The organism is Actinospineispora spinosispora DSM 44797, from assembly GCF_000429025.1.
GTDB classification, from domain to species: domain Bacteria; phylum Actinomycetota; class Actinomycetes; order Mycobacteriales; family Pseudonocardiaceae; genus Pseudonocardia; species Pseudonocardia spinosispora.
Genome location: NZ_KE386834.1, coordinates 557,817 through 896,109 on the forward strand (window position 1 = coordinate 557,817; position 338,293 = coordinate 896,109).

309 protein-coding genes, 2 tRNA genes, 1 other RNA gene and 2 pseudogenes (1 of these 314 running past the window's edge) are annotated in these 338,293 nt (G+C 69.8%); 184 read left to right on the plus strand and 130 right to left on the minus strand.

Annotation, left to right across the window (positions count from 1 at the left end; genetic code table 11):
• Both G406_RS0132035 and G406_RS51220 read right to left on the minus strand, forming a co-directional pair.
• A protein-coding gene (locus G406_RS0132035; RefSeq protein WP_028936968.1) for a DEAD/DEAH box helicase crosses the window boundary here: on the minus strand, positions 1-2,785 show its 5' portion. Its footprint begins 602 nt before the window's first position; only the first 2,785 of its 3,387 coding nucleotides appear in the window; it begins with the start codon at positions 2,783-2,785; its stop codon lies off the left edge, out of view.
• A gap of 110 nt (positions 2,786-2,895) precedes the next feature.
• Positions 2,896-3,984, minus strand: a complete 1,089-nt coding sequence (locus G406_RS51220) for a hypothetical protein (RefSeq protein WP_051342960.1) — start codon at positions 3,982-3,984, stop codon at positions 2,896-2,898.
• A gap of 175 nt (positions 3,985-4,159) precedes the next feature.
• Here G406_RS51220 and G406_RS51225 point away from each other — a divergent pair, with 175 nt between their 5' ends.
• Positions 4,160-5,245, plus strand: coding sequence for a P-loop NTPase family protein (locus G406_RS51225; RefSeq protein ID WP_156935258.1), 1,086 nt, complete (start codon positions 4,160-4,162; stop codon positions 5,243-5,245).
• A 77-nt stretch (positions 5,246-5,322) separates the two neighbouring features.
• Here G406_RS51225 and G406_RS51230 read toward each other — a convergent pair whose 3' ends face one another.
• The gene (locus G406_RS51230) at positions 5,323-6,840 is read right to left on the minus strand and encodes a DHA2 family efflux MFS transporter permease subunit (RefSeq protein WP_169736825.1); all 1,518 of its coding nucleotides are present in this window, start codon (positions 6,838-6,840) and stop codon (positions 5,323-5,325) included.
• Between the two features lie 160 nt (positions 6,841-7,000).
• On the opposite strand from G406_RS51230, the gene G406_RS0132055 reads away from it, so the two are divergent.
• From G406_RS0132055 to G406_RS0132065, 3 genes are all read left to right on the plus strand, one after another.
• Positions 7,001-8,284 carry an aromatic ring-hydroxylating oxygenase subunit alpha gene (locus tag G406_RS0132055; RefSeq protein ID WP_028936969.1) on the plus strand — a complete coding sequence of 428 codons (1,284 nt, stop codon included), beginning with the start codon at positions 7,001-7,003 and terminating at the stop codon, positions 8,282-8,284.
• Positions 8,285-8,345: 61 nt separating this feature from the next.
• On the plus strand, positions 8,346-9,587 hold the full coding sequence (locus G406_RS0132060) for a helix-turn-helix domain-containing protein (RefSeq protein WP_028936970.1): 1,242 nt from the start codon (positions 8,346-8,348) through the stop codon (positions 9,585-9,587).
• Positions 9,584-10,162: a flavoprotein gene (locus G406_RS0132065; RefSeq protein WP_028936971.1), complete on the plus strand. Its 579-nt coding sequence runs from the start codon at positions 9,584-9,586 to the stop codon at positions 10,160-10,162. Before G406_RS0132060 ends, G406_RS0132065 begins: the two co-directional genes overlap by 4 nt.
• A 297-nt stretch (positions 10,163-10,459) precedes the next feature.
• On the opposite strand, the gene G406_RS0132070 is transcribed toward G406_RS0132065, so the two are convergent.
• Positions 10,460-10,744, minus strand: coding sequence for a hypothetical protein (locus tag G406_RS0132070; protein ID WP_156935259.1), 285 nt, complete (start codon positions 10,742-10,744; stop codon positions 10,460-10,462).
• A 146-nt stretch (positions 10,745-10,890) separates the two neighbouring features.
• On the opposite strand from G406_RS0132070, the gene G406_RS0132075 reads away from it, so the two are divergent.
• The gene (locus G406_RS0132075; RefSeq protein WP_156935260.1) at positions 10,891-12,057 is read left to right on the plus strand and encodes a glycosyltransferase; all 1,167 of its coding nucleotides are present in this window, start codon (positions 10,891-10,893) and stop codon (positions 12,055-12,057) included.
• Here the strand turns inward: G406_RS0132075 and G406_RS0132080 are convergent.
• The gene (locus G406_RS0132080) at positions 12,032-12,991 is read right to left on the minus strand and encodes an ABC transporter substrate-binding protein (protein WP_156935261.1); all 960 of its coding nucleotides are present in this window, start codon (positions 12,989-12,991) and stop codon (positions 12,032-12,034) included. The genes G406_RS0132075 and G406_RS0132080 overlap by 26 nt on opposite strands.
• 152 nt (positions 12,992-13,143) lie before the next feature.
• Here G406_RS0132080 and G406_RS0132085 point away from each other — a divergent pair, with 152 nt between their 5' ends.
• The 9 genes from G406_RS0132085 to G406_RS0132125 all read left to right on the plus strand — a co-directional run bounded on the left by G406_RS0132085 (position 13,144) and on the right by G406_RS0132125 (position 29,844).
• Positions 13,144-14,454 (plus strand): condensation domain-containing protein, encoded by a 1,311-nt coding sequence (locus tag G406_RS0132085; RefSeq protein WP_028936975.1) that lies wholly within the window; start codon positions 13,144-13,146, stop codon positions 14,452-14,454.
• The gene (locus tag G406_RS0132090) at positions 14,451-15,413 is read left to right on the plus strand and encodes a daunorubicin resistance protein DrrA family ABC transporter ATP-binding protein (protein WP_028936976.1); all 963 of its coding nucleotides are present in this window, start codon (positions 14,451-14,453) and stop codon (positions 15,411-15,413) included. Before G406_RS0132085 ends, G406_RS0132090 begins: the two co-directional genes overlap by 4 nt.
• Positions 15,410-16,183: an ABC transporter permease gene (locus G406_RS51235; protein ID WP_051342963.1), complete on the plus strand. Its 774-nt coding sequence runs from the start codon at positions 15,410-15,412 to the stop codon at positions 16,181-16,183. The genes G406_RS0132090 and G406_RS51235 overlap by 4 nt, the downstream gene beginning before the upstream one ends.
• Positions 16,183-16,968 (plus strand): ABC transporter permease, encoded by a 786-nt coding sequence (locus G406_RS0132100; RefSeq protein WP_028936977.1) that lies wholly within the window; start codon positions 16,183-16,185, stop codon positions 16,966-16,968. Before G406_RS51235 ends, G406_RS0132100 begins: the two co-directional genes overlap by 1 nt.
• On the plus strand, positions 16,965-17,696 hold the full coding sequence (locus G406_RS0132105; protein ID WP_028936978.1) for a thioesterase II family protein: 732 nt from the start codon (positions 16,965-16,967) through the stop codon (positions 17,694-17,696). Before G406_RS0132100 ends, G406_RS0132105 begins: the two co-directional genes overlap by 4 nt.
• A 27-nt stretch (positions 17,697-17,723) precedes the next feature.
• Positions 17,724-24,167, plus strand: a complete 6,444-nt coding sequence (locus tag G406_RS51240) for a non-ribosomal peptide synthetase (protein ID WP_051342964.1) — start codon at positions 17,724-17,726, stop codon at positions 24,165-24,167.
• Entirely contained in the window at positions 24,164-27,163 is a 3,000-nt protein-coding gene (locus tag G406_RS51245) for a type I polyketide synthase (protein ID WP_051342965.1), read from the plus strand. The genes G406_RS51240 and G406_RS51245 overlap by 4 nt, the downstream gene beginning before the upstream one ends.
• Positions 27,160-27,978 carry an alpha/beta hydrolase gene (locus G406_RS0132120; RefSeq protein ID WP_028936979.1) on the plus strand — a complete coding sequence of 273 codons (819 nt, stop codon included), beginning with the start codon at positions 27,160-27,162 and terminating at the stop codon, positions 27,976-27,978. The genes G406_RS51245 and G406_RS0132120 overlap by 4 nt, the downstream gene beginning before the upstream one ends.
• A 186-nt stretch (positions 27,979-28,164) precedes the next feature.
• The gene (locus G406_RS0132125) at positions 28,165-29,844 is read left to right on the plus strand and encodes an HNH endonuclease signature motif containing protein (RefSeq protein WP_169736826.1); all 1,680 of its coding nucleotides are present in this window, start codon (positions 28,165-28,167) and stop codon (positions 29,842-29,844) included.
• Here G406_RS0132125 and G406_RS58570 read toward each other — a convergent pair.
• Both G406_RS58570 and G406_RS0132130 read right to left on the minus strand, forming a co-directional pair.
• On the minus strand, positions 29,841-30,140 hold the full coding sequence (locus G406_RS58570) for a hypothetical protein (protein WP_211241331.1): 300 nt from the start codon (positions 30,138-30,140) through the stop codon (positions 29,841-29,843). The genes G406_RS0132125 and G406_RS58570 overlap by 4 nt on opposite strands.
• Positions 30,141-30,179: 39 nt before the next feature.
• Positions 30,180-30,410, minus strand: coding sequence for a phosphopantetheine-binding protein (locus tag G406_RS0132130; RefSeq protein WP_028936981.1), 231 nt, complete (start codon positions 30,408-30,410; stop codon positions 30,180-30,182).
• A 93-nt stretch (positions 30,411-30,503) separates the two neighbouring features.
• On the opposite strand from G406_RS0132130, the gene G406_RS0132135 reads away from it, so the two are divergent.
• From G406_RS0132135 to G406_RS51260, 9 genes are all read left to right on the plus strand, one after another.
• Positions 30,504-31,343, plus strand: coding sequence for a siderophore-interacting protein (locus tag G406_RS0132135; protein WP_037079479.1), 840 nt, complete (start codon positions 30,504-30,506; stop codon positions 31,341-31,343).
• Positions 31,344-32,318, plus strand: coding sequence for an ABC transporter substrate-binding protein (locus tag G406_RS0132140; protein WP_028936983.1), 975 nt, complete (start codon positions 31,344-31,346; stop codon positions 32,316-32,318).
• 72 nt (positions 32,319-32,390) lie between these two features.
• Entirely contained in the window at positions 32,391-33,599 is a 1,209-nt protein-coding gene (locus tag G406_RS0132145; RefSeq protein WP_028936984.1) for an ABC transporter permease, read from the plus strand.
• A 54-nt stretch (positions 33,600-33,653) separates the two neighbouring features.
• Positions 33,654-34,865, plus strand: a complete 1,212-nt coding sequence (locus G406_RS51250) for an ABC transporter permease (protein WP_051342966.1) — start codon at positions 33,654-33,656, stop codon at positions 34,863-34,865.
• Positions 34,866-34,959: 94 nt separating this feature from the next.
• Positions 34,960-35,178, plus strand: a complete 219-nt coding sequence (locus tag G406_RS0132155) for an MbtH family protein (protein WP_028936985.1) — start codon at positions 34,960-34,962, stop codon at positions 35,176-35,178.
• A 20-nt stretch (positions 35,179-35,198) separates the two neighbouring features.
• The gene (locus G406_RS51255; RefSeq protein ID WP_037079865.1) at positions 35,199-48,290 is read left to right on the plus strand and encodes an amino acid adenylation domain-containing protein; all 13,092 of its coding nucleotides are present in this window, start codon (positions 35,199-35,201) and stop codon (positions 48,288-48,290) included.
• The gene (locus G406_RS0132165) at positions 48,287-49,210 is read left to right on the plus strand and encodes an ABC transporter substrate-binding protein (RefSeq protein ID WP_028936986.1); all 924 of its coding nucleotides are present in this window, start codon (positions 48,287-48,289) and stop codon (positions 49,208-49,210) included. Before G406_RS51255 ends, G406_RS0132165 begins: the two co-directional genes overlap by 4 nt.
• On the plus strand, positions 49,210-50,445 hold the full coding sequence (gene entS / locus G406_RS0132170) for an enterobactin transporter EntS (protein WP_211241333.1): 1,236 nt from the start codon (positions 49,210-49,212) through the stop codon (positions 50,443-50,445). The genes G406_RS0132165 and entS overlap by 1 nt, the downstream gene beginning before the upstream one ends.
• Positions 50,438-51,751, plus strand: coding sequence for a lysine N(6)-hydroxylase/L-ornithine N(5)-oxygenase family protein (locus G406_RS51260; RefSeq protein ID WP_037079488.1), 1,314 nt, complete (start codon positions 50,438-50,440; stop codon positions 51,749-51,751). Before entS ends, G406_RS51260 begins: the two co-directional genes overlap by 8 nt.
• Before the next feature lie 54 nt (positions 51,752-51,805).
• Here the strand turns inward: G406_RS51260 and G406_RS0132180 are convergent, their stop codons facing one another.
• Genes G406_RS0132180 through G406_RS0132190 form a run of 3 tightly spaced genes read right to left on the minus strand, consistent with a single transcriptional unit; the run spans position 51,806 to position 54,955 of the window.
• Positions 51,806-52,474, minus strand: coding sequence for an isochorismatase family protein (locus G406_RS0132180; protein WP_028936988.1), 669 nt, complete (start codon positions 52,472-52,474; stop codon positions 51,806-51,808).
• Positions 52,475-52,486: 12 nt separating this feature from the next.
• Positions 52,487-54,154, minus strand: coding sequence for a (2,3-dihydroxybenzoyl)adenylate synthase (locus G406_RS0132185; protein ID WP_037079490.1), 1,668 nt, complete (start codon positions 54,152-54,154; stop codon positions 52,487-52,489).
• Positions 54,155-54,166: 12 nt separating this feature from the next.
• A complete protein-coding gene (locus tag G406_RS0132190; protein WP_028936990.1) occupies positions 54,167-54,955 on the minus strand; it encodes a 2,3-dihydro-2,3-dihydroxybenzoate dehydrogenase in 789 nt (262 codons plus the stop codon).
• Between the two features lie 226 nt (positions 54,956-55,181).
• On the opposite strand from G406_RS0132190, the gene G406_RS0132195 reads away from it, so the two are divergent.
• The gene (locus G406_RS0132195; RefSeq protein WP_028936991.1) at positions 55,182-56,393 is read left to right on the plus strand and encodes an isochorismate synthase; all 1,212 of its coding nucleotides are present in this window, start codon (positions 55,182-55,184) and stop codon (positions 56,391-56,393) included.
• Here G406_RS0132195 and G406_RS0132200 read toward each other — a convergent pair.
• Both G406_RS0132200 and G406_RS51265 read right to left on the minus strand, forming a co-directional pair.
• Positions 56,358-57,233, minus strand: a complete 876-nt coding sequence (locus G406_RS0132200) for an SDR family NAD(P)-dependent oxidoreductase (protein ID WP_028936992.1) — start codon at positions 57,231-57,233, stop codon at positions 56,358-56,360. The two genes, G406_RS0132195 and G406_RS0132200, sit on opposite strands and share 36 nt — an antisense overlap.
• Positions 57,234-57,315: 82 nt before the next feature.
• A complete protein-coding gene (locus G406_RS51265; protein WP_064743106.1) occupies positions 57,316-58,191 on the minus strand; it encodes an alpha/beta fold hydrolase in 876 nt (291 codons plus the stop codon).
• Between the two features lie 199 nt (positions 58,192-58,390).
• Here G406_RS51265 and G406_RS0132210 point away from each other — a divergent pair, with 199 nt between their 5' ends.
• From G406_RS0132210 to G406_RS0132225, 4 genes are all read left to right on the plus strand, one after another.
• Complete coding sequence (locus tag G406_RS0132210) at positions 58,391-59,845, plus strand: hypothetical protein (RefSeq protein ID WP_156935262.1); 1,455 nt, start codon at positions 58,391-58,393, stop codon at positions 59,843-59,845.
• A gap of 167 nt (positions 59,846-60,012) precedes the next feature.
• A complete protein-coding gene (locus G406_RS0132215) occupies positions 60,013-60,867 on the plus strand; it encodes a hypothetical protein (protein ID WP_028936994.1) in 855 nt (284 codons plus the stop codon).
• A 132-nt stretch (positions 60,868-60,999) separates the two neighbouring features.
• Positions 61,000-62,184 (plus strand): sensor histidine kinase, encoded by a 1,185-nt coding sequence (locus G406_RS56260; protein WP_156935263.1) that lies wholly within the window; start codon positions 61,000-61,002, stop codon positions 62,182-62,184.
• Positions 62,181-62,864: a response regulator transcription factor gene (locus G406_RS0132225; protein WP_245607286.1), complete on the plus strand. Its 684-nt coding sequence runs from the start codon at positions 62,181-62,183 to the stop codon at positions 62,862-62,864. The genes G406_RS56260 and G406_RS0132225 overlap by 4 nt, the downstream gene beginning before the upstream one ends.
• A gap of 96 nt (positions 62,865-62,960) precedes the next feature.
• On the opposite strand, the gene G406_RS0132230 is transcribed toward G406_RS0132225, so the two are convergent.
• From G406_RS0132230 to G406_RS0132240, 3 genes are all read right to left on the minus strand, one after another.
• Positions 62,961-64,997 carry a hypothetical protein gene (locus tag G406_RS0132230; protein ID WP_051342968.1) on the minus strand — a complete coding sequence of 679 codons (2,037 nt, stop codon included), beginning with the start codon at positions 64,995-64,997 and terminating at the stop codon, positions 62,961-62,963.
• A 15-nt stretch (positions 64,998-65,012) separates the two neighbouring features.
• A complete protein-coding gene (locus tag G406_RS0132235) occupies positions 65,013-66,257 on the minus strand; it encodes an ATP-grasp domain-containing protein (protein ID WP_028936996.1) in 1,245 nt (414 codons plus the stop codon).
• Between the two features lie 96 nt (positions 66,258-66,353).
• Positions 66,354-67,097, minus strand: a complete 744-nt coding sequence (locus G406_RS0132240; RefSeq protein WP_028936997.1) for an SDR family NAD(P)-dependent oxidoreductase — start codon at positions 67,095-67,097, stop codon at positions 66,354-66,356.
• 94 nt (positions 67,098-67,191) lie between these two features.
• Between G406_RS0132240 and G406_RS0132245 the strand changes: the two genes are divergently transcribed.
• The gene (locus G406_RS0132245) at positions 67,192-67,806 is read left to right on the plus strand and encodes a TetR/AcrR family transcriptional regulator (protein WP_028936998.1); all 615 of its coding nucleotides are present in this window, start codon (positions 67,192-67,194) and stop codon (positions 67,804-67,806) included.
• Here G406_RS0132245 and G406_RS0132250 read toward each other — a convergent pair.
• A complete protein-coding gene (locus tag G406_RS0132250) occupies positions 67,781-68,332 on the minus strand; it encodes a DinB family protein (protein WP_028936999.1) in 552 nt (183 codons plus the stop codon). The genes G406_RS0132245 and G406_RS0132250 overlap by 26 nt on opposite strands.
• Before the next feature lie 81 nt (positions 68,333-68,413).
• Here G406_RS0132250 and G406_RS51275 point away from each other — a divergent pair, with 81 nt between their 5' ends.
• A complete protein-coding gene (locus G406_RS51275; RefSeq protein ID WP_211241334.1) occupies positions 68,414-69,283 on the plus strand; it encodes an LLM class F420-dependent oxidoreductase in 870 nt (289 codons plus the stop codon).
• Positions 69,284-69,292: 9 nt separating this feature from the next.
• On the opposite strand, the gene G406_RS0132260 is transcribed toward G406_RS51275, so the two are convergent.
• Entirely contained in the window at positions 69,293-69,967 is a 675-nt protein-coding gene (locus tag G406_RS0132260) for a haloacid dehalogenase type II (RefSeq protein ID WP_028937000.1), read from the minus strand.
• Positions 69,968-70,038: 71 nt separating this feature from the next.
• On the opposite strand from G406_RS0132260, the gene G406_RS0132265 reads away from it, so the two are divergent.
• Positions 70,039-70,638 (plus strand): CGNR zinc finger domain-containing protein, encoded by a 600-nt coding sequence (locus G406_RS0132265; protein WP_037079493.1) that lies wholly within the window; start codon positions 70,039-70,041, stop codon positions 70,636-70,638.
• Here the strand turns inward: G406_RS0132265 and G406_RS0132270 are convergent.
• Positions 70,625-71,320 carry a GntR family transcriptional regulator gene (locus G406_RS0132270; RefSeq protein ID WP_028937002.1) on the minus strand — a complete coding sequence of 232 codons (696 nt, stop codon included), beginning with the start codon at positions 71,318-71,320 and terminating at the stop codon, positions 70,625-70,627. The two genes, G406_RS0132265 and G406_RS0132270, sit on opposite strands and share 14 nt — an antisense overlap.
• A gap of 266 nt (positions 71,321-71,586) precedes the next feature.
• Between G406_RS0132270 and G406_RS0132275 the strand changes: the two genes are divergently transcribed.
• The 5 genes and pseudogenes from G406_RS0132275 to G406_RS0132295 all read left to right on the plus strand — a co-directional run bounded on the left by G406_RS0132275 (position 71,587) and on the right by G406_RS0132295 (position 76,529).
• Entirely contained in the window at positions 71,587-72,951 is a 1,365-nt protein-coding gene (locus tag G406_RS0132275) for a glutamine synthetase family protein (protein WP_028937003.1), read from the plus strand.
• A complete protein-coding gene (locus G406_RS0132280; protein WP_211241335.1) occupies positions 72,932-73,672 on the plus strand; it encodes a gamma-glutamyl-gamma-aminobutyrate hydrolase family protein in 741 nt (246 codons plus the stop codon). Before G406_RS0132275 ends, G406_RS0132280 begins: the two co-directional genes overlap by 20 nt.
• Positions 73,659-75,022 (plus strand): annotated as a pseudogene (locus G406_RS51280) (aldehyde dehydrogenase family protein). Before G406_RS0132280 ends, G406_RS51280 begins: the two are co-directional and overlap by 14 nt.
• A 3-nt stretch (positions 75,023-75,025) precedes the next feature.
• A complete protein-coding gene (locus G406_RS0132290; RefSeq protein ID WP_028937005.1) occupies positions 75,026-75,790 on the plus strand; it encodes a 3-oxoacyl-ACP reductase in 765 nt (254 codons plus the stop codon).
• 4 nt (positions 75,791-75,794) lie between these two features.
• Entirely contained in the window at positions 75,795-76,529 is a 735-nt protein-coding gene (locus tag G406_RS0132295) for a FadR/GntR family transcriptional regulator (protein WP_028937006.1), read from the plus strand.
• On the opposite strand, the gene G406_RS57440 is transcribed toward G406_RS0132295, so the two are convergent.
• The gene (locus G406_RS57440) at positions 76,530-76,718 is read right to left on the minus strand and encodes a hypothetical protein (RefSeq protein ID WP_156935264.1); all 189 of its coding nucleotides are present in this window, start codon (positions 76,716-76,718) and stop codon (positions 76,530-76,532) included.
• 176 nt (positions 76,719-76,894) lie between these two features.
• On the opposite strand from G406_RS57440, the gene G406_RS0132305 reads away from it, so the two are divergent.
• A complete protein-coding gene (locus G406_RS0132305) occupies positions 76,895-77,317 on the plus strand; it encodes a VOC family protein (protein WP_028937007.1) in 423 nt (140 codons plus the stop codon).
• Here G406_RS0132305 and G406_RS51285 read toward each other — a convergent pair.
• The 7 genes from G406_RS51285 to G406_RS0132340 all read right to left on the minus strand — a co-directional run bounded on the left by G406_RS51285 (position 77,314) and on the right by G406_RS0132340 (position 83,698).
• Positions 77,314-77,910: a TetR/AcrR family transcriptional regulator gene (locus G406_RS51285; RefSeq protein ID WP_084216514.1), complete on the minus strand. Its 597-nt coding sequence runs from the start codon at positions 77,908-77,910 to the stop codon at positions 77,314-77,316. The two genes, G406_RS0132305 and G406_RS51285, sit on opposite strands and share 4 nt — an antisense overlap.
• 7 nt (positions 77,911-77,917) lie before the next feature.
• Entirely contained in the window at positions 77,918-79,312 is a 1,395-nt protein-coding gene (locus G406_RS54760) for an ABC transporter permease (protein ID WP_156935265.1), read from the minus strand.
• Entirely contained in the window at positions 79,312-80,058 is a 747-nt protein-coding gene (locus G406_RS51295; protein WP_051342971.1) for an ABC transporter ATP-binding protein, read from the minus strand. Before G406_RS51295 ends, G406_RS54760 begins: the two co-directional genes overlap by 1 nt.
• A gap of 109 nt (positions 80,059-80,167) precedes the next feature.
• Positions 80,168-80,809, minus strand: coding sequence for a TMEM175 family protein (locus tag G406_RS0132325; protein WP_084216515.1), 642 nt, complete (start codon positions 80,807-80,809; stop codon positions 80,168-80,170).
• Between the two features lie 89 nt (positions 80,810-80,898).
• Complete coding sequence (locus G406_RS0132330; RefSeq protein ID WP_028937009.1) at positions 80,899-82,308, minus strand: amidase; 1,410 nt, start codon at positions 82,306-82,308, stop codon at positions 80,899-80,901.
• Between the two features lie 86 nt (positions 82,309-82,394).
• Positions 82,395-82,919: a hypothetical protein gene (locus G406_RS0132335; protein WP_028937010.1), complete on the minus strand. Its 525-nt coding sequence runs from the start codon at positions 82,917-82,919 to the stop codon at positions 82,395-82,397.
• A 38-nt stretch (positions 82,920-82,957) separates the two neighbouring features.
• Entirely contained in the window at positions 82,958-83,698 is a 741-nt protein-coding gene (locus tag G406_RS0132340) for a DUF899 family protein (RefSeq protein ID WP_028937011.1), read from the minus strand.
• Between the two features lie 126 nt (positions 83,699-83,824).
• Here G406_RS0132340 and G406_RS0132345 point away from each other — a divergent pair, with 126 nt between their 5' ends.
• Positions 83,825-84,343: a winged helix-turn-helix transcriptional regulator gene (locus G406_RS0132345; RefSeq protein WP_028937012.1), complete on the plus strand. Its 519-nt coding sequence runs from the start codon at positions 83,825-83,827 to the stop codon at positions 84,341-84,343.
• Between the two features lie 123 nt (positions 84,344-84,466).
• Here the strand turns inward: G406_RS0132345 and G406_RS51300 are convergent, their stop codons facing one another.
• The 3 genes from G406_RS51300 to G406_RS0132360 all read right to left on the minus strand — a co-directional run bounded on the left by G406_RS51300 (position 84,467) and on the right by G406_RS0132360 (position 86,949).
• Complete coding sequence (locus tag G406_RS51300; protein WP_051342972.1) at positions 84,467-85,687, minus strand: FAD-dependent oxidoreductase; 1,221 nt, start codon at positions 85,685-85,687, stop codon at positions 84,467-84,469.
• 23 nt (positions 85,688-85,710) lie between these two features.
• A complete protein-coding gene (locus tag G406_RS51305; RefSeq protein WP_084216516.1) occupies positions 85,711-86,370 on the minus strand; it encodes a DUF3159 domain-containing protein in 660 nt (219 codons plus the stop codon).
• A 90-nt stretch (positions 86,371-86,460) separates the two neighbouring features.
• Positions 86,461-86,949: a MarR family winged helix-turn-helix transcriptional regulator gene (locus G406_RS0132360; RefSeq protein WP_028937013.1), complete on the minus strand. Its 489-nt coding sequence runs from the start codon at positions 86,947-86,949 to the stop codon at positions 86,461-86,463.
• Between the two features lie 137 nt (positions 86,950-87,086).
• Here G406_RS0132360 and G406_RS0132365 point away from each other — a divergent pair, with 137 nt between their 5' ends.
• Positions 87,087-87,368, plus strand: coding sequence for a hypothetical protein (locus G406_RS0132365; RefSeq protein ID WP_028937014.1), 282 nt, complete (start codon positions 87,087-87,089; stop codon positions 87,366-87,368).
• 43 nt (positions 87,369-87,411) lie between these two features.
• Here the strand turns inward: G406_RS0132365 and G406_RS51310 are convergent, their stop codons facing one another.
• Positions 87,412-87,987 (minus strand): TetR/AcrR family transcriptional regulator, encoded by a 576-nt coding sequence (locus G406_RS51310; protein WP_051342974.1) that lies wholly within the window; start codon positions 87,985-87,987, stop codon positions 87,412-87,414.
• Positions 87,988-88,153: 166 nt separating this feature from the next.
• Between G406_RS51310 and G406_RS0132375 the strand changes: the two genes are divergently transcribed.
• Entirely contained in the window at positions 88,154-88,570 is a 417-nt protein-coding gene (locus G406_RS0132375) for a tautomerase family protein (protein WP_028937015.1), read from the plus strand.
• 55 nt (positions 88,571-88,625) lie between these two features.
• Positions 88,626-89,789 (plus strand): serine hydrolase domain-containing protein, encoded by a 1,164-nt coding sequence (locus G406_RS51315; protein WP_037079500.1) that lies wholly within the window; start codon positions 88,626-88,628, stop codon positions 89,787-89,789.
• Here the strand turns inward: G406_RS51315 and G406_RS51320 are convergent.
• Positions 89,771-90,454, minus strand: a complete 684-nt coding sequence (locus tag G406_RS51320; protein ID WP_245607288.1) for an SDR family oxidoreductase — start codon at positions 90,452-90,454, stop codon at positions 89,771-89,773. The two genes, G406_RS51315 and G406_RS51320, sit on opposite strands and share 19 nt — an antisense overlap.
• Positions 90,455-90,646: 192 nt before the next feature.
• On the opposite strand from G406_RS51320, the gene G406_RS0132390 reads away from it, so the two are divergent.
• From G406_RS0132390 to G406_RS0132400, 3 genes are all read left to right on the plus strand, one after another.
• Complete coding sequence (locus tag G406_RS0132390) at positions 90,647-91,486, plus strand: helix-turn-helix transcriptional regulator (RefSeq protein WP_028937016.1); 840 nt, start codon at positions 90,647-90,649, stop codon at positions 91,484-91,486.
• Between the two features lie 126 nt (positions 91,487-91,612).
• Entirely contained in the window at positions 91,613-93,130 is a 1,518-nt protein-coding gene (gene mptB, locus G406_RS51325) for a polyprenol phosphomannose-dependent alpha 1,6 mannosyltransferase MptB (RefSeq protein WP_156935266.1), read from the plus strand.
• Between the two features lie 112 nt (positions 93,131-93,242).
• Positions 93,243-94,142, plus strand: coding sequence for an oxygenase MpaB family protein (locus tag G406_RS0132400; RefSeq protein ID WP_245607289.1), 900 nt, complete (start codon positions 93,243-93,245; stop codon positions 94,140-94,142).
• A gap of 27 nt (positions 94,143-94,169) precedes the next feature.
• Here G406_RS0132400 and G406_RS0132405 read toward each other — a convergent pair whose 3' ends face one another.
• Positions 94,170-95,291 carry an epoxide hydrolase family protein gene (locus tag G406_RS0132405; protein ID WP_028937018.1) on the minus strand — a complete coding sequence of 374 codons (1,122 nt, stop codon included), beginning with the start codon at positions 95,289-95,291 and terminating at the stop codon, positions 94,170-94,172.
• A 46-nt stretch (positions 95,292-95,337) separates the two neighbouring features.
• Positions 95,338-96,732, minus strand: coding sequence for an MFS transporter (locus G406_RS0132410; protein ID WP_156935267.1), 1,395 nt, complete (start codon positions 96,730-96,732; stop codon positions 95,338-95,340).
• Positions 96,733-96,813: 81 nt separating this feature from the next.
• Between G406_RS0132410 and G406_RS0132415 the strand changes: the two genes are divergently transcribed.
• On the plus strand, positions 96,814-97,392 hold the full coding sequence (locus G406_RS0132415) for a CGNR zinc finger domain-containing protein (protein WP_028937020.1): 579 nt from the start codon (positions 96,814-96,816) through the stop codon (positions 97,390-97,392).
• A gap of 56 nt (positions 97,393-97,448) precedes the next feature.
• The gene (locus tag G406_RS51330) at positions 97,449-98,342 is read left to right on the plus strand and encodes a helix-turn-helix transcriptional regulator (RefSeq protein ID WP_084216575.1); all 894 of its coding nucleotides are present in this window, start codon (positions 97,449-97,451) and stop codon (positions 98,340-98,342) included.
• Here the strand turns inward: G406_RS51330 and G406_RS0132425 are convergent.
• The 4 genes from G406_RS0132425 to G406_RS0132440 all read right to left on the minus strand — a co-directional run bounded on the left by G406_RS0132425 (position 98,291) and on the right by G406_RS0132440 (position 102,909).
• The gene (locus G406_RS0132425; RefSeq protein WP_028937021.1) at positions 98,291-99,046 is read right to left on the minus strand and encodes an SDR family NAD(P)-dependent oxidoreductase; all 756 of its coding nucleotides are present in this window, start codon (positions 99,044-99,046) and stop codon (positions 98,291-98,293) included. The genes G406_RS51330 and G406_RS0132425 overlap by 52 nt on opposite strands.
• Positions 99,047-99,094: 48 nt before the next feature.
• A complete protein-coding gene (locus G406_RS0132430; protein WP_037079504.1) occupies positions 99,095-99,865 on the minus strand; it encodes an SDR family NAD(P)-dependent oxidoreductase in 771 nt (256 codons plus the stop codon).
• A gap of 187 nt (positions 99,866-100,052) precedes the next feature.
• A complete protein-coding gene (locus tag G406_RS51335; protein ID WP_051342976.1) occupies positions 100,053-101,609 on the minus strand; it encodes a UbiD family decarboxylase in 1,557 nt (518 codons plus the stop codon).
• Entirely contained in the window at positions 101,596-102,909 is a 1,314-nt protein-coding gene (locus G406_RS0132440; RefSeq protein WP_028937023.1) for an MFS transporter, read from the minus strand. Before G406_RS0132440 ends, G406_RS51335 begins: the two co-directional genes overlap by 14 nt.
• Positions 102,910-103,091: 182 nt before the next feature.
• Here G406_RS0132440 and G406_RS51340 point away from each other — a divergent pair, with 182 nt between their 5' ends.
• Positions 103,092-103,730: a UbiX family flavin prenyltransferase gene (locus G406_RS51340; RefSeq protein WP_281172575.1), complete on the plus strand. Its 639-nt coding sequence runs from the start codon at positions 103,092-103,094 to the stop codon at positions 103,728-103,730.
• Here G406_RS51340 and G406_RS0132450 read toward each other — a convergent pair.
• The 3 genes from G406_RS0132450 to G406_RS0132460 form a co-directional block, all read right to left on the minus strand.
• Entirely contained in the window at positions 103,727-104,641 is a 915-nt protein-coding gene (locus G406_RS0132450) for a LysR family transcriptional regulator (RefSeq protein WP_028937024.1), read from the minus strand. The genes G406_RS51340 and G406_RS0132450 overlap by 4 nt on opposite strands.
• Before the next feature lie 309 nt (positions 104,642-104,950).
• Positions 104,951-105,733 carry an IclR family transcriptional regulator gene (locus G406_RS0132455; protein WP_028937025.1) on the minus strand — a complete coding sequence of 261 codons (783 nt, stop codon included), beginning with the start codon at positions 105,731-105,733 and terminating at the stop codon, positions 104,951-104,953.
• Positions 105,734-105,787: 54 nt separating this feature from the next.
• A complete protein-coding gene (locus tag G406_RS0132460; RefSeq protein WP_051343056.1) occupies positions 105,788-106,579 on the minus strand; it encodes an IclR family transcriptional regulator in 792 nt (263 codons plus the stop codon).
• A gap of 377 nt (positions 106,580-106,956) precedes the next feature.
• On the opposite strand from G406_RS0132460, the gene G406_RS51345 reads away from it, so the two are divergent.
• Genes G406_RS51345 through G406_RS0132480 form a run of 4 tightly spaced genes read left to right on the plus strand, consistent with a single transcriptional unit; the run spans position 106,957 to position 112,087 of the window.
• Positions 106,957-107,946, plus strand: coding sequence for an ornithine cyclodeaminase family protein (locus G406_RS51345; RefSeq protein WP_051342977.1), 990 nt, complete (start codon positions 106,957-106,959; stop codon positions 107,944-107,946).
• A 45-nt stretch (positions 107,947-107,991) separates the two neighbouring features.
• The gene (locus tag G406_RS0132470; RefSeq protein WP_037079508.1) at positions 107,992-109,398 is read left to right on the plus strand and encodes a dihydroorotase; all 1,407 of its coding nucleotides are present in this window, start codon (positions 107,992-107,994) and stop codon (positions 109,396-109,398) included.
• A complete protein-coding gene (locus G406_RS54765; RefSeq protein WP_051342978.1) occupies positions 109,398-110,756 on the plus strand; it encodes an MmgE/PrpD family protein in 1,359 nt (452 codons plus the stop codon). Before G406_RS0132470 ends, G406_RS54765 begins: the two co-directional genes overlap by 1 nt.
• 23 nt (positions 110,757-110,779) lie before the next feature.
• On the plus strand, positions 110,780-112,087 hold the full coding sequence (locus tag G406_RS0132480; protein ID WP_028937028.1) for an MFS transporter: 1,308 nt from the start codon (positions 110,780-110,782) through the stop codon (positions 112,085-112,087).
• 314 nt (positions 112,088-112,401) lie between these two features.
• Here the strand turns inward: G406_RS0132480 and G406_RS0132485 are convergent, their stop codons facing one another.
• The 3 genes from G406_RS0132485 to G406_RS51355 form a co-directional block, all read right to left on the minus strand.
• Positions 112,402-113,688: a Zn-dependent hydrolase gene (locus G406_RS0132485; RefSeq protein WP_084216519.1), complete on the minus strand. Its 1,287-nt coding sequence runs from the start codon at positions 113,686-113,688 to the stop codon at positions 112,402-112,404.
• Between the two features lie 76 nt (positions 113,689-113,764).
• On the minus strand, positions 113,765-115,285 hold the full coding sequence (gene tcuA, locus G406_RS0132490) for an FAD-dependent tricarballylate dehydrogenase TcuA (protein ID WP_051343057.1): 1,521 nt from the start codon (positions 115,283-115,285) through the stop codon (positions 113,765-113,767).
• A 68-nt stretch (positions 115,286-115,353) separates the two neighbouring features.
• On the minus strand, positions 115,354-116,064 hold the full coding sequence (locus tag G406_RS51355) for a GntR family transcriptional regulator (protein WP_051342979.1): 711 nt from the start codon (positions 116,062-116,064) through the stop codon (positions 115,354-115,356).
• A 164-nt stretch (positions 116,065-116,228) separates the two neighbouring features.
• On the opposite strand from G406_RS51355, the gene G406_RS0132500 reads away from it, so the two are divergent.
• From G406_RS0132500 to G406_RS0132510, 3 genes are read left to right on the plus strand one after another with little or no spacing between them, the layout of a single operon-like run.
• A complete protein-coding gene (locus tag G406_RS0132500; protein ID WP_028937031.1) occupies positions 116,229-117,548 on the plus strand; it encodes an MFS transporter in 1,320 nt (439 codons plus the stop codon).
• A complete protein-coding gene (locus G406_RS51360) occupies positions 117,545-118,549 on the plus strand; it encodes an asparaginase (RefSeq protein ID WP_051342980.1) in 1,005 nt (334 codons plus the stop codon). Before G406_RS0132500 ends, G406_RS51360 begins: the two co-directional genes overlap by 4 nt.
• 10 nt (positions 118,550-118,559) lie before the next feature.
• Positions 118,560-119,489: a polysaccharide deacetylase family protein gene (locus G406_RS0132510; protein WP_028937032.1), complete on the plus strand. Its 930-nt coding sequence runs from the start codon at positions 118,560-118,562 to the stop codon at positions 119,487-119,489.
• Positions 119,490-120,064: 575 nt separating this feature from the next.
• Here the strand turns inward: G406_RS0132510 and G406_RS0132520 are convergent.
• From G406_RS0132520 to G406_RS0132540, 5 genes are read right to left on the minus strand one after another with little or no spacing between them, the layout of a single operon-like run.
• Positions 120,065-120,946, minus strand: coding sequence for an NAD(P)-dependent oxidoreductase (locus G406_RS0132520; RefSeq protein WP_028937034.1), 882 nt, complete (start codon positions 120,944-120,946; stop codon positions 120,065-120,067).
• Between the two features lie 43 nt (positions 120,947-120,989).
• Positions 120,990-121,997 (minus strand): 4-hydroxy-2-oxovalerate aldolase, encoded by a 1,008-nt coding sequence (gene dmpG / locus G406_RS0132525; RefSeq protein ID WP_028937035.1) that lies wholly within the window; start codon positions 121,995-121,997, stop codon positions 120,990-120,992.
• Position 121,998: 1 nt separating this feature from the next.
• On the minus strand, positions 121,999-122,943 hold the full coding sequence (locus G406_RS0132530; protein ID WP_028937036.1) for an acetaldehyde dehydrogenase (acetylating): 945 nt from the start codon (positions 122,941-122,943) through the stop codon (positions 121,999-122,001).
• 28 nt (positions 122,944-122,971) lie between these two features.
• Positions 122,972-124,693 (minus strand): IlvD/Edd family dehydratase, encoded by a 1,722-nt coding sequence (locus tag G406_RS0132535; protein WP_028937037.1) that lies wholly within the window; start codon positions 124,691-124,693, stop codon positions 122,972-122,974.
• On the minus strand, positions 124,690-125,484 hold the full coding sequence (locus tag G406_RS0132540; RefSeq protein WP_028937038.1) for an IclR family transcriptional regulator: 795 nt from the start codon (positions 125,482-125,484) through the stop codon (positions 124,690-124,692). Before G406_RS0132540 ends, G406_RS0132535 begins: the two co-directional genes overlap by 4 nt.
• A gap of 216 nt (positions 125,485-125,700) precedes the next feature.
• Here G406_RS0132540 and G406_RS0132545 point away from each other — a divergent pair, with 216 nt between their 5' ends.
• Genes G406_RS0132545 through G406_RS0132555 form a run of 3 tightly spaced genes read left to right on the plus strand, consistent with a single transcriptional unit; the run spans position 125,701 to position 129,082 of the window.
• Entirely contained in the window at positions 125,701-126,807 is a 1,107-nt protein-coding gene (locus G406_RS0132545) for an isocitrate/isopropylmalate dehydrogenase family protein (RefSeq protein WP_037079515.1), read from the plus strand.
• The gene (locus tag G406_RS0132550) at positions 126,804-128,291 is read left to right on the plus strand and encodes a GntT/GntP/DsdX family permease (protein WP_156935268.1); all 1,488 of its coding nucleotides are present in this window, start codon (positions 126,804-126,806) and stop codon (positions 128,289-128,291) included. The genes G406_RS0132545 and G406_RS0132550 overlap by 4 nt, the downstream gene beginning before the upstream one ends.
• 41 nt (positions 128,292-128,332) lie before the next feature.
• Positions 128,333-129,082, plus strand: coding sequence for an SDR family NAD(P)-dependent oxidoreductase (locus G406_RS0132555; RefSeq protein WP_028937041.1), 750 nt, complete (start codon positions 128,333-128,335; stop codon positions 129,080-129,082).
• 9 nt (positions 129,083-129,091) lie between these two features.
• Here G406_RS0132555 and G406_RS0132560 read toward each other — a convergent pair whose 3' ends face one another.
• Positions 129,092-129,868, minus strand: coding sequence for a hydroxypyruvate isomerase family protein (locus tag G406_RS0132560; protein WP_028937042.1), 777 nt, complete (start codon positions 129,866-129,868; stop codon positions 129,092-129,094).
• A 182-nt stretch (positions 129,869-130,050) separates the two neighbouring features.
• Here G406_RS0132560 and G406_RS0132565 point away from each other — a divergent pair, with 182 nt between their 5' ends.
• The 3 genes from G406_RS0132565 (at position 130,051) to G406_RS0132575 (ending at position 134,209) form a co-directional block, all read left to right on the plus strand.
• A complete protein-coding gene (locus G406_RS0132565; protein ID WP_028937043.1) occupies positions 130,051-131,382 on the plus strand; it encodes a bile acid:sodium symporter family protein in 1,332 nt (443 codons plus the stop codon).
• A 43-nt stretch (positions 131,383-131,425) separates the two neighbouring features.
• The gene (locus G406_RS51365; RefSeq protein WP_064743108.1) at positions 131,426-132,208 is read left to right on the plus strand and encodes an N-acyl homoserine lactonase family protein; all 783 of its coding nucleotides are present in this window, start codon (positions 131,426-131,428) and stop codon (positions 132,206-132,208) included.
• Between the two features lie 453 nt (positions 132,209-132,661).
• Positions 132,662-134,209 (plus strand): class I adenylate-forming enzyme family protein, encoded by a 1,548-nt coding sequence (locus tag G406_RS0132575; protein ID WP_156935269.1) that lies wholly within the window; start codon positions 132,662-132,664, stop codon positions 134,207-134,209.
• Between the two features lie 73 nt (positions 134,210-134,282).
• On the opposite strand, the gene G406_RS51370 is transcribed toward G406_RS0132575, so the two are convergent.
• Positions 134,283-134,837, minus strand: coding sequence for a sigma-70 family RNA polymerase sigma factor (locus G406_RS51370; protein ID WP_064743109.1), 555 nt, complete (start codon positions 134,835-134,837; stop codon positions 134,283-134,285).
• A 164-nt stretch (positions 134,838-135,001) separates the two neighbouring features.
• On the opposite strand from G406_RS51370, the gene G406_RS0132585 reads away from it, so the two are divergent.
• The 3 genes from G406_RS0132585 to G406_RS0132595 all read left to right on the plus strand — a co-directional run bounded on the left by G406_RS0132585 (position 135,002) and on the right by G406_RS0132595 (position 139,903).
• Positions 135,002-137,563 carry a helix-turn-helix transcriptional regulator gene (locus G406_RS0132585; protein WP_156935270.1) on the plus strand — a complete coding sequence of 854 codons (2,562 nt, stop codon included), beginning with the start codon at positions 135,002-135,004 and terminating at the stop codon, positions 137,561-137,563.
• A gap of 98 nt (positions 137,564-137,661) precedes the next feature.
• Positions 137,662-138,597, plus strand: coding sequence for an aldo/keto reductase (locus tag G406_RS0132590; RefSeq protein ID WP_281172583.1), 936 nt, complete (start codon positions 137,662-137,664; stop codon positions 138,595-138,597).
• A 265-nt stretch (positions 138,598-138,862) separates the two neighbouring features.
• A complete protein-coding gene (locus G406_RS0132595; RefSeq protein WP_169736827.1) occupies positions 138,863-139,903 on the plus strand; it encodes a methyltransferase in 1,041 nt (346 codons plus the stop codon).
• A gap of 170 nt (positions 139,904-140,073) precedes the next feature.
• On the opposite strand, the gene G406_RS51375 is transcribed toward G406_RS0132595, so the two are convergent.
• Both G406_RS51375 and G406_RS0132605 read right to left on the minus strand, forming a co-directional pair.
• A complete protein-coding gene (locus G406_RS51375) occupies positions 140,074-140,895 on the minus strand; it encodes a methyltransferase domain-containing protein (protein WP_084216525.1) in 822 nt (273 codons plus the stop codon).
• A gap of 120 nt (positions 140,896-141,015) precedes the next feature.
• Positions 141,016-141,681: an alpha/beta fold hydrolase gene (locus tag G406_RS0132605; protein WP_169736828.1), complete on the minus strand. Its 666-nt coding sequence runs from the start codon at positions 141,679-141,681 to the stop codon at positions 141,016-141,018.
• A gap of 58 nt (positions 141,682-141,739) precedes the next feature.
• Between G406_RS0132605 and G406_RS51380 the strand changes: the two genes are divergently transcribed.
• A complete protein-coding gene (locus tag G406_RS51380) occupies positions 141,740-142,246 on the plus strand; it encodes a GNAT family N-acetyltransferase (protein WP_084216526.1) in 507 nt (168 codons plus the stop codon).
• On the opposite strand, the gene G406_RS58575 is transcribed toward G406_RS51380, so the two are convergent.
• Together G406_RS58575 and G406_RS59155 are read right to left on the minus strand one after the other, a co-directional pair.
• Positions 142,230-142,643, minus strand: coding sequence for an alpha/beta fold hydrolase (locus G406_RS58575; RefSeq protein WP_245607291.1), 414 nt, complete (start codon positions 142,641-142,643; stop codon positions 142,230-142,232). The two genes, G406_RS51380 and G406_RS58575, sit on opposite strands and share 17 nt — an antisense overlap.
• Complete coding sequence (locus G406_RS59155) at positions 142,610-144,052, minus strand: FAD-binding oxidoreductase (RefSeq protein WP_051342984.1); 1,443 nt, start codon at positions 144,050-144,052, stop codon at positions 142,610-142,612. Before G406_RS59155 ends, G406_RS58575 begins: the two co-directional genes overlap by 34 nt.
• Before the next feature lie 203 nt (positions 144,053-144,255).
• Between G406_RS59155 and G406_RS54770 the strand changes: the two genes are divergently transcribed.
• Both G406_RS54770 and G406_RS54775 read left to right on the plus strand, forming a co-directional pair.
• Entirely contained in the window at positions 144,256-144,837 is a 582-nt protein-coding gene (locus tag G406_RS54770; protein ID WP_156935271.1) for a cupin domain-containing protein, read from the plus strand.
• A 55-nt stretch (positions 144,838-144,892) separates the two neighbouring features.
• Positions 144,893-145,690 (plus strand): class I SAM-dependent methyltransferase, encoded by a 798-nt coding sequence (locus G406_RS54775; RefSeq protein ID WP_169736829.1) that lies wholly within the window; start codon positions 144,893-144,895, stop codon positions 145,688-145,690.
• A gap of 104 nt (positions 145,691-145,794) precedes the next feature.
• On the opposite strand, the gene G406_RS54780 is transcribed toward G406_RS54775, so the two are convergent.
• A complete protein-coding gene (locus G406_RS54780; RefSeq protein ID WP_051342987.1) occupies positions 145,795-146,385 on the minus strand; it encodes a TetR/AcrR family transcriptional regulator in 591 nt (196 codons plus the stop codon).
• A gap of 79 nt (positions 146,386-146,464) precedes the next feature.
• Here G406_RS54780 and G406_RS0132635 point away from each other — a divergent pair, with 79 nt between their 5' ends.
• Positions 146,465-146,824 (plus strand): nuclear transport factor 2 family protein, encoded by a 360-nt coding sequence (locus G406_RS0132635; RefSeq protein WP_028937049.1) that lies wholly within the window; start codon positions 146,465-146,467, stop codon positions 146,822-146,824.
• Between the two features lie 280 nt (positions 146,825-147,104).
• On the opposite strand, the gene G406_RS0132640 is transcribed toward G406_RS0132635, so the two are convergent.
• A tRNA-Ile gene (locus G406_RS0132640) sits at positions 147,105-147,179 on the minus strand.
• A gap of 66 nt (positions 147,180-147,245) precedes the next feature.
• On the opposite strand from G406_RS0132640, the gene G406_RS57445 reads away from it, so the two are divergent.
• The gene (locus G406_RS57445; RefSeq protein ID WP_156935272.1) at positions 147,246-147,446 is read left to right on the plus strand and encodes a hypothetical protein; all 201 of its coding nucleotides are present in this window, start codon (positions 147,246-147,248) and stop codon (positions 147,444-147,446) included.
• A 100-nt stretch (positions 147,447-147,546) separates the two neighbouring features.
• On the plus strand, positions 147,547-148,152 hold the full coding sequence (locus G406_RS0132650; protein WP_028937050.1) for a response regulator transcription factor: 606 nt from the start codon (positions 147,547-147,549) through the stop codon (positions 148,150-148,152).
• A 10-nt stretch (positions 148,153-148,162) separates the two neighbouring features.
• Here the strand turns inward: G406_RS0132650 and G406_RS0132655 are convergent, their stop codons facing one another.
• Both G406_RS0132655 and G406_RS0132660 read right to left on the minus strand, forming a co-directional pair.
• Entirely contained in the window at positions 148,163-148,411 is a 249-nt protein-coding gene (locus G406_RS0132655; RefSeq protein ID WP_156935273.1) for a hypothetical protein, read from the minus strand.
• 177 nt (positions 148,412-148,588) lie between these two features.
• Positions 148,589-149,071, minus strand: coding sequence for an SRPBCC family protein (locus tag G406_RS0132660; protein ID WP_169736830.1), 483 nt, complete (start codon positions 149,069-149,071; stop codon positions 148,589-148,591).
• Between the two features lie 89 nt (positions 149,072-149,160).
• Here G406_RS0132660 and G406_RS0132665 point away from each other — a divergent pair, with 89 nt between their 5' ends.
• Positions 149,161-150,096 carry an NAD(P)H-binding protein gene (locus G406_RS0132665; protein WP_028937053.1) on the plus strand — a complete coding sequence of 312 codons (936 nt, stop codon included), beginning with the start codon at positions 149,161-149,163 and terminating at the stop codon, positions 150,094-150,096.
• Positions 150,093-150,731, plus strand: a complete 639-nt coding sequence (locus tag G406_RS0132670; RefSeq protein WP_245607292.1) for a CPBP family intramembrane glutamic endopeptidase — start codon at positions 150,093-150,095, stop codon at positions 150,729-150,731. The genes G406_RS0132665 and G406_RS0132670 overlap by 4 nt, the downstream gene beginning before the upstream one ends.
• Positions 150,732-150,747: 16 nt before the next feature.
• Here G406_RS0132670 and G406_RS0132675 read toward each other — a convergent pair whose 3' ends face one another.
• Positions 150,748-151,077: an ArsR/SmtB family transcription factor gene (locus G406_RS0132675; RefSeq protein ID WP_028937055.1), complete on the minus strand. Its 330-nt coding sequence runs from the start codon at positions 151,075-151,077 to the stop codon at positions 150,748-150,750.
• A 122-nt stretch (positions 151,078-151,199) separates the two neighbouring features.
• Between G406_RS0132675 and G406_RS51405 the strand changes: the two genes are divergently transcribed.
• Entirely contained in the window at positions 151,200-152,405 is a 1,206-nt protein-coding gene (locus G406_RS51405; RefSeq protein WP_051342988.1) for an MFS transporter, read from the plus strand.
• Here G406_RS51405 and G406_RS0132685 read toward each other — a convergent pair.
• The 7 genes from G406_RS0132685 to G406_RS0132715 form a co-directional block, all read right to left on the minus strand.
• On the minus strand, positions 152,402-153,625 hold the full coding sequence (locus tag G406_RS0132685) for a cytochrome P450 (RefSeq protein WP_037079521.1): 1,224 nt from the start codon (positions 153,623-153,625) through the stop codon (positions 152,402-152,404). The two genes, G406_RS51405 and G406_RS0132685, sit on opposite strands and share 4 nt — an antisense overlap.
• Before the next feature lie 46 nt (positions 153,626-153,671).
• Positions 153,672-154,304, minus strand: a complete 633-nt coding sequence (locus G406_RS54785) for a TetR/AcrR family transcriptional regulator (RefSeq protein WP_051342989.1) — start codon at positions 154,302-154,304, stop codon at positions 153,672-153,674.
• A gap of 96 nt (positions 154,305-154,400) precedes the next feature.
• On the minus strand, positions 154,401-154,799 hold the full coding sequence (locus tag G406_RS0132695; protein WP_028937057.1) for a hypothetical protein: 399 nt from the start codon (positions 154,797-154,799) through the stop codon (positions 154,401-154,403).
• On the minus strand, positions 154,796-155,227 hold the full coding sequence (locus tag G406_RS0132700; RefSeq protein WP_028937058.1) for a MarR family winged helix-turn-helix transcriptional regulator: 432 nt from the start codon (positions 155,225-155,227) through the stop codon (positions 154,796-154,798). Before G406_RS0132700 ends, G406_RS0132695 begins: the two co-directional genes overlap by 4 nt.
• A gap of 388 nt (positions 155,228-155,615) precedes the next feature.
• Positions 155,616-156,680 carry an ABC transporter permease gene (locus tag G406_RS0132705; protein WP_084216528.1) on the minus strand — a complete coding sequence of 355 codons (1,065 nt, stop codon included), beginning with the start codon at positions 156,678-156,680 and terminating at the stop codon, positions 155,616-155,618.
• Positions 156,677-158,242 carry a sugar ABC transporter ATP-binding protein gene (locus G406_RS51415; RefSeq protein WP_051342990.1) on the minus strand — a complete coding sequence of 522 codons (1,566 nt, stop codon included), beginning with the start codon at positions 158,240-158,242 and terminating at the stop codon, positions 156,677-156,679. Before G406_RS51415 ends, G406_RS0132705 begins: the two co-directional genes overlap by 4 nt.
• Positions 158,243-158,249: 7 nt before the next feature.
• The gene (locus G406_RS0132715; protein WP_028937060.1) at positions 158,250-159,281 is read right to left on the minus strand and encodes a substrate-binding domain-containing protein; all 1,032 of its coding nucleotides are present in this window, start codon (positions 159,279-159,281) and stop codon (positions 158,250-158,252) included.
• 203 nt (positions 159,282-159,484) lie between these two features.
• Between G406_RS0132715 and G406_RS0132720 the strand changes: the two genes are divergently transcribed.
• From G406_RS0132720 to G406_RS54790, 4 genes are all read left to right on the plus strand, one after another.
• Positions 159,485-160,258, plus strand: coding sequence for a DeoR/GlpR family DNA-binding transcription regulator (locus G406_RS0132720; RefSeq protein WP_028937061.1), 774 nt, complete (start codon positions 159,485-159,487; stop codon positions 160,256-160,258).
• Positions 160,255-161,325 (plus strand): galactose-1-phosphate uridylyltransferase, encoded by a 1,071-nt coding sequence (gene galT, locus G406_RS0132725; RefSeq protein WP_028937062.1) that lies wholly within the window; start codon positions 160,255-160,257, stop codon positions 161,323-161,325. The genes G406_RS0132720 and galT overlap by 4 nt, the downstream gene beginning before the upstream one ends.
• Positions 161,326-161,337: 12 nt before the next feature.
• Positions 161,338-162,549 (plus strand): galactokinase, encoded by a 1,212-nt coding sequence (gene galK, locus G406_RS0132730; RefSeq protein WP_028937063.1) that lies wholly within the window; start codon positions 161,338-161,340, stop codon positions 162,547-162,549.
• 782 nt (positions 162,550-163,331) lie between these two features.
• Entirely contained in the window at positions 163,332-164,144 is an 813-nt protein-coding gene (locus tag G406_RS54790) for an alpha/beta fold hydrolase (RefSeq protein ID WP_051342991.1), read from the plus strand.
• On the opposite strand, the gene G406_RS51425 is transcribed toward G406_RS54790, so the two are convergent.
• Positions 164,138-164,908 carry a maleylpyruvate isomerase N-terminal domain-containing protein gene (locus G406_RS51425; protein WP_051342992.1) on the minus strand — a complete coding sequence of 257 codons (771 nt, stop codon included), beginning with the start codon at positions 164,906-164,908 and terminating at the stop codon, positions 164,138-164,140. The genes G406_RS54790 and G406_RS51425 overlap by 7 nt on opposite strands.
• Before the next feature lie 96 nt (positions 164,909-165,004).
• Between G406_RS51425 and G406_RS0132745 the strand changes: the two genes are divergently transcribed.
• Positions 165,005-166,780, plus strand: a complete 1,776-nt coding sequence (locus tag G406_RS0132745) for an ATP-binding protein (protein ID WP_037079523.1) — start codon at positions 165,005-165,007, stop codon at positions 166,778-166,780.
• Positions 166,781-166,848: 68 nt separating this feature from the next.
• On the opposite strand, the gene G406_RS0132750 is transcribed toward G406_RS0132745, so the two are convergent.
• Positions 166,849-167,934, minus strand: a complete 1,086-nt coding sequence (locus tag G406_RS0132750) for a YeiH family protein (RefSeq protein ID WP_245607293.1) — start codon at positions 167,932-167,934, stop codon at positions 166,849-166,851.
• A gap of 123 nt (positions 167,935-168,057) precedes the next feature.
• Between G406_RS0132750 and G406_RS0132755 the strand changes: the two genes are divergently transcribed.
• Together G406_RS0132755 and G406_RS59160 are read left to right on the plus strand one after the other, a co-directional pair.
• On the plus strand, positions 168,058-168,828 hold the full coding sequence (locus tag G406_RS0132755; protein ID WP_028937066.1) for a GntR family transcriptional regulator: 771 nt from the start codon (positions 168,058-168,060) through the stop codon (positions 168,826-168,828).
• Between the two features lie 10 nt (positions 168,829-168,838).
• Positions 168,839-169,504 (plus strand): TetR/AcrR family transcriptional regulator, encoded by a 666-nt coding sequence (locus tag G406_RS59160; protein WP_028937067.1) that lies wholly within the window; start codon positions 168,839-168,841, stop codon positions 169,502-169,504.
• 32 nt (positions 169,505-169,536) lie between these two features.
• Here the strand turns inward: G406_RS59160 and G406_RS51430 are convergent, their stop codons facing one another.
• From G406_RS51430 to G406_RS0132785, 5 genes are all read right to left on the minus strand, one after another.
• A complete protein-coding gene (locus G406_RS51430; protein ID WP_037079976.1) occupies positions 169,537-170,724 on the minus strand; it encodes a DUF6986 family protein in 1,188 nt (395 codons plus the stop codon).
• The gene (allB, locus tag G406_RS0132770; protein ID WP_028937068.1) at positions 170,721-172,034 is read right to left on the minus strand and encodes an allantoinase AllB; all 1,314 of its coding nucleotides are present in this window, start codon (positions 172,032-172,034) and stop codon (positions 170,721-170,723) included. The genes G406_RS51430 and allB overlap by 4 nt, the downstream gene beginning before the upstream one ends.
• Positions 172,031-172,771: an aspartate/glutamate racemase family protein gene (locus G406_RS0132775; protein ID WP_028937069.1), complete on the minus strand. Its 741-nt coding sequence runs from the start codon at positions 172,769-172,771 to the stop codon at positions 172,031-172,033. The genes allB and G406_RS0132775 overlap by 4 nt, the downstream gene beginning before the upstream one ends.
• Positions 172,772-172,777: 6 nt before the next feature.
• Positions 172,778-174,289: an NCS1 family nucleobase:cation symporter-1 gene (locus G406_RS0132780; RefSeq protein WP_028937070.1), complete on the minus strand. Its 1,512-nt coding sequence runs from the start codon at positions 174,287-174,289 to the stop codon at positions 172,778-172,780.
• Between the two features lie 496 nt (positions 174,290-174,785).
• Positions 174,786-175,499, minus strand: a complete 714-nt coding sequence (locus G406_RS0132785; RefSeq protein WP_028937071.1) for a GntR family transcriptional regulator — start codon at positions 175,497-175,499, stop codon at positions 174,786-174,788.
• A gap of 34 nt (positions 175,500-175,533) precedes the next feature.
• On the opposite strand from G406_RS0132785, the gene G406_RS0132790 reads away from it, so the two are divergent.
• The 9 genes from G406_RS0132790 (at position 175,534) to G406_RS51435 (ending at position 188,207) form a co-directional block, all read left to right on the plus strand.
• The gene (locus G406_RS0132790) at positions 175,534-176,157 is read left to right on the plus strand and encodes a maleylpyruvate isomerase family mycothiol-dependent enzyme (RefSeq protein ID WP_028937072.1); all 624 of its coding nucleotides are present in this window, start codon (positions 175,534-175,536) and stop codon (positions 176,155-176,157) included.
• 48 nt (positions 176,158-176,205) lie between these two features.
• Positions 176,206-177,363 (plus strand): exonuclease SbcCD subunit D, encoded by a 1,158-nt coding sequence (locus tag G406_RS0132795; protein WP_028937073.1) that lies wholly within the window; start codon positions 176,206-176,208, stop codon positions 177,361-177,363.
• Positions 177,363-180,698 (plus strand): AAA family ATPase, encoded by a 3,336-nt coding sequence (locus tag G406_RS0132800; RefSeq protein WP_028937074.1) that lies wholly within the window; start codon positions 177,363-177,365, stop codon positions 180,696-180,698. The genes G406_RS0132795 and G406_RS0132800 overlap by 1 nt, the downstream gene beginning before the upstream one ends.
• Position 180,699: 1 nt before the next feature.
• Positions 180,700-181,674 carry a hypothetical protein gene (locus G406_RS0132805; RefSeq protein WP_028937075.1) on the plus strand — a complete coding sequence of 325 codons (975 nt, stop codon included), beginning with the start codon at positions 180,700-180,702 and terminating at the stop codon, positions 181,672-181,674.
• 20 nt (positions 181,675-181,694) lie between these two features.
• Positions 181,695-182,606: an SDR family oxidoreductase gene (locus G406_RS0132810; RefSeq protein WP_028937076.1), complete on the plus strand. Its 912-nt coding sequence runs from the start codon at positions 181,695-181,697 to the stop codon at positions 182,604-182,606.
• Between the two features lie 190 nt (positions 182,607-182,796).
• Positions 182,797-183,714 carry a type IV toxin-antitoxin system AbiEi family antitoxin domain-containing protein gene (locus G406_RS57450; RefSeq protein ID WP_028937077.1) on the plus strand — a complete coding sequence of 306 codons (918 nt, stop codon included), beginning with the start codon at positions 182,797-182,799 and terminating at the stop codon, positions 183,712-183,714.
• Positions 183,715-183,852: 138 nt separating this feature from the next.
• Complete coding sequence (locus G406_RS0132820) at positions 183,853-184,860, plus strand: acetamidase/formamidase family protein (protein ID WP_028937078.1); 1,008 nt, start codon at positions 183,853-183,855, stop codon at positions 184,858-184,860.
• A 17-nt stretch (positions 184,861-184,877) separates the two neighbouring features.
• Positions 184,878-185,639, plus strand: coding sequence for an SDR family NAD(P)-dependent oxidoreductase (locus G406_RS0132825; RefSeq protein ID WP_028937079.1), 762 nt, complete (start codon positions 184,878-184,880; stop codon positions 185,637-185,639).
• Positions 185,640-185,684: 45 nt separating this feature from the next.
• Entirely contained in the window at positions 185,685-188,207 is a 2,523-nt protein-coding gene (locus G406_RS51435) for a transglycosylase domain-containing protein (protein WP_245607294.1), read from the plus strand.
• Here the strand turns inward: G406_RS51435 and G406_RS57455 are convergent, their stop codons facing one another.
• A complete protein-coding gene (locus tag G406_RS57455) occupies positions 188,208-188,402 on the minus strand; it encodes a hypothetical protein (RefSeq protein WP_156935274.1) in 195 nt (64 codons plus the stop codon).
• A 53-nt stretch (positions 188,403-188,455) separates the two neighbouring features.
• On the minus strand, positions 188,456-188,749 hold the full coding sequence (locus tag G406_RS0132840; protein ID WP_028937080.1) for a hypothetical protein: 294 nt from the start codon (positions 188,747-188,749) through the stop codon (positions 188,456-188,458).
• Between the two features lie 323 nt (positions 188,750-189,072).
• Between G406_RS0132840 and G406_RS0132845 the strand changes: the two genes are divergently transcribed.
• The 10 genes from G406_RS0132845 to G406_RS0132890 are packed head-to-tail and all read left to right on the plus strand — an operon-like array spanning position 189,073 to position 198,372.
• Positions 189,073-189,807, plus strand: coding sequence for an MlaE family ABC transporter permease (locus G406_RS0132845; RefSeq protein WP_084216579.1), 735 nt, complete (start codon positions 189,073-189,075; stop codon positions 189,805-189,807).
• Positions 189,808-189,823: 16 nt separating this feature from the next.
• On the plus strand, positions 189,824-190,660 hold the full coding sequence (locus G406_RS0132850; RefSeq protein WP_211241354.1) for an MlaE family ABC transporter permease: 837 nt from the start codon (positions 189,824-189,826) through the stop codon (positions 190,658-190,660).
• Between the two features lie 4 nt (positions 190,661-190,664).
• Entirely contained in the window at positions 190,665-191,816 is a 1,152-nt protein-coding gene (locus tag G406_RS0132855) for an MCE family protein (RefSeq protein WP_028937083.1), read from the plus strand.
• A 7-nt stretch (positions 191,817-191,823) separates the two neighbouring features.
• The gene (locus tag G406_RS0132860; protein ID WP_028937084.1) at positions 191,824-192,834 is read left to right on the plus strand and encodes an MCE family protein; all 1,011 of its coding nucleotides are present in this window, start codon (positions 191,824-191,826) and stop codon (positions 192,832-192,834) included.
• Positions 192,831-193,814 (plus strand): MCE family protein, encoded by a 984-nt coding sequence (locus tag G406_RS0132865; RefSeq protein WP_028937085.1) that lies wholly within the window; start codon positions 192,831-192,833, stop codon positions 193,812-193,814. The genes G406_RS0132860 and G406_RS0132865 overlap by 4 nt, the downstream gene beginning before the upstream one ends.
• Complete coding sequence (locus G406_RS0132870) at positions 193,814-194,878, plus strand: MCE family protein (protein ID WP_028937086.1); 1,065 nt, start codon at positions 193,814-193,816, stop codon at positions 194,876-194,878. The genes G406_RS0132865 and G406_RS0132870 overlap by 1 nt, the downstream gene beginning before the upstream one ends.
• Positions 194,879-194,889: 11 nt before the next feature.
• On the plus strand, positions 194,890-195,960 hold the full coding sequence (locus tag G406_RS51440; RefSeq protein WP_051342996.1) for an MCE family protein: 1,071 nt from the start codon (positions 194,890-194,892) through the stop codon (positions 195,958-195,960).
• Positions 195,957-197,111, plus strand: a complete 1,155-nt coding sequence (locus G406_RS51445; RefSeq protein ID WP_051342997.1) for an MlaD family protein — start codon at positions 195,957-195,959, stop codon at positions 197,109-197,111. The genes G406_RS51440 and G406_RS51445 overlap by 4 nt, the downstream gene beginning before the upstream one ends.
• A 20-nt stretch (positions 197,112-197,131) precedes the next feature.
• Positions 197,132-197,620 (plus strand): hypothetical protein, encoded by a 489-nt coding sequence (locus G406_RS0132885; RefSeq protein WP_037079527.1) that lies wholly within the window; start codon positions 197,132-197,134, stop codon positions 197,618-197,620.
• Positions 197,617-198,372: a class I SAM-dependent methyltransferase gene (locus G406_RS0132890; protein WP_028937088.1), complete on the plus strand. Its 756-nt coding sequence runs from the start codon at positions 197,617-197,619 to the stop codon at positions 198,370-198,372. The genes G406_RS0132885 and G406_RS0132890 overlap by 4 nt, the downstream gene beginning before the upstream one ends.
• Here the strand turns inward: G406_RS0132890 and G406_RS0132895 are convergent.
• Positions 198,350-198,934 (minus strand): TetR/AcrR family transcriptional regulator, encoded by a 585-nt coding sequence (locus G406_RS0132895; RefSeq protein WP_037079529.1) that lies wholly within the window; start codon positions 198,932-198,934, stop codon positions 198,350-198,352. The genes G406_RS0132890 and G406_RS0132895 overlap by 23 nt on opposite strands.
• 44 nt (positions 198,935-198,978) lie before the next feature.
• Here G406_RS0132895 and G406_RS0132900 point away from each other — a divergent pair, with 44 nt between their 5' ends.
• Entirely contained in the window at positions 198,979-199,617 is a 639-nt protein-coding gene (locus G406_RS0132900) for a cysteine hydrolase family protein (RefSeq protein ID WP_028937090.1), read from the plus strand.
• A 357-nt stretch (positions 199,618-199,974) separates the two neighbouring features.
• Positions 199,975-201,498: an HNH endonuclease signature motif containing protein gene (locus tag G406_RS0132905; RefSeq protein ID WP_156935275.1), complete on the plus strand. Its 1,524-nt coding sequence runs from the start codon at positions 199,975-199,977 to the stop codon at positions 201,496-201,498.
• Between the two features lie 6 nt (positions 201,499-201,504).
• On the opposite strand, the gene G406_RS0132910 is transcribed toward G406_RS0132905, so the two are convergent.
• Entirely contained in the window at positions 201,505-202,395 is an 891-nt protein-coding gene (locus G406_RS0132910; RefSeq protein ID WP_028937092.1) for an NAD(P)-dependent oxidoreductase, read from the minus strand.
• 162 nt (positions 202,396-202,557) lie between these two features.
• On the opposite strand from G406_RS0132910, the gene G406_RS0132915 reads away from it, so the two are divergent.
• The gene (locus G406_RS0132915) at positions 202,558-203,496 is read left to right on the plus strand and encodes a GlxA family transcriptional regulator (protein ID WP_051343061.1); all 939 of its coding nucleotides are present in this window, start codon (positions 202,558-202,560) and stop codon (positions 203,494-203,496) included.
• Here G406_RS0132915 and G406_RS0132920 read toward each other — a convergent pair.
• Positions 203,480-204,913 (minus strand): ABC1 kinase family protein, encoded by a 1,434-nt coding sequence (locus G406_RS0132920; RefSeq protein WP_037079532.1) that lies wholly within the window; start codon positions 204,911-204,913, stop codon positions 203,480-203,482. The two genes, G406_RS0132915 and G406_RS0132920, sit on opposite strands and share 17 nt — an antisense overlap.
• A gap of 4 nt (positions 204,914-204,917) precedes the next feature.
• Positions 204,918-205,565, minus strand: a complete 648-nt coding sequence (locus G406_RS0132925) for a TetR/AcrR family transcriptional regulator (protein ID WP_169736831.1) — start codon at positions 205,563-205,565, stop codon at positions 204,918-204,920.
• A gap of 144 nt (positions 205,566-205,709) precedes the next feature.
• Between G406_RS0132925 and G406_RS0132930 the strand changes: the two genes are divergently transcribed.
• From G406_RS0132930 to G406_RS0132955, 6 genes are all read left to right on the plus strand, one after another.
• Positions 205,710-206,648 (plus strand): AurF N-oxygenase family protein, encoded by a 939-nt coding sequence (locus tag G406_RS0132930; protein WP_028937096.1) that lies wholly within the window; start codon positions 205,710-205,712, stop codon positions 206,646-206,648.
• Positions 206,645-207,487 (plus strand): SDR family NAD(P)-dependent oxidoreductase, encoded by an 843-nt coding sequence (locus tag G406_RS0132935; protein WP_028937097.1) that lies wholly within the window; start codon positions 206,645-206,647, stop codon positions 207,485-207,487. Before G406_RS0132930 ends, G406_RS0132935 begins: the two co-directional genes overlap by 4 nt.
• Before the next feature lie 11 nt (positions 207,488-207,498).
• Positions 207,499-207,810, plus strand: coding sequence for a DUF4873 domain-containing protein (locus tag G406_RS0132940; RefSeq protein ID WP_245607296.1), 312 nt, complete (start codon positions 207,499-207,501; stop codon positions 207,808-207,810).
• A 64-nt stretch (positions 207,811-207,874) separates the two neighbouring features.
• Complete coding sequence (gene dprE2 / locus G406_RS0132945; RefSeq protein ID WP_245607297.1) at positions 207,875-208,636, plus strand: decaprenylphospho-beta-D-erythro-pentofuranosid-2-ulose 2-reductase; 762 nt, start codon at positions 207,875-207,877, stop codon at positions 208,634-208,636.
• Between the two features lie 62 nt (positions 208,637-208,698).
• On the plus strand, positions 208,699-209,637 hold the full coding sequence (locus G406_RS51450) for a CE1 family esterase (RefSeq protein ID WP_156935276.1): 939 nt from the start codon (positions 208,699-208,701) through the stop codon (positions 209,635-209,637).
• 40 nt (positions 209,638-209,677) lie between these two features.
• The gene (locus G406_RS0132955) at positions 209,678-210,913 is read left to right on the plus strand and encodes a CoA transferase (RefSeq protein WP_037079537.1); all 1,236 of its coding nucleotides are present in this window, start codon (positions 209,678-209,680) and stop codon (positions 210,911-210,913) included.
• On the opposite strand, the gene G406_RS0132960 is transcribed toward G406_RS0132955, so the two are convergent.
• Positions 210,893-211,279 carry a VOC family protein gene (locus tag G406_RS0132960; protein ID WP_028937101.1) on the minus strand — a complete coding sequence of 129 codons (387 nt, stop codon included), beginning with the start codon at positions 211,277-211,279 and terminating at the stop codon, positions 210,893-210,895. The two genes, G406_RS0132955 and G406_RS0132960, sit on opposite strands and share 21 nt — an antisense overlap.
• A gap of 77 nt (positions 211,280-211,356) precedes the next feature.
• On the opposite strand from G406_RS0132960, the gene argS reads away from it, so the two are divergent.
• From argS to G406_RS0132980, 4 genes are all read left to right on the plus strand, one after another.
• Positions 211,357-213,132 carry an arginine--tRNA ligase gene (gene argS / locus G406_RS0132965; RefSeq protein ID WP_281172577.1) on the plus strand — a complete coding sequence of 592 codons (1,776 nt, stop codon included), beginning with the start codon at positions 211,357-211,359 and terminating at the stop codon, positions 213,130-213,132.
• A complete protein-coding gene (locus G406_RS0132970; protein ID WP_028937103.1) occupies positions 213,129-213,911 on the plus strand; it encodes an RluA family pseudouridine synthase in 783 nt (260 codons plus the stop codon). The genes argS and G406_RS0132970 overlap by 4 nt, the downstream gene beginning before the upstream one ends.
• 217 nt (positions 213,912-214,128) lie before the next feature.
• Positions 214,129-215,280, plus strand: coding sequence for a PucR family transcriptional regulator (locus G406_RS58585; RefSeq protein WP_028937104.1), 1,152 nt, complete (start codon positions 214,129-214,131; stop codon positions 215,278-215,280).
• A gap of 85 nt (positions 215,281-215,365) precedes the next feature.
• On the plus strand, positions 215,366-217,372 hold the full coding sequence (locus G406_RS0132980; RefSeq protein WP_028937105.1) for a fatty acid desaturase: 2,007 nt from the start codon (positions 215,366-215,368) through the stop codon (positions 217,370-217,372).
• Between the two features lie 60 nt (positions 217,373-217,432).
• On the opposite strand, the gene G406_RS0132985 is transcribed toward G406_RS0132980, so the two are convergent.
• Positions 217,433-219,556, minus strand: coding sequence for an acyl-CoA dehydrogenase family protein (locus tag G406_RS0132985; RefSeq protein WP_028937106.1), 2,124 nt, complete (start codon positions 219,554-219,556; stop codon positions 217,433-217,435).
• Positions 219,557-219,695: 139 nt separating this feature from the next.
• On the opposite strand from G406_RS0132985, the gene G406_RS0132990 reads away from it, so the two are divergent.
• The 3 genes from G406_RS0132990 (at position 219,696) to G406_RS54795 (ending at position 221,638) form a co-directional block, all read left to right on the plus strand.
• Positions 219,696-220,442, plus strand: coding sequence for a tyrosine-protein phosphatase (locus tag G406_RS0132990; protein ID WP_028937107.1), 747 nt, complete (start codon positions 219,696-219,698; stop codon positions 220,440-220,442).
• Positions 220,443-220,571: 129 nt separating this feature from the next.
• On the plus strand, positions 220,572-221,054 hold the full coding sequence (locus G406_RS0132995; RefSeq protein WP_028937108.1) for a DUF3145 domain-containing protein: 483 nt from the start codon (positions 220,572-220,574) through the stop codon (positions 221,052-221,054).
• A 62-nt stretch (positions 221,055-221,116) separates the two neighbouring features.
• The gene (locus G406_RS54795; protein ID WP_051342999.1) at positions 221,117-221,638 is read left to right on the plus strand and encodes a hypothetical protein; all 522 of its coding nucleotides are present in this window, start codon (positions 221,117-221,119) and stop codon (positions 221,636-221,638) included.
• Between the two features lie 52 nt (positions 221,639-221,690).
• On the opposite strand, the gene G406_RS0133005 is transcribed toward G406_RS54795, so the two are convergent.
• From G406_RS0133005 to G406_RS0133025, 5 genes are all read right to left on the minus strand, one after another.
• The gene (locus G406_RS0133005) at positions 221,691-222,920 is read right to left on the minus strand and encodes a beta-ketoacyl-[acyl-carrier-protein] synthase family protein (RefSeq protein WP_028937109.1); all 1,230 of its coding nucleotides are present in this window, start codon (positions 222,918-222,920) and stop codon (positions 221,691-221,693) included.
• On the minus strand, positions 222,917-223,156 hold the full coding sequence (locus tag G406_RS0133010; RefSeq protein WP_028937110.1) for an acyl carrier protein: 240 nt from the start codon (positions 223,154-223,156) through the stop codon (positions 222,917-222,919). Before G406_RS0133010 ends, G406_RS0133005 begins: the two co-directional genes overlap by 4 nt.
• 75 nt (positions 223,157-223,231) lie before the next feature.
• The gene (locus tag G406_RS0133015) at positions 223,232-224,230 is read right to left on the minus strand and encodes a beta-ketoacyl-ACP synthase III (RefSeq protein ID WP_028937111.1); all 999 of its coding nucleotides are present in this window, start codon (positions 224,228-224,230) and stop codon (positions 223,232-223,234) included.
• Complete coding sequence (locus G406_RS0133020) at positions 224,227-225,195, minus strand: ACP S-malonyltransferase (RefSeq protein WP_028937112.1); 969 nt, start codon at positions 225,193-225,195, stop codon at positions 224,227-224,229. Before G406_RS0133020 ends, G406_RS0133015 begins: the two co-directional genes overlap by 4 nt.
• Positions 225,196-225,345: 150 nt before the next feature.
• Positions 225,346-226,551 (minus strand): PucR family transcriptional regulator, encoded by a 1,206-nt coding sequence (locus G406_RS0133025; protein ID WP_084216581.1) that lies wholly within the window; start codon positions 226,549-226,551, stop codon positions 225,346-225,348.
• Positions 226,552-226,650: 99 nt separating this feature from the next.
• Between G406_RS0133025 and G406_RS0133030 the strand changes: the two genes are divergently transcribed.
• Positions 226,651-227,427: a pirin family protein gene (locus G406_RS0133030; protein ID WP_028937114.1), complete on the plus strand. Its 777-nt coding sequence runs from the start codon at positions 226,651-226,653 to the stop codon at positions 227,425-227,427.
• Between the two features lie 71 nt (positions 227,428-227,498).
• On the opposite strand, the gene G406_RS0133035 is transcribed toward G406_RS0133030, so the two are convergent.
• Both G406_RS0133035 and aceE read right to left on the minus strand, forming a co-directional pair.
• On the minus strand, positions 227,499-227,705 hold the full coding sequence (locus G406_RS0133035) for a cold-shock protein (protein WP_028937115.1): 207 nt from the start codon (positions 227,703-227,705) through the stop codon (positions 227,499-227,501).
• Between the two features lie 238 nt (positions 227,706-227,943).
• On the minus strand, positions 227,944-230,709 hold the full coding sequence (gene aceE / locus G406_RS0133040) for a pyruvate dehydrogenase (acetyl-transferring), homodimeric type (protein ID WP_028937116.1): 2,766 nt from the start codon (positions 230,707-230,709) through the stop codon (positions 227,944-227,946).
• A gap of 267 nt (positions 230,710-230,976) precedes the next feature.
• Between aceE and G406_RS0133045 the strand changes: the two genes are divergently transcribed.
• From G406_RS0133045 to G406_RS51460, 5 genes are all read left to right on the plus strand, one after another.
• The gene (locus G406_RS0133045; RefSeq protein ID WP_037079545.1) at positions 230,977-231,438 is read left to right on the plus strand and encodes a DUF3052 domain-containing protein; all 462 of its coding nucleotides are present in this window, start codon (positions 230,977-230,979) and stop codon (positions 231,436-231,438) included.
• Positions 231,439-231,517: 79 nt separating this feature from the next.
• The gene (locus G406_RS0133050; RefSeq protein WP_028937118.1) at positions 231,518-231,976 is read left to right on the plus strand and encodes a peroxiredoxin; all 459 of its coding nucleotides are present in this window, start codon (positions 231,518-231,520) and stop codon (positions 231,974-231,976) included.
• Between the two features lie 31 nt (positions 231,977-232,007).
• Positions 232,008-232,079: transfer RNA gene (locus tag G406_RS0133055), tRNA-Val, on the plus strand.
• 490 nt (positions 232,080-232,569) lie between these two features.
• Positions 232,570-232,851 (plus strand): hypothetical protein, encoded by a 282-nt coding sequence (locus tag G406_RS0133060; RefSeq protein ID WP_051343063.1) that lies wholly within the window; start codon positions 232,570-232,572, stop codon positions 232,849-232,851.
• A complete protein-coding gene (locus tag G406_RS51460) occupies positions 232,844-233,485 on the plus strand; it encodes a TetR/AcrR family transcriptional regulator (protein ID WP_064743110.1) in 642 nt (213 codons plus the stop codon). The genes G406_RS0133060 and G406_RS51460 overlap by 8 nt, the downstream gene beginning before the upstream one ends.
• On the opposite strand, the gene G406_RS59465 is transcribed toward G406_RS51460, so the two are convergent.
• Together G406_RS59465 and G406_RS0133075 are read right to left on the minus strand one after the other, a co-directional pair.
• Positions 233,462-234,640, minus strand: a complete 1,179-nt coding sequence (locus tag G406_RS59465; protein WP_051343002.1) for a LuxR C-terminal-related transcriptional regulator — start codon at positions 234,638-234,640, stop codon at positions 233,462-233,464. The genes G406_RS51460 and G406_RS59465 overlap by 24 nt on opposite strands.
• 90 nt (positions 234,641-234,730) lie before the next feature.
• Positions 234,731-236,032 carry a cytochrome P450 gene (locus tag G406_RS0133075; RefSeq protein WP_037079548.1) on the minus strand — a complete coding sequence of 434 codons (1,302 nt, stop codon included), beginning with the start codon at positions 236,030-236,032 and terminating at the stop codon, positions 234,731-234,733.
• Positions 236,033-236,133: 101 nt separating this feature from the next.
• Here G406_RS0133075 and G406_RS51470 point away from each other — a divergent pair, with 101 nt between their 5' ends.
• Together G406_RS51470 and G406_RS0133085 are read left to right on the plus strand one after the other, a co-directional pair.
• A complete protein-coding gene (locus tag G406_RS51470) occupies positions 236,134-237,075 on the plus strand; it encodes a serine hydrolase (protein ID WP_156935277.1) in 942 nt (313 codons plus the stop codon).
• 28 nt (positions 237,076-237,103) lie between these two features.
• Entirely contained in the window at positions 237,104-237,490 is a 387-nt protein-coding gene (locus G406_RS0133085; protein WP_084216582.1) for a nuclear transport factor 2 family protein, read from the plus strand.
• Here G406_RS0133085 and G406_RS0133090 read toward each other — a convergent pair.
• Positions 237,478-238,851 carry an FAD-binding oxidoreductase gene (locus tag G406_RS0133090; RefSeq protein WP_028937122.1) on the minus strand — a complete coding sequence of 458 codons (1,374 nt, stop codon included), beginning with the start codon at positions 238,849-238,851 and terminating at the stop codon, positions 237,478-237,480. The two genes, G406_RS0133085 and G406_RS0133090, sit on opposite strands and share 13 nt — an antisense overlap.
• 61 nt (positions 238,852-238,912) lie before the next feature.
• Here G406_RS0133090 and G406_RS0133095 point away from each other — a divergent pair, with 61 nt between their 5' ends.
• Positions 238,913-239,905: a helix-turn-helix transcriptional regulator gene (locus G406_RS0133095; protein WP_028937123.1), complete on the plus strand. Its 993-nt coding sequence runs from the start codon at positions 238,913-238,915 to the stop codon at positions 239,903-239,905.
• On the opposite strand, the gene G406_RS0133100 is transcribed toward G406_RS0133095, so the two are convergent.
• Both G406_RS0133100 and G406_RS0133105 read right to left on the minus strand, forming a co-directional pair.
• Positions 239,865-240,467 (minus strand): hypothetical protein, encoded by a 603-nt coding sequence (locus G406_RS0133100; RefSeq protein WP_028937124.1) that lies wholly within the window; start codon positions 240,465-240,467, stop codon positions 239,865-239,867. The genes G406_RS0133095 and G406_RS0133100 overlap by 41 nt on opposite strands.
• 224 nt (positions 240,468-240,691) lie before the next feature.
• Entirely contained in the window at positions 240,692-241,522 is an 831-nt protein-coding gene (locus tag G406_RS0133105; RefSeq protein WP_028937125.1) for an LLM class F420-dependent oxidoreductase, read from the minus strand.
• 65 nt (positions 241,523-241,587) lie between these two features.
• Here G406_RS0133105 and G406_RS0133110 point away from each other — a divergent pair, with 65 nt between their 5' ends.
• The 6 genes from G406_RS0133110 (at position 241,588) to G406_RS0133135 (ending at position 247,997) form a co-directional block, all read left to right on the plus strand.
• Positions 241,588-242,373, plus strand: coding sequence for an ABC transporter permease (locus tag G406_RS0133110; RefSeq protein WP_028937126.1), 786 nt, complete (start codon positions 241,588-241,590; stop codon positions 242,371-242,373).
• Positions 242,366-243,163 (plus strand): ABC transporter permease, encoded by a 798-nt coding sequence (locus G406_RS0133115; RefSeq protein ID WP_028937127.1) that lies wholly within the window; start codon positions 242,366-242,368, stop codon positions 243,161-243,163. Before G406_RS0133110 ends, G406_RS0133115 begins: the two co-directional genes overlap by 8 nt.
• Positions 243,160-244,122, plus strand: coding sequence for an ABC transporter ATP-binding protein (locus G406_RS0133120; RefSeq protein ID WP_037079552.1), 963 nt, complete (start codon positions 243,160-243,162; stop codon positions 244,120-244,122). Before G406_RS0133115 ends, G406_RS0133120 begins: the two co-directional genes overlap by 4 nt.
• Before the next feature lie 147 nt (positions 244,123-244,269).
• The gene (locus G406_RS51475; RefSeq protein ID WP_037079555.1) at positions 244,270-246,084 is read left to right on the plus strand and encodes a DUF3556 domain-containing protein; all 1,815 of its coding nucleotides are present in this window, start codon (positions 244,270-244,272) and stop codon (positions 246,082-246,084) included.
• Entirely contained in the window at positions 246,077-247,489 is a 1,413-nt protein-coding gene (locus G406_RS0133130; protein WP_028937129.1) for a phytoene desaturase family protein, read from the plus strand. Before G406_RS51475 ends, G406_RS0133130 begins: the two co-directional genes overlap by 8 nt.
• Before the next feature lie 76 nt (positions 247,490-247,565).
• On the plus strand, positions 247,566-247,997 hold the full coding sequence (locus G406_RS0133135; protein WP_156935278.1) for an Lrp/AsnC family transcriptional regulator: 432 nt from the start codon (positions 247,566-247,568) through the stop codon (positions 247,995-247,997).
• A gap of 5 nt (positions 247,998-248,002) precedes the next feature.
• On the opposite strand, the gene G406_RS0133140 is transcribed toward G406_RS0133135, so the two are convergent.
• On the minus strand, positions 248,003-249,238 hold the full coding sequence (locus tag G406_RS0133140) for an RsbRD N-terminal domain-containing protein (RefSeq protein WP_028937131.1): 1,236 nt from the start codon (positions 249,236-249,238) through the stop codon (positions 248,003-248,005).
• Between the two features lie 29 nt (positions 249,239-249,267).
• Positions 249,268-249,687 (minus strand): DoxX family protein, encoded by a 420-nt coding sequence (locus tag G406_RS0133145; protein ID WP_028937132.1) that lies wholly within the window; start codon positions 249,685-249,687, stop codon positions 249,268-249,270.
• Positions 249,688-249,805: 118 nt separating this feature from the next.
• Here G406_RS0133145 and G406_RS0133150 point away from each other — a divergent pair, with 118 nt between their 5' ends.
• Together G406_RS0133150 and mftD are read left to right on the plus strand one after the other, a co-directional pair.
• On the plus strand, positions 249,806-250,426 hold the full coding sequence (locus tag G406_RS0133150) for an L-threonylcarbamoyladenylate synthase (RefSeq protein WP_028937133.1): 621 nt from the start codon (positions 249,806-249,808) through the stop codon (positions 250,424-250,426).
• A gap of 51 nt (positions 250,427-250,477) precedes the next feature.
• Positions 250,478-251,656 (plus strand): pre-mycofactocin synthase MftD, encoded by a 1,179-nt coding sequence (gene mftD / locus G406_RS0133155; RefSeq protein WP_028937134.1) that lies wholly within the window; start codon positions 250,478-250,480, stop codon positions 251,654-251,656.
• Positions 251,657-251,725: 69 nt separating this feature from the next.
• Here mftD and G406_RS58590 read toward each other — a convergent pair whose 3' ends face one another.
• The 4 genes from G406_RS58590 to G406_RS0133175 form a co-directional block, all read right to left on the minus strand.
• Positions 251,726-252,553: a GumC domain-containing protein gene (locus G406_RS58590; protein WP_156935279.1), complete on the minus strand. Its 828-nt coding sequence runs from the start codon at positions 252,551-252,553 to the stop codon at positions 251,726-251,728.
• Between the two features lie 155 nt (positions 252,554-252,708).
• On the minus strand, positions 252,709-253,977 hold the full coding sequence (gene ilvA, locus G406_RS0133165) for a threonine ammonia-lyase IlvA (RefSeq protein WP_028937136.1): 1,269 nt from the start codon (positions 253,975-253,977) through the stop codon (positions 252,709-252,711).
• A 157-nt stretch (positions 253,978-254,134) separates the two neighbouring features.
• Positions 254,135-255,238 (minus strand): glycoside hydrolase family 3 N-terminal domain-containing protein, encoded by a 1,104-nt coding sequence (locus G406_RS0133170; protein WP_245607298.1) that lies wholly within the window; start codon positions 255,236-255,238, stop codon positions 254,135-254,137.
• A gap of 162 nt (positions 255,239-255,400) precedes the next feature.
• Positions 255,401-256,426, minus strand: a complete 1,026-nt coding sequence (locus G406_RS0133175) for an MBL fold metallo-hydrolase (RefSeq protein WP_028937138.1) — start codon at positions 256,424-256,426, stop codon at positions 255,401-255,403.
• Positions 256,427-256,604: 178 nt separating this feature from the next.
• Here G406_RS0133175 and G406_RS54800 point away from each other — a divergent pair, with 178 nt between their 5' ends.
• The 4 genes from G406_RS54800 to G406_RS51485 are packed head-to-tail and all read left to right on the plus strand — an operon-like array spanning position 256,605 to position 259,472.
• Positions 256,605-257,327 carry a phosphatase PAP2 family protein gene (locus G406_RS54800; RefSeq protein ID WP_156935280.1) on the plus strand — a complete coding sequence of 241 codons (723 nt, stop codon included), beginning with the start codon at positions 256,605-256,607 and terminating at the stop codon, positions 257,325-257,327.
• A 30-nt stretch (positions 257,328-257,357) separates the two neighbouring features.
• Positions 257,358-258,110, plus strand: coding sequence for a protocatechuate 3,4-dioxygenase subunit beta (pcaH, locus tag G406_RS0133185; RefSeq protein ID WP_037079560.1), 753 nt, complete (start codon positions 257,358-257,360; stop codon positions 258,108-258,110).
• Complete coding sequence (gene pcaG / locus G406_RS0133190; protein ID WP_028937140.1) at positions 258,107-258,658, plus strand: protocatechuate 3,4-dioxygenase subunit alpha; 552 nt, start codon at positions 258,107-258,109, stop codon at positions 258,656-258,658. The genes pcaH and pcaG overlap by 4 nt, the downstream gene beginning before the upstream one ends.
• Complete coding sequence (locus G406_RS51485; RefSeq protein ID WP_051343006.1) at positions 258,651-259,472, plus strand: IclR family transcriptional regulator; 822 nt, start codon at positions 258,651-258,653, stop codon at positions 259,470-259,472. The genes pcaG and G406_RS51485 overlap by 8 nt, the downstream gene beginning before the upstream one ends.
• Here the strand turns inward: G406_RS51485 and G406_RS51490 are convergent.
• The 4 genes from G406_RS51490 to G406_RS51495 form a co-directional block, all read right to left on the minus strand.
• Entirely contained in the window at positions 259,416-260,906 is a 1,491-nt protein-coding gene (locus G406_RS51490; RefSeq protein ID WP_051343007.1) for a sodium:solute symporter, read from the minus strand. The genes G406_RS51485 and G406_RS51490 overlap by 57 nt on opposite strands.
• A gap of 119 nt (positions 260,907-261,025) precedes the next feature.
• Positions 261,026-262,198, minus strand: a complete 1,173-nt coding sequence (locus tag G406_RS0133205; protein ID WP_028937141.1) for an anhydro-N-acetylmuramic acid kinase — start codon at positions 262,196-262,198, stop codon at positions 261,026-261,028.
• A complete protein-coding gene (locus G406_RS58595; RefSeq protein WP_084216535.1) occupies positions 262,195-263,976 on the minus strand; it encodes an N-acetylmuramic acid 6-phosphate etherase in 1,782 nt (593 codons plus the stop codon). The genes G406_RS0133205 and G406_RS58595 overlap by 4 nt, the downstream gene beginning before the upstream one ends.
• On the minus strand, positions 263,973-264,704 hold the full coding sequence (locus G406_RS51495; protein ID WP_051343008.1) for a GntR family transcriptional regulator: 732 nt from the start codon (positions 264,702-264,704) through the stop codon (positions 263,973-263,975). Before G406_RS51495 ends, G406_RS58595 begins: the two co-directional genes overlap by 4 nt.
• A gap of 183 nt (positions 264,705-264,887) precedes the next feature.
• Here G406_RS51495 and G406_RS0133220 point away from each other — a divergent pair, with 183 nt between their 5' ends.
• The 4 genes from G406_RS0133220 to G406_RS0133235 all read left to right on the plus strand — a co-directional run bounded on the left by G406_RS0133220 (position 264,888) and on the right by G406_RS0133235 (position 268,374).
• Positions 264,888-266,330 (plus strand): aldehyde dehydrogenase, encoded by a 1,443-nt coding sequence (locus G406_RS0133220; protein ID WP_028937143.1) that lies wholly within the window; start codon positions 264,888-264,890, stop codon positions 266,328-266,330.
• A 142-nt stretch (positions 266,331-266,472) separates the two neighbouring features.
• Positions 266,473-266,940, plus strand: coding sequence for a very short patch repair endonuclease (locus G406_RS0133225; RefSeq protein WP_169736832.1), 468 nt, complete (start codon positions 266,473-266,475; stop codon positions 266,938-266,940).
• A gap of 214 nt (positions 266,941-267,154) precedes the next feature.
• The gene (locus G406_RS59175) at positions 267,155-267,418 is read left to right on the plus strand and encodes a hypothetical protein (RefSeq protein WP_037079562.1); all 264 of its coding nucleotides are present in this window, start codon (positions 267,155-267,157) and stop codon (positions 267,416-267,418) included.
• Complete coding sequence (locus G406_RS0133235; protein WP_051343009.1) at positions 267,397-268,374, plus strand: cobalamin biosynthesis protein; 978 nt, start codon at positions 267,397-267,399, stop codon at positions 268,372-268,374. Before G406_RS59175 ends, G406_RS0133235 begins: the two co-directional genes overlap by 22 nt.
• Here G406_RS0133235 and G406_RS0133240 read toward each other — a convergent pair.
• Genes G406_RS0133240 through G406_RS0133250 form a run of 3 tightly spaced genes read right to left on the minus strand, consistent with a single transcriptional unit; the run spans position 268,353 to position 270,539 of the window.
• Positions 268,353-269,177 carry an SURF1 family cytochrome oxidase biogenesis protein gene (locus G406_RS0133240; protein WP_028937146.1) on the minus strand — a complete coding sequence of 275 codons (825 nt, stop codon included), beginning with the start codon at positions 269,175-269,177 and terminating at the stop codon, positions 268,353-268,355. The two genes, G406_RS0133235 and G406_RS0133240, sit on opposite strands and share 22 nt — an antisense overlap.
• Before the next feature lie 4 nt (positions 269,178-269,181).
• On the minus strand, positions 269,182-270,051 hold the full coding sequence (locus tag G406_RS0133245; RefSeq protein WP_425414649.1) for a fructosamine kinase family protein: 870 nt from the start codon (positions 270,049-270,051) through the stop codon (positions 269,182-269,184).
• Positions 270,048-270,539: a low molecular weight protein-tyrosine-phosphatase gene (locus G406_RS0133250; RefSeq protein WP_281172580.1), complete on the minus strand. Its 492-nt coding sequence runs from the start codon at positions 270,537-270,539 to the stop codon at positions 270,048-270,050. Before G406_RS0133250 ends, G406_RS0133245 begins: the two co-directional genes overlap by 4 nt.
• A 100-nt stretch (positions 270,540-270,639) precedes the next feature.
• Here G406_RS0133250 and G406_RS51505 point away from each other — a divergent pair, with 100 nt between their 5' ends.
• From G406_RS51505 to G406_RS51510, 4 genes are all read left to right on the plus strand, one after another.
• Positions 270,640-271,128 (plus strand): PaaI family thioesterase, encoded by a 489-nt coding sequence (locus tag G406_RS51505; RefSeq protein WP_051343010.1) that lies wholly within the window; start codon positions 270,640-270,642, stop codon positions 271,126-271,128.
• A 272-nt stretch (positions 271,129-271,400) separates the two neighbouring features.
• Complete coding sequence (locus G406_RS0133260) at positions 271,401-272,345, plus strand: glycine betaine ABC transporter substrate-binding protein (protein ID WP_245607299.1); 945 nt, start codon at positions 271,401-271,403, stop codon at positions 272,343-272,345.
• Positions 272,330-273,559 (plus strand): quaternary amine ABC transporter ATP-binding protein, encoded by a 1,230-nt coding sequence (locus G406_RS0133265; RefSeq protein WP_028937150.1) that lies wholly within the window; start codon positions 272,330-272,332, stop codon positions 273,557-273,559. Before G406_RS0133260 ends, G406_RS0133265 begins: the two co-directional genes overlap by 16 nt.
• Before the next feature lie 7 nt (positions 273,560-273,566).
• Complete coding sequence (locus G406_RS51510) at positions 273,567-274,475, plus strand: ABC transporter permease (protein WP_037079564.1); 909 nt, start codon at positions 273,567-273,569, stop codon at positions 274,473-274,475.
• Between the two features lie 411 nt (positions 274,476-274,886).
• Here G406_RS51510 and G406_RS0133275 read toward each other — a convergent pair whose 3' ends face one another.
• The 4 genes from G406_RS0133275 to G406_RS0133290 form a co-directional block, all read right to left on the minus strand.
• The gene (locus tag G406_RS0133275) at positions 274,887-275,732 is read right to left on the minus strand and encodes a helix-turn-helix domain-containing protein (RefSeq protein WP_028937151.1); all 846 of its coding nucleotides are present in this window, start codon (positions 275,730-275,732) and stop codon (positions 274,887-274,889) included.
• Entirely contained in the window at positions 275,713-276,234 is a 522-nt protein-coding gene (locus G406_RS0133280) for a DUF6879 family protein (RefSeq protein ID WP_028937152.1), read from the minus strand. The genes G406_RS0133275 and G406_RS0133280 overlap by 20 nt, the downstream gene beginning before the upstream one ends.
• Positions 276,212-276,436: a hypothetical protein gene (locus G406_RS51515; protein ID WP_156935281.1), complete on the minus strand. Its 225-nt coding sequence runs from the start codon at positions 276,434-276,436 to the stop codon at positions 276,212-276,214. Before G406_RS51515 ends, G406_RS0133280 begins: the two co-directional genes overlap by 23 nt.
• A 112-nt stretch (positions 276,437-276,548) precedes the next feature.
• Positions 276,549-278,012: an APC family permease gene (locus G406_RS0133290; RefSeq protein WP_028937153.1), complete on the minus strand. Its 1,464-nt coding sequence runs from the start codon at positions 278,010-278,012 to the stop codon at positions 276,549-276,551.
• Between the two features lie 112 nt (positions 278,013-278,124).
• Here G406_RS0133290 and G406_RS0133295 point away from each other — a divergent pair, with 112 nt between their 5' ends.
• The 17 genes from G406_RS0133295 to G406_RS0133375 all read left to right on the plus strand — a co-directional run bounded on the left by G406_RS0133295 (position 278,125) and on the right by G406_RS0133375 (position 299,937).
• Entirely contained in the window at positions 278,125-279,498 is a 1,374-nt protein-coding gene (locus tag G406_RS0133295) for a glutamine synthetase family protein (protein ID WP_028937154.1), read from the plus strand.
• 213 nt (positions 279,499-279,711) lie between these two features.
• Complete coding sequence (locus G406_RS51520; protein ID WP_245607300.1) at positions 279,712-280,935, plus strand: M20 metallopeptidase family protein; 1,224 nt, start codon at positions 279,712-279,714, stop codon at positions 280,933-280,935.
• Positions 280,932-281,438, plus strand: coding sequence for a MauE/DoxX family redox-associated membrane protein (locus G406_RS0133305; RefSeq protein ID WP_028937155.1), 507 nt, complete (start codon positions 280,932-280,934; stop codon positions 281,436-281,438). Before G406_RS51520 ends, G406_RS0133305 begins: the two co-directional genes overlap by 4 nt.
• Positions 281,439-281,440: 2 nt before the next feature.
• Positions 281,441-282,160 carry a thioredoxin domain-containing protein gene (locus G406_RS0133310; RefSeq protein WP_028937156.1) on the plus strand — a complete coding sequence of 240 codons (720 nt, stop codon included), beginning with the start codon at positions 281,441-281,443 and terminating at the stop codon, positions 282,158-282,160.
• A gap of 122 nt (positions 282,161-282,282) precedes the next feature.
• Positions 282,283-283,413: an acyl-CoA dehydrogenase family protein gene (locus G406_RS0133315; protein ID WP_156935282.1), complete on the plus strand. Its 1,131-nt coding sequence runs from the start codon at positions 282,283-282,285 to the stop codon at positions 283,411-283,413.
• Positions 283,410-284,378: an LLM class F420-dependent oxidoreductase gene (locus tag G406_RS51525; protein WP_037079570.1), complete on the plus strand. Its 969-nt coding sequence runs from the start codon at positions 283,410-283,412 to the stop codon at positions 284,376-284,378. The genes G406_RS0133315 and G406_RS51525 overlap by 4 nt, the downstream gene beginning before the upstream one ends.
• Positions 284,375-284,842 (plus strand): winged helix-turn-helix transcriptional regulator, encoded by a 468-nt coding sequence (locus G406_RS0133325; protein ID WP_028937158.1) that lies wholly within the window; start codon positions 284,375-284,377, stop codon positions 284,840-284,842. The genes G406_RS51525 and G406_RS0133325 overlap by 4 nt, the downstream gene beginning before the upstream one ends.
• 100 nt (positions 284,843-284,942) lie before the next feature.
• The gene (locus G406_RS0133330) at positions 284,943-286,358 is read left to right on the plus strand and encodes an MFS transporter (RefSeq protein WP_028937159.1); all 1,416 of its coding nucleotides are present in this window, start codon (positions 284,943-284,945) and stop codon (positions 286,356-286,358) included.
• A gap of 410 nt (positions 286,359-286,768) precedes the next feature.
• Positions 286,769-287,776 carry a cytochrome P450 gene (locus G406_RS51530; protein ID WP_051343011.1) on the plus strand — a complete coding sequence of 336 codons (1,008 nt, stop codon included), beginning with the start codon at positions 286,769-286,771 and terminating at the stop codon, positions 287,774-287,776.
• Positions 287,777-287,819: 43 nt separating this feature from the next.
• Positions 287,820-289,115, plus strand: a complete 1,296-nt coding sequence (locus G406_RS0133340) for an LLM class flavin-dependent oxidoreductase (RefSeq protein WP_028937160.1) — start codon at positions 287,820-287,822, stop codon at positions 289,113-289,115.
• 279 nt (positions 289,116-289,394) lie between these two features.
• Complete coding sequence (locus G406_RS51535; RefSeq protein ID WP_064743112.1) at positions 289,395-290,603, plus strand: FAD-dependent oxidoreductase; 1,209 nt, start codon at positions 289,395-289,397, stop codon at positions 290,601-290,603.
• On the plus strand, positions 290,600-293,395 hold the full coding sequence (locus G406_RS0133350) for an FAD-dependent oxidoreductase (RefSeq protein WP_028937161.1): 2,796 nt from the start codon (positions 290,600-290,602) through the stop codon (positions 293,393-293,395). The genes G406_RS51535 and G406_RS0133350 overlap by 4 nt, the downstream gene beginning before the upstream one ends.
• Complete coding sequence (locus tag G406_RS51540) at positions 293,385-294,248, plus strand: sarcosine oxidase subunit gamma (protein ID WP_051343012.1); 864 nt, start codon at positions 293,385-293,387, stop codon at positions 294,246-294,248. The genes G406_RS0133350 and G406_RS51540 overlap by 11 nt, the downstream gene beginning before the upstream one ends.
• Before the next feature lie 209 nt (positions 294,249-294,457).
• A complete protein-coding gene (locus tag G406_RS0133360; protein WP_028937162.1) occupies positions 294,458-295,261 on the plus strand; it encodes an IclR family transcriptional regulator in 804 nt (267 codons plus the stop codon).
• A 66-nt stretch (positions 295,262-295,327) separates the two neighbouring features.
• The gene (locus tag G406_RS0133365) at positions 295,328-296,797 is read left to right on the plus strand and encodes an aldehyde dehydrogenase family protein (protein WP_028937163.1); all 1,470 of its coding nucleotides are present in this window, start codon (positions 295,328-295,330) and stop codon (positions 296,795-296,797) included.
• An 18-nt stretch (positions 296,798-296,815) separates the two neighbouring features.
• Entirely contained in the window at positions 296,816-298,393 is a 1,578-nt protein-coding gene (locus G406_RS0133370; RefSeq protein WP_051343013.1) for an APC family permease, read from the plus strand.
• Complete coding sequence (locus G406_RS0133375; RefSeq protein ID WP_028937165.1) at positions 298,390-299,937, plus strand: GMC family oxidoreductase; 1,548 nt, start codon at positions 298,390-298,392, stop codon at positions 299,935-299,937. The genes G406_RS0133370 and G406_RS0133375 overlap by 4 nt, the downstream gene beginning before the upstream one ends.
• A gap of 76 nt (positions 299,938-300,013) precedes the next feature.
• Here G406_RS0133375 and G406_RS0133380 read toward each other — a convergent pair whose 3' ends face one another.
• Positions 300,014-300,391 carry a MerR family transcriptional regulator gene (locus G406_RS0133380; protein WP_037079573.1) on the minus strand — a complete coding sequence of 126 codons (378 nt, stop codon included), beginning with the start codon at positions 300,389-300,391 and terminating at the stop codon, positions 300,014-300,016.
• A gap of 51 nt (positions 300,392-300,442) precedes the next feature.
• Here G406_RS0133380 and G406_RS0133385 point away from each other — a divergent pair, with 51 nt between their 5' ends.
• Complete coding sequence (locus G406_RS0133385) at positions 300,443-301,210, plus strand: SDR family NAD(P)-dependent oxidoreductase (protein ID WP_028937167.1); 768 nt, start codon at positions 300,443-300,445, stop codon at positions 301,208-301,210.
• Here the strand turns inward: G406_RS0133385 and add are convergent.
• Positions 301,195-302,232, minus strand: a complete 1,038-nt coding sequence (add, locus tag G406_RS0133390) for an adenosine deaminase (protein ID WP_037079575.1) — start codon at positions 302,230-302,232, stop codon at positions 301,195-301,197. The two genes, G406_RS0133385 and add, sit on opposite strands and share 16 nt — an antisense overlap.
• 77 nt (positions 302,233-302,309) lie before the next feature.
• Between add and cobC the strand changes: the two genes are divergently transcribed.
• The 6 genes and pseudogenes from cobC to G406_RS0133420 all read left to right on the plus strand — a co-directional run bounded on the left by cobC (position 302,310) and on the right by G406_RS0133420 (position 307,838).
• The gene (gene cobC / locus G406_RS0133395) at positions 302,310-303,356 is read left to right on the plus strand and encodes an Rv2231c family histidinol phosphate aminotransferase CobC (RefSeq protein WP_037079577.1); all 1,047 of its coding nucleotides are present in this window, start codon (positions 302,310-302,312) and stop codon (positions 303,354-303,356) included.
• A 66-nt stretch (positions 303,357-303,422) separates the two neighbouring features.
• Positions 303,423-304,592 carry a Nif3-like dinuclear metal center hexameric protein gene (locus G406_RS51545; protein ID WP_037080051.1) on the plus strand — a complete coding sequence of 390 codons (1,170 nt, stop codon included), beginning with the start codon at positions 303,423-303,425 and terminating at the stop codon, positions 304,590-304,592.
• Positions 304,589-305,326, plus strand: a complete 738-nt coding sequence (locus tag G406_RS0133405; RefSeq protein WP_028937170.1) for a zinc ribbon domain-containing protein — start codon at positions 304,589-304,591, stop codon at positions 305,324-305,326. The genes G406_RS51545 and G406_RS0133405 overlap by 4 nt, the downstream gene beginning before the upstream one ends.
• Positions 305,284-306,389 (plus strand): annotated as a pseudogene (locus G406_RS51550) (histidine phosphatase family protein). Before G406_RS0133405 ends, G406_RS51550 begins: the two are co-directional and overlap by 43 nt.
• 94 nt (positions 306,390-306,483) lie before the next feature.
• A complete protein-coding gene (locus G406_RS0133415) occupies positions 306,484-307,005 on the plus strand; it encodes a MarR family transcriptional regulator (protein WP_028937171.1) in 522 nt (173 codons plus the stop codon).
• Between the two features lie 2 nt (positions 307,006-307,007).
• Positions 307,008-307,838 (plus strand): EamA family transporter, encoded by an 831-nt coding sequence (locus G406_RS0133420; protein WP_028937172.1) that lies wholly within the window; start codon positions 307,008-307,010, stop codon positions 307,836-307,838.
• Here the strand turns inward: G406_RS0133420 and G406_RS0133425 are convergent.
• The 7 genes from G406_RS0133425 to G406_RS0133450 form a co-directional block, all read right to left on the minus strand.
• Positions 307,835-308,602, minus strand: coding sequence for a sulfite exporter TauE/SafE family protein (locus tag G406_RS0133425; protein ID WP_028937173.1), 768 nt, complete (start codon positions 308,600-308,602; stop codon positions 307,835-307,837). The genes G406_RS0133420 and G406_RS0133425 overlap by 4 nt on opposite strands.
• A 76-nt stretch (positions 308,603-308,678) precedes the next feature.
• Positions 308,679-309,083: a VOC family protein gene (locus G406_RS0133430; protein ID WP_028937174.1), complete on the minus strand. Its 405-nt coding sequence runs from the start codon at positions 309,081-309,083 to the stop codon at positions 308,679-308,681.
• A gap of 54 nt (positions 309,084-309,137) precedes the next feature.
• Complete coding sequence (locus G406_RS57990; RefSeq protein ID WP_051343014.1) at positions 309,138-309,365, minus strand: helix-turn-helix domain-containing protein; 228 nt, start codon at positions 309,363-309,365, stop codon at positions 309,138-309,140.
• The gene (locus tag G406_RS54810) at positions 309,356-309,961 is read right to left on the minus strand and encodes a DUF6597 domain-containing transcriptional factor (protein ID WP_169736835.1); all 606 of its coding nucleotides are present in this window, start codon (positions 309,959-309,961) and stop codon (positions 309,356-309,358) included. The genes G406_RS57990 and G406_RS54810 overlap by 10 nt, the downstream gene beginning before the upstream one ends.
• 14 nt (positions 309,962-309,975) lie before the next feature.
• The gene (locus G406_RS0133440; RefSeq protein WP_037079579.1) at positions 309,976-310,476 is read right to left on the minus strand and encodes a universal stress protein; all 501 of its coding nucleotides are present in this window, start codon (positions 310,474-310,476) and stop codon (positions 309,976-309,978) included.
• A complete protein-coding gene (locus tag G406_RS0133445; protein ID WP_211241336.1) occupies positions 310,473-311,750 on the minus strand; it encodes an ArsB/NhaD family transporter in 1,278 nt (425 codons plus the stop codon). The genes G406_RS0133440 and G406_RS0133445 overlap by 4 nt, the downstream gene beginning before the upstream one ends.
• A 53-nt stretch (positions 311,751-311,803) precedes the next feature.
• The gene (locus G406_RS0133450; RefSeq protein ID WP_028937177.1) at positions 311,804-312,352 is read right to left on the minus strand and encodes an SHOCT domain-containing protein; all 549 of its coding nucleotides are present in this window, start codon (positions 312,350-312,352) and stop codon (positions 311,804-311,806) included.
• A 115-nt stretch (positions 312,353-312,467) separates the two neighbouring features.
• Between G406_RS0133450 and rnpB the strand changes: the two genes are divergently transcribed.
• Positions 312,468-312,866: RNase P RNA component class A (gene rnpB / locus G406_RS54835), an RNA gene on the plus strand.
• 730 nt (positions 312,867-313,596) lie between these two features.
• Here rnpB and G406_RS0133455 read toward each other — a convergent pair.
• Both G406_RS0133455 and G406_RS51560 read right to left on the minus strand, forming a co-directional pair.
• Complete coding sequence (locus G406_RS0133455; protein ID WP_028937178.1) at positions 313,597-314,634, minus strand: esterase-like activity of phytase family protein; 1,038 nt, start codon at positions 314,632-314,634, stop codon at positions 313,597-313,599.
• Positions 314,635-314,666: 32 nt separating this feature from the next.
• Positions 314,667-315,281 (minus strand): DedA family protein, encoded by a 615-nt coding sequence (locus G406_RS51560; RefSeq protein WP_051343016.1) that lies wholly within the window; start codon positions 315,279-315,281, stop codon positions 314,667-314,669.
• Between G406_RS51560 and G406_RS59180 the strand changes: the two genes are divergently transcribed.
• Genes G406_RS59180 through G406_RS0133475 form a run of 4 tightly spaced genes read left to right on the plus strand, consistent with a single transcriptional unit; the run spans position 315,280 to position 317,181 of the window.
• Positions 315,280-315,969, plus strand: coding sequence for a hypothetical protein (locus G406_RS59180; protein WP_245607301.1), 690 nt, complete (start codon positions 315,280-315,282; stop codon positions 315,967-315,969). The two genes, G406_RS51560 and G406_RS59180, sit on opposite strands and share 2 nt — an antisense overlap.
• Entirely contained in the window at positions 315,966-316,244 is a 279-nt protein-coding gene (locus G406_RS59185) for a helix-turn-helix domain-containing protein (protein ID WP_051343018.1), read from the plus strand. Before G406_RS59180 ends, G406_RS59185 begins: the two co-directional genes overlap by 4 nt.
• Positions 316,222-316,677, plus strand: coding sequence for an acyl-CoA thioesterase (locus tag G406_RS0133470; RefSeq protein ID WP_051343019.1), 456 nt, complete (start codon positions 316,222-316,224; stop codon positions 316,675-316,677). Before G406_RS59185 ends, G406_RS0133470 begins: the two co-directional genes overlap by 23 nt.
• A 48-nt stretch (positions 316,678-316,725) precedes the next feature.
• Positions 316,726-317,181: a hypothetical protein gene (locus G406_RS0133475; RefSeq protein ID WP_156935283.1), complete on the plus strand. Its 456-nt coding sequence runs from the start codon at positions 316,726-316,728 to the stop codon at positions 317,179-317,181.
• A 48-nt stretch (positions 317,182-317,229) separates the two neighbouring features.
• Here the strand turns inward: G406_RS0133475 and G406_RS0133480 are convergent, their stop codons facing one another.
• A complete protein-coding gene (locus G406_RS0133480) occupies positions 317,230-317,547 on the minus strand; it encodes a putative quinol monooxygenase (RefSeq protein ID WP_028937181.1) in 318 nt (105 codons plus the stop codon).
• Between the two features lie 57 nt (positions 317,548-317,604).
• A complete protein-coding gene (locus G406_RS0133485; protein WP_245607302.1) occupies positions 317,605-320,253 on the minus strand; it encodes a PEP/pyruvate-binding domain-containing protein in 2,649 nt (882 codons plus the stop codon).
• A gap of 58 nt (positions 320,254-320,311) precedes the next feature.
• On the opposite strand from G406_RS0133485, the gene G406_RS51570 reads away from it, so the two are divergent.
• Both G406_RS51570 and G406_RS0133495 read left to right on the plus strand, forming a co-directional pair.
• Positions 320,312-320,785, plus strand: coding sequence for a GbsR/MarR family transcriptional regulator (locus G406_RS51570; protein ID WP_245607303.1), 474 nt, complete (start codon positions 320,312-320,314; stop codon positions 320,783-320,785).
• On the plus strand, positions 320,782-321,726 hold the full coding sequence (locus G406_RS0133495) for an NAD(P)-dependent oxidoreductase (RefSeq protein ID WP_028937183.1): 945 nt from the start codon (positions 320,782-320,784) through the stop codon (positions 321,724-321,726). Before G406_RS51570 ends, G406_RS0133495 begins: the two co-directional genes overlap by 4 nt.
• A gap of 118 nt (positions 321,727-321,844) precedes the next feature.
• Here the strand turns inward: G406_RS0133495 and dapA are convergent, their stop codons facing one another.
• A complete protein-coding gene (gene dapA / locus G406_RS0133500) occupies positions 321,845-322,699 on the minus strand; it encodes a 4-hydroxy-tetrahydrodipicolinate synthase (RefSeq protein ID WP_028937184.1) in 855 nt (284 codons plus the stop codon).
• A gap of 154 nt (positions 322,700-322,853) precedes the next feature.
• Here dapA and G406_RS0133505 point away from each other — a divergent pair, with 154 nt between their 5' ends.
• The gene (locus tag G406_RS0133505; RefSeq protein WP_028937185.1) at positions 322,854-324,014 is read left to right on the plus strand and encodes a serine hydrolase domain-containing protein; all 1,161 of its coding nucleotides are present in this window, start codon (positions 322,854-322,856) and stop codon (positions 324,012-324,014) included.
• 94 nt (positions 324,015-324,108) lie between these two features.
• Complete coding sequence (locus G406_RS0133510; protein WP_028937186.1) at positions 324,109-324,957, plus strand: fumarylacetoacetate hydrolase family protein; 849 nt, start codon at positions 324,109-324,111, stop codon at positions 324,955-324,957.
• On the opposite strand, the gene G406_RS54820 is transcribed toward G406_RS0133510, so the two are convergent.
• The 3 genes from G406_RS54820 to G406_RS57460 all read right to left on the minus strand — a co-directional run bounded on the left by G406_RS54820 (position 324,954) and on the right by G406_RS57460 (position 326,421).
• Positions 324,954-325,379: a hypothetical protein gene (locus G406_RS54820; RefSeq protein ID WP_051343020.1), complete on the minus strand. Its 426-nt coding sequence runs from the start codon at positions 325,377-325,379 to the stop codon at positions 324,954-324,956. The two genes, G406_RS0133510 and G406_RS54820, sit on opposite strands and share 4 nt — an antisense overlap.
• 166 nt (positions 325,380-325,545) lie before the next feature.
• Entirely contained in the window at positions 325,546-326,250 is a 705-nt protein-coding gene (locus G406_RS0133520) for a hypothetical protein (RefSeq protein ID WP_028937187.1), read from the minus strand.
• 3 nt (positions 326,251-326,253) lie between these two features.
• Positions 326,254-326,421 (minus strand): hypothetical protein, encoded by a 168-nt coding sequence (locus tag G406_RS57460; protein ID WP_156935284.1) that lies wholly within the window; start codon positions 326,419-326,421, stop codon positions 326,254-326,256.
• A 240-nt stretch (positions 326,422-326,661) separates the two neighbouring features.
• On the opposite strand from G406_RS57460, the gene G406_RS51580 reads away from it, so the two are divergent.
• Entirely contained in the window at positions 326,662-327,963 is a 1,302-nt protein-coding gene (locus G406_RS51580) for a sensor histidine kinase (protein ID WP_245607304.1), read from the plus strand.
• Positions 327,960-328,610 (plus strand): response regulator, encoded by a 651-nt coding sequence (locus G406_RS0133535; protein WP_028937188.1) that lies wholly within the window; start codon positions 327,960-327,962, stop codon positions 328,608-328,610. The genes G406_RS51580 and G406_RS0133535 overlap by 4 nt, the downstream gene beginning before the upstream one ends.
• 12 nt (positions 328,611-328,622) lie before the next feature.
• On the opposite strand, the gene G406_RS0133540 is transcribed toward G406_RS0133535, so the two are convergent.
• A complete protein-coding gene (locus tag G406_RS0133540) occupies positions 328,623-329,399 on the minus strand; it encodes a DUF4097 family beta strand repeat-containing protein (protein ID WP_169736836.1) in 777 nt (258 codons plus the stop codon).
• A 121-nt stretch (positions 329,400-329,520) separates the two neighbouring features.
• On the opposite strand from G406_RS0133540, the gene npdG reads away from it, so the two are divergent.
• Positions 329,521-330,213, plus strand: coding sequence for an NADPH-dependent F420 reductase (npdG, locus tag G406_RS0133545; protein WP_051343022.1), 693 nt, complete (start codon positions 329,521-329,523; stop codon positions 330,211-330,213).
• Between the two features lie 22 nt (positions 330,214-330,235).
• Positions 330,236-331,012, plus strand: a complete 777-nt coding sequence (locus G406_RS0133550) for a helical backbone metal receptor (RefSeq protein WP_028937191.1) — start codon at positions 330,236-330,238, stop codon at positions 331,010-331,012.
• Here the strand turns inward: G406_RS0133550 and pip are convergent.
• Together pip and panB are read right to left on the minus strand one after the other, a co-directional pair.
• The gene (gene pip, locus G406_RS0133555; protein WP_028937192.1) at positions 331,001-331,993 is read right to left on the minus strand and encodes a prolyl aminopeptidase; all 993 of its coding nucleotides are present in this window, start codon (positions 331,991-331,993) and stop codon (positions 331,001-331,003) included. The two genes, G406_RS0133550 and pip, sit on opposite strands and share 12 nt — an antisense overlap.
• A 165-nt stretch (positions 331,994-332,158) precedes the next feature.
• On the minus strand, positions 332,159-333,046 hold the full coding sequence (gene panB, locus G406_RS0133560; RefSeq protein WP_028937193.1) for a 3-methyl-2-oxobutanoate hydroxymethyltransferase: 888 nt from the start codon (positions 333,044-333,046) through the stop codon (positions 332,159-332,161).
• A 168-nt stretch (positions 333,047-333,214) separates the two neighbouring features.
• Here panB and G406_RS0133565 point away from each other — a divergent pair, with 168 nt between their 5' ends.
• From G406_RS0133565 to G406_RS54830, 4 genes are all read left to right on the plus strand, one after another.
• Positions 333,215-333,898, plus strand: coding sequence for an alpha/beta hydrolase (locus G406_RS0133565; RefSeq protein ID WP_028937194.1), 684 nt, complete (start codon positions 333,215-333,217; stop codon positions 333,896-333,898).
• Between the two features lie 80 nt (positions 333,899-333,978).
• Positions 333,979-335,580 (plus strand): alpha/beta hydrolase, encoded by a 1,602-nt coding sequence (locus tag G406_RS0133570; protein WP_084216544.1) that lies wholly within the window; start codon positions 333,979-333,981, stop codon positions 335,578-335,580.
• Positions 335,581-335,755: 175 nt separating this feature from the next.
• A complete protein-coding gene (locus G406_RS54825) occupies positions 335,756-337,093 on the plus strand; it encodes a right-handed parallel beta-helix repeat-containing protein (protein WP_051343023.1) in 1,338 nt (445 codons plus the stop codon).
• Entirely contained in the window at positions 337,093-338,202 is a 1,110-nt protein-coding gene (locus G406_RS54830; RefSeq protein WP_156935285.1) for a right-handed parallel beta-helix repeat-containing protein, read from the plus strand. The genes G406_RS54825 and G406_RS54830 overlap by 1 nt, the downstream gene beginning before the upstream one ends.
• The last annotated feature ends 91 nt before the right edge of the window (positions 338,203-338,293 follow it).

Below are 338,293 nucleotides of genomic sequence, written 5' to 3' on the forward strand. Positions count from 1 at the left end.
TGTCGTCGATCAGCCCGAGGATCTTCTGCCGCTCGCGCTGCAGGTGGGTCTGGTAGAGCTTGCGGTGCGCGGGATCGAGCACCACCTCGAGGATCTGTTCCTGCTTCGGCGGCAGGTCGGCGGCCACCTGTTCCTTGGTGCGGCGGGTGATGAGCGGACGGATCCGGCGCCGGAGCCGAGGCAGCAGCTCCTCGTCCAGCTGCTTCTCGATGGGCCGCGCGTAGCGGTCGCGGAAGCGGTTGGGGCTGGGGAACAGACCCGGCGCGGTGATCGACAGCAGCGACCACAGCTCCATCAGGTTGTTCTCCATCGGTGTGCCGGTGATCGCCAGCTTGAACGGGGCGGGCAGCCGCCGCGCGCACTGGTAGGCCTTCGACTGGTGGTTCTTGGCGAACTGGGCCTCGTCCAGGATGAGCCCGGACCAGGCGACGTCGGCGTAAGTCTCGAAATCCAGCCGGAACAGCGTGTAGGAGCTGATCACCACGTCGGCGCCCGCGACGACGCCGGCCAGGTGCTGGCCGCGCCTGGCGAGGGTGTCGGAGATCGTCACGACCTTCAGTCCCGGCGCGAAGCGGGCACATTCGGTCGCCCAGTTCGGCACGACGCTGGTCGGGGCGATGATCAGGAACGGCGCGATGTGCTCGTCGGCCTGCTTAGCGTGACAGATCATCGCCAGGGACTGCAGCGTCTTACCCAGGCCCATGTCGTCGGCGAGGATGCCGCCGAGCCGCGACTCCCACAGGAACGCCAGCCACTGGAAGCCCTCCAGCTGGTACGGGCGCAGCTGGGCGTGCAGGGTGGCGGGCGGCTCGAGCGGCTCGGCCGAGCCGAGGTCCAGCAGCCCCTGCACCTGGCGCTGCCAGGCGGCCGCCTGACGGTCCACGACCCCCAGCTCGGTCAGCTCCGCCCACAGACCGGCCTGGAACCGGCTGATCCGCAGGCGCTCGCCCGCGTAGTCCTGCAGGCCCCGCGCTTCCTCGATCAGCGCGCGCAGCGACTGCAGCTCCGGCTTGCGCAGCGAGAAGTAGGCGCCGTCGGCCAGCAGCATGTGCGACTGGTCGCGCCCGAGTGCCAGGAAGACGTCGGTGAACGGCACCTCGCGGCCCTCGACGGTGAGGGTGATCCCGAGGTCGAACCAGTCGGTCTGGCCGGGGGCGTCGCCCAGCGCCGAGGCGGTGAAGCCGTCGTCGTCCCAGTCCTCGTCCCACGCCTCGCCCGAGCCGCCCAGCGCCGCGCCGACGTCCGGGGGAGCTGCGTCGGTCGTGAGCCCGATCCGGAGCGAGTCGCTCGCCTCGCGGTAGTTGACCGGCTCACCGAGGATGTCGACCGCGACGCCCGGCTGGTCGCGCAGCAGCGGCAGCAGCTCGGTGCTGACCCGCATCGTCTCGATGCCGGTGAAGCTTGCGTGCGGGGTCAATGTGATGCCGAACCGGTCGAGTGGCCCCGCCAGGTTGTCCAGGATGGTCCGCTCGGCGTCCGCGTTCTGGAAGCCGGCCGGCTGCCCACCGGCGGTCAGCGGGGCACGCAGCTGTGCGTCGCCGACCTGGTAGGACCATTCCCAGTCCAGGTCGAGCTGGTGTTCGGCGCCGTAGGTGGCACGCAGTACCAGCGTCGGCGCGGACACGGTGGGCGCGGTGAACGCGCCGTCGGTCGAGATGACCTCGGCCATCTGCCGCAGCCGGGGGTAGAACTCACCCGCGAACCGGCCGCGCTCGCCGGCCGGGATGCGCAACCGGTCGTTCTGCAGCGCCATCCGCTGCAGCTGGGGCGGCACGGCCTTGGCCAGCCGCGCGAGCCGGGGACGCTGGCTCAGCAGCGGCCGGGACCGCTCGGAACGCTCGACGAAGACCACCCCGTGGCCCTCTTCGCCGATGAACTGGACCGGGACCGCGTCGATGTCCGCGCCCTCGACCCGCACCACCGGCGAGATCACCAGCGCGCCCGCCCGGTCGTCGGCGGTCACGTCCAGACACAGCCGGGCCGAGCCGAACCGCTCCACCGGCCCGTGCGGCTTCGCGCTGTGCACCATCTCGACACCGAGGGACTCGGCCTCGTCCAGCATCGGCCACAACTGACGGCTGCCGAACGTGGCCAGGTCGATCGTCTTGTCCTCGCCCGGCACGAAGAAGCCCGAGCGCCTGGTGCGTGACCGGTGCAGCGCGTAGATCTCCTGCAGCAGCCGGACGTGCGACTCCAGATAGTCGCTCTGGTGGTATAGCGAGTCGAGGTTCGCCCAGCTGAGGCCGCCGGCCGCCCACCCACCCCGCCCGGGGCGCACCAGCCTGGCGATCACCTTCGGGCCCGACGGCCCGGCGGGACGGCCGGGCACCGTCATCACGGGCTCGGACACGAGTGAGATGGCGATCGCCAGCGGCGTGCCCTGAGGACGGCTCACCGGCCCCGCCCGGTCGATGTCGAAGAGGGAGCCAAGTGATCGCTCCCACGTCGTCTCGGCCGGTTCACGGCCTCGGCCCTGGTCCGGGCCAACTGTTGATAACACAAGCGCTGCAACATGTTCGCAGTTCAGTCTACTAGCGCAGCCGCACTCGCCGTACTCCAACGTGACACCCGTCCCGTTGTGGGCGGTCAGACGGGCTGTGACCGGGTAAAGCCGGGACCGGTCGATCACCGAGCCGCGCACGACCTCGCCTGCCTGCTCGCCCAGCGGGAGCAGCACCTCGCCGCGCAGCGCGTGCTGAACGCCCCTGGCGAAGGCGGGCGCGCCGACGACCCGTTCGACCTGTGCCCGGTCGAGCGGCCTGCCGTGGCGGGAGCTGGGTGGCATGGCGGCGACGGTAGCGCCGGGCACCGACAGAACCGTCCCGGCGCGCGGTCAGACGCGCCTCAGCGGCACGACCGGGATGATCCGGCTCATCCGGTTCTCTGGTTCGTCGATCAACAGACCTGCAGGTGGCGGGGATCGGCACCTTCGTCGGCGATCACCCTGCCGGCGAGGCGGCGGAACTCGCCGTACCGTGCCGCGACCGTCGCGGAGTCGGTGCTGCCCAGCAGCGTGTGTGTGAAGGTGTCGATCGGCCAGGTGAGCAGCTTCCCGTGCCGGGCGAGGTACAGCCCGACGCGGCGGATCCGGTACCGGTCCTGCACGTCCAGCCAGGTGTAGGCGAGCAGCTGCCGCAACCAGTCAGCGGTGCGTTCGTGGTTACGGGCGTGCATGACGGTCTTGACGTCGAGCAGGGTGTCGCCGATCAGCAGGTCGCCGTCCGCCCAGTGCGGCACGAACACCGGTCCGGCGATGCCGAGCGCCTCGCCGGGAGCGGGATTGCCGGCGAGGGACCGCAGGACGTCGAGCGCGCCGCTGGCGTGCGCGCGGGTGGTGAGCGCGAGCAGCTCGGTGAGTGCGTGGCCGGGCGCGAGGTTGAGCAGCGCGGACACGTCGGTGCTGGTGAAGTCGAGGTCGATCCGCCCGGAGCGGTAGGCGCCCTCCCAGCCGTTGAGCACCCAGCAGGCACGCGCCAGGGTCGTCTCCGCGCCGAGGCTGCCGGCGAACTGTCCCTGCGGTGTGCGGCGGCTCAGGTAGTCGCGCAGGCGGGTCATGAACTCGGTGACCAGCTGCGAGTCGATCACCGGCACGGCGGGCGGATTCAGCCCGAGGTCGAGCCAGCCGCCGGGGATCGGCCGCCAGTCGCACGCGCGGGACTGCTGCTCCTCGGTGAGTCCCCGGTGGGTCGGGAAGCAGGCGGCGCCCCGGTGCACGGCTCGCCAGTCGGCCAGCTCGGCGGACAGCGTGCCGTACAGCGCGTAGTACGGCGGGGCGTGCTGGGTGAGGAACGCGAGGCGTTGGCCGAAGGCTCCGCCGATGTCCGCCCAGTGTCGCGGAGCGAGGTCTCGACTGACCGGGCTCACCGGTCGACCCGCGGTGGCAAGAGTCTCGTCGATGTGACCAGCTAGGGTGCGTGCGCCGGTGAGAAAGGTGCGCATCCAGTCGCCGAGTTCACCGGAGCGCTGCTGCGAGGTCAGCGACATTCCTCAGCCGTACAACCACGGCGATGGAGTGCGTCTGGCCACACCGGCAGTGTCTCACAGGAATGTTCATGAACCGGTGAGCGTCTTGACCATGGTGAGTGCGTGTCGGGTGGCGTGACAACCTAGAGTAGGCACACTTGGTATCTAAGGTTGGTACGAGGCGTACTCTATTCGAGTGAGTGATCGACGGCGGACGAGGGAGGGCGCGGTGCGCGGGCTGTCAGAGGCCAAGTGGGGTTTTGTCACGCGTCGATTGAACGAGCACGTCGAGACGCGTGAAGGAGCGACGGCGGGCTCTTCGGCGAACGCGCCGAAGCTGGGAGAGTTCGTGGTCGCCACTGTGGCCGCGCTGGGTGAGCACGAGTACCTGGAGAACCCGAACGGGCGTCGGGAGCGGATGTACCCCGGCGACGTGATCGTGGGCGCCTGGGGCAACCGGTACGCGACCGACTTCTACGAGGGCTACCTGCCCGGGGCCGGCGACGAGGTGCACCTACTGACCTCCGGTGGGCTGATCGGCTCGGTCGCCTCGGCACACACGTCCAAGGGTGCTCCGACGGTGCTGGAGGTCATCGGCCCGCTGGTCGACGCCGACGGCCGCGCGCTGAGCGCCGACGACGTCGCGGTGAGCGTCTCCGAGTCCGCCCGTCCCGAGCTGGGCACCGTCGTGGTGCTCGGTTCGGCGATGAACGCGGGCAAGACGACGACCACGTCGGCGATCGTGCGCGGGCTGACGCGTGCCGGTCTGAAGGTCGGGGCCGGCAAGGTCACCGGGTCCGGCAGCGGCAACGACATGTGGTCCTACCTCGACGCGGGCGCCGCGGAGATCGCCGACTTCGTCGACTTCGGGATGGCGTCCACCTTCGGCTACCCGACCGACCGGCTGGTCTCGACCATGTACGGGATCCGCGACCACCTGGTGTCCAAGGGCGCCGAGGCGGTCGTGCTGGAGATCGCCGACGGCATCCTCATGGAGGAGACGCGCGTGCTGGCGGCTCAGCTGCCGGTGTTCGCCGACGCCGTGGTGCTCGCGGTCGGTGACGCACTGGGCGCGATGGCGGGCATCAAGGCGCTCGCCGCCCAGGAGGTGACGGTCCGCGCGGTCAGCGGTCTGGTCACCGCGAGCCCGCTGGCGACCAGGGAACTGGCCGCCGCGACCGGCCTGACCGTGCTCACCCCGTCCGACCTGGTGGGTGGCGCCGCGCTGGAGCTCCTCGCGGAGCGCGCGGCCGACCGGATCGCCAACCTCAGCCCGGCCTGATCCGGCACGAATGTGGCTTTGGGGACGTTCAACGTCCCCAAAGCCACATTCGTGTCCTCGGGGTGGGGTGCGGCTGTTCAGACCTCGACGTGTACCGGGCCGCCGGTGGTCTTCGCGGGGCCGGAGCGCATGGTCAGGGCCAGCGCGATTCCGGCCACGCACAGCAGCCCGACGATGTAGAAGCCGTTGTTGTAGGTCTCGGTCAGGACGTTGAGGTTCAGCGTCTGGTAGAGGCCCAGCAGGCCCGGCGCGCCCTGCTCGCGCGCGTCGGCGACGGCCGGCAGTGACTGGGCTCCGGAGGCGAACAGCGAGCCGCGGTCGTTCATCAGCTGCGCGGCGGCCGACGAGCTGAGGCTGCTGAACACCGCCACCGCGACACTCGAGGCGACGCGCTGCATGACGTTGTTCATGCCGCTGCCCGCCCCGGTCAGCGCCGCCGGCAGCGAGGACACCCCGGAGGCGAAGATCGGCATCATCGCCAGCCCGACGCCGACGTTGCGGATGAACGTCCAGATCTCCAGGTCGGCCCGGGGCGTGTCCGGCGTCATGCCGGCCATCAGGAACGAGCCGTACGCCATGATCGACAGGCCGATCACCACGGGCCAGCGTGGGCCGAACCGGTCGTAGATGCGGCCGGCGATCGGCATCAGCACCACCAGCACCGCGGCCGACGGGACCAGCACCAGCCCGGCGTCCAGCGCCTGCATGCCCTGGACCACCTGCAGGAACTGCGGCAGGAAGTACAGCACCGCGAACAGACCGGTCACCGCGATGCCGAGCAGCAGGATCGAGTTCGTGTACGCCCAGACCTTGAATATCCGCAGGTCGATGAGCGGGTTGTCGACCTCGAGCTCGATCACGACGTACAGCGCAAGGCTCAGGACACCGGACACGATCAGGCCGCGGATGCGGAAGCCGTCCCAGCCCCAGTCCTGCCCCTCGGACAGCGCCAGCAGCAGCGCGGCGAGGCCGTAGGCGATCGTGACGAAACCCCACAGGTCGAACCGGGGCCAGCTGGTCGGCCTGTCCCGGGGGAACACGGCGAGCGCGGCGAGGGTGCCGAGCAGGCCGATCGGCACGTTGATGAAGAAGATCAGCCGCCAGTCGACGTACTCCACCAGGTACCCGCCGAGCACCGGCCCGACGGCCGGGGCGACGACGACGCCGAGGCCGTAGATGCCCATCGCGGCGCCGATCTTCTCCAGCGGCACGACCTGGTACATCATCGTCATGCTCACGACCGGCAGGATGCCGCCGGGGATGGCCTGCAGCACCCGGAAGATGATCATGCTTTCGAGGTTCCACGCCATGCCGCACAGCGCCGAGGCGAGCGCGAAGCCGAGCATCGACAGGATGTAGAGCCTGCTCATGCCCAGCCGGGCGCCGAGCCAGCCGCTGACCGGCACGACGATGCCCAGCGCCAGGGTGAACCCGGTGACGATCCACTCGACGTCGTCCGGCGCGGCGCTCAGCTCGATCTGGATTTTCGGTACGGCGACGTTCACGATGCTCGTGTCCAGCACGGACATGAACGCGCCGACGATCAACACCGAGAGGGGGAGCAACCACCCCTGCTCGGCCTTACGTTCACTCATGGCGATCGACATCGGTTCTCACTTCAGCAACGGACGCGTGACACGCGATCTGAGAGAGGAACACCGAGGTCCCCGGGATAAGTCCCGAAACATGGCGCGAACTGGTTCCGGTGACAGAATTGTGGCTGGTGATACTGGCGGCGACCGTTCGGAGACGACGATGACTCTGATCGACAACACCCCGGCCCTGTCGACCGGCTTCCCGCTGGTGGACGACGACCCCTCGCGGCACCGGTTCCGGGTGCACCGCTCGACGATGACCTCGCCGGAGGTGCTGCGCGAGGAGCGGGAACGCATCTTCGCGCGCTGCTGGCTGTACGTGGGACACGAGTCGGAGGTCGCCAACCCCGGCGACTACGTGCGCCGCCCGCTCGCCGGTAGGCCCGTGTTCATGGTGCGCGGCGTGAAGTCCGGGAGGGTCCACGTCTTCCACAACACCTGCACGCACCGCGGCGCCGTGGTCTGCCGGCACAAGTCCGGCAACTCGAAGGTGTTCCAGTGCTTCTACCACGCCTGGACGTTCGACTCCGAGGGTGAGCTGAAGGGCGTGCCGGACCGGGAGGCCTACGGCGAACGCCTCGACTTCGACGCGCTCGCGCTACGGCCCGTCGCCCGTGTGGCGAGCTACCGGGGCTTCGTGTTCGCCAGCTTCGACGAGGACATCGTGGAGCTGGAGGAGTACCTGGCCGGTGCGCGCGAGTACCTGGACCTGATCGTCGACTCCGCCGGCGGCGAGATGGAGATCATCCGGGGCACCAACGAGTACTGCGTCGACGCGAACTGGAAACTGCTGTGCGAGAACAGCGTCGACGGCTATCACGCGCTGCCCACCCACGACACGTACTTCAAGTACCTGGTGGCACTGGGCACCGATCTCAAGCAGGGCGTCCAGGGTGTGGTGAGGGATCTCGGCAACGGGCACGCGGTCGTCGAGTACTCGGCGCCGTGGGGCCGTCCGATCGCGAAGTGGGAGCCGCTGTTCGGCGAGCATTCCCGCGAGGAGATCACGAACCTGCGGGCCGACCTGGTGGCGAAGTTCGGTGAGCAGCGCGCCGGTCGAATGGCCGACACCAACCGCAACATGCTGATCTACCCGAACCTGGTGGTCAACGACATCATGGCCGTCACGGTCCGGACGTTCACGCCGACCGCGCCGGACCGCATGGACGTCACCGCCTGGGAGATGGCGCCGCGCGACGAGCTGCCCGCGCTGCGGCAGCGCCGGCTGGACAGCTTCCTGACGTTCCTCGGTCCCGCCGGGTTCGCCACTCCCGACGACGCCGAAGCCCTGGAGTCCTGCCAGCAGGGCTTCAGCTCCGGTGGTGTCGAGTGGAACGACATCTCCCGGGGCATGGCCCGCGAACCGCACGCCGACGACGAGGCCCAGATGCGCACCTTCTGGCGCCGCTGGCAGTCCCAGATGGGGCCGTCGGCCTACCGATAGCCTGGGAAGGTCAGCGCTCCACCGAATACGGTCGGGCTTGGCGGGGAGGAGCCGAACGACGATGCGTGGAGCGGGCGACGAACTGACGGTGGGCGAGCGCATCGCCTTCTACCGGGCGCGGAGGGGCTACACCCAGGTCCAGCTGGCGAATCTGGTGGGGCGCGGAGCCGACTGGCTGAGCAAGATCGAGCGCGGCGAGCGTCAGATTCGAAACGTCGAGACCCTCACTGAGCTGGCGAAAGTGCTTCGGGTGACGTTGGCGGAGCTGTTGGGCCAACCTGTGCTCTTGGAAGACGAGGACCAGCAAGACGACATACCCGCCGTCCGGGATGCGCTGATGGCGCCGCGCCGCCTGTCGCGAATGCTCTACCCGACAGCTCCCTCCGGCGGAGCGATCGACCCGTCGCGCGCTGCTCGGCTGGTCGAGTACCTCTGGGCGGACTATCAGCGGGGCAAGTTGGGCAGGGTTGTCGCCTCACTACCGTCGTTGATCACAACGGCGCAGCGCCTCGAAGACCTCGCTGCTGACCGGTCCGATGGTGAACGGCGGCTCTGTTGGGCGACGTCCGCCCGAACCCATCATCTCGCCGCAACGACCTTGAGCAAGGTGGGTGAGGCAGACCTCGCCTGGATCGCCGCCGAACGGGCAATGCGCGCGGCGGACGAATCCGATGACCCGCTGGTGCTCGCTTCGGCGGCACGCGCGGCCACACACGCGTTGCTCGCCGTGGGCAGGTTCGAAGATGCGATGAACCTGGGAGAGACGGCCGCGAGCTGGTTGGCGCCGAGTGTGAAGGCTGGTGAGCCGCAAGCACTGAGTCTGTACGGCATGTTTCACCTCCGTACCGCTGTCGCGGCGGCCCGCCACCAGGATCGGTCGGCCACCGTCGAGCTGCTGGATCGCGCTGCGAACGCAGCCTCTTTGCTGGGCATGGATGCCAACTACTGGCAGACAGGATTCGGGCCGACCAAGGTTGAGCTGCACCGGCTCTCGGCCAGTCTTGACCTCGGTGACATCGCCCACGTTGCCGAGCATGGTCGAAACGTTGAGACCGAGAATCTGCCGGCTGAGCGCCGGGTCACGCACCTGATCGATGTGGCCCGTGCACTGGGCCATCTCGCCAAGGACTCCGAAGCGTTCGACCTGTTGCTCACCGCGGAGCGGACGGCACCCCAGTTGGTCAGGCACAATCCCGCTGTCCGAGAGACCGTCAAGACGATGTACCGACGAGCGCCGGTCACCGGGGGCGGTCGGTCGTCCGAGCTGCGCGCATTCGCCCTTCGTTGTTCCGCGATCCGGTGACTCGAGCGCGCGGAGTTCTAGGACTGGTCAGTTGCGGCGCGGGTGGTGTCGAGCACATCCGTACCGAGTTCGTGGAGCCGGCGATGAGCCGTAGCTGGCAGGTGGCTGTCACACTCACTCCCTGCGCCGCGAGTTGGCTGGAGCGCAGTGGGGAACGAGCCAAGCTCGAACAGACAACTGGGCTACCCGTCCGTGACCAGCCCCGGATGCCTGGCGAGCAGAGTCCGCATCCTCGAATCAGTTGCTACATCGTTGCGCCTGCCACCGCGAACACGGTCGCCAAGCTGGCCTTGGGGATCGCCGACAACCAAGCATTGACGACGGTGTGCGAAGTGATCGGCGACGGTACGACGCCGGTGATCGTGTTCCCCCGGATCAATGCGGCGCATGCCCGTCACCCCGCCTGGGACGGGCATCTGGCTGCTCTGCGGTCGGCCGGGGTCCACTTGGTTTACGGCGAGGACGTCTGGCCCTTGTACGAGCCGAGAAAAGCCGCGCCCAGCCGGAAGTTGCCGTGGGCCGCCATCCTCGAACTGGTGGACGAGGTCGGAGCGCCCGAGGGCGACGATCACTGACCCGGACAGTTTGTCCGGGAGGTCAGGGAAACCTGGCGCTTGGTTTGCCGGATGGATTTCTTCGGCAGCGCACGAGCCCGAGATCGGCGACGGATACGGCGACTCGGGCGCCGATGTGAGCGGATAACCACCCGCGAGTGGCTTGAGTACCTGTCGCTCCACAGCTGCCTCGGTCGCGGCTGTCGCCGGTTAACCGACCGGCTTCGGACACGGTCTCGCAGAGCTTCACGTCGCGTCGCAGAGACTGCGGCGTCTGCGACACAACACGACGCTCTGCGAGGTGAACGCCTGTCCGGGTCAGCCTCGCCATTCCGACGAGGCCAGGAGGCGGCGGAGGGCCTCCTCGGAGCCGGGGACCGGCTCGCCGCGCCAGGTTCGGCTGATCTCGACGTAGACCCACTCGTGTTCGTCGTCGGGGCGGTGTTCGCGCTGGTACTGGCATTGCATACCGCGCTTGGTGCCTTCTGGACCGGCGATCTCGACCATCTCCGGGGGCCTGCCCTCGTCGTCGACCTCCATGGCCAGCGTGATCCAGTGTTCGCCGTCACGGTCGTAGAAAGGCACCTCGCGGGTATCGGCCAAGGGGGTCTCCTGGAGTCGGTCGGCCCCACCACCGTGGCATTCGAAGGCCATCACCGCGAGTGCTGGCTCCACTCCTCAGGCGTATCACCCGCTTAAGTTAGGTAAAGCTAAGGTAAGTACTAGACGTGGCGAGAGGGGACAGAGAAGTGCGAGTGCTGTGCACGGTGTGGACCGTCCCGTCGCACCTTCGGCCGCTGTTGCCGGTGGTCCGCGCGCTGCTGGACGCGGGCGACGAGGTGCTGGTCGTCACGACGGAAGCCCTGGCCGATGCGGTCGGAGCGACCGGCGCACAGGTCGCGGCTGTGCTTCGGGACCCCGATCGGAGGACGCCGGGAGTCGAGCCGCCGGATCTCGGCGATCCGATGGCGAACGCGCTGGCGCAGGTGATGGCCTCGGCCAGGCTCGACGAGCAGGCGCGGGCCGTGATCGAGCTGGCCCGTGGCTTCGGCGCCGAGCTGGTGATCCGGGACGACTCCGAGTTCAGCGGCTACCTGGCCGCCGAGATGCTCGGTCTCCCGGTGGTGTGCCTGGCCGGCGCGATGACGAACGACCTGGATGCGCGGCCGCTGGCGGCGGCGGTGAACCTGCACCGCTCCGCGCTCGGGCTCGACCCGTTGACCGACCCGGGCCTGCTGTATCCGGGGCCGGTGCTCGACTACCTGCCGGAGTCGCTCTCGCCGGCCAGAACTGCGCCCTCGGAGTCGCTGCGGTTCCGGCAACCGCTCGAGGACGAACCGGGCGCGGCGCTGCCGGGCGAGCTGACCTCGATCGACAGCGACCTCCCGGTGGTGTTCGCGGCCATCGGCACCGGGTGGCGCACCTGGGAGGCGCACGGTACCGCCGACGACCCGTACGAGGCGATGCGCACACTCCTCGGCGCCCTGTCGGACGTGAAGTGCGCGGCGCTCGTGTCCTCTGGCGGCATGGACTGCGACGACATGCCCCGCGCCGACCACGTCCTGGTCAGTGACTTCGTCCCGCAGGGCCTCGTCCTGCAGGCAGCGCGGCTGTTCTGCACGCACGGCGGTTACAACAGCATCCGGGAGGCGATCCGGGCGGGCGTCCCGATGCTGGTCCGGCCGTCCACGCTGGACCAGCCGACCAACGCGGCCGCCGTGGCCAGGCTCGGCCTCGGGTCGGTGACGACCGGGCTGGACCGCGCGCGGCTCGCCGAGCGGATCACCCGGTCGCTGGCCGACCGTGCGCTCGAGGGTCGGGTCAAAGCCGCGCAGCGTGCCGTGTTGGCGCTGCCCGGCGTCGAGACCGCGCCGGAAGCGCTGCGGGCCGTCAGCCGGCGGCGGCGGCGCGGGTGAGCGTCGGCGTGATCTGGTCGATCACCCAGGTCACGTTGAGTGCCGACGGCACACGCAGCGCGGACACCACGTTCAGGTCGATGTCCTGGTAGGTGCCCCGCTTGACCGCGGGAAGCTTGCTGATCAGCGGGCTCGTCCGCACGGACTCGGCGAGGCCGGGGTTGTTGGCCGCCACCAGGGCGATGTCGGCGTCCAACCGCGACCACTGCTCGGGGGACAGCGAGTTCGCCGCGTTCGGCAGCGTCGTCGACTGGATGTCGCGCAGGCCCGGCGCCACCTTGAGGTCCAGGGCGCGCAGTAGATTCGTGGTGTTGTTGTCGCCGCCGACCACGGCGAGCGAACCGGGCTGGTTCGCCCAGGCGATGCTGATCGACCTGCCGCGCAGTCCGGGGATTCGGTCGGGCACGCCGGCGATGCGCCGCTCGGTGTCGGTGATGATCTGCTCGGCCCTCGGGAGCGCTCCGACGGCGTGCGCGGTGAGCCGCAGCCGCTCCTGCCAGGTGTCGGACAGCACGCCGTGCACGTAGCTGACGGTGGGCGCGATCCTGCTGAGCTTGTCGTAGTCGGCGGCGATACTCGGCACCGATCCGGCCAGGATGAGGTCCGGCTGGAACGCGGCGATGCGTTCGAGGTCGATGCCGGCTCCCGGACGCATCACCGTGGTCTTCGCCGGGTCGATGCGGCCCGCGAGCCACGGGGTGATCCCGCTGGGGGACTGGTTGCCGAGAACGGCAACCGGCGTGAGGCCCAGTGCGAACAGCGCATCGCCGTCGTTGCCTCCGATGGCCACGATGCGTCGCGGTGGAGAGGGCACGACCGTGGTTCCCAGACCGTGCTCGACGGTCACCGGGAACCCTGCCTCGGCGGGGTCCGGGGGCTGTGGCGCGGGTTCGGAGGAGCCGGCACATCCGCTGGTCAGAAGTGCTATCAGCACGATCGAGGAACCCAGTCGGATGCGTCTTGTCAAGCGTTCCCGACCGGGAGTGGCCGCGCTCACTGAGTGCAACAAAAGATCCTCCACGGGTGATAAACCTAGGCTAACCTAAGTCCGCTCTCAGTGATGACTCAGCTCAAAGGGAACCATCTGTGTCTGCGAACCTCCCACTCACCCGCCTGCAGCGGGCGTACGTCGTGGGACGCCATCCGGATTATCCGTGGGGCGGACTGGCGGCCCACGACCACCGGGTGTACCGGGGTCCCCTGGACGTCGAGCGGTTCCGGGCCGCGTGGCGTGCCGCGCTGACCCGTCACGACATGCTGCGCGCGGTGGTCGACCCGGACCGCGCCGCCCTGGTCATCCTGCCGGTGGCGCCGCACGACGGCGTGGTCGTGCACGACCTGCGTGCCGCCGGCCCGGAGGCGGCCGCTCGGGTGGCGGAGAGACTGAGCCACGAGCTGCGCCCCCTGGACCGCTGGCCGCTCGTCGGCATCGAGATCTGTCTGATGCCGGACGAGGACCGCCATGAACTGCACGTGTCGTTCGACGCCACGGTCATCGACCTCGCCAGCTGGTGGACGCTGCTGGACGAGGTGACGGCCGACTACCTGGACCCGGGCTCGGCACCGGAGCCCCCGGCGGTGACCTGGCGGGAACACGAGACCCTGCGCGCCACCAGGGAGAAACCCGTCACGCCGCCCTCGCTTCCGCCGCCGCCACCGGTCCCGGCCAACCACACCGCGCCCCCACGCGTCGAGATCAGCCACAGCGTCCTGGATGCCGAGGACTGGGACGCCCTGCGTGCCGCGTTCCGGGCGCGCAGGGTCGGCGAGACACCTGCCGTGCTCGCCGTGCTGGCGCAGATCGTGGCCGCGTGGCGGGAGTGCACGAGCTTCACCGCGAGCGTGCCGCGCTCGCACCGGGTGCCCTACCACCCGGACGTCGCGCGGCTGGTCGGACCGCTCTCGACGATCTCGCTGGTGCCGTTCGACGTGCGGGCCGCTGGTTCGATCACCGATCTCGCGGCCGTCACGCAACGCACGCTGTGGACTGAACTGTCCGCGCCGGAAGCCGACGGCATGGTCGCGGTGGAGGCGTTCTCGGCGCGGCACGGGATGGCCGCGCCTGTCGTGTTCACCAGCCTGCTCGGCACCGGTGACCCGGCGAGGCCGGTGCTCGGCGGCATGGTCGCGGACGCCGTCCACACCCAGAACGCGCAGGTCGCACTCGACATCCGGTTCGACCTGCCGGCCGGCGCGCTGCACCTGGCCTGGCACGAGCGGGCCGAGGTGTTCGAGCCCGACGAGGTGGCGGGTGTCGCGGCGGTCACCGAGCGGGTGCTGCTCGGTCTGGCGAGCGGCGAGCTCGACCTCGACGGTCCGGCCGCCGAGGTGCGGGCGGTCGTCGCGCGGCTCCTTGCCGAGATCCACGAGCTGACCATGACGATTGGGGAGACGTGAGCGAGAACGCGGCACTGGTGGACGTGTCCGGGTTGACCAAGTCGTTCGGTGACAACCAGGTGTTGCGCGGCATCGACCTGACGGTGCGCCCCGGCGAGATCCTGGGTGTGCTCGGGCCGAACGGGGCGGGCAAGACCACTCTGATCAACATCGTCGCGACGCTCATGCGCCCGGACGGCGGCACGGTGCGGGTGGCCGGCGCGGACGTCGTGACCGACCCGGGGACGGTGCGTCGGAGCATCGGTCTGACCGGGCAGTACGCGGCGCTCGACGAGAAGCTCACCGGCCGGGAGAACCTCGTGCTGTTCGGTTCGCTGCTCGGGCTGCCGAAGAAGGCGGCCCGGGAGCGCGCGGCGGAGCTGCTGGAGACGTTCGGGCTGACCGACGCGGCGGACCGCCAGGTCGAGTCGTACTCCGGGGGCATGCGGCGGCGCATCGACCTCGCGGTGAGCGTCGTGGTCGAACCGAAGCTGCTGATCCTCGACGAGCCGACCACCGGGCTCGATCCGCGCAGCAGGCGGATGCTGTGGCAGTCGGTGTCGCAGCTGCGTTCGCGCGGTATCGGCGTGCTACTGACTACGCAGTACCTGGAGGAGGCCGACCAGCTGGCCGACCGGATCGTGGTGATCGACCACGGCCTGGTCGTGCAGACCGGCACCGCGGCGGAGCTGAAGGCGCGCATCGGCGAGACGGTGTGCTCGATCGTTCCGGTGGACCCGGAACGTCTCGACGACGTGGCCCGGCTGCTGAGCGACCTGAACGCCACGGTCGAGCCGGAACACGACCGGGTCGTGCTGCCCGCACCCGACGGCCCGCGAACCCTGGCCGAGGCGATGGCGAGGACCGAGCGGGCCGGCGTCGAGCTGTCCGACATCGCACTGCGCAGGCCCAGTCTGGACGAGGTCTTCCTCGCGCTCACCGAGGCCGGTGCGAGGAACACCCGCGAGCCGGTGTCATGACCGCGACGATCCAGCCACTGAGCCTGCTGCGACAGGTCGGGCTGCACACGGGACGCCAGCGCACCAGGCTGCTCGCCGACCGGGCCGCGCTCGTCGGTGTCGTGCTGGCCCCGATCCTGTACTTCGTCGGCTTCTACGTCCCGCTGCAGGGTGCGATGCGGGCCCAGGGTCTCGACTACGCGCAGTACATCGGGCCCGCGCTGGTCGCGCAGTCCTGCATCTTCACCGCGATGGCCTCGGCGTCCGCGATGGCAGAGGACTCGAAGGCCGGACTGCTGCGCCGGGTGGCGAGCATGCCGGTGAGCCGCTGGGGCCCACTGCTGGGACGGCTGGTCGTCGACGTCGGGTGCGGTCTGGTGGGAGCGGTCGCGGCGGTGGCGATCGCCGCGCTGGTCGGCTTCCGGTTCGCCACGCTCACCGGCGTGCTCGGGTTCGCGCTGGTGGTGGCTTTGTTCACGGCGGCGCTGTGCCTGCTCTTCGTCGCCGTCGCCCTGCGTGCCAAGGACCCGGCCGGAGCAGCCGAAGCGCTGCTGGTCCCACAGCTTGTGATGATCATGGTGTCGACCGCGTTCATCCCGGCCGACGGGTTCCCCGGCTGGCTGAGACCGGTGGTCACCTGGCAGCCGGTCTCGGTCGTGCTGGACGCGTTGCGCGGCTTCTGCACGGGTGCACCGAGCGCGACCGCCCTGATGGCCACGGCCGGCTGGTGCGTGCTGCTGGGTGGTCTCGGTGTGCTGTCGTGCGCCCGGGCGCCGAGGGGAGTGGCGTGATGACCGAACCGGGTTTGCTCAGGTCCAGCCTGCTGCACGCCGGACGGGTGCTGCGCGGTGCCCGCCGCACCCCGCTGCTGGTCGTGCAGTCGCTGATGTTCCCCGCCGTGCTGCTGGTGATGTTCGAGCTGGTGCTGTCGCGCTCGCTCATGGCGTTCGCGCCGGGACGGGACGCGGGAGAGCTGGTGGCGTTGATCGTCATCATCGCCACCGTGTTCGGTGCGCTGGTCAGCGGCAGCGGCCTGTTCGACGAACGCGAGGCCGGGCTGCTCGCCCGGTTCACCACGGTCGGCTCGCACGCCGGCTCGATGCTGCTCGGGCGGGTCATGGCCGAGGTGGCACGCGTGGTGTGCGCCTCGGTGGTCCTGCTGCTGATCGGGTGGGCGTTCGGGATGTCCGTGCACACCGGGTCGCTGGGTGTGCTGGCCTTCTTCGGGGTGCTCGCGGTGATCGCCGCGACCGTCGGCATGGCGATCTCCACTCTCGCGGTGACCGGCGCGACCCGGTCCGGACTGAATCTGCTGGCGCCGGTCTTCCTGGTGCTGATGTTCTTCAACTCGGGGTTCGCGCCGATCGAGTCGTTCCCGTCGGTCGTCGCGCCGGTGGTGCGGTTCCTGCCGTTCACCGTCGGCGTCGACACCCTGCTGTGGTGCCTGCGCGGCGGGCCGGTCCCGATCTGGACACCGTTGCTGCTGGCCGGGTGGTGCGTACTCGTCGTGGCGCTGTCCGGGTGGCTGTGGGCGACGCGGGCTCAGGCACGGATCTCCGGTGAGCGGACCGGATGAGCGCGCTGCGGACCCCGAGGCCGGTGACCCGCCCGGTGCGCAGGCTGGTGTGCTTCCCGTGGGCCGGCTCGTCCGCGAGCGTCTACCGGAGCTGGGCGACCGCGCTGCCGGCGGGTGTCGAGCTGGTGTCGGTGCAGTACCCGGGGCGGGAGGACCGGGCACGCGAGCCGTTCGCCACCGACCTCGAGGCGCTCGCCGGTGACGTCGTCGACGAGCTGGTCCCGGTGCTCGACGAGGCACCGCTGACGCTGTTCGGGCACAGCGCGGGGGCCGGCGTCGCGCTCGCCACCGCCCGGCTCATCGAGCAGGACTTCCCCGCCGCGGTGAGCACGCTCGTCGTGTCCGGCAGGCGCGCACCCTCGGAGCCCTCGGCCGAGCGACCGGTATCGGACCTGGACGGGGCCGGCGATCAGCTCGACGCGCTGCGCTCGGCGCTGGGGCCCGCCGACCTGACCGACGAGATGCTGCGCGAGATCGTCATCCCGACACTGCGCGCCGACCTGGAGATGCTGGCCGGCTACGACGCCCGGCCCGGTGAGCCGATCGCCGCCGACCTCACCGCGTTCACCGGCGACGCGGACCCGTCCGTCCCGATCACCTCGACCGACCGGTGGGCCGAGCTGACCACCGGGCGGTTCACCCGCCTCGTCTTTCCCGGCGATCACTTCTACCTGCTGCCCGAGCGTGAACGGGTGCTGTCCGCGCTGGTTGCGCACATGTCCCGGTGACTCTGGTCCCGATCGAGGAGCGTCCCCATGGCCTCACCACCTGACCTCGCCCAGCGGCGCCGAGAGCTGCTGCGCGCGAAGCTCGCGGCGCGTCCGCTCCGTGCCGGAGCCGACGACCGCCGGATCCGGGCGCAGCCTCGGCCGGTGACCGGGCCGGTGAGCTGGCCGTTGACCTCGACCCAGCGCCGCATGTGGTTCCTGCAGCAGCTCGACGCCACGGACACCTCGGCGACGTTGTGCCGCGCGCTGCGGCTCCGTGGACCCATCGACGTGACAGCGCTGCGGGCCGCCGCTCGGGATCTGGTCGCCAGGCACGAGGTGCTGCGCAGCACGTTCCACCCGGGCGAGGGCGAACCGACACAGCTGGTCGGAGTGGTCCCGGAGGAAGCGCTCACGGTGCTCGACCTACCGCGCACCGAGTCGGCCGAACATCTCCTGCACCGACTCACGCGTACCCCGTTCGACCTGGCCGCCGAGGCGCCCCTGCGACTGGTGCTCGCGCGAGTGGCGGAGAACGAACATCTGCTCGTGCTCGTCGTCCACCACGTGGCGTGTGACGACGCGAGCTGGCGGATCCTGACGGACCAGCTCGCCGCCCTGTACCGGGGCGAGTCCGGCGAGAGCGAGCGGCTGCAGGTCGGCGACGTCGCGGTGTGGCAGCGCGAGCGCGCGGGCGGCCCGGCCGAACGCGAGGAGCTGCTGTACTGGCGGGAACGTCTGGAAGGTCTCGCGGCGCCGGTCGCGCCGCAGCCGGATCACCGCGCCGGTGGCGGGCCCCAGGTGGGCTGGTGTTCCGCCGAGCTGGACGACCGGGTCGACGCGGCGGTCCGGGAGCACGGCACCCGGTCGGGTGCGACGCCGTTCGCGGTGTTGTACGCGGCGCTGCTCGTGGTGCTGCACCGGCGGACCGGTGCGACCGACCTCGCGGTGGGGTCACCGGTCAGTGGACGCACGCGGGCCGAGCTGGACGGCGTGGTCGGCGACTTCGGCAACACGGTCGTGCTGCGGACCTCGGTCGCCGACGACCCCGGTTTCGCCACCCTGCTCGACCGCGCCCGCGAGGTCGTGACCGGCGCGCTCGCGCACCAGGACCTGCCGTTCGACACCGTCGTGGAACGCGTGGCGGCCGGACGATCCGGTTCGGCCAGGACTGACGCGCTGTTCCGGGTCATGTTCCTGACCTACGACGACCGGTTCGCCGACGGTCATCCGTTCGGTCCGTCGGTCGAGGTCAGCGAGGTCCGCACACCGGCGCACGCGAGCCGGTTCGACCTGACCGTGGCGATGAGCCGGGGGACCCACGGCCTGCACGCGGAGTCGACCTACCGCGCCGAGCTGTACGCGGAGAACACCGTCGCCTCACTGTTCCAGCAGATGGCCGTGGTTCTCACCGAGGCACTGACCCGACCGGACCTCCCGATCAGCCGGCTGCCGCTGGCGGGCGCCGAGAGTGTGGCTTCTCGCGCTGCCCCCACCCGGCAGCCGGCACCCCATTTGACCGGTACCGAGGGTGAGTACGCCGCGCGGGCCGACCGCATCGCGCGCGCACTGCTGGCGCACGGTGCGGGACCGAACAGTGCGGTGGTCGTCGCGCTGCCACCGTCAGCGGACATGCTCGCCGCGCAGCTGGCGGTCTACCGGGTCGGCGCCGTCCACGTGCCGGTCGACCCCCGGCACCCGCCGGCACGCACCGCACTGGTCGTCGAGGGCGTGGACCCGCTGGTCGTGGTGACCGAGCACGAGGTGGCGGACCGCCTGGGCGCCGCTCTCGGCGAAGCGGAACGTCTGTTCGTCGAGGACCTTCCCGATACCGCGCCGGCGACGGCGTCACCGGCCCGGCCCGAGGACGCCGCGTACGTCATCCACACCTCCGGGTCCACCGGCAGGCCCAAGGGCGTGGTGGTCACCCGGGCGAACCTGGCGTCGATGCTGGAGGCCACCGCCGCCGCGCTGCCCGTGCCGCTGGGGCCCTCCGACGTGTGGAGCGTGACGCACTCGGCGGCGTTCGACTTCTCGGTGTGGGAGATCTGGGGCGCCATGGCGCACGGCTCCCGCCTCGTCCTCGTCGACCACGACACGGTGCGCGAACCCCGAGCGCTGGCCCGGCTGCTGGTCGAGGAGGGCGTGACGGTTCTGAGCCAGACGCCGTCGGCGTTCGCCGGTCTGGTCGCGGCCGACGAGGAGGACCCCGCGCTGCTCGCCGGTTCGGCGCTGCGGCTCATCGTGTTCGGCGGTGAACCGTTGGAACCGGAGCTCGTGCGCCGCTGGTACGCGCGGCATCCGCACGACGGTCCGGTGCTGGTCAACATGTACGGCATCACCGAGACCACGGTGCACGCGAGCGCGCTGGTGCTGAACCCGTCGATCGTCGAGCGTCTTCCCGGTGGGGCGTCCGGCACGCCGATCGGCCAGGCGCTGCCCGGCCAGTGGCTCGACGTCGTCGACCCGACCGGCCGCCCCGTGCCGACCGGGGTGCTCGGCGAGCTGTGGGTCGGCGGCCCCGGCGTCTCGCGCGGCTACCTCGGGGATCCGGCGCGCACCGCGGAGCGGTTCGTCGCCGGCCCGGACGGCATGCGGTACTACCGCAGCGGTGACCTTGCCCGGCGTGGCCCGGACGGTGGTCTGCTGCATCTGGGGCGCATCGACGACCAGATCAGCCTGCGCGGCTACCGCATCGAGCCGGGGGAGGTCGCCTCGGTCGTCGCGGAGGTGACCGGCGCCTCGGACGTTGTGGTGCTCGTCGTCGACCGTGCCGGTGATCCGAGACTGGTCGCGTTCGTCGTCACCGACGCGATCGACCCGGCGCGGCTGCGCGCGGGGCTCGCCGGGCGGCTGACCGAACCGATGATCCCGTCCGAATTCTTCGCCGTCGACCGCCTGCCGCTGACCACGAGCGGCAAGGTCGACCGCCGGGCGCTCGCGGAGATCGCGGCGACCAGAGCACCCGAGGAGCCCGGTTCGCGGCGTAGCCCGGAAGGGCCGGTCGAACAGACCGTCGCGGCGCTGTTCGCGGACGTGCTCGGGGTGCCGGAGGCCTCGGTCGGCGCGGACGACGACTTCTTCACCCTCGGCGGACACTCGCTGCTGGCGGTGCGCCTGGCGAGCGCGCTGCGCGGCGCGTTCGACGCCGACGTGGACGTCCGCACGGTGTTCGACGCGGCGACGGTCGCGGGCATCGCGTCCGTGGTGACCGGCGACCAGGTGACGGCCCGGCCGCTGCTCACCGCGCGGGACCGCCCTGAGCACCTGCCGGTCGCCGAGCTCGCGCACGGACTGTGGTTCCTGAACCGACTGGACCCGAAGAGCCCCACCTATCACGTACCGATCGAGATCCGGCTGCGTGGACGGGTCGACACCGACGCGCTGCGCCGAGCGCTGCAAGACGTCGTTGCACGGCACGAGAGCCTGCGCACCAGCTATCCGAGAGGCGGCGCGGCCGAGCAGGTGATCCTGCCGGACACACCGATCGAGATCACCGAGCACACGGAGATCACCGACGAGCTGCTCGAGGTTCCGTTCGACCTCGCGACGGCGCCACCGGTCCGCCTGCTGCTGGCACCCACCGAAGGCGGCATGACCGGGGTGCTGCTCCTGCACCACATCGCGGCCGACGAAGGTTCGCTGGGCCCACTGCTCGACGACCTCGGCACGGCGTACACCGCCCGGTCCCAGGGGCGGGCGCCCGAGTGGCCACCGCTGCCGGTGCAGTACGCGGACTGGTCGCTGTGGCACCGGGAGCTGCTCGGTGACGGTCCGTCGAGCGAACGAGAGCGCCAGCGCGAACACTGGGCCCGCGCGCTGGCCGGAGCACCGGAGCGGCTCGAGCTCCCGCTGGACCGGCCGCGCCCCGCGACCAGGGACACCTCGGGGGGCCGGGTGCCGCTGCGGATCGATCCGCGGCTGCGCCGCGCGGTCGGACGGCTCGCCTCGGCGCACGGTGTCAGCACGTTCATGGTGCTGCACGCGGCGCTGGCCACGCTGCTGACCCGGTTCGGAGCCGGCGAGGACATCACCGTCGGCTCTCCCGTCGGGCGGCGTACCGAACCCGCGCTGAACGGGGTGGTCGGCTACCTGGTCAACACCGTCGTCCTGCGCACCGACACCGGCGGTGACCCGTCCTTCGCCGAGCTGCTCGGCCGGGTGCGGAAGGTCGCGCTCGACGCCTACGCGAACGCGGACCTGCCGTTCGAGCAGGTGGTGAACACCGTGGCGCCGGGACGGAGCACCGCCACGACACCGCTGTTCCAGGTGTTGCTGTCCTACGCGGCGGGTGCGCTGCCGACGCCCGCGTTCGGTGACCTCGACGTCACCGTCGCGCCCAGGGCCACCGCGACCGCGAAGTTCGACCTCACGCTCAACCTCGCCGAACAGCCCGATGCGGATGGCGCGGCCGCGATCGAGGGCGTGCTCGCGTTCCGGACCGACGTGTTCGACCGGGCCACGGCCGACCGGCTGGCGACCGCACTGCCGCGAATCCTGACCCAGGTCGCGGCTGAGCCGCGGCGGCCGATCGGGGATCTCGACATCCTCGGCGACGAGGCCGACCGCATCCTGCGCGACTGGAACGACACCCTGGCCCCAAAACCCACCGACGACGTGCTCACCCAGATAACGAAAGCGGCTGCCGAGGCCCCGACGGCCCCGGCGGTGGTCAGCGCGGACGGAGAGGAGCTGAGCTATCGGGAGCTGGTCGAGCGAATGAACAAGCTCGGTCATCTGCTGCGGAAACGACTCGAAGAGACCGGGGAGGAACGCTACATCGGGCTGCTCCTGCCTCGGGGTCCCGCGCTGGTCACCGCACTGCTCGGCGTGCTGGCCTCGGACGCGGCGTTCGTCCCGGTCGACGCCGGGCTCCCGGCGGCGCGGGTCGCCGAGCTCTGCGCGAGCCTCGACGCGGTGGTCACCGACACGGCGACCCGGCACCTGCTCGACGGGGTACCGGACGTACCGGTGATCGTGCTCGACGCCGTGGCCGACGAGCTGGCCCGCCAACCGGCCGGACCACCCCCTCGGCGCACCGGTACCGAGGCACCGAACGGCCTGCGAGCGGCGTACGTGATCCACACGAGCGGGTCGACCGGGGTGCCGAAGAGCGCGGTCATCGTGCACGACGCGATCGCCAGCCGGATGACCTGGCAGCGCGCGAAGCTGGGCCTCACCCCGGACGACGGGGTGCTGCACAAGGCGCCGCTGACGTTCGACATCTCGGTCAACGAGCTGCTCCTGCCGTTGACCGCTGGCGCCCGGTTGGTGCTGGCCGAACCGGGCAGGCACGGCGACCTCGCGCACCTGCTGGACGTCATCGACGGGCACCGGGTCAGCTTCGTCTACCTGGTCGCCTCGATGCTCGAGGTGATGCTGGAGACGCCCTCGGTGGCCGAGCGGGCGCGCAGCCTGCGCCACCTGTGGTGCGGCGGCGAGAAGCTGACCGCAGAGCTGCTGATGCGCACCCGAGAGGCACTCGACGTCACGCTGTACCACGGGTACGGGCCGGCGGAGACCACGATCGGCGTCTGCTCGGAGACGCACCCGGCGGGCGAGCGTGGCGAGATCGCCGAGGTCACGCTGGGCCGGCCGAACCCGAACACCGTGCTGTACGTGCTGGACCGGCGGCTGCGCCCGGTTCCGCCCGGCGTCGGCGGGGAGCTGTACGTGGGCGGCATCCTGCTCGGCCGGGGCTACCGGGGCGACCCGGCGCGCACGGCGGAACGTTTCGTACCCGACCCGTTCGGCACCGGCGGCAGGTTGTACGCCACCGGTGACCTGGCCCGCTACCGGGCAGACGGCAGGCTCGAGTTCCTGGGCAGGGCCGACAACCAGGTCAAGGTGCGGGGCGCCCGGGTCGAGCTGGAAGAGGTCGAGTCGGTGCTGCGTGGGCATCCCCGGGTGCGCCAGGCTGCGGCCGTGCTGCTCGACCCCGGTGCGTCGGCCCGGCTGGCCGTCGCCTGGGTGCCCGAACCGGGCCCGTCGGCGCCGGACCGCGACGACGTGCTGGGCTGGTTGCGCGACCGTCTCCCGGCCGCCGCGGTGCCGAGCGTGCTCTCCGCTGTGCCCGAGCTGCCGCTGCGCACGTCCGGGAAGGTCGACCGGGCGCTGCTGTCGAGCTGGCTGGTCGAGACCGAACGAGCGCACGCGCTGAACGAACCGGTCGACCCGCCGCGCGGTGACCGTGAGGAGCTGGTGGCCAAGGTCTGGTCCGAGGTCCTCGGGCTGCCGCTGGACCAGGTCGGCGCGCGATCCGGGTTCTTCGACCTCGGCGGCAACTCGCTGTCGATGGTCATCGTGCAGCAGCGTCTCGCCGAGGAGATCGGCCGGGAACCCGCGCTGCTCGACCTGCTAGCGCACCCGACCGTCGCGGACCTGGCCCGACTGCTCGGTGAACCCGAGGAACCGACCGTGGATCCCGCCCTGTCGCGGGCACGCGAACGTGCCGCACGGGCGCGGCGGGCGGCCCGGCGGAGGCGGCCATGAGCGAGTTCGACGACCTGGACGTCGCCGTGGTCGGCATGGCGGCGCGCTTCGCCGGGGCCGACGACCTCGAGCGGTTCTGGCGCATGCTGGTCGAGGGCCGCGACGGAACCCGGCTCATCGACCGGGACTCGTTCCTGGCCGCCGGCGGCACCTCGACGCAGCTCGACGACCCGGACCTGGTGCTGCGCTGCACCGCGATCGACGGCATCGGTGACTTCGACGCCGAGTACTTCGGGGTGAACCCGGCGGACGCGCAGCTGATGGACCCGCAGCACCGGCTGTTCCTGGAGACGGCGTACCGCGCGCTGGAACACGCCGGTCACGACCCCGACGACCCGCAGCGGGCGGTCGGCGTCTACGCCGGGTCCGGGCTGCCCAGCTACCTGCTGCGCAACGTCATGCCGTGGTACCTGGGCACCGAGGCACAGACCGACCCGATGGCCGAGCTGATGACGGTGGCCGCCGGGACCGCGCCCAGCACGCTGGCCACCCGGGTCGCCTACCTGCTCGGTCTGACCGGACCGGCGATGACCGTCGCCACCGCGTGCTCGACCTCGCTCGTCGCGCTGCACCTGGCCTGCCAGGACCTCATCGGGCTGCGCACCGACGTCGCACTGGCCGGTGGCGCGACGCTCAACCCGGCCGCGTGGCGCGGGTACCGCTGGCTCGACGGCGGGCTCATGTCGAGGGACGGCCGGTGCCGCGCGTTCGACGCCGCCGCCGACGGCATGGCGGGCGGTGACGGCGTGGGTGTCGTCGTGCTGAAACGGCTCGCCGACGCGGTCGCCGACGGCGACACCGTCTACGGCGTGATCGCCGGGTCGGCGGTCAACAACGACGGTCGCCGCAAGGTCGGCTTCGCCGCCCCGAGCACACAGGGCCAGGCCGAGGTGATCGTCGCGGCGCACGCTGCCGCCGGGGTGTCCGCCGAGGACATCGACTACGTCGAGGCGCACGGCACCGGCACCCAGGTCGGTGACCCGGTGGAGGTCGCGGCACTCACCGCCGCCTTCCGGTCCGGCCCCGACACCCTCCCGGCGGGCCGGTGCGGGCTGGGCGCGGTCAAGACGAACGTGGGCCACACCGACACCGCGGCGGGCGTGGCCGGGCTGATCAAGACCCTGCTGGCGCTGGACCGCGAGCAGATTCCGGCGACCCTGCACTACACGGCACCGAACCCGCTCATCGACTTCACCGACAGCCCGTTCAGCGTCGTCGACTCGCTCCGACCGTGGCCCCGATCGGACCGGCCGAGGTACGCCGGTGTCAGCTCGTTCGGCATCGGCGGCACGAACGCGCACGTGGTGGTCCGTGAGGCCCCCGAACCGACCCCGAGGACGCCGATCGCCGAACAGGACGGGCCGCAGCTGCTCATGCTGTCCGCCCGATCCGCCGACGCGCTCGCTTGTTCCTGCCGCGAGCTCGCCGCGCACCTGCGCGAGCACCCGGGTACCGACCTCGGCGACGTGGCACGGACCTTGGACGAGGGCAGACGGACGATGCAGTTCCGTGCGGCGATCGTGGCGCCGTCGAGGGCGGCGACCTCGGCGGCCGCGGACCTGTTGGACACCCGGGCGGACGCCATGGCCGACAACCCACCGCGCCCGAGCCGTTCCGCGCGGCCGCTGGTGCTGCTCTACAGCGGTGCCGCCAGCACGGTGGCGCCGGAGGTGGTGCGCGAGCTGGCGGCGTTCAGCCCGCCGTTCGCGGACACGGTGGCCGAGGCGGCGCGGGTCCTGCGCCCGCTGCTGGGGACCGACCTGGCCGAAGCCCTCTACTCCGGCGGGGTACCTGATGCCCGTGACGACCCAGCCGCGCTGTCCTCCGCCGCGGTCGTCGCACTGGAGTTCGCGCTGACCGCGCTGCTCGGGACGTTCGGCATCACTCCCGCGACCGTGCTCGGCCACAGCCTCGGCGAGTACGCGGCGGCATCCGTCGCCGGTGTCCTCGGCCGGGGCGACACGCTGGAGACCGTGGTCCACCGCCAACGTCTGCTGGACGCGGTCGAGCCGGACGGGGCCGCCGAGGCTCTGCTGGCCGACCCGGACGACCTCGGCCCGCTGCCGGACGGCGTGTACCTGTCGGTCACGACCGGGCCCGGCTCGTGCGTCGTGTCCGGTCGTCGCGCCGTGCTGGACACCTGGCTGGCCGAGGGCATCGGCGAGCGGATTCCGCATCGGCCGCTGCCCGCCGGGTACGCGGTGCACTGTCCGCACCTGGAACCCGCCGCCGACGCCCTGCGCGCGCTGTTCGAGTCGACCGCCCGCGCGACGCCTCGGACACGCTGGGTCTCGACCGTTCCCGGTTCACGGGGCGACGCCGAGTCATGGGTCCGGCACAGCATCGGGCCGGTCGACTTCGAGGCCGCGCTGCGTACCGCGGCGGGACGGGCACGGCCCGCGTTCCTGGAGGTCGGCCCCGGGCGGGCGCTGGCGAGGGCCGCGAAGTCCGTCTTCGGCGACGAGACCCCGTCGGCGGCGACCCTGCCGGGACCCCGGCACGGGGCGCTAGCGGCCCTGTTCGACGCTCTCGGGGCGCTGTGGTGCGCCGGGGTCGACGTGACCATGGCCGGGACCCGGCCGTCCGGAGCGCGGCTGATCCCGCTGCCCGGGCACCCGTGGAACCGCAAGCGGTACTGGATGGACCCACCCGGTGCACCGGCCGTCGAGCAGGGCGACTCATCGGAGCCCTCGCCGGTGCCGCGACCGAGCGCCGGTGCACCCCGCCCGTCGCTCGCCGGCCCGTACACGGCGCCCGGGACCGAACCCGAACGACGTCTGGCGCGGTTGTGCGCGGCCGCACTCGGATTCGCCGAGGTCGGCATGGACGACGATGTGTTCGCGCTCGGCGCCGACTCGCTGAGCGCGCTGCGGCTCGTCCAACGGGTCCGCACCGAGTTCGGCGCCGCGCCCGGAGTGCGGGACTTCCTCCTGGACCCGAAGGTGCGCAACCTGCTCGTCCCCAGTCCCACGACCCAGAATGAGGCGATGTCGTGACGCGGCCCGTCCAGCTTCGAACGAGCGACGGATACGAACTACACGGTGTCTCGCTGCCCGGCCCTGGCGACGGTGCGCCGACCGCGCTGCTGCTGCACTCGGCGAACCAGACCCACCGGGCCATGCTGCCGCTGGCCGAGTCCCTGCGGGACGTGGCCGAGGTGATCGTGCCGGACCTGCGCGGTTTCGGCGCCTCGCGGTGCCCCGATCCTGCCAGTCACAGCTGGGAGCGGCTGGCGCTCGACACACTGGACTGGACCCGGACGCGACCGGGCCCGGTGGTGCTCGTCGGGTTCGCGCTCGGGGCCGCCGTGGCGGTTCGGGCGGCCGAGCTGTCCGACTCGTCCCTCTCGGGGCTCGCGGTTCTCGCCCCGCACCACCAGCCGGGCGAACCCGTACCTGACCGGGCCGTCGAGGCGAACCGCGCGCTCGCCGACCGGATCGAGAGCTCCGGCGTCTCGACGGTCCTCGATCCGTGGCTGTCGTCGTTGCCGGCGGAACTCGCGTCGTCGCTGCGTCGGGACATCGGGCTGACCGATCCGGCCAGCCTCGTGGCGTCGTTCCGAGGGCTGAACTCGGTGAACCCGGTCGAGGACGCCGACCTGGTGGTCCGTGCGGGCCGTCGGGTCCCCCGAGTCCTGGTCGTGCCGGGGGACGACTCGTCCCATCCCGCCTCTGTCGGTGCCCGGTACGTCGAGTTGCTGGCGGGTAGTGCTGATCTTCGGGTGTCCTCGGCGTTGGCTGGTTCTGCTCAGCCTTCGGCCCAGTTGTGGGCTTCTCTTGTCGCTGAGTCGGTTCGACGGTTGTTCCGGTGAGTGTGTGGGGCATTTTTTACTACTTGGGTTGCCGATGAAGTCTCTTCTGGTCGTGTTGTGTGGGTGGTCGGCGGGGGTCTGAGCGCTTCGTTCCGGTCGTGACCGTTTGCCGCTGGTTGGGGTTTGTTGGCTGGTTGACCTGCTGATTTCCTGTTTTTGTCGGTGTTCGAACGTATGATCGATGACATGCAGGGTGGGGTGTCGGTCGGTTCCTGGCTCGCGGGTATGCCCGCTGGGCCAGTCCTCGGTGCTGTCCTGTCTGCCCTGGACATGAACGCGGTGTCCGATGACTTCGTGGTCGATGTGTTGCAGGCGTGTGGCCGTCAGCGCGCGCATGTGGAAGGGCTGTACGCGGCTGCGGTCACCACGGTGGTGCAACGTGGTTCGGTTGTGGGGTCGGAGCAGTACGCCTCTGATGAGGTGCGGGCCGCGTTGACGTTGTCGCGGAACCGGGCGCGGACCGAATGCGACTTCGCCCAGCTCCTGTGCCTGGAGTTGCCGGCGGTGCATGCGGCGATGGTGGCGGGGCTGATCGACCGGGATCGGGCGATGGTGTTCACCCACTATCTGGCGGGTTTGCCCGACGACCTGATCGCCGCGGTGATCGCGCGGGTGTTGCCGGTGGCGCCGGGGTTGACCACTGGGCAGTTGCGGGCCCGAATCCTGAAGCTGATCATCACGGTGGAGCCGGAGCGGGCCGAGGACCAGTACGAACAAGCGCTGGCTGATCGGATGGTGGTGGGCTACCTGGATTCAGCGGGTACCGCGACCATCACCGCCACCGGCCTACCACCGGATGAAGCCGCGGCGGCGACCGAGCGGATCGCCAAGCTGGCGCTGGCCGCGAAACGCGCGGGGCATCGAGGCCGGATCGACCAGCTGCGCGCCGACATCTTCTTGCGGCTGTTGGACGGGCGGTTCCATCACCTGACCCATGCTCAGATGATCGCCGCGCTGCTGGCCGAAACCTCACCGCATAGTCCGGCCGCCGAGTTGGTCGACGCGGAGTTGGTCGATACCGAGCCGGCCGACGCCGAGCCGGTCGATACCGAGCCGGTCGACGCGGAGTTGGTCGACGCCGAGTCGGTCGATGTTGAGTCGGGCGACGCTGAATCCGGCGGTGAGGAGTCGGCCGAGGCTGTTGCTGAGGTGGTGGGGCGGGTGTCGGGGATCGAGGTACGGGCCCGGCTCGACACCCTTGCCGGGCTCAACAACCTCCCCGGTGAACTCCCCGGCTGGGGCCCGATCCTCGGGTCGGTCGCCCGACGCGCCGCCGCCCGCCAACACAGCGGTCAGTGGCGGTGGGTGGTCACCGACGCCGACGGCTACCTCATGGCCGAGGGCATCACCCGGCGCCGACCCACCACCAGCCCACCCGGCTACCGCGCCGAGGGCGGGATCGTCGAGTTGGCGATCCCCGTCACCGCGCTGGCCAAACTGGCCAAGGACCCGCCCCGAGCCTGGGTGAAGGTCATCACCGACATCGCTGCCCAGTATCAGCTGACCCGCGAGCGGAACCCCGCCGAGAGACTCGACACCCAGCCGGGGCGGCGACATCCGACCAGCGCACTGCGGCGGTACACCCAAATCCGGGACCGCACCTGCACCGCACCAGGCTGTCGCCGATCAGCGGTCCAGTCCGAACTCGACCACACCTACGACATCCAGCACGGCGGGCCCACCACCAGCACCAACCTCGCACCGGCCTGCGCACACGACCACGCACTCAAACACCGAGGAGGCTGGACAGTCACCCAACCCCGCCCCGGCTACTTCCGCTGGAAGAGCCCACTCGGCCGCACCTACCCCACCCGAGGAGAACCCATCACCGACTCCGAAACCGACGAAGACCCGGCGCCCTTCTAGCCGTGTCGTCCGCGGCCCGCCCACGGGCGTGCCGCGCCGCCGTGCCGGGCGGTGCCGTGCCGGGCGGTGCTGTGCCGGGCGGTGCTGTGCCGGGCGGTGCTGTGCCGGGCGGTGCTGTGCCGGGCGGTGCTGTGCCGGGCGGTGCTGTGCCGTGCCGGGCGGTGCCGTGCCGGGCTGTGCCGGGCTGTGCCGTGCCAGGCTGTGCCGTGCCAGGCGGTGCTCTGCCGGATCGGGCCGGGCCGGGCCCTGCCTTGCCTTGCCTTGCCGAGCGGTTCGCGGCATGGTCCAGCCGGCACACCGCCAGTGGTGCTGGCTGCACCGTCAGGACGTCACGTCTAGCTCAGGCGCTCGGCCCAGGCGGCGAGGGTGGGGCCTTCGGCGAGTTCGATGAACGAGACCTCAGCTCCCTGGCCGCGGAACTGCTCGACCAGGCTCATCAGGCGGATCGAGTCCAGGCCGCGCTCCAGCAGGTCGTCGTGGTCGCCGATGGTCGCGGCCGGTTCGCCCAGCAGCTCGGCTACCTGGGTGCGGATCGACTCGGTGGTGATCGGACTGCTGGGGGGCATCGATGTCCTCGTTCGGGTGATGGCAGGTACGATTCAGCTTAGGCTTTCCTAAGTAATCACGTCCGGTGGTGGAGTGCAAGCGTGAGGAGTCCAGTGACCGGTGACGATGCTCATCTGGCCGAAATCGCCCAGGTCAAGGCAGGCTCGAGCTACGCGAAGGTGCCTTATCCGGTAGGGCTGTGCGAGCTCGAGGTGCTGGAAACGCGCATGATCGGCTCCGGGTTGATGCGTCTCACCCTGGGGGGTGAGGGTGCGGAGGGCTTCCAGAGTCACGTGCCGGAGGAGCACATCCGGTTGATCTTCCCGGACGAGAACGGTGAGCTGCGTCTTCCGGAGAAGGTGGACCTGACGCTGCGCTGGCCGCGCCCGCTGCCGGTGTCGCGCGAGTACACCGTCCGCGACCACGACCCGGTCGGCAACCGGCTCGACCTGGACATCGCGCTGCACCCGGGCGGAGTGGCCTCGGACTGGGTTCAGGAAGTGAAGCCGGGCGACCGGATCCATGTCGCGGGCCCGCCGGGCGGTGTGGTGGTGTCCGACAGCTATCGGCGTTACCTGTTCGGTGGTGACATCAGTGCGCTGCCGCAGATCGCGCGGTGGCTGGAGATGCTGCCGGGCAACGCGGTCGGGTGGGCGTTCATCGAGGTCGCCGACGAGTCCGAGGAGATCGACGTGACCGGGCCGCCGGGGGTCGAGGTGCGCTGGGTGCACCGGGACGGTGTGCCGATCGGCCAGGGAGATGCGCTGGAACGCGCGATCCGGGGCGTCGAGATACCCGAGGGAGAGCGGATCTTCGTGTGGATCGCGGCGGAGGCCGGTGTGCTCAAGCCGCTGCGGCGCTGGGCCCGTGACGAGCTGGGCCTCGACCAGAAGGACGTCCGCATCACCGGCTACTGGAAGCGTGGTGTGGCCGACTTCGACGACGAGGACTGAATGAGCCGGCTTCGATGGGCGGCGGGCGCGGTGGTGCTCCTGGCGCTGTCGGGATGCGCCGCGTCACCCGACGCGGGACCCGGGGCGAGCGCGACCAGGGAGATCGTCACGGCGCACGGGACCGTTCGTGTTCCGGCGCAGCCGAAGCGGATCGTGGTGCTCAGCGGGGGCCTCGCGGGCAACCTGTACGAGCTCGGGGCGCCGATCGCCGCGACCGACACCCGGGTGCTCGGCGTGACCACGGACGGCTTCGGGTTCCCTCCCGCCTGGTCGGACCAGGCCAGGGCGCAGGGCAGTGTCGCGCTGCCGAACGGTGACGATCTGAACATCGAGGCGGTCGCCGCGGCGCGTCCCGACCTGATCATCGGTGGCGGCCAGGGGCTGACCGGGTTCCAGGCCGAGAGCAGCTACGACAACCTCGCCAAGATCGCCCCGACGGTCCTGGTGCCGCGCACGGTGGACACCTGGCAGGAGGAGCTGCGGCAGGTCGCCGACGCGGTCGGGCGCTCCGATCGGGTCCCGGGGATGCTGCGGGCCTACGAGGACAAGGTCGCCCAGGTCCGCGCGGCGATCGCCGTCCCGCCGGGGTCGGTCGTCGTGCTGCTGTCGATCGCGGGCGGCGAGCCCTACCTCGTCCCCTCGGAGGCGGCGCTACCGGAGCTGCTGCGCCAGCTGGGCTTCACTCCGGACGACGTGGCCACCAAGGCGGGCAACCCCCGCAGGGTCGGGACCGGCGACTCGTTCCGGGTCAGCCGTGAGCTGCTGTCGCAGAGCGCCGACGCGCCGACGGCGTTCTTCATCCAGCTCACCGGCCCGCCGTTTGCGCAGGTCGCCGCCGACCCTCGGTTCGCGCGGCTGCCCGCGTTCCGGTCCGGTCAGGTCCACGAGCTGCCGCAGGTGAGCTTCCGTCCCGATCACGCGGCGGTCATGCGAACCCTCGACCTCATCGAGGAGCAGTTCCGCCGACCGAGCTGATCCGCCCGAGATGCTCTATCTTGGATATTCTCATCTGATTACCTGATCAGATGAGAATTAAAGGGGGCTTCGGTGGGCATCGGGCAGGCCCTCGTCCTCGCGGCGGGGAGCATGCGCACCGGTCGGTTGCGCTGCATCCTCACCACAGCCGGCATCGTGATCGGCGTCGCTTCGGTCATCGTCCTGGTCGGCCTCGGCAACGGTGTGCAGACCCGGTTCCACGACTCGTTCGGCGGGCTGAGCAACTCGATCACCGTCTACAAGTCGGGCACGACGGACCCCGTTCACCAGGTCGAGAGCCTGCGTGAGTCCGACGTCCACGCGTTGCGCAGGGACGGAGGCCCGGCCATCGCCGCGGTGACGCCGCTGCGCAGTGGTTCGGCGATGGTGCGCTACGACTCGAAGGTCGTGCGGGTCAGCGCGGCGGGCACCACGCCCGACTACATGACGTTCCGGGACAAGACACTGCAGGTCGGCCGCGTGTTCACCGAGGCGGAGAACGCGAGCAAGGCCAGGGTCGTCGTGCTCGGCGCGATGGCGGTCAAGTACCTGTTCGCCGACGACGCCCAGGCGGCCATCGGGGCGCGGGTGCAGATCGGCAGGCTCAGGTACGAGGTGGTCGGGACCCTTGTGTCGACCGGCGACAGCGCCGACAACATCGCGCTCGTCCCGCTCAGCTCCGCGCGGTCGCTGTTCGCCGGGGCGGACACGCTCAGCAGTATCGGCATCGAGGCGGCCGGCGTCGAGCAGGTGCCCGGCGCGATGCAACGAGTCACCGCGATCCTGGACGGCGAGCACGGCATCACGATGCCCGGCGCGCGCGACTACCAGGCGTCCGCACTGGCGAACCAGGTCGAGAGCGTCCGAGGGTTCATCCGGGTGTTCACGCTGTTCACGCTGGTGATCGCGGGTATCGCGCTGTTCGTCGGCGCGCTCGGCCTGGCCAACATCATGCTGGTGACGGTCACCGAACGCACCGCCGAGATCGGCATCCGCAAAGCGGTCGGAGCCCGGCGCAGCGCGATCTTGACACAGTTCCTGATCGAGGCGGTCGTGCTCGCCGGCCTGGGCGGTCTGCTCGGAGTGGGGGTTGGCATCGGGCTGACCCTGCTCGGCGCGGACCTGGTGCCGCGCCACATCCCTGAGCTGGGTGTGCCGGAGGTGTCGCTGCCCGCCGTGCTGCTCGCCTTCGGGGTCAGCCTCGTGATCGGCCTCGCCTCCGGCGGATACCCGGCACTGCGCGCGGCGCGGATGCATCCGATGGACGCGCTGAGGCATTGACGGATGAACAGCAGGGACGGATGAACAGCAGGGACGGATGAACAGCAGGGACGGATGAACAGCAGGGACGCGTGCCTACTGGCGCTGCGCAGCATGCGGGTGGCGCGGCTGCGCACCACGTTGACGACCATCGGGATCGCGGTCGGTGTCGCGGCGGTCATCGTGCTCGCCGGCCTCGGCGACGGGTTGAAGACCCGGTTCACCGAGTCGCTCGGCTCGTACAGCACGTCGATCTTCCTCAGCCAGTCCTTCGGCAGCCAGGTGCCCGGTGGTGCGTTGCGGGTGCTGCGCGACGGTGACGCGGCAGCGCTGGCCGACCCGTCCCTCGCGCCGCACATCCGGGGTGTCACGCCGATCTTCAGTGGCTCGGGGGTGGTGCGCTACAACCGTGGCGTCTACAACGCGCAGCTCGCGGCGTCCACCACCGACTATCTCGACGTCTACAACCGGCGACTGGCGGCGGGCTCGATGTTCACCGAGGCTCAGAACGTCGGTGGCGCCCGTGTCGTGCTGCTCGGTCCAGGGATCGTCGACGCGTTGTTCCACGGCGACCCGAAGGCCGCGCTCGGATCGAGTGTCCAGATCGGTCGGCTCGCGTTCACCGTCATCGGCGTGGTGGCGCCGTCCGGGGAATCCGAGGACCTGGCGGTCGTGCCGCTGGCGGCCGCGCGAATCCTGTTCGGCCGGGGCGACGTGCTGTCCCAGGTCGCGCTGAGGGCGACCAGTGTCGAGGACGTGCCCCGGACCATCGACGAGATCAACGCGGTCATGGACGAGCGGCACAACATTCGCAATCCCGGCCTGCGTGACTTCGCGGTCAGCGCGACCCTCACCCAGGTGCGCCGGACGAACGACTTCCTCGACTCGCTCACCCTGTTCGCGCTGTCCGTCGCCGGTATCGCGCTGCTGGTCGGTGGGCTCGGCGTCGCCAACATCATGCTCGTCACGGTCACCGAACGGACCCGCGAGATCGGCATCCGCAAGGCCATCGGCGCTCGCCGCACGGCGATCGGACAGCAGTTCCTGATCGAGGCGACCACCCTGTCCGGCGTCGGTGGCCTGCTGGGTGTGGCCCTGGGCATCGCGCTGACCCTGGCCGGCGCGCGTCTGCTCCCTGAGATCGCCCCGACCTATGGAACCCCCACGCCGTCTCCGTTCGCCATCGCGACGGCGTTCGGCGTAAGCCTGCTGGTGGGCGTCCTCGCGGGCGGTTACCCCGCACTGCGAGCGGCCCGCCTACGTCCGGTCGAGGCGTTGCGCCACTGAGGTGCCGGGTGTTCACACCCACAGCTGAGAACGTCTAAGTTAGGTTAGGCTTCCTTTGGCGTGAAGCTATAACAGATCCCACTGGGGGTGGCTGGTGAGCACCAATCCGTTCGACGACGTCGACGGCACGTTCCGAGTGCTGGTCAACGGCGAGGAGCAGTACTCGCTGTGGCCCGACTTCGCCGAGGTACCCGGCGGATGGGACACGGTGTTCGGACCGGGCGACCGGGCGGCCTGCCTGGAGTACGTCGAACGTAACTGGACCGATCTGCGCCCGCGCGGCCTGCGTGAGCACCTGGGGTCCACCCGTTGAGCACGACGACCGACCGCACGATGATGACCCTGTCCGCCGCCCAGCTCGGGGTGTGGAACGCCCAGCGTCTCGACCCCGACTCGCTCGGCTACCTCGTCGGCGAGGTGCTGGAGATCTCCGGACCGGGACCGATCGAGGTGGAGCTGCTCGCCGACGCGGTGCGCCGCACGATCGACGAGGCGCAGACCCTGCGGCTGCGCGTGCACGACACCCCCGGCGGCCCCCGGCAGACGATCACCGACGAGCCGGCCACCTCGCCGAGGGTCATCGACCTGCGTGCCGAGCGTGACCCGGTCGCGGTCGCGCACGCCCTGGTCGACGCGGAGCGGGCCAGCGCGTCGGAGTACTGCCGTCCGATGGTGGACCGGCCGCTCTACACCTACACGCTGCTGCGCCTGTCCGACCGTGAGGTCTGGTGCGTGCAGCTCTACCACCACCTGGTCATCGACGGCTACACCGCCGCGATGCTGTCCCGACGGGTCGCGGCGCACTACACGGCGCTGGTGCGCGGCGCCGAGCCGCCGAAGCCGGTGTTCGGCTCGCTCGAGGCGATGATCGAACAGGACCGGGCCTACCAGGACAGCGAGCAGTACCAGCAGGACCGCCGGTTCTGGCTGGACCAGCTGACCCCGCTGCCCGAGCTCGCCGGACGGTCGGCCACCGCGAACGGCCCCTCGGAACAGACCGTTCACGCGCGCGCCATGCTCAGCGCGGAGGAGTTCACCGCACTGCGTGCCGTCGCCGACACGGCCGGGACGACCTGGGCGGACGTGCTGATCGGGTGCTACGCGGGCTTTCTGCACCGGCTGCGCGGCGAGTCCGATCTGGTCATCGCGATGCCGATGATGGCCAGGTCCGGGTCGGTCGCGCTGCGCACCCCGTCGATGGCGGTCAACGTGCTGCCGCTGCGGATCGCGGTGCGCGGCGGTGACCACATCGCCGAGCTGAGCCGTCGGGTGGCGAAGGTGATGGTCGGCATGCGGGCCCACCAGCGCTATCGCGGCGAGAACCTGCCGAGGGATCTCGCGGTGCCCGGCGCGGGAGCGCTGCTGCACGGTGTCGGGATCAACGTCAAGGCGTTCGACCTCGAACTCGACTTCGCGGGCGCGACCGGTGTACTGCGCAACGTCGCCGGTGGTCCCCCGGAGGATCTCGGGCTCACCGTCACCCCGATCCCCGGCGGTCGGCTGCAGCTCGGTTTCGAGGTCGATGCACGGACGAACGACCGCGCGGGCACCGAATGGCGCATGGCCGCGCTGCGGCGGATGGTCCTCGCGTTGATCTCCCCGGACGACCCGCCGGTCGGGCAGGTCGAGCTGGCCTCGCCGGGTGAACGGGAGCGGTTGCTCGCCGACTCGACGGCCGAGGGCGTCGGTGGCGCTCGCCCAGATGTGTCCGACCGCCTCACCGAGTCAGCCGTGCTGGTGTGCGGGAACGAGCGGCTGGACGCCTCCGAGCTGGAGGGACGGGTCCATCGCCTGGCCAGGGTGCTGCGCGCCCGGGGCGTCGGCCCTGACGACATCGTCGGTCTTGCGCTGCCCAGGTCCGTGGACCTGGTGGTCGCGTTGCTGGCCGTGCTCGACGCGGGTGCCGCCTACCTCGCGCTGGACCTGGACCACCCGCTCGACCGGCTCCGCGACCTGGTCGTCGACGCCGACCCGGTGCTCGTCCTCGTCCACGAGGAGCTGGCGGGAGAGTTGCCGGGGGCCTTCGCGGTGGACAGCGAGGCGACCCGCGCCGAGCTCGCCGGACAGTCGCACGGACCGCTCGCACCGGACGAGCTGGTCGAGCCGCGCCACCCCGACCACCTGGCGTACGTCATCTACACCTCCGGCTCGACCGGCCGCCCGAAGGGTGTGCTGGTGCGCAGGGGCGGTCTCACCGAGCTGCTGCACCGCCACCTGGCGACCACGTTCGCGGCAGCGTCGGAGCGGGTCGGTGGTCGTGCGCTGCGCGTCGCGCACACCTACTCGTTCGCGTTCGACTCCTCGGTCGACCAGCTGCTGTGGCTGCTGGGCGGCAACGAGCTGCACCTCTACGACGCCGACCTGGCCAGGGACGCCGACGCGCTGCTCGACGCGTGCGCCCGCGACCGCATCGACGTCGTCGACCTGACCCCGTCGATCGCCACCCAGCTCGTGGACGGCGGCCTCCTGACCGCCGCGCATCCGCTCGCGTTGCTGGTGATCGGTGGCGAGGCGGCGTCGCCCGCCTTGTGGCGGCGGATCGTCGAGTCCGGTGTCCCGGCGTACAACTTCTACGGCCCGACCGAGGCGACGGTCGACGCCACCGGTGCGCCGGTGCGCGCGGTGAGCCCGACGATCGGGCACCCGGTCGCCGGAACCAGGGCGTACCTGCTCGACGCCGCGTTGCACCCGGTGCCGGACGGCGAGCGCGGTGAGCTGTACCTGGCCGGTCCGCACCTCGCTCGCGGCTACCTGGCCGACCCCGGCGCGACCGCCGACCGGTTCGTCGCCGACCCGTTCGGTGCGCCGGGGGACCGGATGTACCGCACCGGCGACCTGGCACGCCGGAGGCCGGGCACGGGTCTGGAGTACCTGGGCCGCGCCGATCAGCAGGTCAAGATCCGCGGCCGCCGGGTGGAGATCGGCGAGGTGGAGGCCGCGCTGGCCTCGGTGCCCGGGGTGTCCGCCTCGGCTGCCGTGATCAGGACCGACGGCGCGCAGCCGCGACTCGTCGGCTACGTGACACCCTCGGACGCCGCGCTCGACGCGGCGCGGGTGCGCAGGGTGCTCGCCGACCGGGTCCCTGACCACCTGGTGCCCTCCGCCGTCGTGGTCATGCAGGCGCTGCCCCGAACGATCAACGGCAAGCTCGACCGTGCCGCTCTGCCTGCTCCGCGCATCGAGAGCACCGGACGGGCCGCAAGCACCGACCGCGAGCGGGCGCTGTGCGAGGTCGTCGCCGAGGTACTGGAGCTGGACCGGGCCGGCGTGGGAGACGACTTCTTCGGGCTCGGTGGCGACAGCATCGCCGCGATCCGGGTGAGCAGCCAGCTGCGGGCACGGGGCCTGGACCTGCGCCCGAAAGAGCTGTTCGCCCGGCGGGACCTCGGATCGCTGGCCCTGGAGGCCAGGGAGATCGACGACACCGCCCGCACGGTGTCGGACGTGGCCACCGGGCCGGTGCCGGCTCCGCCGATCGTGGCGGCGCTGCCCGACGCGGCCGTCGCGGGCTACGCCCAGTGGACCGTCGTGCGGGTCGGGGAGCGGGTGGAGCTGCCCGACCTGGTGGCCGGCGTCCAGACGGTCCTGGACCGGCACGACGCGCTGCGGCTGCTGGTCACCGGCGAGTCGTTGATCGTCCGTGAACGTGACTCGGTGCCTGCCGCGCGTCTGGTCACCGAGACGAGCGAGGACACCGACGTCGCGCTGCTCGCCGAGCGGGTGGCCGAGTCGCTCGATCCCCGGGTGGGGGACACCCTGCGCGTGGTGCTCGTACGCACCGCGCCGGACTCGCCCGACCTGCTGCTCGTGGTCGCTCATCACCTGGTCATCGACGGGGTGTCGTGGCGCGTGCTGCTGCCCGACCTGCGGCGGGCGTGTGCCGGCCCGGCGGCTCCGGAGCCGAAGGGGACGTCATGGCGACGGCACGCCACGCTGCTCGCCGCACAGGGCGAGAGCGGGGCGCGGCGCGGGGAGCTGGTGCACTGGCGCTCCGCGCTCGGCGCACGGCGTGACCGACTGGGAAGCCGTACGTTGGACCCGACCCGCGACACCCAGGCCACCGCGTCGAGGTCTCGGTCCGTCGCCTCCGCCGAGGTCACCGCCGCGCTGCTGAGCGTGCTGCCCTCGGCGTACCGGGCCGGTGTGGACGAGGTGCTGCTCGCCGCGCTGGTGCTCGCGGTGCGGTCCTGGCGCCCCGACGGTCGGGACCAGAGCGTCACCATCGAGCGGCACGGGCGCGAGCAGCTGGCGCCGGACGTCGACCTGTCCCGCACGGTCGGCTGGTTCACCAGTGAGTTCCCGGTACGGGTGCCGGCCGACGCGGTGCGGACCGACGCCGACCTCGCCGATGCACTGGCCGGCGGAGCGTCGGCGGGACGCCTGCTGCGCGCGGCCAAGGAGACTCTGCGCTCGGTGCCGGACGCCGGGATCGGCTACGGCATCCTGCGCCACCTCGACCCGGTCGCCGGTCCCGAGCTGGCGCGGTTCGAGCAGCCCGAGCTGCTGCTCAACTACCTCGGCCGGTTCACCTCGCAGACCGACACCGACTGGCGGCTGCCCGACGACGACCCGTTCCGGGTGATCGAGCCGGAGTCCATGGCGTTGACCCACACCCTCGCGGTCAACGTGTTCGTCCACGAGGACGGCGCCCCTCGGCTGGCTGTCGAGTGGACGGCCGCGGGCGAAATACTCGGGGCCCGGGCCGTCGAGCAGCTGCAGGTGCACTGGGACCACGCGCTGGAGGCCCTCGCCGCGCACGCCGCACGCACCGAGGGCGGCCTCACCCCGTCGGACTGCGCCTCGGCGGGCACCGACCAGGACGGCATCGACCAGCTCGAAGCGCTGCACGGTCCGCTGGAGGATCTGCTCCCGCTGTCGCCGCTGCAGGAGGGACTGCTGTTCCACGCGGTGCGCGACGGGGCCGACGACGTCTACACCCTGCTGGCCCGGTTCGACCTGGTCGGGCCGCTGGAGGACAGTCGCCTCGAAGCCGCCGTCAACGGCCTGCACCGCCGGCACCCGAACCTGCGTGCCGCCTTCCACTACGACGGCCTCGACCGACCGGTCCAGGCGATCCCGAGGACGGCCCGGGTGCCGTGGCGATGCGTCGATCTGAGCGCGCTGCCGTCGCGCGTCGCGCTGCTGGCCGCCGACAGCCTGGAACGTGACGCCGCCGCGTACGTCTTCGACATGGCCACGCCGCCCCTGCTGCGCGCGCTGCTCGTCCGTCTGCCGGACGACCGGCACCGGCTGATCCTCAACGCGCACCACATACTCACCGACGGCTGGTCCACCCCGATCGTCCTGCGTGAGCTGCTGGAGCTCTACCACCGAGGCGGCGACGGGCTTCCGGTGCCGACGCCGTACCACCGGTACCTGGCCTGGCTCGACGAACGGGACCAGGCCGAGCAGCGCGCCGCGTGGGCGGCCCGCCTGACCGGGCTCGCCGCGCCGACCCTGGTCGGCCCGTCGGGTGACGTCGTGCGCGCCGCGTCGGTCGCGCTCGCCGTCCCGCTGGCGCGGGAGAGCGCCGCGGCGCTCGCCGCGCTGGGCCGCCGCCGGGGCGTCACGGTCAACACGCTCGTGCAGGGCGCGTGGGCCGCGGTCCTCGCGGAGAACACCGGCCGCACCGACGTCGTCTTCGGCGCCACGGTGTCCGGTCGCCCCGCCGATCTCGCCGGTGTCGAGACGATGGTCGGGCTGTTCAGCAACACGATCCCGGTCCGGTTGACGATCGAGGCGGACGAGCCGCTGTGGGAGCAGCTCGCCCGGCTGCAGGACGACCAGCTGACCGTGCGGGACCACGAGCACACCGGCCTCGCCGAGATCGAGCGGATCGCCGGCCTGGGCAGGCTGTTCGACACCCTGGTGGTGTTCGAGAACTTCCCGAACCGCCAACAGCCCCGGCCGGACTCCGACGAGCTGCGGATCACCGGGTTCCACAACCACAGCGTCACGCACTACCCGCTGACCCTCCTGGCGCCACCCGGCGACGGTCTCGAACTGGAGCTGTACCACAACCCCGCCGTCGTCCCGACCGATCGCGCCGAGGCCGTCGCCGCGCGGCTCGCCGAGATTCTGGACAGCCTGGTCCGGGAGCCGGAGCTGCCCGCGTCCCGGTTGTTGACGATCACCGAGGTGGCCGAGCCTGTCGCCGTCCCGGTTGCGCGAGTTCCGGAACTCTCCGGGCCCACCGAGGTCGTGACCGCGCTGTGTGCCGAGGCGGCCGCGCTGCTCGAAGTCCCTGTGGTCGGTCCCGATGACGACTTCTTCGCGTTGGGCGGGCATTCGCTCACCGCGATGCGGCTGGTCGGCAGGCTGCGCCGGAGCGGAATCCGGGTGGCGGTCCGGGAGGTGTTCGACGCCCGCACGATGCGTGCGCTCGCCGGGATCGCGCGGGTCGAGCAGACACGGGTGACGCCGCAACCCGAGCAGCTCACCGGGGCCGTGCTGTCTCCCGCTCAGCAGCGCCTGTGGTTCCTGCACCGGTTGGAAGGGCCGTCCACCACCTACGACGTCCCCATGGTGCTGCGGCTGCGTGGAGAGGTGGACGTCGCCGCTCTGGACTCGGCATGGCGTGACGTCCTGACCCGCCATGCGGTGCTGCGCACCGTGTATCCGGCTGATGGGGCGGGTGCTGCTCTCACCCGGGTCCTGGACGTGGTCGACGGTCTACAGATCCGCCGCGGCGAGCACGAGATCGCGGTGTTCCGGGGCCAAGCCGTCGACATCACCTCGGTGGCCCCGGCCCGGGCGAGTCTGGTCGAGGTGGCGCGCGACGAGTACGTCCTGGTCGTGCTGGTGCATCACATCGCGATCGACGAGACGTCCATCCGGCCGTTGCTCGCCGACCTGGGGACGGCCTACAGCGCTCGGTGCGCGGGCGCGGAACCGGGCTGGGAGTCTGCCGGACCCGACTATCAGCTGTATGCGCAGCGGGAGCACCGTCGTCTCGCCGAGGAAACCGAGGGGGACAGCCAGAGCCGGTATTGGGTCCAGACGCTCGCCGGGCTGCCCGCCGAGCTGGACCTGCCGTTCGACCGGCCCCGCCCGGCACGGTCCGCGCATCGGGGCACGACGCTGGTGCGCGCGCTGCCGGATGGGCTGCGCGCGGGGATCTCCCGGTTGTGCACCGACGCCGGGACCAGCCCGTTGATGGTGTTGCAGGCGGCGGTCGCGGTGACGTGGAGCAAGCTGGGCGCCGGCCGGGACATCCCGCTCGGCACCACCGTCGCGCACCGGGACGTGGACGAGACCATCGACTTCGCCGACTCGATCGGCTACTTCGTGAACACCCTCGTCGTGCGCTGTGACGTGTCGGGAAGGCCCTCGTTCGCCGAGGTGCTGCGCCGGGTCAAGGAGGCCTCGCTCGACGCGCTCGCCAACCAGGACCTGCCGTTCGAGCGGCTGGTGGAGCTGCTGGCGCCGCCGCGCTCGCTGGCCAGGCATCCGCTGTTCCAGACGATGGTCGCGCACGACCGGGTCGTGGTGCCGCCACCGCTCGGTGACCTGGCCGTCGAGCGCGAGGCGGACCCGGGCGGTGCCGCTCGGTTCGACCTCGGTGTGTGGCTCGTCGACGACCAGGCAGGGCCGGGTCTGCGGGTCACCGCGGACGCCGAGCTGTTCGACTCCGCGACCGTCGCCGAGCTCCTCGATCACCTTCTCCTGACGCTGGCCGTGATGGTCGCCGACCCCGAGCGGTCGACCGGTGAGCTGGTGCTCGCCGGACCGGAGGCCGAGCGGGCACCGGCCCGCAGGGACCGGACGCCGGTCGGGGTCGCGGTGGCCTTCGCCGCGAAGGCCCGTGACATCCCGGACGCGCCCGCGCTGATCACCGGCGGGCGGACGATGACCTACCGCGAGCTGGCCGAGCGGGTGGACGAGCTGGCCCGGCGCCTCGTCGCCGAGGGTGCGGGACCGGAACAGGTCGTCGCCGTCGCGCTCCCCAGGTCCGCGGACCTGGTCGCCGCGCTGCTCGCGGTGCTGCGCACCGGCGCCGCCTACCTGCCGCTCGACGTCGACTACCCCCAGCAGCGGCTGAGTTTCATGCTCGACGACGCACAACCGGTCTGCACGCTGACCTGCCGGGACGCGGTGGATCGGCTGCCGGGCAACGCACCGGCGCCGATGCTGGTCGACGCCCCGGCGGACGTCCCGGACACCCCGCTGCCGGAACCGCCCGCCGCGGCGGACCATCTCGCCTACGTCATCCACACGTCCGGCTCGACCGGACGGCCCAAGGGCGTCATGGTGACCACGGCCAACCTGGCCGCCTTCACCGAGACGGTCGTCGGGGAGGGCTGGATCCGGCACGGTGACCGGCTGGTCGCGGTCACCACGGTGTCCTTCGACATCGCCGCCCTGGAGCTGCTGTGTCCGCTGGTGGCGGGCGCGACCGTCGTGCTCGCCGACCGCTGGACCGTGCTGGATCCGGACGAGCTGCACGAGCTGATCGCCGAGAGCGGTGCGACCGTCGTGCAGGCGACGCCGTCGCTGTGGCGTCCGCTGCTGGAGCACGAGCACGCTCGCCGGCTGGGCGGAGTGCGGGCCCTCGTCGGCGGTGAGGCGCTGCCGGCGGACCTCGCGGCCGGTCTCACCACGCACTGCGCACAGGTGCGCAACGTGTACGGCCCGACCGAGGCCACGGTGTGGGCGACCGCCGCGGACCTGTCCGAGGGCGACCCGGTGACCATCGGCTCGCCGTGGACCGACGTGCACGTGCGGGTGCTCGACGACGACCTGTGCGACGTCCCCGACGGTGTCGCGGGTGAGCTGTACCTGGGTGGCGCTCAGGTGGTGCGCGGCTACCTCGGCCGCTCCGCGCTCACCGCGAGCCGCTTCGTCGCCGACCCCGCCGGGCAGGGCGCACGTCTGTACCGGACCGGTGACCTGGTTCGCCGTCGGCGCGGCGGCTCGGCGCTGCAGTTCCTCCGCCGGGTCGACGACCAGGTGAAGGTCCGTGGCTTCCGGATCGAGCTGGGTGAGGTCGAGGGCGCCCTGGGTCAGGTGCCCGGGGTGGCCCGCGCGGCCGCGACGGTGCGGTCCGACCAGTTCGGGGTCGGGCGCCTGTTCGGGTACGTGGTGGCCGAACCCGGTGTCCCGCTCGACGCCCTCGCGGTGCGTGACGCGGTGTCGCGGCTGCTGCCGGAGTACATGGTCCCGCAGGCGGTGGCGGTGCTGGACACCGTGCCGCTGACCCTCAACGGCAAGGTCGACCGCGCCGCGCTGCCGGAACCCACCGTGACGCCCTCGACGGGAGCGGCGCCCGCCACGACGACCGAGACCGTGCTGTGCGCGCTGGTCGACGACGTGCTCGGCACCCGGGGCGCGGGCCCGGACGACGCGTTCTTCTCGGTCGGGGGCGACAGCATCACCTCCGTCCGGCTGGTCACCCTCGCCAGGGCACGTGGCCTGGAGCTGTCGGTCGCCGACGTGTTCGAGCGCGAGTCGCTCGGCGCGCTCGCGCAGCTGGCCGACGAGCGGTCCGCCGGTCCCGGGGAGGTGATCGGTGCCTCCGAGGCCGAGCTGACCCTGGATCGGGACCAGCGTGGCCGCCTGGACGCGCTGTGCCCGGGATGGAGCGAGGTGCTGCCGCTCGGGCCGCTGCAGGAGGGCATGTACTACCAGTCGGTCCTCGACGCCGGCGGGACCGATGTCTACCTGGTGCAGCATCGGTTCGAGTTCGCCTCGGCCCTCGACGTGGTGCCGTCGGCGCTGCGCGCGGCGGGTGACGCCCTGCTGCGGCGCTACCCGAACCTGCGTGCCGGTTTCACCCACGCCGGTTTCGACGAGCCCGTGCAGTTCGTCGCCGACACCGTCGCGATGCCCTACCGCGAGGTCGACCTCCGGGACGGCACCACGGACGTGGCCCGGCTCGACGAGGAGGAGTTCGCCTCGGGGTTCGACCTGGACCGGCCGCCGCTGATCCGGATGGTGCTGGCCTGGTTGCCCGGTGGGCGCGCGCGCCTGTTGCTGACCCAGCACCACCTGCTGACCGACGGATGGTCGCAGACGCTGCTGCTCGCCGAGCTGTTCGCGCTCTACGAACACGCCAGGGACACCGCGGACCTCGATACTGCCGACATCGACACCGCGTTGCCGGTCCCCGCGGACTTCCGGGACTATCTGAGCTGGGCGGCAGGCACCGACAGTGCGGCCGCCGAAGCCGCATGGCGTGGGTATCTCGCGGACCTCGACCAGCCGACGCTGCTGGCCCGGGACCAGGGAGTCGCTGGATTCCGCGGCGCTCCGCTTCCCGTGTTACGGAAGGTCGAGCTCGACCAGAGCGTCACCACCGCGCTGCGCGAGCTGGCCGGTGGGCTGGCGGTCACCTTGTCGACCGTCGTGTCCGCGGCGTGGGGGCTCGCGCTGCGTGCGACCACCGGCACCGACGACGTCGTGTTCGGCACCACCGTGTCCGGGCGCCCACCCGAGGTGCCCGGCGCGGACCGCATGGTGGGGCTGCTGCTCAACACGATCCCGGTCCGGCTGCGGACGACCCCCGGCGAACCGCTCACCGCGCTGCTGCGGCGGACGTTCTCCGAACAGGGCCGGCTCACCGCGCACCACCACCTGGGCCTCGGCAGGCTGCAGCGCGCCGCCGGTCATCCGACGCTGTTCGACACCCTGTACGTGTTCCGCAACCTGCCCTACGACGACAGGGCCCGTGAGGCCGTGTTCGCCCGGCACGGCATCAGCTCGTCCGAAGCGGTCGACGGCACGCACTACGCACTGACACTCGACGTCAACCCCACCAGCTCCCTGACACTCACCCTGGAGAGCCGGCCCGACCTGGTCACCGACGAGCTGGCCGAGCAGGTTCTGGCCCGGCTCGTCGAGGTACTGGAGCTGCTCGCCGAGCCGGGGGCGGGCGAGCGCGTTGTCGCGGACACCTCGGTGCCCGCCGCCGAGGTGCCGTCGGCGTTCGCGCCCGCCAGGGTCCCGGTCCCGGTACCAGGGGAGCCCGGCGGCAGCGTGGACGCGCTGCTGCACGAACGTGCGGCCGCGACGCCGGACGCGCCCGCACTGGTCTTCGGCGACGTGGCACTGACGGCCGGTCAGATGAACCGGCGCGTCGACCGGCTCGCCCGGTTGCTCGCCGCGCGGGGCGCCGGGCCGAACGCCGTGGTGGCGCTCGCGTTGCCCCGCACCGCGGACCACGTGGTGGCGATCTTCGCCGTCATGCGGACCGGGGCGGCCTACCTGCCGCTGGAACCGGCCAACCCGCCCGCGCGGCAACGCGAGCTGATCGCGGACAGCGACGCCGCGCTGCTGGTCACCACCCGGGCCCAGCGGGTGGACGGCAACACCGTCGACGAGCTGCTGCTCGACGACCCCTCGGTGGTGGCCGTGCTCGACGGCCGCGTGACGGCGCCGGAGGTCCCGGCCGGCTCCGTCGGTGGGCCCACCCATCCCGACCAGCCCGCGTACGTCATCTACACGTCGGGTTCGACGGGCAGGCCGAAGGGCGTGGTGGTCGGGCATCGCGGCCTGACCGCGATGTACCACAACCACCGCACCGAGATCTTCGAGCCGACCGAGCGCCAGGCGGGCCGGGGCGGGCTGCGGATCGCGCACACCGTGTCCTTCTCGTTCGACATGTCGTGGGAGGAGCTGTTCTGGCTGCTCGCCGGGCACGAGGTGCACGTCATCGACGAGAAGGCCCGGCTGGCGCCGGTGTCGCTCGTCCAGCACTACCGTGACGTCGGCATCGACGTCGTCAACGTGACCCCGTCCTACGCGCGTGAGCTGCTGGCCGGTGGTCTGCTCGACGGCGAGCACACACCGGCGCTGGTCATGCTGGGTGGCGAGGCGGTGCCGCCCGAGCTGTGGACGCGGCTGCGTGAGCAGCCCGGTGTCGACGGCTACGACCTGTACGGGCCCACCGAGTTCACCATCAACGCGATGGGCTCGCCGGTGCGCGGCAGCGAGACGCCGTGCCTGGGCAGGCCGGTCCGCAACGCGTGCGCCCGGGTGCTCGACTCCGGTCTGCGCCCGGTCCCGGTCGGCGCGGTGGGCGAGCTGTACATGTCCGGGGACGGGACCGCGCTCGGCTACCTGGGCCGGGGGGACCTCACCGCGTCCCGGTTCGTCGCCGACCCGTTCTCGGCCGACGGTGCCCGGATGTACCGGACCGGTGACCTGGTGCGCCGCCGGGCCGACGGCGAGCTGGAGTACCTGGGCCGGACCGACGGCCAGGTCAAGGTGCGCGGGTTCCGCATCGAGCTGGGTGAGGTGGAGGCCGCGCTGACCGACTGCGCGTGGGTGAGCCATGCCGCGGCGGCCGTGCGCACCGACGGTGGAACGGCCGCTCGCCTGGTCGGCTACGTCGTCCTGGTGCCGGGGCAGGAGTCCGCCGATCCCCGGGGTCAGCTCAGGGCCGCGCTGCGGGAGACGCTGCCCGCTCAGCTGGTGCCCTCGGAGATCGTGGTCGTCGAGTCGATGCCGCTGACCGTCAACGGGAAGCTGGATCGCGCGGCCCTGCCGGCACCGGCCACGCACACCGGGGGACGCGCGCCGAAGGACGACACCGAACGTGCGCTGTGCGAGGTGTTCGCGCGCGTGCTGGGCTTGGACCGGGTGGATCCCGAGGACGGGTTCTTCGATCTCGGCGGCGACTCGCTGTCCGCGATGCGGCTGGTCGGGACGCTGGACCGGGAGCTCGGGCGGACCGTCGCGGTGGGCACCGTGCTGGCTCACCCGAGCGTCGCGGAACTGGCCGCACAGCTGACCGGGGCCACCGGCCGTGAGCACGTGCTCACGCTGCGGCGCGACGGAACCAGAGAACCGTTGTTCTGTGTCCATCCCGCGGGAGGGCTCGCCTGGGCGTTCGCCGGGCTGGTCCCTCAGCTGGCCGAGGACCGGCCGGTCGTCGGTCTTCAGCTGCCGTCGCTGAGCGGTGCTCCGCTCGACGTCCACACCGTCGACGAGCTGGCCGCGAGCTACCTGCGCACGGTCCGGAGCATGCAGCCGGACGGGCCGTACCACCTGCTGGGCTACTCGTTCGGCGGCAACGTGGTGCACGCGATGGCGGCACAGCTGCGGCGCGACGGCGAACACGTCGCGTTCACCGGCCTCATCGACAGCACCCCGCTGCTCGGCTCGGTCCCCGAGCCGGACGTGGACCGGGAGCTGGCGGCCGCGCTGCCCGAGGGGCTCGCCGAGGACTCGCCGGAACTGGTCGAGGCGATGCGGTCGGCGTACGCACAGTGCGTTCAGTTGATGGGCCGTTCGGAGAGCCCGGACTTCGACGGGCCGCTCACGCTGTTCGCGGCGGGCACGGGTGAGCGGCTCGCCGAGGCGTGGCGTCGGGTCGTCGGGGACCAGCAGCTCGTGATCCACCGGGTCCCCGGTGATCACGTCGGCATCGTCTCGGCCTCCGGCTGGGCGCTCATCGGCCCGGTTGTCACCGAGGCGTTGGCATGAGGCCGGCGTGGTTCATCTCCGTGGTGGCGCTCGCGGCGGTATTGGCTGCCTGCTCATCCGCCACGGAACGACCCGGGACCGGTGTGCCCCCATCGCCGAAGCGGATCGTGGTGCTCAGCGGTGGCATGACCGGGGACCTGTTCGCGCTCGGGGCCACCGTGGTCGCCACCGACACCCGGGTCCTCGGTGTCACCAACGACGAGCACGGCTTCCCGCCCCAGTGGTCGGCGGCGGCGACCGCGCAGGGCACCGTGGGACTGCCGGGCGTCGACGAGCTGAGCACCGAGGCGGTCGCCGCCGCGAGACCCGACCTGATCCTCGGCGGCGGGCAGGGCATCACCGGGGTACAGGCCGAGGCCAACTACGACAAGCTGGCGCGGATCGCGCCGACCGTGCTCATCCCGAGGACGGTGACCTCCTGGCAGGAGCAGCTGCGGCTGCTCGCCGAGGCGATCGGCCGGGCCGACCGGGTCCCGGCGCTGCTGCGCGCCTACGACGACAAGCTGGCCTCGGTCCGGGCCGCGGTCAACCCCCCGCCCGGCCCGTTCGCGGTCATCCTGTCGATCAGCGGCAGCCAACCGTGTCTCGTCCCAGCGGACGCGCAGCTGCCCGAGTTGTTGCGCCGGCTGGGCTTCACCCCCGACGACGTGTGGCGCAAGGCGGGCAACCCGCCCAAGTACGGCACCGGGGACTCGTTCACGATGAGCCCCGAGCTGCTGTCCCAGGCAGCGGACGCGCCCACGGCGTTCGTCATCCGGCTCACCGGTCGCACCGTCGCCGAGCTGGCCGCCGACCCGCTGTACGCGCGGCTCCCGGCCTTCCGGGACCACCAGGTCACCGAACTTCCCGCGTCGAGCTATCGGCTGGACTACGACGGTGCCCTGCGCACCCTGGATCTGATCGGCGGCACCTTCCGATGATGCGCCTCGGTGGCCTGGTCCTCGACGTCTCCCCGCTGCGGGCCAGCAGGGACTTCCGGTTCATCTTCCTGGCCAGGCTGATCTCGCTGCTCGGTATCGGCCTGCTGGTCGTCGCGGTGCCCGCGCAGACCTACCAGCTGACCCGCTCGACGTTGCACGTCGGCGGGGTCGCCACGACCATGGGCGTGGCCCTGTTCGCGGGCAGCCTGTGGGGCGGCATCCTCGCCGACCGGGTGGAGCGCAAACGGACCATCCAGCTGGCGAGGACCGTCGCCGGGATCGGGTTCCTGGTGCTCGGGCTCAACTCGCTGCTGCCCGCGCCGCAGCTCTGGGTGATCTACCTGGTCGCGGTCGCCGACGGGGTGGCCGGCGGGGTCAGCGGCACGGCGCTGATGGCGCTCGCGTCCACGCTGGTACCCCGCGAGAAGCTGGCCGCGGCGGGCGCACTCGTGGCGCTCACCACCGACCTCGGGGCGATCGTCTCACCCGCGATCGCCGGGGTGATCATCGCGGCCGGCGGCGTGGCGGTGACGTACTTCGTGGCCGCCGCCGCCACCGCTGCCACCGTCACCCTGATCAACGCACTGCGCCCCGCGCCGGCGCCGGGCACGTCCCACGAGCCGCCGTGGGTGGCGCTGCGCACCGGGATGCGGTTCGCGGCGCGGCACCGGGTGGTGCGCGGCGTCCTGCTCGTCGGGGTGCTCAGCATGCTCGCCAGCGGTCCGATGGTGCTGCTCCCGGCGTACGTCGACCTGGTGCTGCACGCCGGGCCGGAGACCCTCGGCGTGCTCTACGGCGCACCCGCGATCGGCGCGGTCGTCGGCGCGCTGACCAGCGGCTGGACCGGCCGGGTACGGCGTACCGGGATGGCGCTGCTCGCGTCGGTCGCGCTGATGCCGCTCGGCCTGGTCCTCCTCGGTGTGGGTGGCGGTGTGATCCTCGCGGTGCTGGGGCTGGCCGGGCACGGGCTCGGCCGGTCGCTGGCCGACATCCTGCGGTTCGCGGTGCTGCAGCAGAACACCCCGGACGAGCTGCGCGGCCGTGTCTCCAGCCTCTGGCAGGTCCAGGTCGTGACCGGTACCGCGGTCGGCTCCATCGTCGCGGGCCTGCTCGGCCGGGCACTCGCGCCGGACACCGCACTGCTCGTCTACGGGGGCGGCTGCCTCGCCCTCACCCTCGTGTTGGTTGCCCTACTGAGTTCGCTGTGGCGGGTCACGGAGGAAGAGAATGTCTGACGTCGTCGTTCAGAACCAGGTTCACGACCTTCTCGGCGTGGGCTTCGGCCCGTCGAACCTGGCGCTGGCGATCGCGGTCGCCGAACACAACGACAGCCAACGGGGTGAGGCGCGCCGGCTCGGCGCGCACTTCGTCGAACGACAGGTGAGGTTCGGCTGGCACCGGGGGATGCTGATCGAGGACGCCAGGATGCAGGTGTCCTTCCTGAAGGACCTCGCGACCCTGCGCAACCCGACCAGCCGCTACAGCTTCCTGAACTACCTGCACGAGCGGGGCAGGCTGGTGGACTTCCTGAACTGCCAGAGCTTCTTCCCGACCCGGCTGGAGTTCCACGACTACCTGGAATGGGCCGGCCGGGGGTTCGCCGACCAGGTGGACTACGGCAGCGAGGTGGTCGGGATGCGCGCCGCCGGCCCACGGGGAGCGACGATCGAGGTCCTGGTCCGCACCGACGGCGAGCCGAGGCGTCACCTGGCCCGCAACGTCGTCGTCGCGACCGGCCTCGGCCCCGTTCTGCCCGACGGGGTCGAGCTCTCCCCGAGGGTGTGGCACAGCCGCGACCTGGTGCCGAACGTCGCCGAGCTGCAGGGCACCTCGCCCGCGCGGTTCACCGTGGTCGGAGCCGGGCAGAGCGCGGCGGAGAGCGTCGAGTTCCTGCACCGAACGTTCCCCGGCGCCGAGGTCAACGCCGTGTTCGCCCGCTACGGGTACAGCCCGGCCGACGACAGCTCGTTCGCCAACCGGGTGTTCGACCCGGCGGCCGCCGAGGACTTCTTCGCGGCGCCCACCGAGGTCAAGACGAGGCTGATGGACTACCACCGCAACACCAACTACGGCGTCGTCGACCCCGACCTGATCGACTCGCTCTACGCGCGGCACTACGCGGAGCGGGTCAGCGGCAGGGAACGGCTGCGGCTGCTCAAGGCCAGCCGGGTCGTCGAACTGGCCGACACCGGATCGCACGCCGAGGTCGTCGTCGAGTCGATGATCGACGGCACCAGGACCCGCCTGGTCAACGACGCGGTCGTGTACGCGACCGGCTACCGCTCCGGTGACCCCACGCGGTTCCTCGACGACAGCGGTGTCCGGGTGGGCCGCGACGCCGACGGGCGAGCGCGGATCGGCAGGGACTACCGGATGGCGACCCCGGACATCGAGGCCGCCGTCTACGTGCAGGGCGCGACCGAGCACACCCACGGCATCAGCTCGACCCTGCTGTCCAACGCCGCCGTCCGCTCGGGCGACATCGTCGCCTCCATCCTGGCCAGGACCGCCGCTCCCGTCCCACTGGCCCGGTCCCGCTAGGTGGGGGTTCGTGAGTGTTGAGTGTGGCCATAGCCACACTCAACACTCACGAGGTCAGGAGGCGGGGACCGCGGCCGGCGCCAGTGCGGCCAGGGCGTCCGAGGTGAGCAGGGAGACGCCGCAGCGCTGCGCGACGTACTCGACGGCCTGGTCGTGGTGGCGGCGGGAGAAGTCGGCGACCGCGTCGGCGACCAGGAAGGGCCGCACGTCACGCATGAAGGCCTCCACCGCGGTGGCCTGGCAGCCGATGTGCGCGTACACGCCGGTGATCAGCAGCTGGTCGCGGCCCAGCTCGGCGAGCTGCTCGGCGAAGCTGCTGCGCTGGAACGCGCTGTAGCGCCACTTCGTGAGCTGCACGTCCCCCGGCCGAGGGGCCAGCTCGTCGACGATGTCCTCGGCGCCGGGCTGCGCGTCGATCACCGCGCCGATGCCGTCGCCCCAGAACTCGGTGAGCAGCCCTCGGTCGCGGGCGCTCTGCCGGCCGGGCTGAGCGGTGTAGAACACCGGGATCCCGAGCTCCCGGCTACGTCCGAGCAGCGCGGCGATGTTGGCGACGACCGTGTTCACCGGGCCGGCGTCCGACACGTACGGCGCGAGGAAGTAGCGCTGCATGTCGTGCACCAACAGCGCCGCGCGGGTCGGGTCCGGCCGCCAGTCGACGCGACCGGTCGGCAGCTCCTCGGCGCGGGGCAGCGCGTACGGCTCGATGCTGGGCAGAGACATGGTGCCTACCTCTCACTGATTCGGCTGGTGAGCGGCGACCAACGCCGCCCTCAGTTCACGTTTGCTGGTCTTGCCGACGCCGGTGACCGGGAACCGGTCGACCACGACCACCCGGTCCGGGACCTTGAACGCCGCGACGCCCTGCTGCTTCACGAAGCGGCGCAGCTCCTCGGCGGTGGGGGTCTCGACGCCGTCGACCGGGATGACGTACGCGCAGCTGCGCTCACCGAGATACGCGTCCGGCAGCGCCACCAGCGCGGCGTCCAGCACCCCGGGGTGGGCCATCAGGAAGTTCTCGACCTCTTCCGCCGCGATCTTCTCGCCGCCCCGGTTGATCTGTTCCTTCGCGCGGCCGACCACCTCCAGATGGCCACCCGGCAGCCGTCTGACGAGGTCGCCGGTGCGGTAGAAGCCGTCCGGGGTGAACGCCGTCGCGTTGTGCTCGGCAGCCCGGTAGTACCCCCGGATCGTGTAAGGCCCCCTGGTCAGCAGCGCGCCGACCGAACCGGCGGGCACCTCGGCCGTGGACGCCGCACTCGGGTCGGTCGGATCGACGATCCGCAGCTCGTCGTCGGCCGAGATCGGACGGCCCTGGCTGCCGAGAACGATCTCCTCCGGGTCGTCGAGCCGGGTGTAGTTGACCAGCCCCTCCGCCATGCCGAAGACCTGTTGCACGGTGACGTCCAGCGCGGCGCCGATGCGCGCGGCCAGCTCACGGCCGCACTTGGCGCCGCCGACCTGCAGGACCTCGAGGCTCGACAGGTCACGGTTCGTGCGGGCCGCCGCCTGCGCCCATGCGGCGGCGAGCGGCGGCACGACACCGGTGATGGTCACGCGCTCGCGTTCGATCAGCTCGAACACGGTGTCCGCGTCCGGGCTCGGCGCCAGCACGGTCGTCGCCCCGGCGTGCAGCGCGCCGAGCACCCCGGGCGAGCTCAACGGGTAGTTGTGCGCGACCGGCAGCGCCGCGAGGTACACGCTGTCCGGTCGCAGCGCGCAGATCCGGGCGCTCTCCCGGACGCTGTAGAGATAGTCGTCGTGGGTGCGGGGGATCAGCTTCGGCAGACCGGTGCTGCCGCCGGACAGCTGCAGGAACGCAACGCCCTCCGGGTCCGGGTCGGGCAGCTCGACCGGGGCCGCGTCGACGTCGTGCAGCGCGACGGCGCCTTCGGGTGCATCACCGAGCACCAGTACGTGGCGCAACGAGGGCAGCGCCCGCGCCAGCGAGGTCGCCATCGCGGCGTGGTCGTGCCGGTCGTGGCGGTCGACGGTGATGATCGCCGCGGCCTCGCTCTGCGTGGAGAAGTGCCGCAGCTCGGTGTCCCGGTGCGCGGGCAGGGCGAACACCGGCCAGGCACCGACCCGGAACAGCGCGAACACCACGGACAGGAACTCGGGCACGTTCGGCAGCTGCACCACGACCCGCTCACCGGGGCGGACACCCAGCTCGACCAGCCCGGCGGCCATTCGGTGCGCCCGCTCGTCCAGCTCAAGGTAGGTCCAGCGGTTCCCCGCGCCGACGACCGCGATGTTGTCCGGGTAGGCGGTGGCGAGCAGGGTGAGCAGCGAGCCGAAGGTCTGGCCGCGCCAGTGGCCCGCTGCCCGGTAACGTGCGGCGAGCTCGGTGGGCCATGGCGTGTGATCGGGGCCGTCGGGGTGCACGAGCAGTCCTTTCTTCATGGGGCCGGAGCGTCAGACGCCGAGGGTCGCGCCGCCGTCGACGGTGATGGACTGCATGGTGATGTGCCGTGACCCGTCGCCCGCGAGCCACACGACGGCCCCGGCGATGTCCTCCGGCGCGGCGATGCGCCCGAGCGGGATGCCGAGCTTGAACTGCTCGGGCGAACCGGCGACCGTCCGGTCGGCGCCCCGGTCGTCCTCGGGGTCGGACCACATCGACCGGAGCATCGCGGTGTCGGTCGAGCCGGGGCACACGATGTTGCACCGCACGTGCGGTGCCAGTTCGAGCGCGAGGCAGCGGGTGACCATCACCGCGGCCGCTTTCGATGCGGCGTAGGGGGCCATGCCGACCCGGGGGACGGCGGCGGCGTTGGACGCGACGGTGATGATGCTGCCGGTGCCTCGGTCACGCATGCGTCGCCCGACCGCGCGGCCGGTGTTCCACACGCCGGTCGCGTTCACCGCGAGGCAGCTCGCCCAGTCGTCGTCGGACAGCTCGAGAATCGGCCCGGTGCGCAGAATCCCGGCGACGTTCACCAGTACCCCGATCGGGCCCAGGTGTCGCTCGGTCGTGTCCACCGCGGCGAGCACCGCGTCGGCGTCCGTGACGTCGGCCACGATCGCATGGCTCGCCGCGCCCTCGGCCCGCAACCGCTCCCCCGTACCGAGCACGCGCTCGTCGCGATCCAGCACCGCGACCGGGTGCCCGATCGTCGCCAGCGCGGTGGCCACGGCCGCGCCGATCCCGCCGACGGCACCTGTGACCAGGCATGTTGTCGTATTCCGCGACTGCGGCACCACCGGTTGTTCCCCCTCGCACCGAGCTCTATCCTGATACTATTCTGAGAGTAGGCAAGGCTAACCTTATGTCACCGAACGGAAGATGCAAGCACTCAAAATCGACGGCCCGGCGCGCCGGTGTGCTGCTGGGCACAGTCTTCGGACCTTTTGTTATCAAGCCTTGCATCACTCGATCGAGAGTGTTGAAGTAGGTATGCCTTACCTAACTAATCCGTGAGGAGAACTCGTGTCCGCATCGGCCTTGCTCAGGCCACGGCCCCAACACAGTCCCTCGGATCTGCTCAGGGCCTACCTGCCAGGCTCGTTCCTCTACTCGTCACCGCGCGGGAGCCTCCTCGCCGACGGGGTGCACGCGGTGGTCGCCTCCGACCGGGGCTCCCGTGCCTCCGCCGCGGCCGAAGCGCTCGGGGACGCGGCCGAGGCGGGCCACCCGGACCCGATCCTGGTCGGCGCGATCGGCTTCGGTCCGGACGCGGCGAGCAGCCTGGTCGTGCCGTCGGTGGTGCGCAGAGCCGTATCGATCGCCGGGCAGGGCCCCTCCGACACACTCGGGCCCGACGCGAAGCTGCCGGCCCCGGACAGCTGGAGCGTGCGCCACCACCCGGAGATGCGGGACTACACCGCCGCGGTGGAACGGGCGTTGGAGCTGATCGAGGAAGGGCCGCTGCGCAAGGTCGTGCTCGCCCGGTGCGTCGAGCTGACCGGCAGCAGGCCGGTCGACCTGCCCCGGGTGCTGGAGCGGCTGGCGTGCGCCGACCCCGCCGCGCACGCGTTCGCGGTGGACGTCTCGGCGCCCGGCGACAGCGCGACCCGGACCCTGTTCGGGGCGAGCCCCGAGCTGCTGGTCTCCCGGCGGGGCGACCTCGTGGTCAGCAACCCGCTGGCCGGATCGTCGCCCCGGGCGAAGAACTCAGCCCAGGACACCCAGCGCGCACAGGCGCTGATCCGCTCCGAGAAGGACCTGCGGGAACACGCGTTCGTCGCCGAGCAGGTCGCGGACGTGCTGCGGCGGTACTGCGTGGACGTCGACGTCCCGGCGGCGCCGTCGGTCATCGGCACCGCCACGATGTGGCACCTGTCCAGCCGGATCACCGGCAGGCTGGTCGACCCCTCGGTGTCCGCGCTGACCCTGGCCGAGGCGCTGCACCCGACGCCGGCGGTGTGTGGCGTCCCGCTGGACGAGGCCCGCAGCGCGATCGCCGACCTGGAACGGGTCGACCGCGGTTACTACAGCGGGCTGGTCGGCTGGTCCGCCGCGAGCGGCGACGGTGAGTGGGTCGTGACGATCCGCAGCGCCGAGGCCTACGACCGCACCCTGCGGCTGTTCGCCGGAGCCGGCGTCGTCCGGGGCTCGGATCCGGAGGCCGAGCTGGCCGAGACCGACGCGAAGCTCCGTACTCTGCTACGCGCGCTCGGAACCCACGACGTGCTCGGCTAGCTGGTCGGTCAGTGTGGTCAGTGCGGCGTAGTCCGCCACCGACACCGAAGCCGGTCGGCCGGCACGGATACCGCCGTCGACGGCGATGTCCTGGCCGGTGACGAAGCTCGAGTCAGGGCCGCCGAGCCAGGCGATCGTCGCCGCGACATCGGCTGGGTCCCCGACCCGGGGGATGGCCTGCCAGGGCCGCAACCCCGCCGCGAACAGCGGCACCAGCGACGCGGCGGCGCGCTCGGCGAGCGCGGGATCCGTGCCCGGCAGTTTGAGCTGGATGCCGGTCGGGATCGGGCCGGGTGAGACGCTGTTCACCCGGATCCCGCGTTCGCCGAGTTCGACGGCCGCGCACCGGGTCAGCTGCAGCACACCGGCTTTGGCGACCGAGTAGTCCATCGGCGTCCACCCGGCGACGCTGCCACCCACGCTGGCCACGTTGACGATGCTGCCGCTGCCCTGGGCGAGCATCGGTGCCGCCGCGTACTTGATGCCCGCCGCCATGCCGAGCACGTGCACCGCGAGGGTCTCGGCGAACGCATCGAGGTCGAGCTCGCCGACCGGGCCGGGTGTTCCACCGCCACCGGCGTTGTTGACCAGGCAGTCGAGCCTGCCGAACCGGTCGTGGGTGGACTCGACGAGCTCACGCACCTGGGTCTCGCGCGCCACGTCGGTGCGGTGGAAGTGCACCGAAGGGCCGAGCCGTGCCGCGGTCCGCTCGCCCTCCTCCTGGCGACGACCGGCGATCACCACGGTCACGCCCCGGCGCGCGAACAGCGCGGCGGTCTCCGCGCCGAGACCGCTCGTCCCGCCGGTCACGATCGTCACTGTGCCGGCCAGGTCACTCATGTATCGCCTCTTCCGTCGAGATCCGAGGATCCCGACGGTAGGGGCGCCGGCCGCCGGGTGCGATTACCCGGGAGGTAAGCGGCTACGCGGAACGGCGGCGCGAGGTCGGTCGCTCCGGTACCTGGTAGGCCGCGTCCACCGAGGTGGTGGTCTCCAGGATGGTGCGCGCGACCAGCCTCGGGTCGTCGTACATGGGCACGTGACCGACGCCGGGCAGCATGGTGAACTCGGCGCCGCGCACCGTCTCCCGCATCGGCCTGCCGTAGCGGTTGTACGGGATCAGGCGGTCCTTCTGGCCCCAGGCGATCTTCACCGGGCACAGCGCGACGTCGAACTCGGCCAGGTGGTGCAGCGCGGCGGTGCCGTCGAGCAGCGCGGCGAACAGTGCACAGTTCTCGAAGTCGGCGAGCAGCTCGGCGACCTCGTCCTCGGGGACGCGCCCCGGGTGCGCGATCATCTGGCTCAGCGCCATCCCGCGCAGCAGCGGGTTGCGCGCCATCCAGCTCAGGTGCGGGCTGCCGATCGCCATGTGGCCGGCCCGGAACATCCAGATCAGCCGCACCAGGTCGCGTCGCGCACGCCACGTGCCGGCGGGGGACAGCCCGATGACCGACCGGGCGCGGCCGCGCCGCGCGAGCTCCAGCGCGACCCAGCCGCCGAGTGAGTTCCCGACCAGGTGCGCCGACTCGATTCCGGCCTCGTCGAGCTGGTCGCACAGCGTGTCGACCACCGAGGTCACCCCGGGCGGCGCGTCGGACGGCAGGTCAGGGCCGCCCCGGTGACCCGCGAGAGTGGGTGCGAAGACGTCGTGGCGGCCGGTCAGGAACGGCAGCACGGGCTTCCAGGCGCGCCAGGACATCGTGATCCCGTGCAGCAACACGACAGGTGACCCGGAACCGGCCCTGAACGAGGGCGTGATGGTGGAGGACTTCTCGTCGACCAAGGACAGGGGAGTCATCCGCCGCCACCCTTCACATCCCGAAAGGCCGCCCGATCGTCGGTGACCGGGCGACAAGCATGTCTTACCCGGTGCTGATGTCGATCAAACCGCGATCACCGATATAGGGGACACCCATATGACGCGATGAGTGGCCTGGTAATACCCCTGCCCTATAGTTCGCGCTCTCGGCCGACGGCCGGTACTAGGGAGGGTGCTCGTGCGGCAGCTGCGCTGGTCCACCGTGTTGGTCGCACTCCTCGCCGCATCGGTCCTGACCGCCTGTTCCGGCGACGGCGACCGGCCGAGCATCCCGCCGGTCGCGTTCGGGCCCGGGGTGCCGCTCGCGCCGGCGCCGGCCGTCCCCAAGGGCGCCACCGCGTACCAACGGCAGCTGCCCGCGGTGCTGGAACAGAACACCGCATTCATCGGCACGCCCGACAGCGTGCAGATCGTGGCGGCGGGCAGTGGCCAGACCCTCGACACCGTCCGCCCGAGCAATCCGCCGTACCTGGCGGGCGGACCGGTCGGTGGGGCACCGGTGGCGGCCACGATCAACGGTTCGCGTGTGGTGGTGTGGCCGTTCCTGGTCACCGTCGCGGCACCCGACCTGATCGCCTCGGCTCCGACGAGCACCCCGCCGACGAGCACCCCGGAGGCGAGCGCCCCGCCGACCAGTACTCCGCCGACCAGCGTGCCGCCGACTCCCGGGGCCAATCCACCGCTGTTCGGCGGGACGGCCTCGGCCCTGCCGCCGAGCGCGGGCGAGGTCGCGGTCTCGCCGAGCACCGACGCGACCGCGTCACAGCCGGACGACGAGCGCGACGACGGCCCGCCGACCGGCAACGTGGTGGAGCTGGCCAGCATCCGGGCTGACACCCACACCTCGACCACGGTTCTCGTGCGGCTGCCCGGCTGGGCGTCCGCGGCGACCTCGACCCTGTCGGTCACCGCGATCGGGGCCGAGGGTGGCACGGTCCTGCTCGGGGTCACCGACGGCCTCGCGCATGCCGCGCTCGCGGTCGACAGCACCTCCGGGCAGACGCTGTGGACCAGGGACAACTTCGCGGTCGGGGCGCTCGTCGGGCAGACCGCGGTCGGTGTCGCGCCGGACTCGGCCCTGGGTGCCTCGGTGCACGTCGCCGGACTCGATCTCGCCGACGGCCACGAGCGGTGGCGGCAGCTGCGGGGTTACGGTCTGCACGTCGCCTCGGCCGGCCCGACGCTGGTCGCGGCGATCGGGCAGCTGGCGACCGGACCGGATCGCAACACGTTCCAGCTGCTCAACGGGGAGACCGGGGCGCTCTCGACGAAGCTGACCGTCCCGCCGGCCCCCACGAGCAGCTGCCGGTACGACGGGACCTCGGTGTCGGTCTGCTACACACCCGCCGAGCACCCGGAGGACAGGGCGGCCGCCGGGTTCGACGCCACCACCGGCCAGCAGCTGTGGGCGATGCCCGACTACAACACCAGCAACAAACCTGCCCCGCTCGTCACCGCCGTCTGGCACGGTCTGGTCTACGCCACGACCGACGGCACCCAGACCGTCGTCTTCCGGGCGAACAACCGCACACCGATCCGCACCACCCCCGGCCCCGCGCCCGGAGTGGTGGCCGACCAGGCGGGGGTGGCGATCGACGGCGCCTCGATAGTCGGTCGCCGACCGATCGCCTGACCCATTCGGTCAGCCGCGAACCAAAGGTTGATTCCGCAAAAAGTTTCCGTGAACGGTGTGGCTGCGGCTAACGTCTGCGGCTACCGGGACGAATACCTTGATGGGGTCGGTGACGGGAGGGGTTCGTAATGGGGTCCGGGACAGCAGATCGGCGACACTGCACGCGAGTGCCCTCGCGCTCCTGGGCAGGTGGCCTGTCTCTGGTCCTGCTCACCGCCGCGCTGTCCTCGCCGCTGGTCGTCCCGTCCGACCCGGTTGTGCGTACCGTCGCCGACGTCCGGGTGCTGGCCCAGCCGGGTGGGGGCGACGCCGTGTCGCCCGACGGTTGTCTCGCGTCGGACCCGTCCTGCGGCGGGCCGTCCGCCCCGGGTCAGCCCGGTACCAGCTCCTCCGGCGGTAGCTCGGCGAGCGGTGGCGTGATCTCCGACGCTCCGGCCTCGAGCGACTCGGACTCCTCGTCGGAGTTCCCCGACTGGCTGACCGAGCTCATCGGCGGCTCGAAGCCCCATGGCGGGAACAGCGGTGGCTCCGGTTCCGGGCCCACCGCCTCGGCTCCGCCGACCAGCACGGACCTCAGCTGGCTGGACGGGTTGCTCGGGAACATCTTCTCGGCCGTTGGCAAGATCGTGAGCGCCGCGGTCGCGGCGAGCCAGCAGGCAGCGCAGCAGGCGCCTCCGCCCATGCCGCTACCGAGGCCGCAGAGCGTGACCCCGGCCGCCCAGCAGTCCGCGGTCCAACCCCAGACCCCGACGCAGCCGCAGGTCCCGGCCGCGGTGGCCCAGCCGGCACCGGTCGCCCCGCCGGCGGACACGTCGAGCTCGGTGCTCCCACCGGTCTCCGTGCAGATCCCGTCCCCCGCCGACCCGCAGCCGCCTCCTCCCGCGTCCGGCGGCGGTAACGGCGCGGCGAACGTCGCCCCGCCGAGCGGTGACGCGGCCGGCGGCAACGCCGCCGCCGGCAATGCGGCCGGGGGCAACACGGCGGGCAACGGAACGATCGTCGGTATCCCCACCGGCAAGTAGCGTTCCCGTCGACTCGGCGGAACAGCTCATCCGGGCCGCCGGAGAACGGTCGTAGCGTGCAGCGGGGCCATGGCACTTTCGTCGAGGCCTAAGGCTGTCGCCGGCGAGGGGGCCACGCGATAGCGTCCCGCTGTGCCGCCCTCACCATGGACCAGCGCCTCGCCGCGCGTGCTGGACGTCGCGGCGGGCGTGGTGGCCATGGTGTTCGTGGTGGCGATGTTCTTGGCGCACCCGGTGTGGGTTCCGGAGACCGGCTGGTGGCGAGCCGTCGACGCGGGCGGGGGAGTTCTGGCGGCCGCGATGGTGTTCGTCCATCGACGGAGCCCGGTACCGCTGTCCTGCGCCATCGCGCTGCTCACCGCGGTGGCCAACCCGGCAGGGGGGACCGCGCTGCTGGCCACGTTCCTGGTCGGCGTCCGGTTGCCCGGGACCGTGGCGGCGCGGATCGCCGTTGCCTGCGCCGCCGCGGTTCCGGTGCAGTACGTCCTGCGCGCCGAGGACTTCTCCGGGCTGGAGCTGGTACGCACGGTGCTGGTCGCCGCCGGTGTCACCGGCGCGATGCTCGCCGGTGGCGCCATGCTGCGGATCCGCGCCGAACTGGCGGAATCCATGGCGCAGCGGGCCGAACGGGCCGAGGCGGCGGCGGTCTCCGGCGTCCTCGCGGCGCGGCACGCCGAGCGCGCGAAGATCGCCAGGGAGATGCACGACGTGCTGGCCCAGCGCATCTCTCAGCTGTCGATGCAGGCGGGTTCGCTCACCCATCGGCGTGCGCTGGAGGCTGACGAGCTGCGCGACGGGCTGGATGCGATCCGTTCGGCGGCGCACGACGCGCTGGGCGACCTGCGGGACATCCTGGGTGTGCTGCGCGACCCGGCCATGCCGGACGCGGCGGGGGACCGGTTTCGCCCGCAACCCTCGGTGGCCGACCTCGAGCCGTTGCTGGACTCGATGCGTGACGCCGGGGTGGTCATCAACGCCCGCTACGAGGTGGACCAGCCGGAACGCATGAGTGCGCTGTGCGGCCGCACGCTGTACCGGGTGTCGCAGGAGGCACTCACCAACGCCGTCAAACACGCGCCCGGGTTGCCGGTCGAGTGGAGCCTCGTAGCGAGGCCCGGATCACCGGCGACGCTGACGGTCGGCAACCCGCTTCCCGAGGGCGGCCCGGCGACACCGGGGCCCGGCACCCGCAGCGGTCTGATCGGGGTTCGCGAGCGGGTCGCGCTGGCCGGCGGCAGCGTCCTGCGCTGCGGGCCGACCCCCGATGGATCGCCCTCGCGGTTCGAGATCGAGGTGGAGATACCCTGGCCCAGGTGAGCGGCGCGGTGGAAGGTCCGATCCGGGTACTGATCGTCGACGACGACCCGCTGGTCCGCTCGGCACTGCGGCGGATGCTCGCCGAGACCGAGGACATCGACATGGTCGGCGAGGCGGACGACGGCGACGCCGTGCCCGCCGCGGTGAGCCGGGACGCGCCGGACGTGGTGCTGATGGACCTGCGGATGCGCCGCATCGACGGTGTCGCGGCGACCCGTGCGCTGCGGGCCGCTCCGGACGCGCCCGAGGTGCTGGTGCTGACGACCTTCGAGGCGCCGGAGGACATCCGGGCGGCGTTGGGCGCGGGCGCGGCGGGCTACCTGGTCAAGGACTCCCCACCGGAAGCCATCGAGGCGGCCCTCCGCGAGGTCCACGCGGGGCATCCGGCGCTCGCGCCGAGCGTCGCCCGCCGGCTCATCGAGCTGGTCAGCGCACAGCCGGAGCAGGCCACCGACGAGCGCTCCGACCGGGCAACGCAGCGGCTCGGCTGCCTCACCGCGCAGGAGAAGGCGGTCGCCTCGGCCGTCGCCCAGGGCCACAGCAACGCGCGCATCGCCAACGAACTCCACCTCGGAGTGAGCACCGTCAAGACCCACATCTCCCGGGCGATGGCCAAGCTCAACCTGGAGAACCGCACCCAGCTCGCACTCCTCATGTACGAGCTGGCCCACCCCCGCTAGCGTCGGGCAGCTCGCACAGAGGTTCTCTACGCCGCACAGAGGCCCCGGCCTCGGTGCGGCGTGTACTGGGTCTGTGCGAGCTGGTTTCGCGCGGGGCTAGCCGGTGGGTTCGGCGGCCTGCAGGTCCCCGGCCGGGAGGCGGTCCGCGCCCCAGCTGCGCTGGATGTAGCCGATGACCCGGTCGATGTCCTCGGTGGGCACCCGCTCCGGGTTGCCCCGCTCGAACGGGTCGAAGTGGTAGATGTACAGCCGCGACGCGAACTGTTCGAACGGCAGTGAGCCCTCGCCGAACCGCTCACCGTGGCCGGCGGTGCTGACCACGACCCCGTCGCCCCAGTCCTGCCCGCTGTCGTTGTTGGGGTTGTAGAAGTACACCCGGATCACGTCCTGCGGATCGAGGTTGACCCGCAGGATGGTGATCGCGTGCCACCCCACGTAGCGCGCGGCGCTGTCGGTCACCGCGATGCCGGCCGGCTGCGGGTGGATCAGCGGCTGGTCGCCGTTGTAGGACGGGTGGTAGCTGGCGTAGAAGTGGCGCAGGAACTCGTCGAGGTCGACCAGGTTGCCGGTCGGGACGTCGACGTTGATCTGAAACCCGCGACCGGACCACCAGCCGTGGAACTCCGGGTTGACCCAGCGGTGCGGGTCGCCTGCACGGTCGGCGCAGCGCCGGCCCATCTCGGCGTAGATGCGATCCAGGTGCGGCACCACCAGCAGGGACACCGGGTCGAGGTCGGTGGGCAGGCTCGTCGCGACGCCGCTGAGGCTGTCGCGTGAGGAGATCGGCTGCCCTTCGAAGTGCATCGTGATCTCGTCGTCGCGGGCGGCCGAGACCACCATCCCCAGCAGGTAGTCCGGGTCGTTGTAGGCCCACATCGACAGCGCGCGCGCCGACTGGCACGTGGGGTTGTCGCCCTGCCCGACACCGAGCGGCAGCCCCAGCATCGACAGCACCCCGGCGAGCAGGCGCGCGCCCGGCGCGGGCGTGGTTCCGTAGGCCAGGGTCAGCCGCTCCGTGGCGTGCTCGGACAGCGGCAGCGCGATCTGCCGCCACAGCGCAGGCTCGACCGGCGGCTGGTAGAGAATGCCCCGGTCCAGCAGCAACGCCAGACCGTAGATGCACTGCGCGGTATGCGGGTGCACGGCTTCGTCGATCAGCCGGCGCACCAGCTTGTGGTAGCGCAGCATGCAGTCGCGGCCCGTGCTGGACAGGCCCAGCGCCTCGGCGACCAGGTAGTCGCTCTCCTCCAGCAGGAACCGGAGCAGCTGGGCGTGGTAGGGCGACACCAGGCCGGTGTCGTGCATCGCCCTGGCGAACCCGGCCGCCTCGTACTGCAGCGCGCTGGCGTCCATCGCCTCCAGCCGCGACCGGTATACCTCTACGCCCGGGTCCTCGCGACAGGCGTCGGTCGTACCGAACAGGCTGCTGGTCAGGCGGTCGACGCCCTGACCGGCCGAGCCCATGTCGACGTCCGGATCGCCCCGGTAGATGGCGATCTGGGTGATCATGTGCTGCACCTGGTCGACCTGGATCGGCCGCTGCCGCAGGATCCGCCAGATCTCCTCGACCAGCCGGTCGAGGATGCTCTCGTAGCCGACCTTCTCGCTGAGATGGTGGAACAGGTCACGGGTCAGCTGCGCCATCCTGCCCTGCTGCGTGCGCTCCGCCTCGCTCGGCGGGGTGAACAGCAGCGGCAGGTTCATCGCCAGGACCTGCGACAGGAACTGGTGCGCGTCGTCGGCGGACACCTTCGGATGCTCGTACTCGCCGATCGCGATGGCGAGCATGCGCAGCTCGCTCACCGCTTCGAGCACGACGGTGTCGGACTCCGCGCTGCGCAGACCGGCGCCGCTCAGCGCGGGGACCAGGATCTCCGGGGAGGCCCAGTCGGTCCCCAGGAACAGACCGGCCTCCTCCAGCGCGGCGGCGCGGGACCGGATGGCCCCGCAGCCGCCCGGCTGCAGCAGAACTCGGCGCAGTGAGTTGAGCACCAGACTCAGCTTGAGGTGCTTGCCGAACTCGCGGGTCTCCGACATCGCGCGCGTGGCGTCGTCGAGCGCCGCCAGACGCTTGGTCAGCGCCGCATCGTCGGTGCCGGTGTCACTGCTGGTCGTGTTCAACGGGTTCACCATGAAGTGGAGGTCTCATCAGACGTAGAAGTCAAGTTCCTCCTGACGTTTCAGGAGGTCACGCATCTGGTACGGGTCGTCACCGAAGAAGTACAGCAACCCCCAGTGCGTGCCGAACGCGGTTCGTTTGGTGACCGTCTCCTCCAGCGGAGCGGAGAGCTCGTGGGACTCGAAATAATCGTGGTCCTCCGTCTCCTCCGGCATCGACAGCTCGCGTACGACCCGGCGTCGTGGGTACACGCCGAAGCAGCCAGCGTAGCCCCTGGCATCGACGACCTCGCGAGGGAAGAAGGCCTTGATCTCCTCCTCGGTGGTCTTCGGGTCGAAGGCCAGCACCAATGCCTGGTAGGCATTGAACCCGTAGGCGCGTTCGAGCAGCTCGAACACCTTGAAGCCCGGCGGTCGGTAAGCGACCTCACCGAAGTACATCTCACCGTCGCTGGTGACGAAGTACTCGGGATGGATGAACCCGAAGTCGATCTCGAACGCCTTGATCAGCTTCTCGATCTGCTGCGTGATCTGTGCCCGGTACTTCTCCAGCTCCGGCGTGGCCGGTACGAATACCGAGTAGCCGAGCGTGACGTATTCGGAGATGTTGAGAAAAGCGATCTTGCCGTTGAATACCCACGCCTCGACCGCGAACTCCCAGCCGTCGAGATGGGATTCCATCAATACCGGGAACTCTTCGTCCGGGATCGTGTCGATCTCGTCCGGAGTACGAATGACCCGATGGCCGAGACAGCCGGCCTTGTCGAAGGCCTTGAGGTGGATCGGGTCGTTGGGGTCACCGTCGAGCTTCAACAGCGTCTGGTTGACGCGCTTCAGGAAACGGATGACGTCGGCCCGGTCGTGGGCTTCCTCGAAGATGCCGACTCGAATACCGCCGAGCTGGGCGCGGCGTTTCATCAGCGCCTTGTCGCGCAGCAGCATCGCCTGGCCGAACAGGCGCGGGTTGTCCATCAGCACCGAGTTGATCGCGCCGGCCCACTCGACCGTCTCCTCGTAGAGCGGGATGGCGACGTCGACGCCCAGCTCCTGCAGGCTCGAGGCGATCTCCATGGATCGGTCGTTGAGCCGCTCGAAGTTCCACGGAATGTACGGTATGTCGTGCTTCTGGCAGTATTCCTCGGCCCAGTCCGGGGCTACCACCACATATCGTCGATCGAATCGGTCGAGCGCTTCAACCGCGTTCAAACTCCAACCCAGGAGCGCTACGTAACCTTTGTCCGGATTTCTGTCGATCGGTTCAGATGGCATAGGCAATCTTTTTCCTATCTTTCGCATTCCGAAGGATGTCCATCGGGCACCATACCTGGCTGAGGTCCGTTCCACCGGCTCTGGCGAGAGCGAACCGGTGCGTCAGAGTTGCTTCTCGCCGCCGTCGAGATAGAGGTTGGCACCGACGATGAAGCTACTCTGGTCCGAGGCGAGGAAGGCCACGGCCGCCGCAACCTCCGCCGAGGTGCCCATCCGGCCGATCGGAACCCTCGCCGCGAAGCCCGCCTTGATCGCCTCGGCCTTCTCCGCACCGACCACGCCGGCGATCGCCGGGGTGTCGATCGTGCCTGGAGAGACCACGTTGACCCGGATGCCTCGGCCCTTGAGCTCGTTGGCCCAGGTCCGGGCGTAGGAGCGCAGCGCGGCCTTGGACGCCGAGTACGCGCCGAACGCCTCGACGCCGTCGTCGGCGCGGACCGAGGAGTTCAGGATCACCGAGGCGCCCTCGTTGAGCAGCGGAAGCGCCTTCTGCACGGTGAACAGTGTGCCGCGTACGTTGACGCCGAAGGTCTGGTCGAAGTGCTCCTCGGTGGTCTCCTCCAGCGTCGCGAACGATGCAGAGGCGGCGTTGGCGAACAGCACGTCCAGTCCCTTGCCCCTGGCACGGACCGCGTCGTAGAGCCGGTCCAGGTCCGCCGGGTTCGAGATGTCGCCCGCCACCGCGGTGGCCGAACCGATGATCTCGACCGCCTCGTCCAGCTCTCCCTTGCGCCTGCCGGTGATGAACACGTGCGCGCCGTCGGCGGCGAGGCGGACGGCGGTGGCCAGTCCGATCCCGCTGCTGCCGCCGGTCACGACCGCCGTCCTGCCTTCGAGCTGACCCATGACGTTGTCCTCCCAATCCTTAAGTACCGAGCGGTACTGAAAGCGACAGTAGCACTTCAGAACCAATCGGTACGGAAGGGTTTATGCTGGGGGAGTGACAGGTCCGGAGAAGGTCGCGATCGGCAGGCCGCGAGGGTTCGACGCCGACGAGGCGCTGCGGCGCGCCCTGCTGGTCTTCTGGGAGCAGGGTTACGAGGGCGCGAGCCTGACCGCGCTGACCGGCGCCATGGGCATTACCAAGACCAGCATGTACGCGGCCTTCGGCAACAAGGAGCAGCTGTTCCGCAGGGCGCTGGAGCTGTACACCGAGGGGCCCGCGTCGTACGGGGTGCGCGCCCTCGACGAGCCGACCGCGCTGGCGGTGGCAAGAGCGGTCCTCGACGGCTCGGTCCGGACCACCACCAGTCCTGACTGTCCGCCCGGATGTCTGGGCGTCCAGGGCTCACTGGCGGCGGGCGAGCCCGGCCGTCCGGCACGCGACGTGCTGACCGAGTGGCGCAACGACGCGGGCCGGCGCCTCGCGCAACGGTTCCGGCGGGCCGTCGACGAGGGTGATCTACCGGCCGACGCCGACGCCGACCGGCTGGCCCGCTACATCATGACGGTCGCGTTCGGCATCGCCGTTCAGGCGGCCAGCGGCGTAGGCCGCGACGACCTCCAGGAGATCGCCGACACGGCGCTGCTCAGCTGGCCACCGGTCGGCTCGTGACGTCGTGCAGGTGGTGGACGGGGTCGTGCAGCAGGTAGCGGGAGAAGGTGTCGACGGTGAAGCTCGCCCCGTCGCTGCGCCGGCCAGGGCGTGACCACTCCTCGCCGCGCACGGCGTCGAAGCGCTGGGCGAGCCGCTGTCCCGCCGCGGTGAGCTCGGTGGCGACGACCGAGGGCTCCTGTTCGTGGTAGCGGTCCTGGATCGCTGTCCGGTCCTGGTCCCAGTTCGGGTACAGCGGGTCGTGCTCGGTCAGCATCAGCTGCAGCCGCCGGTCGTAGATACGGAACACGTCACGGACATGGCAGGCGTACTCCAGCGGCGACCAGGTCGCCGGGTCGGGCCGCAGAGCCACGTCGCGTCGGCGCAGCACGGGCAGCCACTGGGCGGAGTTGGCACGCAGCCGCTGCGCGACCTCCTCGCACCCGACGGACCGCACGTCCAGGCCGCACTCGGGGCAGGGACGGTCCAGGACCCACGTCCAGTCCCTGTCGTCGGGCGTGATCTGCTCGGGGCTCTCAGTCGGCACCCGCCCAAAATAGCCCGTTCCGTTGTGGGCCCACTATGTTCGCTCGGGGCTGGACTGGCGGCGATCGAAGGTGGGGATGGCATGGTGCGGGTCGGGGTCGTGTTTCCGCAGACCGAGCTCGGTGGTGACCCGGGTGCCGTGCGCGCGTTCGGGCAGGGTGTCCAGGAGCTGGGCTTCCGGCACGTGCTCGCCTACGACCATGTGGTCGGCGCCGACCCTGCCGTGTACACCGGCTGGTCGGGTCCCTACGACGTCTCGACGACGTTCCACGAACCGCTGGTCATGTTCGGGTTCCTCGCCGCTGTCACCGACCTGGAGCTGGTCACCGGGATTCTGATCCTGCCGCAGAGGCAGACCGCGCTGGTCGCCAAGCAGGCCGCCGAGATCGACCTGCTGAGTGAGGGCCGTCTGCGGCTGGGTGTCGGTCTGGGCTGGAACCAGGTGGAGTACGAGGCGCTCGGCCAGGACTTCAGCACGCGAGGGCGGCGGATGGACGAGCAGGTCGAGCTACTGCGACGGCTGTGGTCCGAGCGGTCGGTGACCTTCGGTGGGAGGTTCGACCGGATCACCGGGGCGGGGCTGGCGCCGATGCCCCCGCGCACCCGGATTCCGATCTGGTTCGGCGGCAACTCGGAGCGGGCCTATCGCCGGATCGGTCGCCTCGCCGACGGCTGGTTCCCGATGGTGCGACCGGGCGAGGCGCTCGACCAGGCACGCGCCGTCGTCGCCGCCTCGGCGGCCGAGGCCGGCCGGGACGCCACCACGCTCGGGATGGAAGGTCAGGTGCCCTGGAAGGGGAACCTGGACCGGGCGGCCGAGCTCGCGGGTGAATGGGAACGCGCGGGTGCGACACACCTCGCGGTCAACACGATGGACGCCGGGCACGCCGATGTGGATGCGCACCTCGCGGCGCTGGCGGACGCGGCGCAGGTGCTGAAACCGGGTTCCTGAGCCGGGGCGTCAGCCGAGCTGGTCGGCGAGGTCGGCGAGACCGTCGGCGTGGAGGTCGAACTGATCGGAGCTCGTGGGCGGGTCCCCGACCGGGCGGGCGACGTAGGCGGTGCGCAAACCCGCCTGCTGTGCCGCGCGCAGGTCCCAGGCGTGCGTGGCGACCATCAGCAGTCGGTCCGGACGCGTCCCGGACACCTCGACGGCGAGCTCGTACACCGACGGGTCCGGTTTGTAGGTCCGGACGTCCTGTGCCGACAGCACCTGGTGCCAGCGCAGGCCCGCGTGGGCATCGAGCCTCAGCAGGGCGGCGCGGCTGGCGTTGGACAGGCTCATCAGGGGAAAGTGCTCGGCGAGACGGGCCAGTCCGGACACGGTGTCCGGCCAGGGCGGCAGTCGTCGGCCCACCCCGGCCAGCGCGCCCGGGTCGCCGACTCCGGCGGTGTCGGCGACGACCCTGGCGGCTTCGCGGTCGAGACCGTCGCTGTCGAGATAAGGGCGCGCGCCGTCGACGATGCGCTGTTGCTCGTTGCCGATGTGACGTTGCCACAGCCGGAGCAGCTCGTCGACGGCGTCGTCGTCGAGCGACGGCACGAGGTCACGGATGCCGGCGCGGACGCCGGCGGGTTCGTCGACGAGCGTTCCGAGCACGTCGAACACGAGTGCGTCGATCTCCAGGGTTGGCATGTGCACCTTTGCTGTAAGGGCTAAAGTTGCTTTTAACCGAGAGCGTAGTGAGAGGTCGGTAAGGGATGCAAGTGCCATTGGACGATTACGTCTGGTCGGCGGGTGTCGCGACCGAACTGGTCAACACCACCGCCGAGGTCTGGCACGGTGACGACCATCTGCCCGATCTCGTCGCGCTCGTCGCGTTCGCCGAGCTCCACGCGCCCGACGCCGAGCTGCCCGAGCTGGCCCGCCGTGCCCGAGCCGCGGACCTGCGGGCGGTGTGGGCGCTTCGTGTCACGCTGCGCGACCTTCTCGACCGTCCCGAGCGCGACAACCTGATCGCGGGCGCGGGAGAGCTGACCTCGGTGGCGTGCGGCGCCACACTCGTAGCGGACCCCGCACACGCGGGCCGTACCCGCTGGGCCCTGGGGCTGAACTCCGGCGCGACCATCCGGGACGCACTTGCGCTGGTCTGCGGTGTCGGCGTCCTCGGTGTGGTGCACACGCTCGGCGAGCAGCGCTTCCGGCAGTGCGGCGCGTCCACGTGCCGGGGTGCGTTCATCGACACCACTCGACCCGGCCGGCGCCGGTACTGCATGCCGGGGCTGTGCGGCAATCGCACCAACGTCGCCAACCATCGGGCCAGGCGGGCGGCGGCGCGTCAGGCCGGACAGCTCACAGTGAGATGACGTGGGCCGATGGGATGGTCATCATGGAGATGTCCTGGGACAGCTCCAGGTAGCCTAGCTCGGCATCACGAACGGCGTCCGCACTGCGCATGCGGCACGCGTCGAGCAATTCCAGATACTGTGTCGACAATGTCTGCATATCGGTGGGGTAGCGCAGTTTGAGTTCATCGAAACCGATGCGCAGGGATCGCTCCGACTTCAGTTCCAGCTCGCTGATGAGGGTGAACTCGGCCGGCGAGTTATATGGTTTCACCAGAGCGTAGAAGAAGTCCATGATCGTGCTGTACGTTCCGTCGGCCTGCCAGTCGACGACGGTGAAGCCCTCCGTGACGGCACCGACGGCGTCCAGCCCGACCAGCGGAGCCTCGGGGATCGCCGCCACCAGCAAGCCTGGTTGGATCAGTCGTCGAAGCTCGTACACACGGTCGAGCTCACGTGGGTCCGGCGGGGCTACGACGACTCGGTGCGGCTCGCTGAACGACAGCAGGCCTTCGTTCGTCAATGGCTCGAGTGCGCGCCGTACATTGTGCGGCGCAATGTGCAGCTCGTCCGCGATCTGGTTGAGGTCGATACTTTCCCCGGTGCGGAGCCGGCCGGCATTGATTGCCTCGGCGGTCTGGTCGACAAAGCCTCTCAGTGCGTGCAGCGACTCCAGGGAGTAGAGGCGCGCGGATGCGGACACGTCGGTGACTTTACCGGTGATATTCAGTAGAGCGAAAGCCGTCGACCGGGATACGATATAGCAATTGTGACAATTGTTGATACTGAGGTTTGTTCTCGGCGTACGCAAATCAAAGGACCAGGTGAGGTCCTCTGGGTGGGCGTCTGCTTCGGTCCGAGGCTCGCTCCATGGCATTGACATCGCGGTAGAGGTCTGTCTCAATACGCTTGAGGTTCAAAATCAGACCTTTAGCGGTGGCGCAGTGTCGCGCCCAGAGGGAGACAGCCATGGCGAAGGCCGAAGGTCCGCTGAGTCCGACCGACCTCCACGAGCTGGTGGCGGACGGCACCGTCGACACCGTGCTGGTCGCGATCACCGACATGCAGGGCCGCCTGCAGGGCAAGCGCTGTACCGCGCGGTTCTTCCTCGACGAGGTCGTGCCGAACGCCACCGAGGGCTGCAGCTACCTGCTGGGCGTGGACGTCGAGATGGTCAACCCGCCGGGCTACGAAATCAGCTCGTGGGAGCGCGGCCACGGTGACTTCGTGCTGCGGCCCGATCTCGGCACGCTGCGGCTCGTGCCTTGGCACCCGGGCACCGCGATGGTCCTCGCCGACGTCGAATGGCACGACGGCACGCCGGTCGACCAGTCGCCCCGCCAGATCCTGCGCAACCAGCTCGACCGGCTCGCGGCGCACGGCCTGACCGCGTTCGCCGCCACCGAGCTGGAGTTCATCCTGCTCGACAACAGCTACGAGGACGCGTGGCGCCGCGGCTACCGAGACCTGACCCCGGCCAACCAGTACAACATCGACTACTCGGTGCTCGGCACGTCACGGGTCGAGCCGCTGCTTCGCCGGATCCGCAACGAGATGACCGGCGCGGGCATGTACATCGAGTCGGCGAAGGGCGAGTGCAACCTCGGCCAGCACGAGATCACCGTCCGCTACGCCGACGCGCTTGCCGCGTGCGACAACCACGTGATCTACAAGAACGGCACCAAGGAGATCGCCGCCCAGGAGGGCCGCAGCATCACCTACATGGCGAAGTACGACGAGCGCGAGGGCAACTCCTGCCACGTGCACGTGAGCCTTCGCTCCGAGGACGGCGACGCGGTGCTCACCGGCGACGGCGACCACGGGTTCTCACCGTTGATGGAGCACTTCCTCGCCGGTCAGCTGGCCTGCCTGCGCGAGCTCACCTACTTCCACGCGCAGAACATCAACTCCTACAAGCGGTTCGTCCCCGGTAGCTTCGCCCCCACCGCGATCGGCTGGGGCATGGACAACCGCACGTGCGCGCTGCGCGTCGTGGGCCACGGCGACGGACTGCGGGTGGAGAACCGCGCGCCGGGTGGTGACGCCAACCCGTACCTGGCGGTGGCCGCGCTGCTCGCCGCCGGCCTGCACGGGATCGAGCAGGAGCTTCCGCTGGAGCCCGCGATCACCGGCAACGCCTACGCGTCGGACAAGCCGACCCTCCCGACCACGCTCGCGGAGGCGGCGACACTGCTCGACCGGAGCACGATCGCCCGCCACGCGTTCGGTGACGCCGTGATCGACCACTACCTGAACGCCGCGACCGTCGAGCTGACGTCGTTCAACGCGGCGGTCACCGACTGGGAGCGGGTACGTGGGTTCGAACGGCTGTAGTGCGCGCATCGGCATCACCACGTACTGCGAGCGGGCGAGCTGGGGGGTGTGGAGCACCGAGGCGGCGCTGCTGCCCACGACCTACCTGAACGCCGTGGTCGCGGCCGGTGGGGCGCCGATCCTGCTCCCGCCCGTGCTCGACCCGGAGGTCGCGGCGTCGACGGTGGACGCGGTGGTGCTGGCGGGCGGAGCGGACATCGACCCCGTGCACTACCGGCAGCGGCCGCATCCCCGGACCGGTCGCCCGCAGGCGCGGCGGGACGGCTTCGAGATCGAGCTGCTGCGTGCCGCCGGTGAGCGCGGCCTCCCGGTGCTCGGCGTCTGCCGGGGCCTGGAGGTACTGACCGTCGCCCGTGGCGGGACGCTGCGCCAGCACCTCCCGGACCTGCTCGGACACGCGCGCCACCAGCCCGCGCCGGCGACGTTCGGCACGACCCGCGTACGGACGGCCCCGGCCACCCGCACCGCGGCGATCCTGGGTGAGACGACCGAGGTGCGCTGTTACCACCACCAGGGCGTCGACACCCTGGGCGAGGGAATGGTCGCCACCGCGTGGGCACCCGACGGCGCCGTCGAGGCGGCCGAGCTGACCGGTGACCGGTTCGTGCTCGGCGTGCAATGGCACCCCGAAGAAGACCACGGCGACATCCGGTTGTTCGAGGCGCTGGTCGAGGCGGCTCGTGAACGACGCACGAGGGGAGAACGACATGACCAGCATTGAGGTCGTCAACCCGGCCACCGAGCAGCCGATCCGCTCGGTCGAGCTGGCCACGGTCGAGCAGACCGACGAGGCGGTCGAGCGTGCGCGACAGGCGCTCGCCGGGTGGCGGGCGGTGGCGCCGGGGACCGGGCCCGGCTGCTGCGCCGTTTCGCCGACGCCGTCGACGCGGACCTGGAGAACCTGGCGCGGCTGGAGGTGGCCAACGCCGGCCACACGATCGGCAACGCCCGCTGGGAGGCGGGCAACGTCCGGGACGTGCTGAACTACTACGCGGCGACCCCGGAGCGGCTCGCCGGGGCACAGATCCCGGTGGCCGGTGGCGTGGACATCACCTTCCACGAGCCGATCGGTGTCGTGGGCGTGATCGCCCCGTGGAACTTCCCGATGCCGATCGCGTCGTGGGGCGTCGCCCCGGCGCTGGCGACCGGCAACACCGTGGTGCTCAAACCGGCTGAGCTGACCCCGTTGACCGCGCTACGACTGGCCGAGCTGGCCCTCGACGCCGGCATCCCGGAGGGCGTGTTCACCGTGTTGCCCGGTGCCGGCCCGGTGGTCGGGCAGCGGCTCGTGGACCACCCGGGCGTCGGCAAGATCGTGTTCACCGGATCGACCCGGGTCGGGAAGAAGATCATGGCCGACTGCGCGGCCGGGGTGAAGCGGCTGACGCTGGAGCTCGGCGGCAAGAACGCCAACATCGTGTTCGCCGACGCGGACCTGGAGAAGGCGGCGGCCGCCGCGCCGGGTGGAGCGTTCGACAACGCGGGCCAGGACTGCTGCTCCCGGTCGAGGGTCCTGGTGCAGCGCGAGGTCTACGACCGGTTCCTGGAGCTGCTGGAGCCCGCGGTGACGTCCTTCCGGGTCGGCGACCCGGCAGAGGAGGGCGTCCAGATGGGCCCGCTGATCTCGGCCGCGCACCGGGACGCCGTGGCCGGCTACGTGCCCGACGGTGCACCGGTGGCGTTCCGGGGTGAGACCCCCGACGGCCCCGGCTTCTGGTACCCGCCGACCGTGCTCGCACCGGTCGACCCGGGTGAGCGCGCGGCCACCGAGGAGATCTTCGGGCCGGTCATCACGGTGGTGCCCTTCACCGACGAGGCCGACGCGATCCGGCTGGCCAACGACACCAGCTACGGGCTGTCCGCATCGATCTGGACGCGGGACCTGGGATGCGCACTGCGGGTCAGCAGAGCGGTCGAGGCGGGCAACCTCTCGGTGAACTCGCACTCGTCGGTCCGCTACTGGACCCCGTTCGGCGGCGTCAAACAGTCCGGGCTCGGCCGCGAGCTCGGACCGGACGCGGTCACCGCCTTCACCGAGACCAAGAACCTGTTCATCGCAACGGAGGACTGAGAAATGAGCACCAGACTGGACGGCCGCGTCGCGGTCATCACCGGCGGCGGCAGCGGCATCGGGCTCGCCTCGGCGCGGCGGCTGGCGAGCGAAGGCGCCAAGGTCGTGATCGCCGACCTCGACGAGGCGGCAGGCAAGGCCGCCGCGAACGAGGTGTCCGGGGAGTTCGTCGGTCTCGACGTGACCGACGCCGACGCGGTGCGCGACCTGTTCGACTCGGTCAAGGCCGACCTCGGTTCGGTCGACATCGCGTTCAACAACGCCGGCATCTCCCCGCCGGAGGACGACTCGATCCTCGACACCGACCTCGACGCCTGGCAGCGGGTACAGCAGGTCAACCTCACCTCGGTCTACCTGTGCTGCAAGTACGCCATCCCGCACATGCGCGAGCAGGGCCGGGGTTCGATCATCAACACCGCGTCGTTCGTCGCGGTCATGGGCGCCGCCACCTCCCAGATCTCCTACACCGCGTCCAAGGGCGGCGTGCTGGCCCTGAGCCGTGAGCTGGGCGTGCAGTTCGCCCGCGACGGCGTGCGGGTGAACGCGCTGTGCCCCGGCCCGGTGAACACCCCGCTGCTGAAGGAACTGTTCGCCAAGGACCAGGAGAAGGCGCAGCGGCGGCTGGTGCACGTACCGGTCGGCAGGTTCGCCGAGCCGGAGGAGATCGCGGCGTCGGTCGCGTTCCTGGCCAGCGACGACGCGTCGTTCATCACCGCGTCGACGTTCCTGGTGGACGGCGGTATCTCGGCGGCCTATGTGACACCCTGAGCGGGTGGTCGGGGAAGAACAGTCGGGCGCGGCGGAACATGCCCTGCTGCGCCCGGTGCGCGAGGGCAACGCGTTCGAGGAGACCGTCGAGCGGCTCCTGCAGTTCGTCCGTCTCGGCGTCGTCGGGACCGGTGATCGGCTCCCCGCTGAGCGGGAGCTCGCCGTGCGGCTGCGGGTCAGCCGGGTCACCCTGCGTGAGGCCATCCGGGCGCTGACCGACTCCGGTTACGTCGAGTCCAGACGCGGCCGGTACGGCGGCACGTTCGTCGCGCAGTCGTTACCCGCGGCGCCGGGAGCGGACCTCGAGGCGCTCGTCCAGCGCATGGGCAAGGGGCTGGAGGACACCTTGACCATGCGGCAGGTACTGGAAGCCGGAGCGGCGGAGGCCGCCGCGGCCCGGACGCTCACCCGGGAGCAGCGACGACATCTCAGCGACCAGCTCGCCGAGACCTCCACCGCGAGCCTGGCCGAGTACCGGCGCCGGGACTCCCGGCTGCACCTGGCGATCAGCGAGATCACCGAGTCGCCCTCGCTGATCGCCGGGGTCGCCGACGCGCGCAGCCGCGTCAACGAGCTCCTCGACGCCATCCCGCTACTGCCCGCGAACATCGAGCATTCGAACGAACAGCACCGGATGATCGTCGACCGGATTCTCGCCGGCGACCCGCACGGCGCCCGGGAGGCGATGGCGGAGCACCTCGCCGGCACCGCGGCGCTCCTGCGTGGATTCCTGGCCTAGCTACTCGCCCATCGCCTCCGCGACCTCCCGCGACAGCAGCTGGTCGCCGCCGCCGATGCGCTTCCACTGGCCACCGCAGTCACACAGCCAGTAACCGTCCGATTCAGGTCGTGGAGCTGGGCCGGACACCCACACCGTGGGCTGGTGGCAGGACGGACAGGACGGAACGGAAGCGGTGTATCGAGGCACGGGGTGTGACGCTAGAGGCGAGGACCGACAGTTCGCCGGGCCGCACCGTGACGACTCGCTCGGCCGGGTGGATGTCGTACCGGGCCGGGTGTCGCTCGTTCGCGCGCCCCGGATGAGTCCGGGGAGTCTCATACTGACATCGCGCGCCGGCACCGGTATCGGCCAGACTGATCCACATGCCGATTCCCATCACCGGGTTCTCCCACGTCCGGATCACGGTCACCGACATCGCGCGCTCGCGGCGCTTCTACGACGACGTGCTCGGTCTTCCGGTCGCGTCCGACCTGCCCCCCGACGCCGACCAGAAGACCCGCGACGAGCTGTGGTGGCTGTTCGGCGGGGTGGTCTACCAGGTACCGGGCGGGTTCTTCGGGCTGCGGCCGGTCGCGCCGGCCGGCGACACGTTCAGCGAGGACCGCGCCGGGCTGGACCACGTCAGCTTCGCCGTGCCGAGCCGGGCCGACCTCGACGCCGCGGTCGCGCGGCTCGAGGAGCTCGGCGTCGCCCATGACGGGGTGAAGGACATCGGCATCGGATGCCTGCTGGAGTTCCGCGACCCCGACGGCATCGCACTGGAGCTCTGGGCCGACGCCGCCTAGGACCGGAGTACGGAGTTGATCGCGGCGGCGTAGGACGCGGTGTCCTCGGGCCCGAGCAGCAGGCGCTGCACGAGGAACCCGGGGATCAGGGCGAACAGCGGACGCGCCGCCGCGTCGGCGTCGATGTCGGCCGAGACGGTCCCTGCCGACTGGTGCCGGCGGACCAGCTCGGCCAGGCTCGTCCGGATCCGGGCGTACAGATCGGCGACGAGCTCCCGCACATCGGTGTTCTGCAGCGCCTCTGTCCAGACGTGCGCGGCGAGCGCGGACAGGTCCTGGTCGTCGTGGCTGACCCGGGCGAGCGTCGCGTCGATGATCCGGCCGATCGCGTCGCCCAGCGGGGGCAGCGGTTCGAGCGCGGCGGTCTCGTCGACGGCGTCGGCGATGCCCTGCACGGTGTCGCGCACGACCGCGAGCACGAGCTCGTCCTTGCTCCGGAACCACCGGTAGACGACGCTGGGCGACAGGCCCGCGGTGTCGATGACGTCGTCCATCGTGGTGGCGTGGAACCCGCCGAGTGCAAAACATCGGCGCGCCGCGTCCAGAATCTCCCGGCGTCGTCGCTGGATGTACTGCTCGGTCACTCGCGGCACGGCTCACCTAGTCTCGGTGGATCTTGACGGTGGCGTTCGTCCCCACCACCGGTGCGACACCCTGCCAGTCGATGACCGCGATCCGCACCGGGATTCGCTGGGTGCCACGTTCGTAGTTCACGCTGGTGTTGCGCGGCGGGGTCGAGGCCAGCTCGGAGCTGCTGCCCGCGTCGATCTCCCGGACGTAGCCGGTGAGGGTCCGCCGCTCCGCCGAGTCGAGGGTGAGGTCGACCTCCTGGCCGACCCGGACACCGCGCATGTCGGTCTCGTCGATCCGGGCGGTCACGTAGCTCTCGGACAGGTCGAACGCCACCGCGAGCTGGGTGCCGGTGCGCACGGTGGTCCCCTCGACCCCGACGTTCTGCACGACGGTGCCGTCGCGCGGGGCGCGGATGACCATCTGGGGCTTGGCGAACCGGCCGGTCATCTCGACCCGGCCGAGCACCTGGTTCTTGCGCACGGTGTCGCCTTCGGCGACCCGCCAGTCGATGAGGGTGCCCGACGCCGGAGCGAGCACGGGCGCTCTGTCGCCGTCGACCTGCGCGTTCTCCGTGGACACGTACCTGCTCGCGTCCACCAGGTACACGGCGGTCACCACGGCGGCGGTGACCGCCACGGCCAACGGAACGGCGCGGCGGCGGCGCCGCGCCTCAGCACTGAGATCACCGGTCCGGCGCCGCATCGTGAGCGCCGCCAGGAACAGGGTGAGCACCGCCGCCCCGGCGATGACCGACAGGTACCCGAGCAGATCGTCACTGATCAGCGACGTGCTGCCGGCTTCGTCCAACGCCTCGATGCTGTAGCTCAACGGCAGGGCGTCACTGACCCGCTCGAGCCACAGCGCCATCGCGTCGCGCGGGACGAACAGCCCGCCCAGCAGGATCTGCGGCAGCACGATCGCGGGCAGCAGCGGCACGACGTGGAGCTCGGCGAGGCTGCTGCACAGCAGTCCGACGGCCACCCCCACGAGCGCGCCCGCGACCCCGATCACTCCGATGACCACCGGCTGCGCCGGCGTGTACAGGTCCAGCAGCCAGTAGGCGGTCGTGCAGGTGATCACGGACTGGGCGACGGCGGCGGCGCCGAACCCGATCGCGTAGCCGAGCACCAGGTCGACGCGGGACAGCGGAGAGGCGAGCAGCCTGCGCAGCGTGCCGCCCCGGCGTTCCTTCAGCATGGCGACGCTGCTGAAGATGAACATCAGTGTGAAGGGAAGTACCCCGAGCAGCCGGCGGGCCACCCCGTTGAACGTCGGCTGGTTGTCGAACATCTGGTTCAGCACGAACAGCAGCAGGCTCGGGAGGATCAGCATCATCACCATGGCGCGTCGGTCGCGCCTGAGCTGGCTGACGACGCGGCCCGCGGTCGAGCCCACGATCTGGAGGGAGATCGGGCTGGTCATCACGCCACCTCGACAGGCGTGCGGTCGGCCGGGCGCGGCGACGGCGTGCCGCACAGCCGGACGAACGCCTCCTCCGGATGCGTCGTCCCGGTCCGGTGCAGAAGCTCGTCAGGAGTGCCGTCACCGATGACGCGACCGCCGTGCAGCAGCAGAACCCGGTCGCATCGCGTCGCGTCGTCGAGATCGTCGCCGGCGACGATCACGGTCGTTCCACGCACGGCCAGCGCCCCGAGCCTGGCCAGGAGATCGCAGCGGGACACCGGGTCGAGACCCTCGCCCGGCTCGTCGAGGACCAGCACCTGCGGAGCGGAGACCAGCGCGCAGGCGAGTGACAGGCGCGCCCGCAGCGGTATCGGGAGCGCTCCGGCGAGCCGGTCCGCGTGCTCGGACAGCTCGACCGCGGCGAGTGCCTGGTCGGCCGCCCGCCGGGACAGGCTCCACAACGAGGCGAAGTACCGGGCATTCCCGAGGACGGTCAGGTCGGGGTAGGTCGAGGTCGCGGCCGGCGCGTACCCGACCCGGTGCCGCAACGCGGGCGTCCCGGCGGGCGCGTCCAGCACCCGGACCTGCCCCGCGTGGATCTCCTGCGCTCCGACCACCGCCCGCAGCAGAGTCGACTTCCCACTGCCCCTCGGACCCAGGACTCCGATCAGGCAGCCGGCCGGTGCGGCACAGCTGATGCCGTGTAGAACTGTCCGGCCGCCGGTGGTCACGACGAGATCGCGGATCTCCAGCACGTGACCCATGTCAGCTCCCAGCCTCGGACTCAGCTCTTACAAACAGGAGTAAGCGTTACTGTTTGTGAGGCAAGGATGGCACTTCGGTGAGCCTTCTGTCAAGGAACGATCGTTACCGTTAACGCGGAGAGGTCCAGCTCCCGGGCCTGAGGTAGAAGAAGAGACACAGCACGACCAGTGCCATGCCGGTCACCGCGCTGGCCATCGCGACGGCGGCACCGGCGAGAAAGACTCCGAGGGTGGTCCACGAGCGCAGGCGCATGAACCGGCGCATGTCCTCGTCGCCCACCTGCGGGCGGTCCATCGCCTCCCAGCACAGCACGAGGTAGGACGCGTTCGTGGCGGCGAAGACGACGGCGTACAGGCTGACCGGCGCGTTCGCCAGATGAGAGTCCGCGACCCAGGAGGTGGTGAACGGCAGGAGTGACACCGAGAACAGGTGCGCGAAGTTCGCCCAGGTCAACCGAGGTGTCACGGCGGGCACCCGGCTCAGCAGGTGATGGTGGTTCAACCAGACGATCGCGATGAACAGGAAGCTCACGGCATAGCTCAGCGCGGTCGGCCAGAGCGGCACGAGGGCCGCGAAGGTGACCCCTCGCGGTGGGTGGAGCTCGAGGACCAGGATGGTGATGATCACCGCGAACACGGCGTCGGAGAAGAGCGCGACCCGGTGTGGCGGCGGCGCCGCGTCCCCGGTCGAGCCTCCTGTCGCGGTGGGGTCCGGTGTGGCGTGCGGCGTTGCGGTGATGAGCTCACTCATGGCTCATAACCTCTCAAACGAACTCGACCGGTTAGTGCTGCCGCTATGAAACCGCAGTCCTATCTAACCTGTCAAGAGAGTTTTAATGGTTAGAGATTGGGATGCCGGTCACGGACCGGGCTCAGCGACTCCAGGAGCGAGGCGAGGTGCAGGATCGTCGACTCGGCGTGCCAGCAGGCCGCGAGCTGCACCCCGATCGGCAGGCCGTCGCCGGTCGTGCCGAACCGCATGGACAGGGCGGGGAGACCGGTCAGGTTGAACGGGACGGTCGCCGACATCACGTGGAAGGCGCTCAGCGTCCGGCCGTCGAGGGTGAAGCGGGTGAGCCCGTGTGCGTGCGCCGGAATCGTCGTCACCGGGAGCAGCAGCGCGTCGTACCGCTGGAAGTAGGCCGCGAAACCGTCCCGGAGCCGCTCGACGCCCTGCTCGGCCCGGACGTAGTCCTCCACCGAGGTCTCCGGCGCGTCGCGCATGGCCTTGGTGGCCGTGAACATCTGCTCCTCGTGGCCCTCGGTGGCCTCGGCGTAGGGCGGTTTCACCTCCATGACGTGCTGTCGCGCGAAGAGGTCGAGAGGGTTGTCCCGCTCGAGCGCCGGAATCGTCACGGCCTCGACGTGCACCCCCGCTCCGCGCAGGGCGTCGGCCGCGGCCTGAACGGTCGCCGCGACCTCGGGGTGGACCGGGCCGAGCCCGGAGTCGACCAGCCAGCCGAGGCGGACGGTCCGCCCCGGCGAGGCGCCCAGTCCGGCGTCGAACCCGGCGGGGACGACGGAGGAGAAGCCGTCGAAGCCGTCCGGACCGGACAGGAACGAGTACGCCAACGCGAGGTCGCGGATGGTGCGGGCCATCGGACCGGCGTGCCAGTCACGGCGCGGCTCCCTCGGCCAGACCCCGGTCATCGGGATGCGCCCGTGCGTCGCCTTGAGCGCCGCGATACCGGTGTGGGCCGCCGGCCCGCGCACCGAGATGGCCAGGTCGCTGCCCAGCCCGATCGGTGACATCCCGGCGGCGATCGCCGCGGACTCCCCACCGCTCGAACCGCCTGCCGTGCGGCTGAGGTCCCACGGGTTGTTCGTCGCACCCGACAGGAGGTTGTCGGACTCGATCGCGTAGGAGAACTCCGGGAGGTTGGTCTTCGCCAGGAGGATCCCGCCGGCGCGCCTCATGCGGGCCACCGAGGTGGCGTCCGTGTCCGGGACGCGTCCGGCGAAGATCGGCGAACCGCGCTGGGTGAGCACGCCCGCGGTGTCGAACGAGTCCTTGACCGTGAAGGGGACGCCGTGCAGCGGCCCCACCTCTGCGCCCGACGCGAGCTGCTCGTCGGCCGCTCGCGCGGCCTCCAGGGCGTCGTCGGCGACCGTGACGATGGCGTTGACCTTCGGATCGGTGGCCTCGATGCGGTCGAGGTGCGCCCGCACCACCTCGACCGAGGACACCTTCCCGGTGCGGATCAGCTCCGCGAGCTCGGTCGCGTCGGACCGGATGAGATCGGTTGACATGGCTTCCTCTCGTGGACCGGTCTGCCGGTCACCACAGCACTGTTCGGGATGGATGCGTCGAGCTGGTTCGTCGGATGTGTCAGGTACTAGTGGGACGACAGCTCCGGCGGCGGTTGCGCACCCAGTGCCGACACGACCCCCGCCAGCTTGACGTCCAGCTCGCGCCCCACCTCCGCGATCCGGTCGTCGTCGAAACTGGCGAACAGCGTCCCGGGCTGATCGAGCACCAGGACCCCGTCACCGTTCTCGTCCGCCTGGATCAGCAGCCGCAGCGGGGCGTGGAGCATCACCGTGGGGTCGTGGCGGTACATCCGCTCGGCGATGACGTGGTTGCCCATGAGGTACTCGGCACAGGCGAAACGTGACCCGGACACGGCCATGAACGGCGTGACGTCGAGCTTGTGGAACCGGAAGAAACCCAGCGGAGCAAGCTTCTCGGCGAGAGCCACCACGTCATGCCATTCGGAGAGTGCGTGAAAGGGTGCCGGGTCGAGCTGTGGGACCGTGCGCTCGAACGCCGCGACCGATTCCTCATACGGCATGCCGAGGGGAATGGCGAGTCTGCGGACGGTGTGGGTGACCGAGCGGACGGGATGGCCGAATGGCGCCATGATCTCTCTCCTGTGTCAGATCTGTCGGATACGTCGCACTAGTACTGCAAGGAGGGATAAGCGGCGGCCTCACCGCGTCCGTCCGGTGTGAGATCGAGCGCACCCCAGATGAGCCAGATCGGGTCCATGGCGGTGGAGTCACCTCGGGCGAATACCTGCTCGCTCGTCCACCGGTGATGAATGGTGCCGCCGTCACGAGTGAACACGTGCAGGAGCGGAATCTGCACGCCGGCCGGTGTCTCGGAATGGTAGTCCCGGTTGAACGTGTTGTTCCGTGACGACACCAGGCGAACGTCGCGCCAGTCACGTTCCCTGGCGTAGGTGCCCAGCCGGGCGGCGTCGGCCTTCGCCACCACCACGAGGTTGATCCGCTCCGTGAGGTGGAAAGCGGCTCCCTCGAGCCCGTCCACGACCGAGGTGCAGGACGGGCACGGCTGCTCGACCAGCGGCAACGTCGCCGTCAGCCCATCCGGCGCGCCGGCACGCGGGTCCTCCGACCATCGCGGGAACATCATGCTGTAGATGACCAGGGTGTCCTTGCCCGGCGCGAACAGCTCCGAGAACCTGACCTCGCCGCCGTCACTCGCGGACTCGAAGACGTAGTCCGTCACCAGTGGTCCACCCGGGGGCAACGCGCGACGCTGGGTGGCGACCTGCTCGGTCAGCCGGCGAAGTCGTTCCTCGGCGTCGAGCAGCTCCTGGCGTGCACGGCGGTATTCCTCCGACTCGCCGGGAAATCGAACATTCGGGTCGACGAGCGTGTCCGACCACTTCTTCATGTCACGTGGTCCACCCACAAGCGCCACGATGTCCGCCCTTTCCTTTATTGGTTCATTGACCGAACTATCCCAGTACAGCACGGAGGAGAGAGTTCGGTCAATGAACTCTTTTGGTACGATGGGGTCATGGCGCTACCCAAGGTGTACGCGGGGCAACGGTGCTCGCTGTCTCGCACCCTCGAGATCGTCGGCGAACGCTGGACGCTGCTGATCCTGCGCGACGCGTTCTTCGGCGTGCGCCGGTTCGGCGACTTCGTGGCCCACCTCGGGGTCCCCCGTGCGGTGCTGACCGAGCGGCTGGAGGCCCTGCGTGACGCCGACGTGCTCGCGGAGGTGCGCGGGACCCACGGCTACCGCGAGTACGTCCTGACCGACAAGGGCCTCGGCCTGTGGCCGGTCGTGCGTGACCTGCTCTCCTGGGGCGACGAGCACTATTCGCCCCAGGGTGCGCGCCGGGTGTTCCAGCACGTGGAGGACTCCGGTCTGCTCATGCCGGACGGCCTGTGCGGCGTGTGCCGCGCCCTCGTCGACCCGTCCGAACTCGCGGTGCTTCCCGGTCCGGGCTACGACGAGGCCGGGGACGACGTCGTCAGCCAGGCGCTCCTCGGTGCCCACCGTCTGCTGGAACCTGTTCGCGGTAGATAACCCGGCCTCGCGATCGACCGCCCATGAGGCACTCCGACCGGGGGAGCCCCACCGGCGAGTCGGGAGTTTCAGCACGCTGAGTCGGAGCCGGCAGCACAGTAGAGGCGTGCCGAAACCGCAGACTCACCGTGCTCGGACGCCCGATTCGCCGAGCGGCGTGGCGCCGCGGACTCGCAGCAGGATGCGGAACAACAGCCGGGGCACCCTGGCCGTGGATGCGGCGTTACGGGCGTTGCGGGTGGACAGTGCCAGCGCCTGGTTGGCATAGGCGCGCATGGCCCGCTCGTAGAGGTCGACGGCCCCGACGACGGTGAGTTCGCCGTCGCGGGCGCGGATGAGTGCCCCGCACAGGGTGTCGGCATCGCGGAGGGCGGTGTTGGCGCCGATACCGGCCATCGGCGTCATGTTGTGGATTGCATCCCCGAGGAGCGTGACGGTGCCGGCGGGCCAGGCCCGGAGAACGGGCATGCTGCGCAGCGGCACGGTGGACAGGGTGTCGGCGGGTGTCGCGGCCACGGTGTGCCGTAGCCGATCGTCCCAGCCGGAGAGCCTGTCCAGTACCAGCCGGCGTAACCCGGTCCCGTCGAGCTTCTCGATGTCGAGCGGGTAGGTCTCCCGCGTCGCGGCGTAGGCCCAGACGACGTAGTCCTCTGCTTCGCCCGGGACCCGCCACGTCGAGGCGAACATCCAGCCGGGCCCCGCCGGAACGATGTTGTCGATCGACCCGTCGAGCATGTCGTCCGGGAGTCCGCACGCGGAGGCGACGGATGCCGGCAGGCGCCCCGCGATGTTCAGGATGCCCAGGTCCTTCCGCTGAATATGCGGAAGGTACTGGCGGCGAACCCGGGAGTTGCTGCCGTCGGCTCCGACGACGAGGTCGCCGACGGTCGACGACCCGTTGTCGAAGAAGACCTCGACCCGACCGTCGTCACGGCGGCGGTATCGGGTGAAGGTGTGGCCGAATCGCACGAGGCCGTCACGTTCGTCGTCGATGCCGTTCAGCAGTGCCTCGTGCAGGACCTGTCGACGCACGGCGCGACGGTGCGCGACCTGCCTGGCGGCCGCTTCCCGGTTGCGGGTGGCGAGCACCTTCAGTGACGGGTCGCGGAACCGGAGGACGTCCGGGGCCGGGGCGGACCCGGTATCGAATGCCGCCCACGCCTGTGGGCTCAGGCATGCGTGCAGAGCGCGCGCGCCGTTGCCGTCGACATGGATGCCGTAGGTGGCCGGTTGCCCGCCATCGCGCGGCCCGCGTTCGTACACCTCTGCTTCGATTCCTGCTCGGTGCAGCCCCTGGGCCAGGGTCAGCCCGCCCAGACCTGCTCCGATGATGATGACTCGCATGGCGGGGTTCCAGTCTGCTTCGGTCAGTCGCGGGAGAGACGGCGGCGTGCGGCGACGACGGTGAGGGCGACCAGGCCGGCGAAGACGGGGCCCGTCGCCACGTGCGCGACCGCGAGCACCGAGGGCTGGTCGGCCAGATAGAAGGTGGCCTGCAGGGCGAAGTTGACGATGTTGATGCCGACCGCGACAAGGGTCGACACGGTGTAGACGTGCATGAGTCCGCGATCCGTCCGCCAGTCGGCCGGACCCCCGACGATCCGGTTCAGCAGGATGCCGGTCGCCGGTCGTCGCACCAGTACCGAGCCCAGGCAGACCAGCATGATCACGCCGGGCAGCAGGGTCGGCAGGAGGAAGAACGCGCGGGCCTCTCCGGTCAGCGCGGCGACCGCGGCGCACGTCGCCGCCACTGCGAGGCCGACGACGGCGCCCTTCGTCGACCTGCCGCGAGCGACCCTGGCGGTGAACACCCCCACCGTGATGACGGCCAGGGCGACCAGGGCGGTCCACAGGTCGGAGAGCGCGTTGACCGCCACGAACGCGACGGTCGGCGCTGCCGTCATCAGCAATCCGGTCGCCCCGCCGGAGCCGGCCAGTGCTCGCCGGACGGCGGGGCCGAATGCTTGCGGTGGGTCGTCCCGGGCGCTTGGCGGTGCGGCGGCGGGGGGCAGTGGTCTGTTGGTCATATATGAGAGCGTTTCACATGAAACAATCTCACTCGATACAAATATCCTGTGGTGTGAGTCACTCCGGTAGCTCGTCCAGGACGGGTGACGTCAGCGAGTCACGTCGGGGTGGGCGAACTTGGTCAGCAGACCGACGAGGTCGGCCACCTCGCGCGGTTCGAGGTGAGCGACGAGATCATCCGCGATCGGCTGAGCGGGGCCGTGCGCGGCGTCGAACACGGCCAAACCCTTCTCGGTTATCTCGACCGCCCGGATCCGGCGATCGCCCGGAACGGGCCGTCGTACGGCGAGTCCGGCCTTCTCCAGATCGTCCACCCCACGCACGACGGTCGCTTTGTCCATCCCCGCGGCTTCGCCGAGGGCGCGTTGGTTCAGTCGCTCGTGCTGCGCAAGCTCGATCAGCAGTGCGAAGTGCCGAAGCTCCAGTCCGAACGAACGTGGGGCCGCCGCCAGCGCCGACGCGGCACGGTCGTGCGCTCGGCGCAGGAGCAGGCCGAGGGCGAAAGGCGAGCGGTCCCCGGGGCGGTCGGTCGCCCGGTCGATGGTCCGGTGGTCGTCGCCGGACTCCTGAGCGCTCATGTCGGAAACCCTAGTCCGAGACTCACTCGGCCACCGTCTGCTTCGGCCCAGAACGGCGCCACGTGCACGTCGGCCTCCCGGCGGTCCACGACGTCCATGCCGGGTTTTCCACCGGGCCCGCTGGGTAGTGCGCGGACATGGCCACCTCACGTCACAGCGAACCGGACGACCGTCGCGATGAGGGCCTCGAGCTCTCGCTGGGGGATGGCTTCGCGCGCACCCGGATCAGCGTCGAGCAGCTGTGGACCAGGCAGATCGGGCTGGGCGGCAACCTCACCCAGGACCAGCTCGAAGCCGGCCTCCACGACCAACGCTCACTCGGCACCTACGACCACGACGTGCTCGCCCAGGCGCTCAACGAGCAGCTGATGGACCAGGGCTACGTCAACCACCCCGTGTCCTACAGCGACCGCGGCTGACCACCTGCCGCGGAGTGGAACGGCGGGCCGGCCTCGCCGACGGTCATCTCAGTGCGCACGCGAGCTCGCGCAGCACGTCGGCGACCTGGTCGAACGGCTGTGTGCTGCGCAGGGACCGCGCAACGGTCAGCGCGCCGGTGAGAGCGGTGACGGTTGCGTTGGCGAGTACGCGTGACCGTTCGGGTGCCACCTGGAAGTCCTGCAGCCGCTGGGCCACGGCGTCGGTCCACTGCCGGTAGCAGTCGGCGGTTGCCTGGCGCAGCGTCTCGGAGCTCGCGGACATCTCCACGGCCACCGCCTGCACGGCGCAGCCCAGCTCGAAGTCGGATTTCCCCATGTCCACCGCGATCGCGTCGGCGAGCCCGCCCAGGAAGGAGCCTGCCGAGTCCGACCTGTCGGCCGCGCGGTGGATCAGGGAGAGCCAGGCCTGGTTGTGTCTGTCGATCACTTCCAGGCCGAGTTCCTCCTTGCCGCCGGGGAAGTGGAAGTACACCGAGCCGCGTGGCGTGTCGGTGAGGGTCCAGACGTCCCGGAAGGACGTGGCGCTGTAGCCGTTGCGCCGGACCAACTCCAGCCCGCCGGCGACCATCCGGTCACGGGTGTCTGCGCGAAGCCCCATTCCATGATGATATGCCAGTAGGCATAGCTGGATTGGGTGACCCGTCTGGTCTCGTCCCTGGTTTGATGATTATGTCTGTAGGCATACCTAGTTCTCGCGGCGGCAGGGTCGGTCCGGCCGTCGAGCGAGAGGTGGACCCGTCTCAGAGTGAACGAAAGGGCGCGATATGCCGGTCTACGAAGTACTCACGACCCAGGGCACGCTCGATGCCGAGAAGCGGAGCGCGCTGGCCGCCGAGATCACCAAGGTGCACACCGAGGAGACCGGCTCCCCGGCCGCGTTCGTGCAGGTCGTCTTCCCGGAACTACCGGCCGGCCACTCCTACACCGCCGGCGCCGAGGCCACGCCGCACATCATCCGAGGTCAGATCCGCGCCGGGCGGGCACCGTCGGTCCGTCACGCGATCATCACGCGGCTGTTCGACTTCTACGCCGAGCTCACCGGGGCGTCCCGGATGAGCATCCTGGTCGCCGTGCTCGATGTGCCCGCGCAATGGGCGATGGAGGCCGGTTACATCCTGCCTGAACCCACCGAGGCCGAGGAGGCAGCATGGTTCGCGCGCCTCGACGCCGCCCAGGCCTAGGCGCTGGTGAGCGCGCACCGGTTCCAGCGGATGACAACGTGACCGGGAGGCCACTGTGAGCACGTCGGACATCGACCGCGTCCTGCGGGATGCGGTGGCCGAGGAGGCGGTGCCGCACATCGTCGCCACGGTCACGGATCGTTCCGGCACCGTGTACGCGGGCGCGGCGGGCTCCGTGACGCCGGGCGGGTGCGAGTCGGTGGCACCTGATTCGCTGTTCCGGATCGCGTCCATGACCAAGATCGTCACCACTGTCGCGGCGCTGCAGCAGGTCGAGCGCGGCAACCTGGACCTCGACGATCCGGTGGACGCCTACCTGCCCGGATTCGCCGACCTCACCGTGCTCGACGGATTCGACGGCGATCGCCCGCGGATGCGGCCGCCCGCGCGTCGCGCCACGGTGGGCCAGCTCCTCACCCACACCAGTGGCCTCGGCTACTGGTTCTGGAACGCCGATATCCAGCGCTGGGAGACGCTCACCGGGACCGCCAACGCCCTCGGTGGTGACCGTGACGGCTTCTTCTCCGCTCCGCTGGTCGCCGACCCCGGCGAGCGCTTCGAGTACGGGATCAGTACGGATTGGCTCGGCCAGGTGGTGGAGAAGGCGAGCGGAACCTCCCTCGACGACTACTTCCGGCGCGAGGTGTTCGAACCGCTCAAGATGCCCGACACCACGTTCACTCCCGATGCCGAGGCCCGGAATCGTCTGGTGCCCCTGCACGCGAGGACCCCTGACGGTGGGTGGCAGGCGATCGACCTCGACCTACCGCAACCGCCGCCCTGGTACTCCGGCGGACACGGCCTCTACAGCACCCCGAACGACTTCCTCCGGCTGCAGCGGGCCCTGCTCAACGGCGGCTCCCTCGACGGCTCGGCCGTCCTTCGACAGGCGACCGTCGAGTCGATGTTCAGAAATCAGCTGGGCACGCTGAGCTTCCCCGCGCACATCCCGACGGCCGACCCCGTGGTCGCCTCCACCTGGGACGGACCCAGCGGACTGAAGTGGGGATACGGGGTTCTGCTCACCACCGAGCAGGAACCGGGGTACCGGTCGCCGGGAAGCGGCTCCTGGGCCGGGTTGTTCAACACCTACTTCTGGGTCGATCCCGGCTCCGACCTCACGGGCGCGATATACAGCCAGTTCGTGCCGTTCGCCGACCCGGCCATTCTGGGCGTGTGCCGAGACGTGGAGAAGCAGGTCTACCGCACCCTGCGGTGAACCATGGGGTCGGCTGCGTTGAGGGTCGAGACGACCTCGTCGTAGTCGCCCCTGGCCTCGCCGTAGCGCAGGAACTTCACCCGCTCGACCTGGATCTCACGGACGTCGGGTCGCGTCTCGATGATGCTCATGACTTCGGCGATGAACTCGTCGAGCGGCATCGCGGCGTCGTTGTCCGCCTGGCCGGGCAGGAGGTCCGTCCGCACCGAGGGCGGCTCCAGCTCGGCCACGCGCACCGAGCTGCCGGAGAGCTGCAGGCGCAGCGACTCGCTGAGCATGTGGATGGCGGCCTTGGACGCGTTGTAGCTCGGTGTCGCCGCGAGCGGCGTGAAGGCGAGACCCGACGAGACGGTCATGATCGTCGCGTCCAGCCGGGCCCGGAGGTGCTCGACGAACGCGGCGATCAGCCGGATCGGACCGAGAACATTGGTCGTCACGACGTGCTCGGCAGACTCCAGGAACGTCTCCGGGCGGTGCCAGTCCTCGACCCGCATGATGCCGGCCATGGTGATCAGCACGTTGAGATCGGGGAAGCGGGCGATCACGTCCTTGGCCGCCGCCTCGATGCTGCCGGCCTCGGTGGTGTCGATGCGGACGGTCTCGACGCCGGGGTGCTCCGCCGCGATCCTCTCCAGCAACTCGGTGCGGCGGCCACCGACGATCACGGTGTTACCGCGCTCGTGCAGAGCGAGGGCGAGTGCAAGTCGAGGCCGCTGGTGGCGCCCGGGATGAAGACGGTGTTTCCGGTGATGTCCATGCGCCGAGTCTCGATCCGCGCGAAAGCGGGCGGCAGAGACCGTTCATCGGGGGATCGGCGATCCCTGGTTGGCAGTGGCACGTCCGCCCATACTGGTCGGGTGGATCGTGCGGAACTTGCGGCCTTCCTGCGCCGTCGGCGGGAAGCGCTGACGCCCGAGGACGTCGGCCTGCCGGTGGGCGCGCGCAGGCGCGCGGCCGGGCTGCGGCGGGAGGAGGTCGCGTCGCTGGCCGCCATGTCGACGGACTACTACACGCGCTTGGAACAGCAACGCGGCCCGCAACCGAGCGAGCAGATGTTGGCCTCACTGGCCCGAGGGCTCAGGCTGAGCAGCGACGAGCGTGACTACCTGTTCCAGGTCGCCGGTCGCAACGCCCCCGCGTCGAGGGTCGCCGCCACGCACGTAGCGCCGGCGCTGCGGCGGGTACTGGACCGGTTGACCGACACGCCAGCGCTGATCCTGTCCAACCTCGGCGAGACCCTGGCGCAGAACCGGTTCGCCGAGGCACTGTTCGGCGACTCGTCACGGTTCACCGGTCTCGCCCGCAGCGGAATCTACCGTTGGTTCACCGACCCCGACGAGCGGCTGATCTACCCCGAGCACGAGCGCGACCGACAGAGCCGTGCCCAGGTGGCGAACCTGCGCGCCGCGCACGCCGCGATGGGCCCGAGGTCGCGGGCAGGTGAGCTGGTGCGGGCGCTGCTGCGGCGGAGCGTCGAGTTCACCGACATCTGGGGACGGCACGAGGTCACGAAGCGCTTCGAGGACCACAAGGTGCTCGTCCACCCGCAGCTCGGCGAGATCGAGGTGGACTGCCAGGCATTGTTCACCGAGGACCAGTCGCAGGCGCTGCTGGTGCTCACCGCCGCGCCGCGCTCGGAGGCATTCGACAAGCTGCAGCTGCTCGGTGTGCTGGGCACCGAGAAGTTCATCAGCTGAACCTCCCGGACGGTCTCCCGACCCGGGCCCTCGGGGCGACGACCCGTTCGAGTTCTCCGCCAACTTTCCGCGCTGGTCTGCCCCGGAAGAGTGGCCGGCGGAGCCGATGCGACCATAACCGGCGAGATGACTTCGCAACCGCAGCTGTCGAGCGCCCCTGTCGAGCCCCTCGCTCCCGAGGCGATGGGCACACCCGTCGTGAGGTACGGCTGGTGGCAACGTTGGTCCGGCAGTCCCGGCCGCGCGCCCCTGTTGCTCGGTCTCCTGGGCAGCGCGACCGTGGCGGTGGGTGGTGTCGGCGCGGCCGGTGTGCTGCGCCACGACCCGGTGCTGTCCGGCACGATCTTCTCGGCGTGGCGGTTCGGCCACGGCTACAACCTGGCGGTGATGGCCACCTATCTCGGGTTGGCGCTGTCGGTGTGGGCGTGGGTGCTGCTGGGGCGCGACGTACTGGCCCGGCGGGCCGGCGGCCGAGCGGTCCTGAGCACGTCGTTGGTGTGGCTCGCGCCCATCGTGGTGGCCCCGCCGCTGTTCACCAGGGATCCCTACAGCTACCTGGCGAACGGCGCGGTGGCCTTGAAGGGCCTCGACCCGTACGTGGCCGTCCCGAACGTGCTGACCGGTCCGATCGCGGACAACGTGCACTGGTTCTGGAACGCCACACCGGCGCAGTACGGACCGCTGTTCGTCGGTCTCGCCAAGGCCGTCGTCGCGGTGACCGGCGAGAACATGATCGCCGGCGTGATCGCGATGCGGCTGCTCATGTTGGTCGGCCTTGCGCTGTTCATCGCGGCGGTCCCGGGTCTGTGTCGGCACCTCGGCGGCCGGCCGGCGATGGCACTGTGGGTCGCCGTCGCCAACCCGGTGATGGTCTTCGTTCTGGTGGGCGGTCCGCACAACGACCTGCTCGTCGTGGGTTTCCTCGCGCTCGGATCGCTGATGGTGCTCAACCGTCGGCACGCGGTCGGCATCGCGCTGGTCACCGCCGCCGCGGCGGTCAAGATCACCGCGGTGTTCCTGCTGCCCTTCCTCGTTCTGGTGTGGGCTGCCCGGCTACAGGGCAGCGAACGGGCGCGCATCATCCGTGCCGGGCTCGCCGGCATCGCGGTCTTCGCGGCCGTCATGGTCGCCTGCTCGGTTCTCACCGGCCTCGGCTTCGGCTGGCTGACCGCGTCGAGCGCGCCCACCACGATCATCAACTGGATGTCCCTGCCCACCGCGGTCGGTCAGTTGTTGCACACCATCGTGACCTGGATGTTCGGCCCAATGATGGACACCGTGTTCATCGCGGTCCCGAGGATCCTGGCGATCCCGGTCTTCGGGTACTGCGGGGTCAAGCTCTGGCTGGCCGCGCGGGTCGGCGGCGTCGAAGCGGTACGCAGGGGCGCCTGGCTGCTCATGCTGTTCGTGGTGTGCGCCCCGGCAGTGCTGCCCTGGTACCCCGCATGGGGCATGGCGCTGCTGGCAGCCGTGGTGTGGACCGAACGCGGCCTGCAGCTGGTGGTGCTGGTGTCCTGCTTCCTCGTCGCCTGCATGTTCCCCTCCGGCGAGGTCGCCCTGTACGCCTTCGGCTACCTGATCATCGTGATGGCCTGCGCGGTCGTCGCGGCCCGCGCACTGCGTGCCCCGAACCGTCCCGGCTGACCTCGAGAGCGACCGCGCTCCGGTAGACTGGCCGGTGGCTCACTGGGCGCTGTGCCGAACGTGCCACCGGCTCGCGTGAGCTGTCCGAGCACCACGGCGCGGGAGGTACTCGGTGAAGCACGTTCCACGACCACTCGCCCTGCTGGCGGCGGGCGGCGTCCCTGACCTCGCCGCGTTGCGCGGTCGGATCGGCGAGAGCCTGTTCGCCAGGGTCGCCGGGCCGGACGGGCCACGCAACCGCGCCCGCATCCATGACAGCCCGGGACCCCGATGGTTCGGGCCCGACCGGCCGATACGCCGGGTCCACGGCGACGCGGCCATGTTCATCGGCGGTCTGCGCGCACTTCTGCTCCAGTCGCTGCATCCGCTCGCGATGGCCGGGGTCGCCGGACATTCCGACTACCGGGGTGACCCGTGGGGACGCCTGCAACGGACCAGCACGTTCCTCGCGGTCACCACGTACGGCACAGCCTCGGACGCGCAACAGGCCGTCGACCACGTCCGTGCCATCCACACCCGCGTCAACGGGCTCAGCCCCGACGGCCTTCCCTACAGCGCCGGTGACCCCCACCTGCTGAAATGGGTTCACATCGCGGAGGTCGACAGTTTCCTGCGCAGCTATCAGCGCTACGGCGCGGGTCACCTCGACCAGAGCGACCGCGACGGCTACGTCGCCGACACCGCACACGTCGCCGGCGCCCTCGGTGTGATCGACCCGCCGCGCGACGAATACGAGCTGCGCGCCGCGCTCGCCGACTATCGACCCGAGCTGCGCGGGACGCCGGCGGCACGCGAGGCGGCCAGGTTCCTGCTGTACCGACCGCCGCTCCCCATCCTGGCACGCGCGCCCTACGCGGTGATCGCCGCCGGTGCGGTGGCTCTTCTGCCGCCGTGGGCGCGAAGTCCCCTGCGGCTGCCTTACCTGCCTCTCGTCGAGGACACCGCCGTCAACTACGCCTGCCACACCCTCGTACACGGTCTCCGGTGGGCCATGCACTCACCGCGTACCTGAGACAGGACGGGGGGACGGGACGGACGGTCAGCGGACGAGGCGAAAGAACCCACGCACCTGCTCGACCAGCGACTCCGGCTGCTCCAGCGCCGCGAAGTGACCACCTCGCGGCAGCTCGGCGAACCAGCGCAGGTCGGTGAACCGCAGCTCGGCCTCCCGCCGCGACGGGCGGGTGATGTCGCGCGGGTAGACCGACAGCCCGGACGGCGCGGTCACCTTGTCCCGGAAGCGGCCGAAGCTCTCCCAGTACAGGCGCGCCGATGACGCGGCCGACGCGGTGAACCAGTAGACCGAGATCTCGTCGAGGAGCTTCTGGCGCGACACCGCGTCCTCGGGGTGGCCGTTGTTGTCCGTCCAGGCCCAGAACTTCTCGGCGATCCAGGCGGCCTGGCCCGCCGGGGAGTCGGTGAGGCCGTAGCCGAGTGTCTGCGGCCGCGTCGCCTGCTGGCCCGAGTACCCCCGGCCGGTGCGCTGGAACTCCTTCTCGGCCTCGAGGTTCGCCAGCTCCGCCGGCGTCGGGTCGTCGAACGTGCCCGCCGCAACGGACCCCATGTTCAGGTGCACGCCGGCGACCCGCTCGGGCGCCACCTCGCCCAACGCGCCGGACACCGCCGAACCCCAGTCGCCGCCCTGCGCGCCGTACCGCTGATAACCCAGCGAGACCATCAGCGTGTCCCAGGCGCGCGCGATGCGCGTGACACCCCATCCGGTCGTCGTCGGCTTGTCGCTCCAGCCGTAGCCGGGCAGCGACGGTGCGACCACGTGGAACGCGTCCGCCGGGTCCCCGCCGTGCGCGCGCGGATCGGTCAGCGGGCCGAGGACCTCCAGGAACTCGAGCACCGAACCCGGCCAGCCGTGCGTGAGCACCAGCGGGAACGCGTCCGGCTCGGGTGAACGGACGTGCAGGAAGTGGATGCCCAGCCCGTCGACCGTGTCGCGGTACTGCGGGAAGACGTTCAGCCGCTCGGCGAACCCGAAGTCGTAGTCCTCGGCCCAGCTTCGGCACAGCTCCCGCGCGTACGCCAGCGGCAGTCCCTGCGACCAGTCGTCCACCGGTTCGGGCTCGGGCCACCGCGTCCGGCGCAACCGGTCACGCAGGTCCGCGATCTCGGCTTCGGTGATGCTGACTACGAACGGTTCGGCGGCCACAGCGGGCTCCTTCTCTCGGGAGGATCGGTGTTCTGCGTGGGTGTGGTCAGGTTGCGGTGGACGTCCGGCGCCCTGGGCGTCGGACGACGCTGAGGACGAGTCCGGCAAGGGGGAGTGCCGCGAGCACGGCGAGGGCCATCGGCACGGACACGACGGCGGACAGCCCCGCGACAGCGGCCGGACCGATCCCGCCACCGAGGACGATCATGAAGTTGAGCAGGCCCTGCGCGGTGTCGCGGTCGCGCGTGGCGACCAGCTCCGGTGTGAGACCCACCAGTACGGCCTGGGCGCCGGCGAACGCACACACGGTCAGCGCCGCCCCGACGACGACCGGAACCGGCCCGTCGAACACCGCGACCACGAGCACGCCGACGACGGCGAGTGCGGCAAGCCCGGCCAGCACCTGCCACGCGGTGAACCTGTCGGTCGAGGCGCCGGCCAGCCGCCCCGCCAGCACCGAGCAGGCGGCGGCCGGGACCAGCAGTGCGCCGGCTTCGAGGGCACCACCACCGGTGGCCTGCTCGATCAGGGAAGGGGCGAGGAACAGCACCCCGTAGTAGCCGGCGAAGACGGTCCCGCCGACGAGCCCGGCAGCCGGGAAGCCGCGGGCCGCGATCACCCGCCGAGGCACGAACCCGTCGGGCGTGCGCCGCACGCGCCACCACAGCCCGACGGCGGCGAGCGCCCCGGCGGCAGCCACGACGAGCGTGACCGGAGCGGGTAGGCCGACCGAGTGCGCCTGCAACAACGTGATCAACGAGCCGGCGAACACCGACAGCGTGGCCGCCCCGACGATGTCGAGTCGCCCGGCCGAGCCGTCCCGCTCACCGCGGCCGATCCGCGTGAACGTGCGCCGACTCGCCACGGCGGCCAGCAGCAGGGGCAGCGCGAGGACCGGGAGGGCGAGCACTGCACGCCACCCCAGCCACGCGACGACCGCCCCGCCCAACAGGGTCCCGCACGCCGACGCCGTCGCGCTGGCGGCCGCGATCATCCCCAGCGCGCGCAGCCGTTCCCGCCCGGGAAGTGCGGTGGCCGCGGCGAAGACGGCGATCACGGTCGCGCCCGCCCCGGCGCCACCGATCAGCCGACCGATGATGACCACCGGCAGGGTCGGGGCGACCGCCGCGAGCGCGGAACCCGCCGCGAGTGCCACGACCCCGGCGACCAGTACCCGGAAGGGGCTCCACCTGGCCATCAGCCGACCCGCGACCGGCATCGCCAGCGCCGAGCTCAGCGACCATGCCGCGAGGATCCATGCCGTGGCCCCGAACTGCACCCCGAGTGCGCGGCCGATCGCCGGCAGCGCCACCGACGGCGCCCCCAGCGCCACGTACATCGGCAGCACCAGCATCGCCAGGACGAGTCCCGGCCAGCGCCCGGTCGGGGCGTCGGCGGGTTCGCCGTCGAGGGCCCGTTCAGACGGGATCGTCCGCGGCATCGTCGTCTCCATCCGGGTATGTTGTGACACGTGAAAGCGGCAACGGGTGTCACGCTACGGAATCTAGAGGAGACACGTCAAATGCAAGATGCGTGTCACAGCTCATCGGCGGTCGAGACGGCCGTCGATCTGGCCAACACCTTGATGCCGATCAAGGGTGAGGACGCGCTCGAGACCATCGAGCAGCTCCGGCACTTCCTCGACGACCACCCCCTGGCCGGACCGGGCGAGCCGCCGAGTTCGGCCGCGGACCGACGTCTGACCGATGCCGACCTGGCGGAGGTCCGCGCGTTGCGCGAGACGGTGCGCGGCGTGCTCGAACGAGCCGGCACCGACGCGGTCGGGGCCGCGGCCCTGCTCAACGACGGTCTGCGCGGCGCCCACGCCACCCCGGCACTGCGCCATGACCACGACCGCTGGTGGATCGAGGTCACCTCCGACACCGACCGCCGCGCCGCGCACCTCGCCGCGACCACGCTCAGCGCGCTGGCCTCGGTGATCGCCACGCTCGGTCCGACTCGTCTCGGCGTGTGCTCCGGGCCGCGCTGCCGGGCCACCTACGTGGACCTCTCGCGCAACGGCTCGAAGCAGTACTGCACCCGAACCTGCGCGCACCGCGCCAGCGTCGCGGCCTACCGGAGCCGGCACGGCCGGCGCTGACGTCATCGGTGACGTCGACCTGCGACACGGTCGGCGTCGCGCCTTACTCTCGTGGTGTGTCGAACAACGGTCTTGGCGAGTTCCTCCGTGCGCGGCGCTCTGCTGTGTCGCCGGATGACCTGGGGCTCGCGTCGTCGGGGGCGAGGCGGGTGGCGGGGCTGCGTCGTGAGGAGGTCGCGGTCGTCGCCGGTGTCAATGTCGACTACTACACACGGTTGGAGCAGGGCCGCGAGCGGGCGCCGTCGTCGCAGATGTTGGCCGCGCTCGTACGTGCGCTCCTGCTCGATGACGATGCGCGCGACCATCTCTATCGGCTCGCCGGGAACCGGCCACCTCGGCGCCCGCTCCCGGAGCTGAGCACGGTCAGCCCGCGGCTGGTGCAGCTGGTGCACGCCCACACCGAGAGCCCCGCGATCGTGCTGGATCTCGCCCTGGACGTGTTGGCGGCCAACCGCCTCGCGCGGGCCCTCTACTCACCGCTGCGTGAACTGGACAATCTGGCGCGCCTGACGTTCCTGGAGCCGAGGGCCCGCGATTTCTATCCACAATGGACACGAAATGCGCACGCCGTCGTCGCGAACCTGCGGCATGCCACCGGGGTCATCCCTGATCACTCTCGACTGGCGAGGCTGATCGAGACCCTTGCCGAGGGCAGCGCGGAGTTCAGCGCCTTGTGGGCGGGCCATGACGTGCGCGCCAAGTCCCGGGCGCCCAAGCAGTTCCATCATCCGGACGTGGGAATCCTGACCCTGACCTATGAGACGTTGGAGGTCAGGGCGAGCCCTGACCAGCAGCTGATCGTCTATCAGGCCGAACCGGGATCGGTCAGCGCCGAGCGGCTCGCGTTGCTCGCTCGGCCGACGGTCGCCGGCGAGACGGCCCAGCCCGTCGGACCGGCTCAGTGGGCGGTCATGCCGCCGTCGATCACCAGTTCCGAACCTGTCATGTAGGACGACTCGTCGGAGGCCAGGAACAGATACGCCGGAGCGATCTCCTCCGGTCGGGCCGCCCGGCGCATCGGGGTACGCGCGATGTCGGGTTGCCGGTCACCCTGTTCGTCGAGGATGTGCTGGATCATCGGTGTGGCCACGACCCCGGGATGTACGGAGTTGACCCGCACTCCTCGCGTCGCGTACTCGACCGCGGCGGTCTTGCTCAGCAGTCGCACCGCGCCCTTGCTCGCCTGGTACGCCGCGGCGGCGCCGCTGCCGATGAGCCCCAGAACCGATGAGGTGGTGACGATCGAGGCGTTCGTGCTCTCCCGCAGCAGCGGCATCACCGCACGCATGGCCAGCCAGGTTCCTGTCTGGTTGACCGCGATGACGTGGTCCCAACCGTCCTCGGTGGTGGCTTCGATACCCGGCCAGTCCACGACACCCGCGAGCGTGACCAGTACGTGCAGGGCACCGAACCGCTCGCGCACCGCCGTGACGGCGTCCGACCAGTTCTGCGCTGAGGACACGTCCAGCCGCGCCGTGAGAATCTCCGCCCCGTGCTCGGTCAGTCGCGCCGCGAGGTTCTCGAGCGCGACCTCGTATCGATCCGTGAGCACGAGCCGGGCGCCTTCACGGGCGAACAGTTCAGCCGTCGCCGCGCCGATACCCCCGGTGGCGCCGGTGATGAGTGCGACCTTGCCGTCGAGCCTGCCGGCCATGACTACTCCGATTCTCGATCTGTGCTGGGGACGGTGTGCCGGGGTCGTTCAGGCGGCGGTGAAGCCGCCGTCGACGGCGACGACGGCGCCGGTCATGAAGCTCGATCGGTCCGAGGCCAGAAAGCCGATCACCTCGGCGATCTCCTCCGGCCGGGCTACTCGGCCCAGCGGATGCAGGTGGCCGAACGAACGCAGGTAGGCGCGGCTGTCCTCGCGGAAGTCGTCGAGCAGGTCCGTCTCGACCACTCCCGGCGCGACCACGTTCGACCGGATGCCGTGCGGCCCACCTTCCAGCGCGATGACCTTGGTCAGCTGGGCCAGCGCTCCCTTCGAAGCGCTGTAGGCCGATCCCTCGGGTAGCGCGACCGTGCAGGTATATGACCCGACGTTGACGATCGCGCCGCCCGTGCCCCGCTCACGCATGGCCCGGAAGGCTTCCCGCGCATGGAGGAAGGCGCCGAGGGCGTTGACGGCCATCAGCCCGTCCCAGTCCGCGACGGTGGTCTCGGTCAACGGCTTGTTCACCGTCCGGCCAGCGTTGTTGACCAGGATGTCCAGCCGACCGAACGTCTCCACCGCCATCGTGACGGCCCGTCGGGCGGTCTCCTCCAGCGCCACGTCTCCCACGAGAGCGACCACCGGGGCCGCTTCAGCGAGCTGTGCAACCTGCGGCCGCAGGTCCTCGGCGACAACCCGTACTCCGCGAGCACACAGCCAACCGACCGTCGCCCGACCCACCCCACGAGCCGCGCCGGTCACCACGGCAACCTTTCCTTCCAGTCCGTCGTCCCCGGCCGCGTTCACCCGTTCACCGTTCATGCCACCAGCGTCGCCGCGAGGTCGATGTCCAACCAGGACACGTGCTGCCTGGGTGCGCCGCACCCAGGCAGCACGTGTCCTGGTTGCTGTGAGCCGTGAGCTGTGGAACGTTCAGGCCAGAACTCGTACGCTGCGGCCATGCCGATCAAGACGGGCACGTTGACTGCCGGAGTCGAGCAGGTTTCCGTCAGTCGATGCCGTATTCGCTCCATCTCGTGTGGACGAGATCGAGGTCTTCTTGGGCCGGCTGCACGGTGGGTGGGAACGAGCGGCCGCCCCATGCCTCTTGTGGCTCGTAGCGGAAGGTCTTGGTGGCATCGATCAGCACTCGGTTCCAGAGCCCGGACCCGAGCTTGCTGACCTCTCGATGTTCGAGGGGCGTGCTCGGATCGATGGGTGAGCCGAAGCTCCCCGGGAAGACCACGACGTCGTCGCTACCCGGTTGCACGCGGTAGGCGATGGCCCAGTCGATCGCTGAGTAGTCGGACGGGTCGACGTCGGTGTCGACCACGATCACGTACTTGTACCGGTACAGGGCGGCGTTGCTGCTCCACAGCGCGGCCGCGACCATCTTCGCGTGGCCCTCGTGAACCTTGTCGATCTGTACGACGATGGTGGTCCCGTTCGTGACCGGATGGATGTACACCTGGGAGATTCCGGGCACGCCCGCGGTCTCCAGCGTTGCCCAGGCGATTCCGGCTCGCTGTACCGAGGACAAGCAGCTGTTCTCCCCGGCTGAGCCGGGCAGCGAGCCCTCCAACGTGCCCCGGAAGATCGGGTCGTCTCGATGTGTCATACAGGAGACCTCGATGGCGGGCCGGCGCTTCGGGACGTCACTGACGTATCCGGTGAACTCGCCGAACGGTCCCTCCCATTCGTAGTCCTCCTGGTCGGGGGAGACGAATCCCTCGACGACGATCTCGGCGGTCGCGGGAACTTTCAGGTCGACCGTCTGGCAGTCCACGAGTGGGACGGGTGCTCCCAGGTAGCCGCCCATGACGTCGTACTCCGAGACGCCGTGAGGGATCGGGCTGCCGGCGAGAATGTCCATCACCGGGTGCCAGCCGTACACACATGCGACGGGCATCGGTTCGCCCCGCTTGATCCACTTCGCCCAATGGCGACCCCACCCCTGGCTCGGAACCATCAATGTCGCAATGCGGTTCCGTCCGACGATCATGCCGCGGTAGACGCCCAGGTTCAGCTGTCCGTCGTCGGGGTCGCGGGTCACCACGGCCGCGAACGTGTTGATGTATCGGCCGCCGTCGAGATAGTGCCAGTGCGGAACCGGGAGCGAGGTCAGGTCGACGTCGTGACCTCGGACGATGTTCTGCTGAACGGGCCCGGCCTCGACGGTGACCGGGGCGATCCCCTTGCCGTTGTGTTCACGGACGTGCTCCACCAACCGGGGGTAGGCGGTGTTCGGGTCGAGGCCCAGAAGAATCGCCATTCTGCGGTGGCTGGCGAGCAGGTTGGTCGTGACCTTGTGGCCGAGGGCGGTCGTCGAGTTGTAGTCGGTGATGTTGTCGAACACGAGCGCCGGGGCGCTCCGTTGAAGGGCGACCCGGCTGATCGCGCCGAGCTCACGGTTCCAGTGGACCTCGGTCGACACCGTGGCGAGCTCGCCGTTCCGTTCCAGGTCCGCGAGCGCGGTCCTCAGGTCGGCGGTGGTCGGCGGCGTGCCGCTGTGTGTGTCCGCGGTCCTGCTGCTCGATGTACGCGGCGGTACCTCAGAAGTCGTCATCGTTGCCCTTCGGGGTCGTGACCAAACGGTCGTCTGCCAGGTCCTGTGTCGAGTTCGTTTCCGGGAGCAGAACAGCGCACATGGTGAAGAGGATGACGCCGACAATGCTGGCGACGCCCATTCCCAACCCGAGGTTGTCGGCAGCGAAGAACGCCACGGCGCTCGGCGCGAGTGCGGAACCTCCCCGGCCGAACATGTACGCGGTGGAGGTCGCAGTGGCACGAATCCGTGTCTCGAAGCTTTCCGGAAGCCATGCGCCCATGAGCGAGGATTGGGCGTTTCCCATGCTCCACAGGAAGAACATCCAGAACAGGGACCACGTCCAGATGCTTCCGGGAAAGATTCGATCCGGGCTCAGACCGACGAGGACGATTCCGATCGACCCGGCCAGGGTGAACGCGGCGGGTACCAGTGAGGCGACTTTCCTCCCGACACGGTCACCCCAGAGACCGATCGCGATCTTGAGCGGTATGACGACCCACACGGCGAATGTATTGACTTCTTGCCAGACAGCGGGCCCTTCGTGGAATGAACGGACGATGAAGGTCGGCATCCACGACGTGACGCTGTAGAAGGAAATCATGTAGCCGAGAACGAGTCCGAATGCGAGCAGCCACCGAGTTGTGGCTTTCGAGTCACGCAGTACCTGGAGCAGGTTCGCGGCCGAATCGCCATTGGCCGCGTGGCGAGTTCTGCTGGCGAGCCAAGCTCTGGATTCCGGCATCCACAGTCGGATGACGACGCAGAGCAGGATGGGCAGACAACCCGTCGCCAGGCTCACCCGCCACCCGTTCGGTCCCCAGTCGGAGATGATGGATGCTGTGACGACTCCGGCAAGCAGGCTGCCGATCGGCAACGAGCTCTGGATCACCGCGGCACCCAGGCCACGGTGTCTCGTCCAGGCCTCACTGAACAGGGCCATCCCCACGCCCCACTCTCCGCCGAGGCCGATACCGGCGAGGAAGCGCGTGAGAAGCAGCGTCGAATAGTTCCAGGAGAAAGCGGAGAGCAGAGCGCCGACAGAGAATAGCGCAATGCTCCAGGAGAGCGCCCTTTTTCGGCCGAGAGAATCGGCGATACGTCCGAATAATGCCCCGCCGACGATAGAGGCTACGAGTTGCAATGTGATGACAGTGCCGGCTTGTTGCGCGGATATTCCGAGACCGGTGGTGATGGAGGGAAGCGCGAAGGTGAGGATCAGCAGGTTGTAGCCGTCGGTGACGTATCCGAGCACCGCGGAGATCAGGATGATCCAACGCTGCCCGGACGTGTAGGCCTCTGCTTCTGCGCTCCAGGGCATCGGCAATCCTCCAGTGTGGGACGTCGGCATACGTTGGCGACGTTCGAGACAACTGTGCAGTCCGACGGGGGTGCTGTCCATATCGTCCCGGCTATGGGTAGTTCAGCCAGCTGATATGAGATTGGACGCTGAGTTCTCGATTTACCTGGGTACGCTTGCGCCCATGTCGGCTGGAGGCGATGATGGGTGAGCTGAAACGTTTGATCGTGGGAATCACGGGCGCCTCCGGCGTGATCTACGGGATTCGCGCACTAGAGGTGTGTCGCGACCTTCTCGACGTGGAAACGCATGTGATAGTGAGTAAATCCGGTCGTGCCACACTCGTCCACGAGACCGATTACTCCATCGACCAGGTGAAGGCATTGGCTGACGTCGTGCACAGCGACAACGACCTGGGTGCGTCGATTTCGTCCGGAAGTTTTCGGACCGCCGGAATGCTGATCGCACCGTGCAGTGTGAAGACGCTTTCCGGCGTGGCGAACTCGTTCGACGACAATTTGATCGTGCGGGCAGCGGACGTGTGCCTGAAGGAGCGGCGCCCGGTGGTGCTCCTGCTCCGGGAAACGCCGTTGCACGCGGGGCACATCCGGCTGATGGCCGAGTGCGCGATGGCGGGCGTCACGCTGATGCCGCCGGTTCCGGCCTTCTATACGCGGCCAGGGTCGATCGGTGAGATCGTCGACCACACCGTGCACCGCGCTCTGGACCTCTTCGGGATGGCGCCGGAGCACACCGTGCGCTGGGACGGCGAGCGGGGACGAACCGAGGAGACGAGCGCGACGAGGGCGGCGCGACCGACTGCCGGGCACATCCGGTCCTAGCGGGTGGGCAGGGGAGGGAACTGATTCGACCACTGCGCCGCGTGTGCGAAGAGCACCTCTCGGAATGCCCGGGCCGAAGGGGAGAGTGGCTCGGACGATCGCCATATCACCCGCAGCTCTCTGCGGGCGAACGGGTCGCGGAGCGCCACCCAGCAGTCCAGGTCTCCGGCGGCGAGCCGGGGAACGACCGCGACACCCATACCGACGTTCACCATTCGCCACAGCATCGACAGCTGTCCGGTCTCGACGGCGACGTTCGGCGAGAAGCCGGCCCGATCGCACATCTCGTTCATCAATGTTCGAAGACCACCGCCGGATCGCAGCGCGACGAACTCCTCTTCGACGAGATCGTTGAGCGAAGCCGAGTTCTGTTCCCCCAGGGCATGACCTGGCGGAAACAAGACCCCGATGGGCTCGGCGAGCAGCAGTTCGGCGGTGAGGCTCGGCAGGTTGCCCGACGCTCGAACCACGGCGAGGTCGAGCTCTCCCCGATAGACGCGTCGCTGGAACTCGGCGGAGGCGTCCAGGTCCTGCTCGACAGTGGTGATCTCGATCCGCGGATGGGCCTGGCGATAGGACCGCAGCACTCCGGGTAGCAGACCTGTGCCGACGCTGGGGAGTACCCCCAGGGCGACCTTGCCCAGATGGACGTCACGCGCCTTGCGCATCTGGTCGCGTAGCTCCGTCACCTGGGCGAGGATGTGAGTGGCGCGCGCGAGGAAGAGCTCGCCGACACTGGTCGGCACGGCTCGCCGCCCATGGCGTTCGAAAAGGCGCACGCCCAGTTCTTGCTCGAGTTTCTTGATCTGTACCGAAAGGGACGGCTGAGCGATGAGCAGCTTCTCGGCGGCCTGCGTGAAGCTGCCCTCCTCGGCGATGGTGACTGCGTAGCGAAGTTGATGAAGCTGCACCGAATCCTGCCGTCCTGGTCGGTCTGCGCTGATGGTCGAGACGCTGTACGGCTCATTTCTGACGTGGCCGTCGGTCGGCGAAGGTTGGTAGGGATAGATAAGGGTAGGTGGAATAGCGCCACTTGGCGCAGGAATCCTGCTCAGTGCCGGTGCCGGCTTCGACCCGGTGGCGTGTCATCAGGCTGCTCGGCGTCTCCCCTCTACGGGGTGGCCTCCTGTGCGCCCGGCGTGCGGTCTGGGGCAGTCACTCGCCGGGGTGGCCATGCCGGTGGCTGACCACCATCCTGGAGGTCGCCCAGGCAGCGTCAGTCAGTCGACCGGGAACCCATGCTTGCGGCTGCCGAGCTCGGCTGACAGCGTGGCGGAGGCGCGGAGAACCGCCTGGGTGGCGTGGGTCTTGGTGCGGGGGTCCGCGACCCGTGGTGCGGGAGCGGTGACGGTGATGCTCGAGGTGACCTGGTCGTCCCCGTGCCAGATCGGAGCCGAGACCGCCCAGACATCGGGATCCAGCTCGTTGTCGCAGGTGGCGTAGCCCCGTTCACGGACTTCTTTCAGAAGTTGCATGACGTCCTCGACCTCGCGGGGGGTGCCTTCGGTGTAGCCGACGAGGGGTGTCGAGGCGGAGAGCAGCGTCCGGGCGACCTCCTCGTCGAGGTGGGCAAGTATCGCCCGGCTCGACGCTGCGACGTGCAATGGCATGTGCTGGCCGATGTGGACGAACAGTCGGAGGGGGTGCTCGGCCTCGACGAGAGAGATGCAGACCGGGATGTCACCGACCAGCTCGGTGAGGAACGCGGTCTCGCGGGTCTCGGCGGCGAGTTCGGTCAGTGCCGGCGGTGGTTGGACGAGGCGGGTGCTCGGCGAGCTGGTGAGTGTGCGCGCGGCGGCCCCCAAGAAGTAGCGTCTGGTCACCGGTGAACGTCGAAGATAGTCGCACTGACTGAGCGTCGCCAGGATGCGGTGCAGGCTGGCGAACGGAATGTCCAGATCGTCGTGCAGCTCTTGCAGCGTGCGGCCGGATCGCGCGGACGCGATGGTGTTGAGCACGTCGACCGAACGGATCACGACCTCGATCGGTTTGACCGCCGCCATCGATTCGGTTCCCTACTCTGAGTGGAATGGAAATCTCTTTCCAAACTCTATCCGTCACTCCGAGGGGGCAAGGCGGGCGGCTGGGGCCGGGGCACCAGACCACCCCAGGTCAGCCGACATCTCGGCGGCGGCCGAGAGCACGGTGCGCAGGGCCTCGTCACGGGTGTCCTGATCCGCCACCCGGTGGCGGGGTGCGGCAAGGGTCACCGAGGCGACGACCTCGTCGGTCGAGGAACGGATCGGTGCGGACACCGACCAGACGTTGAGCTCCAGCTCGGCGTCGCAGATGTCGTAACCTCGGGCGGTCACCAGGGCCAGCCGGCTGATCACCTGATCGATGTCGGCCGGGGTGTCCGAGGTGAACGGGGTCAGTGGGATGCGCCCGGCGAGGAGGGCGCGAGCCTCGGCGCTGGACCTCCCCGCCAACAGCACCCTCGCCGACGCCGCGGCGTGCAGCGGCATCTCCTGGCCGACCCGGACGAAAAGCCGCAACGGATGCTCCGACTGGGCAAGCGCCAGACAGACGACCCGGGTGCCGACCAGCTCGGCCAGGAACACGGTCTCGCCGCTGGACCGGCTGGCGGCCGCCACCGCTGGGTGTGGGGTGACGAGCGGGGACTCCCTGGCCAGATCGTTACCGGAGAGCTCACGAGCAACCGGGCCGAGGAAGTATCGCCGGTTGGACGGTGACCGGGTCACGAACCGCTCACTCTCCAGCACCGCCAGGATTCGATGCGTGCTGGGTACCGGCATGTCGAGACGTGCGGCGATCTCACCCATCGGAAGTCCACGAGCTTCGCCGGTCAGCAGTCGCAGAACGCGGAGCGACCTGATCAGGACCTGCATCGTGTTCACTCCCGCCGTTGATCCGCCGGGCGGAAGTCTACTTTCCGCTCCCGAGACAGAGCGCGCCCTCGCCGGGTTCCAGGGCGCTTCCATGAGTGGGCGGACACAGCCAGGTCCGGGCTCGGCTCGAATACAGCGCGGAAAGAGTTCCGCAATACGGACCTCAAGCTCGATTCCTGTTCATGACACGGAAGTTGGTGTTTTCGTCGCACGCACCTGCCGGGCCTATCTGTCGTCTATGTATCTGTTCAGCGCGCTTGACAAAGCGGGTGCTGCTCACCAGCATTTGGCGGACAAAGTGGAAAGAGATTTCCACTCTCGATGTCACGGCGTCGTGCGCCGTACGCCGAGAGATTCGGCGTGGTGGAGGGAGCCGTGTGCCGCTGATCATCGATGACGCGATGGTGGATCGACTGCTGCCGCCGAAGGCCGCCCACTCCTGCGTGAAGCACGCCTTCGAGCTGCTAGCCCGTGGTGATGCCTCGGATCAGGCGAGGGAGCGCAGCGGGATCGATGACGTCACGGTGAACGTGATGTCGGCGATCGCTCCGACTCTCGACGCCGTCGTGGTCAAGAGCTATCCGGTCGTGCGAACGGATGTGTTCCGGGCCAGCGTGATCACGATCCTGCTGCATTCGCACAGCACCGGGACACTGCGCGCGCTGGTCCGGGGCGACCTGCTCGGGCGGCGGAGGACAGCGGCTGCCTCGGCTGTCGCGGCCAGGGTGATGGCCCGTCCGGAGAGCTCGACGGTGTGCCTGTTCGGCACGGGTTTCCAGGCTCCGGCGCAGGTTGATGCTTTGGTCGAGGTCCTGCCGCAGCTCACCACCGTGCTGGTGGTCGGTCGTGATGCTCGGCGGGCCGAGGTCACGGCCGCTGCGCTGCGTGCGGCACACCCACTGCTGAGGGTGGAGTCCGGGACGTGCGCCGAGACCGCGGTGCCCCGCGCTGACGTGGTCGTGACGGCGACATCCGCGGCGACACCGCTCTTCGACGGCCGGCTGTTGGCTCCCGGCACGCATGTCACCGCGGTGGGTAGCAACGATGCACGGCGTCGAGAGCTTGACGCCGTGGTCATCGATCGGGCCGCTCACGTGGTGGTCGACTCACGGGCGGTCGCGGTGAAGGAATGCGGTGACCTGCTGGCCAACGGTTTCGATCCGACCACGGTGACCGAGTTCGCCGAGGTCCAGGCGGGTCAGGCGGTGGGACGCGCGCGTGCGGAGGACATCACGGTCTTCGAGTCGCACGGAATGGCGTTGCAGGACCTGGTCTGCTCGGTCCATGTGGTCGACGCGGCGCGCACGGCAGGGCTCGGTGTCGAGCTGGACTCGAGCTGGGCGGCTGTGCCCGCCGGCACCCGCTGACCCCGAACTTTTCCTGAGAGTGGACGGACGTCCGAGGAGGACCTGATGAGACTGCACATCACCAACGGGAACCTGATCACCCCGGATGGTCCGCTGCGCGCCGATCTGTTGTGCGACGACGGGGTCATCTCCGGTGTGTTGGACGCCGGGACCCGAGTGGACTGCGACGAGCGCTACGACGCGGCGGGCAAGCTCGTGCTCCCCGGTTTCATCGACCCGCACGTGCACTCGCGCGACCCGGGCAACAACCACAAGGAGGACTTCGACCACTCGACGCGCGGGGCACTGGTGGGCGGCGTGACGACCGTGCTGGAGATGCCGAACGCGATACCGCCGGTGGAGACACTGGAGGTCTTCGAGCAGCGCCGTGCCTACCACGAGAAGTCGGCCTGGACCGACTTCGGGTTGTGGGGCCTTGCCCTCGGCGAGTCGAACCTGGACCAGATCGGACCCATGTTCGCCGCCGGCGCGGTCGGGGTGAAGCTGTTCTGGGGCTACGCGTTGCACAAGGAGACCCGGTCGCTGATCTACAACCTGGATGACGAGCCGCCGGAGAATCTGCTGATGCCACCGCCGAACGGGCAGGTGCTGCGACTGTTCGCCGAGGTGGCGCGGCACGGCGGCTTGCTGGCCGCGCACTGCGAGGACAAGGACGTGCTCGCCACCAGCCAGGAACAGCTCGGCCATCCGATCGAGAGCTACGAGGATCTGCTGGCCGCCCGGCCCGCGACCGCGGAGGCAACGACGATCGCGATCGCCACCGAGTTCGCGAAAGCGACGGGATGTCGGTTCCACGTGGTCCACATGGCCTCTGAGGCAGGCCTGGAAGCGGTGCGTTCGGCCCAGCGGCGGGGTGTGCCGGTGAGCGCGGAGACCTGCCCGCAGTACCTGACCTTGACCGATCAGGACTATCCCCGGGTCGGGCCGGTGATGAAGGTGTATCCGCCGGTGCGCGAGCAGCGCGACCAGGATGCGCTGTGGAACGGGCTGAACGAGGGCAGCATCGTGTCCACCGGTTCGGACCACGCCCCGCACACGGTCGAGGAGAAGAACCGGGGCTTCGCCACCCAGCCGGCGGGTGGTGTGGGGTGTGAGACGTTCGGTCCCCTGCTGATCGATGCCATGTTGCGCGGCAGGACCACGGCGGAACGCCTTGCGCAGGTCGCCGCGACCGAGACGGCGAAGCTCTACGGCCTGTACCCGCGCAAGGGAGTCATCCGGCCCGGCAGCGACGCCGACCTGGTGATCGTCGACCCCGAGGCGAGCCGGACGGTGCGCAACGAGGAACTGGTCGCCAAGCAACCCGTCAGCCCGTGGCACGGTGTCGAGCTGCGCGGGGCCCCGGTGGCGACCGTGCTGTGCGGCGAGGTCGTCGTGCGCGACCGGGAAGTCGTCGCACCCCGCCGTGGCCGGTTCGTCCGGGCCGAGCACGCCGCCGCCTCGGTCGGCTGATGGACGCCGGCGAACCGGCCGCCTCGGTGACCCAGCTGATCGAGCGGTCCGCCACTCTCTACGCGGCCGACTTCGACGAACCGGTCCGCCGGCACGCGATCCACGTGCTCGCGGACACCGTGGCGGTCAGCTTCGCGGGCGGTCGTACCGAGGAGATGGTGCGACTGCGCGAACCCGATCCGATGTTCGAGTCGCCACCGCTGTCCGGCAGGGCGACGGTCCTCGCGGCGGGCGCCGCGCCAGCCTCGGCCGAGGAAGCGGCCTTCCTGAACGCCACCGCCGGCTCGTTCCTCGAGATCGACGAGGGTGTCCGACCGACCGGTCACCCGGGCATGCACATCGTGCCGGCCGCGCTCGCGGCAGCCGAGGTCAGCCATCGTTCCGGTGCACAGCTGCTCGGCGCGGTCATCGCGGGGTACGAGGTCGCCGCCCGCTTGTTCGCGGCGTTCCGGCTCATCCCACCGACCCATCCGCACGGTCACCTCGCCGGGGTGGGCGCGGCCGTCGCGGTGGCGTTGCTCCTCGACGAAGACCCGGTGGCGGTGGCCCGGATCGCCGCGACCACGCCGACGGTCCCGGTGTGGGACGCATGCTATGAGGGCGCGACCGCGCGGAACACCGCGACCGGGCTGGCCGCCCGCAACGCGCTGGGTGCGGTCCGACTGCACCGAGCTGGCTTTCGTGGCTCAGCGAGCTCGGTCGACGCGCTGTTCGCGGCGTTGCTCGGCACGCCGGGGGATATCGGTGCCTTGACCGGGACGATCGACCCGGCGGAACCGAGGATCCTGCGCAATTACTTCAAGCGCCACAGTGCCTGCGCACTGAACCACGCGGCTCTCGATGCGGTCCTGCTCCTGCCGCCGCTGCCCGTGCGGAGTATCTCGGCCGTCGAGGTGCAGACCGTGGCGAACAACCAGAAGCTGGGCAGACAACCCGCGCCGAACGACCTGTCCACCCGGTTCTCGCTGCCCTACGCGGTGGCGGCCGCGCTGACCGCCAGGGCGTCAGGGCTGGATCGGGCCGGGGTCCTCGCGTTCGACCTGGACACGTTCGACTACCGGCCCGAGGTCGCGCGCCTGGCCGAGCGGGTGAGCGTGACCGTGGACCCGGAACTCGAACGGGAATGGCCGGAGCACTCGCCGGCCAGGGTCGTCGTGCACACCGGTCGCCGCTGGGAGGCCTGCGTCCGCGACCCGCACGGACATTTCCACGATCCGTTGACCGCCGGCGAGCTCCGGGACAAGTTCCTCGCTCTGACCGGAGAGCGCGGCGGAGAGCTCTGGGACCGGCTGGCAACGGTCCATCACACACCCGACGTGGCGACGCTCCTGTCGCCGATACGACACATCGACAGCTGAGCAACGAAGCGGAAGCGGTAGTCATGGTCAACGACGACAGAGCGCAGGAGCGGACGGACGGCCACGAGGTCGCCAACGAGGCGGCGGACCCCGGGCAGGTCACGTCGTACGGCCGCAGGGCGGTCTTCGCCGCCACCCTCGGTTACGCGATGGACGGCTTCGACATGCTGATCCTGGGGTTCGCGTTGCCCGCGATCATCCTGGGTCTCGGCCTCACTCAGACCGAGGCCGGCTCGTTGGCCACGATCACCGTGGTCGGAGCGGTGCTCGGTGGGATCGTCTTCGGTTGGATCGCGGACCGCTATGGCCGGGTCCGGGTGATGACCTACACGATCGTCCTGTTCGCGGTGTTCACCGGGCTGACCGCGTTCGCGCAGGGCTACCTGGAGATGGCGGTGTTCCGGTTCATCGCCGGCGCCGGCATCGGCGGGGAGTTCGGCATCGGCATGGCGCTGGCGGCCGAGGCGTTCCCGGTACTCAAACGGGCGAGGGCGACATCATGGGTCGGAATGGGCTTCCAGCTCGGAGTGCTGCTCGCCGCGTTCATCTCAGCTCCGGTGATCAGCCTGTGGGGGTGGCGCGGATTGTTCGTCGTCGGGGTGTTCCCCGCCGTCGTCGCGGTCGTCCTGCGGTCCAAGCTGCACGAGCCGGACGCTTTCGTCCGTCACCAGGCCGCCGTGGCGGCTTCCGGTGAGAAGCGGGTGAATCCGTACACGCTGCTGGTCGCCGATCGTGCAACCACCCGGACCAGCGTGGGCATCGTGATCATCTGTTCGATCCAGAACTTCGGCTACTACGGGATCATCACCTGGATGCCGACGTACCTGTCGCAGCAGATCGGGCTCAGCGTCACCAAGTCGTCGGCCTGGACGGGTATCACGGTCGCCGGGATGATCATCGGAGTCATGGTGTTCGGCTACCTCGCCGACCGGATCGGGCGCCGCAAGATCTTCTGGCTGTTCCAGGCGGGAGCCTGCCTCTCGGTGTACGGGTACAGCCAGCTAACCTCACCGGTGGCGCTGCTCGCCGGCGGAGCCGTGATGGGGCTGTTCGCCAACGGCATGCTCGGGGGCTACGGCGCGGTGATCGCGGACAACTACCCGACCGCGGCGCGTGCCACCGCGCAGAACGTGCTGTTCGGCATCGGACGAGGAGTCGGCGGTCTGGCGCCGCTGTTGGTCGCGTTGGTCGCCGGCTCGTTGGGTTTCGCCACGGCGCTGGGCCTGCTCGCCCTGATCTACCTGGTCGACATGGTCGCCATGCTCTTGATCCCGGACCGCGAGCCGGGTCAGCTCGACGACGTCATCCAGACCTCCGGCACCACACACTGACCTGAGAGGTGGTCGTATCGGCGCCCGGAGCCGGGTGCGAGACTCGCTCCGTTGGCCACTGTGTGGAGCAACCGCAGGCTGGGCGTGCTGCGCAAGCTGGTCACGCTGCGCGGCGGTGAGACCGTCGCGATCGCGGCGATAACTCGACTCCGCTGCTCTGCGTGCGATCGCGACCCTACCGACCACCACCCGCCGAGGGGAACCAGAGCGCCGCGCTCGTCGAGCAGGTGTGAGGGCCGATGCCGCCCCTAGGCGTTCTGTGAAGCGATGCTGACGTAACTCGGTGAACGGGTCCCCGGGTGAGCTCCGCGGGGTCACCCGGTCTGGAGGCCGGTGTCCAGGGACAGCAGCGTCGCCGCGAGTACCTCGATACCGGACGTGATGTCCTCGGCGGTGCTGAGCTCATCGGGGGAGTGGCTGACGCCGTGATTGAGACTGGGCACGAAGAGCATTCCCACCGGGCACACCCGACTGATCATCTGGCTGTCGTGGCTCGCGCCGCTCGGCAGAATCCGGTAACGACGGTCGAGCTGGTCGCACGCGGCCGCCATCGCGTCGCGTACCAGCTGGGGCAGCGCCACCGGGGAGGCGTCGGCCAGCATGTCGGAACGGAAGCCCACCCCGCGACGGTCCGCGACAGTCCTGGCGCGCGCGAGTACCTCGTCCGCCGTCGCGCGCTGACGCGCGGGATCGACATCCCGGACATCGACGTACAGACGACAGTCGCCGGGGATCGTCGTGATGGAGTTGGGCTCGACGTCGAGCCGGCCCACCGTGACACGGGTGCCGTCGTGTTCGTCGTCGCTCGCGAGCTCCTCCGCGATCAGCACGATCTCTGCCGCGGCGGTCAACGCGTCGATGCGCAGCTCCATCGGGGTGCCGCCACTGTGCGCCGCCCTGCCGTGCAGATCGACCCTGAACCGCGTGCTGCCGGAGATCACGTCCACGACACCGAGGCCGGTGCCGCTGCTGTCCAGCACGCTGCCCTGCTCGATGTGCAGCTCGACGAACGCCGCCCACTCGGCGCGCATCCAGGTGGCCTCGTCCACCCGGTCCGGGTCGATGCCGCTGCCGCGCATGGCTTCGCGCAGGGTGGTTCCCTCGGCATCGGTGAACCGGTCGAGGTCGGCGGCGGTGGTCAGTCCGGCCGCGATCCGGCTACCGGTGCACGCTTGTCCGAACCGGGCGCCCTCCTCCGCCGCGAACACCACGAAGCGCAAGGGGTGTCGATGTGTCACCGCGTTCTCGGTGAACAGACGTGCCACCTCCATCGCCGCGACCACCCCGGCGACGCCGTCGAACGTCCCGGCGTTGGGGACGCTGTCCAGGTGCGAGCCGGTGCCGATCGCGGGCAGACCCGCCACGGTGCCCTGCCGCTCGGCGATCGTGTTGCCCGCCGCGTCGGTCCACACCCGCAGGCCCGCCGCCCGCATCCGCTCGGTGAACACGTCGTGTGCCCGCCGCTCCAGCGGGGTGTAGGCGAGTCGAGTGACACCGGGTCCCGACCTGGGTTCGGACAATGCGGCGAACTCGTCGATGAGCGCGGTGACGGTGGCGGGTGTGGCGGTGACAGTCGTCCCCGAGGCAGCGGTTCTTTTCATCACATGAAATTGTTCCATCCGTCAGACGAAAATAGAAGAGGAAGTCGCGGTGCGATCGAGTCTCGAGCTCGATCCATCACCTCGCTCGGTCCTCGGCGGCCGCGCGGCCGGCCCTGCGGCCGAAGACGGCACCCGCGGTCAGCCCACTGCCGCCGGGGTAGTTACCGGAGAACAGTCCACCGACCAGCTCGCCCGCCGCGTACAGCCCCGACAGTGGCTGACCGGATTCGTCCAGCACCTGGGCCCGTTCGTCGACGTGCAGGCCGCCGAACGTGAACGTGACGCCGCAGGACACCGCGAAGCCGTAGAACGGCGGTGCGTCCAACGCCTGGGCCCAGTGCGACTTCGGCGGCCGGACCCTGGCCGCTCGTCCGTCCTTCACCGCGGGGTCGAACGGCACGTCGACGATCGAGGCGTTGAATTCCCGAACGGTCGTGGCGAGCCCGTCGGCGTCGATGCCCAGCTTGTCCGCGAGTGTCGCCAGGTCGTCCGCCTCGGCGCTGGTGATCGGCTTGCTGTCGTACTCCTCGGTGCGTAGCAACGGGCGGGTCTTGGCATCGAAGAGCTGGAAGGCCCGGCCGTCGGGCTGGGTCAGGATCTCCCGGCCGTACTTGGCGTAGGTGTAGTTGCGGAAGTCGGCGCCCTCGTCGACGAAACGCTCGCCGAGGTTGTTCACTACGATGCCGATCGGATAGCTCTGCCGGGTCAGCTGGTTGGTGAGCTGCCGGTCGCCGCCCTGGGGCGGGGCCCCGCTGTCCCACGCCACGCTGTGGCAGGAGGACCAGTCGCCGTGTCGGGCGGCACCCGCGTCCAGCGCCATGTCGAGCACCTCGCCGGTGTTGAGCGGGTTGCCTCTGACCAGCGCCCGTTCCCAGCCCGGGCCGAGGTGGGCCGCGCGTCGGGCCGGGTCGGCCTCGAAACCGCCGGCGGCCAGCACGACCGAACGAGCCCGCACGGACCGTTCCTCGCCGTCGCTCTCCCGCCAGCGAACCGTGGGAGTTTCACCGAGCTCGAGGCCGGTGACCCCTGCCCCGTATCGAATGGCGATCCCGGTGCGCGCGGCCGCCGCGGTGTGCTGAGCGATCAGTCCTTTGCCGCCGTCCACCGTCCCGATGGCAAGACCTCCGGAGAAGACCCAGCGCTCGTCGTTGACATAGGACTGCCGCTCGTACATCAGGCGCCAACGGATCCCGCGCCCGGCCAGCCAGGATGCAAGGTCCGCGCTGTCCTCGACCAGGATGTCGGTCATCGCGGGGTCGCAGCGACCGTCGGTGAGCCGGCGCATGTCGGAGGTGAACTCCGCGCGGGTGTAGGGCGCCAGATCGGTGCGATCCCACCTGTCCTGGGTGATGTCATCGTCGATGAGCCCGCGTAGCGCGTCGTCGGGGCCGTTGTGCACCAGGCGGAACGCACCGGCCGTGTAGAAGGAGTTCCCCCCGGCCTCGTCCGCCGTGGCTTTCTCCAGCAGCAGCACGGTCGCGCCTGACTCGTGCGCGGCGTGCGCCGCGCAGAATCCGGCGTTCCCGCCACCCACGACCACGACGTCAACCGTGTTCGGCGCCCGGTCGCCGGACGACTCCGCTCCTGCAGCGTTCATGATCGCCACCCGTCTCTCGTCGATCAGCTCGACGGAATACTAACGTATGCGGCGGTATTCAGGGTGTGTCAGGCAGGCTTGACGGTCCAGCGACCCTCTGCCCGCTTGGAGAGCACCCGGATCGCGGTGGCTTTACGGAAGTGTTCGCGGGTTGTCGACTCGGCCAGGTCGGCGTCCCTGGCGATGATCGCGTCGACGATCGCCCTGTGCTCCCGCAGCGCCTCTCGCTGACGTTCCTCCGAGGCCAGCGTCGTGGAGTTGAGTCGTTCGATGAGTGAGCGGGTGAGCTCGAGGTTCTGTTTCAGATAGGTGTTGCGAGCGGCTTCCCAGACGATCTCGTGGAACATGTGGTTGAGCTCCACGATCTCGCTGACCTCGCCGCCGATCGCGGCTTCGAAACGGCTGGTGGCCTCCTCGAGCAGTGCGACGTCGAGGTCGGTCCGGCTGGCCGCGGCGAGGCGTGCTGCCAGCGCCTCGAGCGTGTCGCGCACCGTGCAGGTCTCGGACAGCTCGTCGGCGGAGAGCTCGTTGACCACGAGTCCGTGCTGGGATGCCCGGAGCAGCCCGGTGGCCTGCAGTCGGCGAAGTGCCTGTCCGACAGGTGTTCGGCTCACGTTCGCCCTGGTCGCGACGATCTCCTCGACGACCCGGGTGCCTGCCGGTATCTCGTTGCGGACGATGGCGTCGCGCAGGTGGTCGAACAGCTCCTCGGCTATCGACCTGATCCCGGGCAGCGCGATGGCGGGCTCGGGTTCTGTGGAGGCGGCGGGTTTGCCCATAGGGCTCAGCGTACTGGCAGCAGGTCGAATCGAGGCCTGAGGCTTGCCCATCCTGAACGCTATTGAGTACGGTCGCATGCAATCGAATGAAGACGCGTTCAGAATCGGCGAACCCACCGGTGTCGGCAGTCCCATCCCGGAGCCGAGGAAGCGAGCTGATCACAGTGAAGGCCAGCACCGAAGTCGCGGGTTCCGCCCCACCGCCGCTACGCGAAGCCCGACGAGCGGCCAGAGCGGCGTTCATCGGAACAACCATCGAGTGGTACGACTTCTACATCTACGCGAGCACCGCAACCCTGGTGTTCGGCAGAGAGTTCTTCCCGTCGCTGTCCGGCACGGCGGCCACGCTCGCCTCGTTCGCCACCATCTCGGTCGCGTTCGTCGCCCGCCCACTCGGCGGGGTCATCTTCGCTCACTTCGGCGACCGGATCGGGCGCAAGGCGACCCTGATCGCCTCGCTGCTGCTCATGGGCACCAGCACCACACTGGTCGGGTTGCTGCCGGGCTACCAGTCGATCGGTATGTGGGCGCCGGTCCTGCTGGTCGTGCTGCGCTTTCTTCAGGGAGTCGCGGTTGGCGGTGAGTGGGGCGGCGCGGTGCTCATCGCGACCGAGTTCGCGCCGCCCGACCGGCGGGCCAGGTTGTCGAGCTGGCCGCAGCAGGGCGTCACGGCCGGGCTGGCGCTGTCCACCGCGCTGCTGCTGCTCGTCTCAGTGGTGATTCCCGAGGACGCCTATGTGGCGTGGGGCTGGCGGCTCGCCTTCCTGTTCAGCACGGTGCTGATCGTCCTGGGGCTGGTGCTGCGACTGCGGATCAAGGAGTCGCCGGTCTTCGAGGCGCGTCGGGAGCGAGTCAGGCAACAGTCCGGCGAGGAAGGGTTGCCGATCGCCAGGCTGTTCCGCGAGTCCAGGCGCACGACGGTGCTGGCGATGGTCACCTACCTGGCCGTGAGCACGACGTTCTACGTCCCGTTCACCTTCCTGCTGTCGCACGCGACGACCGTGCTCGAGATCAGCCAGCCGGTCGCGCTCACCTCGGTGCTCGTCGCGGCCGGGGTGTACAGCATCGGTATGCGGCTGGGCGCCGGGCTGGCCGATCGGAGGGGGAGGCGGACCGCGATGCTCACCGGTCTGATCGGGTCGATCGTCGCGGTCTTCCCGATGGTCGCGCTGGTGGAGACGGGATCCCCGGTGCTGTTCGCAGTCGGGCTCGCGCTGTTCGTTCTCCCGGTGGGATGTGTGTACGCCCCGGTCGGGGTGTACTTCGCGGAGCTGTTCCCCACCGCGACCCGATACTCCGGAGTGACCGTGGCGAACCAGGGTGGCTCCTTGTTCGGCGCCGCGATCGCGCCGTTCGTGGCCGTCGCGTTGTACAACGCGTTCGGCATGTATGCCGTCGGCGGTTACCTCGCGGTCACCGCCGTGCTCAGCGCCGTCGCTGTATGCCTGCTCGGTGAAACCCGCCACCTTGCGATCGACCGATGAGCACACCGCCGGTCGATCTCGACGGTTCGGCCGCGGCGGTGAGCATCCTCGGGATGGGCGGCACGATATCCACCGAGTGTTCCTCCGCCGGCGCGATCCCCGAGCGCGATGCCGCGACGATCGCCCGAGAGTTGTCCCTGCCGGTCGACCTGCGGGCACGTGACGTACGTACCGTGTCCAGCCGTGCGGTCACCCCCGGCGACATGTGGGCGCTGGCCGGAGCGGTGCGGGAGGAGATCGACAGCGGAGTCCGGGGCGTGGTGATCACCCACGGCACCGACACACTGGAGGAGACCGCCTACGCGCTGTCACTCCTGGTCGACACCCCGGTGCCGGTGGTACTCACCGGAGCGATGCGCGCGCCGCATCTGCCCGGCGCGGACGGGTCGGCCAACCTCACCGCCGCCGTCGTGGCCGCGCTGCACCCGCCGCTGGCCGGCTACGGCCCGGTGGTGGTGTTCCAGGACGAGATCCACGTGGCGCGCCTGGTGACCAAGCGGCACAGTGCGCGGATCGCGGCGTTCGCGTCGCCGGCGGCCGGGCCCGTCGGCTCGGTGTCGGAGCAGCGGGTGGAACTGCTACTGGGCCCGTCGCCGCACCGCGACCGGCTGCCCACGACCGCGCCGCCGGACGCCTACGTGGAGCTCATCTGGGCCGCGGCGGGCACGGACGGCTCGTTGGTCGACGCGATCGCCGGTGAAGTCGATGGACTGGTGATCGCGGGAACCGGTGGCGGTCACCTGTCGCCTCCACTGGCCGAGGCGGCCGTCCGGCTGGCAGGCTCGCCGTGTCCGGTTGTTCTGGCCAGCCGGTGCGAGGACGGCAGACCGCTGCACACCACCTACGGCGGGATCGGGTCGGAGACCCATCTGCTCGCCGCCGGACTTCTCTCCTCCGGTGTGCTCTCACCGGTCAAGGCAAGGCTCAGGCTGCTGTTCGGCCTGTCCGCCGGAATCACACCGGAGCTGATCTTCCCAGCGGCCGGGCCACCCTTCTCGTGATGGAGCAACGATGACGGCTACCGCACAACCGAGGGACTTCGTCGGGTACGGCGCGAACCCGCCCCAGTTCACCTGGCCGAACGGGACGCGCCTCGCGGTGAACTTCGTGGTCAACTACGAGGAGGGCGCGGAACGCAACGGCCTGGACGGCGATCCCGACCAGGAGCACCTGGTCGAGGCGAAGTACGACGTGCCGGACGGGGAACGCGAGCTTTTCGCGGAGTCGACCTTCGAGTACGGCAGCCGGGTCGGGATCTGGCGCCTGTTGGAAGGTCTCGACGACCACGGTGTGGTGCCCACCGTGTTCGCGTGCGGTCTGGCGCTGGAACGCAACGTGCCGGTGGCTGAGGCGTTCGTCCAGCGGGGCTGCGACATCGTCGGGCACGGCTATCGGTGGGTGCCGCACACCGGAATGACCCGGGAGCAGGAGAAACGTAATATCACCGACTGCGTCACCTCCCTGGAACGCCTGACCGGTGCGACGGTGCGAGGTTGGTTCACCCGCCCACCCAATACGGCCAACACCCGCTCGCTACTCGCCGAATGCGGGCTCGGCTACGACGCGGGCTCGGTCAGCGACGACCTGCCGTACTACGAACCGGTGGACGGCTCGCCGTTCCTAGTCGTTCCCTACTCGCTGGACGTCAACGACACGAAGTTCTTCAAAGGTCAGTTCTTCACCGCCGACGACTTCGCCCGGTACGCGCTGGATTGCTTCGAGACACTGCTCGCGGAGAGTGTGAAGCGACCGAGGCTGATGTCGATCGGGTTGCACCCTCGGATCATCGGACGACCCGCACGGATGGCCGGGCTGCTCCGCGTACTGGACCGGATCGCGGGTCACGACGGCGTCTGGATCACCGGCAGGGACGAGATCGCGAACTTCTGGAGGGGCGCCTTCCCCGCCGGGCAACCGGACCATGGGCGAGACGAGGGATGAGCGGATGAACCACGATGAGCTCTTTCACCGGGTCCGCGGCTAGAAGCACATGAGGTATCGGCCGGGGCGGCTTCGGGGGCGACGTGCCCCACGGAGGCTCCGCTGGAGGCGCCGGAAAGCGGCCGTCGGCGAAATCGGTCGAAACCAGTGGCCGCGGCTGGCAACCGGCTTCAGCGCACACTGGTCCGCCACCGACGCGACGCCTGGCCGTACGGACTCGCGTCCAACCGGGCGACGCTCGAGGCCTTCCTCCGCTACGTCCACGAGCCGGGACTCACCGACCGCCGGTTCGCCGCGAACGAGCTGTCCGTCCACGAGATGCACGAGGCTTCCTCAGTGTCGGTTGGTGACAGCCAGGGACGGGTGGTTCTGGATCGGCCGTGGTCACACCGCGGACTATCCACAGTGGATGAACAAGCTCTGCCCCGGCGGTGTTCGGTCGCCGCCGGGCTGGCGCGCTTCGCGGCTCGAGATGGTGAGAGACGTGAGCTCGGTTGCCTGTTGTCATGGCCGGGGACCCTGACAGTCAACTCGCACCCGAACTTCGGACAGTCCACCCACGGGTTTGTCGGTTCCTAGCTTGCTGGAGGTCTGCCCCGGAGGAGCTCGATGATCGTGGAGTCGTCACGGCGACCAAGGCCCGCGCGTTGCCCTGCGAGGAAGAGTTGTTCGGCGGCGGTGGCCAGCGGTGTGGGGTGGCAGCTGGTGCGGGCCGTCGAGGTGACCAGCCCGATGTCCTTCGCGATGATGTCGAGGGCGCTGGTGACCTCATGGCTGCCGTTCACCATGCGAGCGCCCCGGTCATCGAGCATGAATGACGCGGCGGCACCTCCTCGGACGACCTCCCAGGTGGCGGCAGGATCCAGGTGCATCGCCTCGGCGAGGGTGAGTGCTTCTGCCGCGGCAGCGATGTGAACGCCGCACAGCAGCTGGTTGACCAGCTTGACCTTCTGTCCGTCGCCGGGTGCGGTGCCGACGCGCGGTGCGGTACGCGCCATCGCGTCGAGCATTGGTCGCAATCGATCCACCGCGGGCTGTGAGCCGCTGACCATGATCAGCAGATCACCGGTGAGTGCGCGCGCGGCGCCGCCGGAGACCGGGGCGTCGACGAGGTCGATCTGGCGCCGCGCCAGTCTTTCGGCCCAGTTCTGGACAACGCCCGGTCCGACTGTGGCCATGATGGCGACGGTGGCACCGGGTGCGAGGGTGGCCGCGGCCGGGTCGTCGCCGAACAGCACGCTTTCGACCTGTTCCGAGGTGGCGACCATCATGGCGAGTACATCCATGTCGACCGCCACCTCGTGGATCGAGCGCGCCGGCCGTACGCCGTGGGGGCCCAGCGCTTCGGCTCGAGACGGGTCGATGTCGTATGCGGTGATGTCGTGACCGGCGCGGGCCAGGCAGCTGGCCATGGGGTAGCCCATGGCCCCGAGACCGATCCATCCCACTCGGGTCATGTGTTGCCCTTCCTGCGGTGGCGGTGAGGGGGAGAGCAGCAGCTCAGTGGGCCGCGCGCATGGTGAGAGCGACGTCGGTGATCATGTCTTCCTGCCCGACGATGAGCCCGCGCCTGCCCACCTCGACCAGCAGCTGGCGCATGTCGACGTTGTGGGTGCGCGCGGCCTGCTCCGCGTGCCGCAGGAAACTGGAGTACACCCCGGCATATCCGAGCGTCAGCGTCTCCCTGTCGACCCGGATCGGCCGGTCCTGGATCGGCCGGACCAGGTCGTCGGCCGCGTCCTCGAGAGCGAACAAATCACATCCGTGCTCCCAACCGAGCAGGTTGGCCACCGCGACGAAGGCCTCCAGCGGGGTGTTTCCGGCCCCGGCGCCGTGCCCGGCAAGGGAGGCATCCACCCGGGAGACGCCTTCTTCGACCGCGACCACCGAGTTGGCCACGGACAGTGAGAGATTCTCGTGGGCATGGATGCCGATCTCGGTTTCGGGCTCGAGCACATCGCGGTAGGCACGGACACGATCCCGCACCCCGCCCATGGTGAGCCGGCCGGCCGAGTCGGTCACGTAGACGCAGTGCGAGCCGGCGTCCTGCAACAGCTTGGCCGACCGAGCCAGCGCGGTCGGGGGCAGGTAGTGCGCCATCATCAGGAAACCGGAGACGTCCATGCCGAGAGCGCGGGCCCGCTCGATGAGCTGCAACCCGGTGTCGGCCTCGGCGCAGTGCACCGCCACTCGGACCGAGCCGACCCCGAGTCGGTGTGCTCGTTGCAGCGACTCGATCGTGCCGATCCCGGGGATCAGCAGCGTGGTGAGGCGAGCTCTGGCCACCACCGAGGACATCGCCGCGATCCACTCGTCGTCGGTGTGGCTGGCGGGACCGTAGGTCAGGGTGGATGCCGCCAGCCCGTCGCCGTGCGCAACCTCGATCGCGTCCACTCCGGCCGCGTCCAGCGCAGCGGCGATGCGCGTCAGCTGGCCCATGTCGATCCGGTGTCGGACGGCGTGCATCCCGTCGCGCAGCGTCACATCCTGGACGTAGACCCTGGTCATCTCACGCCACCCCGGCGCCGGCCGAGATCACGTTCTGCCGGGCGGCGACCGTGATCGCCGCCGTGGTCGTGATGTCGAGATTCCCGGCGTAGGTGCCCAGGTGATCCCCAGCTCCCTCCACCTCGAGGAAAACCGACAGCTTCGAGCGGTTGCCCGGTGTCGCGTCGATCAGGGTGCGCAACGGTTCATCGGGGTTGATGCGGCTGAACTGGAGGTCCTGTTTGAGTCGATACCCAGGGACGGTCCGGGCCATCGTGGCCACCATCGCCTCGACCGACGTCGTGATCGAGGAACGCAATGTGTCGTCGAGGTCCTCGATGATGCAGTGCACGGTTGCGCGCATCGCCATGGGGGGGTCGGCCGGGTTGAGCACAGTGAGGGCCCTGCCGCGCCGGGCGCCGCCGAGGCTCTGAACCGCACGTGTGGTGGCCTCGGTGAACTCGTCGAGAGTGGTGCGGGTTCCCGGGCCCGTCGACGACGACGGTATGGAGACGACGACCTCCGCGTAGGGGACGGCGACGACCCGGGTGACCGCGTGCACCAGAGGGACGGTTGCCTGGGCAGAGCAGCTCGCCAGGCTGAGACCGGGCACTCCGACGTGCTCGTCCAGGTTCACCGCCGGCACCACGATCGGTCCGGTCACGGCGGGTGTGAGGTTGACCAGCGGCCGTCCGTACCGAGCGAACAGGGAAGAGTGCGCTTCATGGGCTGCCGAGGTGCTCGCGTCCAGCACCATCGTGACCTGATCGAAGACGTCCAGCTCGACCAGCCCCGCCGCTCCGAAGGCGCTGGCGGCCACCCCCAGTCGGCGGGCAGTGGCCAGCCCCGGGGATTTCCTATCGATGCCGGCCACGGCGACCGGCTCCAGTACGGGGTGCCGGACCAGCTTGATCAGTAGATCGGTGCCGACGTGCCCCGTCCCGATGATCGCGACTTTGGTCGTCATGTCACTCCTCGGTCTGTGTGCTCGATGGTCAGTGACTGGCTCTGGGCACGTCCGAACCGCGCCGGCCGCGCAGGAAGTCAAGGTCGGCGCCGGTGTCGGCTTGGGTGACGTGCTGTAGGTACAGCTGGGTGTAACCACCTGGTTCCGGGGTCTTCTGCTCGCCACGATCGATCCGACGGCGCGCGAGCTCGGTGTCGTCCACCTCCAGGTGCAGCCGCCGCGCGGGCACGTCGAGTTGGATCAGGTCGCCGTCGCGTACCAGGGCGAGCGGTCCGCCGGCCGCCGACTCCGGCGCGACGTGCAGCACGACCGCGCCGAACGCGGTGCCACTCATCCGGGCATCGGAGATGCGGACCATGTCGGTGACCCCGGCGCGCAGTAGCTTGGCCGGGATCGGCAGATTGCCCATCTCGGGCATGCCCGGGTAGCCCTTCGGCCCGGCACCCTTGAGTACCAGCACCGAGTCGGCATCCACGTCCAGCTCCGGGTCGTCGATGCGGGCGTGTAGGTCGTCGATGTCTTCGAACACCACGGCCGGCCCTCGGTGCACCAGCAGCTCCGCGGTGGCCGCGGACGGTTTGATGATCGCCCCGTCCGGGGCGAGGTTCCCGCGCAGCACGGCGATGCCCGCGTTCTCCCGCAGCGGGTCGTCGACGGTGCGGATGACAGGCGACCCCCAGCCGGTCGCGCCGGCCACGTTCTCGCCCAGGGTGCGTCCGGTGACCGTCAGTGCGTCGCGGTGCAGTAGCTCACCGAGCTCGTTGATCACGACCGGGATGCCGCCGGCGTCGAAGAAGTCCTCCATCAGGTATTTGCCCGAGGGAACCAGATCGACCAGCAACGGGACGCCGGTCGCGATCGAGTCGAAGTCGTCGAGGCACAGGTCGATACCGACCCGGCCGGCAACGGCGAGCAGGTGCACCACCGCGTTGGTCGAGCCGCCGATAGCGGCATTGACTCGAATGGCGTTCTCCACGGCCCGCCGAACCAGCACGGTGGACAGCGTGAGGTTCTCGTGCACCATCTCCACCGCGCGCCGGCCGGTGTCGTGCGCGAGGGTCCGGCGCCTGGCGTCGACCGCGGGGATGGCGGCGTTGCCGGTGAGCGCGAGACCCATGACCTCGACGAGCGAGGCCATGGTGGAGGCCGTGCCCATGGTGTTGCAACTGCCGTTCGAGCGCCACATGCATACCTCGGCGCCGACGAACTCCTCCGGGCTCATCGTGCCCGCCCGGACCTGGTCGTACATGGCGTAGGTGCCGGTTCCCGACGGTAGTTGGGCACCGTTGCGGCGTCCGGTCAGGGTCGGGCCGCCGGAGAGCATGATGCTCGGCAGGTCGACACTGGCCGCGCCCATGAGGAGAGCGGGGGTGGTCTTGTCGCAGCCGGCGAGGAGCACGACGCCGTCCAGCGGGTTGGCCCTGATCGTCTCCTCGACGTCCATGCTGACCAGGTTGCGGTACATCATCGTGGACGGACGCATGAGCGTCTCGCCGAGTGAGGCCACCGGGAACTCCAGCGGCAACCCACCCGCCTCGTACACGCCTCGGGCCACGTATTCGGCCAGGTCGCGCAAATGGGCATTGCAGGGCGCGAGCTGCGACCAGGTGTTGCAGATGCCGATGACCGGGCGACCGTCGAACATCCGGTCCGGCACACCCATCGCCTTGAGCCCGGACCGGTGGAAGAACCCCATCTTGTCCGTGCCACCGAACCAGGCTTGTGAGCGACGCGTCGGATTCTCGCTCATTGCACCTCTGCCAGTGACTCGCTGACCCCTCGGGCCGCGTCCTGTACCGCCTTGACGATCTGTTGACCGGACTTCTGGAAGGTGCTGCGGATAGTGGTCACCGAGATCGCGGCGACAGCGAGCCCGTTCGTGTCGAGGATGGGCGCCGCGGCGCAGCAGACCTCCTCGACCAGCTCTCCTTCGTCAAGGGCGTAGCCCTTCTGTCGCGCCGTCTCCAACCGTTCCCGCAACTCGGCGACCGTGGTGGCGGTGAACCGGGTGAACGGCGACGCGCGGAACGCGCTCAGGTAGCGCTCGCGGACCTCGGCGGGGGAGAAGGCCAGGATGGCCTTGCCCAATGCCGTGACGTAGGCCGGCACCTCGCTGCCGGGCACCGGCTCGACGCGGATGAGCTGCCGTGACGGCACGATGTCCGCGTAGATGATCGAGCCCTGGTGCAGGGTGGCGAGGTTCACCGTCTCGTGGAAGGCGTCGGCCAGCTCGACCAGCTTGGGGCGGGCGAGGTCGATCAGGCCGGTCCGGTCCTTGATCGAGTTTGCGATGGCGACGAGCTTCATGGTCAGCCTGTATCGCCTCGTCTCGGCCACATGCTCGACGTAGCCGGCGCTCATCAGCGTGCTGAGCAGGCGGTCCACAGCTGGTTTGGACAGTGAGAGCTCCCGGGCGAGGTCGGACACCCCGCCGGACTCGCGGCGGCCCAGCGCTTCGATCAGGCGCATGGCGTTCGCCACCGAGGCGACCTCGCGGTTGAGGCGAGCGGTAGCGGACTGCGCATCGGGAGGCAGCGTCATATCGAACTCCTAGTGATTCGCTATGCGAAGCACGACTTGTATTTCGGAGAGGATAAGGCTCCTGTCGCAGCGGCGTCAACTCTGAAGTTGGTAGTCAAGAGGCGCGCTCAAGCGTTGACGCTCCACGTCGCTACGCCTACATTGACTTCGCATAACAAAGTATCTATTCGCTTAGCGGACGAACTGCACGCTCTTGGTGTGCGGAGGGGAGATGCGGTGACCTACGAGATAGCCACACTGCGTGGCGACGGTATCGGCCCGGAGATCGTGGACGAAGCCGTCAAGGTGTTGCGTGCCGTCGCCGAGGTCGTTCCGGGCGTCGATCTGGAGTTCACCCTGCTCGAAGGAGGCGCGGACTACTACGCCGCGCACGGCGAGTTGGCCCCGGCGACCACGTGGAAGACCATGGAGAGCGCGCACGCGATCCTGTTCGGCTCGATGGGCCACCCGGACATCCGGATGCCCGATGGCACCGAAGCGCAGGGACACTTCATCGTCAACGCGCGCAAGAAGTTCGGGCTCTACGCAGGTGTACGTCCGATCAAGTTCTATCCAGGGGCGAAGGGGCTGGACCCGAGCCAGAAACAGGTCGATCTGGTCCTGGTCCGGGAGAGCACCGAGGGTCTGTTCGCATCGTTCGGTGGCGGCGCGGAGATCACCGGAGAGGTGTACGCCGACACCATGATCATCACTCGGAAGGGCACCGAGCGGGTCGCCCGCTACGCCTTCGAGCTGGCGCGCACCCGCAACGGTCGCCCCCGGGACGGAGCTCGTCACGTGACCTGTGTGGACAAGGCGAACATCTTCCGTTCGCTGGCCTTCTTCAGGGAGGTCTATGACGGGGTGGCCGCCGGATACCCGGACATCAGCTCCGACCATGCCCTGGTCGACTCCTTCGCGATGCTGCTCATGCAACACCCGGAACGCTACGACGTGCTGGTCACCGAGAACATGTTCGGCGACATCCTGTCGGATCTGGCCGCCGCGCTGGTCGGAGGGCTCGGGCTGGCGCCGTCCGGGGACATCGGCGATGACCACGCGATGTTCCAGCCTGCCCACGGCTCGGCCCCGGATATCGCGGGCCAGGACCGGGCCAACCCGGTGGCCACCATCCTGTCCGCCCGGATGATGCTGGACTGGTTGGCGCGGCGCCACGACGACGATGCGCTGCGCGCGGCGGCGGACCTGCTCGAACGGTCCGTGGTAGCGACCATGGAGTCGGGTGCGCTGACGGTTGACCTCGGCGGCACTCTGCCCTGCTCGCGATTCGGCGACGCGGTCGCGGCCACCGTGCGAGAGCTCGGCGCCGAAACCGGCCGGTGATCGCTGTGTTCATGCTGGCGGCACGCCTTGCCGCTGACGAACCGAGAGCGAGCATCGGTGAGGGCCCTCTGCTCGGGCTGACGGTCGCCACGATCGTCGTCATCATTGTGCTCATCGGCTGGGCGAAGCTGCACCCGTTGATCGCTCTGATCTTGGGCTCGGCTGTGCTCGGGGTTGGCTCCGGCCTGGGAGCCGAGGCGACGGTGACCGATTTCGTGGGCGGGCTCGGCGACACGATCGGTGACATCGGCCTGCTGATCGCGCTCGGTGCCATGCTCGGTCAGCTGCTCCATGTGTCAGGGGCGGCGACTCGGCTAGTCGACCGGTTCGTCCGCGCGGTTCCCGGCCGCGCCGTTCCCTGGGCCATGGTCGGGATTGCGTTTCTGATCGGGTTGCCGCTGTTCTTCGAGGTCGCGCTGGTCCTGGTGTTCCCGATCATCGTGCTGGTGGTGCGTCGCACCGGAGCGCCTCTGCTCAAGGTCGCCATCCCCGCGCTCGCGGCGCTGTCGCTGCTCAACGGCTTCCTGCCACCGCATCCCGGGCCACTTCTCGCGGTGTCCGCGTTCCACGCCGATCTCGGTCTGACCATGTTCTACGGCCTGATCGTGGCCGTCCCCACGGTGATCGTCGGAGGTCCGCTGTTGGGCAACGTTCTGGCCCGGCTGGTGCCTTCGCCGCCGGTCGAGAAGCTTCCGTTCGGTCATCCCGACGGCGGGATGCCGAAGGCCGGCGGGACCGACGATGAGCCCGGCCACGGCAGACGGGGAACGAACAGCACGGCAGCCCTCGAGGCACCGGCGTTACCGAGACTGTCGACGCCGGGCGTCGGCGTCACGCTGCTCACGATGCTGCTGCCGATCGCCCTGATGCTGATCCGGGCAATCGCGGAGCTGACGCTTTCCCAGGACGATCCGGGGCGACGACTCGCCGAGACGATCGGCGAACCGACGGTCGCCTTGCTCGCCGGCTGCCTGCTGGCGATGTTCACGTTCGGGCTGGCCACCGGGATGGGACGGCGGCAGGTCAGCGGTGTCATGGGCTCAGGCCTGCCCCTGGTCGCTGGGATCATCCTGGTGGTCGGCGCGGGTGGCGGCTTCAAAAGCACACTGGTCGCGACCGGCGTAGGTGACACGATCGCCGACCTGACCCGCAACCTCGGTCTGCCCGCAGTGGTCCTGGCGTGGTTGTTGGCCGCGCTGATCCGCGTCGCGGTGGGCTCTGGCACGGTGGCCATCATCACCACCGCGAGCCTGCTGGCGCCACTGGCGGCCGGCACGAGTCCGAGCGGGGCGGCCTTGATGGCGCTCGCTGTCGGGGCTGGTTCACGCTTCGGGTCACACGTCAACGATGCCGGTTTCTGGATGGTCAAGGAGTTCCTCCAGCTCGACGTCAAGGACACCTTCCGCACCTGGACGCTGATGGACTGCGTGGTCTCCGTGGTGGCCGGGATCGGTGTAGTCGCGCTCGGGGCCGTCGTCGAATAGCGCATTCTTCCCTTCGTCGAGCTGGCGCACAGGAGTCGCATATGGACATGCAGGACAGGGTGGTCGTCGTGACCGGCGGTGCCGGAGGCATCGGTGAGGCGTGCGTCGCGGCGGTGCTCGCGCGCGGCGGCCACCCGGTGGTGATCGACGCGGCACCCGCCACCCACTGTCAGGAGATCCTCCACTACCGGGCCGACGTCACCGATGCCGATCGGCTCGAGGAGGTCATGGCCGATATCGACAGCCGGTACGGACGGCTTGACGTGTTGGTGAACAACGCGGCCGTGGTCCGGGCGGGAGCGATCGAGGAAACCACGCTCGAGGACTGGACCCAGCTTTGGCAGGTCAACGTGCTGGGCTATGCGCAAACCATCCGTGCGGCGCTGCCCTACCTACGCAAGTCGGCCGCGGGCGCGATCGTCAACATGTCCTCGTTCACCGCCGGTGCGGGCTTCCGCAGACGGGTCGCCTACTCCACGACCAAGGGTGCGATCGAGGCAATGACGAGGGCATTGGCCGCCGACCTGATCGCCGACGGGATCACCGTCAACGCGGTGCGTCCCGGGACGGTCGAGACCGCGTTGTTGGCTTCACTCGCCGATCAGTCACCCGCGCCCGACCAGGCTCGCGCGACCTACGCCGCGCGTCAGCCCACCGGGCGAGTGGTGTCGGCGGCCGAGATCGCGCACGCCGTGCTCTTCCTGGCCGATCCGGTGAACCGATCTACCACCGGCACGGTCATCGCCGTGGACGGGGGCATCGCGGGCACCCGCACCACCGCCATGGACTGACCCTCGCGGTCATGGGCTCGACGGGAAGTACTCCAGCGCGACACGACCCCGGAAGCCTTGCGCTCGCAGCCGTGTCAGGTGCCGGTCGAAGTCGATCCGGCCGGTGCCCGGCTCGTGACGTCCGGGGTGGTCGGCCAGCTGGACGTGCACGATCCGATCGGCATAGGCGTCGATGTCCGCGTCGATGTCGGCGCCGTTGACCGTCAGGTGGTAAAGATCGGCCAATAGCCCCACCGCTCCTCGGCTCCCGGTCACCGCGTCCACCTGGTCGATCACCGCTACCGCATCGGCCGCGCTCCTGAGCGGGTAGGTCGGCACGCCACTGAGCGGCTCCAACATCGGAACACCGCCCAGCGGGCTCAGCCGCCGATGGGCATGCACCAGATTGGCCACCGCGGTGGCCTGCTGCTCCGCATCAGTCAGGCCGGGGCGGCGGTCCCCGTAGGGCGCGCAGAACAGTCGCACCCCGAGTCGCACCGCCAGCTCCCGTATCACCTCGACGTGCTCGCGGAACTCCGCGGCACGCTCGGGGTAGGACAAGATCCCTCGTTCGCCTGCGGCCGGGTCGCCGAGCGAGAAATTCAGCGCGACCAGCTCGACGCCGGCGGTCTCGATGGCGTCGACGAAAGCTGTCAGCTCCTGGTCGGACGGCAGGGGCGACTCGAACGGCCACCAGGACTCGACGGACCGATAGCCGGCGCGGGCAGCGGCCGTCGGCCGCTCGCTCGGCGGCACCGACGAATAGATCGTGGACAGATTGGCCACGGCTGCCGTCGAAACAGACATGAGTTCTCCTGGTCATTTGTAATGCGAATTATGCTGTTCGTATTGCGAAGCTTAAGATCTGAGTTTCAGTGCTTCTTGTGGAACTTTTGGTGCAGTTAGTTCTTGACCGAGCAACTAGGTGCGAACTACCGTGTCTCGCATCACGAAGTTATCTTCATATTCCGGATATTCTAGGAGCCTCAATGAAGAAGCTGCGCCTCGGATGTCTCGGTCTGGCGGCTGTCGGGATCATCGTGCTGATCGGTGGCATCGCCACCAGCTCATCGCAGGTCTGGCAGCCTGCGCTGGTGGTGACCGGTTTCTGCGCCGCCGTCGGGCTCGGTGCGTTGCCCGCGCTGGCCAGCTACCAGTACACCGGGTGGACCCTCGCCTGTGTCTTCGCGGCGCTGGTCTATCCGAATGCACTCAAGTCCTGGGGTGGAGTCGAGCTCACCGACAAGTTCCTGATCACGACGATCATCCAGCTGGTCATGTTCGGCATGGCGACCCACATGAAGATCGACGACTTCAAGGGTGTGGTCCGCCAACCCCGTGGCGTGCTGGTCGGCCTGATCGGTCACTACACGGTCATGCCGGCCGCCGCGCTGATCCTGGTCCTGTTGTTCGACCTGCCACCACAGGTGGGTCTGGGTGTCATCCTCTACGGCTGTGTCGCCAGTGGTCTGGCGTCCAACGTGATGAGCCTGCTCGCCAGGGCCAACCTCGGGTTGGCCGTGACCATCACCGCGGTGTCGACCATTCTCGCGCCGCTGGCGACGCCGTCACTGATGAAGCTGTTCGCGGGCCAGATCATCGAGGTCAGCTTCCTGTCCATGATGTTCGACGTCATCCGGATCACGCTGGTGCCAGTCGGCGCAGCTCTGCTGGTGGACTACCTGCGTACCTCGGGCCCGAGGGGCCGGCGCACCGTGGACATCGCGGCGGGCGTCTCCGTGGCGTGGCTGATCTTCATGGCCGCGGGAGGCTGGAGCTCGCTCGCCGCCGTACTGTCGGAGAACGGGGCGCACGGGCTCGAGCAGGTGTGTTACGCGGCCGCCGCCGTGGTGATCGCTCGGGCCTACTTCGCCATCGCCGAGCGGTACGAGGCGGTTGAGCGCTTCATGCCCTACCTGGCCATGTTCGGGATCATGTACTACAACACCGTGGTCACCGCCGCGGCAAGGGACACCCTGCTCACGGTGGGTGCAGTGCTGCTGCTCATCGGGCTGATCCACAACCTGACCGGATTCACCTTCGGCTACTGGGGCGCCCGAGCCACCGGGCTGGACATCCCCTCCGCGCGATCAGTGGCCTTCGAAGTCGGAATGCAGAACGGCGGCATGGCCAGCGGTCTGGCCGCCTCGATGGGCATGATCGCCACGGCTGGAGTACCAGCCGCTGTGTTCAGCCCGCTGGGCAACGTCACCGGCTCGCTACTGGCCAACTACTGGTCACGACGGCCGGTCGAGACTGGTGTCAGACACGAGCCCAGCCCATCCTCCAGTAGTCAGCTGGCGTTCGAGGAGTCTCAATGAGCGGTCTCGCACCATGGAGCTCGACAAAGTCGACGGATAACTGGTGACCGGCTACGAGGTGCTGGCGGTCAAATACGGTGAATGGCACACCACCAAGAACGTCCTCTACCAGTCCTTCCACACCTATGACGAGCCCGACGAGCCGGTCCTGATCGACTACTACTTCTGGGTCGTGCGCAACGACGAACGCACGGTGGTCGTCGACTGCGGCTTCCGCCCGGGCGTGGCAGACCGGCGCAAACGCACCCTCATCACCCCCGTGCCCGATGCGCTGAGCAGGGTAGGGGTGGACCCGGCAGACGTCTCGCACCTGGTGCTCACCCATTTCCACTACGACCACATCGGCAACGCGGACCTGTTTCCCCGCTCCCAGATCGTGACCGGGGCCGCCGAGTACGACTTCTGGACCGGTCCGATCGCGGCCCGCCCCCTGTTCGCCACCGCGGTCGAGGCCGAGGAGGTCGCCCGGGTACAACAGGCGCACCGCGAAGGCCGGCTACTGAGGGTGCCGGTGGACGACCCAGGGCTGTCGGGTATCTCGTTCCGACCGGTGCCCGGACACACCCCCGGTCAAATCGTGGTCGAGGTAGAAGGGGCCGGTGATCGACCGGTCATCCTGGCCTCCGACACCTCACACACCTACGAGGAGTTCGAGCTGGAGCGTCCGTTCCACATCGCATCCAGCCTCCCCGACATGTACAACGGGCTGGCCTGGCTCAAACAGGCCGCAAGCCGCGCCGAGGTGGTCCCGGGGCACGACCATCTCGTCATGACTCGATACCCGCCCGCCGAGGTCGACCCAGCAATCGCGGTCCGGATTGCCTGAGCTAGACCAGCCGCCAGCGATCGCGTCCTCAGACGCAACTCGGACGTATCGATGTCAACTTCCGCATTTTCGAAATGTTCGGGCCGGCTGCCGTGGGTCCTTGCGACGTCTGCCGGTTCGCCTGGTCAAGTCGGCTCGCGAGCTGCTGACTGGACTGAACGAGGAGCCTCGGTTCTGGGTGAGCACTCCCGAGGCTGGCAAATAGCCCCGCGCACCCCATGCGTTCCTCGATGATGGGCTTCCAGCAGCCCGGCCCGCGCGGGGTGGTGTCGACCGACCAACCGACGACGAGGTCGTAGAGGGCCTCGGTGACGTGCCGAACTCGGCAGCGCTCAACAGTCGGGCGCTAGAGCACCCTGGCGCAGTCGGCGTCGCCCGAGGGTGACGCCGACCGGGTCACGAGAATGTCGGCGTGCGGTGAACCATCAGGTCGCGTCGGAGCGTGTCCCAGGCATGGGACACGCGGACCACTTCGAATGCGCAATGCGCTCGCCCCGCAACCTACCGATCGCTCCGCTGGCCGATTTGGAAGCGGCTTGCCGGGAAAACCCCTGGGGGCCGGCGGTCGTGACGGAAGGAGGAGCGTGGACCTATTCTCAGCTGCACCGCGGATCGCTCATGTTCGCCGATCATCTAACCCGGATCGGGATCAACCGCGGTGATCGCGTGGTGCTGCACATGGCGAACCGGCCCGAGTTGCTCGCCTTGTATTACGCCTGCCTGCGGCTGGGGGCGATCGCCTGTCCGACCAACATCCGCCTGACCCCTCCGGAGCTCACCCGCGTTTTCGCCCAGACCGCTCCGCGCGCGTACGCCGGCGACTCAGCAGGCGTCGCCACATTCCGCCGGCTCGGCGACGCCGCGAAAGGATCAGTGGTGTGTATCGACCTGATGGCCTCCGAGGGGAGTTCCGCCCTCGCCGGACCTGACGGCTGGGGCGAGCAGTGTCAAGACGTCGGCGGTCGTCTCGACGATGTCGCGGTCCTCTTGAGCACATCCGGCTCGACGGGTGAGCCCAAGTACGTGGCACACACCGCCGGCACCCTGGCGGCGACCGCGTCGCTCATGACCGAAGGTGTCCTCCCTCGGTTCGGGCCGGCACTGCTGCTCCCGTCGTGGGTTCACGCCTTCGGTCTGTTCTCCTGGCTGGCTCTGGTACGGCTGCGCGTCGCTGTCGTCGGGCGATCCGTTTTCGATCCGCGAGACGCTCTCACCGCGATCGACGAGCATCAATGCAGGTCGGTAGTGGGTCTACCGTTCATGTTCGCCACGATGGACGCGGTGGTCGGCGAGCGCGGTTGCCCCGATTCCGTTGCTTCCCTGGTGAGCAGTGGCGATACCCTCCCGACCGGCCTGCAGCGGCGGATAGAGGCCAGGTGGGGTGCGCCTCTGAGGCAGTTCTGGGCCTCGACCGAGGTTGCGGGAGCGCTCACCTGTGGCGGCCGACCCGGTCCACTCAGCCGAGTGTCGCGCGAAGTCGGTGTCAGGCTCGTCGCCGCTGCTCAGACGGCAGGGGAAGGCTCGTCCGGCGAACTCTGGATAACCTCACCGTCCGCCTTCGCGGGCTACTGGGATCCGGCTGAACGTTCGGTCGATCGGCAGCCTGCCGATCGCTGGGTCAAGACGGGGGACTTCTTCACGTTCGAAGACGACGGTGAGCTCCGGTTCCTGGGAAGGATTGGCGACATCATCGTCCGAGGTGGCTCGAACGTCTCGCCGGTGGAGGTCGAGAACGTGCTGCGACGACACCCCGGTGTCGTCGGCGTCGCCGTGACCAGCCTGCCCGACGACGTGTACGGCGAGACCATCGTCGCCTACGTCCAGACCGAACATCCAGCCTCGGACCGCCTCCTCGAAGACTTGTACGAGATCGCCCGCGGGAGTCTGTCGGCTCACAAAATCCCGGCCGCGATCCGCGTGATCGATGACTTGCCGGTGACCGCGATCGGGAAGGTGGATCGAGCAAAGCTGCGAGAGCTGGCCCGGTGTTCGGAATGGTAGCCAGGCTTCGCCCACTCCCATGCCGCCATCGCCCGCGGCGTTGGCGTGACCGGTCGTGGTCCGAAGTCTCCGGTCATGCCGCCGACGGTAGGTCGACCCGCATGATCGAGCGCAACATCCGCAGCCCGTAGAACACGCGGCTCTTCACCGTGCCGACCGGGACATTCAGCTGGCGCGCCGCCTGGGTGGTCGTCTGATCTTTCAGATACGTTGCCTCGAGTGCTCGCTGGTGCACCTCGGGCAGTAGAGCCAACGCCTGGCGTACCACGTGGACAGAGAGAATCTGGCCGGTCGGTTCCGGCAGCGCGATGTCGCCGGCGACGTCGAGTGACTCGTCGTGGCGCATCCGGGCCGACCGGTAACCGTCCATTACCAGGTTGTGCGCGACTCGCATCAGCCACCCACGGACCGAGCCGTATTCGGGCGTGAGGCGTTCGCTGTGCTGCCAGGCGCGCAAAAAAGTTTCCTGTAGGACATCTTCCGCCCAGCCGTCGTCACCTCGGGTTAGCTGCCGGGCGTAAGCGAACACAGCGCCGCGGTATTCGTTGACGAGCGATTCCAGCCGCTCGCCCGCATCGTCGGCTGGATCAGCGGCGGGAAGCTTAGTCTCAGGGTTCTCGGGGTCCATCCGTTCTCCTCGCGTCCGGTGTAACGTCCGACGCGTGTGATCACATCGGCCCGGTGACGAGATCCACTGTGGTGAGAGAGGCCGCCGAGGTGACTGTTCGAAATGACCAGTCCTGTTCGTTCGACGCTGGCTATGCACCGAAGTGGAGCACTCGCCAGGTCGCCGTGCTGAACGAAGCTCTGTCGCGCGCCCGTGACGGGATCCCCACAGCGCTGCTCGTAGAGGGCCCGCCCGGTACCGGCAAGACGAGCTTTCTGCGCCACGTGGCGGCCGCGGCTGATGGGTTTCACGTGCTGTGGTTGCACGCAGCGGGCGACTGGCAGCAGCCTTACTTCGCACTTGTCGAGTGGGCGGTGTTGGGGGGACAGCCCGATCCGGACCTCACCTCGTTGCAGGCGGCCAGGATGCTCCGGTCCTGGATGGAACAAATCCGCCGCGGTGCTCCGGTGCTGATCGTGATCGACGATCTGGAGTTCCTCGACCCCGAGTCGAGCGACATGATCGCTCGCCTCGTCGAGCGCACGTTCTCCGATCGGTTCCTGGTCGCGGCGGCCGCTGGTTCTCTGGCCGACCGCGCTCTGGAACCGTGGAACCGCCTGGCGCTCGATGCGGATCGCGCGATCAGTCTCGAGCTGACCGGATTAGACGAGCGAACCGCCGCCGATGTGGTGGCCTCGGCCTGGCCCGAGGCCGACGATGAGGTGAGCCGACGCCTGTGGGAGCACACTGCCGGTAACCCGCTGTGGCTGCGAACCATCCTGCACGAACATCCGCTCGAGGCGATCCGCGACTCCGAAGAACTACCCGCACCGCGAGAGTTGGGGCGTACCCTCGCCGCCCGTCTACTGCGTCTCGATGTCGACAGTGCCTCGTTGCTGCGGGCCGTGGTCGTCCTCGGTGACCAGTGGGCCCCGGTGCGCACGGCAGGCGCACTAGCCGGCCTGGCTGACCCGACCGCCGCCGCCGCGAGACTTCACGGCTTGGGCCTGCTGCTGTCCCGAGGCCCCGCGCAGCGGTCGCAGCTGCGGATCGCCAGCGGGGTCCTGCGCACGGCGACCGCCGACAGCATCCCGCCGGCCGAGCTGCGTGCCCTGCATCGCCACGCCTCGGCTCTGGTCGACTCGCCGATCGAGGCGCTGCGGCACCGCTTTCTCGCGGTCGAGGGCCACGACGACGAGCTCGCGTCCGAGTTGGCGGCCTCGGCCTGGTCGATCCACCTGACTCGGCGATTCCGGGAGGCGAGCCGGGTGGGGATGTGGGCGAGTGCTGTGAGTTCGGATCCCGCCGACCGTGAGCGGCGTTTGCTGGAGGCGTTGTTCGACGGTGTGCTGGCCCGCGATGTCGAGTGGGTCGAGCGGCGACTCGCCCGGATCGGTTTCGCCCATGACGAGGCGCGGCGCAAGCTGGTGGCCGGATTTGCCCTGGTCGGCCAGCGGCGGTGGTCCCGGGCCTCGTCGGTGCTGATGTCGATTCCGACCGCGGCGGTCGAGGCGACCGACCAGCGGACCCGGTTTCGGCTGCACGTTCTGCGGGCGTGGACCCAGCTGGTCACCGGCGGATCGGCCGATCGGGCCCGCGGGGAGTTGGAGTTGGCGGGTGCGCAGTCCGTGCTCGACCCCTGTCTGAGCGGGTACTTCGGATTTGCCAGTGCGGTGGCGGCCGATGTGGGAGTGGCCGGTCCTCCCTCTGGTCTGCTCGACGGACTCGAACTCGCCGGCGCTTGGCGAGGAGCTGCCGCGGCGGTGAGTGGCCTTCCTGATGTCGCGGTCCGCAACCTCGAACCGTTCGCAGCTCGGATCGACGACGGTCTGGTCGCTATGGGCGAAGGGGAATTCCACGCTCTGCTCGGGTACGCGCACTGGCTGCGCGGGGACTGGCCGCGGGCACGCGAGCTGGTCAGGGCGGGCCTCGCGGCCCGCTACGGCCTGGAGAACCCTATGGTCAGCGCCGTGGCCGCGCTGGCGCACCTGGAAACCCGCACGCTGGACCCGTATCGCGACCGGGCGAGGACGACGCTGCGGGAGGCCCCCTGGCCACCGGCCATTTCGATGGCCGCGACCGTCGAGTTCTTGTCGCTGCGTCTCAGTGGCCGGCACGACGAGCAGCGCAGCTATCTCGATGAGCTGCACGCCGACTTCGGTACGGTCACCTGGACGGGCGCCGAGCCGTCGCTGTGGCTGCTGACCCTCGGTTTGATGAACGCCGCTACCGATCGCTCGAGTGCGGTCCGTGATCTCGCGGAGCGGTTGGCAACCAGCCGAACCCCGATCATCTGGCGCGAAGCGGGTGTTGCCTGGCTGCGCGGATTGAGCGCCGAGCTGGCTGGTGATCTCACCGAAGCGGCTCGCTCACTGAGTGAGGCGCGTACACACGGAATGGCCGAACTACGGGTCCACGCCGTTCTGTTGGCTCGCGACCTCGCTCGCGTCCGGCGTGGTCTCGGCGATGCGAGCGGCGCCGCCAGCGCACAGCGTGCGGCCGACAACCAGCTGGCCGAGGTAGACACGGCCGGGTGGACGATCACGCCGACCACTGATCCGTTGGCGGCGTTGAGCGACCGGGAGCGAGAGGTCGCCGACCTACTCACCCAAGGGTTCAGCTACGCGCAGATCGCCGAGCGACTCTACGTCGCCCGCAGCACCGTGGCCTTCCACCTATCCAACATCTACGCCAAGACCGCCACCGGATCACGCCACGAACTGATCGAACTGGTCCGCCGAGGCTGAACCCAACCGCTCTCAGGAAGCGTGTCGTGTCGGGTGTGATGTGACGGCGAGAGGATGATCGAGTGGAGTTCACAAGGCTGGGGTGTACCGGGGTCGAGGTGTCTCGGATCTGTCTGGGGTGCCTGAGCTTCGGGGTGCCTGACCGTGGGGGGTATCCGTGGTCGATGGACGTCGACGCGGCGAAGCCCTTCTTCGCTCAGGCTCTCGATGCAGGAATCAACTTCTTCGATACCGCCGACTTCTACTCCGAAGGCACCAGCGAGGAGATCACCGGGCGCTGGCTGGGCGAAATGGCGAACAGGGACGAGATAGTCCTCGCCACCAAGGTCTGGGCACGGGTGCGGCCCGGACCCAACGGGGCGGGGTTGTCGCGCAAGGCGATCATGCGGGGGATCGACGCGTCACTGCGGCGGCTGGGGACGGACTACGTCGACCTGTACCAGATCCACCGTTGGGACTACGACACGCCGATCGAGGAGACCCTCGAAGCGTTGCACGACGTGGTGAAGGCAGGCAAAGCGCGTTACATCGGGGCGTCGTCGATGTGGGCCTGGCAGTTCTCGAAGGCCCTACACGTTCAGGAGCAGCATGGCTGGACGCGGTTCGTCACCATGCAAAACCATTACAACTTGCTCTACCGCGAGGAGGAGCGCGAGATGCTTCCGCTCTGCCGGGACGCAGGTATCGGCTCAATCCCGTGGAGCCCGCTGGCCCGGGGGAAACTCACGCGAGACTGGGACGCCACCACCGAACGCGCGTCCACCGACAGCTTCATCGCGGACTCCTACCCCGACTCGGATCGTCGTATCGTCGAGAAGGTCGCGGAGATCGCTGAACGACACGGAGTTTCCCGCGCCCAAGTGGCGCTGTCCTGGGTAGCGAGCCGATCCGTGGTCACGGCGCCGATCGTCGGGGCGACCAAGCCACATCACCTCACCGACGCGGTCGCCGCGATCGACATCGACCTGGACGACGCCGAGGTCGTCGAGCTCGAGCAGCACTACATGCCGCGCCCCGTCGCCGGTCATGCTTGAGCCCCGCCGTCAGGTCACGTCGCAGGTGGTGGTGTGAGTCCAGGGCTTTGTCGGCGTGTCTGAGCACGTCGAAGGGCCATCGCATGACGCTCTGCGAGTATCGACCAAAGTTTCCGTAGAGCGCACTGGGGCTGCGCTACGACCCGCGCCGAGCTCACGCTCCCAATCCGTTGGTGAACCTGGGACAGGTGAACCCGAGGCGGCTCGCCGGCCGTGAGCCAAGCAGATGGGCCACAGGGGCTCAGCCAACGTGAATGGGGCGGGAATGACGCGGGAGATGCCTGAGGCCGGGATTGTCGCGGGACCGCCGCCGAGTGCGGTGATGATGCAACTGCTGGGAGGCTTCCAGGTATCGCAGGCCATCTACGTGGTCGCGGTCTTGGGAGTAGCCACGATCCTCGAGCAGGAGGGCCCACAGACCGTCGCCGACCTTGCCGAGCGCACCGGCGCCAAGGATGAGCCGCTGCACCGGCTCATCCGGACCCTCGCGCCGCTCGGGGTCTTCACCATCGACGGTGAGTACGTCAACGTCACGCCAGTCGGGACCACTCTCTCAGAGAAGCACCCACAGTCTCTGCACGGCATCGCTCGCATGTGGATGGAAACCCACTACCTGCCCTTCAGCGAGCTGCTCCACAGTGTGCGGACCGGCCACCCGGGCTCCGACAAATACCTCGGTGAGCCGTTCTTCGACTGGATCGCCAACGACCCGCTGCGAGAGGTTCTGTTCAGCCAGGCGATGGCTGACGTCACCTCGAGCCTGCGCACCGGCATGTTCGACGACTACCAACTCCCGGCAGGCCGCACGGTCGCCGACATCGGCGGATCCGACGGCAGCGTGCTCGTCGAACTGCTCACCCACGACGGCGACGCCGGCCGCCGCGGCATCCTGTTCGATCGGCCCACCACGGTGCCCGCGGCACGGCCCGTCCTGTCCGCTGCCGGCCTCACCGACCGGATTGAGGTGCGTGCCGGAGACTTCTTCATCGAGGTCCCGCCAGCGGACATCTACGTCCTGAGCGCCATCCTCCACGACTGGGACGACAACGCCTGCCAGCTCCTCCTCGGTAGCATCGCTGCCGCAGGGGCGCCCGGAGCTCGCCTGCTAGTGATCGAGGGCGTGGTCCCCGAGGGTGACGAACCGCATCTGACCAAGGCCATCGACCTGACGATGCTGGGCATGTTGACCGGCAAGGAGCGTACCGAGAAGGAGTATCGCGACCTGCTCCATCGTGCCGGTTTCACCCTCGACCGCATTGTCCCCACACGCAGTCCTCTCTCGGTCCTCGAAGCCACGCTGCGCTGATCATTTGATCAGGCGCCCCGTGTTCGACAGCGATGCGACGCCCGCACGAAGGTCTCTTGCACGACATCTCCTGCCCAGTCGTCGTCCGGCCTCGGTCAGGTTGCGGTGGTCCGGGAGGCGCACCGGATCAGCCAGCGACCAGAGCCCGCCAGGCCTGGCATCGGGGTGTGTCAGCCACGCGGATCCCCCTCGACCCGGGCCCACACACTGGTGAGCTCCTGCGTGTAGAGAACGCATCCGTGGTCGGCCGCCTCTTCGAGGAGTCGTTCACGGAACTCCCGGATCTGTTGCCGGGTGGCCGCACCGGACGCCACTGCCAGCGGGCCGACCGAGCTGAGGGTCTGCGCCAGATAGCGGGGCACGAGGCTCTTGCTATCGCCGATCACGGCGACGGCGACGGCGACGGCGTTCACGTCGGCAAGTCCGGCGCGGGTGAACATCGCGGGGAGATGTTCGCCGATATCGGCGTCCAGACCGGCGTACGCGGACAACATGGACATCCAGCCGACCCAGTCCAGCATCGCCGGTATCTGCGGCACGGCGCGTACCCGGCTACAACTGATCTCCTGGAACACGATGAGCCCGCCAGGACGCACACACCTAGCCAGGCGAGCCAGCGCCGCGGCCGGATCAGAAAGGTGCAGCAGGACGAGCCGCCCAGCCACCGCGTCGAAGGATTCGCCCGGCACGAGTTCAGTGAGATCCCCTGCGCGGTAACCGACGTTGGACAGACCACTCGCCCGCGTGTGCTCCTCGGCGACCTCCAGTGACGCCGGGTCGTTGTCGATACCGAGCACACTTCCGGCGGGGCCGACCAGTTCGGCCAGCAGCCGTGTCGTTGCGCCGGTGCCGCATCCCACGTCCAGCACATGATCACCTGGCCCGACGCCGGCTTGACGGAACAGATTCGTCGAATGCGGCGAGAAGACCCGGTCCTGCATGTCGAGTCGCTCTCGCTCGCCAGCCGTCCGGCCCATCGCGTACCCGCTCATACCGTAAACACGCGGTCGGACCAGCTGAGGTTCACAGCCGGCTGCGCCTTCTGGCTCACGCTGGGGCCAGCGGTCGTCGGGAACGACTTCGCGGACATCGCCGAGGTGCCCGGAGCGGTGTCACAGACAATCGAGGATGACGCTGGCGGTGAGGTCAGGAGCGCTGAGGTAGGGCGAGTGTCCAGTCTCGATGGTCACGACATGTCCGCACCGTTGCGCGAATTCGCTGGCCAGCGATGCCGGCCAGGTGCGGTCATGTCGTGTCGAGACGTACAGCGACGGCGTGGTCTTCCATGCGGCCGAGGTCGGGCTCAGTTCGAAATTCAGCGGCGTGTCAGGACGCAGCAGCTCGACAGCGTGGTCCGCGACCTCCGGCGGACAGTCCGAATAGAACAGGTCCCTCGCCGCCGCGGGAGCGATCCAGGCGCTCGACCCGTCGACGGAAAGCTGAAGCGCCCGCAAGAAATCCGAGCTCGCGGCCGGATCGTCAGCGCCGACCTTCGCCAGCATGCCGCCGGCCGTCTCGTCGACGTCGAGCACCCAACCCGACAGGAAGACGACATGGCGTGCGCCGTGCAGCGCGCCGGCGACCGCGCCGCCGAATGAATGGCCCACGACTACCGGCGGCGAAGCCGCTTGATCGACGATGTCCTGGACCAGCGCAATGCTCCTCGTGAGGGGAAGCATGCCGATGTCCGGCACGGTCACGCTGCTCGCGACCTTCCTGAGACGGCTGACCAGCTCCGCGTAGTGGGCGGGTTGGTGGTACGAACCGTGTACCAGCACGATCGGAGTCCTCGACAAGAATTCCACCTCCTGGTTCGGGCGGGTTAGGGCGAACCCCATGAACGTTCCGGCGGGCGCGCCGCGTGCGCGGGGTATGGATGATGTCGAGATCGTCGAGACTGATCCGGCCGACCGGGCGGTGCGCTACTGCCTGCGCAGCTTTTTCGCTGAGCTCGACGAGCACTTCGACCAGGGGTTCGACGTCGAGCGCAGCATCAGCGCCAATGACGACCAGTTGCGTCGACCGGCTGGCGTTCTGCTGATTGCGCGGCGCGCGGGAGAACCAGTCGGCTGCGGTGCGCTCGTGGCGCGTGAGGGCGGCCGCGTATGCGACATCAAACGTATGTGGGTGGACGGCGACGCCCGCGGCGTCGGGCTGGGGCGGCGGCTCCTCGGGGAGCTCGAGGCACGCGCGTCCGCGATGGGCGCTCACCAGGTTCAGTTGGAGACCAATCGCGCGCTGGTGGCGGCGATCAACCTCTATCGCTCGGCCGGTTACGTCGAGGTGCCCGCGTTCAGCGACGAGAGCTATGCGCACCACTGGTTCGTCAAACGTCTCCGGTGACCGCAAGGACCCGTCTTCGATGCTCATCCGAGCGCGAGAATCCGCTCGATGTTCCGCTGCTCGAACGAGGCCGCGGGAAGTTGTTCGGGGCCGAGCTCCCCGGCGAGGACTGGTCCAGCCGTCGTTCATCGGATAGAACGCGCACGGCCCGGTGGGAATGCAGCGAAACTGATAGGCCTTCAGGAGGTCGTTCTGTCTCGTCGAGCCCGTGAAGCGACCCTTCTGGGCGATATCGTGCAAAAGGTAGCGCCGGACGATCCCGATTGCGCGCCAGGTCAGGGTGCAGGTGGGCCAACTCGACCGCCACCGCGCCCCCGAGGGAGTGCCCGACGACGGCGGCGCGTTCGACCGATTCGGCATCGGTCACCGCGGCGACGTCGCGGGCGAACTCCCGCATGGTCCGGGTGGCACGGTCGAAGGTGGAGTTGCCGTGCCCGGCGAGGTCGACGGTGTCGAGCCCTCCGGTGACGCGGGCGTCCGGCTGTGGCCGGGTAGAGGCGTGGCGCTGAATACGCCCGTGGGATCGATGCGGGACTTGATCGCGAGTAGCCGCTCGGTCCCGTCCCCGTAGGCGTGGCTGATCTGTTCGTGGTCCTGTGAGCTGAGCAGGTTGACGTATCCGCCGGGCATAGCGTCCTCGGCGAGCGATCGATGAACCCGGTCGGCCCAGTCGGCGTCCGCCGGGCCATCTGCCGGCCAGAGCGCGACGATCTCGACCAGGTGATGCGGTCGACGCTCACCAAAGGCGGCGCTGGTCGCGGGGATCCGCGTGGCCGCGCCATGGAAAGGATGGATCGAGAGCGCGGACAGCGCAGAGGATCGGGACGAGCCGGCCTCGATCAGCTTTCGGACCACAGAAGGGGAGAACCTCGCTACGTTTCTGGTCCGGATGCGCGCATGACGTCCGGGGGGAAATGATTCGGCCACCCCCGCGATCATCGTGCTCCAGGCCGTCGGGCCCACGTTCGAGGAGGTCGCCGTGCCCAGGCGCTGCAACGGCGCCACGGCCTCAACTCCCCGCTCCAGTGACCCGCTCCAGGTCGGCATGATGGCCACGAATGGTTCGCCGTCGGGGCCCGTAGCGATGATCGTTTGAACGCTGAGCTCGTCAGAGGCCGCCGCGAGCAGTGGGTCCAGCCGCGTGAGCACCGACTCGGCCTGAGACCACGGATAGATGATCATTCCGGTGTGGACCGGGCCGAGGCGGTGCAGGCGCACGGTTGCGGCGGTCACGACCCCGAAGTTGCCCCCGCCCCCGCGCAAGGCCCAGAGCAGGTCCGGATCGTGCCCGGCATCGACCGTGCGCACGGACCCATCGGCCGTGACCAGCTCCGCGGCGACCAGGTTGTCGCACGCCAGCCCGAAGCGTCCTTCCAACGGGCCGTAGCCGCCCCCCAGGCTCAGGCCAAGCACGTGTACCGAGCCGACGGTGCCGGTGACTGGAGTCAATCCGAACGATTCGGTCTGTCTCGCCAGTGCATCCGATCTGACTCCGCCGCCGATCCGTGCGGTCTGGGACGCGACATCGACATCGACAGAATCCATGAGCGAGATATCGATGACCAGGCCACCATCGCGGAGGGCGCGGCCCTGCCAGTCGTTCCCGCCGCTGAACACCGACAGCGGCAGGCCCAGCACGGTGGCGATACGCACCGAGGCCTGCACGTCGGCCGTGGTGCGGCACTGCGCGACAAAGGCAGCTCGGGAGGTCACCCCGGCGTTCCACATCGGTAGCGCTGCATTCGGGAGCAGCTGTGAAGGCTCCAGGCCACAGCTGACGGCAACGGTCTTGTACGACTCGGCCATGAGCACTCTCCTTCCCCGTGGGCCAGTGCAGTCACGGATTGAGGGGACAGCGGCAGTCGAGGGTGGAAGTTGGTGTTCCAACTGGGTTCTTGATCCCCTTTCCTCAATGGGTGTCGAAGTTGTCACGGGTAGCGAGCGGTCGTCGGTTCAGACCGGTTGTTGAGAACCAGTTCGACGGCTGTGGTTGCGCGGGTCTTCGGCACGTGCCGGTGGGGGAGCACTACCGCTTTGTGGTGTGCTCCGAGGCGGCAGGGCGGGTGCCCTCGACGACCGGATCCGATATCGATCCTCCGGCCGGGCTGGACTCTGAACCCGCTGCGCCCTCGGCGACGTGTACCTGGAACGTGCCGCACCGGCTAGCGAAAGAAGTGCTTACCATGCGAATTATCCGCTTCTCGGATGCGTCCGACGGCGGCTCAGTCTTCTCGGAGCTCGAACTCACGTTCCCCGAGCGTGACTTCGACCAATTCGGGGGTACGTATCAGCTCTCGAAGGCTCTCAATCCCACCTGTGCGGTCATCGTCGATCTGCCGAGCGAGCTCGATCAGAGCTGGCATGTGGCGCCCGACCGCCAGTTCGTGATCCTGCTGACCGGATGCCTCGAGGTGGAGACGACCGACGGACAGACCCGACGCTGGAACCCGGGCGACATCTTCATGGCCGACGACACGAGCGGAAAGGGACATCGGACCCGCGTCGTAGACGGCCCGGTCCGGCTGGTCTTCATGCGGATGCCGGCTAATTTTGACGTGCAGAGCTGGTCCGCTGAGGAACGCCCGAGCTGAGAACAGGCTGGCAGATCGTGCTGATCCTGGCTTCTTCCCGACTGGAGCACATTACGTGAGCTATGAATACGCATTGTCCAACGTCTGGGAAAAGGCGTCGGAGCGTCTCTCCACGCTCGAGGCTACGTATGACCGGACCAGTTTCCCGAGACTGGACACACTCGGGATTCCCCTCGGGGGGCGGTGCCTGGAGGTCGGTGCCGGTGCCGGATCGGTCGCCCGTCACCTGGCTGATCGGGTCGGTCCCGCCGGGTCCGTGGTCGCCACCGATATCGACGTGAGCCTGCTGACCGATCTTCCGCCGAATGTCGAGGTGGTCGAGGCGGACATCAGCACCGCGGGGTTCGCGGCCGAGACGTTCGACGTCGTGCACACCCGGCTTGTTCTCAACCATGTTCCTGCGCGGGTCGCCGCGCTGCGCACTCTGCTCGGTCTCGTGAAGGTCGGCGGACGCGTCCTGCTGGAGGAAGGCGATGTCTTCCCCACAGATGCCGCGGGGAACGAGCTCCACGGCAGAGTGCTGGCCGGGTTGTGGGCGGGTCTCGGCGCGAGGGGAGCCGACGTACGGTTCGGGCGCGAACTGCCCCGGTTGCTCACCGAGACCGGCATGCTCGACGACATCGATGTCACCTGCGTCGTACCGGTGTCCGAAGGTGGCTCGCCGGGTGCGGGCTTCTTGCTCGGTTCGCTGACGCAGGTCGAGGAACTCGGACCCTTGACCGACGTCGGCGACGATGACCTCCGACTCTGGAAACAGCTCATCGCCACCCCTGGGCGATGGTTCCCGGGACTCGGGCTCTACCAGGTGTCAGGATGCCGGCTCGCCTCTTCGCGTTCCCGCCACAGCCGGTAGATCACTGCCGGAAGCAGAGCTGCTCGCCGTGGCCGCGGCGGGCCGGAGGCAGGTTGGCAATCGGGTCTTTCGGGGATGACCACGCTGGCGCCAGTGGCGACGAACTACTCCGCGGCAGGTGAGGGCGCGTCACCGTCTCCGGTGGTTCGGACGAGCTCGGTGAGGGCAGCGATAAACCGTTCTTGATCGACAGGGATGGTGTTGGCTGTCAACGCGGCCAGGCCTATCAGTGCGGCGAGGGTGAGCTGAGCCGACGCCCGCGCCGTCGCATTGCCGGCCTGGGCGGCGCGACCCTCGGCGAGTAACCGGGCGAGGTGGTCCTCCAGGCGCAGGTGTGTGGCAACGACGCGCTCGCCCAGGTCGGGAACGAGGACGGCCTCACCCCAGATCTGGATCGCCATCCGCGCGTGGGGCTCGCCCGGTCCCACCCGCCCGGCGAGTCGGGACAGTAGTTGCTCAGGCGGCTCGACGGGGAAGCTCCCGTCGACCTCGCCGCCCTGTCCTTCGCAGACCGCGAGCACCAGGTCGCTCTTGCTCGGGAAGTACCGGTAGACCGCACCCATGGACAGGCCCGAGGCGCGCACGATGTCCTTCATTGTCGTGCGCGCGAACCCGTGTGCGGAGAACAGACCTCGGGCGGCCTCGACGATCTGCTCCCGGCGTGCCGCCAGATGGGCGTCATTGACCCGAGGCATGTCATGCCACCTTTCATAAATAGAGCGAGCGCTCGTTTTATGCTAGCGTCACTGTAGCGCTCCGAGGAGGTGCACCACGATGACACCACCCGTCTCAGTCAGCAGACTGCGCGAGGCGATCAACTCCCACGACCCGCACCGGGTCGCGGAGTGCTTCGCTCCGGACTACCAATGCGAGACGCCCCTGCATCCCGCACGCGGCTTCACCGGCTCGGCAACGGTCTTGCGGAACTGGACCGCTCTGTTCGCCACTTTCGCGCGGCTGCAAGCAACGGTGACCCGCACCGCCACCGACGGCGACGAGACCTGGTCGGAATGGGAGATGACGGGCACCAGCGCCGATGGGACCGTCACGCTCCTGCGCGGCCCCGTCATCTGGACAGAGGTCAACGAGGTCATCACCTGGGCCCACTTCTACCTCGACCGCGTGGACACCTGACGCTGGGCCGAGAACCCGGCCAGCACAGGGGCAGGCGTACTGACGTTCCGCCCGGACCACTGCCACGTTCGATCCGGACGTGTCCATCGGCGAACGTCTCAGGCTCGAGTGGCGCCAGGGACGGTGAGTGCGCGCTCGGTGCTCCCCGAGGTGGCGACCGCCGCGGCTGAAGCGGCGGCTTTGGTGTCCGCAGGCCGGTGTCTCGTACCGGCGTTGTCACACCGTTGTCACAGGTCAGGTCATATAAGCGGAATATGCGGCAGAACCGCCGGTCAGATAGTGGGGCGGGTGGGGCTCGAACCCACGACCTGACGGATTATGAGTCCGCTGCTCTGACCAGCTGAGCTACCGCCCCGGCGGAGCAGACATTATCGCAACGCCGGGGCGTGCCTGGGAGCTGCCCGGAACGCCGCGATCGTTGATGATCGACTTCGGTGTCCACCCCATGGGATTTCGCCGCCGATGGAGTGAAGGTTGGCAATACAACCGAGGGCTGTTGGAACAAATAATCAACGGACAGGAAGTCGGGGGTATCTCAAGTGGTGTCCGTGTCGTTGATGTGGGTGTGACCGCCGGTGCGGTCATCACCGTGCGTGATCAGGTGGCGGTCATCCGGCACTGATGTGGGTGGGCACTGCGCGGTGTACGTCTCCTTGGGCTTCCTGCGGGCCGCCCATGGGGTCTCGAATCGTAGGTCGCGGGGGCGGCCGGGGGAGGGCTTTGTGTCCACAGTTCTGGTGTGTGAAGACCGGCGACAGGTGCGGGACGGCCTGGTCAGGGCGCTGACGCAGGTGGCTGGGGTCGACCGGGTCGACTACGTGGGTTATGAGGGGCTGCTGGAGCGCTACTCGCGGTCCCCGATGGACATCGTGCTGATGGCGACCAACCGGGGTGCGCCGGTCGGCGTGGAGACCGCGCGGCGGTTCATCGCCGCATGCCCTCGGGCCAACGTGATCATGTTCGGTTCGCGCGACGACATCGGTGGCGTCACGGCCGCGATCGCCGCGGGCGCTCGGGGATTCCTCCGGTGGGACGCCGCGCACCCGCAGGTCGTCGCCACGCTGGCGCACGCGCTGACCAGCCCGGCCGCCCAGGATGCGGCGGTGGGCGGCAGGCCGACCTCGGAGCGCGCGGTGTCTCTGACCGAACGTGAGCTGCAGGTCCTGCGTGGGATGAGCGAAGGCAAGACCAACGGGCAGATCGGCAAGGACCTGTTCCTGTCCGAGGACACCATCAAGACGCACGCGCGGCGCCTGTTCCGCAAGCTGCAGGCGCAGGATCGCGCGGAGGCCGTCGCGCGCGGGTTCCGTCGAGGTCTGGTCGTCTGACCCGCGGCGGTTAGGCCCGTAGGCCGGGCATCGGGTCCAGGGACAGGGGCGTGCCCGACCATGTGGGATGGCCCGGCCCCTGGGCGCGCCGGCGAGCATTCGATTCGACGTACTCGCCGACGGTGATCCGTGTCCGCGCGGGCGGTGCGTCGTGCGCGACGGCAGTCTGTCTGTCTCGGGCTGGCATCGCGCCGCGGATTCCGACGACGACCAGGGCCAGACCGGCGAGCAGCAGCATGAGCCACGCGCCCCCGATCATGAGTATGAACGCTAAAGCGATGTCGGCCATCTGTCTGCCCCCGCGTCGGCTGTCCCCGGTCGCTGAGCGTGAAAGCTCAGTGAGTGACCCTCACACGAGTACTACCCAGGTGGCGAACGCTCTCACCGTGTAGAGCAAGGGACCACCCACTAGAGCATGTGGGTTAACGCGAAGGGGTTACCGCCGCGCGGTGCGGGACACGCCCAGATGGTCCAGCAGGTTGACGGCGAAGCGGTCGCCGGTGCGCTGGATGGTGGATTCCATGATCCGGGTGACGGCCGGTGTGGCGAGCTTCGACAGTGGCAGCTCGACGTGCAGCGTCAGGCTGATCGCGAGATGGGTGCCGCCGTCCACATCGGTCAGCTCGTAGGTGCCCTCGGCGCCGGTGCGTTCCACCGTTCCGTTCGGCGGCTCGTGCGTGTAGTCGATGCGGCGTCCCTCGTCGAACCGCATGCGTTCGGTGAACGTGGTGCTGATCCCGACGCCGAAGACCGCGATCCGGACCATGTGCCAGCGCCACACGTCGCCGTCGGCGTCGATCCGGCGCAGTAGCGGGGTCAGCTTGGGCAGCAGCACCGGATCGGTCAGCACCGCCCAGATGTCGGCTCGCTCAGCGGCGACGACGGCCTCGGACGTGTTGGTAGCGGAGAAGCGGGTCACCACACAGCTTTCCCGTTCCTGGCCGGTTCATGCTGTGACCTGACCCAATGTCAGGTTCCGGGGCGCGGGGAGGGGGTACTACATCCATCATGCGTGTTCTGGTGACAGGTTCGTCCGGTTTTGTCGGCTCTCGACTGTGTCCGGCTCTCGAGGAGGCCGGGCACGAGGTGACGGCGATGACCCGGCGGCCGGGGTCGTACGAAGGCACTGGAACAGCGGTGTACGGCGACGTCCACGACCCCGTCTCGTTGCGCGAGGCACTGCGGGACTGCGACGCCGCCTACTACCTCGTGCATTCGCTCGACGACGCCCGGTTCGCCAGGAAGGATGCCGACGCGGCACGGGCGTTCGCCGAGGCCGCCGCCGACGCCGGGATCGGCCGGATCATCTACCTGGGCGGGCTCGGCGACAGCGCGGAGACCCTGTCCCCGCACCTGCGCAGCCGCCGGGGTGTCGAGCAGCTGCTCGGCTCGGCCGGGGTGCCGGTCACGACGCTGCGGGCCGGCATCGTCGTCGGCCACGGCGGTATCTCCTGGGAGATGACCCGCCAGCTGGTCGAGCGGGTGCCGCTGATGATGGCGCCCACCTGGGTGAACACCCTGACCCAGCCGATCGCGATCAGCGACGTCGTACGCTACCTGGTCGGTGTGCTCGCGCTGGACGACGCGGAGGACCGCACGTTCGACATCGGCGGACCGGATGTGCTCGCCTACGCCGACATGATCCGGCGGGTCGCCGCGATCGAGGGACGACCGATGCTGGTCGTCCCCGTCCCGCTGCTCTCCTTGGCGCTCACCCCGCCGCTGTCCTGGTGCTGGCCGTCGTCGCAGTGGCTGTCGCTGAGCCTGTGGCTGGTCACCGACGTGAACGTGCGGGCAGCGCGCACCCTGTTGGGCTCGATGAACACCGAGGTCGTCGTCCGCGACACGAGCATCCGCGACCTCGTACCCTTCGAGCCCATGAGCTACGACCGAGCGGTGCTGGAAGCGCTGCGCGAGCGCCGGACGCTGGTGGGCGCCGCGTGAACCGACTCGCGGTGGACGAGGCACGACGTCGTCGACGCACGTTCGTCGCGGTGACCGGGATCGCCGGCGCGGGGGTGCTGAACGCCTCGCTGCGCAGCGAGGCGGACTCGCCTCGGTTCTACGGTCTGACGCTCGGGGTGGCCGCCATCTGGGCCGGTGGCGGACGCGCATCCGGGCGGGTGCACCGAGGACGCGGGGCCAGTGAGCCACGCGCGGTGGTCGCGCCGGTTCTGCTCGGCGCCGGGGCGTTCGCCGGGTTCTACCTCGCCGCGCTGGTCGCGCGCCGCATCCCGATGCTGAACGGTCCGATCACCCGGCTGCTCGGGTACGCCCACGAGGGCTCGGCCGGACTCGTCCTGTTCACGACGCTGGCCAACGGCGCCGCCGAGGAGATCTTCTTCCGGGGCGCGGTGTACGACGTGATCGGCGAGCGCAAGGTCCTCGTCTCGACCGCTCTGTACTCGCTGACCACGATCGCCACGCGTAACCCCGCCCTGGTGCTCGCCTCGATCGTGATGGGCACGATCTTCGGGCTCCAGCGCCGGGCCACCGGGGGAGTCCAGGCGCCGATCCTCACGCATCTGACCTGGTCGGCGCTGATGCTGCGGTTCATGCCGCCGTTGTTCAAGGACTAGCTGTCTGACCGGTGTCCTACGCACGTGCCGCGGTGCGGTGTGCAAGAGCGGTCAGCACCGCATCGAGTAGACCGGGGAACCGCGCGTCCAGGTCGTCGCGGCGCAGCTCGACCAGCCGGGTGCGGCCGTCGAGCCGGGTCAACGTCACGCCTGCCTCGCGGAGCACCTGATAGTGGTGCGACATCGTCGACTTGTGCAGATCGATGCCGCTCGCGGCGGCCGTGCAGGCGAGCCCGGGAGTGCGCGCGAGGCGCGCGACGATCTCCAGGCGGACCGGGTCGGCCAGCGCGTGCATGACCTGCGCCAGCTCGATGTCCTCCGTGGCGGGCTGCCAAGGCTCGCGCATCAGGCCACCTGCGTTCTCATGGCGACGTAGGCTACCCCACAGTCGGATTGTTGGAAATTTACCCAATCGTGGACTAGTTTGGCGATGGTCCAACCATCAGACAGGTCTGAGGGGGCCGCTTGATGTCCGCGCGTACCTATTTGCTCGCCGGTGGTTCGTTCGCCGTCGGGACCAGCGCATATGTCGTGTCCGGGGTACTTCCGGCGGTGAGCTCGGACCTGCACGTGTCGCTCACCGCCGCGGGTCAGCTGTCGACCGCGTTCGCGCTGAGCTACGCGGTCGGTGCGCCGCTGCTGGCCACGGTCACGGCGCGATGGGAGCGGCGGACCCTGCTGTTCGTGGCGTTGCTGGTGGCCGGTCTGGGCAACGGGCTCGCGGCGCTCGCGCCGAACTACCCGCTGTTGCTCGCGGCCAGGGTGATCGCGGCCTTCGGTGCGGCCGTCTACACGCCCGCCGCGACCTTGGTGGCGACCGGCCTGCTACCCGCCGCCGAACGGGGCCGGGCGGTCGCCGTGGTGTTCGGCGGCCTGACCATGGCCATGGTGGTTGGCGTCCCGCTGGGGAACCTGCTGAGCGGCAGCCTCGGGTATCGGGGCGTGTTCGGGGTCATCGCGCTGGTGTGCCTGATCGCCGCCGCGCTGGTCGTCTTCCTGCTGCCCAAGGTCGCCCCCGCGGCGCCGGTGGCGCTGCGTGAACGGTTCGCGGTCGCGGCCGATCGGCGCGTGTTGATCATGCTCGCGATCACCATCTTCGGTGTCCTGGGTGCCATGAGCGTCTACACCTACGTCGTGCCGCTGCTCGGCGCGACCGCCGGCGTGAGCGGGCCGATCGTCGGTGTGTTGCTGCTGGCCTACGGCGTCGGCGGCGTGGTCGGCAACACGCTGGGGGGCTTCGCGACCGACCGGATCGGTGCGATGCGCACCCTGATGATCACGATGGTCGGGTTCGTCGTCGCGGTGGGCACGCTTCCGCTGACCGCGACGACGGTGGTCGGCGCCGGGTTCGCGCTGTTCGCCTGGAGCGCGTTCACCTGGGCCTTCAACCCGCCCGTGCAGAACCTGCTGATCGAGCTCGCGCCGGAGGGAGGGCTGCTGCTCTCGATCAACGCGTCGGCGATCTACTTCGGAGCCGGGCTGTCCGGGGTGGTCGGCGGTCTGGTGATCAGCGCTGTCGGTCCCATCGCGCTGCCGGTGATCGCGTCGGGCCTCGGTGTCGTGGTGATCGGCCTGGTGCTGGTGCTGCGCTCGGTCATGGCGAAGACGCCCGCGCCGTCCACCGCGCCCGTCGAGGTGTGTCCGGCGGGCGCGGTGGAGCTGGAGCACCGTTAGGCGCCGACCGGCTTGTGCGGGGTGTACTTCACCGGCAGGTTCGTCGGCCCGGAGATGAAGCTCGACGCCAGCCAGGTCGGTTCAGCGGTCGCCTCGAGGTCGGTGAACCGGCTCAGCAGCTGGCTCATCATCTGGTTGATCTCGATCCGCCCGAAGTGTGAGCCGAGGCAGAAGTGCGCTCCGCCGCCGCCGAACGCCACGTGCTCGTTCGGCGTGCGATCGAGGACCAGCTCGTCGGGCCGCTCGAACACCTTGTCGTCCCGGTTCGCCGCGCCGTAGTACAGCGCGACCTTGTCGCCCTTCGCCAACCGCACGCCACCGAGCTCGGTGTCGGACATCAGCGTGCGGCGCATGTAGATGACCGGGCTCTGGAACCGCAGCAGCTCGTCCACCGCGGTCGGCATCAGCGTCGGCATCTCGGCGCGCAGCCGGGCGAGCGTATCGGGCCTGCGGAGCAGGTTCGCCGTCGCGCCGCCGATCAGGTTCCGGGTGGTGTCGCCGCCCGCGTTGACCAGCAGCATGAAGAACGACGCGAACTCCTGCTCGGTCAGTCGCTGGCCGTCCACCTCGGCGACGACGAGACGGCTGGCGAGGTCGTCGGTCTGCTTCTCCAGCTTGTCCGCGCGGACCTGGTTGGCGTAGCCGATGATCTCCATCATCGCGGCCGAGCGCTGTTCCTCGGTGACCGCGTCCGGCGCCGAGTGCATGATCTCGGTCAGCTCGTAGAGCCGCACACCGTCCGCCCTGGGGATGCCGACCAGCTCGGCGATCACGTACGAGGGCAGCTTGCCCGCGATGTCCAGGACCAGGTCGCACTCGCCCCACTCGCACACCTCGTCGAGGATGCTGCGGACGGTGTCGCTGATCGAGTCGATCCACAGCGCGGCGCGCTTCGGGGTGAACAGGCCGCCGACGAGCCGTCGGTAGAACGAGTGCTTGGGCGGGTCCATCGCCAGCATCATCGTCCGGAAGAACTCCAGCTCCTCCGGCGGGAAGTCGGTCAGCAGGATGCCGCCCTCGGCGCTGGAGAAGACCTCCGGTGCCTTGCTGGCCTGGCGGACGAGCTCGTAGTCGGTGATCGCCCAGAAGCCGGGGCCGTCCGGCTCCTCGTGGCGGTACACCGGCGCGTTCTCCCGCAGCCAGCGATACTGCTCGACGGGATGTCCTCCTGCGAAGGACTTCGAGCTCAACAGGTCGATACCGACGGCGGTGGCGGTCATGGGTGATCTCCTCGGTGGGTGGTGGGGGCGGTGCTGCAGTGCTGGGTCATTCGAGCGCGGCGATCATGACTCGGGTGATCTCGTCGACGATCTCGTGCCGATCGAGCTCGACGGCGCCCCGGAGCCACGCGGTCATCGCCTCGGTGACACCGGCGACGACGATGAGTGCGGCGAGTGCCCGGCGGCGGTCCGGCACCGTTGTCGGCGGCCACGGCTCCGATCGCCGCGGCGTCGAGTCCGCGTGCAGGTGCTCGACGAGCAGCCGGGTGTAGAGGTCGAAGGCCACGTCACGGCGAGCGCGTAGCGTCGGCTGGCCGGGGGCCTCGACGTAGAGCCGGGCCCTGCGCACGTCGCGCTGGAAGAAGTCGATCAGCAGGCTCACGATCGTGTGCGCCCGATGCGCCACCGTGGGGTCCGTGGCGTCGAGCGCGGCCAGGATCTCGGCGAGCAGCTCGGTGAAGATGTCGTCGATGACCTCGGCGAGCAGCGCGTCGAGGTCGGCGAAGCCCTCGTAGAAGTAGCGCTTCGTCAGCCCGGCCCTGGCGCTGACCGCTTCGACCGTGAGGTCGGTGACGCCGTTGTCCCCGACGACGTCCAGGCACGCGGACTTGACCTTCTCGCGCCGCTGCGCACGCCGGTCCTCCGCGCTCACGCCACGGTAGGGACGAACGGCGGTCACGGTGCCTCCACGGCGCTGGAAGAAGTGACACGACGTCGTGTCACATGCACTTCCTAGTTGTTGACACGACTTCGTGTCAACAACTCGATCGGAGATTCATCGCCACGGAAAGTCATCCAGGTCGGGTTCTACCCATCCGCTGCGCGCGTTCGCGCAGGCCAGGGTCGCGGATCGGTAGAAGCGGCTGAGCAGTCGTTTGTCGAGCAGTGCCGGGTTGACCTCGACGAACTCGTCGAAGTCGCGGTGTGGAGCCTCGGCGGCGTGGTGGCTCACGAGCTCTACCCATGCGCGGCTCACGGTGCTGTTGTACTTCTGTGGCGCGCCCGCGTATCTCGCGGTGCGGCGGATTCCGGAACTGATCAGTCTCGTCGCCTCGTCGGCGCCGTACTGCAGTACCGCGAGCCAGGTCAGCTTGATGTGCTGGCGGTGGCCGAAGTGCTCGGTATCGCGCATCGCCTCACGCATCAGGTCCTCGAACCGGGAGTCGTGGCTCATGTGGACACCTCGGTGAGCGCCCGCAGGACGGTGCGGAAGTTCCGCACGACGTCCTCGGGGAGATCGCCCAGCGCTCGTCGTTCCAGAGCCGCCAGCGCTTCGGCGATCGTGCCCGCCGTCGCCTCTCCGGACGGGCTCAGCTCGACCAGTACCGAGCGACGGTCGCCGGGGCGGGTGCCTCTCGTGATGTGGCCTCGGCGTTCCAGGCGGTCGAGGACGCTGGTCAGGGTCGTCGGGCGGCTTCCGATCGCCACGCCCAGCTCGGACACCGTCCGCCCCTCGCCGTCCGCGAGGTTGGCCAGCGCGTTGATCTCGGATGCGGTCAGGTCCAGATCCGCGAGTTCAGCGGCCAGCACCTGCAGCGTGGCATGCGTGGCCCGTTGTAGAGCCAGTAGCGCGGACCCAGGTGATACGAAATCGGACTTCATGCTTTCGGATAGTACGACATCGTAGAGGTTGCGGGGGTGTCTGTCCCCGCTGGCCATCGAGTGTCTTGGCGTGGTCGGGCGGCGTCAACCCCCGGCTGACGCCGGCCTCGCCCGCCTGCGCGGCTGTCCGATGTTCGGGGGCGAGGTTTCAGGGTTGACCCCACCCGGCCACGCCAAGTGCAGGCCAGGATCGCGGGGACGGGGGAGCTCTGCGGCGCCAAGTGCGGTCACGGCTGCGCCGCCTCCCACCGACTGCAGAGCGCGATGTGACCACAGAGTGCGCGGCGTCGCCCGTTTCCATGATCACCACGGCCTGGTGGCTGATCTCGCGCGGAAAATCAGCCACCACACCGTGCTGACCATGAAAGCAAGGCGGGAACAGGCCCAACTAGTCCGGGATGCCGATCGCCCTGTCCTTGCGTCGGCGCTGCTGGGCTATGACCGCGATCAGCAGGAGGGTGCCCTGGGCGACGTTCTGCCAGAACGTGTTGATGTTCAGGACGTTCATGCCGTTCTCCAGGAAGCCGAGCAGCACGATCGCCAGCACGGCACCCAGGACGCCGCCCCGGCCGCCGCGCAGCGACGCTCCGCCCAGCGCGGCGACGGTCACGGCCTTGAGCTCCAGGCCGTCCACCGAACCGGTCTGCTGGCCGAAGCCCTGCCTCGCCATCAGGATGACGCCCGCGATCGCGGCGACGAAACCGACCACCAGGTACACCGCCAGCACGTAGCGGTTGATGCTGACACCGGCGAGCCTCGCCGCCGTGGGGTTGCCGCCGATTGCGTAGACGTTGCGGCCGATGTCGGTGTAGCGCAGCAGGAAGGCGAGCGCCAGCGCGACGATGACCAGGATGAACAGCTGGGTCGGCAGGCCGGCGATGGAGCCTCGCTGCAGGAAGATGAAGATCGGGTTGGACGAGAAGCCGCTGCCGATCGCGCCGCCGTCGGAGATCACCTGGCCGATGCCCTTGAACGCGGCCAGCGTGGCCAGCGTGGCGATGAACGGGTTCACCCGGCCGTAAATGATCAGCAGGCCGTTGGCAAGGCCGCACAGCAACCCGACGCCGAGCGCGCCCAGCACAGCGAGCCCGCCGCTCTGGCCGGTGTGGGTCCAGATCAGCGCTCCGGTCACCGAGCTGAGCCCGACGATCGAACCGACCGAGATGTCCAGACCGCCGACGATGATCACCAGTAGCTCGACGAGGCCGGTCAGGCCGAACAGGATGATCGTTCCGGTGACCGCGACGCTCAGGTTGTTCCAGGTCAGGAACGCGGGCTGGCGTGAGGTCACGAACGCCGCGATGATCACGATGACGGCGAGCAGGATCAGGTTCTGCACCCGGTCGGCGTTGCTGAACAGGCCGAGTGTCTTCGCGACCGCCGTTCCGGAGCCGGTCTTGGGCTCGGCCGGTTCCTGCGTCTGCGGCGCGGTCACGGTGTCTCGCTCGGTCATCGGGTTACCGCTCCATCGTTGTCGAGACCGACCACCACGTCGGACAGGTCGTCGGCCATGGCCAGAGCCAGGACGCCCTCTTCGGACGCCTCCGCCCTGGGCAGCTCGCCGGTGATCCGGCCGTTCTGCATGACCAGGATTCGGTCGGCCAGCCCGAGCACCTCGGGCAGCTCGGAGGAGACCATCAGGATCGCGATGCCGGCGGCCGCCAGCTCGCGGATGATCGCGTAGATCTCGGACTTGGCGCCCACGTCCACGCCTCTGGTCGGTTCGTCCAGGATCAGTAGCGCGGGGTTGCGGGCCAGCCAGCGGGCGAGCACGACCTTCTGCTGGTTGCCGCCGGACAGGTTGCCGACCGCGTGTTCCTGGCTCGGCGTGCGCACCCGCAGCCGCTCCAGGTACTGGCCGACGATCTCCCGCTCACGTTTGCGGTTGATCACCCGGAAGCTGCGGATCCGGTCGTAGATCGCGGCCGCGGTGTTCTCCCGGACGCTGCGCTGCAGGAACAGCGCCTCGGCCTTGCGCTCCTCGGGCGCGAGGCCGATCCCGGCGCGCACCGCGTCGCGCGGCGAGCGGAACCGGCGCCGCTCACCCTGGAAGGTGACCGTGCCACCGGTGATCGGCTCGGCGCCGACCAACGCCCTGACCAGCTCGGACCGTCCGGCGCCGATCAGACCGGCCAGCCCGACGATCTCGCCGGCGCGGACGTCGAAGCTGATGTCGTGCACGTCGGCCGAGGTCACACCGTCGACGGCGAGGACCACCCCGCCGGGCTCGGCGCGGGAGACCTCGTCGTGGAACAGGCTCGACAGGTCCCTGCCGACCATCATCCTGATCAGCTCGGTCTCGGTGAGGCCCTCGGTGGAGCGGGTGCCCACGTGGCCGCCGTCGCGCAGCACGACCACCTGGTCGGCGAGCGCGAAGACCTCCTTGAGCCGGTGGCTCACGTAGATCACCGCGACTCCCTGCTCCCGCAGCCGCCTGATCAGGGTGAACAGCAGCTCGACCTCGTTGTCCGACAGCGAGGAGGTCGGCTCGTCGAACGCGATGACCTTCGGCTGGTCGGTCAGCGCGCGCAGGATCTCCACGAGCTGGCGCTGCGCCGGGGTGAGCCGCGAGCCGAGCGTCTCCGGGTGCAGCACCTGGCTGAACCCGTAGCGGGTGATCAGCTCGGTTGCACGGGCGACCAGCTCGCTGCGCCGGAACAGCCGCCGCTTCGCGGGCAGCGCCCCGACGAAGATGTTCTCCGCGACGTTGACGTGCGCGATGATCTCCGGTTCCTGCGCGACGACCCGGACCCCGGCTGCGCGGGACGCGGTCGGATCGGCGAACCGAACCTGCTCGCCGTCCAGCACGACGGCGCCCGCGTCGATCGGTGTCGCCGCGATCAGCACCTTCAGCAGCGTGGACTTGCCGGCGCCGTTCTCGCCCATCAGGGCGGTCACCTCGCCGGCGCGGAACTCCACGCTCACCTCACGCAGCGCAGCCACCGTGCCGTACTGCTTGCTGACCGAATCCATCCGCAGCGCGGCGGGCCCGGTCCGGGTCGTCGTATCGGTCATCTCGCGGTCAGGTGCACTTCAGCGACGTCGACTTCGCGGTCACGTTGTCGACGATCTGCGTGCGCGCGATGGTCTTGGCGGGCAGGGCCGCGCCGGTGCGCAGCTTCGTGACCAGCGTGCGGACCGCCGAGGCGCCCACGTCGTGGCCGTCGATGTAGAGCGCCGAGACGAAGCCGTCCGGCACAGCGCCGACAGCCCAGGACTTGCACGCGATGTAGGCGCCGAGCCCGACCCCGACGATGTTGGACGCCGGCACGTTCGCGTTGGTCAGCGCCTGGATCACGCCGGACACGTTCTCGTCGTTGCAGCCCATGACCACCCAGTTCTTGACCTCGGGGTGGCCGGTGATCACACCGGACGCGGTGCTCTGCGCGCCGTTGACGCTGTTGTCGGTGCCCACCGAGATGGCGTTGCCGATGCCGCCGTTCTGGGTGTACTGCTCCTTCTCACCCCGGACGCGGTCACCACACACCGAGAGGTCCTGCTTGGAGGCGTAGATGACGCCCGTCTCGGCGCTGTTCCAGCCCTTGGCGCTGACCCGCTTGGCCGTCTCGGCGCCGACCTTCGAGCCCATGTCGTAGCCGTCGAACCCGACGAACGGCACGTCCTGGCCCGCGTTGTTCTTGAGGGTGTCGTCGGAGGCGACGAGCGGGATGTTCGCGTTGTTGGCGGCGGCCGCGACCTGCGGGCCGATCTTCTGGTCCGGCACGACGATGGCGATGCCGTTGACCTTCTGCGCGGCGGCCGAGTCGGTCTCGGTGACGGCCTTGTTGGCGTCCTGACCGAGGTTCACGATCTTGACGGTCACCGTGGACTGCGGGGTCGACAGCGCCTTGGCCTCGGCCACGGCACCCGCCGCCTCGTCGATGAAGTACTGCTGGTCGCCCTGTTTCTGCAGGTAGGCGAGGGTGATGTTGCCGGTGACCGGTGCCGCGCCCTGCGGCCCGGACTCGGCCTGCTGGCCGCTCGAACAGCCGGTGGCCAGCAGCGTCGACAGACCTACTGCGCAGGTCGCCACGGCGAGACGCGACGGTCTCATGGGTGCTCCTTTGCACGAGCAACAAAGATGTATGGGAGTTGTGAGCAGCATCGTGGACGGTTACGCCAAAGTCAACAATACTCAACATTATTGCTGTGTTCCGATGTTGATTCATGTTTGACTTTGATTGCGCAGCTGTCACATGATGTGGGTATGACGCTTCCGCGGTACCCCCGTTCCCACCTGTCCCGGTGGGCGCGGTGATGCTTGCCAGGCAGCGTCAACAGCGCATTCTGGACGAGGTGGCACGATCCGGCGCGGTGAAGATCGCCGACCTGGTCGAGGACCTGGCGGTCTCCGACATGACCCTGCGCAGGGACATCGCGGAGCTGGCATCGAAAGGCCTGGTCGAGCGGGTTCACGGCGGCGCCGCGCAGGCCCGGATGGCCAGCGTGCACGAGCCGGCCTTCGCCACGAAGGCCACCCAGCAGGTGGCCGCCAAGCAGGCCATCGCCAAGGCCGCGGCCCAGCTGGTCGCACCGGGTAGCTCGCTCGGGATGTCCGCCGGGACCACGACGCACCTGGTGGCGACCGAGCTGCTGGACATCCCGGACCTGACCGTCGTGACCAACTCGCTGCCGGTGTCCGACGAGCTGCACACGAACCGCAGGCTGGAACAGACGGTGCTGCTGACCGGCGGCGCGCGCACCCCGTCCGACGCACTCGGCGGCCCGATGGCGGCGTCCGCGCTGCAGGGCTTCCACCTGGACCTGCTGATCCTCGGCGTGCACGGGATGGCGGTGCCGGCCGGGCTGACCTGCCCCAACCAGCTGGAGACCCAGGCGAACCAGGCGTTCATCGCCGCGTCCCGCCAGATCATGGTGGTCGCCGACCACACGAAGTGGGGTGTCGTGGGCCTGCAGACGATCGCCGAGCTGACCGAGGTGGATGTGCTGATCACGGACGACGGTCTTGCGGCGGGTGCGCGCCATGAGCTGGAGAGCCTGGTGGGCGAGCTGATCGTGGTGCGGGCGTGAGCACGGGGTCGGTCCGCAGAACCTCGATCCGTCTCGCCGACGGCCGGGAGCTGATCTACTTCGACGACCGTGAGCCGTATCTGTCCGGTACGGCGATCCGAACAGAAGCCGACATCCGTGAACTTCCGCCGATGGAGACCCGCTCGGAGATCCGGCTCGATGTGCTGACCGGTGAGTACGTGGCGATCGCCGCGCACCGGATGAACCGTACGTATCTCCCGCCCGCGAACGAGAATCCCCTGGCGCCGACGGTGCCGGGCCGGCCGCCCACCGAGATCCCGGCGTCCGACTACGACGTGGTGGTGTTCGAGAACCGCTTCCCGACGTTCTCGGGTGGTCAGGGCCGCTGCGAGGTCGTCTGTTTCACCAGCGACCCCGACGCCAGCTTCGCCACGCTCGACCCGGGCCGCGCGCGCACGATCATCGAGGCGTGGGCCGACCGCACCGCCGAGCTGTCCACGCTGCCCGGCACCCGACAGGTGGTCCCGTTCGAGAACCGGGGCGAGGAGATCGGGGTGACCCTGAGTCACCCGCACGGCCAGATCTACGCGTATCCGTTCCTCCCGGCCCGCACCCAGGCGCTGGTCAGGCAGGCGCGGGCACACCGCTCGGCGACCGGCAACTCGCTGCTGGCCGACGTGCTCGCGACGGAACGTGAGCAGTCGGTGCGGATGGTCCTGTCCGGCGAGCACTGGAGCGCGTACGTGCCGATGGCGGCCCGCTGGCCGCTGGAGGTGCACCTGGCGCCGCACCGCGACGTCGCGGACCTGGCCGAGCTGACCGACTCCGAGCGCGGTGAGCTGGCACACGTGTACCTCGACCTGCTGCGCAGGATCGACCGGTTCTTTCCCGGCGTCGATCGCACCCCGTACATCGCCGCCTGGCACCAGGCCCCGGTCGGTGAGTACCGCGAGCTGGGGCGCCTGCACCTGCAGCTCTTCTCGCTGATGCGGGCGCCGGGGCGGATGAAGTTCCTGGCCGGTTCCGAGTCCGGGATGGGCGCCTGGATCAACGACACCACTCCGGAACAGATTGCGCACCGGCTGCGTGATGTGGCCGAGAACTGATTTGATCTGCGGATGACTCGGGCACACTGGTACCCGCCGCCCTCGCGGCAGACCGAACAGCGGTGCATCGAGCTGTTCGAGTCCACCTACGGTGGCGCGCCGGACGGGGTGTGGTCCGCCCCGGGGCGCGTCAACCTGATCGGCGAACACGTCGATTACGTCGGCGGAATCTGCGTGCCGTTCGCGCTGGGGGAGCGCACCTGGGCGGCGGTGCGGTCGCGCACCGACGGGATCCTGCAGGTGGCGTCCGGCCAGCTCAACGCACCCTGGTACGGCCATATCGACCACATCGCCCCCGGCCGGCCCGACGGCTGGGCGGCCTATCCGGCCGGTGTGGTGTGGGCGATGCGGCAGGAGGGTCTGCTGCCGGCCGAGTTCGGCGGCGCGGACGTGGCGGTGTACTCGGAGGTTCCGCTCGGCGCGGGCCTGTCCAGCTCGGCGGCACTGGAGTGCGCGCTGGCGGTCGCCCTCGCCGACCTGCACGGCGGCGGTTCCGGCGAGCCCGGCTCGGAGCGGCGATCAGCGCTGGTCAAGGCCTGCATGCGCGCGGAGAACGAGATCGCGCTGGCCATGACCGGCGGCCTGGACCAGGCCGTGGCGTTGCACGCCCGCGCCGGCTACTGCCTGCGGCTGGACTGTGACAGCGAGGAGATGCAGCAGGTCCCGCTCCCGCTGGAGCGCCACCACCTGGAGATCCTGGTCATCAACACGAACGCGCCGCACCAGCTGGTCGACGGCCAGTACGCGCAGCGGCGTGCCTCGGTGGACCGCGCGGCCCAGCTGCTGGGCATGCGGACGCTGCGCCAGGCGTTCTCGGTCGAGGTGACCCTGGCCCGACTGGTCGAGCTGGGGGAGGACTCGCCCGAGCTGCTGCGACGGGTCCGCCACGCGATCAGCGAGACCGCGCGGGCCGGCACGGCGGCGCGGCTGCTCGCCGAGGATCGGCTGCTCGAGCTGGGACCGTTGCTGAACGCCTCGCACGCGTCGCTGCGCGACGACTACGAGATCAGCTGTGTCGAACTGGACACCGCTGTGGATGCTTCGTTGGAGGCAGGAGCGTTGGGGGCGCGGCTGGTCGGTGGCGGTTTCGGTGGGTCCGCGATTGCTCTCGTTCATGACACCGATGTGGAGAAGGTGGCCGAGGCTGTCGCCTCCGCCGCTGCTGCGCGTGAGTTGGCTGAACCGAGCTTCCTGTTGGCTGAGGTGTCCGCCGCTGCTGGGTGAGGTCGCTATCCCCGCTGGCTTTCAGTGTGCTCGGGGTGGGTGCAGTCGTATCCCCGCTGGCCATCGAGTGTGCTTGGCGTGGCCGCCCGCTATCAACCCCCGGCTGGCGCCGGCCTCGCGCTCGTTCCTGGTTGCGCGGGTTCGGGGGCGAGGTTTCAGGGTTGACAGCGGGCGGCCACGCCAAGTGCCGGCCAGTATCGCGGGGATGGGGGAGTTGTGCGGCGCTTGTGTTGGTCACGGCTGCGCCGCGCCCCGTTTGTGCACGTGCTCAAGGTCCAAGATCACCCCATCTGTCACATGCGTAACGCTCGGGGCGACTTCGCAGAGCTACAGGTTGCGTCGCACATGTTCCAACATCTGCGACGCAACACGTAGCTCTGCGAGGCGTGACGAAAGTGATCACAGAGACTCCTGGGACTACGCGATCGCGCGAGGGCGCAGCCCGATGCGCAAAGAAAGCGCGATCGGCCCGCCACCCCGCACGGCATGCACGCACACCTGCCCCTTCCCCGCGATCCTGGCTAAGCACTTGGCGTGGCCGCCCGCTGTCAACCCTGAAACCTCGCCCCTGAGGCAGTGCAACCAGGAGCCCGCGCGAGGCCGGCGTCAGCCGGGGGTTGAGAGCGGGCGGCCACGCCAAGACACTGAAAGCCAGCGGGGACGCCCCGATCACTCCGGAAAGCCAGCGGGGACGCCAGATCACCCCGGAAACACCGAGATCGAGACCCCAGGCGCGTGCCGGTAGATTTCGGTGCCGGAAGAAAGTGACGGGAGGCGCCTCGATGGCGGTGCAGCAGGTCGAGTATCGAGACGTGGCGGGAGTTCGCACGGCCCTGGCGGACCGGGGCGACGGACCGCCGGTGATCTTCGTGCACGGCGTGCCGGACTCTCTGGACGAGTGGGCGCCGTTCCTCGACCGGGCCGGCGAGCTGGGCCGGGTCATCGCGCCGGACATGCCGGGCTTCGGTCGCTCTGGACGGCCGGGGCGGGTCGACTTCGCGACGCTCAAGATGTGGTTCACCGCGCTGATCGATGACCTGGGCCTCGAGCGCTACCGGCTGGTCGTGCACGACTGGGGCGCCGTCGCGCTCGCCGCCGCCGCGCTGCGGCCCGAACAGGTCGAACGGCTGGTCGTGATCGACGCGGTCGCGCTGAACCCGCACTATCGCTGGCACTGGCTCGCGCGGGCCTGGCGCACCCCGGTGCTCGGCGAGCTGGCGACCATCGGCATGCGCCGTCCGACGTTGAAGCTGCTGACGCACCTGTCGAGCCCACGTCCCGGGCCGATGTCCGACGAGTTCCTCGACGACGCGACCCGCTACCTCGATTCAGGCACACGGCGCGCCATCCTCGGGCTGTACCGCTCGGCGGACGCCGGGGTGCTCGGCGCGGCCGGCAACACCCTCGACGAGGTGCGCTGCCCGGCGCTCGTGCTGTGGGGTGACGGTGACCCCTACCTGAACATCAGGGAGGCGTACCGGTTCGGCTCGGCGCTGCCGAACTCCGAGGTCGAGATCGTGCGCAACGCCGGCCACTGGTGCTTCCGCGAGGACCCGGCCGTGGTCGACCGCGTGATCAAGTTCCTCGGTCAGTAGCCGGACAGCAAGGCGTCCAGCCGCCGGAGCACGGGTTGGGTGACGTGACTGCGGATGCGGCCGCGTCGGTCGGGGCGGCGGCCCCAGATGAACAGCGTCCGGGCAGCCGCGTCCAGCTCGATGGAAGGTTCGTCGGCCCGCCGGCCGCTCAGGTGCAGGCTGGCGCGTCCGGATTCCACCACGACCCGCACGTCCGGAGCGTTCTCGGAGCGTAGGGCGACGGCGAAGTCCTGGTCGGGGTCCGGGTCGTGGGTCCGGCCGAGGCGCAGCAGGATCTCCCCGAGGACACCGACCGCGTGTTCGGTGAGCTCGGGCTGGGCCAGCAGCTCGGTGCCGGTGTCGTCGTCGCCGACGAAGTCCCACCGGTGGACGGCGAACTCGTTGCGCAGGTGCGGCAGGAACTTCGCCACGACCATCCGACGTCCGGTCCACGGGATGACCGCGTCCGGGTCGTCCGCCAGGACCTGCGCGATCACCGTGCGCATCGTGGCTTCCTCGGCGTCGAGGCGTCGGCACAGGGTGGTGTCGTCGAGCGCCCGGAACGGCGGTTCGCGTTCCTCGAACGTGCGGGTCCTCGGAACCTCCTCGCCCGCGAGGTAGGGCCGCAGATGCCGGGTGACCTCGGCGGCGGCCGCGGCGAGGTGCGCGGTGACATCGTGCGCGGTCCATCCCTCACATGCGGACACGATGTCCGGCGCGGTGTACTGGCGCGCGTCGAGGAACGCCTCGGCTTCCGTGCTGCGATCGATCGATGTGGTGACCATGTCGTCGAGGCTAGGTTCGGAACGGTTCGGCCCCGGACGAATCGAGAACCCCGCCTGGCCGCGGCGTCGGTGGGTACGCGTGGTAGCAATGCGACCGTGACGGAGAACGGGACACAGCGCCCACCACCGGTCGGGCTGGTGGCCGGTACCGAGGACTCGACGCCGCTGCTGTTCAACGTGGCGCTCGGGCAGGACTCGTACCTGCAGCTGGACGACGTCGTCGTGACGGTCCGCGCGGTGCCGGGTGTCGGGCCGGTGCTGACCTCGGGGATCGTCACCCAGGTCACCGCCCGGACGGAGGGCGCCAGCTTCGGCTCCGACGTGTTCCTGATCAACGAGGGTGTGCTGCCCGCACAGGTCCAGGAGATCGCCGAGATCACCACCACCCGCGTCGACCCGGAGTGCTACGTGCCGCCGCGCCCTGGCGTGCCGGTGCACCGGGCGACCGGGGACGAGCGGGCGCAGGCGCTGTACTTCGACCGGATGGACAGCAAGGTCCCGGTCGGTCTCGGGCGGGACGGCGAGCCGATCTACCTGAACCTGGAGTTCCTCGACGGCACCCGCGGCGGGCACGTGTCGATCAGCGGCATCTCCGGCGTGGCGACCAAGACGAGCTTCGCGCTGTTCCTGCTGTACTCGATCTTCCGCAGCGGTGTGCTCGGCAACCGGGCGGTCAACGCCAAGGCACTGATCTTCAGCGTCAAGGGCGAAGACCTGCTGTTCCTCGACCACACCAACCGACGGCTGACCGACGCCGAGTCCGGCCCGGAGCTGCAGGGTGCCTACGCGAGGCTCGGGTTGCCCGCCGAACCGTTCGCCTCGGCGGGCTTCTTCGCGCCGCCCACGCCCGACGATCCGACCGGCCGTCCGCACGTCACCGGCCGCACCAGCGGGATCAGCCCGTTCTGGTGGACGCTGCGCGAGTTCTGCGCCGACGAGCTGCTGCCGTTCGCGTTCGCCGACGCCGAGGACGAACGCAACCAGTACACGTCGGTGATCCACCAGGTGACCACCCGGCTGCGTCACGACGCGATGGCCGCCGGTCTGGACGGCGCGGTCAGCATCGAGGGCAGGCTGCTGCGCACGTATCAGGACCTGGTCGGTTTCGTGTCCGACAAGCTGACCGACGAGGACCACGCGGTGCGCGCCCCGTGGGCCGGTCCGGTCACCGGCACCGGGACGATCAATGCGTTCCTGCGCAGGCTGCGCTCCAGCCTCACGCCGCTGCGCTCCATCATCCGGGGCGATCTGACCGACAGTCCGGGGCGTCGGGTCAGCACCGAAGGGCAGCAGGTGACGGTCGTCGACCTGCACAACCTGCCGGAACGCGCGCAACGGTTCGTCGTCGGTGTCGTGCTGGCCGCCGAGACCGCGCGCAAGGAAGCAGCGGGCCCCGGCGGTCTGCTGTTCACGATGATCGACGAGCTGAACAAGTACGCGCCCCGTGAGGGCAGCAGCCCGATCAAGGAGGTGCTGCTGGACATCGCCGAGCGCGGGCGTTCGCTGGGCATCATCCTGATCGGCGCGCAACAGACCGCCAGCGAGGTGGAGCGGCGCATCGTGTCCAACTCGTCGATCAAGGTCGTGGGCCGCCTGGACCCCGCGGAGGCCGGCCGCCCCGAGTACGGCTTCCTCCCGCCGTCCCAACGAGGCAGGGCCACCTTGGCCAGACCGGGCACGATGTTCGTCTCCCAGCCGGAGATCCCGGTCCCGCTGGCGGTGGAGTTCCCGTTCCCGGCCTGGGCGACGCGCCTGTCGGAAAGCGCGGGCGAGCCCCAGCGTGTTCCGTCCACGGGCGACGCAACAACGAACGGCGCCTCCCGAAGCCGCCTCAGCCGCCTCCCCTCGGTGGACGACGACCCCCCGTTCTGACGCGGCTCCCCGGTTCATGCCGTGAGTGTTTTGGGCTGCCAGGGCAACCCAAAACACTCACGGCATGGTCACAGGGTGTGGGTGAGTGCTTGCAGGGCCAGGCTGCTGGACGCCACCAGTAGCCAGAGGAGGCCGCCCAGCAGGAGGGGGCGGACGCCCGCGCCCCTGATGTCGGCAGCGCGCATCGACAGGCCGATGCCGGCCAGCGCGGTGGTGATCAGGAACGTGCCGATGGACGTGAGCGTCGCGTGCCAGGCGACCGGGACCAGACCCACCGTATCCAGTGCCGACGCCGCGATGAAACCGAGCAGGAACAGCGGGACGACCTTGCGCCACGGCATCTGTGACCAGCGCGGACGGTCGCCGGCGGCGAGTGCGTCGCGGCGGGCGCGCCAGATGGCCAGGACGATCACGATCGGGATCAGCGCGAGCGACCGGCTCAGCTTGACCACCACCGCGTACGGTCCGGCGTCCGGTGAGAAGGAGAAGGCCGCCGCGACGACCGAGGACGTGTCGTTGATCGCGGTACCGGCCCACGTGCCGAACGAGTGCGGCGACAGCCCCCACGCGTGCCCGAGCACGGGGAACAGCAGGACCGCCGCGATGTTGAACGTGAAGATCGTGCCGAGCGCGTAGGCGACCTGCGTCTGCCGGGGCTTGAGCACCGCGGTCGTGGCCGCGATCGCGGACGCGCCGCAGATCGCGGTACCGACGCCGATCAGGATCTGGGTGTCACCTCGCACGCCGAGCAGCCGCCCGAGCCCCCACGCGCCGAGGAGCGCCACGGCGAGCGTCCCGAGCATCACCGGCAGCGAGGCCAGGCCGACGTGCGCGACCTCGCGCAGCGACAACGTCGCGCCGAGCACCACGATGCTGGCCTGCAGCACCGGCTTCGACGCGAACGTCAGGCCGGGCCGCAGGTCGTCGCCCGGTTTCACGGCCGCCGCCAGGATCAGACCGAGGACGATGCCGAACACCGGGGCGCCGACGACCGGTACCGCTTTGCCGAGAGGTGTCGCGGCGAGCGCGACGAACACCGCGAGCACGAGACCCGGCGCCACGAGCCGGCCCTGGTGCCAGTGGGATTCGAACCAGCCGAGTGCCGGAGCGGTCGCCGAACGCTCATCGAGGATGTGCTCAGTCGTCTGGCTCACCGAAAGGCTCCTCTCCGCCGGACGTTCATATGTACCTACATTAGGACGTTCGACGCCGGAACGCGAGCGCCGGGGGGACGGATAACCTGAGAGCAGTGACGATCAGAGGTGGAGGTGCCCGGGATGCCGGCTCGCGCATTGCGGCGTGACGACCCGCTGCCGCTGTGGGCGCAGCTGCAGCAGGACCTGAGGGCCCGGTTGTCCCAGGGCGAGTTCGAGCGGGAGTTCCCCGGCGAGATGGCGCTGCGCCAGGAGTACGGGGTGAGTCGCAACACGGTGCGCGAGGCGCTGCGCTCGCTGCGTACCGAGGGTGTGGTCACCGCCGCGCGCGGACGGGCGCCGAGGGTGTCCGAGCCGGCGGAGATCCAGCAGCCGCTCGGTGCCCTGTACAGCCTGTTCGCCTCGGTCGAAGCGTCCGGGCTCAGTCAGCGCAGCATCGTGCGCACGCTGGACCGGCGCCGCGACGGCGTGGTCGCGGTACGGCTGGGGCTGGAGGAGTCGACGCCGCTCGTGCACCTGGAGCGGCTGCGGCTGGCCGGGCCGGAACCGCTCGCGCTGGACCGGGTCTGGCTACCGGCGGACCTCGCCGAGCCGCTGCTGGGCGTCGACTTCACCCACACATCGCTGTACGGCGAGCTGGCACACCGCGCGGGCGTGCGGCTGGAGGGCGGCTCGGAGACCATCCACGCGGCGATGCCGAGCGCTCTGGAGCGTTCCTTGCTCGGCTGCGACCCACGCACCGGCGCGTTCCTGATCGAACGACTCGGACGGACGGCGGACCGTCCGGTCGAATGGCGCCAGACCATCGTGCGCGGCGACCGCTTCACCTTCCGGGCCGAGTTCTCCGCCCGTCAGGGATATCAGCTGGCGGTGGCGGGCGTCGGACGGGCCTAAGCTGACCGGCGTGACGCGGCCGAACGGGACCTCCGAGGCACGTCGCGCCTGGGGCAGCCTCGCGCGTGAGGACATCGTCGCCGCCGCCGTCGAGCTGGCGCGCGCCGAGGGCATCGACGCGCTCACCGTCCGCCGCCTCGCCGCCGAGATCGGCGCAGGGCGCATGTCGCTGTACCGGCACATCCCCAGCAAGGACGCGCTGCTCGATCTCGTGGCGAACGCGATCGCCGAATCGCACGTCATTCCCGAGCAGGCGCTGACCGGACCGTGGGAGCAGCGGCTACGGCACCTGGCGCACAGCATGCGCGAACAGCTCAAGTGCTATCCGGGGTTCGCCGAGCTGGTCATGACGCGCGGCAACCACGGTCCCGGCGGCCTGTCGATCGTGGAGACGATCCTCGACATCCTGACCGACGCCGGCCTGCGCGACGAGGTGCTGGCTCGCCACTGTCTGGTCTTCGTCGACATCGTGCTCGGACGGGCCCACCGCGAGCTGCACGGCGACCCGACCAGCGCCGAACGCAACGCCGCGTTGCTCGCGGCGGCCGAGTCGGAGGACAGCGCCCCGCGACTGCGCGCACTGGCCCCGCACCTGCGCGCGATCACGCCGGAGGAGATCTTCGAGACCGAGCTGGACATCCTGGTCAACGCCATCTGGGCCGCGAACACCTCGTGAGTGTTGAGTATGGCTATAGCCACACTCAACACTCACGAGGTGAGCTGGCCGGTGAGGGCCGTGACCTCTTCCTCGGTGGTCGCGCCGCAGCGGAGGGCCCTGGTCAGGAACCGGGTCAGGGCCTTCGCGGTGGCGGGCTCGTCGAGCACCCCGACCGAGGTCTGCTCCCGATAGGCCCGCAGCCGCGCGGCCGCGGCGGGCAGTCCGGCGCGGAAGAACGCGAAGGTCGCGGCGAACCGGGTCGGCAGCTGCGCCGGATGCATGTCCCAGCCCTGGTAGAAGCCGCGTTCGAGCGACCGCCGGACCAGCCGGGCATGCAGCTGCCACGCCGCGTGCACCTCGTCGGCCGGGCCGACCGGGAGCACGTTCGTCGAGCCGTCGGACACCGGAACGCCGGTGCTCGCGGCGGCGACCTGCATGACGGCCTTCGCGTAGTCGGCCGCCGGGTGCTCCATGCTCTGGTAGGCGCCGGCGATCTCCACCGAGGCGCTGTAGTCGTACGTCCCGTAGTGCACCCCGACGCACCGCCCGGCCGCCGCGTGGATCATCGGCGCGACCAGCGCGGTCCCGTCGGCGCCGAGGATCGCCTGCGGTGTCTCCACCTGGATCTCGAACCGCAGCTCCGGAAGGCCGTAGGCCTGCTCCAGTGCGGTGCACAGCTCGACCATCGCCTCGACCTGCACGACCGACGTCACCTTCGGCAGCGTCACCCGGAACCCCTCGGGCAGCCGGGCGGATTCGAGCAGGGTCGACAGGAACAGGTCCAGCGTGCGGACGCCTCGATGCCGGGTCGGGCCCTCCAGGGACTTCATCCGGATACCGATGCACCTCGGCAGCGACTCGGTCGTCAACGACAGCGCGGTCGCGGCGGCGCGCGCCGCGGTGTCCTCGGTGTAGTCGTCCGGCGAGCCGTAACCGTCCTCGAAGTCGATGCGCAGGTCCTCGATCGGTTCGGCGCCGAGCTTGGCCCGCACCAGGGTCTCGGTGTGCTCGTCGACGCCCTCGACGACGCCGACCAGCGGTCCGTGCTCATCCAGGGCGGCCAGCGCCTCCGCACCCCACCGCGCGGCGGTGTCCGGAGCGAACCGGTCGGCCGGTACATACACCGTATGTACCGGTTGCCCGTCGGCGGGAAAACCCGGGTAGCGCCGGTCCCGGGTCCGGTCGTCCTCGGCGAGCAACGTGTCCAGCCGGTGCGCCACCGTCGGGTCCAGACTCACCTGGGTACCTCCACCATCTGACCGGCTCGGTCCTCAGCATCGACCGGGCGTCCGGCCAGCCAGGTCTGGGTGACCACTCCGTGCAGCGTGCGGTCTGCGTACGGGCTGATCGGGTTGCGGTGCCGCAGCTTCGCCGGGTCGACCACGAACTTCTCGTCCGGCGCGAACACCGCGAAGTCGGCCCGGTGACCGGGGGCGATCACGCCTCGATCGCCGAGGCCGGTGAGCCGCGCGGGCGCCGCGCACATCCACTCGGCCAGCCGGGTCAGAGGGATACCCCGTTCGTCGGCTTCGGTCCACACGGCCGGCAGACCCAGCTGCACCGAGGCGATACCGCCCCACGCGTCGCCGAAGTCGCCGGTATCCAGTCGTTTCGCGTCGACCGTGCAGGGGGAGTGGTCGGACACCACACAGTCGATCGTGCCGTCCAGCAGCCCGGCCCAGAGCAGCTCGCGGTTGACGTCGTCGCGGATCGGCGGGCAGCACTTGAACTGTGTCGCGCCGTCCGGGACGTCCTCGGCGCGCAGTGTCAGGTAGTGCGGGCAGGTCTCGGCGGTGATCGGCAGGCCCTCGTCCTTCGCGGCGCGTACCAGCGGGATCGAGGCGGCCCCGGACAGGTGCACGACGTGCGTGCGGCAGCCCGTGCGTCTGGTCTGCTCCAGCAGCGTCTCGATCGCGGTCGTCTCCGCGCCCGGCGGGCGGGACGCGACGAAGTCGTCGTAGCGCCGCCCGTGCGCGGCCGGTGCCGACGCGATCACCTCGGGGTCCTCGGCGTGCGCGATGAGCAGGCCGCCGAAACCGGCGATCACCTCCATCGCCTCGGCGAGCCCCGCGCGGTCCAGCGGTGGGAACTCCGGCACGCCGGAGTCCAGCAGGAAGCACTTGAACCCGACCACACCCGCGTCGTGCAGCGCGCGCAGCTCACCGGCGTTGCCCGGTACCGCACCGCCCCAGAACGCCACGTCGACGGCGAGCTTGCCCCGGGTCGACGCCTGTTTGGTGCGCAGCGCCGACAGGTCGACGGTCGCGGGAATGCTGTTGAGCGGCATGTCGACGATCGTGGTGACACCGCCGGCCCACGCCGCCGCCGTCGCGGTGGCGAAGCCCTCCCACTCGGTGCGGCCCGGTTCGTTGACGTGCACGTGGCTGTCGACCAGGCCCGGCATCAGCACCTGGTCGTCCGAGATGGTCACGTCACCGGCGCCGGGGTCGTCGACCGAGACGATCATCCCGTCCCGCACCACGACCGTTGCCGCTCGCTCACCGTCGGGAGTGATGACCCGGGACGCGTGGATCCTGGTCTCGCTCACTCGGTCACCGGCAGCGCGAAGTCGCTCAGCACACCCGCGTACGGCTTCGGCGGCGGCGGGGCGAACTCACCCCGATCGCCGGTGTAGAGGCCCATCGTGACCAAGGACTGAACCTGCAGTACCGCGGCTGTCACACCGTCCACCACCGGAGCTCCGATCTCCTCACCGATCTGTCCGCACCACGAGCTCATGCCCGCGCAGCCGAGCACGATCGCATCCGATCCGTCCTGTTCCAGAGCCGCCGCGCACGCGTCGGTGACCCGCTTGATCGCGTACGGGTCGGTGTCGAGCTCCAGCACCGGGATGTCGCAGGCGTGCACGTTCGCGCAGAACCGCCGCATGCCGTAGTGCTCCGCGAGGTCCCACGCCCGGCCGACTGTCCGCTCCAGCGTGGTGACCACGCTGAACCGGCGTCCCAGGAAGCTCGCCGCGTGCATCGCCGCCTCGGCGATCCCCACCACCGGCCCGCCGGCCAGCTCACGAGCGGCGTCGAGGCCAGGGTCGCCGAAGCAGGCGATCACGTATCCGTCCGAACCGAGCTCCTCGCCGCCCGCGATCTCGGCGAGCAGCCCGGGAACCGCAAGTGCCTCGTCGTAGTGGCTCTCGATCGACGCCGGCCCCATCGTCGGGCTCACCGCCCTGATCACCGTGTCCGGGCCGGCGACCGCGAGGGCCGACAGCTCGATCGCGGCGGTCATGTCCCACGTGGTGTTGGGGTTGATGACGGTGATGATCACGGTGTACTACCTCCCGGCAGGTTCCTGTACGGAGTCGCCGGTGGCGGCCACCGCGCTCCGTCGAGCGATGGCGTAGTAGACCGCGAGACCGACCAGCATGCCGATGAACCAGGTGTACTGGACGACGGTCTTCATGCCGGGTCCATTGCTCCACAGGACCGGGATGACCGCAAGCACCGCGCCGACGACCGTCGCGATGATCGCCTGAGGGTGGTAGCCCTTGCGGTAGAAGTAGCGCCCGGTCGGGGACATGGTGAACAGGTCGTCGACCACCACCTTCTGTTTGCGCACGAGGTAGTAGTCGGCGATGAGTACGCCGAACAGCGGGCCGATGAACGCACCGAGGGTCTCCAGCGTGTAGTGGATGACCTCGGGGCTGTTGTACAGGTTCCACGGTGTGATCAGCACCGAGCCGACCGCCGCGATCATGCCGCCCGCGCGCCAGCTGATCCGCTGCGGGTTCGCGTTGGAGAAGTCGAACGCGGGGGAGATGAAGTTGGCGACGATGTTGATGCCGATCGTGGCGATCGTGAAGGTCAGCGCGCCCAGCACGATGGCGAGCGTGCTGTCGATCCGGGCGACCGTCTCCACCGGGTCGGTGATGAGTTCACCGAAGATCGGCAGGGTCAACGACGTCGTGACGACGACCAGGATCGAGAACACCAGGAAGTTGACCGGCAGGCCGAGGAAGTTGCCGCGCTTGACCGCCGCGAAGGACCGGCCGTAGCGGGAGAAGTCGCCGAAGTTCAGCATCGGGCCGGAGAAGTAGGACACCACCAGCGCGATCGCGCCCATCATGACCGGCACCGAGGCCCAGCCGGTGTAGCGGACCTCGCCCAGGCTCAGGTCGATCGCACTCCAGCCCGCGCGGTGGATGAGGTAGCCGGCGAGCACGAACATCACGACGTAGACGGCAGGTCCGCAGAAGTCGATGAACTTGCGGATCGTCTCCATCCCGGTCCAGAACACCGCCGCCTGCAACACCCACAGCAGAGCGAAACAGCCCCAGCCCAGCGTCGAGAGCCCGAGCCAGCCGTGCGTGCCTGCCTGCGCGTACGGCATGAGCGCAGGCCACAGCTTGAGCAGCACGATGGTCAGCGCCGCCGAGGCCAGGTAGGTCTGGATGCCGTACCAGGCCACCGCGATCAGGCCGCGCACGATCGCCGGCACGTTCGCGCCGAGCACGCCGAACGCGCTGCGGCAGATCACCGGGTAGGGCACGCCGGTGACCTGGCTGGGCTTGGCGACCAGGTTGCAGAACACGTTGACGATGCCGATCCCGACGAGCAGCGCCACCAGCACCTGCCAGCTGCTCAGCCCGAGCATGAACAGGCTGCCCGCGGTGACGTAGCCGCCGACGCTGTGCACGTCCGACATCCAGAACGCGAAGATGTTGTAGCTGCCCCAGGACTGGTGCTTCAACGGTTCCAGGTCGGAGTTGGCGAGCCGAGGGTCGTAGCGCGATTCGTGCCCGGCGCCGGTCGATGAGCCGGCCGATCCGGTGGTCGATGCGGTCATGACGCTCCCGTGGCTGTGCGGTGTCTAGCTCGTGCACAGACCGTAGGAGCGCTCTGTTACGTCTTTGTCACAGCGAACATATATCTTCTCCGCCCCAGGTCAGACCCCGAGGTTCGCGGCTCGACTTCGCAGAGCTTCCTGTTGTGTCGCAGACGCTGCAGCGTCTGCGACACAACACGACGCTCTGCGAGCCGGTACGGACGTGGCCAGTGAGGCCGGTGGGGTATCAACCCGAGGAGTTCCAGGCACGGGGCTGGGGCGTCTGTGCGGCGTGAACGCGGTCTGTGCGGGCTGCTTGGTCATTCGCTGTCTTCGCGTGCCGCTTCCGCGCGACGTTCGCAGATGAGCTCGTCGACTGGTGAGCTGCCGCCCGTCCAAGCTTGGGCGAAGTCTCTTTTGAGGCTGGCCGCGAGGTCGGCCCTGGACCCGCTGGACGGGCGTTCGTATTCGCTGGGCTGAGCCACATGTTCATCCCACATCGTCGGCGGCCGGGGATTCAGTCAGGGTCGGTGAGCAGACCGGTGTGCTGGGGCAGGCCCTCGAGGACGACCCGCAGCCGCTGGTAGTGCTCGCGGCAGGACGCCAGCAGGCTCGTGGTGTCCCTGGCGAGGAACGCGGCCAGCTGCTTGTCGTGGTCGTGGTGCAGGTCGTGGCGCTCGCGCGCGCCGACGTGGGTCATCAGCTGCAGCGGCTCGGTCACGTTCCACGCCGACTCCAGCATGCCCAGCAGCCGGTGCATGCCACACGGCTGGACCAGTGCCCAGTGGAACCGCTTGGTCTCGCGGTGATAGGCCCGCGAGTCGCCGGCCAGCGTCGCCTCGCGCAGGACATGGTGCGCGGCGCGGGCCTCCTCGTCGTGCGACGCGTCGGCGGCCGCGACCGCCGCGGTCAGCGCCGCCACCTCCAGCACCTCGCGGACCAGGTACAGCTCGCGCAGCTCACCGAGACTCAGCCGGGCGACGGTGTAGCCGAGGTTCTGCCGGTGCTCGACGAGACCCTCACCGATGAGCGTCTTGAGCGACTCCCGGATCGGGATGCGGCTGACCCCGAAGACCTCGGCGACCGCATCGACCGGGATCGGGGTTCCGGGCGGCACGTCTCCGTCGAGCACGCACCGGCGGAGCTCGTCGAGGATCTCCGCCTGCGACTGACCGGGCCTTGCCGCCGTGAGTACGGTGATCAGCGCGGAACGAGTTCTGTGCGTGCGCATGGTCGCATCTTCCACCGCCGTGAGGAACGTTGTCATGACCGTTGCCCAGCTGGCCCGCGACGAGCGGGCCGATCTCGTCGAGTTCCTGACCACCCTGACCCCCGAGCAGTGGAACGCGTCCACGCTGTGCGGCCTGTGGACGGTGCGCGAGATCGTCGCCCACGTGATCAGCTACGACGACATCGGGATCAGCGGGGGCTTCACGCGGCTCGGCAAGGGGCGGCTGAGCCTGGACAAGGCCAACGACATCGGTGTCGAGCTGGCGCGGGACACACCGCCGGACGAGCTGATCGCCGCGATGGAGCAGCGGCTGGAGCCACGAGGTCTGCCGTCCGCCTTCGGCGCCCGGATCGCGCTGCTCGACTGTCTCATCCATCACCAGGACATCCGCCGCCCGCTCGGAGCGCCGCGTGAGGTCCCGGAGCGACGGCTGCTCCCGGCGCTGGACTTCGCCAGGTTCGCGCCGCCGATCCGCGCGTTCTGGCGGACCAGGGGACTGCGCCTGGTCGCCACCGACCTGGACTGGGCGTCCGGCCGTGGCCCGGTCGTGGAAGGGCCCGCGGAGGCGCTGCTCATGGCCATGGCGGGCCGACGAGGTGTGGTGCACGAGCTGACCGGCCCCGGCCAGGCGACGCTGGCGACCCGAATCCAGGGTTGAGCGGGTCGCGTCAGGACTGTCGGGGGGAGCGCTTACGGTTGCTGCACTATGCGTTTCCTGCACACCTCCGACTGGCATGTCGGCAAGACGCTCAAGGGTCGTTCGCGGCTGGACGAGCAGCGTGAGGTGCTGCGCGAGATCGTAGGGATCGCCAGGTCGGAGCAGCCGGACGCGGTGCTGATCGCTGGCGATCTGTACGACAGCGCGGCGCCGAGCGCGGGCGCCCAGCGGCTCGTCATCGACGCGCTGATGGCGCTGGCGAAGACCGGTGCCGAGGTCATCGCGATCGCCGGCAACCACGACCACGCGGCGACCCTGGACGCCTACCGCACCTTGGCGAACGCCGCCGGCATCACGCTGCTCGGCTCGGTTCGTCCCGCCGAGAGCGGCGGCGTGGTCAAGTTCGAGGCCCGCTCGACCGGTGAGCCGGTGACGGTCGCCGTGCTGCCGTTCCTGTCCCAGCGCTACGCGGTGAAGGCCGCCGAGCTGATGACGCAGACCCCGGCGCAGAACACCGCCGGGTACGACCAGCTCGTGCGCGATGCGCTCGGCGCGCTGACCGCCGAGTTCTCCGACGACTCGGTCAACCTGGTGATGGCGCACCTGACGGTCACCGGCGGGGCGTTCGGTGGCGGCGAGCGCATGGCACAGTCGATCTTCGAGTACCACGTGCCGGCCACGATCTTCCCGCCCGAGGCGCACTACGTCGCCCTCGGCCACCTACACCGCAGGCAGAAGCTGCCCGCGCCGTGCCCGGTGCACTACTGCGGCGCTCCGATGGCGATCGACTTCGGCGAGCAGGACAACACGAGCGTCGTGTGCCTCGTCGAGGCGACCCCTGGGCTGCCCGCGAAGGTCACCGACATCCCGGTCACGGCGGGCCGCCGGCTGCGGACGCTGCGCGGCACCGTCGCCGAGCTGGTCATGCTCGCGGGCACCGTCGGCGACGACTTCCTGCGGGTCTGGGTCTGCGAACCGGCCAGGGCCGGGTTGCGCGACGAGGTGCTCGACCTGCTGCCCAACGCGCTGGAGGTGCGGATCGACCCGGAGTTCGCCGCGCAGGTGACCGGGTCGCGCCCGGCGAGCGGACCGGGCGTCGAGCGCAGCCCGGGCGAGCTGTTCTCCGACTTCCTCCAGACGCGATCGGTCGCCGACCCGAGGGTCGAGGCGCTGTTCGCCCGGCTGCACGACAAGGTGGGCGACTGATGCGCCCCGTGACACTGCGGATGGACGGGTTCGCCGCGTTCCGTGAGCCCACCGAGGTCGACTTCACCGGCGCCGAGTACTTCGCGTTCGTCGGGCCGACCGGGTCCGGTAAGTCGACGGTGATCGACGCGATGACGTTCGCGCTGTACGGCTCGGTTCCCCGCTGGGACGACCGGCGGACCGTGTCGCTGGCGCTCTCGCCCACCGCGAACCGGGGCACCGTACGGCTGCTGTTCGACATCGGCGAGGAGCGCTACGTCGTGGCGCGCGAGCTGCGCAGGGCAGCGAACGGGTCGGTGACCGTGCGCAACGCCAGCCTGGAGCACCTCTCCGATCCCACCGCGCTCGGTGACGTCGAGGACGACACCCACGTGGTCGCGGCCGACTCGATCCCGGTGACGAAGGCGGTCGAACAGCTGCTGGGGCTGCCGTTCGAGCAGTTCTGCATCTGCGTGGTCCTGCCGCAGGGCGACTTCGCGCAGTTCCTGCACGCCAAACCGGCCGATCGGCAGAAGATGCTGACCCGGATCCTCGGCCTCGGCATGTACGAGGTGATGGCCCGCGAGGCCGCGGGGGAGGCGAAGGCGGCGAACCAGCGGGCCGAGGTGCTCGCCGAGCAGTTGGCCGAGTACGCCGACGCCTCCGAAGAGGCCGCGGCGGCGGCCGCCGAACGTGAGGTGGCGCTGACCGAGCTGGTCGACCGGGTCTCGGCCGCTGTTCCGGTGCTCGCCGCGTGCGATGCCGAACTGCGCGATGCCGAACGGTCGGCGACGCGGCTCGGTGAGGAACGCGCGCTGCTGGCAGGTCTGCGAACGCCGGACGGGCTGACCGAGCTGGCCACGCGGGCCGGCGATGCGCACCGCGCGGTGTCCTCGGCGCGCGCCCGGCTCGCTGGTGCGGAGAAGGCCGACGACGAGGCCAGGCGCCGGATGTCCGAAGCGCCGGATCGGGAGCCGTTGCGGCAGCTGCGCCGCGATCACGCCGAGCTGGCCGAGATCGGGGCCCTGCTGCCCCGTCTGGACGCCGAGCGGGACGAGGCCGCGGGTCGCACCGCCTCAGCCGCCTCGGCGGCCGCCGAGGCGGCGACCGCGCTGGACACCGCCCGTGCCGAACAGGACCGGGCGGGTCAGACGGTGACCGAGCTGCGTGCCCGGTCCGAGCAGCTGGCGCAGGAGCGGACGCGGCTGACCGGGTTGCGCACGCCGGACGACGTGGTCGAGCTCGACCGGCTCCGGAGGGCGGGCGCACGTCGGCAGGCCGAGGTGCGCACGGAGGTCGCCGAAGCCGAGACCGCCGACACCGAGGCACGTAAGGCCCTTGCAGCGGGGCCGGACCGGTTCCGGCTCACCCAGGCCCGCCGTGACCACGCCGCGCTGCTCGACGTCTCGACGCAGCGCGACGAGTCGCAGCGGCGCCACCGCCGGTTGCGGGAGGAGTCGAGTGCGGCCGAGGTCGCGCTGGCCGAGGCCGAGCACGCGCGGTCGGTCGCCGAATCGGCACTGGCGGACGCCGCGCGCACCGACCTGGTCGGTGCGTTGCGTCCCAGGCTGGCCCTGCACGAGGACTGCCCGGTGTGCGAGCAGCGCGTCCTGACGCTGCCGGCCCCGGTCGAGCAGACGGACCTGACAGCGATCCAGGAGGCGCTCACCCGAGCCACCGAGCGGCGCGATCGGGCCCGGGAGGCCCACACCGGCGCCGCGGACGCCCTGCACCGCGCGTCCGCCGAGCTGGATGCGTTGACCGCCCGGATCGACTCGCTGCGTTCCGGGCTCGCGGACGGCCCGGACACCCTCGAACAGGTCGACGAGCTGCTTGCCACGGCGGATGCGCTGGCCGACGCCGCCGCGGAAGCCGAGCGGCGAGCGAGCGCGGCGCGGACCGAACGCGACCGGGTCGAGACGAAGGTCGACGACGTGGCGAGCCGCGCGGCGTCCTCGGTGGCCCGGCTGCGCGCCGCCCGCGACCCGCTGGTCGTCCTCGGCGCGCCGCCGATCGAGGCCGAGGACGACCTCGCCTCGTCCTGGCAGCGGTTGACCGACTGGGCCGCCTCGGCCGCATCGGACCGCGCCGTCCAGCTGAGCGACCTGCGGGCCCAGCTCACCGAGGCCGAGCGTCGGTACGGCGAAGCGGAGCAGGCGTGTGCTGTCGCGGCACGACGGGCGCGGGAGCTGCGCGAATCGGAGACGGCCGCGATCCGCGCGGAGCAGGACGCCCTCGGCCGGGCCGCCACCGCGACCCGGCGTCGCGCCGAGCTGGAGAAGTCGCTCGCCGGGCACCCGTCGGACGCCGAGCTCGCCGAGCAGCTCGCGGCGCTGGACGAGCTCGCCGACAACGCCAGGGCGGCCGATGTCGAGCTGAGGGCGGCCAGAGTCGCGCTCGGCGAGGACACCCGCACATCCGAGGCCGTCGGCGCACTCGTCGCCCGAGGATGGCGGGAGCTGCGGTCGCACCGCGACGCGGTGGTGGCCCTCGGGGCACCTGCACCGGAGGACTCGGCGAGCACCGGGGACGACCTGGTCGCCGCGTGGCGCGCGCTGGTCGACTGGGCCGGTGCCGCCGTCGCCGGGCGCGACGAGCAGCTGGCGGAGAACGTCCGGGTACTCGAGCGGGTCCGGGCGCGCGCCGGGGACGCGGAGCGCGCCCTCGTCGAGGACCTGCGGTCCCACGACATCGAGCTGCCGCCCGGCCGTGCGGCAGCCCAGGTCGCGGCCTCGGCGGCGTCGGCAGGGCTGGAGAAGGCCAAGGCGGCCGGCGCACGCATCGCGGAACGTCGCACGGAGGCCGCCAAGCTGGGCGAACGCCGGGCACAGGCACAGGAGGCCGGTCAGGTCGCCAGGATGCTCGCCGGGCTGCTGCGGTCGGACGCCTTCCCGAGGTGGCTGGTCGCGTCCGCACTGGACGCGCTGGTCACCGACGCGTCGCGGGTGCTGGACGAGCTGTCCGGCGGGCAGTTCGAGCTGACCCACGACGAGGGCGAGTTCCTGGTCGTCGACCACGCCGACGCCGACTCGCGCCGTCCGGTCAAGACACTGTCCGGCGGCGAGACGTTCCAGGCCAGCCTGGCGCTGGCGCTCGCGTTGTCCGAACAGCTCGCCACGCTCGCCTCCGCCGGCGCCGCACGGCTCGACTCGATCTTCCTCGACGAGGGGTTCGGCACGCTCGACGAGGCGAACCTGGAGGTCGTCGCAGGCACCCTGGAGAACCTCGCGGCGCGCGGCGACCGGATGGTCGGTGTCATCACCCACGTCCCCGCGCTCGCGGAGCGGGTGCCGGTGCGGTTCGCCGTGTCCCGTGACCAGCGCACGTCCTCGATCGTCCGAGAGGAGATGGCCTGACGTGCGGTGGAGGGTGGAGAGCTGGGATCCGGGCTACGGCGCGAGCACCGAGGACCAGGGGGACTGGGGGCGGTCGAGCGCCCAGGTGGTGACCGACGTCGAGGTCCCCGAGGCGCGGTGGGAGGCGATCGACCCCGACCCGAACGCCGGTGACTTCTCGAGCGTCCTGTTCGTCGACGGTGTGCGGCGGATCGACGCCATGGCCTGGGTGCTCGACAACGAGGTGAGCGCGGACCCCGCGGCGGCGCTGGCGCTGTGCGCGTCGTACGCGGCGGGCGTGGTCCGCTGCCGCGCGGGGGAGGCTCGGCTGGTGACGGCGGAGGTCCGGCGAGGCCTGTTCAGCGGTGCCGAGGGCGCGACCGACGTGGACACCTCGGCCGGCCGGTACGTCCACGTGCACGCGGCCACCAAGGCCGAGGCGGGCGTGCCGGCGCAGGACCTGAGCCAGGCGGTGCAGTTCGAGCTGCGCGCCGTCGAGATCGCGGCGGCGTCGTCCGCCCGCGCGGGAGCCGACCCCGCCGTCGGCGACGACGACGTGCTGGTGGTGGACGGTCCGCTGCACGGCAGGGCACACCTGCCGCGCGCGCTCGGCTACGTCAAGACACACAGCAAGCCGTACCTGCCCGACACGCTGCACGGTCTCGTGGGCAGGCTCACAACCGGCCAACGCACCCCGGTCTTCGGGCTGGGCACCAGCTGGCACCGCTACTCCTGGTACCTGAAGCTGCCCGGCGGCTCGGGCGCGCCGTGGGCCGGCGTGGTGCGGGTGGAATGCTCGTCCGAGCTGCCGATCGTCGAGGTCATCGAACTGGCGCGACGCAGCCAGCCGATGCTGTGCCGCTACGCCTCGACCGAGTACAAGGACTCGCGGGCGCCGCAGAACCTGTATCCGATCGCGGGTCTGGAACGGGAGCTGCGCAGGCGGATGGGCGACCAGTCGCTGCTCTACCGGGCCATCAGGCGGGCCGCGATTTGAACCTCGGTTAAGGTGCTCGCATGACTGATATTTCCTTCGTCGAACGAGTAGCCATCGTCACCGGTGCCGGTGGCGGCCTGGGCAAGACCTACGCACTGGAGCTCGCGGCACGCGGCGCGTCAGTCGTGGTCAACGACCTGGGTGGCGCGACCGACGGCACCGGCGCCGACGCCTCGGCCGCGCAGAAGGTCGTCGACGAGATCGTCGCCAACGGCGGTACCGCGGTGGCCTCGCACGACTCGGTGTCCACCCCCGAGGGCGGCGCGGCGATCGTGCAGACCGCCGTCGACAGCTTCGGCAAGGTCGACATCGTGATCAACAACGCCGGCATCCTGCGCGACAAGACGTTTGCCAAGCTGGAGAACAAGGACCTGGAAGCGGTCCTCGACGTGCACCTCAAGGGTGCGTTCTACGTCAGCCAGCCGGCGTTCCGGGTCATGAAGGAGAACGGCTACGGCCGGTTCGTCTTCACCGCGTCGAACGCCGGTGTGTTCGGCAACTTCGGCCAGACCAACTACGGCGCCGCGAAGATGGGCCTCGTCGGCCTGTCGAACGTCATCGCCATCGAGGGTGCGAAGGCGAACATCAAGAGCAACGTGATCTGCCCGATCGCGCGCACCCGCATGACCGAGGAGCTGCTCGGCCCGCTCGCCGACAGCGTCTCGCCCGAGCTGGTCACCCCGCTGGTGACCTACCTGGCCAGCGAGTCCTGCGAGCAGACCCACGAGATCTTCTCCGCGGGCGGTGGCCGCTACGCGCGCGTCTTCGTCGGTCTGGCCCCCGGCTGGTTCGCCGGCAAGGGCGCCTCGGTGTCGGCCGACGATATCGCCGCGAACATCGACCAGATCCGCGCCCAGGACGGCTACATCGTCCCCAACTCGATCGCCGACGAGCTCCAGGGCCTGCTCCCGCTCCTGAAGGGCGAGAAGTAGTCAGCTCGCACAGACCTTCCACACGCCGCACAGAGGCTGGAGCCTCTGTGCGGCGTGCACTCGCTCTGTGCGAGCTGTTGTCAAGCCCATGACGGACGCTAGGCAGTAGTTGTGCACAGGTGGGGAGTTGTGCACAGGGGGAGTGGGCGAGTGCTGGGGGAATGTGCGCTGAGGCTGCAGTGTGGCGCCCATGGAGCAACAGAGCGCGCCATTGAGGTACCGATCGGAACTGCTCGCCGAGGGGTTCACCGATCGAGAGCTGCAGCGGATGTACCGATCCCGACAGCTGGCACTGGTACGTCGAGGTTGTTACGTGGCCGGGTCCTCACCCCCGGAAGCTGTGCGCCACCGGATGTTGGCGGTTGCCACGATTGACCAGCTTGCGCCGGGTGCGGTCCTCAGCCATGCCTCGGCAGCTGTCGTGCACGGCCTTCCGTGCTGGCCGGGGCTGCCTGAGCGGGTCCAGGTCACCCGGCCTCGGAGAAGCGGTGGTCGTAACGACCGGGTGGTGCACATGTACTGCGCGCCACTGGCCCCGAGCGACATCGTCGCCATCGACGACGTACCGGTGACCTCAGTCGCGCGCACGGTCGTGGACCTCGCACGGACGGTCTCATTCGAATCCGGCGTGGTGTTCGCCGATGCGGCTCTGGCTTGCGGGTCGGTGACCGTCGAGCAGCTGTCGGCCGCGTTGCTGGGAGCGAAAGGCTGGCCGGGTGCTCCACGAGCGCGCCGCGTGGTCGAGTTCGCGGACGGCAGAGCCGAGAGCGTGGGTGAGTCGCGAAGCCGGGTCGCACTGGCGAGGGCCGGCTTTCCGGCGCCGGTCCCGCAGTGGGAGGTGCGCGACGCCTCAGGCCGGTTGATCGGTCGCGTCGACTTCGGCTGGCCCCGGTGGCGGGTCGTCGGCGAGTTCGACGGCCGAATCAAGTACGGCGAACTCGTCCGCCCCGGTAGTGCCCCGGGCGATGTCCTGTTCGCGGAGAAGCTCCGCGAGGACGCCCTTCGAGCAGAGTCCCTCCAGGTGATCCGCTGGACCTGGCAGGACTTGCCGACGTTCGAGCAGTCCTCCGTAGCCGCCCGCTTACGTCGTGCCCTCAGGAGCGGTTAGCTCACACAGAGGTTCTGTACGCCGCACAGAGGCTCCGGCCTCTGTGCGGCGTGTGCGCGGTCTGTGCGAGCGGATCAAGATGCGGAGCGTCGGTGGGTGCGGGAGGGTGGTGTCGGATCGACGTTCTTAGGGGTGCTCGTGGACGTTCTTGAGTTTCGGCCTTCTCCCGACCAGTACGCCTGGACGTTCGGCGGGGCGCCTCCCGTCGCCACCGTCAAGCCGGGCACCTTGCTGAAACTGTGGACCGAGGATGCGTTCGCGGGAAAGCTGCGCAGCACCGAGGACCTGCCGAGCGCGTCGCTGCAGATGCCCGACGTCAACCCGCAGACCGGGCCGTTCCACGTCGTCGGCGCCGAGCCGGGCGACGTCCTCGCGGTGCACTTCGTCGACATCGAACCGGCGCGAGACTGGGCCGCGTCGTCGACGATCCCGCTGTTCGGCGGTCTGACCGGCACCGACCGCACCCCGACCCTGCAGCCGCCGCTGCCCGAGCGCACCTGGATCTACCAGCTGGACCGCGCCAGGGGCACGGTCGCGTTCGAAGCCAGTGACGGTGAGTTCCACCTGGAGCTGCCGATCGATCCGATGCACGGCACCGTCGGCGTCGCGCCACCCGCGCGCGAGGTGCGGTCCGCGCTGGTGCCGGACACGTTCGGCGGCAACATGGACACCCCGGAGATGCGAGCCGGTGTCACGTGCTTCCTCACGGTCAACGTCGAGGGCGCGCTGTTCTCCATCGGCGACGGGCACTTCCGTCAGGGCGAGGGTGAGTCCTGCGGGACGGCCGTCGAGGGCGCCATGAACACGACGCTGCTCGTCGAGCTGATCAAGGCGGGTAGCGCGCAGACGCCGGCGTGGCCGCGCATCGAATCCGACACCGAGCTGATGGTCGTCGGGTCGGCCCGACCCCTGGAGGACGCCTGGCGGGCCAGCCAGGTCGAGATGGTCCGTTGGCTGTCCGAGCTGCTCGGGATCGACCAGCTCGACGCCTACCAGCTGCTCACCCAGATTTCGCTGTGCCCGCTGGCCAACGTGTGCGACACCAACTTCAGCGCCGTCACGAAGGTGCCGAAGTCGTTGCTGCCGCCGGTCACCGCGTTCGGCGGGATGCACACCTACCTGCGCGAGCAGGCCGCGACACTGTAGATAGGAGACATGACCACATGGATCTGGGTCTGAAGGGCCTTCGCGCACTGGTCACCGGCAGCACCAAGGGCATCGGGCGCAGTGTCGCCGAGGTGTTCGCGGCCGAGGGCGCCGAGGTCGCGGTGTGCTCGCGCAACGCCGAGGACGTCGACGCGACGGTGCGGTCGCTGAACGAGACCGGCGTGCGCGCGATCGGCAGGGCCGTCGACGTGGCGGACGCCGCCGCGCTCAAGGCGTGGGTGGACGACGCCGCCACCGAGCTGGGCGGCCTGGACATCGTGGTGGCGAACGTCAGCGCGCTGGCGATCCAGGAGAACGAGGAGAACTGGCACACCACGTTCGAGGTCGACCTCATGCACGCGGTGCGGCTCGTCGAGGCCGCCAAACCGCACCTGGAACGCAGCGAGGCGGGGTCGATCGTCACCGTGGCCAGCGTGTCCGGCCGCGAGATCGACTTCACCGCCGGCCCGTACGGCTCGCTCAAGGCGGCGCTGATCCACTACACCCAGGGCGTCGCGTACCAGCTCGCCGACAAGGGCATCCGGGCCAACACCGTGTCGCCGGGCAACACCTACTTCGACGGCGGCATCTGGCAGCAGACCGAGCAGAACAACACGGAGCTGTACACGACGCAGCTCGGCCTCAACCCGACTGGCCGGATGGCCACGCCGGAGGAGGTCGCCAAGGCGGTGGTCTTCGTCGCCAGCCCGGCCGTGCGGTTCATGACCGGGTCCCACCTGCTGGTCGACGGTGCGCTCGCCAGGGGAGTTCAGCTCTGAGGCGCTCTCACAAGATTCACAGGCAGCGCGAGTAGCGTCCGAACCGTGCCTAGGAGCGTGCCGGACGACTCGGGCCTACCGCGCGACGCCCAGGCGGCGCCCTCGCCGCGTTGCGCGGCCGGGCCGATACAACAGCGGTATCGGCCCGGCCGCGCGCCTTGCGATGACGTCACCTGGCCGCCGCGCGCCACGGCCGGAGTCGTCCGGCACACTCCTAGACGGTCCCAGCTCTCGCGGTTGCTGGGCGCCGTAGCGCTCTCCGGCGTGCTCCTGGCGACCATGCTGTCGCCGGGGGTGGTCGGGCTCGGTGTGCTGTCCAACCAGATCACCGACTCGGCGCGCCGGGTGGCCGGCAGCGTCGCCGACGCGCGGCTGACCGCGGACCAGATCCCCCTGGTCAGCACCGTGCTGGACCGCAACGGCGCGCCGATCGCGTACCTGTACGACCAGTACCGATTACCGGCGACGTTCGACCGGATCTCCGACAGCATGAAGGCGGCGATCATCTCGGTCGAGGACCGGCGGTTCTACCTGGACAAGGGCATCGACCCGCTCGCCACCCTGCGGGCCGCGCTGCACAACAGCTCGGGCGGGTCGCTCCAGGGCGCCTCGACGATCACCCAGCAGTACGTCAAGAACTACCTGATCAACGTCGTGGACCGGGGTGACCCGGCCGACCAGCAGGCTGACCAGGCGGACACGCTCGCGCGCAAGCTGCGTGAAGCCGAGATGGCCGTGCGCCTGGACCGCAACACCTCGAAGAACGACATCCTCACCGGGTACCTGAACCTGGTGGAGTTCGCCGGCAACATCTACGGCGTGGGCGCGGCGGCCGCCGCCTATTTCGGGACGACGCCGGCACAGCTCACCGTGCCGCAGGCCGCGCTGCTGGCCGGCATGGTCAACAACCCGAACATGTACAACCCGTACACCCACCCGGACCAGGCACTCACCAGGCGCAACCTGGTGATCGACACCATGGTCGCGGCCGGGTCGCTCACCCCGGCGCAAGCGGCGCCGGCCAAGGCGGCGACGCTCGGGGTGGTGCCGAACGGGCCGGTCGTACCAGGCGGCAACTGCTTCGCGGCAGCACCGGACGCCGGATTCTTCTGCGACTACGTGGTCAGCTACCTCCGCCAGGCCGGGTTCAGCACCGACCAGCTCGACACCGGCGGGTTCACCATCCGCACCACGATGGACCCGAATGCGAGTGCCGTGGTCAAGGCCGCCGTGGAGCGCAACGTCCCGAGCACCCAGGACGGCGTGGCCAACACGTTCGCGCTGATCAGACCCCAGGATGGAGGTCATCAGGTGCTGGCCATGGTGGCCAACCGCAACCTGGGCGCCGACGCCGACCGGGGCGAGGTGTCGGAGAACATCGTGTCGGACGCCAGCAACGTGTTCGGCGCCGGCTCGTCGTTCAAGATCTTCACCACCGCCGCCGCGCTGGAACAGGGCACGGTCGGGTTCGACACCGACCTGTCGAACCCCGGCGACGGGTGCTTCACCCCGCCGATCACCAACCGCTATACGCACTGCTACCCGGTGCGCAACGACGGCGAGGACTACCCGGACCCGATCAGCCTGCAGGACGCGCTCGCCACGTCGCCGAACGTGGCGTTCGTGAACCTCGAGTCGAAGGTCGGCATGCCGGCGGTGCTCCAGATGGCCCAGCGTCTCGGGCTGCGGCAGACATTGCGGACCAACGCCGCCGGTGGCACTCCGGTCACCACGCCGGACGACCCGCTGGCGAGCAAGCCGCAGTACAACGAGCCGCAGTCGCGCTACTTCCGCAACCTGCTGTCGTTCACCCTCGGCGTCAGCCCGGTCAGCACCCTGGAGATGGCGAACGTGAGCGCGACACTGCTCGACGGCGGGACCTGGTGCCCGCCGAGCCCGGTCCTGTCGATCTCCGACCGGTTCGGACACGACGTCGGCGTCCAGCAGCAGCCCTGCGAGAAGGTGCTCTCCGCCGGCGTCGCCGACACCCTGTTGGCCGGTCTGAGCCAGGACACGAAACACGGCACGTCGGCCGCCGCGGCGCGCGCCGCGGGATGGGACCGGCCGGACATCGGCAAGACCGGCACCACCAACGAGAGCGAGTCGGTGGCGTTCGTCGGCGGCGTGGACGGCTACGCGGCGTCCTCGATGCTGTTCGCCGACGGTCGCAAGCCGAAGGAGCTGTGCCCCGGTCCGCCGGTGCACCTGGGCAGCTGTGGGCACGGAGCGTTCGGCGGGACGGTCGCCGCGCCGCCCTACTTCCAGGCGATGAACCAGATTCTGGGCAGCACGCCGGACCAGCCGATCCCCGATCCGGACCCGGACTTCCAGGACTCCGGGGACCACGACGACGTCGTGCCCTACACGGTGGGCGAGCAGGACAGCGACGCGGACGAGGCGTTGCGCGCGGCCGGCTACCAGGTGCGGCTCGCACCGGAGGCGTCGGCTGCTCCGAAGGGGCAGGTCGTCGGCGAGACCCCGCAGGGCAACGTCACGACGGGAACCACGGTGACGCTGTACACGAGCACCGGCGTCGCGCCGGCACCCGTGCTACAGCAGGCGCCGTGATCAGCCGCGTTTGCCGAACGCCTTGCCGATGAAGAAGCCGATCAGTCCACCGATGAAGAACACGATGGCGAGGAAGCCGAGCACGGTCCTCTTGATGATCTGCAGGAAGCCGGCTGCCTCGACGTGTTGGCTCATGGCCAGCAGCTGAGTGTCGGACATGGCGAGCAGGTGGTTCACGGTATGGGCAACGATCATGTCGGGCAGCGTGCCAGAACCACACCCGTCACGCAGGCTCGGGCGGTCGGATCTCAGGTGAGGCCGAGTGCCTTGGCGATCTCCGGGTAGTTCGCGCCCGCCTGGCCGGCGAACAGCGCATCCGCGTCCGCCCGGTTGTCCGCGCTGTCGCGGATGCGGGCCAGAAGGTACAGCCGGGCCAGGTGGGCGGCGGCGCGTTCGCCCTCCGGTATCCCGGGGTCGACCGGCCCGAGCGGCGCCTGTGTCGGGGTGAGCCCGGTCAGGCGTCGCGCCCACCGCCAGGCGAGCTCGGCGACGTCGCGGTCGAGCTCGCTCAGTTCCGATTTGCTGAGCTCACGGTGGTGCACACCCCACTGTGACGCGTGGCGGGGCCGGCGGCAAGATAGATCTCCGAGCAACAAATCAACAAATTTGTGGCACAGTCGTATCCTCGTGCGTACTCGCCCGTTATAAGGATTTGAGGACCGTGCGCTGGCTCACAGTGGCCGGCGGGCGTCGTCTCGGTTCGTGCTGCGTAACACCGCAATATTTCCACTGCTGCACTGATCAACGCGAAGGGGGTCGGGTGGACACGCTCGCGCGGTACCGCCATACCCGATTGGGCGGGATCATCGCCATCGTCCTGCGGCGGATCCACGACTCCTTCGTCACCGCCGGGCGCATCGTCGTGATGGCGGCCTCGGCGGCGCGGTACCTGGTCACGGACCTGCTGCGCGGGCAGTTCCAGTGGAAGGAGTTCATCAGCCAGGCCTGGTTCATGGTCGGTGTCGCCGTGGTGCCGACGCTGCTGGTGGCGATCCCGTTCGGAGTGATCATCTCCATCCAGATCGGCAGCCTCGCCCAGCAGGTCGGCGCGACCTCGTTCGTCGGCGCGGCCAACGGCATCGGGGTGATCCGGCAGGGTTCACCGCTGGTCGTGGCGTTGCTCATGGCGGGCGCCGTCGGTTCGGCGATCTGCAGCGACCTCGGAGCGCGCACCATCCGCGAGGAGATCGACGCGCTCGAGGTGCTCGGCATCTCGCCGATCCAGCGTCTGGTGCTGCCGCGCATCCTCGCCTGCATGCTGGTCGGCGTCCTGCTGTGCGGCATCGTGGCGTTCGCCGGCGTGCTCACCGGGTTCCTGTTCAACCTGCTCGCCCAGGGCGGAACGCCGGGTAGCTACATCTCGTCGTTCGCGGCCTTCGCCGCACCGTCCGACCTGGCGCTCGCCGAGCTCAAGTCCGCCGTGTTCGGCCTGATCGTGGCGTTGGTCAGCTGTTACAAGGGCCTCGCCGCGAAGGGTGGGCCGAAGGGCGTGGCGGACGCGGTCAACGCGACCGTCGTGCTCGCGGTCGTGCTGCTGTTCGCGGTGAACGTCGTGATCACCCAGATGGCCACGGTGTTCCTGCCGCAACGGATCGGTTGAGGGAGATTTCGTGACGATCAACCGGTCTGGTCCGGTGAGCAAGGCGCTCCAACGGCCGTTCTACTCGCTGGTCGGCCTCGGGCACCAGGCGTCGTTCGTGCTGCGCGCCTTCGGCGCCATCCCACTGACCCTGCGCACCTACCCCAAGGAAGTGCTGCGGCTGCTGGGCGACATCGCCTGGGGCGGCGGCGCCATCGTGGTCGGTGGCGGGATCATCGGCGTGATGGTGCTGCTGGCCGTGTTCACCGGCGCCTCGGTCGGCATCGAGGGGTTCAACTCGCTCGACATCCTCGGTCTCGCGCCGCTGACCGGTTTCGTGTCGGCGTACGGCAACACCCGGGAGATCGCGCCGCTCGTCGCGGCGGTGGCGTTCGCCTCGCAGGCCGGCTGCCGCTACACCGCGCAGCTGGGCGCGATGCGCATCTCCGAGGAGGTGGACGCCCTGGAGTCGATGGCGATCCGCCCGCTGCCCTACCTGGTGTCCACCCGGATGATCGCCGCGTTCATCGCCATCATCCCGCTCTACCTGATCGGGCTGGCCGGCAACTACCTGGCGACGCAGCTCGTGCTGAACCTCGGCTTCGGCCAGTCCAAGGGCACCTACCTGCACTACTTCCACGAGTTCCTGGTGCCCATCGACATCGTGTACTCGGTCATGAAAGCGGTCATCTTCGTCGTGATCGCCACCCTGGTGCACTGCTACTTCGGCTACTACGCCTCCGGCGGGCCGCAGGGTGTGGGCGCGGCCTCCGGCCGGGCGATCCGCACCAGCATCATCGCCATCGTGGTGACCGACATGCTGATCACCATGGCCATCTGGGGCTTCGACCCCGGCGTCCGGATTTCGGGGTGACGGCGTGCCTTTCGTCGTAGACGCCACAGGGCGGGGAGAGCCGCTCGGCGCACTCGCCAGGCGCGGCGCGATCGCGCTGGTGCTGGTCATCGCCGTCGTGGCGGCCCTGCTGATGCAGTACAAGGGTGTGTTCCGCTCGGTCGTCCCGGTCACCGCGATGGTCGCCTCCGTGGGCGACGGTGTGCAGACCGGCGCCGATGTGAAGCTGCGCGGCGTGCTGGTCGGCACGGTCAGCGACGTGCGGGTGGCCAAGGACGCACAGGGCCACACCGCACACGCGATCGACCTGGCGCTGCGCCCGGACAAGGCCGCCGGCATCCCGGCGAACGTCACCGCCCGAGTCATCCCCACCAACATCTTCGGTGCGCCGTCGGTCGAGCTGCTCGACCAGCCGCAGCCCACGACCCGGGTGCTCGCCTCGGGCGCGACGATCCCCGGTGATACCTCCGCGCAGACCTTGCAGCTGCAGACCGTGCTCAGCCAGCTCAACCAGCTGCTGCGTTCCGCGCACCCGGCCGAGCTGAACGTCGCGCTGACCAACATCTCCCAGGCCATCCAGGGGCGCGGTCCCCAGGTCAACTCGATCATCTCGCGGCTGGACAACTACCTGACCACGATCAACGCGCACAGCGACGACCTGTCGGCGAACATCAAGCTGCTCGGCACGAGCCTGCAGGGCCTCGCCGATGCCTCACCCGCACTGCTCGACACCGTCGACAACGCGGTCGTCACCAGCAGGACGATCGTCGAGAAGCGCCAACAGCTCGCCGACTCGCTCGTGGGCGGCGCGGACGTCACGCACGATCTCGACGGGTTCGTCCGCGAGCACTCCGACGAGCTGAACACCGTGTTCGACAACTTCTCGCCGATCACCGCCATCCTTGCCGCGGAGAACGGCAAGGGCATCACCCGGGCGCTGGACCAGCTCGGTGTCGGCACCGGGCTGCTGGCCGGCGCGCTGCAACAGAACGAGGCGAACGGCCTGGCACTGCAGATCGGCCTCACTCCGTTCAGCACCTACACATCGGCCGACTGCCCTCGCTACCCGGGGCTCTCCGGGCCGAACTGTGGTGGAAGCACGAAGGGCCAGGACCACAAGATTCCCGATATCCCGTTCCTGCCGACGCCGGGTTCCGGCTCCGGATCGGGGAGGTGACGCGGGCATGAGCGTGCGTCGTGAGCTGATCAAGCTGATCGCCTTCGCGGTGGTCGCACTGGCGGTGCTGTGGGTCCTGTGGTCGACCCTGCTGAACACCACGAGCGGCGACACCAAGTCCTACACGGCCGACTTCACCGACGTGTCCGGGCTGCACACCGGCGACAACGTGCGGATCGCCGGTGTGCGGGTGGGCCGCGTCGACGACATGGAGCTCATCGGCAAGATCGCCCGGGTCACCCTGACGATCCGCGCCGACCAGCCCATCTTCGAGAACACCCGGGTGCTGATCCGGTACCAGAACCTGGTCGGGCAGCGCTATGTGTCGATGGTGGCCGGCGACGGTCCGGCGAAGCCGCTCGCCGACGGCGCCCGCATCCCGGTCGACCGGACCGAACCGTCGTTCGACCTGTCCGCGCTGTTCAACGGCTTCCAGCCGTTGTTCTCGGTGCTGCAGCCGGCTGATGTCAACAAGCTGAGCGAGAACATCGTCCAGGTACTGCAGGGCAGCGGCCCGCAGATTCCGCAGCTGTTGGCGCAGATCAACGAGCTGACGAACAAGATCGCCGACCGGGACCAGATCATCGGCTCGGTCATCACGAACCTGAACCAGGTGCTCGCCAACCTCAACGGCAAGACACCGGAGTTCGAGTCGCTGCTGGACCAGACCCAGCGGCTAGTCGGCGGCCTGGACGCCAACACGACCCGCATCTTCGGCTCCCTGGAGAAGGTCCGCGAGTTCACCGGCAACGCGAACGACCTGGTGCGCGACATCCGCCCGGACGTGCGCACCGACGTCGACCGCGCCGTCGACGTGACCAACCTGCTGCTCGACCACAAACCGGTCATCCAGGGCACTCTCGACGCGTTCCCCGACTTCCTCAGCGCGCTGGCCAGGATCAGCCAGCAGGGCGCCTGGCTCAACCTGTACGCCTGCGGCATCAACATCCAGGTCGCGCCAGGGTTCCCCGGCTTCGGAACGCTGCCCTCCGACACCCACACCGAGGTGTGCCGATGAAGCCGCTGCGTGAGTACAGCCCGTTCTGGCTCGGCGTGGTCACCAGCGTCGTGATCGTGGTGGCGGTGCTGTTGACCATCGCGATCGGCACGCTGGACCTCGGCAGGTCCGCGTACGAGGCGGAGTTCGCGCAGGCCGCCGGCATCAAGGTCGGTGACGACGTGCGGGTCGCCGGCATGCCGATCGGCGCCGTGCAGAGCGCAGGGCTCGAAGGCGACCACGTGCTGGTGAAGTTCCGGGTCGACCGGGACGTCGAGCTCGGGTCCGGGACCACCGCGTCGATCAAGCTGGCAACGCTGCTCGGCTCCCGTTACCTGGAGCTCATCCCCGACGGCCCGGGGGAGCTGCGCGACGGCCGGATCCCGCTGGCGCACACGTCGGTCCCGTACGACCTGGCGAAGGTGCTGCAGACCGGCACCCCGATCCTGGAGGACCTCGACCTGAACAAGGTCCGCGAGGCCACCACGGCGCTGACGAAGAACCTCGGTGGCCAGGGTCCGCAGATCAGCGCTGCGCTCGACGGGCTGTCCCGGCTGTCCGACGTGGTGATCGCCCGCAAGGACCAGGTGAGCCAGCTGATCGACACCACCGGCGCGTTCACCAAGGAAGCCGACCAGCGCAGTGGCCAGATCTTCGCCATCATGGGCCAGAGCAACCACCTGCTCACCGCGCTGGTGCAGCGCCGCGAGATGATCCGGGGCCTGCTCAGCAACCTCGCCGGGGTGACCGATCAGCTGCGCAAGGCGATCGGTGAGAACCAGGACCAGTTCCGGCCGCTGCTGCGCAACCTCGACGAGCTGACCGACCTGCTCAAGCGCAACGACGAGAACCTGGACCGGGCGTTCGAGGTCATCGCACCCGCGTCCCGCTACCTGGCGAACGCGTCCGGCAACGGCCCGTACTTCGACCTGAACCTGCCCTATTCGATCGTGCCGGACAACATCCTGTGCCGGCTGCAGCTGATCAAGGGGTGCAAGTGATGAGCGCACGTCGAGTCGCGGCGGCGGTCAGTGCGCTGCTGGTGATGCTGTGCACGGCCGGCTGCGGGGTGTTCGGCGGCCAGTCGATGATGATCTCCGCGCAGTTCCAGGACGCGGTGGGTCTGTTCGTCGGCAACGACGTGTCGGTGCTGGGCATCAAGGTCGGGACGGTGACCGCGATCCACCCCGAGGGCACCCACGTCGTGGCCGATCTGGCGGTCGACCCGGACGTCAAGATCCCGGCGAACGCCGGTGCGGTGACCATGTCGCCGTCGGTGGTGACCGACCGCCGGGTCGAGCTGACCCCGGTCTACCGGGGCGGGCCGACGATGCGCGCGGGTGACGTCATCCCGATCGACCGCACCCAGACCCCGGTCGAGGCCGACCGCATCTTCGAGGCAGCGGACCGGTTGGCCAGGCAGCTCAACGACCCGAAGGAAGGCCAGCCCACGATCGGCGCCGCGCTGGACGCCACCGCCGGCACGTTCGCGGGCAACGGCGAGAAGCTGCACAAGGCCGTTCAGGGGCTCGCCGCCGCGGTCGGCGTCGGCGCGGACCAGAGCGACCAGATCGTGTCGCTGGTCAAGAACGTGGACCACCTGACGCAGACCGTGGCGAACAACGACGCGCTGATCCGGAGCTTCGGCTCGAACGTCTCGGACGCGACGCAGCTGCTCAACGAGCAGGGACCGCACCTGACCGAGCTGCTGAACAACATCGACGAGCTGTTGGACCGCACCAACACGATCATCGACGAGAACCGCAAGCCGTTCGAGTCGACCCTGGACCATCTGCGCACGACGGTCGACACCGCGAAGGGGCGCACCCGGGAGTTCAAGGAGACGATCGACGTGCTGCCCACGACGTTGCAGAACGTCGCCAACATCGTCGACCCGGCACGCGGCAAGGCACGGGCCCACGCGGGTCTCGACCAGCTCCTGCTGGACACCCAGATCCTGCAGGGCATCTGCCAGCGTTACGCGCCGCCACTGTGCGCCACGACGCAGAGTCCGATGGACCCGAAGGCCGGTCTGGCCACGCTGTTCATGGGGGCGGCCCGATGAGGTGGATGCGCATGGCGGTGGCGGGTGTGCTCGCGGCGAGCCTGCTGTCCGGCTGCGGGATCAGCGCGGCGGACCTGCCGTTGCCCGCCGGCAGCGTGGGTGGTCCGAGCTACCAGCTCACCGCGGTGTTCGCCGACGCGCTGAACCTTCCGGACGGCGCGCACGTGAAGCTCAACGGCGACGACATCGGCCGTGTGCAGAAGATCGAGGCCCGCAACTACACGGCGCGGGTCACGATGTCGGTGCGTTCCGACGTCCCACTGCCCGCGGGCACGTCGGCGGAGCTGCGGCAGGCGACCCCGCTCGGCGAGGTGTTCGTCGCGGTCAAGCCGCCGCTGCACCCCACCCCCGGGGCGCTGCTGCGCAACGGCGACACGATCGGGCTGGCCGCGACGGCGGCAGGCGCGAGCGTCGAAGACCTGCTCACCTCGCTCGGTGCGTTCGTCAATGGCGGTGGCCTCGCGCAGATCCAGACGATCGTGCACGAGGCCAACACCGCGCTGGCCGGCGGCCGGGCACAGCAGACCGGTCACCTCCTGCAGCAGACCAACCAGCTGATGGCGACGCTCAACGCGCGCACCCAGGACATCGACAAAGCGCTCGCCGCGACCCAGAACCTCACCGTGCTGCTCAACCAGCGCAGGCCCAGCGTCGACGCCGCGCTCACCGAGCTGACCCCGGCGATCAGCGTGTTCGCCGACCAGACCGACAACCTGGTGCGGGTGCTGAACAACACCGGTGACCTGAGCGTGACAGCAGATCACCTGCTGGATCGCAGCGGCGGCGACATCCGCGACATCGCGGACAACGTCGACCCGTTGCTGCACGGTGTGCAGAACACCAGGAAGACGCTGGTGCCGACGCTCACGAACTTCCAGAAGCTCGGGAAGGTGCTGGTGAACAGCTCCAAGGGCGAGTCGTACACCGGCTACGCATCGGTCACGATCCTGCCGCTGACCCAGCTGCTGGCGATTCCCCTGCCCGGCGACAACATCCCCGGGCCCAAGGACCTCAAGCAGGGCGCGCAGTCGTTCACCGAGCACCTCGAGCACCAGTTCTCCACCCTGGGCGGCACCCGATGAACCTGCGTTCGGTGATGACCGTGCTGGCGATGCTCGCCCTGTTCCTGGTCGGGCTCACCTACGTGCTGTTCGGCGTCGTCCAGATCGACCCGTTCAACAGCCCGATGAAGATCACGGTCAACCTGGCCCGCTCCGGTGGTCTGCTCGACCATTCGCAGGTCACCTACCGGGGCTATCCGGTCGGTCGGGTCAACAACATCCAGCTACGCCCCGGTGGCGTGCGGGTCGTGGTGAACGTCGACGAAGGAACCCGCATCCCGACCGACACCGACGTCTCGGTCTCGAACCTGTCGGCGGCGGGTGAGCAGTTCATCGACTTCCGGCCACGCTCGGACCGGGGCCCCTACCTCGCGGACGGCTCGGTCGTCGACCAGCGCGACACGCACACCTCGGTGCCGTTCGCGCAGGTCGTCACGAACCTGAGCGGGCTCGTCGGCTCGGTCGACCCGGGCAAGGTGAGCGTGGTCATCGGCGAGATGCAGAAGGCGTTCGGCGGGTCAGCGCAGGACATCCAGCGCATCCTCGACGGCGGTGACGTCCTGCTCGGCGGGCTGCAGAGTGTGCTGCCGCAGACCGTCGACCTGCTGCACAACGGGCGCACCGTGCTGACGACCGTGTCCGACCTGCGCCCCGACCTCATCGCGGGCGGCAACGCGGCGCGGGACCTGACCGGCAGGCTCCGCGACGACGACCCCACCGTCCGACACCTGCTCGACACCGTGCCCGACACGCTTGACCTGGTCCGGGAGGTGGGCGACGCCAACGGCGAGACGATCGGCAGGCTCATCGACGACGTGGCGACGGTCTCCGAGGTACCCGGCGACCGGTTGCCGGCGCTGAGCCAGCTGCTGCCGAACCTGGCGAAGCTCGGCCCGACCGCGCAGGCGGTGATCCGGGACGGCAAACTGCAGGTCATCGCGGACGCCTACCCTCGGCCGAACTGCGACTACGGCGGCAAGCGGCCGTTGCCGACGGTGCGTGCCGTGCAGGAACCGCACATCTACCGCTACTGCACCCGCACCGAACCGGACCTGCAGCAGCGTGGCGCGGCGAGCGTGCCCCGGCCCAAGGGCGACGACACGGCCGGTCCGCCCAAGGGCGCGGACCCGAACGCGCGGGCACAGCGTCCGTCCGACGCGCCCGGCAGCTGACGTACTCGAAGGGAATCCTCGTGACCGAGAAGACGGCATCCCGGCCGGTGGTGCTGGGCATCGCCGCCGGACTGGTGGTCGCGCTCGCCGCCGCGGTCGTGCTGGGTGTGCTCCTGTACCGCCGGGCGGCGACCGAGCGGGCAGGCAACGAAGCACTCGCCACGGCCCGCGCGTATGCGGTGACCGTGACGACCTACGACTACCAGAACCTGGACCGGGACTTCGCGAACGTCCTGGACGGCGCGACGGGTGACTTCAAGGACCAGTACGCCGGCGCCAGCCAGACGCTGCGGCCGTTGATCGTCCAGGCCAAGGCGACCGGCAAGGGCACCGTCCTCGACGCCGCGATCAAGTCGGAGAACACCGACCAGGTCGAGGTGCTGCTGTTCACCGATGTGCAGATCACCGGCGGCGACGGCGCGCCACCGAGGACCGAGCGGGACCGTATGTCGATGACGATGACCCGGGTCGACGACCGGTGGCTGGTCAGCAAGATGGAGGTCTCGTGACCGACGACCTGACCCGCCTGCGGGGTCTGCTCGACTCGACGCGGCTCGACCGCGAGCCGGACGACTCCGCCGGATACCTGGACGTCCTCGGCGACGACGGCGAGCAGCCGAGGACCGTCGCGGGACTGGCGATGCGCAGCGGTATCGTCGCGTCGATCTACCAACGCGGCTGGCGGCAGGGACTCAACCTGGCCATGGGGACCGGTGGACTGGGGCCCTCGGAGGAACGCCGGTACGCGGCCGAGTCACTGGAACTGTCGAAGGCGTCGCTGGTGCTGGACGTCGCGTGCGGTCCCGGCAACTTCACCCACGTCTTCGCCTCCGCGGTACCTCAGGGCGGCCTGGTCGTGGGGCTCGACGCCTCGCGCGCCATGTTGGCCCAGGCCGTCACCGACAACGTGGTGCCCGGTGCCGCCTACCTGCGCGCGGACGCCCGGCACATGCCGTTCGCCGACCGCACCTTCGACGCGATCTGTTGCTACGCGGCTCTCTACCTCGTCCCGGAGCCGTTCACGGTGCTGACCGACATGCTCCGGGTGCTCGCACCTGGTGGACGCATCGCGCTGATGACCAGCTATCGAGGCTCGTGGGAGCCGCAACGTCTCGCCCGAGGCGCACTGAGCGTGCTCAGCGGGGTGCGGATGTTCGAGCAGGGCGAGCTGACCGGTGTGCTGCGCTCGGCAGGCATGGTCGACATCGAGCAGGAGATCCGGGGCGCCGTGCAGTTCGTCAACGCCCGTCGCCCGCTGTGAGGGCGGGCCAGATCGAGTTCACCGTGCGCTCCGGCCAGTCCGCCGGGACCTCACCGCCGGCGATGTAGCTCGCGTACACGCTGCCGATCAGCATCGTGGTCGTCGCGTCGACGTCCAGGTCCTCCCTGATCGTCCCGTCGCTCATCCCTCGGCGCAGAACCCCGGCCACCCGGCGTCTCCGGGGTCGCACGAGCCGGTCGCGGAAGTGCTCGATCAGCTCGGGTGTGTGTCGTTCCTCCGCCAGGACTGTCCCCACGAACGCCATGCCGTTCGGCCTGGTCACAGCTGTGCGGAAGTGTGCCAGCTCGGCGATGAGGTCCGCCCGGATGTCCTTGGTGGTGCGCAGCTCGTCCGGCACGTTCATGCCCGCGATGGCCCTGGTCGCCAGGTCCTGTTTGCCGGTGAAGCGCAGGTAGACCGACGGCCTCGTCGTGCCTGCCGCCCGTGCGACGGCGCCGATCGAGAGACCCTGGTAGCCGTTCTCGGCCAGCAGATCGCGGGTCGCGGCCAGGATGCGGTCGTCGAGCGTCGTATCTCGGGGGCGGCCGGGAGTCTCTGGCATGTGCCCCACTCTAGTTACTTGACATGAGTGTATAGATTTAGGCCATGGAGCAGGCATACGGCATGAGCGTCCCGCGTACCGTCGACGAAGCATGCGATCCGCGTCGTCTCGCGTTGATCGTCTACGACATGCAGGTCGGGGTGTTGAACCAGATCGCCGATTCCTCTCGTGTGGTCTCGGCTGTCTCCCGGGTCATCTCGGCTGCCCGTGCCGGGGGATACCGGGTCTTCTACCTTCGGCACATGGGGATTCCGAACGAGGTGTCCGGGTCCTCTCGGTTGCGTATGGGGATGAACTGGCAGCGACTGTCCCGGGTCTCGGACGTCGTTCCGATGTTCTTGCGGGATTCTCCTGGATTCTCGCTGGATCCTTCGATCGTTCCCGCTGCTTCGGAGATGGTGTTCGACAAGATCACCATGTCCGCTTTTGTCGGGACTCCGGTGGAGCTTGTTCTCCGGGACTGTGGGATCGACAGCTTCGCCATCTGTGGGGTGGCCACCGAGGTGGGGATCGAGCCGACCGTTCGGCATGGGGCTGATCTCGGGTTCTTGCCGATCGTCATCAGTGACGCTTGTGGGGCTGGGGATTCCGCTGCCGGGGAGCGGTCTTTGGCGGCTTTGGCTTTTGCGGGGGATTCGTTGTTTGTTTCTACTGAGGAGATTTGTTCTTTGTTGGGTGGGTGAGATCGGGCTTCCCCGCTGGCTCATGGGGTGTGTCTTGGGGGTGTCCCCGCTGGCTCATGGGGTGTGTCTTGGGGGTGTCCCCGCTGGCTCGAATTGTCTTGGCGTGGCCGCCCGCTCTCAACCCCCGGCTTCGCCGGCCTCGCGCGGGTTCCTGGTTGCGCGTAGTTCGGGGGCGAGGTTTCAGGGTTGACAGCGGGCGGCCACGCCAAGTGATGGCCAGGATCGCGGGGATGGGGGTGGTGTGCGTGCACGCCGTAGGCGGTTTCGTGCCTTTAGCTGTCTGGCCTGGATATATCACCCTTTCGGCCTAGCCTCCGACGCCGGTTTTTGTCGGGGGTCGCCCGTAGCGTCTGGGTTATGGCAGCGGCTGGTGTGGTTCCTGAAGGGTTGGCGTCGATGGCGCCAGGCCCGGAACTCGCCGCTGCCCTGGCCCGCATCGACCGGTCCTCGGTGTCCAACGGTGACCTCGTCGAGGTGCTGAAAGCCCGCTACCGACTGCAGGCACATGTAGCTGCCCAGCTCGCCGCGGACATCGCGGCGTTGGGTGGGCGTGACCCCGAAGCCGATCCGCGTGAGATCGCGTTGGTGGCTGAGCCGGGTCGGTATATGGCTGATGAGTTACGGGTGGCGTTGTCCTGGACTCGGCGTAAGTCGGATGCGGAGCTGGACTTCTCTTGGCTGCTGCTGTCGCGCCTGCCGTTGGTGTTCGACGCCCTGGACTCTGGCCTGATCGATCTGCCCAAAGCCCGCATCTTCGCCACCTACCTGGCCGACCTCCCCGACGCCCAGCGCACCGAAATCTGTCAGGCGGTGTTGCCCAAGACTCCGCCGTGGACCACTGGGAAGCTGGCCGCGTATCTGCGGAAGTTGGTCATCGGCTCCGACCCCGACCGTGCACAAGACCTGTACGAGAAGGCGTTCGAGCGCCGCAGCGTGGTCGGGTATCTGAATGAGGACAGCACCGCCACCCTCTCCGCCTCGGGTATCGCCCCGGAGGACATGGCCGCCGCCTGCACCAGAGTCAACGCCCTGGCCCGCGCGATCAAACAGGCTGGGTATCCGGCCAGGGTGGATCAGATTCGCGCGGACGTGTTCTGCGGGCTGCTCGACGGCACCCTGCACGGCCTGGACCGCGCCGGAATCGTCGCCTACTTCCTGGGCCAGTCACCGGCGGGCAAGCCACAAGGGATCGAGATCCGCGCCGAACTCGCCACCCTGCTCGACCTCAGCGACCGCCCGGGCGAGCTACCCGGGTGGGGACCCATCCTCGCCGCCAACACCCGCCGCACCGTCCTGCAACAACGGGGCGGGTCGTGGACTTTCGCTGTCTGCGACGACCACGGCTACCTCCTGGTGCCCGGTGTGCTGCGCTCCCGCCCGACCCACGCCACCCACGAGCGTGCCGGTGGCGCGGTCGAACTACAACTCACCGCGACCCTGCTGGCTCAGCTGGCACAGAACCCGCCACCAGGCTGGGAGCGAGTCATCGCCGACATCGCAACCCAGTGCGCCGCCTGGCCACAGGCCCGGACCATGATCAACTCTCGGCCGGGGCATCGTTTCCCCGCCGCGGCGCTGCGTCTCTACAGCCAGATCCGTGACCGCAACTGTCTCGGCCCTGGTTGCCGACGCCCAGCCCGAGAGTCCGAGTTCGACCACACCATCGACTTCCACCACGGCGGCCCCACCACCGACACCAACGGCGGCCAACTCTGCGCCCACGACCACGACCTCAAAACCCGAGGCCGATGGCGACTCCAACAACCCACACCAGGCCAGTTCCGGTGGACCAGCCCATTCGGCCAGACCCACCGCACCCGGGGCGACCCGATCATCACCCCACCACCCTCCACCCCGAGCGATGATCCGCCGCCTTTCTGAGTCGGGTCAGCGTGCGGGACGGAAGTGATCCACGATGCGGGCGTAGCTGTCCTTGGCGTGCCCGGCCGTCATCGCCTCATGCAGGAGTGCTCTGGTGAAGCTGGGTATCGCCGCGTCGATACCCAGCGCGCGGCTCTCCTCCAGCAGGTGCTCGACCGGTGGTAGATGGGTCTCCAAGGAGGCGTCCTCCGCCACGAACTCACCCACGTCGATGTCGTGGGCGTACTTCGCCATGAACGAGCCTGTCGCGGCGTGGAACGCCGTGGCGAACGGGAGGAACGTCGTCGCGTCCACGTTCGCGCTGCCCACGAGGGCCACCGCGTGCATGAAGCTGTTCAGCGTGCCCCACATGATGCCCAGGAGGGCCACGTCGTAGAGCGAGGCGATGCCCGCGTCCGTACCGAGATAGGTGCTGGCGCCGCCCAGTTCCATCAGCGCGTCCCGGTGGACTGTGAAGGCACTTTCCTCGCCCGAGTAGAGGATCGCGGTCTCCCGGGCGCCGACGTGCGGCGGCGTCTGCATGATGGCGCCGTCCAGGTAGGTGGCGTGGGACTCGGTGGCCCAGCGGGCCATGGCACGGGCCTGCTCCGACGAGCCCGAGGTCAGGTTCACCAGGACTCTTCCGGTGAGTGCCGTTCTGGCGGGATCGAGAACGTCGTGGACGGCGTCGTAGTCGCGGACGCACACGATCACCAGGCCGCTCGCGGTGATCGCCTCCGATGCACCCGCCGCGTCACGCGCCCCTTCGGCGACCAGAGCTCCGGTTCTGCCGGGAGTGCGGTTCCACACCGTCGTGGGATGACCGGCCGTCAGGAAGGTCCTGGCGAGCGCGCTGCCCATCAGGCCGGTGCCGATCACCGACACGGGTGTGCGGCCGGTACTGCGCAGGTCAGACATCGTTTCTCCCTTGTCGTCGGTATCCGGGAGACAACGTTCGCACCGACCATCCAGCCAGGACAGTGGCAGGACTGACGACATCCACCAGCATCCTGCCGTAGCCTTCGTCGGGTGAGCGCGGGAACGATCGCCGTGGCGGTCATCGACGACGCCGGCCTGCCGATGTGGGACATGTACGAGCTGGGTGTCGTCTGCACGGTGTTCGGTATCGAGCACACCGACCTCGCCGACCCCTGGTATCGGCTTCGGCTGTGCGGCACGCGCCCGGGAGGGGCGCACTCCGGGAGCGGGTTCGTGCTGAACACCAGCCACGGGCTGTCCGAGCTGGTGGGCGCGGACACGGTGATCGTGCCGTCGGTGCCCGAGGCCTGCATGCACGGCGAACGGGAACTTCCACCGGAGCTGATCGAGGCGCTGCGCGCGGCCCACGCGGGCGGCGCGCGGCTGGTCTCGTTGTGCAACGGGGTGTTCGCCCTCGCCGAGGCGGGACTGCTCGACGGCCGCCGGGCTACCGCTCACTGGGAGCACACCGAGATCCTGGCCCGGCGGTTCCCGGACGTGGTCATCGACGGTTCGGTCCTCTACGTGGACGAAGGCCGTGTGCTCACCAGCGCCGGGCTCAGCGCGGGGCTCGACCTGTGCCTGCACGTGGTGCGGCGGGACCTCGGTGCGCGGGTGGCCAACCAGCTGGCCCGGCGGATGGTGGTGCCCGCGCACCGGCCGGGTGGTCAGGCCCAGTTCGTCGAGATGTCCGTGCCGGTCAGCGACGACGACAGCCTCGCGCCGGTGATGGAGTGGACCCTGGCGAACCTGGACCGTCCGCTCACGGTCGAGGACATGGCTGAGCATGCGAACATGAGCCCCCGGACCTTTCACCGCCGCCTGCTGGCCGCCACCGGGACCACCCCGATGCGGTGGCTGCTGAGTCAACGCATCGCGCGTGCGCAAGCCCTGCTGGAGTCCACCGACCTGCCGATTCCGCGCATCGGCGAGCACAGCGGACTCGGCTCGGCGAACAACCTACGGCGCCATTTCTCGCTGCACGTCGGACTGTCGCCGTCGGACTACCGGCGTGGCTTCCAGGTCAGTTCGGCATCGTGACGCCGAGCTCGGCGGCCCGAGCGGCGGCCTCCTCGGGGAAGATGTTCCGAATCACGAACGGGTCGGCGCCGATCACCCAGCCGGGCGCTACGGCGGCCGAGTAGCGCTCGAAGTAGAGCAGCTGCTTGGCGAACAGGGTCAGCTCGGCCGGGTTCTCACCCGAGTAGCGCCGCGCCGTGGTCAGCATCATGTCGATGATCTGGCGTGAGTTGATCTGCGACACCGGTGTCTCGAGGACCGAACCGAACATCGCGCGCAGCACCCAGCCCATCTGCGCGTCGGTCCCGGTCGTCGGATCGAGCACCCCGCAGCGGCGCAACGCCCTGGCCACCCGCTCGAAGTCATGATCGAACATCACCGTGTACAGCACGTCGCGCAGCAGCTCCCGCCACTGCGGCGCCAGCTCGCCCACGATGCCGAAGTCCAGGTAGGCCAGCCGGCCGTCGTCGAGAATCCACAGGTTGCCGGCGTGCGCGTCGCCGTGGAACGGGCCGTGCAGGATGGCCGCCTCCAGCCACGCCTTCACACCCCGGCGCAGCGGCAGCTCACCGTCGATGCCCTGTTCGGCCAGCTGCTCCGGGTTGTCCAGCGGCGTGCCGTACAGGCGCTCCATGCAGATCACGCCCGGTGCGCAGTACTCCCAGTAGACCTCGGGAACCGTGACGCCCTTGTTGTCGTCGAACGCGCCGATCGCCGCGCGGAACCGTTCCTGCTGGCTGGCCTCCAGCGCGAAGTTCAGCTCCTGGCAGTTGCCCTCGTAGAGCTGCTCGACGACGGCGACCGCGCTGGTCATGCGGACCAGCTCGACGTGCCGGTCCAGGCGCACCGCGATCCGGTACATGATCCGCAGGTCGGTGATCATCCGTCGGCCGATCCCGGGACGGCGCAGCTTCAGCACCGCCGACCGGCCGTCGGGCAGCACACACGCGTGGACCTGGGCGATCGACGCGGCCGACAGCGGTGTGTCGTCGAACTCGTCGAACAGTCGCTCGACCGGACGGCCCAGCTCGCGCGCGACCATCGCGCGGGCCTGTGCGGCGGGGAACGGCGGCATGTCGTCCAGGCAGCGCCGCGCCGCCGAACTCAGCGCGTCGGGGAACAGGCCGGGGGAGGAAGCCATCAGCTGGCCGAGCTTGGTGTACATCGGGCCGAGTCGGCCGAACGCGGTGACGGCGGCCTCGGACAGCAGCACGGCCTGGTCCGGGGCCTGCCTGCCGGTCAGCCTGGCGAGCAGCGAGCCGGCCTGCGCCCGAACAGCGGCGACGAGCAGGCCTCCGCCGAGGATCACCAGCACCACGACGATACGGGCGAGCTCCGAGGGACCGAACCTGTCCAGCCTCGGGGTGCGAACCTCGAGCGCTGAGGCGGGTGGACCACCGGCGAACGGGCCGATGAAACCATCTATGCGGCGCTGCACCCACCTACCGTAGTCGGCGGCGCCTCGATCCGGGCTGGGGCATCTCGTCGGTGGGGGTCAGCGCGGGGATCAGGACCTCGGCCAAGAAGGCCTCCAGCTCGCCGGGCGGCTCGATCAAGATCAGCGACGCGGCGATCCGGACCAGCCACTGCGCCAGTGCCGTGGGGTCCCGCTTGGCCAGGTTCCCGGTTCCGATCGCGAGGCTGACCAGCGGGACGAAAGCGGTGGTGGCCTTCTCCATCAGGTCAGGGACGTCCTGCGCGACGAACGAGCCGATCAGGTCGCGCTCGTCGCGCAGCATCTTCGCCATGACCGGGTGCGCGCGAGCCTCGCGGACGAGCGTGGCGATCAGGTCGACGACCGACTGCGGCCCGATCGGGAAGGTGATGCGGGACGGCAGCGAGCTGAGCAGCCGGTGCGAGTCACGCGAGGCGAGCAGCATCGCCTGCTGCTCGATGTTGCCGACCTGGCGGTACACCGTCGTGCGGTTGACCCCCAGCTCCTGCGCGACGTCCTGCACCGACGTGCGCCGCACCCCGTAGCGGGCGAAGCAGCGGGAGGTCGCGTCGAGGAACGGGTCGAGGGAAGCGGGGGGCAGCGGCGGCATGCCCTGAATCGACTCCGGGATCGGCAACAGGGTCGGGGAATCCATCTGTGGCTCCTCCCGGTGGTTCGCGGCGATCCCGTGCATGACAAACCCTATCGAGTAGATGGCCCGAAAGTGGTGCTCTTGCGCACCGTTGCAACTATAGAGCAGAATTGTTGCACTGTGGCTGCCGAGTTTACGGAGGTACCGATGACAGAGACGTCGCAGGTCCCGGCCCGTCAGAGCAGTCGGGAGAAGCTCGCCGAGCGGCTGCTGAACTCCTCGGCGGCGCGTTCGTACGACCCCGAGATCGACATCGACTGGTCGGCGCCGCTGCCGGAGGACAAGTACTTCCTGCCCGAGCACCGCGTGTCGCTCTACGGTACCGAGCTGTGGGAGCAGCTGACTCCCGAGCAGGGCCGTGAGCTGGGCAAACACGAGATCATCAGTATCACCAGCTTCGGCATCTTCGCCGAGGTCGCGCTCATGCACCTGCTGCTCAAGGTGGTCACCCAGGGCGACCCGACCACGCGACACGCCCAGTACGCGCTCACGGAGGTCGCCGACGAATGCCGGCACTCCACGATGTTCGGCAGGGGAATCGAGGCCTCCGGGGTCGGTCCCTACCTGGCGCCCTGGTGGTTCAAGCACCTGCTCAACCTGAGTCTGCTGCTCCCGATCGGTCCCGCGACCTACGGCGGGACGCTGCTGGTCGAGGAGCTGCTCGACCGGTTGCAGCGTGAGACGCTCGCGGACGAGAACATGCAGCCGACCATCCGCATGATCAACAAGATTCACGTCCTGGAAGAGGCGCGGCACATCTCGTTCGCGCGCGCCGAGGTCACCAGGATGGTGCCCAAGATGGGCCGGATCCCGCTCGCCGTGAACCGGCTCGCGCTGGCCTTCGCCGCGCCCTTCCTGGTCCGGTTGTCGCTGCACCCCGACGTGTACCGATCGGTCGGGCTCGACCCGAAGCAGGCGCGCAAGGTGGCGAGGGCCAACCCGCATCACCGCGAGAGCATCCGCTGGATGGGTGAGCGGATCACGAAATTCCTGACCGAGGCAGGCATGATCGAGGGAGCGCTGACGAAGGCGCTCTGGCGACGGTCGTTCCTGCTCGGCAAGCCTATGAACGGAGCAAGACAGTGAAGAACTTCACCGACCGGGTCGCGGTCGTGACCGGCGCGGGTTCCGGCATCGGGCGCGCGTTGTCGCTCAACCTTGCGGCCCGCGGTGCCCGGCTGGCCCTGTCCGACATCAACGAGGCGAACGTCGACGAGACCGTCTCACTGTGCGAGAAGCTCGGCGCCCAGGCCAAGGGCTACACGCTCGACGTGGCCGACCGGGCCGCGGTGACCGCGCACGCCGACGAGGTGGCGGGTCACTACGGCCGGGTCAACCTGGTGGTGAACAACGCCGGCGTCGCGCTCATGGCGACCGTCGAGGAGATGAACTACGACGACTTCGACTGGTTGATGGGCATCAACTTCTGGGGCGTCGTGCACGGCACCAAGGCGTTCCTGCCGCACCTGATCGCCTCCGGCGACGCACACCTGGTGAACATCTCCAGCGTGTTCGGCCTGGTCGGGGTGCCGACGCAGAGTGCGTACAACGCCGCGAAGTTCGCCGTGCGCGGGTTCACCGAGTCGCTGCGCCAGGAGATGCTGATCGAGCGCAGGAAGGTCGGCGTGAGCTGCGTTCACCCCGGCGGCATCCAGACCAACATCGCCCGTGACGCCCGCGCCGGGGAGCAGAGCACCGCGCAGGAGCGGGCGACCGACTTCGCCAAGATCGCCAGGACGACCCCGGAGAGCGCCGCGAAGACGATCATCAACGGTGTCGAGAAGAACAAGGCCCGCATCCTGATCGGCGGCGACGCCTACGTGATCGACGCGGCGCCCCGCGTGCTCGGCTCCGCCTACCAGCGGCTCAACGTCCTGGGCGTCCGTGCCGCGAAGCGCTTCGGAATCCCGCTCGGCGGGCTGTGATGGCGGGCGCGGTGGAGGTCGAACCGGAGCACGACGACCCCGGCTACACCGGTCCCGCGACCGTGGTGGTCAACGACACCGAAGTGGAGGTGGAGGTCGACCTGCGCGGCTTCTTCCAGCCCATCGACGGGCGTTTCCACTGGTACGGGAGAGTCGCGGTGAACACCCGACTCAACGACCTGGTGAGCGGGAACCGGGCCGACGTGGTGCTGCGCACGCCGACCGGCGAACGCCCAGCGGAGCTGTCCGATCCGGACTTGTGGGGGCGCTACCGGGTCAGCGGCGAGAGCACTCCACCGTTCACACTCGACCACGACGCGTGACGGCCGCCCGCCATCCGGGCCCCCGGACGCGGCCGGATGGGCGATGCCTGGGAAGCTAATGGGCGTGACCGATGCAGCCGGGGAGGGCGGTGCGGTACTGCTCTTCGGCGGCCGCAGCGAGATCGGCCTCGCGGTAGTGCGAGGGCTGATGGCCGACAGGCCGCGTCCCGTCGTGCTCGCGGCACGGCGCGCCGACGAGCTGGCCGCCGAGGAACGACTGGTGCGGGCCGCCGGTGCAACCGACGTCCACCGGGTCGAGTTCGACGCCGACGACGTGACCGCGCACCGCAAGGTGCTGGACGAGGTGACCTCGACGGTCGGCGAGATCGGTGTGGCGATCCTGGCGTTCGGTGTGCTCGGCGACCAGGCGAAGGCCGAACAGGACGCGGCGCACGCGCTGTCCGTCGTCCACACCGACTACACCGCCCAGGTCGGGCTGCTCAGCGAGCTGGCCACGACGCTGCGCCGCCAGGGACACGGCCGCATCGTGGCGTTCTCCTCGGTCGCGGGTGTCCGGGTGCGGCGGGCCAACTACGTCTACGGCTCCGCGAAAGCCGGTCTCGACGGTTTCGCCAGCGGGCTTTCCGACGCACTCGTCGGCAGCGGTGTGAGCTTGTTGCTGGTCAGGCCTGGTTTCGTGATCGGCAGGATGACCGAGGGGATGTCCCCGGCTCCGTTCTCCAGCACGCCCGAGCAGGTCGCCGAGGCGACCGTTCGCGCGCTTCGGGCCGGTCGGGGCGAGGTGTGGGTTCCGGCGGTCCTGCGGCCGGTGTTCGCCCTGCTGCGGCTGCTGCCCCGGTCGATCTGGCGGCGGATGCCCCGATGAGATGGTCTTGTCACAGTGAAATATCTCGGAATTCCGGCGCCCGGCCTGGTATCAACGTCCTCATGAGAGTGGCGGCGGTCCGCTGGACCGGAGTGGTGGCCGTCGTGGTCGCACTTCTGTCCGCCTGCACGGTGTTGACGGCCTGCGCCGAACCGCCGCCGAAGCCCGTCGCCGCCGCGCCGCTCCCGGCGAACCGGACGGTGACACTGGCCACCCCCTCTGGTCCGCGCACCGCGATCGTGCACCACCCGGCCGGTCGGCCGCGCAACCTCCCGCTGGTCGTCGTCATCCACGGCGCGTACGGCAGCGCCGAGCAGACCAAGGCGTCCTTCGGCTGGGACTCGCTCGCCGACCGGGAAGGGTTCGTCGTCGCCTACCCGAACGGCATGAACCACTTCTGGAACGCCGGCTACTGCTGCGGTGCTCCGCATACGAAGAACATCGACGACGTGGCGTTCCTGCACCAGCTGCGCGACCGGTTGATCGCCCAGGACGGGGTGGATCCCAAACGCGTGTACGCCGTGGGGATGTCCAACGGCGCGATGATGACCTACGCCTGGGCCTGCGCGCGGCCGAGCGACCTGGCCGGGATCGGTCCGGTGGCCGGCGCGCTCGTCGCCCAGTGCGATCCGGCGCCCGCGATCACCGTGGTGGCCATCCACGGCACGGCGGATCGCAACGTCCCGATCAACGGCGGCGTCGGTCCGAGAAGTGTGTCGCACTACGACTATCCGTCGCTGGCCAGCACGCTCTCGCCGTTCGTCGCGGCCGACGGCTGCAACCCGATGCCGGTGAACACCGACCGGCCGCCGGTCCGGTTCAGCACCTGGACCTGCGCGGGCGACCGCAACGTCCTGCTGGCGGTGGTCAACGGCATGGGTCATGACTGGCCGGGGTCGCGCCCGGCCGATACGGTGAAGAGGGTGCTGCGTCAGGCACCCGGTCCGCTGGATGCGACGACGTTCCTCTGGACGAATCTGCGCAGCTCCGTCCTCGGCTGAGTGTTGTTAATTCAGATTAAAAAGTGCCAGGATCAGGGTCATGAGTTCTGTGACTGACCTGCTGCCGTTGACCGGGATGCGGGTCCTGGAAGTGTCCTCGTTCGTCGCGGCACCACTGGGCGGGATGACCCTCGCGCAGCTGGGTGCCGAGGTCGTTCGGCTGGACCCGCTCGGTGGGGCGCCGGACCATTCGCGCTGGCCACTCGCCCCGTCCGGCACGAGCCTGTATTGGGCCGGGCTGAACAAGGGCAAGAAATCGATCACCGTCGATCTGCGGTCGGACGAGGGTAAAGCACTGGTCACGCGGCTGGTGGCCGAGTCGGGGCCCGAGGGCGGCATCGTGCTGACCAACTCCGTTGGCCGGACCTGGCTGGAGTACGACGCGCTCGTGGCGCACCGCCCGGACCTGGTGCACGTCCAGGTGGAAGGCCACCACGACGGCACCCCGGCAGTGGACTACACGGTCAACGCCGCGGTCGGGTTCCCGATGGTCACCGGCCCGGAGGGGCACGCGGACCCGGTCAACCACGTCCTGCCGGCCTGGGACATCGCCTGCGGGCTGTACGCCGCGCTGGGCATCCTGAGCGCGGACCGGCGCCGCCGCATCACCGGCCGGGGCGAGAAGATGAGCGTCGCGCTGTACGACGTGGCGCTCGCCATGGCCGGCAACCTGGGGTTCCTCGCCGAGGCGCAGGTCAACAAGGTCGTGCGCAAGCGGCTGGGGAACTACCTGTACGGCGGCTTCGCCCGCGACTTCGCCACCCGCGACGGCGGCCGGGTGATGGTGTGCGCGCTCACCAAGCGGCACTGGCTCGAGCTGCTCAAGGCGACCGGGATGGGCGACGTGGTCGCGACCCTGGAGAAGAGCCTCGACGCCGACTTCAACAACGAGGACGACCGGTTCGAGTACCGCGAGGTGCTCGCCGGGCTGCTGTCGCGCTGGTTCGCGAAGCACGACCTGGCCCGGGTACAGGAGGAGCTGGCCGCGACCTCACTGCTGTGGTCCACCTACAACACGTTCACCGACCTGGTCGCGGACGACCTGATCGGGAACAACCCGATGATCGACGAGATCGACCAGCCCGGCGTCGGGCGGCACCTCGCACCCGGAATCCCGCTGGCGCTCGGGCTCGGCCCGCGCGCCGAGGTGACCAGGGCGCCGGTGCTGGGCGAACACACCGCCGAGATCCTGACCTCGACGCTCGGGCTCAGCGGTGACGAGGTCGCCGACCTGACCGAGCGGGGCGTGGTCGGCTCAGCCGCTCCTACGGCGTAGCGGGTGGTCCTCCGGGACCTCCACGACCGCGATGCGCACGCCGTCGGGATCGGCGATCCACATCTCGTCCAGTCCCCACGGCTCCCGGCGGGGCTCGCGCACGACCTGCACACCCTTGGCGGTCAGGTCGGCATGCGTGGCCTGTAGGTCACGTACCTGCACCCACAGCGCCACCGCGGGGCCCGCGGGCTGCTCGGCCCGGCCGGACAGCTCGAGGAGCCCGTTGCCAAGGAAGTAGACCGTGCCGCGCTCGGCCCCGGTGCCGAACTCCCGGTACACGGCGAGCCCGAGCTGTTCGCCGTAGAACGTGCGGCTGCGTTCCGGGTCGACCGGGTGCAGCAGGATGCGATTGCTCAGTACGTCCATGGGCTCCAGTGTCTCGTGAACGCACCCGACTACGATTGAGGTGTCAAGACCCGATCTGATCGACCTGGAGGAAGTGCGTGGCCGACGAGGTGCGCTCGCTGGAAGAGGCGACGAGAGATGCGGTTGCCGAGGCGATGCGCCGCGCGTTGCCTGCCGAGCTGGCCGACGCGGACCCGTTGATCCGACGTTCCGACCACGCCGACTTCCAGGCCAACGCGGCGATGTCGCTGGCCAAGCGCGCCGGCGCGAAACCGCGTGACCTGGCGGGCTCGATCGCGACCGCGCTGGGTGAGACCTCGCCCGACCTGGGTGTCGAGCTGGCCGGTCCCGGCTTCCTGAACCTGTCGGTGACCGACGAGACGGTGTGGAGCCAGGTCGCGGCCCGGCTGTCCGCCGACCGGCTCGGTGTCGGCACCCCGCAGCTGGGGCAGCGCACCGTCGTCGAGTACTCCTCGCCGAACATCGCGAAGGAGATGCACGTCGGTCACCTGCGCACCACGATCATCGGGGACGCGCTGGCCCGGCTCCTGGAGTACCTGGGCGCCGAGGTCATCCGGCAGAACCACCTCGGTGACTGGGGCACGCAGTTCGGCATGCTGATCCAGTACCTCGACGAGCACCCGGACGCGAAGTGGCGGGCCGAGGACCTCGAGGAGGGCGACCTGGGCACCGCGTCCGCGCTCGACGGGCTGTACAAGCTCGCCCGCGCCGAGTTCGACGCCGACGCCGAGTTCGCCGACCGGGCGCGGCGGCGGGTCGTCACGCTTCAGGCGGGCGACGAGGCGACGCTGTCGGTGTGGCGGGAGCTGGTCGCCGAGTCCGAGAAGTCGTTCCAGGCGATCTACGACTACCTGGGCGTCTCGCTGAGCGCCGAGAACTCGGCGGGCGAGTCCACCTACAACCCGTATCTGGGTGAGGTGGCCGCCGAGGTCGAGTCGTCCGGTGTCGGTGTCATCAGCGACGGCGCGCTGTGCGTGTTCTTCGAGGGCATCAACGGGCCGGACGGCTCGCCGGTCCCGCTGATCGTGCGCAAGAGCGATGGTGGCTACGGCTACGCGGTGACCGACCTGGCCACGATCCGCTACCGGGTGCGGGACCTGAAGGTCAACCGGATCCTGTACGTCGTCGACGCGCGGCAGTCACTGCACTTCCGGATGATCTTCGATACGGCCCGGCGGCTGGGCTGGCTGACCGACGACGTCGAGGCGACACACGTGCCGTTCGGCACCGTGCTCGGCTCCGACGGACGCCCGTTCAAGACCCGCGCCGGCGGCACGGTCCGGCTGGTCGAGCTGCTCGACGAGGCGGTCGAGCGGGCCAGGGCCGAGATCGAGACCAAGCCGCACACGCTCAGCCCCGAGGAGTTGGAGACGGTCGCGCGCCAGGCCGGCATCGGCGCGGTGAAGTACGCGGACCTGTCGACGTCGCGGACGAAGGACTACACGTTCGACACCGACCGTATGGTGTCGTTCTCCGGCAACACCGGTGTCTACCTGCAGTACGCGCACACCCGGGTCCGGTCGATCCTGCGCAAGCTGCCCGGCGGCGAGCCGACCGAGTTCCCGGTCAACACCGGCGGCGCGCTGCACCCGAGCGAGCGAGCGCTCGCACTGCTGGCCGACGAGTTCGCCGCGACGCTCACCGAGGTCGCGACGACACTCGAACCGCACCGGCTGTGCGGCTACCTGTTCTCGCTGTCCAAGGCGTTCACCGAGTTCTACGAGGCGTGCCCGGTGCTCACCGCGGAGAGCGACGAGGTCCGCGCCAACCGGGTCGCACTGTGCCAGCTCACCGCCGTGACGCTGGGCCAGGGACTCGGTCTGCTCGGCATCGAGACGCCAGAGCGGATGTGAGCGGCGGTCCGGCGCCCGACTGGGCCGCACTGCGCCGGGTACTCGCCGAGACCGACGAGTACCTGGTGCTGGACAAGCCCGCCGGCATCTCGGTCACCGGGGAGCGGCACGACACCGACCTGGTGCGCATCGCGCGGGACGCGGGTGAGGAGCTGATCCCGGTGCACCGCATCGACAAGGTCACCTCCGGTGTGGTGCTGCTGGCCAGGACGAAGGCCGCGCACGGACCGCTCACCCGCCAGTTCGCCAAACGGACCGTCGACAAGTCCTACCTGGTGATCACCCGCTCGACGGGGCTGCCCACCGAGGCGACGGTCGAGCTGCCGCTCGGTGTCGGCCGTAAGAACCGGGTGCGGGTGGCGGCCCCCCGGGAGGACATCGCGTTCGACACGGTCGCTTCGCAGTGGTCGGTGCCGGAGTCCTCGGTGAGTGAGCCCAGCTATCCGTCGTCGACCGCGATCGGTCGTCTGTGGGAAGGCTCCGCGCACAGCCTGCTGCGGGCGCGTCCGCACACCGGGCGCCGCCACCAGATCCGGGTGCACCTGGCCTGGATCGGCCACCCGATCGCCGGGGACCCGCTGTTCCCGGTACGAGCCGGTGAGCCCGCCGACGGTGCGGTCCGCACGTGCCTGCACGCCTGGCGGCTGGCGTTCGACGACGCGTCCGGCCGCCGCGTCGAGGCCGAAGCGAGCCCGGACGAGGACTTCTGGGCACCGATCGCCGCCGAGCTGCCACCCGACACCCGAACCAGGCTCCTGCACCGCGAGCCGGTGTGCTGAAAACCCCGACTCGGTGTGCCCAGACGTCCGACTCGGTGTGCCCAGGCGCCCGACTCGCGGTGTCCAGGCGCCCGACTCGCGGTGCTGAGACGCCCGACTCGCGGGTGGGGCGTGCACGTCCGAGCGAGTCGGGCGCGTGAGCACCGCGAGTCGGGGTCTTCGGCACATCGAGTCGGGGTTGTGAGCACACCCTTACGGGAGTATCTACAGTGATCTGATGGCGACGGCGCCCGAGCGGTCCTGGCACGAGCTGCTCGACGTGCTGCTCGAACAACAAGCCGCGCTCACCGCCGAGATCCGCTCGTCCATGCAGGAACGGCTCTCGTCCTACCACGAGCTGGACGCCGAGCAGTTCGAGCGGCACGTCGCCATGGCGGTGGACACGACGATCCGGCTCGCCGCGGTGACGCCACCCCGGCTCAGCGAATGGCAGACCCAGGTGCTGGAGCAGGTCGGCGAGGCGCAGGCCGGGCTCGGTGTCCCGGTCGAGGCGATGCTGCTGGCCTGGCGGATCGGCGCGGACATCCTGATGGAGCGGGGTAGCGAGCTCGCGGCGAAGCTCGGCATCGACGACCGCGAGCTACTCGCGTTCGTCAGGGGCGCGCTGGCGTCGTCGGACGTCGGCATGATCACCACTGCCCGCGCGCACCGGCGGGCCGAGCTGGAGCGCGACCGCGAAGCGCAGGACCGGCGCGCGTCGTTCGTCCGCGCGGTCCTGTTCGGGACCGGCGAGCCGAGCGAGCTGCGGGCTCGCGCCAAGTCCTACGGTCTGGACCCGACCCGGCGGTACCGCGCCGTCCGGGTCCGCACCGACGGGGAGGGCTCCTGGCAGCAGGCGGAGCGCGCGATCGGGCTGGCTTCGGCCGCGCGGGCAGGTGAGGGGATGAGCGTGCTGGTCGACGGTGACCTCGCGGGGTTCCTGGCGCGCGAGCCCGGCGACGTGGCCCCGGGACTGGCCGGCCTGGGTCCCGCCGTGCCGCTGGAGCGGCTGGCCGAGTCGTTCCGGTTGGCCACCCGCTCGTTGACCACGCTGCACGCCTTCGGCCTGACCGGCACACGGGACCTGACCGCGCTCGGTCTGCGCGCGGCCGTGGTCGCCGACCAGGACGTCGGCGAGGCACTGCGCGATCGCTACCTGGCGCCGCTGGCCAGGTCCGGTTCCGGTCCGGAGATCATCACCACGCTGCGTGTGTACCTCGCAGCGGGCTCGCACGTCGAGACGGCCGCCGAGCAGCTGCACATCCACCCGAACACGCTGCGCTACCGGCTGGCACGGTTCGAGGACCTGGCCGACGTTCGGTTGCGCGAGCCGCTGGTGGCGTTCGAGGTGTGGTGGGCGGTGGAGAGCGCGGCGATCGACGCCGGCTGAACTTTGGAGCTGACTCCAAACCAGCCGTGGCTATCTCAGGGCCGACCACATGGTTTTTGTCGGGTGCTGGGCTCATTCTGTATGCATGACCAGCGCCGCCGCAGTCGCACCCGGTTCCGCCACCACCGTCGGTCTGCCCGATCCGGGCGAACCGGTGCCCACGCTCGCCAAGCCGACGGTGGCGCTGTTCCTCGGCTGCCTCGCGGTGTTCGTGGTGACCGTCTGGGCCGCGTTGACCCAGGGACTGAGTCCGTGGGTGTACATGCCGGTGAACACCGCCGTCAGCTTCGCGATGTTCACCGTGCTGCACGACGCGGTGCACTACTCGATCAGCCGCACGCGCTGGGTGAACGCGCTGCTCGGCAGGCTCACCGTGCCGTTCGTGGTGCCGTACGCCTCCGCGCCGCTGTTCGGGTTCATCCACATCGAGCACCACCGCAACACCAACGAGGACCTCGACGCCGACCCGGACGCCTGGGCAACCGACGGACCCTGGTGGCAGCTGCCGCTGCGCTGGCTGACGATCGACGGCTGGTACGCGGCGTTCTACCTCAAGCACATCCGCAGGCGCTCGCCGCGTGAGCTGACCGAGACCGCCGCCATCGTGCTGCTGTTCATCGGCCTGATCACCCTCGCCGCGATGACCGGCCACCTGCTGACCGTCGCGCTGATCTACCTGATCCCGTCGCGCATCGCGCTCGGCATGCTCGCCTGGTGGTTCGACTGGCTGCCCCATCACGGCCTGGAGGTCACCCAGCGGGAGAACCGCTACCGCGCCACCCGCATCCGGATCGGCATGGAATGGCTGCTCACGCCCGCGCTGCTCTACCAGAACTACCACCTGGTGCACCATCTGCACCCGTCCATCCCGTTCTACCGCTACATCAAGGCCTGGAAGCGCAACGAGGAGGCCTACCTGCAGCGCGACGCCGCGATCATGACCGCGTTCGGCCGGGACCTGACCGTCGAGGAGTACCGGGTCTGGCGTGAGCTGGACTCGACGCTCGCCCGCATGCGCCCGGTCGAGGTGCCCGCCGGTTCGAGCGCGAGCCACGCCGAGTTCCACCGACTGCCGGTCGCGGCGCTGGACCGGCCGACCTCGGACAGCGTTGCGATCACCTTCGCCGTGCCGGACGAGCTGGCCGAGCGGTTCCGCTTCGAGCCGGGACAGCACGTCACGGTGCGCACCGACCTCGGCGGCTCGGGCGTCCGGCGGAACTACTCGATCTGCTCACCGGCCGGCACCGGCGTGCTGCGGATCGCGGTGAAGCGCATCCCGGACGGGGTGTTCTCCAGCTATGTGTCCGAGCAGCTCGCGGTGGGGGACGAACTGGAGCTGATGACCCCCACGGGCCGGTTCGGCCCCTCGCTCGACCCGACCGCGCGCAAGCACTACGTGGCGATCGCGGCCGGCAGCGGTATCACCCCGATCCTGTCCATCGTCGCCACCGCACTGGAGGTCGAGTCGGACAGCCGCTGCACGCTGCTCTACGGCAACCGCACCCGCACGTCCACGATGTTCCGCGCCGAGCTGGCCGACCTGGAGGCTCGGTTCGCCGACCGGCTGGAGATCGTGCACGTGCTGTCCGGTGAGCGCGGTGCCAGCGCTTACCACGGCCGGATCGACGCGGACCTGCTGTCCGCGGTCTTCGCCGACCAGCTGCCGCCCCAGGGCGTGGACGACTGGTTCCTGTGCGGACCCGCCGGGATGGTCGAGACGGCGCGCGACACCCTGGCCGACCGGGGCGTGCCGACCGACCGGGTGCACGTGGAGCTGTTCCACGTACCGACTGCCGAACCGACCACCACGGGCGTCGCCAGCACGGTCACGGTGCGCCTGGACGGCACCGAGGACGTCGTGGCGGTCGAGGCCGGTCAGTCGATCCTGGACGGAGCGCTGAGCGTGCGCAGCGACGCCCCGTACGCCTGCATGGGCGGCGCGTGCGGTACCTGCCGGGCGAAGCTGGTCACGGGCACGGTCGAGATGGACCACAACTACGCACTCGGCCAGTCCGACCTGGACGCCGGCTACATCCTCACCTGCCAGTCCCAGCCCACGACCCCAGAGGTCACGGTCGACTACGACATCTGACCTGGTCACCACCCGTGAGTGGCGAGTGGTCCCCAGAGACCACTCGCCACTCACGGGGTCCTACTTCTGGAGTGGGTCGCGGGGCAGACCCAGGATGCGTTCGGCTATCTGGTTGCGGACGATCTCGGAGGTTCCGCCCGCGATCGTCAGGCAGCGGGAGATCAGGTAGCTCCAGGTCGCCTGCTCCGCCTTGCCGGTGATCGCGGCGGTGCCGGCCAGCCTGCGGGCCAGGTCGGCCACGCGCTGGTCGTGCTCGGCGGACAGCAGCTTGGCCAGGTTGCCCTCCGGGCCGGGGCCGGCCCCGCTCACCGCGCGGGCGGCCTGACGGACGCCGAGCAGCTGTTTCGCCTGGTGCTCGGCGAGCAGCTCGGCCAGCTCCGGCTCGTAGCGCGCCCGTCGGGGGTGCTGCTTGACCGGGTCGATCAGGTCGGTCGCGCCGAGGCCGATCAGACTGGCCCCGCCTCCGATGGAGACCCGCTCGTTGCCCAGGGTCGCCCTGGCCACCGCCCAGCCCTGGCCGACCGTCCCGACGACGTCCTCATCGGGAACGAAGACGTCGTCGAAGAACACCTCGTTGAACAGGGTCGCGCCGGTCAGCTCGCGCAGCGGACGCACCTCGACGCCCCGCGCGGACAGGTCGATCGCCATCATCGTGACGCCGGAGTGCTTCGAACCCGACGAGTCGGTCCGCACCGTGGCGAAGCCCCACTTACTGAACTGGGCACCCGAGGTCCACACCTTCTGGCCGGTCACCCGCCAGCCGCCCTCATCACGCACACCCCGGGTGGAGATCGCGGCGGCGTCCGAACCGGCGCCCGGTTCGCTGAACAGCTGACACCAGATCGTCGTGCCGGTGAGCGCGTCGGCGATCCAACGCTGGGCCTGCTCGGGCGTTCCGTGCTGGGCGATGGTGAGCGCGACCCACCCGGTGATGCCCAGGCTCGGGGTCTTGATCCCGGCGAACTCCTCCTCGATGACCAGCTGCTCGACCGCGTCGGCGTCCCGGCCCCACGGCGGGGGCCAGTGCGGCACCAGGTAGCCGGACGACACCAGCTCGGCGCGCCGCTCGGTCTTCGACAGCTCACGCAACCGGGTGGCCACCGCACGCGCCTGCTCGCGGTACTGCTCGGCGTGCTCGGGCAGGTCCAGCGTCGCGCGCCTGCGGGTACCGGCGGAGGCCAGCCGCAGGAGGTCCGCGCCCGGCTCACCCGCCGCGTCCAGCAGCGCCGACGCGGCGAGCGCGCGGCGCAGGTACAGGTGCGCGTCGTGCTCCCACGTGTAGCCGATGCCACCGTGCAGCTGGATGTTCATCTCGGCCGCCCGCACCGCGCCCGCGATCGCCCGCACATCCGCGACGGCGGCGGCCAGCTCGGCCTCCTCGGGCGTCCCGTCGCCGGGCGCGCGCGCCGCGTCCCATGCGGCGGCCACCGCCAGCTCCGCATCCACCGCCATGTTCGCGCAGTGGTGTTTCACGGCCTGGAAGGTCCCGATGGTGCGGCCGAACTGTTCGCGCTGCTGTACGTACGCGACGGCGGCGTCCAGGCAGGCGTACGCCGAGCCGGCGGCCTCGGCCGAGAAGAGTGTCCGGGCGAGCCGCAGCGCCACGCGGCGTCCGCCGACGACCCGCTCCAGCTCCCGCGTCGCGCTGGTGCGCAGGTAGGCGACCCGTCGGGTGGGATCCATCCCGGCGACCGGGTCGACGTCGACCGTGCCGACGTCCAGTACGAGTAGGTCGTCGCCCTCGGGAACCAGCGCCAGATCGGCGAGACCGCCACCGAGCACCAGCCAGCCGCGGTCGGGATCGGCGTCGGCCAGGCCGACCGCGCCGATGCGGGCGCCGCGCGCCAGATCGGGCAGCAGCGTCTCGCACTGTGCGGGTGTTCCCGCCTCCGCGAGCACCGCGGCGGCCAGCACCGTCGGCAGGAAAGGCCCCGGCGCGACCGCGCGACCGATCTCGCCGAGCACCACCGCCAGCTCCGGGAGCCCGTACCCCTCGCCGCCGTACCGTTCGGGGAGATGCAGGCCGAGCCAGCCCAGCGTGGTCAGCGCGGGCCAGAAGCCGGGCAGCGTCTCCTTCTCGGCATCGAGCAGCGAACGGGCCGCGCCCCTGGCGTCCTGCTCGGTCAGGAACCGGCGGGCGACCTGGGCCAGCTCGCGGTGATCGTCCGTGATCGCCAGAGTCATGCACCTATCCCTACTCCTCAGTAGCGGTGTGCGCCAGCCCACCCGGGTGGCCGCACTGTGGCGCGTTGCACAACTCTGTGTGCGATCCGCTCACCACGATGACTGTTGCCGGCCATCTCCGCGTGGCTCACTGGAAGGTATGAGCGCCGACATCGTGAACTCGGGACTCGTCCCCGATCTGCTGCCCAACCTGCGCGACCTCGGAGGCTTGCGAACGGACACCGGTCAACGCACGTTGCCCGGCGTCCTGCAGCGCAGCGCCGCACCCCTGGCCGGCGACCGCAACCCGGACGGCGTGACATGGCCGCCGTCGCTCGTCGTGGACCTGCGCGGCACCGACGAGCTCGGCGGGGTCGAACACCCCCTGACCGGCCCGAACACCGTCGTCAAGGCACTTCCGCTGCTGAGCAGGGCGGTGCGCGGCGAGGACGACAGTGTGGTTGCGTTCGCCGACATCCCGGACCTGGCGACCGCCTACCTGCGGATGCTCGCCGAGGGCGGCGACAAGTTCGCGACCATCGTCGAGTGGGCCGCCCGCGCCGACGGCCCTGTCCTGCTGCACTGCGCGGCGGGCAAGGACCGCACGGGCGTCGTCGCGGCGCTCCTGCTGCGTGCCGCCGGCGTGTCCCGCGAGGAGATCACCGAGGACTACCTGCGCACCGAGACCCAGCTCCCGGCGATCCTGGCGCGCAAGACGGTCGGTTCGCTCGACCAGATCGACCCCACCCACGCCCAGAGGCTGATGGGCGTGCCGGTCGAGGCGATCACCGCCGTACTGGACGAGATCGACGGTCCCGAGGGCGGCGCGTGGGAGTGGCTGACGGCTCGGGGAGCGACCCCCGAGGCGCTCCGGCTGTGGAGTGACCGGCTTCTCGGCACCGGCTGATCTTTCGGGCGTGTCGCGATTGGCGTTGCGGCCGGGACTCCGGCAGACTGCGCACGCTACTGGTGAAGTCCGTATGCCGAGCGAGGGCGTTGGGGAAGACGTTCCCTATCTCGACAGCGGAGGTCAGCAGTGAGTACACGTGGAGTGATCTACGTCCACTCGTCGCCGACTGCGGTGTGCCCGCACGTCGAGTGGGCGATATCCGGCGTACTCGGGACCCAGGTCTCGTTGCGTTGGAGCCCGCAGCCGGCCGCACCTGGCCAGATGCGGGCAGAGTGCTCGTGGCGCGGGCCCGCAGGTGGCTCGGGTGCGATCGCAGGTGCCTTACGGGCCTGGCCGGTCGTCCGCTTCGAGGTGACCGAGGAGCCCAGCGAGGGCGTCGACGGGCAGCGGTTCTGTCACAGCCCGACCCTGGGTCTGTGGCGCGGCCGTACCAGTGCCAACGGCGACATCATGATCGCCGAGGACCAGCTGCGCTCGATCATGTCCGGACGGGGTCAGTTCCGGGGCCAGATGCACGAGCTGCTGGGCACCGCGTGGGACGAGGACCTCGAGCCGTTCCGCTGTGCCGGTGACGGTGCTCCTGTCACTCTTCTGCACCAGGTCGGCTGATCGGTCCGGGAGCCTGTATGTAGGCTTCCTCAGTGGCCGGACGCGGTGATCAAAGATGGGCGGTGACGCTCGTTGTCATCCTGGTGGTTCTGCTCGGCGCGTTGATCGGGGTCGCGGGACTTCGGCTGGCCCAGATGCGTGCGGTACCCATGGCGGGCGTCCGGGAAGCCCCGGCGACCACAGCCGGTGACCCGAATCTGGAGATGAGCTCGGATGCCTGGACGCACTCGCAGTCACAGGCCGTCTCGGACGTGCTGAGCCGCTACTTCAACGCGATCAACAGCAAGAACTACAGCGCCTGGACCGACACGGTGACCTCGGCGCGAGCCGCGCAGGACCCGCAGGAGAAGTGGACGACCGGCTACCGCAGCACCAAGGTCGGCACCATTCGCCTCACCCGGATCGACGACGCCGGCAGTGGCCGGCTGATCGCGCTCGTGTCGTTCGCCAGCACCCAGAACGCACAGGACTCGCCGGACAAGCGGCCACAGAACTGCTGGCGCGTGTCCTACACGTTGACCGGCGACCCGCTACGCATCGATGCGACCGGTCCGAGCGGAGTGCTCGTCGGACCCTGTCGCTAGAACGAGGGGCCGCGCACCTGACGGCGCGCGGCCCCGCGTTCGAGCGATACGGCTATACGGACGTGAACGCCAGCGCCACGTTGTGGCCGCCGAAGCCGAACGAGTCGTTCAGCGCCGCGGTCAGCTCCACCTTGCGCGGCTCGCCGGACACCACGTCGAGGCCGACACCGGGGTCGACGTTCTCGAGGTTGGCGGTCGGCGGGATCAGGCCGTCACGGATCGACAGCAGCGCCGCGATGCCCTCCACCGCGCCCGCGGCGCCGAGGAGATGACCGAGGCTGCCCTTCGGCGCGGTCAGGATCGGGTGGTCACCGATCGCCTTGCGCACCGAGACGGCCTCACCGACATCCCCGACCGGGGTCGAGGTGGCGTGACAGTTGACGTGGCCGATGTCGGCCGGATCCAGCCCGGCACTGCGCAGCGCGGCCTTCATGGCACGCGCCTGGCCGTGACCTTCCGGGTCGGGCGCGGTGATGTGGTAGCCGTCGGACGACGTACCGATGCCGGCGAGCCTGCCGTGCACGGTCGCGCCGCGAGCCGCCGCGTACTCGGCCCGTTCCAGCACCATGATCCCGGCGCCCTCGCCGAGGACGAAGCCGTCGCGGGCCGCGTCGAACGGCCGGGAGGCGTGCTCCGGGTCGTCGTTGTGGGTGATGGTCATGGCGCGCATCTGCGTGAAGCCGGCGAGCGGGATGCCGGTGATGCAGGCTTCGGCGCCGCCCGCGATGACCACGTCGACCTCACCCGCCTTGAGCATCCGGTAGCCCCAGGCGAGTGCCTCGGCACCGGACGCGCACGCCGAGACCGGCGCGTGCACGCCGCCCTTCGCCTTGAACTCGAGGCCCACATGGGCCGCCGGGCCGTTCGGCATCAGCATCGGGATCGTCAGCGGGCTGACCTTGCGGACGCCGCCGGTCTCCAGGAGGTCGTCCTGGGTCAGCAGCGTGACCGCGCCACCGATGCCGGTACCCACGATGACGGCGAGCCGCTCGGGCTCCACCTCGGGAGCGCCGGCGTGCTGCCACGCCTCACGGGCGGCGATGATCGCGACCTGCTCGCACCGGTCCATCCGGCGAGCCTCGACGCGCTTGAGAACCTCGCTGGGGTCGACGGCGAGCTGCGCGGCGATCTTCACCGGCAGGTCGTGCTGCTCGACCCAGTCGGCTTCGATCCTGGACACCCCGGAACGGCCGGCGAGCAGGCCGTCCCAGGTCGACGCGACGTCCCCGCCGAGCGGGGTCGTCGCGCCGAGCCCGGTGACTACGACGTCGTTCGACGTCACTTGTTCTTAGCGATGTAGTCCACCGCATCGCCGACGGTCTTCAGCTCGGCCAGCTGGTCGTCCGGGATCTTGACGCCGAACTTGTCCTCGGCCTGAACCGCGATCTCCACCATGGACAGCGAGTCGATGTCGAGGTCGTCGACGAACGACTTGTCCGTGGTCACCTCGGAGGCGTCCACTCCGGCGATCTCCTCGACGATCTCGGCGAGGCCGGAGAGGATGTCTTCGTTGCTCACGTGGTTTCCCTTTCGATCTGGCGAACCCTGATGTGGGTTCAGGTCTTATCTAACAGGGGGTGTCGGGCGGGTTCGTTACGGGCAGACTACGACCTGTGCGGCGTAGCTGAGGCCCGCGCCGAACCCGACCAGCAGTAGCACATCGCCCGACGAGATCTCGCCGGCGGCGCGCATGTGATCGACGGCGAGTGGGATCGACGCCGACGAGGTGTTGCCCGAGTGGACGATGTCCTGGCCGACCTTCATGTCCTCCCGTGCGCCTGCCTTGCGCAGCCGCTTGGCGACCGCCTCGATGATGCGCAGGTTGGCCTGGTGCGGGATGAACACGTCGATGTCGGCCGGGGTCAGCCCGGCGGCCTCGATCGCCTGCAACGCGATCGGGGCGATCTTGGTGGTGGCCCACCGGAAGACCGTCTGGCCCTGCTGGGTGATGGCGTTCGTGTCGTCGGTGATCTTGATGACGTCGGCCATGTCGCCGCCGCTGCCCCAGACCAGCGGGCCGATCCCGACCTGCTCGGTCGACTCGGCCGCGGTCACCACGGCCGCACCCGCGCCATCGGCGAAGATGATGCAGGTGGAGCGGTCGTCCCAGTCGAGCCAGTCGGACAGCTTCTCCGCGCCGATCACCAGGACCGTCCGCGCCGAACCTGCCCGGACCAGGTCGGACGCCATCCCGACGCCGTAGCAGAACCCGGCGCATGCCGCGTTCAGGTCGAACGCGCCCGGCGCCTCGATACCGATCAGGTGCGCGACCTGGGCGGCGGCGTTCGGGATCGGTGTCGGCATGGTGCAGTTCGCGACCAGCACGGTGTCGATGTCGGACGGGCTCAGTCCCGCGTCCTTGATGGCCCGCGAACCCGCTGCCACGGCCATGTCGACCAGCGAGGTGTCCTTGTCGGCGATGCGCCTGCTGACGATGCCGACGCGCTCCCGGATCCACTCGTCGTTCGTGTCGACGCGCTTGGCCAGATCGTCGTTGGTGACGACGTGCTCGGGCTGTGAGCTTCCCCAGCCGACGATGCGCGCACCGGGTGCGGCCTGGACCAGGTTGAGCGAAGTGCGGGCGGAGCTCATGACGCGCTCCCGGCGTGCTCGGCGATCAAGTCGGCCACCTTGTCCAGATCATCAGGGCTCTTCAACGGCAGTATCGCGCCGCTCGCGATCGTGCCCTTCAGCTCACGTTTGACCAGCCCGGACAGCGTACCGGCCGGGGCCAGCTCGATCACCGAGGTGACGCCGAGCTCACGCAGCGACGCCATGCACAGGTCCCAGCGAACCGGAAGGGTCACCTGCGCGACCAGCCGGTCACGCAGGTCCGAGCCATCGGTGACGGTCGCGCCGTCGGCGTTGGACAGGATCGGACGGCTCGGGTCGGCGAAGTCGACCTTCTCGGCGTAGCCGCGCAGCGCGTCCTCGGCGGGCGCCATGAAACGCGTGTGGAAGGCGCCGGCGACCTTGAGCGGGATGACGCGAGCGCCCCTCGGTGGTTCGGCCTTCAGCTGCTCCAACGCGGCGATCGGTCCCGCCGCGACGATCTGTCCGGCGGCGTTCCGGTTGGCGGGGTAGAGGTCCAGCTCGTCGAGCCTGGCCAGCACCTCGTCCTCCTGGCCACCGAGCAGGGCGCTCATGCCGGTGGACTCCTGGGCGCACGCCGCGGCCATCTCCCGGCCCCGGACGGCGGCCAGCTCGACGGCCGCGTCGGCGGACAGCGCACCCGCGATCGCCGCGGCGGCCAGCTCACCGATGGAGTGGCCGGCGGTGGGTGCGTCCGAGGGGAGGCCGCTGTCGCCGAGCGCAGCGTGGAGCTGCTGGTAGGCCAGCAGCGAGGCCGCGACGATGAGCGGCTGGGTGACGGCGGTGTCCTTGATCTCCTCGGCGTCCGCCGTGGTGCCGAGACGTGCCAGGTCGAGACCGGTGGACTCGGACCATCGAGCGAGGGTGGTCCCCGCGTCGGTCTGCTCCGCCCACCGGCCCTCCAGCCAGGGGGTGAGCATTCCGGGTGTCTGAGACCCCTGTCCTGGGGCGAGCACGGCAATCACTCGCCATACCCAACACTGTCCGAGCCGTTCGTGGGCATGACGACGCACACGAAGTAGGCCGCGTCTGTTTGTAGGGTTCCTACAAACATTGCTGGTACGTGATCGGTCATGCAGTGTCGAACTTTGTCGGTCGGCGCCGGTTCTGGCTGCTCAGGGCGACAGCGTCGGCTCGGATGGGGGAGCGAGCCTGCCCACGATGAGTGCGATCCGCAACACGAGTGCGTCCCGGGGATCGGTCGGATCGCGCCGGGTGATTTCACTCACCCGGCGTAGCCGGTAGCGCACGGTGTTGGCGTGGACGAACAGGGTGCGGGCGCTGGACTCCAGCGCGCAGCCGTTGTCCAGGTAGTGGCCCAGCGTGCGGGTCAGCTCGCCGCCCGCCTCGGCGAGCGGTGCGACGATGTCGCCGATCAGCTGCGCCCGCGCGTGCGGGTCGCCCGCCAGCGCGCGTTCCGGGAGCAGGTCGTCGGTGTGGACCGGCCGGGGCGCGTCCGCCCAGCCCGCCGCCGCTCGCAGCCCCTGCAGCGCGTCGCGGGCGCTGGTGTGGGCCAGGGCGAGGGAGGGTGCGGTCGGGCCGATCACGACCGGGCCGGGGCCGAACGTGTCGGCGAGTCTCGTCGCCGGATCGGGCTTCGCGGGGCCGTCCACGTGCCGAGGTGGTGCCAGCAGCGTGCCGGACAGCAACGCGACCAGCCGGGCGCCCTGGACGCCGAGCAGTACGGATCGGCCGAGTCTCGTGGCGGTGCGGCGCAGCACGACGAGCGGCTCGGGGCGACTCTCCGACGGCGGGCTGCCGACCAGGACCGTGACCGGCTGCTCGGCGTCCCAGCCCAGTGCCGAGGAGCGGGACAGCAGTGCGTCGTCCACCTCGCCGCGCACCACGCCGTCGACCACGAGCGCTTCCAGCCGCGCATCCCAGGCACCCCGGGACTCGGCGGCGCTCGCGTACACCGAGGCGGCGGCGAACGCGATCTCGCGCCCGAAGCGCAGGATGCCCTCGGTCAGCAGGCGCCGTTCCCGGTCGTCGGCCGCGTGCAGGGGCAGCTGGTCCTCGAACGCCTCGATCGCGACCCGCACCAGCTCGACGGTCTGGCGCAGGCTGATCCGGCGGGCCAGGTCCCTCGGCGCGATGCGGAAGGCGTCCGCGGTCAACCGGATGGTCTCGCCCGGTTCGCCGAGCCAGGCGACGAAGTTGGTCACGCCGGTCTGGGTCACCAGCAGGACCCCGGCTCGCTGATCCGCGGACAGCCGCCGGAACCAGGGAAGCTGCTGGGTCATCGCCGCGACGCTGGTGGCGGCGAGCCCGCCGGAGGCCTGCTCGAGGCGCCGCCGGGTCGCCTGGGACACCCTGGTCATGTCCGGCAGCATGGCACGGGACAGCGCACGCGGGCCGGGAATAGATCGCCGGGGCGTCCGGTTTAGTCAAGCGTTCAACTAAATTTAGGGGAGGCAGCGATGACAGAGACGACGCGGTTGACCAAGGCGGTCGACGTCCGCCGGGCCGATGGTCGTGCGCATTCCGAGACGGGATGGCTGGACTCGCGGCACAGCTTCTCGTTCGGTCCGCACTACGACCCCGCCAACACCCACTTCGGCGTGCTGCTCGTCAACAACGACGACGTGGTGAAGGCAGGCACGGGTTTCGACACCCACCCGCACCGGGACATGGAGATCGTCACCTGGGTACTGGACGGCTCGCTCGTGCATCAGGACTCCGAGGGCAACGCCGACGTGGTGTACCCGGGTCTGGCCCAGCGGATGAGCGCGGGCACCGGGATCCTGCATTCCGAGCGCAACGACTCGTGGACGCTGACACCGGAGACCGGGAGCCATACGAAGGACGTGCATTTCGTCCAGATGTGGGTGCTTCCCGACGAGGCGCGGATCGAACCGGGATACGAGCAGCTCGACGTCACCGACCAGCTCGACAGCGGTGAGCAGATCGTGGTCGCGTCCGGCATGCCGAAGCACCGCGACGACCGCGCCATCTCGATCCACCAGCGCGACGCGGCCCTCTACGCCGCCCGGCTGGAGCCAGGCGCCGTCACGCAACTACCGACCTCGCCGCTCGCCCACCTCTTCATCGCTCGCGGGTCGGTCACCGTGGAAGGGACCGGGCTGCTGAACACCGGCGACTCCGCGCGGGTGACCATCAGCGAAGGTCAGCGGGTCACCGCCGGCCCGACCGGCGCCGAAGTCCTCATCTGGGAGATGAGCAGCACTCTCGGCTGATATACCGGGCGTGAGGCACTGCCCGGCCCCGGGGATGAGACCAGGTCATCCCCGGGAGGGAGCGGATGAGGTCAGCTCAGGGGCGTGACCTTGGTCGCCTGCGGGCCCTTCTGGCCCTGCTCGACGTCGAACGAGACGCGCTGCCCCTCGTCCAGGCTGCGGTAACCGCTGCTCTGGATCGAGGAGTAGTGCACGAACACGTCCGCGCCACCACCGTCGGGAGCGAGGAAGCCGTAGCCCTTCTCGCTGTTGAACCACTTGACGGTGCCCTCTGCCATTCTTGCTCTCCTCGTACTCAATCGCCGGGTGTCTGACCCCGGTGTGCGCCGACCCGCAGCACCACGTCACGGGCCGGGCCGCTTACTCCAGTCTGGCGCCGACCGGTGTGCGACACGCCGATCGACTTCCGAAGAAAGCAACGGCGGCAGAGTACCGCGATAGCACCCCATGAGGGGAGGGCTGTCGCCGGGTGGAGTGATCTAGCGCCCCACCCGGCGTAATCAGCTCGCGTGCTGGTCAGGCCACCCCGGAGTCCGAGGTCTGCGGTCCGGCCGCCCTCGGGTCGTCGATGTGGTACTTGCTCGTCGCCGAGATCAACGTCTGACGGTCGAGCTCGCCGCGCTCGACGAGCGCCGCCAGTGCCTGCACCGTGATGGACTCGGCGTCGACGTTGAAGTGCCTGCGCACCGCCGGGCGGGTGTCCGACAGGCCGAAGCCGTCGGTGCCCAGCGTGTGGAAGTCGGACGGTACCCACGGACGGATCAGGTCGGGTACCGCACGCATCCAGTCGGACACCGCGACGATCGGCCCCTCCGCGTCCGACAGCGCCTCACGCAGGTACGGCACCTTGGGATCGGCGTCGGGGTGCAGCAGGTTGTGTTGCTCGCACTCCACGCCGTCGCGGCGCAGCTCGCCCCACGAGGTGACCGACCAGATGTCCGCCGCCACCGACCAGTGCTCGGCCAGCAGCTCCTGCGCGCGTTCCGCCCAGGGCAGCGCCACCCCGGAGGCCAGGATCTGCACCCGGTGCCGCAGCGCCTCAGGGGCAGGCTTGTAGCGGTACATGCCCTTGAGCAGTGCGGCCACGTCCAGGTTCTCCGGCTCGGCCGGCTGGACGTACGGGTCGTTGTACAGGGTCATGTAGTAGAAGACGTTCGGGTCGCGGCCCGCGCGCTGCTCGTCGGTGCCGTACATCCGGGCCAGCGCGTCCCGGACGATGTGGCCGATCTCGAACGAGTAGGCCGGGTCGTAGGCGAGCACCGCGGGGTTCGTCGCGGCGAGCAGCAGCGAGTGGCCGTCATTGTGCTGCAGACCCTCACCGGTCAGCGTCGTCCGGCCGGCCGTGGCACCGAGCAGGAACCCGCGAGCCATCTGGTCGGCCGCCGCCCAGATCGCGTCGCCGGTGCGCTGGAAACCGAACATCGAGTAGAAGATGTACAGCGGGATCATCGGCTCGCCGTGCGTGGCGTAGGACGTGCCGACCGCGGTGAACGAACCGACCGAGCCCGCCTCGTTGATGCCCTCGTGCAGCAGCTGGCCCTGCTCGCTCTCCCGGTACGCGAGCATCAGCTCGGCGTCCACGGACGTGTACAGCTGGCCGTGCGGGTTGTAGATCTTCTGCGTCGGGAACATCGAGTCCATCCCGAACGTGCGCGCCTCGTCCGGGATGATCGGCACGAACCTGGCCCCGACCTCCTTGTCCTTGATGAGGTCGCGCAGCAGGCGGACGAAGGCCATCGTGGTGGCCACCTCCTGCTTGCCCGAGCCACGCCGGACCACGTCGTAGACCTTGTCGCCGGGCAGGACCAGCGGCTTGGCGGCGACCTTGCGGCTGGGCACCGCACCGCCGAGCAGCCTGCGCCGCTCGTGCAGGTACTGGATCTCCGGCGCGTCGTCGCCGGGGTGGTAGTACGGCGGCAGGTACGGGTCGCGCTCCAGCTGCTCGTTCGAGATCGGGATGCGCTGCTCGTCCCGGAAGTCCTTCAGGTCCTCCAGGGTCATCTTCTTCATCTGGTGCGTGGCGTTGCGGCCCTGGAAGTGCGTTCCCAGCCCGTAGCCCTTGATGGTCTTGGCCAGGATGACCGTCGGCTGGCCGTGGTGTCCCGTCGCGGCCGCGTAGGCGGCGTGCACCTTGCGGTAGTCGTGCCCACCGCGCTTGAGGTTCCAGATCGCCTGGTCGGACATGTCGGCGACGAGCGCCTTCGTGCGCGGGTCGCGACCGAAGAAGTGGTCGCGGACGTAACCGCCGTCGTTCGCCTTGTAGGTCTGGTAGTCACCGTCCGGCGTGGTGTTCATCAGGTTGACCAGCGCACCGTCCTTGTCGCCGTGCAACAGCGCGTCCCACTCGCGGCCCCAGATCACCTTGATGACGTTCCAGCCGGCGCCCCGGAAGAACGCCTCCAGCTCCTGAATGATCTTGCCGTTGCCCCGGACCGGTCCGTCCAGCCGCTGCAGGTTGCAGTTGATCACGAACGTCAGGTTGTCGAGACCCTCCGTCGCGGCCACGTGGATCAGGCCGCGCGACTCCGGCTCGTCCATCTCGCCGTCGCCGAGGAACGCCCATACGTGCTGGTCGGAGGTGTCCTTGATGCCCCGGTCACGCAGGTATCGGTTGAACCGCGCCTGCATGATGGCGTTGAGCGGACCGAGGCCCATCGAGACCGTGGGGAACTCCCAGAAGTCCGACATCAACCGGGGGTGCGGGTACGAGGGCAGGCCGTGACCCGCGCCGCCGTGCGACAGCTCCTGGCGGAAACCGTCCAACCGGTCCTCGGTCAGCCGGCCCTCCAGGAAGGCCCGCGCGTAGATGCCCGGCGAGGCGTGGCCCTGGATGTAGACCTGGTCGCCACCACCCGGGTGGTCCTTACCCCGGAAGAAGTGGTTGAAACCGACCTCGTACAGCGACGCCGACGACGCGTAGGTCGAGATGTGGCCGCCCACACCGACCCCGGGACGCTGCGCGCGGTGCACCATGATCGCCGCGTTCCACCGGATCCAACGGCGGTAGGCGCGCTCGGTCTCCTCGTCACCGGGGAACCACGGCTCACGCTCGGTCGGAATCGTGTTGACGTAGTCGGTGCTGGTCAGGGCCGGAACACCGACATGGTGCTCACGCGCTCGCTGCAGCAGACGAAGCAGGAGATACCGGGCGCGCTGCTGGCCCGACGCTTCGAACATGCCGTCGAAGGAGTCGAGCCACTCCTCCGTCTCGTCCGGATCGACGTCCGGCAGGTACGCCGCCAGACCATCGCGGATGACATGGACTCTGTTCTGGCCGGTCACCACGGTCTCCCTGGGTTCTCGATACATCTTCGGTAGGTACCATCGTGCCCTCTACCGGTCCGGACGCGCATGGTGGTCTCACCGAGGCTTCACGCCCGGCCCGATCGTCGCTCGAAAAGTGGCCCGAACACGGGCTCCAGGTAGCGGCGTCATCCACTAGATCGGACAATCTCGGTGCGTCCGGTTGCGGTGAGGGGATCAATCGTGTTCCGATTCCGCATCCGAGATGGTGGGCTATCTCGCACGCGGGGTCGCGAGCAGGAGCACATGAACAGCAACAAGGAGGACAGAATCGTGGTCGCCGCCGCGGGAGACGCCGGCAAGGACGACATTGCCGGAAAGCTCGGCATCGAGCCAGGCATGGTGGTCCAGGAGTTGGGGTGGGACTCCGATGTCGACGATGAAATCCGCAATGCCGTCGAAGAACGGTGTGGGGACGAGTTGGTCGACGAGGACTCCGACGAGGTGGTCGACGTCGTGCTGCTCTGGTGGCGTGAGGGCGACGGAGACCTTGCGGACGCCCTGGTGGACGCCGGAACACCGCTGACCGACAGCGGGGTGGTCTGGGTACTGACACCCAAGACCGGCCGTCCCGGGCACGTCGAGCCCAGTGAGATCGCCGAAGCCGCACCGACAGCCGGTCTGTCGCAGACATCGAACGCAACCGTCAGCGCCGAATGGGCCGGGGCGCGACTAGTCGCGCCACGGGCCGCCAAGTCCCGGCGCTGAACAGCGACTAGGCTTGACCGGTGGTCACGGCCGCGCCGTGGCCACCGGACGAGTTCGCAATTCGAGGAGATACCCAGGTATGGCACCGCAGGTCGGAACCGAAGCACCGGACTTCACCTTGCGCGACCAGAACAACGAGGAAGTCACGCTGTCCTCGTTCCGCGGTGAGCGGAGCGTGCTCGTGGTCTTCTACCCGTTCGCCTTCTCCGGCATCTGCACCGGTGAGCTGTGCGCCGTCCGCGACGACATCGGCAGCTTCCAGAACGACGACGTGCAGGTCCTCGCGGTGTCCGTCGACCACCCTTTCGCGCTGAAGGCGTGGTCACAGGCACAGAACTACAACTTCCCGCTGCTGTCCGACTTCTGGCCGCACGGCGACGTCGCCAAGGCCTACGGTGTGTTCCAGGAAGAGCGTGGCATGTCGGTCCGGGGCACCTTCCTGGTGGATCCGACCGGTGTGGTTCGCTTCAGCGAGGTCAATGGTCCCGGAGAAGCGCGCGACCAGGAAGCCTGGAAGAAAGCACTCGCCGCGCTGTAGTTCAGCGGTGAGCCGATAGACGGCAGTAGACGGGCGCATAGCTCAGCGGGAGAGCACTCGGTTTACACCCGAGCGGTCGCAGGTTCGAATCCTGCTGCGCCCACCCGAATGGGCAAGCTGTGTTCCCCGGTGACACTCGGGGCACTTCGCAGAGGCTCATGTCGCGTCGCAGATGTTGCAACATCTGCGACGCAACACGAAGCTCTGCGAAGCGTGACAAAAGTGACCACAGACACTCCTGGGACTACGCGATCGCGCGAGGGCGCAGCCCGATGCGCAAAGACAGCGCCATCGGCACGCCACCAAGCACGGCATGCACGCACACCACCCCCATCCCCGCGATCCTGGCTCAGCACTTGGCGTGGCCGCCCGCTGTCAACCCTGAAACCTCGCCCCCGAGGCAGTGCAACCAGGAACCCGCGCGAGGCCGGCGCCAGCCGGGGGTTGATAGCGGGCGGCCACGCCAAGCACACTGGATGGCCAGCGGGGATGAACCTGCTAGGCCAAGCACACTGACGAGCCAGCCGGGGATGAAACCACTCGGCAGCGTCCACGATCAGGGGCCTGTGGTGCGTTGCACAGGTTCTGTGCGGATGACGTTGTACGAAGATGGGCAGGGTGTGGACCTTCTCCGCTGGAGCGCGGTGGTGACTGACGAGGAGCTTGTTGTCGAGTTGGCGCTGACCCGGCTCGACAATCCGGGGCTGGAGCTTGAAGAGATCGCGGCGCTGCTCGTCCGTCGGGTCGGCACCGACCGGATGGTGCAGTTTGCCGCGCAGAACCTTGCGGTGCGAGACGAGCTGCGGGGAAGTGCGTTCGATGCGGCCGTCGAATACGTCCTGCGTACCATGTTGAAACTGCGCGAGGATGAGTGACGGCAGTTCAGGAAAGGACGGTGCGCGGGTGCCCAGGGAACCCAGATACGTCAAGGTGACCCAGGAGCAGTACTTCGCGGCCGCCTACGCGTGCCTCGCCGAGAACGGCTCGGAAAGCGTCACGATCAGCCGGTTGTGCGGGCGACTCGGTGTCACCAGCGGATCTTTCTACCATTACTTCGGCAGCATGGACGGATTCGTCGATGCGCTGCTCGGCCATTGGGAAGCGGAACGGACCCAACGTGTCGCCGACATGGCCGTGGCTCGGGAGAACCGCGCGCAGGGTATCGACCTGATGCGGGAGATGGCGATCCAGCTGCCGCACGAGGCCGAATCGGCCATTCGCGCGTGGAGCCGCAGCGACGAGCGGGTCGCACACGTCGTCCGTCGCGTGGACGCCACGCGGCACACCGCGCTGCGTGTGTTGATCGAGGACCTCGGCATCCCGACGGACACCGCGGCGCGGCTCGCCACGATGGGTCTCGGATTGCTCGTCGGCATGCAGCAGATGCAGCGGCCGGTCGACCGTGACCAGCTACGAGGCGTGTTCGACGAGTTCCAGCACACGATCTTCCGGCACCGCCCCGAGGCGCAACGGCCCCGGAGCGCGTCACCGAGCAGCAGCACTCGGTGACGTCCGGCGGTTCTCGATCTCGTGCCACCGCGCGGCCGCTTCCACCCGGTTCTCCACACCCAGCTTCCGCAGGATGTTCTTGACGTGTGACTTCACCGTGCCCTCGGACACGACCAGGTGTTTCGCGATGCGACCGTTCGTGGCGCCGCTCGCAAGCAGCCGCAACACCTCGACCTCGCGGCGGGTCAGCACTGCCCCGTGCGTGCCGTGGATGACCCGGTCGCCGTCGTGCGCGCTGTTCGCGGTTTCCCACGACGGCACCGACGGCGCCTGGGGCACCGAGGCGGCACCGGACAGGCTGATCATCTGGGTCGGCGCCTTCGCGGCGACATCCGCCAACCTGCCCAGGCCGGCACTGAGCGACACCAGCCGGTCGGTCATGGTCGTGCGCGCCAGCACCTGGCTGAGCCCTTCCGCGAACAGGGTCAGCATGCGCCGGTCCAGCTCGTGCGGGTCCCGGCGCTGGTAGTACAGGTCGGCATGCAGGAAACCGACCACGTCCCCACCCGCGACCAGCGGAGCGGCCACATACGAACGGGACTTGGAGACCGACGCGATCGGGCGGTGCACCCCGGGGCGGTCCTGGACGTCGCGGACCACGATGCCGACCTTCCGGCGGACCATCTCGGTCTCGACCAGCGAGTAGTCGAGGACCTGCGGGGTCGACCCGCCCGCCTCCAGGATCTCCCGGGCCCACTGCTCGTCGCGCTCCACGTACACCCGCTCCGGCAGCCAGGTCGAGTCCTCGATCCGGGACACGATCGCCCGGTCGAACCCCAGCGCACAGATCGCGGCGACCGCCGGCTTCAGCAGCGTCTCACCGGACTCCGCCCCACTCACCAGCGCGAGGGCGTCCCGAACCCGGTCGAACGCCGAATCACGATGCCGCAGCATGTCGACCAACAGCTCCTGGTCGAGCTGTTTGATCCGCTGCAGCAGACCCATCCGCCTCGGAAAGTCACCGGAGTCGGGCCGGGACTGTGAGGTGACGGCGGTGAAAGCATGCTGCCATGCGTCGTCCAACGCGGCGCGTGCCGACGCGTGGTCGCGGATCTGGCTCGGAGCAGGCGGATCGAAGGAATCGAAGACCGCGCCGACCTCGTCGAGCAGACCGACGACCGTGTCGACGTCGACGGTGACATCGTTGCGGAGCACGGAGAACTCCTCGGTCGGAAGGTGCCTGTCGGTGAACAGTACGTCACATTCCGACCGAGGAGGAGAGGGCGGCCAGCGGCCTCCGTCGAGTTACTTCTCCGGCTTGAAACGGAACGGCATGCGCTTCACGCCCCGCATGAAGTTCGTGCCGAGCAGGTCCGGTTCGCCCGCCTCGAACTCGGGTACCCGGGTGAGCAGCTCCGAGAACAACGCTCGCAGCATGCTCTTGGCCAGCTGGTTGCCCAGGCAGAAGTGCGCGCCGCCGCCACCGAAACCGACGTGCGGGTTCGGGTTGCGGGACAGGTCGAAGCGGTCCGGGTCGGTGAAGACGTCCTCGTCGTAGTTGCCCGACGGGTAGAACAGCACGACCTTGTCGCCCGGAATGATCCGCTTACCGCCCAGCTCGGCCTCCGCCACCGCGGTACGGCGGAACGTCATGACCGGCGACGCGTAGCGGATGAACTCCTCGATGGAGGACTTGATCCGACCGTCGAAGTCCTCGCGCAGCCAGTCCCGCTGGTCGGGGAACTCCGTCATCGCCTTCACGGTGAACGCCGACGTGTGCTTCGTGGTGTCCGTACCGGCCACCGACAGCAGCACGAAGAACGAGCCGATCTCGAAGTCGGTCAGCTTCTCCCCGTCGATGTCGGCCTGCACCAGGTTGCTGAGCAGGTCGTCGCCCGGGTTCTTGCGCCGCTCGTCGATGAGCTCCTTGGCCACCGCGTGCAGGTTGGTGCACGCCTCGACCTGGACCTCCTGCGGCGACCGGTCACCGAGCGCCTCCGGGTCGGCCCAGGCGACCACGTCGCCCGCGCTCTTGTGCACCAGTTCGCGGTGCTGCTCGGGGACGCCGAACATGTCGCAGAACATGCGGGTCGGCAGCACCTTGCCGCAGCGTTCGACGAACTCGATCTCGCCGGAGGAGTCGCGGGCGAAACCGTCGACGACCTCACGCGCGGCCGTGGTGATCTGGTCTTCGATGCGCCGGATCTGTTTCGGTGTGAACGCAGAGGAGACCAGCTTGCGCAGGTGGTCGTGGCGCGGGTTGTCCATCGCCAGGAACGACTGGGACAGCTCCAGGAAGTACGGCGGCAGCAGGTCGAACAGCACACCCTGTCCGGAGATGTAGGTGTCGTTGTCCCTGCTGACCTTCACGATGTCCGCGTGCTTGACGACCGCCCAGTAACCCGGGTCGTCCGGGTCCGGGGTCACCGCGTCCTCGACCGGCCGCTGCCAGGAGACATGATCGTCCGGGTTGGAACGCAAGCGGGCGAAGGTCTTGTCCCTCTCCTCGGATGTCTGCGCCCAGAACGCCTTGGACGACACGTCGATCGGGGAGTGCTCTGGTTTGCTCTCCGCTGTCGCTGGGATGAAATCCGCTTCGACGGTCATGGTGGGCCTCCCGTGTACGTCAGTTCTGGACAGCATTGTGCTCGGGAAACACCGCCGGTGCGTCCCTCTGTGTGGTGGACAAGCTCTCCCACAAGAGGGGTATGGCGGATTCCTTCGGGTACGGTCCTGGACCTGTGTACCCGGTGTTGCGTCCGCTCGCGGCAGGCGTGGTGTGCGCCGCCCTTGCGGCCGGCTGCGCCCCGCCGCCGGTCCCGATCGAGCCGCCGGCCGCGAGCGCGGCGGCCGCCGCGAGCTGTGCCGGCGGCTGGACCTGCGAGCAGCAGCAGCGGTTCGACGCGGTGCGCGCCTACTCGTCGAAGGTGGTCGGTCCTCGGGGTGCGCTGAGCGTCGTGTTCACCGACCGTCTGACGGGGCAGAGCTGGCGGACCGGTCCGACCGCGCAACCCGGCTGGACCGCATCGACGGTCAAGCTGGCGATCGCCGCCGACCTGCTGGCCGAGCGGGGAGCCGGCCGGATCGTGCTCGCCGAGCAGGACCAGCACGACATGGACGCGATGCTCAACTCCTCCGACGAGGCCGCGACCGACAGACTGTGGAGGAAGTTCGGCGGTGAGCCCATGCTGGCCAGGTTCCGCGACCGGTTCGGCATGCCCGGGCTGCACTTCGTGCCAGGTTTCAGCAGGTCCGCGTACTGGGGGTTCGTGAAATGCACGGTCGACGACCTGGCCGCGCTGACCGCGTACGTGCTCGACCGGACGGCGCCGGCCGATCGCGCGTACCTGGTCGCCGCACTGCGCGGGGTGGCGCCGAACCAGCGCTGGGGCGTCTGGGCGGCGGGGCCGGCCCAGCAGCCGGGCAACAAGAACGGCTGGTCGGACGAGGTCGACCCGTACGGCAAGCACTGGGTCGCGAACAGCGTCGGCTTCGCGGGTGAGGGCGAGCGGTACGCCGTCGCGGTCATGTACCAGCTCGACCCGGCCGCAACGCTGGACGATGGCGCCCACACGGTGAGCGACGTGGTCGCGCTGCTGTTCGGCCGGCCGGTGCCGGCGCCGATCACCCTGCCGATCCCGGACGGCTGAGGCCGGGCTCACTGAGAAGATGTCCGGCATGGACGGCATTGACGCGGCTGAGTTCGTCGAGCAGTGGGTGAAGCACTGGAACGCGCACGACCTGGAGGCGTTGCTCGAGCACTTCGCGCCGCGGGTCACGTTCACCTCCCCGGTGGCGGCGCGAGTGCTGAGCGGTAGCGACGGCGTGATCAGGGGCAAGGACGCGCTGCGGGAGTACTGGGCGACCGGGCTACGGCTGATCCCCGACCTGCGGTTCGAGGTCGTCGCCAGCTACGTCGGCATCAACACGCTGGTGATCAACTACCGCAACCAGAAGGGCAACCTCGTCAACGAGGTGCTGATCTTCGACGGTCCGTTGGTCGTCGAGGGGCACGGCACCTATCAGCTGGGCGACGACAACCCCTCGGGAGCTCAGGAGGGCTGAGCCACCCGGACCGGCGGGATGTTCAGAGTGCAGCGGAACATGTTGGCCGGGTCGTAGGCCGCCTTGAGCGTTGCCAGCCGCCCGTGGTCTTCCGGGCGGTAGCAGGTCTGCGCCTGCTCGGGTGTGCTGCGTTCGCCGAACACGAAGTTCGGCGAACGACCGATCGTCCAGGGCTTGAGCGCGTCGGTGAGCAGGGTCGGGGCGGCATGCTCGACGCTCGGCGCCGGCCCGTTGACCACGGACAGCACCCGGACCAGGAACTCGGCGCCTCGGTGCGCCACCGCGTTCGGGACGGCCGGCGGGCGGGCCAGCGCGCCGCCGAGGTGGTTGATCTGCACCACGCAGGGCACCGGCGCATCGGGACCCACGAGGTCGAGCACCGTGGCGGGCACGCCGGCGTCGAGAGCGTCGAGCATGGCGTTCGTGCCGTAGTAGCCGTGCGGCTGGGTCGGGTCGTTGTAGATCGACGGCGACTCGGTGTACGGCATCTCGGCGAGGGTGTCGATGAGCCGGGGGCCGATCGCGCGCAGCGGCGCGACCAGTTCCTCGCCGCGCTCCGCGTCGCCGGTGAACGCGACCCGGATGTGCGCGACGTACCGGCCACGCAGAGGTTCGGGGACCATCGGCAGGTCCGGGATCGGGATCAGCGCGATGCTCGAGGTCAGCTGCTCGGGAACGGTCTGCACCCAGCTCCGCCAGGTGTCCAGGGCGGCCGGCACGTGCGCGGTGTCGAAGTACAGCCCGCCGCCGTACACCCTGCTCACCGGCACCAGGCCGATCTCGGCCGACGTGGCGACCCCGAAGTTGCCGCCCGCGCCGGCGAGCGCCCAGTGCAGGTCGTGGGACTCGTCGACGTGGCGAACGGTGCCGTCGGCGGTGACCAGCTCGACCGAGCGCAGGTGGTCCGCCGCGTAACCGAACTCGCGGGACAGCACACCCAGGCCGCCGCCGAGCGTGTAACCGACCGCGCCGACCTCCGACGACGAACCGCTGAGCGGCGCCAGACCGTGCGCCGCCGCCGCGGCCACGACCTCGCCCCACCGGGTGCCCGCCGCGATGCGGGCGGTGCGGGCGGCGGGGTCGATCCGCACACCGGTCATCCGGCGGGTGCTGACCAGCACCCCGCCCTCGGTCGGTACGGCCAGACCGTGACCGGTGGACTGCACGGCCACCGGGAGATCGTTCGCGGCGGCGTGGCGCACCGCCGCGCAGACGTCGTCGACCCCGGTCGCGCCGACGACGACCGACGGCTCGTGCCGGTAGGAGGCCTGGAACCCGGACCGCTCGGTGTCGTAGCCCGCGTCGCCCGGACGCTGTACCGGGCCGTCGACCTGCGAGATCAGTTCGTTGAAGGAAGACATGCCCGCAGGTTATGCAGCATTTAGGACACAGGTTGTCCGTAGTGGATGGCATTCTGGCCGGGTGAGCACGGACATGCCGGGACGGATGCTGCGGCTGCTGTCGCTGCTGCAGAGCAGACGTGAGTGGCCGGGACGTGAGCTCGCGCAGCGGCTCGGGGTCACCGACCGCACGGTGCGCCGGGACATCGAGCGGCTGCGTGAGCTGGGCTATCCGGTCGATGCGAGCACGGGTGTCGCCGGCGGCTACCGGCTGGGGTCCGGCCGCGATCTTCCGCCGTTGCTGCTCGACGACGACGAAGCGGTCGCCATCGCGATCGGGCTGCGGACGGCGGTCAACGCGTCGGTGGCGGGTATCGAGGACACGGCGGTGCGGGCGATGGCCAAGCTCGAACAGGTGTTGCCGTCCCGGCTACGAGACCGGGTCGGCACGTTCGAGGCCACGATCGTTCCCACGCTGTACCGGGGAGCGGTCCCGGCGGACCCGGAGGTGCTCGCGGTTCTGGCGTCCGCCTGCCGGGACCACGAGATAGTGGTCTTCGACTATCGCGGCAGGTCCGGTGTCGCAGGCTCACGCCGGGTCGAGCCGCACAGCCTGGTCAGCACGTACGGGCGCTGGTTCCTGCTCGGCTACGACCTGCACCGCGACGACTGGCGCAACTTCCGGCTGGACCGGCTCGTCGGGCCGGTGCCGGTGCGGCATCGCTTCACGCCCCGTCCACTGCCCTCGGCGAGCGCCGCCGCCTACCTGGCCGCGTCGATCACCGAGGCGCCCTACCGCTACCGGGGGACGGCGACGGTGCAGGCTCCGGCGGCGACCGTGACGGCCTGGCTGCCCGCGCCGTTGCCGGGGAAGGTGGAGCCGCTCGACGATCGGAGCTGCACGGTGCGGCTCGGTGCCGACCGGATCGACCAGATCGCGATGGATCTCGTGACGCTCGACGCCGAGTACACCCTGGAGGCTCCACGAGAGGTCCGCGAGGCGATCGCCGCCGTGGCGAAACGCCTCCTCGACGTCAGCGGGACCAGCGAAGAACGTCCTCGAGCACGTCGATGAGCTCCTGCTTGGGGGCCGGCGGCCGCCGGTGGCCCATGAGGTGGCGCGGGGCGGACGACGACTCGAGAGGCGTCTCGCGGGGGGACGGCAGGTCCAGCTCGTGCCGCCGGGCCGTCCAGGAGCGGCCGCGGCTGGACGCGGACAGCATCGCCGGGCCGTCGTTCGGAGCCGGCGGGGCGGGCGGGTAGGCGGCGCGGCGCTGCGGCGGGAGCTGTGCCGAACCACGCGGCGCCGGCTGCATCGGCAACTGGGCCGGCAGCTGCGTGGGCGCCTGCATGGTGGCGCGCATCGGCTGCCGTGGCTGCCTCGGCATCGGCGGCACCGGGCGGCGAGCCATCGGTGGTGCCTGCGGCGGCGCCTGCCTGCGGTCGGCCTGCTGGGGCGGACCGGCCCAGGCGGGAACCCCGCTGCGCCGGTCCGCCTCGCTGGCCATCAGGAACACCTCGCACGGGAAGATCGCACGTGCGCAGTCTCGACAATGACCCGTGGAATCCGCGACGTGATCAGCCAGAATGCGCCGACGCAGGTCCGGCATCTGAGCCAGCATCTCGACCATCATCATGTGGGGGACGACCTTCCGTGCGCAGTGCGGGGAGATACCACGCATTGTGCGCACAGCTCCGCAATCGCGGCTTCGGCGGGTCCCACCTTCTCGGCCAGCGTGCCTGGGAAAACGCCGAGTGGTGACCCACAAACGAGCCACCTGGGAAAAGGGTTTCACTCTCAAGTGTGGATCATTATGTCCACGCAGCGTAGTCAAGGACTACTAAGAGAGAGATAACTCGGTTAACCCCGGCTTTCCGTCAGCTTCACGAGCTCGTCGAGTTCGGTGAGGGTCTCCGACTCCGGCCGGGTGGGCAGCAGCAACGTCACACGTTCCACACCTGCCTCGGCGAAACCGTCGAGCGCGGCCTGGTCCCGGCCCGCGCCGAAGATGGTGAACGGCACGTCCGTGCGGCCCTGGTCGGCCAGCCACTGCCGCACGCGGGTCAGCTCGGCGGGCGTGGTCTGAGCGCGCGGCAGCCACGCGTCGCCGTACTGGGCCAGCCGGTCGAGCGCCGCGGGGCTCTCCCCGCCGATGTAGATCGGCAGGTGCGGCTGCTGCACCGGCTTGGGCCACGCGAAGATCGGGTCGAAGTCGATCTGGGTGCCGTGGAACTCGGCCTGTTCCTTCGTCCAGATCTCCTTGAGCGCGGCCAGCTGCTCGGCCATCCGCGCGCCCCGGGTCTTCGGGTCGACACCGTGGTTGCGCATCTCCTCGCGGTTCCAGCCGACGCCGACACCCAGCGCGGCCCGGCCGTCGGACACGACGTCCAGGCTGGCGGCCTCGTTGGCCAGGTGGATCACGTCGCGCTGCGGCACCAGCGCGATGCCGGTGGCGAGCAGGAGGTTCGTCGTCGTCGCGGCGGCCGCCGTGAGGGCGACGAACGGGTCGAGCGTGCGGTAGTAGACGCGCGGGAGATCGCCACCGCCTGGATAGGGCGATTGTCTGCTGGCCGGGATGTGCGAGTGCTCGGCGATGAACAGCGAGTCGAACCCGCGTTCCTCGAGTGCCGCGCCCAGCGGTCCGGGGCGAATGCCGTCGTCGGTGATGAACGTCGCGATTCCGAACTTCATGGTCACTAGGAACCTGTCGTGGGACGGGGAAATTCCTTTGCGGCCACCCCGTAATATCGATCGACGTGCCTACGCTCTATCTCCGCCTCGTGAAGGCGGGGTACGAGCGGTACGCGAGCTACGGCGCCGCGAGTGTCGCCGGCCTGTTCACCAACACCGTGTTCGGCCTGCTGAGAGTGGCCGTGTTGCTGGCCGTCGTAGGGCGCACCGGGTCGTTCGCCGGGTACGACGTCGCTTCCACGGTGACCTACGTGTGGCTCGGCCAGGGACTGCTCGCGGTCATCCAGCTGTGGGGTGACGGGGCCTTCGCCGCCCGCGTCCGGACGGGGGAGGTCGCCGTCGATCTGGCGCGGCCATGGGACCTGCACGCCGCGCTGCTGGCCACGGACCTCGGGCGGGCGCTGCACGCCTGCGTGTTCCGCCTGGTCCCGCCGGTCGCGTTCGGCGCGGTGTTCTTCCCGTTCCGCTGGCCGGAGTGGTTCGGGACGTGGCCGCTGTTCGCCGTGTCGGTGCTGCTCGCCGTGGTGGTGTGCGGCCAGGCCAGGTTCCTGTTCGAGCTCACCGCGTTCTGGCTGCTCGACGCACGCGGTGTGGTCGCGCTGTGGAACGCGCTCGGCGGTGTGCTGTGCGGCCTGACCGTTCCACTGGCCTACTTCCCCGACCAGATGCGGCTGCTGCTGGCGTTCACACCGTTCCCGTCGATCATGCAGGTCCCGATCGACGTGTTCTCCGAACGCGGCGAGGCGCTGATCCTGCTCGGCCAGCAGCTGATCTGGGCGGCGGTGCTCGTCGTCGCGGCGCGGACGGTACTGGCGATGGCCACCCGGAAGCTGGTGGTACAGGGTGGCTGACGGGGTGTACCGCCGGATCCTCATGTCGCGGTTGTGTAGCCAGCTGGTCTACCGAGGCTCCTTCTTCATGGACATGCTCGGGCAGGCCGTCGCGCAGGCGGGCGAGCTCGTGGTGATCGTCGTGTTGTTCAGCCGGGTCACCGAGCTCGGCGGGTTCCGCGCCGGTGAGGTGTTGCTGATGTACGCCTTCTCCGGGATCGCGTTCGGGCTCGCCGACCTGACCGTGGGACAGCTCGACGACCTGCCCCGGTGGATTCGGACCGGGGAGTTCGACGTGCTGCTGGTGCGTCCGCTGCCGGTGCTGGCCCAGCTGGTGACTGCCGACCTGCAGCTCAAACGGCTCGGCCGGGTGCTGGCCGGCCTCATGGTTCTGGTGGTGGTCCTGTGCCAGACCCCGGTGGCCTGGTCGCCGGTGGTGGTGCTGCTCCTGGTCACCACACCGTTGACCGGGGCACTGGTCATCGGGGCGATCTGGGTGTCGACCTGCTCGGTGTGCTTCTGGGTCGTCGAGGGCCGCGAGCTGGCCAACGCGTTCACCTACGGATCGGGGTTGTCCACCGCGTACCCGATCACCGTGTTCGGACCGTGGCTGCGGCGGCTGCTGTGCTTCGTGATCCCCGGTGCGTTCGTGGCGTACTTCCCGGCGCTGGCGGTGCTCGACCGGGCGGACCCGCTCGGGTTGCCCGACGCGCTGCGCTACGCGGCGCCGGTGGCCGCCTTTCTGTCGGTCGCGGTAGCCGCGGGCATCTGGCGTACCGCTGTCCATCACTACAAGGGGACCGGCTCATGATCGTCAGTGCTGAAGGTTTGACCAGGGAGTTCGTCGTCGGGCGGCGCCGTGCCCGGCGCCGCATCACCGCGGTGGACGGGATCGATCTCGCCATCGAACCGGGGGAGACCGTCGGTTTCCTCGGCCCGAACGGCGCCGGCAAGTCGACCACCATCAAGATGCTCACCGGCATCCTGGTGCCCACGTCCGGGCACCTGACCGTATGCGGGCTCGACCCGGTGGCCAGCAGGCGCGAGCTGGCCCGGCGCATCGGCGTGGTGTTCGGTCAGCGCAGTGCGTTGTGGTGGGACCTGCCGCTGCTGGACAGCTTCGAGCTGCTGCGCACCATCCACCGGGTCTCACCGGCGGACTACCGCGTCCGGCTGGAGCGGTGCACCGAGGTGCTCGGTCTCGCCGACTTCCTGGCGACCCCGGTCCGGCAGCTGTCACTGGGGCAGCGCATGCGCGGCGAGGTGACCGCGGCACTGCTGCACGCACCGCCCCTGCTGGTGCTCGACGAACCGACCGTCGGACTCGACCTGGTCAGCAAGGAGCGGTTGCGCGCGTTCCTGCGCGAGGCCAACGCCGCCGACGGCGTCACGATCCTGCTCACCACCCACGACCTGCCCGACGTCGAACGGCTGTGCCGCAGGGTCGTGGTCATCGACAACGGCCGGGTGGTCGCCGACGACGCCCTCGACGTGCTGCGGCGTCGTTCCTCCGGGCCCCGGGAACTGGTCGTCGACCTCGCCGAACCCGCTGGCGAACCGGGGCTGACCGGGCTGCCCGGGGTCCTCGCCACGTCGGTGGAAGCCGGCGGACTGCGATGCCGGTTCACCTTCGAGACCGGCACCAGCGCCGCGGCTCTGGTCGCCGAGATCATGCGCCGGGTCGAGGTCCGCGATGTCGCGCTGGTCGAGCCGTCGATCGAGGACCTGGTGCGCTCCCTGTACGCGAGCGCGCCCCGAGGATCCGCCTGAGACGGGGTTTGTGCCGGTGGCACGAACCCGATTGGTCGATTCGTGTCTGTGCACCATGTCGGTTGTCCGAAGCAACTGCGATGGTGGTTGCCATCACATTCCCTTGTGCTCGACCTGCTTGAGATACATCCCTGATCGGAGACCACCGTGGGTTTCATCAACGCCGATCTACCCGACGTGGACCTGGCGACCTGGAAGGATCGTCCGCACCTGGAGCGGATCAAGATCCTGACCTTGCACTGGATCGACTACGGCTTCGGCACGCCGAAGATGATCCACGTCCTGTACTGCGTGAAGATCGCGTTCTTCGTCGTGGTCGGGCTACTGCTCGCGTCCCGCACGAACGGCATCGGCGGGCTGGGGGACATCGCCGACTGGTGGACCCAGCCGATCTTCTACCAGAAGCTCGTCATCTGGGTGATCCTCTACGAGATGCTGGGCCTCGGCGCCTCGTGCGGCCCGCTCGCGTTCCGCTTCAAGCCCTGGGTCGGCGGCTGCACCTACTGGTTGCGCCCCGGCACCATCAAGCTTCCGCCGTGGCCGGGCAAGAACCCGATCGCCGGTGGCTCCAAGCGCACCGTGTTCGACGTCGCCGTCTACGCCTGCATGATCATCACGGCGATCGTGCTGCTGTTCTCCGACGGTGTGCCCAAGGAGGGCCAGCCGGCGGACAGCGTCGGACTGCTCGACCCGAGGCTGCTCGGCGTCCTGATCGTGTTGACGCTGGTCATGGGCCTGCGGGACCGGCTGGTCTTCCTGGCGGCGCGCAGTGAGCAGTACTGGACCATGTGCATCATGTTCGCGCTGCTGCCGTACGTGGACATGATCGTCGGCGCGAAGCTAGTCATGTGCGCCGTGTGGATGGGCGCCGCCGCGTCGAAGATCGGCAGGCACTTCGGCTACGTCATCCAGGGCATGACGACCAACGCACCGCTGATGGTCTCCAAGTGGGTGCGGCACAAGATGTGCAAGGACTTCCCGAACGACGTGCGCCCGTCCTGGCTGGCCGGCACGCTCGGTCACGTCGGCACGGTGCTCGAGTTCGGTGCGCCGATCGTCTTCATGACGATCTCGGATCGCAACGTCGTGCTGGTGACCGCCGTGATCATGGTGATCTTCCACCTGTACATCACCTCGAACTTCCCGCTGGCCGTGCCGCTGGAATGGAACATCTTCTACACGTTCTCGCTCATCTGGCTGTTCGTGCTGCACCCGGTCACCGACTTCGGGCTCGCGTCGATGAGCTCCGTGTGGCTGCCCGTGCTGATCATCGTCGTGCTGTTCGGCTTCCCGCTGCTCGGCAACTTCCGGCCGGACCTGATCTCGTTCCTGCCCGCCGCGCGGTACTACGCGGGTAACTGGGCTACCGGCATGTGGGCCTTCCGCCGCACGCCGGAGGGCCAGCCGAGCTGCGAGGAGCGGCTCGACCTCAACATCGTCAAGTCGTCGAAGAACCAGGTCACCCAACTCACCGAGATGTACAGCAAGGAGGTCGCCGAGATCTTCCTGCAGAAGGCGGTCGCCTGGCGCTACATGAACAGCCACGGTCGTGCGCTGTCCTCGGTCCTGCTGACGCACCTGGACAGCGCGGAGAACTACGACATCCGCGAGGGCGAGTTCGTGCTCAGCACGGTCGTCGGCTGGCAGTTCGGCGACGGTCATCTGCACGACGAGTTCTTCATCAACGCGGTGCAGGAACGCTGCCAGTTCGCACCGGGCGAGCTGATCGTGGTGCTGTTGGAGTCGCAGCCCTGGCACACCATGACCCAGCGCTACCGGGTCGTGGACGCGGCACTCGGCGTGATCGAACGCGGTGTCGTCGACGTGCACGACATGCTGAAGGCCCAGCCGTGGCTGGCCGACGGCCCGATCCCGTACACCGTCGAGTCCAGGGTGTCGGTCGCTTCGACACCGAGTGCGCCGACCGAGATCCCGAAGGCATCGAGCGCCCAGGGTGACTGAAGCCGTTGTGGTGGGGGCCGGCCCGAACGGGCTGGCCGCCGCCATCACCCTGGCTCAGCACGGCTGCGGTGTCACCGTGCTGGAGTCCGCCGCGACGATCGGCGGTGGCACCCGCACGTCCGAGCTGACCGTGCCGGGGCTGCTGCACGACGACTGCTCCGCCGTCCATCCGACGGCGCTGGCGTCACCGTTCCTGCGGTCGCTCGACCTGCAGCGACACGGACTGGAGTGGTGCTGGCCCGAGGTCGACCTGGCGCATCCGCTGGACTCGGGCAGCGCCGGTGTGCTGCTCAGGTCGTTGGACGACACCGCTGCGGGCCTCGGGGTCGACGGTCCCGGGTGGCGGCGGTTGTTCGGCCCGCTGTCCGCGAGCTACGACGACCTGGTCAGCGAGCTGTTCCAGCCGGTTCTGCACCTGCCCCGCCATCTGGTGGCACTCGCCCGGTTCGGTCCCAACGCCGTCCAACCGGCCACGTTGCTGGCACAGCGATGGCTGACCGGCGAGGCGCGGGCCCTGTTCGCGGGGGTGGCCGCGCACGCGTTCCATCCACTGCGCAGGCCGATGACCTCGGCGATCGGCCTCATGCTGACCGCTGCCGGGCACGCCTACGGCTGGCCGGTGGCGCGCGGCGGCTCGCAGTCGATCACCAATGCGATGGCGGCGCTGCTGGTCGAGCTGGGCGGCACCATCAAGACCGGGGTACGGGTCGAGTCGTACCAGGAGGTCGCACACGCCGACGTCGTCATGCTCGACACGGCGCCCGGAGCCGCGGCGGACCTGCTCGGTGACCGGCTGCCGAAGCGGGTGGCGAAGGCGTACCGCCGCTACCGGCACGGGCCCGGTGCCTTCAAGCTCGACCTCGCGGTCGAGGGTGGCGTGCCGTGGCGCAGCGAGGCGTGTCGCAAGGCGGGCACGGTGCACCTCGGCGGCGGCATCGACGAGATCGCCGCGGCCGAGCACGACATCTACGCGGGCCGCATGCCGAAACGTCCGTTCGTGCTGGTCGGGCAGCAGTACCTGGCCGACCCGTCGCGTTCGGTCGGTGACGTGCACCCGGTGTGGGCGTACGCCCACGTCCCGGCCGGCTACACCGGCGACGCGACCGAGCTGATCATCGACCAGATCGAGCGCTTCGCACCGGGTGTGCGGGACCGGATCGTCGAGAAGTTCGTGCGCAGCACCACCGAACTGGAGAAGTACAACGCCAACTACGTCGGCGGCGACATCGCCACCGGCGCCAACGACCTGATCCAGGTGGCGATGCGTCCCCGGATCGCGCTCGACCCGTACCGGACCGGCGTGCCGGGCGTCTACCTGTGCTCGGCGGCGACCCCGCCCGGAGCCGGCGTACACGGGATGTGTGGCCACAACGCGGCGCGCTCGGCGATGCGCGCGCTGCGCTGAAATCCCCGGTCGGTAGCCGTTGTCCCCCCGGCGGCTACCGGCCGGACCTCCTCGCACCCCGATCTATTGTGTGCGCGTGGACATCATCGATCAGCGGGTCATCGGGTGTTTGCTCAGCGACGGACGTGCCACCTACGCCCAGATCGGTGACCAGGTCGGGCTGTCCGCTCCGGCGGCGAAACGACGGGTGGACCGGCTGCGGGCCAGCGGTGCGATCCGGGGTTTCACCGCCGTCGTCGACCCGGCCGCGCTCGGCTGGACGGCCGAGGCCTACGTCGAGGTCTACTGCCGGGGCACGGTCGCGCCGCACGAGCTGCGCCAGAGCCTCGAACAGGTCCCCGAGGTGGTCGGTGCCTGCACGGTGACCGGCTCGGCGGATGCGCTGCTGCACATGCTGGCGAAGGACAACCGGCACCTGGAGGCGGCGATCGAGCGGGTCAGGGACGAGCCGAACGTCGACCACACCGAGAGCGTGATCGTGCTGTCCAGGCTGTTCGACCGCAGATAGCCGGCTCAGCGCAGGACACGCTGGCCCAGGTGGTGGCAGGCGACCAGCGCGACCTCGACGTCGAGGCGGTCCTCGCCGAACGGACGCCCTCGGACCTCCTCGGCCTTGCGGACCCGGTAGTGCACGGTGTTCTTGTGCAGGTGCAGCCTCGACGCGGCGTCGGTGAAGCTCCCCCCGGTCTCCAGGAAGATCCGAACCGTTTCGCGCAGCCGGGCGTTCGCCTCGTCGTCGGTGGCGAGCGCGCCGAGCGTGCGGGAAATCCAGGTGCGGAGCGCGTCGAGGTTCTCCGACAGCAGTGCGATGATGCTGACCTGGGCGAACCGGGTGATCTGCGACCGGTCGGTGGACGCCTCCGCCACCGTCTGTGCCTGCAGCGCCTCCCGGTGCGACGCACGGAAGCCGGTGAGGCCGTGCGTGGGCTCACCGAGCGCGATGCGCAGCTGAGGGATCTCGTCCAGCGCGCCGGCCAGCGCGGCCGCGTCGAGTTCGGTGCGTTCGGGGGAGGACAGCCAGGCCCAGAGCGTGTGGTCGTCGTCGAGGACGACCAGCGGACGTTCGCCGTGCACCGACGCCAGGATGCGTGCCGCCGAGTCGAGCAGGCGACCGGCCTGGCCGACGCCGCGTTCCACCCACGCGACCGCGCCGACGTGCCAGCCGTGCATGCGGTAGCCGATCATCGCCTCGGCGGTGCCGGAGTCGAGCGTCACGTCGTCCAACACTGTGCGCAACGCGACCGCGCGGGCCGCGTCCGTGCGCTGGGTCCAGAGCTTGCGCTCGGTCTCGTAGATCTCGACGAGGTTCTCCGAGACCTGGTCGATGTAGGTGCTCAGCACCGACACGATCTCCCTGGTGCAGCCCAGCAGCACGTCGGTGTCGAGGTCGTGGGCCCCCAGCGAGGTCAGGCACCACTGGGTGGCCTGCTGCTGGCCGAGCCGGTACGCCCGCAGCAGACCCTCGACCGGCAGGTCTCGTTGCGCAAAGCGCCGCGCGTAGGCAGCGGCGGCGGCCGGCACGTCGACCTTGTCGACCGGTAGACCGTGCAACAGGATGTCGAAGATCGTCGAGAGGTTGGCCGCGGTGCTGGCGGTCATCAGCTCGCGGATCGAGTCGTCACCCCGGAACGCCGGGATCTCGTCGAACAGCAACGTGGCGAGCTCGGCGGTCAGCGGCTGCAGGCGCGGGTCCAGCTCGCGGCCGACCTGTGCGACGACCTCACGGATCGTCGTCGGGTCGCTGGGCATTCGGGGACCATAACCCGAGGCGGGCGGTCTCAGCCCAGCGCGGGCACCTTCGCGCCGCTACGCCGCAGCACGCGGTCCAGCGAGAGCCGCCCCGGTCCGATCACCGCGATCAGCAGGAACAACCAGCTGTACAGCGCGGCGGGCTCTCCGTCGTTGTGGATCGGCAGCACGCCGCCCGGCTGGTGCACCACGAAGTAGGCGTACGCCATGGCGCCGGAGCTGATCAGCGCGGCGATCCTGGTCCACAGACCCGAGGCGACCAGCACACCTCCACCCAGCTCGATCACCGCCGCCCACCAGGACGGCCAGGAGGCGAACTCGACCGTGCCGCCCGGCATCACGGCGGGTACCCCGAACAGCTTCGCGGCACCGTGGCAGGCGAACAGGAAACCCACCACCACACGGAACGCGAGGTACGCCGGCTCTTGCCACCGGTTGACCTGGGACACGCCTGTCTCCTCTCTCCGCTGTACCGACCCTATTAGGTATACCTAACTTTGCTGCCTCGTGTGGGGAAAGATCACGGCGCGGGGTGTGAGCGGGCTCGCTACGCCCTAGGGTCTGAGCATGGCCAGGTACTTCGATGTGCACCCGGACAATCCACAGCGTCGTTCGATCGGACAGGTCGTCGACATCGTCAAGGACGGCGGCCTGATCGCCTATCCGACCGACTCCTGCTTCGCGCTCGGCTGCCAGATCGGTAACCGGGACGGGCTGGAGCGGATCCGGACCATTCGGAACCTGGACGACCGGCACCACTTCACCCTGGTCTGTGCGGACTTCGCGCAGCTCGGCAAGTTCGTGCACATCGGGAACACGGTGTTCCGCGCGGTGAAGGCAGCCACGCCCGGCAGCTACACGTTCATCCTGCCGGCCAGCAAGGACGTGCCCCGCCGCTTGCTGCACCCGAAGAAGAAGACCGTCGGTGTGCGCATCCCGGAGCACCCGGTGGTGCAGGCGCTGCTGTCCGAGCTGGGTGAGCCACTGCTGTCCAGCACCTTGCTGCTGCCGGACGAGGAGGAGCCGCTCACCCAGGGGTGGGAGATCAAGGAACGGCTGGACCACGCGGTCGACGCGGTGATCGACTCGACCGACTGCGGAACCGAGCCGACCACCGTGATCGATCTCTCCGGTGACGAGCCGGAGATCGTCCGCAGGGGCGCGGGTGACCCCTCCCGTTTCGAATGATGCGGGTTAGGCTCCGCTGAGCGATATTTCCGTAGCGGTAAAGGGGCCGACATGGCAAGTACCAGAGACTGGTTCGAGAGCGTCGCGGAGGCGCAGCGACGAGCCAAACGGCGGCTGCCCAAGTCGGTGTACCTGGCGCTGATCGCCGGCGCCGAGCGCGGTGTCACGCTCGAGGACAACGTCAACGCGTTCAGCGAGCTCGGCTTCCGCCCGCGCATCGCCGACCTGCCGCAGAACCGTGAGCAGGCCACCACTCTCTTCGGCCAGGACATCTCCTTCCCGGTCGTCATCTCGCCGACCGGTGTGCAGGCGGTCCGCCCGGAGGGTGAGGTCGCGGTGTCCCGCGCGGCCGCCGGCGCCGGGACGATGACCGGGCTCAGCTCGTTCGCGAGCAAGCCCATCGAAGAGGTCATCGAGGCGAACCCGAACACCTTCTTCCAGATGTACTGGGTCGGGTCCAAGGACCGGATCCTGGCGCGGGCCGATCGGGCGAAGAAGGCCGGGGCCAAGGCACTCGTGGTCACCCTGGACTGGACGTTCGCGCACCGCCGCGACTGGGGCGCTCCGATGATCCCGGAGAAGATGGACCTGAAGGCGATGATCCGGTTCGCCCCGGAGGGCATCACCCGGCCCGCGTGGCTGCTCGACTTCGCCCGCAACGGCGGCATCCCCGACCTGACCATCCCGAACCTCGTGGAGCAGGGCGAGGAGGCGCCGACGTTCTTCGGCGCCTACGGCGAGTGGATGGGCACCCCGCTGCCGACCTGGGACGACATCAAGTGGCTGCGCGAGGAGTGGGGCGGCCCGTTCATGGTCAAGGGCATCATGCACCCGGATGACGCGCGCCGGGCCGTCGACATCGGGGCGACCGCGATCTCGGTGTCCAACCACGGCGGCAACAACCTCGACGGCACACCCGCGTCGATCCGTGCCCTGCCCGCGGTGGCGGATGCGGTCGGCACCCAGGTAGAGGTGCTGATGGACGGCGGCATCCGCCGAGGCAGTGACGTGGTGAAGGCACTGGCGCTGGGCGCCAAGGCGGTCATGATCGGCCGCGCCTACCTGTGGGGCATGGCGGCGGGCGGTGAGAAGGGTGTTGCGAACGTCCTGTCGATCCTGCGCAGCGGCATCGACGAGGCGCTCCTGGGTCTGGGGCGGTCCTCGATCCACGAGCTGACCAGGGAAGACCTGATCATCCCGGAGAACTTCACCCGCGTCCCGAAGAAGTAGCCCGCGAAGATCACCACCGTCCCAGGGCTGTTCTCGCGCGCGAAAACAGCCCTCAGGCGGTGGTGATCTTCAGCGCCTGTTCCAGCGGCGGACCATGTTCGTCGCGATCAGGGCCGCCGCGGCCGCACCCACGAGTGCACCGATGCCGATCGTCATGAGGGTGTTCGGGAAGACCGGGCTGGTCAGCGAGTACGCGGGCGCGACGATCGCGGCCAGGTTCGACGTGCTGGCGACCTGGGCGATCTGCGTCTGCAGGTCGGTGACCTGGTTCTGCAGCTCCGCCTGCGCATCCGGCAGGGTCGCCGGGTTGGACAGCTGGCGCTGCGCCGTGTCGAGCTGCGCCTGCAGCTGGGCGCGGTTGTCGGAGGCGTTCGCGATCTCCAGGTAGCGCTTGGCGATCGCGTCGGCGAGCAGCATGCCCGAGGCACGGTCAGAGTGGTTGACCTGGATGTTGATGATCTCGCTGTTCGGCACCACGGTGGCGCTGACGTTCTTCGTCAGGTAGTCGATCGGCACGCTCGTGCTGTCCGCCACCGGCTGCAGCACCTCGCGACCGGTGATCATGACGGTCTGCGTGGTCAGGGTGCGGTCGGCGTCGCTGCTGCCGGAACCCTGGTCGCCGAGGCTGTAGCGGATCGTCGTCTGCGCCGCGTAGACGTGCGGCAGCACCATCGTGGCGACCAGACCGCCGAGCAGACCGAGCACGACGGCGATCGAGGACACCAGGAACAGCCGTGTCGACTGCGCCTTGGTCAGCGGCGGCTTGGCCGGGCGCTGCGGTAAGAAGCCTCCCGGGCCCGGCGGCGGGCGGAACTGGCCCGGTCCGGGCGGCGGCGCGGGCACGTGCGGTGCCGGGCGGCCAGCACCCCCGGGAGGGGCCGAGCTGGGAGTTGCCATCGGGACTTCTCTCCTACCAGTGCAGACAGCTGCTGTCGGGCCGATCGCGAGGCCGAAGGCCTGAGGACCGACGGTATCGCGGTTGCCTCCAGGTTAGAGATCAGGGCCTGAGAATGCAGCCACAATCAGTAACCACCGACGAAAGCAGCAGGTCCCTACAACAAGAACCGGAACAGCGGGCTGTCCGGTGGGACCTGCTCGATCTGTGGCGGCGCCTGGCGCATGCGCTCCAGCAACGCTCCCAGGTCCTCGGGATGACCGAGCTCGATGCCGACCAGCGCCGGTCCGGTCTCACGGTTGTTGCGCTTGGTGTACTCGAACAGCGTGATGTCGTCGTCCGGACCGAGCACGTCGTCGAGGAAACGCCGCAGCGCGCCCGGCTCCTGCGGGAAGTCCACCAGGAAGTAGTGCTTGCGCCCCTCGTGCACGAGGGCCCGCTCGACCACCTCGGCGTAGCGGCTGACGTCGTTGTTGCCGCCGGACAGCAGGCAGACGACCGTCGCGCCCCTAGGCACCTGCAGGACGTGGTCGGACAGGACGGCGGTGGCGAGTGCCCCGGCGGGCTCGGCGATGATCCCGTCCGACTGGTAGAGCTGCAGCATCTCGACGCACACCGCGCCCTCGGACACGCTGATCAGTCCCGCGCCGTCGGCGAGGTGGTCCCGCACGATGGGGAACGTGATGGCTCCCGCCTTGCGGACCGCCGCGCCGTCGACGAACGGGTCGAGCGTCTCCAGATCGACCGGGTGTCCGGCGGCGAGCGCGGCGGCCATACTGGCCGCGCCGGCAGGCTCGACGCCGATCACGTGCACCCCGGGGTGACGTTCGCGCAGCCAGGTCAGGGAACCGGCGAGCAGCCCTCCGCCACCGACCGGGACGATCAGCACGTCCGGCGCCTTACCGAGCTGGGTGAGCACCTCACGGATCACGGTGCCCTGTCCCGCGACGGTCCTCGGGTGGTCGAACGGCGGGACCAGGGTGGCGCCGGTGTCCTCGGCGTCGCGCAGCGCGGCGGCGGCCGCCTCGTCGTAGGTGTCGCCGATCACCCGGACGGCCACCATGTCACCGCCCAGGTAGGCGACCCGGTCGCGCTTCTGCCTCGGTGTGGTGCGGGGCAGGTACACGCGCGCCTCGACACCGAGGCGGGCACAGGCGTACGCGACACCCTGGGCGTGGTTGCCCGCGCTGGCGCACACGACGCCCGCTGCCCTCGCCGCGGCGTCCAGCTGGGAGATCAGGTTGTAGGCGCCGCGCAGCTTGTACGAGCGGACCGGCAGCAGGTCCTCCCGCTTCAGCCACACGTGGGCGCCGGTCAGCGCGGTCAGCCGCGCGTTGGGCTCCAGCGGGCTGGGTGAGATCAGCCCACGCAGCCGTGCGGCCGCCTCGTCGACGTCGTTGGCGGTCACCGAAATTGCCGTTGTCACACAGGTGACGGTGCCACGCCCCCTCCCAGCCCGCACACCCGCCCTCACCGGCGCCCCGAAAAGCTCGCACAGAGGTTCTCGACGCCGCACAGAGGCTGGGGCCTCTGTGCGGCGTGTACCGGGTCTGTGCGAGGTTCTCGGACGGTCGGCCGCCGGATCAGGGGGTGCAGGCGCCTTTCGCCGCCAGGATGCGGGCTGCTGACTCCGTTACGTTCTGTTGGGTGAGCTGGCCGTCGTTTACCGCTTTCTGGAGGCGGTCCAGGACCTGGGTGAGGTTGTCGCTGGAGGTCCAGAGGGCGATGTCGGCGCCCGCCTTCAGTGCGGTGAGCACTGCGTTCGGCAGGTCGTAGGAGTCGGTGATGGCCTTCATCGCGCCCAGGTCGTCGGTGATCGCGACGCCGGTGAAGTGGTAGTCCTCGCGCAGCAGCGTGTAGGCCGCTGGGCTCAGGCTGGCCGGGACACCGTTCGTCAGGCCGGGTACCTCGAGGTGACCCAGGAGCACCGCCGACGGCCCGGAGCCCAGCAGCTGGCTGTACGGGGTCAGGTCGTTCGTGCGCAGCGAGGACAGCGGGGGCGTGGTGACCGAGCCCTTGTGCGAGTCGCCGGTGCCCCGGCCGTGGCCGGGGAAGTGCTTGAACACGGGCAGGATGCCGGCGTCGCGCAGCCCGGCCGCGAAGGCGCCCGCGTAGCTGACGACCTTCTTCGGGTCCGGGCTGAACGAGCGGTCCCCGATGACCGCGTCGTCCGGCTCGGTCCCGACGTCCAGGACCGGGGCCAGGTCGATCGTGACGCCCCTGGCACGCAGCTCCTTACCGTGCTTCGCCGCGATCGCGCGGACCTGCGCCGGTGTCATCGTCTTCGCCATCATCCGCGCGCTGGGCATCTTGCCGTCCGCCGCGATGACCCGCTGCACCCGTCCGCCCTCGTCGTCGACCGCGACCGCGACCGGCTGCTTCGCCGCGTCCTGCATCGGCTTCAGCGCGCCGGTCAGCTGTTGCGCGGTCGGGTGGCCGTTGACGAACACCGCGCCGACCTGGCTCTTCGTCACCAGGGACTTCGCGGTGCCCGACTGCGCCAGGCTCAGACCGACCATCAGCCGCTGCGCGAGGCGGTCGCGCAGCGGCATCGCCGCGACGACCGTGGAGCAGGCGTGCGGATCAGCCGGCGCCTCGGGAGCGCTGCTGGTGACTCCGGCCCCGTCGGCTCGCGGCGCAGGTTGCGGCTCGGACCGCCCCGTCCACATCACCACACCGAACGTCACCGCCAGCACGGCGACCAGCGCGATCCCGGCGGCGACCAGCCGGCCACGGGTCCAGCGCCGCTCGGGACGTTCGAGCGGAACCTGACGGTGGCGGCTGGGCCGGTTCGGGGTGGGGAGTTGGGAGGAGATGCCTGCGAGGGTACGACGAGCGCTGCCCGGCGCTCAGACCCGGTAGTGGCGCACCCCGTCGGTCTCGCTGCGCCGCAGCCTGCCCCGCTCGGTCAGCACGTCGAGGTGGGCACCCGTCTCGCAGATCGCGAGACACTGGTTGAACACGTCGAGGTCGGCGAAGTTGCGGCCCCTGCGCGTCCAGGTCACCCGCTGGGCGACGTCGAACGCGGTACTGCCGTCGGTCACCACGGCGGCCATCGCGTCGAGCCGTTCGGCGTGGTGGGCGAGCAGCTCGTCGACCCTGGTGTGCACGCTGGGCGACACCAGCCCGTGCGCCGGCAGCAGTACCCGGTCGGGCAGGCTCAGCACCAGCTGCAGCGACTGGAGGTAGTCACGCAGCGGCGAGTGCGCCACGTTGCCCTCCAGCCCGATGGACGGCGTGATGTGCGGCAGCACGTGGTCGCCGGCGAACATCGCGTCCCAGCCCTCGTCGACGAACACCACGTGCCCCTGGGTGTGGCCCGGTGTCGAGACCGCCTGCAGGGTCCTGGTGCGCAGCGCCACGTCGGTCGGCGGCGCCAGCCACTCGTCGGGGTCCTCCCAGTCGCTCACGTCGTGCTCGCGCGGCTGCGCACCCACCTCGGCGGCGAGCTTCACGGCGCCGCACCGGTGCAGCTTGGTGCTCATCGCGAAGAACGGCGGCCGGTCCGGGTCGGCCGTCTCGCGCAGTGAGGGCTGCTCGCCGATGCCGAGGCTGATGTGGTTGCCGAACTCCCTGCGCAGCCGCACCGACAGCGTGTAGTGGTCACGGTGCACGTGGGTGATCAGGAAGCGGTGCACGTCGGCGAACTCGTGGCCCAGCGCGCCGAGCGCCTTGTCCAGGACCGCCCGCGCTTCGTCGATGGCCCAGCCCGAGTCGATCAGCACCAGGCCGTCGCCGTCGCGCATCGCGTAGACGTTGACCGCCTTGAGGCCGTCGGACGGCAGCGGCAGCGGTATCCGGTAGAGGTCGGGGCGCACCTCGTAGACACCTTCGACGGTCCAGTCCCTGTCCGGCTCGTCCAGCTCGATGCGCACGGCCAACTCCTCTCATCGACCGGCCACGGGTTTCTCAGCCGATCGTTACTGAAGACTGATTCGAACCTCTCACGTCCGTTCCGGCAAGCCGACGGCGAGGGTCCGACGAGACTGTGAGCGGTGTCACCGCTGAGAGGCCTCACGCGCGGCGGTCGTCGCGTCGGGCAGTCTGGAGGACGTGCCAGACAGCTCGACGACTGATGCAAGGGCCGTAGTGGAGCCGTTCGACCGCATCCTGCTGCCCGACCGGTGGCGCAGGGCGATGCCGGTGGTGATCGCGTTCTGTGTGCTCGGGGTCGCGGCGCTGGGCTGGTGGTACGCGGGGGCACGCACGGCGGGTCAGCTCGACGCCTCGATCGGCGACCCGCTCATCGCGGGCGGCCAGAACTACGAGGAGCCGCTGTGGCTGCTGACCGCGCCGGGGAGCCCGCCGGGACTGCTGCTCGGCATGGTGATCCTGGTGTTCGCCGCGCGCCGCACCGGCCGGCGGCCGGTCGTCGTGCTGGCGATCGCCGGGCCGGTGCTCGCCGCGCTCATCGTCGAGTTCGTCCTCAAACCGATCATCGACCGGACGCACTACGGCAGCCTGGCGCTACCCAGCGGGCACGCCAACAGCATCGCCGCGCAGATCACCGTGTTCATGATCGGTTTCGTTGCGGTGGGGCTGCCCCGGCGGACCTGGGTGCGTCGGCTGCTCGTGCTGCTCGCGGGCTGTGTCGTGGTCGGGGTGTGCGGGGCGATGGTGTCGCTGGAACGTCACTACGCGACCGACACCGCGGCGGGAATCCTCGTCGGCATCGCGGTGGTCGGCGCGGTCGCACTCGGGCTGGACGCCTGGACGCGACGGTCACTCTTCCGCTCAGCGGAATATGGTCTGCCGGGTCACGCCGGCGGCGGATGACGATGTCCGGGTAGGCCTCGAGGAGGAGTGATGGTGGCAGGCAGCGGCGCAGGGACCCCGACATCCGAACGGCTCGTGCTCCCGACATACCGGCGCGACCCGGAGGGCACCCACGCGCCGCTCGACTCGCCCGGGTACCGCTCCACCGGGCTCAGACATCCGAACGAACCCCTGGTGCTGCTGCCACAGCGGCTCACCGAGGTCACCGGACCGTTGCTCGGTCCCGGCCGGATCGGCGAGCTGGACCACGACCTCACCCGGCAGCACGAGGGTGAGCCGCAGGGCCAGCGGATCATCGTGCACGGCACCCTGCGCGACGGCGACGGACGTGCGGTGCCGGACTCGCTCGTCGAGATCTGGCAGGCCAACGCGGGCGGCCGGTACCGGCACCAGGCCGACCAGTGGCCCAGCCCGCTCGACCCGAACTTCACCGGCGTCGGCCGGGCGCTCACCGACTCACGGGGCAACTACCGGTTCGTCACGATCAAGCCCGGCGCCTACCCGTGGGGCAACCACGACAACGCCTGGCGCCCCGCGCACATCCACTTCTCGGTGTTCGGCCGAGCGTTCACCCAGCGCCTGGTCACCCAGATGTACTTCCCGGACGATCCGCTGTTCGCCCACGACCCGATCTTCAACTCGGTACCGGACGAGAAGGCCAGACGACGGATGATCTCCCAGTTCGACCTGGCCAACACCGAGACGCAGTGGGCGCTCGCGTTCCGGTTCGACATCGTGCTGCGCGGACGCGAGGCGACCCCGTTCGAGGAGGCGCACGCGTGAGGACCGAGCACTTCGACGGCAGCACACCGTCCCAGACCGTCGGGCCGTACCTGGCGATCGGCCTGCCATGGCCGGACGGTCCGGACGTCGTGCCACCCGGCACACCCGGCTCGGTCCGGATCGGCGGCACGGTCTACGACGGCGCCGGGGCCCCGGTGCCCGACGCGATGATCGAGACCTGGCAGGCGGACCCGGACGGCCGTTTCGACCACCCCGACGATCCACGGGGACGGCACAGCGGCTGGCGCGGTTTCGGCAGGTCCGCGACCGATCCCGACGGCAACTGGTCGGTCACCACCGTGCTGCCCGGTGTGCTCCCGGACCAGGCGCCGCACATCGACGTGTCGGTCTTCGCCCGAGGGCTGCTGCACCGCGTCGTCACCCGCATCTACTTCCCGGAGGACAGCGCCGCACATGCCGAGGACCCGGTGCTGCGGTCGGTCCCGGCCGCGCGCAGACACACGTTGATCGCCGACGCGACCGACGGTGGTTACCGTTTCGACGTGCGGCTGCAGGGTGAAGGGGAGACAGTCTTCTTCGATGTCTGAGTTACCTGCCTTATCCGCGCTGACCTCGGCGCCCCGGTCGTCGGTTGACCGGGCGATGAGTGTGCTCGCGGCGTTCTCCTCGACGAAGGCCGAGCTCACGCTGTCCGACCTGGCCAGACGGGCGGACCTGCCGCTGACCACCGCGCACCGGATCGTCGCCGAGCTCACCCGCTGGGGCGCGCTGGAACGCACCGGTCGCGGCTGCTACCAGGTGGGGCTGCGGCTGTGGGAGATCGGCGCGCTCGCCCCGCGCGGGCACGGGCTGCGCGACACCGCCATGCCGTTTCTCGAGGATCTGCACGAGGCCACCCGGCAGAACGTGCAGTTCGCGGTGCTCGACGGCATGGAGGTGGTCTACGTCGAACGGCTGTCCACCCGCCACGCCATCGAGGTCACCAACCGGGTCGGCGGCCGGCTGCCGCTGCACGCCACCGGCGTTGGCCTGGTACTGCTCGCCTACGCCGATGTCGAGCTGCAGGAACGGGTGCTGGCCGCGCCGATGCGCCGGTTCACCGACAAGACCATCGACACCCCGGACAGGTTGCGCCGGGTGCTCGCCGACGTGCGCAAACGGCGGCTGGCGATCAGCGACGGCCAGATCACCCTCGACGCCCTGTCGGTCGCCGCGCCGGTATGGGACGGCCAGGACCAGGTGGTCGCCGCGCTGTCGGTCGTGGTGCCGAACGAGCACGCGCCCCGCGAGTACATCCCGGTCGTGCAGGCCGCCGCGCGCGGCATCTCCCGAGGGCTCGGCTGGTCACCCGCCGGCGGGCTCGGCGACGTGCACGGGAGCCTCGCGGCGGGGGCGAAGTAGCGCGACGAGCCCGCCGACCACGAGTGTGATGGCGACACCCAGCGGCACGAACCACGGGAACGCCAGCGGCTTGGCGTCCGCCCCGATCCGCAGGCCGATCGCCGCCCACCCCGTGCCCAGCAGCGTCGCGACGAACGCGATCCCGGCGGCCGTGCCGTCCGCGCGCCGGACCAGCAGACCGAGCAGGAACGCGCCGAGTAGCGCGCCGTAGGTGTAGGACGCGATCGACAATCCCAGCTCCACCACCGGGTTGTCGGTCGTGGTGAACATCGAGGCGAAGGCCACCATCACCAGCGCCCACACCCCGGTCGCCCACCTGGCGATCCGCAACATCACCTCCGGCGCGGGGCAACGGCCCGCCCAGGACTGGACCAGATCCGCGATCGTCGAGTTCGACAGCGAGTTCAGCGCGCTGGACAGCGAGCCCATCGTCGCCGCGAGGATGCCGGCCACCAGCAGCCCGGACAGCCCCACCGGCAGGCCGCGCAGGATGAAGTCGCCGAAGATCTGGTCCGAGCTCAACCCCAGCCTCGCCAGCGACGCTCCGCCGTTGTTGACCCACAACAGCGCACCCACCAGCGAGAACAACGCGAACTGCACCCCGACCGCGATCGCCGAGCCGATCATCGCCTTGCGCCCGTCGGACAGCGACCGGCAGGACAGCACCCGCTGCGCGATCAGCTGGTCGGAGCCGTGCGAACCCATCGTCAGCAACGCGCCGCCGACCACCGCGGTCACGAACGCGTACGGGCTGGTCAGGATCGGCAGGTCGAAGTTGAACACGGTCAGCTTGCCGGCGTCGAACGCGGTGGCGAACGCCCCGAGGCCGGTCTGGCGCAGCAGCACGACGATGCACACCACGGCACCGATGAGGTACAGCGACATCTGCAGGAAGTCCGTCCACACGACCGCCTTGATGCCGCCGACGTAGGTGTACGCGACGGTGACCGCGGTGATCGCCAGCACGATGACGAAGTAGTTCGCGTGCACACCGAACTCGGCGAGCAGCAGCTTGATCGGAATGGCGCCCGCGAACAGCCGCACACCCTCCGCGAGCAGCCGGGTGATCAGGAACGTCACCGAGGCCAGCGCCTGCAGATGCCGGCCGAAACGCTGCCCCAGGTACTGGTAGGCGCTGACGAACCCACCCCTGAAGTACAGCGGCAGCAGCACGAACGCGACCAGGACACGGCCGATGAGATAGCCGACGGCCAGCTCGACGTAGGAGAACGACCCCGCGTACGCCACCCCCGGCACGCTGATCACGGTCAACGTGGAGGTCTCGGTGGCGACGATGGAGAACATGACCGCCCACCACGGCAGCGACCGCTCCCCGGTGAAGTAGTCCGAAGCGGACCGCTGCTTGCCGGACAGCTTCAACCCGATCACCGCGACAGCGACCAGATAAGCGACGATGACAGCAAGATTGATCACGCTCTACCTGACCTCATTGTCGATGTTGGCAGCTCGCACAGAGTGTGTGCACGCCGCACAGAGGCCCCACCCTCTGTGCGGCGTAGAGACGGTCTGTGCGAGCTCCGGGTTGGTGGTGCTCATCGGCTGCGGTCCGTCTTTCGGACACGCAGGGTTGTTGCCGCGGTGGCCGGTTCGGGTAGGCGTAGGGGGGTCTGGCCGGGGGTGATTCGGCCCAGGATTCGGGGCGTGGTGCTTCCGGTGGCGCCCTGGGTCACGCCGGGCAGGCCGTTCCAGGTGAGGAAGCCGAGTAGGGCCGTCAGGTAGGCCTCCTTCGCGTCGGTCGGCAGACCGAGCTCGTCGGAGGAACGCAACGGGATCGGGTGCAGGGCGTCACGCAGCGCCGCGACCAGGACGGGGTTGCGCATGCCACCCCCGGAGCCGATGACCTCCGTGACACCGTGGCCGGTGCACGCCAGCGCCACGGTGCGTGCGGTGAGCGCCACCAGGGTCGCCGCGACGTCCGACGGCGGCAGTGCGCGCGGCTGCACGGCGAGCATCTTGGTCAGGTAGTCGGCGGTGAACAGCTCGCGGCCGGTCGACTTGGGCGGCTCGGCGCGGTAGTACGGGTCGGCGAGCAGCTCGGCCAGCAACGCCTCGTCGACATGGCCCCACGCCGCCAGAGCGCCGTCGACGTCGTAGCCGGGGCAGCCGGCGCGGGTCGCGACGACGTCGATCAGACAGTTGCCCGGCCCGGTGTCGTACGCCACGACCCGCTCGCCGGGGCCGACGACGGTGATGTTGGCGATGCCGCCGATGTTGAGCGCGGCTCGCCGGTCCGGACCGGCGAGCCACAACGCGTCCAGCGTGCTGGCCAACGGTGCGCCGTGGCCGCCCGCCGCGATGTCGGTGGTGCGCAGGTCGGAGACCACCGGGAGACCGGTGCGTTCGGCGATCCAGGCGGGCTGCCCCAGCTGCAGGCTGCCGAGCGCCCGGCCGTCCCGCACCCAGTGGTACGCCGTCTGGCCCAGCCAGCAGATCAGGTCACCGGAGACCCCGGCCTGGGCCAGCGCCGCGGCGGCGGCATCCGCCGCGGCCTGCCCGACGAGCGTGTCCAGCTCACAGACCTCGTCGATCGTGGTGTTCGACGGCGGCAACAGCGCCAACAGCCGCTTGTGCACGTGCGGTGACCATGCGGTCGTGGACGTTGCCACGGGGGTCAGCTCGATCACCCCGTCGGCGATCTCGAGGTCCGCGACCGCGACGTCCAGCCCGTCCATCGAGGTACCGGAGAGCATGCCGACGACGATCACCTGCTCACCGCCGCCCGCACCGAGCCGGTGTCGGCCAGCCGCTCGGCGGCCGCCCTCGCGTCGAGTCCGGTGAGGCCGCTGACCAGCGCGACGCGCACATCGCCCGCCGAGTCGTCCAGCAGCCGCGCGGCGGTGGGCTCGTCCACCCCGGCGGCGTCGCGCACGATCCGGACCGCGCGCCGTCGCAATTTGGCGTTCGTCGCACGCATGCTCACCATCCAGCCCCGGTAGGTCGCACCGGTACGCACCATCGCGGCGGTGGACAGCGTGTTGAGCGCGATCTTCTGCGCGGTGCCCGCCGCCAGCCGGGTGGAGCCGGCCAGCACCTCGGGGCCGGTCAGCAGCTCGACGACCACGGTCGCGTCGCGCGCCATCGGAGAGTTCGGCGCGGACACGATCGCCACGGTTACCGCACCACGCTCACGGGCCGCCCGCAGCGCCTCCCTGACGAACGGCGTACGCCCGGACGCACTCACCCCGACCACCACGTCATCGGGACCGACGTCGGTCGTCCGGATCGCCGTGCGGGCCGCCCCGGTGTCGTCCTCGGCGTTTTCCACCGCAGTGCTGGCCGCCGACGCCCCGCCCGCGAGCAGGGTCGGCACGCGCGCGGGATCGAGGCCGAACGTCGGGGTCAGCTCCGCCGCGTCCTGGACCGCCAGCCTGCCCGGCGTGCCGGCGCCGACGTAGACCAGCCGACCGCCTCTGCCCAACGCCGAGGCGGCATGGTCGACGGCCGCGGCCAGCGCGTCACGGGCCCTGGCGACCGAGGGAGCCGCGCCCGCCTGACCGTCCACCAGACGAGCCACCAGCGCCGGGGTGGGCAGCACGTCGATCTGGTCCGAGCCAGGACGCACCGCCTCGGTCGGCAACAGGTCCACCTCGGCGTCCACCGCCGCGTCCTCGACCGGGGAAGCGCCGGCGCCCGACACACGCACGAGGCCCTTCTCCAACGCCGTCCCCGACCGGTCGAGCAGCAGACGCAACCCGTCCGTCGCGTCACCGTCCGGCTCGAGCCAGGTGAGGTCGGGATGACGCCCGCGCAGGCGGGGGAGCAGCACGTCGGCGAGCCCACCGACGACGGCGACCTGATCGGTCGCGCCCGCCGTCCGCGCCGTGTTCGCCAGAGCGTCGACACCGGAGTCGACGATCGTGCACGCCACGACGTCGCCGTCGGCCGCGGCGGCCAGTACGGCGGGCGCTACCTCGGCGAGCTCGGCGGCGCTCGGCATGGCCACGATCGCGCGACCCAGTGAGACCAGGGCCGTGGCCGGCCCACGACCGTCACGGGCCCGGGCGGCGGCCCGCAGTCCCTCCAGCCCGAGCCAGGCCCCGGAGCCCTCGTCACCGATGAGCGGGCCCTGACCGTCGGCCTGCCGCAGCGTGCCGTCCCGGACTCCCAGCGCCACCGCGCCGGTGCCGACCGCGAGGACCACCCCGTCGCGCCCGGACAGCGCACCGGCGTGCCACGCCGCGACATCGCCGGCGACCAGGACCGTCCCGGGCTCGGGCCGGGGGGAGCGGACGAGCCGGTCCGCCAGCTCTTCCGCCGCGTCGGGCAGCGCGAACGCGCCGGGCACCGCGACGGCGAGACGCCACGATGTGTCCGCGACGGCGTCGCGAACGGCGGCGATCGCGTCCCTGACCAGCGCGGCGATCCGGTGTGGCCCGTCCGGGTCGCCGAGCCCGGCACCCCCGGGGCGCCGGTGGGCCGGTCCGCCGTCCACCCGTACACGAGTGGTGCTGCGCCCCACGTCGACGGTGATGTCGGTGGTCATCGCAGCGCCCCCGCCGGCGGGATGATGTCCATCTCGATCAGGTAGCGATCCCCCCTGGCCAACGACTCCACCCTCTCGATCACCTCGCCGCGCTGGTCACGGGAGGTCCGGACGAACCGCAACGCGGGCCTGCCGGCAGGCACCCCGAGCAGCTCGGCGTCCCGGCGCTCCAGGACGACCGGCGCGACCGACTGGGTGCCCTGGGCGACGTGCCGGTCGAAGCGCGTGGCGAGCACGTCGTAGTAGGAGGCTTCCCCGTCCAGGTCGTGGCCGGTCAGGCCGGGCACCCTGGAGCACGGCGCGTGCAGGGTCTCCAGCGTCATCGGCTCGTCGTCGGCGAGCCGGAGCCGGCAGACCCGCAGTGCGCGCTCACCTCCGGGCATCTCGAGCCGGTCCGCGAGCTCGGTGTCGGCGACGACCGTGTCCCACCACAGCAGCCGCGAGGACGCGGTCATGCCGCGTCGCCGCATGTCCTCCCGGAAGGATGTCGCCATGAGCGGCTGGGCCGGGGTCGGACGGCGCACGAACGTGCCCGCGCCGTGCCGGCGTTCGATCAGCCGGCGGGCCATGAGCTGTTCCAGCGCCGTGCGGACCGTCATCCGCGACACCCCGCAGTGTGCGGCGAGCTCCCGTTCCCCGGGCAGCAGCGCACCCGGACCCCGGTCCAGGCAGAGCTGTTCCACGTAGGCCTGCACCGTGTCGGCGCGGGTGTCAGCCAGGCGAGACATGAGAGAGGTATAGACCTCTGATGCGCTAAGGGCAAGAGGTCCGGACCAGTAGCGACACACTGAAATTGTTGCCGGGAACAAAGTTTGGCCGCATTTTCGGCCTGTTCACCCGTATGGGGTCGGGCTTGCGGTTTTGCGCATGGCACGATCCGAAACAGGAGCGCTCGAAGGAGAGATTGCCGGATGACCCATCACGACACCCTGTTCATCGGCGGCGAATGGATCGCGCCGAGCTCGAACCAGACCATCACGGTGGTCTCGGCGAGTACCGAGGAGGTCATCGGCTCGGTGCCGGAGGCCCTGGAAGCGGACGTGGACGCGGCGGTGGACGCCGCCCGTCGAGCGTTCGACGACCCGAACGGCTGGGCCACCTGGTCACCGGCCGACCGCGCGGCGGCGATGGAACGGTTCGCCGACGCACTGGAGCGGCGAGGCCCGCAGGTCGCGCAGCACGTCAGCGCGCAGAACGGCATGCCGATCGCCATCTCCAGCGCCTACGAGGCGGCCTTCCCCGCCGTGCTGCTGCGGTACTACGCGGGAGTGATCAAGGAGCGGACCTTCGAGGAGGAGCACCCGCACATGATGGGCGGCACGACCGTCGTCCGTCAGGAGCCGTTGGGTGTGGTCGGTGCGATCGTGCCGTGGAACTTCCCGCAGTCCCTCGCGGCATTCAAGTACGCGCCCGCGCTGGCCGCCGGCTGCACGCTGGTGATCAAGCCGTCACCGGAGACGGTGCTGGACTCGATCGAGCTGGCCGAGGCGATCCGGGAGTCCGGGATTCCCGAGGGCGTGGTCAACATCGTGCCCGGTGGCCGTGAGGTCGGCGCGTACCTGGTGGCTCACCCGAGGGTCGACAAGATCTCGTTCACCGGGTCGACCGCCGCCGGCCGGATGATCGGGGAGACCTGCGGGCGCCTCTTGCGCCCGGTCACGCTGGAGCTGGGTGGAAAGTCGGCGGCGATCATCCTCGACGACGCGGACCTCGACCTGGCGAAGATCGGTCAGGACCTGTTCGGGGCGACTCTGCTGAACAACGGCCAGACCTGCTACCTGGGCACCCGGGTGCTGGCGCCGCGCAGCCGCTACGACGAGGTCGTCGACACCTTCGCCGCCCTCGCCGGCTCGCTGAAGATCGGCAACGCGCTGGACGAGACCACCCAGATCGGTCCGATGGCCAGTGACCGCCAGCGCGACCGGGTGGAGGGCTACATCGCGAAGGGCAAGGCCGAGGGTGCCCGGGTGGTGGTCGGTGGTGGTCGTCCGTCGGGTCAGGACAAGGGCTGGTTCGTCGAGCCGACGATCTTCGCCGACGTGGACAACAACCACACGATCGCCCAGGAGGAGATCTTCGGCCCGGTCCTGTCGCTGATCCCCTACACCGACGACGCGGACGCCATTCGGATCGCCAACGACTCCGACTACGGCCTGGGCGGCAGCATCTGGACCCAGGACCGCGAGCGTGCGTTGGGCGTCGCACGCAGGGTGCAGACCGGCACCATCGGGGTCAACCACTACCTGCCCGACCCCAGCTCGCCCTTCGGCGGCGTGAAGGCCTCAGGTTTGGGTCGTGAGCTGAGCCCGCACGCGATCAGCCACTACCAGCAGTACAAGTCCATCTTCGCCTGACAGCCGGCCCGCCCCGCGCCACCCGTGTGCGGATGGCCACTGTGCACACCTACGTGCTGCGTCGCACATGTCCGAACATGTGCGACGCAGCATGAACATGTGCAGAGTCGTCCCGACCCGCGCGGGTGATTACGCTCGACGGGTGGCGGGGGTGGTGCGCAAGCGGCTGGGGCCGCGGGATCCGGCGGTGACCAGCCGGATGATGTCGCGGGTCCGGAACAAGGACTCCAAGGCCGAACTGGCGCTGCGGCGTGCGCTGCACGCGGCCGGCGTGCGCTACCGGCTGCACGCTCCCGACGTCACCGGTCGCCCCGACATCGTGATCCGGTCGCGCAGGCTGGCCGTGTTCGTCGACGGGGACCTGTGGCACGGCAATCCGGACGAGGTTCGCAGGCGGGGTCGTGAGTCGCTGGCCGAGCTGTTCCCGAGCCGTACCGAGTGGTGGGTGGCGAAGATCGAACGCACCATGGCGCGCGACCGGGAGGTCACCGACACCCTGCGCGCCGAGGGCTGGACGGTCATCAGACTGTGGGAACACGACGTCCTGCGCGATCCGGCGAGCTGCGCGGACGCGGTGAGACGCGAACTGGCCGGCGGAAAACCGCGATGAGTGAGACAGAAACGGGTCAATGGGTCGCGTGCGCCCAGCGGTTGTTCTACCGCGCCGATATGAGTGTCCCTTATAAAGCCAAGGTCAACACCGATGGACAGTCGCTCGTCGCAGGCTGTAGTGCGCTTGTCGACAGAGTGTGACGCAAGCCCGGATGAATGCGACGCTCGGCACATCCGGCGGGGATGCTGTCCCCACCTGAAGGGGAGGCCCCATGTACTCGCACCAGAACGACGCCACGGACGAAGACGGCATGAGCCCGCTCGCGTCGGTCATGGCCGCCATGCCGGACGTGTACGAGCAGCTGATCGCCGAGCACGTCGCGGACTCCTCCGGACGGTGCATGAGCTGCCGCAACCACGGCACGGCCGGCGTACCGTGGCCGTGCACACTGCGGGTCATCGCCGAGGACGCGCGCTCCGTGCACCTCGCCGAGCTGGCCGCCTACGAGGACCCGTGCGGCCTGGCGGCCTCCTGAGCTCCCGCCGTACGCGACGGGCGACGGGGCTGCTGCTCGGCTTCGCCGCCGATGCGCTGCTCGGCGATCCGGCCCGCTGGCACCCGGTCGCCGGGTTCGGCGTGGCGTCCTCGAGGCTGGAGCGGCGCTGCTACGCCGACTCCTACGCGGCCGGGGCCGGGTACACCGCGCTCACCGCGGGCACGGTCGTCGTCGCCGGTGCGGCACTCAGCAGGCTCGTGCGGCACCGGCCGGTACTCGACACGCTGACCGTGGCCGCGGCGACCTGGGTCGTGCTGGGCGGCGCCTCGCTCGCGGGCGAGGGCATCGCGCTCGCCGACTCGCTGGACAGCGCTGACATCCCGGCGGCGCGCGCCCGGATCCCCCACCTGTGTGCCCGGGATCCCGAGTCGCTCGACGCCGACGGCATGGCGCGCGCCGGCTGCGAGTCGATCGCCGAGAACACCTCGGACGCCGTCGTCGCGCCGCTGTTCTGGGGCGCGGTCGCGGGTCTGCCCGGCCTCCTCGGCTACCGGGCGATCAACACGCTCGATGCGATGGTCGGCTACCGCTCGGCCAGGTACTCGCGGTTCGGCTGGTCGGCGGCCCGGACCGATGACCTGGTGAACCTCGCGCCCGCCCGGCTCACCGCCGCGCTCACCGTGGGGCTGGCCCCGCTGGTCGGTGGCTCGCCCTCGGCGGCCCTGCGGGCGTGGCGGCACGACTCGGGTGGACACCCGAGCCCCAACGCCGGCCCGGTGGAGGCGAGCGCGGCGGGTGCGCTGGGGATCACCCTGGGCGGTACGACGCGCTACGCCTACGGGGTGGAGGAGCGCCCGAGGCTGGGCACTGGGCGTTCACCGGTTCCGGCCGACCTGCGCCGGACGGTTCGGCTGTCCCGGCTGCTGGGTCTGGCATCCGCACTGATCGCAGCGGGAGCGGCCTGGGCGCTTCCTCAGAAACGCGCTTTGCCGTAGCGCTCGACGAGCGGGTCGACGGGCTTCTTCGGCTCGACGGGTTCCTCGGGGTAGGTCTCCCAACGAGGGCGCGCCCCGGGATCGCGGCGCTGCAGCAGCTCCAACCGGATGAAGTACACCAGCCCGAACAGCGCCATCGCACCGAACGACAGCCACTGCCAGGCGTAGGACAGGAACGGGCCGTCGTCGCTGGCCGGCAGCGGCATGACGCCCAGTACGCCCGGTTGGCCGTCCACCAGCACCAGCCGGCCGGAGGTCACCGGCTGTCCGATGACCTGGGCCAGCATCCGGCTGTCCGCCGCGTAGACCTGGTGCCGGCCGTCCAGCAGGAACGGCGGCCGCTGTTCCGAGTCGCTCTCGTCGAGCCGGATGCGCCCGGTCAGCGCCACCGGGCCGGCGGGTGCCTGCGGGAACGGCGCGACGTGGCTGCCCTGGCCGGGACGGACGAAGCCGCGCTCCACGGCGATCACCCGGCCGTCGTCGGTCCGGAACGCCGTCATGACCTCGAAACCGGGCTCGCCGAGGATCGTGCGCAGCCGGACGAGCACCTCGTCGTCCGGCAGGTAGGTGCCGTGCACGGTCGCCTGACGCCACTCGACGTCCTGGCTCGGCGTGCCACTCGGCACCAGCTCGGAGAGAGGTTGCGGCGGGTGCGTGAACGAGGCGGCGACGGCATGGTTGAGCTGCTGCTGCTCGGCGTTGCGGCGGAACTGCCACGGCGCGAGCTGGGTGTAGCACGCCACCACGAATGCGATGACGAGCAGCACGAAGGCAATCCAGCCGGGTTTGAGCAGAAACCGCACGCCTCTACGGTATGCGGTCCGCCAACTCCAGCACGGAGCGGGCGGCCGCAACCGCCTGGCCGGAGTAGGTTCCACCGAACAGCACGACGTGCACCAGCAGCGGAAACAGCTGGTGCAGCCCGATCCGTTCCGGCCAGCCCGGCGCGAGCGGTGCGACCTCCTGATAGCCGGCCAGGATCGCTCTCAGCTCGGGAGCGCCGAACAGCGCCAGCATCGCCAGGTCGGTCTCGGGGTGGCCGCCGTGCGCGGCGGGGTCGATCACCCACGCTCGCGTCCCGCTCCAGAGCACGTTGCCCGACCACAGGTCACCGTGCAGCCGGGCAGGGGGCACGGGAGGCCCGGCGATCGCGGGACGCTCCCGCAGCGTGTCCGCCGCCGCCTCGACCGTGTGGGTCTCGTCGGTGTCGAGCGAACCGGCGTCGCGCGCCATCCGCAGGTAGGGCAGGACCCGGTGCTCGGCGTACCAGCTCGGCCAGTGGTCACCGGCGTCGGTGTCCATCGGTGCCGGACCGATCCATGCCTGCTCGGGACCGCCCGGCGGGCCCGCTCCGAACGCCGGCGCGCCGGAGCTGTGCAGTGCGGCGAGATCGTGGCCGAACCGGGTGGCGGCGGCCGCGCCGGGGCGTGTACCGGGCAGGTACTCGACGAGCAGCCAGTCCTCGTCGTGGCCGAACACGTCCGGTACCGGGACCACGCCGGGCTCGGCCAGCCAGCGCAAACCCGCCGCTTCGGCCAGCGCCTGCCCGGGTGCGGCCTTGAGCACCCCGATCCGGCCGTCGGCGAGCCGCATCCGCAGGACCGTGCCGTGGGCCTCGAGCACCGTCCCGTCGACACCGCTCAGCCGCCGCACGACGTCGGCGGGCTCGTCGCTCACGCCAGCCGGTCCCTCGTCCAGGTCAGCAGCGCCGGCATGGTCGCCTCGATCATCGCCAGCACGTCGTCGAAACCCCGGTCGCCGCCGTAGTACGGGTCCGGCACCTCGGCGCCCTGAGGCGCATCCGGATCGAACGAGCGCAACAGCCGGACCTGGCGTTGCGCGTCGGCGGCACCCAGCACCCTGGTCAGCGCGCTGACGTGCTCCTCGGACGCGGCGAGCAGCAGATCGGCGCCCAGGTGGTCGGAGTTGACCTGCCGGGCGGTGTGTTCGGTCGGGTACCCGTTGCGCCGCAACACCTCGACGGCGCGGCCGTCCGCGGGATCACCGGCGTGCCACGGCCCGGTTCCCGCGCTGGTCACCCGCACCCGGTCGGCGAGCCCCTCCTCGGCGAGGTGTGCGGCGAACACCTTCTCGGCCATCGGCGACCGGCAGATGTTGCCGGAACAGACGAAACAGACGTGCAGCGATGTGTCCTCTTCTCCCACCGACCCAGTCTGACAGGTAAGTTACATACCGAACGGCCGGTAAATCAGTGCCGCGCCCACCTGTCCGCCGGAGTCGCTCCCTGATCGAGTAGGACCCCACATGGCCATGCCGGAAGACGCCACGTTGCCGCCGCACACCGCCCAGTGCCTCGGCTGCGGTCCGGACAACCCGGCCGGACTGCACATGGAGGTGCGGCCCTCGGGTGAGGGGCTCGTGACGGACGTCGTCTTCGACGGGCGTCTCGTCGGTGCGCCGGGTGTTGCGCACGGCGGAGCGGTGGCCACCGCGTGTGACGACCTGTTCGGTTTCCTCGTGCTGTACGCGGCGGGTGTGACCGCCGTGACCCGGAGCCTGCAGGTCGAGTACCACGCTCCGGTGGTGCTCGACCGGTCCTATCGGATCACCGCCACGCTGGACAGCAGGGAGGGCCGCAAGCTGCAGGTCAGTGCTGAAGGGATCGCCGAGGGCGGCACACGGGCGTTCTCCGCGACGGCGTTGTTCCTGGCTGTGGACCTGTCGCACTTCACGCCCTTCGGCACCTTCCAGCACAACCCGGGACTCGCCGCGTTGTTGCGCGAGCGCGACTGAGCCCCTTGCTAAAGCTGACCCGCCAGGTCAGGATTGCGGCGTGCCTCGCGATCCCCGGCTGGTGACCCGCCGACACATCGACCTGTGTCGGCACCGGTCGGCCGTCTGTCGCTGAGGATTCCCTCGCCGGACGTGCGGGTACACCCCGTTCGGCCTTCGAAGCGCGGCTGACCGGTACGCGCTGATGCTCCGAGTGGCGCACGCCGTGCGCTGCGGGCAGCATGCCGTCACCGTGTCGAGTTACATCCGCCCGGCTTGACGGAGAGAGGCCTGTGCCCACCTGTGCTGTGAGTCGAGGTCGTATCGGTGTCCTGGTGGTTGCGCTCGCGCTGGTGCTGGCGGGATGCGCGACCGGCCCGGCGGGGTTCACCGTGCGTGCCGCCCAGTTCCCGTGGAGCGCCGCCAAGCTGACCAACGCGATCCTCGCCGAGATCGTCGCCAGGCACCCCGAGCTGGGCGTGTCGAAGCTGAAGATCATCCAGGTCGGCCCGGCCACCGCGTGGGCCGGCGCGCAGCGCGGTGACGTCGACCTGCTGACCGAGGTCGCCATGCCGAACCAGCAGAAGCTGGCCGCCAAGGCCGCCGCGCGCGTCGACCTGGTGCACCAGACCTACGGCGGCGCGCAGCAGGGCTGGTTCGTCCCCAGCTACGCGCTCGAACCCGGCCAGCCGCTGGCCGGGTTGCAGAGCGTCACACAGCTCGACCGGTACGCGGCGGCACTGGACAACAAGCTGATCGACTCGGACCCGAGCTTCCTCACCACGACACAGAACACCGCGCGGCTGAAGGGCTACGGGCTGCACCTGCAGCAGGTCACCTCCAGCGAGGCCGCACAGCTCGCTGAGCTGCGCCGGGCCTACGAGCGGCGCAAGCCGATCCTGGTGTACCTGTACCACCCGCACTGGGTGTTCCAGCAGTTCCAGATGACGCAGCTGACCGAACCGACCCCGCCCGGGCCGCCACCCGGCCCGGAGTGTTTCACCAGCGGCACCGGGGCCTGCCCGATGCCGCCGTACTCGGCGTGGACCGCCGCGAGCAAGGAACTGGCCCAGCGGGCGCCCAGGTTCCACGCACTGCTGCAGCGTTTCGAGCTGCCGATCGCCGATGTGGAACCGATGTTGAAGAACGTCGACGTGGACAAGGAGAAGGCGCAGGACGTCGCGCGTCGCTGGGTCGACGCGCATCCCCAGCTGATCGACGGATGGGTACGAGCGTGAACGACACCCCGATGATTCGGTGCACCGAGCTGACCAAGGTGTTCGGCAGCGGCACCAGCGCGAACGACGCGATACGGCTCGCCGGAGAGGGGGTCGGTCGCAGCGAGATCCAGCGGCGCACCGGGGCGACGCTGGCCGTGCACGACGTGTCCTTCGACGTGCGACCCGGCGAGCTCTTCGTGATCATGGGACTGTCCGGTTCCGGCAAGTCGACACTGGTGCGGCTGCTCAACCGGTTGATCGAACCGAGCTCGGGGCAGATCGACATCGACGGCCGCGCACTGAACTCCCTCGGCGACGCCGACCTGCGCGAGCTGCGTAACCAGCGGATCAGCATGGTGTTCCAGCACTTCGCCCTGCTGCCGCACCGCACCGTCCGGCAGAACGCCGAGTACGGCCTGCAGATCCGGGGGACGGAGGCCGACGCACGTCGGGAGAAGGCCGAGTGGGCCCTGGACCAGGTCGGTCTCGCCGACCGGGCCGACGCCTATCCCGGGCAGCTCTCCGGTGGCATGCAGCAGCGGGTCGGGCTGGCTCGTGCGCTGGCCAGCGACACCGACGTCCTGCTCATGGACGAGCCGTACTCCGCGCTCGACCCGCTCATCCGCCGTGACATGCAGAACCTGCTGGTGCGGCTGCAGTCCGAGCTGAAGAAGACGATCGTGTTCATCACCCACGACCTCAACGAAGCCATGCTGCTCGGCGACCGGATCCTGCTGCTGAAGGACGGCAGGCTGGTCCAGGTCGGCACCGGCCCGGAGATTCTCGCCGCGCCCGCCGACGACTACGTCGCGGACTTCGTCTCCGACGTCGACCGCAGCCGCGTGCTCACCGCGCAGGACGTGCTGCGCGAGGCGCGCATCGTCGTGCGGCTCAACGAGCGGCCCGCCGAGGTCCTGAACCGGCTGGGCGGTGCCGAGGCGACCGGGGCGTACGTCGTCGACGACCAGGACCGCATCCTCGGCGTGGTCCGCGACGACTGGTTGGCCGGCGCGGCCCGCCGGGGCACCGGCGAGATCGACCGGGACAGCCTGGTCGCGGAGTTCCGCACCACGGAGGCGGACCGCCCGCTGATCGACCTGGTCGACCAGGTGGGCAGGCACGTGGTGCCGCTCGCCGTGGTCGACGAGGAGAAACGGCTGCTCGGGGTGGTGCCCCGAGGGGCCGTCCTCGCGGCGCTGGCCGTGCCCAGTACCAACGAGTCCGGGAGCTGAACCGACCATGCCTCGAATTCAGCTCGGCAGCTATGTCGAGGACCTCATCACCTGGCTGCTGCGCACGATCCCCGGCCTCCTGGACGGGATCAGCGCGGTGATCACGGTGATCGTCGATGCGCTGACCGCCGTGTTCGCCGGTCCGCCGTTCTACGTGTGGGTGGCGATCCTGACGGTCGCCGCGCTGCTCGTGCGCGGCTGGGGACTCGCCGTGTTCACCCTGGTCGGTTTCCTGCTGGTCTCCTCGCTGGACCTGTGGCAGGAGACGATGGAGACCCTCGGCGTGGTGATCGTCGCGGCGGTGATCGCCACCGCGATCGGCGTCCCGCTCGGCATCTGGGCGGCGCGCAGGCGCGCGGCGGGTGTGGTGCTGCGTCCGCTCATGGACTTCATGCAGACGACGCCGGTCTTCGTGTACCTCATCCCGGCGGTGTTCTTCTTCGGCATCGGTGTGGTCCCCGGTGTCGTGGCGACCACGATCTTCTCCATCCCGCCCGCGGTCCGGCTGACCGAGCTGGGCATCCGAGGCGTGGACCCGGAGGTGGTCGAGGCCGCGCACGCGTTCGGCGCGCACCCTCGGCAGATTCTGCGTGAGGTCCAGCTGCCGATGGCGCTGCCGTCGATCATGGCCGGGGTCAACCAGGTGATCATGCTGGCGCTGTCGATGGTGGTCGTGGCCGGTCTGGCCGGTGCGGGCGGCCTCGGCAGCACGGTGGTGAGCGCGGTGACCCAGCTGGATGTGGCCACCGGTTTCGAGGGTGGCCTCGCGGTCGTCATCGTGGCGATCTTCCTGGACCGTTTCACCGCCGCACTGGCGCAGCGCCCCCTGCAGGGTCTGTGGAGCACGCTGCGCTCCCGCCCCTCGGCTCCTCCGCTCGCGGCCCCGGCAGACCCCGCGGCGGTCCAAGCCGCCTGAGCCGCACGTCGCGACATGAACTTCTGCGAGGTCGGCTCTCACCCGGGCGCGAGATTGTCTCAGCGACGACCCGCTAGGTGCAGATTCAGCGCAACATGCACAGAGCAGGTCGTCGCTCGCGCCCAAGGTATCCACTGTGCGCAGGTGGCATTCCGACAAGCTTTGCATCTGCCCAGGGCGTCAACGGAGTGCTCCGCAACGATTTGGGTCACGGCGTCGAGGACACGTAGGACGCGTTCGGCAGTGACCTGGTCATACGCTGATGCGCCGATGAGCACCGTTGCCGAGAGATCGTCGAGCTCGTGGGCGAAACGCAGGTGGAGTTGCTCCGAGAGGGAAGACGCGATCACGCAGTGAGCCTAGGAATGACGGCGCATCCACCACCATGAAGTTGCGAATAGTTGCGTGAGATTAGCTGTCGAGGGCGTCAGTGATGAGCTTCCGTGCAGATGAGCCGTAGACGGCGGAGGACTTGAGTGCCTCGAACATTCGCGCGTAGAGCGCGAGTTCGTTCGGTCGGGTCACCTCGATACTCGCGGTCGGAGTCTCCAGCGCAACGAGCGTGTCGTCGAATACCCAGAACCCCGCGGAACCGACCGCTGGTCGTTCAACCCTCATGGGGATGATCCCGAACGAGACGTTCGGCAGTGACATCACGGCGAGGAGTCGATCGAGCTGACCTGCCTGGATCTCAGCTGTCCCGAACCACGTATTCAGTGCTTGTTCTTCCAGGACGACGACGAACCGCTTCCCGCCTCGGTAGAGAATCCGCTGACGCTCCATACGGGTGGCCACAGCATCATCGAGATCGTTCGGCAGCCCGAGGAACTTGATCCAAAAGGACAACATCGCGGCGGTGTACTCGGCAGTCTGGAACAGGCCAGGTATCACGTTGTGCTCATAGATTCGGAACACATCGGTGCTCTTGTATCTGGCGAGGGTATGTGCTCCCAGGACCTGTTTCATGCCGGCTCGGCTCTGCCGCCGAAACTCGACGTACGCCGATTCGATCGTACGGAGCGTCGCGGTCAGCTCGGTGATCTCGGATTCGGCCCGGCACACCTGACACCACGTATGGATGTCTCGTTCGGTCGGGGTCTGCACCCCGTTCTCGATCTTGCTGACCCTGGTGAAGTGCTGCCCGGTGGCCGAAGCGAGCGCCCGCGCCGTCAGGCTCGCACCCTTGCGAATGTTGCGCAGGCGAGAGCCCAGAGCTTCGCGGGCCTGTTTGGCCGAACTAGTCCGGTCGGTAGTCACGATGAGGAGTGGACAGCTTCCATACATCTTCGAAGGCGTCCCGGCACAAGGTTATGTCGGCCGGGTTGGTCGACGCGGTCTTGCCGGTTGACAGTCCGTCCCCCGAGTAGTGAAGGAAAACTACGAGCCGGTCGTCGAAGAGGTAGAAGTCGTTCCCGGGGAGAGCAGTGGAGGAAACGCGACGGCGAGGCGCCCAACGGATGTCTTCGCCCGCATCGATCATTGGGTCGGCGATGCTGTGCGACCAGCGTTGGTACCGACTCAAGGGCTCTGAAACGATCCGTGCGCGCCGCACCGACCTGCCGTTGGCTACGTGGTCGCGCAGTGATGCGCACCAGCCTGCCAGCCACTCCAGATCATCCGGAAGGCCTGCTTCCCATTTGGCCATGTACGGCAGCTCGACGGCTGTGCCGTAGCAGTCTCGTGTCTCCAGATGGACTGTTTCACGCTCGAACCCGGACGAGAGCAGCAGCTCGAACTCATCGTCCGTGATCGACGTCATCGGCTGCCAATCCGAAGAACTGAACCATTCTGTCGGGGAACTCTACGCACCCCTCGCCGGGAGGAATGTTCAGCTTGGCCAGGATCTCGGGATCCGTGATCTCCCAGCCTTGCACCAGCCAGGAACCACGGTCGGTCCGATACAGCGTCGGTGAACCGGTCGGGTTCGACTCGGGGTCTTTGGCAACGAAGGTCACGCGCACGATGACTCCCATGTTGCGAGTTGCGAAATATTGCGATATATGATCGCACAGCGAGCTGGTGTGGGTCAAGGAGCCACGTGCTCGCCACAATGGGGTCACCTCTGCGAGGTCGTCAGGGCACCGGGGTCGCCGACGGGGACGTGACGTCCTCGCGCAGGGCGAAGCGGGACAGGCGGGGGACGGCCGCCACCGCCACGATGCCCAGCACGATCCAGACACCGGCCACCAGCGGGAACGTCGCCGCGGTGCCGGTCGGGTAGGGGACCACGTTGCGGTAGACCGTGTAGCCCAGCACGACCAGCGCCAGCAGCGGGATCACGATCTCCCACATCGGGACCGTGCGTGGCGCGGTGAAGAACAGCAGGCGGATCGCGCCGACCGTGGTGACCAGGTAGACGACCAGCAGGATCAGGGTGCCGATCGTGCCGCTGGCCAGGAACACGTCCATCGCGGACGAGCCCGCGCCGAGCACGAAGGCCGCGACGATGCCGTACATGGCGAGCACGACGACCACCGCTGCCGCCGCCGGGGTGCCCAGCTTGGTGACCTTGCCGAGCCCCCTGTCACCGGCGGCGTCCCTGCTCAGCGCGTACAGCAGGCGCGAACCGCCGACCGCGCAGGCCAGCGCGCAGCCGAAGGCGCTGATCGCGGCGCCCAGCGAGATCACATCGCCGACCCAGGCGCCGACGTAGCGTGAGCCGAGGTCGCCGAGCAGCGAGCCGGACTTCGTGAAGGCGTCCACGCCTGCCGGATCGGTGCCGAAGCCCATCACCTCGACCGCGGTCACGAACACCAAGTAGGCGCCGCCGAAGATCGCCGTGCCGAGGATGGCGCGCGGGATGTCCCTGCGTGGCCGTCGTGCCTCCTCGCCGAGCGTGGCGGCGGCCTCGAAACCGGCGAACGACAGGAAACCGAACACCGCGCCGAGGAACACCGTCGACGCGTCGGTACCCGGGGCCACGCTGAACACGTCCCACGTGGGGCGCAGCCCGCCGGGCGCGGTGCCGGCGACCAGCCGGACCAGCACGGCGACCGAGACGAGCAGGATCAGCGCCACGGTCAGGCCCTCGACCGTCAGCAGGACCCGCGTGCCACCTCGCGCGGGTATCACGGTCAGCAGCCACACGAGCACCAGCGAGACGCCGCTGATCAGGAACGGCGCCCAGCCCGGCGGGTTCGGCCACACCCCGACGGTCTGCAGGAACGACGTCCCGAAGATGCCGGCGGCGGTGGAGGTGACGACGCCGTAGAAGCAGTACGTGCCCATCAACGACCAGCCCGCGACGGTGCCCGCGCGTGCCCCGACGGTCGCCGCGACGAACGCGTACACCGATCCGGCGTGGTTGAACCGCTGGCACAGCCGGACGAAGACGTACGCGACCAGCAGCACACCGACCGTGGCGATCACGAACGCCAGCGGCACGGCGCGACCGACCGAGCCCGCCGTGCCCTGCGGGTTGATGTTCGCGGCCATGCTCGGTGCCATCAGCGCGATGGACATCCCGACGGCCTGCCACACCGACAGGCTGCGCCGCAGGCCAGGAGCGGAACCGGGTTCGGGGGCACTGGGACTCATCACAATCCTCCGAACTCAGGACACTGAATCGTCGAAGTATGTGCTCGCTTGCCGGGTCAATCAATACGCGGTTCGGGCGCCATCTTCTTGATCATCGAAGTAGATTCGTCGCATGGACGAGCAGGATCGCGCCGCGCGAATGTCATCGGCACGTGACCACGTCGACCAGCTGGCCGCGCTCGACGTGGCGGCGGTGGCGCTGACCTTCGTCGACACCAGCGGGATCACCCGGGTCAAGGGAGTGCCGCTGGCGGCCTTCGAGCGGGCGGCGGGCTGGGGCGTCGGCGCGACACCGGTGTTCGACGCGTTCGGCATGGACGACTCGATCGCCGCGACTCCGATCGCCAATCCCGCTGGTGACCTGCGGCTGATCCCCGACACCGGCGCGCTCGTCGCGCTGGCCGGCCAGCCCGGCTGGGCGTGGGCGCCGGCGGACCGCTGGACGCAGCAGGGGGAGGAACATCCGGGCTGTGCGCGGTTGCTCGCGGCACGCCAGCTCCGGCGCCTCGAACAGACAGGAGCGGTGGCCAAGGCGGCATTCGAGGTCGAATGGGTGCTCTACCGCGCCGAGGAGGCCGACCCGGTCCCGGCGACGACCGGGCCGGCCTACGGCATGACGAGGCTGATGGAGGTCTCCGACTTCGCCGTGGACCTGTTGCGAGCTCTCGCGCGCCAGGGTGTGGCCGTCCAGCAGTTCCACCCGGAGTACGCGCCGGGACAGTTCGAACTGTCCGTGGCACCCGAGTCACCCGTCGCCGCCGCAGACACCGCCGTGCTGGTGCGCTCCACGATCCGGGCGGTGGCCGCCCGGCACGGCATGGCGGTGTCGTTCGCGCCGAGCGTCGCGGCCGGTGGCGTCGGCAACGGTGGGCACCTGCACCTGTCCTTCGCGCGCGCCGGGCGGAACCTGTTCAGCGACGGTGACCGCCGGTTCGGGCTGAGCGAGACGGCCGAGGCGTTCATCGCCGGTGTCCTGCGGCGGCTCCCCGCGTTGCTCGCGATCGGCGCGCCGAGTGTCGCCAGCTACCAGCGGCTGCTGCCCTCGCACTGGGCCGGCGTCTACACCTGCTGGGGCCTGGAGAACCGCGAAGCACCGCTGCGCCTGGTCACCGGCTCGACCGGAGAGCACGACCAGACGGCGAACATCGAGCTCAAGTGCATCGACCAGAGCGCGAACCCGTATCTGATCCTCGCCGCGACGCTCGCCTGCGGGCTGGCCGGCATCGAGGAGAACGCAACCCTGCCGGAGCCGGTGCAGGTCGACCCGGCGGCCCTCGGCGACGACGAGCGTGCCGCCCTGGGTATCGACCGGCTCCCCACCGACCTGGCGCGGTCGCTGGCGGCATTCGAGGCGGACGCCGCGCTGACCGGCGCGTTCGGGCCGGAGCTGACCGAGACGGTGCTCGCCGTGCGACGAGCGGAGCTGGCCACCTTCGCGGACGCGACCCCCGACCAGATCATCGCCGCGACCCGCTGGCGCCACTGAACCAGCCGGCCGCGCACCCTGGCAACACCGCGCACTTCCAGCGACACCGCGCACCGTCCGTCCACAGCGCGCGGTGTGCACACCGCGCGGTGTCGCCTGAAGGTGCGCGGTGTGGCCTGAAGGTGCGCGGTGTTGTCAGGGTGCGCGGTGTGCTGAGGGAGCGACTCGCGGGCCGGGTGTCGGGTGCTCGCGGCGGCGGGCGATGATCTGCGGGTGCGGCAGGTAGGTGACGAGTTAAGTATCTCGGGGCTGGCGGGTGCGGTGAGCGCCGAGTTGCCGGGTTCGATCCGGCTGCGTCACCTGCTACACGCCGACCCTCGCCTGTCCGGTCAGGAGGACGACACGGCCGAGGCGGTGCGCTCCGCGATCGGACGTCCCGCCGAGCGTGTCGCCGGTACCGGCAGGCTGATCCGCCTGGGGCCGGAAACCGGACCGGCCGTCGTGCTGCGCGCCGAACTGGACGGACTTCCGCTGACGGAACAGAGCGGAGCGGCGTTCGCGTCCACGTCCGGCGTCATGCATGCCTGCGGTCACGACACCCACCTGGCCGCGCTGGTCGCCGTCGCCAGGGCGCTCGCCACCGGGCCGGAGCTGCCGTGCGGTGTGCTGATCCTGCTGCAGCCGCGCGAGGAGGCCGCGCCGACCGGCGCCGGGGACGTCCTCGCCGATCCGGCCTTCGTCCGTCACGACGTGCGGGCGGTGATCGGTGTGCACGTCCAGCCCGCGCTGCCGCGCGGCACGGTGAGTGCGGCGCCCGGCGCGGTCAACGCCTCCTGCGACGAGCTGACGATCACGATCCGCGGCAGGGGTGGTCACGCCGCCTACCCACAGCGCGCGGACGACCCGGTGCTCGCGCTGGCCCAGACGGTCGTGTCGCTGCACCACATCGTGTCGCGGCGGGTCGATCCGCTGGACGCGGCGGTACTGACGGTCGGCAGGCTGGACGCGGGTACCGCGAGCAACGTCATCCCGTCCGTCGCGCGCGGCTACGCCACGCTGCGCGCACTCGACCAGGGCAACCGGGAGCGGCTGCTGCGTGCGGTACGTGACGTCGTCGGGCACACCGCGGCCAGCTACGGCTGCACCGGCTCGCTGCGGGTGGTCGACAACGAACCGGCGCTGCACAACGATCCCGCGTTGGCACTCGCGGTCGCGCCACTGATCGCCGAGCTGGGGCTGCGGCCGGACGCCACGTTCCGTTCGTGCGGATCGGACGATTTCGCCCACTACGGAACCTCGGTGCCGTCGGTGATGTTGTTCGTAGGGGTGGACGACGGCACGCCGGGCGCGCCGGGTCTGCACGATGCGCGGTTCGTCCCGCCGGACGACGTGGTCGGTGAGCTGGCTTCGGCCTATCTCGCCGGGCTGGTCGCGGCGACGGCGAAGCTGGATCAGCGGGAACCAACGACGAGCGAGGAGCGACAGTCAAGGGGATGAGCGTTCTGGAGAGTGACCCGGATACGAAGAAATGGCCTGGCTGGCTCTCGACCGTCGGCAGGCTCCTCCTCGGCGGTGTGTGGATCGCCGCGGGGCTGACCAAGATCACCGACCTGGACGCCTCGGTGCGTGCCGTGCGGGCGTACCGGCTGTTGCCCGAGGTCGGCGCCCAGGTGGTGGGCGCGGGCCTGCCGCTGCTGGAGCTGCTGCTCGGCGTGCTGCTGATCGTCGGTCTCGGCGTGCGCGCGTGCTCCGTGGTGTCCGCGATCCTGATGGTGGTCTACATCGTGGCCATCTCGTCGGCGTGGGCTCGCGGCCTGCGCATCGACTGTGGCTGCTTCAGCTCGGGCGGTGATCTCGCCCAGGGTGTGGACCCGACGTACGGCACTGAGCTGTTGCGGGACGGGGCGCTGTTCGTGGTCGCCGTGTTGTTGGCCAAGTGGCCGGTGGGATATTTCTCGATCGACAGCCTGCTGAGCAGCGGGCGGAAGGAGAAGGCATAGCGATGCCGTCCAAGCAGGCCAAGAAGGCAAGGGCCGCGCAGAAACGCAAGGCTCCGGTGGTGGCGGAGCGCAAGGGGCTGTCGCCCGCGCTGATCGCCGGGATCGTCGTCGTGGTGCTGTTCGCCGTGGCCGTGGGTTTCGGCGTGTACCGCGCACAGAGCAAGGCCACCGAGGCCGCCGGCGCGGTCCCTCCCGCCGCGACCACCACCGGGGTGCCGGTCGGTAAGCCGGACGCACCGGCCACGGTCGACATCTACCTCGACTTCCAGTGCCCGGTGTGCCGGATCTACGAGGAGACCGTCGGACCGGCCATCGACTCGTTGATCGCGAACGGGTCCGCCAAGGTCATCTACCACCCGCTGGCGTTCCTGGACCAGGCGTCCTCGGACCAGTACTCGACGCGGTCGTCGTCGGCGGCGGGCTGCGCGTCCCAGGCGAACGTGTTCCCGCAGTTCGCCAAGCTGTTGTACGCCAACCAGCCGCCCGAGGGCGGTGCGGGTCTGCCGGACAGCCAGCTCATCGCGCTGGGCAAACAGGCGGGTGCTCCGGACAGCTTCGCGCAGTGCGTGACGAACAAGACCTACAAGGGCTGGTCGGCCAAGCTGACCGACGAGGCCTCCAAGGCGGGCGTCAACGCGACGCCCACCGTCATGGTCAACGGCAAGAAGATCGGCAACACCGAGGCCGAGCTGCGCGAGGCGGTCACGGCCGCCGGTAAGTAGTTCCAGGTCACGACGCGGGCGCCGGTTCCTCGACGGGACCGGCGCCCGTTCTCGTCTTGACATCGGCGAATTCGGTAAGGATTCTGAACCAGTAAGAATTATGAACTTGATGAGGAGTCCCGATGACCGGCGATGTGCTCGACGACGCCGCGCGAGACTGTGCCGAGCTGGCTTCGGTGCTGGCCCTCGACACCGAACAGCGGCGCGCACTCGCACCGAAGCTGGTGGACCGGCTGAAGGACAGCGGTCTCCTCCGCTGCGCACTGCCCGCCGAGCACGGTGGTCCTGGCGCCTCGCCCGCCGAGATCCTGCGTGCCGCCGAGACGGTGGCCAGGGGCGACGCATCGGCCGGATGGTGCGTGTCGATCAACGCGACCAGCGGTCTGCTCGCCGGCTACCTCCCGGCCTCCGGCGCGGCGGAGGTGTTCGGCGACCCACGCTCGGTGGCCTGCGGGGTATGGGCGCCGAGGGGCAGGGCCACGCGGGTGGACGGCGGCCTGTCGGTGTCCGGTCAGTGGGGCTTCTGCAGCGGTGTCACGCATTCCGACTGGATGTTCGGCGGTGTGGTGGTGGGAGAGACGGACCCGGTGATTCGGGTCGTCGCGATGCCGGTGTCCGAACTGCGGATCCTGGACACGTGGCACACCTCCGGGCTGCGCGGAACGGGCAGCCACGACGTCGTGGCCGATCAGCTGTTCATCCCGGAGCGCCGCGTGTTGTCGGTGCTCGAAGGTCCGGGCCAGGACGCGGCGGCGCTGCATCGCTTCCCGATCTTCGGCTTCTTCGGCCTGTCGATCGCGGTGGCCGCCCTGGGCAACGCGCGTGCCGCGATCGACGACCTGATCGAGGTGGCCGGCGCCAAACGGTCGCTCGGATCGAGCCGGACACTCGCCGAGCGCACCCAGACCCAGGCCGACGTCGCCCGGGCGGAAGCGGCACTGCGCGCGGCCCGGCTGCTGGTCTACGACGCGGTCGATCAGGCATGGCTGCAGGCGCGGGGCTCGGCGCCGGTGTCGGAGCAGGCCAAGCTGGACCTGCGCATGGCGGCCACGCACGCGACCCGCACGTCGGCCGAGGTCGCGGCCTCGATGTACGACCTCGGTGGCGCCTCGGCGATCTACGAGGGCTCCTCGCTGCAGCGGCGGTTCCGGGACGCGCACACCGCGACCGCGCACTTCCAGGTCAACCCGGCGACCTACGAGCTGTTCGGCCGTATCCTGCTCGGCCTGCCGACCCGGACCGAGCAGCTGTGAGCCTCGGTGTCGTCACCCCGTTCTGGCTGGACCGGCCCGACCGCGAGGCCGTGGACATCGCCGTCGCCGCCGACCGCGCCGGTTTCGACACGCTGTGGATCGGCGAGATGGCCACGTTCGACGCGTTCGCGCTGGCCACAGCCGTTGGGCTGGCGACCGAACGCATCCGGCTGAAGGTCGGGCCGCTCGCCGTCGGGGTGCGCGGCCCGGTCGCCGTCGCGCTCGGTGCCTACTCGGTCGCCCAGCTCACCGGCCGGCCGGTGGAGCTCGCGCTCGGCGCGTCCAGCCCCGCGATCGTGAGCGGCTGGCACGACCGGCCGTTCCCGCACGCCGCGTCGCGCATGCGGGAGTTCGTACGTGCGCTACGTCCCGCGTTGGCCGGTGACCGGGTCGAGTTCGCCGGGGAGCACGTCCGGACCAGAGGCTTCCGGCTGCGTGGACCGCTGGAGGCGGTACCGGTCACGATCGCCGCCTACGGACCGGCGATGACCAGGGTGGCGGCGGAGGAAGCCGACGAGATCGTGCTGAACCTGGTGACCCCCGAGCACGTCACGGCGGTCCGTGACGTGGTGGCCGAGCACGCGTCGAGGATCGGCCGGCCGCCGCCCGGGATCGCCGTCTGGATTCCGGCCGCGGTCGACCCGGGCCAGGCGACCCGTCGTCAGCTCGCCGCGCAGCTCGCCGTCTACCTGGCGCCGCCGGGCTACGGAGAGATGTTCACCGCGCTCGGGTACGGATCACTCGTGACCCGCGCCCGGGCGGGTACCTCGCGTGCGGCGCTGGCCGACGACGTGCCGCTCGACCTGGTCGCTTCGGTGGGAGCGGTCGGGTCGATCGAGGCGGTCGTCGAGCGCATCGACGAGTACCACCGGGCGGGCGCGGACCACGTCGGCATCGTCCCGGCCACCGCGCAGGACCCGGCGGGCGCCGCTCTGCTCGAGGCGTTGGCCCAGGCCCGGCGATGACGGCGGACCCGCTGGCCCACCGGTTCGACGGCGAGTCCGTGGGCAGGACACTCGAGCTGGTCGGGGAGAAGTGGACCCTGCTGATCCTGCGCGAGGCGTTCTTCGGCGTGCGCCGCTACGGCGAGCTGGCCCGCAACCTGGCGATCCCCAGGCCGACGCTGTCCGCCCGGCTGCGCACGCTCGTCGACGCGGGCCTGCTGGAGCGCGTGCTGTACGCGACGGAGCCGGACCGGCACGACTACCGGTTGAGCGCCGCCGGCCAGGAGCTGTTCTCGACGATCGTCACGCTCATGCGGTGGGGAGACGCCCACCTCGCCGGTCCGGAGGGGCCGCCGATCGTGCTGCGCCACCACCGGTGCGGTCAGGCCGCCGACCCCCGGCTGATCTGCGGTGGGTGCGGCGAGGAGATCACCGCGCACAACGTGACACCCGAACCGGGGCCGGGGTTCACCCAGCCTGAGTAATCGCTGAGACACCCGCCTCGACCCGGGTCCTCCAGTCAGCGTCCGATGGTTCGCGCGGCTAACGTCCGAAGGTCAAGTAGGCGGACGGGAGGGGTCGGACATGGGCACGAGCGGGGGTACGGGGCCGGACGACCTCGACGGCGTGACGATCACCGACGAGAAGACTATGCGGCGCGCGGTCGCCGCGGCGGCCATCGGCAACGTGACCGAGTGGTACGACTTCGGCGTCTACGCCTACCTGGTGCCGATCATCACCAAGGTGTTCTTCTCCGAGCTGCCGAAGCCGGTGGCCATCGTCTACGCGTTCGCCGTCTTCGCGGTGTCCTTCCTGGTGCGGCCGCTGGGCGGGTTCATCTTCGGCCCCCTGGGCGACCGGATCGGCCGGACCAAGGTCCTGGCCATCACGGTGATCATGATGGCGGCCGGGACCACCGTGCTCGGTCTGCTGCCCACCTACGCGGCGGTCGGGGTGGCCGCTCCGCTGCTCGTGCTGCTGGTCCGGGTCGTGCAGGGACTGTCCACCGGCGGTGAGTACGGCGGCGCCATGACGTTCATCGCCGAGTACAGCGCCGACCGCAGGCGCGGGTTCTTCGGCAGCTGGCTGGAGTTCGGCACGCTGACCGGGTACGTGCTCGGCGCCGGGCTGGTCACGATCCTGCAGGCCGTCCTGTCCGATGCGCAGATGCTGAGCTGGGGCTGGCGGCTGCCGTTCCTGCTCGCGCTGCCGCTGGGTGTCGCCGGGCTCTACCTGCGGTCCAAACTGGAGGAGACGCCCGCGTTCGAGCAGCTGGTGGACTCCTCGGAGGAGGACGAGGGACTCAGCGCGAAGGAGGCCCTGCGCTCGGTGTTCGTCGAGCACTGGCGCACGATGCTGCTCGCGGGCGGCCTGGTCATCGCTTGGAACGTCACGAACTACATGCTGACCAGCTACGTGCCGACCTACCTGACCGAGACGCTGCCGGCGAGCGGCGAGCACGGCATCAGCGAGGAGGCCTCGAATCTGCTGCAGATCGTCGTGCTCATCGTCCTGATCGTGGTGATCACATTCCTGGGGCGGCTCAACGACCGGATCGGGCGACGGCCGGTCCTGCTCATCGGCGCGGGTGCGCTGGTCGTGCTGGGGCTGCCGTCGATCCTGCTGCTGCGGGTCGGTGGCCTGGTCACCACGTTCCTCGGCCTGCTGGTCATGGGCCTGATCCTGGTGTGCTTCTCCTCGACCGCCCCGTCGACGCTGCCCGCGATGTTCCCCACCCACATCCGCTACAGCGGCCTGTCGGTCACGTTCAACCTGTTCGTCTCGGCGTTCGGTGGGACGACCGCGATCGTGGTCAGCGGGCTGGTGCTGGCAACCGGCGACCTGAACTGGCCCGGCTACTACCTCATCGCGGCCGGCGTGATCGGTGTGGTGTGCGCTTACCTGTTGAAGGAGAGCAACGGCCGCCCGCTGGAGGGCGCCCAACCCGCGGTCGCCACGGAGGAAGAAGCCAGGGAGCTCATCGAGACCCGGGGTAAGTAGTCACTCCACCTGGCGGTTGACTCGATCTTCGCTCCCTCCTATAGTTGTAACTCCAAGCACACCTGCCCCACACGTTACGGCCGAATCTTCGTTCGGGCCGCGATGAGCGTTGTCCGTGAAAGGGTCGTCTCAACGTGCAGTAGTGGAGCGCACCGATGAGCGAATGCGAACACGCCGTCCGTCGATCGGAAGCCTACGCGCAGTTCAACCATCACGATCAGCGTCGTTCCGTTGATACCTGGCTCACTCTGTTCGACGATCTCCGTCGCCGATGTCCGATCGGCCGAAGTACGTTTCACGACGGTTTTTGGGCGGTCACCGGTTACGCGGAGGCCCAACACGTTCTGCAGAATCCGGAATTGTTCTCGTCTTCCTCGGTAATGATCCCGCCGCATTCCCAGGGCGGCCCGATGGTCCCGTTGGAGATCGACCCGCCGGAACATGCGGGCTACCGGACGTTGCTCGGGAAGGCATTCGCGCCGACCCTGGCGCCGGACCGGCACCGGCAGTCGATCCGGGACGCGGTCAACGCGATGATCGACGACGCGGTCGAACAGGGCGACTTCGACGCGTGCCAGGTGTTCGCCGGCCCGCTCCCGTCCTTCATCGCCACGGCCGTCATGGGCCTGCCCGCCGAGGACGCCGGACTGTTGCAGGGCTGGATCCACAAGATCATCCACGAGGCGGCGATCCGGCCCGAGGCGGCCGTCGAGGCGGCTACCGAGCACCACGAGTACTTCTCCGCGCAGTTCGCCCGCCGTCGGGAGGCGACCGCGGCGGGCTCCGAAGGCGACGACGTGCTGACGATCCTGCTGAACTCCGAGGTGGACGGCGCGCGGCTGGGGGAGGAGGAGCTGCTCGGGTTCTGTCTGCTCCTGCTGCTGGCCAGTATCGACACCACCCAGAAGACGATCGGCTCGATCTTCTACCACCTCGCCGTCGAGCCGGGAATCCGTGAGCAGCTCGGCCGCAACCCGGCTGGGATTCCGCGCGCGGTCGAGGAGTTCCTGCGGATGTGGGCGCCGGTGCAGACCTCGCGCATCGCGACGGCGGAGGCGGAGGTCGCCGGTCATCGGCTGCAACCGGGTGAGCCGGTGCTCGTCTCGCTGCTCGCGGCCAACCGCGACCCGGGCGAGTTCACCTCGGCCGGTGAGTTCCACGCGAACCGCAGCCCGAACCGGCACCTGGCGTTCGGCGCGCACATCCACCGCTGTCCCGGTTCGCACATCGCAAGGCTGGAGTTGCGGATTCTCCTCGAAGAAGTGATGCGGAGAATTCCGGATTTCGAGCTCCGGGACGAATCGGCGGTCGAATGGACGCCCGGTCAGACGCAGGGCGTCACGCGGGTACCACTGCGCCTCCGGCCGAGCACGGTCCCGCCGGACGAGGCGGCTCATTCGTCGTCCGCATCCCGATGATCTAGCGGGCCATCATTCCAGCTTCTTCTGTCGAGGAGTCGTCGTGAGGATCTCACTTTTTCTCGAACTCCCGTTGCCCCGCCCGTGGACCGATACCTCCGAACAGCAGTTGTTCCGGGAGTCCTTGGACCTGGTCGAACTCGCGGACAAGGCGGGAATCCATGCCGTATGGATAACCGAGCATCATTTCCTCGAGGAGTACTGTCATTCGGCGGCGCCCGAGGTTTTTCTCGGCGCGGCCAGCCAGCGCACCGAACGGATCAGGCTCGGGCACGGAATCATGCACCTCCTGCCGCTGATCAACCACCCGGCGCGCGTCGCCGAGCGGGTGTCGACGCTGGACCTCGTGTCGAACGGGCGCGTCGAGTTCGGCACCGGTGAGTCGTCCACGGTCGGTGAGCTCGAAGGGTTCCAGGTCGACGCGGGCGACAAGCGGATCATGTGGGAGGAGGCGGTACGCGTCGCCACCCGATGCATGACCGAGACACCGTTCACCGGGCACTCGGGCAAGTACGTCACGATGCCGCCGCGCAACGTGATCCCCAAGCCGGTGCAGCGGCCGCATCCCCCGGTGTGGGTGGCCTGCACCAGGCACGACACCGTGCGCATGGCCGCTGCCCGGGGGATCGGCGCGCTGAGCTTCTCCTTCGTCAGTCCGGAGGACATGGCCGGACGCGTGTCGGAGTACTACAGCATCCTGGAGAACGACTGCGTCCCGTTCCTCGACACGGTCAATGCGAACACCCTCGCCATCGGCGGCGAGATGCCGCTGATGTGTGCCGACACCGAGGAGAAGGCCGTGTCCTCGCTCGGCATCGGCGGTGGCTTCTTCAGCTTCGGGATCATGTACTACTACAAGTTCGGCCAGCACTATCCGGGTCGGACGGACCTGTGGTCGACCTACGCCGAAGCGGTACGCAAGGACCCGTCGGTCGGCTACGGCCCGAACCGGGGCCCCGTCGGAACGCCGCAACAGGTGCGGGACTGGTGCCGCCGCTACGAGGAGTCCGGCGTCGACGAGGTGATGTTCCTGATCAACCCGGGCAGCCACGACGCGACCATGGAATCACTGGAGCTCTTCGGCAAGGAGGTTCTGCCCGAGTTCCTCGAACGCGATGAGAAGGCGGCCGAGGCGAAGGCCCGGCGCATGGAGCCGATCATCGAGAAGCTCATGGCCCGCCGCGACCACGACACACCACCCTTCGACCCCGAGTACCACTTCGGCGGCGTGCCGACCGGTCTGAGCGGTGCGCGCGCCGACGAGGCGCTCATCGCGATCCAGGAGATGACCGAGGCGCACGAAAGGGAGGCCCGCCGCCTGAGCGGTCGCACCGACTGAGTCCACACCGCGCACCCGGCGTCCACACCGCGCTCTGTGCACCTGGCGCGGTGTGAACCTGAGGTGCGCGTCGTCGTCATGTTGATCACTCGGCGGCGCATCGCGGCGGGGCAGCCTGTCACACTTTCGGGCAGCGTTACGATCTGGTCACGCAGTGCGAACAGGGGTGCCGTCGGGGATGAACGGTGCTCGCCGGAGGCGCGGGGGCGACGTCGGAGGCCGCGCTCGTACCCTGAACCTCGCTGATATAGCGATATGAGTGTTACGTGAGGACCCCGCATGACATCGCCCGATTCCCCGGATGGGCTGTGGCGCGACTCCGAGCCGAGCCGTGCCTACGACGTCGTCCTGGTCGGTGCCGGGCCGCACACCCTTGCCACCGCCTATCACCTCGCGGTGCACCACGAGGTGGGTACCGTGGCGGTGCTCGACGACGGCTGGTCGTCGAGCGGCGACGCAGAGGTGATCGCGGCGACCGAGCCGACCGGCCACCATGCGGCGATCCAGCGGGACGCGCTGGGCCGGTGGGCCCGGCTCGGCGCCGAGCTGGACGACGGGTCCGTGTTCGACCGGTGCGGCATGCTCAGCCTCGCCCACACCGCGCGTCAGGTGAACGACGGCATGCACCGCGTCTACGCCCATCGGCTCGGCGGCATCCGAGGGGACTGGCTGGACCCCGCCCGGGCGCGGGAGGTCTGCCCGCCTCTGGACGTCTCACCGGATGTTCGGTACCCGGTGCTGGGCGGTGCGTGGCAGCCCGGTGCGGGTATCGCCGAGCCGGACACGGTGACCACGGCCTACGCCCGTCGAGCCGCGCGGGCCGGTGTGGAGCTGATCCGCGGCTGCTCCGTGATCGACCTGCTGCGGGACGGCGACCGTGTCACCGGGGTGCGGACCGACGCGGGTGACATCGTTGCCGGCCGGATCGGGTTCGCCGACGCGGGACCGTGCGGGCCGCTGCTCGAAGAGGTCGGAGTGCGGGTTCCGGTGCGCAGCCACGCGGTGCGCGCGCTGGTCTCGGAGCAGCTCGCGCCTGTGCTGCCGATCGCTGTGGTGTCCGACCACGCTCGGATCCGGATCCGCCAGACGCGGCGAGGCGAGCTGGTGATGGACGCGGACTCCCGATACGGATATCGCGGCCGCGGTTCGGTCCACGTCATCGAGGAGCAGCTCGCGGCCGCGGTCGAGTTGTTCCCCGCTCTCGGCCCGGTGCACCTGGTCGACCGGCCATCGGGGATCGTGGACACCACACCCGATGGCCTGCCGATCCTCGGCGCCACCGCAGTGGAGAACCTCTTCCTCAACCGCGGCTGGGGCACCGCCGCGTTCGCCGCCACCCCGACCGCGGGCCGGCTCTTCGCCCACGTACTGGCGAACGGCACACCACACCCGTTGGCTGGACCGTTCGGCATGGAACGTTTCGCGGACGAGGCGTCTCCCCGCCGCACCGGCTCACCCCGCGGCGAGCAGCGACCGGTGACCGTATGAGGCTGTCCTCCGGCGGCCGGATCGATCGAGCGGCGCCGCTGACCGCCACCGTCGACGACGCCGTGATCAGCGGCTTCGTCGGCGACACCGTGGCGTCCGCGATGATTGCCTGCGACCGGTTGCGGGTCGCCCCCGGCCGGTCCGGCAGGCCGCGTGGAATCGTGGCCTCCGGCATCGACGAACCGCACGCCTGGCTGCGGGTGAGCGATCCGCGCTCGGGTGTGCCCGGGCCACTGGTGCCGGCGACGACGGTCGAGCTGTACGACGGCCTGCACGCCCGGACCACCTCGACGCCCGTGCTGCCGGAGCCCGACGCGACCTCGGTCTTCGACAAGTACTACCGGCATACCGATGTGCTGGTCGTCGGCGCGGGCCCGGCCGGGCTGGCCGCCGCGCTCGCCGCGTCCGAGGGCGGCGCGCGGGTGATCCTGGTCGACGACCGTCCCGAAGCGGGCGGCGGGCTGCCGTCCGGGACCGACACCGAGATACTGGCCTGGGTCGAGCAGGTGTGCGCCGAGCTCGCGGCGCGGTCCGAGGTGACGGTGCTGAACCGGGCGACGGCGCTGAGCGTCGACCGCAACTACCTGCTCGTGGCGCAGCGGCGCACCGAACATCTCGGTGCCCGGGCGCCCGAGCACGTCGCACGGCAGCGGCTCTGGCACATCAGGGCGAAACAGGTGGTCCTGGCGACCGGCGCCCACGAGCAGACGATCCTGTTCGCCGGCAACGACCGTCCCGGTGTGATGCTCGCCGGCTCGGTGCGCGACTACCTGAACCGCTACGCCGCGCTGCCCGGGCAGCGAGCGGTGCTGTTCACCACGAACGACAGCGCGTACGACACGGCGTTCGACCTCGTCGCCGCGGGCGCGCAGGTCGCCGCGATCGTCGACACGCGCCCCGAGCCGCCCGCCGACCTCCTCGCCCGTGCCGACCGGACCGGGATCGAGGTCCACGCCGGAGCGGCCGTCATCGGCACCTCGGGCAACGAACGGATCGAGTCGGTGCGGCTCACGGGCGACCGGCTCGTCGACTGCGATCTGCTGGCAGTGTCCGGCGGCTGGAATCCGGCCCTGCACCTACACAGCGGTGCGGATGGCCACCTGATGTGGGATGAGCGGCGTGCGGCGTTCCTGCCCAGCGGGGCGGTGCCCGGAATGCGGGTCGCTGGTGCGGCGAACGGCAACGTCACGCTCGCCGGTTGCCTGTCCGAAGGGGCCCGCGCGGGGGGCGCGGCGGCAACCGACGTCGGTTACCCGGCGAGTGCCCCCGTGCTGCCCTCGGTTCGGTCCCGGCTGGTCGCTCCGGACCGTGCGCCGAGGCCGGTTCCCGAATCCGAGCGTGCCGCCGCTCTCGTCGACCTGCGCCGTGAGGTCACGCTCGAGGACGTGTGGCAGGCCGTCGAGGCCGGCCCCAGCTCGGTCGAACAGACCATGCGCCGTGCCGGGCTCGGTACCGGCGCCGACCTGGGACGGTCGTGCATCGTGCCGGCCGCCCGGGCCCTCGCGGAGTCGTTCGGCCTGGACTCACCGGTCGACCTGACCGAGGCGGTGGCAGCTGCGGCCTGTGCCGCCGCGTCGTTCGGCCTGTTCGCCGGTCGAGGCAGAGGTGAACTGCACGACCCGGTACGGACGACCCCGCTCCACCCGTGGCACACCGCGAACGGCGCACGGTTCGAACACGTCGACCGGTGGGCGCGGGCCACCCACTATCCGATCGGTGACGAGGGCCCGCGGGAGGCGGTCCTGCGGGAATGCCGTGCGGCACGCACAGCGGTCGGGGTGCAGGACGTGTCGACGCTCGGCCGGATCGAGGTGACCGGCCGGGATGCCGGCGAGTTCCTCGACCGTGTGCAGACGAGCGACGTCGCCGGGCTGCCGGTCGGCTCGGCCCGCTACGCGATGATATGCCGCGCCGACGGTTCGGTCTTCGACCACGGGGTGGTGCTCCGCCTCGCCGAGGAGAGGTTCCAGCTGAGCACCACGACGAGCAACGCGTCGGCGGTCCTGGACTGGCTGGAGTACTGGGCGCAGGCCGAGTGGCCGGAACTGCAGGTCACCTTCACCCCGGTGACCGAGCAGTGGGCGGCGATCGCGCTGACCGGCCCGGCCTCACGCACGGTGCTGAGTGCACTGGCCCCGGACCTCGACTGCTCGGCCGAGGCGTTCGGGTCCCTCGCCGTGCGCGAGACGCCGCTGCGTGGCGGTATCCCGGCCCGGATCGTGCGAATCTCGTTCTCCGGTGAGCTCGCCTACGAGATCAGCGTTGCCGGGTGGGACGGGCTCGCGGTGTGGGAGGAACTCCTCGCCCTCGGCGCGCCGCACGGCATCACGCCGTACGGCACGGAGGCGATGCGGGTCCTGCGCGCCGAGAAGGGCTTCCCGATCATCGACCACGAGCTCGACGGCACGGTGACACCCGCCGACCTCGGCAGGACGTGGAAGACGACCCGGAACTTCATCGGCCGCGACGCACCCACCGGACCGGCCAAGGACCGCCTCCAGCTGGTCGGGCTCCTGCCGGCCAACCCCGAGACCCTGCTGCCGGTCGGCGCGAGACTCGTCGCGCTGGGTGTCCCGGTGGCCCCGGAACGCGGCCCGGTCCCCACTGTCGGGCACGTGACCTCCAGTTACCACAGCGCCGCGTTGGACCGCACGTTCGCGTTGGCGTTGGTCAAGGGCGGTCGGGCGCGCATCGGGCACACGGTGATCGCGCCACTGGGCACGCTCGTGGTCCCGGTGCAGATCGCCGAGCCGGTCTTCTACGACCCGGAGGGAACACGTCGTGACGGTTGAGTCCCGCGCCGCGAGACGTAGCCCGCTCGCCGGGTGGCGCACCGGCACACCCAACGATGTCGAGCTGGTCGAGCTGGCGTTCCGGTCGGCCGTCGCCCTGCGGGTCGACCCGGACAGCCCCGCGATCGCCGACCTCTCCACCTCGCTCGGGGTGGAGCTGCCAGTGGCGCCGAACGCGGTCGCCACTGTCGCGAACCGGGCGATACTGCGTCTGGCGCCCGAGGAGTGGCTGATCGTCGGGCCGGACGAGGACGTGACCGGCTTCGTCGAGACGCTGCGCGGCGCCCTCGGTGGCCGGAGGGGCGCGGTCGTCGACGTGTCGGCCGAGCGCACCACGATCGAGGTCAGCGGCCGTTTCGCCCGCGAGCTGCTGGAGAAGGGCTGCCCTCTCGACCTGCACCCGAGAGCGTTCACCACCGGTCGATGCGCACACACCCCGCTGGCCAAGGTGACGGTCCTGCTGTGGCAGGTCAGCGGCGACGACACTCCGGTGTACCGGCTGCTGGTCCATGCTTCGCTGGCCACCTACCTGGCCGCCTGGCTGACCGACGCGGGAGCTGAATTCTGGCCTGTTCCGCGCGCCATCGTTCCCGGAAGGCCCTTCGGGCCGACCGGGAACGATCCAGGCGGCTCGCCTGACGGCTCGCTGCCTGGGCCTTTTCCTCGCGGCCCCCCAAACCCTTCGGGCAGAGGGAACCACTCGGAAAAATGTCGCCTTCGGCGACGCGCGCGCTTGGTGCCCCGGCTTGGGAGCCGCCACTCATGCACTACCCGCCTTCGGCGGAACCCCTTCGGGCGCCTGTGCGGGGCCTCCTTATGCACCGTGCCTCGCCACATTCCCGGTGCGGGGTGAGGGGGCTGCAGACGCGATGCGCATCCCACGACGCACACCTGCGCAGGCAACGAGGAGCCGTGAGTGTTTTGGGTTGCCAGGGCAACCCAAAACACTCACGGCTTCTTATCCGGGCCAGTCCCACCGGTCGCGGCGGCCGCACCTGCGCGCGGTCAGCGGGCAACCCCCAGACCCTGCATCTCGATGCGCTATATGTTAAGAGTTGCGTCATGAACAACAAGCGAAGCCCTGGTGCCTCCGCCGACGGTTCAGGGACTCAGGTTCAGTCGGTCGACCGTGCGTTGACCATTCTCGAGTATCTCGCGGAGCACGGCTCCGCCGGCGTCACCGAGATCGCCCAGAGTTTGGACGTCCACAAGTCCACCGCGTTTCGGCTGGTCGTCGCCCTGGAGAACCGTCAGCTCGTCGAACAGGTCGAACAACGCGGCAAGTACCGGCTCGGGTTCGGTCTGATCAGGCTCGCCGGCGCCACCAGCGCGCAGCTGGACCTGACCAAGGAGGGCCGGCCGGTCTGCGTCCGGCTGGCCGGCGAGTTCGGCGAGACGGTCAACATCGCGATCCTGGACTCCGGTTCGGCGACCAACATCACCCAGGAACACGGCGACACGATGGTCACCACCCGCAACTGGGTGGGCAAGCGGACGCCGCTGCACGCCACCTCGAGCGGCAAGGTGCTGCTGGCCTGGGCCGATGCCGGTGACATCGCGGACGCGGTAGCGAAGGACGCGGAGCGGTTCACCGAACGCACGATCATCGGTGAGGCGCTGCGGACGGAGCTGAAGCAGGTCCGTGCCCAGGGGTGGGCGAGCTGCGCCGAGGAACTGGAGCTCGGCCTCAACTCGGTCGCGGCGCCGATCCGGGGGATGAACGGTGAGGTCGTTGCCGCGGTGAGCGTCTCCGGGCCGTCCTACCGCATGACCGCTGACGACTTTCCCGAGGTGGCGCGCCGGTTGTCCGTCGGAGCGGCGGAGATCAGCACACGCATGGGGCACTATCCGGGCGCTCTGTCCTGAGAACGGCAGTTGCGCCACGCACATCGAGTTGTGCAGAATGCAACACACTCTGGAGTGAGGGAGCTCATGCCCGATCTGTTCATCGATGGTGTCTGGACCGAGGGGAAAGGCTCCCTCGGCGATGACGTGATCAACCCGTTCGACCGGAGCGTGGTCCGCCGCGTCGATCTGGCCACGCCGGAGGACGTCGACGCGGCAGTGGCGGCGGCCAAGTCCGCGTTCGACCGGGGTGACTGGGCTCGCACACCGGCCTCGGAACGCGGCGCGCTGCTGCACCGGGTGGCCGAGCTGCTGGTGCGGGACAAGGAAGAGATCGCGCACACCGAGACCCAGGACACCGGCAAGACGCTGGTGGAGAGCCGCATCGACGTCGACGACGTCACCGCGGTGTTCCGCTACTACGCCGCGCTCGCCGACAAGGATCCGGGACGCATCGTCGACGCGGGCATCCCCACCGTGCTCAGCCGGGTCGTCTACGAGCCGGTCGGGGTCTGCGCGCTGATCACCCCGTGGAACTACCCGCTGCTGCAGCTGTCCTGGAAGGTCGCGCCGGCGCTCGCCGCCGGTAACAGCGTGGTGATCAAGCCCAGCGAGGTCACCCCGCTCACCTCGATCAAGCTGGTCGAGCTGCTGGAGGAGGCGGGCGCGCCGCGCGGCGTAGTCAACCTCGTGCTGGGCGACGGTCGCAACGTCGGTGCCCCGCTGGTGGAGCACCCGGACGTCGACATGGTTTCGTTCACCGGCGGCCTCACCACCGGGCAGTCGATCATCCGGGCCAGCGCCGACACGGTGAAGAAGCTGGCCGTCGAGCTGGGTGGCAAGAACCCGAACGTCGTCTTCGCGGACGCCGACTTCGAGACCGCCGTCGACTACGCGCTGACCGCCGTGTTCCTGCACGCGGGCCAGGTCTGCTCGGCGGGTGCGCGGCTCATCGTGCAGGACTCGATCCACGACGAGTTCGTCGCCGAGGTCGCACGGCGCACCGAGCGGATCAAACTGGGCAGCGGCATGGACGCCGACACCGAGTCCGGTCCGCTGGTTTCGGCGGCACAGCTGGCCAAGGTCGAAGGCTTCGTCGCGTCGGCGATCGAGGAGGGCGCCCGGCTCGTCGCCGGTGGGCACCGTCCGACGGAGCCCGAGCTGGCGGACGGCTTCTTCCACCGGCCCACGGTGTTCGCCGACTGCCGCCGCGACATGCGGGTCATCCGGGAGGAGACGTTCGGGCCGATCCTGACCGTCGAACGCTTCAGCGACGAGGCCGAGGCGATCGAGCTGGCCAACGACACCGACTACGGACTCGCGGGCGCGGTCTGGACCAGCGACATGGGACGTGCGCAACGGGTCGCGAACGCATTGCGGCACGGCACCGTCTGGATCAATGATTACCACCCCTACGTCCCGGCCGCGGAATGGGGCGGATTCAAGCGCTCCGGCAACGGCAGGGAACTGGGCCCGACCGGTCTCGCCGAGTACCGCGAGTCCAAGCACGTCTGGCACAACACGGCGCCGGAACCACTGAGGTGGTTCAAGGGCTGAGGATATGGAGGTGTACCCATGACGGCTACACAGGACGGTTCCGGGTTGGGCGGCGCGGGCCAGCACCAGGACGGGGCTGACCACGGGCTCGCCGAGTTCGGGTACAGCCAGTCGTTGGATCGCTCGATCGGCAAGTTCGCCAGCTTCGCGGCCGGCATCAGCTACATCTCCATCCTCACCGGCACCTTCCAGCTCTTCTACTTCGGTCTGCAGTTCGGCGGCCCGGCCTACTGGTGGTCGTGGCCGATGGTGTTCGTGGGTCAGCTCATGATCGCGCTGTGCTTCGCCGAGCTGGCCGGGCGCTACCCGGTCGCGGGCTCGGTCTACAACTGGGCCAAACGCCTCGCCGGGCCCGCGACCTCCTGGCTCGCGGGCTGGATGATGTTCACCGCATCGGTGGTGACCCTCGCGGCGGTCGTACTCGCGTACCAGGTGACGTTGCCGAAGATCTGGTCCGGGTTCCAGCTGGTCGGCGACGGCAACGGGGCCAGCTTCGGGATCAGCGCGGTCATCTGGGGAGCGATCCTGATCGTGTTCACCACGCTGGTGAACGCGTTCGGGGTGAAGCTGATGACCCGGATCAACAGCGCGGGTGTGTTCATCGAGCTGATCGCCGCGGTGCTGCTCGTGGTGCTGCTCGGCATCAACATCGTCCGGCCGCCGACGGTTCTGTTCGACACCCAGGGACTGGGCGCCACCCACCCCGGCGGCTACCTGGGCGCGTTCCTGATCGCGGCACTCGCCTCGGCGTACGTGATGTACGGCTTCGACACCGCCAGCTCGCTCGGCGAGGAGACCGTCGACCCGAGGCGCACCGCGCCGTCGGCGATCCTGCGCGCGGTCATCGCCTCCTTCGTCATCGGCGGGCTCATCCTGATGTTCGGGATCCTGGCCGCGCCGGACCTCGGCGACCCTCGGCTCGCCACGGCGGCGGGCGGGCTCCAGCTGATCGTCCTGCAGGCGCTGGGCGGCGGTGTGGGCACCGTCTTCCTGGTGGCGATCATCGTGGCGGTCACCGTGTGCGCGCTCGCGGTGCACACGGCCGGCATCCGGCTGATGTTCGCCATGGCGCGGGACAACGCACTGCCAGCGGGATCGGTCCTGGCCAGGATCGACCCGAAGCGCAAGACCCCGGTGGTGCCGGCGATCGTCATCGGGGTGGCCGCCGTGCTGATCCTGGTGGTCAACATCGACACCCCGGAGATCTTCACCGCCGTCACCAGTGTCGCGGTGATCATGATCTACCTTGCGTACCTGCTCGTGACGGCTCCGTTGCTGCTCAAACGCCTGCGTGGCGAATGGCCGGAGAAGACCGCCACGCCCAGCGGCTACTTCTCGCTGGGGAGGTGGGGGCTGCCGGTCAACATCCTCGCGGTGCTGTGGGGAGCAGGCATGGCGCTCAACCTCGCCTGGCCGAGGGCGTCGGTGTACGGCGAGGGCGCGGTGCGCTGGATCGCGTTCATCTTCATCGGAGCCCTCGTGCTCATCGGCCTCGGCTGGTTCTTCGGCAAGGGCCGCCATCAACTCGGGTGTCTGCCCGAACACATGGCCAAGCAGCTCGACATCGATCCGACGACAGCAGGGGAGCAGGCGTGACCGACCAGTTCGACTATGTGATCGTGGGTGGCGGATCGTCCGGTTGTGCGTTGGCGGCCCGGCTGTCGGAGAACGCGGACGTCACCGTCTGCCTTCTCGAAGCCGGCCCGTCCGACGTCGACGACCCGAACATCCTGCGGTTGACCGACTGGATGGCACTGCTCGACTCCGGATACGACTGGGACTACCTGGTCGAGCCGCAGACCAACGGCAACAGCTTCCTGCGCCACGCCAGGGCGAAGGTGCTCGGCGGCTGCTCGTCGCACAATTCCTGCATCGCGTTCTGGACACCGAAGGAAGACCTCGACGAGTGGGCCGCCTCCGGGTGCACCGGGTGGAGCGCCGAGGACTGCTGGCCGCTGATCAAGCGGTTGGAGACCAACGACGGAGACTGGGACGGGCACGGCCGGTCCGGCCCGGTGAATCTCATGCAGGTGCCGCCGGACGACCCGTGCGGCGTCGCGGTGCTGGAGGCCGCCGCCGGTGTCGGTTTGCCCACGGTGCGGTTCAACGAGGGCACGACCGTCACCGAAGGGGCCGGGTTCTTCCAGATCAACCAGTTCCCGGACGGCACGCGCGCCTCGTCGTCGCGCAGCTACCTGCACCCGATCATGGGCAGCAGGCCCAACCTGGAGATCCGCACCGGGGCCTGGAGCTCACGCGTCCTGTTCGAGGGCACCCGGGCGACCGGCGTGGAGTACCAGCAGGACATCGGCCCCGGCAGGCGGACCGTCACCGCCCGCCGCGAGGTCGTGCTGTGCACCGGCGCGATCGACACACCCAAGCTGCTGATGCTGTCCGGCATCGGCCCGGCCGAGCACCTGCGCGAGTTCGGTCTCGACGTGCTGGTCGACGCACCGGGTGTCGGAGCCAACCTCGATGACCACGTCGAGGGGCTGGTCATGTGGGAGGCCGCGAAACCGATGGTCACCACGTCGACGCAGTGGTGGGAGATCGGCCTGTTCAGCCGAACCGAGCCGGGCCTGGACCGCCCGGACCTGATGATGCACTACGGCTCGGTGCCGTTCGACCTGAACACCGTGCGATGGGGCTACCCGACCACCGACAACGGGTTCTGCCTGACACCGAACGTCACCCGGGGACGTTCCCGGGGCACGGTGCGGCTGCGGTCGCGTGACTTCAGGGACCGGGCACGGGTCGACCCGCGCTACTTCACCGACCCCGAGGGCCACGACATGCGGGTCATGACCGCCGGTATCCGGCTCGCGCGCACGATCGCCGAGCAGCCGGCTCTGGCCGACTGGGTGGCGCGCGAGCTGGCGCCGGGTCCGGACGCGGTGACCGACGACGACCTCGCCGACTACATCACGAAGACCCACAACACGGTGTACCACCCGGCGAGCACCGCGAAGATGGGTCCGGACTCGGACCCGATGGCGGTGCTGGACCCCGAACTACGCGTGCGCGGTGTGACGGGCCTGCGTGTGGCCGATGCGTCGGTTCTGCCGTTCCTCCCGGCGATCAACCCCAACATCACCTGCATGATGGTCGGCGAGAAATGCGCCGACCTCCTGTCCACGTAACCCACCCGCGAGTCGGGGGTTTCAGCACACCGAGTCGGGGGTTTCAGCACACGGCATTTGGGCCGAAACTCCCGACTCAGTGTGCCAGGGCTCCCGACTCGCCGGCTCGTAGTGCGGTGACCAGGGTGGCCAGCTGGTCGCGGTGGTGTTGCAGCTCCGCGAGGCGCTGGTCGAAGACGGCCAGCCGCGCCTCGTACATACGCAGCGCCAGACCGGGGTCCTCGCACACCGAGACGTCGTCCTGCTCCAGGCACGGCACCAGCTGCTTGACCCCTTCGATCGTCAACCCGACCTTGAGCAGGTCGGCGATACTGCGTACCCGGCGCACGGCGGCCTCGTCGTAGGTGCGCCAGCCGTTGCTCGTCCGCTCGGACGACAGCAGCTCGTGCTGTTCGTAGTACCGCAACGACCGTCTGCTCACGCCGGTCCGTGTGGCCAGCTCGCCGATCCGCACTGACGCTCCTAGTTTGACCCTGACACTGATGTCACTGTTTAGCGTCGTGGCATGACACAAGATTCCCGACCGACCCGATTCGCCGGGCGGACCGCGGTGGTGACCGGCGGTGGTTCCGGTATCGGCAGGGCAGTGGCGGTCGCTCTGGCTCGTGAGGGCATGGATGTGCTGGTGGTCGGCAGACGGCGCGAGGCGGTCGCCGCGACGACGGCGCTGACCGAGGGCATCCGGAGCCTCGCCGCCGATGTCGCCTCACCGGCCGAGGTCGACAACGTGATCCGGGAGGCCGCCGAGCTACACGGCCGGATCGATCTGCTGGTCAACAACGCGGCGATCCTGCGCCCCGGCATGCTGGCGGACTTCGACGTCGACTCGGCCCGCGCCATGTGGGAGACCAACGTGCTCGCCCCGACGATGCTGGCCAAGGCCGCGCTGCCGTACCTCGCAGCGGCCCGGGGCTCGATCGTCAACGTGTCCAGCACGTTCGGCGCGAAGCCCGCGCCCGGGGTGAGTCAGTACGGAGCGAGCAAGGCGGCCGTGGAACAGCTGACCCGCAGCTGGGCGCTCGAACTGGCCGATCAGGGCGTACGCGTCAACGCGATCGCGCCGGGCCCCACCGAGAGTGAGGGCCTGGCACGGTCCGGGATGTCCGACGCGGAGATCGACGAGGTGAAGGAGACCGAACGGCAGCGCGTCCCGCTGCGCCGCCGCGGCCTGCCCGAGGACATCGCACACTGGGTGGTGGCGATGGCCGACCCCGCCGCGGGCTGGACGACCGGGGTCGTGCTCCCGGTCGACGGCGGCTACCTGCTGGCCTGACCCACTGCCTCGACCAGGTCGTCGATCTCGTCGAGCACCCGCGCGCGCAGCTCGGCGGAGCAGAACGCCGCCCTGGCCCCGGTGCGCGCGATGTCGGCCAGCTCGGCGACACCCAGGCCGAACTGCTCGTGGCACACCAGGTACTCGGTGTTCAGATCGGTGTGGAACATGCCGGGGTCGTCGGTGGCCAGCGTGACCGGCACACCGGCCGCGAGCAGGCGCGGCAGCGGGTGCGCGGCCAGGTCGGGAACGGCGGCGGTGCACACGTTGGAGGTAGGGCACACCTCCAACGCGATGTCCCGCGCCGCGAGCTGTTCCAGCAGCCGAGGATCGGTCACCGAGCCGATGCCGTGCCCGATGCGCTCGGCTCCCAGCTCGGTCACCGCGGCCCACACCTCGGCCGGTCCCACCGTCTCACCGGCGTGCGGCAGGCAGTGCAGCCCGGCGTCCCTGGCGCGGCGGAAGACCGGCGCGTAGTCGGCGCGGCTGACGCCTCGTTCCATCCCGGCGAGGCCGAGGCCCACGGTGCCCTCGGGGCGGTAGCGCAGGGCGAAGTCGAGGGTCTCCTCCGCGCCTGCCGTCCCGAGCCGTGAGTCCGCGTCGAAGATCCAGCCGAACTCGACCCCGTACTTCTCGGCGGCGAGTGCACGGCCGTCGGCGAGCGCCTGTGCCAGGTCGTCGAACTCGATGCCCGACATCCGGTTGCGCACCGCGGTGACCTGCACCTCGGCGTAGCGGACCGCGTTGCCGGCGAGGTCGGAGGCGAGCCCGTCGAGCAGCGTGACGATGTCGGCGCCGGTGCGGACGAGCAGGTTGACCTGGCGGTAGACGTTGAGGAAGTGCTCGAAGTCGGTGAACTCGTAGAAGCGGCCCAGCGCGTCGGGATCGGTGGGCACGGTGCTGTCGGGGTGTCCGCGAGACAGCGCGAGCACGGTCTCGACCGAGGCGGATCCGACCAGGTGCAGGTGCAGCTCGACCTTGGGCAGCGCGGCGACGAACGTAGCGATGTCAGGCGTGGGCATACGACACCATGACTCCGACCATGCCCATCGGGCCCACCGTGGTCAACCGATTTCGGGCCGGGCTTACGGTGACGGTCATGGATCCACTGGCTCACCACGGAGACGTCGACGCCGAACCGGGTCTGGTGGACTTCGCGGTCAACGTGCAGGGTGAACGGCCGCCCGACTGGTTGAGACAACGGCTGGTCACAGCACTCGACCGTCTCGGCCGGTACCCGTCCGGGGCCGACGACCTCGCCGCGCGCGAAGCGGTCGCCGAGCGGCACGGCCGGGCCCCGGAGGAGGTGCTGGTGCTCGCGGGCGCCGCGGAGGGTTTCGCGCTCCTTCCCGCGTTGCGGCCCAGGCTGGCGGCCGTCGTGCACCCGGGGTTCACCGAGCCGGAGGTGGCGCTGCGCACCGCGGGGATCCGGGTGCACCGCGTGCTGACCGATGCCGCCGAAGGCCACCGGTTGTTCCCGGACGCCGTCCCGGACGAGGCGGACATGGTGGTGCTGGGCAACCCGACGAACCCCACCTCGGTCCTGCACCCGGCCGAACAGGTCCGCTCGCTGGCCCGGCCCGGCCGGGTCCTCGTCGTCGACGAAGCGTTCACCGACGCCACGCCCGGCGAACCGGAGTCGCTGTCCGGTGACCGCTCGACGCCCGGGCTGGTGGTGCTGCGCAGCCTGACGAAGACCTGGGCGCTGGCCGGGCTGCGCGCCGGCTACCTGCTCGGACATCCCGAGCTGCTCTCCCGCGTCGCCGAGGCCCGTCCGCCGTGGCCGGTCGGCACGCTCGCGTTGGAAGCGGTCCGTGCCTGCTGCGAACCGGACGCGGTGGCGCTCGCGGACCTGGCCGCGAAGGAGATCGCGGAGCACCGCCGGTGGATGATCGACGCGCTCGACGCGTTGCCCGGGGTGACCGTGCACCAGCCGGCCGCCGCGCCGTTCCTGCTGCTGCACGTGCCCGACGGTGCACAGGTGCGGGCCCGGCTGCGTGCGGCGGGCATCGCGGTGCGTCGTGCCGACACGTTCCCCGGCCTCACCGAGGACCATCTGCGCGTCGCCGTCCGTGCACCCGAGCGTGCGGGGGTTCTCGTCGAGGCGCTGCGATCCGCGCTGCCCGGGACAGCGCCGATGCGCTGACGCACTACGGTGACGTGGCCGAAATTTCACCGACGAGCAAGGGGAGACCGGTTCGTGACCGTGCGCATGCAGGATGTGCTCGACGTGCTGGAGCGCGCGTATCCGCCCGCGCTGGCCGAGTCCTGGGACGCGGTGGGGCTGGTCTGCGGCGACCCGGACGCCGAGGTGTCCAGGGTGCTCGTCGCGGTCGACCCGGTCCCCGAGACCGTCGACGAGGCGATCGAGCAGTCGGCCCAGCTGCTGCTCACCCACCACCCCCTGTTGCTGCGCGGAGTGCACGGCGTGCCCGCCAACCAGCCGAAGGGACGCCTGATCGACCGCCTGATCCGGAGCGGCGTCGGGCTGTACACCGCGCACACCAACGCCGACAGCGCGGACCCCGGCGTGTCCGATGCGCTGGCCGAAGCACTCGGTGTGACGGTCAGCGGGCCGCTGCAGCCGCGCGCGACCGAAGCGCTCGACAAGATCATCACCTTCGTGCCGGCCGGTGGCCCGGTCGCTCGCGTCCTCGACGCGCTCGCCGACGCCGGTGCCGGGCAGATCGGTGACTACAGCCACTGCGCGTGGAGCACCGAGGGCACCGGACAGTTCCTGCCGCACGAGGGCGCCCAGCCGGCCATCGGTCGGGTCGGGGACCTGGAACGGGTCGCGGAGACCCGGCTGGAGCTCGTACTGCCCCGGGCACGGAGACGCGCGGTCGTCGAGGCGCTGCGGGCATCCCATCCCTATGAAGAACCGGCCTTCGACCTGCTGGAGCTCGCCGAGATCCCCGGTCGGCGAGGACTCGGACGGATCGGCGAGCTGCCGGCACCGGAGACGCTCGCGGCGTTCACCGAACGCGCCGCGCGGGCGCTGCCCGCGACCGTGTGGGGCGTGCGCGCGGCCGGTGACCCCGATCGGTTGGTGCACCGCGTCGCGGTGTGCGGCGGCGCGGGTGACTCCGCGTTGACCGCAGCCACCGCCGAGGGCGCCGACGTCTACCTCACCGCCGACCTGCGCCACCATCCGGCCGGGGAACACGTCCTCGCCGGTTCCGTGCCGGGTAGACGGACACCCGCGCTGGTGGACGTCGCGCACTGGGCATCGGAACACCCCTGGTGCGAGCAGGCGGCGTCCCTGATCAGAACCGGTCTGGACGGTACGGTCGACGTATCCGTCTCGTGGCGGCGCACCGACCCCTGGACAGTCGCCGCGAGTGCGGGTCCAGGAGTCGCAGGAAGGACAACAACACAGTGATCGCCGAACCCGCCGTCCAGCAACGGCTGCTGGTACTGGCCGATGTCGACGCCGAGTTGAACCGGATCGACCACCGCAGGCGCACCATGCCGGAGCTGGCCGAGATCACCGAGGCGGAGAAAGAAGTACGGGAGCGCAAGGACGCGGTGGTGGCCGCCGAGACCTCCGCCGGTGACCTCGACCGCGACATCCGACGTCTGGAACGCGACGTCGACGGTGTCCGCGCCCGCGAGGAGCGGGACAAGAACATGCTCGCCGCCGCCGGTGTCTCCGCCAAGCAGGCCGCTGACCTGCAGCACGAGCTGGAGACGCTGAGCCGGCGCCAAGGTGTGCTCGAGGACGAGCTGCTGGAGATCATGGAGCAGCGCGAGGCGGTCCAGACCAACCTGGACGCGGCCCGGGCCGAGCTCGCCACGTCGGAGCAGCGCCTCGCGGACGCGACCGAGCGCAGGGACAGTGCGTCCGCCGACCTCGACGCCACCGAGGCCGGTCGGCGCCGCGACCGCGAACCGATCGTCGCCGCGCTGCCCGCCGACCTGCTCGCGCTGTACGAGTCGCTGCGAGCCAAGGGCGGGGCCGGAGCGGCGCTGCTGCGTGCCCGGCACTGCGGGGGCTGCCGGCTGGAGGTCGACCGGCAGGAGCTGAGCCAGATCAAGTCCGCGCCGGCCAACGAGGTCGTGCGGCACGAGGAATGCGGAGTGATCATGGTGCGTACGTCGGAGTCCGGCCTGTGAGAGTCGTGGTCGAGGCGGACGGCGGCTCCCGGGGCAACCCCGGTCCGGCCGGTTACGGTGCGGTCGTCTGCGACGCCGTGTCCGACGAGGTGCTCGCCGAACGGTCCGAAGGGCTGGGCATCGCCACCAACAACGTCGCCGAGTACCAGGGGCTCATCGCGGGGCTGCGTGCCGCGCTGGAGCTGGGTGCCGACGAGGTCGACGTCCGGATGGACTCGAAGCTCGTCGTGGAACAGATGTCCGGTCGCTGGAAGATCAAGCACCCGGCGATGCAGCCGCTGGCCAAGGAGGCGGGCGAGGTCGCGCGGGAGATCGGCACCGTCCGGTACAGCTGGATCCCCCGGGCTCGCAACACACGCGCGGACCGGCTGGCCAACCTGGCGATGGATGCGCAGGCCGCCCGGTGAGCTCCCCGGCACCTGCTTCGGCGGGCTGGACCGGGCAGAAGGGCCGCCCGACCCGCCTGTTGCTGCTGCGCCACGGCCAGACCGCGATGTCCGCCGCGCGCCGCTACTCCGGTCGCGGCGACCCCGAGCTGACCGAGCTGGGGCTGGCGCAGGCACAGGCGGTCGCCGCCGGGATCCACACGATCGACGGCGCCGGGTCGACCGGCGTCGTGCTGTGCTCGCCGCTGGGGAGGGCGCAGCAGACCGCGGAACCGGTCGCCAAGGCGCTGGGCGTCCCGGTGACGACGCATGACGGGCTGCTCGAGACCGACTTCGGCGTCTGGGACGGCCTGACGTTCCCCGAGGCGCGCGAGCGCGACCCGGAGCTGCACGCCCGCTGGCTCGGCGACGAGACGGTTCCACCGCCCGGCGGTGAGAGCTTCGCCGACGTCGGCCGCCGTATCGCCGTGCTGCGCGACGAGGTGCTGGCCGCCTACGCGGGACAGACCGTGATGCTGGTCAGCCACGTCACCCCGATCAAGATGCTGCTGCGGCTGGCGCTGGACGTCGGTCCGACCCTCCTCTACCGCCTGCACCTGGACCTGGCATCGCTCTCGGTGGCCGACTTCTACGCCGACGGCGGAGCCTCGGTCCGCCTGGTGAACAGAACCTTCTGACCCGCCCAACCCCCGCGAGTCGGGCGTCTCAGCACACCGAGTCGGGAATCTCAGCACCACGTTTGGGCGCTGTGCGATCGGTAATGCATGAGTCATGCATGATGCGACGCGGACCACGAACCTTCTCGGCGCCGCCGCGCTGGGGGTGACCGAGCTGATGATGGCCCGGGTGCGAGCGACGTCGGGGGTCAGCGCGAGCGGTGCCGCCGCCCTGGTCGTGCTGGCGGACGCACCCGGGCTGAGCGTCACCGAGCTGGGACGGCGGATCGGACTGTCCCAGTCGGCCGCCGCGCGGATGGTCGACTCGCTGCGGGATGCGCAACTGGTGGATCGCCAGCCGGGCGGCGGGCGCGAAGTGGCGCTTCACCTGCGCGCCGACGGGCGACGGGTCGTGGACCGGATACTCACGGCGCGAGCCGGGGCGCTGACGGAGCTGGTCGAGGAGCTGGCCGATGACGAGCGCGCCGCCTTGGACGTGGCTCTGGAGGCCCTGCTCACCCGCCTGTACCGCAAGGTGGGCAGCACCGACCTGCTCTGCCGTTTGTGCGACCGGGAGACCTGCATCTCAGGGGCCGAGTGCCCGGTGGGTGCGGCCGGTCGAGCGACGGGGCACTGAGCGTGGGTCTGCTGCTCGCGCTCGCGTCCTCGGTCTGTTACGGCATCGCGGACTTCACCGGCGGGCTGCTGTCGCGGAGGGCGAACTTCGCCGTGGTCGCGTTGGTCGGCCAGGCAGCGGGACTGGTGTTCACCCTCGTCGCGGCCTGTTTCGTCCCCGCCCAGGTGACGGTGGTCGACGTGGCCTGGGGTGGGCTGTCGGGGATCGGGACCGGTGTCGCCATGGCGTTCCTGTACCGGGGCCTCAGCCGAGGAGCCATGAGCGTTGTCGTGCCGATCAGCGCGGTGGGCGGCCTCGCCATCCCCGTCCTGGTCGGGGTGGCGGTTCTGGGAGACCGGCCGTCGACGTTGTCCGCCGTGGGCATCGTGGTCTCGGTACCCGCGCTGTGGCTGGTGTCGAGGGCCGAGCGGGGTGGCCGGATCACGGCGGCGCTGGGCGACGGGCTGATCTCGAGCGTCGGGATCGGGCTGCAGTACCTGGCGCTGGCCAGCGCCGGACCGGCGGCGGGCATCTGGCCCGTCGTCGCGGGCAGGGTCACCGCCACCCTGGCGGTGGTGCCGCTGCTGCGGCTCGCCTCCGGCCCCGCGCGGCTGTCAGCCCGCCGGTTCCTCGGCGCCGCGGCGACCGGCGGGTGCGCGGCGCTGGCGCTGGTCGCCTACCTGGTGGCGTCGAGACAGGACCTGCTGGCGATCGTGGTCGTCCTGTCCTCGCTGTACCCGGCGATCCCGGTGCTGCTGGGACTGACCGTCCTGCGCGAACGCCTCAACCCGCTCCAGGTGGTCGGGCTGCTCGGCACCGCGCTGGCGGTCACCTGCCTAACCGCGGGGCACTAGCTCGGTTTGAGCCAGAGATAGACCGCCACCGCGATACCGAGCAGCACGACCGACCAGCGGAGCACGGCCTCGGGCAGCACGTTGGCGATGCGGGCACCCAGGTAGCCGCCGATCAGGGTCGCCGGCGCGATCAGCAGGACCGCGAACCAGTACACGGGCGCGCCCAGGGCGAACACCACGACCGTGACGGTGGCGACCACCAGCGACAACACGGCTTTGACCGCGTTGAGCCGGACGAGCCTGTCGTGGGCGCACAGCGACAGCACCGAGATGAGGATGACCCCGAGCGCACCGCCGAAGTACCCGCCGTACACCGACGCGACGAAGATCGCCGGCAGCAGGATGATCCGGCGGTCGGGCGCCTCCGGGTCAGGGTTTCCGATCCAGCGTTTGAGCTGAGGCGCGACCGCGAGCAGCAGCGCGGCGAGCAGCACCAGGCCGGGGACGATCGCGTTGAACACCTTGCCGGGCAGGACCAGCAGCAGCGCGGCGCCGACCGCGGCACCCACGGCGGCGACACCGATCGTGCTCAGCACCCTGACCCGTTGACCGTCGAGCTGCGTGCGGGCACCGAAGATCGTGCCCGCGTAGCCCGGCCACTGTGCCACCGAGTTGGTCACGTTCGCCGCGAGCGGCGGCAGCCCCACCGCGAGCAGAGCGGGGAACACCAGCAGCGAGCCCCCGCCCGCGATCGCGTTGACCGCACCCGCGACCAGCCCGGCTAAGACAAGGAACACCAGCTGACCTGGCGAGGAGACCGTCACGAGAACGGACGGTATCCCGACGACCCGTCGTCGGCGGCACGTGGCGTGCCGCGCCGTCACGCGAGGGTGGGCGGCGTCACGGTGCGGCCGGTCGAGAGGCCGCCGGCTGGTAGGTGCCGAAACACCACACGTTGCCCTCCGGGTCGTTCACGGCGAACTCCCGTGAGCCGTACTCCTGGTCGGTGAGGCCCATGACGACCTGAGCGCCCGCCGCCACCGCCCGATCGTGCGCGGCGTCCGGGTCGGCGACCGCCAGATACAGACAGGCACGTCCGGTGTCGAACGGGCTCGGCTCGCTCGGCCTCGAGCTGATCATGACGACGCCGTGGCCCCAGCTGAGCGTCGCGTGCGGCACCGTGCCGTCGGCCGCTTCGACGACGTGGTCGACGGTGAGTCCGAGGGCGTCGGTCAGGAACCGGATCGCGGCAGGTGCGTCGGCATAGCGGAGTGTCGGGTAGATACTCGGTGCGTTCTCGTCCATGCGACGACGCTAGAGGCCCGCCGTGCCCGCCGGCTTGGACGAATGTGACCTGGTTCAGCTCGCCGCCCGACGTACCAACGCCGAGGGCGGAAGGCCGGTGAGTCGGCGGAACTCCCTGACCAGGTGGCTGTGGTCGGCGTAGCCCGTCTCAGCGGCCACCTCGCTGATCGACATCGGGCTCGGTGCGGCGGTCTCCGGCATCAGCAGACCGGGCCCGGTGAGCAGCGTCAGCGCGCGCCCGAACCGCAGCAACTGACCGGTCGACTTGGGCGTCAGGCCCACCTGCCGCGTGAACCGGCTGGTGAAGTGCCGCCGGCTCCACCCGACCTCGGCCGCCAGCCGGGACACCGGCACCGCCCCGTGCGTACGGGACAGGGCGCGCCAGCCCCAGGCCACCTCGGGATCCTCGGTCGGCCCGTCCTCCCACCAGCCGCCCAGGCGCGCTCGACAAGACGGAACCGATCGGTCCAGGTTGCTGAATCGGCGAGTTGCTCGGCGAGGTCCCGCCAGCCGGGCCGGCGTAGCTGTCCGACGTCCACGACGGTGTCGGCGAGATCGGACATCGGCATGCCCAGCAGCCGGTACGCACCCAGCGGGGTCAGGTCGATCTGCAGGCAGCTCAGTGTTCCGCTGTGCTCGGTGTCCACCGGGATCTCGTGCAGGCCGGCGAGGAACGATGTGAACATCCCGGACCCGGTGGCGGAGCTGATCCGGATCCGGTCGCCGAACCCGAGGATCAGCGTGACACCCGCGGCGGGCAGCTCCGTGCGGCACTGCGAGCCGCTGGCCCGCCCGGTGAACCCGGCGATCCGGCGTACGTGGGCGGCGAAGCTCGGATGCGGCTGGTGCCACCTCACGACCGGCGCGCCCTGTTCCACCTCGCCAGTGTGCCCTAATGCGCTGGTGGCGGGGGAGGGATCGACTCGATGTCCGGGGTCCGGTCAGGCCAGATCAACAACACCGCGCACGGCGCGTGGTCGACCACGAACCGGGTCGTCGGGCCCAGGCTGTGCGGGCCGAGACGCGAATGGTCACCGTCGCGTGCGCAGACCAGCAGCGACGCACCCTGGCAGGCCGCGACGACCTCACGTTCCACCCGGCCCGACCGGACCTCGCGCCGCGACGGGTGCCCCAGCCGGTCCGCCGCCGCGGCGAGCAGCTGCTCCGATTCGGCGTCCGCCAGATCCGCCACGGCCCCGCCAGGGTCGTGGCTCGGGCTGTGCCGGCCGAGCAACCCGCCGAACGCGCCGTGCAGGGCCTCGCTGATCTCGACGTCCACGATGTGCAGCAGCACGATCTCCATCGTGGCGGCCTCGGCGAGCGCCGCCGCGGCGTCCACCGTGGCCGTCCAGGTGCCCTCGGTGATCCACACGACCGCGCGTTGCGAGCTCATACGAGCCATCCTCGACCGACCGTCAAGCCGAACCACAACGCCAGGACCGCCGCGACCAGACAAGCCGGCACGGTGAGTAGCCCGAGCAGGACGAACTCCCTCGGCGACGGTGACGAGTCCGAGCCGCTCAACCCGGCCAGCACCCGCCGCCACAGCAGCGTGGCGAGCGAACCGACGTAGGTCAGGTTGGGGCCGATGTTCACCCCGAGGAGCACGGCGAGCACCAGACCGGGATGGGTGCCCGGCCCGAGGGCACCCAACAGCGCCAACGTCGCGGGCAGGTTGTTCACCAGGTTCGCCAGTGCCGCCGCCAGTGCCGCAACGGCCAGCAGACCCAGCAACGACGGTGCCGCCGGGATGAGCGCGGCGAGCGTATCACCCAGTCCGTGCGAGGTGACCCCCGCGACCACGACACCCAGCGCCAGAACGAACAGACAGAACAGCGGCGAGGCCGAGGACACCAGCTCGGTGACCCGCACCCTCCGCGACACCAGGGCGGGCACGGCCAGCACCACCGCGCCGGCCACCGCCACCCACGCCGGATCCACCCCGATCGCCCCCGAGGCGCCGAACCCGGCGAGAGTCACCGCGAGGACCGTGAGCGCGAACCGGGGTGCGGCCTCAGCTTCGGCGGACTGCGGTTCGGCCCGTCCGGCCAGATCGGCGCCGAAGAACCGCCGGAACACCAGGTACTCGACGCCGATCGCGGCCAGCCACGGTAACGCCATGAGAGCGCCGAACGCCGTGAACGACAGCCCCGAGGCGGAGAACGCCAGCAGGTTGGTCAGGTTCGACACCGGAAGCAACGTCGACGCCGAGTTGGCCAGATGGGTACACGCGTAGACGTGCGGTTTGGGCCGCAGCCGCAACCGCGCCGCCGTCCCGAACACCACCGGGGTCAACAGCACCACGGTGGCGTCCAGGCTCAGCGCCGCGGTGGTGACCGACGCGGCCACGAACACCAACCCGAGCAGCCGCACCGGCCGCCCGGCGCTGGCCGCCGCCAGCCGCCAACCCAACCAGCGGAACACCCCCGCCGAGTCGGCCAGATGAGCCAGCACCAGGATCGCCGCGAGGAACCCCACGGTGGGCCCCAGCTCAGCGACCTTCCGCACCGCCTCCGAGGGAGCGACCAGCCCGAGCACCACCGTCAGACCCGCCGCCGGCACCGCGACCAACGCCTCCGGCAGCCCCCGAGGCTGCGCCATGGCGAAGGTCAGCACAGCGGCCAGCAGCACCAGCGCGACGATCTCGGCGGCGACGGAACCCAACATCACGCGCGCCCGGCCAGGTCCATGTGCAGGAGGCTAATTCGCCGAGGCCGACGTCATTCCTTCGGAGTGCCGCGCAGCCGCGACACCGCCGTCCCGAACTCCTCGTCGGTCAGCACACCACGATCCCGCAGCTCGTCCAGCAAACGGAACTGCCCGGTCGCCGTGGCGGTCGCGGACCGAGGCGTCGGCACGTTCGTCGCGCGCGAGTTCACCAGCGCCGCGAACGAACGGGTTTTGCGGGAGGAGAACACCGCAACGGTCTTGATCGTCCACGACCAGTCGGCGCCCTTGATGGTCAGGAACACGTCACGAACCGCGCCACCATCGCTCGGATTCACCTCGTCGGTCGTCGACTCACTGACCGAGGCACTGACCCCGACCAACGAATGCGACTCACGACCACGCTCGATGCGGTCCTCGTAGAGACTCACACCGCTGTAGCGCGCCACCAGATCGCCCAGCCGGGCAGCGCCGCGCGGCCGCTCGACCTTCGCCAGGTAGTACTCGTCCCTGGCCTGACGCAACTGGCTCTTCGTCCGGGCCAGCTCTTCCTGCATACGCTGGCCTCGACTGGTGATGTCCTGGCGAAACTGGTTGAACATCGGACCTTCCCGTGGGTGGCTGTAGTGCTTGCCTCGTCGTCCATTGTGGGGCAAGTGTTACCGCCTGGGCGGGTCATCAACCGCGAAACGCTGAGACCTATACTTCGACTGCGGACGAGCTGGCCGGGCGGTCGCGTCGGCGTGACCCGGTGGCGACACCGGCAGCGCCGCCGAGGAAAGTCCGGACTCCGCAGGGCAGGGTGGTTGTTAACGGCAACCCGGGGCGACTCGCGGGACAGTGCCACAGAAAACAGACCGCTCCGACGCGCAAGCGCACGGAGTAAGGGTGAAACGGCGGTGTAAGAGACCACCAGCGCACCGGGCGACCGGCGCGGCTAGGTAAACCCCACCCGGAGCAAGACCAGACAGCAGGCGCTCGAGGGCTGCCCGTCCGATGCCTGCGGGTAGGTTGCACAGAACCCGTCGGCGACGGCGGGTCGAGATGGATGGCTGCCGAACGGGACCGCCGCAAGGCACCCGGGAACAGGATCCGGCTTACAGGCCAGCTCGTTCGCTCTCTCTCTTTTGGGCCTGTTTCGCGCGCGATATTTTTCTGTGACCACCCCGGCTCGCGTAAACGCTCGCTGGGGTACTCCCAGAAAAAAAGGCTCGAGGACTCGCCCGGGCGCGCGCTAGTGGCCGGCTGGGGAGCCGCCGACGGAGTCGGCGACGTTGGTTGCGGACATTCACTGCCCGGCCTTCGCCGGAACTCCTTCGGAGACTCGCGGAGCCAACTCAGCCGTGGCTGGGTTCGCCGTGGCTGGGTTGGCTGTGGCTGGGGCACTTCGCAGAGCGTTGTGTCGTGTCGCAGATGTTGGAACATCTGCGACGCAGCACGACGCTCTGCGAGGTGTGACGGACAGGGCTGATGGGACCGGTGGGGCGCCCCTCGTAACCTCGCCAGCGCGACGCGTGCACCTCACTGGGGCGCGGCGCAGCCGTGCCCGTGGGGGCGCGCAGACTGCCCCCGTCCCCGCGATCCTGGCCCGCACTTGGCGTGGTCGGGCGGTGTCAACCCTGAAACCTCGCCCCCGAACCCGTGCAACCAGGAACGAGTGCGAGGCCGGCGAAGCCGGGGGTTGACGCCGCCCGACCACGCCAAGACACTGGATGGCCAGCGGGGACACCCCGAACCCCCGAACCAGCGGGGACACCCCGAACCCCCGAACCAGCGGGGACACCCCGAACCCCCGAACCAGCGGGGACACCCCGAACCCCCGAACCAGCGGAGACACCCCCGGGACCTACCGGATGGCCGGAAGCCGGACCGTCAGCTCGTACAGGCGAGTGATCTGGTTCGGGTTCTCGTTGTCGTCGCTCACCAGCAACAGACCGAGGCTGCCGTCCGGGCGACGAGCCGTGACGGTCATGCCCTCGATGTTGTCCAGCAGGGGGTTCGGCTGCGGCTGGCGTGCGGTGGCGCCGAGCGCCGGGCAGTGACCGACGTCCGCCAGCAGGATCTTGTCCGGCAGCCGCACGTCGGGCGTCCGGGTCAGGTTCCGAACCTCGGTGACGTCGGTCGCGGGTCGCGGATCGGCGAGGTAGAGGTGGATCGTGTTCCCGAAGCCCGGCTTGAAGCCCCTCTCCAGGACCAGGAGCCGCCCGTCGTCCAACGCGGCGATCTCGGAGACGCCCAGGTGAGGATCGACGCGGTAGCCGAACTGCCGGTCGAGCCGGAACGTCGAGCCGGAGCGCATCCAGGTCTGGAAACGCACCAGATCACCGGCGTCGCCGGACAGCGGCCCCTCCATCGAGGCGATGAGAGTGTTGCCTCCGGAGGCCAGGGTCAGCCCCTCGAACGTCAGGTTCTTCTCGGCCCGTCCGTCCGGCGCGACCCGCAGCTGGTCCGGCACGGGAAGGGAGTCGACGAGCTTGCCGTCGCGGGTGTAGCGGCGGATCGACGGCTCGACCTCCGAAGTGATCAGCCGGGTGCCGTCGCCGTCGACCGCTACCGCCTCGGAATCGAGCGGCTTCCCGTTCTGGTCGGCGAGCGGCACCACACCGGTCGGCCGGAACGTCGTGGCGTCCAGCGAGAACAGCGACGACCGGTCGGACAGCGCGTCGATCCGCCCGTCGGGGTCGACCGCCAGGCCGGACAGGTTGCCCACGTAGGTGTCCTCGAACGTCGTCTTGTCCAGGACGTCGGAGAACCGGTCGAGGGTGACCGACGAGGAACACGGCGCGGGACCGGTGCCGGACCCGGCGGCCGGCGGAGAGGGCGGGGCACACGACACGACGAGGAACGCGATGCCGGCGGCGGTGGGGAGGAGACGAGATCGCACCGACGCACTCTCGCACGCGCCCGGATCGGCCCTCAGCGGGCCGCCGGCTCGCGGTATCGCCACGCCGCGACCACGAACACCACGATCAGCACGACCGGCGGCCCGTAGCCCAGCCAGCGCAGCAGCGGTGCGGACAGGTTCCCCGCGAGCGAACCGAGCATGACCAGCCCGGCACCCCAGATCGCCGCCGTCGGCGCGCTGTAGCTGGCGAACCGGTGGTACGGCATGCCGCACCGGCGGGCCAACCGGGGCGTCAACGTCCGCACCCCGACCGTCCACTGGCCGAGACACACCGCCGCGGGCCCCACACGTCGGAACAACGCGGTCGCGCGCCGAGCCGGACGCGCGAACACACTGCGTTCGGGCAGCTCGCCTCGGCGGCCCAGCCCGTATCCGATGTGGGTGCCGACCACCGCGGCGAACGCCGCCGTGACGGCGGCGGGTACCGGCGGAACGACACCCTCGTGGGTGAGCAGGCCCAACGCGAGGACCGCGCTGGCACCCGGAAGCACCGCGCCGAGCAGCAGGCCGGTCTCCGCCGCGATGACCGAGCCCGCGACGAGGAGGACCAGCCACGGCGGAAGCGCGTGCAACACCGCGAGCGGGTCGGTGAGTAGCCGGGTGACCAGGTCAGACGGCGAGGGCATGGTCCCATCGAATGTGGCCCGGTTGTACCGCGTCCCGTGTCCGGCCAACGGCGAGGTGAAGTTCTCCTGGCGATGTCGGGCCTCGGTGCGACACTGGGCCGATGGCGGTGCCGTTGCGTCGGACGATCAGCCGGCGGGTGGACGACGGCGTGCGGCACTCGGTCTACCGCACGTGGGCGCCGGATCCGGTGATCTCGGCCGCGGTCGGGTGCACCTGGCTGGGTGTCCCGGCTGGGCCCGGACCATCCGTCTGCTGCCCGATGGCTGTGTCGACATCGTGTGGGACGGCCGACGGCTCGTCGCCGTCGCGGTCGGCCCGTCGCCCGGGATGTTCGACATCCCACCCACCGGGTATCGGATCGGAGTGCGGCTGCGCTGCGGCGCGGCCGGAGGACTGCTCGGCGAGCACTTCGTGGCATTCGTTCCGGGGCAGGTCGCGTTGTCCGAGCTGATGGATGCACGGACGTCTGCGATCAGCGGGGCAGAGGACCGGCTGGCCCAGATCACGACGCCCGACGAAGGCCGCCTCGTCCTGCGGAACCTCGCCGCGGATCTGCTGAGACACGGCCCCGGGCTCGATCCGATGATGCCCTCGGTCGTCCGGATGCTGGCCAGACCCACCGCTCGGGTGGACTCGGCGTCAGCGAACGCGCGCTGCGCCGCAGGGTCCGCGCCGCCGTGGGGATGAGCCCGAAGGAACTGCACAGAATCCTGCGGTTCCGTAGGTTCACGGCACGTCTGCCCGCGGTCGCCGACGGCGAGGTGTCCGTGGCGGTGGCCGCGGCCGACCTCGGCTACGCGGACCAGTCGCACCTGGGCCGGGAATGCCGGCGACTGTCCGGCTCCTCACCGGCGCGGCTGTTCGACTCCTGGCGCGGACGGGGCACGGCGGCCGAAATCTTCCAGACCCGGCGCCGCCCCGACGCGCACGATCTCGCACATGAGCCTTCCCGACGAGCCTGAACTGTCCTTCACCGACGCGCACCGCGTCGTGATCGCGGTGCGCTACGACGACCTGGACACCAACGGCCACGTGCGCGGCCCCGCCTATCTGGCCTATGCCGACCACGCCCGCTGGGCCGCCGTGGCGGACGCCGGAATCGACCTCGCGGACCTGCGTGACCGCAACATCGGTCCGGTCAACCTCGAGACCACGCTGCGGTTCCGGCACGAACTACGACCCCACGACGAGGTGGAGGTCCGCACCGTCTTTCAACGCGGCACCGGAAAGATCTCCCGGGTTCTGCAGGAGCTGCGTCGTTCGGACGGAGTGCTGGTCGCGGAGGTGACCAGTGTCAGCGGCATGCTGGACCTGGTGCAACGGCGCCTGCTGCCGGACCCGGACAAGTACTGGAGAAACCTCGCGTCCGACCCCGCGATGCTGGGCCTGACCTGATCGGATGTAGATCGTGTGGGGCGGCGGCCGAACGGGTATGCGCGCGCCATGAGTGATGCACCGTCCCCCGTGCAACCGCGTGAGGCCAGCGGCCAGGAGGCACACGGTCAGAAGGTGTCGGGCCGGGCGAACGCTCAATGGCTGTGGATCGCCTCGGCCGTGATCGGTGTCGTCGGCAACGGGGTGAGCTGCCTGGACGCACTGTCCAGTGCGCACGCCGCCGACGAGTTCGCCGCGGCGGTAGGGCAGGCTGCGCTGTTCAGCGCCGTCTTCGGGCTGCTCGTGGCGGTAGCGCTCGGCATCGCCTGGACGGCGTTGGCGATCGCGTTCGGCCGCGGTTGGACACCGGCCCGCTGGCCGCTCGCCGTGCTGGGTGTCGTCGGGGTCGTCGTCGACAGCCAGAACCTCGCCGGTGGCTGGATCCTGCTGATCACGGCGGTGGCCCAGATCGTGGCGATCGTGCTCGCGGTCGCGACCACCATGTGGCCGTCGCGCGCGCGGTGAGTTCGGGCTGCCCCACGAACCGGTGGGCAGCCCGAGCCCGTCGTCCGGTCAGGCGATGCGCCGCACCACGTTGACGCTCAGCGGGCCGTCGAGCAGCTCACCGGCTTTGCCGAGCATCTCCTTCATGTGGGGCTCCTGGCTGTGCTTGGCCAGGGCGTCCGCGCTCTCCCAGTTCTCGTAGAAGAAGAACAGGCCCGGTGTGTCCACCGACTCGTGCAGGTCGTAGTTGACGTTGCCCTCCTCGGCGGTCACCGGCGCGATCAGCGAGGTCAGCGCGGCGCGCAGCTCGTCCTCCCTGCCCGCCTTGGCCTGCATGGAGGCGAACACGGTCACCAGGTCACGGTTGTCGTCGGTCGGAGTGGTCACTTCGGTGTGCTCCTTAGCCGGGGAGTTGACGGTTGAGCCGACGCTACCGCCGGGCGATCACTCGCGCAGCAGCTCGACAGTGCCCCGGCTGCCGTCGACCCGGATCCGGTCACCGCTGTGCACCCGCATCGTGGCGTTCCCGCATCCCACGACGGCCGGAATGCCGAGTTCCCTGGCGACGATCGCGGCATGCGACAGCGGGGCGCCGACATCGGTCACCACCGCACCGGCCCGAGGGAACAGGGGAGTCCACCCGATGTTGGTCACCGTGGTCACCAGGATCTCGCCCGGACGCAGCTGCTCACCCTGGCCCGCGCTGGTCAGCACCCGTGCGACGCCTTCCACCACACCGCGTGCGCCGGCGAACCCCTTGATGGTCTCGCTCACCGGCACATCGGACACCGGTTCCGTCGCGTCGAAGTAGTCATTGCGTCGTTCAGCCGAGCCCGCCCAGGCGAACGGGTCGAAATGGCCCCGCAGGTAGGTCGGGTACGGCGGCAGCCGCGCATAGCGATCGTGTGTCGCCCTACGGACCGCGACCGGTTCCAGGACCGAGGTCTCGTCGGCGCCGGTGAGCAGTGACAGGATCTCCTCCGTCGACAGGAAGAACAGGTCGTCACCGTGCCCGGTCAGCTCACCTGCGCGCAGCACCCAGTTGCGCAGTAGCCAGAACACCCGGACAGCCTCTGACCGGGCCTTCTCCCGATCGCGGGCCACCGACGACCAGCTGTCGAGTTTGGCCTCGAGCCGCTCGGCGACCTTGGGGTCGGCCGCCCGAACCCGTTCCCAGGCTTGGGCACGCGCCTGTTCCTGCTGGTCCAGCAGCGCCATTGCGTCCTGACGAGACCCCTCCTTCGCCTCGGCGAGCGCCGCCAGCTCACGGTCGATCCAGTTCGGGTCCTCGGCGGGCCGGGGGATCGACACCTCCAGTTCGTGGGGTCCCCGGTGGCCCCACTGCGCGGTGAACGTGTCCCGGTCGATGTCGCCCCTGGCCAGGCGCGCCAGCCCGAGAACCGGGCCGAGGCTGTCCAACGCCCCGCCTCCTGGCCGGCCACCGGACATCAGCAGGTTGATGTCCTCGTCGCTGACCAGACCGTGCAGGTCCTTGCTGCTGTAGGCGAGCGTCCCGCCGCCACCCCTCGCTCCGGCGCCGAGCATCGCCGACGCCATGTGGAACAGGGGGGCCACCTCGTCGCGCCACAACGCCGCCAGCTCACGCCGGTCCGACGTGCCGGCGATCCGGGCGTTCAGCTCGGCGCACCGTGCCGGAATCCCGGGCACCACGGAATGGAAGCTCTTCTGGTTCGCCGCGATCTCCTTGCGGGCCCGGATGACCGTGCCGGCGGACTGGCGGACGATCTGCCAGCGGGACAGCGGAAGCTTCGGAATCGTCAGGTTCGGCGGGATCGTGCCGAACGCCTGCGAGGTACCCGACTTGGCCCGCTCGCCCAGGAAGAAGGCGTCCGCCATCGAGTACAACACGCTGAGGTTCAGATACAGCCTGCCGCCGATGTTGCCGCTGAGCCGGTGCCCCGCGAGGTCCGCCATCGGCATCGAGGCACCGAGGAACACCTGGAGCAGCGACCAGGTGCACGGCGTCATGACGTCCGGGACGGCCTCACCGACGTTGGTGGAGGTCCACAGGTAGTCCCCGCAGAGGCTGTCGTTCCACACCTGGTGACCGGCGTCGGCGCCGTCGTGCTCGGGCAGCGGCCGCGCATCGGTCAGCGTGGTGACCGGGCGGGCCTGCACGATGAAGAACCTGCCGTCGTGACGGGTCCACTCGATGTCCATCGGTGTCTCGTACAGCGCCTCGATGCGCTCACCGAGCTCCGCGAGCGCGGTGGCGTCCTGGTCGCTCAACACAGGTCGGTTCCGTTGCTCCCGCGGCACCGCCACCTCCTCGGTGCCGGTCGCGGTGCGCACCGTCATGGTGGTCTTGTCGCTGACCTGGCGTTCCGCCACGGAGCCGTCGGCCCGGTCGATCACGACGGTGTCCGGGGTGACCTGCCCACCCACCACCGCCTCGCCGAGCCCCCAGCCGGCGTTGATGACGATCTGGTCCCTCGCGCCGGTCATCGGGTTGGCGGTGAACAGGATTCCCGCGGCGTCGGCGGGCACCAGCTCCTGCACGACGACGGCGAGATCGACCTCGCCGGGGGCGATGCCGGTGCGGGCGCGGTAGCCGATGGCCCGCGCGGTCCACAACGACGCCCAGCAGCGCCGGACCGCGTCCAGCAGCGCCGGCACCCCTCGGATGTTCAGGTAGCTGTCCTGTTGCCCGGCGAACGACAGGTCGGGGAGGTCCTCGGCCGTGGCGGAGGAGCGCACGGCCACTGCGATGTCGTTCGATCCGAGCGCCCGGTAGCTCTCGATGATCGCCTCGGCGGTGTCCGGGGGCATCTCGTGCTCGGTGAAGAGCGCGGCGATCGTCTCGGCTGCTCGATCCAGGGTGGCCGCGTCGGTGGCGTCGACCCGGGCGACGGCGGCGAGGATCCGGTCCTGCAGCCCAGTCTCGGTGACGAATCGCCGGTAGGCCTGCGTGGTCACATGAAATCCGGGAGGCACCGGAAGGCCCGCGGTGGCCAGCCGGGCGAGGGAGGCGCCCTTGCCGCCCACCTGGGCGAGGTCGGCTGCGGGGTCGTCGAGGCGTCGGACCAGCGGGATAGCCTGATCCGAGGTGGTGGCAGTGGTCGGATTGGTCACCGCCACAAGCTACAGTGTTTTCACAAATTCATGAAAACAGTAAATCGAAGGGGTGATGGTGTCCGAGCGTGATGAGGAAGCGCTGGCGCGGTTCGTCGAGCGCTTCGCCATCGACCTGAGCGAGGCCGGGTTCCCTCGAATGCCGGCGCGCATACTCGCGGCGCTGTTGACGACCGAGTCGGGTGTCGCGACCGCGTCCGAGCTCGGTGAGTCGTTGAAGATCAGTCCCGCCGCCGTCTCGGGAGCGGTGCGCTACCTGATGCAGCTGGAGCTGGTCACGAAGCGGCGCGAGCCCGGTAGGCGCCATGACGAGTACCAGATCCGCGATGATCTCTGGTACGAGGCGGTCGGGCGCAAGGACCGCATCTACGCCCGCTGGGCGCAGACCCTCAACGAGGGGATCGCGGCGGCGGGGCCGGGAACCGCCGCGGCCGACCGGCTGGAGGACACCCGGCGTTTCTTCGAGTTCGTGTCCACGGAGACACCTGCGATGATGCGCCGGTGGCGAGCGATTCGGGAGGATCCCAGTTGAAGCTGCTCTACCCCAGCAACGTCGAAGGCACCCCGGACGTACCGGACGACGTCACCGTCGTGCGTTACGACCCGTTGGCCCCCATCCCCGCCGAGCATCACGACGCGGAGGTGCTCGTCTCCTGGGGCAGCACCGTCGATCGGATGCGGACCGCCGCGGGGCAGCTCAGAGCACTGAGATGGGTGCAGAGCCTCGCCGCGGGACCCGACGTCGAGGTGGCCGCCGGCTTCGCCGAGGACGTCGTGATCACCTCCGGTCGTTCGCTGCACGACGACACGGTCGCCGAACACGCGCTGGCGCTCGTGCTCGGCGGCCTGCGTGGGCTGCACCTGCTGGTGGCGTCACAGCCCCGGCACGAGTGGCGCTCCGATCTCGGGGGTCCGAGGGTCGAAGGGGTCGACGGCAGGGTCGAGACGCTGCACGGCGCCCAGGTGCTGATCTGGGGTTTCGGCGCCATCGCGCAGGCACTCGCCCCGTTGCTCACCGCGCTGGGCGCCCGCGTCACCGGTGTCGCGCGCAGCGCGGGTGAACGTGGCGGCTACCCGGTCATCGCCGAGGCGCAGCTGCCGACCGTGTTGCCCGACACCGACGTCCTGGTGATGATCCTGCCGCACAGCGAGCAGAACGTCGGTGCGCTGAACGCCGAACGGCTCGCCCTGCTGCCGACACGAGCCTGGCTGGTCAACGTCGGGCGCGGAACCACGGTCGACGAGGACGCGCTGCTCGAAGCGCTGCGCGAGGACCGGATCGCCGGTGCGGGTCTGGACGTGTTCCGCACCGAACCGCTGCCGAAGGACTCGCCGTTCTGGGACCTGCCCAACGTGATCATCTCGCCGCACTCGGCCGGCGGCCGACCGAGGGACGCCGCCCTCCTGGTCGCGGAGAACCTCGCGGCGCTGCGTCACGGACAGGCGCTGCGCAATGTGGTGGCCAGGGACTGAGCAGGAAACCACCGGGCGGCTCAGCCAGAGCGAGCCGACCTGGCTCGTCCGGAACGTGACCGCCTGATCGCCGTCCTCGACGTGCTCGAGGACGGCGATCGACCGGGCAGGTGAGAACCTAGGCGGGGACCTGGTCCAGGAGGCCCGCCTTCTGCAAGGCCTCGCGGATCACGGAGGTCTCGGCCTCGTCCGCGTCGACCAGTGGCAGACGCAGTCCGCCGACGCGGTGACCGAGCAGGTTCAGCGCGGCCTTGATCGAGATCGGGTTGGTGACGTTGACCGCCGCGGTCACCGCGCGGATCGACGCCTCGATCTCCGACCGGCGCTCCGGCTGGTCGACCATCTGCCGCATCTGATCGCCGAGGACATGGCTGGCCACCGAGATGACGCCACAGCCGCCCATGTCCAGCGTGCGGCCGAAGATCTCGTCGTTGCCCGCGTACAGGCCGAGCCCGTCGACCAGCGCGAGGTTGGCGTTGTTCGCCTGCTTCACGTAGTCGACGTGTTCGATCTGGGCCAGCTCTGCGAGCAGGTCGTTGGGCACGTCCACGACGACCCTGGACGGGATGTTGTAGAGCACGACCGGCTTGTCGGTGGCCGCCGCGATCTCGCGGTAGTGCGCGATCAGGCCGCGCCGGGTCGGCTTGTTGTAGTACGGCGTGACGGACAGGATGCCGTCGACACCCAGCTCGGTCGCGCGCTCGGTCATGTGCACGGCGTGGCGGGTGTTGTTCGACCCGGTGCCGGCGATGACGGTCGTGCCCTCTGGCCGGTACTGGCAGGCGAGCTCGACGACCCGAAGATGCTCGGCGTCGTTCAACGTGGGTGCCTCGCCGGTGGTGCCGCAGACGACGAAGCCGTCGGACCCGTGTTTGGCCAGGTGCTGCATGAGGTCGACAAGGGCTTGTTCATCGACCGCGAGGTTCTCGTCGAAGGGGGTGACGAGGGCGGTGAGCACGGAACCGAACGACATGTCCGCCAGCTTCCCTCGCGGACGCGGGAAAGTCGAGTGGGATCTGATGACGACCGGGCCACTTCCGGTTGTTGACCAGTGAAGCGTCGTCGGCCAGGGTGATCTGCGACGACAGTCGTGTCGTTGCCGTCACAGTCGCCGGGAGGGTCCACGCATGTCCGTATCCGCTGTCGATCAGGTGCTCAACGAAGCGGTGCGGGCGGGTGACGTGCCCAACGTCGTCGCCATGGCGGCTGATCGGGACGGGCCCGTGTACGAAGGCGCCGCCGGCCCGCGCGCCGCGGGTGGAGACGAGCCGATCACGGCCGACAGCATGTTGCGCATCGCGTCGATGACGAAGATGGTCGCCACCGTCGCCGCGCTGCAGCAGGTGGAACGCGGCAACCTCGACCTGGACGACCCGGTCGACACCTACCTTCCCGAGTTCGCCGACCTCGAGGTGCTGGACGGATTCGACGGCGACAAGCCGAGACTGCGCCCGGCGGCGACGAGAGCCACCGTCCGGCAGCTGGTCACCCACACCTCGGGCCTGGCCTACTGGTTCTACAACGCGGACATCCTGCGGTGGGGCGAGGTGACCGACACACCGAACGTGATGGCCGGGACCAAGGAGATCTTCACGGCGCCGTTGGTCGCCGACCCCGGCACGAGGTTCGAGTACGGCACCAACACGGACTGGCTCGGCCGTGTCGTGGAGAAGGCCAGCGGGCAGTCGCTGGACGCCTACCTCGACGCGAACGTGCTCGGACCGCTCGGCATGCACAACACCACCTTCATCATGACGCCGGAGCAGCGCGCGAACTCCGTTCCGGTGCATTTCCGCGCCGAGAACGGCGACGGTTGGGTGGCCACCGACGTCGACTGGAACCAGGAGCCCGACTGGTGGGCGGGCGGCCACGGCCTCTACTCGACGCCGCGTGACTACCTCGCGTTCCAGCGCATGTTGCTGGGCGGCGGCACGCTGGGTGACGCCACGATCCTGCGGCAGGCCACGGTCGACGACGCCTTCACCAACCACATCGGCAACCTCGACTTCCCCGCCGAGATCAAGGCCGCGGACCCGGTGTCGACCTGCGACACGAACCTCGGCCCAGGTCTCAAGTGGGGGTTGGGACTCCTGCTGAACACCAGCCAGGAGCCGGGTATGCGCGCACCGGGCAGTGGCGCATGGGCCGGAATCTTCAACACGCACTTCTGGGTGGATCCCAGCAGCGGCGTGACCGGCGCGATCTACAGCCAGTTCCTCCCGTTCGTCGAGCCTCCCTCGATGGCCATGTACGCGAACTTCGAACGTGCGCTCTACGCGGCGCTCTGACGCACGTGCGCCTCGGCGCGCAGGGGTGTGTGTGGACGGTCGTAGGCTCGACTCCGTTCGCTCGTAGGTGTGTGGGTGTGAGGACGGGAGTGGGATGAGGCTGGCCACGGTTCGGACGCAGGCAGGTACCCGCGCGGTTCGGCTGGACGCCGACACCGCGGTGGAAACGGGGGACGCCGACGTCGGCGCCCTGCTCCGGCGACCCGACTGGAGGGACCGCGCCGCCGAGGCCGCCGGCCCCACCCACTCGGTCGACGACCTCGACTACGCGCCCCTCGTGCCCAACCCGGAGAAGATCCTCTGTGTCGGCGCGAACTACCGGGACCACATCGCGGAGATGGGCCGGCAGCCTCCGGAGTTCCCGACCCTGTTCGCCAAGTTCCCTCCTACTCTCATCGGCGCCTACGACGACGTGCTGTTGCCGTCGGTGTCCGACGCGGTCGACTGGGAAGCGGAGCTGGCGCTGGTCATCGGCAAGACGGTCAGACACGTGAGCGCCGAGGAGGCGCCGGAGGCGATCGCCGGCTACACCGTGCTCAACGACGTCTCGGTGCGGGACTACCAGAACCGCACGTTGCAGTGGTTGCAGGGCAAGATGTTCGAGGCGACCACCCCGATCGGGCCGGCGCTGGTGACTCCGGACGAGCTGCTGGGCGACAGCTCTCCCGGCGCGACGGTCAACGCCGAGATCAGCACCGAGGTCGACGGCGAGGTGCTCCAGCACTCGGACACCGGCCAGCTGGTCTTCGGACCGTACGACCTGATCGCCTACATCTCCGCGATCGTGACGCTCAACCCTGGCGACGTGATCACCACCGGTACCCCGGGCGGCGTCGGCCATGCCCGCAAGCCTCCGAGGTACCTGACCGACGGCGCCACGCTGACCACCCGGATCGCGGGCATCGGTGAGTGCCGCAACGTCTGCCGCAAGGAGAAGCTCTAGGAGCCCCGGCCTTCCAGCGGGTGCACGCCGGAATCGGAGGACAGGAACACCCCGCCGAGTGCGATGCGCGCGTGCGAACACGCCACGCGCAACGCATTACGCCACTCGCGGTCCAGCGAGGTGGCCTCCTCCGACCCGGCACGCTCCAGGGTGAGGATCACGCAGCCGGGTCCGGAGGACGTCGCGAGCTCGCTCCGCATCCCGCCGAGAAGGCGCTCGAGCCCCTGGAGGAAGCTGAGATCCGGTCTGTCGGGCAGGCCGGACAACGGCAGCACGGTCGGAAGCTGTCTGCCCTCGCCGTCGACCAGCATGATCCAGACCTGGCGGGTGGCGCAGGCCTGCCCGACCAGCGCCCGTACCCGGTCCAGCTTGTCCGAGTCGGTGCGCAGCGGGGGTGCATCGGCAAAGTGAGGAATCGTCATGCGGCGAGTGTGTCGGGTCGGCAAGCCTCGCGGGTGATTCGACGACCAGCCTGTGGACAACCCCGCCGACCGAGCCCCCATGGACCCGATTTGTGGACAACTCCGCGCGATCCGCGACAACCCGCTTGTCAACGGATCCGTCGTGTGGCATGGGTCCGCGACAGGGTCACGGCTTCTGGGTCAGACGCTCCAGCTGACGCTGCACGTCGTCGAGGCGGGCCTGCAGCAGCGAGACCTCGGCGGACAGCAGCGGGACCAGCGCTTCACGGTCGACGTCGTCCAGCGCCGGAGCGGCGACCGGGGCAGAAGCTCCGGTCAGGTTCGTCTCGTCGGCGATGACCGGCGGTCCGCCCAACAGCTCGGCGAAACGCCCGAGGCCGATGCCGGTACGGGGCGCCGCGCACGAGGGGCAGACCGCGGCCAGCCGTCTCCACCCGACGGTTCCCGCGTCCGACTGCACGAACACCCGCGCGGGACGTCCGCAACCACATCGCCCGACCCTGACCGAGACGACCCGCTGTCGTGCGTAGCGCAGGCCTTTCTCGTAACGGATGAAACGGCCGGATGCGGCGATCTCCAGCAGCACCGCGTAGCGGTAGTCGGGATCGCACGCCAGCGCTCTCGCGTCGGCGAGGGTGTTGACACAGTAGAAGCCGCAGTCGCACCAGCGCGACGGACAGCTGTGCCGTCCGCCCTGCGCGCACTCCGCGTCGGCCACCGCTTCGTACACACTGGTGCGACCGATCGTCACGCCGCTGAAACCGCCACGTTCGCCGTCCGCCGACACCATCGGGTGGGCCAGCTTGTAGCCGCGCAGCGGGATGGCCGGTCGCTCGGTCGGGACGCGTCGGCCGGACAGCCAACCCGCCACGGGTTAGCGCTCGGCGTGTGCGGCGACCGGCTCGGAGACCGGGGTCGCCGATGGCTCGTCGGCCCGGACGGTCGCCGGGGTCGCCGCGGTGACGGGAGCATCGATCGCGGTCGGTTCCTGATCTGCCGTGTCCCGGACCTCGCCTACTGAAATCCTCTTGCCGAGCTTCATCGCAGACCTCCCGAAGTATGGGCGCGTTACTCACAAGGCTGACCCGAGAATCCCCGGATGTCCAGCACTTAGACACAGACGGCCGCTCGCCGGGCCCTGAGGCGCGAGCGACCGGACCGGCGCCGAAGGTGCGCCGAACCGGTTGAGAGTGCGACTTTCGTCGGTTGAGTACCGCCCAACGGTGCTGATTCAGCTGGCTGAACGCGCCCGGTCGGCCCTGAGGTGAGTAACGTGCCAGCCGTGCAGCAAACGACCGCGGCCCGCTGGTGGGGCTCCCTTCGAACGACGCGGCGAGACGCGGCGTTCGACGTGGCGCTCACGCTGGCGGTCCAGTGTCTGCTGGTGGCGATGCTGTGGCCGTTGATGATCCAGCACGGTCCGATCGGCCTGATCGTGCAGCTGTGCTCGGCGCTGGTGCTGCTGTTCCGCAGGACAGCGCCGCTCACGGTGCTGTTCCTGATGGTGCTGAACACCGTCGGACTGCTGATCCTCGGCCACGCCGCGCCCGATGTGCTGCTGTCCACCGTGGGTGACCAGGAGCAGGCCTGGATCGTGCTCGCCGTGCCCTTTGTGATCTACAGCGCACTCGTCTACGGCACGGACCGGCGCCGGGCCTGGGTCATGATCGGCATCCTCACCGTGATCTCGGCCCGGCCAGATGATCCGGGAATCTTCGACCGCCTGATCGGCTTGGTGTTCGTCATCGTGTTGGCCGCGCTGCTCGGTATCTATGTGGCGAACCTGAACGAACGGGTCGCGCGTGCCGAGCGCGATCAGCACCGGCTCGCCGAGCAGGCGCGGGTCGAGGAACGGGTCCGGCTGGCCGCCGAGATGCACGACGTGGTGACCCACCGGATCAGCCTCATGGTGCTGCAGGCAGGCGCGTTGGGAGTGACGGCATCGGACGCGACCACCCGAGCCGCGGCCGAGGACCTCCGCGCCGCGGGATGCCAGGCACTCGAGGAGCTGCGTGACCTCGTCGGCGTGCTCCGGTCGTCGCCCGGCGAGGTGACCGAGGACTTCACCGTCACCAGAGCCGGTGGCCAGGCCGCCGCGCCGGACTTCGCCGACCTGATCGCCGAGTCCGAATCGGTCGGGCTGAGCGTGACGCTGGACCAGGTGGGCAGGCCGTCCTCGGCGTCACCGGTCGTCGGGCGTACCGCCTACCGGATCGTGCAGGAATCACTGACCAACGTGCGCAAACATGCGCCGGGAGCCACGGCGTCGGTCCGGCTGAGCTTCGGCGCCGAGCGGGTCAGGGTGTCGATTCGCAACACCGCGCCGGGACCGGACGCGGGTGACCTCGCGTTGACCGCGAGCGGCTCCGGCACCGGGCTGCTGGGCCTGAGGCAGCGGGTGGAGCTGGTCAGCGGCGCACTGCGCGCCGAACCGACCGAGGACGGCGGCTTCGAGGTGGACGCGACCTTGCCCGCGTACGTACCGACCAGGGACAACAGCGTGCCCACCCGCGGCGTGGAACCGGCGCCCAGGCGCGCACGGCTCGTCGGCGGGGCACCGACGAGAGTGCGAGGTGCCGGATGATCCGCGTCGTGGTGGTCGACGACGAGCCGATGGTGTGCGCGCACCTGCGCACGATCCTCGGATCGGCCGACGACATCGAGGTGGTCGGCACTGCCCACGACGGCGCGGCCGGGGTCGAGGCGGTCGTCCGGCACCAGCCTTCGGTCGTGCTGATGGACCTGCGCATGCCCGGCGTCGACGGCCTGACCGCGATCACGCGGATCGCGGCGCTGCCGGACCCACCCACCGTCGTCGCATTGACCACGTTCGACGCCGACCAGTACGTCATCCGGGCGCTCCGCGCGGGCGCATCGGGCTTCCTGGTGAAGTCGACGCCGCCGGAGGACCTGATCGGGCTGGTGCGGGTCGCTGCCGACGGACACACGGTCCTGTCGCCCGCAGCGGCTCGCAGGCTGGTCGCGGCGTCCTCCGACGAGCACGCCAACCGGGACCGCGCGGTGACGCTCATCCGTGAGCTCACCGACCGCGAGACCGACGTGTTGGCGTGTCTGGGCGAAGGACTGTCCAACTCCCAGATCGCCAAACGCCTCTTCCTCTCCGAGACCACGGTCAAGGGCTACGTGTCCCGCATCCTGGTCAAGCTCGACTGCGAGAACCGGACCCAGGCGGGCCTGCTGGCGTACGACGCGGGTCTGGTCACCCGCTGATCGGAGTCCGGCTCAGCCGTTCTCGACCTCGACCGATCCGGCGTCGGTCTCCGCGTTGATCTTGTGCGGTGACGCGGGGTCCTGCTGGACCTTGATGCGCTTGCTCCCGGCGTCGGTCTTGGCCTGCACGGCGTAGCCGACGCCGCCGGGCACCTCGATCTTCACGCTGCCGGCATCGGTGGTCGCGTTCACCTGGTCGGGCACCTGGGTGAACGCCAGCTCGACACCGCCCGAGTCGGTCTTCGCGGTCACGGTCTTGCTGGTCAGGTTCTCCGCTTCGATGCTGCCGGAGTCACCGACCGCGGACACCGTGCCGGACATGCCGGTCAGGTCGATCGAGCCCGAGTTGCTGTTGAGGTCGACGTTGGTGCCCGCCGGGGCGTGGATCTCCCATGCCACCTGGCAGCGGCCGTTGATCGTGCGGACCTTGGCGCATCCGGTGTTGGCCAGGTTCAGCGTGCTGCCGTCGACCGCGTGCGTGGTGGCCGGCTTGTCGTCGCTGTAGACGGCGGTCTCGGTGATCGAGATCGGGCCGTCGCCCGCGATCACCTTGATCGAGCCGGCCCTGCCGACCAGCTTCACCAGTGCCACGTTCTGCGGGATCGTGTAGTCGGCCTTGTCGACGTGCGCGTCGCCGTAGCCGGAGTCACCGTCGGAGCTGGATCCGGAGTTCGATGTGGAGTTGTTCTGCGTCGACTGTGTCTGGTCGGGGGAGCAGGCGGTCAGCGCTGTCGCGGCGAGAACGAGAGCGGCCGCCGCGAGCCTGCGGCGATGCGGGGTGGCTGTCACGCCCGGCATTAAACCTCAGGCGGCAGGTGTGGCCGACTTCTTACTCACCACCGGCCACGCCCGATCCGATCTACATCTAAGGTGAAACGAACTAGACCAGCCAGTACAGCGGAGGAACTCAGTGACCGAGCCGGCCGCACCGGACCTGACCAGCCAAACCATCGGTGTGCTCGGTGGCACCGGTCCACAGGGCAAGGGGCTGGCGCTGCGCTGGGCCGCCGCCGGGCTCAAGGTCGTGATCGGCTCCCGCGACGCGGGACGCGCGCAGACGGCCGCCGACGAGCTCGCCGAGCAGGCCGGTTCCCAAGCCGGTGCGATCAGCGGCGCGGACAACGCCGGCTGCGCGTCGGCCGCGGACATCGTGCTGGTCGCGGTGCCGTGGGACGGGCACGACGCGCTGCTGACCTCACTGCGCGACCAGCTCGCTGGCAAGATCGTGATCGACTGCGTGAACCCTCTCGGCTTCGACAAGCAGGGCCCGTTCCCGCTGCGGGTCGAGGAGGGCAGCGCAGCGGAGCAGGCCGCCGCTCTGCTGCCCGACTCCCGGGTGACCGCGGCGTTCCATCACGTGTCCGCCGTGACCCTGGCCGACCTGTCGGTGGCGAAGATCGACCTGGACGTGCTCGTCCTGGGTGACGACAGGGCCGCCACGGACCAGGTCCGGGCGCTCGCCGACACGATCCCGGGCGTGCGCGGGGTGTTCGGCGGCCGGCTGCGCAATGCCGGCCAGGTCGAGGCGCTGACCGCGAACCTGATCGCGATCAACCGCCGCTACAAGACCCACGCCGGTATCCGTATCACCGATCTGCCGTAACGCGGAGGCCGTAGTGCGTGAACTGGTCGACGACCTCGGCGAGCGGGTGCCGCTCGCCGGGGCGCCGGGCAGAGTCGTGTCGCTGGTGCCGTCCATCACCGAGGCGGTCGCGGTGAGCGCGCCCGGAGTGCTCGCGGGCGCGACCGAGTACTGCATCCACCCGGCCGACCTGGATGTGGCGCGCGTCGGCGGGTCCAAGTACCCGAAGCTCGACCAGGTGCGCGCGGTGCGACCCGACCTGGTGCTCGCCAACGCGGAGGAGAACCGGCCACAGGACGTGGCCGCCCTGCGCGAGGACGGCATCCCGGTGTGGGTCACCGAAGCCGCCTCGACCGTTCCCGTCGCGCTGCGGTCGATCCGTCGGATGTTCGCCGAGGTGTTCGAGCTGGCGGGAGAGCACGCGCCGGAGTGGCTCGACACGGCGGAACGTGAATGGACCGGTTCGCTGCCCTCGGTGGTGGCCACCGCAATCGTGCCGGTGTGGCGCAAACCGTGGGTACTGATCGGGCGGGACACCTTCGCCGGTGACGTACTGCGCAGGCTCGGGGTGGGCAACGCCTTCGCCGACCACGCCGACCGCTACCCCCGGCCGCCTCTCTCGGAGCTCACCGAGCTGCTGGACCGAGGCGGCGCGAACCTGGTCGTGCTGCCCGACGAGCCGTACCTGTTCACCCCCCAGGACGGCCCCGAGGCCTTCCCCGGTGTTCGTTGCGCTCACGTCGACGGGCGTCTGCTGACCTGGTGCGGGCCGTCGCTCGCCGGAGCACGCGCGACCCTGAGCGACCAGCTAGGGCTCTGAGCGGGCGAAACGGTCGGTCGCCGCGATCAGCGCGTCCTGGACACCCGGCTCGTTGAACGCGTGGCCCGCGCCCTCGACGACGACGAGCTCCGAGCCCGGCCACGCGCGGTGCAGGTCCCACGCCGTGCGCATCGGTGTGGCGATGTCGTAGCGTCCGGCCACGATGACGCTCGGGATGCCGGTGAGCAGGTGCGCGTCACGGATGAGGCTGCCCTCGTCGAAGAAGCCCGCGTGCCGCATGTAGTGGTTCTCGATGCGGGCGAACGCCAGCGCGAACCAGCTGTCGGTGAACGAGTCGATCACCGAGGCCTTCGGCAGCAGGGTGATGGTCGAGCCCTCCCACTGGCTCCAGCGCACCGCGGCCTTCTCCGCGACGGTGGGGTCCGGGTCGTGGAGCAACCGGTGGTACTCCTCGATGATCACCTCGCTGCCGGCGTCGTGGACGTGCGCGGGCAGCGGGGCGAGGAAGTCGGCCCAACGGTCCGGGAACAGCGCCTGGGCCAGCCCGCCGTAGTACCAGTCGAGCTCCCAGCGGCGCAGGGTGAAGATGCCGCGCAGCACCATCTCGGTCACGCGGGCGGGGTGCGCCTCGGCGTAGGCCAGCGCGAGCGTCGAACCCCACGAACCACCGAACACCATCCACCGTTCGATGCCCAGATGGTCGCGCAGCCGTTCGAGGTCCGCGACCAGGTGCGGCGTCGTGTTGTGGAGCATCGCCCGGCCGGAGACAGCGCGGTCCGGGTCGGCGGCGTGCGGCAGGCTGCGACCGCATCCGCGCTGGTCGAGCAACACGATCCGATAGATCGCCGGGTCGAACGCCCGCCGATGGTCGGCCTTGCAGCCCCCGCCCGGCCCGCCGTGCAGGAACACCACCGGCTTGCCGTCCGGGTTCCCGCAGCTCTCCCAGTAGATCTGATGGCCGTCGCCGACGTCGAGCATGCCGTGCCGATAGGGCTCGATGGGTGGGTATGACTCGCGCACCCGACGATTCTCGGCCCTCCGCGCCGTCCGAGCGGAGGCACCCCGTCGGACAGGCCCCTGTGGGCGGCGAGTGCGCTATGGCGCCGCTCGCCGCCCACAGGCCTGATGTCTCCGCGCCGGCGTGGGATCTGCCGCGCCCGCACGGGACGTTGGTGGCGAGGACCCCTACGAGTAGGAGTGCTCGGGATCCGGGTACACGCCGTCGCGGACCTCGGAGCCGAAGCTGCGCGCGGCCGTCAGCAGCGCGTCGCCGATGTCGGCGTAGCGCTTCACGAAGCGCGGCGTCCGGCCCCTGTTGAGCCCGGCCATGTCCTGCCAGACCAGCACCTGGGCGTCGCAGTCCGGACCGGCGCCGATACCGACGGTGGGGATGGCGAGCTCGGCGGTCACGCGTTTGGCGACGTCCGCTGGCACCATCTCCAGCACCGCGGCGAACGCACCCGCCCGCTGCATCGCCAGTGCGTCGGCGATCAGCTGCTCACCGGTGCCGTCGCGGCCCTGCACGCGGTAACCACCGATGGTGTGTTCGCTCTGCGGGGTGAAACCGAGGTGCGCCATCACCGGAATGCCGGCGCCGACGAGGGCCTCGACCTGTGGCGCGAACCGCTGACCGCCCTCGAGCTTCACCGCGTGCGCGCCGCCGTCCTTCATGAACCGGGTGGCGGTCTCCAACGCCTGTGCGGGGCTGATCTGGTAGCTGCCGAAGGGCAGATCGGCGACGACCAGCGCACGCTTCGTGGACCGGACGACCGCGCGCACGAGCGGCATGAGCTCGTCCACGGTGATCGGCAGTGTCGAGTCGTAGCCGTACACGTTGTTGGCCGCCGAGTCGCCGACGAGCAGGACCGGTATGCCGGCCTCGTCGAAGATCTCCGCTGCGTAGGTGTCGTACGCGGTGAGCATCGGCCACCGTTCACCGCGCTCCTTCATCGCCCGCAGCTGCGGGACGCGGATGCGCTTGATCGGTGCCGTGCTCTGACCCGGTGCCGACTGGTCGGCGGGGCCGGTGCGATACGGCGGGGTGGTGTCATCACGAGATGCGGGTGACGTCATCGTCAACCGTCCTCCCTCGAGGCCCGCCTGGCGGGTCCCCGGGTCGTCTCCGGTATGAGGTATCAAGCCTCGCACCCGGGACGCGGCCATGGAGCGGCCTGGGAGGAGTGTCACACCAGTAACGTCGAGCCGGACGAACCTCCACTTCTGGCACCGGGAGCCCGTCGTATGGCCACGTTCGTGTTGATCCATGGTGGCGGCGACGTCGGTTGGTACTGGCACCTGCTGGAATCCGAGCTGCGCGCCAGGGGGCACGATGTCGTCGCGCCCGACCTGCCGTGCGAGGACGACTCCGCCGGCCTGCCCGAGTACGCGGACACGGTCGTGGCTGCGGTCGGCGAGCGCACCGACCTCGTCGTGGTAGCCCATTCGTTCGGTGCGTTCACCGGGCCGCTGGTGGCCCAGCGGCTCCCGGTCGATGCCCTGGTGCTGATGGCGGGCATGGTCCCGGCGCCCGGTGAAGCCCCCGGGGACTGGTGGGCGAACACCGGCTACGAAGCGGCCTCGAAGCAGCAGGCCGGACGCGATGGCGGTCTGACCGGCCACGAGGATCCACTGATCAGCTTCTACCACGACGTGCCGACGGCTCTGGCCGAGGAAGCGGTGCGCAGGGGCCGGGACCAGACCTGGGCCGCTTCGGCGGCACCGTGGCCGTTGACGACGTGGCCGGACGTGCCGACGCGGTTCATCCTGTGCACCCAGGACCGCATGTTCCCCGCCGAGTTCCTCCGCCGCGTGGTCGCGGACCGGTTGGGCATCGTCCCCGACGAGTTCGACGCGAGCCACTGCGGCGCGCTGAGCCGCCCGGTCGAGCTGGCAGACCTGGTGGAGAGCTACCTGCCCGTCGGGTGACCGAGGAACTGAGGATTTCTCGCGGGGCTTCGACCACCCACACGGCCCTGTTACCGGTGGTGGGTGCAGACTGTCCTGCGATGAAGCTCACCGCGCGCGGCCCGGGCCGCCTCCTCTTAGTTCTGGCCGCGCTGGTCGCCGTTGCGGCACCGGTGGCGGCCTGCGGGGCGACCGGTCCGACCGGCGCCGCCGTCAGTCCCTCCTCCGCACCCACACCTGCACCTGACCTGCAGAAGTTCTATGCACAGCAGCTGAGCTGGGGTAGCTGCGCGGATTTCGCGCTGAACCCCGAGCTGAAGGACATCTACAGCTTGCCGAAGCTGCAGTGCACCTACCTCGAGGTGCCGATCGACTACAGCAAACCCGATGCGAAGACCGCTCAGATCGCGGTTCTGCGGCTGAAGGCCGCCAAGCCTCAGCAGCGGATCGGCTCGATGCTGGTCAACCCGGGTGGCCCGGGTGCATCCGGCACCGAGGCCGCGCTGAGCGTCGCCTCGAACGCCATCGGGACCCCGCTGGGTGACCGGTTCGACATCGTCGGGTTCGACCCGAGGGGCGTGGGCAAGAGCAAGCCCGCGATCCAGTGCTTCACCCCGCAGGAGCGTGACGCCGACCGTCTCGACGTCGAGGTCGACAACTCGCCGGCCGGGGTGGCCAGGCAGGAAGGCAAGAACAAGGCCTACGCCGACAAGTGCGCGCAGCACTCCGGCCTGGACCTGTTGGCCAACGCCGGAACCCGCGACGTGGTCAAGGACATGGACATCCTGCGCGCGGCGCTGGGTGACCCGAAGCTGACCTACCTCGGCTACTCCTACGGGACCCGGATCGGCTACACCTACGCCGAGGCGTTCCCGCAGAACGTGCGCGCGCTCGTCCTGGACGGCGCGCTCGACCCCGACCAGAGCCTGATCGACCGCACCGTCGCGCAGGCGGGCGGTTTCCAGAAGGCGTTCGACGCGTTCGGCGACAAGTGCGCGTCGCAACCGGCCTGCCCGCTCGGGCCGGACGCGAAGGTGGACACGGACAACTTCAAGAAGATCGTCCTCCCGCTCATCGAGAAGCCGCTCCCGCTGCCGGACGGTAGGAAGCTGTCCTACAACGACGCGATGACCGGCACGATCCAGGCGCTGTACAGCACGAGCATGTGGGGCGACCTGACCAAGGCGCTGCAGGACCTGAAGGCGGGCAAGCCCGCCGGCATGATGGCCCTGGCCGACTCCTACGAGGAGCGTCAGCCCGACGGCACCTACCAGTTCACCCTCGATGCGTTCGCCTCGATCGGGTGCGTGGACGACAAGCCGGTGACCGACCCGGCCGAGGTGCTCGAAGCGAACAAGCGCGCACTGGCGATCGCGCCGTTCGAGGACGACGGCCGCGGCCCGAGCCCGGCGAAGGACCCCTGCGCGTTCTGGCCGGTGCCCAACACCAGCGAGCCGCACCAGCCACACGTCCCGGGGCTGCCGCAGATCATGGTGGTCTCGGTGACCGGGGACCCGGCCACGCCGTACCAGGCGGGTGTCAACCTCGCCAAGTCCCTCAACGCGCGCCTGCTGAGCGTGGACGGCACGCAGCACACCATCGCGCTGCAGGGCACCAAGTGCGTGGACGACATCGTGACGAAGTACTTCACCGACCTGGTACTGCCACCGGACGGAGCGAAGTGCAAGGCGGGCGGGGCCTGACCCTCGACACCACGTGATCCAGAGCGCGCCGGGGCAGTAGCCTCGGCGCGCTCTGTGCTGTCGGGCGCGTGCGCAGAGGGGAAACCACTCACCGGGCGTCGATTTCGTTCGCGATAGCACAGAGTCCAGGTCAAACGGCCTCCGTGCGGCCCAGCGCCGGTGTTTGCTCCAGGACATGGCGAGGGGCGAGCACCGAGGCGGCTGGGGACGGCCCTCGGTCGGCGGACGTGGTGACCTGACGCGTAAGGCCGTCGTGATCGGAGCGCTCTGCGCGGTCGTGGTCATCGCGGTCACGACGGTGACGGCTGCGCTCGGTTCGCACGAGCAGCGGCACGGCGAGCAGGAGAGCGGGATCGGAGCCTTCATCGCGGCGATGATGGCCAAGGGCGAGGACGACTCGGACGAGGAGAAGTCGGACTCGGACTCGGAAGACGACTCCAGCTCCTCGGAGGAGTCGTCGACCAGCACCACGAGTGCGTCGGACGAGTCGTCGTCCGACGCAGGCACCTCGTCCACCGCCTCCGCGGCCGGGAAGAGCTGCACCAAGATCGCATCGGACGAGGCGGGCCTGAACCGGATTCTGCAGACTGCCGGAGTCGACGACGTCATCTGCTACCGCGGCAAGTCCGCGACCTCGGGCAGCACGGGCGCGATGCAGGGCGGCCCGCCCGGAGCCGCCACTCCCCAGCAGGGCAACTGCACGAAGCAGGTCACCGATGCCTCCGGTCTCACCCAGGCGATCAGCGCGGGCAAGGGCGGCGACCGGATCTGTGTGAAGGGCGACCTCAGCTCGGCGCGCCTGAACATCAAGAAGGGTGGGACCGCCGGCTCGCCGCTCACGGTGATCGGCGACGGCACGACCAAGGTGAAGGGCATCACGGTCGCCGCCAGCAACGTGCATGTCGAGGGCTTCCAGGTGGTCAAGGCCGCGGCTCCCGGCATCGAGCTCAGGGGCAACGCCATCACCGTGCAGAACAACACGGTCAATGGTCCGACCAGCGTCGGCGGGGGTGCCGACGGCGACGGAATGCGCTTCTTCGGCGACAACATCAAGATCGTGCACAACACGATCAAGAACATCAACCCTCAGGGCAGCCAGGCGCACGCCGACTGCATGCAGACCTTCACCAACGACGAGAAGCCGAGCTCGCACCTGCTGGTCGACGGCAACCGGTGCGAGAAGATCGACAACCAGTGTCTGATGGCGGAGGGACCCGGTGACGTCGGTGACGGTGGCGGTGGGCCCGGCGAGTCGGTCGACTGGACGCTGAGCAACAACTACTGCCAGGTCATCAGCGCGACCCAGGTCTACATGATCGAAGCGGTCCAGAACGTGAAGATCAAGAACAACGAGTTCGTCGGCAAGAACCTGGACAAGGCGATCGGGCTGGACATCAAGTCGACGGGTGCCGAAGTCTCCGCGAACAAGCTGGTCGGGATCAAGGCCGCCGTGGGTATGTCGGCGGACTCCAAGAAGGGCTACAAGGGCCCGCCGCCGCACGGTGGTCCGTGATGGGCTCGCCCGGCCGGCTGACACCCGGCAACGATCGGGACGGTCTTACCCGGTGCGCGGTCGTCGTGGGAGCGACCCTGGCGATCGTGGCGATCCTGGTGGTGACGTCGGTCGCGGTGTTCGGCATGCGTGGTGGCCACGGAGCAGAGACCTCAGTCGGCTCGTTGGGCGGGAAGAGCAGCGGCCCGACGGCCGCCGATTCCGCAACGAGTGCTTCGAGCTCCGAGGCGAGGCCGACCTCCACGCCCGCCGAGGGCCGGACCGCGAGGACACGGATGAAGTGCACCATCCTGGTCTCCGACGACGCCAGCCTGACCGACGCGGTCGACGCCGCGGGGCCCGACGACGTGGTCTGTTACCGGGGCGGCGCGCACCAGCAGCGCGGCGTCGGAGTCACCAACCGGGCGGTGCAAGTGATCTCCGGCCGAGGTGACACGGTCAAGGTGACCGACGCAGCCTCACTCACCTCGGCGCTCTCGGCAGCCAAGCCCGGGCAGACCATCGAGATGGCGGACGGCACCTACAGCGGCAGGTTCGTCATCAACAGCGCCGGGCAGCAGGGCAACCCGATCACCCTCAAGGGCTCGCGCAAAGCGGTGCTGAACGGCGGCGACACCGGGAGCGGCTACACGCTGCACCTCAGCGGCGCCGACTACTGGCAGCTGGTGGGGTTCTCGGTCACCGGCGGCCAGAAGGGGATCATGGCCGACAAGACCAGCCACAGCGTGCTGTCCGGCCTGGACGTGGGCGACACCGGGCAGGAAGCCGTCCACCTGCTCAACTTCTCCACGAGCAATGTCGTGCAGAACTCGGTCATCCACGACACCGGCAAGGGTGATCCGCAGTTCGGTGAGGGACTCTACTTCGGGACCGCGAAGTCGAACTGGGCGAAGAAGTCCGGCGGCAAACCGGACAAGTCGGACAACAACAAGGCCATCGCCAACACCTTCCGCAACACCACCGCCGAGAACATCGACGTCAAGGAGGTTATCTGGGGTCGGGGACGGGAGTTGGTGACGTCGGTAGCCGCCCCGTCTGGGAGGTCAGGGGTCTCCTCTGTCCGGTTGCTCGCGGCTGGTTGGGGTCCTGGTCTCGGGGTTGGCTGGTGAGCATGGTGGGTTCGGTGGCCGCGGGGTTGTTGTCGGTGATCATCGTGATCGTCCCTGGTCCTGCTGACGAGCAGCGGCAGACCTCGCCCGA

What these genes read in the sequence shown, in the direction of transcription:
- G406_RS51220 (WP_051342960.1), bottom strand. Translation starts at nt 3,984, where the DNA reads ATGTCGCTGACCTCGCAGCAGCGCTCCGGTGAACTCGGCGACTGGATG.
- G406_RS51230 (WP_169736825.1), bottom strand. Translation starts at nt 6,840, where the DNA reads ATGAGTGAACGTAAGGCCGAGCAGGGGTGGTTGCTCCCCCTCTCGGTG.
- G406_RS0132055 (WP_028936969.1), top strand. Translation starts at nt 7,001, where the DNA reads ATGACTCTGATCGACAACACCCCGGCCCTGTCGACCGGCTTCCCGCTG.
- G406_RS0132060 (WP_028936970.1), top strand. Translation starts at nt 8,346, where the DNA reads ATGCGTGGAGCGGGCGACGAACTGACGGTGGGCGAGCGCATCGCCTTC.
- G406_RS51235 (WP_051342963.1), top strand. Translation starts at nt 15,410, where the DNA reads ATGACCGCGACGATCCAGCCACTGAGCCTGCTGCGACAGGTCGGGCTG.
- G406_RS0132100 (WP_028936977.1), top strand. Translation starts at nt 16,183, where the DNA reads ATGACCGAACCGGGTTTGCTCAGGTCCAGCCTGCTGCACGCCGGACGG.
- G406_RS0132105 (WP_028936978.1), top strand. Translation starts at nt 16,965, where the DNA reads ATGAGCGCGCTGCGGACCCCGAGGCCGGTGACCCGCCCGGTGCGCAGG.
- G406_RS51240 (WP_051342964.1), top strand. Translation starts at nt 17,724, where the DNA reads ATGGCCTCACCACCTGACCTCGCCCAGCGGCGCCGAGAGCTGCTGCGC.
- G406_RS51245 (WP_051342965.1), top strand. Translation starts at nt 24,164, where the DNA reads ATGAGCGAGTTCGACGACCTGGACGTCGCCGTGGTCGGCATGGCGGCG.
- G406_RS0132125 (WP_169736826.1), top strand. Translation starts at nt 28,165, where the DNA reads ATGCAGGGTGGGGTGTCGGTCGGTTCCTGGCTCGCGGGTATGCCCGCT.
- G406_RS0132130 (WP_028936981.1), bottom strand. Translation starts at nt 30,410, where the DNA reads ATGCCCCCCAGCAGTCCGATCACCACCGAGTCGATCCGCACCCAGGTA.
- G406_RS0132140 (WP_028936983.1), top strand. Translation starts at nt 31,344, where the DNA reads ATGAGCCGGCTTCGATGGGCGGCGGGCGCGGTGGTGCTCCTGGCGCTG.
- G406_RS51250 (WP_051342966.1), top strand. Translation starts at nt 33,654, where the DNA reads ATGAACAGCAGGGACGCGTGCCTACTGGCGCTGCGCAGCATGCGGGTG.
- G406_RS51255 (WP_037079865.1), top strand. Translation starts at nt 35,199, where the DNA reads ATGATGACCCTGTCCGCCGCCCAGCTCGGGGTGTGGAACGCCCAGCGT.
- G406_RS0132165 (WP_028936986.1), top strand. Translation starts at nt 48,287, where the DNA reads ATGAGGCCGGCGTGGTTCATCTCCGTGGTGGCGCTCGCGGCGGTATTG.
- entS (WP_211241333.1), top strand. Translation starts at nt 49,210, where the DNA reads ATGCGCCTCGGTGGCCTGGTCCTCGACGTCTCCCCGCTGCGGGCCAGC.
- G406_RS51260 (WP_037079488.1), top strand. Translation starts at nt 50,438, where the DNA reads ATGTCTGACGTCGTCGTTCAGAACCAGGTTCACGACCTTCTCGGCGTG.
- G406_RS0132180 (WP_028936988.1), bottom strand. Translation starts at nt 52,474, where the DNA reads ATGTCTCTGCCCAGCATCGAGCCGTACGCGCTGCCCCGCGCCGAGGAG.
- G406_RS0132185 (WP_037079490.1), bottom strand. Translation starts at nt 54,154, where the DNA reads ATGAAGAAAGGACTGCTCGTGCACCCCGACGGCCCCGATCACACGCCA.
- G406_RS0132200 (WP_028936992.1), bottom strand. Translation starts at nt 57,233, where the DNA reads ATGAGTGACCTGGCCGGCACAGTGACGATCGTGACCGGCGGGACGAGC.
- G406_RS51265 (WP_064743106.1), bottom strand. Translation starts at nt 58,191, where the DNA reads ATGACTCCCCTGTCCTTGGTCGACGAGAAGTCCTCCACCATCACGCCC.
- G406_RS0132230 (WP_051342968.1), bottom strand. Translation starts at nt 64,997, where the DNA reads ATGGTGAACCCGTTGAACACGACCAGCAGTGACACCGGCACCGACGAT.
- G406_RS0132240 (WP_028936997.1), bottom strand. Translation starts at nt 67,097, where the DNA reads ATGGGTCAGCTCGAAGGCAGGACGGCGGTCGTGACCGGCGGCAGCAGC.
- G406_RS51275 (WP_211241334.1), top strand. Translation starts at nt 68,414, where the DNA reads ATGGTGCGGGTCGGGGTCGTGTTTCCGCAGACCGAGCTCGGTGGTGAC.
- G406_RS0132260 (WP_028937000.1), bottom strand. Translation starts at nt 69,967, where the DNA reads ATGCCAACCCTGGAGATCGACGCACTCGTGTTCGACGTGCTCGGAACG.
- G406_RS0132275 (WP_028937003.1), top strand. Translation starts at nt 71,587, where the DNA reads ATGGCGAAGGCCGAAGGTCCGCTGAGTCCGACCGACCTCCACGAGCTG.
- G406_RS0132290 (WP_028937005.1), top strand. Translation starts at nt 75,026, where the DNA reads ATGAGCACCAGACTGGACGGCCGCGTCGCGGTCATCACCGGCGGCGGC.
- G406_RS0132305 (WP_028937007.1), top strand. Translation starts at nt 76,895, where the DNA reads ATGCCGATTCCCATCACCGGGTTCTCCCACGTCCGGATCACGGTCACC.
- G406_RS54760 (WP_156935265.1), bottom strand. Translation starts at nt 79,312, where the DNA reads ATGACCAGCCCGATCTCCCTCCAGATCGTGGGCTCGACCGCGGGCCGC.
- G406_RS51295 (WP_051342971.1), bottom strand. Translation starts at nt 80,058, where the DNA reads ATGGGTCACGTGCTGGAGATCCGCGATCTCGTCGTGACCACCGGCGGC.
- G406_RS0132325 (WP_084216515.1), bottom strand. Translation starts at nt 80,809, where the DNA reads ATGAGTGAGCTCATCACCGCAACGCCGCACGCCACACCGGACCCCACC.
- G406_RS0132330 (WP_028937009.1), bottom strand. Translation starts at nt 82,308, where the DNA reads ATGTCAACCGATCTCATCCGGTCCGACGCGACCGAGCTCGCGGAGCTG.
- G406_RS0132335 (WP_028937010.1), bottom strand. Translation starts at nt 82,919, where the DNA reads ATGGCGCCATTCGGCCATCCCGTCCGCTCGGTCACCCACACCGTCCGC.
- G406_RS0132340 (WP_028937011.1), bottom strand. Translation starts at nt 83,698, where the DNA reads ATGAAGAAGTGGTCGGACACGCTCGTCGACCCGAATGTTCGATTTCCC.
- G406_RS0132345 (WP_028937012.1), top strand. Translation starts at nt 83,825, where the DNA reads ATGGCGCTACCCAAGGTGTACGCGGGGCAACGGTGCTCGCTGTCTCGC.
- G406_RS51300 (WP_051342972.1), bottom strand. Translation starts at nt 85,687, where the DNA reads ATGCGAGTCATCATCATCGGAGCAGGTCTGGGCGGGCTGACCCTGGCC.
- G406_RS51305 (WP_084216516.1), bottom strand. Translation starts at nt 86,370, where the DNA reads ATGACCAACAGACCACTGCCCCCCGCCGCCGCACCGCCAAGCGCCCGG.
- G406_RS0132360 (WP_028937013.1), bottom strand. Translation starts at nt 86,949, where the DNA reads ATGAGCGCTCAGGAGTCCGGCGACGACCACCGGACCATCGACCGGGCG.
- G406_RS0132365 (WP_028937014.1), top strand. Translation starts at nt 87,087, where the DNA reads ATGGCCACCTCACGTCACAGCGAACCGGACGACCGTCGCGATGAGGGC.
- G406_RS51310 (WP_051342974.1), bottom strand. Translation starts at nt 87,987, where the DNA reads ATGGGGCTTCGCGCAGACACCCGTGACCGGATGGTCGCCGGCGGGCTG.
- G406_RS0132375 (WP_028937015.1), top strand. Translation starts at nt 88,154, where the DNA reads ATGCCGGTCTACGAAGTACTCACGACCCAGGGCACGCTCGATGCCGAG.
- mptB (WP_156935266.1), top strand. Translation starts at nt 91,613, where the DNA reads ATGACTTCGCAACCGCAGCTGTCGAGCGCCCCTGTCGAGCCCCTCGCT.
- G406_RS0132410 (WP_156935267.1), bottom strand. Translation starts at nt 96,732, where the DNA reads ATGCCGCGGACGATCCCGTCTGAACGGGCCCTCGACGGCGAACCCGCC.
- G406_RS0132415 (WP_028937020.1), top strand. Translation starts at nt 96,814, where the DNA reads ATGCAAGATGCGTGTCACAGCTCATCGGCGGTCGAGACGGCCGTCGAT.
- G406_RS0132425 (WP_028937021.1), bottom strand. Translation starts at nt 99,046, where the DNA reads ATGGCCGGCAGGCTCGACGGCAAGGTCGCACTCATCACCGGCGCCACC.
- G406_RS0132430 (WP_037079504.1), bottom strand. Translation starts at nt 99,865, where the DNA reads ATGAACGGTGAACGGGTGAACGCGGCCGGGGACGACGGACTGGAAGGA.
- G406_RS51335 (WP_051342976.1), bottom strand. Translation starts at nt 101,609, where the DNA reads ATGACGACTTCTGAGGTACCGCCGCGTACATCGAGCAGCAGGACCGCG.
- G406_RS0132440 (WP_028937023.1), bottom strand. Translation starts at nt 102,909, where the DNA reads ATGCCCTGGAGCGCAGAAGCAGAGGCCTACACGTCCGGGCAGCGTTGG.
- G406_RS51340 (WP_281172575.1), top strand. Translation starts at nt 103,092, where the DNA reads ATGGGTGAGCTGAAACGTTTGATCGTGGGAATCACGGGCGCCTCCGGC.
- G406_RS0132455 (WP_028937025.1), bottom strand. Translation starts at nt 105,733, where the DNA reads ATGGCGGCGGTCAAACCGATCGAGGTCGTGATCCGTTCGGTCGACGTG.
- G406_RS0132460 (WP_051343056.1), bottom strand. Translation starts at nt 106,579, where the DNA reads ATGCAGGTCCTGATCAGGTCGCTCCGCGTTCTGCGACTGCTGACCGGC.
- G406_RS0132470 (WP_037079508.1), top strand. Translation starts at nt 107,992, where the DNA reads ATGAGACTGCACATCACCAACGGGAACCTGATCACCCCGGATGGTCCG.
- G406_RS54765 (WP_051342978.1), top strand. Translation starts at nt 109,398, where the DNA reads ATGGACGCCGGCGAACCGGCCGCCTCGGTGACCCAGCTGATCGAGCGG.
- G406_RS0132480 (WP_028937028.1), top strand. Translation starts at nt 110,780, where the DNA reads ATGGTCAACGACGACAGAGCGCAGGAGCGGACGGACGGCCACGAGGTC.
- G406_RS0132485 (WP_084216519.1), bottom strand. Translation starts at nt 113,688, where the DNA reads ATGAAAAGAACCGCTGCCTCGGGGACGACTGTCACCGCCACACCCGCC.
- tcuA (WP_051343057.1), bottom strand. Translation starts at nt 115,285, where the DNA reads ATGAACGCTGCAGGAGCGGAGTCGTCCGGCGACCGGGCGCCGAACACG.
- G406_RS51355 (WP_051342979.1), bottom strand. Translation starts at nt 116,064, where the DNA reads ATGGGCAAACCCGCCGCCTCCACAGAACCCGAGCCCGCCATCGCGCTG.
- G406_RS51360 (WP_051342980.1), top strand. Translation starts at nt 117,545, where the DNA reads ATGAGCACACCGCCGGTCGATCTCGACGGTTCGGCCGCGGCGGTGAGC.
- G406_RS0132510 (WP_028937032.1), top strand. Translation starts at nt 118,560, where the DNA reads ATGACGGCTACCGCACAACCGAGGGACTTCGTCGGGTACGGCGCGAAC.
- G406_RS0132520 (WP_028937034.1), bottom strand. Translation starts at nt 120,946, where the DNA reads ATGACCCGAGTGGGATGGATCGGTCTCGGGGCCATGGGCTACCCCATG.
- dmpG (WP_028937035.1), bottom strand. Translation starts at nt 121,997, where the DNA reads ATGACCAGGGTCTACGTCCAGGATGTGACGCTGCGCGACGGGATGCAC.
- G406_RS0132530 (WP_028937036.1), bottom strand. Translation starts at nt 122,943, where the DNA reads ATGACGACCAAAGTCGCGATCATCGGGACGGGGCACGTCGGCACCGAT.
- G406_RS0132535 (WP_028937037.1), bottom strand. Translation starts at nt 124,693, where the DNA reads ATGAGCGAGAATCCGACGCGTCGCTCACAAGCCTGGTTCGGTGGCACG.
- G406_RS0132540 (WP_028937038.1), bottom strand. Translation starts at nt 125,484, where the DNA reads ATGACGCTGCCTCCCGATGCGCAGTCCGCTACCGCTCGCCTCAACCGC.
- G406_RS0132555 (WP_028937041.1), top strand. Translation starts at nt 128,333, where the DNA reads ATGGACATGCAGGACAGGGTGGTCGTCGTGACCGGCGGTGCCGGAGGC.
- G406_RS0132560 (WP_028937042.1), bottom strand. Translation starts at nt 129,868, where the DNA reads ATGTCTGTTTCGACGGCAGCCGTGGCCAATCTGTCCACGATCTATTCG.
- G406_RS0132565 (WP_028937043.1), top strand. Translation starts at nt 130,051, where the DNA reads ATGAAGAAGCTGCGCCTCGGATGTCTCGGTCTGGCGGCTGTCGGGATC.
- G406_RS0132575 (WP_156935269.1), top strand. Translation starts at nt 132,662, where the DNA reads ATGGGACACGCGGACCACTTCGAATGCGCAATGCGCTCGCCCCGCAAC.
- G406_RS51370 (WP_064743109.1), bottom strand. Translation starts at nt 134,837, where the DNA reads ATGGACCCCGAGAACCCTGAGACTAAGCTTCCCGCCGCTGATCCAGCC.
- G406_RS0132595 (WP_169736827.1), top strand. Translation starts at nt 138,863, where the DNA reads ATGACGCGGGAGATGCCTGAGGCCGGGATTGTCGCGGGACCGCCGCCG.
- G406_RS51375 (WP_084216525.1), bottom strand. Translation starts at nt 140,895, where the DNA reads ATGAGCGGGTACGCGATGGGCCGGACGGCTGGCGAGCGAGAGCGACTC.
- G406_RS51380 (WP_084216526.1), top strand. Translation starts at nt 141,740, where the DNA reads ATGAACGTTCCGGCGGGCGCGCCGCGTGCGCGGGGTATGGATGATGTC.
- G406_RS58575 (WP_245607291.1), bottom strand. Translation starts at nt 142,643, where the DNA reads ATGCGGGAGTTCGCCCGCGACGTCGCCGCGGTGACCGATGCCGAATCG.
- G406_RS59155 (WP_051342984.1), bottom strand. Translation starts at nt 144,052, where the DNA reads ATGGCCGAGTCGTACAAGACCGTTGCCGTCAGCTGTGGCCTGGAGCCT.
- G406_RS54780 (WP_051342987.1), bottom strand. Translation starts at nt 146,385, where the DNA reads ATGCCTCGGGTCAATGACGCCCATCTGGCGGCACGCCGGGAGCAGATC.
- G406_RS0132635 (WP_028937049.1), top strand. Translation starts at nt 146,465, where the DNA reads ATGACACCACCCGTCTCAGTCAGCAGACTGCGCGAGGCGATCAACTCC.
- G406_RS57445 (WP_156935272.1), top strand. Translation starts at nt 147,246, where the DNA reads ATGATCGACTTCGGTGTCCACCCCATGGGATTTCGCCGCCGATGGAGT.
- G406_RS0132655 (WP_156935273.1), bottom strand. Translation starts at nt 148,411, where the DNA reads ATGATCGGGGGCGCGTGGCTCATGCTGCTGCTCGCCGGTCTGGCCCTG.
- G406_RS0132665 (WP_028937053.1), top strand. Translation starts at nt 149,161, where the DNA reads ATGCGTGTTCTGGTGACAGGTTCGTCCGGTTTTGTCGGCTCTCGACTG.
- G406_RS0132675 (WP_028937055.1), bottom strand. Translation starts at nt 151,077, where the DNA reads ATGCGCGAGCCTTGGCAGCCCGCCACGGAGGACATCGAGCTGGCGCAG.
- G406_RS51405 (WP_051342988.1), top strand. Translation starts at nt 151,200, where the DNA reads ATGTCCGCGCGTACCTATTTGCTCGCCGGTGGTTCGTTCGCCGTCGGG.
- G406_RS0132685 (WP_037079521.1), bottom strand. Translation starts at nt 153,625, where the DNA reads ATGACCGCCACCGCCGTCGGTATCGACCTGTTGAGCTCGAAGTCCTTC.
- G406_RS0132695 (WP_028937057.1), bottom strand. Translation starts at nt 154,799, where the DNA reads ATGAGCCACGACTCCCGGTTCGAGGACCTGATGCGTGAGGCGATGCGC.
- G406_RS0132700 (WP_028937058.1), bottom strand. Translation starts at nt 155,227, where the DNA reads ATGAAGTCCGATTTCGTATCACCTGGGTCCGCGCTACTGGCTCTACAA.
- G406_RS0132705 (WP_084216528.1), bottom strand. Translation starts at nt 156,680, where the DNA reads ATGACCGAGCGAGACACCGTGACCGCGCCGCAGACGCAGGAACCGGCC.
- G406_RS51415 (WP_051342990.1), bottom strand. Translation starts at nt 158,242, where the DNA reads ATGACCGATACGACGACCCGGACCGGGCCCGCCGCGCTGCGGATGGAT.
- G406_RS0132715 (WP_028937060.1), bottom strand. Translation starts at nt 159,281, where the DNA reads ATGAGACCGTCGCGTCTCGCCGTGGCGACCTGCGCAGTAGGTCTGTCG.
- G406_RS0132720 (WP_028937061.1), top strand. Translation starts at nt 159,485, where the DNA reads ATGCTTGCCAGGCAGCGTCAACAGCGCATTCTGGACGAGGTGGCACGA.
- galK (WP_028937063.1), top strand. Translation starts at nt 161,338, where the DNA reads ATGACTCGGGCACACTGGTACCCGCCGCCCTCGCGGCAGACCGAACAG.
- G406_RS54790 (WP_051342991.1), top strand. Translation starts at nt 163,332, where the DNA reads ATGGCGGTGCAGCAGGTCGAGTATCGAGACGTGGCGGGAGTTCGCACG.
- G406_RS51425 (WP_051342992.1), bottom strand. Translation starts at nt 164,908, where the DNA reads ATGGTCACCACATCGATCGATCGCAGCACGGAAGCCGAGGCGTTCCTC.
- G406_RS0132755 (WP_028937066.1), top strand. Translation starts at nt 168,058, where the DNA reads ATGCCGGCTCGCGCATTGCGGCGTGACGACCCGCTGCCGCTGTGGGCG.
- G406_RS0132780 (WP_028937070.1), bottom strand. Translation starts at nt 174,289, where the DNA reads ATGACCGCATCGACCACCGGATCGGCCGGCTCATCGACCGGCGCCGGG.
- G406_RS0132785 (WP_028937071.1), bottom strand. Translation starts at nt 175,499, where the DNA reads ATGCGCACGCACAGAACTCGTTCCGCGCTGATCACCGTACTCACGGCG.
- G406_RS0132790 (WP_028937072.1), top strand. Translation starts at nt 175,534, where the DNA reads ATGACCGTTGCCCAGCTGGCCCGCGACGAGCGGGCCGATCTCGTCGAG.
- G406_RS0132795 (WP_028937073.1), top strand. Translation starts at nt 176,206, where the DNA reads ATGCGTTTCCTGCACACCTCCGACTGGCATGTCGGCAAGACGCTCAAG.
- G406_RS0132800 (WP_028937074.1), top strand. Translation starts at nt 177,363, where the DNA reads ATGCGCCCCGTGACACTGCGGATGGACGGGTTCGCCGCGTTCCGTGAG.
- G406_RS0132810 (WP_028937076.1), top strand. Translation starts at nt 181,695, where the DNA reads ATGACTGATATTTCCTTCGTCGAACGAGTAGCCATCGTCACCGGTGCC.
- G406_RS57450 (WP_028937077.1), top strand. Translation starts at nt 182,797, where the DNA reads ATGGAGCAACAGAGCGCGCCATTGAGGTACCGATCGGAACTGCTCGCC.
- G406_RS0132825 (WP_028937079.1), top strand. Translation starts at nt 184,878, where the DNA reads ATGGATCTGGGTCTGAAGGGCCTTCGCGCACTGGTCACCGGCAGCACC.
- G406_RS57455 (WP_156935274.1), bottom strand. Translation starts at nt 188,402, where the DNA reads ATGATCGTTGCCCATACCGTGAACCACCTGCTCGCCATGTCCGACACT.
- G406_RS0132845 (WP_084216579.1), top strand. Translation starts at nt 189,073, where the DNA reads ATGGCGGCCTCGGCGGCGCGGTACCTGGTCACGGACCTGCTGCGCGGG.
- G406_RS0132860 (WP_028937084.1), top strand. Translation starts at nt 191,824, where the DNA reads ATGAGCGTGCGTCGTGAGCTGATCAAGCTGATCGCCTTCGCGGTGGTC.
- G406_RS0132865 (WP_028937085.1), top strand. Translation starts at nt 192,831, where the DNA reads ATGAAGCCGCTGCGTGAGTACAGCCCGTTCTGGCTCGGCGTGGTCACC.
- G406_RS0132870 (WP_028937086.1), top strand. Translation starts at nt 193,814, where the DNA reads ATGAGCGCACGTCGAGTCGCGGCGGCGGTCAGTGCGCTGCTGGTGATG.
- G406_RS51440 (WP_051342996.1), top strand. Translation starts at nt 194,890, where the DNA reads ATGGCGGTGGCGGGTGTGCTCGCGGCGAGCCTGCTGTCCGGCTGCGGG.
- G406_RS51445 (WP_051342997.1), top strand. Translation starts at nt 195,957, where the DNA reads ATGAACCTGCGTTCGGTGATGACCGTGCTGGCGATGCTCGCCCTGTTC.
- G406_RS0132895 (WP_037079529.1), bottom strand. Translation starts at nt 198,934, where the DNA reads ATGCCAGAGACTCCCGGCCGCCCCCGAGATACGACGCTCGACGACCGC.
- G406_RS0132900 (WP_028937090.1), top strand. Translation starts at nt 198,979, where the DNA reads ATGGAGCAGGCATACGGCATGAGCGTCCCGCGTACCGTCGACGAAGCA.
- G406_RS0132905 (WP_156935275.1), top strand. Translation starts at nt 199,975, where the DNA reads ATGGCAGCGGCTGGTGTGGTTCCTGAAGGGTTGGCGTCGATGGCGCCA.
- G406_RS0132910 (WP_028937092.1), bottom strand. Translation starts at nt 202,395, where the DNA reads ATGTCTGACCTGCGCAGTACCGGCCGCACACCCGTGTCGGTGATCGGC.
- G406_RS0132915 (WP_051343061.1), top strand. Translation starts at nt 202,558, where the DNA reads ATGTGGGACATGTACGAGCTGGGTGTCGTCTGCACGGTGTTCGGTATC.
- G406_RS0132925 (WP_169736831.1), bottom strand. Translation starts at nt 205,565, where the DNA reads ATGGATTCCCCGACCCTGTTGCCGATCCCGGAGTCGATTCAGGGCATG.
- G406_RS0132930 (WP_028937096.1), top strand. Translation starts at nt 205,710, where the DNA reads ATGACAGAGACGTCGCAGGTCCCGGCCCGTCAGAGCAGTCGGGAGAAG.
- G406_RS51450 (WP_156935276.1), top strand. Translation starts at nt 208,699, where the DNA reads ATGAGAGTGGCGGCGGTCCGCTGGACCGGAGTGGTGGCCGTCGTGGTC.
- G406_RS0132955 (WP_037079537.1), top strand. Translation starts at nt 209,678, where the DNA reads ATGAGTTCTGTGACTGACCTGCTGCCGTTGACCGGGATGCGGGTCCTG.
- G406_RS0132960 (WP_028937101.1), bottom strand. Translation starts at nt 211,279, where the DNA reads ATGGACGTACTGAGCAATCGCATCCTGCTGCACCCGGTCGACCCGGAA.
- G406_RS58585 (WP_028937104.1), top strand. Translation starts at nt 214,129, where the DNA reads ATGGCGACGGCGCCCGAGCGGTCCTGGCACGAGCTGCTCGACGTGCTG.
- G406_RS0132980 (WP_028937105.1), top strand. Translation starts at nt 215,366, where the DNA reads ATGACCAGCGCCGCCGCAGTCGCACCCGGTTCCGCCACCACCGTCGGT.
- G406_RS0132985 (WP_028937106.1), bottom strand. Translation starts at nt 219,556, where the DNA reads ATGACTCTGGCGATCACGGACGATCACCGCGAGCTGGCCCAGGTCGCC.
- G406_RS0132990 (WP_028937107.1), top strand. Translation starts at nt 219,696, where the DNA reads ATGAGCGCCGACATCGTGAACTCGGGACTCGTCCCCGATCTGCTGCCC.
- G406_RS0133015 (WP_028937111.1), bottom strand. Translation starts at nt 224,230, where the DNA reads ATGAGCTCCGCCCGCACTTCGCTCAACCTGGTCCAGGCCGCACCCGGT.
- G406_RS0133025 (WP_084216581.1), bottom strand. Translation starts at nt 226,551, where the DNA reads ATGACCAGGGTGTCCCAGGCGACCCGGCGGCGCCTCGAGCAGGCCTCC.
- G406_RS0133030 (WP_028937114.1), top strand. Translation starts at nt 226,651, where the DNA reads ATGACAGAGACGACGCGGTTGACCAAGGCGGTCGACGTCCGCCGGGCC.
- G406_RS0133035 (WP_028937115.1), bottom strand. Translation starts at nt 227,705, where the DNA reads ATGGCAGAGGGCACCGTCAAGTGGTTCAACAGCGAGAAGGGCTACGGC.
- G406_RS0133045 (WP_037079545.1), top strand. Translation starts at nt 230,977, where the DNA reads ATGAACAGCAACAAGGAGGACAGAATCGTGGTCGCCGCCGCGGGAGAC.
- G406_RS0133050 (WP_028937118.1), top strand. Translation starts at nt 231,518, where the DNA reads ATGGCACCGCAGGTCGGAACCGAAGCACCGGACTTCACCTTGCGCGAC.
- G406_RS0133060 (WP_051343063.1), top strand. Translation starts at nt 232,570, where the DNA reads ATGACGTTGTACGAAGATGGGCAGGGTGTGGACCTTCTCCGCTGGAGC.
- G406_RS51460 (WP_064743110.1), top strand. Translation starts at nt 232,844, where the DNA reads ATGAGTGACGGCAGTTCAGGAAAGGACGGTGCGCGGGTGCCCAGGGAA.
- G406_RS0133075 (WP_037079548.1), bottom strand. Translation starts at nt 236,032, where the DNA reads ATGACCGTCGAAGCGGATTTCATCCCAGCGACAGCGGAGAGCAAACCA.
- G406_RS51470 (WP_156935277.1), top strand. Translation starts at nt 236,134, where the DNA reads ATGGCGGATTCCTTCGGGTACGGTCCTGGACCTGTGTACCCGGTGTTG.
- G406_RS0133085 (WP_084216582.1), top strand. Translation starts at nt 237,104, where the DNA reads ATGGACGGCATTGACGCGGCTGAGTTCGTCGAGCAGTGGGTGAAGCAC.
- G406_RS0133090 (WP_028937122.1), bottom strand. Translation starts at nt 238,851, where the DNA reads ATGTCTTCCTTCAACGAACTGATCTCGCAGGTCGACGGCCCGGTACAG.
- G406_RS0133100 (WP_028937124.1), bottom strand. Translation starts at nt 240,467, where the DNA reads ATGATGATGGTCGAGATGCTGGCTCAGATGCCGGACCTGCGTCGGCGC.
- G406_RS0133105 (WP_028937125.1), bottom strand. Translation starts at nt 241,522, where the DNA reads ATGAAGTTCGGAATCGCGACGTTCATCACCGACGACGGCATTCGCCCC.
- G406_RS0133120 (WP_037079552.1), top strand. Translation starts at nt 243,160, where the DNA reads ATGATCGTCAGTGCTGAAGGTTTGACCAGGGAGTTCGTCGTCGGGCGG.
- G406_RS0133140 (WP_028937131.1), bottom strand. Translation starts at nt 249,238, where the DNA reads ATGCCCAGCGACCCGACGACGATCCGTGAGGTCGTCGCACAGGTCGGC.
- G406_RS0133150 (WP_028937133.1), top strand. Translation starts at nt 249,806, where the DNA reads ATGGCCAGGTACTTCGATGTGCACCCGGACAATCCACAGCGTCGTTCG.
- mftD (WP_028937134.1), top strand. Translation starts at nt 250,478, where the DNA reads ATGGCAAGTACCAGAGACTGGTTCGAGAGCGTCGCGGAGGCGCAGCGA.
- G406_RS58590 (WP_156935279.1), bottom strand. Translation starts at nt 252,553, where the DNA reads ATGGCAACTCCCAGCTCGGCCCCTCCCGGGGGTGCTGGCCGCCCGGCA.
- pcaH (WP_037079560.1), top strand. Translation starts at nt 257,358, where the DNA reads ATGGTGGCAGGCAGCGGCGCAGGGACCCCGACATCCGAACGGCTCGTG.
- G406_RS51485 (WP_051343006.1), top strand. Translation starts at nt 258,651, where the DNA reads ATGTCTGAGTTACCTGCCTTATCCGCGCTGACCTCGGCGCCCCGGTCG.
- G406_RS58595 (WP_084216535.1), bottom strand. Translation starts at nt 263,976, where the DNA reads ATGACCACCGACATCACCGTCGACGTGGGGCGCAGCACCACTCGTGTA.
- G406_RS51495 (WP_051343008.1), bottom strand. Translation starts at nt 264,704, where the DNA reads ATGTCTCGCCTGGCTGACACCCGCGCCGACACGGTGCAGGCCTACGTG.
- G406_RS0133220 (WP_028937143.1), top strand. Translation starts at nt 264,888, where the DNA reads ATGACCCATCACGACACCCTGTTCATCGGCGGCGAATGGATCGCGCCG.
- G406_RS59175 (WP_037079562.1), top strand. Translation starts at nt 267,155, where the DNA reads ATGTACTCGCACCAGAACGACGCCACGGACGAAGACGGCATGAGCCCG.
- G406_RS51505 (WP_051343010.1), top strand. Translation starts at nt 270,640, where the DNA reads ATGGCCATGCCGGAAGACGCCACGTTGCCGCCGCACACCGCCCAGTGC.
- G406_RS0133265 (WP_028937150.1), top strand. Translation starts at nt 272,330, where the DNA reads ATGGGTACGAGCGTGAACGACACCCCGATGATTCGGTGCACCGAGCTG.
- G406_RS51510 (WP_037079564.1), top strand. Translation starts at nt 273,567, where the DNA reads ATGCCTCGAATTCAGCTCGGCAGCTATGTCGAGGACCTCATCACCTGG.
- G406_RS0133280 (WP_028937152.1), bottom strand. Translation starts at nt 276,234, where the DNA reads ATGACGTCGATCACGGACGATGAGTTCGAGCTGCTGCTCTCGTCCGGG.
- G406_RS0133290 (WP_028937153.1), bottom strand. Translation starts at nt 278,012, where the DNA reads ATGAGTCCCAGTGCCCCCGAACCCGGTTCCGCTCCTGGCCTGCGGCGC.
- G406_RS0133295 (WP_028937154.1), top strand. Translation starts at nt 278,125, where the DNA reads ATGGACGAGCAGGATCGCGCCGCGCGAATGTCATCGGCACGTGACCAC.
- G406_RS0133305 (WP_028937155.1), top strand. Translation starts at nt 280,932, where the DNA reads ATGAGCGTTCTGGAGAGTGACCCGGATACGAAGAAATGGCCTGGCTGG.
- G406_RS0133310 (WP_028937156.1), top strand. Translation starts at nt 281,441, where the DNA reads ATGCCGTCCAAGCAGGCCAAGAAGGCAAGGGCCGCGCAGAAACGCAAG.
- G406_RS0133315 (WP_156935282.1), top strand. Translation starts at nt 282,283, where the DNA reads ATGACCGGCGATGTGCTCGACGACGCCGCGCGAGACTGTGCCGAGCTG.
- G406_RS0133325 (WP_028937158.1), top strand. Translation starts at nt 284,375, where the DNA reads ATGACGGCGGACCCGCTGGCCCACCGGTTCGACGGCGAGTCCGTGGGC.
- G406_RS0133330 (WP_028937159.1), top strand. Translation starts at nt 284,943, where the DNA reads ATGGGCACGAGCGGGGGTACGGGGCCGGACGACCTCGACGGCGTGACG.
- G406_RS51530 (WP_051343011.1), top strand. Translation starts at nt 286,769, where the DNA reads ATGGTCCCGTTGGAGATCGACCCGCCGGAACATGCGGGCTACCGGACG.
- G406_RS51535 (WP_064743112.1), top strand. Translation starts at nt 289,395, where the DNA reads ATGACATCGCCCGATTCCCCGGATGGGCTGTGGCGCGACTCCGAGCCG.
- G406_RS0133350 (WP_028937161.1), top strand. Translation starts at nt 290,600, where the DNA reads ATGAGGCTGTCCTCCGGCGGCCGGATCGATCGAGCGGCGCCGCTGACC.
- G406_RS0133360 (WP_028937162.1), top strand. Translation starts at nt 294,458, where the DNA reads ATGAACAACAAGCGAAGCCCTGGTGCCTCCGCCGACGGTTCAGGGACT.
- G406_RS0133365 (WP_028937163.1), top strand. Translation starts at nt 295,328, where the DNA reads ATGCCCGATCTGTTCATCGATGGTGTCTGGACCGAGGGGAAAGGCTCC.
- G406_RS0133370 (WP_051343013.1), top strand. Translation starts at nt 296,816, where the DNA reads ATGACGGCTACACAGGACGGTTCCGGGTTGGGCGGCGCGGGCCAGCAC.
- G406_RS0133385 (WP_028937167.1), top strand. Translation starts at nt 300,443, where the DNA reads ATGACACAAGATTCCCGACCGACCCGATTCGCCGGGCGGACCGCGGTG.
- add (WP_037079575.1), bottom strand. Translation starts at nt 302,232, where the DNA reads ATGCCCACGCCTGACATCGCTACGTTCGTCGCCGCGCTGCCCAAGGTC.
- cobC (WP_037079577.1), top strand. Translation starts at nt 302,310, where the DNA reads ATGGATCCACTGGCTCACCACGGAGACGTCGACGCCGAACCGGGTCTG.
- G406_RS51545 (WP_037080051.1), top strand. Translation starts at nt 303,423, where the DNA reads ATGCAGGATGTGCTCGACGTGCTGGAGCGCGCGTATCCGCCCGCGCTG.
- G406_RS0133415 (WP_028937171.1), top strand. Translation starts at nt 306,484, where the DNA reads ATGCATGATGCGACGCGGACCACGAACCTTCTCGGCGCCGCCGCGCTG.
- G406_RS0133430 (WP_028937174.1), bottom strand. Translation starts at nt 309,083, where the DNA reads ATGGACGAGAACGCACCGAGTATCTACCCGACACTCCGCTATGCCGAC.
- G406_RS0133440 (WP_037079579.1), bottom strand. Translation starts at nt 310,476, where the DNA reads ATGAGCTCGCAACGCGCGGTCGTGTGGATCACCGAGGGCACCTGGACG.
- G406_RS0133445 (WP_211241336.1), bottom strand. Translation starts at nt 311,750, where the DNA reads ATGTTGGGTTCCGTCGCCGCCGAGATCGTCGCGCTGGTGCTGCTGGCC.
- G406_RS0133450 (WP_028937177.1), bottom strand. Translation starts at nt 312,352, where the DNA reads ATGTTCAACCAGTTTCGCCAGGACATCACCAGTCGAGGCCAGCGTATG.
- G406_RS59180 (WP_245607301.1), top strand. Translation starts at nt 315,280, where the DNA reads ATGGTCCCATCGAATGTGGCCCGGTTGTACCGCGTCCCGTGTCCGGCC.
- G406_RS51560 (WP_051343016.1), bottom strand. Translation starts at nt 315,281, where the DNA reads ATGCCCTCGCCGTCTGACCTGGTCACCCGGCTACTCACCGACCCGCTC.
- G406_RS59185 (WP_051343018.1), top strand. Translation starts at nt 315,966, where the DNA reads ATGAGCCCGAAGGAACTGCACAGAATCCTGCGGTTCCGTAGGTTCACG.
- G406_RS0133470 (WP_051343019.1), top strand. Translation starts at nt 316,222, where the DNA reads ATGAGCCTTCCCGACGAGCCTGAACTGTCCTTCACCGACGCGCACCGC.
- G406_RS0133475 (WP_156935283.1), top strand. Translation starts at nt 316,726, where the DNA reads ATGAGTGATGCACCGTCCCCCGTGCAACCGCGTGAGGCCAGCGGCCAG.
- dapA (WP_028937184.1), bottom strand. Translation starts at nt 322,699, where the DNA reads ATGTCGTTCGGTTCCGTGCTCACCGCCCTCGTCACCCCCTTCGACGAG.
- G406_RS0133505 (WP_028937185.1), top strand. Translation starts at nt 322,854, where the DNA reads ATGTCCGTATCCGCTGTCGATCAGGTGCTCAACGAAGCGGTGCGGGCG.
- G406_RS0133510 (WP_028937186.1), top strand. Translation starts at nt 324,109, where the DNA reads ATGAGGCTGGCCACGGTTCGGACGCAGGCAGGTACCCGCGCGGTTCGG.
- G406_RS54820 (WP_051343020.1), bottom strand. Translation starts at nt 325,379, where the DNA reads ATGACGATTCCTCACTTTGCCGATGCACCCCCGCTGCGCACCGACTCG.
- G406_RS57460 (WP_156935284.1), bottom strand. Translation starts at nt 326,421, where the DNA reads ATGAAGCTCGGCAAGAGGATTTCAGTAGGCGAGGTCCGGGACACGGCA.
- G406_RS0133535 (WP_028937188.1), top strand. Translation starts at nt 327,960, where the DNA reads ATGATCCGCGTCGTGGTGGTCGACGACGAGCCGATGGTGTGCGCGCAC.
- panB (WP_028937193.1), bottom strand. Translation starts at nt 333,046, where the DNA reads ATGACGTCACCCGCATCTCGTGATGACACCACCCCGCCGTATCGCACC.
- G406_RS0133565 (WP_028937194.1), top strand. Translation starts at nt 333,215, where the DNA reads ATGGCCACGTTCGTGTTGATCCATGGTGGCGGCGACGTCGGTTGGTAC.
- G406_RS0133570 (WP_084216544.1), top strand. Translation starts at nt 333,979, where the DNA reads ATGAAGCTCACCGCGCGCGGCCCGGGCCGCCTCCTCTTAGTTCTGGCC.
- G406_RS54825 (WP_051343023.1), top strand. Translation starts at nt 335,756, where the DNA reads ATGGCGAGGGGCGAGCACCGAGGCGGCTGGGGACGGCCCTCGGTCGGC.
- G406_RS54830 (WP_156935285.1), top strand. Translation starts at nt 337,093, where the DNA reads ATGGGCTCGCCCGGCCGGCTGACACCCGGCAACGATCGGGACGGTCTT.